This is a genomic window from Arthrospiribacter ruber (genome assembly GCF_019343195.1).
GTDB lineage: Bacteria > Bacteroidota > Bacteroidia > Cytophagales > Cyclobacteriaceae > Arthrospiribacter > Arthrospiribacter ruber.
This window is the reverse complement of record NZ_RPHB01000004.1, coordinates 1-461,373: the sequence shown is the minus strand read 5'-3', so window position 1 is coordinate 461,373 and position 461,373 is coordinate 1. Positions and strand designations below refer to the sequence as shown.

Annotated in this window: 389 protein-coding genes, 9 tRNA genes and 3 pseudogenes (1 of these 401 only partly in view); 214 read left to right on the top strand and 187 right to left on the bottom strand. The window is 39.9% G+C overall.

The genetic code is table 11. The features are described from left to right. The 4 genes from EGN73_RS10780 to EGN73_RS10765 form a co-directional block, all read right to left on the bottom strand. On the bottom strand, positions 1 to 310 hold the 5' portion of the coding sequence (locus EGN73_RS10780; RefSeq protein WP_219289345.1) for a thioredoxin family protein. Its footprint begins 143 nt before the window's first position; the window shows 310 of its 453 coding nt (coding positions 1-310); its start codon is at positions 308 to 310; its stop codon lies beyond the left edge, outside the window. An 82-nt stretch (positions 311 to 392) separates the two neighbouring features. After that, a complete protein-coding gene (locus tag EGN73_RS10775) occupies positions 393 to 944 on the bottom strand; it encodes a porin family protein (protein WP_219289341.1) in 552 nt (183 codons plus the stop codon). A 444-nt stretch (positions 945 to 1,388) separates the two neighbouring features. Further along, the gene (locus EGN73_RS10770) at positions 1,389 to 1,751 is read right to left on the bottom strand and encodes a nuclear transport factor 2 family protein (RefSeq protein ID WP_219289338.1); all 363 of its coding nucleotides are present in this window, start codon (positions 1,749 to 1,751) and stop codon (positions 1,389 to 1,391) included. Positions 1,752 to 1,797: 46 nt separating this feature from the next. Next, positions 1,798 to 2,232: a DUF6526 family protein gene (locus EGN73_RS10765; RefSeq protein WP_219289337.1), complete on the bottom strand. Its 435-nt coding sequence runs from the start codon at positions 2,230 to 2,232 to the stop codon at positions 1,798 to 1,800. Between the two features lie 76 nt (positions 2,233 to 2,308). Here EGN73_RS10765 and EGN73_RS10760 point away from each other — a divergent pair, with 76 nt between their 5' ends. Beyond that, positions 2,309 to 3,628: a polysaccharide deacetylase family protein gene (locus EGN73_RS10760; RefSeq protein ID WP_219289335.1), complete on the top strand. Its 1,320-nt coding sequence runs from the start codon at positions 2,309 to 2,311 to the stop codon at positions 3,626 to 3,628. Between the two features lie 55 nt (positions 3,629 to 3,683). Then, complete coding sequence (locus tag EGN73_RS10755) at positions 3,684 to 4,106, top strand: hypothetical protein (RefSeq protein ID WP_219289333.1); 423 nt, start codon at positions 3,684 to 3,686, stop codon at positions 4,104 to 4,106. Between the two features lie 102 nt (positions 4,107 to 4,208). On the opposite strand, the gene trpS is transcribed toward EGN73_RS10755, so the two are convergent. Further along, entirely contained in the window at positions 4,209 to 5,180 is a 972-nt protein-coding gene (gene trpS, locus EGN73_RS10750; protein ID WP_219289331.1) for a tryptophan--tRNA ligase, read from the bottom strand. 71 nt (positions 5,181 to 5,251) lie between these two features. Between trpS and EGN73_RS10745 the strand changes: the two genes are divergently transcribed. The 8 genes from EGN73_RS10745 (at position 5,252) to EGN73_RS10710 (ending at position 14,468) form a co-directional block, all read left to right on the top strand. Next, positions 5,252 to 6,343, top strand: a complete 1,092-nt coding sequence (locus tag EGN73_RS10745) for a DUF1573 domain-containing protein (RefSeq protein WP_219289328.1) — start codon at positions 5,252 to 5,254, stop codon at positions 6,341 to 6,343. A gap of 116 nt (positions 6,344 to 6,459) precedes the next feature. After that, positions 6,460 to 6,717 (top strand): YtxH domain-containing protein, encoded by a 258-nt coding sequence (locus tag EGN73_RS10740; RefSeq protein ID WP_219289326.1) that lies wholly within the window; start codon positions 6,460 to 6,462, stop codon positions 6,715 to 6,717. Positions 6,718 to 7,055: 338 nt separating this feature from the next. Further along, the gene (locus EGN73_RS10735) at positions 7,056 to 10,598 is read left to right on the top strand and encodes a T9SS type A sorting domain-containing protein (protein ID WP_219289324.1); all 3,543 of its coding nucleotides are present in this window, start codon (positions 7,056 to 7,058) and stop codon (positions 10,596 to 10,598) included. A 236-nt stretch (positions 10,599 to 10,834) separates the two neighbouring features. Next, positions 10,835 to 11,365, top strand: coding sequence for a hypothetical protein (locus EGN73_RS10730; protein WP_219289322.1), 531 nt, complete (start codon positions 10,835 to 10,837; stop codon positions 11,363 to 11,365). A gap of 39 nt (positions 11,366 to 11,404) precedes the next feature. Beyond that, positions 11,405 to 12,253, top strand: coding sequence for a helix-turn-helix domain-containing protein (locus EGN73_RS10725; RefSeq protein ID WP_219289318.1), 849 nt, complete (start codon positions 11,405 to 11,407; stop codon positions 12,251 to 12,253). Between the two features lie 440 nt (positions 12,254 to 12,693). Next, positions 12,694 to 13,347, top strand: a complete 654-nt coding sequence (locus EGN73_RS10720; RefSeq protein ID WP_219289315.1) for a response regulator transcription factor — start codon at positions 12,694 to 12,696, stop codon at positions 13,345 to 13,347. Positions 13,348 to 13,453: 106 nt separating this feature from the next. Further along, positions 13,454 to 13,831, top strand: coding sequence for a hypothetical protein (locus tag EGN73_RS10715; protein WP_219289313.1), 378 nt, complete (start codon positions 13,454 to 13,456; stop codon positions 13,829 to 13,831). Then, on the top strand, positions 13,815 to 14,468 hold the full coding sequence (locus tag EGN73_RS10710) for a hypothetical protein (RefSeq protein WP_219289310.1): 654 nt from the start codon (positions 13,815 to 13,817) through the stop codon (positions 14,466 to 14,468). The genes EGN73_RS10715 and EGN73_RS10710 overlap by 17 nt, the downstream gene beginning before the upstream one ends. Positions 14,469 to 14,697: 229 nt before the next feature. Here the strand turns inward: EGN73_RS10710 and EGN73_RS10705 are convergent, their stop codons facing one another. Further along, a complete protein-coding gene (locus EGN73_RS10705) occupies positions 14,698 to 15,906 on the bottom strand; it encodes an acyl-CoA dehydrogenase family protein (protein WP_219289307.1) in 1,209 nt (402 codons plus the stop codon). Positions 15,907 to 16,024: 118 nt separating this feature from the next. On the opposite strand from EGN73_RS10705, the gene EGN73_RS10700 reads away from it, so the two are divergent. Both EGN73_RS10700 and EGN73_RS10695 read left to right on the top strand, forming a co-directional pair. Continuing rightward, positions 16,025 to 16,990 (top strand): tryptophan 2,3-dioxygenase family protein, encoded by a 966-nt coding sequence (locus tag EGN73_RS10700; RefSeq protein ID WP_219289304.1) that lies wholly within the window; start codon positions 16,025 to 16,027, stop codon positions 16,988 to 16,990. Positions 16,991 to 17,266: 276 nt separating this feature from the next. Continuing rightward, entirely contained in the window at positions 17,267 to 18,847 is a 1,581-nt protein-coding gene (locus tag EGN73_RS10695) for an NAD(P)/FAD-dependent oxidoreductase (RefSeq protein WP_219289301.1), read from the top strand. A gap of 4 nt (positions 18,848 to 18,851) precedes the next feature. Here the strand turns inward: EGN73_RS10695 and EGN73_RS10690 are convergent, their stop codons facing one another. Further along, positions 18,852 to 20,063, bottom strand: a complete 1,212-nt coding sequence (locus EGN73_RS10690) for a Gfo/Idh/MocA family protein (RefSeq protein WP_219289299.1) — start codon at positions 20,061 to 20,063, stop codon at positions 18,852 to 18,854. A 184-nt stretch (positions 20,064 to 20,247) separates the two neighbouring features. Here EGN73_RS10690 and EGN73_RS10685 point away from each other — a divergent pair, with 184 nt between their 5' ends. Further along, entirely contained in the window at positions 20,248 to 21,612 is a 1,365-nt protein-coding gene (locus EGN73_RS10685; protein WP_219289296.1) for an exonuclease domain-containing protein, read from the top strand. A 416-nt stretch (positions 21,613 to 22,028) separates the two neighbouring features. Here EGN73_RS10685 and EGN73_RS10680 read toward each other — a convergent pair whose 3' ends face one another. Both EGN73_RS10680 and EGN73_RS10675 read right to left on the bottom strand, forming a co-directional pair. Further along, on the bottom strand, positions 22,029 to 23,426 hold the full coding sequence (locus EGN73_RS10680) for a glycoside hydrolase family 30 protein (protein ID WP_219289293.1): 1,398 nt from the start codon (positions 23,424 to 23,426) through the stop codon (positions 22,029 to 22,031). A 164-nt stretch (positions 23,427 to 23,590) separates the two neighbouring features. Continuing rightward, complete coding sequence (locus EGN73_RS10675) at positions 23,591 to 23,992, bottom strand: hypothetical protein (protein WP_219289289.1); 402 nt, start codon at positions 23,990 to 23,992, stop codon at positions 23,591 to 23,593. Between the two features lie 177 nt (positions 23,993 to 24,169). Between EGN73_RS10675 and EGN73_RS10670 the strand changes: the two genes are divergently transcribed. Beyond that, the gene (locus tag EGN73_RS10670; RefSeq protein WP_246611543.1) at positions 24,170 to 24,769 is read left to right on the top strand and encodes a DUF6134 family protein; all 600 of its coding nucleotides are present in this window, start codon (positions 24,170 to 24,172) and stop codon (positions 24,767 to 24,769) included. A 493-nt stretch (positions 24,770 to 25,262) separates the two neighbouring features. Here the strand turns inward: EGN73_RS10670 and EGN73_RS10665 are convergent, their stop codons facing one another. Beyond that, on the bottom strand, positions 25,263 to 26,600 hold the full coding sequence (locus EGN73_RS10665) for an amidohydrolase (protein WP_219289286.1): 1,338 nt from the start codon (positions 26,598 to 26,600) through the stop codon (positions 25,263 to 25,265). A gap of 91 nt (positions 26,601 to 26,691) precedes the next feature. Between EGN73_RS10665 and EGN73_RS10660 the strand changes: the two genes are divergently transcribed. Continuing rightward, a complete protein-coding gene (locus EGN73_RS10660) occupies positions 26,692 to 27,657 on the top strand; it encodes a YheT family hydrolase (protein WP_219289283.1) in 966 nt (321 codons plus the stop codon). A 1,203-nt stretch (positions 27,658 to 28,860) separates the two neighbouring features. Here the strand turns inward: EGN73_RS10660 and EGN73_RS10655 are convergent. The 3 genes and pseudogenes from EGN73_RS10655 to lhgO all read right to left on the bottom strand — a co-directional run. Continuing rightward, positions 28,861 to 29,253 (bottom strand): annotated as a pseudogene (locus EGN73_RS10655) (xanthine dehydrogenase family protein molybdopterin-binding subunit); the annotation flags it as partial. A gap of 56 nt (positions 29,254 to 29,309) precedes the next feature. Next, positions 29,310 to 30,152, bottom strand: coding sequence for a hypothetical protein (locus tag EGN73_RS10650; RefSeq protein ID WP_246611542.1), 843 nt, complete (start codon positions 30,150 to 30,152; stop codon positions 29,310 to 29,312). Positions 30,153 to 30,481: 329 nt separating this feature from the next. Beyond that, positions 30,482 to 31,681 (bottom strand): L-2-hydroxyglutarate oxidase, encoded by a 1,200-nt coding sequence (gene lhgO, locus EGN73_RS10645; RefSeq protein WP_219289280.1) that lies wholly within the window; start codon positions 31,679 to 31,681, stop codon positions 30,482 to 30,484. A 172-nt stretch (positions 31,682 to 31,853) separates the two neighbouring features. On the opposite strand from lhgO, the gene thrS reads away from it, so the two are divergent. From thrS to rplT, 4 genes are all read left to right on the top strand, one after another. Then, a complete protein-coding gene (gene thrS / locus EGN73_RS10640; RefSeq protein WP_219289277.1) occupies positions 31,854 to 33,806 on the top strand; it encodes a threonine--tRNA ligase in 1,953 nt (650 codons plus the stop codon). 84 nt (positions 33,807 to 33,890) lie between these two features. Beyond that, on the top strand, positions 33,891 to 34,442 hold the full coding sequence (gene infC / locus EGN73_RS10635) for a translation initiation factor IF-3 (RefSeq protein ID WP_219289275.1): 552 nt from the start codon (positions 33,891 to 33,893) through the stop codon (positions 34,440 to 34,442). A 21-nt stretch (positions 34,443 to 34,463) separates the two neighbouring features. Further along, positions 34,464 to 34,661, top strand: coding sequence for a 50S ribosomal protein L35 (gene rpmI / locus EGN73_RS10630; RefSeq protein WP_219289273.1), 198 nt, complete (start codon positions 34,464 to 34,466; stop codon positions 34,659 to 34,661). Between the two features lie 94 nt (positions 34,662 to 34,755). Then, positions 34,756 to 35,100, top strand: a complete 345-nt coding sequence (rplT, locus tag EGN73_RS10625) for a 50S ribosomal protein L20 (protein WP_219289271.1) — start codon at positions 34,756 to 34,758, stop codon at positions 35,098 to 35,100. Between the two features lie 458 nt (positions 35,101 to 35,558). On the opposite strand, the gene EGN73_RS10620 is transcribed toward rplT, so the two are convergent. Then, positions 35,559 to 35,632: transfer RNA gene (locus EGN73_RS10620), tRNA-Met, on the bottom strand. A 92-nt stretch (positions 35,633 to 35,724) separates the two neighbouring features. Here EGN73_RS10620 and EGN73_RS10615 point away from each other — a divergent pair. The 8 genes from EGN73_RS10615 (at position 35,725) to bshB1 (ending at position 44,478) form a co-directional block, all read left to right on the top strand. Further along, a complete protein-coding gene (locus tag EGN73_RS10615) occupies positions 35,725 to 36,120 on the top strand; it encodes an START-like domain-containing protein (protein ID WP_219289270.1) in 396 nt (131 codons plus the stop codon). Between the two features lie 75 nt (positions 36,121 to 36,195). Then, positions 36,196 to 38,007, top strand: a complete 1,812-nt coding sequence (locus EGN73_RS10610; protein ID WP_219289268.1) for an LptF/LptG family permease — start codon at positions 36,196 to 36,198, stop codon at positions 38,005 to 38,007. Between the two features lie 71 nt (positions 38,008 to 38,078). Next, positions 38,079 to 38,354 carry a 30S ribosomal protein S15 gene (gene rpsO, locus EGN73_RS10605; protein WP_219289267.1) on the top strand — a complete coding sequence of 92 codons (276 nt, stop codon included), beginning with the start codon at positions 38,079 to 38,081 and terminating at the stop codon, positions 38,352 to 38,354. 108 nt (positions 38,355 to 38,462) lie between these two features. Continuing rightward, positions 38,463 to 40,604, top strand: a complete 2,142-nt coding sequence (gene pnp, locus EGN73_RS10600; RefSeq protein ID WP_219289266.1) for a polyribonucleotide nucleotidyltransferase — start codon at positions 38,463 to 38,465, stop codon at positions 40,602 to 40,604. Between the two features lie 87 nt (positions 40,605 to 40,691). Continuing rightward, complete coding sequence (locus tag EGN73_RS10595) at positions 40,692 to 41,555, top strand: sigma-70 family RNA polymerase sigma factor (protein ID WP_009036261.1); 864 nt, start codon at positions 40,692 to 40,694, stop codon at positions 41,553 to 41,555. Positions 41,556 to 41,755: 200 nt separating this feature from the next. Continuing rightward, positions 41,756 to 42,694, top strand: a complete 939-nt coding sequence (trxB, locus tag EGN73_RS10590; RefSeq protein WP_219289262.1) for a thioredoxin-disulfide reductase — start codon at positions 41,756 to 41,758, stop codon at positions 42,692 to 42,694. 15 nt (positions 42,695 to 42,709) lie between these two features. Beyond that, the gene (locus tag EGN73_RS10585; RefSeq protein WP_219289260.1) at positions 42,710 to 43,750 is read left to right on the top strand and encodes a peptidoglycan DD-metalloendopeptidase family protein; all 1,041 of its coding nucleotides are present in this window, start codon (positions 42,710 to 42,712) and stop codon (positions 43,748 to 43,750) included. Between the two features lie 11 nt (positions 43,751 to 43,761). Then, positions 43,762 to 44,478 carry a bacillithiol biosynthesis deacetylase BshB1 gene (gene bshB1 / locus EGN73_RS10580; protein WP_219289258.1) on the top strand — a complete coding sequence of 239 codons (717 nt, stop codon included), beginning with the start codon at positions 43,762 to 43,764 and terminating at the stop codon, positions 44,476 to 44,478. A gap of 12 nt (positions 44,479 to 44,490) precedes the next feature. Here bshB1 and pdxH read toward each other — a convergent pair whose 3' ends face one another. Then, on the bottom strand, positions 44,491 to 45,126 hold the full coding sequence (pdxH, locus tag EGN73_RS10575) for a pyridoxamine 5'-phosphate oxidase (RefSeq protein ID WP_219289256.1): 636 nt from the start codon (positions 45,124 to 45,126) through the stop codon (positions 44,491 to 44,493). Between the two features lie 88 nt (positions 45,127 to 45,214). Between pdxH and EGN73_RS10570 the strand changes: the two genes are divergently transcribed. From EGN73_RS10570 to EGN73_RS10510, 13 genes are all read left to right on the top strand, one after another. Further along, a complete protein-coding gene (locus EGN73_RS10570; RefSeq protein ID WP_219289254.1) occupies positions 45,215 to 45,784 on the top strand; it encodes a YqgE/AlgH family protein in 570 nt (189 codons plus the stop codon). Between the two features lie 53 nt (positions 45,785 to 45,837). Beyond that, the gene (locus EGN73_RS10565) at positions 45,838 to 47,826 is read left to right on the top strand and encodes a DUF349 domain-containing protein (RefSeq protein WP_219289252.1); all 1,989 of its coding nucleotides are present in this window, start codon (positions 45,838 to 45,840) and stop codon (positions 47,824 to 47,826) included. 127 nt (positions 47,827 to 47,953) lie between these two features. Continuing rightward, a tRNA-Thr gene (locus EGN73_RS10560) sits at positions 47,954 to 48,026 on the top strand. A gap of 315 nt (positions 48,027 to 48,341) precedes the next feature. Continuing rightward, positions 48,342 to 48,415: transfer RNA gene (locus tag EGN73_RS10555), tRNA-Asp, on the top strand. A gap of 195 nt (positions 48,416 to 48,610) precedes the next feature. Beyond that, positions 48,611 to 48,684: transfer RNA gene (locus tag EGN73_RS10550), tRNA-Asp, on the top strand. A gap of 35 nt (positions 48,685 to 48,719) precedes the next feature. Continuing rightward, positions 48,720 to 48,977, top strand: a complete 258-nt coding sequence (locus tag EGN73_RS10545; RefSeq protein ID WP_219289250.1) for a GIY-YIG nuclease family protein — start codon at positions 48,720 to 48,722, stop codon at positions 48,975 to 48,977. A 1-nt stretch (position 48,978) separates the two neighbouring features. Continuing rightward, positions 48,979 to 49,344: a GIY-YIG nuclease family protein gene (locus EGN73_RS10540; RefSeq protein WP_343207103.1), complete on the top strand. Its 366-nt coding sequence runs from the start codon at positions 48,979 to 48,981 to the stop codon at positions 49,342 to 49,344. Between the two features lies 1 nt (position 49,345). Further along, positions 49,346 to 49,588 carry a GIY-YIG nuclease family protein gene (locus EGN73_RS22745; protein WP_343207102.1) on the top strand — a complete coding sequence of 81 codons (243 nt, stop codon included), beginning with the start codon at positions 49,346 to 49,348 and terminating at the stop codon, positions 49,586 to 49,588. A gap of 330 nt (positions 49,589 to 49,918) precedes the next feature. Beyond that, entirely contained in the window at positions 49,919 to 51,085 is a 1,167-nt protein-coding gene (locus tag EGN73_RS10530; RefSeq protein ID WP_219289249.1) for a lycopene cyclase family protein, read from the top strand. Between the two features lie 218 nt (positions 51,086 to 51,303). Then, positions 51,304 to 52,251: an acetyl-CoA carboxylase carboxyltransferase subunit alpha gene (locus EGN73_RS10525; protein WP_219289247.1), complete on the top strand. Its 948-nt coding sequence runs from the start codon at positions 51,304 to 51,306 to the stop codon at positions 52,249 to 52,251. Positions 52,252 to 52,325: 74 nt separating this feature from the next. Then, the gene (locus tag EGN73_RS10520; RefSeq protein WP_219289244.1) at positions 52,326 to 53,171 is read left to right on the top strand and encodes an MBL fold metallo-hydrolase; all 846 of its coding nucleotides are present in this window, start codon (positions 52,326 to 52,328) and stop codon (positions 53,169 to 53,171) included. Continuing rightward, positions 53,161 to 53,964 (top strand): patatin-like phospholipase family protein, encoded by an 804-nt coding sequence (locus tag EGN73_RS10515; protein ID WP_219289241.1) that lies wholly within the window; start codon positions 53,161 to 53,163, stop codon positions 53,962 to 53,964. Before EGN73_RS10520 ends, EGN73_RS10515 begins: the two co-directional genes overlap by 11 nt. Then, entirely contained in the window at positions 53,961 to 54,521 is a 561-nt protein-coding gene (locus EGN73_RS10510) for a 1-acyl-sn-glycerol-3-phosphate acyltransferase (RefSeq protein ID WP_219289238.1), read from the top strand. Before EGN73_RS10515 ends, EGN73_RS10510 begins: the two co-directional genes overlap by 4 nt. On the opposite strand, the gene EGN73_RS10505 is transcribed toward EGN73_RS10510, so the two are convergent. Beyond that, complete coding sequence (locus EGN73_RS10505; RefSeq protein WP_219289236.1) at positions 54,522 to 55,112, bottom strand: hypothetical protein; 591 nt, start codon at positions 55,110 to 55,112, stop codon at positions 54,522 to 54,524. 396 nt (positions 55,113 to 55,508) lie between these two features. On the opposite strand from EGN73_RS10505, the gene EGN73_RS10500 reads away from it, so the two are divergent. Beyond that, the gene (locus tag EGN73_RS10500) at positions 55,509 to 56,366 is read left to right on the top strand and encodes a bile acid:sodium symporter family protein (protein ID WP_219289233.1); all 858 of its coding nucleotides are present in this window, start codon (positions 55,509 to 55,511) and stop codon (positions 56,364 to 56,366) included. 16 nt (positions 56,367 to 56,382) lie between these two features. Here the strand turns inward: EGN73_RS10500 and EGN73_RS10495 are convergent, their stop codons facing one another. The 4 genes from EGN73_RS10495 to EGN73_RS10480 all read right to left on the bottom strand — a co-directional run bounded on the left by EGN73_RS10495 (position 56,383) and on the right by EGN73_RS10480 (position 60,703). Continuing rightward, entirely contained in the window at positions 56,383 to 57,867 is a 1,485-nt protein-coding gene (locus tag EGN73_RS10495) for a M28 family peptidase (protein WP_219289230.1), read from the bottom strand. Positions 57,868 to 57,918: 51 nt separating this feature from the next. Further along, positions 57,919 to 58,626: a pseudouridine synthase gene (locus EGN73_RS10490; protein WP_219289227.1), complete on the bottom strand. Its 708-nt coding sequence runs from the start codon at positions 58,624 to 58,626 to the stop codon at positions 57,919 to 57,921. A gap of 37 nt (positions 58,627 to 58,663) precedes the next feature. Continuing rightward, entirely contained in the window at positions 58,664 to 59,875 is a 1,212-nt protein-coding gene (gene mnmA / locus EGN73_RS10485; protein WP_219289224.1) for a tRNA 2-thiouridine(34) synthase MnmA, read from the bottom strand. Positions 59,876 to 59,965: 90 nt separating this feature from the next. After that, a complete protein-coding gene (locus EGN73_RS10480) occupies positions 59,966 to 60,703 on the bottom strand; it encodes an NYN domain-containing protein (protein ID WP_219289221.1) in 738 nt (245 codons plus the stop codon). 137 nt (positions 60,704 to 60,840) lie between these two features. On the opposite strand from EGN73_RS10480, the gene EGN73_RS10475 reads away from it, so the two are divergent. Then, a complete protein-coding gene (locus tag EGN73_RS10475; RefSeq protein WP_219289218.1) occupies positions 60,841 to 61,932 on the top strand; it encodes a 6-phosphofructokinase in 1,092 nt (363 codons plus the stop codon). A 119-nt stretch (positions 61,933 to 62,051) separates the two neighbouring features. Continuing rightward, entirely contained in the window at positions 62,052 to 62,495 is a 444-nt protein-coding gene (locus EGN73_RS10470; RefSeq protein WP_219289215.1) for a DinB family protein, read from the top strand. Between the two features lie 26 nt (positions 62,496 to 62,521). On the opposite strand, the gene EGN73_RS10465 is transcribed toward EGN73_RS10470, so the two are convergent. After that, positions 62,522 to 63,736 (bottom strand): PQQ-dependent sugar dehydrogenase, encoded by a 1,215-nt coding sequence (locus EGN73_RS10465; RefSeq protein WP_219289212.1) that lies wholly within the window; start codon positions 63,734 to 63,736, stop codon positions 62,522 to 62,524. Positions 63,737 to 64,012: 276 nt separating this feature from the next. Between EGN73_RS10465 and EGN73_RS10460 the strand changes: the two genes are divergently transcribed. Together EGN73_RS10460 and EGN73_RS10455 are read left to right on the top strand one after the other, a co-directional pair. Continuing rightward, entirely contained in the window at positions 64,013 to 65,443 is a 1,431-nt protein-coding gene (locus EGN73_RS10460; RefSeq protein WP_219289210.1) for a sulfatase family protein, read from the top strand. 81 nt (positions 65,444 to 65,524) lie between these two features. Further along, entirely contained in the window at positions 65,525 to 68,659 is a 3,135-nt protein-coding gene (locus EGN73_RS10455) for an AsmA-like C-terminal region-containing protein (RefSeq protein WP_219289207.1), read from the top strand. A 346-nt stretch (positions 68,660 to 69,005) separates the two neighbouring features. Here EGN73_RS10455 and EGN73_RS10450 read toward each other — a convergent pair whose 3' ends face one another. The 5 genes from EGN73_RS10450 to EGN73_RS10430 form a co-directional block, all read right to left on the bottom strand. Next, positions 69,006 to 69,440, bottom strand: coding sequence for a hypothetical protein (locus EGN73_RS10450; RefSeq protein ID WP_219289203.1), 435 nt, complete (start codon positions 69,438 to 69,440; stop codon positions 69,006 to 69,008). A 52-nt stretch (positions 69,441 to 69,492) separates the two neighbouring features. Beyond that, positions 69,493 to 70,674 carry a class I SAM-dependent rRNA methyltransferase gene (locus tag EGN73_RS10445; protein WP_219289200.1) on the bottom strand — a complete coding sequence of 394 codons (1,182 nt, stop codon included), beginning with the start codon at positions 70,672 to 70,674 and terminating at the stop codon, positions 69,493 to 69,495. Continuing rightward, positions 70,637 to 72,055 (bottom strand): high affinity choline transporter 1, encoded by a 1,419-nt coding sequence (locus EGN73_RS10440; protein ID WP_219289198.1) that lies wholly within the window; start codon positions 72,053 to 72,055, stop codon positions 70,637 to 70,639. Before EGN73_RS10440 ends, EGN73_RS10445 begins: the two co-directional genes overlap by 38 nt. A gap of 211 nt (positions 72,056 to 72,266) precedes the next feature. Beyond that, positions 72,267 to 73,880 carry an ABC-F family ATP-binding cassette domain-containing protein gene (locus EGN73_RS10435; protein WP_219289195.1) on the bottom strand — a complete coding sequence of 538 codons (1,614 nt, stop codon included), beginning with the start codon at positions 73,878 to 73,880 and terminating at the stop codon, positions 72,267 to 72,269. A gap of 148 nt (positions 73,881 to 74,028) precedes the next feature. Further along, entirely contained in the window at positions 74,029 to 74,790 is a 762-nt protein-coding gene (locus EGN73_RS10430; protein WP_219289192.1) for a 3-keto-disaccharide hydrolase, read from the bottom strand. Between the two features lie 137 nt (positions 74,791 to 74,927). Here EGN73_RS10430 and EGN73_RS10425 point away from each other — a divergent pair, with 137 nt between their 5' ends. Further along, positions 74,928 to 75,830: a DUF1684 domain-containing protein gene (locus EGN73_RS10425; RefSeq protein ID WP_219289189.1), complete on the top strand. Its 903-nt coding sequence runs from the start codon at positions 74,928 to 74,930 to the stop codon at positions 75,828 to 75,830. Here the strand turns inward: EGN73_RS10425 and EGN73_RS10420 are convergent. The 3 genes from EGN73_RS10420 to EGN73_RS10410 form a co-directional block, all read right to left on the bottom strand. Next, positions 75,827 to 76,870 (bottom strand): alpha/beta hydrolase, encoded by a 1,044-nt coding sequence (locus tag EGN73_RS10420; RefSeq protein WP_219289188.1) that lies wholly within the window; start codon positions 76,868 to 76,870, stop codon positions 75,827 to 75,829. The genes EGN73_RS10425 and EGN73_RS10420 overlap by 4 nt on opposite strands. Then, positions 76,864 to 77,523 (bottom strand): Crp/Fnr family transcriptional regulator, encoded by a 660-nt coding sequence (locus tag EGN73_RS10415; protein WP_219289185.1) that lies wholly within the window; start codon positions 77,521 to 77,523, stop codon positions 76,864 to 76,866. The genes EGN73_RS10420 and EGN73_RS10415 overlap by 7 nt, the downstream gene beginning before the upstream one ends. Positions 77,524 to 77,676: 153 nt before the next feature. Then, the gene (locus EGN73_RS10410) at positions 77,677 to 80,919 is read right to left on the bottom strand and encodes a TonB-dependent receptor (RefSeq protein ID WP_219289182.1); all 3,243 of its coding nucleotides are present in this window, start codon (positions 80,917 to 80,919) and stop codon (positions 77,677 to 77,679) included. A 529-nt stretch (positions 80,920 to 81,448) separates the two neighbouring features. Here EGN73_RS10410 and EGN73_RS10405 point away from each other — a divergent pair. Genes EGN73_RS10405 through EGN73_RS10390 form a run of 4 tightly spaced genes read left to right on the top strand, consistent with a single transcriptional unit; the run spans position 81,449 to position 86,585 of the window. Further along, a complete protein-coding gene (locus tag EGN73_RS10405) occupies positions 81,449 to 82,129 on the top strand; it encodes a TetR/AcrR family transcriptional regulator (protein ID WP_219289179.1) in 681 nt (226 codons plus the stop codon). Beyond that, the gene (locus tag EGN73_RS10400; RefSeq protein WP_219289177.1) at positions 82,119 to 83,819 is read left to right on the top strand and encodes a peptidase domain-containing ABC transporter; all 1,701 of its coding nucleotides are present in this window, start codon (positions 82,119 to 82,121) and stop codon (positions 83,817 to 83,819) included. The genes EGN73_RS10405 and EGN73_RS10400 overlap by 11 nt, the downstream gene beginning before the upstream one ends. 11 nt (positions 83,820 to 83,830) lie before the next feature. Beyond that, the gene (locus EGN73_RS10395; RefSeq protein WP_219289173.1) at positions 83,831 to 85,180 is read left to right on the top strand and encodes an HlyD family secretion protein; all 1,350 of its coding nucleotides are present in this window, start codon (positions 83,831 to 83,833) and stop codon (positions 85,178 to 85,180) included. A 16-nt stretch (positions 85,181 to 85,196) separates the two neighbouring features. Next, positions 85,197 to 86,585: a TolC family protein gene (locus EGN73_RS10390; RefSeq protein ID WP_219289169.1), complete on the top strand. Its 1,389-nt coding sequence runs from the start codon at positions 85,197 to 85,199 to the stop codon at positions 86,583 to 86,585. A 117-nt stretch (positions 86,586 to 86,702) separates the two neighbouring features. Here EGN73_RS10390 and EGN73_RS10385 read toward each other — a convergent pair whose 3' ends face one another. Further along, complete coding sequence (locus tag EGN73_RS10385) at positions 86,703 to 88,163, bottom strand: Gfo/Idh/MocA family protein (RefSeq protein WP_219289166.1); 1,461 nt, start codon at positions 88,161 to 88,163, stop codon at positions 86,703 to 86,705. A 223-nt stretch (positions 88,164 to 88,386) separates the two neighbouring features. On the opposite strand from EGN73_RS10385, the gene EGN73_RS10380 reads away from it, so the two are divergent. The 3 genes from EGN73_RS10380 (at position 88,387) to EGN73_RS10370 (ending at position 92,796) form a co-directional block, all read left to right on the top strand. Continuing rightward, positions 88,387 to 89,982, top strand: coding sequence for a beta-N-acetylhexosaminidase (locus tag EGN73_RS10380; RefSeq protein WP_246611540.1), 1,596 nt, complete (start codon positions 88,387 to 88,389; stop codon positions 89,980 to 89,982). A 356-nt stretch (positions 89,983 to 90,338) separates the two neighbouring features. Continuing rightward, complete coding sequence (locus EGN73_RS10375) at positions 90,339 to 91,688, top strand: alanine/glycine:cation symporter family protein (protein WP_219289163.1); 1,350 nt, start codon at positions 90,339 to 90,341, stop codon at positions 91,686 to 91,688. Between the two features lies 1 nt (position 91,689). Continuing rightward, positions 91,690 to 92,796 (top strand): glycerate kinase family protein, encoded by a 1,107-nt coding sequence (locus tag EGN73_RS10370; RefSeq protein WP_219289161.1) that lies wholly within the window; start codon positions 91,690 to 91,692, stop codon positions 92,794 to 92,796. Here EGN73_RS10370 and EGN73_RS10365 read toward each other — a convergent pair. After that, complete coding sequence (locus EGN73_RS10365) at positions 92,793 to 94,571, bottom strand: acyl-CoA dehydrogenase family protein (protein WP_219289159.1); 1,779 nt, start codon at positions 94,569 to 94,571, stop codon at positions 92,793 to 92,795. The two genes, EGN73_RS10370 and EGN73_RS10365, sit on opposite strands and share 4 nt — an antisense overlap. A gap of 84 nt (positions 94,572 to 94,655) precedes the next feature. Then, positions 94,656 to 95,102, bottom strand: coding sequence for an NUDIX domain-containing protein (locus EGN73_RS10360; RefSeq protein WP_219289157.1), 447 nt, complete (start codon positions 95,100 to 95,102; stop codon positions 94,656 to 94,658). 382 nt (positions 95,103 to 95,484) lie between these two features. On the opposite strand from EGN73_RS10360, the gene EGN73_RS10355 reads away from it, so the two are divergent. From EGN73_RS10355 to EGN73_RS10325, 7 genes are all read left to right on the top strand, one after another. After that, positions 95,485 to 98,091, top strand: coding sequence for a DUF5695 domain-containing protein (locus tag EGN73_RS10355; protein ID WP_219289155.1), 2,607 nt, complete (start codon positions 95,485 to 95,487; stop codon positions 98,089 to 98,091). A gap of 255 nt (positions 98,092 to 98,346) precedes the next feature. Next, a complete protein-coding gene (locus EGN73_RS10350) occupies positions 98,347 to 101,388 on the top strand; it encodes a SusC/RagA family TonB-linked outer membrane protein (protein ID WP_219289153.1) in 3,042 nt (1,013 codons plus the stop codon). Positions 101,389 to 101,400: 12 nt separating this feature from the next. Next, positions 101,401 to 103,002 carry a RagB/SusD family nutrient uptake outer membrane protein gene (locus EGN73_RS10345; RefSeq protein ID WP_219289151.1) on the top strand — a complete coding sequence of 534 codons (1,602 nt, stop codon included), beginning with the start codon at positions 101,401 to 101,403 and terminating at the stop codon, positions 103,000 to 103,002. 119 nt (positions 103,003 to 103,121) lie between these two features. Continuing rightward, on the top strand, positions 103,122 to 105,323 hold the full coding sequence (locus EGN73_RS10340; RefSeq protein ID WP_246611539.1) for a S9 family peptidase: 2,202 nt from the start codon (positions 103,122 to 103,124) through the stop codon (positions 105,321 to 105,323). 104 nt (positions 105,324 to 105,427) lie between these two features. After that, positions 105,428 to 108,487 carry a beta-L-arabinofuranosidase domain-containing protein gene (locus EGN73_RS10335; RefSeq protein WP_219289146.1) on the top strand — a complete coding sequence of 1,020 codons (3,060 nt, stop codon included), beginning with the start codon at positions 105,428 to 105,430 and terminating at the stop codon, positions 108,485 to 108,487. Positions 108,488 to 108,841: 354 nt separating this feature from the next. Next, positions 108,842 to 110,590, top strand: coding sequence for a glycoside hydrolase family 9 protein (locus EGN73_RS10330; protein WP_219289143.1), 1,749 nt, complete (start codon positions 108,842 to 108,844; stop codon positions 110,588 to 110,590). A 113-nt stretch (positions 110,591 to 110,703) separates the two neighbouring features. After that, positions 110,704 to 112,866 (top strand): glycoside hydrolase family 20 zincin-like fold domain-containing protein, encoded by a 2,163-nt coding sequence (locus EGN73_RS10325; RefSeq protein ID WP_246611538.1) that lies wholly within the window; start codon positions 110,704 to 110,706, stop codon positions 112,864 to 112,866. A gap of 109 nt (positions 112,867 to 112,975) precedes the next feature. Here EGN73_RS10325 and EGN73_RS10320 read toward each other — a convergent pair whose 3' ends face one another. The 3 genes from EGN73_RS10320 to EGN73_RS22670 form a co-directional block, all read right to left on the bottom strand. Beyond that, positions 112,976 to 113,809, bottom strand: a complete 834-nt coding sequence (locus EGN73_RS10320) for a fibrobacter succinogenes major paralogous domain-containing protein (protein WP_219289136.1) — start codon at positions 113,807 to 113,809, stop codon at positions 112,976 to 112,978. Between the two features lie 460 nt (positions 113,810 to 114,269). After that, positions 114,270 to 117,629, bottom strand: coding sequence for a CotH kinase family protein (locus tag EGN73_RS10315; protein WP_219289134.1), 3,360 nt, complete (start codon positions 117,627 to 117,629; stop codon positions 114,270 to 114,272). Positions 117,630 to 117,870: 241 nt separating this feature from the next. Continuing rightward, a complete protein-coding gene (locus tag EGN73_RS22670; RefSeq protein ID WP_281422257.1) occupies positions 117,871 to 117,999 on the bottom strand; it encodes a hypothetical protein in 129 nt (42 codons plus the stop codon). A 508-nt stretch (positions 118,000 to 118,507) separates the two neighbouring features. On the opposite strand from EGN73_RS22670, the gene EGN73_RS10310 reads away from it, so the two are divergent. Together EGN73_RS10310 and EGN73_RS10305 are read left to right on the top strand one after the other, a co-directional pair. Further along, complete coding sequence (locus EGN73_RS10310; RefSeq protein WP_219289131.1) at positions 118,508 to 119,302, top strand: type IV toxin-antitoxin system AbiEi family antitoxin domain-containing protein; 795 nt, start codon at positions 118,508 to 118,510, stop codon at positions 119,300 to 119,302. After that, the gene (locus tag EGN73_RS10305) at positions 119,299 to 120,090 is read left to right on the top strand and encodes a nucleotidyl transferase AbiEii/AbiGii toxin family protein (RefSeq protein WP_219289128.1); all 792 of its coding nucleotides are present in this window, start codon (positions 119,299 to 119,301) and stop codon (positions 120,088 to 120,090) included. The genes EGN73_RS10310 and EGN73_RS10305 overlap by 4 nt, the downstream gene beginning before the upstream one ends. A gap of 154 nt (positions 120,091 to 120,244) precedes the next feature. On the opposite strand, the gene EGN73_RS10300 is transcribed toward EGN73_RS10305, so the two are convergent. Then, positions 120,245 to 120,318: transfer RNA gene (locus EGN73_RS10300), tRNA-Ile, on the bottom strand. 125 nt (positions 120,319 to 120,443) lie between these two features. Here EGN73_RS10300 and EGN73_RS10295 point away from each other — a divergent pair. Both EGN73_RS10295 and EGN73_RS10290 read left to right on the top strand, forming a co-directional pair. Further along, the gene (locus EGN73_RS10295; protein ID WP_219289125.1) at positions 120,444 to 121,076 is read left to right on the top strand and encodes an HAD family hydrolase; all 633 of its coding nucleotides are present in this window, start codon (positions 120,444 to 120,446) and stop codon (positions 121,074 to 121,076) included. Further along, entirely contained in the window at positions 121,066 to 122,181 is a 1,116-nt protein-coding gene (locus EGN73_RS10290) for a site-2 protease family protein (RefSeq protein ID WP_219289121.1), read from the top strand. Before EGN73_RS10295 ends, EGN73_RS10290 begins: the two co-directional genes overlap by 11 nt. Before the next feature lie 49 nt (positions 122,182 to 122,230). On the opposite strand, the gene EGN73_RS10285 is transcribed toward EGN73_RS10290, so the two are convergent. From EGN73_RS10285 to EGN73_RS10260, 6 genes are all read right to left on the bottom strand, one after another. Further along, a complete protein-coding gene (locus tag EGN73_RS10285; RefSeq protein WP_219289118.1) occupies positions 122,231 to 122,542 on the bottom strand; it encodes a rhodanese-like domain-containing protein in 312 nt (103 codons plus the stop codon). A 6-nt stretch (positions 122,543 to 122,548) separates the two neighbouring features. Next, the gene (locus EGN73_RS10280; RefSeq protein WP_219289115.1) at positions 122,549 to 124,384 is read right to left on the bottom strand and encodes a T9SS type A sorting domain-containing protein; all 1,836 of its coding nucleotides are present in this window, start codon (positions 124,382 to 124,384) and stop codon (positions 122,549 to 122,551) included. A 13-nt stretch (positions 124,385 to 124,397) separates the two neighbouring features. Beyond that, a complete protein-coding gene (locus tag EGN73_RS10275; protein WP_219289112.1) occupies positions 124,398 to 125,162 on the bottom strand; it encodes a PASTA domain-containing protein in 765 nt (254 codons plus the stop codon). 162 nt (positions 125,163 to 125,324) lie between these two features. Further along, positions 125,325 to 128,369, bottom strand: a complete 3,045-nt coding sequence (locus EGN73_RS10270) for a T9SS-dependent choice-of-anchor J family protein (RefSeq protein WP_219289111.1) — start codon at positions 128,367 to 128,369, stop codon at positions 125,325 to 125,327. A 19-nt stretch (positions 128,370 to 128,388) separates the two neighbouring features. Beyond that, entirely contained in the window at positions 128,389 to 128,637 is a 249-nt protein-coding gene (locus EGN73_RS10265) for a NifU family protein (protein ID WP_219289109.1), read from the bottom strand. A gap of 6 nt (positions 128,638 to 128,643) precedes the next feature. Continuing rightward, positions 128,644 to 129,738, bottom strand: coding sequence for an Mrp/NBP35 family ATP-binding protein (locus EGN73_RS10260; protein WP_219289107.1), 1,095 nt, complete (start codon positions 129,736 to 129,738; stop codon positions 128,644 to 128,646). 175 nt (positions 129,739 to 129,913) lie between these two features. Between EGN73_RS10260 and dnaG the strand changes: the two genes are divergently transcribed. The 6 genes from dnaG to EGN73_RS10230 all read left to right on the top strand — a co-directional run bounded on the left by dnaG (position 129,914) and on the right by EGN73_RS10230 (position 137,521). Continuing rightward, the gene (dnaG, locus tag EGN73_RS10255) at positions 129,914 to 131,848 is read left to right on the top strand and encodes a DNA primase (protein ID WP_219289105.1); all 1,935 of its coding nucleotides are present in this window, start codon (positions 129,914 to 129,916) and stop codon (positions 131,846 to 131,848) included. 89 nt (positions 131,849 to 131,937) lie between these two features. Beyond that, positions 131,938 to 133,155, top strand: coding sequence for a bifunctional 3,4-dihydroxy-2-butanone-4-phosphate synthase/GTP cyclohydrolase II (locus tag EGN73_RS10250; protein WP_219289103.1), 1,218 nt, complete (start codon positions 131,938 to 131,940; stop codon positions 133,153 to 133,155). Positions 133,156 to 133,260: 105 nt separating this feature from the next. Beyond that, positions 133,261 to 133,890, top strand: a complete 630-nt coding sequence (locus tag EGN73_RS10245; RefSeq protein ID WP_219289101.1) for a hypothetical protein — start codon at positions 133,261 to 133,263, stop codon at positions 133,888 to 133,890. 5 nt (positions 133,891 to 133,895) lie between these two features. Next, positions 133,896 to 134,678, top strand: coding sequence for a 5'/3'-nucleotidase SurE (gene surE / locus EGN73_RS10240; RefSeq protein ID WP_219289099.1), 783 nt, complete (start codon positions 133,896 to 133,898; stop codon positions 134,676 to 134,678). Between the two features lie 435 nt (positions 134,679 to 135,113). After that, positions 135,114 to 137,084 carry a tetratricopeptide repeat-containing sensor histidine kinase gene (locus EGN73_RS10235; RefSeq protein WP_219289097.1) on the top strand — a complete coding sequence of 657 codons (1,971 nt, stop codon included), beginning with the start codon at positions 135,114 to 135,116 and terminating at the stop codon, positions 137,082 to 137,084. A 179-nt stretch (positions 137,085 to 137,263) separates the two neighbouring features. Next, positions 137,264 to 137,521: a protease inhibitor I9 family protein gene (locus EGN73_RS10230; protein ID WP_219289093.1), complete on the top strand. Its 258-nt coding sequence runs from the start codon at positions 137,264 to 137,266 to the stop codon at positions 137,519 to 137,521. 544 nt (positions 137,522 to 138,065) lie between these two features. Here the strand turns inward: EGN73_RS10230 and EGN73_RS10225 are convergent. The 4 genes from EGN73_RS10225 to EGN73_RS10210 all read right to left on the bottom strand — a co-directional run bounded on the left by EGN73_RS10225 (position 138,066) and on the right by EGN73_RS10210 (position 144,042). Continuing rightward, a complete protein-coding gene (locus EGN73_RS10225; protein ID WP_219289089.1) occupies positions 138,066 to 138,938 on the bottom strand; it encodes a type 2 periplasmic-binding domain-containing protein in 873 nt (290 codons plus the stop codon). Between the two features lie 78 nt (positions 138,939 to 139,016). Continuing rightward, entirely contained in the window at positions 139,017 to 140,351 is a 1,335-nt protein-coding gene (locus EGN73_RS10220) for an MFS transporter (RefSeq protein ID WP_219289086.1), read from the bottom strand. 24 nt (positions 140,352 to 140,375) lie between these two features. Next, the gene (locus EGN73_RS10215) at positions 140,376 to 142,802 is read right to left on the bottom strand and encodes a glycoside hydrolase family 31 protein (RefSeq protein ID WP_219289083.1); all 2,427 of its coding nucleotides are present in this window, start codon (positions 142,800 to 142,802) and stop codon (positions 140,376 to 140,378) included. A gap of 208 nt (positions 142,803 to 143,010) precedes the next feature. After that, positions 143,011 to 144,042 (bottom strand): LacI family DNA-binding transcriptional regulator, encoded by a 1,032-nt coding sequence (locus EGN73_RS10210; RefSeq protein ID WP_219289080.1) that lies wholly within the window; start codon positions 144,040 to 144,042, stop codon positions 143,011 to 143,013. Between the two features lie 349 nt (positions 144,043 to 144,391). Between EGN73_RS10210 and EGN73_RS10205 the strand changes: the two genes are divergently transcribed. The 4 genes from EGN73_RS10205 to EGN73_RS10190 all read left to right on the top strand — a co-directional run bounded on the left by EGN73_RS10205 (position 144,392) and on the right by EGN73_RS10190 (position 151,178). Next, the gene (locus tag EGN73_RS10205) at positions 144,392 to 145,432 is read left to right on the top strand and encodes a SusE domain-containing protein (RefSeq protein WP_219289078.1); all 1,041 of its coding nucleotides are present in this window, start codon (positions 144,392 to 144,394) and stop codon (positions 145,430 to 145,432) included. Between the two features lie 118 nt (positions 145,433 to 145,550). Then, positions 145,551 to 148,349, top strand: coding sequence for an alpha-amylase family glycosyl hydrolase (locus tag EGN73_RS10200; protein ID WP_219289076.1), 2,799 nt, complete (start codon positions 145,551 to 145,553; stop codon positions 148,347 to 148,349). A 20-nt stretch (positions 148,350 to 148,369) separates the two neighbouring features. Next, the gene (fbaA, locus tag EGN73_RS10195) at positions 148,370 to 149,431 is read left to right on the top strand and encodes a class II fructose-bisphosphate aldolase (RefSeq protein ID WP_219289073.1); all 1,062 of its coding nucleotides are present in this window, start codon (positions 148,370 to 148,372) and stop codon (positions 149,429 to 149,431) included. Between the two features lie 193 nt (positions 149,432 to 149,624). Further along, positions 149,625 to 151,178, top strand: a complete 1,554-nt coding sequence (locus EGN73_RS10190; protein ID WP_219289070.1) for an alpha-amylase family glycosyl hydrolase — start codon at positions 149,625 to 149,627, stop codon at positions 151,176 to 151,178. 84 nt (positions 151,179 to 151,262) lie between these two features. Here the strand turns inward: EGN73_RS10190 and pfkA are convergent, their stop codons facing one another. Together pfkA and EGN73_RS10180 are read right to left on the bottom strand one after the other, a co-directional pair. Continuing rightward, positions 151,263 to 152,249, bottom strand: a complete 987-nt coding sequence (gene pfkA / locus EGN73_RS10185; protein ID WP_219289067.1) for a 6-phosphofructokinase — start codon at positions 152,247 to 152,249, stop codon at positions 151,263 to 151,265. After that, complete coding sequence (locus EGN73_RS10180) at positions 152,239 to 152,622, bottom strand: methylglyoxal synthase (RefSeq protein ID WP_219289064.1); 384 nt, start codon at positions 152,620 to 152,622, stop codon at positions 152,239 to 152,241. Before EGN73_RS10180 ends, pfkA begins: the two co-directional genes overlap by 11 nt. Before the next feature lie 235 nt (positions 152,623 to 152,857). On the opposite strand from EGN73_RS10180, the gene mscL reads away from it, so the two are divergent. Beyond that, positions 152,858 to 153,277 carry a large-conductance mechanosensitive channel protein MscL gene (gene mscL, locus EGN73_RS10175; RefSeq protein ID WP_219289061.1) on the top strand — a complete coding sequence of 140 codons (420 nt, stop codon included), beginning with the start codon at positions 152,858 to 152,860 and terminating at the stop codon, positions 153,275 to 153,277. Positions 153,278 to 153,314: 37 nt separating this feature from the next. On the opposite strand, the gene EGN73_RS10170 is transcribed toward mscL, so the two are convergent. The 10 genes from EGN73_RS10170 to EGN73_RS10125 form a co-directional block, all read right to left on the bottom strand. Continuing rightward, complete coding sequence (locus EGN73_RS10170; protein WP_219289058.1) at positions 153,315 to 153,767, bottom strand: Spy/CpxP family protein refolding chaperone; 453 nt, start codon at positions 153,765 to 153,767, stop codon at positions 153,315 to 153,317. Between the two features lie 8 nt (positions 153,768 to 153,775). Further along, on the bottom strand, positions 153,776 to 154,153 hold the full coding sequence (locus EGN73_RS10165; protein ID WP_219289056.1) for a hypothetical protein: 378 nt from the start codon (positions 154,151 to 154,153) through the stop codon (positions 153,776 to 153,778). A 36-nt stretch (positions 154,154 to 154,189) separates the two neighbouring features. Further along, on the bottom strand, positions 154,190 to 154,738 hold the full coding sequence (locus EGN73_RS10160) for an RNA polymerase sigma factor (RefSeq protein WP_219289456.1): 549 nt from the start codon (positions 154,736 to 154,738) through the stop codon (positions 154,190 to 154,192). A 99-nt stretch (positions 154,739 to 154,837) separates the two neighbouring features. Continuing rightward, complete coding sequence (locus EGN73_RS10155; RefSeq protein ID WP_219289053.1) at positions 154,838 to 155,761, bottom strand: universal stress protein; 924 nt, start codon at positions 155,759 to 155,761, stop codon at positions 154,838 to 154,840. 551 nt (positions 155,762 to 156,312) lie between these two features. After that, positions 156,313 to 157,791, bottom strand: coding sequence for an oligosaccharide flippase family protein (locus tag EGN73_RS10150; protein WP_219289051.1), 1,479 nt, complete (start codon positions 157,789 to 157,791; stop codon positions 156,313 to 156,315). Positions 157,792 to 157,807: 16 nt separating this feature from the next. Further along, entirely contained in the window at positions 157,808 to 158,662 is an 855-nt protein-coding gene (locus tag EGN73_RS10145; RefSeq protein ID WP_219289048.1) for an FkbM family methyltransferase, read from the bottom strand. 6 nt (positions 158,663 to 158,668) lie between these two features. Continuing rightward, positions 158,669 to 159,715, bottom strand: coding sequence for a glycosyltransferase family 4 protein (locus tag EGN73_RS10140; protein ID WP_219289045.1), 1,047 nt, complete (start codon positions 159,713 to 159,715; stop codon positions 158,669 to 158,671). Continuing rightward, complete coding sequence (locus tag EGN73_RS10135; RefSeq protein ID WP_219289042.1) at positions 159,702 to 162,137, bottom strand: YfhO family protein; 2,436 nt, start codon at positions 162,135 to 162,137, stop codon at positions 159,702 to 159,704. The genes EGN73_RS10140 and EGN73_RS10135 overlap by 14 nt, the downstream gene beginning before the upstream one ends. Positions 162,138 to 162,241: 104 nt before the next feature. After that, complete coding sequence (locus EGN73_RS10130; RefSeq protein WP_219289039.1) at positions 162,242 to 162,772, bottom strand: DinB family protein; 531 nt, start codon at positions 162,770 to 162,772, stop codon at positions 162,242 to 162,244. Positions 162,773 to 162,849: 77 nt separating this feature from the next. Further along, positions 162,850 to 164,130 (bottom strand): neutral/alkaline non-lysosomal ceramidase N-terminal domain-containing protein, encoded by a 1,281-nt coding sequence (locus EGN73_RS10125; RefSeq protein WP_219289036.1) that lies wholly within the window; start codon positions 164,128 to 164,130, stop codon positions 162,850 to 162,852. A 106-nt stretch (positions 164,131 to 164,236) separates the two neighbouring features. Here EGN73_RS10125 and EGN73_RS10120 point away from each other — a divergent pair, with 106 nt between their 5' ends. Continuing rightward, a complete protein-coding gene (locus EGN73_RS10120; protein WP_219289033.1) occupies positions 164,237 to 165,988 on the top strand; it encodes an ABC transporter ATP-binding protein in 1,752 nt (583 codons plus the stop codon). A gap of 26 nt (positions 165,989 to 166,014) precedes the next feature. Here the strand turns inward: EGN73_RS10120 and EGN73_RS10115 are convergent, their stop codons facing one another. The 3 genes from EGN73_RS10115 to smc all read right to left on the bottom strand — a co-directional run bounded on the left by EGN73_RS10115 (position 166,015) and on the right by smc (position 171,890). Further along, the gene (locus EGN73_RS10115) at positions 166,015 to 167,427 is read right to left on the bottom strand and encodes a TlpA disulfide reductase family protein (RefSeq protein WP_219289031.1); all 1,413 of its coding nucleotides are present in this window, start codon (positions 167,425 to 167,427) and stop codon (positions 166,015 to 166,017) included. Positions 167,428 to 167,623: 196 nt separating this feature from the next. Then, positions 167,624 to 168,187, bottom strand: coding sequence for a hypothetical protein (locus tag EGN73_RS10110; RefSeq protein ID WP_219289028.1), 564 nt, complete (start codon positions 168,185 to 168,187; stop codon positions 167,624 to 167,626). 163 nt (positions 168,188 to 168,350) lie between these two features. Further along, complete coding sequence (smc, locus tag EGN73_RS10105) at positions 168,351 to 171,890, bottom strand: chromosome segregation protein SMC (protein ID WP_219289025.1); 3,540 nt, start codon at positions 171,888 to 171,890, stop codon at positions 168,351 to 168,353. Positions 171,891 to 172,122: 232 nt separating this feature from the next. Between smc and EGN73_RS10100 the strand changes: the two genes are divergently transcribed. The 4 genes from EGN73_RS10100 to EGN73_RS10085 all read left to right on the top strand — a co-directional run bounded on the left by EGN73_RS10100 (position 172,123) and on the right by EGN73_RS10085 (position 174,716). Then, a complete protein-coding gene (locus EGN73_RS10100; RefSeq protein ID WP_219289022.1) occupies positions 172,123 to 172,677 on the top strand; it encodes a hypothetical protein in 555 nt (184 codons plus the stop codon). 133 nt (positions 172,678 to 172,810) lie between these two features. Further along, on the top strand, positions 172,811 to 173,308 hold the full coding sequence (locus EGN73_RS10095) for a QcrA and Rieske domain-containing protein (protein WP_219289019.1): 498 nt from the start codon (positions 172,811 to 172,813) through the stop codon (positions 173,306 to 173,308). Further along, a complete protein-coding gene (locus tag EGN73_RS10090) occupies positions 173,305 to 173,850 on the top strand; it encodes a YceI family protein (RefSeq protein ID WP_219289016.1) in 546 nt (181 codons plus the stop codon). The genes EGN73_RS10095 and EGN73_RS10090 overlap by 4 nt, the downstream gene beginning before the upstream one ends. Continuing rightward, positions 173,847 to 174,716: a DUF5777 family beta-barrel protein gene (locus EGN73_RS10085; protein ID WP_246611537.1), complete on the top strand. Its 870-nt coding sequence runs from the start codon at positions 173,847 to 173,849 to the stop codon at positions 174,714 to 174,716. Before EGN73_RS10090 ends, EGN73_RS10085 begins: the two co-directional genes overlap by 4 nt. Position 174,717: 1 nt before the next feature. Here EGN73_RS10085 and EGN73_RS10080 read toward each other — a convergent pair whose 3' ends face one another. Then, entirely contained in the window at positions 174,718 to 176,289 is a 1,572-nt protein-coding gene (locus tag EGN73_RS10080) for an ArnT family glycosyltransferase (protein WP_219289014.1), read from the bottom strand. 53 nt (positions 176,290 to 176,342) lie between these two features. Here EGN73_RS10080 and EGN73_RS10075 point away from each other — a divergent pair, with 53 nt between their 5' ends. Continuing rightward, a complete protein-coding gene (locus tag EGN73_RS10075) occupies positions 176,343 to 177,257 on the top strand; it encodes a helix-turn-helix transcriptional regulator (protein WP_219289012.1) in 915 nt (304 codons plus the stop codon). A 311-nt stretch (positions 177,258 to 177,568) separates the two neighbouring features. Here the strand turns inward: EGN73_RS10075 and EGN73_RS10070 are convergent, their stop codons facing one another. From EGN73_RS10070 to pxpA, 5 genes are all read right to left on the bottom strand, one after another. After that, on the bottom strand, positions 177,569 to 179,080 hold the full coding sequence (locus EGN73_RS10070) for a DUF4301 family protein (protein WP_219289010.1): 1,512 nt from the start codon (positions 179,078 to 179,080) through the stop codon (positions 177,569 to 177,571). 162 nt (positions 179,081 to 179,242) lie between these two features. Next, on the bottom strand, positions 179,243 to 179,929 hold the full coding sequence (locus EGN73_RS10065; RefSeq protein WP_219289008.1) for a CPBP family intramembrane glutamic endopeptidase: 687 nt from the start codon (positions 179,927 to 179,929) through the stop codon (positions 179,243 to 179,245). Next, positions 179,926 to 180,750, bottom strand: coding sequence for a 5-oxoprolinase subunit C family protein (locus EGN73_RS10060; RefSeq protein ID WP_246611536.1), 825 nt, complete (start codon positions 180,748 to 180,750; stop codon positions 179,926 to 179,928). The genes EGN73_RS10065 and EGN73_RS10060 overlap by 4 nt, the downstream gene beginning before the upstream one ends. A 37-nt stretch (positions 180,751 to 180,787) precedes the next feature. Beyond that, the gene (gene pxpB / locus EGN73_RS10055) at positions 180,788 to 181,498 is read right to left on the bottom strand and encodes a 5-oxoprolinase subunit PxpB (RefSeq protein WP_219289005.1); all 711 of its coding nucleotides are present in this window, start codon (positions 181,496 to 181,498) and stop codon (positions 180,788 to 180,790) included. Beyond that, positions 181,495 to 182,202, bottom strand: coding sequence for a 5-oxoprolinase subunit PxpA (gene pxpA / locus EGN73_RS10050; protein ID WP_219289003.1), 708 nt, complete (start codon positions 182,200 to 182,202; stop codon positions 181,495 to 181,497). Before pxpA ends, pxpB begins: the two co-directional genes overlap by 4 nt. A 139-nt stretch (positions 182,203 to 182,341) precedes the next feature. On the opposite strand from pxpA, the gene EGN73_RS10045 reads away from it, so the two are divergent. The 7 genes from EGN73_RS10045 (at position 182,342) to EGN73_RS10015 (ending at position 191,943) form a co-directional block, all read left to right on the top strand. Beyond that, the gene (locus tag EGN73_RS10045; RefSeq protein WP_219288999.1) at positions 182,342 to 182,854 is read left to right on the top strand and encodes an acyl-CoA thioesterase; all 513 of its coding nucleotides are present in this window, start codon (positions 182,342 to 182,344) and stop codon (positions 182,852 to 182,854) included. A gap of 383 nt (positions 182,855 to 183,237) precedes the next feature. Further along, complete coding sequence (locus tag EGN73_RS10040) at positions 183,238 to 183,825, top strand: FimB/Mfa2 family fimbrial subunit (protein WP_219288996.1); 588 nt, start codon at positions 183,238 to 183,240, stop codon at positions 183,823 to 183,825. Positions 183,826 to 183,991: 166 nt separating this feature from the next. Then, positions 183,992 to 185,509 carry a M20/M25/M40 family metallo-hydrolase gene (locus EGN73_RS10035; RefSeq protein WP_246611552.1) on the top strand — a complete coding sequence of 506 codons (1,518 nt, stop codon included), beginning with the start codon at positions 183,992 to 183,994 and terminating at the stop codon, positions 185,507 to 185,509. A gap of 306 nt (positions 185,510 to 185,815) precedes the next feature. Beyond that, positions 185,816 to 186,976 carry an acyl-CoA dehydrogenase family protein gene (locus EGN73_RS10030; protein ID WP_219288991.1) on the top strand — a complete coding sequence of 387 codons (1,161 nt, stop codon included), beginning with the start codon at positions 185,816 to 185,818 and terminating at the stop codon, positions 186,974 to 186,976. 137 nt (positions 186,977 to 187,113) lie between these two features. Beyond that, entirely contained in the window at positions 187,114 to 188,796 is a 1,683-nt protein-coding gene (locus EGN73_RS10025; RefSeq protein WP_219288989.1) for an AMP-binding protein, read from the top strand. A 118-nt stretch (positions 188,797 to 188,914) separates the two neighbouring features. Then, positions 188,915 to 190,522 carry a GMC family oxidoreductase gene (locus tag EGN73_RS10020; protein WP_219288986.1) on the top strand — a complete coding sequence of 536 codons (1,608 nt, stop codon included), beginning with the start codon at positions 188,915 to 188,917 and terminating at the stop codon, positions 190,520 to 190,522. A gap of 47 nt (positions 190,523 to 190,569) precedes the next feature. Next, complete coding sequence (locus tag EGN73_RS10015; RefSeq protein ID WP_219288983.1) at positions 190,570 to 191,943, top strand: AGE family epimerase/isomerase; 1,374 nt, start codon at positions 190,570 to 190,572, stop codon at positions 191,941 to 191,943. Positions 191,944 to 191,975: 32 nt separating this feature from the next. Here the strand turns inward: EGN73_RS10015 and EGN73_RS10010 are convergent, their stop codons facing one another. Continuing rightward, positions 191,976 to 192,638, bottom strand: a complete 663-nt coding sequence (locus EGN73_RS10010) for a metal-dependent transcriptional regulator (protein WP_219288981.1) — start codon at positions 192,636 to 192,638, stop codon at positions 191,976 to 191,978. 371 nt (positions 192,639 to 193,009) lie between these two features. Between EGN73_RS10010 and EGN73_RS10005 the strand changes: the two genes are divergently transcribed. Further along, positions 193,010 to 193,492 carry a hypothetical protein gene (locus tag EGN73_RS10005; RefSeq protein ID WP_219288979.1) on the top strand — a complete coding sequence of 161 codons (483 nt, stop codon included), beginning with the start codon at positions 193,010 to 193,012 and terminating at the stop codon, positions 193,490 to 193,492. On the opposite strand, the gene EGN73_RS10000 is transcribed toward EGN73_RS10005, so the two are convergent. Further along, on the bottom strand, positions 193,477 to 194,613 hold the full coding sequence (locus EGN73_RS10000) for a glycosyltransferase family protein (protein WP_219288977.1): 1,137 nt from the start codon (positions 194,611 to 194,613) through the stop codon (positions 193,477 to 193,479). The two genes, EGN73_RS10005 and EGN73_RS10000, sit on opposite strands and share 16 nt — an antisense overlap. A gap of 34 nt (positions 194,614 to 194,647) precedes the next feature. Here EGN73_RS10000 and EGN73_RS09995 point away from each other — a divergent pair, with 34 nt between their 5' ends. After that, complete coding sequence (locus EGN73_RS09995) at positions 194,648 to 195,463, top strand: 2,3,4,5-tetrahydropyridine-2,6-dicarboxylate N-succinyltransferase (protein WP_219288974.1); 816 nt, start codon at positions 194,648 to 194,650, stop codon at positions 195,461 to 195,463. Between the two features lie 15 nt (positions 195,464 to 195,478). Then, positions 195,479 to 196,078 (top strand): tetratricopeptide repeat protein, encoded by a 600-nt coding sequence (locus tag EGN73_RS09990; RefSeq protein ID WP_219288971.1) that lies wholly within the window; start codon positions 195,479 to 195,481, stop codon positions 196,076 to 196,078. A gap of 65 nt (positions 196,079 to 196,143) precedes the next feature. On the opposite strand, the gene EGN73_RS09985 is transcribed toward EGN73_RS09990, so the two are convergent. From EGN73_RS09985 to topA, 4 genes are all read right to left on the bottom strand, one after another. Beyond that, positions 196,144 to 197,478, bottom strand: coding sequence for a flavin-containing monooxygenase (locus tag EGN73_RS09985; protein ID WP_219288969.1), 1,335 nt, complete (start codon positions 197,476 to 197,478; stop codon positions 196,144 to 196,146). Further along, complete coding sequence (locus EGN73_RS09980; RefSeq protein ID WP_219288966.1) at positions 197,471 to 198,163, bottom strand: SIR2 family NAD-dependent protein deacylase; 693 nt, start codon at positions 198,161 to 198,163, stop codon at positions 197,471 to 197,473. Before EGN73_RS09980 ends, EGN73_RS09985 begins: the two co-directional genes overlap by 8 nt. Then, positions 198,160 to 199,137, bottom strand: a complete 978-nt coding sequence (locus EGN73_RS09975; protein ID WP_219288964.1) for a hypothetical protein — start codon at positions 199,135 to 199,137, stop codon at positions 198,160 to 198,162. The genes EGN73_RS09980 and EGN73_RS09975 overlap by 4 nt, the downstream gene beginning before the upstream one ends. Before the next feature lie 203 nt (positions 199,138 to 199,340). Further along, positions 199,341 to 201,662, bottom strand: a complete 2,322-nt coding sequence (topA, locus tag EGN73_RS09970; protein WP_219288961.1) for a type I DNA topoisomerase — start codon at positions 201,660 to 201,662, stop codon at positions 199,341 to 199,343. A 154-nt stretch (positions 201,663 to 201,816) separates the two neighbouring features. Here topA and EGN73_RS09965 point away from each other — a divergent pair, with 154 nt between their 5' ends. Both EGN73_RS09965 and EGN73_RS09960 read left to right on the top strand, forming a co-directional pair. After that, the gene (locus tag EGN73_RS09965; protein WP_219288958.1) at positions 201,817 to 202,299 is read left to right on the top strand and encodes a SixA phosphatase family protein; all 483 of its coding nucleotides are present in this window, start codon (positions 201,817 to 201,819) and stop codon (positions 202,297 to 202,299) included. A 123-nt stretch (positions 202,300 to 202,422) separates the two neighbouring features. Beyond that, positions 202,423 to 203,490, top strand: coding sequence for an agmatinase family protein (locus EGN73_RS09960; RefSeq protein ID WP_219288955.1), 1,068 nt, complete (start codon positions 202,423 to 202,425; stop codon positions 203,488 to 203,490). A gap of 234 nt (positions 203,491 to 203,724) precedes the next feature. On the opposite strand, the gene EGN73_RS09955 is transcribed toward EGN73_RS09960, so the two are convergent. The 3 genes from EGN73_RS09955 to EGN73_RS09945 all read right to left on the bottom strand — a co-directional run bounded on the left by EGN73_RS09955 (position 203,725) and on the right by EGN73_RS09945 (position 206,528). Then, positions 203,725 to 205,218 carry a M56 family metallopeptidase gene (locus tag EGN73_RS09955; protein WP_219288952.1) on the bottom strand — a complete coding sequence of 498 codons (1,494 nt, stop codon included), beginning with the start codon at positions 205,216 to 205,218 and terminating at the stop codon, positions 203,725 to 203,727. Between the two features lie 3 nt (positions 205,219 to 205,221). Beyond that, positions 205,222 to 205,587 (bottom strand): BlaI/MecI/CopY family transcriptional regulator, encoded by a 366-nt coding sequence (locus tag EGN73_RS09950; RefSeq protein WP_219288950.1) that lies wholly within the window; start codon positions 205,585 to 205,587, stop codon positions 205,222 to 205,224. Positions 205,588 to 205,778: 191 nt separating this feature from the next. Continuing rightward, on the bottom strand, positions 205,779 to 206,528 hold the full coding sequence (locus EGN73_RS09945) for an acyl-CoA desaturase (protein ID WP_219288947.1): 750 nt from the start codon (positions 206,526 to 206,528) through the stop codon (positions 205,779 to 205,781). A gap of 249 nt (positions 206,529 to 206,777) precedes the next feature. Between EGN73_RS09945 and EGN73_RS09940 the strand changes: the two genes are divergently transcribed. Next, on the top strand, positions 206,778 to 207,149 hold the full coding sequence (locus tag EGN73_RS09940) for a phage holin family protein (RefSeq protein ID WP_219288944.1): 372 nt from the start codon (positions 206,778 to 206,780) through the stop codon (positions 207,147 to 207,149). On the opposite strand, the gene EGN73_RS09935 is transcribed toward EGN73_RS09940, so the two are convergent. After that, positions 207,146 to 207,583, bottom strand: coding sequence for an AlbA family DNA-binding domain-containing protein (locus tag EGN73_RS09935; RefSeq protein WP_219288940.1), 438 nt, complete (start codon positions 207,581 to 207,583; stop codon positions 207,146 to 207,148). The two genes, EGN73_RS09940 and EGN73_RS09935, sit on opposite strands and share 4 nt — an antisense overlap. A gap of 125 nt (positions 207,584 to 207,708) precedes the next feature. Here EGN73_RS09935 and EGN73_RS09930 point away from each other — a divergent pair, with 125 nt between their 5' ends. From EGN73_RS09930 to EGN73_RS09905, 6 genes are all read left to right on the top strand, one after another. Beyond that, positions 207,709 to 208,278 (top strand): hypothetical protein, encoded by a 570-nt coding sequence (locus EGN73_RS09930; RefSeq protein WP_219288938.1) that lies wholly within the window; start codon positions 207,709 to 207,711, stop codon positions 208,276 to 208,278. Positions 208,279 to 208,345: 67 nt separating this feature from the next. Further along, positions 208,346 to 209,248 (top strand): histone deacetylase family protein, encoded by a 903-nt coding sequence (locus EGN73_RS09925; RefSeq protein WP_219288936.1) that lies wholly within the window; start codon positions 208,346 to 208,348, stop codon positions 209,246 to 209,248. An 11-nt stretch (positions 209,249 to 209,259) separates the two neighbouring features. Next, positions 209,260 to 209,511, top strand: a complete 252-nt coding sequence (locus EGN73_RS09920) for a hypothetical protein (RefSeq protein ID WP_246611535.1) — start codon at positions 209,260 to 209,262, stop codon at positions 209,509 to 209,511. 89 nt (positions 209,512 to 209,600) lie between these two features. After that, complete coding sequence (locus EGN73_RS09915; RefSeq protein ID WP_219288934.1) at positions 209,601 to 210,203, top strand: OmpH/Skp family outer membrane protein; 603 nt, start codon at positions 209,601 to 209,603, stop codon at positions 210,201 to 210,203. A 109-nt stretch (positions 210,204 to 210,312) separates the two neighbouring features. After that, a complete protein-coding gene (locus EGN73_RS09910; RefSeq protein WP_219288932.1) occupies positions 210,313 to 211,284 on the top strand; it encodes a deoxyhypusine synthase family protein in 972 nt (323 codons plus the stop codon). A gap of 3 nt (positions 211,285 to 211,287) precedes the next feature. Further along, on the top strand, positions 211,288 to 212,973 hold the full coding sequence (locus EGN73_RS09905) for an OmpA family protein (RefSeq protein WP_219288930.1): 1,686 nt from the start codon (positions 211,288 to 211,290) through the stop codon (positions 212,971 to 212,973). Between the two features lie 17 nt (positions 212,974 to 212,990). On the opposite strand, the gene EGN73_RS09900 is transcribed toward EGN73_RS09905, so the two are convergent. Genes EGN73_RS09900 through EGN73_RS09890 form a run of 3 tightly spaced genes read right to left on the bottom strand, consistent with a single transcriptional unit; the run spans position 212,991 to position 216,653 of the window. Beyond that, on the bottom strand, positions 212,991 to 213,905 hold the full coding sequence (locus tag EGN73_RS09900) for a carbohydrate kinase family protein (protein WP_219288928.1): 915 nt from the start codon (positions 213,903 to 213,905) through the stop codon (positions 212,991 to 212,993). Position 213,906: 1 nt separating this feature from the next. Continuing rightward, on the bottom strand, positions 213,907 to 215,079 hold the full coding sequence (locus tag EGN73_RS09895) for a glucosidase family protein (RefSeq protein ID WP_219288924.1): 1,173 nt from the start codon (positions 215,077 to 215,079) through the stop codon (positions 213,907 to 213,909). After that, positions 215,064 to 216,653, bottom strand: a complete 1,590-nt coding sequence (locus EGN73_RS09890) for a sodium:solute symporter (RefSeq protein WP_219288921.1) — start codon at positions 216,651 to 216,653, stop codon at positions 215,064 to 215,066. The genes EGN73_RS09895 and EGN73_RS09890 overlap by 16 nt, the downstream gene beginning before the upstream one ends. 383 nt (positions 216,654 to 217,036) lie before the next feature. Between EGN73_RS09890 and EGN73_RS09885 the strand changes: the two genes are divergently transcribed. Together EGN73_RS09885 and EGN73_RS09880 are read left to right on the top strand one after the other, a co-directional pair. Then, complete coding sequence (locus tag EGN73_RS09885) at positions 217,037 to 218,062, top strand: LacI family DNA-binding transcriptional regulator (protein WP_219288918.1); 1,026 nt, start codon at positions 217,037 to 217,039, stop codon at positions 218,060 to 218,062. Positions 218,063 to 218,487: 425 nt separating this feature from the next. After that, a complete protein-coding gene (locus EGN73_RS09880) occupies positions 218,488 to 220,500 on the top strand; it encodes an alpha amylase C-terminal domain-containing protein (RefSeq protein WP_219288915.1) in 2,013 nt (670 codons plus the stop codon). 228 nt (positions 220,501 to 220,728) lie between these two features. On the opposite strand, the gene EGN73_RS09875 is transcribed toward EGN73_RS09880, so the two are convergent. Further along, positions 220,729 to 221,610 carry an alpha/beta fold hydrolase gene (locus EGN73_RS09875; RefSeq protein ID WP_219288912.1) on the bottom strand — a complete coding sequence of 294 codons (882 nt, stop codon included), beginning with the start codon at positions 221,608 to 221,610 and terminating at the stop codon, positions 220,729 to 220,731. Between the two features lie 342 nt (positions 221,611 to 221,952). Between EGN73_RS09875 and EGN73_RS09870 the strand changes: the two genes are divergently transcribed. Both EGN73_RS09870 and EGN73_RS09865 read left to right on the top strand, forming a co-directional pair. Then, positions 221,953 to 223,011, top strand: a complete 1,059-nt coding sequence (locus EGN73_RS09870) for a sensor histidine kinase (protein ID WP_219288909.1) — start codon at positions 221,953 to 221,955, stop codon at positions 223,009 to 223,011. Position 223,012: 1 nt separating this feature from the next. Further along, positions 223,013 to 223,723, top strand: a complete 711-nt coding sequence (locus EGN73_RS09865; RefSeq protein ID WP_219288907.1) for a LytR/AlgR family response regulator transcription factor — start codon at positions 223,013 to 223,015, stop codon at positions 223,721 to 223,723. Between the two features lie 33 nt (positions 223,724 to 223,756). Here the strand turns inward: EGN73_RS09865 and EGN73_RS09860 are convergent, their stop codons facing one another. The 6 genes from EGN73_RS09860 to uxaC form a co-directional block, all read right to left on the bottom strand. After that, the gene (locus tag EGN73_RS09860; protein WP_219288904.1) at positions 223,757 to 225,874 is read right to left on the bottom strand and encodes an alpha-glucuronidase family glycosyl hydrolase; all 2,118 of its coding nucleotides are present in this window, start codon (positions 225,872 to 225,874) and stop codon (positions 223,757 to 223,759) included. Between the two features lie 25 nt (positions 225,875 to 225,899). Beyond that, positions 225,900 to 226,925: a LacI family DNA-binding transcriptional regulator gene (locus EGN73_RS09855; RefSeq protein ID WP_219288902.1), complete on the bottom strand. Its 1,026-nt coding sequence runs from the start codon at positions 226,923 to 226,925 to the stop codon at positions 225,900 to 225,902. Between the two features lie 9 nt (positions 226,926 to 226,934). Then, positions 226,935 to 228,029, bottom strand: a complete 1,095-nt coding sequence (locus tag EGN73_RS09850) for a glycoside hydrolase family 43 protein (protein ID WP_219288899.1) — start codon at positions 228,027 to 228,029, stop codon at positions 226,935 to 226,937. A 292-nt stretch (positions 228,030 to 228,321) separates the two neighbouring features. Further along, complete coding sequence (gene uxuA / locus EGN73_RS09845) at positions 228,322 to 229,500, bottom strand: mannonate dehydratase (protein WP_219288897.1); 1,179 nt, start codon at positions 229,498 to 229,500, stop codon at positions 228,322 to 228,324. Between the two features lie 241 nt (positions 229,501 to 229,741). Beyond that, a complete protein-coding gene (locus EGN73_RS09840) occupies positions 229,742 to 230,554 on the bottom strand; it encodes an SDR family oxidoreductase (RefSeq protein WP_219288895.1) in 813 nt (270 codons plus the stop codon). A gap of 6 nt (positions 230,555 to 230,560) precedes the next feature. Further along, complete coding sequence (gene uxaC / locus EGN73_RS09835) at positions 230,561 to 231,991, bottom strand: glucuronate isomerase (RefSeq protein WP_219288893.1); 1,431 nt, start codon at positions 231,989 to 231,991, stop codon at positions 230,561 to 230,563. Between the two features lie 172 nt (positions 231,992 to 232,163). Here uxaC and EGN73_RS09830 point away from each other — a divergent pair, with 172 nt between their 5' ends. After that, complete coding sequence (locus tag EGN73_RS09830; protein ID WP_219288891.1) at positions 232,164 to 233,186, top strand: LacI family DNA-binding transcriptional regulator; 1,023 nt, start codon at positions 232,164 to 232,166, stop codon at positions 233,184 to 233,186. 52 nt (positions 233,187 to 233,238) lie between these two features. Here EGN73_RS09830 and EGN73_RS09825 read toward each other — a convergent pair whose 3' ends face one another. Both EGN73_RS09825 and EGN73_RS09820 read right to left on the bottom strand, forming a co-directional pair. Next, a complete protein-coding gene (locus EGN73_RS09825; protein ID WP_219288889.1) occupies positions 233,239 to 234,588 on the bottom strand; it encodes a Gfo/Idh/MocA family protein in 1,350 nt (449 codons plus the stop codon). A gap of 11 nt (positions 234,589 to 234,599) precedes the next feature. Further along, positions 234,600 to 236,012 carry a 3-keto-disaccharide hydrolase gene (locus EGN73_RS09820; RefSeq protein ID WP_219288887.1) on the bottom strand — a complete coding sequence of 471 codons (1,413 nt, stop codon included), beginning with the start codon at positions 236,010 to 236,012 and terminating at the stop codon, positions 234,600 to 234,602. A 279-nt stretch (positions 236,013 to 236,291) separates the two neighbouring features. On the opposite strand from EGN73_RS09820, the gene EGN73_RS09815 reads away from it, so the two are divergent. The 5 genes from EGN73_RS09815 to EGN73_RS09795 all read left to right on the top strand — a co-directional run bounded on the left by EGN73_RS09815 (position 236,292) and on the right by EGN73_RS09795 (position 241,286). Beyond that, the gene (locus tag EGN73_RS09815; RefSeq protein ID WP_219288885.1) at positions 236,292 to 238,130 is read left to right on the top strand and encodes a glycoside hydrolase family 2 protein; all 1,839 of its coding nucleotides are present in this window, start codon (positions 236,292 to 236,294) and stop codon (positions 238,128 to 238,130) included. Positions 238,131 to 238,241: 111 nt separating this feature from the next. After that, complete coding sequence (locus EGN73_RS09810; protein ID WP_219288883.1) at positions 238,242 to 238,865, top strand: YdeI/OmpD-associated family protein; 624 nt, start codon at positions 238,242 to 238,244, stop codon at positions 238,863 to 238,865. Positions 238,866 to 239,026: 161 nt separating this feature from the next. After that, entirely contained in the window at positions 239,027 to 239,671 is a 645-nt protein-coding gene (locus tag EGN73_RS09805) for a SatD family protein (protein WP_219288880.1), read from the top strand. After that, positions 239,668 to 240,381 carry a DUF3307 domain-containing protein gene (locus EGN73_RS09800; protein WP_219288877.1) on the top strand — a complete coding sequence of 238 codons (714 nt, stop codon included), beginning with the start codon at positions 239,668 to 239,670 and terminating at the stop codon, positions 240,379 to 240,381. Before EGN73_RS09805 ends, EGN73_RS09800 begins: the two co-directional genes overlap by 4 nt. Before the next feature lie 29 nt (positions 240,382 to 240,410). Then, positions 240,411 to 241,286 carry an N-acetylmuramoyl-L-alanine amidase-like domain-containing protein gene (locus tag EGN73_RS09795; protein ID WP_246611532.1) on the top strand — a complete coding sequence of 292 codons (876 nt, stop codon included), beginning with the start codon at positions 240,411 to 240,413 and terminating at the stop codon, positions 241,284 to 241,286. A gap of 20 nt (positions 241,287 to 241,306) precedes the next feature. Here EGN73_RS09795 and EGN73_RS09790 read toward each other — a convergent pair whose 3' ends face one another. From EGN73_RS09790 to EGN73_RS09775, 4 genes are read right to left on the bottom strand one after another with little or no spacing between them, the layout of a single operon-like run. Further along, complete coding sequence (locus tag EGN73_RS09790) at positions 241,307 to 242,185, bottom strand: 3-hydroxyacyl-CoA dehydrogenase (RefSeq protein ID WP_219288874.1); 879 nt, start codon at positions 242,183 to 242,185, stop codon at positions 241,307 to 241,309. Positions 242,186 to 242,188: 3 nt separating this feature from the next. After that, a complete protein-coding gene (locus EGN73_RS09785; RefSeq protein ID WP_219288873.1) occupies positions 242,189 to 243,229 on the bottom strand; it encodes a phosphotransferase family protein in 1,041 nt (346 codons plus the stop codon). Further along, positions 243,219 to 244,424 (bottom strand): acyl-CoA dehydrogenase family protein, encoded by a 1,206-nt coding sequence (locus EGN73_RS09780; RefSeq protein WP_219288871.1) that lies wholly within the window; start codon positions 244,422 to 244,424, stop codon positions 243,219 to 243,221. The genes EGN73_RS09785 and EGN73_RS09780 overlap by 11 nt, the downstream gene beginning before the upstream one ends. 9 nt (positions 244,425 to 244,433) lie before the next feature. Next, complete coding sequence (locus EGN73_RS09775; RefSeq protein WP_219288869.1) at positions 244,434 to 245,201, bottom strand: SDR family NAD(P)-dependent oxidoreductase; 768 nt, start codon at positions 245,199 to 245,201, stop codon at positions 244,434 to 244,436. A 133-nt stretch (positions 245,202 to 245,334) separates the two neighbouring features. On the opposite strand from EGN73_RS09775, the gene EGN73_RS09770 reads away from it, so the two are divergent. The 3 genes from EGN73_RS09770 (at position 245,335) to EGN73_RS09760 (ending at position 251,520) form a co-directional block, all read left to right on the top strand. Continuing rightward, a complete protein-coding gene (locus EGN73_RS09770) occupies positions 245,335 to 246,300 on the top strand; it encodes a zinc-dependent alcohol dehydrogenase family protein (RefSeq protein ID WP_219288867.1) in 966 nt (321 codons plus the stop codon). 562 nt (positions 246,301 to 246,862) lie between these two features. Next, a complete protein-coding gene (locus EGN73_RS09765) occupies positions 246,863 to 249,955 on the top strand; it encodes a SusC/RagA family TonB-linked outer membrane protein (protein WP_219288865.1) in 3,093 nt (1,030 codons plus the stop codon). Positions 249,956 to 249,981: 26 nt separating this feature from the next. Further along, entirely contained in the window at positions 249,982 to 251,520 is a 1,539-nt protein-coding gene (locus EGN73_RS09760; protein ID WP_219288863.1) for a RagB/SusD family nutrient uptake outer membrane protein, read from the top strand. A gap of 110 nt (positions 251,521 to 251,630) precedes the next feature. Here the strand turns inward: EGN73_RS09760 and EGN73_RS09755 are convergent, their stop codons facing one another. The 7 genes from EGN73_RS09755 to EGN73_RS09725 form a co-directional block, all read right to left on the bottom strand. Then, positions 251,631 to 252,332 (bottom strand): TetR/AcrR family transcriptional regulator, encoded by a 702-nt coding sequence (locus tag EGN73_RS09755; RefSeq protein WP_219288861.1) that lies wholly within the window; start codon positions 252,330 to 252,332, stop codon positions 251,631 to 251,633. Between the two features lie 108 nt (positions 252,333 to 252,440). Then, a complete protein-coding gene (locus EGN73_RS09750; RefSeq protein WP_219288858.1) occupies positions 252,441 to 253,064 on the bottom strand; it encodes a hypothetical protein in 624 nt (207 codons plus the stop codon). 106 nt (positions 253,065 to 253,170) lie between these two features. Continuing rightward, complete coding sequence (gene tyrS, locus EGN73_RS09745) at positions 253,171 to 254,463, bottom strand: tyrosine--tRNA ligase (RefSeq protein WP_219288854.1); 1,293 nt, start codon at positions 254,461 to 254,463, stop codon at positions 253,171 to 253,173. Between the two features lie 176 nt (positions 254,464 to 254,639). After that, positions 254,640 to 255,659: an L-glyceraldehyde 3-phosphate reductase gene (gene mgrA / locus EGN73_RS09740; protein WP_219288852.1), complete on the bottom strand. Its 1,020-nt coding sequence runs from the start codon at positions 255,657 to 255,659 to the stop codon at positions 254,640 to 254,642. After that, on the bottom strand, positions 255,656 to 256,684 hold the full coding sequence (locus EGN73_RS09735; protein ID WP_219288848.1) for a patatin-like phospholipase family protein: 1,029 nt from the start codon (positions 256,682 to 256,684) through the stop codon (positions 255,656 to 255,658). The genes mgrA and EGN73_RS09735 overlap by 4 nt, the downstream gene beginning before the upstream one ends. A 190-nt stretch (positions 256,685 to 256,874) precedes the next feature. Beyond that, positions 256,875 to 258,212: a YfcC family protein gene (locus EGN73_RS09730; RefSeq protein ID WP_219288845.1), complete on the bottom strand. Its 1,338-nt coding sequence runs from the start codon at positions 258,210 to 258,212 to the stop codon at positions 256,875 to 256,877. Positions 258,213 to 258,528: 316 nt separating this feature from the next. Then, complete coding sequence (locus tag EGN73_RS09725) at positions 258,529 to 259,290, bottom strand: outer membrane protein assembly factor BamD (RefSeq protein WP_219288841.1); 762 nt, start codon at positions 259,288 to 259,290, stop codon at positions 258,529 to 258,531. A gap of 143 nt (positions 259,291 to 259,433) precedes the next feature. On the opposite strand from EGN73_RS09725, the gene EGN73_RS09720 reads away from it, so the two are divergent. After that, positions 259,434 to 260,468 carry an alpha/beta fold hydrolase gene (locus EGN73_RS09720; RefSeq protein WP_219288839.1) on the top strand — a complete coding sequence of 345 codons (1,035 nt, stop codon included), beginning with the start codon at positions 259,434 to 259,436 and terminating at the stop codon, positions 260,466 to 260,468. Next, positions 260,443 to 261,693: a DNA recombination protein RmuC gene (locus tag EGN73_RS09715; RefSeq protein ID WP_219288835.1), complete on the top strand. Its 1,251-nt coding sequence runs from the start codon at positions 260,443 to 260,445 to the stop codon at positions 261,691 to 261,693. The genes EGN73_RS09720 and EGN73_RS09715 overlap by 26 nt, the downstream gene beginning before the upstream one ends. Before the next feature lie 29 nt (positions 261,694 to 261,722). Here EGN73_RS09715 and EGN73_RS09710 read toward each other — a convergent pair whose 3' ends face one another. The 3 genes from EGN73_RS09710 to EGN73_RS09700 all read right to left on the bottom strand — a co-directional run bounded on the left by EGN73_RS09710 (position 261,723) and on the right by EGN73_RS09700 (position 265,268). Beyond that, a complete protein-coding gene (locus EGN73_RS09710) occupies positions 261,723 to 262,928 on the bottom strand; it encodes a GTP-binding protein (RefSeq protein WP_219288833.1) in 1,206 nt (401 codons plus the stop codon). A 140-nt stretch (positions 262,929 to 263,068) separates the two neighbouring features. Next, positions 263,069 to 263,572, bottom strand: a complete 504-nt coding sequence (locus EGN73_RS09705) for a hypothetical protein (RefSeq protein WP_219288830.1) — start codon at positions 263,570 to 263,572, stop codon at positions 263,069 to 263,071. Between the two features lie 604 nt (positions 263,573 to 264,176). Further along, positions 264,177 to 265,268 (bottom strand): hypothetical protein, encoded by a 1,092-nt coding sequence (locus tag EGN73_RS09700; RefSeq protein ID WP_219288827.1) that lies wholly within the window; start codon positions 265,266 to 265,268, stop codon positions 264,177 to 264,179. 138 nt (positions 265,269 to 265,406) lie between these two features. On the opposite strand from EGN73_RS09700, the gene EGN73_RS09695 reads away from it, so the two are divergent. The 3 genes from EGN73_RS09695 (at position 265,407) to EGN73_RS09685 (ending at position 268,975) form a co-directional block, all read left to right on the top strand. Further along, positions 265,407 to 266,078 (top strand): tetratricopeptide repeat protein, encoded by a 672-nt coding sequence (locus tag EGN73_RS09695; protein ID WP_246611531.1) that lies wholly within the window; start codon positions 265,407 to 265,409, stop codon positions 266,076 to 266,078. 102 nt (positions 266,079 to 266,180) lie between these two features. Beyond that, positions 266,181 to 267,524, top strand: a complete 1,344-nt coding sequence (gene trkA, locus EGN73_RS09690; protein ID WP_219288824.1) for a Trk system potassium transporter TrkA — start codon at positions 266,181 to 266,183, stop codon at positions 267,522 to 267,524. A gap of 2 nt (positions 267,525 to 267,526) precedes the next feature. Further along, the gene (locus EGN73_RS09685) at positions 267,527 to 268,975 is read left to right on the top strand and encodes a TrkH family potassium uptake protein (protein WP_219288822.1); all 1,449 of its coding nucleotides are present in this window, start codon (positions 267,527 to 267,529) and stop codon (positions 268,973 to 268,975) included. Here EGN73_RS09685 and EGN73_RS09680 read toward each other — a convergent pair. The 3 genes from EGN73_RS09680 to EGN73_RS09670 all read right to left on the bottom strand — a co-directional run bounded on the left by EGN73_RS09680 (position 268,972) and on the right by EGN73_RS09670 (position 274,983). Beyond that, positions 268,972 to 270,882, bottom strand: a complete 1,911-nt coding sequence (locus EGN73_RS09680) for an ATP-binding protein (RefSeq protein WP_219288820.1) — start codon at positions 270,880 to 270,882, stop codon at positions 268,972 to 268,974. The two genes, EGN73_RS09685 and EGN73_RS09680, sit on opposite strands and share 4 nt — an antisense overlap. 68 nt (positions 270,883 to 270,950) lie before the next feature. Continuing rightward, on the bottom strand, positions 270,951 to 273,401 hold the full coding sequence (locus EGN73_RS09675) for a ligase-associated DNA damage response DEXH box helicase (RefSeq protein ID WP_219288818.1): 2,451 nt from the start codon (positions 273,399 to 273,401) through the stop codon (positions 270,951 to 270,953). Beyond that, positions 273,394 to 274,983 (bottom strand): ATP-dependent DNA ligase, encoded by a 1,590-nt coding sequence (locus EGN73_RS09670; RefSeq protein ID WP_219288816.1) that lies wholly within the window; start codon positions 274,981 to 274,983, stop codon positions 273,394 to 273,396. Before EGN73_RS09670 ends, EGN73_RS09675 begins: the two co-directional genes overlap by 8 nt. Positions 274,984 to 275,107: 124 nt before the next feature. Here EGN73_RS09670 and EGN73_RS09665 point away from each other — a divergent pair, with 124 nt between their 5' ends. After that, positions 275,108 to 275,620, top strand: coding sequence for a hypothetical protein (locus EGN73_RS09665; RefSeq protein WP_219288815.1), 513 nt, complete (start codon positions 275,108 to 275,110; stop codon positions 275,618 to 275,620). A 212-nt stretch (positions 275,621 to 275,832) separates the two neighbouring features. Here EGN73_RS09665 and EGN73_RS09660 read toward each other — a convergent pair whose 3' ends face one another. The 4 genes from EGN73_RS09660 to EGN73_RS09645 form a co-directional block, all read right to left on the bottom strand. After that, positions 275,833 to 276,306, bottom strand: a complete 474-nt coding sequence (locus EGN73_RS09660) for a hypothetical protein (RefSeq protein WP_219288813.1) — start codon at positions 276,304 to 276,306, stop codon at positions 275,833 to 275,835. Positions 276,307 to 276,385: 79 nt separating this feature from the next. Then, a complete protein-coding gene (locus EGN73_RS09655; protein ID WP_219288811.1) occupies positions 276,386 to 277,327 on the bottom strand; it encodes a DUF4625 domain-containing protein in 942 nt (313 codons plus the stop codon). A 91-nt stretch (positions 277,328 to 277,418) separates the two neighbouring features. Further along, the gene (locus EGN73_RS09650; RefSeq protein WP_246611530.1) at positions 277,419 to 279,788 is read right to left on the bottom strand and encodes a TonB-dependent receptor; all 2,370 of its coding nucleotides are present in this window, start codon (positions 279,786 to 279,788) and stop codon (positions 277,419 to 277,421) included. 101 nt (positions 279,789 to 279,889) lie between these two features. Next, positions 279,890 to 280,105, bottom strand: coding sequence for a DUF3820 family protein (locus EGN73_RS09645; protein WP_219288809.1), 216 nt, complete (start codon positions 280,103 to 280,105; stop codon positions 279,890 to 279,892). Positions 280,106 to 280,149: 44 nt separating this feature from the next. Between EGN73_RS09645 and EGN73_RS09640 the strand changes: the two genes are divergently transcribed. Next, the gene (locus tag EGN73_RS09640; RefSeq protein ID WP_219288806.1) at positions 280,150 to 281,559 is read left to right on the top strand and encodes an alpha/beta hydrolase family protein; all 1,410 of its coding nucleotides are present in this window, start codon (positions 280,150 to 280,152) and stop codon (positions 281,557 to 281,559) included. Between the two features lie 24 nt (positions 281,560 to 281,583). On the opposite strand, the gene ggt is transcribed toward EGN73_RS09640, so the two are convergent. The 3 genes from ggt to EGN73_RS09625 form a co-directional block, all read right to left on the bottom strand. Beyond that, a complete protein-coding gene (gene ggt / locus EGN73_RS09635) occupies positions 281,584 to 283,296 on the bottom strand; it encodes a gamma-glutamyltransferase (RefSeq protein ID WP_219288803.1) in 1,713 nt (570 codons plus the stop codon). Between the two features lies 1 nt (position 283,297). Then, a complete protein-coding gene (locus EGN73_RS09630; protein WP_219288800.1) occupies positions 283,298 to 285,655 on the bottom strand; it encodes a S9 family peptidase in 2,358 nt (785 codons plus the stop codon). An 82-nt stretch (positions 285,656 to 285,737) separates the two neighbouring features. Next, complete coding sequence (locus tag EGN73_RS09625; RefSeq protein WP_219288797.1) at positions 285,738 to 286,070, bottom strand: Hpt domain-containing protein; 333 nt, start codon at positions 286,068 to 286,070, stop codon at positions 285,738 to 285,740. 239 nt (positions 286,071 to 286,309) lie between these two features. On the opposite strand from EGN73_RS09625, the gene EGN73_RS09620 reads away from it, so the two are divergent. The 3 genes from EGN73_RS09620 to EGN73_RS09610 are packed head-to-tail and all read left to right on the top strand — an operon-like array spanning position 286,310 to position 287,574. Beyond that, positions 286,310 to 286,471 carry a hypothetical protein gene (locus EGN73_RS09620; RefSeq protein ID WP_219288795.1) on the top strand — a complete coding sequence of 54 codons (162 nt, stop codon included), beginning with the start codon at positions 286,310 to 286,312 and terminating at the stop codon, positions 286,469 to 286,471. After that, positions 286,464 to 286,925, top strand: coding sequence for a DUF2452 domain-containing protein (locus EGN73_RS09615; RefSeq protein WP_219288793.1), 462 nt, complete (start codon positions 286,464 to 286,466; stop codon positions 286,923 to 286,925). Before EGN73_RS09620 ends, EGN73_RS09615 begins: the two co-directional genes overlap by 8 nt. Positions 286,926 to 286,929: 4 nt before the next feature. After that, the gene (locus tag EGN73_RS09610; protein ID WP_219288791.1) at positions 286,930 to 287,574 is read left to right on the top strand and encodes a DUF7255 family protein; all 645 of its coding nucleotides are present in this window, start codon (positions 286,930 to 286,932) and stop codon (positions 287,572 to 287,574) included. 80 nt (positions 287,575 to 287,654) lie between these two features. Here the strand turns inward: EGN73_RS09610 and EGN73_RS09605 are convergent, their stop codons facing one another. Together EGN73_RS09605 and EGN73_RS09600 are read right to left on the bottom strand one after the other, a co-directional pair. After that, positions 287,655 to 288,272, bottom strand: a complete 618-nt coding sequence (locus EGN73_RS09605) for a deoxynucleoside kinase (protein WP_219288789.1) — start codon at positions 288,270 to 288,272, stop codon at positions 287,655 to 287,657. Positions 288,273 to 288,365: 93 nt separating this feature from the next. After that, entirely contained in the window at positions 288,366 to 289,253 is an 888-nt protein-coding gene (locus EGN73_RS09600) for a 3-hydroxyacyl-CoA dehydrogenase family protein (protein WP_219288787.1), read from the bottom strand. Between the two features lie 146 nt (positions 289,254 to 289,399). Here EGN73_RS09600 and EGN73_RS09595 point away from each other — a divergent pair, with 146 nt between their 5' ends. Beyond that, a complete protein-coding gene (locus EGN73_RS09595) occupies positions 289,400 to 290,227 on the top strand; it encodes a CvfB family protein (RefSeq protein WP_219288784.1) in 828 nt (275 codons plus the stop codon). Here EGN73_RS09595 and EGN73_RS09590 read toward each other — a convergent pair. Further along, positions 290,224 to 290,583 carry an arsenate reductase family protein gene (locus tag EGN73_RS09590; protein ID WP_219288783.1) on the bottom strand — a complete coding sequence of 120 codons (360 nt, stop codon included), beginning with the start codon at positions 290,581 to 290,583 and terminating at the stop codon, positions 290,224 to 290,226. The two genes, EGN73_RS09595 and EGN73_RS09590, sit on opposite strands and share 4 nt — an antisense overlap. A 107-nt stretch (positions 290,584 to 290,690) precedes the next feature. Here EGN73_RS09590 and EGN73_RS09585 point away from each other — a divergent pair, with 107 nt between their 5' ends. Together EGN73_RS09585 and EGN73_RS09580 are read left to right on the top strand one after the other, a co-directional pair. Next, complete coding sequence (locus tag EGN73_RS09585) at positions 290,691 to 291,179, top strand: YkgJ family cysteine cluster protein (protein WP_219288781.1); 489 nt, start codon at positions 290,691 to 290,693, stop codon at positions 291,177 to 291,179. A 47-nt stretch (positions 291,180 to 291,226) separates the two neighbouring features. Continuing rightward, complete coding sequence (locus tag EGN73_RS09580) at positions 291,227 to 292,153, top strand: ROK family protein (protein ID WP_219288778.1); 927 nt, start codon at positions 291,227 to 291,229, stop codon at positions 292,151 to 292,153. A 52-nt stretch (positions 292,154 to 292,205) separates the two neighbouring features. Here the strand turns inward: EGN73_RS09580 and EGN73_RS09575 are convergent, their stop codons facing one another. Then, positions 292,206 to 292,715, bottom strand: a complete 510-nt coding sequence (locus EGN73_RS09575) for a hypothetical protein (protein ID WP_343207101.1) — start codon at positions 292,713 to 292,715, stop codon at positions 292,206 to 292,208. 137 nt (positions 292,716 to 292,852) lie between these two features. Here EGN73_RS09575 and EGN73_RS09570 point away from each other — a divergent pair, with 137 nt between their 5' ends. From EGN73_RS09570 to EGN73_RS09555, 4 genes are all read left to right on the top strand, one after another. Continuing rightward, positions 292,853 to 293,347, top strand: coding sequence for a DNA topoisomerase IV (locus EGN73_RS09570; protein WP_219288773.1), 495 nt, complete (start codon positions 292,853 to 292,855; stop codon positions 293,345 to 293,347). A gap of 40 nt (positions 293,348 to 293,387) precedes the next feature. Beyond that, positions 293,388 to 295,289, top strand: coding sequence for a DNA topoisomerase IV subunit B (locus EGN73_RS09565; protein WP_219288771.1), 1,902 nt, complete (start codon positions 293,388 to 293,390; stop codon positions 295,287 to 295,289). Positions 295,290 to 295,597: 308 nt separating this feature from the next. After that, the gene (locus tag EGN73_RS09560; protein WP_219288768.1) at positions 295,598 to 298,240 is read left to right on the top strand and encodes a DNA gyrase/topoisomerase IV subunit A; all 2,643 of its coding nucleotides are present in this window, start codon (positions 295,598 to 295,600) and stop codon (positions 298,238 to 298,240) included. Between the two features lie 65 nt (positions 298,241 to 298,305). Continuing rightward, complete coding sequence (locus EGN73_RS09555; RefSeq protein ID WP_246611529.1) at positions 298,306 to 298,572, top strand: TrmH family RNA methyltransferase; 267 nt, start codon at positions 298,306 to 298,308, stop codon at positions 298,570 to 298,572. A 36-nt stretch (positions 298,573 to 298,608) separates the two neighbouring features. Here EGN73_RS09555 and EGN73_RS09550 read toward each other — a convergent pair whose 3' ends face one another. From EGN73_RS09550 to EGN73_RS09530, 5 genes are all read right to left on the bottom strand, one after another. Beyond that, on the bottom strand, positions 298,609 to 299,601 hold the full coding sequence (locus EGN73_RS09550) for a DNA topoisomerase IB (RefSeq protein ID WP_219288766.1): 993 nt from the start codon (positions 299,599 to 299,601) through the stop codon (positions 298,609 to 298,611). 46 nt (positions 299,602 to 299,647) lie between these two features. After that, positions 299,648 to 300,112: a hypothetical protein gene (locus EGN73_RS09545; RefSeq protein ID WP_219288764.1), complete on the bottom strand. Its 465-nt coding sequence runs from the start codon at positions 300,110 to 300,112 to the stop codon at positions 299,648 to 299,650. Positions 300,113 to 300,173: 61 nt separating this feature from the next. Then, positions 300,174 to 302,057 (bottom strand): CocE/NonD family hydrolase, encoded by a 1,884-nt coding sequence (locus EGN73_RS09540; RefSeq protein WP_219288762.1) that lies wholly within the window; start codon positions 302,055 to 302,057, stop codon positions 300,174 to 300,176. Positions 302,058 to 302,188: 131 nt separating this feature from the next. Further along, positions 302,189 to 302,803: a hypothetical protein gene (locus EGN73_RS09535; protein ID WP_219288759.1), complete on the bottom strand. Its 615-nt coding sequence runs from the start codon at positions 302,801 to 302,803 to the stop codon at positions 302,189 to 302,191. A 57-nt stretch (positions 302,804 to 302,860) separates the two neighbouring features. Next, complete coding sequence (locus EGN73_RS09530; RefSeq protein ID WP_219288756.1) at positions 302,861 to 303,577, bottom strand: hypothetical protein; 717 nt, start codon at positions 303,575 to 303,577, stop codon at positions 302,861 to 302,863. A gap of 60 nt (positions 303,578 to 303,637) precedes the next feature. Between EGN73_RS09530 and EGN73_RS09525 the strand changes: the two genes are divergently transcribed. Further along, positions 303,638 to 304,171 carry a HEAT repeat domain-containing protein gene (locus tag EGN73_RS09525; RefSeq protein ID WP_219288754.1) on the top strand — a complete coding sequence of 178 codons (534 nt, stop codon included), beginning with the start codon at positions 303,638 to 303,640 and terminating at the stop codon, positions 304,169 to 304,171. 32 nt (positions 304,172 to 304,203) lie between these two features. Continuing rightward, entirely contained in the window at positions 304,204 to 304,821 is a 618-nt protein-coding gene (locus EGN73_RS09520; RefSeq protein ID WP_219288753.1) for a hypothetical protein, read from the top strand. Position 304,822: 1 nt separating this feature from the next. Here the strand turns inward: EGN73_RS09520 and hrpB are convergent, their stop codons facing one another. The 3 genes from hrpB to EGN73_RS09505 form a co-directional block, all read right to left on the bottom strand. Then, positions 304,823 to 307,306, bottom strand: coding sequence for an ATP-dependent helicase HrpB (gene hrpB, locus EGN73_RS09515; RefSeq protein ID WP_246611528.1), 2,484 nt, complete (start codon positions 307,304 to 307,306; stop codon positions 304,823 to 304,825). A gap of 81 nt (positions 307,307 to 307,387) precedes the next feature. Then, positions 307,388 to 307,906, bottom strand: a complete 519-nt coding sequence (locus EGN73_RS09510; RefSeq protein WP_219288751.1) for a DUF2911 domain-containing protein — start codon at positions 307,904 to 307,906, stop codon at positions 307,388 to 307,390. Between the two features lie 50 nt (positions 307,907 to 307,956). Further along, positions 307,957 to 309,102 (bottom strand): Gfo/Idh/MocA family protein, encoded by a 1,146-nt coding sequence (locus tag EGN73_RS09505; protein WP_219288749.1) that lies wholly within the window; start codon positions 309,100 to 309,102, stop codon positions 307,957 to 307,959. A gap of 212 nt (positions 309,103 to 309,314) precedes the next feature. Between EGN73_RS09505 and EGN73_RS09500 the strand changes: the two genes are divergently transcribed. Next, on the top strand, positions 309,315 to 309,773 hold the full coding sequence (locus tag EGN73_RS09500; protein WP_219288747.1) for a (2Fe-2S)-binding protein: 459 nt from the start codon (positions 309,315 to 309,317) through the stop codon (positions 309,771 to 309,773). Between the two features lie 2 nt (positions 309,774 to 309,775). Continuing rightward, on the top strand, positions 309,776 to 311,938 hold the full coding sequence (locus EGN73_RS09495; RefSeq protein ID WP_219288745.1) for a xanthine dehydrogenase family protein molybdopterin-binding subunit: 2,163 nt from the start codon (positions 309,776 to 309,778) through the stop codon (positions 311,936 to 311,938). Positions 311,939 to 311,977: 39 nt separating this feature from the next. Here the strand turns inward: EGN73_RS09495 and EGN73_RS09490 are convergent, their stop codons facing one another. Then, on the bottom strand, positions 311,978 to 312,361 hold the full coding sequence (locus EGN73_RS09490) for a hypothetical protein (RefSeq protein ID WP_219288743.1): 384 nt from the start codon (positions 312,359 to 312,361) through the stop codon (positions 311,978 to 311,980). 57 nt (positions 312,362 to 312,418) lie between these two features. On the opposite strand from EGN73_RS09490, the gene EGN73_RS09485 reads away from it, so the two are divergent. Further along, on the top strand, positions 312,419 to 313,561 hold the full coding sequence (locus tag EGN73_RS09485; RefSeq protein ID WP_219288740.1) for a cysteine desulfurase family protein: 1,143 nt from the start codon (positions 312,419 to 312,421) through the stop codon (positions 313,559 to 313,561). Position 313,562: 1 nt separating this feature from the next. Here EGN73_RS09485 and EGN73_RS09480 read toward each other — a convergent pair whose 3' ends face one another. Together EGN73_RS09480 and EGN73_RS09475 are read right to left on the bottom strand one after the other, a co-directional pair. Then, on the bottom strand, positions 313,563 to 314,162 hold the full coding sequence (locus tag EGN73_RS09480) for a nucleotidyltransferase family protein (protein WP_219288737.1): 600 nt from the start codon (positions 314,160 to 314,162) through the stop codon (positions 313,563 to 313,565). Then, positions 314,152 to 315,258, bottom strand: coding sequence for an XdhC family protein (locus tag EGN73_RS09475; RefSeq protein ID WP_219288734.1), 1,107 nt, complete (start codon positions 315,256 to 315,258; stop codon positions 314,152 to 314,154). The genes EGN73_RS09480 and EGN73_RS09475 overlap by 11 nt, the downstream gene beginning before the upstream one ends. Before the next feature lie 287 nt (positions 315,259 to 315,545). Here EGN73_RS09475 and EGN73_RS09470 point away from each other — a divergent pair, with 287 nt between their 5' ends. From EGN73_RS09470 to EGN73_RS09460, 3 genes are all read left to right on the top strand, one after another. Then, positions 315,546 to 316,007 carry a cold-shock protein gene (locus EGN73_RS09470; RefSeq protein ID WP_219288731.1) on the top strand — a complete coding sequence of 154 codons (462 nt, stop codon included), beginning with the start codon at positions 315,546 to 315,548 and terminating at the stop codon, positions 316,005 to 316,007. Between the two features lie 115 nt (positions 316,008 to 316,122). Beyond that, positions 316,123 to 316,596 carry a hypothetical protein gene (locus EGN73_RS09465; protein WP_219288728.1) on the top strand — a complete coding sequence of 158 codons (474 nt, stop codon included), beginning with the start codon at positions 316,123 to 316,125 and terminating at the stop codon, positions 316,594 to 316,596. A gap of 63 nt (positions 316,597 to 316,659) precedes the next feature. Continuing rightward, on the top strand, positions 316,660 to 317,760 hold the full coding sequence (locus EGN73_RS09460; protein WP_219288725.1) for a DUF922 domain-containing protein: 1,101 nt from the start codon (positions 316,660 to 316,662) through the stop codon (positions 317,758 to 317,760). A 13-nt stretch (positions 317,761 to 317,773) separates the two neighbouring features. Here the strand turns inward: EGN73_RS09460 and EGN73_RS09455 are convergent, their stop codons facing one another. Continuing rightward, complete coding sequence (locus EGN73_RS09455) at positions 317,774 to 318,121, bottom strand: hypothetical protein (protein ID WP_219288722.1); 348 nt, start codon at positions 318,119 to 318,121, stop codon at positions 317,774 to 317,776. A 351-nt stretch (positions 318,122 to 318,472) separates the two neighbouring features. Here EGN73_RS09455 and EGN73_RS09450 point away from each other — a divergent pair, with 351 nt between their 5' ends. Beyond that, complete coding sequence (locus EGN73_RS09450; RefSeq protein ID WP_219288719.1) at positions 318,473 to 319,930, top strand: SLC13 family permease; 1,458 nt, start codon at positions 318,473 to 318,475, stop codon at positions 319,928 to 319,930. A gap of 125 nt (positions 319,931 to 320,055) precedes the next feature. On the opposite strand, the gene EGN73_RS09445 is transcribed toward EGN73_RS09450, so the two are convergent. Next, positions 320,056 to 320,784, bottom strand: a complete 729-nt coding sequence (locus EGN73_RS09445) for a 3-keto-disaccharide hydrolase (RefSeq protein WP_246611549.1) — start codon at positions 320,782 to 320,784, stop codon at positions 320,056 to 320,058. Between the two features lie 153 nt (positions 320,785 to 320,937). Between EGN73_RS09445 and EGN73_RS09440 the strand changes: the two genes are divergently transcribed. Beyond that, on the top strand, positions 320,938 to 323,478 hold the full coding sequence (locus EGN73_RS09440) for a M14 family zinc carboxypeptidase (RefSeq protein WP_219288715.1): 2,541 nt from the start codon (positions 320,938 to 320,940) through the stop codon (positions 323,476 to 323,478). Between the two features lie 290 nt (positions 323,479 to 323,768). Then, complete coding sequence (locus tag EGN73_RS09435) at positions 323,769 to 325,976, top strand: B12-binding domain-containing radical SAM protein (protein WP_219288713.1); 2,208 nt, start codon at positions 323,769 to 323,771, stop codon at positions 325,974 to 325,976. Positions 325,977 to 326,107: 131 nt separating this feature from the next. Here the strand turns inward: EGN73_RS09435 and EGN73_RS09430 are convergent. After that, positions 326,108 to 326,179 (bottom strand) — tRNA-Glu (locus tag EGN73_RS09430). 40 nt (positions 326,180 to 326,219) lie between these two features. Continuing rightward, positions 326,220 to 326,291 (bottom strand) — tRNA-Glu (locus EGN73_RS09425). Positions 326,292 to 326,480: 189 nt separating this feature from the next. Between EGN73_RS09425 and gap the strand changes: the two genes are divergently transcribed. Continuing rightward, positions 326,481 to 327,473, top strand: coding sequence for a type I glyceraldehyde-3-phosphate dehydrogenase (gap, locus tag EGN73_RS09420; protein ID WP_219288711.1), 993 nt, complete (start codon positions 326,481 to 326,483; stop codon positions 327,471 to 327,473). Positions 327,474 to 327,478: 5 nt separating this feature from the next. On the opposite strand, the gene EGN73_RS09415 is transcribed toward gap, so the two are convergent. Together EGN73_RS09415 and EGN73_RS09410 are read right to left on the bottom strand one after the other, a co-directional pair. Further along, positions 327,479 to 327,844, bottom strand: coding sequence for a hypothetical protein (locus EGN73_RS09415; protein WP_219288709.1), 366 nt, complete (start codon positions 327,842 to 327,844; stop codon positions 327,479 to 327,481). Between the two features lies 1 nt (position 327,845). Beyond that, positions 327,846 to 329,066, bottom strand: a complete 1,221-nt coding sequence (locus EGN73_RS09410) for a BaiN/RdsA family NAD(P)/FAD-dependent oxidoreductase (protein ID WP_219288707.1) — start codon at positions 329,064 to 329,066, stop codon at positions 327,846 to 327,848. Between the two features lie 216 nt (positions 329,067 to 329,282). On the opposite strand from EGN73_RS09410, the gene EGN73_RS09405 reads away from it, so the two are divergent. The 4 genes from EGN73_RS09405 (at position 329,283) to EGN73_RS09390 (ending at position 336,114) form a co-directional block, all read left to right on the top strand. After that, positions 329,283 to 330,371, top strand: a complete 1,089-nt coding sequence (locus tag EGN73_RS09405; protein ID WP_219288705.1) for a DUF2891 domain-containing protein — start codon at positions 329,283 to 329,285, stop codon at positions 330,369 to 330,371. After that, positions 330,368 to 331,591, top strand: a complete 1,224-nt coding sequence (locus EGN73_RS09400) for an Nramp family divalent metal transporter (RefSeq protein ID WP_219288703.1) — start codon at positions 330,368 to 330,370, stop codon at positions 331,589 to 331,591. The genes EGN73_RS09405 and EGN73_RS09400 overlap by 4 nt, the downstream gene beginning before the upstream one ends. Before the next feature lie 31 nt (positions 331,592 to 331,622). Continuing rightward, positions 331,623 to 334,862 carry a S41 family peptidase gene (locus EGN73_RS09395; RefSeq protein WP_219288701.1) on the top strand — a complete coding sequence of 1,080 codons (3,240 nt, stop codon included), beginning with the start codon at positions 331,623 to 331,625 and terminating at the stop codon, positions 334,860 to 334,862. A gap of 172 nt (positions 334,863 to 335,034) precedes the next feature. Then, complete coding sequence (locus EGN73_RS09390; protein WP_219288699.1) at positions 335,035 to 336,114, top strand: 3-oxoacyl-ACP synthase III family protein; 1,080 nt, start codon at positions 335,035 to 335,037, stop codon at positions 336,112 to 336,114. A gap of 54 nt (positions 336,115 to 336,168) precedes the next feature. On the opposite strand, the gene EGN73_RS09385 is transcribed toward EGN73_RS09390, so the two are convergent. From EGN73_RS09385 to EGN73_RS09360, 7 genes and pseudogenes are all read right to left on the bottom strand, one after another. After that, positions 336,169 to 337,515: a TolB-like translocation protein gene (locus EGN73_RS09385; protein ID WP_219288697.1), complete on the bottom strand. Its 1,347-nt coding sequence runs from the start codon at positions 337,513 to 337,515 to the stop codon at positions 336,169 to 336,171. Between the two features lie 93 nt (positions 337,516 to 337,608). Further along, a complete protein-coding gene (locus EGN73_RS09380) occupies positions 337,609 to 338,397 on the bottom strand; it encodes a PhzF family phenazine biosynthesis protein (RefSeq protein WP_219288695.1) in 789 nt (262 codons plus the stop codon). A gap of 77 nt (positions 338,398 to 338,474) precedes the next feature. Then, the gene (locus tag EGN73_RS09375) at positions 338,475 to 340,841 is read right to left on the bottom strand and encodes an ABC transporter permease (protein ID WP_219288693.1); all 2,367 of its coding nucleotides are present in this window, start codon (positions 340,839 to 340,841) and stop codon (positions 338,475 to 338,477) included. Between the two features lie 63 nt (positions 340,842 to 340,904). Next, positions 340,905 to 341,015, bottom strand: a pseudogene (locus EGN73_RS22830) (hypothetical protein); the annotation flags it as partial. Between the two features lie 10 nt (positions 341,016 to 341,025). Beyond that, positions 341,026 to 341,277, bottom strand: a complete 252-nt coding sequence (locus EGN73_RS22665) for a four helix bundle protein (RefSeq protein WP_281422251.1) — start codon at positions 341,275 to 341,277, stop codon at positions 341,026 to 341,028. A 67-nt stretch (positions 341,278 to 341,344) separates the two neighbouring features. Continuing rightward, positions 341,345 to 342,043 carry an ABC transporter ATP-binding protein gene (locus tag EGN73_RS09365; protein WP_219288691.1) on the bottom strand — a complete coding sequence of 233 codons (699 nt, stop codon included), beginning with the start codon at positions 342,041 to 342,043 and terminating at the stop codon, positions 341,345 to 341,347. A 172-nt stretch (positions 342,044 to 342,215) separates the two neighbouring features. Further along, the gene (locus EGN73_RS09360) at positions 342,216 to 343,466 is read right to left on the bottom strand and encodes an efflux RND transporter periplasmic adaptor subunit (RefSeq protein WP_219288689.1); all 1,251 of its coding nucleotides are present in this window, start codon (positions 343,464 to 343,466) and stop codon (positions 342,216 to 342,218) included. Positions 343,467 to 343,887: 421 nt separating this feature from the next. Between EGN73_RS09360 and EGN73_RS09355 the strand changes: the two genes are divergently transcribed. From EGN73_RS09355 to EGN73_RS09345, 3 genes are read left to right on the top strand one after another with little or no spacing between them, the layout of a single operon-like run. Next, positions 343,888 to 345,276 carry a sigma-54-dependent transcriptional regulator gene (locus tag EGN73_RS09355; protein ID WP_219288686.1) on the top strand — a complete coding sequence of 463 codons (1,389 nt, stop codon included), beginning with the start codon at positions 343,888 to 343,890 and terminating at the stop codon, positions 345,274 to 345,276. Further along, the gene (locus EGN73_RS09350; protein WP_219288684.1) at positions 345,266 to 346,621 is read left to right on the top strand and encodes a sensor histidine kinase; all 1,356 of its coding nucleotides are present in this window, start codon (positions 345,266 to 345,268) and stop codon (positions 346,619 to 346,621) included. The genes EGN73_RS09355 and EGN73_RS09350 overlap by 11 nt, the downstream gene beginning before the upstream one ends. Before the next feature lie 12 nt (positions 346,622 to 346,633). Then, complete coding sequence (locus EGN73_RS09345) at positions 346,634 to 347,191, top strand: GNAT family N-acetyltransferase (protein WP_219288681.1); 558 nt, start codon at positions 346,634 to 346,636, stop codon at positions 347,189 to 347,191. Between the two features lie 142 nt (positions 347,192 to 347,333). Here the strand turns inward: EGN73_RS09345 and EGN73_RS09340 are convergent, their stop codons facing one another. Further along, entirely contained in the window at positions 347,334 to 347,720 is a 387-nt protein-coding gene (locus EGN73_RS09340; RefSeq protein ID WP_219288678.1) for a hypothetical protein, read from the bottom strand. Positions 347,721 to 348,076: 356 nt separating this feature from the next. On the opposite strand from EGN73_RS09340, the gene EGN73_RS09335 reads away from it, so the two are divergent. Further along, on the top strand, positions 348,077 to 349,669 hold the full coding sequence (locus EGN73_RS09335) for a PKD domain-containing protein (RefSeq protein ID WP_219288675.1): 1,593 nt from the start codon (positions 348,077 to 348,079) through the stop codon (positions 349,667 to 349,669). Between the two features lie 40 nt (positions 349,670 to 349,709). Here EGN73_RS09335 and EGN73_RS09330 read toward each other — a convergent pair whose 3' ends face one another. Continuing rightward, on the bottom strand, positions 349,710 to 350,690 hold the full coding sequence (locus tag EGN73_RS09330; protein ID WP_219288673.1) for a bile acid:sodium symporter family protein: 981 nt from the start codon (positions 350,688 to 350,690) through the stop codon (positions 349,710 to 349,712). 21 nt (positions 350,691 to 350,711) lie between these two features. Then, the gene (locus EGN73_RS09325) at positions 350,712 to 351,458 is read right to left on the bottom strand and encodes an RNA methyltransferase (RefSeq protein ID WP_219289440.1); all 747 of its coding nucleotides are present in this window, start codon (positions 351,456 to 351,458) and stop codon (positions 350,712 to 350,714) included. A 17-nt stretch (positions 351,459 to 351,475) separates the two neighbouring features. Here EGN73_RS09325 and tamL point away from each other — a divergent pair, with 17 nt between their 5' ends. Together tamL and EGN73_RS09315 are read left to right on the top strand one after the other, a co-directional pair. Then, complete coding sequence (gene tamL, locus EGN73_RS09320; protein WP_219288671.1) at positions 351,476 to 353,890, top strand: translocation and assembly module lipoprotein TamL; 2,415 nt, start codon at positions 351,476 to 351,478, stop codon at positions 353,888 to 353,890. 9 nt (positions 353,891 to 353,899) lie between these two features. Next, complete coding sequence (locus EGN73_RS09315; protein ID WP_219288669.1) at positions 353,900 to 354,199, top strand: tetratricopeptide repeat protein; 300 nt, start codon at positions 353,900 to 353,902, stop codon at positions 354,197 to 354,199. A gap of 234 nt (positions 354,200 to 354,433) precedes the next feature. Here the strand turns inward: EGN73_RS09315 and EGN73_RS09310 are convergent, their stop codons facing one another. The 4 genes from EGN73_RS09310 to EGN73_RS09295 all read right to left on the bottom strand — a co-directional run bounded on the left by EGN73_RS09310 (position 354,434) and on the right by EGN73_RS09295 (position 359,036). Then, entirely contained in the window at positions 354,434 to 355,366 is a 933-nt protein-coding gene (locus EGN73_RS09310; RefSeq protein WP_343207100.1) for a YihY/virulence factor BrkB family protein, read from the bottom strand. A 3-nt stretch (positions 355,367 to 355,369) separates the two neighbouring features. After that, positions 355,370 to 356,323, bottom strand: a complete 954-nt coding sequence (locus EGN73_RS09305; protein ID WP_219288667.1) for an aldo/keto reductase — start codon at positions 356,321 to 356,323, stop codon at positions 355,370 to 355,372. Positions 356,324 to 356,389: 66 nt separating this feature from the next. Further along, positions 356,390 to 357,781 carry an NmrA family NAD(P)-binding protein gene (locus EGN73_RS09300; RefSeq protein WP_219288665.1) on the bottom strand — a complete coding sequence of 464 codons (1,392 nt, stop codon included), beginning with the start codon at positions 357,779 to 357,781 and terminating at the stop codon, positions 356,390 to 356,392. Between the two features lies 1 nt (position 357,782). Beyond that, entirely contained in the window at positions 357,783 to 359,036 is a 1,254-nt protein-coding gene (locus tag EGN73_RS09295) for an NAD(P)/FAD-dependent oxidoreductase (protein ID WP_219288663.1), read from the bottom strand. Positions 359,037 to 359,198: 162 nt separating this feature from the next. Between EGN73_RS09295 and EGN73_RS09290 the strand changes: the two genes are divergently transcribed. Continuing rightward, complete coding sequence (locus EGN73_RS09290) at positions 359,199 to 360,437, top strand: serine hydrolase domain-containing protein (RefSeq protein WP_219288661.1); 1,239 nt, start codon at positions 359,199 to 359,201, stop codon at positions 360,435 to 360,437. 77 nt (positions 360,438 to 360,514) lie between these two features. On the opposite strand, the gene EGN73_RS09285 is transcribed toward EGN73_RS09290, so the two are convergent. Beyond that, positions 360,515 to 361,948 carry a DEAD/DEAH box helicase gene (locus EGN73_RS09285; protein ID WP_425515024.1) on the bottom strand — a complete coding sequence of 478 codons (1,434 nt, stop codon included), beginning with the start codon at positions 361,946 to 361,948 and terminating at the stop codon, positions 360,515 to 360,517. A 4-nt stretch (positions 361,949 to 361,952) separates the two neighbouring features. Next, positions 361,953 to 362,297 carry a DoxX family protein gene (locus EGN73_RS09280; protein ID WP_219288659.1) on the bottom strand — a complete coding sequence of 115 codons (345 nt, stop codon included), beginning with the start codon at positions 362,295 to 362,297 and terminating at the stop codon, positions 361,953 to 361,955. A 111-nt stretch (positions 362,298 to 362,408) separates the two neighbouring features. On the opposite strand from EGN73_RS09280, the gene EGN73_RS09275 reads away from it, so the two are divergent. Both EGN73_RS09275 and EGN73_RS09270 read left to right on the top strand, forming a co-directional pair. Continuing rightward, positions 362,409 to 363,485, top strand: a complete 1,077-nt coding sequence (locus tag EGN73_RS09275) for a carboxypeptidase-like regulatory domain-containing protein (protein ID WP_246611527.1) — start codon at positions 362,409 to 362,411, stop codon at positions 363,483 to 363,485. A gap of 9 nt (positions 363,486 to 363,494) precedes the next feature. Further along, complete coding sequence (locus EGN73_RS09270) at positions 363,495 to 365,339, top strand: gamma-glutamyltransferase family protein (RefSeq protein WP_219288658.1); 1,845 nt, start codon at positions 363,495 to 363,497, stop codon at positions 365,337 to 365,339. 61 nt (positions 365,340 to 365,400) lie between these two features. Here the strand turns inward: EGN73_RS09270 and EGN73_RS09265 are convergent, their stop codons facing one another. Next, positions 365,401 to 366,189 (bottom strand): hypothetical protein, encoded by a 789-nt coding sequence (locus EGN73_RS09265; protein ID WP_219288656.1) that lies wholly within the window; start codon positions 366,187 to 366,189, stop codon positions 365,401 to 365,403. Between the two features lie 227 nt (positions 366,190 to 366,416). On the opposite strand from EGN73_RS09265, the gene EGN73_RS09260 reads away from it, so the two are divergent. The 3 genes from EGN73_RS09260 to EGN73_RS09250 are packed head-to-tail and all read left to right on the top strand — an operon-like array spanning position 366,417 to position 368,745. After that, a complete protein-coding gene (locus EGN73_RS09260; protein ID WP_219288653.1) occupies positions 366,417 to 367,541 on the top strand; it encodes a pyridoxal phosphate-dependent aminotransferase in 1,125 nt (374 codons plus the stop codon). Between the two features lie 6 nt (positions 367,542 to 367,547). Beyond that, entirely contained in the window at positions 367,548 to 368,108 is a 561-nt protein-coding gene (locus tag EGN73_RS09255) for a GNAT family N-acetyltransferase (RefSeq protein WP_219288651.1), read from the top strand. Further along, positions 368,098 to 368,745, top strand: a complete 648-nt coding sequence (locus EGN73_RS09250) for a hypothetical protein (RefSeq protein WP_219288649.1) — start codon at positions 368,098 to 368,100, stop codon at positions 368,743 to 368,745. Before EGN73_RS09255 ends, EGN73_RS09250 begins: the two co-directional genes overlap by 11 nt. On the opposite strand, the gene EGN73_RS09245 is transcribed toward EGN73_RS09250, so the two are convergent. Continuing rightward, a complete protein-coding gene (locus EGN73_RS09245) occupies positions 368,746 to 370,086 on the bottom strand; it encodes a Gfo/Idh/MocA family protein (RefSeq protein ID WP_219288648.1) in 1,341 nt (446 codons plus the stop codon). Between the two features lie 182 nt (positions 370,087 to 370,268). Here EGN73_RS09245 and EGN73_RS09240 point away from each other — a divergent pair, with 182 nt between their 5' ends. The 4 genes from EGN73_RS09240 (at position 370,269) to EGN73_RS09225 (ending at position 373,367) form a co-directional block, all read left to right on the top strand. Further along, positions 370,269 to 370,814 (top strand): ferritin, encoded by a 546-nt coding sequence (locus tag EGN73_RS09240; protein ID WP_219288646.1) that lies wholly within the window; start codon positions 370,269 to 370,271, stop codon positions 370,812 to 370,814. 88 nt (positions 370,815 to 370,902) lie between these two features. Beyond that, positions 370,903 to 371,307, top strand: coding sequence for a DUF417 family protein (locus EGN73_RS09235; protein ID WP_219288644.1), 405 nt, complete (start codon positions 370,903 to 370,905; stop codon positions 371,305 to 371,307). A 172-nt stretch (positions 371,308 to 371,479) separates the two neighbouring features. Then, on the top strand, positions 371,480 to 372,535 hold the full coding sequence (locus EGN73_RS09230; protein WP_219288642.1) for a formylglycine-generating enzyme family protein: 1,056 nt from the start codon (positions 371,480 to 371,482) through the stop codon (positions 372,533 to 372,535). 73 nt (positions 372,536 to 372,608) lie between these two features. Beyond that, entirely contained in the window at positions 372,609 to 373,367 is a 759-nt protein-coding gene (locus tag EGN73_RS09225; protein WP_219288641.1) for a hypothetical protein, read from the top strand. 432 nt (positions 373,368 to 373,799) lie between these two features. Here the strand turns inward: EGN73_RS09225 and EGN73_RS09220 are convergent, their stop codons facing one another. Beyond that, positions 373,800 to 376,343, bottom strand: a complete 2,544-nt coding sequence (locus EGN73_RS09220) for a glycogen/starch/alpha-glucan phosphorylase (RefSeq protein ID WP_219288638.1) — start codon at positions 376,341 to 376,343, stop codon at positions 373,800 to 373,802. Positions 376,344 to 376,533: 190 nt separating this feature from the next. Here EGN73_RS09220 and EGN73_RS09215 point away from each other — a divergent pair, with 190 nt between their 5' ends. Further along, positions 376,534 to 377,001 (top strand): copper resistance protein NlpE, encoded by a 468-nt coding sequence (locus EGN73_RS09215; RefSeq protein ID WP_219288635.1) that lies wholly within the window; start codon positions 376,534 to 376,536, stop codon positions 376,999 to 377,001. A 29-nt stretch (positions 377,002 to 377,030) separates the two neighbouring features. Here EGN73_RS09215 and EGN73_RS09210 read toward each other — a convergent pair whose 3' ends face one another. Further along, positions 377,031 to 377,786, bottom strand: a complete 756-nt coding sequence (locus tag EGN73_RS09210; RefSeq protein ID WP_219288632.1) for a DUF2490 domain-containing protein — start codon at positions 377,784 to 377,786, stop codon at positions 377,031 to 377,033. A gap of 78 nt (positions 377,787 to 377,864) precedes the next feature. On the opposite strand from EGN73_RS09210, the gene EGN73_RS09205 reads away from it, so the two are divergent. Further along, positions 377,865 to 378,311, top strand: coding sequence for a hypothetical protein (locus tag EGN73_RS09205; protein ID WP_219288630.1), 447 nt, complete (start codon positions 377,865 to 377,867; stop codon positions 378,309 to 378,311). 2 nt (positions 378,312 to 378,313) lie between these two features. On the opposite strand, the gene EGN73_RS09200 is transcribed toward EGN73_RS09205, so the two are convergent. The 5 genes from EGN73_RS09200 to EGN73_RS09180 are packed head-to-tail and all read right to left on the bottom strand — an operon-like array spanning position 378,314 to position 382,790. Further along, a complete protein-coding gene (locus tag EGN73_RS09200) occupies positions 378,314 to 379,609 on the bottom strand; it encodes a TRAP transporter large permease (RefSeq protein WP_219288627.1) in 1,296 nt (431 codons plus the stop codon). Positions 379,610 to 379,612: 3 nt separating this feature from the next. Then, a complete protein-coding gene (locus EGN73_RS09195; protein WP_219288624.1) occupies positions 379,613 to 380,098 on the bottom strand; it encodes a TRAP transporter small permease in 486 nt (161 codons plus the stop codon). A 10-nt stretch (positions 380,099 to 380,108) separates the two neighbouring features. Next, entirely contained in the window at positions 380,109 to 381,116 is a 1,008-nt protein-coding gene (locus EGN73_RS09190) for a TRAP transporter substrate-binding protein (protein ID WP_219288622.1), read from the bottom strand. Then, positions 381,113 to 381,775, bottom strand: coding sequence for a beta/alpha barrel domain-containing protein (locus EGN73_RS09185; protein ID WP_219288620.1), 663 nt, complete (start codon positions 381,773 to 381,775; stop codon positions 381,113 to 381,115). Before EGN73_RS09185 ends, EGN73_RS09190 begins: the two co-directional genes overlap by 4 nt. A 19-nt stretch (positions 381,776 to 381,794) precedes the next feature. Then, positions 381,795 to 382,790, bottom strand: coding sequence for a sugar kinase (locus EGN73_RS09180; protein ID WP_219288617.1), 996 nt, complete (start codon positions 382,788 to 382,790; stop codon positions 381,795 to 381,797). Between the two features lie 107 nt (positions 382,791 to 382,897). Here EGN73_RS09180 and EGN73_RS09175 point away from each other — a divergent pair, with 107 nt between their 5' ends. Beyond that, a complete protein-coding gene (locus tag EGN73_RS09175) occupies positions 382,898 to 384,544 on the top strand; it encodes a UxaA family hydrolase (RefSeq protein ID WP_343207104.1) in 1,647 nt (548 codons plus the stop codon). Positions 384,545 to 384,577: 33 nt separating this feature from the next. Here the strand turns inward: EGN73_RS09175 and EGN73_RS09170 are convergent, their stop codons facing one another. Further along, positions 384,578 to 384,865, bottom strand: a complete 288-nt coding sequence (locus tag EGN73_RS09170) for a DUF1330 domain-containing protein (protein ID WP_219288611.1) — start codon at positions 384,863 to 384,865, stop codon at positions 384,578 to 384,580. Between the two features lie 88 nt (positions 384,866 to 384,953). On the opposite strand from EGN73_RS09170, the gene EGN73_RS09165 reads away from it, so the two are divergent. Beyond that, the gene (locus EGN73_RS09165) at positions 384,954 to 386,357 is read left to right on the top strand and encodes a tagaturonate reductase (protein ID WP_219288608.1); all 1,404 of its coding nucleotides are present in this window, start codon (positions 384,954 to 384,956) and stop codon (positions 386,355 to 386,357) included. A 31-nt stretch (positions 386,358 to 386,388) separates the two neighbouring features. Further along, positions 386,389 to 386,847, top strand: a complete 459-nt coding sequence (locus tag EGN73_RS09160) for a hypothetical protein (protein ID WP_219288605.1) — start codon at positions 386,389 to 386,391, stop codon at positions 386,845 to 386,847. Positions 386,848 to 386,863: 16 nt separating this feature from the next. Here EGN73_RS09160 and EGN73_RS09155 read toward each other — a convergent pair whose 3' ends face one another. The 5 genes from EGN73_RS09155 to EGN73_RS09135 all read right to left on the bottom strand — a co-directional run bounded on the left by EGN73_RS09155 (position 386,864) and on the right by EGN73_RS09135 (position 392,190). Further along, on the bottom strand, positions 386,864 to 387,922 hold the full coding sequence (locus EGN73_RS09155) for a zinc-binding metallopeptidase family protein (RefSeq protein WP_219288601.1): 1,059 nt from the start codon (positions 387,920 to 387,922) through the stop codon (positions 386,864 to 386,866). Positions 387,923 to 388,277: 355 nt separating this feature from the next. Beyond that, positions 388,278 to 388,889: a bifunctional nicotinamidase/pyrazinamidase gene (gene pncA / locus EGN73_RS09150; RefSeq protein ID WP_219288598.1), complete on the bottom strand. Its 612-nt coding sequence runs from the start codon at positions 388,887 to 388,889 to the stop codon at positions 388,278 to 388,280. A gap of 5 nt (positions 388,890 to 388,894) precedes the next feature. Next, a complete protein-coding gene (locus EGN73_RS09145; RefSeq protein ID WP_219288595.1) occupies positions 388,895 to 389,824 on the bottom strand; it encodes a ribose-phosphate diphosphokinase in 930 nt (309 codons plus the stop codon). Then, positions 389,811 to 391,292: a nicotinate phosphoribosyltransferase gene (locus EGN73_RS09140; RefSeq protein ID WP_219288592.1), complete on the bottom strand. Its 1,482-nt coding sequence runs from the start codon at positions 391,290 to 391,292 to the stop codon at positions 389,811 to 389,813. Before EGN73_RS09140 ends, EGN73_RS09145 begins: the two co-directional genes overlap by 14 nt. A gap of 97 nt (positions 391,293 to 391,389) precedes the next feature. After that, positions 391,390 to 392,190: a DMT family transporter gene (locus EGN73_RS09135; RefSeq protein WP_219289429.1), complete on the bottom strand. Its 801-nt coding sequence runs from the start codon at positions 392,188 to 392,190 to the stop codon at positions 391,390 to 391,392. Positions 392,191 to 392,499: 309 nt separating this feature from the next. Between EGN73_RS09135 and EGN73_RS09130 the strand changes: the two genes are divergently transcribed. Both EGN73_RS09130 and EGN73_RS09125 read left to right on the top strand, forming a co-directional pair. Beyond that, positions 392,500 to 392,946: a peroxiredoxin gene (locus EGN73_RS09130; protein ID WP_219288590.1), complete on the top strand. Its 447-nt coding sequence runs from the start codon at positions 392,500 to 392,502 to the stop codon at positions 392,944 to 392,946. An 89-nt stretch (positions 392,947 to 393,035) separates the two neighbouring features. Then, positions 393,036 to 393,485 (top strand): DUF6252 domain-containing protein, encoded by a 450-nt coding sequence (locus EGN73_RS09125; RefSeq protein ID WP_219288587.1) that lies wholly within the window; start codon positions 393,036 to 393,038, stop codon positions 393,483 to 393,485. An 8-nt stretch (positions 393,486 to 393,493) separates the two neighbouring features. Here the strand turns inward: EGN73_RS09125 and EGN73_RS09120 are convergent, their stop codons facing one another. Further along, complete coding sequence (locus EGN73_RS09120; protein WP_219288584.1) at positions 393,494 to 394,162, bottom strand: ABC transporter ATP-binding protein; 669 nt, start codon at positions 394,160 to 394,162, stop codon at positions 393,494 to 393,496. A 140-nt stretch (positions 394,163 to 394,302) separates the two neighbouring features. On the opposite strand from EGN73_RS09120, the gene sucC reads away from it, so the two are divergent. From sucC to EGN73_RS09105, 3 genes are all read left to right on the top strand, one after another. Continuing rightward, positions 394,303 to 395,514, top strand: coding sequence for an ADP-forming succinate--CoA ligase subunit beta (sucC, locus tag EGN73_RS09115; protein ID WP_219288581.1), 1,212 nt, complete (start codon positions 394,303 to 394,305; stop codon positions 395,512 to 395,514). Positions 395,515 to 395,545: 31 nt separating this feature from the next. Continuing rightward, positions 395,546 to 395,619: transfer RNA gene (locus EGN73_RS09110), tRNA-Arg, on the top strand. A 129-nt stretch (positions 395,620 to 395,748) separates the two neighbouring features. Next, a complete protein-coding gene (locus tag EGN73_RS09105; RefSeq protein WP_219288577.1) occupies positions 395,749 to 396,582 on the top strand; it encodes a universal stress protein in 834 nt (277 codons plus the stop codon). 199 nt (positions 396,583 to 396,781) lie between these two features. Here the strand turns inward: EGN73_RS09105 and EGN73_RS09100 are convergent, their stop codons facing one another. Then, positions 396,782 to 397,669 carry a DUF3078 domain-containing protein gene (locus tag EGN73_RS09100; protein ID WP_219288575.1) on the bottom strand — a complete coding sequence of 296 codons (888 nt, stop codon included), beginning with the start codon at positions 397,667 to 397,669 and terminating at the stop codon, positions 396,782 to 396,784. Between the two features lie 145 nt (positions 397,670 to 397,814). Between EGN73_RS09100 and EGN73_RS09095 the strand changes: the two genes are divergently transcribed. From EGN73_RS09095 to EGN73_RS09070, 6 genes are all read left to right on the top strand, one after another. Beyond that, complete coding sequence (locus tag EGN73_RS09095; RefSeq protein ID WP_219288572.1) at positions 397,815 to 398,381, top strand: DUF4136 domain-containing protein; 567 nt, start codon at positions 397,815 to 397,817, stop codon at positions 398,379 to 398,381. Positions 398,382 to 398,388: 7 nt separating this feature from the next. Beyond that, complete coding sequence (locus EGN73_RS09090; RefSeq protein WP_219288569.1) at positions 398,389 to 398,700, top strand: Mpo1-like protein; 312 nt, start codon at positions 398,389 to 398,391, stop codon at positions 398,698 to 398,700. A gap of 108 nt (positions 398,701 to 398,808) precedes the next feature. After that, entirely contained in the window at positions 398,809 to 399,165 is a 357-nt protein-coding gene (locus tag EGN73_RS09085; protein ID WP_219288566.1) for a response regulator, read from the top strand. A gap of 94 nt (positions 399,166 to 399,259) precedes the next feature. Further along, positions 399,260 to 399,733, top strand: a complete 474-nt coding sequence (locus tag EGN73_RS09080) for a hypothetical protein (protein WP_219288564.1) — start codon at positions 399,260 to 399,262, stop codon at positions 399,731 to 399,733. An 82-nt stretch (positions 399,734 to 399,815) separates the two neighbouring features. After that, positions 399,816 to 400,019 carry a hypothetical protein gene (locus EGN73_RS09075; RefSeq protein WP_219288562.1) on the top strand — a complete coding sequence of 68 codons (204 nt, stop codon included), beginning with the start codon at positions 399,816 to 399,818 and terminating at the stop codon, positions 400,017 to 400,019. A 127-nt stretch (positions 400,020 to 400,146) separates the two neighbouring features. Continuing rightward, a complete protein-coding gene (locus EGN73_RS09070; protein WP_219288560.1) occupies positions 400,147 to 400,287 on the top strand; it encodes a hypothetical protein in 141 nt (46 codons plus the stop codon). Between the two features lie 29 nt (positions 400,288 to 400,316). On the opposite strand, the gene EGN73_RS09065 is transcribed toward EGN73_RS09070, so the two are convergent. After that, positions 400,317 to 401,813 carry a peptide MFS transporter gene (locus EGN73_RS09065; protein ID WP_246611546.1) on the bottom strand — a complete coding sequence of 499 codons (1,497 nt, stop codon included), beginning with the start codon at positions 401,811 to 401,813 and terminating at the stop codon, positions 400,317 to 400,319. Between the two features lie 374 nt (positions 401,814 to 402,187). Between EGN73_RS09065 and pckA the strand changes: the two genes are divergently transcribed. Together pckA and EGN73_RS09055 are read left to right on the top strand one after the other, a co-directional pair. Beyond that, complete coding sequence (gene pckA, locus EGN73_RS09060) at positions 402,188 to 403,795, top strand: phosphoenolpyruvate carboxykinase (ATP) (protein ID WP_219288559.1); 1,608 nt, start codon at positions 402,188 to 402,190, stop codon at positions 403,793 to 403,795. 110 nt (positions 403,796 to 403,905) lie between these two features. Further along, complete coding sequence (locus EGN73_RS09055; protein ID WP_219288556.1) at positions 403,906 to 404,343, top strand: peptidylprolyl isomerase; 438 nt, start codon at positions 403,906 to 403,908, stop codon at positions 404,341 to 404,343. A gap of 39 nt (positions 404,344 to 404,382) precedes the next feature. Here the strand turns inward: EGN73_RS09055 and EGN73_RS09050 are convergent, their stop codons facing one another. From EGN73_RS09050 to EGN73_RS09035, 4 genes are all read right to left on the bottom strand, one after another. Next, positions 404,383 to 405,669, bottom strand: coding sequence for a NupC/NupG family nucleoside CNT transporter (locus tag EGN73_RS09050; RefSeq protein WP_219288555.1), 1,287 nt, complete (start codon positions 405,667 to 405,669; stop codon positions 404,383 to 404,385). A 93-nt stretch (positions 405,670 to 405,762) separates the two neighbouring features. After that, entirely contained in the window at positions 405,763 to 406,371 is a 609-nt protein-coding gene (locus tag EGN73_RS09045) for a bifunctional nuclease family protein (protein WP_219288553.1), read from the bottom strand. Between the two features lie 5 nt (positions 406,372 to 406,376). Beyond that, positions 406,377 to 407,345 carry an electron transfer flavoprotein subunit alpha/FixB family protein gene (locus tag EGN73_RS09040; protein ID WP_219288551.1) on the bottom strand — a complete coding sequence of 323 codons (969 nt, stop codon included), beginning with the start codon at positions 407,343 to 407,345 and terminating at the stop codon, positions 406,377 to 406,379. A 35-nt stretch (positions 407,346 to 407,380) separates the two neighbouring features. Then, the gene (locus EGN73_RS09035) at positions 407,381 to 408,118 is read right to left on the bottom strand and encodes an electron transfer flavoprotein subunit beta/FixA family protein (protein WP_219288549.1); all 738 of its coding nucleotides are present in this window, start codon (positions 408,116 to 408,118) and stop codon (positions 407,381 to 407,383) included. A gap of 73 nt (positions 408,119 to 408,191) precedes the next feature. Here EGN73_RS09035 and EGN73_RS09030 point away from each other — a divergent pair, with 73 nt between their 5' ends. Continuing rightward, a complete protein-coding gene (locus tag EGN73_RS09030; protein WP_219288548.1) occupies positions 408,192 to 408,530 on the top strand; it encodes a tetratricopeptide repeat protein in 339 nt (112 codons plus the stop codon). Here the strand turns inward: EGN73_RS09030 and EGN73_RS09025 are convergent. Together EGN73_RS09025 and dnaB are read right to left on the bottom strand one after the other, a co-directional pair. Then, positions 408,527 to 409,528 carry a quinone oxidoreductase family protein gene (locus EGN73_RS09025; protein WP_219288546.1) on the bottom strand — a complete coding sequence of 334 codons (1,002 nt, stop codon included), beginning with the start codon at positions 409,526 to 409,528 and terminating at the stop codon, positions 408,527 to 408,529. The two genes, EGN73_RS09030 and EGN73_RS09025, sit on opposite strands and share 4 nt — an antisense overlap. 120 nt (positions 409,529 to 409,648) lie before the next feature. Further along, positions 409,649 to 411,238: a replicative DNA helicase gene (gene dnaB, locus EGN73_RS09020; RefSeq protein WP_219288544.1), complete on the bottom strand. Its 1,590-nt coding sequence runs from the start codon at positions 411,236 to 411,238 to the stop codon at positions 409,649 to 409,651. A gap of 300 nt (positions 411,239 to 411,538) precedes the next feature. Between dnaB and EGN73_RS09015 the strand changes: the two genes are divergently transcribed. Both EGN73_RS09015 and EGN73_RS09010 read left to right on the top strand, forming a co-directional pair. Next, the gene (locus EGN73_RS09015) at positions 411,539 to 412,903 is read left to right on the top strand and encodes a UDP-N-acetylmuramate--L-alanine ligase (protein WP_219288542.1); all 1,365 of its coding nucleotides are present in this window, start codon (positions 411,539 to 411,541) and stop codon (positions 412,901 to 412,903) included. Positions 412,904 to 412,912: 9 nt separating this feature from the next. Then, positions 412,913 to 413,719: a 3'-5' exonuclease gene (locus EGN73_RS09010; RefSeq protein WP_219288540.1), complete on the top strand. Its 807-nt coding sequence runs from the start codon at positions 412,913 to 412,915 to the stop codon at positions 413,717 to 413,719. Positions 413,720 to 413,883: 164 nt separating this feature from the next. Here the strand turns inward: EGN73_RS09010 and EGN73_RS09005 are convergent, their stop codons facing one another. Continuing rightward, entirely contained in the window at positions 413,884 to 414,687 is an 804-nt protein-coding gene (locus EGN73_RS09005; protein WP_219288537.1) for a M48 family metallopeptidase, read from the bottom strand. Positions 414,688 to 414,783: 96 nt separating this feature from the next. On the opposite strand from EGN73_RS09005, the gene EGN73_RS09000 reads away from it, so the two are divergent. Beyond that, entirely contained in the window at positions 414,784 to 415,263 is a 480-nt protein-coding gene (locus tag EGN73_RS09000; RefSeq protein ID WP_219288534.1) for a DUF4442 domain-containing protein, read from the top strand. On the opposite strand, the gene EGN73_RS08995 is transcribed toward EGN73_RS09000, so the two are convergent. Next, complete coding sequence (locus tag EGN73_RS08995) at positions 415,260 to 416,042, bottom strand: hypothetical protein (protein WP_219288531.1); 783 nt, start codon at positions 416,040 to 416,042, stop codon at positions 415,260 to 415,262. The genes EGN73_RS09000 and EGN73_RS08995 overlap by 4 nt on opposite strands. 155 nt (positions 416,043 to 416,197) lie before the next feature. On the opposite strand from EGN73_RS08995, the gene EGN73_RS08990 reads away from it, so the two are divergent. Next, a complete protein-coding gene (locus EGN73_RS08990) occupies positions 416,198 to 417,076 on the top strand; it encodes a glutamate--tRNA ligase family protein (RefSeq protein WP_219288528.1) in 879 nt (292 codons plus the stop codon). 111 nt (positions 417,077 to 417,187) lie between these two features. On the opposite strand, the gene EGN73_RS08985 is transcribed toward EGN73_RS08990, so the two are convergent. After that, the gene (locus EGN73_RS08985; protein WP_219288525.1) at positions 417,188 to 418,669 is read right to left on the bottom strand and encodes a S10 family peptidase; all 1,482 of its coding nucleotides are present in this window, start codon (positions 418,667 to 418,669) and stop codon (positions 417,188 to 417,190) included. Between the two features lie 259 nt (positions 418,670 to 418,928). Here EGN73_RS08985 and EGN73_RS08980 point away from each other — a divergent pair, with 259 nt between their 5' ends. Together EGN73_RS08980 and EGN73_RS08975 are read left to right on the top strand one after the other, a co-directional pair. Next, positions 418,929 to 421,409 carry a S9 family peptidase gene (locus EGN73_RS08980; RefSeq protein WP_219288522.1) on the top strand — a complete coding sequence of 827 codons (2,481 nt, stop codon included), beginning with the start codon at positions 418,929 to 418,931 and terminating at the stop codon, positions 421,407 to 421,409. A gap of 115 nt (positions 421,410 to 421,524) precedes the next feature. Next, positions 421,525 to 421,938 (top strand): OsmC family protein, encoded by a 414-nt coding sequence (locus EGN73_RS08975; RefSeq protein ID WP_219288519.1) that lies wholly within the window; start codon positions 421,525 to 421,527, stop codon positions 421,936 to 421,938. An 89-nt stretch (positions 421,939 to 422,027) separates the two neighbouring features. Here EGN73_RS08975 and EGN73_RS08970 read toward each other — a convergent pair whose 3' ends face one another. The 4 genes from EGN73_RS08970 to EGN73_RS08955 form a co-directional block, all read right to left on the bottom strand. Beyond that, positions 422,028 to 426,275, bottom strand: coding sequence for a PAS domain S-box protein (locus EGN73_RS08970; protein WP_219288516.1), 4,248 nt, complete (start codon positions 426,273 to 426,275; stop codon positions 422,028 to 422,030). Between the two features lie 220 nt (positions 426,276 to 426,495). Continuing rightward, on the bottom strand, positions 426,496 to 428,157 hold the full coding sequence (locus EGN73_RS08965; RefSeq protein WP_219288513.1) for a cation:proton antiporter: 1,662 nt from the start codon (positions 428,155 to 428,157) through the stop codon (positions 426,496 to 426,498). Then, positions 428,154 to 428,969, bottom strand: coding sequence for a universal stress protein (locus EGN73_RS08960; RefSeq protein WP_219288509.1), 816 nt, complete (start codon positions 428,967 to 428,969; stop codon positions 428,154 to 428,156). Before EGN73_RS08960 ends, EGN73_RS08965 begins: the two co-directional genes overlap by 4 nt. A gap of 227 nt (positions 428,970 to 429,196) precedes the next feature. Beyond that, the gene (locus tag EGN73_RS08955; RefSeq protein WP_219288506.1) at positions 429,197 to 431,752 is read right to left on the bottom strand and encodes a phosphoenolpyruvate carboxylase; all 2,556 of its coding nucleotides are present in this window, start codon (positions 431,750 to 431,752) and stop codon (positions 429,197 to 429,199) included. Between the two features lie 237 nt (positions 431,753 to 431,989). Here EGN73_RS08955 and mbhE point away from each other — a divergent pair, with 237 nt between their 5' ends. The 9 genes from mbhE (at position 431,990) to EGN73_RS08910 (ending at position 439,212) form a co-directional block, all read left to right on the top strand. Next, positions 431,990 to 434,293 (top strand): hydrogen gas-evolving membrane-bound hydrogenase subunit E, encoded by a 2,304-nt coding sequence (gene mbhE / locus EGN73_RS08950; protein WP_219288503.1) that lies wholly within the window; start codon positions 431,990 to 431,992, stop codon positions 434,291 to 434,293. Positions 434,294 to 434,295: 2 nt separating this feature from the next. Then, on the top strand, positions 434,296 to 434,706 hold the full coding sequence (locus tag EGN73_RS08945; protein WP_219288500.1) for a Na+/H+ antiporter subunit B: 411 nt from the start codon (positions 434,296 to 434,298) through the stop codon (positions 434,704 to 434,706). Position 434,707: 1 nt separating this feature from the next. After that, the gene (locus EGN73_RS08940; protein ID WP_219288497.1) at positions 434,708 to 435,061 is read left to right on the top strand and encodes a Na+/H+ antiporter subunit C; all 354 of its coding nucleotides are present in this window, start codon (positions 434,708 to 434,710) and stop codon (positions 435,059 to 435,061) included. Continuing rightward, a complete protein-coding gene (locus tag EGN73_RS08935; RefSeq protein WP_219288494.1) occupies positions 435,058 to 436,581 on the top strand; it encodes a proton-conducting transporter transmembrane domain-containing protein in 1,524 nt (507 codons plus the stop codon). Before EGN73_RS08940 ends, EGN73_RS08935 begins: the two co-directional genes overlap by 4 nt. Further along, positions 436,578 to 437,057 (top strand): Na+/H+ antiporter subunit E, encoded by a 480-nt coding sequence (locus EGN73_RS08930; RefSeq protein ID WP_219288491.1) that lies wholly within the window; start codon positions 436,578 to 436,580, stop codon positions 437,055 to 437,057. Before EGN73_RS08935 ends, EGN73_RS08930 begins: the two co-directional genes overlap by 4 nt. Continuing rightward, positions 437,054 to 437,332: a cation:proton antiporter gene (locus tag EGN73_RS08925; RefSeq protein ID WP_219288489.1), complete on the top strand. Its 279-nt coding sequence runs from the start codon at positions 437,054 to 437,056 to the stop codon at positions 437,330 to 437,332. Before EGN73_RS08930 ends, EGN73_RS08925 begins: the two co-directional genes overlap by 4 nt. After that, positions 437,325 to 437,729 carry a monovalent cation/H(+) antiporter subunit G gene (gene mnhG, locus EGN73_RS08920; protein ID WP_219288488.1) on the top strand — a complete coding sequence of 135 codons (405 nt, stop codon included), beginning with the start codon at positions 437,325 to 437,327 and terminating at the stop codon, positions 437,727 to 437,729. Before EGN73_RS08925 ends, mnhG begins: the two co-directional genes overlap by 8 nt. Beyond that, positions 437,716 to 438,873: a lactonase family protein gene (locus EGN73_RS08915; RefSeq protein ID WP_219288486.1), complete on the top strand. Its 1,158-nt coding sequence runs from the start codon at positions 437,716 to 437,718 to the stop codon at positions 438,871 to 438,873. Before mnhG ends, EGN73_RS08915 begins: the two co-directional genes overlap by 14 nt. Before the next feature lie 147 nt (positions 438,874 to 439,020). Beyond that, a complete protein-coding gene (locus EGN73_RS08910; protein WP_009032438.1) occupies positions 439,021 to 439,212 on the top strand; it encodes a cold-shock protein in 192 nt (63 codons plus the stop codon). Between the two features lie 54 nt (positions 439,213 to 439,266). Here the strand turns inward: EGN73_RS08910 and EGN73_RS08905 are convergent, their stop codons facing one another. Beyond that, the gene (locus EGN73_RS08905; RefSeq protein WP_219288484.1) at positions 439,267 to 440,373 is read right to left on the bottom strand and encodes an o-succinylbenzoate synthase; all 1,107 of its coding nucleotides are present in this window, start codon (positions 440,371 to 440,373) and stop codon (positions 439,267 to 439,269) included. Positions 440,374 to 440,417: 44 nt separating this feature from the next. Between EGN73_RS08905 and EGN73_RS08900 the strand changes: the two genes are divergently transcribed. Beyond that, positions 440,418 to 441,641 (top strand): S-adenosylmethionine:tRNA ribosyltransferase-isomerase, encoded by a 1,224-nt coding sequence (locus EGN73_RS08900; RefSeq protein WP_219288482.1) that lies wholly within the window; start codon positions 440,418 to 440,420, stop codon positions 441,639 to 441,641. Here EGN73_RS08900 and EGN73_RS08895 read toward each other — a convergent pair whose 3' ends face one another. Next, positions 441,642 to 442,064, bottom strand: a complete 423-nt coding sequence (locus tag EGN73_RS08895) for a LytR/AlgR family response regulator transcription factor (protein WP_219288481.1) — start codon at positions 442,062 to 442,064, stop codon at positions 441,642 to 441,644. A gap of 99 nt (positions 442,065 to 442,163) precedes the next feature. Between EGN73_RS08895 and EGN73_RS08890 the strand changes: the two genes are divergently transcribed. After that, positions 442,164 to 443,717, top strand: coding sequence for a hypothetical protein (locus EGN73_RS08890; protein ID WP_219288480.1), 1,554 nt, complete (start codon positions 442,164 to 442,166; stop codon positions 443,715 to 443,717). Here the strand turns inward: EGN73_RS08890 and EGN73_RS08885 are convergent. Together EGN73_RS08885 and EGN73_RS08880 are read right to left on the bottom strand one after the other, a co-directional pair. Beyond that, positions 443,714 to 445,027 (bottom strand): PAS domain-containing protein, encoded by a 1,314-nt coding sequence (locus EGN73_RS08885; protein WP_219288479.1) that lies wholly within the window; start codon positions 445,025 to 445,027, stop codon positions 443,714 to 443,716. The two genes, EGN73_RS08890 and EGN73_RS08885, sit on opposite strands and share 4 nt — an antisense overlap. A 251-nt stretch (positions 445,028 to 445,278) precedes the next feature. Further along, positions 445,279 to 445,557, bottom strand: coding sequence for a hypothetical protein (locus tag EGN73_RS08880; RefSeq protein WP_219288478.1), 279 nt, complete (start codon positions 445,555 to 445,557; stop codon positions 445,279 to 445,281). 344 nt (positions 445,558 to 445,901) lie between these two features. Between EGN73_RS08880 and EGN73_RS08875 the strand changes: the two genes are divergently transcribed. Beyond that, positions 445,902 to 445,990 (top strand) — tRNA-Ser (locus EGN73_RS08875). 339 nt (positions 445,991 to 446,329) lie between these two features. Here EGN73_RS08875 and EGN73_RS08870 read toward each other — a convergent pair. Further along, on the bottom strand, positions 446,330 to 446,515 hold the full coding sequence (locus EGN73_RS08870) for a hypothetical protein (protein ID WP_219288476.1): 186 nt from the start codon (positions 446,513 to 446,515) through the stop codon (positions 446,330 to 446,332). Positions 446,516 to 446,628: 113 nt separating this feature from the next. On the opposite strand from EGN73_RS08870, the gene EGN73_RS08865 reads away from it, so the two are divergent. The 15 genes and pseudogenes from EGN73_RS08865 to EGN73_RS22820 all read left to right on the top strand — a co-directional run. Further along, a complete protein-coding gene (locus EGN73_RS08865; protein ID WP_219288475.1) occupies positions 446,629 to 447,036 on the top strand; it encodes a sodium:calcium antiporter in 408 nt (135 codons plus the stop codon). A 410-nt stretch (positions 447,037 to 447,446) separates the two neighbouring features. Next, complete coding sequence (locus EGN73_RS08860; RefSeq protein WP_219288473.1) at positions 447,447 to 448,055, top strand: TraB/GumN family protein; 609 nt, start codon at positions 447,447 to 447,449, stop codon at positions 448,053 to 448,055. Beyond that, on the top strand, positions 448,052 to 448,195 hold the full coding sequence (locus EGN73_RS08855; protein WP_219288471.1) for a hypothetical protein: 144 nt from the start codon (positions 448,052 to 448,054) through the stop codon (positions 448,193 to 448,195). The genes EGN73_RS08860 and EGN73_RS08855 overlap by 4 nt, the downstream gene beginning before the upstream one ends. Before the next feature lie 39 nt (positions 448,196 to 448,234). Then, positions 448,235 to 448,321 (top strand): TraB/GumN family protein, encoded by an 87-nt coding sequence (locus tag EGN73_RS22825; RefSeq protein WP_425515025.1) that lies wholly within the window; start codon positions 448,235 to 448,237, stop codon positions 448,319 to 448,321. 100 nt (positions 448,322 to 448,421) lie between these two features. Continuing rightward, on the top strand, positions 448,422 to 449,294 hold the full coding sequence (locus tag EGN73_RS08845) for an ABC transporter ATP-binding protein (protein WP_219288467.1): 873 nt from the start codon (positions 448,422 to 448,424) through the stop codon (positions 449,292 to 449,294). Positions 449,295 to 449,310: 16 nt separating this feature from the next. Beyond that, positions 449,311 to 452,892 (top strand): M1 family aminopeptidase, encoded by a 3,582-nt coding sequence (locus EGN73_RS08840; protein ID WP_219288464.1) that lies wholly within the window; start codon positions 449,311 to 449,313, stop codon positions 452,890 to 452,892. Positions 452,893 to 452,944: 52 nt separating this feature from the next. Continuing rightward, positions 452,945 to 455,407, top strand: a complete 2,463-nt coding sequence (locus EGN73_RS08835) for a DUF5686 family protein (protein WP_219288462.1) — start codon at positions 452,945 to 452,947, stop codon at positions 455,405 to 455,407. A gap of 139 nt (positions 455,408 to 455,546) precedes the next feature. Then, complete coding sequence (locus tag EGN73_RS08830; RefSeq protein WP_219288460.1) at positions 455,547 to 456,062, top strand: hypothetical protein; 516 nt, start codon at positions 455,547 to 455,549, stop codon at positions 456,060 to 456,062. A gap of 153 nt (positions 456,063 to 456,215) precedes the next feature. Beyond that, entirely contained in the window at positions 456,216 to 457,277 is a 1,062-nt protein-coding gene (locus EGN73_RS08825; RefSeq protein WP_219288458.1) for a sensor histidine kinase, read from the top strand. A gap of 295 nt (positions 457,278 to 457,572) precedes the next feature. Further along, on the top strand, positions 457,573 to 458,361 hold the full coding sequence (locus tag EGN73_RS08820) for a sensor histidine kinase (protein ID WP_219288456.1): 789 nt from the start codon (positions 457,573 to 457,575) through the stop codon (positions 458,359 to 458,361). After that, positions 458,358 to 459,080, top strand: coding sequence for a LytR/AlgR family response regulator transcription factor (locus EGN73_RS08815; protein WP_246611526.1), 723 nt, complete (start codon positions 458,358 to 458,360; stop codon positions 459,078 to 459,080). Before EGN73_RS08820 ends, EGN73_RS08815 begins: the two co-directional genes overlap by 4 nt. A gap of 166 nt (positions 459,081 to 459,246) precedes the next feature. After that, positions 459,247 to 459,438: a type II toxin-antitoxin system VapB family antitoxin gene (locus tag EGN73_RS08810; RefSeq protein ID WP_009032401.1), complete on the top strand. Its 192-nt coding sequence runs from the start codon at positions 459,247 to 459,249 to the stop codon at positions 459,436 to 459,438. Between the two features lies 1 nt (position 459,439). Further along, entirely contained in the window at positions 459,440 to 459,826 is a 387-nt protein-coding gene (locus tag EGN73_RS08805; protein WP_009032400.1) for a PIN domain-containing protein, read from the top strand. 131 nt (positions 459,827 to 459,957) lie between these two features. After that, positions 459,958 to 460,464 carry a YdeI/OmpD-associated family protein gene (locus EGN73_RS08800; protein ID WP_246611525.1) on the top strand — a complete coding sequence of 169 codons (507 nt, stop codon included), beginning with the start codon at positions 459,958 to 459,960 and terminating at the stop codon, positions 460,462 to 460,464. Positions 460,465 to 460,584: 120 nt separating this feature from the next. Beyond that, positions 460,585 to 460,956, top strand: a pseudogene (locus EGN73_RS22820) (GxxExxY protein); the annotation flags it as partial. On the opposite strand, the gene EGN73_RS08790 reads toward EGN73_RS22820, so the two are convergent. Beyond that, positions 460,859 to 461,373: IS3 family transposase (locus tag EGN73_RS08790; RefSeq protein WP_219288453.1), on the bottom strand; the 515-nt coding region annotated here is incomplete at its 5' end. The pseudogene EGN73_RS22820 and the gene EGN73_RS08790 overlap by 98 nt on opposite strands.

The window sequence follows — 461,373 nt, the reverse complement described above, 5'->3', positions numbered from 1 at the left end:
TGGCCATAGTAGCTTCTGTGTACTCCTTTCCTCTGAATTCAAAAGTTTTCTTCGTATTCTCTGCATTCATTTTTACAGGATAAAAATTCTCATTGATATAAGCCACCACCTTAGGATCAGTGAAAGTTTCTTTATCCATTTTCTTGCACCAGCCACACCAATCTGTGTACACGTCTACCAAAATCATTTTTGGGTTATCCTGGGTCATATTGGCTGCCTGATCAAATGTCAGCCAGTTGATTTTATCCTGAGCAAAGGTGAATTGGTAATTGAGCGTCAGTACAGCGACCAGTAAAAAGAATTTTTTCATGGAAATCTTATTCTCGTTGTTCAGCAAATTTAACGACTGAAGCCGGAATACAGTTCAATTTTGCTCATGTTTTGATTTTCGGTCAGAACTTTACGCCAAGTCCGATCTGAGCGGTATGCAGTAGTCCATTATCCAAAAAGCTATTGGAAAGGTATCCCAGCTCGTATTCCATGGTGATAAAAGCGAAATAGGAAATGGCCAGCTCAATTCCTCCTGCCATGCCTCCATAAAAACCAAAGCCGTTTTCTTTTCTTACCGATGATGTGCCTGTCACATTTGACATGGAATACTGTAAGCCAAGGGCACCTTTGAGGTAAGCTTTGGAGTCTTCCTCGCTAAACATCAGTTTGGGGGTGTATGTAAATGGAATGTGGGTGATTTCCTGAACGAAATCATTGTTGTTCCGCACAAAATCAGCAGAAGTACTGGCATAAGACAAGGCAAATCCATGGGAAACCATAGATCGGTAGGGGTGCACTTCATACATGGCGTTGACCCGGTATCCTGTACCTCTTTCTTTGGACTGTTGGCCTTTGGCAAATGCATAACCACCTCCCAATGAAAATTTGGTTTCCTGCGCCATTCCGACAGTGCTCCAGGCCATGATTGCAAAAAATAGTAAAACTCTTCCCATACACTTTTAACCTTTTTTACTTTTGATGACAGATTGCTTTTAAATGTTTTGATCAAAAAACATCAATAAATTTTATATATACCCTCAATTGTACTACTAACCAATTTAAATAAGGACCTACATCAATCCGATACTAATAGAGATTGGATCCGCCTCGGCGGACAAGTTATTCATTGATACTGGCTAGAAATCATAGGTTTGTTTCATTATTTAGGTTCTCTTTGTAAGAAAGCGGAAAATCATGATAAATTAAATTCTTATAGTTGATGGTCTCTATTTATAAGTTTTCTTGAGATTTGCTTTGCAAACGGGAACAAAATAAGTCGAATAAAGGAGTTTAAAAATATTTGAAGCACTTTAATGAAGCGCCTGTGATACAAATAGTTTTAGGCTTTTGGAAAAGCATTTTTTTGGACATTAATCAATCGGAAAAACAGGCTAAAATCAGTTTTCTTTTCGGATAAAATGTACCTCTGCAATTTTATTATTCCTGATTTTATATATGGCAATCGCATAAAATGGAGCGTCTCCCTTTTTAAGGATTACTTCTTCATGGTCGATTACTGTATTGCCCATCACCATTCTATTGAGCAATTTGCAGTGAAGGTCGGGAGTGTTTTCAAACATATTTGCATATCGTGACCTCATGGCTTCCTTTCCTTGGTACTGAAACTCATCAGGAAAATTGAAGACTTTCACATCATCTGCGTAGGGAACCAGAAAAGCTTCAACATCGCGACTGTTGTAAGCATCGAGCTGTTTTTGTGCCAGTTGCTCGGCTATAGCTTCAATGTCATTTTGAGCCATAGTAAAGAAACTAATTGCAAGTAATATTGGGATAATTAATGCTGATTTATACACGTCTTCTGTCCTCCTGCCAGTGTTGAATTTCCTTTTTGATTTCTTTGGACCTCATGCCTCCTGCTATCGCTTTATCTATCAAAACGACCAATTCTGCATCTGAAGCAAACCTGAGGGCTACAATCTGAGAAAGCCTCAACTTCCTTTCTTTTGACGAAAATGACTCTCCGGTGAGTTCAAAGTACCTTTGCCTCATTTCGAGTCTGATGGTCCTGTCCTGATTTTTCAGGGCATAGATTCTTGCCAATATGGGCAAAATAACAAGAATAACAGCGCCTATCAACTGATAGATCTCTTCCGATGGGATGCTTCCGTCCCAAGCTTTTACCAATTTTACCAAAGACCAAATGAAATATACAATTGTCAATGGAGTCAAAATAAAATGGTGCAGAGGGTAGTACCTCGTGTGATTTTTAAAATTTTGCATTTGGGTGATTATTTCGCCGGAAAATTAATGGCTTCTTGCCAATCATCAAAAAGTAAATGATTAAAAGTCAATTTTGATGTTTATTGGTAGTATGAGACAGTTCATTACATTTCTATTCCTTTTAGGGGCAAGTTCAGGTTTAGCCCAAGAAATCGGGCATACTTCCATTCAAAAATGGCCTGAAAATAAAAAGGCAGCTATTTCCATAACTTATGATGACGGAACCTTAAACCAATTTCACAAAGCCCTGCCTATCATGGAGTCATTGGGAATGCGGGGGACATTCTATATCAATACAGGCGAAATACCTTCTTCAAAATATCGTGCAAAATTCATTGGAAGAGAGGTTCAGGAAATACTGGAGGAAGCTAGCCGAATACCCACAAACTCAGAAAATTTATTTGAAAGGGCATCTTTAATTAGGTTTTTGGATATGCCTGATGCAGTCTCATATCATGACCGTGCCGGAGCCGCATTTGAGCAGGGAAGATACGAACAAGCTTTCAGTTTGATCGATGAGGGCCTGGCATACGCCAATTCCCATAATATCATTGAAATGAAAGAACCGCAAATTATTGATGGTCCGATGATAGATTGGGATGAAATCCGTGACTATGCTCAAAGAGGCCATGAATTTGGAGTACACACGATTTCGCATCCGAGGTTGGCGGTTTTGGATCATGAAAATCTGCTATATGAACTGGAAAAATGTAAGGAAGAGATAGAATTCCAATTGGGAAAGGAATTTCTTTTTTCAGCCGAATGTCCTTTTGGTACTGAAGATGAAAGGGTGATGGGGTATGCGTTGGAAATGTTTCCCGCCACCCGCAACAGAATGCCGGAGCTTTTTTTACACGAAATCAACAGATCGGGAAGCTTTGACCCCAAATCAGATTATGGAAAGTCTTATATTCAATGGCAGCGTGGGCCCTTATCGAGGACTTCATCTGAGCTGATGAGATCTTGGGTGGACGACATCCTGACGAGGGATGACACATGGCTGGTTTTGGTTTTTCATGGAATAGAAGGAATAGGATGGGAAGCAATTCCCGAGAGCATCATCAAGGAGTATTTCAAATATATTGCTTCAAAGGAGGATGTCTGGGTGGGGACATTTGCAGAAGTTACTAAATATATGCGTCAGCGGATGAATACAGATGTTTCCTGGCAAAATCAAAATGATGGGATCCATTTTGAAATAGACAGCAAACTGGATCCTTTTTGGTATACCGTGCCATTGACATTGGAAACTGTTGTCCCAAAAAATTGGAAAAATGTCTCTTTGGTGATGGAAGGGAAAAAGCAAAGTCTTGAAATCAGGAATTCGGGGAAGCATAATCTGGTAGTTTACAACATTCCTGCAGGCACATCTAGCTTCAAATTGATCAAAGAGTAATTTTGGAATCCCTTTGCATATTCAATACCTTTGGTGTTTTAACCAATAAGCAAATATGGATTTCAAAAAACTTGACGAAGATTTATCACTGATTGTAGAAAAAAGAATAGCATTGAGCAAAATGTCTTATGCAGATGAAGCGTATGACGATATTGAAGAAGAACTTCATGATTTGGAGGATGATTTCAATGAAGACTATGGTGACGAACTGGAATCGGCTCTCGAAAAAATCTATGGTCAATTAAAGTCTGACAATGAGGTTTTATTGCCTTCTGCATATTTGGCAAATGAATACCATCCTATGATGCCGGATGCCTCAGGAAAAGTTACTTATGAAGTGAAAGGCAATGAAGGGGTACCTTTGGAGTCTGAGCAATTTGATAAAATGGATGTCAGACTGGTATTGGTTCCAAATCCGACAAGGTTTGTACTCAGGATCAACGGCAAGTCCATGAAAGACCTTTGGGTGGCCAGATAAAAATATTATCAAAAGGATTAGTGCTTTAAAAACTGCCCTTTCTTACTCTTTGAAGCCGAATTCAAGTCTCAACCCTTGAATTCGGCATTAGAATATAGCTTATCAGAACCCCAGTTTATTCCGTACTTTCGAAAGAATGTCTTTAGCAACTTCTCTAGCTTTAGCTTCTCCATCTTGAAGCCTTTGTTCTAATTCTTCGGAATGGTTCATAAAGTGATCAAAGAGTTTTCTCTCTTCCTCATATTTTTCAAGAATTAATCCCAAAAATTCTTTTTTGGCATGACCGTAGCCAAAGTTTCCTCCTATATATTTTCCTCTAAGATCTGCTGTTTGCTCTTTTGAAGCAATCAGGGAATAAAGTTTAAATACATTACATGTGTCAGGGTCTTTCGGCTCTTCAAGAGGAGTACTGTCAGTAATGATGGAGTTGATGTTCTTTTTGAGCGCTTTTTCAGGCAGGAATATATCGATAAAATTACCGTATGACTTGCTCATTTTTTGACCATCTGTACCAGGAATTACCATCACTTCTTCCGAAATCCTGGCCTCAGGAATGGTGAGAATTTCTTCACCCACTCTGTGATTGAAGGAACTGGCGATGTCACGGGTCATCTCCAGGTGCTGCAATTGGTCTTTTCCTACAGGGACGATATCCGCAGAATAAAGAAGGATGTCTGATGCCATCAGTACCGGATAGGTAAACAATCCTGCGTTTACATCAGAAAGCCTATCTGATTTGTCCTTGAAGCTGTGCGCATTGGCCAACATAGGAAAAGGTGTAAAGCAACTCAGGTACCAGGTCAGTTCGGTTACTTCGGGAATCATAGATTGCCTGTAAAACACGGTCTTTTCTATATCCAGGCCAAAGGCTAGCCAAGCTGCTGCTACCGCTTGGGTATTTTCCCTTCTCAGAGGCCCGTTTTTGATGGTGGTCAGGGAATGCATGTCAGCGATAAAAATAAAAGACTCATTGTTGTCTTTTTTAGTAAGCGCTATAGCAGGGGCTATCGCTCCTAGAATATTTCCGAGATGCGGTCTGCCTGAACTTTGAATGCCTGTAAGTACTCTTGCCATTTTTATCAATTTTGGCGCAAAATAAATAAATCAGGGTACAAATCGCTTGATTTTTCACGTTATTTGCCTGTATGAAAAAGAGAATCTTGTGCGCAGTAATCGCGGTTTTGATAAGCCTGAGTCCATTACACCTTGAGGCACAATCCATTGAGAGGAAACTATTGACTTGGGAACAGCGGAGTGTCAATATAGGTGCGGTTTTGGAAGAACGGGGAGAGGTAGAGGCGGAGTTTTTTGGTGTCAATTTGAATCAGGACAGCATTTGGATCACGGATGTTTTTGCAGAATGTGGCTGTACTACAGTAGGTTTTACAAAGGACACGTTATCGCAGGATAAAATAGCTTCTCTAAAAGTAAAGTTTAATCCGGACCATAGAGGAGGGGATTTTGCAAAGCAAATTATTGTAAGAACCAATATGGATATATATGGTGATACATTAGTATTGGAAGGTACCAATATTCCGGTTCTGGATAATCTGGAAAAATCATACCCCTATAGAAAAGGGAATCTTGGATTTAGGCTTCCTGCAGTCAATATGGGAAATGTTTTTACAAATGAACCCAAATTGAAACATGTAGAATTGCACAATTTTGGTAAAGATACTTTGGGTTTGATGGAGGAACATTCAGGAATCCCAGAATACATAGCGGTAAGTATGGAGCCTGCGACCTTGTCACCGGGTCAGCGTGGGCTGCTTTTGATAAATTATGATGGGGAAATGAAGAATGATTTGGGGTATTTTGAGGAAAATATTACCCTTTCATTCACTGATGAAAGTCAAATTGATCTAAAAGTGATGAGTGTGGTGCATGAATATTTTCAACCTGTACCCAAGAGTTTGGAAAAGGTAGTTCCAAAGCTAGGCTTATCAGAAATCGATATCGATTTAAAGGAAGTTTCTACCGGAAAGAAAGTGTCCCGTAATGTAATTATTTCCAATATGGGCGAAGAAACCCTTAAGATCAGAAAAGTGTCAACCAACTGTGAATGTGTGGATATAAAGTTGGTTAGTAATGAATTAGATGCTGGACAAAGAACAGAATTGAGTTTTACATTTGACCCTAAAGGAAGGAGAGGAATAGACCATAAGCATATAACCGTTTTCAGCAATGATCCCATAAATCCAGTAAGAACCATTGTGATAAAAAGTAGCATAAAGTAGAACTGACAGGTCGTCAGGGCCGTTATAGTGGTATGGTTGTTGCTTTTATTGTTTAATATTAAGTGCAATCATGCTTAATAACACCAAATTTTATTTCTAACTAAAATACAATCTTTATGAGTTCTACAAAATTTCTTTTAGGCGCATTGGTAGGTGCTGCGGTAGGTGTACAAATAGGTATATTGGTGGCTCCGGACAAAGGAGAAAATACAAGAAAGAAGTTGGGTAAAAAAGGAAATGAATACATAGATGATCTTTCCGGAAAGTTGAACAGCTTCTTTGATGGCTTGTCCAAAAAAGTATCGGATGTAAGTGATGAAGTTGATAAGTTGGCTAAAAAAGCCAAATCTGAGACGGAAAAACTCACCAAGTAATCCAATTAAAAACAACAAAAAGAGGAGGCGAAAGCCTCCTTTTTTGTTATATAGTTTTATGAAGTTTTAATTATGAATTTTTTTTCTATGATTTTGAATTTGAATAAAACCATGATTTATTAATTTTTTTACTTCTAATAAAAATACACGAAACGCTTCAAAATGTATTTGAAATACAAAAAACAGTATAAAAAATACATATAAATGTTTTTTTTAATATTTTTTATTTCTCATATTCGTCAGTGTCAAGCCTGTAAGAGATAGGGAGTTAAGTAGGGTAATCAGGTTTTTTAGGATTCGGATTTTCACACTAGTTATAAACTTTTAATTGCCCTTTTATGAAAGCAAAGCTTCTACTCATTTTCATGTTTGTAGGCGTCTTGGTTTTTGCTGCTTTTGATAGCAGTGAACCAGGATGGATTGGTCCTCAGTATCCTGAGGGGGAAGAGCCTACTGTAAGTACGGATCAGGAAGATTATTATCCTGGTGACATAGCTATTTTCACTGGTATTGGCTGGACCTTAGATACTAAGGTATCTATCGTTTTAGAGGAGACACCTTATCAAGGTCATGATGAATATTTTGAAGTGGCCGTTAATCCGGATGGAACTTGGAGCATGGAATTTCCAATTGACGAAAGGCATTTGGGAGTCGAGTTTCATATGTTTGTGACAGGATATAATTCAGGTTATGTCGCAGAGACAATTTTTACAGATTCACCAAGAGTAGGCTCAGTAGTAGTTGGGCAGCAGGTGGGAGAAATGTGCGAAGGTGAAAATGAAAGTGTAACCTACTCTATTTCGGTAAATAGAGGTACAGGTGGTGGATCTTCGGGTAATTTTAATGCAACCTTGTGTATTAATTCAGCTCTGCCTACGGGGGTTTCGGCAGTTTTTGGTTCTACTACTTTAAATTTTCCGCCATCGACGAATACTCAATCCACTACTTTGACATTAACTGGCTCTACTTCAGCGTTAGCAGGAGTTTCTAATTTCAACATTCGTGCTTATACAGGGCAAGGAGCTACTTGCTCAAGTACTGTAGGAGATTGGGCAGAAGGTAGTGGAGAACTAATAATAGATCAAAAACTTACTCCAAGCGTCAGTATTTCATCAGATTTAGGAAATTCGATTTGTGAAGGAGAGTCAGTTACGTTTACAGCTATTCCAATTAATGGCGGAACCACTCCCATTTATCAATGGAAAATCAACGGAAATAATGTAGGCACCAACAACTCTGTTTTTTCTACCGCTTTCCTGGTGGATGGTGATGAAGTTACCGTTGAAATGACTTCCAGTGAAACCTGCGTCACTACTGCAACGGTGACAAGCAATACCATTTCAATGACTATTAACGAGGCCCCTGAGATTGCGGCACTCAGTGACTTGAATGTAAATACAGATATGGGTGTTTGCAGTGCTGAAGTACAATATACGGTATCGGCTACAGGTTCACCTGCTCCTGCTTTGACCTACCTATTCTCTGGGGCCACTATCGGAAGCGGAAATGGAACGGGTAGTGGAGAAACATTTAATTTAGGGGTTACTACTGTTGAGGTTACCGCTACAAATAGTTGGGGAAGTGATACCGAAATTTTCACAATTACAGTTAAAGATGAAGAGGCCCCCGTGGCCCTGACCCAGGACATCACGGTTCAGCTTGACGCTACGGGAAATGCCAGCATCACTCCGGCAATGGTAGACAACGGTTCCACAGACAACTGCGGAGTTGCGACCCTTGCACTTGACATCACCGACTTCGACTGTTCCAATGTGGGAGACAATGACGTTGTTCTGACCGTAACGGACGTGAACGGAAATAGCAGTACTGCCAATGCGGTAGTGACTGTTGTAGACGATATCAATCCTACAGCGGTAGCCCAGAACGTGACGATCTATCTGGATGGGGACGGTAATGCCTCAGTAACTGCTTCGCAGGTAGACAACGGTTCCACAGACAACTGCGGAGTTGCGACCCTTGCACTTGACATCACCGACTTCGACTGTTCCAATGTGGGAGACAATGACGTTGTTCTGACCGTAACGGACGTGAACGGAAATAGCAGTACTGCCAATGCGGTAGTGACTGTTGTAGACGATATCAATCCTACAGCGGTAGCCCAGAACGTGACGATCTATCTGGATGGGGACGGTAATGCCTCAGTAACTGCTTCGCAGGTAGACAACGGTTCCACAGACAACTGCGGAGTTGCGACCCTTGCACTTGACATCACCGACTTCGACTGTTCCAATGTGGGAGACAATGACGTTGTTCTGACCGTAACGGACGTGAACGGAAATAGCAGTACTGCCAATGCGGTAGTGACTGTTGTAGACGATATCAATCCTACGGTTATTACAAAGCCATTTGCGCTACAGCTGGATAGTTCAGGAAATGGTATTTTAACACCTGACGATGTTGACAATGACAGTTTTGATAATTGCGCAATCGTAAATAGACAATTATCCAAAACCTCATTCAATTGTGCTGACCAAGGTGAAAACACAGTAACCTTAACCGTAACTGATGCAGCGGGTAACAGCAATTCTGCTCAGGCTATTGTGACAGTTCTTGCACCTATTACACCAATAGAGGTAACGATTGCATCTACTGTGATTAAAAATTCCAATGGAAATGTGGTAATCTTTGATAACGCCGCCAGTTCATTGGGCTTACCTTCAAGTACAACACTGTCCGCTGCAGGTATTCCAAATTCTTACACTGGCTTGACTTATCAATGGTTTGTTGCTGACATAAGACTGGATGATATTAGCTCTAGTAATCCTGGGAATTTTGTGCCAGTAGGTGCTAATAGCAGTACACTTGTAGTCAGTGCTTCTGGGGATTTTGTTCGAACCTACAAATTAGTTGTCAATAGTGACGCTGGCTGTGTAGCTGAAGACATGATTTCGGTGATTTCTGTTGAAGCTTCTTGTAACGCAGGAAATAGTAAAGTCAAGAAGGTTCAGGTATGCCATGTACCTCCAGGAAATCCAAATAACAGGAAAACTATCTGTGTCAACGAAAACGCAGTAGACGCGCTCCTTACCAACAGTCCAGGGTCATTTATCGGAAGCTGTAATGTGGATTACAGACTCGAAATGGAAATGGAAGAACTGGTGCAGGAAATGAACTCCAAGCTGATCGAAGTGAAATGGAATGAGGCTCCGGCCAATGTATCCAAAGCACTTCAGCAAATCAGCCATGAAGTATTTGCCAAGCATAGACCTGTAATTACATGGTCAATGGATGGATTTGATCCAGTGCAGCCAGGCATTTATCAAGTGAGCGGTCAATTCGAAGATGAAAGATTCCAGTTCCTGAAATCTGCTCTGAATGTTAATGTGATGGTAATGGATAAACCACTGGCACAGGATATTTTGCTCAGCAACAATATCCTACAGACCGATATCCAAAGAGGTACTGTGGTCGCTGAACTCAGCACGCTTGACCCTAGTGATAGGATCCATACTTATCAATTGTCTGGAAATCCGGATTTCGAGCTCAGAGACAACTTGTTGATCTGGGTAGGAGAGGGGATGCCTGAACTAAAAATGACCATTACGGTCAGCAGCACAGACAGATTGGATCAGACCATTAAGAGAGAGTTCCATCTGCACAGGGAAATTCAGCCTAATAGCATGGTGATTTATCCTAACCCGGCAACTAAGTTCAGTAACATCCTAGTCAATATGAACGAGCCTGGTAAGGTCAACCTTGTCATCTACGATGCGGCAGGAAGGATCATTCACTCTGAGGATGCCTATGAAGAATCCATCTTTGAAAGAAGGGTTGAGCTGGAAGATATCAGTTCTGGATTGTATCATGTGATTGTCAAAGTCGGCAATCAGGTGATATCCGGTAGGCTGGTGAAAGATTAATTATAAAACATCAAAAAACAGAAGGCCAATTTCGGCCTTCTGTTTTTTGATGTTACTTTTTATAGGTAACAAGATTAAGTGAAAAAGGATCTAATTACAGAAGCGTTTTAAAAAGAAAAAATTGTATATTAAAAACAAAAAAATACTTCGAAAGTGAAAAATACTACTTTGGGAGTATTGGTCAAGTAAATTGAAATTTAAAAATTTAGGAAATTTAAACTTAAAATTACTGGAATATGGGTTTTGAGGTACTATTACCGACTGAAGCTTTAACTGAATATATTTCAGGTTACTTTTTGGTAGAAAATGACTTTGAAAACAAAAGCGAAGTTAAAATTTTTGAAAGTGGTACTTCCTTAGGAATTGTCGTCGGCAGACCTTTCGAGTTTGCTTTTCAAAAAATTGCCGAAGAATCCGAAGAAATGGGTCTCTACGACAAAATTTTTGTTTTTAACAACATTGGAAAAGAGAATACCTTAATTGTAAAAGGAAAAGTTGTTTTGGTTTTCATAGTGCTCACGCCCATTGGGCTGCAATATTTGGGCAATGGGGCTAGGGTCAATTTTCCAGGCGAATTTTTTCCATTAAGTAGATTAGGTATTCCCGTTTTCAACCTTATTATAAAACGGAAACTTCGGTTTTGTCAGGAAACCATGGAAGGAATTAAAGTAATAGAGCAGGAACTTTGCAGGTATTTCTTAAAACTGAAAGAAATACCTGATGATAGTGAGTATAAGTTGCAGGATCCTTTTTTGGGTTTGGGTTAAATCCCCCCAAGCCTAAAGGAACTGTAAAAAGTTAAGCCAATGAAATCTAAGTTTTTTCCTCCGAATCATCGCTTAAGCCCATTTATCAATGGTTATGTATATTGGGATGATAATGTGGCTGAATCCAGGGAGATATTGTTTACAGTAAAAGGTACAGCAAGTTTAAGCATTCCTTTGCACGATGATTTTACCTGCATTGTTTCAGGAAAAAACCTTAAAGAAAATTGCCTAGCCCACAAAGAGTCTGTGAAACCTGTTATCTATGGGCAAATGACCAGTTTTGGGAAAGTAAGGGTGGAAGGTCATGTTCAGTTGATATTTGTAATTTTCACCCCATTAGGATTGCATGCGTTTTTGAGAATGGATGCTCATTCTTATACAGATAAGATCATCTTCATGAAAAATATTGAAGGGGTTCATGTTGATGAGTTAAGAAACTTTCAATTTAAAAGACAAGCTTCTATTCAAACGAATATATCTTTACTGGATCAAGTTTTACTTAGGTCTTTTGACTTGAATTCAAACACTGGGAATCATTCAATACTGATTCCATTGGTTCAGGCATTACTGAAAACACATGGTACCATCTCGGTATATAAATTGGCTGAAATGGCTGGAGTGAGTACCAGAACTTTGGAACTTCATTTTAAAAAATTTATAGGATTAAGTCCAAAAACCTATTGCAGAATCGTCAGGTTCAATTCATTGATCCAACAATTGTCAGAAACTCCTCAACTGGATTCTTATGAGTGGATTGAAAAATATGGTTATTCCGATCAATCCCATTTTATCAAAGACTTTAAAGATTTTACTGGAATGTCTCCAATGAAGTATTTCAAAGATCCCAGCTGGGATGATTATGTCTTAAATAAAAGTATTTCAAAATAAATTAAATGCATTTCGCATTTTTACAATTATTATAAGATAATAGATGATATTTTTATAACATAAATCCAATACTTGATAATCGGGGTGATAAACAGGTATTATTTTTGGGGATACATTATCAACCACTTTTCATTTAAAAATCCGGTGCCATGGTACCGGATTTTTTTTATTTTCAATTAATGCAGTTAATTGTTGGATAAAATCAAAAATAACTGGATATGCTTAAAAATTCATTTTTTTTAAACTTAATTTTTTTGTTAAATATATCGATAAAATCATTTTTACAAAATTAAAATTTAATTTAAATAAAAAATTGAAATAAAATTTTTATTTATGGTAAAAATCACCTATTTTAATTTCAGATTGTTTTTTAAAGAAGGTAACAATTATGCGGATTACGGATATGCTATAGAAAATTGTTGATTTTTACCCTGACCACCATGAAAAATCTAAAAATTGCCATAGTCGATGATCATGAGCTTTTCCTTTATGGGATATCCTACATTTTGGAAAAAAATCTCGGCAGAAATAATTTTTTAAAATTTTCAGAAGCTAGGGAGGTGTTGAAATACCTGAGGAATGGTATGGTGATTGACTTTTTAATTGCTGATATTGATCTGCCTGATCTGGACGGGATCAAATTACTTTCCATTATTAAAAGGGAATTTGCTGATACAAAGGTACTTATTTTAAGTGCCGATGCTGACTTGAATACAGTGCAATTATGTAAAAATCTAGGGGCTGATGGGTATGTAACCAAAGATTGTTACCGGTCACAGCTTATCGATGCGATGACTGAAATAATGGAAGGTAGTACCTATTTTTTTGAAGTGGATCCGGGAAAAGTTGGAGTGGGTAGCAAGAATATTTACCAACATTTGGAAGCTGAATACGGTCTAACACAAAGGGAAATAGAGGTGTTGCAGTTGATTTTAAATGAATATGTTACACCTGAAATTGCTGAAAAACTGGGCTGCAGTGCTTTTACAATAAAAACCCATAGAAGGAATCTTTTCAAAAAACTGGGAATCAGAAACCTGACAGGATTGGTACATTTTATAGGAAATCTGGAGTTCCGCGAAATAGAAAAGTGAACTTGATGACCAATTGGGGCCAAAAATAGTACTTTGGTAGTATTTTTTCGAAACTAAAAATATCTGTTATTTAAATTTAATTTTTACAAACTTAAATTTTATCATTATGAAAAAATTAATTATAAAAAATTGTTTATCAATTTTTGTATTCTTAACAATTTTAATTTCTTGCCAAGAGTTGGCAGAATTTGATCAGTCTATAAAGGAAGATTCAAGTGTTGAATCCAGTGAAATGCTTTTTTTAGAACCGATTGAGAATCCAAATCTCACTATTATGTCAATGGATTGGTCCTGTGATGATAAATGCGTCACACCAAATACCACTCAAGCATTTAAAAAACGAGGTGAGTCACATTTGTCTTTTGGGCAACATATGAAGAAGGTGAATTTTATACTTTACAATACCTTTGACCAGTTTGTGATTGAGGTTAATACTTCTACATCAGATTTTAATTTTAAAGGAAATTTTGCGTTACGTAATTGAAGTAAATGGTCAATCATTTGTATTATCCAATATAAAAGTTGGGGAAATTGGGAAAATATCTATTCCACTTGGAAATGATTTTGAAGAATGCGAGGAAATGAATGTAGAAATCTTGCAGACAGGTTATGGTCAACCAATTAAAATTAATGAAAACTATAAATTGGTGAAAAAATGTGAACCATTGGATTTGTCACGAATTAGAAGAGGTAGCCCACTTTTAGGTGGAACTGTTGGTTCAATTCCGAGTGAAGAAAGAAATTACTATGTTGTATATAATGTTGTGAGGCGTAACAGTTTTATCCCATGGGGGTGCGCAGGTAAATTAATTGATTTTTCCAATAATACCATTTCGCCAACTCAAAATATATTAAATCAATGTCAAGAATTAATTACAGCAGCCCGATTAGTTGATGAATATGAAAATGATGGTTTTGATGATTGGGAACTCCCAACTTTAGAAGAATTTACATTTAGCTCGAATTTTTTACTTGGTTTGACTTTTTGGACATCTAAACAAGTAGACAAGGATCATGCAGTATTCTTATTTGGTACACCAACAGTTCCAGCAGAATTTATTGCAAATAAATCTGGTTCGGTTTCATCAGTTGTTGCAATGAGGAAAGTTTACATTGATTAATTTATATTTTTGCATTGAAGAAGTAAATCTTCGAATCTAATTTGAGTTATTTCTTTATCAATAGGTTAGAAAAACAGATAGCATTATCCAGTTTAAAAGAAAAATAAAATAAGGTATTATTAAAAAAAGCCGCATTTTTCATAGCGGCTTTTCTAATTCAAAACACGATGAATGATGCTTAACATCTCATTCTCAAATATTCCTACTCTATATCTCTCGTCTCTTGCTTCTACTTAAACGCCGCTATCCCCGTAATTTCATTGCCTAAAATCAACAAATGAATATCATGGGTGCCTTCGTAAGTGATTACTGACTCCAAATTCATCATGTGTCTCATAATAGGATAATCCCCCGTGATGCCCATGCCTCCGTGGATCTGCCTTGCTTCTCTGGCTATTTCCAGGGCCATGGCAACGTTATTTCTTTTGGCCAGGGAAATATGGGCAGTACTGGCTTTGCCTTCGTCCATCATCTTTCCTAGCCTCCAGTTGAGTAATTGGGCTTTGGTAATTTCTGTTAGCATCTCGGCCAGTTTTTTCTGCACCAATTGAAATGAGGCTATGGGTTTGTCAAACTGTATCCTTTCCATCGCATACCTTCTCGCAGAATCATAGCAGTCCATAGCTGCACCCACAGCTCCCCAAGCGATACCATATCGGGCTGAGTCCAGGCACATCAGGGGAGCACCCAAACCGCTTTTTCCCGGCAGTAAATTTTCTTTTGGGACTTTGACATTGTCAAAGACCAACTCACCTGTGCAGGAAGCCCGAAGGGACCATTTGTTGTGGGTTTCAGGCGTTGAAAAACCCTCCATACCTCTCTCTACGATCAATCCATGGATCCGGCCTTCTTCATTCTTGGCCCAAACTACCGCAATGTCTGCCTTGGGAGAATTGGAAATCCACATTTTGGCACCATTCAGGAGATAGTGGTCTCCCATATCCTTAAAATTGGTTTTCATCCCACTTGGATTTGAACCGTGGTCAGGTTCTGTCAGTCCGAAGCAACCCAACATTTCACCCGAGGCAAGCTTAGGCAGGAATCTCTTTCTTTGCTCCTCTGAGCCAAATTTATAAATCGGATACATGACCAGCGATCCCTGCACAGAGGCCGTGGATCGCATTCCCGAATCTCCTCTCTCTACTTCCTGCATGATCAGTCCATAGGAGATGTAGTCCAGACCACCACCGCCATATTCACTTGGGATTTGAGGGCCAAAAGCCCCTACATCTCCGAATTTTTTGACAATCTCATAAGGGAAGTGCGCATCCTGGGCCCATTCTTCTATATATGGGCTTATTTCTTTTTTGACAAAATCCCTGATAGAAGAGCGGATAAGCTTGTGCTCTTCAGTCAAAAGGTCATCTACCTGGTAAAAATCGACTCCTTCAAATAAATCCTGCTTGGATGACTTGTTTTGCGTGGATGTTTGCTCCATAAGTTATTTTGGTTAATTGCTAATTTAAATGGATTTTTACAGCCGAAAAGCCTTTTCCATGCCTGAAATAAATAAGAAGGCACTGAAAAAACTATTTAATCCAGCGAAATTTTAACTCATGAGCCCAGCAAATTACCCAAAAGACGTTTTAGAAAAAATCGAACTCCTTCAGGATAAATTCAAAGCTTCAGGACAGGACCTTTCTTCCTATCTCGAAGGCCTGCTATATGCGGATTACATGACCTATTGGGACTATATCAATCTGGACATGCTGCTTAGCTTACAACAGCCAAGAACATCCTTCAAAGACGAAAAAATCTTCATCATTTATCATCAGATTACGGAATTATACTTTAAGTTGATTATTTGGGAGCTGGAACAAATAGCTGAAAAACATGAGATTGATGCTGAGTTTTTCAAGCAAAGATTGGAAAGGGTAATCATGTATTTTGACCACCTTATTTCCTCTTTTGCAGTGATGTGGAAGGGTATGGAAAAAGAGCAGTTTCTGAAATTCAGAATGTCTTTGCTTCCTTCCAGCGGTTTTCAAAGTGCCCAATACAGGGTAATCGAAATTTTATCTACTGATGCCAAAAATCTTATCCACATAGAAAAGCGGTCTACTATAGGCGAGACAAAGGATACAGATTTGATTTTTGATAACCTTTATTGGCAGCAAGGTGCTGTAGAGTTGGCTACAGGGGAAAAGACGCTGACTCTTAAATCTTTTGAGAAAAAGTATGCCAAGGATCTGAAGGAATTGATCGAAAATTACAGATCCTCCAATATCTGGGAAAAATATATTTCCTGCAAAAACAAAGACGAGAAACTGAAGGAGTTGATGAAAACACTTGACCTTAAAGCGAATGTTTTCTGGCCTTTGGCCCATTACAAGTCTGCTGTCAGGTATTTACAAAAAGACCCTGTGGACATTGCTGCTACGGGAGGAACCAACTGGCAAAAATACCTGCCTCCAAGATTCCAAAAAGTCATCTTCTATCCCGAACTATGGACTGAAAAAGAAATGGATGAATGGGGCAAGGGCTGGGTAGTGAAGGAGATATTTGGGAAAGAAGAAGATTGATGAGTTACGATTTACGAAGTACGATTTACGAGGCTTTTGACTATAATCAGTTTATCGGTTCATCGATTTAACATTTGATGTTCATTATTTCAAAATTTCGAATAATGAATGATGAATAATGAATCAAGAAGTTAACAATTAACCTTTAACCTTTAACCCTTAACCCTTTAACAATCTAACTCTTAATCGATTAATCAACTACACAGTTCACCAGTTACACAGTTAAACAATTCAACAATTCCACAATTACCGTTTTAAGGATAAAAACCTTACACCATGAAAAAAGAAATTCAATTGCAGTTAAGTCCCGAAGAGGCTTATACTGCGGAACTGTTTGAAAAGGCAGCATTGAGAAAAATGGGGATTTCTCCGGCGGATTCGAATGTTTACGTAAGACAGACGAGACGTTCTATCGATGCCAGGGGCAGAAATGTGAAAATCAATGTTTCCGCTGAAGTTTTTGTCAATGAAGCACCAAAATCCATGTTGGAATTTCACCATGACTATCCCAATGTCAGCAATGCAGATCAAATCATCATTGTAGGTGCGGGGCCTGCCGGACTTTTTGCAGCGCTGAGAACCATAGAATTGGGAGTCAAGCCCATTGTCATTGAAAGGGGTAAAGATGTAAGAGCGCGAAGACGGGACCTGGCTGCCATTAATAAGGAACATATTGTAAACCCTGAATCCAATTATTGTTTTGGAGAGGGCGGTGCCGGAACTTATTCTGACGGGAAGCTGTACACCCGATCCAAAAAGAGGGGAGATATCCGAAGGATAATGGAGATCCTTGTGGCACATGGCGCCACGGAGGAAATTCTCGTAGAAGCGCATCCGCATATCGGTACCAATAAATTACCCAAACTGGTTGCAGATTTAAGGGAATCCATCTTACAGGCAGGGGGAGAAGTATTGTTTGATTCGAAGGTGGTAGATTTTATCCTCGAGGACAATGAGATGAAAGGAGTGGTACTGGCAGATGGAGAAAGGATCCTGGGAAAAGGAGTCATTCTGGCAACTGGCCATTCTGCCAGGGATATTTTTCATCTTTTGCATGATAGAAAAATCCTGATTGAAGCAAAACCATTCGCTTTGGGAGTTAGAATAGAGCATAGTCAAAACCTGATTGACAGAATACAATACAATTGTGCGGTGGATAGAGGGCCTAATTTGCCTGCTGCTGCATATTCCTTGGTCAGCCAGTCTATGTTTCATGGTAAACAGCGAGGAGTATTTTCATTTTGCATGTGTCCTGGAGGATTCATTGTTCCCGCGGCGACCTCACCCGGTGAGTTGGTGGTCAATGGCATGAGTCCAAGCCGAAGAGACAGTAAATATGCCAATTCAGGGATGGTTGTGGCCGTAGAACTGGAAGACCTGCCCCAATACCAAAAGCATGGAGCACTTGCTGCGATGGTCTTTCAGGCAGAGGTGGAACAAAAAGCCTGGGATTTTGGTGGAAAAACCCAAGTCGCACCTGCCCAACGCATGGTCGATTTTACTCAGAGGAAAGTCAGTTCTTCACTATTGGAAACCTCTTACCAACCAGGATTAAATGCAGTGGATATGCATGAGGTTTTGCCGGAATTTATTTCCGAGAGGCTGAGGCAGGGATTGTTGGCATTCGGGAAAAAAATGAAAGGATACCTGACCAACGAAGCCCAACTGATCGGTGTAGAAAGCAGGACTTCTTCCCCTGTGAGAATCCCTAGAGATAAAGAGACTTTTGAACACACTGTCATAAAGGGACTCTTTCCATGTGGGGAAGGGGCAGGATATGCAGGAGGAATTGTTTCCGCCGCTATGGATGGAGAAAGATGCGCAGAGAGGCTTATCGCTGAATATGTAAAGCGTTAATTTATTAAGATAAGTTATATCCAGGTTCCCAAGATTGAGTTTGCCCGTCATAAAGTGATTTATTGGCCAAAGCCACTACAATAGCTGTCTTTCCTGCATTGCTTACATTGGATTCTGGTAACTTATTTTCTGTCAGGCATCTATGGAAGTCTTCCAAAGCATAAAATGAACCGTCTCTTGTTGGTTGATCCAGGATTTTGACCCCTTTTTTGTCACTGGACCAAACCAGTTGCGTAGCACCGGACACGCCGTCTACTTGTTCCAGTTCTGCCCTGATTTCCGGCTCCGGATAGAAAACCCCTTCATTCATCAATAAGGAAACCATTCCTTTTGAGCCTTTGATCCTAAAGGCATAGCCTTCATATTCATTGCTACAGGTAGCCCCAAAATTTCCGATCATCCCCTCATTGTCATAGCGCAGCATGACCTGTACATTGTCAAAAGTTTCCCTTCCATCATCAAAATGATCGATACCACCCATTCCATGTATCTGGCTGGGAACGGTTTCAAAAGCCCAATTGATAAAATCAATCTGATGGGAGAGGAGCTCCGCTACCAAACCTCCTGAATATTCCCTGTACATTCTCCAATTGATCTGACGTTCCAATGATTCGTTCGGTACGGGTCTTCTCCAATTGTGATTCCTGTCCCAGCGAGCATCTATTTGGGTGACCTTTCCCAGCCATCCGCTTTGTATCATTTCCTTTACCTTGTAGTAAAGCGGTGAATACCTGTATTGATGTCCTACCTGTAAAACTTGGTTTGGGTAAGATTTGCTAAGTTGGTGAAGTTGCTGAGCCTGCTCAATATTAAATACCATTGTTTTCTCCAAAAACAGGTGTTTGCCTGATTCTAGTACAGCTTTGGCATGGTCGAAATGAAGAAAAAGCGGAGTCGCTACCAATACCACTTCGATTTCCTTATTACTTAAAAGCTGGCTGTAATCCTCATAATAGGCAATCCCAGTGGGGTACTTACTTTTGGCATTTTCTATCCTGAAGGGTAAGGTATCACAAATGCCAATGACCTCAAATCTGTCCGGCATGGATTTCATGACTGCATGCATTCCCGATCCCCGGTCTCCGTATCCGATGATCCCTACTTTGTATACCTTTTTTGGGTTTTTATCTTCAAATAAGCTTGAGCTGCCTGCCAAAGGTATGGCCGAACCGGCCATCAGTAGGGAACTCAGCCTTACAAATTCTCTTCTATCCAATTTTCTAGTTTTCTTGGGTTTAACCGTGCCAATATATAAAAGATTTTAAAACTTGGCGTTTGCTAATAAACAGATGGCAAAAGTGCTTGTTCAATTGGTAAATTATTATTGTATGACAATGCTTGACGTAGAGTTTTAATTCTGCGGAATTATCAGCAAAATTGAAAATTGAATGGAGGAGTAAATGAAATATGTAATCGTAGATATTGAAACGACCGGAGGGAATCCAACACAGGGTGGAATTACGGAAATAGCCGCATTGCTTTATGAAAATGGTATGGAAGTAGATAGGTTCCATTCCTTAATCAATCCGGAGCGATTCATCCCAGGCTTTATCACAGGGCTGACCGGAATTGATCAGGAAATGGTCAGGGATTCCCCTACATTTTCTGAAATCGCTGAGGAACTCTTTGATTTTCTGAAAGGAAACGTATTCGTAGCCCACAATGTCAATTTTGATTACAGCTTTATCCGCGAAGCTTTTAAAAAGTCAGGATTTCAATATGATGCTCCCAAACTTTGTACAGTGAGGTTGAGCAGAAAGGCCTTTCCTGGATTTCATTCCTACAGTTTGGGTCGGATCTGTGAACAATTGCATATCAAAATTTCCAATCGGCATAGGGCTTTTGGAGATGCTGAAGCTACTGCTATCCTCTTTGGATTGATTGAAAAAAAATCACCTGAAACTATTCTGTCCAGTCTGAAGCGCAACTCAGGGGAAAGCTTTTTGCCTCCTAATATTTCAAAGGAGAAATTCCTGAAAATACCTGAAGGCACGGGTATATATTATTTTCATGACAAAAATGGCAAAGTCATCTATGTCGGCAAAGCCCTTAATATCAGGGAAAGGTTTAAGGGCCACTTTTCAGGAAACTCCAAAGAAAAGCTCAACCTCAAATCTGAAATTCATGATATCAGCTGGCAATTGACCGGAAGTGAATTTTTGGCATATTTGATTGAACTTTTGGAAATCAAAAATTTATGGCCAAAATACAACAAGGCCTTGAAGTACAAATCCAGCAATTGGGCATTGTACCAATATGAAGATGGAGCGGGATTTATCAGGCTACAGGTAGCTAAAAATTCCAGACCTCAACAAGCTGTTTTTGAATTTGACTCACATTCAGAAGCATGGAAATTTTTGCTGGACAAAGTCGAAGAATTTGACCTTTGTCCCAAACTTGCTGGAATCCAAAAGACTCCAAATCAATGTTATGATTACAAAATCAACAAATGCAAGGGGGCTTGTTGCGGTAAAGAATCTTCCGAGGTTTATAATAAAAAAATAAATCAATTTATAGATTCAATAGAGTCAAACTATAAGTCTATATTGATTAGGGAAAAAGGTATTCATCCAAATGAGCACTCTGCTTTGTATTTTGAGAAAGGGGTATTTTCAGGCTATGGGTTTTTCGATGAAAATATGGAAGCTCAACAAGCTGAGTATATTATTGGGGCTTTACAGAAAGTAAAACACCAACCCGAAACCCGTTATATTTTGAGGTCATTTGTCACCAAAGTAAACCCTTCCCAAATACAGGTATTTTAACAATGATTATGTTTAGATTGCCATAATAGGCAAAGTCATCTTTAACTATTAAGAACAAATCAGGACAATAATCGCATACATTATTTTTTGCAAATACTCATTTTTTGATTTTTGATTAATTTAATATGAGTATCCAGATATTTGCACGTTGAACCTTAAGAACCAAAGCTTCAAGTTTACCATTAACTGTAAAATGAGACCTTGGAGGGTGGGACGAATTTCGACCGGGCCAGCGCAGGCCTTGAGCGTGGATAGGATTCGAAATTCTTGATTTTTTGGCTACTTTTTCATCAAAGCCTGTCCCGAAAATCGGGAGAAAAAGTAGCTTCATAATCAACTTTTGATCAGAATTTAGCAGAAAGAACTGGTTCAAAACGATAATTGGCTACATGTAATCAAGCGGATACTCATATAATTTAATCCACTATCACCGTGGCCACTGCACCTCCAGCCAAGGTCAATTGAGTGACATATTCACGGGTTTGAATGCTAAAATCCTTTTCCTCTTTGGACTCATTCAAAATCAAGACGACAATTTTTCCATCTGGTCTGAGAAAAGCCACATTCGGAATATTGTCTGGGATATTGCTGTCAATACGAATGGATCCGGGAAGCACAAATTTGCTAGCATGTGCAATGATGTAATAGGCCGGATTTCTGGTTACCTCATTTCCATCAATTGTGACGGCACCCAAGCACCTGCTGCAGCCTCCTCTGTCTGTAAATGGCGTAAGTTCTGGATTGGAGGTCAGGTTCCATTCCAATACGGTTCTCGCCCAATTTCTTGTTGCTCCGATGGTGAGATTTTTTGTATGCCATACAAGGTCACCAGCTAAATTTCCTGGAGCTCCAATCCACTGTTCTGTAAAATAGATATGTTTGTCAGGATGAGCTTGATGGACTTCTGAAAGTGCCTCAATCTCTCCTCCATAAAGGTGGAAAGCTGATCCATGAATGTATTTTTTTGCCTCGGGATCATCCAAAATCGTAATGGGATAGTCTGGTCTATCCGCATTGTGATCGTAAAGGATGATTTTGGTGCCCAACTCATATTCTTCAAATTTTGGCCCCAAATGATTTTTCACAAAGTCCCTTTGTTCCTCAGCCAACATCAGCAAGCTGGGATTATTGCCTGGATGTAAAGGTTCATTCTGTACTGTAATGGCATCTATGTGTATGCCTTCTTCTTTCATTTGCTGGATATATTTAACAAAATAAAGCGCATAGGTACCGTAGTTTTCTGGAAGCAATGATCCTCCTCTTGTGTCATTGTTGTCCTTCATCCAAGCCGGGGGAGACCAAGGAGAAGCCATCAAAGTGATATTCGGATTGATTTCAAGGATTTCTTTCAAAATAGGAATTACATCCTCCCTATCAGGACCTAAATCAAAGTTTGTCAATTCAGGATCAGACTCGTCTTCTTCCAAATCATGATAAGAAAACACCGTTCCGTTCAAGTCTGAAGCGGCAATACTTAATCTTAAGTAAGAAATGCCTATATCACTCTTTCCATCTCCAAACAATTCCAGTAACAACTCCTTTCTTTTATCCTTATCCATGCCCAAGAGGTGCATAGCAGAACCCTGACTTAAAGTGAAACCAAAGCCCTCAATTTCCTGAAACCGCATTTGATCATCAATCAAAATAGTTGGCTCTAAATTCGGATTCTGACTTAATACAATATTTTCTTGTTGTTGGAAAAGAATGTCTTTGCTGGGGACCGTTAGCCAAATTTCTGCTTCTTGATCTATTGAATTGGTGCAGGAGTAAAAGCTTCCTGAAATTAAGATGAGGAGTAAGAATAAATGTTTCATCTGGTTATTAAATGATTTATAGCGGCTATAAATGTACTGCACCGTAGGCTAAGGTTGGATGTTTAAAATATATATACTGTCGACACTTTTCGCATGGGCTTTTTAATACAGAAGCCATGAATTTAACAAAAAATCCATGGCTTTTAAACAGGGATTTAAGTTCTTTAGAGGAATGCCAAAGCTGCTGGTCCAAGCTGCTTCTGCAATGGTTTGAGCATATTCCCAACCCCTTTGTTGTAATTGCCAAGAAGTTGTTTGCCCAGCAAACTCAAAAGAAAGTTTTGCCTTGTTTTCTTTAAATCCAAAAATTGTGATTTTTTGGCATCCTCACCCAAAGAACTGTTAAGAACCTTGAACACATCATCCGTAAAGCTTTTATTGTTTGATTTCAGTTTGCTTTCCTGGTCTGCATTGAGTCCAAGGCCGTCCGTCTTGTTCAAGATATTCAATACCTGAGTTGGAAGATCGGCATTACCTCCAGCAGGGAGGTTAAGTCTTTGAGCCATAACTTCAAAAGAAGACAAGACTGCAAATATAAGTGTGAAAAGAAGAAGAGATTTTTTCATATTCAAAATGTTTCGTTTTGCTCAATTTAATAAATTTCATATAAAATATAGATTGAAATTTACTTTCTTGAAAAATCCGCTTCAAAATGGGAGTTAATAAAGAATCTGATGTATCTGATTTTAGATATTTTTACCCTATTCTTTTGAGCTTACAAACATTTCTTTTCAATTTCGGGCATGAAAATGAGATTATTGATCATAGCGGTATTGGGGGTGTTCTTAGGCGCTACAGACTTTTCCAATGCCCAACAGGTTCAGAAATATGATGTGTCTATCGCTGGCATATCAATAGGAGAGATGACTGCCAAAAAGTTTGATAGGGGTGAAGAGGTGGTCTATGAATTGAGCAGCAATGTGAGCTTCTGGTTTTTTGGAAGGATCAATTTGGATTACTTTACCAAAACCACATACAAGGATGGATTGCTCAGAACAGTAAGGTTAACTTCCAATACGAATAGGGGTAATTTCAAATCGGATATCGATTGGAAAGGAGATCATTACAAAGTTCAAACGACTAATTACAAATACGAACTGGACACTACCATTCACAAACCTCTTTACTTCAGCGCGGCAGTTTTTTACTTTCAGGAACCTAAGCAGGTCAAAGAATTTATGGCGGAGGCTTATGGTTTGGTATCACCGATTGTGAAAAAGGGGGAATATTACGAGGTAGATGTCAATGGTAACCGTAACCGCTTTTATTATAAAAACGGTGAACTGGAAAAGGCCGTCATGCAGTTCCCCGTCAAGAATTACGTGATTACAAGAAAGGATTGAGTAAAGTAAAAAGGCCGGCAAAACCGACCTTTTTAAATATCATCAATACCTATGAAGAAAATTACTGGTTCAAAGGTATGCTGTATCTTTCAGAAGGGTGTTACCACATTGTGAAGTAATCTTTAAATTGAAGGATATACAGTTGAAATATGCCTTTGGCGATATAAATTGAAATATGCTTTGCGAAATATATTGAAATATGCCTTCGGCGATATAGGTTCCTAGTATCAACTCATCTTTTTAAAATTAAGCTTTGATCTCAGAGCTTTTTTCTACTTTATGTCAAGATATGATTGTCCTTTTTACTACTAGTAGATCTTCATAATAGAATAAACTTTTGATTTGAAGCCAATATCAATTAATAACTTGTCCGCCGAGGCGGATCCAATATCAATTAGTATCGGGTTGATTCTAGACCCATAATAAATTGGTTGCAGGTAGAATTGCGGATATACATATTTCTACAATATTTCTCCCATATTTCCACCATATATCATTTCTTCATGATCTCCAAATTCCTCAAAATTTCCATGGCAAAAACCCCCATGGCTTTCACCCCAGTTTTGATGGTAGGTTCGGGAAGTGGTGCAAATTGAGGGGAATGCAGTCCCGGGATTTCCAGACCTTCCGCTTGGGCCTTTTCAAGAAAATCAGGATCAGTGGCACCTAGGTAAAACATACTAATGGGGATATTCCTTGCCTGTAATCCAAATCTACTGAAATCTTCTCCTATCATCTGTGCCTCTACTTCTTTTACATTTTCTTCTCCTAGATTGGCTCTGAAAACTTCCACCATCCTTTCGGTTAGTGCCTCGTCATTAACCAAAGCAGGGGTATGTGGCTCCCTGATCCAATATTCGGGCATTTTGGATTCCGATAAGCCAGCCGCTTTTGCATAGTTTTCACTTATCCTTTTGATACTGCTGATCATTTCTTCCCTTACTTCAGGTGAATATGACCTCAATGTCAGTTGCATGGTGACTTCATCAGGAATGATGTTATGCACAGATCCACCACGGATTGAACCCACAGTCACTACAGCAGGATCTGTAGGGGCTATTCTTCTGCTTACAATGCTCTGATAGGCTTGGATCATTTGGGCACTTAATACAATTGGATCAATTCCCTTATGCGGCGCAGCTCCATGAGCACCTTCTCCATAGACTGTCACATTCATCATATCTACTCCAGCCATTAATGCACCACTCTTGTAACCCACCGTTCCTGCTGGTAAAAATGGATCATCATGTAAGGCTATGGCATAATCAGGATGCGGGAATTTTTCATACAAACCATCATTGAGCATGTTCCAGGCACCCATTCCATTTTCCTCAGAAGGTTGGCCCACCATCAAGAGGGTTCCTCTCCATGAGTCTTTGAATTCTTTCATCAACTTAGCAGTCCCAATAAAAACAGTCATGTGGATATCATGACCGCATGAATGGGCAATGAAAGTTTCCTTTCCATCATTGGTCACTCCTTTTTTGGTCGAAGCATAGGGCAAGCCTGTTTTTTCCTCCATGGGCAGCGCATCCATATCAGCGCGTATCAATAGGACCGGACCGGGACCATTTTTCATTACTCCCACAACTCCGTATCCGCCGATTCCTTCTGTGACTTCATAGCCCAGCTTTCTCAATTCCTCAGCAATCCTGGCTGATGTTTCTTTTTCCTGCAAAGAAAGCTCAGGGTTTTGGTGGAGCTCCTTATAAAGCGCATCCAATTCCGGGTACATCTTGTCAATGGAAGCATCCAATTGCTGGGCTTGGACAAAACCTGAAAATGCAATTGAAAACAGTAGGATGAGGAAAGTGTATTTTGATTTTTTCATAAACTGAATCGGGTTATCTTTTTCAAATAAAACAAATTATTCCCTCTTTTGGGTTAGAGATAATAATTCAATTGTATCAAAAGCCATTTTTATGCCTATAATTCAGGAATCAACTTACATTCATCCTCCATTTTACCTGTTCAACGGACATGTGGAAACCATCATTCCCAGTATTTTCAGGAAAATCGAGGGAGTACAATACCAAAGGGAGAGGATTGATACTCCGGATGGAGATTTTTTGGATCTAGACTGGTCCAAGGTGGGTGCTGACAAGCTGCTTATTATCTCCCACGGATTGGAAGGCAGTTCTGACAGACATTACGCCAAAGGCTTGGTCAAGCTCTTCAATGAAAATGGTTTTGATGCCTTGGCCTGGAACAACAGGTCTTGTAGTGGAGAAATGAACAAAGGGAAACTCCTGTACCATCATGGCGCTTCGTATGACCTCAAAACTGTCATAGAGCATGCGGATAAGGGAACAGCGTATTCGGAATTTTACCTTACGGGTATTTCTATGGGTGGTGCACAGACCCTCAAGTATTTAGGTGAAAATGGATCCTCCATTCATTCCAAGATCAAAAAGGCGGCGGTTTATTCCACTCCATGTAACCTTCCCGATTCGGCAGCCACACTGAGAGAAAAGCGGAATTCATTTTACAAAAAGAGGTTTTTGGGAAAGCTGAAGGCAAAAATGTTATTGAAAGGAAGTCAATATCCCGGTTTGGTAGATTTGGAATTACTCAGCAAGGTCAAAGACTTCGACACTTTCGACACCTACTTTACCGCCAAGGTGCATGGATTTAAGGATGCGGATGATTTTTACCGGTCTGTAAGTGCCGACAATTGGATGGAAAAGATTGAAGTTCCCACTTTGATCATCAATGCACTGAATGACCCACTTCTGAAAGGCAGGTGTTTCCCTGTAGATCTTGCCAAAAGAAAATCTAATCTTTACTTGGAAATGCCCAAAAGGGGAGGGCATACAGGGTTTCTTTTAAAAGGCCAGGAGTACTCTTGGGCAGAATTAAGGTTTTTGGAGTTTTTTAGAGAGATGTAAGACGTTAGATATGAGAAATGAGAGGTTAAGATGCGAGAATCGAGAAACAAGAGACAAGAAACAAGAGACAAGAAACAAGAGACAAGAAACAAGAGACTAGAAACAAGAGAAAAGATATAAAATTGAAGGTTCAAAGCCTATTCCAAGGATTGGAAAGGCAAGAAGGTTTGATGTGGAAATGCGCTTATGAAAAGTACAATGAGATGAATAAAAAAACGATAGCCCACAAGACTATCGCTTTTTGATAATTATTACCCAATCAATTTTTGTTTAAAAATTGATGTCTTTATCACATTTGAAGTGATGATATTTTTAAATGTCTTTTGGAAAATGCCGGAACTTTAAACGAATGCCTTTAAACAAAATAAATAACCCTATTTTTGAGTCAAGTGTTTCATTTTTAGGGATAAATGCAGGTTTAAAAGTAAAATAACCATAGAGTTGGATTTTTTTGATGGTATGACATTGGTGGAATTGAACGCTCTATCGTATGAGAAAGCATGTTATATATTTATGACCTCTTAGCAGTCGGGGCTTTTTATTTTTAACCGTTAATTTTTTCAACAAAGCTGATTCTGGATTCTTGGTGATCCCAACGGGATCAAATGTTTATAGCATAAAAATGCGTCTAGGACAGGGTTCGATCCTGTTGAGGTCGAATATAATTAGCTGCTTTGTTGCAACCTCAGACTCCAATCTACCTGATCAATTAAGTAGCGTTTGAAACTTCGATTAAAGCTTTTAATTGTTTTTTCAAAAGTCCTAATTAGGGCGTGCTGAAAAACGCCAACTGGAGAATAAATGCTTTAAATTTTGATGAATACCCCGTTTGTCAAGTATTTTCTTTTTAAGCAGGTGCACGCTTATTCAATGATATAGCTTGATTTCCATGCTCCTTAAAATTTCAAAATTCGAAATTTTAAGGCTAGTCTCAGGCATACCATCTTCTTCATTGGGCTCACTTGAAGTATAAGCATACATCTTCATTCGCCCGCTTTGAATCTGGCATACCTGAGACTTTTTCAGCAAGCCCTAATTAATCTTTCCATTTTCTTTTCTATAAAAAAAATATGAAAAATGTTTTATACAAAAATCAAAATGAAGATATGTTTTCTGAGGAAAATATATTTTATCAGACTTGTAATAATCAAAAAAGAGGCCTGACTAGACCTCTAAAATTACATCCAGGTAATTTCTGATTCCAATTCCTTTCCAAATGGCTTTTTCTCTTACTAACTTCAATACTCCTGCATATCGTTCAGGATCATAATCATTGTTTTTGCCAACAGGGTTCTCTTTAGCCCTTTTAAGCATTTCCAATCTGAAATCAATGAGGTCTTTTCCAATAGCCTCAGCAATTTCATCCAAAAAGGATTCCTCCGCGACTGCGATAAAATTGGACCTGGGTGCCCTGAATGATCCTACGGTGATATTAGAAGCGACAATCCATTCTTCTGCCAGATAGTTTTCTATGGCACCCGCAGGGAAGCGGTCCGCATACAAAGGAGGCTCTACCAATCCACCTGCATTCACATGGAAACCGGACAGGTTATTGTCCTTGTCCAAAGCGACAGGGTAAGTGACCTGGTATATGGGAGGTTCAACTGTATTTCTAGCTTATTTCAAAACCCACTTAAATCACAAGAATATATTTAAAGGATTGGATTTGACCTTTTGACAAACTCATTGTTAAATGAATACACTAAGCTGATATTCCAGATCCAATTATCAACTTCTATTTCCGAAATGATTTTTTTGCTGATAATTGAACCTAGCGATATGGGGAAATCTTTTTTTCCGATCAAAAAAGAACCACTGGCAAAATACCCGTCTTTTTCATTCATCTTGAGGTAAAACAACTGTGGCTTGGCATTTAGAAAAAACTTTTTTGTGATGCTAAGATTCGTATGGGAAGTACCGAGAGCAACAAACTGATTGATGGCAAGCGGGCCACTTCCCAAGCTTCTACCCTGTAGGTAAAGGAAGGTTACTTTATTGTTTTCGGTGAAATTATAGCTAGGAGAGATTTCTCCGGCGAAAAAGCGGTTAGTTTTCATGGTCTCCACCATATTGCCATTATCATCTTCCACCATAATATTTTCAAAAATATAGGCAGGATGGGCACCGACGTGAAGTTTGAATTTATCCGATTTGATGAGTTTGTATCTCCACCATAGTATAAAAGACCAGGGCTGTCCATCCAATGCAAATCTCATTTCTGGATCAAAGCTTAGTCTCTCACCACCGACTGATAGCTCAAAAATGGCTGCAGGCCTATTGAGTGAAAATGCAGGTATCAGAGATAGACCATTGTTAGTGATACTGATGTTACCTCTGAAATGGGTCAAATTGCCAGACACTTCATCTTGACAATGTCCAGAATTAAGGGATGTCAATATTAAAATCATCGCCAGAACTGTCATTTTCAAACAAAATCTCATGTTTGGAAAAGCAATTTTAGCAAACTTATATTCTACAGGTAATGATGAAAGCATGGGTAAAGGGTGGATTAGAAGCAGAAGGTATTCAATTACCTATGTGCAAAACTAGAAGAATTGAAAGATAGATTATAATCTCAATCAAATCAATTTTTGCCTAAATCAAACAATTGAGGCTAAATTTGAGAATCAGGTCAAGAATATGATAAATAAACCTCTCTTCTTCAATATTTATGATTTACGAGGGACGATTTACGGTGCTTTGTCCACGCTCATACCCATCTTTTGTCTAGCGTCTTATGTCTTCGTATCGTTTACGAATTACCAGGTTTTGATCTAACTCCAGAACTGCTTTGTTTCTAATTTCTCGCCTCTAAATCTCTCCCTCAAAACCTCTTCAGCGCCCACTCACATACGGTTCCACCTATTGACAGGGAACTTGTTGCGGCAGGAGAGGGGGCATTAAGGACATGAATGGCATTTTGATCTTCACGGATGCAGAAATCATCCAGTAGGCCACCGGTCCTGTCACAAGCCTGAGCCCGTACACCTGCTCCACCTTCTATAAGATCACTTTCCTGAATGTCAGGGATAAGTTCTTTTAGTGCATCGGTAAATGCTTTCTTGGAGAAAGACCTGAAAAGTTCACCCATTCCGGTTTTCCAGTACTTGGAGGCTACTTTTTGAAATCCTGGCCAGCTCAGGGTTTCGGCCAACTCTGAAAAGTTGACCTGGGACTTTTTATATCCCTCTCTTTTAAATGCCAATACAGCATTAGGACCAGCCTCAATGCCCCCTTTCATCATTCTGGTAAAATGTACACCTAAAAATGGGAAGTTGGGATCAGGAACCGGATAGATTAGGTTTTTGACCAGATATTCTCTTTCCTTTTTGATCTTATAATATTCACCTCTGAAAGGAATAATTTTTACATCAAGAGCTTCTTTGGAGGACATTTTCGCCACTTTATCAGAATAAAGCCCAGCACAATTGATTAGAAGGTTTGTTGAAAAACTTCCCTTGCCGGTATGAATGATTGATGCTGTGTTTTGGGTTTCGACTTTAATGACCTCATGACCGAGAAAAACCTGTCCGCCGAGCATTTGAAATTTCTCAGCGTATTTTTCAGTCACTAGTTTGTAGTCAACTATTCCGGTCTGCGGGACATGGATGGCCGCTACTCCGGCGCAATAAGGTTCGAAATGCTTCAACTCATCCAAGGTGATGGAGCGGGTGCCCTTTAATCCATTTTGTAAGCCTCTTTCAAGCAATGAATTGAGAAGTGGAATCTGTTCTTTTCTGGTAGCGACGACAACTTTTCCGGTGAGTTCAAACGGGATATTTTCTTCTTCACAAAACCTAACCAGTTCATGGTAGCCTTCTATACAGTTTTTAGCTTTTAGGGAACCAGGCTTATAATACAAACCGGAATGGATTACACCACTATTGTTACCTGTCTGATGTTTGGCTACTTCCGCTTCTTTTTCCAGAATGGCTACTTTGATATTCGGGTTTCGTTGTTTGATCTTTAAACCCGTAGCCAGCCCAACTATTCCCCCACCAATGATGATTACCTGAAAATCCATTAATACCTTTTTTGAATGATTACAACAGCAAATATATGTACAAGCACATGAAAAAATAAACTAAGCTTATTTCTATATCCTTTTATAAAGCCACAATCAATTTGCATATTTGCAGCTAAAATAAATGCATCTGTTTGTAAAGATGCCATGTTTCATTTACACAATTCTTTAAATGTCTAACCAACAAATCAAAATTACCCTGCCGGATGGATCGGTCAGGGAGTACGAAAAAGGAGTTTCCGGGCTACAGATTGCACTTAGTATCAGCGAGGGTTTGGCCAGAAACGTACTTGCAGCAAAAGTAAACGGAGAAGTTTGGGACGCCACCCGTCCCATCAATCAGGATTCATCTGTACAATTGTTGACCTGGAATGATAACGAGGGGAAAAACACCTTTTGGCATTCCTCTGCGCACTTGATGGCAGAAGCCTTAGAGGCGCTTTACCCTGGAGTCAAGCTTGGAATAGGACCACCTATAGAAAACGGGTTTTACTATGATGTGGACTTTGGTGACAAGTCATTGGATGGTGCTGAGCTTGAAAAGATAGAAGCCAAAATGCTTGAGCTGGCCAGACAAAAAAACGAATATATCCGAAAAGATATTTCAAAGAAAGATGCGGTTGCCTATTTCAGTGAAAAAGGGGACGAATACAAGTTGGACCTTTTGGAGGGTCTGGAAGATGGTTCGATTACTTTTTATGAGCAGGGTAATTTTGTGGACCTCTGCCGTGGACCTCACATTCCCAATACGGGATTTATCAAAGCAGCTAAGTTGTTGAATATAGCAGGGGCTTACTGGAGAGGGGACGAAAAAAACAAAATGCTCACCAGGATTTATGGCATTACTTTCCCGAAAGCTAAAGAGCTGCAGGAGTACCTACACATGCTGGAAGAAGCCAAAAAACGTGACCATAGAAAACTTGGCCGGGAGTTGGAGCTTTTTACATTTTCAGAGAAAGTAGGGATGGGCTTACCTCTATGGTTGCCCAAAGGTACTTTGTTAAGGGAAAGACTGGTGAACTTTATGAAAAGGGCACAGGACAAATCCGGATATCAGCAGGTAGTTACACCGCATATTGGCCACAAAGCTCTTTATGAAACATCAGGACATTACGAGAAGTATGGGAAAGATTCTTTCCAGCCAATAGCCACGCCTAATGAAGGGGAAGAGTTTTTGCTCAAACCGATGAATTGCCCTCATCATTGCGAAATATACAAACACAAACCACGATCATACAAAGATCTTCCGATTCGGTATGCAGAATTTGGGACCGTATATAGGTACGAACAAAGTGGAGAATTACACGGCTTAACACGAGTAAGAGGTTTTACCCAGGATGATGCACATATATTTTGCCGTCCAGACCAAGTCAAAGAAGAGTTTATCAAAGTAATAGATTTGGTTCTATATGTTTTCCAGGCCTTAGGTTTTGAGAATTTTACAGCACAGGTTTCTTTGAGAGACCCTGACAACAAAGATAAATACATAGGTTCTGATGAAGCTTGGGAAAAAGCAGAGTCGGCTATAATTGAAGCAGCCGCTGAAAAAGGGCTGAAAACTGTAACCGAACTTGGAGAGGCAGCATTTTATGGGCCAAAGTTGGACTTTATGGTAAAAGATGCCCTTGGTAGAAAATGGCAATTAGGAACTATTCAGGTAGATTATAACCTTCCGGAGAGATTTCAGTTGGAATATATAGGTTCTGACAACCAAAAGCACAGGCCTGTGATGATCCATAGGGCGCCATTTGGTTCATTGGAGCGCTTCGTTGCAGTCCTTATTGAGCATTGTGCAGGTAATTTTCCTCTGTGGTTGTCTCCGGAGCAGATCACAATTTTGCCTATTTCGGAAAAATTCATCGAATATGCAGAGCAAATCCGAATTAGCCTTGAAGAGCATGACATTGTAGGCGCCATTGACAACAGAGATGAGAAAATAGGGAGAAAAATCCGGGATGCGGAAGTCAAAAAGATTCCTTTCATGCTAATTGTAGGCGAAAAAGAACAGGCTGAAGCAAAAGTATCAGTGAGAAAGCACGGGGAAGGCGACAAAGGAAGTCTTTCTGTAGAAGAGTTCGTAAGTTATTTCAAAAGCATTATTGAATCATCTTTGAAACAGAAATAATAGAAGTAAAAAAGAATGAGATTTTTTAAATCTCGAAATTATTAAGATATTTGCAGGCAATTTCATTAAAACAACCAAAAAATTTTGAGAGGAAAAACACCGTTTAGACAGAGACAAGAAGAACCTTACAAGGTAAATGAGAAGATTAGAGCCCGGGAGGTAAGGGTAGTAGGTGACTTTGTAGAAGGAGGAAATGCCGTACTTCCTACTTCACAGGCCATAAAAATTGCTCAGGAAAATGACCTTGATCTCGTAGAAATTTCTCCAAATGCAAGTCCACCCGTCTGTAAGGTGATTGACTACGCCAAATTTAAATACGAGCAGAAAAAGAAGCAAAAGGAAATCAAAGCCAATGCTGCAAAGACTGTTTTGAAGGAAATTAGGTTCGGTCCCAATACAGATGACCATGATTTCAATTTTAAGCTGAAGCACGCCATAGGTTTTCTAAAGGAAGGTGCCAAAGTCAAAGCTTACGTACACTTTGTAGGTAGGTCTATTGTTTTCAAGGAAAGGGGCGAGATGTTGTTGTTGAGATTTGCACAAGAGCTGGAGGAATATGCCCAAGTGGAGCAGCTTCCAAAGCTTGAAGGGAAAAGGATGTTTTTATTCCTTGCCCCAAAACCAAGTAAAAAATAAATTCAACAAATAAATACAGTTATGCCTAAAGTAAAAACCAAATCAGGTGCAAAAAAACGGTTTAAGCTAACAGCTACCGGAAAAATCAAAAGGAAGCATGCTTACAAAAGCCACATCTTGACCAAGAAGTCTACCAAGAGAAAGAGAAATCTAACTCAAATGGGACAAGTTCATGAGTCAGATGAGGGAAGAGTAAAAGCAATGTTGAGAATCGGTTGATTTTCAAGTCTTCAAAACAATTAAGGTTATATTATTCACCAGACGCTAAGGTAAAAAAGTCCGAAAGGCACCTAGAGTCAAAAAATTTAAAAAAATGCCTAGATCAGTAAACGCAGTTGCTTCAAGAGCAAGAAGAAAAAAAGTCCTTAAAGCAACAAAAGGCTACTTCGGAAGAGGTAAAAACGTTTGGACAGTAGCCAAAAACAAGTATGAAAAAGGTTTGCAGTACGCTTACAGGGACAGAAAAGCCAAGAAAAGAGAATTCAGGGCTCTATGGATCCAGCGTATCAATGCCGGTGCCAGAGAATATGGCATTTCTTATTCACAATTCATGGGATTGCTCAAAAAAGCAGGTATCGAGTTGAACAGAAAAGTTCTTGCAGATCTTGCTATGAACCATCCAGAGGCATTCAAAGCTGTTGTTGAAAAAGTTAAGTAAGAGCGCACTCAATTACTTAATACCAAAGCCCCAGATCATGGGGCTTTTTTTATGTTCATTTTACTAAAACAGGATTTCAATTTGAGATTTTTTGCTATATTACAAAAGAACAGAAAAACTAAAGCCAATACCTGTTTTGCTTAGGCACAATGTAGGGATTGGTTTTTTAGTATCTGATTGAGAATACAAGGTTAAATCCTCAAGGCCTTTGACCTGAGTAGGCTTAAAATAAAAAAGCCTCTCAGTAAAGAGAAGCTTTGAGTAGCGAGGAGCAGAATCGAACTGCCGTCCGCCGAGGCGGATAAGAATCCTGCTGCTGGTTTAAAATAAAAAAGCCTCTCAGTAAAGAGAAGCTTTGAGTAGCGAGGAGCAGAATCGAACTGCCGTCCGCCGAGGCGGATAAGAATCCTGCTGCTGGTTTAAAATAAAAAAGCCTCTCAGTAAAGAGAAGCTTTGAGTAGCGAGGAGCAGAATCGAACTGCCGACCTCAGGGTTATGAATCCTGCGCTCTAACCATCTGAGCTACCTCGCCAATTGGGAATGCAAATATGAGGTCTTGGCCTTTGAATTGCAAACATATTGATGCAAAAAAAGTGTTTTTTTGAAAACTAAATGATCGAAAAAATGGTAAAGAATAAGTTTGTTGCTGATTATCAAATCAATACTTCAAGGAAAATACTTTTCCCGTACTTAAGTACTGCGAGTGGCTTGTCAGAGTGGTATGCTGATGATGTGTCTATCAATGAAGATAAAACCTATAAAATCAATTATGATGGGGAAGATCATTTTGCAAGAATAGTTGCAATGCGAACCAATTATCATGTGAAATTTGATTTTTTTGATCCCAATAATCCTGATGAGACGGATCACTCCTATATCGAGTTTAAAATTGAAGAGAATGAACTCACACAGACGCTTTTTCTAAAAGTGATAGATTACAGTGATTCCTATGATGATGAAGAATTGGAGTCAATCTGGGAAAATCTTGTAGCCAATCTGAAAGAGATCATTGGAGGATAGCTTCAATTTTTCTTGAATTTTGAATATTATTGTCAACTTTGCCGTTGAATGAAAGCGAGTGGCGATAATTCCTGAATGAAAAAACTTGATAAACTAATACTGGGGTCATTTATTGGCCCATTCTTTTTGACATTTATTGTGGTGGATTTTATTCTGCTCACAGTAAATATGCTCAAGTATTTTGATGAGATTTTTGGCAAAGGACTCGATTTCATTATTTATGTAGAGTTGATCTCATACTTTGTAATAAGTATTTCTCCCATGGCACTCCCTTTGGCTGTGCTATTATCCTCACTTATGACTTTCGGGAATCTTGGTGAGCACTTTGAACTGACAGCTATCAAAAGCAGCGGCATATCATTGCTTCGTGCCTTGAGGCCCATTGGTGTTTTTGTAGTTGTATTGACTTTTTTTGCTTATTTATCCAATAATTATCTGGTTCCCAAGGTTAACCTTAAGACATTCAGCCTTCTGTACGATATCAGGATGAAATCACCTGCACTTGATATCAAAGAAGGTGTGTTTTATGCAGGAATTCCCAATTACAGTATCAAAGTCAACAAAAAGATAGATGATGTACGGTTACGAGAAATCATCATATACGACCATTCTCAAGGTCAGGGCAATACCAATGTTATTTTGGCTGATTCCGGACGTATGGAGTCTTTTTTCAATGACAGATATATGAGATTGACTTTGTACAATGGGATTTCATACAAAGAATCAAGGGCACAGAGGGGGATTACAGAAAAGCCCGTTGACTTTAGCAGAACAAACTTCTCAGAAAACCAGATGGTTTTCAATCTGGAATCCTTTCAAATGAACAGGACTCCCGAAGATCTTTGGTCTACAAACAGATCTATCAAAAATATTGCTCAGTTAAAGGACGGGCTTGACTCTATGGCCAGTGAAATCAATCAGATCATTTATTACAATTATCTCACAACGGAATCTTCTTATTCTTATTTTTCCAGAAACAGAAAGATCAATCCTCCTGCCGATATTGTCCAAGGAAAAGCACGATATGATTCTTTGCGTGAAGCACGCCTGGCACTAAGGAAAGAAAGACAAGAAGATAGCCTGAGAAGGGTTGGAGTATCTGCAACCAAAATTGATTCAAGCCTCACAGCTCTTAATTCCGTGGAGCAAATGGATTTACAATTGATGCAGGATTCATTGGGAGTTACCGACCTTTCCAGTAACGAAAATATCTCTGTACCGATAGACCAAATGAATGAAACCGAGGATTCTGCTTCAAATTTCAGAAATAGGCTCAAAAAGGTTGAGCGTATGCAGCCAGAAGTAAAAGAGGACAGGCAAGATGTTAAATTATCTGATACTTCAAAAATTGCTGAAAAAACACGAGGTCTAGAGTTTACAGCCGAACAAAAAGCCAAGTATGATTCAATCGTTGAAGCAGGGAATTATCAGAATAGAGCAGCTACCGTGGCCCTTAACAATGCCAGGACAATCAAAAATAATTTCAATACAAAGATTACTCAGATTGATAATCTTGAAAGAGAGTATAGAAGGTTCCAGATAGCCTGGTACCAAAAGTATACCACAGCATTTGCTTGTATTGTCATGTTCATGATCGGAGCTCCTTTGGGCGCCATTATCAAAAAAGGAGGGCTTGGCATGCCTGTTCTGCTTTCCATTATTTTCTTTATTATCTACTACATGTTGACCATCACTGGCGAAAAATGGGCCAAAGAGGCCATTACGGATCCTATTTTCGGTACATGGTTTTCAAATTTGGTACTACTTCCCTTCGGGCTCTTTTTCTTAAAACAAGCCAGAAAAGATGCGAGGTTATTTGAAGCGGACATATATGTGGACTTTTTCAAAAAAATCATTCAAAAAATCAAAAGATTCTTTGCCAAATGAATAGGTTGTTTTTAAAATCGGAATAATCGTTTTACCTTTGTGGCTGTTTAAAATCTTAAATTTAACTAGACATGTATTTATCCGCAGAGAAAAAAGCAGATCTTTTCAAAAATCATGGCAGGTTAAAGTCTGAAACTGATACAGGATCACCGGAATCACAGATTGCGTTGTTTACTTACAGAATTCAGCACCTGACAGAACATTTGAAGCAAAACAAAAAAGATCACTCATCGAGATTGAGCCTATTGAAATTGGTAGGTAAAAGAAGAAGTTTACTTAATTACCTTATCAAAAATGATATCGAAAGATATAGATCAATCATTGCTGAGCTTGGAATTAGAAAATAATGCCACATTGACTGTAAGGTTCTCACCATGGGAACCTTACTTTTTTGCCTCCCCACGATATTTAAACCTTACTTTTAAAACTATGCTTAATTATTTTAACAAAACTGTATGTTACCTAACGTAATTTCTAAGTCTATCACCCTTGAGGATGGTAGAGAAATCATTATTGAAACCGGTGCATTGGCCAAACAAGCTGATGGATCTGTAGTAGTAAAAATGGGGAAAGCGATGTTGCTTGCAACTGTCGTTTCCAAAAAAGAAGCTTTGGAAGGGGTTGACTTTCTTCCACTTTCTGTAGATTATCAAGAAAAATTTGCTGCTTCCGGAAAGATACCGGGAGGATTTTTGAAAAGAGAGGGGCGGTTGTCCGACTATGAAATTCTTATCAGTAGAATTGTTGACCGTGCTATCAGACCTATTTTTCCGGACGATTATCACGCGGACACGCAGGTTGCTATCACATTAATGTCAGCCGATTCAGAAGTGTTGCCTGATTGTCTCGCAGGATTGGCAGCCTCTGCAGCATTGGCGGTGTCCGACATCCCATTCAACGGACCTATTTCTGAAGTTAGAGTAGCCAAAGTTGACGGGAAGCTTTTGATCAACCCAACACCATCCCAATTGGAACAGGCTTCTCTTGAGTTTATTGTTGCCGGTTCAGAAGAATATATTCTGATGGTAGAAGGTGAAGCCAATGAGATTTCTGAGGATGAAATGGTGGAAGCTTTGCAGTTTGCCCATACAGAGATCATCAAACACTGTAAAGTGCAAAAAGAACTTACTGTTGCTGTAGGTAAAGAGATCAAAAGAGAGTACAGTCATGAGAAATCCGATGCAGCGCTTTACGAAAAGATGCATGCTGAGCTTTATGATAAGTGCTATGAGATTGTTGGAAGACAACTAGCCAATAAATCTGAAAGATCAGAATTGATTAAAGCTGTCAAAGAGGCATTTGTTGAAAGCCTTGGTGAAGAGCATGAGTTTGAAGCATCTTTGATAGGACCATATTTCAGCAAAATCCATAAAGAAGCTGCAAGAAATCTTACCTTAAATGAAAAGAAAAGATTGGATGGCAGACAATTGAATGAAATCAGACCGATTTGGTCGGTAGTAGACTATTTGCCTTCTGCCCATGGTTCTGCTGTCTTTACAAGAGGAGAAACCCAATCTGTCACTACTTGTACTTTGGGTACAAAAATGGATGAGCAGATGATAGATGGAGCCATGATATCCGGCTACAATAAGTTTTTCCTTCACTACAATTTCCCAGGATTCTCCACAGGTGAGGTAAAACCGAATAGAGGTCCGGGTAGAAGAGAAGTGGGGCATGGAAACCTGGCCATGAGAGCATTGAAAAAGGTATTGCCCGCGGAGGATGAAAATCCATACACCATTAGAATTGTTTCGGATATATTGGAATCCAATGGCTCGTCCTCCATGGCGACCGTTTGTGCGGGTTCTTTGGCATTGATGGATGCCGGTATTCAGATCAAAGCTCCTGTAACAGGTATCGCTATGGGAATGATTTCTGATTCCAATACGGGAAACTACTCTATTCTTTCAGATATTCTAGGAGATGAGGATCACTTAGGAGACATGGACTTCAAAGTAACTGGTACTGAAAATGGTATCACGGCTTGTCAGATGGACTTGAAAGTAGAAGGTCTGGATTACAATGTGTTGAAAGAGGCACTATATCAAGCTAAAGATGGGAGGCTTCATATTCTTGAAGAAATCAAGAAAACCTTAGCTGCACCTAAACCTGATCTCAAGCCACATACTCCAAGATCTTACATGATGACCATTCCAAAGGAATTGATCGGTGCTGTGATTGGGCCTGGTGGCAAAGTCATACAGGAAATCCAAAAAGATACCGGAGCTACCATAGTAATTGAGGAAAAGGATAATGTTGGCAAGATCAACATTTTCTCCAACAATCAGGACTCTATGGATGCTGCTGTTTCTAGGATCAAAGCCATTGTAGCTCAACCGGAAATAGGTGAAACTTATACAGGAAAGGTTAAGAACATCATGCCATTTGGTGCTTTTGTAGAATTCATGCCAGGTAAGGATGGACTGCTACACATTTCAGAAATCAAGTGGGAAAGGTTGGAAAACATGGAAGGTGTCCTTGAACCAGGTGAGGAAATAGTAGTAAAGCTTATAGATGTTGACAAAAAAACAGGTAAGTTCAAGCTTTCCAGAAAAGTATTGTTGCCTAAACCGGAAAAAACTGACAAAAAAGATTAAGTTCAAATACGTAATTTGATTACATTGAACTTTATTTGGAAGCATTTCTGTTATACTATTCGTTCTTAACCGCAAAATTATTCTTGAATGAGGCAGCTAAAAATTAGCAAACAGATTACCAACAGAGAGAGTCAATCTCTGGATAAATACCTACAGGAGATAGGCAAAGTGGATCTTCTTACGGCAGATGAGGAAGTGGTCCTGGCAAAAAGGATCAGAGAAGGAGATCAGCTGGCTTTGGAAAAACTGACCAAAGCAAATCTTAGGTTCGTGGTATCTGTTGCCAAACAATATCAAAACCAAGGTCTTTCCTTGGGAGATCTTATCAATGAAGGAAACTTGGGTTTGATTAAAGCAGCTCAGAGATTTGATGAAACCAGGGGTTTCAAATTTATCTCTTATGCTGTATGGTGGATCAGACAGTCCATTTTGCAAGCTTTGGCTGAGCAATCCAGGATCGTGAGGTTACCTTTGAACAGGGTAGGTTCACTGAATAAAATCAGTAAGACCTTTTCTGAACTCGAACAAAAGTTTGAAAGAGAACCATCTCCAGAAGAACTGGCAGAAGTCCTTGAGGTGACAGCAGGAGAAGTGGTAGATACCATGAAAATCTCCGGACGTCATGTATCCATGGACGCTCCTTTCGTACAGGGGGAGGAAAATAGCCTCCTCGATGTATTGGAAAATGATGGTGATGAAAAACCCGATGATGGATTGATGACCGATTCTCTTAGGAAGGAAGTTCAAAGAGCTCTTTCTACCCTTACATCCAGAGAAGCTGATGTGATTACACTTTACTTTGGTCTGAATGGCGAACATGCCATGACATTGGAAGAGATTGGTGAAAAATTCAACCTAACCAGAGAAAGAGTAAGGCAAATTAAAGAAAAGGCTATCAGGAGGTTAAGGCATACTTCTAGAAGTAAGACTTTAAAGCCTTACCTAGGTTAAAAAATTATCTGAGTAAATAAATTAAAAGGGGGGTATCCCCTTTTTTTATGTATTTATACCACCGCAAACAATTCGGGTACTTAAAAAAATTAATATTCTGATGATCATCCAGTATTGGATTTTATTGGAATTTTAACAGGTATTAACTTTGTTGTGTAGGGTATTTTATCAAAATTTGCTAACCCAAAAATCAAAATCTAATGTCTTCTGAAATAGAAAATGTAAAGGTCCTTATTATCGGATCAGGACCGGCAGGTTATACTGCTGCTATATATGCTTCAAGAGCAGGTTTGAATCCGGTTTTATATACAGGGGGGCAACCGGGAGGTCAGCTTACCATCACCACTGATGTGGAAAATTATCCAGGATACCCAGAAGGGATTATGGGGCCTGAAATGATGGAGGATTTTAGAAAACAGGCCGAAAGATTTGGTTCTCAAGTAAGATATGGAATGGTTACTAAGGTGGATTTTACCGGAACACCACATAAAGTAATTGTGGATGACCAAAAAGAAATCCATGCTGATACTGTAATTATTTCAACTGGGGCCTCTGCAAAGTGGCTAGGAATAGAAAGCGAAGAAAGATTGAATGGAAAAGGAGTGTCAGCTTGTGCTGTTTGTGATGGGTTCTTTTTCAGGGGACAGGATGTAGCAATTGTTGGTGCAGGGGATACAGCATGTGAAGAAGCTTCCTATTTGGCCAATATTTGTAACAAAGTTTACATGCTCGTAAGAAGGGATGAAATGAGGGCGTCTCAAATTATGCAGAATAGAGTATTTAAAAATCCGAAAATCGAGGTACTCTGGAATACGGAAACAGAAGAGATATTGGGTAGCGAAGAAGTAGTCGGAGCAAGAATTTTTAACAATAAATCTGGGGAAAAAAGAGAATTGAAAATTTCTGGCTTTTTTGTTGCTATAGGGCATGAACCCAATACCGCAATATTCAAGGATTTCATTGAGATGGATGAAAGTGGATATATCCTAACTAAGCCTGGAAGTACCCAGACTAATATAAAAGGAGTTTTTGCTTGTGGAGATGCCCAAGACCATATCTATAGACAAGCTGTAACAGCCGCGGGAACAGGGTGCATGGCAGCACTGGATGCCGAAAGATATCTGGCAGCTCAAGAATAGTATGAATCTTACCTGATGACGTTTTACAGAAATTTATTAGTACTGATTATCATTATGTGCATGGGTTCGTCCGGAATTCATGCACAGACTTTTCCGAAAATAATCAAAAAGCCTAAGACAGATAGTCAATCACAGCCTTTAAATCCTGTTCAAAGGGATTTGAGGCTTTTTGATTCAAAAACCTACTTACAAAATCTCACCAAAGAAACGGATTCATTGCTTTTTAAAGATTTTATCAACTTAAAAAGAAGGCTAAGTATTGTTTCAGAAGATACTTTATCTCTAATTTGGGCACCAACCAATCAATTGGTGCAAGTTTCCGAAAAAATACTCATTGACAGTATTTGGGTCACAGCTTTTGAGTATTATTCTTCATGGGATAGCCGTAAAATTAATATTTATGATTTCAACCCAAAAGAATTCAAAGATACAGTTTACGTGAAGCTTTATGATCCATTTTTTGGAACAGAATATAAAATGCCACTTGATCAAACACATATCACTTCTGAGTTTGGATTCAGAAGATTTAGATGGCATCATGGAACTGACCTGAGACTTAGAACCGGTGATCCGATTTATTCTGTTTTTGACGGGATTGTTAGGGTAAGATCCTTTGATAGGAATGGCTATGGTTATTATATAGTAGTAAGACATAAAAATGGTCTAGAGACACTTTATGGCCACATGTCCAAACTCATTGCAGAAGTAGGTCAAGAGGTTAAAGCTGGAGATATTATTGGTTTGGGAGGCAGTACTGGCAGAAGTACAGGGCCTCATCTTCATTTTGAAGTAAGATATCAAGGGCTTTCTATCAATCCCACAGAGATGTTCGATTTTAATGTAGGAAGATTAAAGTCTGATGTTTACAGAATAACAGCATCAAGTTTTGATCATGTGATCCAAACACAAGAAGCAGTTTATCATAGGGTAAGAAGTGGAGAAAACCTGAGTACAATTGCCAGAAGGTACGGTGTTAGGGTTTCTACTCTCACCAGATTAAACAATATTTCTACCAATAGCATTTTAAGAGTTGGGCAGAGGCTCAGAGTCCGATAGACCTTAATGATATGAAACTTGATATTCTCGTAATTGCCGCACATCCAGATGATTCAGAATTAGCATGCTCCGGTACCATAGCCTCTCATATTGACCAAGGCTATAAGGTTGGCGTACTAGATCTTACCAAAGGGGAAATGGGAACCAGAGGGACTCCGGAGGGCAGAATACTTGAAGCGCGCAATGCTGCGGAAGTTCTAGGTCTGTCTATAAGGGAAAACTTGGGTTTTAAGGATGTGTTTTTTAAAGATGATTATGACCATCAGATCCAACTTGTAAAGTACCTGAGAAAATATAAGCCTGAAATAGTTTTGGCAAATGCAGTTTCAGATCGGCACCCTGATCATGGTAAAGGTGGTGCATTGGCTACGAAGTCATGCTTCATGAGCGGATTGATCAAAATCCAGACAGATTGGAATGGAGAAATTCAAGAGCCATGGAGACCTAGGTTTGTTTATCACTACATTCAAAACAATTATATCAAACCGGATTTTGTAGTAGATGTTACAGACTATTGGGATAAAAAAATGAACAGTATCAAGGCGTTCAAATCCCAGTTTTATGATCCTGAAAGTCAGGAACCTGAGAGTTTTATCTCATCAGCTGAATTTTTGGATTTTATCGAAGCCCGTGGAAAGGAGTTTGGACACAGTATAAATGTCAAGTATGGGGAAGGATTCACAGTTGAGAGGATGATTGGGGTTTCTGATATTTTTGACCTTAAATAAAAAGAGCTCCTGTTAAGGAGCTAAGCGCTTGATATCCCAACCATTTGCTTCATTTAAAGTGAATAAAATCCTGTCATGAAGCCTGCTAGGTCTTCCTTGCCAAAACTCTATCTCCTTTGGAATCACGCGATAACCTCCCCAGTGTTCCGGTCTGGTGATGGTATCGGGGTTGAGTGAATTTTTCAGGTCATTTTCCTTTTTTTCCAAAACCTGTCTATTTTCTATCACAGTACTTTGGGGAGATACCCAGGCACCGATCTGACTCCCATAGGGTCTTGAGAAGAAATACTCATCTGATTCTTCTGCACTGACTTTTTCTGCTTTGCCCATTACCCGTACCTGTCTCTCAAGTTCAGCCCAATGAAAAGTCAGAGAAACCCATGGGTTATTTCCCAATTCTATACCTTTAGTACTCATATAATTGGTGTAAAAAACAAAACCATTGTCCACTCCTTTCAATAGAACGATTCTTGAGTTGGGTTTTCCGTCTTTTCTGATGGTGGATAAATTCATGGCATTTACCTCTAAAACCTTAGCTTTAAAAGCTTCATCAAACCAAGATTTGAACTGTAAAATGGGGTTATTAAGTACATCAGAAATTTCGAGTGACTTGAGGGTATATTCTTTGCGCAAATCGGCGATTTTCATAGAAATGAAGTTTTGGTTATAAAATTATAATACTTATTGCATTTAAAAAATTTAGCTATAAATTACCCCAATAACTTTTGTAAAGCTTATGAGTGAAAAAATGAAAATAGAACCCAAAGCTGGATCCCTATTGATATCAGAGCCATTTTTGCAGGATGAAAATTTTGTAAGATCAGTAGTTTTGGTTTGCGAACATAATGAAAATGGATCTTTTGGGCTGGTGCTGAACAAGCTATCTATTTTGAAACTAGATGAATTGATAGATAATATTTTAATACCTGATTTTGAAGTTTACGTAGGCGGTCCAGTCGAGCAAAATACCCTTCATTTTATATATTATGGTAAAAAGCTTTCTGAGACCAGTATCGAATTGGCAAATGGTCTTTGGTGGGGAGGTAATTTTGAGGATATCGTTGAGAATATCAGTCTAGGAGTATTGGAAAAAGAGTCTGTGAGATTTTTTATTGGTTATTCTGGTTGGGCAGCTGACCAGTTAAACAATGAAATTCAGGAGAATACTTGGATTATTTGTGATGAGGTGAATTCAAAAAATATTTTCAGTTCTTCACCAGATGAATTATGGAAAATTATTTTGAAAAATATGGGAGGAGAATATCAGATATTGGCAAATTATCCTATAGACCCAAGATTAAATTAAATCATTTTATTACTTTTGCTTCTTACGGATTTCAATAAAGTACGGATTACATTATGGACAAGGATAAGGAAATGTCTGAACAGGACAAGGTGACCAACATAGATCAAAAGGTAGATGGTGGTAGTGAAATAAACCAGGTAAACGAAGAAAATGCTGCTAAGGCTGAAAGTTCTACTGATGATGAGAAGGCTGAAGATGAATCATTAGAAACAGTTTCTGAAAAGGTAGAATCTGATAGCCAAGTTGTTGAGAATACTCAAGCTCAAATTTCGGAAAAGACCGAAGATGATGGGGAAGAAAACGCAGACGATTCCGATCATGAGGACGAGATTGAAGAAGTTGATTATTCAGAATACTCAAAAACAGAGCTGTTAAATGCTTTAAAATCATTGATAGCTACTGAAAAATACCTGAAAATTGATCCTGTAATCCATGATATCAAAAGCCATTTTGATCTGATTTATAATAAGGAGAAGGAAAATGCCCATAAGGAATTTATAGAGAATGGAGGGGATCCCGATGATTTCCAATATAGGTCTGAGGATGAGGATAAATTGTTTTTTGCAGCATATCATGATTTCAGAGAAAAAAAGTCAAATTTTCTCAAAGAACAGGAAAAGAAAAAGGAACAAAATCTTCAGGCTAAAAATGAAATTTTAGATAAGCTTAGAGAGCTTGTCGATGGAGAAGAAACTACTCATAGCATAAGTACTATAAAGAATATCCAAGAAGAGTGGAAAAAAATCGGCCCTGTTCCAAGTTCCCAAAATCGTAGCCTTTGGGCCTCCTATAATGCCCTTATGGATAGGTTTTATGACAACCGAAGTATATATTTTGAGTTAAAGGAGCTAGATAGAAAAAAGAATCTGGAGCATAAACTGGAAATCTGTGAAAAAGCAGAAGCCCTAATTGGATTGGATGATTTAAAGGAAGCTATTAAGTCTCTAAATGACCTACATGAGGAATTTAAGCACATAGGACCGGTCCCAAGGGATGAACAAGAAGCTTTGTGGCAAAAGTTTAAGACTGCCTCGGATGCAGTTTATGATCGAAGGAAAGAGTACTATGATAGTCAAAAGGAAGTTTTTAAAGAAAACCTGATTCAGAAAGAGAAATTAATTGAAAAGCTTTCTGAATATAAAGATTTCACTGCCAGTAAAATAAAAGAATGGAATGTAAAGACAAAAGAAGTGCTTGCTATTCAAAAAGAATGGGAAAGTACCGGTCCTGTTCCAAGGGAAGCAGGAAAGGAAATCAATAAGAAGTTTTGGGGTTTCTTTAAGCAGTTTTTCCACAACAAGAATCAGTTTTTTAAAGAACTTGATGAGATAAGGCTTCAGAATAAAAAAAGGGCGGAAGAACTGATACAACAGGCAGAAGCCTTGATGGATAATACTGATTGGCAGGAAACATCTTCCAAGCTTATTAATCTTCAGCAGGAATGGAAAAAAATCGGTCCTACTCCGGAAAAATACAGGGATGATCTGTATAAGAAATTTAAAGTTGCCTGTGATACTTTTTTTGAAAATAGAAGAAATGCCAATAAACAGGTAAATAAAGAGTTTGAGAACAACCTTAAATTGAAAGAAGATCTTATTTCTGAGATACAGTCTTCCGCAGAGGGGGAGGGTTTATCTGAAGAAAGCTTAGAAGGTTTTATTGAAAAATTTAATTCAATTGGCTTTGTTCCCCGTAAAAACATGAAAGAAGTGCTTTCCAAGTTTAATGAGGCCGTCGACACCTATGTAAAGAAACTTGGTATAGAAGGTACTGACAAAGATGAATTCTTGTTCAGGCTTAATTTAAATAAGCTTCAGGCAGATCCTAATGCAAACAGGGTATTGAACAAAAAGGAACATGGGATAAGAAAGCAGATTTCTGATCTTGAAAACAACATCACTCTTTGGAAAAATAATTTAGAGTTTTTTGCTTCTTCGAAAACTGCAGATAAATTGAAAGATCAGTTTGATGAAAAAATTATCAAGGCAGAAAACGAAATCGAGAAGTTGAAGAAAAAACTTTCAATTATTAGGGAATTTTAAATGGCTCATAAATAAGGGGATGCGTATTGACTCCTTATTTTTTTTTAAAATACCTTTGCACCGTTAATCAATCCCCATATATTTGCACCACGTTTTCAGCGAAAGAGTTGAAAGAATAGTAAAAAAGGCCTCCTTAGCTCAGCTGGTAGAGCAACTGACTTGTAATCAGTAGGTCGCTGGTTCGATCCCGGCAGGGGGCTCATTTTAAGCTTTAGGAATGGTAGTTCAGCTGATTAGAATCCTGTCCCAAGTACTGGGGAAGGTCGCTGGTTAGAATTCTGTTCATTGAAGTTATTAGGAGTGGTAGTTCAGCTGGTTGGAATGCCTGTCCCGAGTCCTCGGGAAGGTCGCAACAGTTGAGTTATTAAAAACAAAAGGAGTGGTAGTTCAGCTGGTTAGAATGCCTGTCCCGAGGCCTCGGGAAGGTCGCCAGGTCGAGTCCCATCCATTCCGCTAAAATTTGCTTGTATTGAACTTCAAGTGAATTGGTTTTATTTTAAAAAGTTCAATTTTACGGAGTGGTAGTTCAGCTGGTTAGAATGCCTGCCTGTCACGCAGGAGGTCGCGGGTTCGAGTCCCGTCCATTCCGCAAATTTGTTTATCATCAAATTAAAAAAAGATAATTAGGAGTGGTAGTTCAGCTGGTTAGAATGCCTGTCCCGAGTCTTCGGGAAGGTCGTAACAGTTGAGTTATTAAATACAAAAGGAGTGGTAGTTCAGCTGGTTAGAATGCCTGTCCCGAGTCTTCGGGAAGGTCGCAACAGTTGAGTTATTAAAAACAAAAGGAGTGGTAGTTCAGCTGGTTAGAATGCCTGCCTGTCACGCAGGAGGTCGCGGGTTCGAGTCCCGTCCATTCCGCAAAGTCTCAGTCATATCTGAGACTTTTTTCATTTATGGTCTTTTTTGTCTACATACTGCAATCGCTGAAGGATAAAAGCTTTTACGTAGGTGTATCTCACAATCCAGAGGAACGCTTAGAGAAACATAACCGCCATCACAAAGGGTATACAGGTAGAAAACAACCTTGGGTTTTGGCTTATACTGAGACCTTTCCAACAAAAACTGAAGCGCTTAAAAGAGAAAACTTTATCAAGGCCCAGAAAAGCAGGGTATTCATTGAAAATTTAATCAAAGGTAGTTCAGCTGGTTAGAATGCCTGTCCCGAGTCCTCGGGAAGGTCGCGGGTTCGAGTCCCGTCTCCCGTTTCACGGGACAGGCTATTCCGCAAAGTCTCAGTCATATCTGAGACTTTTTTCATTTATGGTCTTTTTTGTCTACATACTGCAATCGCTGAAGGATAAAAGCTTTTACGTAGGTGTATCTCACAATCCAGAGGAACGCTTAGAGAAACATAACCGCCATCACAAAGGGTATACAGGTAGAAAACAACCTTGGGTTTTGGCTTATACTGAGACCTTTCCAACAAAAACTGAAGCGCTTAAAAGAGAAAACTTTATCAAGGCCCAGAAAAGCAGGGTATTCATTGAAAATTTAATCAAAGGTAGTTCAGCTGGTTAGAATGCCTGTCCCGAGTCCTCGGGAAGGTCGCGGGTTCGAGTCCCGTCTCCCGTTTCACGGGACAGGCTATTCCGCAAAGTCTCAGTCATATCTGAGACTTTTTTCATTTATGGTCTTTTTTGTCTACATACTGCAATCGCTGAAGGATAAAAGCTTTTACGTAGGTGTATCTCACAATCCAGAGGAACGCTTAGAGAAACATAACCGCCATCACAAAGGGTATACAGGTAGAAAACCAACATAAAAACCGGTCCAATCCTCAATTGTGAAAATAATTTACCTTCTTGGCATTGTTTCCTCCTGATTTTGAAGGATTTCTAATATGTTTGTTAGAAGGGAAGGACTTTTACGTTTTTTGAGCTTTGCTATTTCCATTATTACTTTAACTTGATTTATAGCTTAGAAAGGTAGTGGGGGCCTATGATATTTTTAAAAAACTGAGAAAGTATACTTTGGACTTAAACTCTTGGGCAAGATTGATCGAAAATATTCAGGCTTACTACTTGTTTTGTACAATGGGGCAAACACTATCCTTAATTTATAGTAATATTGAATGTTAAATAAATCCATATTCATGTCTAAGAATTATGATTACATCTTTGCAGGTTCTGGTTTGGCAGGTTTGAGCCTGTTGTACAGGTTATTGACAGAAGAAGAGTTCTGTAAAAAAAGGGTTTTAGTGATAGATCAGTCCCAAAAAAATCAAAATGACAGAACTTGGTGTTTTTGGGAACGTGATAATGGTCCTTTTGAACAGTTGATCAGCAAGCAATGGAGTAGCCTTCGTTTTTTTTCTCCATCAGTGACCCGGGAATTTGCCTTGAGGGAATATCGTTACAAAATGATACAATCAGGAGATTTTTACAGGCATGTATTGGATTTTGTTGCTGGATTTCCAAATGTAGAGTTTCTAAAAGAGAAGATTGAAGAAATTGGAGATTCCGAAAATGGAGCTTTTGTCAAAACGGAAAATAATACCTACACGGCGGATTTTGTGTTTAACTCAACTTCTTTGTTTTACCCAATTATGGGTGAAGAAAATACTTTATTACAGCACTTTATGGGTTGGTTTATTCAATGTGAGCAACCAGTGTTTGATGCTGAAGTAGGGACCTTGATGGATTTTACAGTTTCTCAGTTTCATGGCACTACTTTCATGTATATGCTTCCTATTACAGAAAATGAGGCTCTGGTGGAATACACCCTTTTTTCGAGAAATGTACTGGGAAAATCATCTTATGAGATTGCTTTGAGAGAGTACATTAAGAATAATTTACAACTTGATGATTATAAAATTTTGCACCGTGAGTTTGGTGTAATTCCAATGTCAAAGGCAAAGTTTCCCAGGTATGTGGGAGAGAAAAAGCGCATCATCAACATTGGGACAGCAGGAGGACATACAAAGGCCAGTTCGGGTTATACTTTCCAGTTTGTACAAGATCAGGTAAGTAGAATTGTAGGTGCATTAAAGAAAGGAGAGTCTCCCTTGGTAACTTTATCTTGGCGTGACAAAATGTTCCAATGGTATGATATGACTTTGCTTGATGTGTTGTTGGACAAAAAGATAGAAGGGGAGGAGCTCTTCAGTCTTTTGTTCAAGGGGAATGATCCTGAACGTATCTTGGCATTTTTGGCGAATGAAAGCGGTTTTTGGGAAGAGTTTAAAATCAGGAACTCAGTCCCATTTTGGCCCTTTTTTACTTCAGGAATGAAGGAACTGTATAGGGGAATTCGCTTATAAACAGTTTGAAAGCAGAGAAATGGCGACACATTACAATTATCAATTGGTAATTTCAGAAGTTTATTTGAAGCAACAATCAACCATGAAAAATTAGCTGGAGGTATTTATTTACCTAAAGTCCAACCAGTGTTCTCTAAAAGAGATTTTTTCAAGTCATGTAAATTAAATTTTACTTCCTGAGATTATTTTTATCTTTGTCATAGTCAAAAAACCTAAGTATGCTATTAGAATTCGAAAAACCGATCGCTGATTTAGAGCTGAAACTTCAGGAAATGAAGGAATTAGCAAAGGGCAGGAAAATCGATTTGTCTGCTGATATTCAGTCATTGGAAGAAAAAATTCAGATTTTGAAAAAAGAAACATTCCAAAACCTTACCAGATGGCAAAGGGTTCAGCTTTCGAGGCATGCCGATAGGCCTTATGCACTTGATTACATCTATGAAATGACCAATGATTTTGTAGAACTTCATGGAGACCGTACGGTAAAGGATGACAAAGCAATGATCGGGGGGTTAGGAGATCTGGATGGCAGATCGGTGATGTTTATTGGTCAGCAAAAGGGACGCAATACCAAGCAAAGGCAGGAAAGGAACTTTGGTATGGCTAATCCAGAAGGTTACAGAAAGGCTTTGAGGCTTATGAAAATGGCTGAGAAATTCGGAAAGCCTATAGTGACACTGATTGATACCCCAGGTGCATTTCCAGGTTTGGAGGCAGAAGAGAGAGGTCAAGGTGAAGCTATAGCCAGAAATTTGAAGGAAATGTTTATGCTCAAGGTCCCTGTAATATGTATCATCATAGGTGAAGGTGCTTCAGGAGGTGCCTTGGGTATTGCCATTGGAGATAAGGTATACATGCTGGAGAATACCTGGTATTCAGTAATTTCTCCTGAATCATGTTCTTCGATCCTTTGGAGAAGTTGGGATTACAAAGAGCAAGCGGCCGAAGCGCTCAAATTGACTGCTACAGATATGAAAAATAATGGTTTGATAGATGGCATAATCGAGGAACCTCTCGGTGGTGCACACAAGGATATGAAAAACATGGCCAAAACCATAAAATCAACGATTTTGGAAGCATTGAAAGAATTGGATAAAATCAAACCTGAAAAAAGAACTGATCAGAGAATCGATAAGTTTTGCTCCATGGGAGTTTTTGTTGAATAGAATCTTTCAGTTTAATCTAAGCACAATATCTCAAGGTTTCAATCTGAAGGGTATTGTGTTTTTTTGTTTATAGCATGAATTTAAAAGTTATCAATACAGGATTCTTTAAGCTTGATGGTGGTGCCATGTTTGGCGTTGTACCAAAAGTATTATGGTCAAAAACTAACCCAGCTGACAGTAACAATCTCTGCACTTGGGCCATGAGGTGCCTGCTGGTCGAGACAGAAGGAAGGATAATATTAGTAGACAACGGAATAGGTGACAAACAGAGTGAGAAATTCTTTGCTCACTATTACCTTCATGGAGATCATAGCCTTAAGAACTCACTAAATAAAGCAGGAGTAGATTTTGGCGACATTTCAGATAATTTTCTTACTCATTTACATTTTGATCATTGTGGGGGAGGAGTAGCTTTGAAAAATGGAAATCCCGATACACCGGAAACGGTTTTCCAAAATGCAAACTATTGGACCAATGAAGCACACTGGAAGTGGGCGACTCAACCAAATGACAGAGAGAAAGCTTCATTTCTGAAAGAAAATATTCTCCCTATGCATCAGAGTGGTCAGTTGGAATACCTTGATTTAGAAAGCGGCTCTTTTTGTAATGGCTTTGATTTTATCACTGTAGATGGGCATACAGAAAAACAGATGCTTCCCAAGTTAAATTACAAGGGGCATACTTTGGTATTTGCGGCTGATTTACTTCCTTCTGTAGGACATATACCACTTCCATATGTAATGGGATATGATACTAGACCATTATTGACATTGGAAGAAAAGAAGCTGTTTCTTGAAGAGGCAGTTTCAAACAATTATATCCTCTTTTTGGAACATGATCCTGTTCATGAGTGTTGCACCCTGAAAATGACCGACAAGGGTGTTAGGTTAGATCAAACTTTCTCATTGGATGAAATCTGAAAAAAAAATAGGTATAGCACTTTCCGGAGGAGGAGTTCGGGGTATTGCTCATTTGGGAGTACTTAAAGCGTTAAATGACCAGCAAATTTTCCCAAATAGATTGAGTGGGAGCAGTGCAGGTGCCATCGCCGGTGCCCTGTATTGCTCCGGACATGACCCTTCGGATATCCTTGAGATTATCATTCAGACCAATTATTTTAAATTCCTTAGACCTGCCATTTCTTGGACAGGAATACTTAAAATGGATGTCGTAGAAGAATTGTTTCTTAAGTACATTCCAGATAACAGTTTTGAAAGTTTACAGATACCTCTGACAGTGGCGGCTACAGACATTAAAAGGGGAAGAGTGGTTTATTTTTCAGAAGGGGCCCTTATTAGACCATTGATGGCTTCATCATGCATACCTGGGATGTTTGATCCTATTGAGATCAACAATAAATTTTACGTGGATGGGGGAGTATTGAACAATCTGCCTGTGGAACCTTTGGATGGCACCTGCGACTATATCATAGGTGTCAACTGCAACCACCTGCCCGTAGAACACACCATCAATAACATAAAAAAATTAATTGAGAGGACTGTAATCATGTCCATGAATTATAATGTATACAGTAGGAAAGATAAATGTGATTATTTCATAGAGCCTAAGGGACTTGCAAGGTACGGTGTGTTTGATATCAAGAAGTCCAAACAGATTTTTCAGGCCGGTTATGAATCCGCTTTGATTTTTATTGAAGAAAATCCGAATATTATGGAACTTGCCAGTCTAAAGTCTAAAGCTAAATCCCAATGATGAAATTTCTTTCGAGAATAGTTTTTTTTGTAGCAGGTTGGAAATTGAATGTAGGATGGCCAAAAGGCCTTAAAAAAGCGGTATTGATTGCAATACCTCACACCAGTAATTGGGATTTGTTGTACGCAAGAGCTGCTTTTTATCTTATGGATATTCCGGTCAAATTCACCATCAAAAAAGAAGCAATGGTAGGACCATTGGGGTGGCTGATCAAAAGTCTGGGAGGTATCGCTATTGACCGCAAGAGAATACCGGGTGGACGTAAGCAGACCTATACTGAAGCGATGACCAACATGCTTAAAGATGCAGATGAACTTGTCATCATGGTGACACCAGAGGGTACAAGGAGCCACGCACCCAAATGGAAGACAGGATTTTATCATATAGCTTTGGGAGCAGAAGTTCCTATAGTGATAGGGTATTTGGATTACAAAAAGAAAGAGGCAGGTATCGGGCCCGTAATTTTCCCAAATGGTGACAGGGAAGGTCAAGTGGAAGAGATGATGTCCTTTGGGAGAACCGTAACCGGAAAATATCCGGATCAGGGCATCAGATAACTACTCAACCGTGAGCGTAACGTCGTCAAAGTAAACCTTGCCGGAAGTCTGTGAACTCATAACTAAATAAACTTCGAGCCTATCCACTTCTCTTGGGAAAAATGGAATGACCAGTTCAATGGGCTCCCAATCAAAAGTACCATTTACCCTCACATTGTTTTGGGTGGTAAAAAATCTACCACTTGATATACCCTCAGAGTCTTCTACCGGGAAAGCCCTTACTGACACAAATACATTGCTTCGAAGTCCATTTGATGTTATGTCCACACCTTTCAGAAAAGCCCGTAGTCTAAGCCTGGCCCCCATTGATGGCATCTGACCAGTGTAGGATTGAGACCACACTGCTGCTTCTGTATTTTCTAAATCTTTGCTTTCAATAAATACTGATTGATTTCCTGACCTAAAAGTCTGCTTGCTGACTCCAGTGATAAATCCGGATGGTGTAAACGAACTCCATGGAGAAATAGAAGAGGAGGATCTGGAAAAATCAGAATTGATAAGAAGCTGGGTACCTATCTTTAAATTCTCCTCATTGTCCATACATCCTGTAATAAATAGTAAAACTGCCACTATTGCAAATGCTCTTTTCATACTCTTAAATTCAGATACAAGCTTAATTAGCAGTAAAAAACGGCTTCTTAATACCAAAGTTTTAAAAAAGCTTTGGACAATTTATACCGTTTCTGAATAATTTTTCAATTTGATCTAAAGGGATTTGGTTTGAAAGGAATTTTTGAAATTTACAAAATGCTATTTTCGGCATTTGTATAAATAAATCTAAAACTTATTTAATGCGGATATGATCAAAGGATAGTTTTTTTGAAAGATTATAAAAGACAAATGATCAGGTTGGTGTGAATGTGGCTAATCATTTTTTTTGATAAATCAATTGAAGATAATCAGACATAAAATTTTCAAATAGTACAAATTCTCCATTTAAATTTTAAATTAGGAAGAATTTGAAAACGAATATAAGCCAAGATAACTATGCAGGAAAGTGTATTGACAGCGGTGTTTTTGCCTCTTGCCCTGGCATTCATCATGCTCGGAATGGGCCTTAGCCTTACTCTTAAAGATTTTAAGAACATATTGATTTTTCCAAAGGCCATTATTCTAGGACTTACCAATCAGTTGATCCTGCTTCCTGTTTTTGGGTTTGCCTTGGTCCAGCTCTTTGGTTTGACAGGCGCAATGGCGGTAGGGATCATGATTTTGGCAGCCTGCCCAGGTGGAGCCACTTCTAATTTAATCACACACCTTTCAAGGGGGGATATTGCGCTGTCCATTAGCCTTACAGCAGTAAGTTCATTTGTGACGATAGTGACCATACCGTTGATTGTCAATTTTGCTATCGGGTATTTTGGAGAGGAGGGAAGCGTCAAACTTCCAGTGATGGAAACTATTATTCAGATCATGGGTGTGACGCTGGTACCGGTTTCTATTGGCATGTTTCTTAAAAAGAAATTTCCCGTTTTGGCAATAAAAGCCGATAAGCCTGTAAGGATTGCCTCAGCCGTATTTTTTGCATTGATCTTGTTTGCCGCCATTTTCAAAGAAAGAGAATCTGTAATAGAGTATTTCATTCTTTCAGGGCCTGTGACTTTACTTCTCAATGTACTGACATTGGTGTTAGGCTTTTTTTTGGCTACAGTTTTTTTACTTCCAAAAAAACAAAGAATGACCATTTCCATAGAATCAGGGATTCAGAATGGTACATTAGGAATCATGATCGCAGCTACATTATTGAAAAACTCTGAAATGACCATTCCCATTGCAATCTATAGCCTTATCATGTTTATGACTTCTGCAATTATAATTTTCTTTGCCAATATAAAAGCCCGCTAATAGCAGGCTTTTTTGTTTACTTGGCTTGGCCATAAAGGCTCTTTGCAGCTTCTTCATATTTGTCACCCTCTTTCCATTTTGGCCTTTCTGAGTGGTTTGCTATTTTCTGGGCTGTCAAAATATAGGATTTCCAGTATTTGACGGCATAGTCTAAGTCAAAATTGTCCACTTCATCTGAAGGCTGATGATAATGTTTCATTATCTCATCGTCAAAAGCCGTAAAACCCAAACTGAAAGTTGGAGAAGGAATACCTTTTCGTGCAAAATTCACATTATCTGAACGGTCATATAGGCCCTGTTCCGGTGATGGGTCACCAATGGTTTTTAACCCAAATACTTCAGTGGCTTCGGCAATCAATGGATCTACAGATGTCCTTCCATAACCTATTACGGTGATAATCGATGTGTCATTATACCCACCATTGTCAATATTGAGGTTGTAGATGATCTGATCTAAAGGGACCAATGGATTGTCAGCAAAATAAGCGCTTCCCAATAAACCTTTTTCTTCAGCAGTCCATGCACAAAAAAGTATTGAACGTTTTGGTGGGTTTTCGGCAAAATATTTTGCTGCTTTCATTACTGCTACAGTTCCCACAGCATTGTCTCTAGCGCCATTGTTAATCGAATCTCCTTCGGCATTTGGTCTGCCTACACCAATATGGTCATAGTGGGCCGAGAGCATGACGAATTCATTCTTGAGTTCGGGGTCTGTACCTTCCACAAAAGCTACCACATTTTTGCCCACAATGTCCCTATTTACTTTGCCCTGAATGCTGATTTTTGCATTTGCCAATTCACCTTTTCCCATGGCATTGATGTAAGCGTTGTCAAGATCTTTCAGCCAGAGGTAGGGAATCCCTTCTCCGGAATTGTCCTGATCAATGGTCAACTGCGCTCGGTTCAGAAAATTACTGGCCATTTGCCAGGGTAGGGTAGGGACATTGAATATTTCAATCAATGCAACAGCCCCTTTTTCTTTGGCTAATGCAAGCTTTTTTCTTCCTCCGGAAAAAAGATCGGAAGGACTAAGTTTTCCTGGCTCCCCCACATTAGTTACCACAATTTTACCTTTGACATCTTTTCCTTCGTAATCAGATTCCAGACCATAACCCAAAACAACCACTTCGTGGGAACCCTCAAAATCAGACCCGTCCAATACTAGTATTTCTTCACCCTGTCTGAACGTTTTTTCACCTAATTGCAAAACCCCACTCTGAGGAGGGCCGGATAATCTAAATGGAATCTTCTGGTAATAACCGGATGCTCCTTCCAGTTCTTGGGCACCATATTTCCAAAATTGCTCAGCAATAAATCTGGAGGCAGCGTCCATTTCAGGCCTTATTGGATCCCGTCCCATTAATTCATCTGAGGCAAGAAACCGAAAGCTTGAGATGGCTTCTCTTTCATTGAAGTTTTTCTCGATAAGCTCTTTTTCATTCTGTGCTTTTGCACAAAAAGTAAGGGCCAACATCGCTATTGTGAATTTTATTCTTATCATTTTTTCAATTTTGAATTGAGTTTAATAATGGTTTTTATGGGTATTGGTACTCTACTCATTAAATACAAATCCAAGTTTACTTAATATTTCCAGAAAATAGTCAGGAAGTGGGGCCGATATTTCAATGATTCTTTTGTCTATTGGATGTTCAAAAGTAAGTTTAGAGGCGTGCAGCAGCGTGTTTTTCAGGCCGTAATGATCCCTGAAAAACTTATTTTCCTTATTATTGCCATGGGTAGTGTCCCCTATGATATAATGGCGCACATGAGCCAAATGTCTCCTGATTTGATGCATGCGACCTGTTTTGGGATATGCTTTTATCAATGAATACCGGCTTGTGGCATACTTGGCTGATGAAGAAAACGGAATTTCAATATTTGCTACAGTTACATATATGGTTTTGGCATCTTGTAGCTCTCCCACCAGTTTTTTCTTTAAGGGCTGATTGATTTCACCTGCCTGCTCCTTGGGATAGCCCCTTACCAATGCTAGGTATTCTTTTTGGACTGCATCAGTCGGAAATAACGGTTGGAGTAAAGAGGCTGCCTCTGATGACTTGGCGAACAACAAAATGCCTGATGTAGGTCGGTCGATTCGGTGCAATGGATAAACCCAAATCCCTAATTGATCTCTGAGGATCTGAACAGCAGCCATTCCTTCTTCCTTTGCGATATTGGTTTTATGTACCAACAAGCCAGAGGGTTTGTATATAGCTACGTATTGATCGTCCTCGAATAGGATTTTTAAATTTAGTGTCAATTGGCCTAAGGAATTATAAATGAAATTTTACTTCTTCTTAGAAAATAACTCCCGAACCTATGGCTTCGTTGTCCTTGTACCAAGCGACAAACTGACCTGATGCAATTCCTCTCTGAGCCTGATCAAAAATCACATAAAGACCTTCTTCTTTCATCAATAGAGTAGCCTCCGTCAATGGCTGCCTGTACCTGATTCGGGTTTGGTACCGTGCTGATTGACCGGAAGTCAATTTCAAATCCGCTCTGATCCAGTGTACATCATTCTTCGGCACAAACAATCCAAACCTATTAAGTCCAGGGTGGTCTTCCCCTAAACCGGTATAGATAATATTTTCCCTGGTATCTGTACTGATTACAAAAAGAGGTTTGCCTGTTCCGCCCACTTGAAGTCCTTTTCGCTGACCAACCGTAAAGTAGTGGGCTCCATTATGGTCCCCGACTTTCTTTCCTTCATTAGGGTGGTATTGCAGTGGAAGACAGATGTTTTCCAAGGTTTCCTTGTCTAAATCCTCCAGTTGCATGCCAGCCGGAACCTGATGTTTTTGGAAGTAGGGCAGCTCAGGATCTACCATTAAGATTTCTCCTTTTTTAGGTTTGAGCTGTTGCTGCAAAAAGTCCGGTAGCCTTACTTTACCAATGAAGCAGAGACCTTGGCTGTCCTTTTTGTCTGCAGTAATTAAATCCTGCTCCTTGGCGATTTTTCGTACTTCGGATTTTTGAAGGTGTCCGATTGGAAAGAGCGCTCGGGAAAGTTGGTCTTGGCTGAGCTGACACAGAAAGTAACTTTGATCCTTGTTGGGGTCGGCACCTGCAAAGAGTCTGTAGATCTTTTGACCATTTTCTTCCAATATGTCCTTTTGACAATAGTGCCCGGTAGCCACAAAATCAGCTTTGAGCTTCTGCGCTGCTTTCAAAAAAATATCAAACTTGATTTCTCTATTACACAGAATATCAGGATTTGGAGTCCTACCGGCTTCATACTCCGAAAACATGTAATCCACAATTCTTTCTCTGTAGTCTTCGCTCAGGTCAATGGCCTGAAATGGTATTCCGAGTTTTTCTGCCACCAACATGGCGTCTGTACTATCTTCCATCCAAGGGCATTCATTTGAAATGGTGACACTTTCATCGTGCCAATTCTTCATAAACATCCCGATGACTTCATAGCCTTGCTCTTTGAGCAAATAAGCAGCAACAGAGGAGTCCACACCCCCGGATAGTCCTACGACTACCCTTTTTTTGTTTTCCATAATTTTGAAATTTTCATGGGTTCAAGGTCCATGAGGTTTCACAGCTTATCAACAATCATGTACTGATGATTGGTTCGCAAAGGTAACTTTTCAGTCTTTATTTCTCACAAAAATCAATTTATGCTTTCCCTTTTGAGCCTCGCGCTGTTCGATTTCAAAAGCATTGATTGAGCTTACCAGCGGAGTGAGTTTTTGGAATCCATAATTTCTGGAGTCAAAATTGGGCTGCTTTTTCTGAATCAGATTTCCTACATCTCCCATAAATGCCCATCCATCATCGTCGGCAAGGTCTGCGATGGTATTATAAATCAACCTTACGAGTTTCGGATTGATTTTATCTACTTGAGGTCTACTTTTGGCAGGACCTTTCTGTGTTTCCTGATCAGGTTCTTCCTGTTGGAGAATTTCCACATAAATGAATTTATCACATGCTGAAATGAAAGGTTCCGGCGTCTTCTTTTCCCCCATACCCAGCACAAGCATTCCCGCCTCCCTTAGCCTCATAGCCAGTCTGGTGAAATCACTGTCACTGGAGACAATACAGAATCCGTTTACTTTTTCCGAGTAGAGGATATCCATCGCATCGATGATCATAGCTGAATCAGTGGCATTTTTTCCAGTGGTGTAGCTGTACTGTTGAATGGGATTAATGGCATTTTCCAACAGGACATTCTTCCATTTTGCCAACTGGGGTTTTGTCCAGTCCCCATAGATTCTCTTGATAGTAGGATTACCGTATTTGGCAATTTCTTCCATCATTTCTTTGATAGGACTGGCAGACACATTATCCGCATCTATCAGGACGGCTATTCTTTTATCGTTTTGCATAAAAAAGTCTTTTGTTTTTAAAAGTCCCAAGTTAATCAATTCTGTTTCATTAAAGGTAATTCCACCTTCCTTTTACATTTGGCAACATATTACTACCATTTTTTGTAAGTTGCATTTAGGAATAAATTTTAGAAATGATGAAAAAACTTTTGGTAGCTACCGGAGGAGGCGATTGCCCCGGTCTCAATGCCGTGATCAGAGGGATTTGCAAAAGGGCAAAGAAATCCAAACAATGGGAAGTGTACGGAAGCATGGAAGCTTTTAATGGAGTGAGCGAAGATCCTCCTCGAATAGTCAAATTGAGTTCGAAAAAGACAGCAGGCATACATGTCAGAGGAGGTACTATTCTCAAGACCACCAACAAGGCCGACCCTTTGCATTATCCGGTAAAGGATGAAGATGGCAATGTGCGGTTTGAAGACAGGACACAAGAACTGGCAGACCGGATTAAATCTTTGGGTTTTGATGCGGTCATCAATATTGGGGGAGATGGGTCTCAAAAAATTTCCAAAGCTTTGTTTGACAGAGGCCTCCCTATCGTGGGTGTGCCCAAAACTATTGACAATGACCTTTCTGCGACTGATATGACATTTGGATTTCAGACAGCGGTACAGATTGCTTCTGACAGCTTTGATAAATTGGTGACTACAGCGGAAAGCCATCACCGCGTAATGATCATGGAAGTAATGGGCAGAGATGCCGGATGGATCGCATTGCACACGGCCATATCTGGAGGTGCAGAAATCTGCCTGATTCCTGAGATCCCTTATGACCTTGAGAAAATTGTCAAAAGGATACAGTCCCGCTACAAAAAGGGTAGAGGATTTGTCAATATCGTCATTGCAGAAGGTGCAAAAGCGAAGGAAGGATCAATCGTATCAAGAGAAGGTGAGAAAGGCTCTAGACATGTCAGACTCGGCGGTGTAGCCTACCAGCTGTCCGAACAGCTCAAGGATGCAGGTGTTAAAGCGGAAATCCGGGAAACAGTGTTAGGACATGTGCAGCGTGGTGGTACACCGGTTGCTTTCGATAGGGTGCTTGCATCTTTATTTGGCGTGAAAGCCTTTGATATGGTAATGGCGGGTGAGTTCGGGAAAATGGCTTCTTTTGTCAACAACTCCTTTGTAGCTGTTCCTTTGGAAGATGCCACCAAAGAATATAATGTGGTGGACAAAAACAGCTTTTTGGTAGATGGTGCCAAAGGCCTGGGAATAGTGTTTGGGGATTGAAACCTTTATTTCGGACTATCAATGGGTAATTTTGTAAAAGATTTATCTCCGAGGCCAATAAGACCAAAAGAAAGGCTTTAAAACAGCTGGCATGATTTGAAATTAACTGTAAAAATTGCATGAAAGATACCTTAATGACCTTGTTTGATAGGGACCTTAAAAGATTGAAAAGTGAACTTCAATCTTATCAAAATGAGGAAGTCATCTGGGAAACCAGCATAGGGATAAACAATTCGGCTGGTCATCTTACGCTACATTTGGTAGGCAATTTGAACCATTATATCGGTTTTCATCTGGGAAAAAGCAACTTTGTAAGGAATAGAGAGGAAGAGTTTTCCGGACATAAAAGGTCCTTGACAGAGCTTTTGAAAATGGTAGATGATACCATGTTGGAAATCAATCAAGCTTTACTACAATTTCCTGAAGACTGGTTAAGCAGGAATTATCCAGAAGATGTCTTTGGCTATGAAATGAGCAATGAATTCTTTCTTGTCCATTTGATTTCCCATTTCAATTATCATTTGGGGCAAATAAATTACCATAGGAGAATTTTGGATAAATAAAAAAAGGTGGCATTTGCCACTTTTTTTTATTTGGATTCGATTCTGTACAATCCCCCATCCCCATGGTCTGTCAGCAAGTATAAATATCCATCTGGGCCCATTCTTACATCTCTTATTCTCCCTATTTTTTCGGTAAGAAGTACTTCATCGTGTGTTACTTCTTCCCCGTTGATTTCCAATCTATGCAACTGTTTTTTGTATAATGAACCGGCAAATAAATTTCCATTCCAAGTAGTAATTTTTCCGCCATTGTGGAAAGCAAGTCCGGAAGGAGCCATGGATTCTTCCCAAACGTGTTTAGGTTTTTCTACTCCAGGAGCTTCTTTTCCCAATCCGATTTTGGATCCAGTCGAATATTCTACACCTTGACTAACTTGGGGCCAGCCATAATTTTTACCTTTTTTTATCAAGTGTACCTTATCACCACCGCTAGGTCCATGCTCAGTTGTCCAAATGTTCCCTGTATTTGGATCAATCGCTAGACCCTGATTATTTCTATGTCCGAAGGAATATATTTCAGGTCTCAAATTACCCGGTTCTTTGTTTATCAATGGGTTGTCTTCAGGTACTCCTCCTGCTTCTTTAATCCTGATCATAGATCCTGCCGGATCTGTAAGATCTTGGGAAGGATATCTGATTCCTCTGTCTCCAATTGAAAAAATGACAGTACCATCGCCCGGAAAAATTATCCTGCTACCATAGTGTCTCCCAGGTTCAGTTTTAGGTGCTTGCGTATATAGAACTTCTACATCTTCCAGTTTTTTCTTATCAGAAGAGATTTTGGCTCTAGCAATGGCTGTACCGGTACCATAATCTCCCTTTCCAAAGTTGGAATCATCGTCACCAGGGCTTGAATAAGTAAAATAAATCCAGCCATTTTCAGCATAATTGGGATGGGCTACTACATCCAATAATCCACCTTGATTGCCACCATCAGGAGCAGTTTTTTGATCTTCATCCGTATCGATTTTAGGTAGGTTTTCAAGAGAAGTAATGTTATCTCCAACAATATGCAGCAGCCTTCCCGGCCTTTCTGTCACGAGCATGCTACCATCTTCGAGCCATGTGACTGCCCAAGGGTGTTCCAGTCCTTCTACTACCTGTACAACCTTAAAAGTTGCCTTTTCACTGCTGATTTCTTCCTCAACAGTTTTGTTGATCACTTTTTGGGCATGGGAGTCAGGTATTACGCCCATGAAAATTATCGTTAGAGAAAAGAGTTTTAGAAAATATTGTTCCATGACAATTAAAGGTTTTTGGTTTGTGAAAAATCTACATCAATTGCTCCAAACTGAAGTACTAATCCGTACCGGTTTGAATTTTTACATTCATAGTGCCAAGGGTATTTTAATACATACAATTCCAAGACCAACTGCCAAAAAAGCTTAATTGATGGTATTTATGAGCCATCAGTTGAATAGTGTGGAACAAGTTCCCCAAAAAATTACCCTAATCAGGGGAATTTTGAGATATTTAGGGAAAGATTTTATCCAATCCTAGGAAAGATGAAAAATGCTATGAAATACAAGCAAACTATACTTTTGATTTATTTTTCAATTTTAATCACTTGTAATGTTAAAGAAGAAAGTTCTGAGCTTGAAACTTTGCCCAATATAGTTTTGATCTACACGGATGATCAGGGCTACAATGACCTAGGTGTGTACGGTTCTCCGGACATTCTCACTCCCAATCTGGATCAACTGGCACAAGAAGGAATGAGATTTACCAATTTCTATGTGGCTCAGGCAGTATGTTCGGCATCAAGGGCTGCTTTACTTACGGGTACTTACCCTAACAGAATAGGAATTCATGGTGCTTTAGATCACAGCAGCAGGCATGGTCTCAACCCTGAGGAAGTGACAATCGCCAAAATGCTGAAGCCGAAAGGGTACCAAACAGCTATTTTCGGCAAGTGGCATTTGGGACATTACCCGGAGTTTCTTCCTACAAACCACGGGTTTGATGAATTTTTCGGAATCCCCTATTCCAATGATATGTGGCCTTATCATCCCGAAACTAAGGATTATTATCCTCCACTGCCTTTGTATGAAAATGAAAAGGTAGTGGATACCCTTCATACTGATCAGAGCATGCTCACCACTTGGCTTACAGAAAGAGCCATCAGTTTTATTGAAAAAAATAGGGAAAAGCCTTTCTTCCTTTATCTGCCTCACCCAATGCCGCATGTGCCACTTTTTGTCTCGGAAAAGTTTGAAGGGAAATCAGAAAGGGGCTTATATGGAGACGTCATTATGGAGTTGGATTGGTCTGTGGGAGAAATCGTAAAATCGATCAGAGAGAAAGGATTAGAAGAAAATACTTTGATTATTTTCCTCTCTGACAATGGTCCTTGGTTGTCATACTCTTTACATGCCGGATCAGCATACCCGCTTAAAGAAGGTAAAGGAACTTCTTGGGATGGTGGAGTAAAAGTACCGGCCATCTTCAAATGGCCAGGTAAAATTCCTGCACAAAGTGTTCAAAAGCATCCTGCTATGAACATTGATATACTGCCTACTATCGCTGCTGTCACGGGAGCCGGATTACCTGAAAATCATATTGATGGAATGGAAATAACTTCGATGTGGAAGAATACAGCCTCAAAATCGCCTCAGGAAGCTTATTTTATATATTACAACAGAAATGACCTCCAGGCAGTATTGATGGATGAGTGGAAACTGGTCTTACCACACAGCTACAGGTCTCTCAAGGAAGGCCAATCTCCTCGTGAAGACGGAATGCCACTTAAATATGAAATGAGAGAGCTTTCAAAGCCGGAGCTTTATCATATTGCCAAAGATCAATCAGAATCCACTAATGTAATCGAAGATTATCCTGATATCTATCAAAAGATGCTGGATTTGGCGGAACATGCAAGAAAGGATTTGGGCGATGCCTTAACCGAGAAGGAGGGTGTAAATCTCCGTAAACCGGGTACTATAGATTAAAAAATGAAGTTTTTAGAATATTTAAGAATCATACCTCATTTATTTGCGTTTTGCTTATTGACCTCGGAGAATTGATAAATAATGAAGCGTAAATATTTCCTCTGGATTTTAATCCCCCTGTTTTTCTTTTTGATAGTGCTGCCAGGAGCAGCTGTTTTTTTATTGTACAAAAATCAAAAACAGCTTACGCAAAAAGGTTTGGCAGCTTTAAATGAAAAAATTCCGGGCGAACTGATTATCAAGGATTCGTACATTTCTCCTTTCAAAAATTTTCCTTACATCTCCATTGACCTACATCAGGCTAAGCTTTTCGGAGAAAAAGGAAATTACCAGGACACCATATTGTCAGTAAAGGATCTATATGTTGGTTTTGATGTTATGGAGATCATTTCAGGAAATTATACCGTCAAGTCCGTCAAACTGAGTTCAGGAAAAATTCACCTGCTGACGGACAGCGAAGGCAAACTGAACTTGATGAAAGCCATAGAAATGGAAAAGGAAGTGGAGAAAGATGAAGTTGGGTTAGACTTGTCGCTATCATCTATTTCTCTTGAGGATGTCTTAGTCACCCATCAAGAGCCAACTTCCTCTTCTTCGCTCAGCATGAAGATCGCCAAAAGTCAGGCTGCTATTAAATTACAGCAAGATCATGTGTTTGTAGATTTGGACGGTGCATTGGTGCTGGACCTTTATCAGGATGGAGAGCCATCTTTTTTCAATGAAAAAAACATAGGCTTAGGTTTGGCCTTAGACTACAATCAGGCTACTGGTACAGTCAATTTGAAAAAGTCCCAGCTTCAACTGGAGGAAGCGAGGTTTTCTCTATCTGGCAGCGCCATTATCAAGGATGATATTGATCTGGACCTAAAACTAGGTGGTGAAAAACCGGACTTTTCTTTGATAGCTGCTTTTTTACCCAATGAAACAGCCGAAGGTCTGAAAAGGTATAAAAATCAAGGCGAGGTTTTTTTTAACGGTAGGGTAAGAGGCAAAGCAGGGAATGGACAGGTTCCCGAAATAGCAGTAGAGTTTGGTTGTGAAAACGCCTATTTTCTCAATCCCAACAGTGACAAAAAAGTAGATGACCTCCGGTTTACAGGCTATTTTACCAATGGAAAGGATCGTAATCTCAAAACATCTGAATTTCAATTGCTCAATTTCAATGCTCGTCCTGAGGAAGGTATATTTCAGGGAAGGTTGGTGATAAGGGATTTTGAAAATCCTTATGTCAAGATCAACCTGAATGCCGATCTGGATTTAGGTTTTTTAGGCCAGTTTTTTGAAATTGAGGGACTTCAGGGGATCAGCGGTCAGGTGATGCTCAATATGGATTTTGATGAATTGATTGATATCGAATCAGGAATAGGAACAGTAGGGGACATGCAAAACACCCTGCAGAGTGAATTGATCGTTAAGAATCTGAATTTTTCACTTCCTGAATTACCTTATCCGGTCAGACAAATGAATGCCTATGCTTTTATGAAAGAGGGAAATCTTAGGTTGGACAGGCTGGATTTCAAAATACTTGATTCCGATTTTTCAATGAAGGGATCGTTTGATGATTTTCCCGCGTTGATTCACGGAGAGGATTTACCTGTTAAGGCCAACATGAGTGCCAAAGCGACTAAAATTGATCTGGGCCAACTGCTTCCTGAAGACAGCAGCATGACAGAAGTGATCACGGATTTCAGGGTAAAGTTGGCTTTTGAATCCAGAGGAAATCAGCTACAGAATTTCGAATATCTTCCAAAAGGAGAGTTTTTTGTGGAAGATTTTTACGCTAAATTGAAGCATTTCCCACATGAGCTCCATGATTTTGACGTGGATATTTTGATCGGTGAAAAGAAGCTCGAAATCAAAGAGTTTACTGGAATGATAGATACGTCAGATTTCAGGTTTACTGGAAAAATCGACAATTATCCCAAGTGGTTTGAGCAGGTCACAGTAGGAAGCAGCAATATTTACTTTGATTTTGAATCCGAGAATTTGGTAGTCAATGACCTCTTGACATATCAAGGGGTAAATTACCTTCCTGAAGATTACCGTGAGGAACAACTTCAACAGGTAAAAGCCAAAGGAAAAGTAAACCTTCTGTATGATGGAGATTTTCAGTCTGCTGATTTGGTTTTGGAACAATTGCAGGGCAGAATGAAAATCCATCCCCTTAAGTTGGAGGATTTTCAAGGAAGGGTTCATTTTGAAGAAAATTTTGTCCAAGTGGATGATTTTAAAGGGAAAATGGGTATTTCTGATTTTAAGGTAAATCTTGGATACAACCTTTCAGATAGCCTGGTTTCCAAGAAAAATTATTTCTCGATAATCTCTGAGAGATTGGATTTGGATGCTTTATTGGGATTTGAATCCATCGATAAGGAAGTGAAGCATGAGGAAGCTTTTAATATTTTTGAGTTGCCTTTTTCTGATATGGATTTTTCGGCCCGGATCGATAAGATGAATTACCATACATTTTGGTTGGATGATGTGGTCTTTGAAGGAAGAACAACCCCAAACCATTACCTCTATGTAGACACACTGGGGCTTAGGGCAGCGGATGGCAGACTTGGAGTAAAAGGTTATTTTAACGGATCAGATCCTGATAAAATCTATTTCAACAGTACGATGAAAGCTGAAAAGCTTGATCTGGACAAGCTGATGATTAAGTTTGACAACTTTGGACAAGATCAGATGATCAACGAAAATCTTCATGGTTTGGTCTCGGGAACTATCAAAAGTAATTTTCTGGTATATCCAGATCTTACGCCGATTATTGAAAAGTCTGAAGCGCAAATGGACCTAATTGTCTACCAAGGAAGGTTGGTCAAATTCGCACCACTACAGGCCATGGGGGATTATTTTAAGGACCGGAACCTGAATAATGTGAGGTTTGATACTTTGAAAAATACCTTTGAACTCAAAGAGGGTATTTTGAATATTCCAAGGATGAACATCAATTCCAGTTTGGGTTTTATTGAGATTTCCGGGAAGCAAAGCCTTGATCTGAACATGGATTATTTTATCAGGGTTCCGTTAGGATTGGTGACTCAAGTGGGCTTTAGGTCACTCTTTGGCGGTAAATCCCGTGAGGAAATCGATCCTGAACAGGAGGATGAGATCATTAGGAGAGATCCAAATTCAAGAGTGAGATTCCTGAATATTTCGATGAGCGGTACTCCTGATAATTACAAAATAGGCTTGGGAAGAGATAAAAATAAATAGGGCTTGCTGAAAAAGTCTCAGGTATGCCAGATTCAAAGCGGGCGAATGAAGATGTATGCTTAAACTTCGAGTGAGCCCAATGAAGAAGATGGTATGCCTGAGACTAGCCTTAAAATTTCGAATTTTGAAATTTTAAGGAGCACTGAAATCAAGCTATAACATTGAATAAACGTGCACATGCTTAAAAAGAAAATACCTGACAAATGGGGTATTCATCAAAATTTAAAGAATTTATTCTTCAGTTGGCGTTTTTCAGCACGCCCTAAATAAGGCCAGAACTTTGAGCACTGGCCTTATTTATAAATCTTATGATGTTTTTAAACCTGGAAATTGAATTTAGGAATAGTTACCCCAACCAAGATCCCCACGGAATTCTGCTTAGGATCAATAAAAGTCCGATAGCATACATCATATAAATGGACCTGAATTTGGCCCGGCTTTCAGTCAATTTTTTAGCTCTTGAATAACCAATAGTAATCAGTACAATAGCCACAATATTGATCAAGGGGTGTTCCAGGGCAGTGAGTCTGGCAGCACTGTCCGACATAGCTCCTCCGCCTTTGAGTAAAGAGAAGCCCACCGGACTCACAAAATACAAGATCAATCCGACCAAAAGCTGAACGTGTGCCAATATGAAACCTACTAGAGCAAGTTTCCGGTCTTTTTCTGTAAAAGCCCTATTGCTTAAAGACCCTACTAATGCTAGAATAAAAACAATTGCCAAAATGGCCAAAACCAGGTATGCGAGACCTGAATGAAGATGTTGTAATCCTGTATACATATTTATTTTGTTTTCTGATGCTTTAAAGATAGCAGGAAATTCTTTTCCTAAATTATTCTACAAACAAAACTAATCCTTTTAAATACTCTGTCTCCGGATGGAAAATATTTATGGGATGGTCCCCAGGCTGGGAGAGGAAATGCAAGATCCTTACATTTCTGCCTGCGTCATGAGCAGCAGCTGTGATAGTATTGGCAAATAACTGCTTGTCCACCACCTGTGAACAGGAAAAGGTAAATAAGATGCCACCCGGTTTGATTCTTTTCAGTGCCTCAGAATTGAGTCTTTTGTAGGCCTGAACAGCATTGTGCCGGGATTTAATATTTTTGGCAAAAGCAGGTGGGTCCAAGACTACAAGGTCAAAATCATTTTCAATTTCTTTGATATACCTGACCACGTCGGCGACCACTGATACATGCTTACCTTTAATTCCCGAGTTGATTTGGAGATTGGTTTCCGTAAGTTCTATTGCTTTTGAAGAAATGTCTACCGAATGCACCTCTTCAGCACCAGCTTTCAAGGCTGCTATGGAAAATCCACCCGAGTAACAAAAGGTGTTTAGAACCTTTTTCCCTTTGCTGTACCTTGCCAGTAAATCACGGTTTTCCCTTTGATCAATGAAAAAACCGGTTTTTTGACCTTTTTCCCAGTCTATTTCATAATAGCTTCCATTTTCCCGTATTTGATTGGAGTCGGGTTTGCCAAAGAGCCATCTGTTTTCTGCACCAATGTCTTTTGGTAAGGTTTCAGCACTTTTTTCGTATACAGCTTTTAACTCCTCGCCCAAAACATCCTGAAGCGCGGCAGAAATCTCCTTCACATGTTTGTACATTCCTATATGATGCGTCTGAATTACCGCTGTCCCATTGTAATAATCAACGATCAAACCAGGCAGGCCATCTCCTTCCCCGTGAATGAGCCTAAAGACATTGGTATCATCATTTTGCCATAGTCCCAGGTTTTTTCTGACTTTCAATGCCTTTTGTATTTTCTGAGTCCAAAATTCATGATCAATAGGTACTTCCTCGAAGGATATCAGTCTAACCATAATTGATCCATATTGAAAATGACCTACACCCAAAAAGCTGTCTTTCGCACTGAATATTTGTACCAAGTCCCCATTTTTTAGCTCATCACTTTTTTGGGATATAGCACCTGAAAAAATCCAATGGTGTTTTCTTAAAATTGAAATTTCTTTACTTCGGTGTAATATGAGTTTGGGATACGCTAACATGTGTAATTTTTTTATTGGGAAATACATAAGAGCCAAGTACCATAAAGATAGCACTTATTAGTAATGCAGGTATATGCGGGTAAAATGGTAGTTCGTAAGCTGATAGAGCAAGAAATGAAATCATGCCAAAGACTATGGACATAAGCGCACCCATTTCGGAAGCTTTTTTCCAATATAGCCCGGCTGTCAGTGGAACAAATAGAGATACCAACATCAAAATAGAAGCTCCTGCCACCAGTTCATATATGTTGGTTTTCCATTGTGCCATCCAGGTGGCAATAATGGCTACTGAGATGATGTTGATCCTTAATATCCAAAGAAAATGCCTGTCTTTAAGTTTTTTGCCAAAATAGGGGCGTATGAGGTTTTCGGAAATAATTGCTGAAGGAGCAAGCAGCCCAGAGCTCGTAGTGCTCATGATGGCGGATATCAATGCTCCAAAGAATAGTATCTGAACATGGATTCCTGAATGCCGGAGAACCATTTCGGGAAGTAGTAGCTGTTTGTTTTCCAGGTAAATTTCCGGATAAAGGTATTTGGCTGCCAGTGCGATGAAAAGAGGCAAAAGTCCAATAGTGACATAAAAGGTTCCCGCAAGATAAGTGGAGCGAATGGCCACTTTTTCCGATTTAGCGGACATCACCCTTTGGTAGATGTCCTGACTGGGAATACTTCCAAGCCCCAGAATGGCCCAAGCCCCAAAATAATTGATCCAGGCCGTAGGCTTAGGCTCAGGGAAAAAAGTAAAACTTCCCTCAGGAGCTGATTCTAAGATAGGCATGATTCCACCGGCTTTTTGGGTTACCAGTACGGCCACCCAAATCAAACCAACCACTATCAAAGTGGTCTGAATAAAGTCAGTAATGGAAATGGCCCACATACCTCCTAAAAAAGTGTAGAAAACCACTATACCTGCACTGAGGACTATCCCGGAAGAAATACTTATATCAGATATGGAGGTGAAGATCAAAGAAAGTGCAACCAGTTGTGCTGCTACGTAGCCAAAATATGGGGGTATCATAAATATAGAGGCGAAGAACTCCACCCTTTTTCCAAAAATCTTTTTGTAGACATCACCTATTGTCAGAACATTCATGCGGTACATAGGCCTCAGATAAAACATCCCGAAAAGAATCAGGCACAAAGCCCCACCAAAAGGATCTTCAATTACCCCAAGCAGACCATGATCCAAATACTCAGAAGAGGCGCCAAAAATAGTCTCCGACCCAAACCATGTAGCAAACAGGGCAGAAGCAGACAGAAAAAGAGGCAATTGCCTGCCTGCCAATACAAAATCATTGGAGTTTTTGACCAATTTGGATGACCAAGCTCCTATAGCTACGGTAATCAGAATATAGATGATGATTGCTGTTAGAAGCAAGTTGATTTACTTTTGATTTATTACGGATGCAAGCAAGAAAGATAAGGGAAATACAGTTGAAATATGATAGAAATAAGGTTGAAATAGATCCCCAGATCAGTACAGAATCTTAGAAAGCTGTGCTGATACTAGGATTATATATCGCCGAAGGCATATATCTATTTATATCGCGAAGCATATATCGTTTAAATATCGCGAAGCATATATCATTTTAAGAATACATCTTAGCTCTCAGCTCCTTGATTTCAGCTGATTCCAAGTAGTCATCATAAGACATTCTTCTGTCAATGGTGCCTTTTGGTGTGAATTCGATGATACGGTTGGCAGAGGATTGCACAAATGCATGATCATATGAACTCATCAAAACAGTACCTGAATATTCAACAATAGCATTATTGAAAGCAGTGATGGACTCCAGATCCAAGTGGTTGGTAGGTTCGTCCATGACCAATAAATTGGGGTTTTGAAGCATCATTTTGGAAATCATACACCTTACTTTTTCCCCTCCTGAGAGAACAGAGGATTTTTTGAGTGTCTCTTCGCCGGTAAATAGCATTCTTCCTAAGAAAGTCCTTACATAAGCTTCTTCCTGATTGGCGGAGTATTGCCTCAACCAATCAATAAGATTCAGGTCAGAACGGAAATGTTTTGAGTTATCGTTCGGCAAATAGGCTTTGTTGATAGTAACACCCCACTTAAAGCTTCCTTTTTGCACGGGGATTTCTTCCATAATGGTCTGGAAAAATTTCGTCACCGCTTGTTTGGTCTTTGAAATAAAAGCAATCTTATCCCCTTTGTCCACCATTAAGTTGACATCGGTAAAATAAGTCACATTGTCATCTTTCAGCTCCAAACCCTCAGTCATAAAAATCTGATCTCCTGCTTCTCTTTCAGGCTTGAAGATGATACCCGGATACTTTCTTGTGGAAGGCTCGATGTCATCAACATTGAGTTTTTCAAGCATTTTCTTTCTGGCAGTGGCCTGCTTGGATTTGGCAACGTTGGCTGAGAATCGCGCAATAAACTCCTGCAGTTCTTTTCTCTTTTCTTCTACTTTCTTGTTTTGATCAGATCTTTGCTTAGAGGCAAGCTGGGAAGATTCGTACCAGAAAGTGTAGTTACCACTATAGATTTTTATCTTTCCGAAGTCGATATCTACGATATGAGTAGAAACCGCATCCAGAAAATGCCTGTCGTGAGACACTACGATGACCAGGTTTTTGAAATTCACCAAAAAGTCTTCCAGCCAGTTGATGGTTTCTGAATCCAAGTCATTGGTAGGTTCATCCAGGATAAGGATGTCGGGATTTCCAAAGAGTGCCTGGGCAAGAAGTACCCTTACTTTTTGATTACCGGCCAAGTCCTTCATTTGCATGTAGTGCAAATCTTCTGAAATTCCAAGTCCGGAAAGAAGGGCAGCAGCATCAGACTCAGCATTCCACCCGTCCATTTCTGCGAATTCAGCTTCCAGTTCGGATGCCTTGATTCCATCTTCTTCAGAAAAGTCAGCTTTCATGTAAATGGCATCTTTCTCCGCCATGATGGCATAGAGTTTTTTGTGGCCCATGATCACCGTCTTTAGCACCTCTACTTCATCAAACTCGAAGTGGTTTTGTTTCAAAACCGCCATTCTTTGTCCAGGAGTGATATTGATGCTGCCTGAAGTACTGTCTTGGTCCCCCGCAAGAATTTTCAAAAATGTGGACTTTCCGGCACCATTGGCACCGATGACACCATAACAGTTGCCTGGGGTGAATTTGAGGTTTACGTCTTCGAATAAGGTTCTCTTTCCGAATTTGAGGGATAAATTATCTACTGATATCATTTGATTGCGCTAATTTTTAAAGTTGCAAAGATAGGCAAATCTTAAAGAATGATTCAATTTCAGGACAATTTGAGCAGTTTTGGGTCAAAATAAAAACGCTGAATTCTGAAGAAAACAGCATTTTAATTTGTTTTGAATCGGCAGATTGCTAAAAATCAGTATTCCTGTCTATGATTTCTTTTTCCTGTATCCAGATATTCCTAAATAGCACCGAATGCCCTTCGGCCTGTAGTTTGATTCCTCCCGGTCTGTCAGTTATGCCTTTTCCTCCATCATTTCCACCATCCAACCCGGAATTGGCACCTCCCCAGACTTGCTCTATTTCCCGGTCTTCATGGATCTTTTTTCCATTAAAGTAAATGGTTACTCGGGCTTTCTCGGTACGTTTTCCATCTTCAAACCTTGCCGCACGGAATTGTATATCATAGGCGTTCCACTTGCCTAGGCCCAAATAAGCCTTTTCTTTTGGGAGGTGTTCATTGATGATAGCAGCCATGCCATGTAGGCCATAGTCTCCATCCAAAATCTGTATCTCATATCTGTTTTGAAGGTAAACTCCTGAGTTGCCTCCTTCTTCCTCCACTAGAAATTCAACATGCAACCTAAAGTCTGTAAATTCCTTTTTGGTGACAATATCAGCCGCACCGTATTTTCCTCCGGCACCATCCTTATCATTACTGCTCATGACGGTTCCGCTGTCGATAGGATCTTCCACAATCTTCCATTTGATAGGTAATGTAGCCGCAAGCCTTGGGCCATCCCAATAAGTCCATTTTTCGTCAAGCATCTCCCTGCTCCCATCAAAAAGCATTTCAGCGTCGGTAGGTTTTTCAGAGCCCACACCTATTTGGGCAAATAAAGGGAATGTTATAACAAAACACAGAGGCAATAAAAGGGTCAATTTTCTCATTTTCTTATTTAGTTCTAGAATGGAATTTAGTCAATTCCTAGAAATTTTTGTGTAAAAATCACATAATAGGACAAAATACGCTTATCATCATTTCAGGGGCGTAAAATCTGTTTATATTGAGGCCGAAACTTAAAAAAATGGAATTGAAAATAAGGTTTGTTCTCCTGATTCTGGTAATGATATCCTGTACCGGAAGATCTGAATTGAAGCTTGATCCTGAATCCTACAGGGAAAAAATAGATGAATGGCATGAAGCGCAGATGGATTTCTTGCGCTCAGATGAAGGCTATCTGAATCTGATTGGACTTCATTGGCTTGAAGATGGAAAAAATAGTTTTGGTACCAAATCGGTAGACTTGAAGGTCATACATAGTGATTTGCCTGATGTATTGGGATATTTTATTTTGGAGGAGGACAAGGTGTTTTTTGAGCCGCAGGTGAGCGGAATTCAATTGGAATCGAAGGAAGTCAACGAAAAGGTTTTGATTTTTGATCTGAGAGATGGTTTGGATTTGCACATGGACTATGGAAGTCTTCATTGGAACATCATCAAAAGAGGGGATAAGTTTGGGGTGAGACTGCGTGACCTTGAAGCTAAAGAAGTTATTGATTTTGAAGGGGTAGATCGTTTTCCAGTAGACTTAAAATGGAGGATAAAAGCCAGATTTGTTCCTTACGAACCGGTCAAAGAAATCATGATTTCTAATGTCGTGGGCCAAGTCATGCCGAATATTTCATCAGGATATGTGGAGTTTGAGTTTGAAAACAAACTGTATCGCTTAGACGCGCTAGCCAATCCAGATGATGACGAACTTTTTTTAATGTTTGCAGACAAAACAAGTGGAGACCTTTCATACGGAGGAGGTAGATACATGTATGTAGACAGGGATTTTACTTCGGAAGAGATTATCCTTGATTTCAATAAAGCATACAATCCCCCCTGCGTATATACAGCCTATGCCACCTGTCCCTTGCCGCCTAAGCAGAATGTTTTAGATCTTGAAGTTAATGCGGGACATAAAAATTTCGGTAAACATTAAGCTGCTTCCCTTAACTCATTTTGGGATTCTGATTTGGAATTTTTCTTTACTCTTGCGACATTTTCCAAAAAGTCAATTGTTTCCTGTAGTACACTTTCCCAATCTTTTGAGGTTATATCAGAAGCAATTACATGGTCGCCTGTCTCCGGAAAAGCTACTTTTCTTTTGAGTCTTTCAGGAGTGGAAATACTGTTGTACATTTCCTGCATTTTGGGGACAGATACCACAAAATCCTGTTCCTCATCGTTTTTGTAGTAATAGCCTAAAAAAGTGGGCTGAGAAACATTTTTAAAGGTATCTTCTGTCATTTTACTCCTAAGCAATACCGCCAAACTGCTGAAAGAATTGACATGGTATTGTTCTGACCAAAATCTTGCTTTATCTCCCTCCCTCGGAGTAAGTCTCACTCCGTTGTCATACAGAAAATTTTCTGCTAGATATTTAGACCAAGGCTTGAAAAACTGCTCCAATGCATCACCACCCTCACGGATCGCAGGTGAATAGAGTACTAAAGCCTTCATGTCAGGTCTTTCTGAAGCCAAGACCAGGGACAAAGCACCTCCCATCGATGTGCCTACCACAATTACCGAATCTCCCAGGCTTTTGCCTATCATATAGGCTTCTCTGACTTCATCTACCAACATTTGCGCGCTTAGGTGCCTGAAAGCATCCGGTCGGTTGATACCGTGTTCAGGTAAACGTACAAGATAGACATTGGCTGCGAAGTATTCCCCCAGCCTTCTGTTTACAGGGCTGCCTTCTCTCTCACTGGCACCAAATCCATGGATGTATACAATAGAGTAGGGGGTTTTGCTTTTATTTTGCTCATCTGCCCAGATAATTTTAGCTTCATTACCAGGTTTTAGACCCTGAACGGTGTCTTCTTTGGACCGGATAAGTTCCTCCAATTCCCCCATTCTGGTGGGTACCGTAGGATATTCTCCAAGCAAATCCTGAACCCTTTCCCTAGGTCCAAATGTATATACCAAAGCCAGCACAATGGCCAGAGATAGCAGGAATATGAGAAGCTTTTTCAACATAGGGAAATGGTTTTGTTTTTTTGAATGTGAGGCTGATTGAGTACCTTACTGCTTTCAAATATAGCTTTTTCGAACCTAATTTCTTTTCTGTTGTAATAAAGTAGTCGTCTCTTTTTCAGTCCGCTTAATACTGAGGTGATATTCTGTCGACAGGTTTTAAGCATACTGGCCAAATCCTCATGGGTAAAAAAATTGGGCATGACATAGCTTTGGCCTTTCTTTTCTCCAAATATTCTGCAAAAATCAGCCAAAAGAAAAAACACCCTTTCCTCAAGCTCCAAGTCATGGTTTTTGACTTTTTGCTGATGGATTCTTTGTAACCGTGCATTGTAAAAATCAATGAGAAGTAAGTTCAATTGTTCCATCTGAGATGAATTCAGAAAGCCCAATGGCAGGCAATACATTTCAGAGTATTTTAAGGACTCGATAAAAAACAGATCACTGCTTTTGTAATTATCATGGGAAACCAAAAAGTATTCATTTTCAAAAATCAAATCTGTATTTACTTTGACTCCACTGTCATTGATGGCGAATATTTTTGAAATTCCCTTTTTGATCCAGATCAATTTGACATTATTTTCCTTTAATGGGTTGAGTTGCAAAATGTTGATTTTTTCACCTGCTGAGATCATCAATTCTTTTAAATCATCCATTTTTTTTATGAGCTAAATCTGGTGACCAAATTACTCTAAAATTGCCTTTTGGAAGTAAAGGAATTATTAAGGTTAGACGAGCTTGAGTTAACAATGAAAAAATAAAGGCCACTTAAAAAGCGGCCTTTATGTTGAGTATATAAAGGTTAGTGATTAAAATGTATATCTCGCTCCTATCTGGACTTGGAAAGGAGGATTAGCTCTGACAGTTTCACCAAAAGTTGGGTTAACCCTATATGCATATTGAGGCCTTCCCTGAGCCGTGGCAATTGGATCTAGTCCTAGAGTCTGAAGCAATACCTGATTTCCACCCGGAACTGTTGGAGCACCACCCCATTCGCTATTAAGAAGGTTGGTGAAGTTAAATACTTCAGCTATTAGCTCAAGATTTCCTTTGCCCATTCCTTTGATGATGGAATTGTCGATATTGAATGTGAACCTCACATCTACATTGTGCCAAAATGGGTTGTAGATTTCATTTCTTGGAGCTATTTCATCTAAGTTGTCGACTAGCAGTCCTCTGGCAATGTTATCAGAATTCGCCAATACTACATCCATCCCATCTGCAATGATGTTTTCAAAAGGTGTGGCATTTGGATTAGCCCTTATGGTTTCAGGATTGAAGACAAATGCTCTTTTATTAGCATTGATCAAAAGGCCTGCACCATCACCTACGATATCACCAAATACCAGTGGTGTCCATGGAAGCCCTGACTGACCTACATACCTGGCCGAGATTCTCATGTTTTTGAAAGCAGGTGAAGTTCCGAAAAGGACAATCTTATGTCTAAAGTCTGTATTGGCACCACCCCTGTTGGCTACCAAATCTCTTGGATCATCTACTATGGCTGTTAAAACAGATGTTCTGGCAATACAGCAGTTGTAGGAGTTGTTGTCCTCTGTTCTGTTGACAGTGAAAGTACCGGTGATGCTACCTCCTTTACGGAATATATAGCCTGATTCGAAAATGATACCTCTCTGCCAAATATCCGAATCTCCGTTAAGCTCTAATACCCTACCTAGATTTGCATTGGCATTGACTACTGAAGGGTTGATAGGATAGACCACCACGCCTGGGTTGTTGACATTGACTGGAGTGATCTGATCCGGTCTTGCAAAAACCCCTCTGTTGTTTTCATTGGCAAGTCTAAAGGCAAAATCCTGAGTCAGGTTCAGATCTTGATACCTATAGTTGTTAATAGTTCTGGCAAAGTAAGCATTCGCGCCAAGGTAGAATTCATTAGTGATAAATCTTCTGTAGGCCAAGTTACCTTTCCAGGTGTAAGGAGCTTCAAAATCCTCTCCGATCAAATTGATATATGGTGATCTTCCTACGCCTCCTGCAGGTACTCCGGGAACAGAAGATGGGTCTGCTATGAATCTTGGGAAATCCGGTGTAGGAACGTCGGCTCCCGTCAGCAACAAATCCGTCAAAATGGTACCGGACTGAAGTATATTTGACAACTGGGCCCAGTGGACAATATTTGCAGAGTACCCACCGATTCCGAATTTCAGAACATTTCGCTGGTCTTCGTTGAAGTCATAGGTGAATTGCAATCTAGGCTGGAAGTTGTTATAATCCCTTGCCACCACATCTGTTCTTCTCCCGAGTTCACTCAATACTAGAGGGTTGAATTCAGGTGCAGTCAAGAAGACAGTAGCATCCCATCTCATACCAAACATGGCACTCAGTTTATTGGTGATATTGGTTTCAGCTTGTACAAAAGCAGACAGGTCTAAAGCTGTTTGCCTCAACTTAGGCGCATACCTGCCATCAGGATTGTTGGGTACCAGCCTTGAGTACTGAAATGGTGTGCCTTCTTCCAAAGCATCCAAGCTGGCAAACTGGAATAAACCACCTTGTTCGTTGGTATTCAGGGTGTTGGTGAAAGTCACCATGTTATCCGTACCAAAGGTCCAGAAAATTTTCCCTGTTTGAAGGTAGGTGGTGTTTATCAACTGGAACTGTTGTTCTCCCTGCTCTTCAGGTGCTATCCTATTTCCACCAAATTGAAATTGTCTGAAAAGCCTGGTACCATCTTCCTGAAAAGACTCTATTCCTACAAATCCTCTGGGTGCAAAAGACCTTGCTACAAAATCTCTTTGTGCACGGAGGTATTGGAGTTTAAACTCATTGGTAAGTTTGGAAGAAAAGTTTGATCTCAAGGCCAACTGACTATTGACTCCAAAAATCCTTAAATCTCCTCTGGAATCGGCTAAAGCGGTGTTATCGCCACCCACTACAAATTCATTTTCACCCCAGAAAAAATTGTTTCTAAAGGTCAGCTTGTGAGTAGGATTGATCTGCCAGTCCAATCTTGCAAAAGCAGTCCTGTTTGTGGGTCTTATATTAAAAAGACCAGTCTGCTGTCTGTTTGGATCAAGTCCATATCTTTCTTCAAGAATATTGATGAACCTGTCGAGATTTTGTTGGGTGATCTGTTCTAGCCTTTCGGTTTGGTTATCCCTAACATCAATTATGGCAAATGGCTCACTCCTGTCTTCAAAATCCAAAGCTGCAAAGAAGTGAAGTTTGTCTTTGATAATAGGTCCACCTAATGAAAAACCGTATTGATTTACATTGAAATTATTGATGGGTCTTCCAATATAGTCTTCATCTGCTGTCAAGGCTTGGTTACGGTTAAAGAAAAATGCCGAACCTGAAAATTCGTTGGTACCTGATTTTGTCACCACGTTAATGGCTCCTCCACCTTGTCTGCCTTCCATTACATTGTATTCGTTGGTGGTTATTTCGTATTCTCTGATGGCCTCCATGGATACCGTATACTGGGAAATCAAGCCACCATTCATCATGAACCTTTGATTTCCCCCATCAAGGGTAATGGCTGTAGAGCTCACTCTTGTACCTCCAATAGCCAAAGAACCACCGGGGGATGTGGTAGGAGCAAGATTTGCCAAATCCTGAAAACTCCTTCCGTTGGTTGGCATGAATTTGATTTCCGTCATGCCCAACCTTGTACCAGCTCCAAGAGGAGATACCCTGTTTGGTGCGTAATCATCTGCACTGATGACTATGGTTTCCAAAGTTCCTTCACCGTCTCTTAGGTCAAAGTCTACCCTGATCTGGTCTCCTAAATTAAGTTCATACCCTTTTTTTTCCAAGCTTCCTTCTCCAACAAAGGAAGCCTTGATGCTGTAAGGTCCTCCTAGTGGAATCTGATTGATCTGAAACCTACCTTCAAGGTTGGTGACAGCACCGGTTGTAAAACCTGTAGATTCATTTTTGATGACCACATTAGCTCCCGGCAATGTTTCACCTTCTGCGGACCTAACTACACCAAAGAGTGAAGCAGATGCCGACTGGCCAAAACTCTGAGTGACTGATAACGATATAACGCTAATGAGCCAGGCCATGAATAGTAAAGATTTTTTCATTTTGGTAGTTTTTTATTGATTCAGACATAAAACTACCTTGGATGATGGGCCTTCGATTGTCGTATGGCGACAAATGAGAATTCTTAACCTATTCGTAATTTTCAGGAAATTTTGGGTACATATTGTTGCTTTGAAATTATTCATGTCAATCTCCTCTACCATGCAAAAAGTGAAGTTGTGTTCATTATTCAGGACGAATACACTGCTGAATATTATCATAAACACGGAGATGAATATGATCCGGAAAGATTGAATTTAGAAGGCGCAATAAATGATATACAGTTATTTTGAAATGTTGGGCTTAGACTTGCCAACAGCCAATATTGGCCTCAATGGAAGGCAAGCTCAGAATTTAAAAGCATAAGTGAAGCTTACATGAAAAAATAAAACCACTGAAGAAAGTATAATCCCAGCGATGTAAGTTGCTGGGATTTTTTTTCTTTGATTTAGTGAGTAAAACAAACTTTTTGAATATTTGTATAAACTTTTGGTAAGTCATTACCGTTATCGTCTTGTTTTATCGAAATTGATGGAAAGCATTCTTCAAAAAATCCGGGTTGATGTCAATACGGATATTTATCTCAAAGACCCATTCAGTTCAGATTTGGGTAAGGAGTTGATTTCCCAAAGTGTCAACTTATTAATTGACTTAGGGTTTGAGAACTTCACCTTTAAAAAACTGGCATCCCACGTGGGATGTACAGAATCTGCTATTTACAGGTATTTTGAGAACAAGCACAAACTCCTTCTTTACCTTACTTCTTGGTACTGGGGATATTTGGAACAAAACCTGGTGTATGCAACGGCAAATCTTACCGATTCGAAAAAAAAGTTGAAAATAGCTGTTAGGATTCTTGTGAAAGGTCCTATCTTCACCCAAAACGATTTTATAGACCCCATGCAGCTGCGGAGGTTATTGACAGATGAAGCTACCAAAGCCATTATGACCAAAGAGGTAGACGAAGAATACAGAAAAGGGTTTTTTAACCACTATCATAAGCTGGGTGAAAGAATAGCCAAAATAGTTCTCGAAGTAAACCCGAAATTTGAATTCCCAAAGACATTGGTGTCTACAGTAATGGAATCCAGTCTGATGCAGTCTTACTATGCAAGGCATTTGCCTGCACTTACAGAGCACCAGCCTGGTGACGAAAGAAGAATTGATTTTTTCAATAACCTAGTTTTCAAAACCATAGAAAATGAAAATTGATTATACCATGACACCTTTAAGGAGGTTTTTCAAACTTCTTAAAGAGGAAAAAAAGGAAGTATATGCCATTTACTTCTATTCATTGCTCAATGGTGGGGTATCTTTGATCCTACCATTAGGTATTCAAGCCATTGTCAATTTTGTATTGGGAGGAAGGGTCAGTACAGCTTGGTTGATAATGGTTTTGGTAGTAGCTGTAGGAATCACCTTTGGTGGATTTCTTCAGATTTCCCAGCTTTATCTCACAGAGAAACTTGAGCAAAGGATTTTTACCAAGACAGGTTTTAGCTTTGCATATAGGCTTCCCAGGTTGAAATTGGATGAACTACAAGAAAAGCACCCACCTGAATTGGTCAACAGGTTTTTTGATGCGGTGAACCTTCAAAAAGGTATGGCCAAGATACTGATTGATTTTTCTTTTGCTACCGTGCAGATATTCTTCGGTATGATTTTGCTGGCTTTATACAATGTGTTCTTTGTTATTTTCAGTGTGATCCTTTTGGCACTTGTGGCAGTCATATTCCGATATACTAGCCCACGCGGAATGGAAACCAACCTCAAGGTATCTACTCAGAAATACAAAACGGCATATTGGCTGGAGGAAATAGGACGTACCATGGCTACTTTTAAATTGGCAGGAAATTCAAACTTGCCTTTTAAAACCATTGACAAGCTTCTGGAATCTTATGTGGATTTTAGAAATAAACACTTTGCAGTGTTGATCCTTCAATACAAGGTCATGATCGTGTTCAAGGCCTTAATTGTAACCACACTTTTGGTAGTGGGTAGTTTGTTGTTGATAGACGATCAGATCAGTATTGGTCAATTTATAGCAGCAGAAGTTATCATTATCCTTATAGTAAGCTCGGTAGAAAAAGTCATACTTTCTCTTGAGACAGTTTATGATACTTTGGTAGCTACAGAGAAGATAGGTCAGATCATGGATCTTCCTATGGAAAGATTATCCGGAACAGAAAAATCCCTTACTGCTGAAACCAAAGGAATCAACTTTGATATTAGAAACCTTACATATGAGAATAAGAGGTCTCAATATGAGATCATCAATGATTTGTCCGTCACATTAAATGCTGGAGATAAGATCATTTTGACTGGAAACAGTGGAAGTGGTAAGAGTACTTTAATGAACCTCATGGCCGGGCTTTACAGTGATTATAAAGGCCGGATCATTGTAAATGGATTACCTATCGATACCATGAATCTTGACAAACTAAGAAGTTTCATCGGTGATAGTCTTTCATATCAATCCATATTCTATGGAACCATTTATGAAAATATCACACTCCAAAAGGATGTAGATGATAAACATGTGAGGGAAATTATAGAATTGGTAGGTTTAAAAGAGTACATCTATAGACTTGAAGATGACTGGAATACCCAACTATTGCCTGAAGGTAAAAATCTCAGTAGGTTGATTATCAGTAAAATAATTCTTTCCAGATGTTTGGTGAACCATCCAAAAGCCTTGTTGTTGGAGGATATTATTTCTCCATTTGAGGATGAGGACAGAGCCAGGATCATGGATTATATTCTAGAAAAGGACTGGACAGTAGTTTTGGTCAGTGAGGATGAGGAGATCATCCAAAGGTTCCCTAGAGTAATTGAACTGGAAAGGGGAAAACTCAAGTTTGACGGTGATGCTAAAGTTTATTTAGAAGGCAAAAAGAAATAACCCAATAGCGTATGATTGATATTTCACAAAATAAGATTGGGGAGAAGGTTACTTTCAGTAAGTACAAAAGTATAAACATGTCCTTTCCCCAAGATGAGGCTAAAAAAAGAATCAGGATTCTGGTTTGGTTACTCGTGGGAGCATTTTTGTTTTTGTTTCTTCCATGGACACAAAATGTGCGCTCAGGAGGTTTTGTTACAGCTTTGAGACCTGACCAAAGGCCTCAGACAGTACATTCCATCATTGCGGGTAGAATTGAAAACTGGTATGTAGCAGAAGGTGACTACGTACAAAAAGGGGATACAGTACTGAGGATTTCGGAGATCAAAGATGATTACTTTGATCCACAACTATTGGAAAGGACAAGGTTGCAGGTGGATGCCAAAAATCTGTCAGCACTTTCCTACTCCGAAAAAGTCAAATCTCTGGAAATTCAGATCAATGCCCTGAAGGAAAACAATGTCCTAAGAAGAGAACAAGCGGAAAACAGATTGAGGATGGCCGAACTTCAGGTTACTTCAGATAGTATCCGTTTCGAACAATCAAAAGTAAATTTCAAAATCGGAGAGGATCAGCTGCGTCGGGCGAGAAGGTTGTACGAAGAAGGGTTGAGGTCATTGACTGACTTCGAACAAAGGGAATTGAGGTTTCAGGAGGTTCAGGCCAGTCTGATTGCCGCTGAAAATGACCTTCTAAAGAGTCAGAATGCAAGAATTGCTGCCACAATCGAGTTGAATGCCATAGACAATGACTTCAGGGACAGAATGGCCAAATCATCTGCTGATATGTATGAGGCACTTTCTTCACGGTATGATGCAGAAGCTACAGCTACTAAACTGGAGAATCAGTTTTCCAATTATGAAGTCAGAACAGGATTCCGATATATTTTAGCACCTCAGGAAGGGTATATTACAAGAGCCATACAGGTGGGTATAGGGGAAACGATCAAAGAAGGAGCAGAGATCATCAGTATTTTGCCCGCAAATGCCCAGTTGGCAGTTGAGATGTTTATATCTCCAGTAGACTTTCCTTTGATGAGAGTGGGAAATAGAGTAAGATTTATTTTTGATGGTTGGCCTGCCATCGTCTTCTCAGGTTGGCCCCAGATTACCAATGGTACCTTTGGTGGAGTGGTTCATGCCATAGATAATTTTGCCGGACCTGATGGGAGGTATAGGATGCTGGTAGTGGAAGATCCGGAAGATAAACCTTGGCCTGAAGCCCTTAGAATAGGTTCGGGAGCTGATGGGATAGCTTTACTCAATGATGTGCCGCTTTGGTATGAAATCTGGCGACAGCTCAACGGGTTCCCACCTGATTATTATACTGCCAGACAAAAGACAGAAAATCGAAAAAAGTAATGCATAAACTTTAAACATGCGGCTGAAATTATTAATTGTAGCATTCGGACTGATTTTTACTGCCCAAGCCCAAGAAATGTTGACCTATCAGGAATACATGATCTGGGTAAGGGAATACCACCCTGTGGCCAGGCAGGCAGATGTCACCTTAAGGTTTGGTGACCAAGAGTTGCTTGCTGCCCGTGGAGGATTTGACCCAGTTGCTTTCATGGACATCAATGCCAAAAGATTTAGGGATACGGATTATTATGATAGGCGGACAGCAGGCGTTACGGTTCCTACCTGGGGAGGCGTAGAACTTAAGGCGATAGGGGAACAAAATAGAGGTGTTTTTCTAAACCCTGAGTATAGAACGCCTGAAAGTGGCTTGTTGGCATTGGGAGCATCCGTTAACATAGGTCAGGGACTTTTCATAGACAGAAGAAGAGCGGCACTTAGGCAAGCACAGATTTATCGTGATGCTACCCGTGCAGAAAGAGAACTGATCCTCAACGACCTGTATTTGGATGCAACGGATATTTATTGGCAATGGGCAGCGGATTACAATAACCTAGAAGTGTTAAGGGAAGGCTTACGTCTTGCTGAAATGCGCTTTGAAATGGTACGTGAGAGCTTTATCCAGGGAGACTTCCCTGCCATTGATACCGTTGAAGCATATACCCAGGTAATGGACAGGCAATATAGGTTTCAACAAGCGGAGATCAATTTTTTCCAATCCACTCAGATGGTAAACACTTTTCTTTGGGATGCCAATGAAGATCCGGCTGAGCTGGCAGCTGGAGTGTTTCCCGAAAATGTTCTGGACCCTGTTGTCTTTGATTACAACGTCTCATCGCTCAGGGAATATGTCGCAAGTCACCCGGAGTTGCAACTCACGGATTTTGACATTGCAACTTTAGAGGTAGAGAGGAGGTTCAGAGCGGAAATGCTCAAGCCGGTCTTAAAAGTTGATTATAACTTTTTGACCACATCTATCAATGAACTTCCTGAGACATCATCATTTTTTGTCAATGACTATAAATGGGGATTGACCATTGCGACTCCCTTATTTCTGAGAAGAGAAAGAGGGAATTTGGGTTTCACCAAAGCACGATTGGATTACAAAAATTACCAAAGAGACTTAAAATTTGTACAGTTAAGGAACAAACTGGAAAATGAAATTTTCAATTTTGAAACTGTAGAACAGCAGCTGGTGACTTTCACCAACAATGTCACCGGCTTACAAAGGTTGTTGGATGGCGAAATGATGAGGTTTGAAATAGGCGAAAGTTCCCTCTTCCTGGTCAACGCACGCGAGGTTAGTCTTTTTCAAGCTCAGCAGACACTCAATGACCTTGCTGCCAAAAGAAAAACGGCCTATGCCAAAATGCTGAATGCCGCTGGTCTTGGTTTTGATCCACAGTAAAAAAATCCCGCTCAAACTAAGTTTAGCGGGATTTTTTGTTTTTGTCAGCTTTGAAAGTCAGGATTATTGAATTTTCAAAGTATTGGTTTTTTCATTTATTTTTCAATTTCGCTCTTATCAAAGGCTGTAACCTTCCCTGTATTCCCTTTTTACAAATTGATTGGCAGGTTCGAAATTCGTTATTTTCATATTTGGGCCATCCCAAACCAGTTTGATTCCCCTTCCCGGGTAATCGAATCTGTTGGGGTTACCGTCTTGGGGTATACGATAATCATAGCTTCTGATAGCCAGATTACCCATTAGTACGGATTCGGTAAGTGGTCCTGCCACAGAGAAAGGAGAGCTCAATTTATTGTATTCATCACTTCCATAGCCTGCGATACACGCTTCCACCCAATTATTGTAATGACCGCGGTCTCCGCCTGGAACTCTATACTCTGTTTCAGGTACATTGATGTCATTGGTCAAGGCAGTTGGTAGTAATTTTGGATCACGGCCATAAGTACCGCACATCATTTTTCCTTTTGTACCTTCTATGATGACTCCATTTCCACCATCTCCCATTACTTCATTAGGTCCAAGCTCTTCGGGCCGTGCCGGCTGTATTCCACCATCCATCCAATGGAACTGAAGGTCTTCTTTTCCATCTCTTTTGAACCTCAGTGTAATATGAGAAGAAGGAGGACAACTTTCAGGGAAATAGCCCCTTTGAAACTCACCTACGTATACTGAGCCTACACTGCATTCTGCCGATTCGGGATACCCAAGTCCCAAAACTCTAAAAGGTGGCTCCATGATATGGCAGGCCATATCACCTAAAGCCCCTGTGCCATAATCCCACCAACCTCTCCAATTGAAAGGGATAAGGTTAGGGACATAATCTTTGTAAGGAGCTGTACCTAGCCATAGATCCCAATCCAAGTCGGAAGGTGGAGTAGCTGTGGCCTCAGGCCAAGGAATGCCCTGTGGCCAAACCGGCCTGTCCGTCCAGCAATATACTCTGGTAGCTTCTCCAATAAGACCAGCATTGTACCATTCCACCATTTTCCTCACTCCTTCACCGGAAGATCCCTGATTGCCCATTTGGGTGACCACTTTGTATTGGTCAGCTGCTTCTGTTAGGACTCTGGCTTCGTAAATGTCATGAGAAAGCGGTTTTTGAACGTAAACATGCTTTCCCATTTTCATGGCCATCATGGCCTGAACAGCGTGCATGTGATCAGGGGAAGACACGGTTACGGCGTCAATATTGTTACCTTCCTTGTCTAACATCTCCCTGTAGTCCCTGTAATATTTGGCACGTGGATGGGCTTCCACACTTTGCTTGGCTCTGGTATCGTCGACGTCACATAAGGCGACAAAATCAGCCTTGCCACTGGCATAAACACCCCTGACATCATTTCCTCCCATGCCACCTACACCGATACCAGCTACCCTCAGTCTATCCGAAGGGGCTACAAATCCAGGCCCACCCAATACATGCCTTGGTACAAAATAAAATCCCGCCAATGCTGTGGCAGATGCCTTGATAAAGTTTCTCCTTGAACCTGAGCTTTTTGGCAACGCTTCTTTTTTCATTCTTTAATTTAAATTATTTGCTATTTTGGATATCTTTCAACTTTCTAATTTATCAAAAAAACTTTCCTATTTGTGCCAAATCCATTTCTTTGGTAAAAATGGATCATTGACATGATGAGTGGAAATATACGATAGTTTTTATAAGTTTTAGATAAAAGGTAAATACTTTAATGAAAAAATTATTTAAGTTTGATCCAGTTATTTCTCCAAAATCCCAATCATTATGAGCTTCAAAATGACCTTTCAGTCCTTTATTTGGGCTGCTTTATGTTTTATGTTTATTGCCTGTGATACTGAAAGGCCTGCCAAATTGAGCCAGTCCTCAGTTATTCCTATTCCAGTTTCCATTACCTCTGCTGAAGGTGGTTTTGCATTGAAATCGGATTCGAAGATTTCCTATGAGTCAGGATTGCAAAATGAGGCCCAAGCTTTAAAGCAGAGACTGAAATCCTTGACGGGTTTGGAAGTGAATATTGAGGATGGTGCGTCTGAAAATGTTATTCAACTTTCAATAGACCCTAATGCTTCTGCAAATGAAGAAGGCTATTTGATCAAAATTGATAAGGGGAAGGTTAAAATTACCGGAAATTCTGAGGCTGCTGTTTTTTGGGGAATACAGACTTTTTGCCAGCTTGTACCTGTTCCATCAGATAATGTTTCAGGGCCAAATCCTCAATTTTTTATTTCAGCAGGAGAAATTGAAGATTATCCAGAATATGCATATAGAGGAATGATGCTTGATGTGGCCAGACATTTCTTTTCGGTCAATGAGGTCAAGCACCTTATTGATCTTATCAGTACTTATAAAATCAATCACCTTCATCTTCACCTGTCAGATGATCAGGGTTGGAGGATAGAGATAAAATCCTGGCCATTGCTTACTGAAATCGGTGGAAGCACTGAAGTGGGTGGGGGCAAGGGAGGGTTTTACACCCAAGAAGATTACAAAGAAATCGTTCGATATGCTTCTGAAAGACACATGACCATAGTTCCTGAAATCGACATGCCAGGCCATACCAATTCAGCTTTGGCATCCTATGGAGAACTGAATCCGGGAATAAAAGTACCTGAAGAAGGGGCTGTGCCTACAGAAAGAACCCAAATGGGGGTAGCAGGACAGCCTACTCCTTTATATACTGGAAGAGAGGTAGGCTTCAGTACTTTGGATACCAATAAGCCCGTGACTTATCAATTTATTGAAGATGTCATAAGGGAAATTTCAGAAATTACTCCTGGGCCTTATTTTCATATTGGCGGTGATGAGTCGCATGTGACGGAGATGGAAGATTATATTCCTTTCATCGAAAAGGCACAGGATATCGTGACCAAATATGGTAAAAAAACCTTAGGTTGGGATGAAGTGGCGCACGCAAAACTTTTACCTACTTCTGTTGCCCAGTACTGGGCCAAAGCCGAAAATGCGGTAATGGCCATAGAACAGGGAGCAAAAGTGCTCATTTCCCCAGCTACAAAAGCTTACCTTGACATGAAGTATGATTCTACTACTCATATAGGTTTAAATTGGGCGGCTTATATTGAACTGGACGATGCCTACAATTGGGACCCCACTACGCTGGACGAGCAGATCAAGCGTGAGCACATCATTGGGGTAGAGGCACCTTTATGGACAGAAACAGTTACCAATCGCTCTGAAATAGAATACCTGACTTTTCCACGATTGGCAGCCATTGCAGAAGTAGCATGGTCACCTCAGGACAGAAGGGACTGGGATAGCTTCAAATCCCGTTTGAAGTTCCATGGTCAGCGCTGGACCAGAGATAACGTTAACTTCTACAAGTCTCCTAAAGTGGATTGGTAGTGAAGGCCTCTGTCGGGAGATATTTGGTTATTTGTTTTAAGTTAATGGTTATTGGGTTAATAGTTACAAGAGGGACGGCGGATTTAGTTTGACATTCCGTAGCCTTTCGTGGCTCCCGGTTAAATACTGTGCCATATACCATGCTACGTACTTTGACTTAGTACAATAAAATAACTTCTCGTCTCTCGCTTCTATTTTCTTGTTTCTCATCAAAACGGCCTCGTTTGAGCTTGGCCATTTTTTTATACTACAATAAAAAATTAAACCTCTAGGATCTTTATGGATGCATATTTATGATCCATGCTTGTCTTTTCGGAAAAATGCCTTTAATATGGTTGTTTAATCAAACAAAATGAATGGGAGAGTTTATAGTCAATTTTAGCAATTGGATTTGGGATACCCCTATGTTGGTCTTATTGATGGGGGGAGGTTTCATACTTTTAGTGTATTCCGGATTTATTCCATTTATGAAGCTTGGACATGCCATTTCCTTGGTTCGCGGCAAATATGATGATCAGAACCTTCCCGGACAGATCAGTTCACGACAGGCTTTATCCGCTGCCATCGCAGCCACAGTTGGTCTGGGAAATATCAGTGGAGTGGCCATTGCCATCAATATGGGCGGTCCCGGGGCGATTTTCTGGATGTGGATGTCTGCTTTTGTAGGGATGGCTACCAAGTATTTTTCATGCAGTCTTTCAATCATGTTTAGAGGAAAGGATGATTCAGGAGAAGTGCAGGGCGGTCCTATGTATGTGATAGAAGAAGGCATGGGCAAAAAATGGAAGCCTTTGGCAGTTTTGTTTTCTGTTGCAGGTGTGTTGGGGCTTTTGGCGATATTTCAGGCCAATCAGCTAACAGCAGTGCTCAGATCAGTTCTTCTCATGCCAAATGGACTGGATCAAGGTGATCTCACCAAGTGGATTCTTGGCATCTCCATGATGTTGATTGTAGCGGTTGTGATTTTGGGAGGAATCAAAAGAATTGCATTAGTGGCTTCCAGACTTGTCCCATTTATGGTGGCCCTTTATTTTATCACCGTGATTATTATCATGATCCAGTATATAGAAAATGTTCCAGACATGCTATGGTTGATCATTAGCGATGCCTTTACAGGAGAGGCAGCCATGGGTGGAGCTGTTGGTGCGGTGATAGTGATAGGTGCAAGAAGAGCTGCGTTTTCTAATGAGGCAGGAATAGGCACGGCGCCTATGGTGCACGGAGCATCTAAAAACAATGAGCCTGTCAGAGAAGGGCTTATTGCCATGTTGGGTCCATTTATCGATACAGTAGTGGTATGTACGCTTACTGCTTTGGTGATCTTACTTACCGGAGTTTGGGAATCCACTGAAAATGATGGGGTGAGATTGACTTTGTCTGCTTTTGAGATGGCACTGCCTGGACTTGGTAAGTATTTGTTGATGGTAGCAGTTTTGGTGTTTGCATTGTCGACCATGTTTACCTACTCCTATTATGGTCACAAATGCTTCAATTATCTTTTTGGATCCAAAAAAGCCGATTATTACAATTATTTCTATTTAGTAACTATTGTGGCCGGTGCTGTGGCTTCGCTGGAAGTGGTCGTAAGCTTTATTGATGGCATGTATGCGGTAATGGCAATACCGACCATGATTTCTACCATTTATCTGGCACCTAAGGTCAAAGCTGCCTCAAAAGACTATTTCGAAAGAATGAAAAACAAGTAATATGAATATTCTTGTTGCTCCAAATGCCTTCAAGGGAACTATAGAAGCAGAAGACGCGGCAGCTTTGATTGCCGGAGCACTGGAGGAAAAGTATCCTGATCTGAATATTATGCAATGTCCCATTGCCGATGGAGGCGATGGGACTTGTTATCTTCTGGGGCGTGCTTTAGGCTTGGAGCCTCAATTTATGTATGCCCTCAATGCCATAGGAAAACCTGTGCAGGGCTATTACTTTTTGACCAAGAACCATACTACTGCCTACCTTGATGTGTCCACGGTTTCTGGAATCAAGGACCTGCATGAAGTTGAAAAACAAGCTGATCTGGCGCAGACATACGGCACAGGAGAGATGGTCTTGAATGCTGTTCAAAAGGGAGCCAAGCATATTGTATTGGGGCTGGGGGGATCTGCATCTATAGACTTGGCTACCGGAATTCTGGGTGCACTTGGATTTGTTTTTTTGGATCAAAAGGGAAGACAAATCCCCTTTTTTTCGCCTGATTTCATTCATAAAGTCAGGCATATCCAAAGACCTATCCAAAAGCAGGAACTGCAATTCACCTGTTTATGTGATGTAGACAATTTCTTTTTTGGGGACAATGGAGCCATTCCGGTTTTTGGACCTCAAAAAGGACTTGATTCTAAAAATTCGGCCCAGTTTGAAAAGGATTGTGGCAGATTGCTGGAGTTTTATGCTTCCAAATCAGGGAAAGTAATAGAAGACAGCAGTGGATTTGGAGCGGCAGGAGGAATCGCATTTGGCTTGTCCTATTTTTATCCACTTGAAATACAGATGGGAGCGAAATGGTTTTTTGAAAATATAGGCATGGAAGAAAAAGTAGCTTGGGCAGATTGCATTATCACCGGTGAGGGCAAATATGATTCTCAATCAGCAGGAGGAAAAGGAAGTTATGAATTGCTTCAATTAGCGAAAAAATCAGGAAAAAAATGCTTTCTCATCACCTCAGGAAATGAAGCTATCAGAGCTGGCTTTGACCATGTAGGGGTGCTGCCTGATTTGGATTTCAGCAATGAAAGATATAAAACCATCGCCGCCCAAAACCTGAAAGAGGTGGTGAAGGGCTTACCTTTATCAGCTTCTCTCTAAAACCATTCATTTTTCATTTCCACCGTTACTTTATCTGTAGATATAAGCCTCTTTGATAATGAGTTCACTTTGACAAGCTCATATTCGTAAAAGAATCGTATGCACATAATTTTCCCAGTGTAGAACTCTTCATTCCCAACTTTATTCTCCAAGGCTTTCTGAGCATTACTGGCTTGCTTTAACCACTGCCAAGCCACCACTATCAATCCCATCAATTCCAGAAACAAAGTAGCATCTGCAAGGTAATATTCCGGGTTTTTACCGGCTTCCCTATGTAAATGTGTAAAGGTGTTTTGAGCTGTTTTCAGGTAAGATTCCAGTTGCCCGGCAAAGCCTTGCATCGCTTTCATTTGCTTGGCAGCATCCAAGTCTTTTTTTATTTCAGAAAGTAAAATTTTTAATGCCTTACCTTCTTTTATCAGAACCTTTCTTCCGAGAAGATCCATCCCATGTATTCCTGTTGTGCCCTCATGTATGGGGTGGATTCGTGCTTCCCTGTAATATTGTTCTACAGGAAAATCAGTAGTATATCCCGCTCCTCCTAATACTTGTATGGCTGAAGAGGTAGTCAGGCAGGCTATTTCCGAAGGGTAGGATTTGGCGATGGGCGTAAGTAGGTCAAGCAAAAGTTCAAGATCCTCTCTTTGCTCTTCTGGACCTGAATGGATAAGATCTGTAAGATAGCAGCAGTATAACAACAGTGAGAGGGATCCCTCCAAAACTGATTTTTGGAAGAGGAGCATCCGCTTCACGTCTGCATGTTCGATAATAGGAACTTGGGGCAATTCAGGATTTTTGTCCGTGATTTTTCTGCCCTGTGGTCTCTCTTTAGCATATTCCAAAGCTGCATGATATGCAGCTGTGCCAATGGCGCAGGCATTTATACCCACCCCGACTCTGGCTTCATTCATCATTTGAAACATGTACTGCAGCCCCTTATTTTCCTCTCCGACCAAGTAGCCTAAGCACCCGTCATTAGAGCCTATCATCAGATGGGCGATAGGTGCACCTTTATACCCCATTTTGTGGTAGATTCCCTGAGTGAGTACGTCATTGGATTCCCCTGTGTCTGTTCTTTGCCTAGGTACTACAAAGAGTGAAATTCCCTTGGTTCCTTTAGGTGCGCCTTGGATCCGCGCCAACATCAGGTGAATGATATTTTCACAGGCATCATGATCACCGCAAGAAATATAAATTTTTTGTCCTTTGATAGAAAAAACCTGTTCATCATCAGTAGGATAGGCTGTTGTATTTAAATCTGAAAGTGAGCTTCCAGCATCAGGTTCAGTCAATGCCATAGTGCCCTGCCAAGTGCCATTTAGCATATTTGGGAGGTAAGTTTTTTTCATTTCCTCATCACCGAAATTTCTGATGAGCTTAGCGGCACCTGTAGTCAAAAATGGAAACACCGATGCAGAATAATTGGCTGCCTGGAAAATAAATCCTGCGGCCTGATGAATAATATTGGGAAGTTGCTGTCCTCCTTCTTCAAAAGGGAAAGTAGCATTGATCCAGCCATCATTCCCAAATTGCGAAATGATCTTTTTCATACCCGGATGTACTTTGATGGATCCATTCTCCAGTTGGGGCTCATTTCTATCCATTTCTGTGAGCAGGGGATAAAGGCTGGAATGGGCGATTTGATCCGCAGCATCTAAAACCAATTCAAAAGTTTCTTTGCTATGATCTTGAAAAAGGGGGTTATTGATCAGAGATGTAGCCTGTAAGTTTTCAAATAGCTGAAAATATAAATCACGTTTGGAATAAAATGCCATGAGGGAATAAATTGGTCGGTAGACAAGATATCAAATTTTCCGGGGGAATTGGCAAAAAAACGTATATTCAAAAATTGGTATGCCTTAAACCAATTGGAGTTCAGTTTTTGATACCAGGTTTAAGAATTTATCCAAGTTGTTTTTATGATCAAAAATCATTTTGGGGAGTTCTTTCATTGGAAACCAACGTGCATGAAAGTCATCGTTGATTTGTTTTTGATATTTATTTTTATCTATTAAAGCTACAAATGCCAAGGCAAGTACTCGTTCAATGGGATCTCTACCAGGATTGCTATATGCCCTAAGTTGTTCAAGATATACATCATGTAGACCGGTTAATTGATGAAGTATTCTATTTGCAGCTTCATCAGCAGACTTATTGTCCTGAACAAACCCTCCCATCAAGCTCCATTTTTCTCTTTCTGGGGCAAAATCTCTTTGTATTAGAAGAAGCTTGTAGTCATTACCGTCGAATCCAAAAAGGATACATTCTACAGCTAATAAAATTCTGATTTGATTTGAATTTTTCATATTTGATGAGTTTTTCAATGCACTTACAACCGCTACTCTGGATGCAGACAAACACTGAATTATCAATAATATAGGCCTATTTTGAAAATTTATTATTAATTGATCAATAATGAGTTAATTTTTTGACTATTCGTCAATATGGTATTAAGGTCCGTCAAAAGGCTATAATAATTCCAATAAGTGTTTTTTATACATTTGTTATTGTTGAATGAATTCAAAATCCAATGACGACCTTCATACTTTAAATGAAATAATAATGATGAAAATTGCTTTGAAACCGCATGTAATTTTTTGGCTGTTATGTTTTACCATTTTGCTTAGTGTAAATAGTTATGGCCAAAGAAGAAGTATATATGAAAACATAGAGAAAAGTCCAGTGAAAATGGACGTATCAAAAAAACATAAATTTTCTTCAGATAATTTTCACTTTGAAATTGTTGAATCTACACAGCTTGCAGCTTCACTCAGACCTAAGAACGAAACTGATTTTGATTTTTTGCCTTCTGAAGTAATGGAGATAAGAAGTAGAGATAGTCTATACCATCTTGGAGACATTAATCTTATGCTTAGGAGATCGGATTCTGAAGGTTGGAAACAATATTCCTCGGCTAGAAACAGGGCTGAAGTGGAAAAGCTTCCTGCCAGTGGGAAAGTGTTTGCTTCTTCAAAACTCAATCCATCTCTGGACAAAGATATTCCACTTGATGTAATAAGAAGGTGGGAATCGGTAGATGGAAAGTTAGTACTGACTTTTGAATTGATTAACCTAGGTAAAGAGCCGATAGAAGTTGGTTATTTAGGTATTCCAATGATTTTTGACAATATACTGCACCATAAGAATTTGGAAGAAGCCCATCTGGAAAAAGTTTTTTATGACCCATACATCGGAAGGGATGCAGGATACCTTCAGGTGGTCAGACTCAGTGGAGCCGCACCGGTTCTGCTTGTTCTTCCCCATCAGAATGCCGGTTTTGAAGCGTATAGCCCATTATTGGATGATAAAACACCAAGAAACATTACTTTCGAAGGTTTTCACGATTGGGTCATTCATAGCAAAGCTAAAGCCGAAGGAGAATGGTCTGGTGTTTCACAGTGGAATGAGCCAAGTTCTTCCGTTCTAATGCCAGGAGAAAGAAAGGAGTTTTCATTGGCTTTTGTCTTGTCAGAAGGGGTAAGGGATATAGAAAAGACTTTAATTGAAGAAAATAGACCAGTTGCTGTAGGCATACCAGGCTATGTAGTGCCAAAGGACGTCAATGCAAAGTTGTTTGTCAGCAAACACAGAAATGTGGTGTCTTCGGAAGTCTACCCTCAAGGTTCCCTAAGTTTAAAAGCGGTTGAAAATACAGCGTTGAAAGATTGGGTAGAATATGAGGTAGTTGGAAAAGAATGGGGAAGGTCCAGGGTGACATTGGAATATGAAAATGGAGAAAAGCAAACGATAAATTATAAGGTAATAAAAGGTGAAAAGGATGTGATTGCTGATTTTGGCAAGTTTCTTACTACTGAGCAATGGTATGATAATCCAGAGGATCTTTTTGGAAGACATTTGTCCGTGATATCTTATGATTACGAGAAAAAAGAAAAAATATTGGAAGACAGCCGTGCCTGGGTGGCAGGTTTGAGTGACGAGGCAGGAGCAGGTTCCTGGCTTTCAGCCGTCATGAAGCAGTACCTTGATCCCGATCCAGAAGAAATGGTTAAAATCAAACAGTTTTACTATCAGACGCTTTGGGGTGGTATTCAGTATTCAGAAGGTGAGAAGAAATATGGTGTGAGAAAGAGTATGTTCTATTATGAACCGGACTCAATGCCAGAAGGAACTTACAGTGATGATGTCAATTATAGTACTTGGTCAGCTTGGTCTAAAAAGGAAGCAGAATCTACCGTAAGGTCTTTCAATTATCCACACGTTGCGGCAGCTCATTGGGTTATGTATAGATTGGCCAGGTTTCACGAAAATCTTGTAGAAAGCCACCCTTGGTCATGGTATTTGGAAAATGCATTCCATACCACTATAGCCATGGTAGAGCAAGCACCTCATTACGCGCAGTTTGGACAGATGGAAGGAACAGTTTTCCTTAGGATTTTGGAAGATTTGAAAAGAGAGGGTATGGATGAGCTAGCCGATGAGCTGGAAAGTGTGATGAAGAAAAGAGCCGATGTATGGGCGGAGTTGGCATATCCATTTGGCAGTGAAATGCCATGGGATTCTACAGGTCAGGAAGAAGTTTACATTTGGACTGATTACTTTGGATATGATCAAAAAGCTCAAGTGACCTTAAATGCTGTGTTGGCATACATGCCTACTGTACCTCATTGGGGTTACAATGGAAGTGCAAGAAGATATTGGGACTTTCTTTACGGAGGCAAACTTCAAAGAATTGAAAGACAGCTTCATCATTATGGGTCAGCTATGAATGCCATTCCTGTGCTGGAAGGATATCATAAAGCTTCAGAGGATTTATATAAGCTGAGAGTGGGTTACGGAGGTCTTTTGGGCGGAATTTCCAACATTACAGAAGATGGCTTTGCTCCTGCAGCCTTCCATTCATATCCGCAAACTTTGGATATCGATGGCATCTCAGGCGACTATGGATCGGGTTTCTTCGGGTACGCCATAAATAGCAGGGCATATTTAGTGAAAGATAAAATTTTTGGATGGTTGGGCTTTGGTGGAAACGTTTCTTCAAAAGGTGATTGGGTGGAGTTGGAAGTTACAACAGCCGGGAAGAATGCTGTTTTCATAAATCAAGCTGATTTGTTGATAGAAACTGATGCAGGTGAGATTCAGAAAGTGTCTTTTAATCAGAAAAACGGTGAAGTCAAAGTTTCACTTGGCCCTAAAAGTAAGTTTACGCCTAGAGCTGTATTGCGCATCAAAAATTTCGGTCAGAAAGAATACAGTGTTGTTGGGATAACTGCTGGAAGTGACTCTAGATATTACCTTGACTTAGGTGCAAGAAATCTGGAGATAAATATTAATTAAAATTTTATAGGGTAATAATTGTTTGGATAAGGAACATGCAGTGCATGTTCCTTATTTTTTTTAATTAAAAAACTAAATAATTATTTAAATGTTTAAAAATGTTAAAATAAATCAAGATTGTATTATTTTACATCAATAAGGTTCTTTTTGTGAATAAGTGTTTTAGGTACATTTAATAGATGCTTTGGATGAGTTAAAAAGCTGAAGCAGAGATATAAACCAAATTAAATAACCTTAACCTTTACTAAATTACTTATGAAGAACTTTACTAAACTGTATCACAAAATAGTGATACTTTCCTTGATTTGGCTTGGGTTTACCCTGCCGCTCAAGGCGGACACAGAAGCAGACTTTAATATTAGGTCTGGAGACAAAATGGATGCTGAAACTCCTTATGAAAGGACTATCAGAGGTACTGTGATATCATCTGAAGACAACCTTCCCATGCCTGGTGTGAGTATTTTGATCAAGGGCTCCACAAGAGGAACGGCAACAGATCTGGATGGGCAATATGTACTCGATGTCCCGGACCAAGGAGCAGTCTTGGTATTCAGTTACATCGGTTATCAAAATCAGGAAGTAGTGGTGGGAGCTTCCAGTACAATAAATGTAACGCTAGAGCCGGACCTAACATCGATGGATGAGGTCTTAGTAGTTGGCTATGGTACCATGAGAAAGGGTGATATTACTTCCTCTGTGGCCCAGGTCAAACCTGAGGAATTTATTACAGGTGCTGTCAGAAATGCAGGTGAACTCTTAAGAGGAAAAGTGGCAGGTTTGGCCATAAGCTCTTCCTCCGGAGATCCGGCAGCAGGTGTTGAAATATCACTTAGGGGGATTACTTCAATTTTTGGGTCATCTGCACCTTTGGTTTTGATCGATGGGTATCCCGGGAGTTTGAATGTTATTTCTCCTATGGATATTGAGTCTGTTGAGGTCTTAAAAGATGCGTCTGCTTCTGCTATTTATGGAGCAAGGGGAAAAAATGGTGTTATTCTCATTACCACCAAGCAAGGAAAAGTAGGCAGGCCTTCCGTCGAATATTCCAGCTTTATGGCGACCTCCACCTTTGTCAGGACGGCGGATTTCATGTCTGCCAGTGACCTTCGAAACAACATCGATCAAGGCCTGATAGATCCTTCCAATGACCTTGGCTATGAGACCGATTGGTTTGGAGAGATCAGCAGGAATACTCCATTGAACCATTTTCATAATATTTCTGTGCGTGGCGGAACCGAACAGACCAAGTATGTGGCCAACATGAGTTATCAAAATGAGCAAGGTGCTTTCATAGGCTCTGGAAATGAGGAGTTTAAATTCCGGACAGATTTGACACAGTTCTTTGCAGACAACCGTGTCCGTGTCAATTTAAATGTATTAAAAGGCATTCAGAATATTGATGGAAGATTTGGAGGCTGGGCCTATAGACAAGCTTTGATCAGAAATCCGACCGACAGGATATTTAATGATGAAGGGAGATTTCAGGAAAGACCAGAGCAATTTCAATATGAGAATCCCTTGGCACTGATCAAGGAGCAGGATTATAGAAATGTGAATGATTGGACGTGGTTGACCGGATCGGTTTCATATTTTCCTGTAGAGGAGCTGGAACTGAAAGTAGTAGGATCACAACACAGGACCATCAATGATTTTGGTAACTATCAGAATAGAAACCATATTTCGACCATAAGAGACAACAGAAATGGGGTGGCAAATGTAAGTAACTCTCTTACAGTTGAAAATTTTCTTGACCTGACTGCTGATTACCAAAAGATTTTCGGTGCCCATAGGATTATGGGGATGATTGGGTACAGTTACATTGATTGGACCAATACAGGCATGTCCATCAGCAATTTTGATTTCCCATCGGATGTATTCAGCTTCAGAAATATACAGCAGGGCCGTGCGCTTAGGGAGGGCCTGCCAGGAACTTCGGCAAACTCTTTTTTGAATGACTCGAAACTGATTGGATTTTTTGGAAGAGCTGGTTACGGATTTAAAGATAAATACAATATCCTAGGTAGTTTAAGGTATGAAGGATCTTCAGTATTTGGAGCCAATCAAAAGTGGGGATTGTTTCCTGCAATTTCTGCTGGTTGGACGATCAGTAATGAGGGGTTTTTGAAGGATAATCCAACAATTACATTCTTAAAATTAAGGGCAGGCTATGGAGAAACAGGTTCTGTTTCCAGTAATCCATATGCTTCATTGACCAGGTACTCTTACAGTCCGACACAGTTTTATTTCGATGGGCAAAACTGGCAGAGTGTATTGAACCCTGTAGCCAACCCCAATCCAAATTTAGGTTGGGAAACCAATATTGAGTATAATTTTGGCCTTGAATTCAGTTTGTGGAAAAATTTCATGAGTGGTACCATAGATTACTATGATAGGACACTTGTAGATTTGGTTTACAATTATCCTGTTCCAGTTCCACCAAACCTTGTCGGTACTACTCTTGCCAATGCCGCAGCTATGAGAAATACAGGCATTGAACTCGCATTGAACTTTGATTTGGTCACAAAGAAAGATTTCGAATGGAAGACAAATATCAATTTTAGCACCAATACCAATGAGCTGACCAGGCTTTCGAGTGAAGAGTTCCAGTTACAGAATGACTTTTTCTTTGCAGGAGGTACTGGTGATCCTATCCAAATGAGTACCCACAAAATAGAGGAGGGACAGCCAATAGGGTCTTTCTTTGGCTACAAAAGTGTAGGCTTGCTCAGTGATGCCCCAAATCCTGCTAACAATGGTACTTGGTTGATAGAATCACCAGATGGAGAAGTGAAGTCAATATTGGATGCCACACCTGATGACAGACAGATCTTGGGAAATGGAATACCTAGATTTTTTGCTGCATGGAACCATTATGTGAGGTATAGAAACTTTGACTTTAACCTGACGATGAGAGGGGCTTTCGATTACCAGATTCTCAATTTTCAAAGGATGTTTTATGAAAATCCTACTATTGTCTACAACAGACTTAACACAGCATTTGACCCTATTGATGGTCAGATACTTAGAAGTCCTCAATCTTATGTAAGTCATTATATCGAAAACGGTGATTTCTGGAAAATTGACAACGTTTCTATTGGCTATTCCTTTCCAACGGTCAATAGCAGGGCATTTCAAAGTGCAAGAGTATATATAGCAGCTTCCAACCTGGCAGTTATCACCAATTACCAAGGTTTGGATCCAGAGGTTCCCCGTTCTGGCTTGGATCCCGGTAATGACGGACGTGACAAGTATCCTACACTTAGGACTTTTACAATAGGAACGGACATACGATTCTAAAAATATAGAACTATGAAAAAGATAATTAAAAAATCATATAAAATTCTCGCTTTAATTCTTTTGTCAACGATGGCATGTACGGATTTGAGTGAAAGGCCATATAATGTGTTAGTGGAGGAAGATTTAGGTTCTTCCCCTGAGGTTCTGGCAGCATTGACCGCCCCTGTATATACAAGGCTTACAGATTTGCTTTATGGATGGCATGGTTATTTTGACTTGGTAGAAGAGTGCTCAGATGCTATAGTGACACCAGCTAGACCAAATGGTTGGATAGATGGAGGTGTTTATCGGAATATGCATATGCATACCTGGAATGCTTTTCAATCCCATCCGTCCGGATTATGGAACAGGGCTTATGGTTCTCTAAATATTCTGAACAATGCTTTGCTGAATTACCAAACGATTGAAGGTGAAAATATTCCCGTATTGGTCAGTGAGCTTAGAGCGCTGAGAGCATTTTACTATTACTTATTGGTGGATGCATTTGGAAATGTACCGATAGTGACGGAAGAAAACCTGCTCACTCCGGATGAGCTTCCGTCACAGTCTAGCCGCAGAGAGGTGTTTGATTTCATTGAGGCAGAACTACTGGATATTATGGATATTATTCCTGAAGAGAAGGTCTATGGAAAAATGAACAAGTGGGCTGCTAAGATGATTTTAGCAAAAATTTACCTAAATGCGGAAGTATATATTGGAGAAGCTAAATATCAGCAAGCAATAGCTCAGGTAGACGACATCATCAACTCGGGACTGTATATTCTTGAACCTAATTATCATACAAATTTTGTCACCAATAACCAATCCTCCAGGGAGCAGATTTTCTCTGTAATTTTTGATGAGACCAGAGCAGGATGGTTCCACTACCATTGGAAAACACTTCACCCTGCAAGTGCAGCTACATACAATCTTGGGACTGCTCCATGGGGAGGTAGTGCAGCTATTCCTCAGTTCATCGATACTTATGAAGAAGGGGATAGCAGATTTGATATATGGATTAGAGGGCCTCAGTTTTCACTCAGCGGTCAGCCAATTTTCAACTCTATGGATCCTTCCTTGAGAGAAGTGCAGTTAGACTACCAAAATACAATGGGTAGTGTAGATGCAACCAGAGAGTATGAAGGGTACAGAGTCGGAAAATATGAAATTGAAATTGGTTCGGTCGGTCCTCTAAGCAATGATGTTCCATTTTTCAGATATGCAGATGCATTAATGATCAAAGCTGAAAGTTTGCTAAGAACAGGAAATGCTGATGCAGCGGCTCAAATTGTCACTGAAGTTAGGATGCGTTCATTTGAAAATCCCGATGACGCAGTTGTAACTGGTGCTGAATTAATGCAGGGTAGTAGGTATCAATATGGAAATTATGAGTCAGGTAGTATCGTAAGCCTGGAAGGTGGTGACGATGTTCAGTATGGAAGATTTCTGGATGAGTTGGGTTACGAATTTGCAGCTGAGTTCCATAGAAGGCAAGACCTAATAAGGTTTGGTGTGTTTACCAGCAAATCATGGTTGACTCATAGACCTAATGGTAACCATAGGACTATCTTTCCTATACCGCAACCTGCAATCGACGCCAACCCAAACCTAAATCAAAACCCAGGTTATAATTGATTTGGTTGTTATTTAAAGAATACCCTGTGATTGCTGTTGCAGGGTATTCTTATATAAAAAAACATGAATTGAATCCCAGTCAAATGAGTTTATTCTGTAGAAATTTAGTCAAATCCTCAATGATTTTATGCTTAGTTGGAGGATTTGTTTGGAATGCTTTTTCCCAAGGGCTTAAAGAAGACTACCTTAGAGCTGAGCAAGTAAAGGAAAGCTTCTCGAAGGTATATAACTCCCCAAGTTCGTTTTCCTGGACAAAAGAAGGGGGATTTTTTTGGTATTCAAAAGCAACTCCATTGGGAAATGAGTTTTGGAAATTTGAAGTAAATACAGGTAATAAATCCAGGTTATTTGAAAATAAAGTCCTTGTTTCCGCTCTAAATTCCTTCGAAGGAATTGAAGTAAAGGAAGATAATCTTGGTATTTCAATCGTTGAGTATGACATTGATGAAAATCTAGTGAAATTCAGGTTTGAAGGTTATGAATGGGATTTTATAACCGATACTGGTGAACTGTTGAAAAAAGAGAAAATAAATAATGCAACAAGAAGGTATTGGGGACAGAGCACTGATGACAAAGATGGGGATCCGGTCTTGAGCCCGGACAAAAGTTTATCAGCATATATAAAAGACCATAACCTATACCTAAAGGATGGGGAAGAGGAAAAGCAATTGACATTTGATGGATCGCCTGGAGAGTACTATGCTGTTGATATCAAATGGTCTCCGGATGGTAAAAAGATTGCGCTCACAAAAATAAGGCCTGCTGAAGTCAGAAAGCTTTACCTTCTGGAATCTACACCCAAAGAGCAATTACAACCAAAATTGCATGAAAGAGATTACAGAAAGCCAGGAGATGCATTGCCGATCAAAATACCTGTTATAGTCAATTTGGAAATGGATAAGGTCCATTTTTTTCCTCTGGAGCTTATTCCGGATCAATATTCTGTTCACAGACTTGAATGGAGGGAAAATAGCCAATCTATCACCTTTGAGTACAATCAGCGTGGGCATCAGGAGTATGCAGTTTACAGTATGTACAGTGACGGCAGTATCAAAAACCTTATAAAGGAAGAGAGTCCAACTTTTATAGATTACAGTGGAAAGTATTATAGGAAGGACCTCAATAATGGAAGTGAAATCATTTGGTCTTCGGAAAGAGATGGATTTAGACATCTATATCTGTATGAAGGCAAAGAAGGCCGTGTTATCAATCAGATCACAAAGGGTGAATGGGTAGTCAGGGAAGTGCTGGAGGTCAATGAGGAAACCCGAAGTGTATTGTTTTTAGCAAGTGGAATGAATTCTCAAGAAGATCCATACCACACCCATTTTTGTAGGATTAATTTGGATGGTTCAGGTTTTGAAGTTCTTACAAAGGAGGATGCCAATTATTCAATTAGTCTTTCCCCTGATCGCAGTCATTTTATCGCAACATATAGCAGACAGGATAGACCGCCTGTGTCAAAAGTGTATTCGTTGGGAAAGAAAGTTAATGAGCTTCATACGGTTGAAACCGCTGATATTTCAGCCATAGAAGAGGCAGGATGGACTGCGCCGGAAATATTCCATACTACGGGAAGGGATGGCTCAACTGATATTTGGGGATTGATCATAAAGCCCAGCAATTTCGATCCTTTAAAAAAGTACCCTGTTATAGAATACATCTATGCGGGTCCACACAGTTCGCATGTGCCTAAGTTTTTTAGACCCAATTATTATGGATTAAATGAACTAGCTGAATTGGGTTTCATAGTGGTGCAGATCGACGGAATGGGGACCTCCAACCGATCCAAGGCTTTTCATGATGTCTGTTACCAAGATTTAAAGGATGCAGGATTTCCAGATAGGAAAATTTGGATTACCGAAGCTGCTAAATCCAGGCCTTACATGGATATAGATAGGGTAGGAATATTTGGAACTTCTGCCGGTGGTCAAAATGCTGCCGGTGCTTTGGTTTTTCACAATGATTTCTATAAAGTAGCTGTTGCTTCATGCGGTTGTCATGATAACCGAATGGATAAAATTTGGTGGAATGAACAATGGATGGGGAAAATTGGTCCGCATTACGAAGCATGTTCCAATACAGTCAATGCAGACCTTCTTGAAGGCAAATTGCTACTCATTGTCGGGGAATTGGATGATAATGTAGACCCGGCCTCAACGTACCAGTTTGCGGATGCGCTTATAGAAGAAATGAAGGATTTTGAGTTTATCATGGTACCAGGAATGGGACATAGTTCCGGTGGAAGTTATGGGGAACGTAAAAGAAGGGATTTTTTTGTGAGAAACTTGCTGGGTTCCGAACCACCGGCATGGAATTAAAAGAATAAAATAGCAATCTTTATTAGAATTGGATAATTTCATTGAATCCTATTCAAAGCAGTATTGTCAAACTTAAAAATGTAATAGATACAATTAGTAAAAACATGATATTGAAAAATTCATTTACCAAATACGTTTTAGTCATCTGTATTTTCCTGCAAGGTTATGAGTCATCTTTTGCTCAGGAAGGGGATCAGATTTTGGATGGAATAGGCGAAACGGACCTGATAGCCAGGTATGTTTTTGATGGTGACCTTAAAGATTGGTCACGTAATAATCTTCATGCATCTACCTACTCTGAAAATGTGGAATTTGAAGCAGATGAACGGTTTGGTAAAGTACTTTCCATGACCAGGAAAAAAGGGGAAAACCTTATACTTCCAAGTGAAATTTTAAGCAATGTAGAATCCTTGAGTATTTCAGCTTGGGTTTACCTCAGGTCTGATAAATCAGGTCAGTACCTTTTGGATTTTAGTACAAATGGAAAAAGTTATTTTGCTGCCTTTCCTACAGGGGTTGGGGGTGATTCAAATTTCAAAATAAATATTGAAGACCATAAAGGGAAAAGCAAATCCATATCAGGAGATAGCGTCCCTCTGAATAAATGGGTACACCTGGTTTTTGTCTATGATATACCATCTAAAGCCTTCAAAACCTATGTGGACAGTAAACAAATAAAGGAAACACCTGAGCTCGAAAATGAACTTCTAAGGATATTTAATAGTGAAAATCTTAAAAATCCTACCATTTCTTTAGGGGGATCTGCTACACCTGAAGCCGAAAGCTTGGATGCCCTCCTTCATGATGTAAGATTTTATAGAGTACCACTGGCCAATAGGCAGGTAGCAAGTATTTATTTTAATGCATTTAGAGATGTAAATCAAAACATTGCTCACAGCAAAAAAGTAGAGGATGACTTACCTGATTATCCTGAAGATGAGGCAAAGCTGTACAATGTGTTTTTGTCAAATGTAGAGGATATTAAGGTTGAAACAGAAGTTGGAAGCTTGCCAAGACTTCCAAGCCATGTAAAGGGATCTTATGTAGATGACCTCAATGGTCCTTTGGTAAGGGTGATTTGGCCAGCACCCAAAGACAATGAATTGGTTTCGAAAGAAGGTCTTTATACGGTCAAAGGAAAAGTCCCGGGTACGGATTTTGAACCGGTTGCCACAGTGTCTGTCAAAGCAAAAACAAATAGTTCTCCACCAAAGCAAAAGTTGGAGTTATTTAAACTTCATCAAATCAATTTGGAGGAAGATCAAACTGGCCAAAAGACCAAATTTATAGAAAATAGGGATAAATTTTTATTGACTCTGGCAGAGACAGAGCCAAACTCCTTTCTTTACATGTTTAGACATGCTTTCGATCAACCCCAACCTGAAAATGCAGTTCCATTAGGAGTTTGGGACAGTCAGGAAACAAAGCTCAGAGGGCATGCTACCGGTCATTACCTTACAGCTATTGCCCAAGCATACGCAAGCACTGGCTATGATGAGGCTCTCCAACAGAATTTCTTGGATAAAATGGATTATATGGTCAATGTGTTGTATGATTTATCCAAACTTTCTGGAAATAAAGTCAATGGAAAAGGTAATGAGGATCCAGTACTTGTTCCAAAAGGTCCGGGAAAATCAGATTTTGACTCTGATCTAAGTGATGAAGGCATTAGAAGCGATTATTGGAATTGGGGAAAAGGATATATCAGTGCCTATCCTCCAGATCAGTTTATAATGCTGGAAAAGGGAGCTACTTATGGGGGACAGAAAAACCAAATTTGGGCCCCTTATTACACACTCCATAAGATTTTGGCGGGTTTGATAGATATCTATAAAGTGAGTGGGAATGAAAAAGCATTGGAAATCGCCAAAGGAATGGGAGAGTGGGTATATACAAGGTTGGATGCGCTTCCCCAAGAAACCTTAATCAAAATGTGGAATACCTACATAGCAGGGGAGTTTGGAGGGATGAATGAAACAATGGCTACTTTGTATGAAATTACTCAAGATCCCCGGTTTCTAAAAGGAGCACAGCTTTTTGACAATATTCAGATGTTTTTTGGAGATGCAGAGTATTCCCATGGCCTGGCCAAAAATGTAGATACATTCAGGGGCCTTCATGCCAATCAGCATATTCCTCAAGTAGTAGGCAGTTTGGAAATGTACAGGGTTTCAGCTAAGGACGAGTACTTTAGAGTAGCTGATAATTATTGGTTTAAGGCAGTGAATGATTACATGTATAGCATTGGAGGAGTCGCCGGAGCTAGAAATCCGGCAAATGCAGAATGCTTTATTGCCGAACCAGCTACGCTTTATGAAAATGGTTTTTCATCTGGTGGACAAAATGAGACCTGTGCTACTTACAATATGTTGAAGTTGACAGGTAACCTGTTTTTATTTGAACAGCGGGGAGAGTTAATGGACTATTTCGAAAGGGGATTGTACAACCATATTCTTGCTTCAGTGGCTGAAGATAGTCCTGCCAATACGTATCATGTGCCTTTAAGACCTGGATCCATCAAACATTTTGGTAATGCAAAAATGACCGGGTTTACTTGTTGCAATGGTACTTCAATTGAAAGCAATACAAAACTCCAGCAATCTATTTATTATAAAAGTATTGAAGAAAACGCTGTTTACGTCAACCTCTTTATTCCTTCAACATTGGATTGGGAAGAGAGAAATATCAAAATCAAACAAGCAACGAGTTTTCCCAAAGAAGATAAAACACAGCTTTTGGTGGAGGGTGAAGGTGAGTTTGTACTGCACCTAAGAGTCCCTTCTTGGGCCAAAAAGGGTTACCATGTGAGTATTAATGGCAAAGAGATTCAATTAGATGTAAAGCCGGGAAGTTACATTGCTATCAGTAGATTTTGGAAAGATGGTGATAAAGTGGACTTAAGGATGCCCTTTGATTTTTACTTGGATCCGGTGATGGATCAACCTAACATCGCAAGCCTATTTTATGGGCCAATATTATTGGCAGCACAGGAGTCAGATGCAAGGAAAGAATGGAGAAAAATTTCTTTTGACAAAAAGGATATAGGAAAATCAATTAAGGGAAATCCCGCTGAGTTGACCTTTACAATTGATGGAGTTGAATTTAAACCGTTTTATGACACTTATGGCAGGCATTCTGTCTATCTTGATGTTGAACTGAAATAACTATTAGATAGAAACGACTTAAAGTGTTTACTAAAAATAAATACGTAACAAACTAATAATCAATATTTAAGCCAGAAACTTTTACAATGAAGTTTCTGGTTTTTTTGTGAAATACAAACTTCAATCATCTAACTCTCTAAGCGTGGCCATTTGCAGGTAGAAATCTTACATAGCAGACAATCATTTTTCTTAGATTGACCCGTCACCTCGGTTTGTCTCATGGGTGAAATGACCGGTCCCCCTTTGCCTTTCACTAAGCATCTAGCCCGTATTTCAGCACAATGAGAAAGTTTTATTACCTTAGTCCAACTGAATTTGTTAAAAAACCAGACTTCATCACATGTCCATACAATTATGAAAGCAATATATTTCCAACTAGTTCTTTTATCTGCCATTTTTTATTCATGTAATAAAAATCAGGGTACCTTAGAGACAAAAGTCTCTCCCGAAATTCGGGTCAATCAACTGGGGTATTTTCCTGATGAAACCAAAAAGGCGGTAATCACCGGCTTATCAGATGCAAATGATTTTTCGATTGTAGAAATAAAAAGTAATCAAAAGGTATTTCAAGGTGAACTGTCAGCGGAGATCAAGACCACTTTCTCTGATAAGACGGTTCGACATGCTGATTTTTCAACATTCCGTAATGAGGGAGAATTTTGTGTTTTTGTGAAAGGCCTGGGTTGTTCTCCTCCTTTCGGGATAAGCAATGGGATTATTAAAGAGTTGGGAAAGGCCAGCTTAAAAGCATTCTATTTTCAAAGGGCTTCCACAGATTTGCCTGAACAGTATGCGGGTATTTGGGCCAGAAACGCTGGTCATCCGGATGATAGAATTTTTGTGCATGCCTCTGCTGCCAATAGCGAAAGACAGGAAAATGAAATAATCAGTGCGCCATTTGGTTGGTATGATGCAGGTGATTACAACAAATACATTGTAAACAGCGGGATCACTATGGGGACATTACTGTCTCTTTTTGAGGATTTTCCCGAATTTTCTAAGAATCTGGATCTGGAAATTCCGGAGTCTGGTAACGAAATTCCGGACATTTTGGATGAGCTCTTATGGAACCTCAAATGGATGTCTGCCATGCAAGATCCAGATGACGGAGGTGTCTATCATAAACTGACCACTGCAGACTTTGAAGGCATGGTTTTGCCGGAATATGCGGTAAATAAGAGGTATGTGGTAGCCAAAAGTACTGCTGCTGCACTGGATTTTGCAGCGGTTATGGCCCAATCCGCAAGGGTATTTAAAGATTTCTATCCAAACCTGGAAAAGGAGTACCTGAATGCAGCGGAACTGGCCTGGAATTGGGCCTTAGAAAATCCGGAAGTCTATTACAAACAGAATGAAATGAACAATCAATTTTCTCCTGCTATCAATACAGGTGCTTATGGAGACAATCAACTGAAGGATGAGTGGATTTGGGCTGCCGCTGAATTGTACATAAGTACTCAAAACCCTGACTACTTGAAGAAAATAGAAATCCCAAAAGAATTTGAATTGCCCAGTTGGAGTAAAGTAAGCTGGCTGGGATATTATTCTCTAATCCGAAAACAAGATGAGCTGCCAAATTTGCAAAAAAGTCTGCTCGATGCCATAAAAAGAACTTTGATCAATCAAGCTGATCAATATGTGGATTTTGCAGCGAACAACGCCTACCTCACAAGTATGGGCTCATCGGAAAAAGACTATGTTTGGGGAAGCAACTCCGTGGCATCCAATCAGGGAATTGCCTTGGTGCAGGCTTACAAGCTGACCGGAGAAGAGAAATACCTTGAAACGGCCATTGGCAATATCAATTACATTCTCGGTAAAAATGCTACAGGTTATAGCTACGTAACAGGTTTTGGGTTTCAAACGCCCATGAGGCCTCATCACAGGTTAGCAGAAGCGGAACCTGAAAAGGCTCCTCTTCCTGGATTTATGGTAGGAGGTCCTAATCCCAGTCAACAGGATGCCTGTAATTATATCAGCAATCTGCCCGATGAGTCTTTTGTAGACGAAGCCTGTTCCTATGCCTCCAATGAAATTGCCATTAATTGGAATGCTGCATTCGCCTATTTTATCAATGCAGTGAATTTTCTTAAAGAAGCCTAGTCAAAATATTGTCCGTTCCTCAAATTACCTTGGCCTTTTTCATGCAAATAGTTTAGTTTGTATTTCTTTCATGATTATGATTGACCTAAACCTATTACCTGATTTCTATGAGAATGTCATTGATTGCCTTTCTGTTTTCCATACTTCTAGTCTCAGAAACTTATTGTCAGTCGGTCTATCTTTTATTTGATCAAGCGTCCAAAGAGACCAATTATGCCGTGGGCAAATTAAAACCTGCTTTAATATCGAAGGGTTATACCCTGAATACCAGTGGGAAAGATTATCAATACCAAATTAATTTGGATATAACATCTTCGCAGGTAGGAGCGGAATCCTACATGATTCAAAAGGAGGGCAACAAAATTTCTATTTTGGGAGGAGACGAAAGAGGGCTTATCTATGGAGCCATGACCTTGGTGGAGTCATTGAAAAATGGAGTCTCTTTGGAGGATGTCTCCTACAAAACTGAAAGTCCGCATTATCCTTTGAGAGCCATTAAACATAATACCTCTTGGTATTCCTACCGGCCAAGTTCAGCGCTTGACCTTCATGAGGAAACTTTGAAGGAGGTTAAATACTGGGAAGCATTTTTGGATATGATGGTGGAAAACAGGTTCAATTCCCTTTCCATTTGGAACCTGCACCCTTTTGTCTTTATGATCAAGCCCAAGAACTTTCCGGAAGCAAGTCCTTTCAATGATAAGGAAATGGAAGAATGGAAAAAGCTACATCGATCCATTTTCAAAATGGCAAAAGAAAGGGCGATTGACACCTACCTTATTCCCTTCAATATCTTTGTCAGTCATGAGTTTGCCGATGCACATCAGGTAGCGAAGGAAAATGTCTACCCTCATTATTATGTGCCAGGTGACACCTCTGAAATAGTCAAAAGGTACACTAGAGAAAGTATTACACAAGTCCTACAGGAATATCCGGAATTGACAGGGTTTGGGTTGACACTTGGAGAAGGCATGGCAGGCATGACCCCGCAACAAAGAGAGGATTGGATCTTTGATACTTATATTGAGGGGATGAGATTGGCTGGCAGACCTTCCAAACTGGTACATAGAATTCCTTTTTCCAGTACCACCGAGTCCCTTGGTGCCACCAGTGTGGAATTGGAGAGGCTGACTAGACAGGCCATAGAAAGGGAAGCAAAAATGGATTTTATAGATGGTCCCATATATGCGGACCTGAAGTACAACTGGTCGCATGCCCATTCTACACCAAAGTTGGTCAAGGTACATGGAGGTGAGATGTTTGACACTTTTTACAACCCCTTGCCGGAAGGGTACAAAATCACCTATACGGCTAGAAATGAAGACTTCTTTGCCCTAAGGTGGGGAGTCCCCGATTTTATTAGAGATCATATAGCCGAAAATAGCCAGCCCTATGTTGGAGGTTATTTTATAGGTTCTGAAACCTATATCCCTGCCAAAGACTATTTCACCGCGATCGAAGGATCAGTAGATTGGGATTTTGCATTCGAAAGACAGTGGCTGTTTTACAAACTTTGGGGAAGATTGCTGTACAACCCAGAGACACCAGATGAAGTTTTCAAAGCCTTCTATAAAAGGAAGTATGGTGCTGAAGGTGAGAATTTGTTGGAGGCCATGTCACTGGCATCCTCCACCCAATTGAAAATCGGTTCTCTTTATGATTCCAGGTGGGATTTTACATTGTATGGGGAAGGCCTAATGGCTTTGATAGGGGATGAAACCCAGTACATTTCCGCCAATAATTTGATCAATCAGCCGACCTTGGATCCGAACTATGTTTCAGTCAAAGATTATGTTGACGGCATCAAAGCAGGTGAAAGTTTTGGTCTGGGTAAAATCACCCCTCCAATTCTGATAGGGTTATTGGAAGAGGACTGCCAAAAGGCCTTGGACTTGGTAGGAGGGATTGCTTTTGAAAATAACCTATCCTTGCAATATGAAGTGGCGGACATTCAAATCTGGGCCAATTTAGGTCTGCATTTAGCCGAAAAAATAAGAGGTTCCATTGCCCTTCAGTCTTACAGAGAAGGTCTGGGAGAAAAGCACAAAGAGGAAGCTATTGCCTCCTTTACAAAAGCCCTTCACTATTGGGATGAAATCATTGCCATTTCCAGGCCGATTTACAAAGACATGCCGCTTACCCATTACAATGGCAGCAGCCATGATAGAAATGATGATAACCTTTTTCATTGGGCCCTTATCAGAGATCAGGTAGCGAAGGACATTGAAATAGCCAAATCAGTTAAGAGTGTAGTTTTAAATACAAATCAGTGGTAAATACCGAATTTCTGGGGAAGCATTTGAAAGGGAGGAGTAGTTGCAAACTACTCCTAAATCTGGTTTATATCCAGTTCCCAAATATCAAATGGCCAAGGAGTCCTATAAGCTAGTCTTTTAAACAACGGACACATAAACCTGTTCCATGTAAAATTGATGCAATACCAATAGAACCTTCGAAGGAACCTACAGAGGTGTACTGTGCATCTCCTGCAAGTTCGCCCAGAGAACTACTCCACCATTGTCCATCGCTTCCAGAACCAGCGAAAAAACCAAAAAGAGCACGACCACCGCCCGGAAGCGCCGAGAAACCACTTTCATTAGTGGCACCACCATTGGGTTCCAGCCAAAATTGTGTACCTGTGGTTTTCATTTTGCCTCCAGCTGTATTGGGGACGGTATTGCCTCCATTTGCATTTGGATCCAAAAAGTTAATTAAAATTCCCCATTCCTCTGCTGAAGGCACATGCCATCCTGAGGGGCAAAGATTACGATTGTCGTTTACGGCGTACCAATTGTACAGCTTCCCAAAAGGGATGTCATATGTGCTGTCGTTTTCGTAATGTACCCAAGCACCTGAAGCTACAGTATTCCAGTTAATGTCCAATTGTTCATTTAGTAGAGTGTCACCATTGGCGTAGATAATCGTTCTGAGGTTTTCAGCCATCCATTCTTGATTTCCAATGACAATGGTTGCGTAGGTATTTCCTTCTTGGTCGACTAAGGTGCCATAGTTTAAGTTAGGGTTTAGCCAAGGGCTGTTAATAGGATCCGGATCCTCGTCTGGATCATCTGTTGGGTCTGGATCAACATTTGGATCATCAGTAGGCTCTGGATCATCTACCACATCGATAATAGGATCCAGGTCATCTTTTGAACAACCAGTAATGGCTACCGTAAAAATTAACAATAGCATAGCCAAAGAAATGATTTTAGTTTTCATAATTGAATTGTTTTGAATGGATATTATTTGAATAATTGAAAAGTTGATTCTCCCTTTCCTCTTTAGGATCAAGTTGCTTAAATTGGGTTTTGCTAATAAAAGATGACGCAGTATTGTCAATACCAAATGGTTTTCTCCAAAATGTCTCCAATAGGCTGGTATCAAAACCCATCCAAGAAATTCCTGGGCCTGCCTTCAGCTCCCATGCTGTATTTTCAGTGCTTTTTGTATTCCCCAGTTTCAAAGTCACCCAACACTATCTTATGATTTCCACAGCAAAAATTCTAAAGTCATCAGCCAAGAGAATGAAACCGTTCATTTCAAAATAATTTGTATTTCAAAAAAGGAACATGATAAAAACAATGTAAAATAGTGTGTTATTAAATAATAAAATTGTAAAAAAGCGAAATAGAAGTAAAAAATATTGATCGTTTTTTTAGCTGAAACTTTCTTAAGAAACCTAATTTTTGATGATTCGGTGGACTTCGGTATTTTTTGTTGAAATAGCTCTGAGAATGTAAGTTCCGGGAGGCCAAGTACTGGTATCTATCCTTAAGTAATCTTCAAAACCAGCAGAGTGATTGAGCAGGGTACTTCCTTGTAAGCTGACGACCTGGAGTCCAACCAAGTCACCAATTCTGTTTGAATTCAACAAGATCTTTAGTTCGTTTTTTGCGGGATTGGGAAAAGTCAAGAGGATAATTTTTTCTCCTTCGGGCAAATTTTCACGGACTCTTTCAGGATCTGATCTAACTCCTAAAAATGACACGTTGTTGAATCTTACATTTCCGCTAGTATTGGTTGTATTCCCCTCAAAACCAATCCTTAGTTTAAAATTTTCTTTACCATTAATTTCATCCAGTTCGGTCAGATCCAATTCTAGAAGTTGAAAACTCGTATTCAAGTCAAAATACTGATAGCCTTCCGGAAGTTTTCTCCATTCTAGTTCTTCAGCAGTACTGTATTCAAACTTGAGCTGATTAGGGCCATTATTGGTTCTGGAAACAGCTGCTCGGAACACTAAATCTTTAAAATTTGTTGTAGGAAGGCTGAAAATCAGGTGTCCTTTTTTTTCTGTCCCACCATCTTGAAGAGATAGAGGATTTCTTGTTCTAATTCCCCTCATGTTTTCAAGGTCAAATGAGATATCTTCCTTAGGATATTCAATAAAATTGATCGTCGTAGGGTCATTAACCCTGTCCATAATTCCCACAGTGTTTCCTTCATTTAGTGGATATGGATCAATGGCTGGCTGGAATTTTATGTTAGCAATCTGATTTTCGGTCGTATTGAAGACAGGGGCTAAATTCTTAAGGGGGATATTGTTCGGGATATTGTCATCAAAAAACCAATAGTAAATCAATTCAGGTTCAGGACGGTTGTCTTTACTGAAATTGACTAAAATTTCAAGATCTGCTGTAGGGTCGATGATCAAGTTCTCCTCTCTGTATTGTTGACCATTTATGATCCAGTAATCAAAGGCATAGCCTTCAGATGGGATTGCTTTCAAAGTGACAGGAATGTGTTTGAAATAAGTGCCTTCCCAAGGGTATACATGGTCTTTTGATCCTGGCAAATCCGAATCTAAGTGAATGGTATTAAGGAAAACTGTGCCGCTTCCACGCTCTCTTACATTTATTTTTATAGTTAGATTCTTATCAAGGCCAAAAGCCTCTCTAAGATGTTCCCGCTGAATAGCCGGTCTGTCTTCAGCATATTCTCGAAATCTCGTTAAATGGTTTTTGTAATGGTATAGGCTTGTAATACTGCTGGGGTAAAAATTCCATCTTTCAAAATGCCGGTCGAATTCAGGTTCTATTTTGTTATAATGTTTTTCAGCCAAGTCAGCCACTCTATCCTTATTGAATGCGGTATTTATATGATCATTGAATCTGTTCAAAAAAAGTGTTTTAAAAGAATCATTCTCCAGAAGCTTCCTAAAGATCCGTGTCTTCTCCGGATCATTGGTACCATATTCATTACCACCATAAGGGTCTATCCAATTGATCAAGGTATTGAAGCCGGCACCATTGGTCAAAGCTGCGTCGAAGTCCCATACAATGTATCTGAATTTTCCGTCGTTGAAACCGTTTCCTTCTTGTGTACTTTTCCATATCCTGAAATGCTTGTCACCATACCAGTCTACATTATTCCAATATACAAAGGCAACAACATGATCGATATAGCTAATAATGTCCAGCTTTCCTTCTATTAATTCCAAAGCCTCAGGTTCGGTCATGTCGGTATTCAGGATAAGATCTCTCATTTCCCTGTAATAGCCGATTGATTCTGGAGCTCCTTCATCTACCATTGCCGGTGAACCTTCACCCCATGGTGAATCTATCAATACCACATCATCAGGATCTATTTGGTAATTATCCGCAACATAATACCTATCTATCCTGTCCCTGACATTGATCAAACCCCAATATTCTCCATTGATGTAGTGGACCATAGGCTCAGACCTCTGCAATCCTAGCTGTAATGGTGCCAAAATCTGATGAATAACTGCATCAGTCAGATAATCCAGTCTGTCTCCTCCTTGACGGAAAAGCAATCGCTTAAAAGTGTTTAATTCCTGGCCATTAGCATCCCTTGCATCGGGTATAAAAGGATAATCAATAATATCTTTTTCATCATATTCATTTCTTGCATAGAGCCTGAAGCCTTTAATCGGCCTGTTTCTGGAACCGCTACCGTGGATTCTCATGCCAAGTCCCTGCGAAAAGACCAGGTTTTTGTCTTTAAAAAGCTCCAGGTTAACAGCTTTTTCAGAAATTCTTCCACGTTGCTGATAGTTTGCCTGAATTACAAAATGATCAGGAGTTCCGCCATTTTCAAAAAACATCCTTCCTGGAACATACAGTCCTTCATCATAGCCAAATAAGTCTTCATTGTCAGCAATTAACGATAGAACTGGCAAGTGATGATTGTTAAGAACTTTTCCCGGAAGGTATGTCTTTGAACTGGTAGGACTGTACCTTCCTTCGGAAAATACCCTGGCACGAACAATAATTCCATCTTTCAAACTGATGCTAGGCTTTTGCCAGAACATATCAAATTCCCTATGATAGGTGGTAATGATATCACTGACAATCCCGATAGAATCCAATAAAAGGTTGATGTTTAAAGGAGCTACGTAGCTTTTGGTGATTTGGCTGAAATCCTTCAGCATGTTGGTTTCAGATTCTCCCGGAAAATAGTAATCAACCTTAAATGTCCTACCGATGTCCAAAGACTCCATACTAGGTTCTGACCCATCTAAAGTGTACAGCAATTTGCCACTTTCATTTGGATTATGAATTTCTAAAAGAAGTGTGTTTTCATCGGTTTCTTTGAATAAAATGGACGGCTTTTTCAGGAATTCAGTAAACCCTTCATGTACATTTGAACTGTTTGGCGTCGGACTTTCAAAAAATACCAGATTTTCGGAACCGTCAGGTTGCCTGCCATAAGAATAGTTTGTAGGAATTGGTATAGGGGGAAATTCATCAACTACAAAATTTTGAGGATGAGTCAGGACTATCTCTTCACCTGCGGAACTGATAGCATAGTTTGTATGCAAAGGTTTGTTTATATCAGTCCTATCCTTTCCCGATGCCCATATCAGTAAAAATCCTTTCCCTGCAATATTGACATTGGGAAAAATCCATTTGAACGGGTTATTTTCATTGTCTGAAAGTCCATATCCTAAAAGATTGACTTCTTGATCACCTGTATTATAAAGCTCTATCCAATCTTCAAAATCACCGTCTTCATCACTAATGGTCATACTGTTTGAGGACATGATTTCATTGATCACTACCTGAGCTCTGACCATAGCTGGAGAGAGAGTCAAAAAAATAATGAACAGTATAATGCGGAATAATAAAACTCCTTTAGTATTGATTAATAAGGTGTTAAACATCTACTAGGTTGTAAGATTCAATCAACTATTAATGAATAGGTTTGTAAATTAACTTTCATTTGGGTTATTGTTCTTAAAGAAAGTTTGAAATAGGAAGATGGATTATTTCTCACCTAAAATGTCAACGGAAAATGACTGTATTTTGTCCTGATTTTTAAAAATTTAAATCATTGAATTGGTAAAAATAACAACTTTTTAGTTTTTCTTCAACTACCAAGGTGGTAATTCCTCTGTAGTAGCGATTGAGTTTTTCGTAGAACAGGATGTAAACAAATGCTTTCATTTGTAAAAAGTTTAATCCATAAAAAAGGCCGGAAAACTTGTTTCCAGCCTCTGTGGGCCAAACTGTACAAATTTCGAACCGCTTTACAGAAGATTTTAATAAATTATTTGCCCTCCACGAGCATATCCAAACAGTATTTAAGAAGGAGAATAAGCTGGATATAATGGGTAGTCATATGGTTAATACGCACACAAAATATGCTGATGAATCAAAATATACCGGAAACGTCAATCGGCAAATAAAGAAAAAATGTTCAGCGAAACAGTAGCAATTGATTGCATTTGGGTTGACATATGGCCTAAACGAAATGGTAACATTTGATCTAATTTGAGTCGACAATATTGCCCAGTTTTTGATTTAATGTCTTGCATCAGTTAGATCAGCTTTGTCTAACTACCTTTTTCATATATTTGTGGTAGTTAAAATTGAGTTTTGCAGCAACAAGTTCATAGTATAATTATGCATGTATTGCTTCTTTTTACTATCTTTCGCATAAATTTACTAAAGCATGATGCGTGTTGCTGATTTTGTGGAAAATTGCTTGGCATATGAACAATATGCTTTTTCCTGGGATGAAGTAAAAGTCAAAATACCCAAAACTGATGTCGCATTACGACACGAATTGGGACGTCTTTCCAAAAAGAAAGAGATTCTTGCACTTCGTCAGGGGTTTTATCTGATCCTTCCTCCTCGATACAAAGGATTCGGCAAACTACCATTGGAGTTTTATGTTGAAGAGTTGTTCAAATTCTTAGATAAGCCTTATTATATCGCTTTTTTTTCAGCAGCAGCTTTTCATGGCGCAAGTCATCAACAAGTTCAACAGAGCTATCTGATGACAAAAATCCCTAACCTTCGGGACATTAAAAAAGGGAATATCTATCTGAGCATTTCAGCCACAAGTAAATGGCCAAACAAAAACATTCAACTAAGAAAATCCGATGCAGGCATTTTTAATATTTCTTCACCGGCACTTACAGCTATTGACCTCATCCATTATCAATCTAAAATGGGAGGGTTAAACAGAATTTTGGCCATTCTAGAAGAATTAGCTGAGTCCATGACTCCAGAAGATATCCAGGAGTTACTCCAGTGGTATCCCCATACCAGCTCTATTCAACGGCTAGGGTACTTATTTCAAGAGTTGCAATCTGATCGGGTTCTATTGGATCCATTAGAAAAGTATTTTATTGGTAAAAATTACTTCCCAGTGTTGCTGTGTCCTGATAAAGATAAAAAACCTGGAAGAGTCGATAATATGTGGAAAGTAGTTAGGAACATTAAACTGGAAAGTGATTTATGATTCCCAGACCCCATATAGCAAAATGGAGGGATCAAGCTCCCTGGACTACCAATGAGCAGGTAGAGCAAGATTTGATTATATCCAGAGCATTGGTAGCACTTTTCTCTGATGAATTCCTAAGCGAAAATCTGGCATTCCGTGGGGGTACCACACTACACAAACTCTATCTGAATCCGGCTCCAAGATATTCAGAGGACATTGACTTAGTCCAAATCAAAGAAGGTCCGATCAAGCCTATCCTACAAAGAATAGATAAAGTCATTACCTTTTTTGAAGAAGATAGAGTGGTTAAACCCAAAGCCAACAATAACACGCTGCTTTATCGCTTCAACTCTGAATATTCACCAGAAGTTCGGTTGAGACTAAAGATAGAGATCAATTGCCGGGAGCATTTCAATCTGCTTGGATGGGATTCATTTCCATTTTCTGTATCAAGTGAATGGTTTACAATGGGGTGTAACATTACCACATATCAATTAGATGAACTTCTGGGAACCAAGCTCCAGGCACTTTACCAACGTAAGAAGGGCAGGGATTTGTTTGATCTATACTATGCCAGTCAACACGCAAAATTGGATTATGACAAAATCATCTATTGCTACAATGAGTACATGAAGTTCACAGTGGGTAAGCCTCCAACTCAAAAAGAGTTCCTGCTTAATATGGAGGAAAAGAGGAGATCAAAACAATTTTCAGGAGATATGGAAGGGCTTTTAAATCCTAATTTGAAATATGATCAGGAGGATGCTTTTGAGTGGTTGTTTGACAAATTAGCACAAAACATTTAGCGCTGTGCTGTCCTAAAAAAGGGGGGGCTTACAAAAGTACCTCAATATTTTATCTCAGATAAGCTGAATCAAATATTCCCAATCAGTCGCTCTAATTGAGTTTCATTTAATCTAAAATAAAAAAGCCCTCCGCATAAAATACGAAGGGCGTAAGTGGGCCCACCTGGGCTCGAACCAGGGACCTCCTGATTATGAGTCAGAAGCTCTAACCAACTGAGCTATAGGCCCCAATATTTGATTTTTTAGACTTCCTGTCCCGATAGCTATCGGGAGCCAGTCTTTTTAAGCATTTGACCTTGCTTTTGGGACTGCAATGTTACATATTTGGTTTTAATTTTACAACCTGATTTCAAATGAAAACACTAGATAATATTGATTTTTTGATCTTCGATCTTGGAAACGTGATCATAGATATTGATTATGATTTAAGTATCAATGAGTTGAAAAAAATACTTCCAGCAGAAAAACATTCACTCACTGAAAATTTCTTTGTATCCACCTTTCATAAAGAGTACGAAAAGGGGAGGATAAGCAATTCGGATTTTAGAGATGAGGTAAGGAATCTATTTGGTGAAAACTGGACCGATGAGCAAATAGACCATGTTTGGAACAGTCTTTTGGTCCATATTCCTGTGGAAAGGTTGGCACTGCTGAAAAATCTCAGAAAATCTTTTCGTACAGCCATCCTCAGTAATACCAACGACATACATATCCAGAAATTCAATCAGATGCTCGAAGGGGTTTCTGATTTTTCCAATATCCACGATTTATGCGATGTGGTTTTCCTGAGCCATGAAATGGGCCTGGCTAAACCGGATAAAGCCATTTATCAGGAGGTTTTGGAGCAATTGAATGTACATGGCAAAAAAACGATTTTCTTTGATGACCTTCTGGCAAATGTCAAAGGCGCAGAGGAAGTTGGTATTAATGCTGTTCAAATTACCCATCCAAAAGCCCTGATTGATTTTTTTGATAATGTACAGTAAAAAAGAGTACCTCAAGCACTTACTTCTGTTTATTCTGACCCTGTTCACGGCTACCTTGGCAGGAGGAGAGTGGCTGTTCGGAAGATCTATTTTGGGCAAGGAGGAGCATTTTCTTAATTGGGAGTACTTTATCAAATCCCTTCATTTTTCAGTTCCTTTTATAGGGATCTTGCTAATACATGAACTTGGTCATCTCTTTACTTCAATTTACCACAAAGTACGGTCATCACTACCTTATTTTATTCCAGGTTGGTTAGGCTTTTTGGGAGCTCCGTCCATAGGAACATTTGGTGCTGTCATTCAGGTCAAAAGCTTTATCAATAGCCGTAGAAAATACTTTGATATTGGCATTGCAGGGCCGCTGGCAGGTTTTGTACTTGCAGTGGGCGTATTGTGGTATGGGTTTACTCACTTGCCGGATGCGGACTATATTTATCAGATCCATCCGGAATACCTGGACCCTGATTTTGAGGGACATTCTGCTGAGGAAGGTTATATCAATCTGGAAATAGGTTACAACATTCTGTTTTGGGGAATGGAAAAAATGCTGGCAGATCCGGATAAAATGCCTGTGATGTCAGAAATAATTCATTTTCCCTACCTTTTTGCCGGATACCTGGCCTTGTTCTTTACAGCGCTCAATTTACTTCCCATTGGACAATTGGACGGGGGACATATCATATTCGGACTTTTTCCCAAAAATCATAAAATGATCTCTCTGATAGCTTACACGGCTTTCATGTTTTATGCAGGCCTTGGGTTGATCAATCCCTTTCAATCCGTCAATGAGCTTTTAATCAGAATACCACTGTATATTGGGTTTCTGTATGTGTGCTACCGAAAAGTGAGTTTGCCCAATCAGACCAAATGGACCATAATTCTATGCATAGTAGCCGTACAATATGCAACTGTAAATGTATTTCCTCAAGTGGAGGGATATTCCGGTTGGCTTTTATTTGGGCTGTTGTTAGGTAGATTGATGGGTATAGAGCATCCCGAGGTCAGCGGATTTAAGCCATTGAACAGACAGAGACAGGTTTTGGGCTGGATTGCCATTCTTATCTTTTGTATCTGTTTTATGCCACAGCCTTTTGTCATAGAATAAAAAAACACCTCTGTTCACAGAGGTGTTTTTTTACGGAATATGGGTTTGTTTACCCTTCTTCATCTTCCATAGCCCTATAGGCCATAATTCCCCCAAGGAGGTTTCTGACTTTAGTAAAACCTCTGGTTTCCATAAATTTCTTTGCGTTGCCACTTCTGGCTCCTGACCTGCATTGAACCACTACTTCTTGATCTTTATATGATTCAAGTTCGTCAAGCTCGTAAGGTAATTGTCCTAAGGGGATGTTTTTCGCACCCAGATTATCTTCTTCGTACTCCCATTCTTCCCTAACATCTATAAATAGAAATTCTTCGCCTTTACCCAGTTTTTCTCTCAATTCTGAAACAGTAATGTCTTCCATAATTATTTATTTGACTAAAATTCTTTTTGAAATATTTTTTTCTCCTTGTACTATCTTAAGCACGTAGATGCCTTTTTGAAGTCCCGCAAAGTTAATTATTTTTCCGTTATCACTTTCTTCCGAAGTCAGATCCAGTTGTCTTCCATAGGGATCAAACACGGAAAACGTTTCTACCTTTCCTTCTACAAAAAGCCTGTTTTCCACAGGATTTGGATATACCCTTAAGCTTGATTCTTCTTCCTCAGTACTTTCTTCCACTACCGGTGTTTCACTTAGGTGAACTCTGATCATCAAGGAGCCTTCCACAAGTTCATTTTGCTGCCAAGGACCTGCAACATTATAAAATATTTCCCGGCCATTGTCAAACGTTTTGTCCAGTCCGACATGGATAAAATCATTGGTAAATTGTGTAAATCCAACAAAGAAAATCTCACTTACCCTGATATTTTCATCAAGTTCGAAATAAGAAAACTCTTCAAGGTTTTCTTTTTCCGGAATAAAAATCTCCCGTACATAAATGGGATCACTTTGAAGGTCCTGCCAGATCGAAAGGTCTATGATCTGGTTGGCCTGGTTTTGATTCGTGAAATTGATACTGATGCCTTTGACGTAGGGGTTGGTGGAAGTTTCAAACCTATTGACCAAGCTTCCTGATCTTTGGTTGATTCCTGCAGAGTAATCAATGTTGCCATCATCGTAAGCAAAATAATCCCTGAATGAAATTACGGAACGGACAGTGTCATTTACCCTGAGGTTGATGTCATCAAAAAAGACAGAATCACCATTGATCATCTGGAATAGGTTAAGATCCCCAGAACTGATATAAGTGGTGATTTCATAGTCTGTTTCTTCCTCCGGCAATGAAACTCCTGAAATGGGATTGCTCTCAAATATCCTTCTTTCCGAACCCAGAGGTACCGGGTTGAACGGAGTGTTGTTGTTCACTCTTGAGATCAGGGAATTGTCTGATTTGTCACGGATTTCTACACTGTACTCCATGGCCCTAAACCTGTTTTCTAAGTTTTTAAACTCATTCCCTGTATTTCTCCAAAAATCTCCAGAGAGATTACTGGCTTCGAAAACAGGTATACCTGTGTATTTTTGGCTGGGTCTGAGGTTTTGGGTAGTCAGGGTTCTGTCAGGATAAAAAATGTCACCAGTACTTCTGTTGGTATTGAGGTATACATAATCTATCAACCAACTGTCAAAAGGTCCTGAGGCACGTCCGTTGATCTGAAACCTGAACTGAAAGTCTGCATGTTGGAATGCCTCTTCCACCTGAATGATCTCTTGTGTGAAGAAAAACTGCTCTGCCGGTAGTTCGCCAGCAATCTGCCAAACATTGATCCAGTTGCCCAGAGTGTCCCTGAAAAGGAGGGTGAGGTTATCGTTGGCATCTGGCATTTCGGCTTTTCCACCAGCCTGCCAAAAAAAACTCAGAAAAAGCGTGCTGCTTTCATTGCTGCTGATACTGGAAAGGTCAATTGGGCGGGAGCTGATGATGTCTGTTATACCCTGCTCGATCGGGACATTGGAGTAGGGTTTACCACTTTCATCCACACCGTCCAAAAGCAGTACTCCCAAGGAAGGGGCAGCATTGGCAACTGTGAAAGATTGAGTAGCTCCTTCATTGATCCATTTACTACTATCTATTCCAGCTGAAGAAAAATCATCCCAAAAGGGTAGGGACAGTTTTTCTTCCATTACACGCTGAAAATTCTGTGCAGAAGGGGAAGGTTTTCTGGGAGTAGGCAATTGCTGAAACTGAGCCATTCCTTGCCAACTTATACCCCATAAGAGTATCATGAAAGCAAAAAAGACAGTATTCAGCTTTTTATTCATCTGTGAAGAAATTTCAATTTTCTCTAAGGTCGGAAATCCAGACTTCTATAGGTTCTCCAGTCCTGATTTCAGATCCTGGTGGAGGCATTTGCTGTACAATGGTTCCCTGAGGTACGGTGTCTGTTCTTACATAATTGATATTGCCCATCCTTAGACCCGAGCCAATGATAAGAAACTCTGCATCCACTTCATCCATACCTATCAGAGAAGGGACATCTAAAATCTGTTTTCCCAATCCATCTCCCACTACAAGGTCTATTTGGGAGCCTTTTGGGATCTCAAAGCCTTCAGCTATATTTCTGCCTCTGTATTTTTGTTCAAGGACTACATTGATTCCGATATCCGGGACATAAACAATTTCACCCCTTACCAAGCCCATATTCCCTATGATTTCCTGAGCATTTTTAAGAAGACTGTTGACCAGGTTTGGCATTTTGATCAAAGGTGCATTTTTGGCATTGAGTGTGACATAGACTTTTCTGCCTTTCTTTACCTTGCTTCCTGCTTTTGGATTTTGTTTCATTACTGAAAGCGGTTTCAATTCATTGTTGAAACCACTGTCAAGTGTGACTTCATACCTCAAATCCCTTTCTTTTAAATAATCTTGGAGTTCATGGTATTCATAACCTTCCAAATCAGGTACGGTTACCGTTTGCCCATGATTGGTATAGGATGGAAGGAACACATTCAGAAAAATAAAAGCAAAGACAATAATGGCTAAAATGACGAGGACTAAATGTATGGCTATTTTTTTCACTGATTGTTTGGTATTGCTCATGTAAAGCGGAATCTAAAGTAGTAACGGATAAAGGTAAAATTAATTTATATTTTGTCATGCAAATCTATGATATAGGTCGCAAGAAATCAGCCAAAACTTTCTTAAAATGAAAAAGCCTGAAAGGAAATGATCACTTTCAGGCTTTTTTCCAATAAAACTTACTTAATGAATGATCAGCTTTCTTGTTTCAGTGATCGTATTGCTGGTGATTTTTACAATAAACAATCCTTTACTAAACAACTGGGAGCTGAAAGTATAGGTCTGGTTTAGTGTGTTAGGATAATCCACATCATGGACAATCTGACCGGTAGGAGAGGTGATTTGGATGTTTACAGATTCAAATGTCTGCAAATTGAAAACGATGTTGAATACATCTCTTGCCGGATTTGGATAAATGATGGTATTGCCTAATCCCGGATCCACCGGTTCGGGGTTGGCAGATAAAAACAGCTCAATATTGTCAATGTAAGCCGTGCTGTTTGCTTCATCCGTATTCTCCAATACAATGGCTACCCTGATTGCCCTTTCGTTGCCAGCGTAATCGGTTAGGTTTACAAATTGCCTTTCAAAATCACCTCTTTGATTTGGATTTGCCTCTGAAGAATTGGAGGTGTTTAATTCCGCTCCGGTTTTTCTGAAGACCTCCTGGTAGGTTCTACCTCCGTTTCTACTGGCCAATACTTTTAGGATGGTATTTTCTACAACTTGACCAGAAGCGAAATCAAAGAACAATGCAGCTTGCCTTGCAGCTGAAAGATCAAACAAAGGCGATCCCAGCCAATAGGAATTGTCATCTTGACTGTCATCCAACCTTACGAGATTGGCGCCAGATCCTCCGGTTTGAAGCGGGGTCAGCTCCCAGTTGTTGTTGTTTCCTTGAGGATTGACCACCACCCAAGGTGCCAAGGTCACGGTATTATTGAAATTTTGTCGGAAAGGAATTCTTTCTGTGTTGGAGTTTGTCAGTATAAATCTGGAAATTTCATCAGAATTACCCGGGTTTTGGTCGAAATTCGGAAAATCAACCGTGTATGTGAGCCTGCTGAGATCTGAGCCGATTGTTCCTCTTGGCAAATTGATATTCAGACTGTCTCCTGGCTGTAGACCAATGCCTCTTCCTATATAAGAAACAGGTGTTGCGTTACCCAGTCTTCTCCTGAATATAAAACCATCGACAGGAAGATTGCCTGTATTCACAGCCCGAATAGTTTCCTGCTCATGATCTCCTACAGATATTGGGGTAGGGGAAACCAATTCTACCAAATCAACTCTGTAGCGATGAACTTCCTCAGGAAGGATTTCAATATCTTTGATGTAAAGGTTATTGCCATATCCATTTCTGTTGATGATGGCTATCCTGATATTTCCCATATCCGCAAAAGGAGCCAGGTTCACTATTTCCCTTCTAAACTGATTTTCTCTGCTTGGTACAAAGGGATCTAGCGTAGGAGAGGAAGTTTGCAAGAATTGTACGTCCTTTTCATAAGGAGGAGAAGTAAGTTGGAAAGTATTGCCACAATCATCAGAAATGGCCACAATCAAGTCATCACCAAAACCTTGAGCGTTGTAAGGACCATAAGCCATTCTGAACGTAAGCTGTGCATTAGGGAATTCGCTCAAATTGATCTGTGGTGAAATTAGAAAATCAAGTTGATTGAAAGCTTCATATTCGTAATTCCTGATTTGTATGACTTGCTGTAGATTACCGTCCAATGTAACTTCACCAAGCTCCCAAGTTAGGCTGTCATCTGGGTTTCTTACTTTCCAAAGGTTGTCAAACTCTTCAAAAGCAAACCTATATGGAAGCGAAATGGTGGGCTGAATGACTGGGTTGGAAATAATGCTTCTGCTTACAGTTTCCGGGTTAAGCTCCCCATTTACTTCAAGAATATTTACTTCAAACTCGTCTCCTTCACCAGCCAGCTGAATGGGTGAGAACAACACCCTTGTCGTATCCCCTAATTCAAGATTTAAAGTGAGAGATCTTTCTTCCAATAAGTTTCCATTTAATCTCACTTCCAAAGTCGCAGAAGTGATGGTGTTTTCTCCTCTGTTCCTCAAAAGTACTTCTGGTATTACATTAAGGTCACAGATCAAGTCAGATGGGTTAATTAGCCTATCAATAGACAGGTTGTTTGGCAACAAAGGAGGCTCTCTCGTAGCCCTTCCGTTTACTAGACTTGCCCTTCTGGGGCTATTGGCCAACACCACATTAAAGCGCTCTACCTGCCCTTGCGTAAAAATATTCATGCAGGCATCAGTAGTGTAATCCATGTAGTTTTCGGTCATGTCCCTACTTTCACAGGTAAACCTCGGCGCATCTATGCGACATACAAAGTTGGGTCCGTTTTGATTGGGTGTATCATCTACAAAGTCATCTACATCGCAATTGCCATCACCCCAAATATGTCTCAGTCCAAAAAAATGTCCGATTTCATGTGTAAGGGTTCTACCTCTGGCTGAAGAATTGGCATTTCCACCTTCTCCAAACCAATTGGAAGTAACGAATACTCCGTCTATTTCCCTTGGGAAGACTATCGCTCCAAGACCGGGAAGGTTGGCAAGAGGCGGACTTGCCCAGCCAAGTACATTCCCGGCAATGGGAGCTACCCAAATATTAAGGTAATCTTCTGCCGGCCAATAAGAAAACTGACTGAGAAGTGCTGCGTCAGTTATGGCAGTATAAGTGTTTTTTGTCCCCTGTACCCTGATAATGCCACTTGTTGGAAGGCCTTCCGGATCCTGTTTGGCCAAAACAAACTCTATATTGGAATCTGCAGCAATATCCCTAAACTCCGCAGGAGTATTGCTGGCATCAGGATTTTGCCTCCTGAAATCTTCATTGATGATACGGATTTGGTTGAGAATCTGGATCTCTGGAATGTTGTTTCCAACACCAATATCTTCTCCATTGTGAACTACATGTACCACAACAGGAATTACCCTTGTTTCCTGCTCCTGACTTCGCATGATGGAGGGAGATTTTCGCCTTTCAGTGATCTGATCGCCCATCCACGCCTCAAAATAATCTCTGGATCCGTAAACACCGACTTGTTCTTCGATGTGCTTTTCCATTGGTACTGCGGCACACTTCTCATCATGAACGTGCTGATAGACCTGGCCAAAAAATTGTTGTCCCTGTACAGAGGAAAGGCATAAAAAAAGGAACAAGGATAAAACTAAACCTATCCTTATTCCTACTTTCATATCAACTTTAGAGTATAAATTAAGCAACTGCAACATTTACCGCCACAACTTTAGTGATTTCTGGGATATCCCTTTTTATGGCCTCTTCTACTCCGGCTTTCAATGTCATGGTGGACATAGGGCAGGAACTACATGTTCCAGTTAACTCTAACTTCAAAACATTGTCTTCTGTTATTTCTATTACTTTGACATTTCCTCCATCTGCCTCCAGATAAGGCCTGATGGTATCAAGTGCTTTTTCTACTCTCTCAATCAATTCCACTTCCATTATTACTTATATCTTGACCTGTACTACTTCAGTTTTGTTTTTTTCTGCATTCCTAATAGCCACTTGTTGCGCTACATTTTCTGCCAGTTGATTGAAAGCTTTTTCTGTGATACCTTCTTTCAATACGGCCGGATAACCCGTATCTCCACTTTCCCTGATACTTTGGACAATTGGAATTTCTCCCAAAAAAGGTACTTGGTATTTTTCAGCCAACTTTTTCCCACCTTCTTTGCCGAATAAGTAATATTTGTTTTCCGGCAATTCTTCCGGTGAAAAATAAGCCATATTTTCCACAACACCTAAGACAGGGACATTAATTTGTGCCTGTCTGAACATGGTCAGTCCCTTGGTGGCGTCTGCCAAAGCTACTTTTTGAGGTGTGGTGACAATTACAGCTCCTGTCACAGGTACAGTCTGCACCATAGTTAGGTGAATGTCAGATGTCCCAGGAGGAAGATCTATTAAGAGGTAATCGAGTTCTCCCCATTCCACATCACCAATAAACTGTTTTAAAGCGGAACTTGCCATTGGCCCTCTCCATACTACAGCAGATTCTGCCGGCGTAAGAAATCCAATAGACATCAATTTGACACCATACTGCTCAATGGGCATGATGACATTTTTGCCATCGACCTGCTTGACCATAGGCTGCTCAGATTCCACATTGAACATTGTAGGGATACTGGGCCCGGAAATATCCGCATCTATCAGCCCTACTTTGGCACCTGTATTGGCCAAAGCCACAGCAAGATTGCTGGAGGTGGTAGATTTTCCAACGCCTCCTTTTCCGGAAGCTATTGCAATGATATTTTTTACCTTCGGAAGAAGAGGAGCCTCATTTCTCGCTGTAGTGACATTGGACGTCATGTAAATGTCAAGTTCAACATCAGTACCAAAATCTTCATGTAAAGCCTCTACACAATTGTTTTTGATTACTTCCTTTAATGGACAGGCAGGTGTGGTAAGAACAACTTTAAATTTGATCAGATTTCCTTCTATTTCGATTCCCTGTATCATCCCTAGGGTCACAAGGTCCTTCTTCAAATCCGGATCTTCTACTCTGGACAGGGCCTTGAGTACATTTTCTTTACTTATTGACATTATTTTAACGCTTAATGCTTCGCAATTTAGTTTATAATTGTTCTAATTTAAAAGAAGCTATTACATTATATCTTCTCTTAGCTAGAACTTGCCGGTCTGATAAATAGTTTCAGGCAATATTCTGCCTATGTTTTGATTCAATACTTTTTATCTTTGAAAGTTGAAATAGGGAGTAATGGGAATCAGCCGCGCAACAACGGATAAAGTCAAAGAAAGAGCAGACATTGAAGAGGTAGTCAATGATTACGTTCCTTTAAAAAAGAAGGGCCAAAATCTCTGGGCATGCTGTCCTTTCCACAATGAAAAATCACCTTCTTTTTCTGTTTCTCCAGCCAAGCAGATTTATAAATGTTTCGGATGTGGCAAGGCTGGAGACCCTATACAGTTTGTGATGGACATAGAAGGGGTGGGCTTCAATGAAGCCATACGGCATCTGGCACAAAAATACGGCATAGAGGTAGAAGAGGATAAGGAGCAAACCCCTGAGGCTGTACAGGCCTATAATGAGCGAGAGAGCCTCTACATTGTTTTGGGCTATGCCAGAGACTTTTTTGTGAAAAATCTGCAGACAGAGGAGGGTAAAGCGATTGGCTTAAGCTACTTCAAAGAAAGAGGTTTTTCTCAATCTATCATTGAAAAATTTGACCTGGGCTATGCACTGGATGGCTGGAGTCATCTCCATGATGCGGCCAAATCAGACGGGCATAGTAATGAACTTTTGCTGAAAGCTGGCCTCATTCTTCAAAAAGAAGGTGACCCTTCCCGGCTGTATGACAGGTTTAGAGGGAGGGTGACTTTTACCATTCACAACTTGGGAGGTAAACCAATTGGCTTTGGTGCCAGAATTCTTACCCAGGACAAGAAGCAACCCAAATACATTAATTCGCCGGAAACGGATGTATACCATAAGTCTGATATTCTGTACGGGATCTTTCAGGCAAAGAAATCTATTAGGGAAAAGGACAATTGCTATCTTGTAGAAGGGTACACGGATGTGATTTCCATGCACCTGGCGGGAATAGAAAATGTCGTGGCTTCCTCCGGAACTTCGCTGACAGAAAATCAGATCAAACTGATCAAGAGATTTTCGGACAATATTACTGTGCTTTATGATGGAGATGCAGCGGGGATCAAAGCTTCCCTGAGAGGTATTGACATGATTCTGGAAGGTGGGCTGAACGTGAAGGCGGTGGTTTTCCCCCGCGGAGAAGACCCGGACAGCTATGCAAGAAAAGTAGGATCACAAGAGTTTGGGGAGTACCTTGAAAAAAATGCCCAAGACTTCATTTCTTTTAAAATAGGGCTTTATGCTGAAGAAGTTGCCAAAGACCCGATCAAGCAGGCCAACCTGATCAAAGAGGTGGTTTCCAGTCTTGCCAAAATACCGGATCCTATCGTCAGAACGGTATATATTAAAAAATCTGCTTCGCTTTTGGGCCTGGACGAGGAAATCATTCAGGCAGAATTGAACAAGATTCACCTTAAAGAAAAAAAGGATGGATTCTTTAAAGAAAAAAGAGAGGAACAGGAGACTCCTTTCGAGGCCTTTCTTCCTGTAAAAGAAGAGTTGGGGATTTCAGGTATCCTCCAGCTTCAGGAAAGGGAAATGCTCAGGTTATTGGTCAATTATGGTTTTGAGATGGTGTCGGATGACCTTCATGTCTGCCAGTACTTATTGCAGGAGACCGATGATCTAAAATTCGAAACACCGGTTTATCAAAAAATCCTCAACCTCTATAAAGATGCCTTAGCAAATAACATCCTGCCACAGCCGGAGTATTTCCTCAAGCATGAAGATTCTGAAGTCAAGCGTGAGGTTATTAACCTCATTACCAGAAAATACGAACTGTCTACTCTCTGGGAATCCAGGTATCAGATATTCACTAATAATGAAGCCGACGACTTAGCCAAGACGGTCTATGACAGTATTTTACATCTTAAAAAGAAGGTGATTAAGAAAATGATGGAAGAAGCCAGACAAAAAATCAAAGAGGCTGAAATGGAGAAGCTGGAAGAAAATATACTTACGGAAAGGATAGCCATCTACATGGAACTGAAACAATATCAGGTAGAAATAGACAAACAGTTGGGAATAGTGATCAGCTTCTGATCCAAACTTTACCTGTTTTCCTACTGTTAAACCAAAAGAAGCATGTAATTTTGGGCCTTTATAGACCCAAATAGAATTTAAACAAATATATGTCCAAGGATATCAAGTTAGACCCGATAGAAGACGCAATCGAAGCCATCAAAAATGGTGAAGTAATTATAGTAGTCGATGATGAAGACAGAGAGAATGAAGGAGATTTTGTCTGTGCCGCTGAGAAAGTGACTCCCGAAATCATCAACTTTATGGCCACACATGGCAGGGGTCTGATATGTGCACCGCTGATCGAAGACAGGTGTGAAAAGCTAGGGCTGGAGTTGATGGTAGGTAATAATACTGCAGCTTATGAGACACCATTTACTGTATCGGTGGATTTGATAGGCCATGGCTGTACCACAGGAATATCCGCCAGTGATAGATCCAAAACAATCCGAGCCTTGGTAGATGATAGCATTCATCCTGATGAATTGGGTAAACCGGGCCATATTTTCCCACTAAAGGCCAAAAGAGGTGGTGTATTGAGGAGGGCAGGCCATACAGAAGCTGCCATTGATTTTGCAAGGTTGGCGGGATTGGCTCCTGCAGGTGTGTTGGTCGAAATCATGAATGAGGACGGCTCCATGGCAAGACTTCCTGATCTGGTACCTGTGGCAGAGAAATTTAACCTGAAGCTTGTCTCCATCAAGGACCTTATCGCCTACAGACTTAAAAATGAGTCGTTGATCAAGCGGGAAATAGGCGTAGCTATGCCCACGACGTTTGGAGATTTTGACCTTATTGCATTTAGACAGACCAATACCAATGATATTCATATGGCCCTGATCAAAGGTCAGTGGGAAGAAAATGAGCCTGTCATGGTCAGGGTACACTCTTCCTGTATCACAGGTGATATTTTTGGGTCATGCAGGTGTGATTGCGGTCCTCAACTTCACAGCGCGATGGAAATGGTGGAAAGAGAAGGAAAGGGAGTTGTTTTATACATGAATCAAGAGGGACGAGGCATTGGTCTGATCAATAAGCTCAAAGCTTACAAACTCCAGGAACAAGGTATGGATACGGTACAGGCAAATTTAGCTCTAGGACTTCCCATGGACAAAAGAGATTATGGGGTCGGAGCACAAATATTAAGAGATCTGGGAATAAGCAAAATCAGACTGATTTCCAACAATCCTACCAAAAGGGTCGGTTTATTGGGCTATGGTCTTGAGATAGTAGAACAGATACCCATAGAGATACTACCTAATCCACATAATGAAAAATACCTGATTACAAAAAGGGATAAAATGGGCCATACTATCCTTAAAAAGTAAGATTTTTGTTTAAAATCACCTCTTTTTATTAAAGAAAGCGTAGCCTGCATCAACTTAATTAGGCTTGGATTCGTTAACTTGAGTACTAATCAACTTTAGGTCAACATGAGAAGTATCGCATTCTTTGTTATAGGTTTCTTTATTTTCCAGTTTAATGCTGAAGCACAAGGTCAGTTCCCTTCACAGGTCTGGCACAAGGGACAGATACAGATGAATAGCGGAACAGTTTATCAAGGCATGGTGAAATATGATCTTGAAAATAATCTCGTGCAACTACAACATCAGGGAATAGAAACTTTTACTTCTTCCAATGTGACCCAGTTTGAGATATTTGATGAGCAATATGGAGGAATCAGAACATTTTATACCTTACCTTTTCCTTTGACAGGAGATTATGAAACACCCGTGTTTTTTGAAATTTTAACGGAAGGTGAGGATGCAATACTCCTTTGCAGAGAACAGATAGTAGTGGATAACAGGAATATGGGATATGGTCCAATGGCCATGAATCCTTTGTGGGGACCGCAGATCGGAGGAGCTTACAGACTTGCTTTCAATTACTACTTTATCAAAGACGGCAAAATCCAGCGTTATTCCCAGAAAAAGAAAGAGCTACTTGATATTTTCGGCGATAGGGCCGATGAAGTAGATTTATTTATGAGAAAAAACAGGCTTTCTCACGACAAAAGAGGTGATCTGCTTAGAATTACAGCTTATTACAATCAAATCAAATAATTTTTATGTCAAAAAAACCATTGATTTTAGTATCGAATGATGATGGCATCACTTCGAAAGGAATACGTGTTTTAGTTAGTGTCATGAAAAAATTAGGGGAAGTCATTGTGGTGGCACCTGATAGTCCCCAGTCCGGAATGGGCCATGCCATTACTATAGGAGAAACGCTCAGGCTATACGAAGAAGATATTTTTGAAGGTGTAGAAGCCTATAAATCCAGCGGAACTCCCGCAGATTGTGTCAAGCTGGCCAAGCATTATGTTCTTAAGGACAAAACCCCTGACCTAGTGGTGTCCGGCATCAACCATGGCAGTAACACTTCTATTTCTGTTCTATATTCTGGAACCATGTCTGCAGCAATAGAAGGTGCTTTAGAAGGTTTGCCTTCTATTGGATTCAGTCTTTGTGACTATTCTTCCAAAGCGGATTTCAGTCACGTGGAGGAGTATGTCTACAAAATAGCCAAACAGGTTTTGGACCATGGTATGTCAAAAGGTGTAGCATTAAATGTGAATTTTCCTCCCAAAAGGAACGAATCCATTAAAGGTGTAAAAGTCTGTAGGCAGGCACATGCCAAATGGCAGGAAGAATTTTCTGAGAGATTTGACCCCAATGGCAGGAAATACTTTTGGATGGCAGGTAATTTTGTGAATTTTGATAAAGGAGAAGACAATGACGAATGGGCTATTGCTAACAATTACGTTTCGATTGTTCCCTGTCAATACGACCTTACCGCACATCATGCAATCAAACAGCTCAATGAAGATTGGGATTGGACTGAGCTTTAAATTTTTACTGACTTTTTAGGATTTTTTGCCGGTAGCTTCAATTTCTAGGATTATGGGTCAATACAGGTTAATTTTTATAAATAACTTGACTTCCTCGTTTGATCCATGATCAATCAATATGGGGTTCGAATTAAATCAGGTTGTCCTTTCATTACTGTCAAAGTACTGTATATCTACATTTTATCCTAATGCTTTCCAATCTTTAATATCCTCAATTTTTTACAGTTGTTGTTAGTTTTATTTAGGATTTTTGGATTAATTCACCTGATAATTAATGGGAGTTAGTAAAGATTTTTCTTAAAGGCATTTTTGTGTTGATTAAATGGGGTTAAATGCTTTTGAAGAAAAGGTGATGTTCCGTGAATTCAAAATAAACTTCCAGATGTGTAAATGCCAGTATGACGGTAATGTTACTGTCATAAAATTTCTAGTAATATGAAGCGATTATTATACTTCTGTATTGCCTTTTTATCTTCCACTATAGGGTACTCTCAAAATAGGGAGGTCGATAGTTTGAAGACCATTTTGAATTCCGGCTCCCATGACCAAAACAAGGTAGAGATTTTAAACAGACTTTCTTTTCTACTTAGGGAAAGAGACTTAGGTGAAGCCTTGGAGTTTAGCGTTCAGGCCGAAACTTTAGCTTTGGAAAACAACGACAGTCTACAATTGGCAAGGGCCAAAGGAAATCTCGGTTGGATTCATTACAGATTGGGAATCTGGGACAAAGCTTTTAGATACTCCAGGGATGCATATCTTATTGGATTTAGTCAAAATGACAAAGGTGAAATTGCAATGACGCTCAATAATCTAGGGGCGATTTACTATCAACAAAGAAATTATGATGAAGCAATCCGCAAATTTAAAGAAGCTCTTGAGATAGGTAAGGAAATCAACGATTCTTACATCATTATCAGGAGTTTAAATAATATTGCCTTAAACTATAGTAAAACCGATAAATTGGACTCGGCCATATTTTTTGCAAAAGAAGCCATTAAACAAAACGATGAAGCCGGGTCTATTTATTTTACCAGCTTTACCAATAGGGTGATCGGAGATGTTCAGATGGCACAGGGAGACATTGCAAAGGCCATAGCAACTTACGAAAATGCGCTTAATGCTGCTTCACATCAAAGGCTTTCTTCTTTTGAATCCTCCATTCTTCATAGGTTGGGAAAAGCGTATTTAGAAACTGGAAACTATGCCAAGTCTTTGGAAATCCTTGAAAGAGGGGAGAAAATTTCAGGGGAGAATAATTTTCAGGATGAGTATGTCCAGACTTTAAAGCACCTTTCCAAGCTTCATGAAAAGCTTGGAAACAATGAGAAAGCTTTCGATTACCTCAAGCAGTTTACAGATTTGAGTGAAGTCTTGGATGAAAAAGCAGATCGGGATAGATTGGCTTTGATTCAGGGGATGTTTGAGGTGGAAAAATCTGATGCGGATGTCCGGTATCTCAGGTCAGAAAATCTGATTCAAGACCTGAGGATAAAAAACTTCAGACTGGTCATTTTGATAATTTCAGTAGCCATTATTTTACTTGGGGTAGTCTTGGCCAGGCTCTACATGCTCAATAAGAGAACCAAGAAAATTAATAAAGATTTAGTTTCAAAACAGGAGAAAGTAAACCAACAGAAAAAGGCTTTAGAATTGCAGTCGCAGGAACTTGAAAAATCAAATAGGTTGAAAAACAAACTTTTTTCCATCTTAGGTCACGACCTGAAATCCCCGGTTTCCCAATTGCAGTCAGTGCTTGGCTTGGTCAATACCCAAGAATTGTCAAGAGAAGAATTTTCTACGATTTCCCATATTTTAAAAAGAAATGTCGATAGCTTGTATGTGGTGCTGGACAATATTCTCTCTTGGTCTAGATCCCAAATGGAAGGATTTAGGGTGCAATTGAGCCCAATTAACCTTGAAACTGTGACCAGACCAAGTCTTGAACTGTTGCATAATCAAGCCCAAGCTAAGGAGTTGACTATCAAAGTGGAAATGAATACCAAGGATAAGGTATGGGCTGATCCTGATCTTTTGCAGGTTATAATTCGGAATATCCTTAGCAATGCAATTAAGTTTTCTAAAAAGGGGTCAGTAATAGATATCCGGTCATTTACAGAGTCAAAAGAAGTCGTTCTTCAAGTTCAGGATTATGGTTTGGGAATGCCTACCAATATTCTCAAGTCCTTTGAAAAAGAGCAATTTTCCATATTGCAATCGAGCCCTGGTACAGAAAAGGAAAAAGGAACTGGTTTGGGCCTGAGTATATCCCGAGAATTTATTTCCATGATGGACGGCTCTCTACAATTTGAAAGTGATAAGGGCAAAGGCACCACTGCTATAATAAAGCTTAAAGTGGTTCAGGTAGTTTCAAGTACTAAAAATGTTATGGTTTCTAATAGCATCTGACAATGGATAATACTATGACAAAAACTTTTATTCATTTTAAAATCTCAAACTTCTTGGTTTTACTGATAGCTACAACTTTTTTCATTGCCTGCCAAGAAAGCTTACAAGAGCAAAGCTTATTTCAAGAAAATATGGAAAGTGAATTCACTGAGACTTCTCAAGTTCAAGGATAATACATTGTGGTTTTTAAAGACGATCAGTTTCAATTGGAAGAATTCTCTGAAGATTATGAGGCAGCCATTGGATATTTATGTGAAGAAGCGCGGGCGCTTTTAACCACCTATGAAGCGGATGGGGCCCAACCTGAAAATTTATATGCTATGGCATTTCAGGGCTTTTCAGTGGAGCTTACCGAGGAAAAGAAAAATCAGCTTCAGAAAGACGCTAGGGTTAAGTCAATTGAGCCAGATAGGATAAGGGTGCTTGGAACTTTGTAGGGAAAAAGGCCTGATAGGGGCAATAGCCCTGCTGAGCCTATAAAAAATACGCAAGTAATTCCCTGGGGAGTAACAAGAGTGGGTGGTCCTTTTGAGTACAAAGGGACAAGGAAGTTTGGGTCATTGATACCGGAATTGACCTGAATCATCCGGACCTGAATGTAGAAGGTTTGAGGGTTTTCGGTTATGTCGAAACTCTGAATTACCCTATAGATAATCTAGGGCTTGCTGAAAAAGTCTCAGGTATGCCAGATTCAAAGCGGGCGAATGAAGATGTATGCTTATACTTCGAGTGAGCCCAATGAAGAAGATGGTATGCCTGAGACTAGCCTTAAAATTTCGAATTTTGAAATTTTAAGGAGCACGGAAATCAAGCTATATCATTGAATAAGCGTGCACCTGCTTAAAAAGAAAATACTTGACAAACGGGGTATTCATCAAAATTTAAAGCATTTATTCTCCAGTTGGCGTTTTTCAGCACGCCCTATCTAGATCTTGTGGCTTTTAGAAGCAAAGGCTTTGAGGGTATGGGCCATATCAAGCCTTAAATAAGATCCACAAAAGTTTCATCTACCAGATATTCTTCCGCAACTGTTTTTTTAATCAATCTAAGACCTTTGAGTATTTCCATGGTTTTGGTAAGGTCATTCTTTATGACAGAGCAGTCTACCTGCCATTTGGTCTGGGTCAGCCATTCATTTATGTCCTCTTCCTTGATACCATAGGTTTTGCTCAGGACAGATTGAGTTTCCTCATGGTTCAACATTAGCGATTTGGATTTTTGGTAGACCAATCTTGTAAGTTTTTGTATAATTTTCGGTGCTTCCTTTCTGATTCTTTCTGTGGCGGCAATCACAAAACATGGCCACGGGGTGGGGACCTCTCCAACCCTTATAAAAAGTCCTTTGTCCACCAATGGCTTTGTAGTATATTTTTCCCATAAAAAAGCTTTCTTCTCAGGGCTTTGAAATGCCTTCTTGGCGCCTTCAAGGTTTTCAATTATTTCAAATTTTGATTCGTCCATTTGCCAAACTTCCCGATCCGCCAGGACGTAAGCCATCAGGTGTGAGCCTGAACCTAATCGACTGATCAAAAATGGGGAATCAGAAAGCTCATTAAGGGAGTTGACAGGAGATAAAGCTGAAGTATGAATACCCCATATCAGCGGAGTTGCTACATGTATACCTATTATTTTTGCGCCATTTCCTTCAATTCTGTCTTTGACAAAGCTTTCAGTAAGCACTATGGCAATATCGGTACTTCCTTCTCTCAGGGCTTTATTCATGGCTCCAGAACCTCTTGGTTCATTTATCCATTCCAGGACTATACCCTCTTTTTGGAAGGGTTGTGATTTTATAGTCTCCAACCAAGGGAAATTAAAATGTTCAGGTACTCCGGTTATGGTTATTTTCTTCACTTTCTCTTCAGTTAATTTCAAACAAAAATACCGCATATTTTCATACACGGTATTCGAATTTTAGTTTCTTTACACCCTTTATCCATCATGGGTAGCACTACGGTTGGTTATCAATAGATTGCTCAGTCCGGCAACAATAAGCGATGAACCCGCCAATACCATGGTGTAAATGACTTCTTCTCCAAACAGCAGCTTATACATGAAGTTGATTCCTCCCAAAGCAGCTACTATTTGGGGAATAACAATGAACATATTGAATATACCCATGTAAACCCCCATCTGTTTGGGGTTGACAGCACTGGAGAGCATGGCATAAGGCATGGACAAAATACTGGCCCAGGCAATACCGACCAATGCAAAGCAAAGATGCAGCATCCAAGTTTCTGAGATATAGAAAATCATAATAAAGCCCAGCCCACCTGCAAACAAGCTCAGCATATGAACCATTTTTCTGTTGATTTTTACCTTGCTGGTAACAAAAGCCAAGATTAGGGCAAAGATCATGGAAACTAGTCCATAGGTTCCCAGATAGTTTCCGACGCTATCCGCAGCATCATTGTAAGCAGCAGAGGAAGTGTCTGTAGCACGGAAAACATGTTCCGTGATGGCAGGAGTGGCAAAACTCCACATGGTAAAGAAGGCAAACCAGGAAAAAAACTGCACCACCCCGAGCTGTTTCATCACCAAAGGCATGCCCGCAATGTTGCTGAAAATCTCTTTGAATCCATTAAAAAAGCCCTTGCTTTCTTCATTTTTCTTTTTGAATTCCTCCAGGTTTTCCGGAGGATATTCATCCGTGGTCAAAACCGTATAAAGAATAGAACCCAAAAGCACAACTGCGCCTATGGCAAAAGCAAATTTCACAGATTCGGGAACAACGCCCGCCTCTGCAGTATTTGGTATGCCTATTTGGGTCATAAACCAAGGTAAATTACTTGCTATCCAAGTACCTATTCCTATGATAAGTGTTTGTACGACAAACCCATAAGACCTTTGGCTATCAGGAAGTTTGTCCGCTACAAGGGCACGGAAAGGTTCCATGGAAATATTGATGGAAGCATCCAAAATCCATAATGCTCCGGCAGCCATCCAAAGTGCGCTTGAATATGGTGCAAAAAATAAAGCAATGGTACTCATCACGGCCCCAATGAGAAAATATGGCCTCCTTCTTCCAAACTTGACATGCCAAGTCCGATCACTTAGATATCCTACAATAGGCTGAACAAGCAAGCCTGTCAGCGGTGCTGCAATCCACAGCAAAGGAATGGCATCTTTATCCGCTCCAAGAGTTTGAAAAATCCGGGACATAAATCCACCTTGTAAGGCAAATCCAAATTGAATCCCTAAAAATCCAAAACTCATATTCCAAATCTGCCAAAAACTGAGTTTTGGTTTATCTTCTTTTGATAGCATTATTTTGGGGTATCGATAAGTAGTTTATGAGAATTTTATTTCAAATCCTTCGCTGCGGTGATCGAAAGTGAAGGCTGCAATATTTTTTGATTCATGGAACTCATGGAGGTGCTCAGGAAGTGGATCAAATTCTGTCAATCTTCCCAAGAATGCTACATTCTCCTCCCTGGCCAATAACTCACCAAAGAAGCCCGAAGCTTTGGCCGGATTGAACCCGTGACAAAAAACTCTGATTTTTGAAAAAGAAGAAATATATTTTCCCTCAGATTCTTTGAAAATCAATGTATTGGCATCACTGTTCCATTCAATATTTCTTTTGAAATAAATGTCATTTTTGTAGTCAAAACTTTTTCCGTCATCTTCATAATGAAGGAAATTTGTCCTTCCTTCACCCTTATAAATGTGAAGCCTTAAAGTGCCGTCATGTTCAGCATCAGTATGGGGAATTTCCGACTGCAATGTCAAAACAGCACCTGCTTTGACAAAAACAGGCAAGTAGGAGGTAGGGCATTCCTGAAAAATGACCTGACTCCCCTGATGGTACTTTGAATCAAAGAAGTAATACCAATCCCCTTTGGGCAGGTACACCTTTGTAATTTCCTTAGTACTCTCCACTGGAGCGATCAAAAGGCTATCGCAAAAAAGGTATTGATTTTGAAAAGTGGATTCGTAGACGATATTGTCATGAGGGAAATCAATGGCAAGACTTTTGGACACAGGCAATCCATTTATTGAACTTTGATAAAAGCTGGAGTATATCAATGGCAGTAACCTGTATCTCAGCTTCATATAGTTTCTGGAAATCTCTTCGACTTCCTCACCAAAACTCCAAGGCTCGGCATCATTGGAATTGATCATGGAGTGGGCCCTGTAGAAAGGGGAAAAGGTAGCAATGCTCATCCATCTGGCAAACAGGCTTTTGCTGGCCTCACCTGCAAAGCCTCCCACATCATACCCTGCAAATGACACTCCGCTGATTCCAAGGCTGTTGACCAAGCGGACACCTGCAAGCATATGTTCTTCTGAGGCCACATTGTCACCCGTCCAAGCAGCTGCATATCTTTGGATTCCTGAAAATCCAGATCTTGTCAGGATAAAAGGTCTTTCTCCTGATCGGTGGGCTTTGCTGCCTTCATTGGCACTCCTTGCCATTTGAAATCCATAAATGTTTCGGGCTTTTCTATGGCTTACTTTTTCGCCTTCGTAATAAAAGTCAATTAAATTAGGAGTATGCTGACCCCAAGAAGCGGGTTCATTCATGTCTGTCCAATATCCATCCACACCTGCTTCTTCATAAAAAGCCATCTTTTCTGCCCACCAAGTCCTCGTTTCTTCCTTGGTGAAGTCCGGAAAGGCACACCAGCCAGGCCATACCTGTGCTTCATAGATCTCACCGTCAGGATATTTTACAAACAGGTCCTTTTCTTTTCCTTCATCAAAAGGAAGGTAACTTTTTTCCGTTTTTATCCCCGGATCCATGATCACCACTACTTTAAAGCCTTTTTCTTTCAGCCTTTTGATCATGGCTTTTGGATCGGGAAACTTTTCTCCATCAAATGTAAAGACCTTGTATTTTTCCATATGATGTATATCCAAGTAGATTACATCTGCAGGCATCTGCTTGTCCCTAAAGGTCTGGGCCAAGGTTTGTACCTCTGACTCCGGATAGTACGAATAGCGGCATTGTTGAAATCCCAGTGACCACATAGGAGGCATTTCCATTTTTCCGGTCAGATCGGTATAGGCACTTATGATTTTGGAAACACTTTCATCATGGAAAAAATAATAATCCAGATCACCGTCATCTGCTGAGAAATACACAAATCTTTTGGTAGATGCCCCGAAATTGAAGACACTTTTATGAGTATTATCAAAGTAAATTCCATAAGCTAGAGTACTATGTATTCCAATATAAAACGGAATGGACATATATAGCGGATCATCACCGACCCCGTATGCAAAATAGTCCGTATTCCAGTTGGTATAAGCACTCCCGGCGCGGTTAAGCCCACCAGTCTTTTCTCCTAATCCAATAAATCTTTCATTGGGTTGAACAGACTTGTAATTGGTGACTTCAGTGCCCAACCATGATACTGCAAAAGCTGCATCATCCTTATTGATTACTTCTCCTGTTGGTGTTAAGTAGGTGATCGCAAATGGGTTTAGGAGAATTTCTACGGTGATTTTTTTGGTTTTGAGGATAAGTTTTTCTTCTGTTTCTTCAAATTTGAAATCCGTATCAACAGGCTTCAATACGACAGAATATGGGTTGGTACTGAAAAGCTCTTCCTTGCTTACCTGCACACGGATGATATCCTCCCGAAAGACAGTAATCAAAAATTGGGCATGTGCAGTGTGTCCGCTTATGCCATTTGTTTCCTTTTTCCAATATTGGACGTCGCCAATACAAACATTTCTATTGTTCTTCTTTTTTTGCATTAATGTGGTCATCTCAATTATTGATTGGCTTGAAGAAATGGGCTATTGTTTACTTGTCATTGAGCTAATTTAGAAAGTTAATCAGTAGTAAAAAATGCGGATAGAGACAGATAGGCCTTATTTCTGTTTCTTGTAGGTGTCCTTTTTATGGAAATCCAAAAACTGACAGCTATTCAATCGTTTGCACAAAAAAATAAGAATTTTTTGAAAAAAATTAACATCAGATCCTTACTGAAGACTTTCTTACCAGTAATTCTGTATCCAAAACCACTTGTACAGGCTCACTTTTATAATCTCTTTTTTTATCAATCATCTCAAGCAACATGGTGATGGCTGTTTCCCCGATTTTAAAACCTGGTTGGGAGACAGTGGACAGTGGTGGATCAATCATGGAAGAAAATTGCCAATTGGAATAGCCAACCAAACCTACATCTTCCGGAATGCGAAGGTCAAGTGATTTAAGTGCCATCATGGCTCCCGCAGCTACGATATCGTGGTGTGCAAAAATGGCATCTGGTCTGTTTTTTTCATTTTCGAAAAGTTGCTTGGTCACATCAAAGCTTTCTTTTTCGTTTCCACCCGGGCATTCTATAATAAGACTTTCATCTGCTTCTATGCCTGCTTCTGCCAAAGCTTTTAGGTATCCCTCTTTCCTTTTTTTGCTAATTGCTAAGTTACTGGGGCCTGCTAGATGGACAATCCTTTTATAACCCTGCTCTAGCAAATGTTTGACTGCTTGATAAGCACCCTCAAAATCATTTACAGTGACATTGACTGCATTGGGAATTTCTGGAAGCCTATCGAAAAATACAATGGGGAAATCCAAGTCCATCAGTTTACTGAAATGGTCAAACTCTGTGGTTTCTTTCGAAAAGCTGACCAATAACCCATCTATCTGATTGGAGAGCATGGTGTCAATACTGCTTTTTTCACGATCCAAACGCTCATTGGTCTGACACAATATGACATTGTAGCCATTGGAGAAGGCTACCTCTTCAATTCCGCTGATCACTGTGGAGAAAAAAAAGTGGACAACCTCGGGAATAATTACTCCTATAGTGAAAGACTTGCTTTTTCTCAGGCTAAGTGCTACAGCATTGGGTCTGTAATTGAGTTTGTCAGCTAGCTCTTTTACTCTTCTTTTAGTTTCATCACTGATACCTGGATAATCTTTCAGTGCTCTGGATACTGTTGAGGAAGACACGTTCAATTCCCTTGCAATGTCTTTAATGGTTGCTTGTCCTAATTTCATGAAAATTATCTTATTCTAATATTTTAAAGATAAATGATTATCCTTCATATCTCAGGGAAGGATAGAAGAAAATTTATTTTGACAATGATAATTAAAATAATCTGTTCAAAAATTTCAGCAAAATATTTCTGATATGCAAACGTTTGCGGTGACGTTTGCATACTTAAAAAGTTATTTTTTCCTTAATGAATATTTGCTAATCCATGGGTAATTCTCTAATATTTCAATACAAAACGTACCGATTATCTGTAATTGATTCATAGCAGAACTGGTTCATTTGTGATATTTTAATATATAATTTAACAAAAATTATACAATCTGAAACAATAAATACCAAAACAATTTACCTATGAGAGTACTTTCAAAATTTCTGGGATTGGCATTCGTGCTTCCTTTGCTGTGGTCATGTGGCGAAATGGACATGCCACCAATCGTACAGCAAACACCATCCACCATTAGTAGCCCTGCTGCAGGTTCTTCAATTGTATTAGATCAGTCAGAGGCTGAAGAAATGTTAGTTTTTGAGGTATCACAGGCTAATTTCGGCATGGATGGTCAAGTAACTTATAATATTGAGATTGACAGGGCAGGTAATAATTTTTCCAGTCCGGTGATAGTTGGATCAGGAACTTCAACCACTGTTGAAGTAAAAGTTGGAGAGTTGAACAGGAGGGTTTTAGCCGAAGGAGTAGAAGCTGGTACAGCAGGAGAAATTGAATTCCGAGTAAGGTCAGTGATTGACAGAAACCTTAGAGACATTGTTGGAAGTCCAGTGACTATCAATGTGACACCTTATTCTGATGCGGTAGATTTACCACTTTTAAGAGTTCCTGGTGATTACCAAGGATGGAATCCGGCAAATGACAATACAGTCATCTTCTCTGCAAATTCTGATGATGTTTATGAGGGATATCTCCATATCTTGAGTGGATCAGGAGAGTTTAAATTTATTACTGGACCAGCTTGGGACGAATTCCCGGACTTTGGAATGGGTGCAGCAGGTGAATTGGAAGAAGGTGGAGGTAACCTGAAAATTCCTGGTGAATTCGGAACTTACAGGGTGAAAGCTGATTTGAACAACATGACTTATGAGTTGGAAAGAATCGGAAGATGGGGGATTATAGGTGATGCAACTCCAGGAGGTTGGGATACTGAAACTCCTATGTCCTTTGATGCGGGAGAGAATATTTTAAAAATCACTGCTGACCTTACAGAAGGGGAATTGAAATTCAGAACTTCGTCCTGGGATCAAAACTATGGTGGAAGTGACGAAGAAGGTGTGGCTTCATTTGATGGGCCAAACATTGCAATCCCTGCTTCAGGAACCTACAACATTACTTTGGACTTTAAAACTCCAGGTAGGGTATTGTATACCATAGAGATGGAATAGTTTCCACTTTATAGGACAAAAAGTACCGGAAATTCACCGGTACTTTTTGTTTTTGGAAGACTATTTAAATCAAAAGGGTGTTCCAATTTATGAGTTATTGCCTTTCTTTTAAATTAACATGAAGTATTTCTACCCCCTCTGTTGTGCTATTCTGTTGATCCTGTGTCAATCTTTTACAACTACTGCACAAGTCACAACAATCCCTTCTTTTCCAAGAGCGGATCAAAATATAAAAATCATTTATGATGCAAGTCAGGGAACTACCGGTCTTGCGGATGCCTCAGCAGTTTACGTCCACATAGGCGCTGTAGTGGCAGGGCCCAATTCTACTACTTGGTCCATTGTTCCCTTTCAATGGGGTACTGACAATCCTGATGCACTTATGACAAAAGTACAAGGGGAAGACACCCTTTGGGAATGGGAAGTTACACCAAACGATTTTTTTGATCTTGAAGAGGGGCAGGTTGTTTACCGATTGGGTTTAGTGTTCAGGAATGCCGATGGTACTCGTGAAGGGAAAACAGAAACCAATCAGGACTTTTTTATTGATCTAAGCCAGGGGTTTCAGGTTATTTTCACATCCCCATCTGCTTCCTCAGTAATTTTGGGAATAGGAGAATCACAGGAGCTAAGCATAGTTTCTTCAGAGGCGGCCTCTTTGAGTATTTCTATCAACGGAACAGAAGTTGCCTCAGCCATTAATGCTGAAGCACTTTCATATACTTTCACTGCTACTGAAGAGGGGACCTTTTCAGTAGAAGCAAAAGCAGTCAAAGACGGAGAAGAAAATACAGCCACACGTACCATATCAGTAGTAGGAGCAAGTCCCCAGCTGTCCATACCGGATGGGGCTATTAAAGGAATCAATTATGTGTCTGATACCGAAGTGATTTTGGTTTTGGAAGCCCCGGGAAAAAGAAATGCATTTGTCATTGGGGATTTTAATGATTGGCAGATTCTTGGTGATTACCAAATGAATCAGACGCCGGACGGAGAAATGTTCTGGTATAGACTCGAAGGTCTGACACCTGGTGAAGAATATATATTCCAATATTTGGTAGACGGTGCCATCAGAATTGGAGATCCATATGCGGACAAAGTCTCTGACCCCTTTCATGACAATGAAATCATCCAACAAAATAGGTATCCGGGACTTAAACCTTATCCAGATGGTAAAACGGAATTCCAGGCTACATTTTTGCAGACTGCCCAGCAGCCCTACGAATGGCAACATTTGGATTACAATAAGCCCTCACCGGAAGAGTTGGTGGTGTATGAACTTCTGGTAAGGGATTTTGATGACAGAAGGACCTTTAAAGCTGTAATAGAAAGGTTGGATTATTTAAAAGATCTTGGTATCAATGCCATAGAATTGCTGCCTATCAAAGAATTTGAAGGGAATATTTCATGGGGTTATAATCCATCCTTCTTTTTTGCAGTGGATAAATTTTATGGACCCAAGAATCATCTTAAAGAACTTATTGATGAGGCCCATAAAAGAGATATGGTCGTCATTGCAGATATGGTTCTCAATCATGCCTTTGGCCAAAACCCTTTTGTAAGGCTATATAATGATGGAGATTATGGAGCGCCTACAGAAGACAATCCTTGGCTTAACAGAGTAGCAAAACATCCCTTTAATGTGGGATATGACTTTAACCATGAAAGTCCGTATACCAAAGCTTTCGTAGATACTGTAAATAACTATTGGATAGAAGAATATAAGTTTGATGGTTATAGGTTTGACCTGAGTAAAGGGTTTACACAGTTCAATTCAGGTAATGATGTTGGACTTTGGAGCCAAAGGGATGAGTCAAGGATTGCTATCTGGAAGGATATCTATGACAACCTAAAAGAGAAGCACCCGGATACCTACATCATACTTGAGCATTTTTCTGAAAATTCCGAAGAAAGGGAGTTAGCGGATTATGGAATGATGTTTTGGGGGAATTTGAACTTTGACATGAGAGAAATAGCAAAAGGAGGGAACAGAAACTTTGACTGGGGATATTATCAGTCAAGAGGATGGGCCAAAAACCACCTTGTAAGCTACATGGAAAGCCATGATGAAGAGAGAACCATGTGGGAATCTCTGACCAATGGACAATCTTCCCCTGTGAACCTCCGGCAGCTCAAAAATGCGGTCAATAGAAATCAGTTGATGGCGGCATTTTTCTTCAGCATTCCAGGACCGAAAATGTTGTGGCAGTTTGAAGAGTTTGGTTATGATCTTGAACTTAATAATGATAGGTTAGGTATCAAACCTACGCGATGGAATTATCTCGATGATCCGGAGCGGATGAGATTGTATAGGCTTTACAAAGCCATGATCAAACTTAAAAGCGAACACAATGCCTTTAATAAACCAGAAAATGCAATTTTGAATTTAAGTCAGGCAGTAAAATCAATCCGTTTGATAGACGGGGATTTCCAAGTAGTGCTTCATGGTAATTTTGGACTTAACACTGCTAATAATGTCGCTTTGGATTTTCCGAGACCTGGAAAATGGTACAATTACTTTACAGGAGAAGAAATTGAAGTTACCGGCAACTCCAAGACTTTCAGGTTGAGGGCCAATGAGTTTATGCTTTTTACCAGTGAACCACTCGAAACTCCTGAAGGTCAGATCCTCATGGAAGACCTGATTACTTCCATTGAAAATGAAGAACCGGACTCATCTGGATTCAGGATATTTCCAGTACCATCTTCCAGTACGATTAATGTGGGCTTCCCCAAAGACCTCAATCAGTTCAATTACAGGATCATAGATGTAAAGGGATCCGTGATCGGCGAAGGCACTCATCTTTCTAGTGGGGACAATTTACAGGTTGATATAAGGGATTTTAAAGCAGGTCTTTATATCTTTGAGGTCTTTGATAGCCGTCAGGTTCTCAGGAAAAGATTTATCAAACAATAATCAACCTTTACAACACAATCATGAAATTCAAACCAGGAGTAAAGTACGGTGAGGAACTCAAGGACCTATTGGACTACGCTAAAGAAAGCGAGTTTGCTATGCCTGCCGTCAATGTCATCAATACCAGCACAATCAATGGAGTGCTTGAGACGGCCAAAAAAGTAAATTCCCCTGTAATTATTCAATTTTCAAATGGTGGAGCTCAATTTTACGCCGGAAAGGGCCTGAGCAATGATAACCAAAAAGCAGCCATAGCAGGATCTGTTTCAGGTGCTATCCACGTTCACAAAATGGCAGAAGCCTACGGAGTACCAGTCATTCTTCATACTGACCACTGTGCCAAAAAGCTCCTTCCATGGATAGATGGGGTTTTTGAAGAAGGCAAAGCTTATTTTGAAGCTAATAAAAAACCTCTCTTCAGTTCGCATATGCTAGACCTTTCAGAAGAGCCTGTAAAGGAAAATATAGAAATCTGCGTGGATTACTTCAAGAAATTCAATGAGTTGGGTATGGCCATTGAAATCGAACTTGGAATCACAGGTGGTGAGGAAGACGGAGTGGATAATACTGATGTGGACAGCTCGAAACTTTACACCCAGCCTGAAGAGGTAGCTTATGCTTATGAAAACCTGCGCCAAGTTGGTGACTTGTTTACTGTTGCGGCTTCATTTGGAAACGTGCATGGGGTCTATAAGCCAGGGAATGTCAGCTTGAAGCCGACTATTCTGAGAGATTCTCAAGAGTATATTTCGAAAAAATACGGTACAGGTGAGAAGCCTGTATATTTTGTATTCCATGGCGGTTCCGGTTCTTCTGTAGAAGAAATCAGAGAAGCAAATGGCTACGGTTCTATTAAAATGAACATTGATACGGATCAGCAGTGGGCTTTCTGGGAAGGTATCAAAAATTACTACCAATCCAAAGAAGCATACCTTCAGACCCAGTTGGGTAATCCTGAGGGGGATGATAGTCCAAATAAGAAATATTACGACCCAAGAGTTTGGCTTAGAAAAGGTGAGGAAAGTTTCAACAAGAGACTGGAATTGGCTTTTGATATGCTAAATGCCATAGGTCGGAATTAACAAAAATTTGATTTTTAGGCAAAAAGTCACTTTAAGGTGACTTTTTGCTTTTATTGTATCGAATAGAATAAGTGTGCAAACTTATGCCACACCCCGACTAATTTGCATGAATTCCAAATGGGATCATTCCGTAACCTGATAGTTTACATTTCATCAATAAATGGGATAATAATTACCATCTTACTATTGAAGCATGAAAAAAATTAAAAACCCTTTAATCCTTTTAGTGGTGTTGATTGCAGCAGCCTGTTCCAATCAGAAAGGCAATAAAATAGAAAATCACTGGCCGCATGCCGGAATCACCTACGAGATTTTTATCCAATCTTTTTATGATACAGATGGTGACGGAATAGGGGATATCAATGGTGTGATCAAAAAGCTTGAGCACGTAAAGGAATTGGGTGCCAATGCCATTTGGTTTATGCCGGTAATGCCTTCGCCCAGTTATCACAAATATGATGTGACAGACTACAAGGATATTCACCCGGATTATGGCACGCTGGAAGATTTCAAGAAGCTTATTGAAGAAGCCCATAAAAAGGATATCAAAATAGTCATCGATATGATTATCAATCACACCAGCAGCGAGCACCCGTGGTTTTTGGAATCCAAAAAGAGCAGGGACAATCCCTATAGGGATTATTATGTGTGGGCACAAAAGGATACCATAGCTGACTTCATCAATAAGAAGACTATAACATTGGACTCTGATAACATACAACAGTGGCATGATCCGGGAATAGGAGAGGACTATTATTATGGGTTTTTCTATGGGGGTATGCCTGACCTTAATTTTGACAATCCCAAAGTGAGAGAAGAAATTTATGATATTGGCAGATTTTGGCTGGAAGAAGTGGGTGTAGATGGGTTCAGATTGGATGCCGCCAAACATATTTTCCCTGACGACAGGCCTGAGGATAATCATGCTTTTTGGAAAGAATTCAGAGAAAAGATGGAAGCTATCAAGCCGGACGTTTATCTGGTAGGTGAGGTATATGACATGAAGGAAATTGTAGCCCCTTATCTTCCTGGGCTGCCGGCTTTGTTCAATTTTGATTTTCATTATACTTTACTGGAAAGTTATGAAAAGGAAGATGGGATGCTCCTCGCCAAAAGACAGAAAGAAATTCTTGATTTTTATCAGGATATCACTGATGAATTTATTGATGCGACATTTTCATCCAATCATGACCAGCCTAGGTTATTGAATTCTCTTAATGAAAATCCGAGAAAACTAAAACAGGCCATCAATATCCTGATGACCATGCCAGGGGCACCATATCTTTATTATGGCGAAGAAATCGGGATGTTAGGGAAAAAGCCGGACGAACATATCCGCGAACCCTTCTTGTGGGATATCGAAGCCAATGACAAAGGCCGTACTTCATGGATTGAGCCCAAATACTCTATAGATGAGACGGTGACTCCGTTAGCCATTCAAAAGTCTATGAGTACCAGTTACTTCAATCATTATAAAGAAATCATCAAATTGAGAAATACCAATAGAGCGCTGGCTTTGGGAGATTTGGACCTTTATGAAAATGACCTGCCTCAATCCATGATGGCTTATTATAGAAATCATAAAGACCAGCAGGTTTTTGTGGTACACAATCTTGGAGATGAGGACAAAAAGATAATTATGCCTGAAGATTTTGGGAAAATGATCTTCCATTACGGTGGTGCCAGTAAAGATGAAGGGGAACTGCATTTACCGGCATATTCCAGCATTATCTTGGAAAAAGAATAAGACAAAAAAAGGAGGCAAATCTGTCTCCTTTTTTTTATGAACATTAATCTTGGAATGAAAATACTGTTTTCAATCCATGTTTTTTTATGTTGAAAGTATTTTCGCAATCCTGAAATCATCTTCATCTACCTCTTTGTCTCCCAAAATGGCTTTCGAAATTGGGGTAAAGACGATCTTATTGTTTATGATTCCTGCCATCACATCATGTTTTCCATGCAATAAACCTTCCACGGCTGATACTCCTAATTTGCTCGCCAAAACCCGATCATAAGAGGAAGGAGCTCCTCCTCTTTGAAGGTGACCAAGGATAGTGACTTTGATGTCATAATAGGGCAGTTGTTTTTTGATTTTTTCAGCGATTTCGGCGGCACCTCCACTTTTTCCCCCTTCCGCCACAATGACGATATTGGAAGTTTTCATGGCTTTGGTTCTGGCTTTCAACCTTTCCACTAGCCTTTCTATTGGCATTTTCTTTTCTGGAATCAATGTAGCAGCTGCAGCGCTGCCTATTCCAGCATTGATAGCAATAAAACCAGCATCCCTTCCCATTACTTCTACAAAAAAGAGCCTATCATGGGAAGTGGCTGTATCTCTGATTTTGTCAATTGCTTCGATCGCTGTATTGCATGCCGTATCAAAACCAATGGTGTGGTCTGTACCTGCCAGATCATTGTCGATTGTTCCGGGTATCCCAATAGCAGGAATTCCAAATTCTTTGAAAAACAAATGAGCCCCAGTAAGAGAACCATCTCCACCTATAACAACCAAGGCATCAATGCCATGCTTTTTAAGATTGTCATATGCTTTCTGACGGCCTTCTTCAGTTCTGAATTCTGCACTTCTTGCGGACTTTAAGAAAGTTCCGCCTCTTTCCAAAATGTGGGCAATATTCTTGGATTCAAGTTTTTTGATTTCATTTTGGATCATTCCCTCATAGCCGCGGTAGATGCCGTACATTTCGAGGTTGTAATAAAAACCTGCCCGGACTACAGCCCTAATGGCAGCATTCATTCCAGGAGCATCTCCTCCAGAGGTCAATACACCTATTTTTGTTATGGCTTTATTTTCCATCAAAGTCTTTTGTAATTTGTTCAAAGATAAGATTTGCTGCAGCTGGATTCGTTGCTAAAGGAATATTGTGTACATCACAAATCCTCATCAACATCTGTACATCTGGCTCATGCGGATGCTTATCGAGCGGATCTCTGAAAAAAATCACGAGATCCAATTCTTTCTGTGCTGCCATTGCAGCAATCTGTGCATCACCACCTAAAGGTCCTGAAAGTAATTTATTTACTTTAAAACCGGATTTTTCTATATGGCTGCCTGTAGTTCCAGTGGCCACTAGTTCGATATCGGCGTGATTAAGTTGGCTTTTGTATCCGCTTAAAAAATGGACCATGTCGGCTTTTTTTCCGTCGTGGGCAATCAGGGCAATTTTCATACGAGTGATTAATAGGTTTGAGCGCGTAAGTTATAAAATTTTCAACTTCCTTCGTTGGCTATCTGTTTAATTCTTTATGAATTCTGGTGTACAGGGGGTGAAGATCAAGTTATAAAAGAAAATTGTATGAATTAATTCTTTTGCCTTTATAAAATTTTTCAAAAAGTATTATTCGCATTTTATTTTTATTATTTTGCTTTATATTGTTTATCACTTAACCTTAATAACTTTACTTATGGGCTTAATTAAAGAGTTTAAAGAATTTGCGGTCAGGGGCAATGTAGTTGACCTTGCTGTTGCGGTCGTTATTGGTGGCGCTTTCGGGAGAATTGTCACCTCATTTGTAAATGACATCATCATGCCACCTATTGGAGTTCTTTTAGGGGGTGTTGATTTCAAAGACTTAGCAGTGGTTCTTAGAGAAGCATACATCAGTGAAGGCGGAGAAGAAATGCCTCCGGTCTTGCTGAGTTATGGCAACTTTATCCAAAATGTGATTGATTTTGTGATCATTGCCTTTGTGATATTTTTGGCAATCCAAGGTATCAATAGGATGAAGAAGAAAAAAGAAGAAGCTCCTGCCCCACCTCCAGCACCGCCAAAATCTGAAGTTCTTCTTGAGGAAATCAGAGATCTGTTGAAAAAGCAGCAATAATCTCCATAAAAAAAGCAGCCAATTAAGGCTGCTTTTTTTATGGAGTCTTACCTCCTTGTCTTCCTCTTCCCTGATTCATCCGGTATAGTTGCCTGGTAAACTGCCTGTTGATTCCATGAAGTTTGGCGGCTTGTGAAGGGCTAATTGTTTTTTGTACCTCGTCCATAAATACCTTTTCCAAGTCCAGCATTTGCTGTTGTTTCATAAGCCTTTGAGAGATCAGCTCTTTAGCTTCTGAATCACTCAGAGATTGGTTTGATTTATGGTTAAGTACTGAAATTTCATCCATTAGAGCTGACCTTTTTTCCTGATATTGGTTGAAAACAGGCCAGAATTTTTCAGATTGTTCAGGCTTGAGGTCAAGTCTGTTGGTCATAAATGCAACCCTTGCAGATTCCAGCTTTTCTTTATCATAATTTCTTTCTGGCTTTTGTGCCCAGACAGTTCCGGCTAACATAACCAGAAGGAATATACAGCTTAGCTTTTTCATAATTTCTTTTAATACCATAAGTCGTCTTCGTAGTAATCCTCTCCATATAAATCCATACTGCTCCATTCAGTTGCAATGATTTCATCCAGCAACCCATCAGGATCATCCATAAATGCCAATATGTCTTCTGCCTGCCAGTAATCGGCATCAATGTAGAGCTCTATTTCCTCATTGACCAAATGACTTTGCCAAGAATCGTTGGACTGTTGAAGAGGTGTGAAAAAATAAATTAAACCAATCACAACTGTAGCCGCTGCCAGGTATTTTACAATGTCAAAATATACTATCTTGGCCTGCTTGCTTTTCCTTTCGAGGATTTTTTCAGGCAAGCTTTCAAAATACCCATCGGGTACTCTGTAAATGTCTTTTTTTGTGAATTTTTCCATATCCGTATCTTTTAGACAGTGCTGGACTGATTTGGTTTATTCTGACTTCAATTCAATTTCAAGTTTTTTGACTGCATGATGATAACTTGCCTTTAGCCCACCAACGGTAGTATCGGTAATCTGACTGATTTCATCATAACTCAGGTCGTCAAAAAACCTCAGGTTGAATACCAGTCTCTGTTTTTCAGGTAAGGTCAATAGTGCTTTTTGCAGTTTTTTCTCAATTTCATCACCATCTACCAAAGGTGAATGGTCGACGTAATGCTTCATGGCCTCTTCATGGTCGTCAATACTTGAAAAGAACCTTCTTTTTTTCTTTTGCAGAAAATTCAGACTTTCATTGGTAGCTATTCTGTATAGCCACGTAAATAAGGAAGAATTTCCATTGAAGTTTTGGATATTTTTGAATGCTTTGATAAAGGTGGTTTGGGTAATGTCATCCGCATCTTCATGAATGATGACCATTTTTCTGGCGATGCTATAGACCCTCCTTTGATACAGTTCAACCAGCATCCTATAGCCCTTTTCCCGGCTTTCGGGTGCCTTTATCATTTTCAAAAGTTCCAAGTCACTCAATGAAATCATCTTCTCTTTGACAAGTATAGGGCTATTAGGTTTAATCTCCTTTTGGGAGTTTTGGTAATATATAAAAAAAAACAGGACCTGAAGTCCTGTCATTAGATTTTAGATTTCGAGAATATAATCCAGAATTCCTGCATTTTTGCCTTTTGGCCTAGTCACCAATAAAGGGAATTGGTCGTTGAGCTGTATAAGTCGCTCGGCCATACTTCCTATAAAAAGAGCCGTTGCTGCAGTTCTTCCTTTCGCCCCTATGATGATTCCGTCAGCTTGGATTTCCTTAGCCTTAGCCAGAATATCCTCAACAGGATCGTCATCCTCGTCTTGGGTATATACAGGAGTAATATTGATGTTTTTGGTGTCTATTTTGCGGATAAATTTTTTGAAATTGATTTCCGCATGCATTCTCATAATACTGGTAAACTCTTTATAACTTTTTCCTGTAAAATGATAGCCTGAAGGTACGGTAAAAACGTTCTGACAAACAATTTCTGCCTGTTTACGATATTTTTCTACGATTAGGATGGCTTCTTCCAGCGCATCTTTTGAGTAGTCCGAGAAATCAGAGGGAACCAGAAGTCTATCAATTTTAGGGACTGAGTTTTCTGGAATGATCAAAAGAGAACAAGACGCTCTTCTCGCCAGCCTTTGTGATACCACACCCGTTCCCGGAAGGTTTACTTTTCTACCTACAATGATCATATCGGCTGACTTTTCATGTGCAAGCTTAAGTACTTTCTTAGAAAGCTGACCTTCTTTGACCACAAAAGAAAATTCTGCAGAGTCGATCTCTCCGTAGGATTTTTCTACCACAGCCTTCATCTGGGCCTTTCTTTCCTCAACCATATTGTCAATCAGGTTGGGAAATTCTTCCAACACATCCTTAGGTATATTCAGGTTGCGGATGACATTGGTGAAGTAGATTTTTTTGGTTTGGTTGACTTTGGAAATAAATGAAGCAAATCTGACAAGGGTCTCGTCCATTTCACTTCTGTCCAGACAAACGATTAGTTTTTTGATTTGATACATGGGGATAGTGCCGTTTCTCGATGCAAAATTAACTGTTTAACGCAAGGAAAAGTATATGTTTTTGAAATAATATTTTGATAGTCAAGATTTATTTTTTTTAAAACAGTAAAATATTTCGGTGAAATGGAAATATTCACGCTCCAATAGTTGATTTAACTGATCTAAATGTTTTTCAATAATTTCAATTATTTTTTTACGCAATAAAATTAGTGTTTAAAGTCATCCTACAAAATGTTTTTTGGCAGTTGTTACAGGTAGAGGTTAAATAATGAACATTCTCCAAAAGTCTTTTATTTTGATAATAAGGTAATACAAACTGCCTTCGAACGATTGCAACAATATTCCGTATATTTGTCCAAGGCTCAGGTCGCTGACATGTTCCAACTTCACAATTAAATTACAATACCGAGTGAAGCCCTTTCCAAAAACAGGCCTCATCCTGTTCCGATTACCATCGTGACAGGACCTCGTATCTCAGATGCAGGATAACAGTGGACGTTTGCGGACTTCAGGCAGCTCAAATCTTGTCTATAAAGAGGTTTGGTAACACTCTAAGGCCTGAGCCCTTTTATTTTTTTAATGACTTCCTTTTGGCTTTTCAAAGCGATTTTTCCAAAATATACGCCCAACAAATAAAGTACAGAAATGATCACAGACCTAAGCAGAAGATCCGTAATACCTGACTCCATATTTTGTAATAGTACATGTTGGGTAAAAAAAATCACAACACCCAAAATCAAAATTTTAATAACGTCTACTGAAAAAGGATCAAAACCCAACCTGATTTTGACATAAATGTATTTGATAACATTGTACAGCAGCATGGCCATAAATGAAGCTACAGCAGCACCTTCAATACCATAAACCGGTATCAAAAATATATTAAGCAGAATGACAGCAATGCTCATCAAAAGGGTCGCGGTAATGTTGAAGAGATAATATTTGGAATAAACGATGATTTCACCATTGACTGAAAAAAAGATGTCGGTGATTTTGCCCATTCCAATCCAAAAAACAACCCATTTTCCGGCTTCATAAATTTCATTGTTGGGGACAAAATGATATAGGTTATGGATGTTGGCCCACACGCCAAGAAAGAGGAGGAGACAGATCAAGGTCTGATGAACAGCTACATCTTTGTATAGTTTGTTGATTTCCGGGTATCTCCCTTTGGCAAAATGTTCTGCTATTACCGGCATGACTACTTGTGATACTGCTCTTCTCGGCATTTCTATCACTATGGCAATGGAAAAAGCGATGGTATAGATCGCATTTGCCTCAAGTCCTATCATGGACGTTACCATCAGACTGTCAATTTTCATGATCAATAGTGCCCCAGTGGTACCAAGCAAAGTGATCAGGCTATACTGGAGAAATTCTTTTACAAAACCCTCAGGAAAACTTCCAAAGCTAAATCTTAAAGCGAAAATCCCATTGGCTTTCATATATGCTACCATACCGGTTAGGGTAATCAGATAAACGCCTGCCAATCCATACATCAACATACCAAACTCCATCCATCCAGCCAGATACAGTAGAATCAAAATAGCTACCAACAGCCTTAAAATTACTTCTCTGAAAAATGTAGGAACGGCAATTTTGAGAAAGGATCTGCAGAATGCATCCAAAATGGAGTTCAAAACAGAAAAAAAAGTGATGAATAAAACCACGCCAAAGAAGTCTATCACTTCTGGTGAATTGGAAGCAAAAGCAGCTACTAAACTTTCCCGAAAGATGAAAAATAAAGATGCTAAAATAATAAATCCCACCCCGCCTATAAGTAGGCTCATAGTGAAGAATGCGAATTGATGGGATTTTACTTTGGGATAAAAACGGGTGATGCCATTTCCGATTCCCAACTGGGCAAAAGGAACAAACAGCAAAGCCATGTCCTGAATGGTTCTGAAAATACCGATCTGATCCGGGCTGAGTGCATAGGGTAGGAGCCAAAGTACATTGAAGTAACCTATTAATACTCCTATGTAAGAAGAAATGGTGGTTAGAATACTTTGTTTGGCTACCGTTTTCATCTATCTTGACAGGCTCTTATATTTGCTTTTCTAAAGGTAAGGCAAGGATATTTACAAAAGCATCCTCTACTTTTTCAATTTTCGACAATTTGCCTCTAAGTCCGATTTTATAAAATATATACCCAAACCCTTTTAAAAATTCCAATATATCCTGAGAAGTATAGCCACCTGCCTGACAGGCTTCCTCATTGATTTCAATGATCCATTTTGGTTTAAAGGCCAAAATCGTCTTTTTGGATCCTTTCAAAACCTGTAGTTCTGCACCCTCCACGTCCAGTTTGATCAGGGATACTTTTGACAAATGTAATTTGTCCAATTCACGGTCCAAGGTATCCAAAGCGATCTCCTGTATCAATTCAGTATGGGAAGGAGTGGGAAACATGGTGTTAACGCCTTCATTGTCTCCGGGTTTACCATAAAGGCTCAACTGGCCTTCTTTATCCGAAAGCCCCTTTTTAATTGGTATGATATGGTCGGAAAAAGAAGGATTCAAACTTATGTTTTCCAATAGAGTATCAAAAAGCTGATCCATAGGCTCAAAGGAGACCACTTTGCCTTTCTTGCCTGCTTTTCGTGCTGCCCATAGCGTATACTCTCCTTGATTGGCACCTATGTCAATGATGCAGTCATCGGATTGTATGTGCTTTTCCAGGACAAAAATAGGAGCCCAATCGTGGGCACCCCGCCAATAAATCGCCGAGCCCATGGATTTGGCCGTATCTACTTTCATTGTGATCCCACGAAATGAAAAAGTCCGCACAGTGTTGCTTCCATTTTTTCGGGAAAAGCAAGCCTTCATCAGCTGAACGATAAAATAACCACCAGGAATCAGGTAGAGGTGCCGTGATATTTTTGATGCCAATCTCTCCATGCAGTTCTATTTCGGCAAGACTTCCAAAAGCCTTTTTTTTCTGTATTCAAAAGGGAACAAACTTTCTATTCTCTGACGGACAGCAATTCTGTCTTCAGCACTTGGAGGAGAGGACAATGCCTTTCTAATGATTTTTTCAAGTTGGTTACTGTCTCTTTTTCCAAGTATATAACCAAAATTTCCTACAATGTGCGGAAGTTCATTAACTGACGAAACAATGGGAATACAGCCGCTTAACATTGCTTCGCACAAAGCACATCCAAAACCTTCAAAAACAGAAAGTTGGAAATAAAAGCTGCTCTGCTGATAGGCAGAACGCATAGCTGAAGGAGATAATTTTCCCAGAAATTCCAAATTTGGACTTGGGTTTTGCTGTCGGATTGGTTTATCAAAACCGGCAATTTTAAAAGTGTTTTCAGGAAATCTTTTGGCCAACTCAACAATTAGGTCAACCCCTTTCAAAATGTACTGTTCGGCCGAAAGAACAGCAAGGAAGGAACCTTCTTTTCTTTGATTTCCAGATGGTGTTTTCCAAAACTCTACCTCAAATCCATTAGGGATAATTTGATAAGGCGTTTTTAGTTCTGGAAAATGATGGGCAAACCCTGAGCTCAAAGGAGGAGTTTGCCTATAAAATTCATTACTGTGCCTGACAAGAGAACTGCTTACCGGGAGTAATAAGGTGGCCCAATCGTAAGAAAATTTACAAAAGAATTTTAACAATGGAATCCTCAGGCTTCCATAATTCAGCTCAGGAATAGAAGCACAGTCCGTCCCATGTAGAATGATATAGGAGGGTTTACCGAATACCTTTCCTAACAAGGTCGGGAAAAAAGACCAGTACCCCCCAAAGTGTATTATTATGAATCTTGATTGAGGTACATTTACCAACAGATGAAAAAATTGCCGGATCAGGTAAATAGGGGCAAGTTCTTTCTTTTTCCAATTGTAATGGTTGATGGTAAGGTCGTATTTTTCCGACAAGGCCTTTAGGTCCTGTAAAATAAAGGACTGAAAGGAAGGCGCCACAATCAGTGCTTTAGGCTTCACCATTACCTTTTGATTTTCGCAGAGTCAGCACAATACTCCCCAAAAGAAGCAAAACTGATAGGTATTGGAAAATGACCACCAATGCCTTAGTATTGTAATAAGAACCCGGCTCAAAGCTCATTTTCACGGTTGAATTTCCATCAGGGACTTCAATTCCCCTAAGCAGGTAATTGACTCTGATGATAGCTACTTCCTGATCATTAACGGTGGCTACCCAACCTTTAGGGTAGTAAATTTCTGAGAATACAAGCAATCCGCCTTTTTCTGCCTGAACCTCATACTCGAGTTTGGAAGGGCTGTAATTGGAGAGGGTGACCATTCCGCTTCCTGAATTTACCCTGCTGAATTCGTTGTCATTGACAGTGGCTTTTGTTTTGGTATCTGTATTTCGGAGGGTCTCCATTTCCTCGTCATTAGATTGGACAGGAATGATCTCCTGAGGAAACCATGCAGGTCCGTTGGCTTCCGGATTTACAAAGACAGCATTTTCTGCTCTTCCTGCCATGATATATTTGGTGTTGAGCATATTCAGGATATTCAAGCCCAGCCAATTGAAATCACCTTCTTGTGCCTTTGCAATAAAATCCTGAATTTCAGGATTCAGTGCATTTTCGATTAGCTCTTGATAGCGTTTTATTTTTGCTCCATGGTATCCACCCACTGAATTGAAATAATAACTTGTCCTGGCATCATTGAAAGGGTTATTGATATTCAATACCCTGAAATAATCCTGATCCCTAAGTATACTTTCATCAGCAGGAGTTTTGGCAAAAAACTGCTCCGATGGATTGTTTTGAAAATCATCTTCCTGCAAAAACAGCTTGTTGATAAACCATAGGTCAAATGTAACCAGTATAGCAAGTCCGATACCAAGAATGGAGGTTTGGATTTTTTGTGTCACAGCAGCCCAAATCAATGCCGCAGCTGCCAAAATCAACAAAAAGCTCTTTATTGCACTTGCCTTTAATATGGCTTTACGGTCCTCTTTCAATGCTTCCACAAGCCACTCAGGGAAATTGTCATCAAATGGTGCCCGTAAACTGAATGCGCCGGCAAATAACCAAAACAACAAAGCCAATCCTCCTGTCAGGCCAAAGGCTATCCCAAGGGATTTGATGGCTTGTTTTTCCTCCTGACCTCTAAAAAGATATTCCAGGCCCAATGCGCCCAATAAAGGAATGGCAAAAAGCGACATGCTCAAAGCCATAGTAACTGCACGGAACTTGTTATAGCCAGGCAGGTAATCAAACAGAAAGTAATTAAGGCCCTGCAGATTCTTGCCCCAAGCTAAGATTATCCCTGTCAGAGCTATGGCAATAAAAACACCTTTGTATGGTTTGGGAGCATAAAGAATACCCAGCACAAAAAGAAACAGCATGATGGCACTTCCATAAATAGGTCCACCAGTTCCAGGTTGGTCTCCCCAGTATTTTCTGGCATAATCGATATTGTCTTTTACCTGGGCGACATCAATATTGTTGGATCGGAGAACCCTTTCGGTTTCCGGGTCTTTGGGGAAAGGCTTGGTACTTCCTGGTCCATAAAGGTTAGGAACCAGAAGTGTCAAGGTTTCCAGCTTTCCCTGAGACCAATTAAAAGCATAATCCTTGTCCAATCCATCCTGAGATGCTTCTTGGCTACTGAGGTTGGTTGTGCCCCGCGTAGAATATTTCCCATATTCCAATACAGTCAGGAAACGGCTCAGATTTCCACCAACTGCTATCAATAATCCTATTAAAAGAATGGCCATGGTTTTTCCAAAATCAGGCAATCCATTCTCTCTGATGCTTTGAAGCATTCTTCCCAAACCGTATATCAATACAATGATGACAGTGTAGTATGTGATCTGAAGGTGATTGAATTTCAACTGTAAAAGAAGCCCAAAAGCAAACAAAGCCAATCCCAGTATTTTTTTTCCATCAAAAGCCAAATGAATGCCAGCGAGAATCAACGGGATAAGGCAAATGGCCCATATTTTGGCATTGTGTCCTGCATCCAAGCTTATGATGTGAAAAGTATTGAAAGCAAAGGCAATAGCCGCAGCTACTGAAAAGGCTGGTCGGACTTTGAAGGACAATAATAGTATGTACATGGCTATCATTCCGAAAAAGAGGGAATTGATAGGATGTGGAAGTCCAGGGGTAAGGATTTTTGTGATAAAATTGGTGATGTCGCCGGGGACTTCAAAACTCACCAAGTATGCCGGCATTCCACCAAAAAGCCTATTGGTCCATAAAGCTTCCTCACCTGTCTCTGCCCTGTGGTCCAGGATTTCCTTAGCAGCACCTTCCCATTGAAGGATATCGTACTGGAAAATGATTTTTCCATCGAATACGGCCGGGGAAAAATAAAACAGTACAATCAGATAAAAAACAAGAATGCCCAGTACATGTGGCAGTATATCTTTTTTTAAGTCAAAATGCATCTTGTCGGTTTTACTCGGTTTATGAATTCACGCAAATTATGAATATTTACCTAAAGGAATGTCTCAAAAAAGCGTTTTTATGTTTTAGATATTTTTGAAAGGAATCATTTCAATTGCTTCAAAGCTTCCTTAGCCTGATCTAAATGTCGCCATTCGTGGGCCAAAATAATGTCCAATGCTTGATCTAAGGAATACACAATCAATTTATTCACCGGTGAATGGATAATGGTCTGTTTTTCCAAAAATGGCTGAATAGAAACAATCTCTTCAGATAGCTCTTTTTGATGACCCAAAAATTCCTGAATTATTTCAGGTTTGTTTCCTTCTTTTGGTTTCCAAGCTGGAAAAGTTTTCACTTTCTTTTTTCCTCCATCAGATACAGAATTGTAGATCATATTACCGAATAGCTTGGAGAAAAATCCAAAGCGGGCAATAAAAGGAGCTTGGAAAGTACCTTCTTTTACTTTTTTGAATAGGGGAAAATAGCTTTCATTGACCTGAATCAGATGGGATAGATTCTCAGCAATTGACCACTTTTCTGGAGAAGGTCTTTGATTTAAGACTTCTCCGGACAAATTACCAAAAGTATCTATTACCTCCTCGCTGATCTTTGAAAGCTCTTCTAAATGCTTCATTGATGTTTTCTTCGAATTTGCCTGAAATTTACCAATATAGAATTAAAGGCAGGCAAATCCTCTCTTGAAATTCATCATTATTGAGAATTGGAGAGAATTCTGAGGTTTTCCATCATCTTGGGAGCTGTATTTTTTCCAAGGGACATTCTGGTTAGATAGTCTGCGTGGGGAAGGTCTGGATTCTCAAACATTTCGGGTTTATTGATGTACCCTAAAGCGTCTTGGGACAGTCCTAAGACAAACTTTGGGCCGTCAGGCATTAGCTTTTTGGTTTCCAAGCTATAGAAAGGCGCCGTCTCACCTGGATGCGTGGCAAAGTGCGCTTCACCAATAGAGAACCAGGCAATCTCGGAATTTACTGTTTTGTCAACCTCTCTGTCTATAAGGCCTGAAGCAGCCAACAATTTCCAAGTCTCATTTTCTACCTCAAAATCCACATAATTTTTCCTGAATTGAATTTTTGAACCTTTCAGAGATCTGGATTTTTCAGAAAAAGCTTTGATTACTGTTTCTGCCAGACTTTCTCCACTCGCCAATGCGGTGCTATGTTGTCCGTCCTTGTTATTGGGTTGAATCCATCCTCCTATGGCACCTTGAAGAAAGAGATGTTCACCATGCAGGGTTTCTTCCATTTTTTTATAAAAACCAGCTGGGTAATCTGCTGAAACTTCAGAGACTACTGCATCCAAATAAGTAGGATGACAGGCAAAGTTGGTCAAGGTGACAATATTTCTGTCTTCATGATCTTTGAACTGAATAGAAGTTACAGTGTGGTCAATCTCTTTATCTGCAATATTTTCTACCCAAGGTAAATGATGATTGGTTTCGGCATACGAGGCTTGAACCGGAGTCAGTTGCTGTGCAGCCAGATAGATTTGATCTGAGATTGTTTTGATCAAAAACTCCTGATATTGAGGACTTACACCGGATTGGCTATAATCTTTCCCCCAAAGCCCTACCACATCTGGGCCTGAGTGGGTATGGGTAGAACTGATTACGAGGCTTTCAGGGGTAAATGGAATAGGAAAGTCCATTTTGGAAAGTTCACTCCTAACTTTGATCAGATCTGGATACATCAGGCCTATGCAATCTACAGTTACGAGTGCCAATGAAGATTCCCCATCAAACATCACTACGGCTTTCGCATAAAGGCTGTCCAAAATTCCTGTGAAGACTCTATTTTGCGCATCTCCGGCAATATAACTTCCCATTTCAGGATTGATTTGGGCTTTGGAAACTCCTACATAAAGACTGAGTCCAGTGGTCTCTTTTTCAGTTGTTTTAGAACAAGAGAAAATGAATAGACTACCAAGCAAGATTGAAAATACTGTAAGGAAAGATGCTTTATATGAGTTCATTGAATGGAATTGTTAAAGAGCGCTTAAGATAATCCTAAAAATAGCTATCGCAAAACAGAACTTATTTTAGGAGGAGAGGTGTTTTGAAACGATCTTTAAAAGAAATATGACTAAGAAAGCAAATAAAGAAAATAGGGTGACCATGGCCCATGTTTTCAAAACCATAATCTGGCCCAGAAGAATACACTTGTTTTTAGGCTTATTTTTGATTGTTTTATCCCGGCTCTCAGGGTTGGTATTGCCCGGAGCGAGTAAAATACTGATAGATGATGTCATCCCTTCCAATGACTTGCAGCTGTTGAAATGGCTGGTGTTGGGAGTGGTGGCAGCGATCACTGTTCAGGCAGTCACTTCTTATGCCCTTACCCAGATATTGAGCGTGGAAGCGCAGCATTTGATCGCCAAGCTAAGGTCGCAGGTGCAGCAGCATATCATTCAGCTTCCCATCCGGTTTTTTGACAATACTAAGACAGGTGAGTTGGTGTCGAGAATCATGACCGATGTGGAAGGTGTTCGGAATCTGGTGGGGACTGGTTTTGCCCAAATGGTAGGAGGAGTGCTTACTGCTGTTATTTCTCTTGGTTTGCTTATTTATATCAGTCCTTTGATGACGCTTTATGTATTGGTTCCAGTGGTAGTTTTTGGGTTGATATCTCTGAAGGCATTTGGGAAAATCAGACCCATTTTTAGGGAAAGGGGAAAAATCAATGCAGAAGTAACAGGAAGACTTACAGAGACCTTGGGTGGCATCCGGGTAATCAAAGGCTTCAATGCCGAACAACAGGAAATCGCCACTTTCGAAAAAGGAGTAGATAAACTTTTTCAAAATGTCAAAGCCAGCCTCACGGCTACCAGCTTTGTCACTTCTTCAGCTACATTTTTGCTGGGATTGGCATCTGCCGGCATTATGGGCATTGGCGGTTACATGATCATGGATGGTCAAATGACTTTTGGGGATTTTTTGGCTTTTACCCTTTACCTTGGTTTTATGATCGCTCCAATAGTGCAGATGAGTAATATTGGCAGTCAGTTTACGGAGGCATTTGCAGGGCTTGACAGAACAGAGGAAATCATGAATTACCCGCTTGAAAATGCTGGTGGACAACGTACGGTTTCCTTGCCCAATATAGTGGGGGACATTACCTTTCAGGATGTGTCATTCTCCTATGAGGAAGGCAAAGATGTGATCAAGCAAGTGAGTTTTCATGCGCCTGCGGGTTCTGTCACTGCTTTGGTCGGAACTTCAGGTTCAGGAAAAACAACCATAGCAGGTTTGGCAGCTTCATTCTTAAATCCCGAATCGGGTTTGATTACAGTGGATGGACATGACCTGCAAAAAATAACTCTGGATTCTTACCGCTCCCAACTGGGTGTGGTACTTCAGGATGACTTTTTATTTGAAGGAAGCATTAGGGAAAACATCCTTTTTCCCAGACCGGATTCATCGGACGAATTACTGATGCAAGCTGTTAAGGCGGCTCATGTACAGGAGTTCACGGATAGGTTTGAAGATGGATTGGACACGCTTATCGGGGAACGAGGTGTCAAGCTTTCCGGAGGCCAGAGGCAAAGGATAGCCATTGCCAGGGCAATTTTGGCTGATCCGAAAATTCTTGTACTGGATGAGGCTACTTCAAATCTAGATACAGAAAGTGAGTCACTTATTCAGGCATCCCTAAAGGAATTGATGAGAGGGAGAACCACTTTTGTGATCGCTCACAGATTGAGTACGATCAGGCAAGCTGATCAGATTCTGGTCATAGAAAATGGCCAAATTGCTGAGAAAGGAAAGCATGATGAACTTATTGCAAAGGAGGGGAGATACTTCCAACTTTATACCTATCAGGCGAGGATTTAGAAAAAGCGGGGAATCCCCGCTTTTATTTATAGGTATTTATCCAAAGTTTCTCTAATTGCTCCAGATGGTCTGTCCGCTGAAGGGTCGATTATTTTACCTTCCTTATCAAGAAGCAGGAAGCGAGGTATGCCATTGACATGGAAATGCTGGGCAATATCCGATTTCCAGGCATTTTCAGTAAACCACTGCAAACCCTGCATATTTTTGGCTTTTACCATCTTTTCCCAAGGCTCTTTGTTGTCATCAATGGAGATGGTCAGAAAAGAAACAGGCTTGTCTTTGTATTCTTCCTTCATTTTGTCCCAATGAGGATGCTCGGCTATGCACGGCCCACACCATGTAGCCCATATATCAACATAGACAAGAGTGCCTTTCAGGTCACTTAATTGTACGGGTTCGTTTTCTATATTGACAAATGAAAAATCAGGAACCTCTTTACCTGGCATGATAGGTTCCCATTTGTCATGTATTTCCTGAAGTTTTGAGGCTAGTTTTGGGCTTTCGTTTTCAGCCATGAATTTTTCATAGGATTCTTTCAAATGAACAGGGCCTCTGTAACTCATTTCCTGGCTTAGCCCAATGAAAAATATTTTATCCTTAACTTTTTGTTCTTCCACAACCTTGTCCATGGCCAATAGACGAGCTTTGGTATAGCCTTCCTGACCTTGGAAGGTAGCAGTATCTGCTTTCATTATAGCCGATGTTTCCTCCTGAATCAAACGTAAAATAAGCGAAGTGTAGGGTTCGGAATTGAGCAAATCGGTTCTTTTCAAGTCCAGTTTTTTTAATGCTTCCTTGCTTTCCTCCTTTGGGAAATCCACTGAATCTTGGCTGATTTTATTGAGATAGGCATGATACATTGGATATTCCAAATCATAAGCAAGCGGTTTGTATTCAAAATATGCCTCTTCCAAACTTACAAATTCAGGATGAAAGTCTACTGATGTTTTTATACTTTCATAATTTGCTTTCTGCTTTGAAAAATACGCATCTTTCTTTTCGAAATATTCCTCTCTGGTCAGTTTCATAAATTCCATGGTGTTGTCAATTCCACTTTCCATTTCCCAATCCGTTTTTGCCCTGAGGTAATCATTTTCGGCTTTTCGGTCACCGTCCAAGCTGATGCTTTCTTTAAATTTGTCCAAATCGCCGGAAATATAAATACTATCACCAGGGCTTAAGAACAATTGAATCCTATTTCTCCCGGCGATAAACATGTAAGTATTGCTTTCATCGGAATCTAAATCAAGCCTGAATTTCCCATCCTGATCTACAGTTTCATTGGCCATTTCTTCATCCAAATACAAGATGACTTTGGTATCTTCTCCAGGGTTTTCGAATTGTCCTGCAATGATGATTTTGGTGTCAATGGCCTCTTCCTGCTTACAGGCAAAAAGCAAAAGGACAAAGGCCAAACAATAATAGAACTGTGGTTTCATACCTATTGAGTTTAATTGAAGAAAATTATCAGCGTAAAAGTTAGTCAATCAAATTTTAAAAGCCTAGTTTTTATTCGTTTTTAACAAAAAATATTTCGGTGAAATAAAGAGTAAATTATAATTTGATTTAAATATATCCATATACACAAATGGGGGCGTTTTTGCCCCCTTTTGTGAAAAAAAAGTAAATTCAGGTTTACTTTTTTATTTCATTCAAGACATCTTTGGCGCCATCAACACTGGAATTTAATGCTGTTTTAACGGTTTCCACTGTTTCTCCACCAATCTCTTTAGCCGCTTCAAGCGCAGCAATAATGGCATCTTTGGCAGCAGCTACTGAATCTCCTCCAACTTGCTTGACGCCATTGACAGCTCCTTTCACCGCTTCAACAGCGACCTCTGCAACGTCTTCACCCAAGTCTTTGGCAGATTCAATTGCTTTTCTAACACTTCCTTGGACAGCATCTTTCTGACTCACACCTGAATCCATAGCCCCTTGAATGGTGCCATTAACGATGCCTCGCACTGATTTTACAACCGAAACACCAACATCTGCTACACCCTGAAATGCTCCTGCTACGATCGAAGCAGGTACCTGTAGTCCTTTTACTACAAGCTCGCCAGTTCCTCGCAGAGTAGTGACAGCAATATCTTTAACTGAGTTTGCCAAAACACTTCCAGTGTCCGCAGTGCCTTTTAAAGTAGCTTTAACGCCACCTTTAATGCCATTTACAACATTAGAAATAATAGGTACTCCCATAATTTTTGTTATTTTTTGGTTTATGATATATAAAATTGTCCAAAAATTATGCAAAAATCAGGTACATATATTTTATGTAAATTTCAAACGGAATTTTGTGTTTAACACTTAACTTAAATGGTAAGAATGTCCTTTTAAGGTGTTTTTAACAAAGTGAACATGTTTATGCTAACTCCCTTAGATCAACAGGCACCACCCTGGATACACCTGCCTCAATCATAGTAATCCCGTAAATGATGTCCGTGCTGGCCATTGTACGTTTATTGTGGGTCACAATGATAAACTGGGATTCTTTGGAAAAGGTCTGGATGATGTTGTTGAACTTATCAATATTGGCATCATCCAAGGGTGCATCCACTTCGTCGAAAATACAGAAAGGTGCTGGCTTTAGCAGGTAGATAGCAAAGAGTAGGGAAGTAGCGGTCAAGGTTTTTTCTCCTCCTGACAGTTGATTGATAGTCAAAGGCCTCTTTCCTTTTGGCTTGGCCATGATTTCTATGGCACTTTCCAGAGGATTATCCGGATCCAAAAGTGTTAAATCACATTGATCTTCTTCGGTAAACAGAGACCGGAAGACCTTGATGAAATTTTCCTTGATTTTGCCGAAGGCATCCAAAAAGGTTTCCTTTGCCACCTGATCAATTTCTTTGATGGTCTCCACTAAGGAGTTTTTGGCTTTCTCCAGATCTTCTTTTTGAGCTAAGATAAAGGTATGTCTTTCCTTGATCTCATCATAAGCTTCCATAGCCATAGGGTTGATGGGACCTATTTTTTCCAATCTGTCTTTGGCTTTCTGGACAATACTTCTGATATCTTCCTCATTCAATTCCAGATATTCGGCATCCACTTCCGGATTTTCCTCCATGAGATGATCGAGGTCAATTTCAAATTCCACACTCAGGCGTTCCTTTAGACTTGCCAGCTTGAGTTTTACCTCATTCATGGTCTGCTGCATCTCCTGAATCAGGGTGTCAAGGGATTCTTTGCTTTTTTGTAGCTCTCTGATTTGCTTGTCGGCGGTATCTATTTCTCCACGAAGAGCATAATAGTCTTTTTCAGCTTCATTGACACCTTTTTCTATGCCTTCTTTTTCTGAGTATAACTCTATCAGTTCATCGTCTTTGATTTCATTGTTGTCGATCAGAGAGCGGACTTCCTGATCTGTGACCGAAAGTTCATTTTGGGACTTTTCTATTCTTTCCTTACTGCTTTCGAATGCCGATTTCTTGAATTCTATTTCCTGGGTAAGGCTATTGACCCGGTTGACCTGCTGATGGTAAAGTATATTTTCCTGGTTGAATGCCTGAGATCTCTTACTCAACTCTTCACTTTCTTCTTCCAGTATGCTGTTAAGCTGTTCCTGTTCTTGTTCTACAGCTTCAAAAGCTGATCTCTCTTCTTCTAGCGATGGTCCTATTTCTTCCAAACTGGATTGTAGGTTTTCGATTTTTTCCAGAATATCCTCTTTTTTATTGGCATTGGAATCCAGCAATTCGGCAAGCTGTTCCTTCTTGGTTCTGATGGATACATATTGCTGATTGACTTCATTGATCTCTTGTTGAAGTTGTTCGATTTCCTTTTTGTAACTCACTTCCTTGAGTTTGAGAAGATCAGTTATCTTGGTATCCAGATTGGATCTTGTCCCGGATACTTTTTTGTTGAGATCCTTGATTTCTTTTTCAAGTTTTTCCAGGTTTTTGGCCCGACCTATCCTTTTACCTTCAAAAAGACCGACAGAACCTCCTGAAATGCTGAATTTCCTCTTAGTGAATTTTCCACTTTCAGTGATGAAAATTGCGCTGCTGTCCTCTGGAAAATCCTTGTATTCTCCCTTGACGATGTAGGTATTGTCCAGAATGAAGCTGATCAATTTCCCGTATTTTTCATCATATTCGATTATTTCCGTGGCTGGAATGGCATTTGGGAAAAGCTTGGTTTGCGTGGGTTGAAACTTCTTGAAATGCTCCAATACGAAAAAGTTGGCTTTTCCTTTCGCTGCATCGCTCAAAAGGTTGACCGCAGAAATGGCCTGTTCCTCTGTCTCTACCACATAGTAGTTCATATAGCCTTCCAGGTAGTTTTCTATCGTTACCCTGAATTTGTCCTCTGTGGTCAGAATGTCGGAGAGAAGGGGAGTATCTTTTCCCCAAGAGGAATTTTTCTTAAGAAATTTGATGGCTTCAGGAAAGCCTTCAAGGTTTTCCACCAATGATTTGGTGAGGTTGAATTCATTTTGCTTGGCATCCAATTTTCTGGAAAGCTGCGTCACCTCTTCCCGGATCATTTCAATGATGCGGTTGGTTTCTTCGATTTTTTGGGACTGATCCTCTTCTTTGGATTTGAGTGAATTCAGCTTTTCTGTATGAATGTCCAGTTCATCTTTGAGGATTACGATTTTTTCCTCAAAATCAGCCAGACTGGCCTCTTGGGAATTGTCATCTGAAGCGGTTTTTTCAAGTTCCTGCTTGAGTGTGCTAAGCTGAATCTGTTTTATTTCCTGATCTTTGGAGAGTTGATATACCTTGTCTTTCTTCTCAGCGTAAGAGCGGTTGGCATTTTTTTGTTTTTCCTGAAGGTCATTCAGTTGGAATTTCTTGGACTCGTAGTCCCTTCTCAATTCCTCTACTATAAACTCTTTTTCGGCAAGTTGCTTTTTGGCACTTTCTACTTCCTGCTCCAATGACCTGATGCTGAATCCTGCCCTGTCATTTGACTTTCGGTCAATTTCTATTTGTTCACGGAGTTTCTGGGCTCTGTCTTCCAAAAACCGCAACCTTTCGTTTTTGATTTTTTTGTCACTTTCAAATTGCCGGATTTTATTCACATGCTCATTCAGGGTTCTTTGCCTTGAGGAGAGCAGTTTTTCCTTTTGGATCAGATCGGCTTTTGCATTTTCAAGCAAAGCTTCTTTTTCTGCGATTTTTGTATTGATTTCCAGTTTCTTGTCATTTTCCAGTTCTATTTTTTTATGGATGGAAATCAGTGACTCACTTTGTCTGCTGACCGATTTTTTGGCAAGATTGATGGATGCTTCTTTGTACTCTTTTTTGATTTCAAAATACTTGGCGGTTTGCCTGGCTTGTTTTTCCAGGCTTTTGAGGTTTTTTTCAATTTCATAGAGCACATCTTCGACCCTTTCGAGATCAGCATCGGTATCCTCGAGCTTCCGCAATGTTTCCTTTTTTCTGGTCTTAAATTTGGAAATTCCTGCCGCCTCCTCGAAAAGGTCTCTTCTTGAGTTGTTTTTGTCATTGAGAAGCTCATCAATCATCTTCAGTTCGATGATGGCGTAGGAATTGGAGTTGATTCCCGTGTCCATAAAAAGGTTAGTGATGTCCTTCAATCGGCATGCTATGCCATTAAGAAGGTATTCACTTTCACCACTTCTGTAATACCTCCGTGTGATGGTGACATGGGTGAACTCTGTGGGCAGTAGGTTTTTGGTGTTTTCAAAAGTTAGGGATACTTCGGCCAAATTGGTAGGCTTACGGTTTTTGGTACCGTTGAAAATCACATTCTCCATTTTATCTGAGCGCAGCATCCTGGTCTTTTGTTCTCCCAAGACCCAGCGTATGGCATCGACCACATTTGATTTACCACAGCCATTTGGCCCTACGACTCCAGTAATTCCTTTGTCAAAATGGATCACCATACGGTCTCCAAAACTTTTAAAACCTTTTATCTCTAGCTTACTCAGCAGCATCCTACAGCAAATTGAAATGGATTATCGAACAAAATTAATCCAATTGGTAAATTAACCAAGTGAATGTAAAAAGGGCTTTGAATATCAATGGTTTATTCTGAATACCAGATTGATTTTATTTGAAATTTGCTTGCTTTTTGAAACAATTAATCAGTCCTTGAATTTAAATAAGCAATATTTTAAAATTTTCGTACAAAAGATTATTGTGTATATTTAACATCAAAATTTTACTATGGACGCAGGGAATATCATTTATATCATTGCCATAATTATCTACTTTATCTACACTGCCCTCAAAAAAGGAAAAGGTCCGGAAGATATAGATGAACCAAGTGCTCCACAGGACGAAAGACCCCGCAGACAGACTTCTTTCGAAGATCTCCTTAAAGAAATCAGGGAAGGACAAAAAGAGCGGGAACGTGATCTGGAACAATCAGGTCAGGGCGAGACGCTAGAAGATCAAGCCCAAAGACAAGAAAGAAAAATTGAGCGAAGAACTCCGGAACCTGTGTATGAAGAAAGAAACTATGAAAGACCGGTGGCTAATCAGCCCAAAGCGTTTCAAAAGTTTCAGGGTGAAGTAAAGGCACAGGACAAACCAAAGCTAAAAACACTTGATGAGCAGGTTTCCTTAGATGCAGAATTGGAAGGGTTGAAAGCTTCCATTGAAGTAGAGGAGTTGGAGGATAAAGTACAGGTCAACAGGTATAAGTCTCTTTTGAAAAACCCTGAAACTGTGAAAGATGCTGTGGTGATGAGTGAAATTTTGAATAGAAAGCATTTTTGATTCTCGTTTTTTCCATATTTGAACTCAAAATTTTTCAGTTCATTTACAGGCAAAAACAATGATTTGTATTACATGTTTCTTTTTTTGAGAATTCAGATAATCTGGAGATCACACCTCACTCGTACATGTAACCATGAAAGGAATCCCAACAATCAAAAGTGGACAGCTCTCTTCTCAAAGAAGAGACTTTCTGAAAAAATCAGGCTCCGTCGCCATAATGTCAATGTTCGGCATAGGATTTTTCACCTCTTGCTCAGAAGATGAAGAGCCAATGATGAATGACAATCCACCCGAGAATGGTGGAAACGCCATCACTTTTGCAAATAACATTATAACAGTAGATCTTGATAGAGCGGAAGCTCTGGACAGGGCAGGAGGTTGGGCACTTGTAATTGAAGCGCGTGCGTTGATCGTGAATGTTGGTGGTGGCCGCTTCAATGCCCTTACCTCCGTCTGTACCCATTCGGGATGTGATAGAAATTGGTCCTACAACAATGATGTCTTTATATGCAGCTGTCACGGTTCCAGGTTTTCCAATGATGGAGCAGTTTTACAGGGACCGGCCCTGACACCTCTCAGGACATTTCCAGCAAATGTAGAAGGAAGGACTTTAACCGTAAATGTCTCATGAGACATTTCATTAATCTTCTTTTTGTATTAATATTTTGTTCTACAAATGTTTTCGGTCAAGAGTTTCTTACTGAAGATGGATCAGTAGTTTTTCTTTCCAAAGCTCCAATGAATGAGTTTGAAGGAAAATCCAATAAGCTTCAGGGTCTTGTGGATCTTAACAAAAATCTTTTGGACTTTTACATTGACCTTAATACCCTTAAAACAGGAATAGGTTTGAGAGATAGGCACATGAGGGAGAATTATCTCGAAACTAACAAGTTTCCTTATGCCGAATTTACAGGGAAAATAGCCGAAGGCCCTGAGTTGAAGCAAGGTGAATCAAGAAATGTAACTGCAAAAGGGAAATTCAAGATTCATGGAGTTGAGAGGGAAATCGAAGTTCCTGGGAAAATCAGAAAATTAAATGATAGTTTCTTGGAACTAGAAGCAGAATTCAAGGTATTGCTTGGCGATTACAAAATAGATATACCTAAAGTAATGTTTTATGAACTGTCTGAAGAACAGACTGTCACTATCAAGGCCAAACTGAAGAAGAAATGATGAGAAAGTTGCTGATCACCCTATTGTTGACTTTTGCCTTTGTTTCAGGCTCAATTGCCCAATTAGAAAGAAAACCTGCGAATGAAAGTCAGGAAGTAGACCTGATTTTTCATGCCCCTAGAAGTATCAATCTTTTCACGGTGGAACCTGTAGATGAGAAAACCTTGCATTTTGCCATTATGCATACCTTTGGGACTTTGGATGGAGGTATACAGAACCTTTTTGGTCTGGATAATGGTGCCAATATCCAATTCAGTTTTGAGTATGGATTCAATGACAGGTTTTCCCTTGGTATGTCCCGTCAGAGCAGGGACAAAATGTACAACTTATACGGAAGGTACCATCTCTTGAAGCAAACACAAAATGATAAAATGCCCCTCTCTGTTTCTCTGATGGGTGCCGCCGGTGTAAATTCGTCAAATTATCAGTTTTTGAATGAAGCCAATCCAAACTTCATGGAGAGAACTAGCTATGCCTTTCAGCTGATGGCGGCACGGAGATTTTCGGACAAAATCAGTCTGCAGGTAAGTCCCATGATGGCTTACTTTACCGATCCCAATCCAATATTCCTGATCGAAGGAGATCAAAACTTATACCTAGCTCTGGGTTTTAGTGGAAAGTTTAAGATTACAGGAAAATCTTCCATCACCTTGCAATATATCCCTAACTTGAACTCTGATCTTAGAAGCAATCTTGGAGTGGGGATTGATTTAGAGGCAGGGGGACATGTGTTTCAGATGTATTTTGTGACTTCACAGGCACTAAATGATCAATATCTGTTGGCTGCCGGAAATGGTGTTCCGGGAGAAGAATTTCGCTTGGGCTTCAATGTGAACAGGGTTTTTGCTACAGGTAAAAGAAGGTAATTCAGGGTCTTTTTTGAAATTTACTGATTTTGATCCAACAGTCCTCCTGTACCAGCTCTTCCTCAAAACCCAGCTCTTTGGCCAGGTGTTGAAATTCCTTTAAAAATTCAGCTTCCTCCGGGTAAGCGTGAAGGTAGTATTTGTATACAAGCAAGCGAAATGAACTGCTGTTTTTCATTTCTTCCTCTTGAACTGTCTCAATGTTTTTCAGTGCGTCTCCTTCACTTTTTGAAGAAGATATGATCCAGTTTTTTCCAAAAAAAACAAATGAATTGATATATATTATATTCTGATTATCATTTTTTTGTATTTCTTTATTTAAAGTTGATTTGAAATGAGTGTAATTCTTGTTTTGGTACTGGTAATAGATGCTGTAATTCACAGGTATGATCAGAAAAACTAAGATTGCCCATACCGATTTTTTTTTATTGAGTACCATAAAAAAAACAAGCGTAAATGCCGCAAGATATGCTCCCATTTTCCAATCATTTATAAGTAAGCTGATCGTCAAGCCCAAAATAAATAGAAAGAGTAAAGGGGTTTTGTATTTCTTCCATCTGTCCGAACCATAGGCGATCAAAACACTTGCAGGTGGTATCAGAATAATAAGGTGCCTTGGGTTGAGGTGAATAGGATTGTAAAAGCCGAGGCTGGTGCTCATAAACCAAAAGCATAGCAATAAGCTCAGTAATGCAAGACCCATTTCAAGGAAGAAACTGGCTTTTGTTTGAAGTGCTTTAATGATCCCCGGGACAGCCAAAACAAGCCAAATCCAATACGATCGCTCCACAAAAGTAATCAAAGGAAGATACGTCAGACGGGCGAGCATGACTTCCGTTCCTTTGTCTGCAAAGGTGTATTCTGAAATGTAGTACCCCTCATCCAATGTTCTAAACCTTGCAAGAAAATCTCCCATAATTAACTGATAGGAAATAAAATAGATCATCAATACTGCAAAAGAACTTAAAGTAAAATAGGCATGATAAGTCAACTTATTTTTTACCTTCCAATCAAATATGAAAAGTAGTATTGGCATGGGGATCATATACACCATCAATTCTTTGGTGGAAAAACCCACAATGAAACATATAGCCGCTAAGATGGCCATAACTAGCGGATATTGATGTCTTTTGGAAAGTGAGACCACCAATAGGCATATCCAAAATGCCAGTAAAGTATCAGGATAAACTTTATTGATGAAGTGCAGCATAAACACATGGGAGCAGAAAAAAAGGGTAAACCAAATTCGCTCTTTTTGCCCTGCCACTTCTCTATAAAGCAGGATAAAGGTGGCATACACAAAAAGTAGTGAAGCCAATGAACCTATACGATCAGAAAATCCAAATAGGTATGTAAGCCATCCAGAAACCAAATATGCGCCCCACCTATGACCAAATAAGCTGTTATCGGGAAAAGGCTCTTCGCTCCAAAAGCTTTTGCCAAATTTCAGGTAGGTAACATCGTCCGTAAAAGTAATCCCGTCATATCCCAACCACCAATAGAGGAAAAGGAAGAAGAGGCCACTCAAAAATGAGGGTTCATGCCAGAATGATTTTGGGACATTATGTGTCAATTGCAATTAAGTTGATGCTTAAATGTACTATCTTTTGGCTTTAAATCTTCATTATGGCAAAGGCAAATACCATCGAGCAACAAAAAATTTTAAGGGTTTTCAAGCTGATTAACCTTCTTAAGTCCAATATAGGTAAGAATGTACATAAACTGGCTGAGACTCTGGAGACAGATACGAGGACCATTTACCGGTATTTTAAATTGCTGGAGGCGCTTGGGTTTGATATAGAGAAAAAGCATGGCAAATTCAGGCTGGTAGATAAGGTAGGCAGTCCAGATGAATATGCCTATGGCACCTTCAGTGAGGAAGAAATCCTACTGATCAATGAAAAATTGGGGAAATCTTCTGACAAAAACCTGCTTAAAGATTCCATTCTTAAAAAGATCAACATCCGCTCAGATTTCAATCAGAGCGTCAATCAGCTTTTCAATGCGCGCTTGGGCAGGTTTGTGGACATGCTTTCCAGGGCCATCAAGGACAATAATCAAGTCTATCTTAAGGATTATTATTCTCTCAGTTCGGATTCAGTGTCCGACCGTCTCATTGAACCGGTTCAGTTCAACAAAAATTATGATGCCATTTACGCGCTGGAGGTAGAATCCAAGGAGATGAAAATTTTCAAAATCGAGAGAATAGGAGAGGTGCAACTTACTTCCAAACCTATGAAGCATCAGTCACTGCATCAAAAGCTGGAGCCGGGATTATTTGGTTTTTCGGGCAAAAGCCAGTTTGCCGTCAAACTTAAGTTGAGCAAAAAAGCTTACCAATTGATGATCGAGGAATTTCCGGATGCCAAGCCACATACTTATGTGAAAAACCGGAAACTGTATTTTTTCGAAGGAGAGGTGCCCCAATTGCCCGGACTGGCAAGATTTATTTTAGGACTTCCGGGTGAAGTAGAGGTATTAGAGGGCGAGGAGTTGAAAGAATACCTTAAAGAACAAGTTCAAAAACAGCATTTTGATTAAAGGATATTTTTTGGTTTGGAGTGATTTTCAACATTTTTAAAATGAGTTTTGATGTAGATAAAAAGTAAAAAACATATCAGGAGAAGAGATTGAGCAAGCTCTTAGGCAAATAAGCCATGAATAAGGGCACCATTCAAAAATCCCCGCCAAAAATGATTCAGGCGGGGAATGATTGAGGGAAATTTGTGATACACGGTAATGAGAAAAGCTAAATTCACTACCCAAATCTGATATAGGAATGATAGATACTTCAAAAGTTGATTAGTGGTTCTTACACTTTCAGCAAAAGAATTTTTCTATTTTTCATTCAATCATTGATGTTCATCCCGAAGGAGGTCATTGACGGTTTTCACAGGGTTGAAAGTAATCAAAGGTACTTCCACAAAAACTGTATTCCAACCGGCCATGGCACCATTCCAAAGCCCTGGCAGTTCCAGTGCTTTTAGTTCTCTGCCACTTTTCGATTTTTCAGTGATAAATCCTGTTCTCATGTCCCTGAATTTCAATAGATCAAACTTATTGCCTTCGAAATCCTTGGTAGCACATGCCAAGTCTACTGGATTAAAGTGAGTAGATTCCTGCATGATTGTCTTTTGGCTGGCATCACTCAAATCTATCTGTGCCGTCTCAGCAATCTGCAAACTCACAGAACCATCATCTTCGCTTACCCAGAATGGACCACCGCCAGGTTCTCCCGTATTTTTCACCATTCCACAGACGCGTAATGGTCGGTTCAATCTCTGCTTTAGGTATTTTACCTTTTCTTCATAGGGAAGTTCAGAGTATTTTGAAGGCATTTTTCCGCCTAGTTTATCTGTAAAAGTTGCTGCTGCTTTTTTCAAACTTTCTTCATCAGGAAATGCTGTAAGGCCTTTCAGGGCTTCAAAAACCGCCTCTTGAATTTCCAATAAAAGTCCTCCAATGGCAATTTTATAAGACTTGGTGGTCGGTTTGAGCCTATCAGGAACTACATTATCAATATTTTTAATGTAAATCAGGTCTGCATCTATCTCATCCAGATTTTCTAACAATGCACCATGACCTGCCGGACGGAAAAGAATACTTCCATCTTCTTCCACAAAAGGCTCGTTGTCCATAGTGACCGCTATGGTGTCGGTGGATTTTTTTTGCTGGGAATAGGACACTTCAAACTTTACCCCGAATTCTTTTTCCAACTTGGGCTGTATCGAGGCAACTTCCTCTTTAAATTTTGACTCATGTTCGGGAGACACTGTGAAATGTAACCTTACGGTATTTCCCTCTCCCAATCCATACATAATTCCTTCTATAAAATGCTCGTATGTGGGTGTTCTGTCGTGGTCATCATAATGATGGAACTTTAACAAACCTTTGGGCAAGTGTCCATACCCGAGACCTTCATCATTGAGCAGGTGGGACACGATCTTTTGATATTCCTTATTTTTGATTGCTTCAGAGATACTAGATCCTGAATTTTTCAGACTTTGATCCAGATCTCTGTAAAAGGCAAACTTTTCTATGTGCTCAATGAATTTCTGTACAAAAGCGCTTTTGGTGATATCTCCATCACCTTCTAAAAATGCGAAAAGGTCTTTGAACATACGCGATGCTGCACCGCTGGCAGGGACAAACTTCACTACTTTTTTATTTGCAGCTTTATCAGGATAGCTTTCCTGTAGTTTTTCTATTTTACTTTGATCCAAAGCCAAGACCCCGTTGCCCGGAGTAGCTGCTTCCACGATGGGCAAATAGGGAAACCCGTTTTTAAAATGATTCAATTGTTCTTGTGCTTTCTCAGGGGACATTCCCTGATCTATTATTTGCTTCTCAAGCGATGCATTCATGGTTTGGTCAATTAAGGTTTAAAAACTTCAATATAGAAATTGATCGGCTTTTTATAAAGCCAATCTTTAAAAAAGAGGCCAATTCAAGTGGAATGGGCTGATATTTTTTGAAATGATTGATAAAATGCCAAAAGGGGAAAATACTTAGTTCATCAACAAGCTTTATAAACCCAAATAATCAATCGCAAATACAGCTAGAGCATTGTTGGTAGCATGTATCAATACAGCATACCAAAACCCAAAACGTATCCTGACAATTCCAAAAATCACCCCTGCGATAAGCTGCGGTAAAACTGCCAATGGATAATGGTAATAGGAGATCATGTCAAGATCAAAATTGCTGAGGTGGACAAATCCAAATAGGAGTACAATGATCCAAAACAAGTGCTTTTTGTACTTCAAAAAACCAAACAGAAACCTGCTGTAAAAATACCTATCATTTAGCTTTATGCCTATGGTCGCCCATGCAATCAAAAAAGCAATTGCCAGGTATTTGCTGAAAAAAAACATGGTTAGTGACAATAAAAAAATGGAGACGTTCCATCTTCCTCTGGAAAATTTCAGAATTAGACGGAAAATCGGTTCTTCCAATAAAGGAGCCATGATAACCGCTGTGATTATGGCTTCCATCAGCCCATTTTCCATAATGTCCGTGTCAGCCTCTTCAATAATGGGGAAAGCCCAAGCTATCAATTCCCAAGAACTGAACCCTAAAAGGATATCCAAAGGAGCCCAAATCAGCAAGACCAAAATGACCCTGTGGGTAGGTTTGTGTTTTGATCTTTTCAAAAAATCAGTTTTTGGAAGTTCCTTGATATATAGAACTTCCTCCTTAAAAATGGACTTCATGTCAATAGTTTAAAATTAATCTTTTCCTTAGGTTTCTTTTGTGAAAGTACATTCAGGGAGGTGTTCTCTACCTGCAGGATTCTTGGATAGCCACCGGTTACCTGAGCATCTCTCATCAGAATGATCAATTTTCCGGCAGGTGTGAGCTGAATTGTTCCAGGATAAACAGGAGAGGTTAGAATAGGCTCCAGTTCATGGGCAATGACTTCCTCTAGCTGATAGGCCATCCTGTTGACCATGTCTGAAATTCGGAAAGCTTTGTGAAGGATTCTGTTGTGCAACAAATCAGGTAATTGGTCCCATTCCGGACCAGGGTATACCTTGAGGGTGGATACCCTAAACCAATCAGACCTTATTTTGGCTTTGGTTTCTACAGGTGGATAATACCGGTCAGGTTCAGAAAGGTAACAAAGGCTATCTCCCTTTATAATTCTATCTCTTGAGGTGATTCCAGGATACCAACTTTTGCTTCCGGCTACTGACTCAGATTCAAATCCTCCTTGAATACCCATATACGCCCACTGTCCCTTTTTTATTCTTTTTACCACTACATGGTCTTCTGGCTGTATTTCTATGACCTCACCATATTTTACAGGCTTTTGATTGAGTAATACCTCCGTTTCAGCTCCTGCAAATACGATCCTTGTTTCACTTTCAAAAACCATTTCAGGACCAGTTCCGGACATTTCCAGAACTGCAGCATCTTTAGGATTTCTCAATATAAAATTTACCTGCGCAACAGCATATCGATCCATAGCACCTGAATAAGGAATTCCATACTGGGCCTGTCCAAATCTTCCAAGGTCCTGAACACTGGTCATTAAACCTGGTTGGGTAAATTGTATGTAAGCAGGTAGTTTAATCATGTGACCAGTTGAATTCTCCCTTGTTGACCATAGCTTTTATTTCCTCATACTCTATTATTTCGACAGATCTAAATCGGACCTTGTCACCAACTTGAGGCATCACGGGAGGGTGTTGATGAATATCAAATAGGGGGAGTGGACAGTTACCTATCACATGCCAGCCACCCGGACTTTCATTTGGATAAATTCCCGTTTGATATCCACCGATGGCAACACTTCCTGCTGCTATAGCCCGGTCAGGATTTGATTTTCTGGGGGTAAATAATGTATCATCCAAGCCCCCTAAATACATAAATCCCGGAATGAATCCATAAAAGTATAGAAGGTATTCCGGTGTGGAATGCCGAGAAATGATTTCTTCTATTTCCATTTGATGTAGTTTGGACAAAGATTCCAGGTCTTTGCCCATTTCTTTGGAATAGCAGACAGGAAGTGTCCATGTCTTTGAGGAAAAGGCGGTCTGATCGAGCTTGATGTTTTGGATTTCTTCCAGAAGTTCCTCCGCATCCTGTTTACTCATGTCCAAGGAAAGTTTGAGCGACAGACTGTGATATCCCATCCGGATTTCCTTGATTCCATCAGCATATTGATTTTCCAGAAAAGATTTGGTGACGATCATTTCATGGAGAATCTTAGGAGAAATTTCCTTTTGCCAGAATATTTCGACCAGCTTTTGGTGAATGTGTTTAATGTGGATGTTCATATAAAAAAATGGTTTCTGATTGCTTGAAGTATGGGGAGGGCGGAAGGGTTGTCGCCATGTATGCAGACCGTTTCAGCCTCTACAGGAAGTTGCTTTTTGGATAAGGTCAATATGCATTTTTTATCTACAATCCATTTCAGGTGATCAATCACTTCTGTGGGATCGGTCAGCAATGCTTTGGCCAGCTTTCTGTCTGTAAGGCTTCCATCGTCCTGATAGGTTCTGTCCGCAAAAACTTCCCTGTCGTAGGGGATTTGATAAGTCTTGGCCAGATTTTCCACCACGGAATTGGGAGGACAATAGACCTTGGTACTGTGATATCTTTCTTTTATAAGAGTCAAAAAAGTATCTGCGGTTTTTTCATCTTTGGCAGCTAGGTTGTACAGTGCTCCGTGTAATTTAATATGGTGCACGGTTGTGCCAAGATGATGAGCTGATTCAAAAAACAGGTCAAGTTGATCGATTAGAGTATTTTCAAGTTGAACTGAAGTCAAATTGAGGATTTTCCTGCCAAAGTTTACCTTGTCAGCAAAAGATGGATGAGCTCCGATTTTTACCCCATGGCTTTTGGCGAGCTTGATGGTCATTTGAACGGTGGATTTATCTCCGGCATGACCTCCGCAGGCTATATTGCAGCTATTCAGATAAGGCATGAGTTCAGGATCGTTGGTCAATCCTTCCCCGAGATCACAATTGATGTCCATCAGCTTTTCTTTTCAATGGATTAAATTATACAAAAAAATATTTGAAACTGGATTTTTAAGAAAGATTCCGTTCAAATTTTCATAAATGGCCTTCATTCGCCTTGAATTGACTAAATTTGAATTAAAATGTTGAAAACCTATGTTTGAATTCAATCCACAAAAGCATTATCCAAAAGAAACCGAAAGCAGGGTGGTGATCCGGTTTCAGGACTGTGATCCTTTGCAGCACCTTAATAATGCTAAATATTTTGACTACTTTTTTAATGCAAGAGAAGATCAGGTACCAAAGCTCTACGGGGTAGAAATGTATGAGATGATACAGAAATACAAAGCCGCCTGGGTAGTGTACAATCACAATATTTCCTATGTCAGACCAGCTAGAGTAGGTGAGTGGGTAAGGATTAAAAGCAGGATTTTGTGGTACAATCACAATACAGTAGTTTTAGAGTATTACATGACTGATGATACCGGAAAAGAATTGAAGACCGTCCTCTGGACAACCATGCGATATGTTACGATCAAAGAAGGAAAATCAACAGAGCATCAGGGTGCCATTTTAGATTTTTTGAAAGCGACATCTGAAAACCTGGATATCAACAGTCTTTCGATTTCCCAAAGAGTAAAAGACCTTAAGGCCAAGCTTTCGAGTTGAAAAATTGACAAATCTGCTCACTTGAGAACAGTACCTGTACGGAATTGTACAGGTTTTTTTTGAGCAATTCATTTAAGGAAAAATTTATCAAAAAAGTAGAAAATTAATTTTTCAAAAATATTCAAGAACAATGCAACCTTTTTTAAAGTGGATTTTTAACAAAAGAGGTAAAAACTGTCCGTTTTCCAGACGTATTTTTGTACGAGTGATCTGAAACTGATACAATTGAATGACTTTTAGGTATTATATTCAAAATATTGGTTTATAGAGTTTTAAGAATTTTTTAAATCAGGATCTTCAATCTGTTGGGGAAAAGAGGTCCTGTGATTTTTTTGGTATAAAAGCTGAATATCCACCAGTACCAACTCAAAACTCACACAATTATGAAAACATTCATCACACTCGCATTAGCCGCTACAATAGGATTAGCCAGCTTTGCAAACGCTTCAAATGAAAATGCATCTGCTTTGTCTTCCATCAAAACAAAGGACAACAAAGTAAATGTTTACCTCAAGGAAGGAATGGGAAAGGTAAAACTTGCCATTTTGGACCAAGATGGGAAAACCTTGCACAGTCAAAAAGTCAATGTCAAAACCGATCTTAAAGTCCCTTATGATCTTTCTCAGCTCCCAGCAGGAGAATACCATGTGCTTGTTCAGAGCAATATCAAGGAGAACAATGCTGACTACACGGTATACACTGTGGAAAAAGAAGAAGCGCCAGCAGTTTATCCTTTGATGGCTTATGGGAAAACTTTGGACAACTCTTCAGTACAGTTAACTGTAATTGGTTTGGAAGAACCGGGAGTAGAAGTCAGGATCATGACTCAAAAAGGAAAACTTCTTTTCAAAGAGTATATCGATGAACCTAAGGCATTTGAAAAGGTCTATAGACTGGAAAAAATAAATGCTGAAGATGTAAATATTCAATTAAAAGACCAAAAAGGAAGAACAAAAAGTCTATATTTCTGAAAGCTTCCAAAAGCCAAGTAAAGCCTCTGCCATTGATCTGGCAGGGGCTTTTTTTGTAAGCTATTTATATAAGTGGAATGTATAACTATAATTTTTTTCACATTTTTGGAATTCAGAATAATTCAAAACCCTTTTTAAAAATATGATTCATTACAGTAAAACATGCATGTACTTGCTTGTGGCCTTGTTTTTCACTTTCTCTGAGGCGGCATTTGCCCAGGATAAGGTTGATTTGGAAATGGTCCACAAGATCAAAAATGAAGGGATAGGAAACTCCCAGATCCAAGACCTTTCTTTCCATCTTACGGATTACCTTGGCCCGAGGCTATCAGGTTCCAGCAATCTGAAAAATGCGCGTGAATGGACTGCGGAAAAATTCAAAGAATGGGGATTGTCCAATGTCAGAATAGATTCTTATGGGGATTTTGGCCGGGGATGGGATGTGAAAAAATCCTACATCGCCATGAAAGATCCTTACTATGCACAAGTGATAGGCTATCCAAAAGCTTGGACCGATGGCACAGACGGATTGGTGGAGTCTGAGGTCACTTTATTGGAAATCACTTCAGAAGAAGATTTTGACAAATACCGTGGAAAACTAAAAGGGAAAGTGGTCATCACGCCGGCCAATCTGAATTCAGATCCTGCTTTCGAGGCCGAGGCTAGCAGATTGACCGATGAGCAATTGGAAGCCAGAAAAACCGTTAGCATTGGTGGTGGAGGCGGACGTTACACCCCTGAGATGCTCGCGCAACTAAGGGCTCAGAGGGCTTTGGACCAGAAGCTTACCCAATTTTTGTTGGAAGAAGGAGTAGCTTTAAGACTCACAGGCACCAGAGGAAATTTTGGGACAGTATTCCACACTAGAGCTGGCTCTTTTAGCACGGATAAACTTCCCACTGTCCCGGAAATGGAAATTGCTTCAGAGCATCACGGCAGGATCTACCGCCTGCTCAAAAATGGCTACCCGGTCAAAATTGAAGCGGAAATCCAAGTAGAATGGTTGGATGATGATTACAAGGGATACAACGTGCTTGCCGAAATTCCAGGTACTGACAAAAATCTGAAACCTGAGCTGGTATTGCTTGGTGGTCACTTGGACAGTTGGCATGCCGGAACAGGTGGCAATGACAATGCTGCAGGTGTAGTGGTGATGATGGAAGCGATCAGAATTCTGAAAGCACTGGATTACCAACCAAAGCGTACTATCCGCATCGCCTTGTGGGGTGAGGAGGAGCAGGGCCTATTTGGTTCCAGAGGATATGTTCAAAAATATGTAGCTGATAGAAATTCCAAAGAGAAAAAGGCTGAGTGGGATAAAATCTCAGCTTATTACAATTTGGACAATGGTTCCGGAAAAATTAGGGGGATCTACCTCGAAGGAAATGACATGTTGGTTCCTATTTTTGAAAAATGGTTTGAGCCTTTTCACACAATGGGCGCAAAGACCATCACCACAAGAAACACCGGATCTACGGACCATGTGGCTTTTGATGCTGTAGGGGTTCCTGGATTTCAGTTTATCCAAGATCCAATAGATTATGGAAGAGGCTATCATACCAACATGGACGTTTATGAAAGGATGCAGTTTCCTGATATGACCCAGGCGGCGGTGATCATTGCTTCAATGGTGTACCATACAGCAGAGCGGGCAGAAAAGCTGCCACGGAAAGCTTGGAAATAGGGGCTGAAAAAACAGGGATATTCGGAACTTTGCCACTAGCAATTGAAAAAACCGATTTTGCATAAATCCGATATTGATTAGTATCGGATTGATCTAGGCCCTTATTTAAATTGGTTAGTGGTCTAATTTCGGATTTACATATTAAATATTAAATGAAAAGAGAGGCCAACTAATATGGCCTCTCTTTTTGTTATACAAAATATATATTGGAATGAGCTCATGTGTTTTGTATATTTCGAATCATATTTTATAAAAATATAAGTTTTACTTAATTTAAATTTTGAAAAATTATAAACCCAAATAAATATGTACGCTGTAGTCAGGACAATTTTCAACGAAGAACATGAGATGTTCAGGCAATCCATAAGAGATTTTATTGCCCAGGAAATTACACCTTATAATGCCGAATGGGAAAAAAATAAGATGGTATCCCGAGAATCCTGGAAGAAATTAGGAGAAAACGGTTTTCTATGCCTTCAGGCCCCAGAGGAATTTGGAGGTATGGGTCTGGAAGATTTTAGATACAATGCCATTTTTGTCGAAGAGTTGGGCCTTTCAGGATGTTCAGGACCAGCCATCGGATATCCTTTGCACAGTGATATTGTATTTCCCTATTTGCTTCATTACGGTACAGAAGAAGCAAAAAAGAAATACATTCCAGGCATGGTTTCGGGAGAGCTTATTTCAGCGGTAGCCATGACTGAACCTGGTGCTGGTTCTGACCTTCAGGCCATCAGATCCACGGCCGAGGACAAAGGAGATCATTATGTAATCAATGGGTCAAAAACTTTCATCACCAATGGCTACCTCTGCGATGTGGTGGTCGTAGCTGCTAAGACGGATCCTAGTAAAGGGGCTAAAGGAATCAGTTTGTTTATCGTGGACAAGGATATGGAAGGATTTTCCAAAGGAGTTCCTTTTGAAAAAGTAGGCCTACATGCCCAAGATACCTGCGAATTGTTTTTTGAAGATGTCAGAGTACCTAAAGAAAACCTGTTGGGAAAAGTTGGGGAAGGATTCAAATATCTCATGACCGAACTCGCCCAGGAAAGACTGATTGTAGGGCTGGCTGCATTGGCACTGGCAGAGTCGGCTTTTTTATCGACAATCGAGTATGTCAAGCAGAGAAAAGCATTTGGAAAGAGCATTTCAGATTTTCAAAATACCAGGTTCAAACTGGCGGAAATGGGAGCAAAACTGGAGCAGGGCAGAATTTATGCTGATCAGCTTGTAGTGCTTCACAACCAAAAAAAGGTAGACTCAGCCATGGCATCTTCTGCCAAGTACCTTTTGACCGAGCTTCAATGTGATGTTTCTGATGAATGTGTACAGCTTCATGGCGGTTATGGTTATATGTGGGAATATCCGGTAGCAAGAGCATTTGCTGACGCCAGGGTGCAGCGGATTTATGCCGGTACCAATGAAATCATGAAAGAACTGATTACAAGAAAACTGCTTTTGGACTAGAAATTTGCAGGATTTTCACAAAATGGCACTTTTTCTTTAGGGGAAAGTGCCATTCTTTTTTTAAACAAAGTATATTACTTTATATTTATTCATAGTAAAAAAGAATATTTAGTCTGAACCCAAAATAGAAAACGTTTATGCAAAATTTTCCTTGGTTGAAACATTACCCCAAGTCTGTGGATGCAGAAGTCGATGTTACTTCATACAGTTCTGTAGTCAATCTTTTTGAAGAAAGTGTGGGTAAGTTTGGCGATGCAGTAGCTTATGAGTGTATGGGAAAATCCATGACATTCAATGAACTGGATACCTATACCCAGCATTTTGCTTCATTTTTACAAAACGAATTAAAGTTGAGCAAAGGGGATAAAGTGGCAATCCAAATGCCCAATTGCCTTCAATACCCTGTGGCTTTGTTTGGCACCTTAAGAGCTGGAATGGTGGTAGTCAATGTGAATCCACTCTACACCGCCAAAGAAATGAAGCATCAATTGGAAGATTCGGGAGCAAGGGCTATTGTCATAGTGGAAAACTTTGCCTTCAATCTTGAAAAGATCCGAAATCAGATTCCTGCCACCAAGCATATCATCACCACTGGATTGGGCGATATGCTTGGCGGTCTTAAGGGAACTATCGTCAACTTGGTGGTAAAGTATGTTAAAAAGATGGTGCCTTCATTCAGTCTTCCAGGTGCATATTCTTGGAAAAATGCCATTTCCAAAGGTTCCAAGACAGGATTCAATAGGGAGTGGATGACTTTGGAAGATGCTGCCTTTTTGCAATATACTGGAGGTACTACAGGGGTATCTAAAGGAGCTGAACTTACCCATGCCAATATTGTGGCCAATATGCAGCAGATTTCAGCGTGGATGAAACCTAAGCTTAAGGATAATGAAGAAGTAGTGATTACTGCATTACCACTTTACCATATTTTTGCCCTCACGGTCAACTGTCTTGCCATGTTTAAAATCGGGGCCAGGAATATTCTGATTACCAATCCACGGGATATGCCTGGTTTTATCAAAGAGTTGGGCAAACACAAGTTTACTGTTATCACAGGAGTCAATACTTTGTTTAATGGATTGATGAATGCAGATGGGTTTAGTGAATTGGATTTCAGTAAATTAAAGGTAGCTGTTGGAGGTGGAATGGCAGTCCAAAAAGCTACTGCTGAGAAGTGGGAAAAGATAACAGGAGTGGCCTTGGCCGAAGGATATGGACTTACTGAAACATCCCCAGTGGCAGTTTGTAATCCGATTGACGGAACAGAAAGAATTGGCACCATTGGAATTCCTTTGCCCAATACAGACATCAAGGTCATTGACGATGAAGGAAATACTTTGGGAACTGGGGAAAAAGGTGAGCTGTGCATCAAAGGTCCTCAGGTGATGAAAGGATATTGGATGCGTCCTGATGAAACGGAAAAAGTAATGGATGGAGAGTGGTTCAAAACCGGCGATATTGCGGTCATTGATGAAGATGGTTTTGTCAAAATTGTGGACAGAAAAAAGGAGATGATTCTCGTTTCCGGATTCAATGTCTATCCCAATGAAGTGGAAAATGCAATAGCCTCACATCCAAAAGTGCTGGAAACAGGAGTCATTGGTATGCCTGACGAAAAATCTACAGAAAAAGTCGTGGCATACGTAGTTGCCAAAGATAAATCTGTCACAGAAGAAGAAATCATTGCCCATTGTAAAGAAGAGTTGACGAATTATAAGGTGCCTCGAGAGGTGTATTTTACAGAAGAGCTTCCAAAATCTAACGTGGGTAAGATACTGAGAAGAAAAATCAAGGAAATGCATGAAAGTAAGAATGGATAATAATAAAAATCAGCATCACAATGCAAAATAAAAGTTTGAATGGATGTCTTTATTGAGGCATCCATTTTTTATTTACCAAAATTTCAGGTAATTTTTTGGTGTTAATAGCCCAAAGACCTTGAAATATTTTGACTTTATCATCATAGGTGCAGGATCATCAGGATGTGTTCTTGCCAACAGACTTTCTGAAAATCCCAATAATCGGGTACTGTTGTTGGAAGCAGGACCTAAGGATTCCAAAACCGAGATACACATCCCTGGGGGATATGGGAAGCTTCATAGGTCCGATGTGGATTGGGCATTTTGGACAGAACCCCAAACTAAAGTAGAAAACAGAAGAATTTTTATCCCCAGAGGAAAAGTGCTGGGAGGATGCAGTAGCACTAACGCTATGGCTTATGTCAGGGGCAACCCCAATGATTTCGATCATTGGGCTTCGCTCGGAAATAAGGGTTGGTCATACAAAGAACTTCTTCCTTACTTCAAGAAATCTGAAAACAATCAGGATTTCAAAGGGGATTATTATGGGGATTCCGGTGCGCTCCATGTGGCATTTTCCGCCCAGCCACATCCACTTGGGTATCATTTTGTCAAAGCTTGCGAAGAAGCAGGAATTAAAGAAAACCCGGAGTACAACGGTGCTTCTCAAATGGGAGCCTCCATGCTGCAATACACCATTAAAAATAACCAACGGCAAAGTACAGCAGCTGCGTTTTTGAAACCCATACTGAAGAGAATTAACCTTAAAGTAATGACCGGAATATTGGTTAATAAAATATTGATTGACAATAATATAGCAGTAGGTGTTGAATGTTATGATTTAAATAAAAATAAACAAGAATTTTATGCAGAAAAAGAAGTGATTCTTTCTGCTGGAGCCATACAGTCTCCACAGATTTTGATGCTTTCAGGGATAGGAGATTTCGACTACCTCAAGGAATTTGGGATTGAGAAGAAATGTCATTTACCAGGGGTCGGGAAAAATCTGCAAGACCATATTTGGTCAGGCTTAAGTGCTGCTTCCAATGTGCCAACTGATAATAATGAGCTAAAACCATTCCGTATGGGAAAGGCATTGATACAATACCTGCTTTTCAAAAAAGGACCTTTGGGAAATGGTCCATTGACAGCAAATGCATTTTTAAATGTAAACCAATCTGATGCGATGCAGCCGGACATTCAGTTTCATTTTGTGGCATCAGCAGTCAAGGATGATTACAGCACTGATATTTATGACCTCAATACATTCCCGACCACCAGCGGCTATAGCCTGATGGTTATTCTGCTACAACCAAAAAGTAGGGGATATATTGGCCTTCGGGACAAAAGCCCTTTTTCTCCTCCACTTATTCAACCCAGACTATTGTCTGTGGAAGATGATCTGCAAACTTTGATCAAAGGAATGATTAAAGCAAAAGAGGTGATGGAACAGCCTTCGCTCAAGAGATTTCAAAAAGGTGAAATGGTCTTTCCCAAGAGTTTTGAGAAAGAAAACCTGCTTTTCCACATCTACAAATCCCTGGAAACATTGTATCACCCCGTGGGAACATGCAAGATGGGGCATGATCCGGAGGCAGTTGTAGATGATCAATTGAAAGTTCATGGTATCCAAAATCTCAGGGTAGCGGATGCTTCCATAATGCCTAAAATTATTTCAGGTAATACCAATGCCGCATGCATCATGATAGGCGAAAAGGCTTCTGATTTGATTATGGGTCATTGTTAAGTCTGATTAAATTCAAGTCAAATAGAAATTTAAACAAAGGTCAAAACATGCTTAAATTCAGTTCAAGTTTAATCTTAATTTGTTTTTTGGGGATTGTAAATATTGCTGAGGGGCAGGAAAAATCAAAGAAGAACCAAAGAGATTGGGCTGAATCTTATTCAATAGCATTGGAACAAAATTTAAGAGGCAATCTATTGGAGTCTTGGTACCCGAAGGCATTTGACTTTGATTCAGGAGGGTTTTTCAGTGACTTTGACTATGTTTTCGAATTAAAGTCAAGTCCTCAGAAGAAATTTATAGTCACCCAGTCCAGGCACCTATGGTCCAACTCAATTGGCCATCAGCTTTATCCTGAAACTGAACATTATTCAATCGGAATGAAATTGGGATTTCAATTTCTTAGGGATAAAATGTGGGATAAAGAATACGGAGGTTTTTATCAATTGGTAAATAGGAGTGGGCAGCCAATTGCGGAAGCAAGCAGCACCAAGACAGCTTACGGAAATAGCTTTGCCATCTATGCATTGGCTACATATTTTGCCAGTTCCCAAGATTCGGCCGGTTTGGATTTGGCTATCAGAACTTTTAATTGGCTGGAAAAGCACAGTCATGATAAAAACCATAAGGGATACTTTCAACATTTGGATAGAGAAGGGAAACCGATAAAAAGACCAATCGATGAACCTACTACTTCAGATATTGGATATAAAGACCAGAACTCTTCCATTCATTTGTTAGAAGCATTTACTGCCCTTTATGAAGTTTGGAAAGATCCTTTGCTTAAAATGCGTTTGGAAGAAATGTTTTTCTTGGTAAGAGATCAGATTACCCACGATAGAGGACATTTGATTTTGTTTTTTGAAGCGGATTGGACACCTGTTTCCTTTGCTGACCAAGAAGAAGAAGTCATACTGCAACATCGTAAATTGGATCATATTTCTTTTGGACATGATGTTGAAACAGCATTTCTCCTTATGGAAGCAGCCCAGACGCTCGGCTTAGGAGATGATCCCGTAACTTTGGCTAAGTCTAAAAAAATGCTTGATCATGCGCTGGAATTTGGCTGGGATAGGGAATTGGGCGGCTTTTATGACGAAGGTTATTACTTCGGAGAAGAAGCTGTTCCAAGGATAATTAAAGACAGTAAAAATTGGTGGGCACAAGCAGAGGGTATGAATGCAATTTTGATGATGGGGCTCTACTTTTCAGATGGTCCCAATGACTATTTGAACAAGTTTCAAAAGCAATGGGCTTATATAGATGCTTACTTGGTGGATCATGAAAATGGCGACTGGTATTCAGGAGGAAAAGATAAGCAACCTTCCATTGTAAAGGCAGATAAGGGGCATGCTTGGAAGGGGAATTATCACCAGGTCCGCTCCTTAAAGCACAGCATTAAAATGCTGGAAAAGCTACATTGAAAAAAACATTATAGGTGGATTTGTATTTAGGGCTATTGCATAACCAGAATATTACCAACCACATCTTTGGACATAAAGACTGATTTTTTGTTATCCACCAGAATTTCTACAGATCCGTCAAATTCTACTTTGTCCAATACTTTAATCCTTGCACCAATATATGCACCGATTTTGTCCAGGTAGCGGAGAAAAGCAGCACTACTGTCTTTCACTGCTACGATCTGACCTGTTCCGTTGATTTCGATTTCTGATAAGGGTAAACGTGGTCGGGATCTGATGTCTCCATATTCATCCGGTATTGGATCTCCATGTGGATCAAATTTTGGGAAACCTAAGTATTCGTCGAGTCTTTGGATAAGAAGACGGGATTTGATATGCTCCAGTTCATCGGCTACTTCGTGAACTTCATCCCAAGAGAAATTCAATTTTTCAACCAAAAAAACCTCCCAAAGCCTGTGTTTTCTGATTGTTTGCAAGGCCAGTTTCTTCCCTTCTTCAGTGATATGTACGCCATAATATTTACGGTATTCTATCACTTTTTTTTCTCCTAATTTCCTCAACATATCTGAAACCGATGCAGGACGGTTTTTCATTTCCGCAGAAATATCGTTGGTTGATACGCTTTTTTTGCCCTCTTCAGAAAGATGGAAAATCGCTTTGAGGTAATTCTCTTCAGAGTAGGTGAGTGTTGTCATAAATCTAAAATTCTTTTCAAAGATACTAATTTAGTCTATACTAAAAAATAATTTAACCCAGGCTAAATCAGCTGTGGATAACTCAAAAATATATGTGATCAAGTGATTAGGTATGGCTATAAAATAATTAAGAGTCGGCTTAAAAAATGTTTAAATACCAGTTTTACAGGAGATTATAAATTCAATTTTAGATCATGAAGCTGATAAAATCACAAAAAGTAAGAGTTTCCAATAGTCTAAAAATGGTTTCCAAAACGGGGCTGAGGTGGATAACTTTTTTAAGTGCTGTGGATAAGGTAGGGGAGAAAAAATTGTTCAAGTGATACTAATCCTTTCGTTTTTTGTTATCTTTACCAGAAAAATTAGTGGATATGAAAGCCTTATCCGTTGTTTTATTTGTCTGCACCATCTTTTTGCAAATTGAAAATGCTTTCTCTCAGACTTCTGAACGAGATATAGGAAACCTTACCTTAACCGGAAAAACTTTCTACCTGAATGGAGAAAGGATCAAACGTGCTGAATTGGCGAACCGGCTTGGTTCGGACACAGAGGCATACGGGTACCTTTCCAAAGCCCGAACATTCCGGACTTTATCAGATTTAAGTCTTTTTCCTGGGCTGTTTCTGATAGTTAATCCCACCACCAATGCCATATTGGGCAATGAGATGAATTGGATGATCTTTGGGGCTGGTGTCGGACTATTTATCCCTTCTATTTTCTTTGAAAGGGCGTATAGAAAAAATGCGGGAATGACTGTAGGCAGTTATAACAGCTATAGGGGGAGTGGAGCATATAAAAAAGAAATTAGGTTTGGGGTGACTGATCATGGGATCGGACTTCAGTACAGTTTTTGATCTTTAGTAAAGAGGTGTTCTATTACTTGTAAAAAGCTTTGTTTCTCTTGCAACCAATGTGCTTCTGATACTGATGAATTGTCATAAAATACCTTTGAAAAAATCGATTTGGCAATCAAGTCATAGTTTTTATTGCTTTTAAAGTCTACAGCTATTCCGGCATTGTACTTTTCAGCTAATGATTGCCACTTGGCATTAGGACTAAAAAGAAAAGCTTTTTTCAAAGCAAGACATTCGTAAAGTTTGCTGGGGATTTTCGGACTTATGTTTTTGGTCTGACGGTACGGCAGTAAGACCATATCCGCTGATTGGTAAGCTTCTAATATTTCTTCGTAGGAGATGGGGTCAGAAGATATGGTAAATTCCAAGTAGGGTTTATTTTGCACGTGCTGAAGCAGTTTTGTTCTAAAACTTTCAAGCGGTGCATGTCCCAAAATTTTTAATGTGGAATCAGGAAAATGTCTGTGGAAGTGATCAAACCAGAGAAGTGCATCCATACTCCCATAAATCTCCGCAAGCGTGCCGCACAGTAAAAAATTGAGCTTGCTTGGGCCTAATTTGAATGGTCGGCTTGAATTGATTTTTGGACCTTGATATTTGTTTTCTAATACAGTGTGATTTTTGATCTTTGGAAATTCGGTCACATAACATTTTTCCGCAAAAATAAAGTGATCTGTAAACGGTCTTGAACTGAATTCAATAAATTTTATTAATAATGACCCCAGCTGCTTTGTTAGTATATGTTTAGAATTGTTGAGTCTGAAGTTCAGTGCATAGTTTTCCTGAATGTCATAGACGAGCTTGTATCTGAAAATACATTTGCCCAATAAAGCAGCTGGAAGAAGCTCATAAGTAGTTACAATAAGGCTTTTTGGTCTGATTTTTCTCAATAGTTTTAAGAGTCTGATGCTTACGTTCAGTCGGGCAAAGGAATTTCTTTTTTTGTAAAAAAGGGGATGGAATTTTATCAATTCTTCATCTGTTTCTTTTTTTGAATAAAATCCTATGATGTTAATCTGGTATTTATTTGTTTCACGCAGCGAAAGGGCAAATTTGTAATAGCTCCTTGGATCTTTTAAGGGTTTGAGTACAGAAGCAATAGCAATTTTGACCGGATGCATGATGTATTTTAAGTGTATAGAACCAACCAAAAATATGGATTTACAAACGATAATTGAAAAAGCCTGGGAAAACAGGGACTTGCTTAAAGAAAAAGATGTTGAAATTGCCATCAAAACTGTTATTTCTGATTTGGACAGTGGTCAATTGAGGGTAGCAGAGCCAGATGGAGAAGGAGGCTGGAAGGTCAATGATTGGGTAAAAAAGGCCGTGATCTTATATTTTCCAATTCAGAAAATGCATACCATAGAAGTGGGACCGTTTGAGTTTCACGATAAGATGGCTTTAAAAACCAATTATGCCAAGCAAGGGGTGCGGGTTGTTCCACATGCTGTGGCACGTTATGGTGCCTTTTTGGCAAGTGGAGTAGTAATGATGCCTTCCTATGTCAATATTGGCGCATATGTGGACAGTGGCACGATGGTTGATACTTGGGCTACAGTAGGATCTTGTGCTCAGATAGGTAAAAATGTCCATTTAAGTGGTGGAGTAGGTATTGGTGGGGTTTTAGAACCCGTACAGGCCGCTCCGGTAATCGTGGAAGACGGTGCCTTTATTGGGTCGAGAGCTATCATCGTTGAAGGAGTAAGAATTGGTAAGGAAGCTGTGGTAGGTGCTGGTGTTACCCTTACAGCCAGCTCTAAGATCATTGATGTCACAGGGAGAGAGCCAAAAGAATATAAAGGTTACGTACCACCAAGATCAGTAGTGATTCCGGGTTCAATAACCAAAAATTTTCCAGCTGGGGAATTTCAGGTCCCATGTGCCTTAATCATTGGTCAAAGAAAAGCTTCCACAGATCTTAAAACTTCCCTTAACGATGCATTGAGAGAAAACAATGTAGCAGTTTAAATTAAGGAGTATATAATGAAGTTCAGTAAATGGGTATATGTTGCCCTTATCAGCATAATTTTAGCCTCTTGCTCAGCAGGAGAATCCAATAAAGGGGATCAATTGTATTCGGCCGGCAAATATGAGGAAGCCATTGATGCTTATGACACTTATTTGGTCAACAGACCCAAAAACGTACAGGCCCTATACAACAGAGGCAGGTCACATGAGGAATTAGGTGACTTTGAAAAAGCAGAAAGGGATTTCTTAGCGGCTTTATCGCATGATTCCAAGAATGTCCAGGTTTTGCTCAGCTTATCCAACTTGTATCAAAGACAGAAAAAGCATAGTCAGGCATTACTTTACGCGGAATATGCGGTAGAAGTACCAGGTGCTCCTGCTATGGCTTATTTCATGAAAGGAAGGGCTTTGCATCAATTGGGAAATACTGAAGAGGCCAACAAAGAATACAGTTCTGCCATCAAAATGGATAAGAACTTCGGACAGGCATATTATTATAGAGGTTTGTTAAAATTTGCCACGGATAGAGTTCAATCGGGTTGTGAAGACATGAGAGCGGCCATCAAATTGAATTTTGAGGATGCCCGTGAGGCCATGGACAGATATTGCCAATAAAGGCTTAACATATATTTATCTAGCTTTTCTAGATCAATAAAAAAGGGGGCAATTTGCTCCCTTTTTTATTGATGCATTTCTTGTGTTTTAGGTTGTTTGGAGACGTAGTCAGATGGAAGCAGTTTCAAAAGGGCTTTTCTAAACTTATGATAATCTACCGTAATGGTATGACGTGGTGTATCAATTTGTCTGTAATGTGGATTTCTGGCTTCTTTTTGACATAGTTCACTGATGTTTTCCGGTCTTTTCCATTCTCCGGCGATTTCTCTAGCCATCACTTTAGACTGAAGCTCAGCACCTGGCCAGATGCATCCAAGTGGCTGAAACATGCCGATGAAAAACAGATTTTCTATTTTCGGATGGAACATTTTAAGATACAAAGGAACTGGACCTGAACTGTAGTCAATAAATTTTTTATCAAAGAACGGATGGGAAAGGTAATATCCCGTGCAGGCAATGACAGCGTCATATTCTTCCTCCAATCCATCTTCAAAAATCACTTTTTTGCCTTCAAATTTCTGAATATCCAGCCTTGGCTGCACTTTTCCATGCCTGACTTTATAAAGCAATTCGTCATTAATGGTCGGATGAACTTCCCCAAACTTCGTCTCTACTTTTCGTAACCCGTAAAGCTTATTGTCGCCCACCAAAATTTTAAGCAAGGTGTCAAAAAAGAAGCTTCGAACTTTCAAGGGGATCCAACTTCCTTTTTCTCCAATTTTATCCGAAGGCTGTCCGAAAAAGAACTTTGGAATGATCCTGTATCCCCTTCTCCATGAAATGGCTGTAAAGGCACTTACCCGACTTGTTTCCACCGCCACATCGCAGGCTGAGTTACCACCTCCAATCACCAAAACCCTTTTGTCTTTGAACGGTGCAGCTTTTTTGTAAGAATGGGAATGAAGAAATTCCCCTTCGAAGGTTCCGGGGTAGGAGGGCCATCTTGGGTTCCAGTGATGTCCATTGCAGACTACCAGGTGTGTAAAGTTTTCAATTGATTCCGCCCCTTCTTTTTCAAGATGGATCTGCCAGCTTCCATCTTCTGTTATTTCACATTTTTTGACCAATATCCCAAATCTGATATGATCATATAGATTAAATTGAGATGCATAGGCCTGAAAATAATTCCTCAATTCATCATGTGAAGGATAGTCTGCGGTATTGGGATCAAAATCATCAAAGGTAAAATCTTCGTATTGGGAAAGGGTTTTGGAACTGATGATATGGGTGGTTTCAAATACACTTGAATGGGATTCATTCTCCGTAAAAATCCAATTGCCCCCTACATCTATATTCCGATCAAAGGCAATGGCATGTAGCCCTTTATCCAGTAAGTTTTTCAGGGCGGTAATTCCCGAAGGACCAGCGCCGATTACAGCGATTTTGGGTGTATTAGGCATATTTTTCTATGAGTTCATCAGCCATTTGCTTGGTACCGATTGAGGCAGGAGCTTCAATTTTCTTCAAATTGGGAATAACTCCTGTCTCGGGCACTTTTACATCTACAATGTATTTTGGACAGGTTTCAGAAGCATATCGGATCAGACCTGCTGCAGGATAGACATTTAGCGATGTACCGATGACCGCAAAAATATCAGCTTTAGCAGAAATATCCATTGCAGGCTCGATCATGGGAACTAATTCTCCAAACCAGACAATAAATGGTCTCAGTTGACTTCCTTTTTCACATTTATCTCCAAGTTTGATTTCCCATCCCTCCATTTCATAAACCAATCTAGGGTCTACAGTACTTTGGGATTTGAAGAGTTCCCCATGCAAATGAAGGACATTGCTGGAGCCGGCTCTTTCGTGCAGGTTGTCTACGTTTTGGGTAATGATAGTCACATCAAAGAATTTTTCCAGGCGGAAGAGTTCCTTGTGCCCTTCATTGGGCATTACAGTGAGTGCCTGCTTTCTTCTTTTATTGTAAAAATCCAAAACCAATTCCTTATTTTTTCTCCATCCCTCTGGAGAGGCAACTTCCATTACGTCGTGTCCTTCCCAAAGTCCACCACTGTCTCTGAAAGTACTTATGCCGCTTTCAGCAGATATTCCTGCTCCTGTCAGTACAACAAGTTTTTTCATTTTTTACTCTCCTCAATGACTTCTTTTTCCATTTTCTTTTTTATGAATTGCCCGCCGCCTATTGCTCCCAGTACCAAAGCAAGGTAAGGAATCAGCATGGAAATATAACTGAACTGTGTGAGGTCTTTGACCATGGCAAAGGAAAAGGCTGCAAGCCATGAAACCATGGAAACACCACCTACTGCAAAAGCTACCCTTTTGAGGTTTTGGTCTTCCTCCAGGTTTTCCTTAATCAGAGAAAGCTTTTCAATTTTGGGCATCATGTAGAAGTTTAAGAAAATGCCATTGATGCTCAATACCAGGACAGCGGTCATCTTCATTAAGAAACGTGGGTTACTGTTGTAGCCGGAAATGTCTGTCAGATAAATTGCCACCCCGGTCACCATAAGCAAAACCAAACCCAGAATGATCATCTGGGAAATGAGGTGCATGATCACAGCTTCCGATGAATTGATCCTGAAATTTCTCAAAAAATGAAATATTAAAATATCAAGGATCAATGTGCCTCCAAGTCCGAGGATCATACCGAGTAAGTGGAAGGTGAGTAAGTATTCCAAGGCTGCTTCCATTTTCAAAACCGGATTGGCCATAAAATAATATACTATGGTAGCGATGCCCACATTGAGGAAAATATACACCAAGGTTGGCCATTTAAAATCCACTGATTTGATAAATGACATACCAAGCTTGTAAAGGAAAATCAAAAATGCGCAGGCAGAAACCAAGAAGAATGTCAGGTTGAGTTTCTCAGGATTACCTCCTAATATCCAATCCACTAAAGATGCCAATGCCATTAAACCAAAATAGGCAATTACCAGCTTTTCATAAGGGACTTTGAGTATATACATCCCTTTGATATGGTCCAGGGCATCATCTTCCCGTACTTCTGTTCTTTCCCGATTCTTAAATTGATAAGCTCCTAATAAAAGCCCTAGAATAGACAGCAGAAAAACACTGATGATTTGTATGCTCATAAAACTGAAGTTTGTTGGTTCTTTAATTTAACCAAATAAGTCAAAAAAGCGTAGTCTTTGACCTGTTTGGTTTCAAAATGGTTAGAAATACCCCGGATTGTTTACCAGAACTATACCAGAACGGAGGATATCAAAAGGTCTTTGGATTTTGGAAAAACAGAAAGGCAAAAAAAAAGCTGTCACTTTTGGGTGACAGCCTTGGGTTATTTTTTCTTGGCGAAGGATCTTCCTTTCTTCTTTACAGGTTGATTTTCAATTATTTCTATTGTCTCACTATAAGTAAGACTTTCAGCTTCTTTGTCTTTCGGGATTTTGAAATTATTCTTACCGAACTTGATATATGGTCCCCATCTTCCGTTCAGGATCTGGATTTCCGGATTTTCATCAAAGGTTTTGATATGTTTTTTCTCATCTGCCTCTCTCTTTTCTTTAATAAGCTGAATGGCTTCTTCTTCGTTTATGCTTAATGGATCGTGTTCTTTGCCCAAGGATACAAATTTGCCATCGTGCCTGATATAAGGGCCAAATCTTCCTACTGCGGCCACAATTTTTTTATCTTCAAAGAAGCCTACATCCCTTGGAAGTTTGAAGAGCTCAAGGGCATCTTCCAAGCTGATATTTTCTATAAACTGACCTTTTTTAAGACTGGCAAACTGTTTTTCTTCGTCCTCTTGATCACCGATCTGCACCAAAGGGCCAAATTTACCCAGTCTAGCTATTACAGGTTTTCCGGTTTTAGGGTCATTTCCAAGTTCCCTTGAGCTGTTGATATCCGCTCTGGCCACATTGGCCGTTTCTTCTACTCTTGTATGGAACTTGCCGTAAAAATTGGCAATCATGTCTTCCCAGTTTTGTCCGCCATGTGCAATGTCATCGAATTCCTTCTCCACATTGGCTGTAAAAGAAAAATCAATCACGGTAGGGAAGTGCTCTACAAGAAAATCATTGACTACCATTGCAATATTGGTAGGGAAGAGTTTGTTCTTATCTGCTCCAGTGATTTCGGTTTTTTCCTGTTGAGAAAACTGATTGTCCTTTACCTTCATTTCGAGGTATTTTCTCTCAGTTCCATCTCGGGATTCTTTGATGACGTAGTTCCTCTTTTGAATGGTGGAAATGGTAGGAGCGTAAGTGGATGGCCTACCAATGCCCATTTCTTCCAGCTTCTTGACCAAGGAAGCTTCAGTGTACCTTGGAGCAGGTCGGGTAAAGCTTTCCCTTCCTTTTATTTCAATAAGGTGTAGAGCCTGACCTATTTCCAAGGGAGGTAGAAGGCCTTTATTTTGGTTTTCTTCATCTTCCTGTTCATCATCAGTACTTTCCAGATAGACTTTAAGAAAACCTTCAAATTTGATTACTTCACCACTAGCTGAGAGTTTTTCCGGAGTGGTAGAAATCCCAATTGTCACATTTGTTTTTTCCAATTGGGCATCGGCCATCTGAGATGCTATAGCTCTTTTCCATATCAACTCATACAGTCTCTGTTCATTCCTGTCTCCGCTAACTTCCTGCTTTGCAAAGTCCGTAGGCCTAATGGCTTCGTGAGCTTCCTGAGCACCTTCTGATTTGGTAGTGAATTTTCTTGCCTGATGATATTCCTTCCCATAAGCACTTTGGATTTCATTTTTTGCAGCAGACATGGCATCTTCAGAAAGGTTGACGCTATCTGTTCTCATATAGGTGATTTTACCTGCTTCGTATAGTTTCTGAGCTACAGACATGGTTTGAGCTACAGAAAAATACAGTTTTCTACTTGCCTCTTGTTGTAAGGTTGAGGTGGTAAATGGCGCTGCTGGGGATTTTTTTCCCGGCTTGGTTTCCAGGTTTTCAATGATAAATTCCGCAGCGATACATTTTTTCAAAAATTCTTCTGCAAGCTCCCTGGTTTCGAATTTTTTGGGAAGTTCAGCAGAAAGCTGTTTCCCTTTTACATCGAATAGTGCGGTAATTCTGTAAGAAGATTTGGACTTGAATTTTTCAATTTCTCTTTCTCTTTCTACTATCAACCGGACAGCTACGGATTGTACCCTTCCTGCAGACAGGCCGGATTTGATTTTTTTCCAGAGGATAGGGGATAGTTCAAAACCCACCAAACGGTCAAGGATCCTTCGAGCCTGTTGGGCATTGACGAGATCCAAATCTATCGTCCTGGGATTTTCTATTGCCTTGGTAATGGCGTTTTTGGTGATTTCCCTGAAGACGATCCTTTTTGTATTGTCCTCCTTCAGTTTTAAAACCTCTTTCAAGTGCCATGAAATAGCTTCTCCTTCTCGGTCATCATCACTGGCAAGGTAGATGGTTTCAGAATCCTTGACCAGTTTTTTCAACTCTTTGATAACCTCTTTTTTATCAGGGGTGACTTCATAGGTAGGTTTGAAATTATTTTTGATATCAATCGCTTTATCGCCTTTGGGCAAATCCCTTACATGGCCGTAACTCGACGCAACTTTAAAATCCTTACCTAGGTAGCCTTCTATGGTTTTGGCTTTGGCAGGCGACTCTACGATGACTAAATTCTTTGACATAAGCTCTCATTTAAAAGATCGGAATGCTTCATGCATTCGAAATAAAAGCCTAAAAATAGATGGCATTCTAATCCTTTCCAAATTTGCCTTACCTTCTACAAGCGCTTGGCATGATTATTTCAACTATTTTCAAGCAATAAACACCTTTGCAACTATGGCAACAAACAAGATGTTATATCTTCTGAGGCACGGGGAGGCTGAAATGGCTTTTGGCCAACATGAAGATTTCAATAGACAACTGACATCCAATGGAATAGCACAGCTCAAAAGATTGGGAAAAATCTTGGCACTTAATGCAACATCTTTTGACCAAGTCCTTTCAAGCAGTGCCAGAAGAACCATGATGACTACAGACCTTATCAATGAATTTGTACCTTCCTCAAAAATTATTTTTGAAGAGGGGCTATATGAAGCCTACACTGAGCAAATCCTGAATCATATCAATAAGGTAGATAAAAATGTAGATAGCCTGCTTTTGGTTGGCCACAATCCGGGAATAAGTTCTATAGCCTCTTATATTACACAAGGGCAATTTTTAAGTATGCTCCCTGGAATGATGGCAAAAATATCCATTGAAGTTGATTGCTGGTCCATGGTAGGACGCCAGACAGGGGTCTTAATAGAAATACTTCAATAAGATTTTTGGATTGTGAGGGATTTAATTTCTTGCTGTATTGGTTATAATATCTGAATGACCTAAAATTGTTATGCTTTTTTTAGCTTAAAAATTATTTACTAAACCCGAAAATTACTTTATAAAATGTCATTGAAACATAATTTGATCGAACAGTTTGACCCCAATGGTGTGAGTGCACACCATTCTCTTTTTGGATTGCCTTTTGACGAAGAGACAGCCGACTTGATTATTATACCGGTACCTTGGGAAGTGACTGTTTCCTATTCTTCTGGTACAGCTGGGGGGCCTGAAGCAATTCTTAATGCTTCCGGCCAAGTAGACCTTTTTGAATCTGATATACATGATGCCTGGAAAATGGGCATTTACATGCTACCAATTCCTGTAGAACTTGCAGATAAAAGTTCCAGTTTCAGGATCTTGGCCCGCAATTATATCCATTGGTTGGAATCAGGTTCGCCTGTTGAAGGATTAGAGCGTTTTGCTGCTGTTCCTGAAATCATCAACAATGCCAGTAAAGAAATGAATGAATGGGTCTATCAACAGGCAAAAAAATACAGAGACCAAGGAAAAATGGTAGCGCTGTTGGGAGGAGATCACAGTACCCCACTGGGACTTATCAAAGCCTTAGCAGAGGAACACAATAGCTTTGGCATTTTGCAGATAGATGCACATGCAGACCTCAGAAAAGCTTATGAGAATTTTGAGTATTCTCATGCCTCAATTTCCTACAATGCTCTCAAGCTACCACAGATCAGCAAGCTCGTTCAGGTAGGGATCAGGGATTATTGTCAGGCGGAAGCTATGATGGCCAAAGAAAACAACAGGATTACTACCTTTTATGATGCTGCCGTCAAAGAAGAGCTTTATGAAGGAAAGGCTTGGAAAGTAATCTGCGACAATATTGTGGACACACTTCCTTCAGATGTGTATGTGACCATCGATATTGATGGGTTTGATCCAAAATTATGCCCTCATACAGGAACTCCCGTAGCAGGTGGTTTCGAAATGGAGCAGGTGATGTATCTTATTAAACAGGTTGTAAAATCAGGAAGAAAAATTATTGGGTTTGATTTAGTAGAAGTGGCACCCGGTCCTGATGGTGACGAGTGGGATGGAAATGTAGGTGCACGGGTATTGTACCGAATGTGTAATTTGTTTGGGGCTTCTCAAGGAAAGCTCAATTTGAAATAAGCTTTCAGGAGAAGTTATCCAGTATTGAATCAATTCAATTTTATTGAAGCGTTCCGAAATATTGCATATTTAATGTAATCAATTTTATAAATTGATATTTGATAGATTCTAGATTGATGATAGGATATTTGTCCAGATGATTTCAAAAGTTAACCTGGTCAGATTTCTGGATTTACATTTTCTGATTTAAATCAACAAAAAAGTCACCTTGAACTGAGTTCAAGGTGACTTTTTTTATTCATCTTTTATGCGCAATTCTGGTTTTTCGATCCTAGGAGCTGGAGGTACTCGTTTGTCGTAATTTTCACTTCCCTGATATGCTGTGACGGTGACCAAATGGTCCAACTCGAGGGCCTGTGTATTTGGAGAAGGTTTTCCGTCCAACCTGAACACTATTCCCAAACTTACGGAGTATGAAAGCTTGTCACCGTCTACTTTCCATTTATTCTGATTTGCTTTTAAGACCCTTTCCGCTTCTTCTTTGAAAAAGCCATAGCTGGCTCTTGTGAACTGATGATCGGTAATTTTACCATTTTGGTCAAGTTGTAGTTCCACTATGACCAAGCCGGTCTTGTTTTCCTGTCTCGCTTCCAATGGATACTTTAAATTCTTTAACAAAAAGGTGGAAAAGTCTTTTCCAGGTTCTGCTGAAGTTTCGGCATCCATGTTCGGAAGGTCTGTCAAATCCGTATCTTGAACAATACCATCTGCTTGGAGGGTAATATAATCCAGATCGAGATTAAGAATCTCGGAGGAAGAAGACAGCATCTCCAACTTGTTATCTTTTTCAGAATCCGTATGAACCTTCACAGTTTTCATGGATATCAAAGCCATCAACATTATTGATAAAGGAAGAATCAAAATAAGTTTGGCCCAATTGGTTTTGTTAGGACTTTTGATCATCAGGATTCTTTTTAATGTGGTGGATTGGACAAAGTAATTGCCAATGGGAAGGCCAATATCTTTAAATGCGATTTTAACAATAAGTCTGGAATAAGATTCTCTGCTGGAAGACTGTCTGATAACCCTATCGTCGGCAAGGTATTCGTGTACATCCACAAGAGCGGCTTTCATCAGGTGGATGGCAGGATTAAACCAAAATATGATGGACAGGACTTGATAATACAATACATCATAAGAATGGCCTTGTCTGATGTGCTCTATTTCATGTTTGAGGATATGTTCTTTTTCCTGAGGGAGTAATTCCTGTGTATCGTCCCAGAACAATTTGTCGAAAAAAGAAAAGAAAGGTGTGAGCCCAAATGTAGGGATAAAGAATAGCTTGTTTTTCAGATCATAGCGGGCATTGTACCAGCCTCTTTCAACAATCATTCTCAGTTGGATGAAATTCCAGAAAAACCTGAGAGAGAGTAAAAATATTATGGCAAAATAAGCCAGAATAAGATAATCTTTGATTTCCCAAAGAAAGGGAAGTTTGGTGCTTTGGACTGTGACCTCAGGGAGTCCAAATGTAGCGGCAATTTCTTCGGACGTTTCCTGTGCAGAAAACGCCCGAAAGAATTGCGTTTGTTCTAGAGAAATATCCGGTTTTTCAAAACTTACCGGTATGTTGATCAGGGGAAAGCTTAAGGCCAAGAGTGGAGTTACCAAAATGTAAATCCTAGCAAGGTTAAAAGCTTTTTCATTTCTCAGGAAAAAGAAATAAATCCCATAGAAAAACAACAGGCAGAATGTGCTTTGCCAGATATAGTCTAGTAAAACAGCCATAGGCTATTTTTTTACGTCTTCTTTGACTTCATTCAGGATCTTCTCTACTTCTTTGATATCAAGGTTTTTGTCCTTCGCAAAGAAAGAAGCCAGTTTAGTGAAGGAACCGCTGAAATAACCGGAAAGTAGATTTTTGATAGAGAAACTTCTGTATTCGTCTTTGGAGACAATAGGGAAGTACTCATGTGATTTGCCATATGCCTTGTGGCTGACAAATCCCTTGCGCTCTAATATCCTCACAATGGTGGATACGGTGTTGTAAGCCGGCTTTGGCTCAGACATTTTTTCTAGGATATCTTTGACGAAACCTTTCTCGATATCCCACAAGATCTGCATGATCTGCTCTTCTGCTCTTGTTAGTTCTCTCATATGGTGTTTAAGTTTTTAAATGTTCTCGAACTTATGTATTTAGTTTTATAAAAACAAGTAAAGTATTAAAAGTTTCTAACCAGAACGCAAAAATTAATAACATGTAGCTTAAAAAGTATTGGTTCCATAAGATTTCGGACAAAAAAAAGCCCGGTATTTCCGGGCTTTGAAAACTTTTAAAGACTTGATTTTTAAGCTGTACGCAACTTGATAATTCCCGTGGCATGAAGCATTTTAACGATAGGGTATGTAGGGTCAAATTCATACCATTTAACGGCAAAATTTGGCCTGTTTGGAAGTTTATGGTGATTGTTTTGGAAAAGTTCTCCTAGCATCAACACATCCAATAGAAGACTGTTTTTGGATTTATCGTTGTTGTCAAAGTTGGCATATCCGTATTTGTGACCACTCCAATTGACAATAGCACCATGTACAGGGCCCATCATAAAGTGTATTGGAAGTAGGAAATACATCCACCAATGTGTACCTGCAAGCTCAAAAACTGATATACTCAATACATAAACGGCAACATAAAAAACACCCCATCCCACTCTTGCGACCATAGAATCTGCAAAGAGATCAAACTTGTTCCAATCCGGTACGTCTTTACTGAACCTTTCTTCAGGCTTGAGCTTGAAGGAGAAGTAGTCGTTGTAAATATTTTTGGTTTTCCACATCATGGTGAAGAGATTTTCTGTATGATGGGGACTATGTGGGTCTTTTGGAGTGTCAGAGTAGGCGTGGTGCATCCTGTGCAATACGGCATAGGCCCTTGGAGATAAATAAGAACTTCCCTGACAGATCCAAGTGAAAACATAAAAGAACCTTTCCCAGAATTTTGTCATCGAAAACATTTGGTGGGCTGCATATCTATGCAAGAAGAAACTTTGGCAAAACAAGGAGAAATACCAATGCAGCAAGAAGAAGATAATGAGAATCACTTAATTTTAATTTTTTTGATTATTCACAAAGATAAATCCATAATTTGGAAATCCTGAAAACAAATAGGTTTTTGATATCAAATTATGACCAATATCAGTATAGTTGATATAAATGGAAGTCATTTTTGCCACAGGTAGTTCCTTTTTAATTGAAAATAACATTTTTGTAGAAAGAGCTGACTAAGAGTTCCGAAGTGTTTCTTATATTGTCTTTACTATTCTGTTTCATCATTTGAATATTAAAATTTTATGAGCAATTCCAAAGACGCAGTCAATATTCTCATCCAATTGGTATTGGGTGGGATTGCAGTTTTGATCACTCAGTATCTATTGCCGGGTGTGGTAGTAGAATCCTTTGTTACGGCGATAGTTGTGGCCGCCCTTATTGCAATTCTCAACATTACCATAAAGCCACTCCTTATTTTACTTACCATCCCCATAACAGTTTTCACCCTAGGTCTTTTTCTATTGGTGATCAATGCCCTCATGATTTTATTGGCGGCAGAGATTGTTCCGGGTTTTGCAGTGAATGGCTTTTGGTGGGCACTTCTTTTCGGACTTATTCTCGGATTGATCAATTCACTTTTGGGAGTATCTTTGGGAGGAAATACTAAGGTTTAGTCTAAAATTTTGGGAAGGGATCTGTCCATTACTCTTATGTAATATACAGGTTGACCTTCCTTGTTTTTCACAAAGTGCCTTTGATCTGATTTATGGATGATAGCCTCTAGGATAATTTTTTCTATTGGCTCTTCGTCCTTTCCTTTAAACTCTTCATGAATGTAAAGCCCGTATTCCACTTGAATTGCTGGATGGCAAAATTCTTTGGCAGCCTTATCAATGATATACATTTCTTCATGTTCATCTATCCCAGTAATCTTTTTTTGATCCGATACGCCCACTAGCAATTTTCCCCCTGATGTATTGGCAAAGGCAGCCAGAGTTTTTGCAATTTTTTCAGCACTGTTTATACTTTGCTTAAAATCAAGACTTTCACCTTCACCGCGGAGAAGCAGTGAGCTGATGTAAGGTTCATCTTTTTTTGGGGATATCATTTTTTTTTTTGCTAGATACTTGTAAATTAATTACCTGTAAGCTTACATAATAATTGTTGAACAAACAGTTTTTAATTTAAACGATTGTGTTGTATGTTGTCTTTTGAAAACCGTAAATTTTTCTTATGAACTATAAAAATGAAGGATTTGAACCAGAAAAAATTGAATCTTTGAAGAAAGAACTGGCTTCAACTCAAAAAGCTTATAAAATTGTCCCGAGTGACGAAAATTCTGACGAGTATGTCAATTTCTATTTTATTGGCATGTACGAAGGAAAGGAAGTCATTTATGATGCTGCTTTGTACACGTTAAGGCTTCATCATGCTTCAGAGTTATATGAACTGGCTGAACATGAAGCGGCTAAAAAATTCCCTAATTTCAAAAGTATTCATTATGAAGAGGATGAAAATGGTAACCTGAAGCCTCTCAGTAGTGAAGAAGAGGAGATAGGCTGGTTCATGACAGAGATCATCATGGAAATGGAAGAAGAGGAAAGTGTGAAAGTTCAGGAGTTTGTGGACCTGGATACCAACCACGACTTTGGAATTGGACTGGATGCAGCACTCAATGTAGAAGTGATCAATGAAAAAGTAATTTCCAAGTTTGTCAGAGAATTCAATGACGATACTTTAAAATTGGATGATACCTTATATACCTTTCAATCAGAAGAAGAGGAAGAAGATGTAGATGAATAGTTCTTTATTTACAAAATGCAACAAAACACAAAAACACTTGTTAATAAAACAAGTGTTTTTTTTGTAGATGTTAAAAATCGCCTGGTCCCCCAAATATTGTCATCCTCTGCCTGAAGGCCACAGGTTTCCTATGGAGAAGTACAACCTTCTTCCAGAACAACTGCTGTATGAAGGTACAGTAACTGAAGATAATTTTTTCAGCCCTGTGTCTCTTGATGAAAAGTGGATACTAAATACACATGACGATGGTTATTATCTTAAATTAAGACAGCTTCAGCTCAGCAAATCTGAAATCAGGAAAACAGGTTTTCCCTTGAGTCATGCTTTGGTAGAAAGAGAAGTTCACATCATGCACGGTTCTGTTCAGGCCGCCATATTTGCACTTGAATATGGCATAGCGATGAATATTGCGGGTGGAACCCACCATGCTTTTTCGGACCGAGGAGAGGGTTTTTGTTTGCTCAATGATATAGCCATCACCGCCAACTACCTTTTGGCAAATAATCTGGCTAAAAAAATCTTAGTGGTGGATCTTGATGTACATCAGGGCAATGGTACAGCTGAAATATTCAGCAAAGATGACAGGGTGTTCACCTTTAGTATGCACGGGGCAGCCAATTACCCTATGCACAAAGAGCAAAGTGACCTGGATATAGGTTTGCCTGACAAAATCGGAGATGAAGAGTACCTGAAGATACTCAGGAATAATATCGACCCGCTTTTGGAATTAGTAGCCCCTGACTTCATCATATATCAGAGTGGTGTAGATGTGCTAGCCTCTGATAAACTTGGCAGGTTGGGACTCAGTCTACAGGGATGTAAAGAAAGGGACAGGGTGGTGCTGGAACTTGCCCGACATAATGAAATTCCTATGATGTGCTGTATGGGAGGAGGGTATTCAGAACGCATCAGTTATATTATTGAAGCACATGCCAATACATACAGGCTTGCGCAGGAAATATATTTTTAAACAAAGATAAAATGATGGAAAACAGGAACCTGAAAGTGAAATGGCTTGCCTATGCAGTTGTTGGTTTTTTGGTAATGGGTCTGGGTCTGAGTTTTTTAGGTGATGCTATAGTGTTGAAAATGACCTCAAATGAGTTATGGGAGTGGTTTGCTTATGGGAGCGTTGCTTTAGTTACATTTTTTGCAGGACTTTCTATATTTGGTCAGGCGGTGGTTTTCAAGACCTTAATTGACAGAAAGAAACAGAAGAGAAGGCGCTCTTAACTGTTTTTAACATTTGGCCTTAGGGAGTGAATTTGAAGATAGAATACTTTGTTTATATTTGCGCCAAGTTGAAATTTAAGACAAACATTGTGAAAAAATTAGTTAAAGTTTTAGGCGTTTTTGGCATTGCAGCCTTTGCCTTATCTTCTTGTAATCCTTCCGGAACTTCTGTTGATTCCAATTCTTCATCTTCTGACGAGTCATTGGAATTAAGTATTACAGACTTAAAAATTGCTTATGTAATGACTGATTCAGTTATTGCTAAATATGATTTTTTCAAAGAAAAGTCAGAGGAAATTACAGAAAAGGGCAGAAAATTTGAAAGCGAGTTAGGAAGTAGGGCCAGAGGTTTTGAGCAAGAAGTAGCCAACTTTGAGCAGACAGCCAATTCGATGACGCCTAACCAAGCTAGAGCCAAGCAGGAAGATCTGATGAAAAAAGAAAGAAACCTGATGACTTACAGGGACAACCTGATGCAGGAGCTTTCAGCAGACGAATCCAGGTTATATGGTGAAGTCTATGACAAGATATCTGATTATCTGAAAGAATATGCTGCTGAAAATGATCTTGAGATGATACTTTCTTACACCAGAGGTGGTGCCGTATGGTATAGCAAAAAATCCCTTGATATCACTGACGATGTCATAGCTGGTATCAATAAAAAACATGCTGAAAAGAAAAGCGACAAATAATTACGTCATAAAGCCTTGATAACTATAGACTAAAGCCCTGTATTAGCGGGGCTTTTTTCATGTAAGATAATTTTGGTACTTTTGAAGGATCAATAATAAATTCAAATCCATGAAAATCACTGAATTTTTAAAGCATAATTACAGACATTTTAATGCTGCTGCATTAATAGATGCAGCAGAAGGATACAAAGCTCACCTGGACAACAACGGTAAAATGATGATTACCCTGGCGGGAGCTATGTCCACTGCAGAATTGGGTATTTCATTAGCAGAAATGATCCGACAAGATAAAGTGCAGATCATTACCTGTACAGGAGCCAATCTGGAAGAAGATGTATTCAATCTTGTAGCCCATGATTACTACGAAAGAATCCCTAACTACAGAGATCTTTCTCCAGAACAGGAGCAAGACCTTTTGGACAGGCATATGAACCGTGTCACTGATACTTGTATCCCTGAAATGGAAGCCATGAGAAGGATCGAAGATGTGATTCTTGCCGAATGGACCAAAGCTGACCAAGCAGGAGAAGCTTTTTTCCCTCATGAGTTTTTCTATAAAATTCTCCTTTCCGGCAAACTAGATGATTCTTTCCAAATAGACCCCAAAAATTCATGGCTTCTAGAGGCAGCTAAGAAAAATCTTCCGATAATCGTACCTGGTTGGGAAGATTCTACGTTGGGTAACATGTATGCAGGACATGTGATTTCGGGTGACATCAAAAATGTCCACACTGTGAGAAGTGGGATTGAATACATGATGTTTCTAGCGGAATGGTACACTACCAATGCCACGGAGGACAGTACAGTTGGATTCTTCCAAATTGGCGGTGGAATTGCAGGTGATTTCCCTATCTGTGTAGTGCCTATGCTTCATCAGGATCTTCAGCGGGATAATGTTCCGCTTTGGGGTTATTTCTGTCAGATTTCCGATTCCACGACATCTTATGGGTCTTATTCCGGTGCTGTTCCCAATGAAAAGATCACCTGGGGGAAGCTGGGGTTGGATACGCCAAAATATATCATTGAATCAGACGCTACCATTGTTGCACCTTTGGTATTTGCAATAGTATTGGATCAATAAAAAATGATTGAATTAAAATCAAGTAAAGTATTGAAAGCAAGTGGGGTATTCCTGCTTGCTTTTTGTTTTTACTCAAGCCTATATGCTCAAATGGTGAGCCCTGTCCAGGGCATAAATTCTCCTTATGATGAGCATCATCCAGTAATTTCCCCGGAAGGAGATCTTTATTTTTCAGTGGGATTCCATCCAGACAATAAAGGTGGTGCCACTGACTATGGGGATATATGGAAAAGCACAAGAGATAAAAATGGAAATTGGAGCAAACCACAGCGGATACCCGGTCTTTCCACTACAGGAAATGATGTAGTGGTTGGTTTTCCCGACGCACTTAGTGTCTTGGTCTATCATGAGGGAAATGAGAGAGGACAGGGAGTTCACCAATATTCCAAATTCGGCAGGGATTGGAACTACCTCAGGAAGCTGGATATTTCCAATTTCAGGAATACCTCCAAACATTTTAGCGGAAGACTCAGTGAGGATGGGGGAGTGATTGTAATGTCTATTAATTCATTTGGGTCATTTGGCAATGAAGACCTTTATGTAAGCTTCAAAGAAGCAGAAAACGTTTGGACAAGCCCCTTAAATTTAGGGGAGACCATTAATTCTTACCGGCAAGAGCAGACGCCTTTTATTTCTTCAGATCAAAGAATCCTTTATTTTTCCACTAATTCCGAAGAAAAAGGAAGGGGAAAGGATATTTTTTTCTCCGAGAGATTGGATGATTCTTGGACCTCTTGGACAGCTCCAAAAGCTATCAAATACGCCAATACCTCTGGAACTGAAATGGGTTATACATTACTTTCAAAAGATGATGGTATAGCCATTTTTACCAGCACGCAAAATTCGGAAGGCTTCGGTGATCTGATGATGGTACAGTTTGATGCTGTTGTTCCGGCATTTGAACTGGCAGAAAATAACGTAGAGGATTTGGTTTCGGAAGAAGAGATACCATTATCTGAACTGAGCCAGGTGGATGAAGTATTGTCAGAATCCATTGACCAGCAGGAAGATCTGCTCCAGGTAATTGAGTCGGATTCTGTGCAAGCAGATGACCAGATAGATATCATAATAGAAGATGAAAAAACACCTGTAATAAACCAATCCGAAGAAATAAAAGTATTGAGTTCCAGGGATAAAAGTCAATTAGAATATAGGATATATCTTTCCAACAATAGAGGAGAAAAGCTGGAATTCGAAAATCAATCCAAATTGAATGAAGCCATGGACATGGGGCAATTTGAGGCTGTTTTTATCACAGCTTCCGGACATTTACCCAGAGACCTGAGCCTTGATCAATGGAGAAATCTTCCTGAAGGTGAAGTTTTGCTGCAACCAGCTGTAGCAGGGACAGCAATTGTCCTGGAAAACATTCAGTTCAATAGAGGCACCTCAGATTTTGCAGATGCCAAATCCATTCAGGTTTTGGACCAGCTTGTTACTTTCTTAAAAGAAAATGAAACCTTGAAAATTAGATTGGAAGGGCATACAGATAATGCTGGAGATCCTGTTTTGAACAAAGATCTATCTCTGAAAAGAGCTTCAAAAATTAGGGGTTACCTGACTTTGAACGGAATTCAATTCGAGAGAATAAGGATTTCAGGTTGGGGTGGTACCAGGCCTGTAGCGGATAACAATACGGAAGAAGGGAGAGATCTCAATAGAAGGGTTGAATTGTTGATAGAAGGCTGATCATTCAGCCTTCTATTTCAAAGAAAAACCTTTTCTGGAAGTGTTCCATCAATTGATAGTTTTATGGCTGCCATTTTGGAAGCAGACTCCAGACAGCTTTTCCAGCCTTTGTTGTCCAGCCAGGCACTCAGGAATCCTGCCCAAAATGCATCTCCGGCACCTGTAGCATCCCCAATTACTTTCACATCAGCTGCGGGAACCCTGAATTTTTGCCCTTCACTTGTCCACAGTAGGCTTCCCTGACTTCCCAGTGTAAGACAGACAATTTTGGCTCCCCATTTCAGAAATTTTTCACAAACTTCTTCGGATTCTATTTTCTTTTTAAAAATTCTTTCACAATCGTCCTTACTTACTTTTACAAAAGGAGATAAATTACAATAAGTCTGAATGACATGCATGGCTTCTATATGATCTGGCCAAATAGCAGGTGCATAATTGAGGTCAATGCTCAGTTGTACTCCCAGTTCCACAGCTCTTCCGGCCCCATCCAGAATGGCCCTTTGGGCAGGATGTCTGCTAAGTGCAAAGCAAGTGGTATGGTAAAGCTTGGATTTTCTGAGTACTTCATCATCAATATCTTTGGAGAATATATAGTGATCTGCTTCTCTGTAGGCAATAAAGTCCGGGGTGCCGTGAGTTCGGGACAACAGCACGATTGACGTGGGAAATTCTTCCCTTTCTTTGATCCCACTCGTATCCAATCCTAGGTTTTCCAGCTCTTGGATCAGGTACCTTCCCATACCGTCTTTTCCTACTGAGGCGATGATATGTACATTTTTTCCCAGTCTCCTCATATTGGCGCCTAAATTGGCCGGGCTACCTCCCTGAAACCTCCTGAAAGAGTGGGTCCTGAATATTTCATCCCGGATTTCATGACCAATAAGGTCTACCAATAATTCTCCCACCACAACGATGTCTCTTTCTTTAAGCATGTCAATCCATTAAATAAAATCCTTTTTGTATTGTATTACTTAATAATACCTGCCCCGCTGCACTCCAGGTACATTGTGGCACCCCGCAGGGTTGGTAAGTTTTCCCATTGAAGCATTCATTGAATTCCCATTTGTTAAGTTTATTCAATTCAGCTATGTTATTACAGATGAATTCAGCTTCAGCTTTCCCTTTGTACAGGTATGTGGCCAATCCCCAGAAACCATTGACCATAGGCCATATTCCCCCATTATGGAATTCAAATGGTCGATTTCTGAATTCATACCTGTAATTGTTTTTCAACAAGTGAAAATCAGGATCCTCTTCCAGAATAGTAGGATAGAAGGAAGGAACAAATACTCCGATCTTTTGATATGCCCAATTGATACATGCTTCAGGCTCAGGATGTATCCTGAAAATCATAGCCAAGGCGTTTCCCAGAAAATCAGCATACAACTGGTATCCTGCCGGATGAAATGAAGCCATGAGGCAAGAGCTAAAGCCTTTTTCCTCAATGGCCCTTTTTTTTGCTGAAGGGTGTATCCCAGTATTTACCCAATCTGGATGTAAATAATAGTTTTGGTAAATGGCTATTTTGATGGCTTCTGATTTATCGACCCAATCTTGCCTGTTCATCTGTTGCCCACAGAGTTTTAAGGCAGCATACCTCAATACCTGATCATAAAACACATAACCGTGGAGGACATACTCATCTGCCCAATCACCTGCCAAAGGCACATAAACCAATTCTCTGTTGTTGTATTCCCAAGCCTGATAAAGTTGAAAGGCCTGTTCTATCTCCTGCTCAAACCGCTCTAAAAGGTCTTTTTCTTCGGTGTACTTGGCATACAGGCAAAGTCCGATCAGCCACCAGCTACCGGTATCTGCCCTTCCGGCCAATCCACCATAGCTTACTGATTGTCCATTTACAGAAACGTTTGAAGGAATATGCCCTTGGGGACTTGCATGATTTCCCAGCGTGATAAGGGTCTGCCGAAAAGTATAAATCAAACTTTCCTCACGACTGGCCAATGCAGCTATACCTGTGATAACACCGTCTCTGGCCCAGATCCTTTGGTAATTGTCTTTTTGCAATGGAGAAGCCAAAAAGCCCATTTTGTGGGAGGCTTTTCTGATCAGACTCAGGGCTTTTTCTTGGTTTATCTGAATATCCATACAATTAAGAAGGTCAAAATAAGGAGGAAAATGGACAGAATTCTAAAATTTTTGTACCATGGCAAAGCTCTCAAAGAAGCGGTTTCGTCGGTGTAAATGGTGTTTTTCCATGTGTACTCATCGATTTTTTCTTTTGAAGGCTCAGAGCCAGCCAGGCTAACACATACATAAATAAACGAACATACCAAAAACAATAGAGGAGCGGTATGTAGGAAGTGCCATTGTGATATTCCTGCTTCCGGCAGAGTTACATTGATTACAATCAAAAGAGCTGCCAGGACAAAGCCGGAAATCAAACTGTAAAATGCCCCATTTGCATTGCCTCTTTTCCAGAACATTCCCCAAATAAATACCACTACTACAGGAGGCGCAATAAGTCCCACTACCATTTGGAGGTATTTGAAAAGAGAATCAAATTTTTCTATCTGTGGAGTCCATGCAGCTGCCAATAGGACAAGAATTACAGTGGCAAATTGCCCAACCCTTACCAGTTGCTTGCTACTTAGGCCAGGCCTTAGGTTTTTGACAAAATCCATGGTAATCAATGTACTGGCTGAATTGAGTGTGGCACTGATACTTGAAGACATGGCTGCCAGAAGTCCGGCCATTAGCAGTCCAATAAGCCCTACAGGTAGCAGATTGAAGACCAATTGAGGGAATACGGTGTCTGGATTATCCAGGTCAGGGAAAATCACCCGTGCCATGGTCCCCGGTAACACCATGAAGAAAAGTACCGGTAACTTAAGTAGTCCTGCAAACAATGCGCCCCATTTTCCATGATTGAGGTCCTTGGCTGAAAGTACCCGCTGCACCATAAATTGATTATTTGCCCAGAAATAAAAGCCCAAAAGAGGAACTCCAAAAATCAAACCGGTCCAAGGTACAGAGGGATCGTCTACAGGACGAATCAGACTTACCATATCAGGAGGAGTTACTGCCATTACATTCTCCCAGCCTCCGACTTTTTGGAAGGTGACATAGGTCAAAATCAATGAGCCCGTAAATAGTAAAACTGCTTGAATGACTTCAGTATGTACTACGGAAGACAAGCCACCTGGAATGGTGTATGCCGCTGCAGCTGCCGCCAAAATCAGGATGATAAGTGTCATGCTGATTTCCGGAAAAACCAATTTCAGGATCAAGCTACCAGCGTATAAACCAGCTGCAGTCTCTATAAGTACATTGCCGATCAGCGTAATAAAAGAAAAATAATACCGGCTTCTTCTGTCATACCTTCTTTCCAAAAATTCCGGCATGGTATATACTCCTGATCTCAGATAAAAAGGAAGAAAAAAGATACTGAAAAACACCAAAATCACCGCAGCCATCCACTCATAGTTGTATACCGAAATTCCGGTACTGTAGGCATCCCCAGCCAATCCTATTAAAGTAGTACTGGAAATGTTGGCCGCGAAAAGGGATATACCCACCACCGGCCATGTCATGCTTCTCCCCGCAAGGAAATAATCTTCTGAGTTTTCCCTTTTAGCATGATACAGGCCATAAAAAATCATTCCTATCAGGTAAATGATAATAATGACCAAATCCAGGTAACCGATCAGTTCCAGGTTCATAAATTTGCGTTTTGGGTAAATTGTATGCCGGGCTTTACTGAATATGATGGGGTATCAATCCTTAAAGCCTATTGAATTAAATTATTTATCCCGCTTCTTCCAACTGTGAAAAAATTTCAAACGTTTGCACAATCCATTGCAGAATGATTATTTATATGTGTTCTAAATAGTGAAGGATCTTTTTTTGATCAGAACACTGTGATTAATTAGGCTGGAAGTAATCTGAAATTTGACAGACTGACTTTACTGATTTTCCAATATCAACTGTAAATTTTCATTTTCACAATTACAAATTTACCCTTGGAAGACAGTTATTATTACTGCACCGGAAATTGGAAAAGCGCCTTTAATCATTTAATATTAGCATAATATATTCGCCCTAAATGACCGAAAGAAAAAAACTCACCCTGAAGGATATTGCCAAAGAATTGGGCATTTCCATTTCTACCGCCTCCAGAGCACTCAAGGAGCATCCGGACATTGCTGATGATACCATCAAGATGGTCAAGGACTTTGCAGAGAAACACCATTATGTTCCCAATATACTGGCGGTTAATTTTAGGAAAAACCGTACCTACAATATAGGTCTTATTGTTCCAGAACTGGTTCATCATTTTTTTTCTACTGTCATTAGCGGTGCCATTGATGGGGCTAAGAAACTGGGTTATAATGTACTAGTAAGTCAGTCCAATGACCTTCTTGCAGATGAGACGACAGCATGCAGGACCATGTTGGCCAGCAGTGTAGACGGATTACTGATCTCCATATCCAATGAAACTTTGGAAGCAGACCACCTTAAGGAGTTTTTGGAAGAAGGAAAGCCTGTTGTCCAATTTGATAAAATCACCGATCACCTCAATACCCCAAAAGTAATTGTAGACGACTTTGAAGGTGCTTATCAGGCGGTTAAGCATCTTATAGATCAGGGTTATAAAAAGATTGCTCATATAAGGGGAAGGCGTGAAGTCAAAAATGCCAATGAAAGGGCTTTGGGCTATCAAAAAGCCTTGGAAGATCATCAAATGGAACAATCCTCTGATTGGATAAAGGATTGCGTTCATATCAACGAGCAAGAAGGGTATGATTTCTGTGAAGAATTGTTGAAAAGCCAAAATCCACCTGATGCGATTTTTTGTATTACTGACCTAGTGGCATTAGGTGTTTTGAAATACCTGAAAGAAAAGCAAATTGCCGTGCCACAGGAAGTAGGGGTTGTAGGATTTTCCAATTGGAAATTGGCTGAAATTGTTAACCCAGGGTTAAGCTCAGTGGATCAACATGGATACGAAATGGGGGAGAGGTCTATTGTGAAGTTAATTCAGCTTATAAAAGATCATAATATTGAAAATGAGGAGGTTATAGAGATAAAAACAAAGCTTATTATAAGAGGATCAAGCTTAAAGTCTTAATAAAGTAAGTAACAATTCGGTAAAATTTAGATAAAGATTTTATAATCTTTTCTATTTAATCAGAGGGGAGTTTTTATCTTTGCATCAGATTAAAGTTAACCATGGAAACACTCTTTTCTTTATTACTTCTCACGACTGTTTATGGCCTTGTTTTTCTTTCCATATTCCCGGAGAAATACTTAAGAAAACTCTCGCATTTTAATCATCACAAGAATGTGCCTGAGTACCTAAAATTTTCCCTTTCTACTCCCATCTTTTTCTCATTTTTATTGGGATATACTTTAGCATCGGCGATGTTATATTTTATTGTTGCCTAACAGGTACTTTTCAATTCCTATCCAAAAATTTAAGTTTTTATCCCATGTAGAGCTCTGGCCTAATCATTAATTCTTTCTATATTTAGGATGAATCAAAGATTATTTTTTGTGGAAAAGAACAGAAAACTCGCCTTAGTCCAGGAAGAAGAATGGTTAAGTGATTTTGCTGAAGACATTTATGATAGGCATCAGCGCTTCTTGGCTACTTTAAAGCATATTGAGTTTGAGTACGGAAGTCTCCTTGAATTTGCCCGTGGACATGAATACTACGGGATAAATTTTGATAGCTTTAGAAATGGATGGGTTTACCGGGAATGGGCACCTGAGGCGTATAATTTATTTTTGATGGGTGATTTTAATGGCTGGGACAGGTACAGCCATCCATTGAAAAAGAACCACAGGGGCGATTGGGAAATTTTTCTTCCACTGGAAGATTATAAGGACAACTTCAGGCACAACTCCAAAATAAAGGTACATGTAGAAGCCAAAAAAGGAGCCCTGGATAGGATTCCAGCCTATATCCGTAGAGTCGTACAAGATGAAAATACCCATGATTTTGCCGGACAGCTTTGGTTTCCTGAGAAACCGTTTGTATGGTCCGATCATCAGTTTGATCCTGCTGCAAACATGGAGCAGCCACTTATTTATGAGTGTCATATTGGTATGGCATTAGAAAAGGAGGGAGTAGGTACCTATTTGGAGTTTGCAGATGAAATCCTGCCAAGAATTAAAGAGGGTGGATACAATACCATACAGCTGATGGCCATTATGGAACATCCTTACTATGGGTCATTTGGGTATCATGTTTCCAACTTCTTTGCCCCAACATCTAGGTTTGGTACTCCAGAGGAGTTGAAATACCTTGTGAATAAAGCGCATACACTTGGGATATCGGTAATCATGGACCTCGTTCATAGTCATGCTGTCAAAAACATCAATGAAGGCTTAAACGAGTTTGATGGTTCGGAGCATCAGTATTTTCATCCTGGTGGTAGAGGCTATCATGAAGGTTGGGATTCCAAGCTTTTTGATTATGGCAAAAAAGAAGTCAAGTATTTTCTTCTTTCCAATATCAGATATTGGTTAGAAGAATTTCATTTTGATGGCTTTAGATGGGATGGGGTCACCTCCATTATATACCTTCACCATGGTCATGTGTCCTTTGACGATCCTGCCAAATATTTCTCAGAAGGTGTGGATTGGGATGCTGTCATTTACCTTCAATTGGCCAATAAGCTTATCCATGATTTTTCACAGAATGCCCTTTCCATTGCAGAAGAAGTCAGTGGTATGCCTGGACTCTGCCGAAAGCACAGTGAGGGTGGGATTGGTTTTGATTTCCGGTTGGGGATGGGAATACCGGACTTTTGGATCAAAACACTCAAACACAAACCTGATGAACATTGGGACATGTTTGAGATGTGGCATGAACTGACCAACAGGCCTAAAAAGGAAAAGACAATTGCCTATGCTGAATCCCATGATCAAGCTTTGGTAGGGGATAAATCCATTGCATTTTGGCTGATGGATAAAGAAATGTATAGCAGCATGTCCAAGCTTCAATCTTCCCTTGTGGTGGACAGAGGTGTGGCATTACACAAAATGATCCGATTGATCACCATTTCTCTTGGAGGTGAGGGGTATCTCAACTTTATCGGCAATGAATTTGGGCATCCTGAATGGGTAGATTTCCCAAGAGAAGGTAACGATTGGAGTTATCAATATGCCAGGAGACAATGGTCATTGGTGGATACAGATCATTTACGTTATCATGACCTCAACGAATGGGACAAAGCAATGATTGGCTTGGTAAATGAAAACAAAGTTTGTGCTGCTCCTCATGCCCGGCAGTTATACTTGGATGCGGAAAAAAAGATTCTTGTATTCGAAAGGGCAGGTTTGGTGTTTGTGTTCAGTTTCAATATATCAGAATCATTTTTTGGATATGAAATTACGGTTCCTGATGCAGGAAATTACCAGATTGTACTAAGTTCAGATAATAAAGCTTTTGGTGGATTTGATAGAGTGGAGGATAGCCTGGATTATCCCACAGATGCGGAGAATAAATTGAAAATATACCTTCCCAATAGAACAGCCTTGGTTTTGAAAAAGCCTTTATAAAACCACCTAAAACAGAAATGGGTCCCGTAAAGAGACCCATCTATGTGATACAATGACAATCATCAACTAAACTAAACTATAAATAAGAGAAAAGCCTCACTCTCCTTGTGAGCAGTAAGGCAAACCTCCTGCCATTGCATGCTAACTAAATTTCCTAACGATAAAGAAATATTTAGGTTCTGTTATTTTACAAAAAATCATGATTTTACTGATCAGCGGTTTTTTCGCCTATTTGGTGGCAATAAATGCATCCAGATTATCATAAAACCATTCGGGCTCGTCGTAGAACACAAAATGATAAGCCTCGTCAGCTAAAAGAAAAGTTACATTTTCAATATTTGCCAGCTGGGATTTATATCCAGCAGCAACGGATTCTTTGGTAGCACCATAATTCTTGTAGGCTGCCCATGCTCCAAATACCAAAACAGGTATTTTAATTTCAGATACTTTTTCCCGGATATCTGTCAGAAACATTTCCCCGTAGGCTTGTCCAATCACTTCAGGGTTGGAATCTATTCCCATTTGCACTACTTTTTCTCTTTTTGATTCAGTAGCGATCATCGTAGATACGATCATTTCCTGCGTTGCCCTAGCACTGTTTTCATCACTGTTAGCAAACTGGGCTTTCATTCCATCTACCATGGGCTGGGCGGTTTCAGGTGTGATGCCTGGCATTTGCAAGACAGGAAAATAAGGTACTCCGTCCACAGAGACTATTTTTCCAAATAGATCCGGCTCTTCTGCCGCAGCCCAAAGACCTAAAAAGCCCCCCATGCTGTGTCCTATAAGAATGGGCTTGGACAAGGTATTGTCCTTCACGTATTGGACTACTTCATTTTTGATTTGAGCGAGAAAATGCTCAGAGCTTGCAATTTCCTTATTACCAAACCCTTTGATACTTACCAGGTGCAATTCATATTGATCTTGATACCTTTCCACAAACTCGTCCCAAACTCCCGTGCTGGAAGACATTCCATGAATTAATATCATCGGCTGGCCTTTACCTATCACTTCTGTAGAAATTAGCTGATTGGCGAATATTTTGTTACTAGGAATTAAAAAGGATAAAATCAGTAACAATCTGACCATAATTAATTTTGAAGTTTTCATAAGTTTTTACGTTTTGTGATACCCAAAATTGAAACAGTCACTTCTATTTGAAAAATATCTTTGACCATTGAACCGCTGCATCTGACCAAAGGGGATTTAATGAGGAATAAGACTCAGGGTTATGTGGCGAAATAATTTTATTAGGAAGATTAGAGGAATTTTACATTTGATCAAGGGTCCAAGACTTTTGGTCAAGAAAACTAGAGGGTTGGCGCTTTTTATTTTTACATTCATGTTCAAAAAATATTCAAATGATGATTTGGTGGACATTATTTCTGGTAGCAATTGTTTTTTTCACCTTGTATATGGCGGGTGCTTTCAAAGATTCAAAAAAATAGAGGGATGACAATCAGTACTGCAAGCCATTTGAAAACAACCGGTGTATTAAGAAAACTTCTAGACATGAAGTTGCACCATCTCCTTTTCTGGTCTTTTTATTTTGTTTTTTGGGTTTGGATATACCGGCCCATGTACAGCCAGCTTTCGGATTTGCTATGGGTTACAGGTTTCTATACAGTTGCCAATGCCTCCATATATTATATTTCGTATTACATTCTCATTCCCAAGATATTCAAGCCCAAAGGAATTTTTCTATTTATTTTATCTTTTTTGATGCTAGGTGTTTTGTTGGCTTTGCTCATGTATTTTGGAATACAGTGGATATTGATAACAGATCTCAAAGAGCTTTTTCAAGCAAGTTTTGTCCAGATTCTTATGATATATTTTTCCAGTAATATCTTTACAGGAGCTATTTTATTGGGCTTTAAAGGTTTTGTTGATAACCGTAAAATGCAAAGGATCAACGAGCTAAAGGAAAAAGAAAGGGTCGCTTCAGAATTGGAATTCCTCAAATCCCAGGTCAATCCGCATTTTTTGTTTAATGCCATTAATTCGGTTTATGTTTTGATCCGGATGGATCCCGACAAAGCTTCTGATACTTTGATCAAGTTGAGCAACCTTTTGCGCTCACAGCTTTATGAATTTTCAGTAGACAAGATTGACATTCAAAAAGAACTCGAATATTTGGAAAATTACATAGATCTGGAAAAGATCCGAAAGGGAGAAAGGATGGACATTGATTATCAACTGGAAGGGGATTTAGAAGGGTTTAAAATCGCTCCATTGGTTTTGATTCCATTTCTGGAAAACTGTTTCAAGCACCTTTCCTCCCACATCGACCGAAAAAATATAGTTAAGCTCCATTTGACAAAAAGAGATAATCAGCTTATGGCTTATTTTTTCAATACCAAAGATGAAAGCGGGGTAGTAGGAAGACCAGGAGGATTGGGGCTGAAAAATATCAAGAGAAGGCTGGAACTTCTTTACCCTAAGAATTACAACCTTACAGTTAAAGAAGAAAAGGATACATTTGAAGTATGGCTAACCGTGAACATTGACTAAGATGAAGATCAAGACCATTATAGTAGAAGATGAACCTTTAGCACGGGAAGGTTTGAAAAATTATGTCAGGGAAATCTCGCAGCTTGAGCTATTGATTACTTGCGAAAATGCATTGGAAGCCAATAAGACGCTGCTGGAAAATGAAGTTCACTTGATGTTTTTGGATATTCAAATGCCAAAAATCACTGGGCTGGATTTTTTAAAATCCCTTCACAAACCTCCCATGGTAATTATTACTACTGCCTATCCTAATTATGCATTACAAGGATTTGAACTGGATGTGGTAGATTATCTTGTCAAACCTTATTCTTTTGAGAGGTTTCTAAAAGCGGTCAATAAAGCTTCAGACGTATACAAATTGAAATTTAGAGACCAAAAGCCACCTGAACCCATATCACCTAAAGACCATATATTCGTAAAGGTGGATGCCATGCTCAGACGCATCAATCTCGAAGACATTGTCTATATCGAAGGAATGGAAAACTACCTGGCCATACATACTGAAAAAGACCGCTTTATCACGTTAATGACCATGAAAAGCCTTGAAGAATCATTGCCTTCCACATTTTTGAGGGTCCACAAGACTTATATTATCTCCAAGGATAAAGTGCAGGGAATCATAGGAAATGAGTTGGATATGGGCAAAATGAAAGTTCCTTTTTCCAGAAGTAGAAGAAGTGAAATCATTGAACTGCTGACCGGTGGTCAATAAAAAACGGAAGGCATTTTTGGCCTTCCGTCTTAATTATATTCCTGGAACAAACTTATGATTGATATTCATGTAATACTCAAGGTCATGTTCTGGACTTTCCACACCTTCAGGAAGTGGTCTGTTTGAAAATTGTCCAAAATAGAGTAATACTGCATCTCTCCACCATTGGGCTTCTTCGGCCTGGATTTTCAAAAAAGACAAAACGTGCTCATACCTGTACCTGTCAACATGGTTTTCCAGTTTTTTCCAGGTTTTGACGTTTTGCCGGGCTTCATCTACACCTTTTTGATAATGTAAAGCCATTTCATCCCAAAGGATATTTCCGGATTTCATTTGATGATCCCAAGGAAGGTGGTGGAACCACAAAAGGAATTTTTCAGGGACGGTTTCAAGATTACCCCATTTTTCCTGCAATTCCGGCGCATATTGTTCCAAGGCATTACTTCTTGCCCTTGTGCGGTCGAAGCCCATACCTTTTTCACTGGCATTGTGGTAATAAGTAGAGGTCCAATCGGCCCTTTCTCCTCCGGTCACCCATGGTCCGGGACCATAATGATGACTTCTTGCCATGATATGGTGGATTCCCAAAGGCGTCATGTAATTGACTACCATTTCATGGGATCTGAGCATCATTTCTTTGACAGGATTTACAAAATCAGGATCTGAAGTGAAAGTCAGTTTAATCCAGTCAAGCGCAATTCTTTCAGATCTTTCATAAGGATTCCACGCCAACTTACCATAGGCATACCAATTGGCCTGATGAAAATGATGCCCTGTCCAGTTTCTGTCCGTACCGATATTGGCTACGCCGGCCATTGCAGTCATGGAATAGTCATGCAGACTCCCATCAATTACTTTGGCCACTTCTGAGCCTTCTCCGTTCACGTAAGTATCTTCCTTGAGCACCTCTTCATACATAGGAGCCAAAAATGCCAAATGGGTATCATGGCCCAAATATTCTTGGGTGATCTGAAATTCCATCATGAGGGGTGTTTCTGGCATGGCACCGAACAAAGGGTGAAAAGGTTCCCTTGGCTGAAAATCAATTGCACCGTTTTTGACCTGCACTATAACATTGTCTCTGAATTTGCCATCGATAGGTACAAACTCGTTATAGGCTTGTTTGTGTCTGTCATCAGGTGTATGCTCGCTATACACAAATGCTCTCCACATCACTATTCCTCCAAATGGCTTTACTGCGTCAGCCAATACATTGGCACCTTCAGCTTGGGTTCTCCCATAATTGTGTGGTCCTGGTTGTCCTTCAGAATCTGCTTTTACCAAAAAACCGCCAAAATCGGGAATGTAATCATAAATTTCCTTTGCCTTGTCCTTCCACCATTGCTGCACTTCTGGATCAAGTGGGTCTGCTGTTTTCAGCCCACCGATTTCCATTGGTGAAGAAAAGCGTGCAGTAAGATACACTTTGATACCGTAAGGACGGAATGCATTTGCGAGTGCTTGCGCTTTTTCCAGATAGTAGGGAGTAAGCACGAGCGCATTGGCATTGACATTGGTTATGGCTGTTCCATTGATGCCTACGGAGGCATTGGCCCTGGCATAGTCCAGATACTGTTGGTCAATGTGACGGGGCAGTCTATGCCAGTTCCAGATACTAAAACCTGAATAACCTCTTTCCACGGTTCTGTTTAGATTATCCCAATGGTTGAGTACTCGTTTTTGTATTTTAGGTATTTCTACAATGCCATGTTCACTAATAGGTTCCAAAAGCTGTATTTGCTGGAGTAGTCTGAATGTTCCATATAGCAGTCCAAACTGGGTATTGGCAGTTACAATGACTTGCCCGTTGGCATTGAAAATATGATAGCCTTCCTCTCCAAGGTCTTCAGTAGAACGGCTTGCTAAATTTGCCGGAAGCTCACTTTTTAAAGCAATCCAAAGCTTTGAACCTGATTCAGTAAAGCTTGTTTTTTTGTTGAAAAAGCCTTCTGAAGCCAGTTCCAGTTCGTTCTTGATAATGGATATAGTTTCCCCTGAGCCATTTACTTTGGCATCGGTAAAGACATCTGTCATCCAATCTTCAGCATTTTCAATAGGGTAATATTGCAGCCAAAGCTTATATCCATCATTGGCCTGCAATGTCAATGGCAACAAAGCCAAAGCCAAAAGGAGATTTATTAATCTGTACATTAGGTTAGGTTTATTGTTGGGATACTTACTTTCTTTTGGAAGACTCCCTGATGATTAATTCTGATCTTAAAGTGATCCGATTGGTGTTTTTGAGGAGATTCTCTGTATTCACATCGAGGTGATTGATGAGGTTTCGCATGGCTAATTCTCCCATTTCATATCCTGGATAATTGATTGTAGTGATATTGGGTTCAACGAGACGTGAAATGACATCATTATTGAAACCAACCACGGCAATGTCTTCAGGAATTCGGTAACCTTCGAGTTTGAGCTGCTTAAGGCAGCTGGCAGCACAGGCATCATTGGATACAAAAAGCCCATCAATTCTAGGCTCAATGCTTTTGATTTTCTGTACAATATCGTATCCAGCTTCTTCATTCAAATCGGAATAGATGATGAGGTTTTCATCAAAAGGTATTGAGTGATCTAAAAGGGCATATTTATACCCTTTTAGCCTTTCATGATAGACATTTACTTTGATATTGCCCAAGACATGGACAATTCTCTGGCATCCTTGCTCAATCAGGTGGGAGGTAGCTTGGTGTGCTGCTTTCATATTGTCTATAGTCACACCAAACATCTCCTCAAAATTTCCCACCCGATCATAAAAGATTACAGGTATTTTCTTTTTAATAAATGGAGCAAAATGCTCCAGACTTTCAGTATTGCTGGCTAAAGAAACCAACAATCCATCGACACGGCTGTTGAACATGGAGTGTGTATTAGCTATTTCTTTGTCTTTAGATTCCAAAGACTGGGAAATGATCAGGTTGAAGCCTGCCTCATTCGCTACTTTTTCCATTCCGGCTAAAACGGATGACTGAAAGGAACTATTGAGCCTAGGTACTATTACTCCGATGTTATTGGTTCTTTTACTTCTCAGGTTGGAAGCAAAAACATTTGATTGGTATCCCATTTCCATTGCCGCATTGTAAATTTTCTTTTTGGTTTTTTCATTTACTGCGGGATGGTTATTCAGTGCTCTGCTTACAGTAGCAGGAGACACACCCAAGTCTTTGGCAATGTCGTAGATCGTGATTTCCTTTTCCACAAAGATTTTCTATTTCATTGGGTTGATGGTCTGAATGGTTCCGTCAGGGTTGTGTGTCATTTCAGCCATTTTGATATTTCTTAGGTGAGTCTCTCCAGAGATTTCGGTGTCGTGATAGAAGATATACCACTTGTCGTCGACCTTAACAATAGAATGGTGGTTGGTCCATCCTTCCACTGGCTGAAGAATCACTCCTTGGTAAGTGAATGGACCATAAGGATTGTCACCGATGGCATAGGCAATATTGTGGGTGTCTCCTGTAGAATAGGAGAAATAATATTTTCCATCGTGCTTATGTACCCAAGCTGCCTCGAAAAAGCGTCTTTCATGATCTCCAGCTTTAATCGGTTCACCATCTTTATCCAAAATCAAAACCTGACGTGGAGTTTCGGCAAACTGAAGCATATCATCACTCATTTTGGCTATCATAGGAGCAATAGCTGGTTCATCATCCTCAGGCTCATCGTCATAAGGTCTGTCTCCTGTAGACACATATTCTCCTGTTCTCCATTTTTGAAGCTGTCCTCCCCAGATACCTCCCCAATACATATAATACTCTTCGCCGTCTTGAAATACGGCAGGATCCATGCTGAAGCTACCTTTGATAGGCTCATCCTCTGCTTTGAATGGACCTGTGGGGCTATCAGCTACTGCTACTCCAATTCTGAAAATATCATCATAGTCTTTTGCTGGGAAATAAAAATAGTATTTGCCGTCTTTTTCAGCAGCGTCAGGAGCCCACATTTGTCTTTTTGCCCAAGGAACATCGTCTACATCAAGAATAACACCGTGGTCTACAGGTTCTGCGTCAATGGACTCCATAGAAAACACATGATAATCTCTCATGTTGAAATGAGCACCGGAATCATCTTGGTCAATTTCTGATTCCACATCATGGGAAGGGTAGATGTAGATTTTCCCATTGAATACATGAGCAGATGGATCAGCAGTAAATACATGCGAAACTAAAGGCTTGGAGAGGTATTTACTTTCTTCATTTTCAGTGATTTCCTCCGTTTGCTTTTCTGTAGAAGGATTGCACGATAGCAGGTAAATAGGGGTCATGGCGAGCAATGCACCCCGGTAGATGGATTTAAAGTACATAGGTTTAAGGTTTGTTAATTATCTTTTGAAAATGTTAAAATAGAAAAATTGAAATCGGTTTCAAAATTAATTTTCATCAATGAAATAGGGTAGAGATGGTTCTGGTTTTTACAAATTAATGGGAAGTGAGATTGATAAAGTAAAAAATAGGGTGTAATCCAATGATTCCTTTGCTATAAAGTGTTTTTGGAATCCAAGACAATAATCAGTTAAAAAGGGAATATTCAGATTTTTTTCCGCCAAAAAATAAAAAAAAATCCTGCCAACAGACAGGATTTTCTAAACCTTGGATTTATACCAGATCTGCCCACAATAGGGCCGATTCTACACCGCGTATTTCTGCAAGGCCTTTCAATCTTCCTATGGCGGTATAGCCTGGATTGACAATTGGTTTATTGAGGTCATCAAGCATTTGATGTCCATGGTCAGGCCTCATTGGAATGCTGATTTTGCGTCTCTTTTGAACTTTCAGGACCTCTGCTATGACTGCCTCCATCGGAACATCTCCGTCAAGGTGATTGTCTTCAAAGAAATTGCCTTCTTCATCACATCTGGTAGATCTGAGGTGGATAAAGTGAATAAAGTCGCCGAATTCCCTTACCATAGCTACGAGATCATTGTCTTTTCTGACCCCATATGATCCTGTGCAGAAAGTAAAACCGTTATGTTTGCTTGGATTGTCCTCAATGATTCTTTTCATATCGGAAGCAGTAGAAACTACTCTGGGCAAACCGAAAATATCGAATGGAGGATCATCAGGGTGGATGGCCATAAAGACACCATTTTCCTGAGCCACCGGTAAAATTTCATCTAAAAACAAACGAAGATTTTCAGCCAAAACTTTCCTGTTAATTTCCTTATAGGTATTTAAGGCTGCCCTAAACTGCTCCATTGTGTATCCCTCTTCAGAACCAGGAAGTCCTTTGAGGATATTATCCTGAACCCTTTTAAGATCAGAGTCCGATGCATTGTCAAAAAAATCTTTTGCTTTTTGGATTTCTTCTTGGCTGTATTCCTTCTCAGCACCTTCTCTTTTTAAAATGAACAGGTCAAATGCTACGACTTCTTTTTTGACAAAAAACAAAGCCCTAGCACCATTAGGCAGTGGATGTGCCAACTTGGTTCTGGTCCAGTCCAAAATAGGCATGAAGTTGTAGCATATTCTGAACACACCTTCAGAGGCTAAATTCCTGATGGTTTCTTTGTAGTTTTCTATTAGTTTCAAAAAATCACCTGTTCTGGTTTTGATGTTTTCATGTACGGGAACTGATTCCACCACCTCCCAGATTAACCCAGATTCCTCAATGATCGTTTTTCTTTTTCTGATTTCTTCTTTTGTCCAAACTTCCCCATTGGGAATGTGGTGTAATGCGGAGACGATCCCGGTGGCACCAGACTGACGGATATCGGCAAGACTCACAGGATCTTTTGGCCCATACCAGCGCATGGTTTGTAGCATTTTGTATTTCATAGGTTAGATTTTAGGTGCGAGAAATGAGATGAGAGAAATGGGAGTAGGGAGATCAGAAACAAGAGTCAAGATTGTGGATATTTGCCAATTCGATTTTTTATTTGTTCCATTTTGGTCATTTTCCTTATATTTTGTGGGTTCTTGAAACATTGTTTTCCAATTATTTAGAAAATTTTAAATCTATTTTCCTAAGTAAAACCTTAGACTATTAACCATTAACTAAGTAACTTTTAACTAACAACTACACCCCTGAATAGGCAGAAAATCCACCATCAACCGGTATGATGGTACCGCTTACAAATTTGGAAGCATCAGAACAAAGCCACTGAACGGCTCCCAACAAATCTTCCGGTTCCCCAAATCTCCTCATTGGAGTATGTGTAATGATTTGGTTGCCTCTTTGCGTAAGACTTCCATCATTTTCGGTAAGTAGTGATCGGTTTTGTTCGGTGAGAAAAAAACCAGGAGCAAGGGCATTTACTCTGAAAAATTCTCCGTGCTTTTGACATAATTCCACAGCCAGCCACTTGGTGAGGTTATCGATGGCTGCTTTGGCAGAAGCATATCCCGCTACTCGTGTCATAGGTCTGGATGCTGCCATGGAGGAAATATTGATGATGTTGCCTTGTCCTTTTGGCAGCATGAGTTCCAAGAATACCTTAGAAGGAATCAAGGTACCTTGATAATTGAGTTCCATTACTTTTCTCATGGCCTCAGTAGATAGGTCGGCTAAGGTCTGATGGGGCTGCACTACCGCATCAGACATATTTCCTCCTGCCATATTAATGAGAATATCTACAGTCCCAAAGTGGTTTTTGATCTGTTTGGCAGTATTTTTAACCTGCTCCTCTGAAGTTACATCAGCCAGGTATCCGTCGGCATTCCCACCTTTACTTCTGATTTGGTCAACCAGCTTTTCTACTTTGGATGCCGTACGGCCAATGATAATTACTTGAGCACCTTCTTTGGCTAAATGCAGCGCAATGGTCTCACCCAAAACTCCGGTGGCTCCGGTAATGACGATTTTTTTATGGTCTAGTTGGAATAATGACATGTTTTTTCAATCAAAATTGAAGTAATTCTTTGCGTTATAATAACAGATGTCCTGAATTATTTTACCTACCCATTTTTCATCCTGAGGCAATTCCCCGTTTTTCATGTCTTTCCCAAAAAGATTGCAAAGAATTCTTCTGAAGTACTCATGTCGGGGAAAGGAAAGGAAGCTTCTGGAATCTGTAAGCATTCCTACAAAGGTAGAAATCAATCCCATTTGCGAAAGGGTATTCATCTGTCTTTCCATCCCGTCTTTTTGATCCAGAAACCACCAGCCAGACCCAAATTGAATTTTACCCCTTTCAGATCCATCGTTAAAATTACCGCACATGGTAGCAAACAATTCATTGTCTGAGGGATTTAGATTGTAGAGTACTGTTTTGCAGAGTTTATTGTCTTTGTCCAAGTGATTTAAAAACCTGGATAATGAAATTCCCTGACTGTAATCACCAATAGAGTCAAATCCCGAATCCACTCCAATCCCGGTGTGCATCCTACTGCTGTTGTTTCGCATTGCACCTAAATGAAATTGTTGTGTCCAACCTTTTTCATGATACATTCTACACAACTCATTCAGGACTTTAAATTTGAAGAAGGTTATTTCATCAGGCAGCAATACTTTTCCAGACATAACTTTTTGGAAAAGATCTTCCAAATCAAAGTTAGATTTATCATCAAAGTACATTTTTTCCAATCCATGATCAGAAAGCCTGCATCCATTGACATGAAAAAAATCAACCCTTTTTCTGAGTACTTCCAAAAGTACCTGATAGGAGGAAATATCAGTTTTTGCAGTTTCTCCCAATTTGAGAAGATATTCTTTATATGTTACAGGATTTTCGACAGCAAATGATTTGTCCGGCCTAAATGCCGGAAACATCTTTAAGGAATGCCCTTGATTTTTGAAGTTATGGTGGTGCAATAAATTGTCTGCCGGATCATCTGTGGTACAGATGACTTCAACATTCATTTTTTGGAGCAACCTTGTAGTGGAAAAATCCCGGGTACTGACTTTTGAACTGGTTTCATCATAGATTTCCAGGGCATTTCCCGGACCGAGCAATTCAGTAATGTCAAAATACCTGAGCAGTTCCAAATGTGTCCAGTGGTATAAGGGGTTGCGTAGGGTAAACGGAACAGCTTCGGCCCACTTGAGAAACTTCTCCTCGTCAGATGCTTGTCCGGTAATGTACTTTTCCTGAACCCCTAGGGTTCGCAAAGCTCTCCACTTGTAATGATCTCCTGCCAACCAAATCTGGGAGATGTTTTCAAAAACTTTGTTTTCTGCAACTTCTTGGGGAGGCAGGTGGTTGTGATAATCTATGATAGGGCAATCGGAAGCATACTCATGATACAACCGCTTGGAGAACTCATTTTCCAATAAAAAATCCTCCTTAATAAATGTCTGTTTCAAAGCAGCGGTATTCTGGGTGGACATAGGTTTTATAGGTTTTAAAAATAAGTTTAATACATTTCATCCGTTTATTAAACCTTTTTACTTTTTTTAATTGTGGAAACGTTTCCGTGTCTTGTATTTTCGGGAATTGGATTTACTATTACAAGATTGGTTGTAAGTCTGCAAAGTTACCACAACCTCTTAGCAAAACCTTATGACAAAAGTAAACATCAAATATCTCGCAGCACAATTAAATATGGCCCCATCAACAGTCTCCAGGGCCTTGAATGACAGTTATGAGATCAGCCATGCCACAAAAGCAAAAGTATTGGCCTTGGCCAAAAAGCTCAACTATCAGCCTAATCCGTATGCGAGGAGTCTTAGGGCACACAGCAGCAAAACGATAGGGGTAATCATCCCCGAAAGGATAAATAATTTTTTTTCGCAGGTAATTGATGGACTGGAGTCAATTACACAGGAATATGGTTATCACCTTTTAGTTTATAATTCCCATGAGGATGTAGAGCAGGAAAAAAAGATCATTTCGTATCTGCTAGGCGGTAGGGTAGATGCCATTGTGATGTCTGTTTCCAGCCAGACAAGTGATACCCAGCATTTAGCCCAGGTTCAAAGTCAGGGGATACCTATCATTTTTTTTGACAGGATCGCTCAAGATATCCCCACGACCAAGTTTACGACGAATGATTTTGAAAGCGGATATTTGGGGACCAAGCACCTTTTGGAACAAGGATGCAGAAAAGTATTTTTTCTATTGCTTTCCAAAGAAATCACCATAGGCAGAGAAAGGATGAAAGGGTACCAAAAAGCAATTGAAGAGTCAGACTTGGACTTCTCAGAAGATTGGATCATACAGTGTCATCAAGATGAAAACCAAAATCTTGAGCTTTTCAAATCTCTGATTTATCCTATTCATAGGCCGGATGGCATCATTTCCTCGGTAGAAAAACTTGCCATTACAGCCTATCATGCGATCCGGCAGACCAAACTTAGAATTCCTGAAGATATCAGGCTGGTGAGTTTTTCCAATATGAAAATTGCTGATCTTCTTCAGCCTCCACTGACAACCATTTCCCAACCTGCTCATGAAATCGGAGTTCAATGCGGACAGTTGCTAATGAAAAAGCTTATCAAAAAAAATCAGCCTGATCTTCCCAATACGCTGATTACCATTCCTTCCACCATTCAGGTCAGAACTTCTTCTTTCCTCAAACCTTAAAAGAAAAAGGCCTCCAATTGGGGCCTTTCTTCTTATTGTTTTAATCTTCATTTTAAATCCTTGGTTCCCATCCTGGTTCGTATTCCCTGGACCAAAGGGCCATACCTTTAGCGTTTTTGATATGTCCATTGCTGGGATCGCAGTCAAAGTTTTCTCCAATTCGGTAAGAAATATTGGCCAAGTGGCAGAGAAGCGTTGAAACGGCTCCTTCATCTATAGTGGAGTTTTGCTTTTGCTTACCCCTGATGGCTTCAAAAAAATTGACCACATGATCTGTAGTGTTGTCTCCACCGCCACCTAGGTTGGTGCTTCCTTCTTCTCCCTTTGATTTTTCTTCTTTTACCAATTTCCCGGACCTGTCATAGAGTTTGTATATTCCTCTATTGACAAATACGGATCCCTCAGTTCCATAAATGATAGTGCCTCGATCTTCTCCGTAAGTGTTGAGGTTATTGCGGCTTTTTCCATCCCAAACGATAGTCTTGTCACCTTCAAATGCAAACGTGGCATACATGGTATCATACATGGTCCAGCCATCATCCACGAAATGATATTTGCCTGCGTCTACGTTGACATGTTTGGGAAATTCAACCTGAAGCGCCCACCTTGCTACATCAAGTTCATGGGTGGCATTATTGCCTGTTTCAGCTGTTCCGTAATCCCAACCATACCAATGCCAGTTGTAATCCCATGTATCATGGGTATATGCCCTTCTTGGTGCCGGACCTTGGAAAAGTTCCCAGTCCAAACCTGACGGGGGTGCCTGCTCTACCTGATGGGGCACCGGACCTCGGGCATTGTTGTAGAAGGCTACTGCTCTGTAAGGGTTTCCTATGACTCCATTGTGGATCTCCTTGATAATCTCAATAGTATGGAAGGAGGATCTCTGCTGATTGCCCATCTGGATTACTTTGTTGTATTTGTCACGGTACTTGATGAGCAATTCTCCTTCTTCAGGACTATGGGAGCAGGGTTTTTCGACATAGACATGCTTGCCATTTTCTACGGCCATCCAAGTGCCTGGTGCGTGCCAATGGTCTGGAGTAGCATTGATGAGCACATCAATCTCTTTGTTCTCAATTACTTTGAGAATGGAGTTCTCTAATTTTGGTTGGTAATCAATGTATTTGGAGAAGCTTTGGGCAGCTTTTTCCCTTTGGGACTGCATCACATCACAAAGGGTATGTAGCATCACGTTACTTTCCTTTCTGGCAATAGGATCATAAAAGGCTCCCAACCTTCTACCTAAGCCGGCTATTGCTACCTGCATTCTATCATTGGCACCGAGGATGTTTCCGTAGCTTTTTGCAGAGAAGCCTAAAGCTCCCAGAGAACTAATGCCGGCAGTAGCCAATACTGATTTTTTGAGGAATTCCCTTCTGTAGTTGATTGGATCTTTCATGGGTCTATTGATTAATTAAGGGTTTTGATTTTGATGTTTTTGAAATGGACTTCATCTCCATGATCCTGTAGGAGTAAATGTCCTTCTTCAGCTTCTCCAAAATTTTCCCAGATTTTATATTTACTCTGGGCTACTTTTTCCCTAAATTCTTCCGAACCTCTTTTGTATTCCAGAACCTTGACACCATTCAGGTAATGTGTGACAGTGTTATCCGGTTTTACTACCAATCTACCTTTGTTCCATTCTCCAGGCCCTTTTACAAATCTTGGATTTTTATCGGCCGTAATCAGGTCGTAAAGGGAAGCCAAAGTCCGGTTTCCATCTCTTCCCATTTTGGCATCCGGATGATTTTTGTCGTCCAGAATCTGATATTCCAGGCCAATTGCAGAGCCCACATTGTTTTCACCTAAAGTGACGAAGTATTTCACTCCTGAATTGGCGCCTTCTGTAAATTTGAAGTCGAATGCCAGATCAAATGCACTGAATTTTTCCTCAGTCACAATGTCACCGTAAGTCATTGACTCGCTTCCGTCAGAAGCTTTGATAGTCAAAATACCGTCATTCACAACCCATCCATCGGAAGGAAACTCTTCTTTATATGCTGCTTTCCAGCCATCAGAGTTTTCACCGTTGAACAGAAGCCTCCAACCTTTTTCTTTTTCCAGATCAGCCAATTTATTTTTAAGTGTGCTCACAACAAATACATCTCCTTTGAAAGGTTTTGGGTCGAGGTTTTCGGTTTTTACCCTAATGTTTCTGAAATAAGTTTTATTTCCTTCATCGGCAGCATTATTAATACTGTGAACCTGAAGTCCAATATGCCCTTTGCTGTCCATATCGTCCAATACATAAGAAACCTCTTTCCCATTGATCCAGGTTTTGATTTCATTACCGATGGCTTCAATTCTGTAGGTATTCCATTCGTTCATTTTGAAAGCTGATTTTGCCTCTGGATTGAGGTCTAAGGGATACAGCCAACCACGTCGGGCTTCATCATATAAGCCTCCCGACCAAGCTCTTTCCGTAGGGTCCGCTTCTATCTGATAGCCAAAAACCAATCCACTGCCATCTCTGGCATCAGCGTCATACTGGCCTCTTACCATCACCCCCGAATTGGAGCTCAAGTCTTCTATTTTCAAATCCAGCTCAAGGATAAAATCTGAGTACTCTTTTTCTGTTACCAAAAATGTATTGGGAGTATTGGCCTTGGCATATCCAACGATCATCCCATCTTCAATTTCAAATTCTGCCGCTCCCATGACGGTTTTCCAGCCTGTAAGGTCCTTTTCATTAAAAAGAGGTTTCCAACCATCTTTCTCTTCACTGCCTGATTGCTCACAGGAAAAGAGCAATATTAAAGAAGAAAGCATCAGTGAAAACAAGTTGTGATTGGTTCTGATTTCGGTTTTTTTAGGGTTTTTCATAGTTTTTTGCTCGTTGAAACTGATTCAAATTCCCTAAAACAAAGGAGAAATTCAAGCTCAGCAAAAAGTTAATTTACGGAAACGATTTCATTTTAAAGGTATTTTTTCACTTAAAACTTGGAATCTTGGCATGAACTAAATTCATTGAATGCCTTTTTTGGGTAAAGTCCAAACCTTCTTTGTCATTTCAATTCCCATTGATTTCTTCGGGAAAAATCTCTGAGCGGTATGGCTGTTTTTATTTTTAATGCTTAACATTATCATCAAAACCCATAACCTATGAACCTCAGACCATTGCTGTTTTGCATCTTTCTTCTATTGTTTACAGTCCAAACTATTCATGGACAGGAAATCAACCAGAATCCCTTATTGACCCAATGGGCAGGAGACGTCAGTACTGATACACCTCTTGCAGAGTATCCAAGACCGCAAATGGTTCGGAAATCTTGGATGAACCTAAACGGTACCTGGCAGTATAGTATACAGGAAAAAGGGAAATCCATGCCCACGGAATTTGATGGAAATATACTTGTGCCTTTTCCGGCAGAATCTTACCTCAGTGGAGTGATGAAACCTAAAGGAGCATCACAGGAATTGTGGTACCAAAGGACCTTTTCTGTTTCATCATCGAAAGGTAATGAAAGAACGCTTTTACATTTTGGGGCTGTTGATTGGGAAGCGGAAGTATTTATCAATGGAAAGTCCGTTGGGATTCATCGTGGAGGATTTGATCCATTCTCTTTTGATATCACAGATTTCCTCATACGAGGCAAAAATCAGGAGCTTGTGGTGAGGGTCTGGGATCCGACTGACGAAGGACCACAACCTAGAGGTAAGCAGGTCAACAAACCCAGAGGGATTTGGTATACTCCTGTCACAGGGATTTGGCAGACGGTTTGGCTGGAGAAGGTTCCAGTGGCCTACATTAGAGATGTAAAAATAACTCCTGATTGGGACAATGGTCAGTTTTTGATAAAAACAGATGTGGTAGCTTCATCGGAATATGCAGTTGAAATCAAAGCGTTTGATGCAGGGAAAATGGTTACCCAAAGTCATGAAAGTGAAAATGATATTATCAGCTTGCAAATCCCTAATCCAAAAGAATGGTCACCGGATCATCCATTTTTGTATGATTTTGAAATCAGCCTTAAGCAAAAATCCGGTGTGGTAGATCAGGTCAATTCATATGGAGCCTTGAGAAAGATTGAAATAGGATATGATGAAAATGGCATGCAGGTAATGGAGCTGAATGGAAAAGCTTTGTTCCAATATGGTCCACTGGATCAGGGATGGTGGCCTGATGGCCTTTATACTGCGCCTACAGATAAAGCATTGCTTTTTGACATAGAAAAAACTAAGGAACTGGGCTTCAATATGATCAGAAAGCATGTAAAGGTAGAACCCGCCCGATGGTATTTTCATTGTGATAGACTGGGAATGCTGGTATGGCAGGACATGCCCAGTGGAGATATGGGTAATGTATGGGAGTCAAAGCCCGGAGTCTACCGGAAGGGAATGGAGAGAGATAGAACGGAGGAGTCAGAAGCGATTTATAGAAATGAGTGGGAAGCCATTATGAATGCTTTTCATCATTTTCCTTCCATTGTGGTCTGGGTTCCTTTTAATGAGGCTTGGGGTCAGTTCAAAACCAAAGAGATCACAGAATGGACCCAAAAACACGACCCTTCCAGGTTGGTCAATTCCGCCTCAGGTGGGAATTTTGTGTTTGACGAAAGAAAATTGGTAGGAGATATTTTTGATATTCACAATTACCCTGACCCAGCGATGCCTTCACCTGATCTGTTTGGTAAAGTAAATGTGCTGACCTTAGGGGAATTTGGTGGGTTAGGTTTGCCCGTGGATGGACATACCTGGCAGGAAAAAGACAATTGGGGATACCAAAGTTTTAAAAATGAAGATGAACTTTGGGAAAGGTATAAGCGATTGATTTCTGACTTGAAACCTCTTTTGTCAAAAGGACTTGCAGCGGCTGTATATACCCAAACTACAGATGTAGAAGTGGAAGTCAATGGTCTGATGACTTATGATAGAAAAGTGATCAAATTCCCGGCGGAAGCTATGAGAAAACTTCATCAGGAATTGATACAGAAAAAGTGATAAAACATATTCTTTGATAGAATTTTAAGAATAAAAAGTGAATCAATTTTCTTTTATCCTTCACAGCCAAGATGGATAATGAAATACAATAATTTTTAAAATATGAAAAATATGCCTAATCCAAAAGTGGAAGCTTACCTTGATCAGGGTTGTGGGAGGTGTGAATATTTTCAGACTCCAAAATGTAAGGTTCACCTCTGGACGGAGGAACTGATGGCATTAAGGGAGATTGCACTAATGTCAGGATTGGATGAGGAAATCAAATGGGGAGTACCCTGTTATACTTTTGAAGGTAATAATGTCATGCTGATCGGAGCTTTTAAAGGGTATTGTGCCATGAGTTTTCTGAAAGGAGTATTGCTCAAAGATCCCCATAATATTCTACAAAAGCCGGGTGAGAACAGCCGTGTAGGTAGGGTCGCAAAGTTTGAAAACCTGAAAGCCATTCAAAGTAGTCGCCAAAGCCTATTGGAATTGATCAATGATGCAATTGAAGTTGAAAAAAGAGGGGAGAAGGTGGTGCTTGACAATTCATTGGAAGAAATTCCTGAAGAATTGCAGGAAAAACTGGAACAAGACCCCTTTTTGAAAGAAGCTTTTGATTCATTGACTCCGGGAAGGAAAAGATCGTTTTATATTCACATTTCAGGGGCCAAACAAGCTGCTACAAGGAGATCAAGGGCAGAAAAATGTGTTCCCAAAATTTTGGCAGGTAAGGGCTTTAATGAATATTAGTCCTGTTCAAGTAAATACCCTGTTTTTCTTATCCATCCGGGCTATATGAGCATCCATGCAGACAATCAAAAATAAAACAAACCTGAGAACACGATAAAGTATAATATCGTCTTAATAGATGATATTTTTAATTATCGTTAAATTATACGATATTTGTATATATGATAGCAGTGATTAAAGGTGATATAATTGCCTCAAGAACCATTTCAAATCCCGAGAGCTGGATGAATCCTTTGAAAAGCCTCTTATCGCAATGGGGGACCAGCCCAAAAGATTGGGAACTGGTGTGGGGGGATTTTTTCCAATTGGAAATCAAATCTCCCCAAGAAGCCCTGACAAAAGCTTGGGCTATAAAATCTACCATCAAGCAAGTATCCCGGGTGCGGAAAGATAAAAAAAACAGTCCAATGGATGTGAGGTTGGCCATAGGCATAGGAGCCAAGACCTATGACGGAAGCAAAGTATCTGAAAGTAACGGTCCCGCATTTGTCAATTCGGGAGAGCGTTTTGACAGGTTAAAAAAAGACAGGGTCAACATGGCTATTCAAAGTCCATGGGAAGAATTGGACAAGGAGATCAACCTCTACCTGAAGCTTGCCGGTATATTTATGGACACCTGGACTATTTCTTCAGCAGAATTGGTTTTGTTATACTTACAAAACCCCGAAGCCACCCAAGAGGAAATCGGCATAAAACTGGGGATCAAACAGAACTCGGTCAGTGGCAGGTGGTCCAGAGCTAAGATTGATGAAATGATTGAAATTAATAGGGTTTTCCAAAACAAAATCAATAATTTACTGCTGTGATCTTTTTTGTCAAAATCTTATTGGCCCACCTTATAGGTGATTTTATACTTCAGCCAAATTCGTGGGTCAAAGCTAAGGAAACCTCCAGGCTAAAAGCCTATCAATTCTATCTGCATATCATTATCCATACAGGCTTAGTACTGTTGGTGCTTTGGGATCTGTCCTATTGGCTATTGGCACTGACAATAGGAGGGATACATGCTCTTATTGATGTGTTGAAGCTCTATGGCCAAAAAGAGGTCAATAAACCTCAATGGTTTGTTGCCGATCAGGCACTTCATCTTTTGAGCATTTTGGCATTATGGTACATATGGTTTCAGCCACAAATCTACTTCTTTCAATACTTTGACAACATATCCTTCTGGACCCTTCTTAGTTCATTCTTGTTTGTTACCTGGGTGGTAGGTGTGGTGATCAATGTGCTTCTGGCAAACTGGGCCAAAGCACTTGAAGAAAGTGAAGGTGAATCACTGGTCAATGCAGGCAGGTATATTGGGATTTTGGAAAGGCTGATGGTTTTCATTTTTGTACTGACAGACCATTGGGAAGCCATAGGATTTCTTTTGGCTGCCAAGTCTATTTTTAGGTTTGGAGATTTGAAGGAATCAAAAGACAGAAAACTGACAGAGTACATATTGATCGGGACCTTACTGAGTTTTGGAATAGCCTTGCTTACAGGTATGCTGATAAAATGGTTCTTATCGATTTAATATTTAGATTTTTATATATAGAAATTTTCATGCAATTTTCAGTATTCAATTCTATGGCTATGCGATTATTTTTCCTTTTCTTTTCTCTACTTCCCTGTTTTCTTCAAGCACAGACAGTATGTACCTTAGAAAGCCGAGAGCGCTTAGAAGGCATTTTGGAGGATCTTTCCGTATTGGACATGCAGGACAAGTCCATCAATGATTTGAATGTAATCATTGGACAGATGTTTCTGGGTACACCTTATGTGGAAAAAACACTAGAGCTTCCCGGTGAGGAAAAACTTGTTATCAACCTGACCGGACTGGATTGCACCACATATCTGGAGACGGTGTTTTCCTTGTCAAGATTGGCTCAAAGTGGCAGATTGACCATGGAGGATTTTGAAAAAGAACTTGAGAAGATCCGGTACCAAAAGGGAAAGCGCGATGGATACCCATCCCGTCTTCATTATTTTTCGGATTGGATTTTCCAAAATCAAGAGAAGGGATTGATCAGAGATATTTCAAAGGAAATAGGAGGGAAGCCTTATGAAAACCGCCCTACATTTATGAGCAGTAACCCTAACTTATATGCACAGTTGGCCAATGATGCCTACGTAGAAGAACTCAAAAAGGCAGAACAAAGAATTGGCCAAAGGAACTACTATTTCGTCCCAAAGGAAGAACTTAAAAATCTGGAGCATAACATTAAGCCCGGTGACATGATTGCCATTACTACCACCATGAAAAATCTGGATATTGTACATGTTGGTTTTGCGGTAGAAAAAAACGGCAGGATTCACCTGATGCATGCCAGTACAGGATCCATGAAAGTGGAAATTTCCGAAAAGCCCTTACATGATTACTTGGCGGGTTTTAAGTCCCAATCAGCCATAATGGTAGCCAGGGGAATGTCCGCCAATTGATTTTAAATCCCTATATAAATTCAGCCGAGAAAATCCGGGGCCTTATATCTTGGCTTTGGATAGGAGTAAAAGCCTTCACCGGTTTTTTCTCCCAATTTTCCTGCATCCACATAATTTTTTAGCAGCTTGGCAAAGTTCTGGGAAATTGGATCATTTTGGTTTTTGGTGACATGCCAAACGGTATCAAGACCTATGGTATCCATCATACCAAAAGGCCCTATGTCCACCCTGAAATTGACCATGTAGGATTTGTCTATAGCTTCTACTTCAGCTACATCATTGGCCAACAGTCTACCCGCTGAAGATAGGATAGCACCAAGTATGGAATTAAAAAGATATCCGTGATTTTCTTTTTTGATGATCACGGGTACCTGTTCAAGTGACCGGCCAAAATCTTCCAAAATAGGAATAAGTCCAGGATCCGTTCCCGCATGAGGCATGATATCCACGCCCTTTGCAAAAAATACATCATGGAAATGTAGGGCACAGAATTTCTCAGGTCTCCCGGAAATCTCCGCAAACATAGAAGGTAACAAAAAAGATGTATTGGTGGTGAAGATCGTTTTCTCCGGCGCGATTTGGCCAAAAAGGCTCCAAACCTCATTTTTCACCTTGATATCTTCCAAAACACTTTCATTGATGATATCAGCATCTTTTACTGCATTGGCAGGACTATCTGTGAAAATAATGCTATTAATGGCATTGAATCCTGCAGCCTCTTCCAATCCAGTGTTTTTTGCCAATTGCCCAATGATCTTTTCCATGGTTTTTTTGGACTTTTCGAGAGCCGTGGGAAAGATGTCATAGATTCTTACTTGGTAGCCAGAAAGAGCGGACTGCAATGCCACTCTAGTACCTAATGTACCTGCTCCTAAAATGCATACGTTTTTGATTTTCATGGCTTAAATGTTTTGGGTTTTTATGCTTTCCAATGCTTTTTTTCCACAAGCTTCGACCACATGGATCAATCCTGCGAATCTTGGGTCATCCGCAAACCCCATACAGTACCTCTTATATATCTGCTGCGCAATTACACCTACTTTAAAAAGTCCAAAGGCGTAATAATATACCATATCATTCAAATTGAGAGGACTGTTTTTGTCGTAATAATGAATCACTTCTGACCTGCTCATATTGCCCGGGGCATGGCTCAGGTTGAACATTTTCAACAAGTCATTGTCATCCTCTTCGCACCAATACGCCAAGCTGCTACCCAAGTCCATCAGAGGATGGCCTACTGTTGCCATTTCCCAATCCAAAACAGCCAGAATCTCAGGATTGTTTTCCCCACCGAGTACCAAATTGTCATACTTGTAATCGTTATGGATAAACCCTACCGCTTCTTCTTTGGGAATATTAAGATTCAGCCATTCACTTACTTTTTCCATGGCTTTCAAATCATCGGTCTTTGATTTAGTATAACGCTCTGACCAACCTTTTACCTGCCTTACGGTATAACCATCCGGTTTTCCCAACTGACCTAAGCCTGACTTTTGCAACTCAAGCTGATGCAGCTCCAATAAACCATCAAGTGTATTTTTGGAAAGTTGACCAAAAAAATCTTTGTCCAAGGTCAATCCCTCTGGAATCCGGTTTCGCAGGATCAGGCCCTCTACTTTTTCCATGATGAAAAACGGTGCGCCGATAATTTCCTCTCTTTCGCAGCAATCCACTGGAAGCGGAACTTTGCTGTAACCCGCTTTTTGTAAGGCTTCCAAAATCCGGAATTCCCTGACCATATCATGGGCTTTGCTGATTTTAAGTCCCAAAGGTGGTCTTCGGAGTACAAACTCTTTGGAAGGGGTAGTGATCAGGTAGGTCAGGTTGGAATAGCCGCCTTTGAACTGCCGGATGCCTATAGTCTCTTGGTCCACCTGCAAAACCTCGGACAGATAAGGTCGGACATTTTCCAGCCCTTTGGGATCATTCTGTTCAGCCTGCATATTTCTTGAGGGTTTCTCTTGCCAAAACACTTTTGTGTACTTCATCCGGACCGTCATATATTCTTGCGCCCCGCTCATGTCTGTACCAAAAAGAAAGAATCGTATCATCGGTGATACCCAAAGCACCATGAGTTTGGATGGCTTTATCCAAAGTTTTCATCAATACATCAGATACAAAAAATTTGATGGTTGAAATGTCCATTTTGGCTGCTTTAGCACCTTCCTTTTCAATTCGGAAAGCGGTGGCCAATACCAGCATTCTGGCTGCTTTAACTTCAGCTACTGCCTCAGCGATCCAGTTTTGAACAGTTTGTTGACCGGAAAGCGGCTTCCCTGGATCCAACTCCCTGGACAATGCCCTCTGACACATCAGGTCTATTGCCCTTTCACAGATTCCAATCCAGCGCATGCAGTGATGAATTCTTCCCGGTCCCAATCTTTCCTGTGCCAATGAAAACCCTGATCCTTCCTTACCGATCAGATTGGAAACGGGAACCTTGCAATCTTCAAATCTTACTTCTGCATGGGACATGTAATCCTCACCTACATCACCCATGATAGGAATATTCCTAACCAGTTTGAAGCCCAAGTTATCCAGAGGAACCAATATCATGCTTGCCCTTTGGTATGGGTTAGGGTGTTCGGGATCTGTTACTGCCATCACTATGGTAAATGCAGCTCCGTCAGCCGAAGACGTGAACCATTTGTGTCCATTGATGATGTATTCATTACCCACTTTGACAGCCGTAGTGGAAAGGTGTTTGGGATTGCTTCCTGCGTGCTGTGGTTCTGTCATGGCAAAGCAAGACCTTATTTCTCCCTTTTGAAGAGGTACCAGGTATTTTGATTGGAGTTGAGGAGAGGCAAATTGATGCATCAACTCCATGTTCCCAATATCCGGCGCCTGACAGTTGAATATATAGTGTCCCAGAGGGCTTTTGCCTAATATTTCTGAGACCCTGCCAAATTCCGTGAGCCCCAGACCTAAGCCTCCGTCACTTTTGGACAAGTGAGGGGCAAACAAACCTTCTTTTTTGGCAAGCTGCCTTAATTCCTGAAGTTTGGGCAAAGCAGCTTTGAAGGACCCATAAACTGCCTCTTGCTCCAGAGGAATAATATGGGTTTTGACAAATTGATCGTACCTATTTGAAAGATGTGCCAGTTCGTCTGACATCATCAAGGAAGAAAAGTCCATTTTGCTAATTTAAATTGTAAATCCGCCATCTGCGGTCAAAACTGTCCCGGTTGTGTATGAAGATGCTTTAGATGCAAGGTAAAGAGCAGCTGCTCCGATTTCTTCCGGTTCACCGACCCTTTTTATAGAAAGAGCCTTCATCATGTGGTTCATGATTTTTTCATTGCTCCACAGAGCCTCAGAAAACTTAGTCTGAATCAAGCCTGGGCAAATGGCATTTACCCGGATTTTATGGTCCCCCCATTCTTTGGCAAATACTTTGGTCATAGAAATCAGACCTGCTTTACTCACCGAATAAATTCCTAGCCCAGGCTCTGGAGAGATGCCTCCGATGGAGGAGATGTTGATGACAGATGCCTGTGAGGAGGCTCTGAGGTATGGAAAACATAATTTCATGAGGTGAAATGGAGCCTTAAGATTGACATCCATTATTTTATCATATGCATCTAGGCTTGTTTCATGCACCGGCCCAAAGACAGGATTGGAAGCAGCATTGTTGACCAGCACATCGATCTGACCGTATGCTTCAATTGTTTTTTGTACCAGATTTTCCAAATCTCCGCTTTTACCCACATTGCAGGCTATTCCTGTGACCTCATATCCTTTTTGCTGAAGTTTGATAGCCATTTCGTCAAGAGTTTCTTGCTTTCTGCTGCTGATGACCACTTTAGCCCCCGCAGCTGCAAAAATCTCTGCTATGCTAAATCCAATGCCTTTACTTGCTCCTGTGATAAGGGCTACTTTGCCCATAAGTGAAAATAATCCTGATAAGTCCATTTTTGAGTTGGTTAAAGTCAGCCTTCAAGATAAAAAATTCTGACTTCTCATACCTCTTTATGCAGTAAAAATATTATGCATACCGAGTATTTTTTTCTAACTTCCAATTTCTAAATCCAAAAAAGCAATTGTCATGAAGCAAGTAATTTTTAATGAAACCGGCCATCCTGAAGAAGTCTTAAAACTTGAGGAGGCTGAATTGCCACAACCAAAACCACATGAAATCAGGATAAAAGTCAGTGCCAGAAACATCAACCCCTCTGACATTATGTTTGTAAGAGGGATGTATGGTATTACTCCTAAGTTGCCTTCGAGCGCTGGGTTTGAAGCTGTGGGCACAGTGGATATGGAAGATGAAAAGGCAACAATTAAAAAAGGTACTAAAGTGATTTTTACAGCAATAGGTACATGGAAGGAATACCTATGCATTCCTGCCCAAACGGTGATTCCAGTACCGGATGCCATGCCCGATGAAATAGCCTGTCAGGCCTTTATCAATCCCATGACAGCTTATGGGATGATTGCTGCCTCAGGGCTTAAAGAAGGAGATTGGGTTTTGGTGACTGCCGGAGCATCTGCATATGGGAAGCTGGTGATTCAGATGGCAAAATCAAAAGGTATCCGAATAGCCTGTACGGTCCGCCATGATGATCAGAAAGAAAGCCTGACTACACTTGGAGCTGATCTGGTGATCAATACTGAAAAGGAGAAATTGCAGAAAGTCATTATGGAAAAAACCGGCGAAGGCGTTTCGGTGGTATTTGATGCAGTCGGGGGTATACTTGGCGCAAAAGCACTGGCCAGTCTCAAAAATGGTGGTAGGTTGATGGCTTTCGGTGCATTAAGTTTGGAAAATATGCCGGTCAATTCAGGATTGATGATTTTCAAAAATTTGAAAATTGAAGGTTTCTGGTTGACTACTTGGATAGAAGCATTGTCTAATGAGGAAAGGCAGAAAGCATTTAAGACTGTGCTCGGATTTCTAATGAAGCAAGAAGTTAAAGTAGATGTAGCAGGAAAATACCCATTGGAAGAATTCAAAGCTGCATTGGAAGCCTATCAAAAGCCGGGGAGGAACGGAAAAATCATATTGATCTGAAAGCCTATTGAAAGGGCAGTTACCAATTTGGAAAACTCCGAAGAACAATGTTTGAAATTCACTTCAAGTGGATCTATAAAAATATCTAAAAGCCCGTTTTTGGGCTTTTTTTATTTTTTAAAAGTTGTCGATATCAACCTTACAAAGCTTAAATAAAATGCTTAAGTAAAAAATAGATTAACAATTTGTTAACAATAATTTACTGTTTGTTTAAAATATAATCTATGCTGAAACAGAACATTATTAGGAGAATTCATTTAAAAATGAACATTGCTTTTCTAAATCCCTATTGCCAAAACCTCCTCAGTAAGTAAAATATATTCTTTTTTTGAAGGTTTTTAGCTTAGATAATTTTATAAGAAAAATATTCATAAACATTTTTTTTTAATACTTTTCCAATTTTATAAAATAATCAGAAACATTTAAAATAAAATCTAGAATAAAAGAGGTTTAGAATTATTTAAAAATGTTATAAATGATTTAATATTATTTAAAACTTGATTTTTACTTAAAAAAAGTTAAATATTGTATAAAAAGTTTTGTTTAACCAATATATAACTACATGAGAAAAGTTTTACTTGGCTTTGCCCTTATGCTGATGAGTATACAATCAGCGATGGCGCAAAGTAGGACAGTGACCGGGACGGTTACTTCCCCAGAAGAACCGGAAGGAATTCCGGGTGTGAATGTGGTAGTCAAAGGAAGTTCTACCGGGACAATAACAGATATTGATGGGCGCTTCTCCATCAATGTACCCCAAGGAGCGAATGCTTTGGTTTTTAGTTTTGTGGGGTATCAGACAAGAGAGGTGGCCTTGACCAATGCCGATAATATAGAGGTTGAGCTTCAGCCTGATGTAAAAGCATTGGGAGAGGTAGTTGTAGTAGGTTACGGTACTCAGGAGAGAAGGGAACTTACGGGATCTGTTTCTTCAATTGATAACAGGGCAATCGAAAACCTTGTTACTCCGTCATTTGACCAACAATTGGCAGGTAGAGCACCAGGTGTTCAAGTGACTACCCCTGGAGGTGTCTTGGGCCAAGCTCCTGTCATCCGGATCAGAGGTGTCAATTCGATTACTTCAAATGCAGATCCTCTGATTGTAATTGATGGAGTTCCAGTGGTCAATTCAGACAGGGCTGCCAATTTTCCAAGTAATCCCTTGGCACAGATTAACCCAGCGGACATTGAGTCTTTTGAGGTGTTGAAGGATGGCTCTGCTACAGCAATTTTTGGTTCTAGGGCTGCCAATGGTGTGATTTTGATCACTACCAAAAAAGGTATTACAGGAAAAGCCCAAGTGGATTACAATGTATCTGTAGGTTTCAATGAGGAAATCAATAGGTTTAGTTTGCTCAATGGAGATCAGTTTGTGGATATTGCCAATGAAAAAAGAACCAACGCAGGTCTTTCCGAACTGGCCAGACCAGGAGTGAATACGGATTGGCAGGATTACATTTTCAGAAGAGGTATGGTTCAGCAGCACAATCTGTCCATCAGGGGAGGTAGTGAAGCTACAAAGTATTTCTTCTCAGTAGGATTTACTGATCAGGAAGGTTACCTGAGGGCAAATGATTTGTCCAGATACTCTTTCAGGGCCAATGTGGATCATAGTATCAGCGATAGGTTGAGAATAGGTGTGAACATGAGCTTTTCCCAGACAGAGATCAATTCTTTGAACAATGGTGAAAACTCTCTTTCAGGTGTTACGCTTAATGCAACAAGGCTATTTCCAAACGTACCGATTTTTGATGCTGATAACACGTTTTTTGATGGTTTCAATGTGTCTTCAAACGGAGCTTCTTTAGGCTCGGGAAATAACCTTGGGGTAATTGATAACAATTTCCCCAACATAGGTTTTGTTTTGGCCAATAACAGGTTTAGAGGGCGTGTTTCCAGAGCATTGGGAAATGTATATGGTGAATGGGATATTTTGCCTGAACTGACTTTCAGAACGCAGTTTGGTGCTGATTTGACTTTTTCAGATGAGTTTGTTTCCTGGGACCCCAGACACGGTGATGGAAGAGGTAATGATGGTTTGATCACACAAGGATTTTTGCCTGCATACAGGTGGAACCAACAAAACACCTTGAATTACCAAACGATTTTGGGAGATGACCACAATATCAATGTGACAATAGGTACAGAGTATCAGTACACCAACTTTTACAATTTTTCTGCTACCGGTACACAATTAGCAGATAGGTTCTTTTTGGAAAATAATATTGTGACAGGTTCGGCAGGGGTCCAGCAGATAGGTGGATCTATGCAGGAGCAAGGTTTTGATTCTTATTTTGCAAGGGTAAATTACAATTACGCCGGTAAATACCTTCTTTCCGCATCGGTAAGAAATGATGGTATATCCGCTCTTCCACTGGCAAATAGGAGAGGTACTTTCCTGGGTGGTTCAGTAGGATGGAGAATTTCGGATGAGGACTTCTTCAATGTGGCAGCCATTAGGGATATGAAATTCAGGGTATCTTATGCAGAAGTAGGGAATACTGAAATCGGGTTTTTCCCATATGTCGGAGGTTTTAGTGCTGCGCTTTCTGGCCTTGGAGCAGGAATAGGCTACAGTCAGATTGCCAACAATGACCTTCAATGGGAAACGTCCAGAAAATTCAATGCAGGTCTGGACATGGAAGTGGGCAGGTTCAATATCATGGTGGATTACTTCCGCAATGACATTCAGGATTTGGTACTTCAGAGGATCACACCAAGCTCCCTTGGAGTTCCAGGAAATGCAATTTTCGAAAATGTGGGAGCCATGGTTAACCAAGGTATTGAATTAAGGGTCATGACTACTTTGATAGATAATGGCTTATTTACTTGGAATACAGACTTTAATTTTACCTGGCTACATAATGAAGTGACTAACCTGATCAACCCGATTACCAGTACTTACAACCGGACCGAGCTTGGTGGTCCCATTGCTCAGCTCTATGGCTATGAATGGTATGGTGTAAATAACGCAAACGGAAACCCTATTTATGTAAAAGGTGATGGCTCTCTGGCCCAGTTCAATTTACAAGAAGGAGACAATGGCTGGAGGGTATTTGATCCTGAAAACCCATCTGATGTAAGTGAGGGTACAACCAGTTTGGGTTCAAATGACCTGACCCTACTTGGAAATACATTGCCAAGGTGGCAAGGTGGATGGTCCAATAATTTCACCTATGGCAATTGGGACGCTGAGATTTTCTTCCGCTATTCTGGAGGAAATTATATCATGAACGAGACGCTAAGAGGTCAATTGGGAATGGGATTCTCTAATAATAATGCCGTAATCATGGACAGATGGACCGAGAGCGGACAGGAGACCAATGTACCAAGACTCTTTGCCGGTCAGGATGCCAATATCTGGGCCTCGGGTGCTGCCAACAGCAGATTTGTAGAAAGAGGCGATTTTCTCAGGGTTCAAAATATTGTTATAGGATATAGGGTTCCACAATCCGTATTGGAAAGTGCTTTTGCAGGAAATGTCCGCACGGCAAGGTTCTTCGCTCAAGTACAGAATCCATTTCTCCTTACTGGATATTCAGGATTGGATCCTGAGTTGAATACCTTCCCTGGCAATCAATTGCAGTTCGGTGTTGATTTCAATTCAGCTCCTATCATCAGGACATATTCCGTAGGTCTAAATGTTGGTTTTTAATCCATCCCACCTAAAAGATTAGAATTATGAAATTGAATAAAATAAATAATATAGCGGCCTCTCTTTTGGTAGGCGCAGGTCTGGTTTTCGCATCATGTGATGTTACAGACCAAACCCCGGTTACTTTGGTGCCGGAGGAAGAGGCATTTTCGGATGCGCAAAAAGTATTGGGTAATATTCTTGGTGTATATGATGCGGCACAAAGAGGTTTCTTCTTAGGAGCCATTCAACGAGGCTATCCTTTTGGGGCTGCTTCTATACAGCAGGCAGATATGAGAGCTGGGGATATGTACAACGATCAGTTGTTTTATGAAGTGACCTATATCGGTGCATACTCTCCAAGCACAGCCAATAATGCTGAATTTTGGATTTCATCTTATCGTCTGATCAACAGAGCAAACGTAGTTTTGGATGGAATTGAAACAGCACTCGAAAATGAAATCATCACCCAAGATGAGTACAATGCATATAGGGCTGAGATGCTGTTTTTTAGGGCATATACCCATTTTGAATTGTTGATGCATGTGTCAAGACCTTATGCGGACAATCCTGAAAGCAATATGGGGATTCCGTACAGGGACTTTGCTGTCAACAATACAGAGAGAGTAGACGAAGCCATTGAAATTGGCAGAGGAACTGTAGCCGGTACTTACGAAAGAATACTTCAGGATCTTAATGAAGCAGAAGAAATCGGATCATCTTCAGGTGCTCCATTCAGGGCTTCGACAAGTGCCGCTGTTGCACTTAAACTTCGGATCAAGTTACATCAACAGGATTATAATGCTGTTTTGGAGGAATTCGAAAAGCTGGATTTTTCACTTGCAGCTTCACCAGAAGTACCGTTTACCAGTCCTGCCGGTAATCCTGAAAGTATTTTCTCTCTGAACAATACTCCTGAGTCAAACCCTGGAGTAAATGGAGCGTTAGCGGCAATGTATGGAAATCCGAGTTTTGGTGGAAGAGGCTTGATAAAAATCAGTCCATTTTTCTGGAATGAAGATTTTTGGTTGGAAGGTGATTTGAGAAGGACAGAGTTAACATCTTCCAATGAAGACGGTATATATACTGCCAAGTATACAGGATATATCGATAGAGATGATCCGACTCCTTTGCTAAGGTATGCTGAAGCCGTGCTCAGTGCTGCTGAAGCCAATGCAAGACTTGGGAATCTCCAAGAGGCTTTAGCATTGCTCAACAGCGTTAGAGACAGAGCTATCCCAGATGATGCGTCTTCCTATACTTTGGCTGATGTAGGAGGAAATGCTGAGGGTCTAATTGAGGCTATTTTAAATGAAAAAAGGATTGAATTCCTGGCAGAAGCTATAAGGTGGTATGATATACATCGGCTTGCTGGTATGGGTGAGCTGGATGGAGTACCTGCCAAGACACCTTCAAGAGCAGTTACCAGTATTGAATTCTATGACCCCGAAGTCCTTTTTGGAGAGGATGGATTAAGCCCAACCCACTCTATAGCATATGATGAAAGCATATTCCTTTGGCCAATACCGCTTCAGGAAGTAGTTAACAATCCAACTTTGGCACAGGAGCAGAACCCAGGATACTGATCTGTACACTGTGACCAAACAATATCAAAAAGGGCTATCCGATTTTCGGATAGCCCTTTTTTTGCTTGTTGGAGAATATAGATAATCGTATAGGTATTGAAAGCTAAACTTTAAAATAAAGATGCCTGAACTGCCTGTGGCTTGGATGCTTGTATGGTTCCTTTGAGCATGTCCTGCAAAAGTTTGATAAATCCCGGCTTCCAGTTCTCCAAATGGATTTTGACTTCTTTTCCCTCATATCCAACAGGGCCCATCAAGCGCTCGTAACCGATCAACATACTCCAAACGGTATAAAAAGTTACTTCTGCCTGTAGTTCAGGACGGATGCTTCCGTCTCTAAGTCCAATTGTGACCATCTGAATTCCGATTTTTCCACAATCATGATGGATTTCCAGCAATTTCTGAAAATGATCACTTTTCAAAATCTGTGGATCTATTTCCTTTTTCAATTCTTCATCATTGTATTGCTTGACCAATCCCATAAAGTTTAGAATGGCTTCATTGTAAATTCTATGGTTTTGGGTAAAATCCAAATAAGAATAGGCAAGCTCCGTGATCATTTGAAGACCGGCTTTTCCTTTGACTTTATAAATTTCCTTGAAGATCGATTTGAGTTCATCGAAAGCCTTTTTGGTCAAAGCCATATATAGGTCTTCTTTATTTTTGAAGTAAAAATAGGTGAGTCCTTTTGATATGTTGGCCTCTTTGGCCACATCCTCCATCTTAGTGGCTGCATAACCTTTACTTGTAAAAAGTTTGATGGCTACATCCAGAATAAGTTTTCCTTTTTTCTCTTTTGCTGCTGTGGGCATGATACAATTAAAATATGAACTGAGTTCAAATATATTAAACCCCGTTCAATTCATGCGCCTGTATTTCAAATAAAAAAATAAGGTATTGAAATACAGGAGAGAAAATTTTCAGTCCAAAACACATTCCTTAAATTCGTTCCACTGACCTTCATTCAGTCTTCTATTTATCTCTGCAATATATGACCTTAAGCATGTTCTTAGCTCTTCACTGTACTCTAGCTTCAGGTCCATAAGGTCTTTTCTAAAACGGTTTCTTAAAGCTGTAAGCTGATTTTGGATCGCAATGGGATTAGCTTGTTGGTTGTTTACAATTCTTTTTCTTTCATCTTCCACTCTTTTGAGAAGACTGGAAAATTCACTTCGGTAATTTCTTGAAACATTGTTTCTACATGCACTAAAGCTATTAGTAGCAGCCCTTATCTGATTCATTTGTGGAAGACTCAATCCTATGGATTGAAAACAGTTATACAAGTTTCTGTTGTTTCCTTCAAGATTGTTGGCATCAGTACGGGAAACTCCATAAATACCGTGTAATCCTTCAGACCTGTCTTCGAAGGACCTGTCTTGGTCGCCTCCTTCTACTTCAAATTCAAAGAAAGTGTTATGTAAAGCATCAGTGACATCATCTAATTCGGAATCAGCCCGGACTCCGTCGATTGGATCTTCCTTTTGGTCAAATTGGCATGAAAAAATTAAGGTCGAGAGAAATAGAGGTAAAAATGCCTTTTTCATGACAAAATCTGTTTAATCGAATCAAATATAAAAATTAAATTCTCTTCAAAATCAAAAAGGTTGAATTTTTCAAATAAAAAGCACCCTTATTTGAAGGGTACTTTTCTTAGGCAATTTCTACAATATAGTAATTCTTCTTTCCTTTTTGGACTAATAAGTATTTGTCCTGAAGCAAAGTGAAATCAACTGCTGAATTTGGGTCAGTGAGCTTTTCCTTATTTACGGAAACTCCCCCGCCCTGAATCATTTTTCTGGCTTCTCCTTTGGACGAAAATATGATACCTGAAGTCTTTTCTGAAAGCAACTCCACCACATTCGAAGTGGATTGATATTCATTCTTGTCGATTGTGGTCTGTGGAACACCATCAAAAACCTGAAGGAATGTCCTTTCATCTAATGCAGCAAGGTCTTCGTTGGAGCTTTTTCCAAATAGGATTGAAGAGGCTTTGACCGCCATTTCAAATTCATTTTCTCCATGAACCATAATGGTTACCTGCTTGGCAATTTCCTTTTGCAATATTCTTAGATGAGGTGCTTCCAAATGTTCTTTTTCAAGGCTTTCGATAACTTCCCTTTCCAAAGTGGTAAAGATTCTAATGTATTTGGCAGCATCTTCATCGGATACATTGAGCCAGAACTGATAAAACGCATAAGGAGAGGTCTTTTCAGGATCAAGCCACACAGAACCACCTTCTGTCTTCCCAAATTTGGAGCCATCGGCTTTGGTAATTAGAGGAACTGTCAGTGCATAGGCAGAGCCTCCTTCCATTTTGCGGATGAGCTCAGTTCCTGTCACAATATTTCCCCACTGATCGGATCCTCCGAGCTGTACGCTTACATTTTCATTTTTCCATAAATGGTAAAAATCATATCCTTGGATCAGTTGATAAGAAAATTCTGTGAAGGAAAGCCCGTTTCCATCTTCCAATCTTCTTTTGACTGAATCTTTGGCCATCATGTAATTGACAGTGATGTATTTACCTACATCTCTGATGAAGTCCAAAAAGGAAAACTTGGACATCCAATCGAAATTGTTGACCAGTTCTGCTTTATTTACAGTGCCCTCCTGAAAGTCCAGGAATTTGGCCAATTGCTTTTGCAAGGAAGTGACATTGTGTTCTAAAGTATTGCTATCAAGCAGGTTTCGTTCTGCTGATTTGAAAGAAGGGTCTCCGATCATTCCTGTAGCACCCCCAACCAAAGCGAATGGCTTGTGACCAGCACGTTGAAAATGCAGCAAAGTCATCACCCCTACAAGGTGACCTATATGCAAAGAATCTGCTGTGGGGTCGAAACCTAAATAGGCGGACGCCATTCCTTTTTCAAGGTGATTGTCCAATTCCGGAGTCATGTCCTGAAGCATTCCTCTCCACCGCAGTTCTTCTATAAAATTATTCATTATCGCTAGTTCAGTTTTTTCAAGCTGCAAATATAGGTTTTTAGAAAAGAGTAAGAAACCTAAGCCTGATTACAAGGGGAATTCTTTACAAAAATTCCAAAAGTGGCCTGCCAAGATTTTCTTTTCCAGATTAGCTTAAGATACACTTGGCAGGTTTAACTTTAGACAGATGAGGCTTATCCTTTCAAAATTTCTTCAATGTCTTTAAGTTCATCAGGTGAAAACTTGGTGTTATCGGTGGCTTTTACATTATCGGCCAATTGAGAAGCTTTACTTACACCGACCAATACGGTAGTGATCCTTTCATCTTTCAGCAGCCATGAAATGGCCAATTGTGCCATCGTCTGCCCTCGCTTTTGGGCAATTTTATTCAGTGCTTTTACTTTGGAAATCACCTTCTCTGTGACCTGTTCTTCTTTGAGGTACCGACCGTCTTTAGCTGCACGGCTATCGGAAGGAATACCCTTGAGGTATTTATCGGTAAGTATACCTTGTTCAAGAGGTGAAAAAGCAATGGCACCGACCCCTTCCTGTTCCAACACATCCAACAATCCATCTTCTACCCATCGGTCCATCATACTGTATCGTGGCTGATGAATCAGCAGGGGAGTGCCCAAACCATTGAGTATCCGGACGGCTTTAGCGGTGTCTTTTGCGCTGTACTGGGAAATGCCCACATACAAGGCTTTGCCTTGTCTGACAATTTGATCTAGGGCAGACATGGTTTCTTCAAGAGGTGTGTCTGGGTCAGGTCTGTGGTGATAAAAGATATCTACATAATCCAGTCCCATTCTTTTCAGACTTTGGTCCAAAGAAGCAATCAGGTATTTTTTGGAGCCGAGATTTCCATAAGGACCTGGCCACATGTCCCATCCGGCTTTGGTGGAAATGATCAGCTCGTCCCTGAGTGATGCAAAATCTTTTTGCATGATCCTGCCAAAATTTTCCTCAGCCGATCCGTAAGGGGGACCATAATTATTGGCCAGATCAAAATGGGTGATGCCAAAATCAAAAGCAGTTCTAAGGATCTGTCTGGAATTTTTGAAATCTGCATCATGGCCGAAATTGTGCCATAGTCCCAGTGAAATCTCAGGAAGCATGATCCCGCTATTTCCGCAGCGTCTAAATGGCATGCTGTCGTACCTTTTAGCATTCGGCTGATATGGAGTCAGGGGATTGTGGTCATTAATGTTCATATTTCTTTTTTGTTAGCGATCAGTTTATCGACAACATTATTGATTTTTTCGGGATTATCCTTCACAAATTTGATAGCTGCATCTCTAAGCGCATCCATATTCGCTTTGCTGGCATCATCCATATCCGGTTTGGCATTGTGAAGATCTGGTTCCAATCGTATAAATCCCTCCTGATTTTCACCGGCATCAAACAGCCACTCGAGTTGGTGGGAGACAGTTTCAGAATTACCGGACATCATAATGTCTATCAACGGACGAATCCATTGCACGAGACCGAACCTTCTGGCTTTTTCAAAAGGAAATGATTCCTTTACTGAGCCTGTTCCCAATGAGATCATCAGCATGTTTTTGGAAGTAGGTTTTTTGATTTCCCCAAAATCACATTTTCTGACCTCTGCATAGGCACACATGGCGGGATTGTTGGCAAATACACCTCCATCAATCAATGGATATTCTGCGCCAAAACGGGACTTGATCAATGCTGCTTCAAAATAAGTGGGTGCTGCAGCAGTAGCCTGCGCTACATCTCGGATAAAGAAATCATGGGAAATATCATCACAGGCCTTTCCCCATTTAAAAAATGTAGATTTCCTGCTTTCAATGTCATAAGCTGTAAAAAGGCAAGGCTTGAGCATTTCGCTTAGATAAGTGTCACCAAAGTATTCCCGAAGTGCTTTTCTGAGGTTGGCATTGGGATATTTTTCTTCCCGTATGCCAAATACCGTCCTCAATTTGTGTCCAAATGGCTTTCTGAAAATATCCCCTCCATTTTCATGATAAAGGTTGACTACTTCCTCCATAGAAAATTTGGGTCTTTCGGGCACTACTGGATCCGGCACCAGCATTCCACAACCTAAAATTCCCCCAGTGCTTGTACCCGCTACAAAATCCACATAGTCCACCAAGCGGGCTTGTGGATTGCTTTCTTTTTCCTGTATTTTTTCTTCAATCAGTTGAAGGATGGTGCCGGGTATTATCCCTCGGATACCTCCTCCGTCAATGGAAATAATAGCTACTTTTTTCATGATTTTCAAAAGTAATGTGGTGAAAAATACTTATTTAAAACTCATTTAAATGTAAGAAAATCAGATACAAAAACCCGAATAAAAGGAGATTATGTTTAAGCAATCTATTATCTATGAAAAACGAAATTTTTAAATTTTAGCGCATAGTGTACAGAATGCTTTTGAAAAATTTATTGTCAGTTTGGATCTATTAAAGTATCCAAACTCCCAAAATCACAGAAAAGGCAGCAATACAAAAAATGACCAAAATGGGTTTCCAGGCAAATGAAATCCAGTCCTTGTAAGAAACACCTGCCGCAGCCAAAATCGCCATCAGGCCACCATTACTTGGCGTGACCAAATCCATTATTCCTGCACCATATTGATAGGCCAGAATGACCACTTGTCGGCTCAGACCAATCAGGTCGGCTATAGGCGTCAATAAAGGCATGGTAAGTACTGCCTGACCGGAGGTACTGGGTACCGGTACATGCAACAAGGCCTGTGAAAACATCATTCCCAACGCAGATAATGCCAATGGAAGGTTTTCCAATGGAGTAAACAACCCATAAATGATCGTATCAATTACCTGCCCTTCTTCTAATACCAAATAAATACTTCTTGCCAAACCCACTATGATGCCTGCAAAAATCAATTCAGCAAAGCCCTCTGAATAGGTTTTGGCAGTACCGTTGATTCCTAGCTTCCCGATTATTCCTGCAGACAAGCCCATCACAAAAAATATTGCAGACATCTCATTGTAATCCCAATCCCAATTGCTCAACCCGTATATCATCACTGCGAAAGTGATCGCAACTATGGTTAGGATCAACTGATGTGCTGAAGAAAGTTTCTCTGGTTTGACAGGATCTTTTTCCGCTTTAAGTTGATTTTCCTCTCTTCCATTTCTGATCATGTACATGACCCAAAACAAAAGGGCAATCAATAAAAATACCATGCGGTACAAACCTGCCGAAAATACAGGTACCTCAGCAACTTTTTGGGCCAAAATCACTGAAAAAGGATTGGAAGGTCCAAAGGCTCCACCAATCAGGGCAGAGCCGAGACAAAGTCCAACAATGCTCGTTTTGCTGTACCCAATTTTCTTACTCAAAATCAGTAAAAGCGGCACCATGGCAATGATCTCCTCCTGTAGTCCATTGAGAGCACCGGCGGCAGCGAAAAGAATGCCGACCAGTGCCAGTAAAAGGCTCTTGGCATTTGAAAACCGAAATATCAAGGATTCCAGACCGGCTTGGAACGCCCCGGTTTTTTCCACTACATAAAAAGCCCCTCCGATGATAAGAATAAGCACTACAACTTCCGCTCCTTCAATAATCCCCTCAGGAACACTTAAAACCATTTTTCCTATTCCTACAGGATTGTTTGGAATCTGAGAATAACTTCCCTGTACCACCACTTCACGCCCGGTATTTGGATCCATGGTCCTTTCGTAAATGCCCGAAGGTATGATATAGGTCAACAGGGTGGCCAAAGCCACAAATGCCAACATGATGATCATAGGATGAGGGAAGGAAAGTCTTTTCATGCAGTAGGAAATAATTCTGGTCTACTTTTTTGTAAATCATTCCAAAGAAAAAGATGCTTGGATACAGATCAAATATTAAATCTTCTATGATTTGCAAAAGACTGTATTTCTTTTCCTAAATGGTTTTTGGACAATTCAATAATGAGAAACATGTATATCCGCAATTATACAACTAACCAATTTAAATAAGGGCCTATTTAAATCCGATACTAATAGATATTGGATATTCATTGATATTGGCTATAAATCACAGGTTTTGTTCCACTATTTAGGTTCTACTTGTAAGTAAGCGGATAATCATGATGAGAAACAAAGATTAGTCATGGGAATTCTGCATCTGTCTGAAAAGTGAAGATAAATGTCTGGGTTTTTCCTTATGGTCGCAGATTTCCTCAGAAGCAATTGTACCTTCACCCTGACAGGTGCGGCATGTAGTAAACTCCTTGAGATCACCATCACAGCGTGGACAGGTATGTTTGCCCTCTCCATTGCATTGGTCGCATTCATGGTATTCGATAAGGTTAAAAACATTTCTTTTGGTCAGAAGTCCTTTGCCAAAACATCTGTTGCAGCCTACCACGCCTCTTTCCTTACAGAGACTACAGCTTTGTTCTAGTTCTTTTTCACCTTCGCAGGTGTTGCATGCCAAAATTCTATAGCCCTGCCTGTTGCAAAAACTACAGGCTTTAATGGCGTCTAACGGTTCTTGAAGTTTGGCTTCCAGTTCTTTGGCCTCTTCAAACTTTTCGGCATTTCTGCCATTGATCTGCAGGTACCTGGTGAGGAAATTCCTGCTGTTGTCATATTGCTTTAGCTCATAAAGAGTAACTGCGAAGTGATAAGGCATTTCCGGTGAAAGAGGGAGGTTGTTTTCAATGATCTGTCTAAAATAAGTATTGGCCTTTTCATAATCGCCTTTTTCCATTTCCTCCAAGGCGTAACTGAAGAGTCTTGCCGAACTTCCTAAGTTTGGCCTTGCCTGTGCGTAAGCATCATTTACAGAACACACTGCCAACAAAAGGCCTAAACTGCAAAGAAAGGATTTGAAAAGAAATGTATTTAAAGAGGTAATCTTCATCGGTATAAGGTACTGTTGGGTATTGTTTGTCGAAAGTAATCAGAATGGTTCAAAAATACCAATTCGGAGACTTTTCTTAAAATTTCAGGAAATCAAAGGATTTGTAAATGCTTTGTTTAATTTTAGCTATAGTTTGTAGAAACATGCGAAAACCCTTACTTACATTTTTGAAGGTGATCGGCGTAATTTTCGCGATCTTGCTTCTAATTGTTATCGTCTCATACAGACCGGACATTTCTCTGGACAGGCTGATATCAAAGTATACAGATGAAAATTCCTACTTCCTGAAAGTTGGGGAGGAAAACGTCCACGTACGGGTAAAAGGTAGGGGAGAACCAATATTTTTGATCCATGGTAGTTTTTCCTCTCTCCACACTTGGGAGCCATGGGAAAAAGAACTGAGCAATTTTTTTAACACCATTTCTATGGACCTCCCAGGTCATGGACTTACTGGCCCTTCCAAAAGCAAAGCTTATGGAATCGAGGATTATGCTGCTTTGGTTTTTGAAATTGCCGATCAGCTAAACCTTAAGGAATTTCATGTGGCAGGTAACAGTATGGGTGGGGCTGTGGCACTTAAAATGGCAACGGACCAGCCTGAAAGAATTCTATCTCTTAACCTGATAGATGCTTCGGGAGCACCAAGAGAACAAAGGTTAAGTGAGGAAATAGAAAAGAAAAAAACCTATGATTCAGGAGCTACCATTTTCAAAATAGCCCGTAATCCTTTCTTCAATAATTTCCTGCTGAAGTTTACCCCCAAAAAAATCTTTGAAAAAACATTAGAAGAGGTTTTTTATGATCCTTCCAAAGTAGATAAAGCTATGGTCAACCGCTATTACGAGTTACTAAGGAGGGAAGGTAACAGAAAGGCAACACTTGATAGGTTGACTACCTACAAACCTTATGAAGTGGACTTTGCCCGTCTGAATATGCCTGTTTTGATCATGTGGGGGGAAAACGACCAATGGATTTCCGTAGCCAATGCCCAAAAGTTCAAAGAAGTCATTCCAGAGGCAAAAGTTAAAATTTTTGAGAAAACAGGCCATGTTCCCATGGAAGAAAGGCCGACAGAGACTGTCACGGAATACTTGGCATTCTTGGGTATTCAGGTAGATTTGGACTACTTTTCGAGTCCAAAATTCTTAAGCCATGTTCATAGAGTACATCATCCTTAGCTTTCTATTGGTCCAGACTGTCCTGATTTTATTTTTACTGAACCAGATTCAAAAGAAGAAATCCGCAGAAGGAGATACGGAAAAGCAACTTTCGGAACTAAGAGCAGAGCTCAATCGGCAGATGCAATCCAATCGAGGGGAAATCCAACAGGGTCTGATCACTCAGTTTCAGCTTGTATTTGACAATTTACGCAGCAGTTCCAGAGAGCAGCAGGAAGCGTTGAAAGACTTTGGAACTGTCTTTCGTGACAATGTTCAGGCTTTCAATTCCCTTCAGAGAGAAAAATTTCAGGAATTGGTCCAAAAGCAAGAGCGCATGCTCTTATCCACTGAAGAGCGATTGGAAAAAATGCGGGAAACCGTAGATGAGAAGCTTCAAAAAACACTTGAAGCGAGGTTGGGGCAATCTTTTGAATTGGTAAGCAAGCAACTCTTGGCAGTACAGAAGGGACTTGGAGAAATGCAAAGCCTGGCAACAGGAGTGGGAGACCTTAAAAGGGTGCTAAGCAATGTAAAAAGTAGGGGTGTTCTTGGAGAATACCAACTTCAAAGCATCCTCGAAAATATCCTTTCACCGGATCAGTATGCATACAATGTACAGGTCAGAAAGGGTAGCAGTGAAAGGGTAGAATATGCTGTCAAAATGCCAGGAAATACCGATGAGGAACCGGTTTATCTTCCCATCGATGCCAAATTTCCACAAGAAACCTATTACAGGTTATTGGACGCTTACGATACCGGAGAAAAGACTGTCATTGATGTGGCCAGAAACGAACTTTTCAAAGCCATTAAAAAAGCAGCTCAAGACATTTCAAATAAGTATGTGCATCCTCCTCACACGACAGATTTTGCTCTTTTATTTCTCCCAATGGAGAGCCTCTACGCAGAAGTGGTAAGGGATGGCCACTTGGCACAATTGCTACAAAGAGAATACAAAATTGTTATAACGGGACCTACTACTCTTGCAGCCATGTTGAACAGTCTTCAGATGGGATTCAAAACGCTAGCCATACAGCAGCGGAGCTCAGAAGTTTGGAAAGTGCTTGGGGCGGTCAAAACTGAGTTTTCCAAGTTCGGGGACCTGATATCCAAAGCCCAAAAGAAGATCAGTGAAGCTTCTACGGATTTGGATCAATTGGTAGGCACCCGAACAAGGGTAATTCAGAGAAAACTCAAAGAGGTAGAACAACTGCCGGAGGAAGAAGGAAGCAAATACCTGGAATAGTATGGGTGGGCCTTAAAGGTCCCGGATATTTACATTTCGGCCGGGAAAGGGTCATAAAATTCCTTTTTACTGTTAAATGCTTCAATTTCGTCATCACTGATTAAACACGATTCCAAAGTTTCTGCTATTTCTTCCTTGTCAAGATCCTGGCCAATAAAAACGAGTTCATTCATCCTATCTCCCCATTGCTTGTTCCATTTGGACTCTATATATTCCTGATTATAGACAAAAGATTCAAACCGGATCCTTTTGGAGTAGGGCATACTGCACCACCATACACCAGCTTTTTCCATACGGAAAGACCCTCCTGCCTGAGAATAATTGAGTGCATCGTCTGGTCTGGAAGCCAGCCAAAAGAGTCCTTTTGCACGGATGACTCCACCGGGATAGTTATTGCTAAGGAAATCAAATAAACGCTGGGGATGAAAAGGTTTCCTATTCCGAAAAACAAAAGAACTGATGCCGTATTCCTCTGTTTCGGGTGTATGTCCCTCAGACTGAAGTTCCTTTTGCCATCCTGCTGAATTCTGTGCCTCTTCAAAATCAAACATCCCCGTATTGAGAATTTCTGAAGGTTCAATTTTTCCAAATTCAGACTCTAAGATTTTTGCTCCCGGATTCAGCTTTCCAATTGCTGCTTTCAAAAGTCCTATAGTTTCTTTATCTACCAAATCTGTTTTGTTCAATATGATCACATTGGCAAACTCGATCTGGTCAGTGAGCAGGTTGACTATGGTGCGGAAATCATTTTCCATATCTGTCAACTCCCTATCCATCAACAATTCATCAGTGTTGAAATCTTTGAAAAAATTGAAACAATCCACCACTGTGACCATCGTGTCCACGTAACTGAATCTGGATAGGTCAATTCCATTATCTTCATCGACAAAGCTGAATGTCTGGGCTACAGGTACAGGCTCGCTGATACCGGTACTTTCTATCAGTAGGTAATCAAAACGCCCTTCTTTGGCAAGTTTTTCCACCTCTACCATCAAATCTTCTCTCAGTGTACAGCAAATACAGCCATTGCTCATCTCCACTAATTTTTCTTCTGTTCTTGACAAAGTATTTTCACTTTCTACCAATCTGGCATCCACGTTTACTTCACTCATATCGTTGACAATCACGGCTACTTTTAGTCCGTGCTTATGATGTAGAATATGATTGAGTAAGGTGGTTTTTCCGGCACCTAAAAATCCGCTCAGTACGGTAACAGGAAGTTTATTTGAATTCATGGTATTTATCTTTAATGCAATATTGTTGCAAAAATAGAAATTCATTTATTAAAATCTAAAATTATTTTACAAATGATTTCTCAGCCTCGAATAAACAAAAAAAGGTTCCCGATCAAATTCAGGAACCATTTTCGAGTCGATTAATTTCTTTGGAGTTGCGAAGAAATAGCATTTTTGATTATTCCAAGCCATTTCTGGGCAATAACCTTTTCTCCATTTAAATCCGAATAGTAAGTTCTGTCAAAAACTTCCACATAGGTAGATTTATCCGATCCTTTCAATTCAATTCCTATTTTATCAATTATGATGACTTTTTCTTTGCCACTTATAAGTGTCCTTACTTCTTGACTAACTCCGGTAGAATTGATTTTTGAAAGTGCAATGACTTCTAGCTCTGAAGTTCCCATTTCAGGATTAAATAGGAGGTATTGCCTACTTTGATCTATACCCAAGAAGTACCGGCCTCTCCACATTTCATATTCAAGGAGTTCAAATCCCAAGTTCTTGGCCTGGGCAAGTTGGTTTTGGATTAGGAATCTATTTTTTTCTTTTACTCTTTTGGTGTAGACATACAAAGGAGCAATAAATGCTGCTATCAATAGCAGCGAAATGCCCAATGAAATGGGCTCAATATCCAGTATCATAAGGATGTATGGTTGTTTTTTAAAGCCAACAAATGGAGTTGGCTTGGGATGAATAATGGTGAATTAAATCAAACCAATAGAAGTGGTTTGGGATCCATAAAAAATCAACTTATTACCAGAAAAAATGGAAAGGAAAAAGCTTTTTATAATTATTGAGGTTTGGACTGACTGCCAATTGTACCCTATGACAAAGTGAAATCAGACGATTTGTCCAGAATGAAACTATTTTACTGTCAGGATGAATGTCATTGTCGCCCTGAAATTTTTCAAAAACTATACTGGATGTTTCAACAAGAATCTGAAAGTATTTTACCTCTTGATTTTCCCACTTGAAATCAGATGGCTGAATCTTTTGATGATCAGAATAGTCTGATGAATTTAAACTGCATACACACAAAACAATAAAAATTCCTGTAAGCATCCCGAGTAGGCTCAAGCTTAGGAATTTTTGATATGCTGAGTGATTGATTTTCACAATTTTCAATTTGGTTATATATGTCAAATGAAGTACCAATTGTTGAAAAAAAATGGAAAACCGGAAAATAAAGATTTTCAAACATTGAAAATTTATTTTCCGGTTTTTTGGTGGTACTATAAGTGTTTTTTATAAAATACCTTTGGCTTTTATTTCGTAAACTCCTCCTTTATCCAGTCCGACAAATATCCTATCAGTATTTCCTTCAGTGACCAAGATCATATCAAATACACCTCCATAATTGATTCCCGGAAAAGTTTTGGTAGTCCATGTCTTGCCTTGGTCTTTTGAATAGGACAATTCAAGAGGTTGTGGCTCCGGAGTTTTGGCCCACTTACCTGTATATATGAGTTTTTGGTCCTGATCACTGATTCCTATTCCCATAAAAAAGTGCGCTTCTTCATGTTTTTCTATCAATGTTTCCCAAGTCTGACCATTGTCGGAAGTTTTTGAAAGTTCGCCTTCCCAGCCTACATAAATGGTCTGAGGGGATAGTTTGTCAAAAGCGACTTTTTTCACCACAGTTGGATTAGGGACAAGGTCATTCCATTCATTTACTACTGATTCATTTTTAAGATGAACCAAGTAACCGTTTTCTATACCACCTTGTCCGCCAAGCCAGATTTCATCGGGCTGAACAGGGTTGACAAAGGCCCTGCCATAATTTGAAAACATGTGCCAGTCACCCCATATTGGATTCCATGTTTTACCTTTGTCCGTGGAGGACGCCAGTACCATCCTTCCAAAACCAAATATAGTGTTTTGCTGAGTTGGGTGCCTTTCAAAATCCACCAACTCTTCCGGCTCATCTCCTCCAAAATTATGTTCTATCGCCTTCCATGTTGTCCCTGCGTCTTTAGTTTCCCAAAGCTGTGGAAAGGCCTCGATCTCGGGATTGACATTTCTATAAGAAATCAACATTTCAGAGTCTGAAAAAATCACCGCATCTTCCACATTTTTACCCTTCAGTGCTATATTTTTGAATTTGGCAGGTGAACCTAGATTTTTGACATAAAAGCCATCTTGGGTGCAGGCATAAAGCTTGTTGTTGCTCAATACCAGTTTATTCACTCTAGGCCCCTCCAAGCCTAAAAATTCAATGGAGAAATTTTCATCAATTACTTTTACAGGAGAATGCTCCTTTTCACATCCGGCTGAAAAAAGAAGAATCAAAATACCGCTGATGATTTTTGCGGTCTTGCTTAATAAGTATTTTGTCATGGTGCTTATTGGTTTAATTTTTTTGAATGACGAAGGGCCATGTGGTGAATGCTACATGGTTTTTTAAATTATTTTTCACATTCCGGCGTTTGTTCCGTATAATTCAATCAAACTGTATTTTCCAAATAAGCTTTTGATATGCGTACACCAATATTTCTCTTGACATTTCTTATATTTTTTATGGGCCACACCTCTGCTTTTTCCCAAAAAGTATATGATGTAGAATTGGATGTTAGGGAAAATTCTGTTGTGATCAACAACACTGCCCTGGAGCTGATAGAAGAAGAAAAACATGAGACCGCAGTCAGGATTCTTGAATCTGTGCTAAAAGACGATCCCTCTTTTCATCCTGCCTACCTCAATTATTACAGGGCAGGGAAGAATCTCAGTGAAAAGACTGATAGGGTGGTCGAGGTATTGAAAACAGGCTTGAAAATATTTGAAGAAGATGATGAGATGGCTTATTACCTGGGCAATTTGTTTCAAAAGGAAAACAGGTATGAGGAAGCCATAGCAGCTTACACAGAAGCTATCAACTACAGCAAGGTGAATGGGGAGGATTTCCCATTGGTATGGGCTTATTATTTCAACCGGGCCAATTGTTATCTCAAAACCAATCAGTATAAAAAGTCACTTCCAGATTATGATTATGCCTTGACCCTCAGTCCAGGTAATTATGATGTGCTCACCAATAGGGGGTATGCATTCTACAAAACAGATAATAGCGAAGCCGCATGTGAAGACTGGAAAAATGCCAGACAATTGGGCAGTAAAGTCACCCAAAAGTATCTTGACAGTTATTGCCGTTGATTTAACAGGATTTTTTTGGGGAAAGTTGGAAAAGAATATACCTTTCGGAACTTGATGGAATAGGGTATGACTTCACCCATTTCCCAAAAATAATTTTATTCTATGAATATAGTCATAGCAGGCTCGGGAGACATGGGCTACCATTTGGCGGAGCGTCTGAGTTATGAGAATAAAAACATTACCCTGATAGATCTGGACAAAGATGCCTTGGATTATGCAGCAGCACACTTGGATGTGATGACTGTGGTGGGTGATGCGACTTCCTTTGAAGTGCTCAAAAGTGCCAATGTTTCCTCTGCCAGTATGTTTATGGCTGTTACCACTTCCGAAAAAACAAATATTGTAGCAGCTATTCTTGCCAAACAACTGGGAGCTAAAAGGGTAATAGCAAGGGTAAGAACCCATGATTATCTTGATCCGGAGCATGATAGGTATTTCAAGAATATCGGCATAGACAATATCATTTCTCCCACCATGCTTTGTAGTGGGGAAATATCAAAAATGATGAGAAATTCAACTTTTTCGGACGTATTTGAATTTGAAGGTGGTAAACTAAATGTAGTCGGGGTTACTTTGGATCAATACAGTTCTTTGGTAGACAGAAAAATAGCGGATACCAGAAACAATCCCATTTTTGAAGATGTCAAGATCATTGCCATTGTTAGGGGTCAAATGACCATTATTCCCAGAGGCAATACAGTGGTAAGGAATCAGGATCATGTTTTTTTTATCTCTAACAAAAAGGCAGTTACCTCGATCATAGATTTACTGGAACAGAAAAAAGTCAGTATTAAAAATGTCATGATCATAGGTGGGGATGACATGGCTTATACCACTTCCAAAACCCTAGAGGAAGAATATAGGGTGACTTTGATACATAGAGACAAAGAGAGGTGCAAGTGGCTATCTGAAAGGCTGAATAATACTTTGGTCATTCATGGGGATTATAAAAACATTGAATTGCTCATAGAAGAAGGCTTGGAAGAAATGGATGCTTTTATTTCTTTGACTGATTCTTCCGAAACCAATATCATCACCTCTCTGAGTGCCAAAAATCACGGGGTGTATAAGACCATAGCTCACGTAGATACGCGTGAATATATTCATATTTCCCACAGTATCGGTGTGGATTCTCTTATCAACAAGAAACTTGTGGCTGCCAATCAGATTACCAGATACCTGAGAAAAGGGCAAGTGGAAGCAGTATCGGAGATCTATGGAGTGGATGCAGAAATCATCCAGTATGTGGTCAACAAAAACAACAGGGTAACCAAAAATCCCTTGAAGAACCTACATTTTCCTGATACGGCAATAGTTGCTGGGGTTATTCGAGGCAATGATGAGGTATTTATACCTGACGGTGAATTCACCTTGCAACTTCATGATAAAGCTATAGTGTTGGCACTCCCATCTGCCAAGCCAGCATTGGAAAAACTCTTTCACTGATTATGATCCACTTTAAAGCTATTGGCAAAATAATGGGGGCATTGTTGATGCTTTTTTCCCTCTTGATGTTTCCCGGGGTCGGTTTTGCTTTGTATCATGGAAGCGATGATTTAATGGCTTTATCCATTTCGGTAGGGGTATCCTTTTTGACCGGATTTGGGTTGTTTTCCACTTTTTCCAAGCAAGATCAAAATATCCGAAAACGGGAAGGTTACCTGATAGTATCTCTCAGCTGGTTTTTGATGAGTATTTTTGGAATGTTGCCTTATATCCTAAGTGGCGCAGTAGAAAGTATCCCGGATGCCATATTCGAAACGGTTTCCGGTTTGACCACTACAGGAGCTACTATTTTGACAGATATAGAAGGTACTGCACCTGGAATCCTTTTTTGGCGGTCGATGACCCAATGGATAGGTGGACTGGGAATCATCGTCTTGACTGTGGCCATTTTTCCTTTGTTGGGGATTGGGGGAATTGAACTGTTCGTTGCTGAAGCTCCGGGACCTACATCTGACAAGCTTCACCCAAGGATATCCGAAACTGCTAAAAGACTTTGGATGGTATACATAGGACTTACCTTTTTGCTCGGTATCATTTATTTCTTGCAAGGTATGAGTTTGTTTGATGCCGTTAACCATTGTTTGACTACTATGGCTACTGGTGGTTTTTCCACAAGGTCGGACAGCATGGCATATTTTTCACCTTTCATTCAATACACTTCCATAATATTTATGTTCCTTGCCGGCACAAATTTCACCATTATCTATTTTGGTTTGAAGGGGAAATTCAATAGAGTTTGGGCTTCTGATGAATTCAAGGCATATCTCATATCCGTGATTGCACTGGTTTTTCTATTGGTTTGGCCTGTTTGGTATTACTCTGGGGAAGGATTTGAAAAAGCATTTCGGGATTCCTTATTTCAAATTATAGCCTTGATAACGACCACAGGGTATGTCACCGCAGACTATACAGCATATCACAGTGGATTGACTTTGGTCTTCTTTATGTTCTTGTTTCTCGGAGCTTCAGCCGGATCGACATCTGGAGGAATAAAATTTATTCGGCATTTGACATTTTTCAAGAACTCCTGGCTGGAGTTTAAAAGAATCGTTCACCCGAGGGCAGTAGTACCTTTAAAAATCAACGGCGATAGGGTAACGGGCAAAATTGTAACCCATATCATGAACTTTCTTTTGATCTATTTGATGATATTTGTTTTGGGGTCTATTATAATATCTTTGTTAGGGTACGATATTCTGACCTCGTTTGGTGCTGTAGCGACTAGCCTGGGAAATGTAGGTCCAGCAATAGGTAGGGTTGGACCTATGGACAATTTTGCATTTTTCGATCCCACTGCCAAGGTTTTTTTGTCATTTCTGATGTTATTAGGAAGACTGGAATTGTTTACTATTCTTGTGCTGTTCACTCCGTATTTTTGGAGGGCCAATTAACTCTTGGGTATAGAAAATAAAAACTCAGAACCTTGACCCTGTGCACTCTCGGCCCAGATTTCACCTTGGTGCATAGCAATTAGCTCTTTTGAAAGCAATAAGCCCAGACCAGTACCTTTTTCCTGATGTGTTCCGGGAGAAGTCATGAACTTGTTGCTGAAAAGATTTTCTTTTACATCTTCCCTGATTCCTATTCCGTCATCTTTGATGCTGAACACATACTTTTCTTTTTCTTCTTGCACTGCTAGAGCTATCCCATCCCCACTATGGGTATATTTGAGTGCGTTGGCTAGTAAGTTCCTGTAAACAATGTCCAGCATGTCCTTGTCCAGATTGACCGATAAGGATTCAGGAATTTTATTGATGACCAGCTGCCCTTTATACAAATTTGTTTGTGTCAATAAGCGGATGTTTTTTTCAGCCAATCGGTGAACATTCACATATGACTTTTGCATGGTCATTCCTTTCATCTGGTTTCTGGACCAAAAGAGAAGGTTTTCCAATAATTGTTCGTTTTCTCCAAGACTTTGGGATACCTGGGGGAGGTACTTTTGGAATTCCTCCTGACTCAAATTGTCATCATTTAGTAACTGCATCATACTGATCAAAGAATGAAGCGGGCCTCTAAGGTCATGGGATAGGATAGAAAAGATTTTATCCTTAACCCGATTTGATTCTTCCAATTCTTTTGCCTGTTGGGCAATTTGTTCCTTTTGTTGTCTTAAGATTTCATTTTTTTCTTTTTCCTTTTTCAAAAATCTGTAATACACATAGAGGAAATAAGCCAGACCCAAGATGATTACAAGCATGGCAATAGCCAGATATAGTTGGATTTGCTTATTCTTTTCAATGAGTTCTTTTTCCCTGTTTAAAGCTTCGATCTCTTCCCTTTGCCGTCTAATTGTCAGGGCTGACAAGTGATTTTTTGTTTTTTCGGCATTTAGGATTGCTCTTTCTTTCTGAAGTAATTCAGAATATTTCTGGAAATTACTTTGGTCACCTCTCTGGAAATACAATTGGGCCATTTGCTGGAAAATTGGGATCATGGATTCAGATTGTGGTCTTTCTTCATGAATGGGAATTGCTTGCTCCGCATACTTAATGGCCTTTTCAAGTTCCCCCTGTCGGATCTTCAGTTCAACGAGTTTTTCCAGTGCATTCAAAGCCCTTACTAAATCATAGGTCAAACCAAATTCCAGCAAATTGACCATATCTATTTCTGCATTATCCAGATCACCCATTTCCATGAGAAGATTAGCTCGATTAAATTTAGAAACTGCCAATTGTCTTTCATTACCAAGCCTTTCACGTATTTCAATGGCCCTGTCTATTGTCTGTATGGCCTCCAAATACCTGCCAAGTTCACCCAAAACCAAAGCTTTCCCTGTATAGTTGTATCCTAAGCCATCCTGGTCATTTGCATTGAGAAAATATTCTTCAGCTTCTTCGTAGTGTGAAAGGGCCTCCTCAAAGAGGTCTCTATAATTGTAAATCTGGCCAATGTTATTAAGAGAGTGACCTGTCTGTATTCCAAGTCCTGCTTTTCTGCTTAAGTCCAATGCCTGTTCATAAAGTAATAATGCTTCTTCCTGAAGGTTTTTATTCCGATAATACACTCCCAATCTATTTATATTTTGGGCAGCAAGATTGGCATTCCCCAGGCTTTTTGCCAATTCTATTGCCTCCATATAAAATTTCTGCGCTGTATCAGAATAGTGGATCTCCCATACCAATTCTGATAAGATCTCAAGTCTTGATTCCTGATTTTGGGTTTTGGATAGCAATTGATATAAACTGTCAGCCTTTAGCTGATGGGTAGTGGTGACCTGCTGCCCTGAGGCTACTTCTTGAAAGAAGAAAAATAAAATTAATGGCAGCACAAAATAAATGCAGGAATTTGCTTTCAATCTCTATTTTTTTGAATTTCGGTTTGAAATTATGGTTTTATTATTCCATTACAAAATGAAATTATTTTTTAGGAAATCAATTGTGCTTTCATTTTTACAATTCTATCTTCAAGAGACTCTGAGCTTAAAGAGGCTCTAAGCCTGTCTACCATAATAGGGAAGGAAAACGGAGTAAACTGACTAGGTTTTTGAAGCACAATTTGTTGGGTATTGATTTTTTGAACGGCTTGAAGAATTTTATTCTTCTCCATCTGCATTTCCAATACTTCCCTATGGGCTTGTTTCAGTAGTAAATTTTCCGGATCATAATCTTCAAATACTCCAAAAAGTATTCCTGAATTGGATTGGAGATGTTTGAGTTTTACTGGTTTGCCGGGATAGCCCTGAAAAATCAAACCTGAAATGGTGGCTACATCCCTGAACTTCCTTTTGGCCATTTCACTTTCATTTATGCAAGCCAAAATATCCTCATCCAGATTTTTGCAGGTAAAAAGGTCCTCCTCAAGTGCTTCTTCAATTGGTATGTGCTGATCTGAATGAAGTTCAAACCCATAATCATTCATAGCAATGCTGAAGGAGATAGGGTAACTGACAGACAGCCTGTAAGCAGTCAGGGCCCCTAGGATTTCGTGTACCATCCTGCCTTCAAAGGGATAGAAAAAGACATGATGTCCATCTTTTGATATGTTTTTTTCGATCAAAAAAGTATTCTTATCAGGTATCAAAGAGAGGCTTCTCTGTAATTCCAAAAGAGGAATTAGGTATTGGATTTCCTCTGATTCGTGGACTGCCTTGTTGCTTTCTTCCAATATTTCCCTGATTTTTCCGGAAAGTTTGGATGTAAGAGAAATTCTCCCTCCCATATAAGATGGTGTGTTGCTGCTCTTTCTTTTCGAAAGCTTTACTATAGCACTCAGTTCTCTGATTTTGACAAACTCGAGATTCCTACCGGAAAAAAAGAACCTGTCACCCGGCTTCATTTTAGAAAAGAAATATTCTTCCACCATACCAAGAAAAGCACCATTTTGAAACCTGACTTTGAGCATGGGATCACTTACAATGGTACCCATACTTAGACGATGTCTCATGGCTGTTTTTCTGTTGCGCACTATAAAAAGACCGTTTTCATCAATTTCCACTTTGGCAAATTCCTCATAGCCACTCAATGAGTCCCCGCCTTTGGTGATAAAAGACAAAATCCAACGGTATTCTTCCTCATCTAAATTTTTGAACGAATAGGTGCTTTTGACAATTGGAAAAAGCTCTTCAGGATAGAAACCATCGCCAACAGCCAAAGTGACCAAAAACTGGATTAAAACATCATAGGGAAGATCGGGACAATGAATGGATTCCATATCTCCCTGTTCGGTGGCTTTGCGCAGGGCGGCAGCTTCTATAAGTTCCAAAGAGTGGGTAGGCACAAAATATATTTCACTGGGCAATCCCGGCTGATGTCCTGAGCGCCCGGCTCTTTGGAGAAACCGTGCCACACCTTTTGGGCTTCCAACCTGAATTACCGCATCCACAGGTCTGAAATCCACTCCAAGATCCAATGAGGAAGTACAAACCACCACTTTAAGTTTGCCAAGATGCAGTGCTTCTTCCACCCAAGTCCTTACTTTTTGATCGAGTGAACCATGATGGACAGCTGCCAGTCCAGCCAAATCAGGTCTTGTTTCCATGATTTTCTGGTACCAGATTTCTGTTTGGGCCCTGGTATTGGTGAAAAGAAGTACAGATTGATGCCGGTCTATTATTGGTAGGACTTTGTCTATCAGCTTGATCCCCAAGTGTCCTGCCCAAGGGTATTTTTCCAGCTCATCTGGAAAAACTGTCCTAATGTTAATTTTCTTTTCAACTTCGGATTTGATGATATGTACTGAGAGCTTGTCTCCCAAAAGAGCTCTGAATGCTTCTTCCAAATTGCCTATGGTGGCTGATATTCCCCATACCTTGATAGGATATTGTAGCTTGGACCGGATATAGGCCATGGCCAGCTGTACCTGCACACCCCGCTTGTTGCCCATAAGTTCGTGCCATTCGTCAATTACAATGGCCTCCAGATTTTTGAACAAGCGACTGTTATTTTTCTGAGCCAGCAAGATGTGCAATGTCTCAGGGGTTGTGACCAAGCATTCAGGAGGATTTTTCTTTTGTGACTCCCGGTCCTTATTGCTGGTATCTCCATTCCTTACAGCAACTTGCCAAGGTAATCCCATGCTGTCACATACCTCCTGCATGGCTTTTTGAATGTCCATGGCCAAAGCCCGCAATGGAGTGACCCAAATGAGCCTTAGCCCATTGTTTTTGGAGGTATGCCAAGTGTCCGGATTGTTTTGTATGTAAGAAAGCAACACAGGAAACCAAAGGGCAAAGGTTTTTCCACTTCCGGTAGGAGCATTCAATATTCCTGATTTTCCATTCAGATAATCTTTCCAAGCTTGAACTTGAAAGTCAAAGGGTTTCCAATCTTTAGATTTGAAATAGTTTAATGCTGGTTCTAAATTACTTTCAACCATATTTTTCAAGTAAGGCTTTAAGGTCTTCCAATGTATTGGCCTCCTCTATAGGTTTGTCTTTTCTCCATCGCTGAATTCGAGGGAATCTCAGGGCAATGCCTGATTTGTGTCTCTTACTTTCCTGGATTCCTTCAAAAGCCAGTTCAAAAATCAAACCTGCTTTCACTGTTCTCACTGGTCCGAATTTTTCCATGGTATTTTGCTTGACATACTTGTCCACTTCTTTGATCTCCGCATCTGTGAGTCCAGAATAAGCTTTGGCAAAGGGAACCAAATTTTCCCCTTCCCAAACAGCTAAAGTATAATCTGTGTAGAGGTCTGCTCGTCGACCATGACCTTTCTGGGCATAGATCATGACTCCGTCTATGGTAAGTGGATCTACTTTCCATTTCCACCAATTTCCTCTTTTCCTGCCAACCTCATATGGCGAGCTTTTGCGTTTCAACATAAATCCCTCAGCCATTCGCAGTCTGGATTCAAGATGCAGTTTTTTTAATTTTTCAATGCTGTATTCTTGCAAGGTAGGAGATAATACCAAACTTGAATGTTTTACCTCCAAGCTCAATTTCTCAAGTATTTTCCTTCTTTCTCTCAAAGGCCTTTCCCTCAAATCTTTTCCATCATATTCGAGAACATCATAAGCAATAAAGCTTACGGGAGCCTCTGCCAATATTTTTTTACTCAGATTTTTTCTTCCTACTCTCGTCTGCAATAAGGAGAATGGGAGAGGGGCTCCATTTTCGTAGGCAATGATCTCCCCATCAAGCACACAATTCTCGGGCAGTTGCCTTGACATTTCTTCCAATTCAGGGAATTTTTCCGTTACCAACTCTTCTCCCCGTGACCAAATAAAAACCTCTTTGTTTCTGTGGATAACCTGTCCTCTTATCCCGTCCCACTTCCATTCAATTTGCCAGTCTTCGAGCTCTCCAAGGTCACTCAGGTCCTTTTCGAGTGGGTGTGCAAGATAAAATGGATACGGTCTGGAAAGGTCATCACTGGGATTTTTGGAAAGAATGAGGTCTTCGAAAGTTACATGATCAGGGTGCCAATCTCCCATCAGCCTGTGTGCCACCTCGGTTTTTTCCATATCAAATGCATTGGCAACAGCTTGAGTGACCAGGTTTTGACTAACTCCTACACGAAATCCTCCGGTGATGATTTTATTGAAAATAAATTTTTCATCCCGGTTCAATACAGACCAAGCCCATAGGATTTTTTCTTTTTTTTCATGTTCTTCAATTCCCTCCATTTGTCGGAGGTATTCTATCCAAAAAGCCAAGGTTTTGTCCTGTGAGTCCTTATTGACGGGCAGAAGCAAGGACAATGTTTCAGCAAGATCTCCTACAGTTTGGTATGATTCTTCAAACAACCACTCAGGTATCCCTGATTGCTCTATGCACCAGGCTCTCAGAAGTTTGGTATTCACCTGTCTTTTAGGTCTTTTGTGAGTGAAAATGGCTAATGTCCAGAGCTTATCTTTGTCATCAACAAGGAGAAAATACTCTTGAAGAGCAGCGAGTTTATCCGAAGTTTTATTGCTTTGATCTAATTTTAAAAAAAGTGCTGCAAAATGATTCATGGGAGCAAAAGATGGAGAGAGAAGTGAAATTAGTTTTTATTTCTGTAAAATTGTTTAAATTTCTGATGTCCTTTACAAACTGAATGGCCTAGATAAACGTTTGTAATTTGAAAACTCTCCACTTATGAAAAAGTTGATATACACTCTCGCTTTTTTGGTACTCATTTCTTGTAATGAAGATCAAAGTGATCCCCTATATACAGATAATGAAGTGGAATATACCTTGTTTAAAGCTTCTGATTTTGATTACACAGGAGTGCTTAAAGTCCGTGAAATGATGGGAGGGGAGTTGGAGTTGGAAATCCAACTGGAAGGTCAAAGGGGTGAAGAGCCCTACTTTTTTCCTGCACACCTGCATTTTGGCACCTATGATGCTGTAGATGCACCCATGGCACACATGCTTGATCCTGTAGACATTAGAACATTGAGAAGCACTACCATATTGGGAAGGCTTTCTAATCAAGAGAGTTTAGATTTTGATGGCTTCAAAAATTTAGATGGTCATATTAAGGTACACCTTGCAGACTCAGGACCCGAATATCAGGTGATTTTAGTAGCTGGCAATATCGGTGCAAATGACAATAATCCAGGAAGTTTTGATAGTGAGAATATGACCTTATGTTCACCTTACTTTTAAAAGGAAAATTGATTATTAGCAATTTCTCATGCAGGATAAATTGATCATTGAATCTTTTGTTAAAAATGTACACTGACTATCGTCAACAGAATACGGCTGAGCCAATTGTTTAAATGGCTGAATAGTAAAGCGCGAATACACACTGAATTACAATAGCCAATATAAAAAAAGCCATCTTTGGTGATGGCTTTTTGATGATAATTGTTCTTGAATTAAGATTCCACAGGAGGGGTTACCTCATCCAATACCTCTCTGTCTTCTTCACCATCTTCTATATTGGCTTTATCGGACATTATTTCGTGGATTTTTTCTCTAATTTCTACGATTTCCTTATGCATAAGCTTCTGGTATTCCAAATGCTCTTCATCAGAAAAAGGCTTCATAGGATTGTGAACATGATACTTTCTCTGCTCTTCGTCATCATGTGAATGTTCATATCCCGGTACTTCAATGATGTCCTTATCCCATGCCTTCAGAAGATCTTTGATTTCTTCATTTGAAATATCATTTTCTTTAAGGGCTTTTTCCAACTCCATGATTTCTTCTCTGATATCCAAGGAAGATTGGTGGATTTCGTTGGCTTCGGCATAAAGAGCTGGATCACCTTCCTGGTCTTTTTTTTCTGAACAAGAAACTAAAGAGAAGATCATTGCGGTCAATACAAGTGAAAACAAAGTTTTTTTCATAATTCATTTGGTTGGTTTAAACTAAAAAGAGGAAAAACCTCTAAAGATCTTTCCTCCAATTATAGTAATAGATTAGTGATTAATCAATATGAACTTCATATACTTTTCTTGTGATATTGCCATTTGCATCTTCAGCCCAGATGATCAAGTCCAAATGGTCTTCACCTTCTGGTAATACGATAGCATTGTCACCTGTGAAAATATCCTCAAATTTGAGTTCAGAACCATTTGGAAGTTCAGGACCTGAAAGGTCTCTCCAAGCAGAATTTCCCCAAATTCTTTCGTAATATTCTTCTCCGGCAACTCTATGGTTGTGGTCATGGTCATGATCTTCTTCTACCAATCTTACCCATAAGAAAGTAATCTCAGAACTTAATTCATGGCTTCCGCTGCCTACAGTTCCTTCCACTTCCAAAGCTTCACCGGCTTCACCTTCAATTTCACCATCATGCAAATTCGTTACTGCAATTACCGGAGCATATGGTCTCTCAATGTAGAAAGTAGCCAAATAGTTACTTCCGTCGGCAAAAGAAGTCTGGTTGCCATGGATATCTACCGCAGAAATGATAATGTCGTAAGGCCCAGCCAATACATTGTTTTCAACACGGGATGTAGGTCCCTCCCAGTAAATATCTGTAGATGAACCGTCCACATTTAGGAAAGTAGATCCTTCAGGAAACCTCAAGAATGGAGAACTTGCATCCGGACTATAAATATCTTTCACATTTAAAGCGGAAAAAACATTGCTCATTCTGCCATGAGTATGTCCGTCAAAAGAATTATGGATATCAAGAAGGACTTGCCCAATACCTGACTCATCACTTACACTGAATCTAATGTGCATATGGTCTGTAGAAGCTGATCTTACTTCACCTTCCATGGGCCGAAAACTGTCTCGACCTTCTGCAAAGCCGATAACAGGAGCTTCCAAGTCACTTACCGGAGGATTATCGTTTTCATCATTGCAGGAAAAAAGTACTGTCATGACAAGGGCACTAAATAATAAAGGTATTCTTTTCATTGGTTTAGACGTTTATGTTACTTTGTTGTAAATGCAATTGTATTGCAAATATATGGTCAAAAAATAAAGACCCAAAGAAAAAATCGTTTTTCTATCTAATTGTAAGTGGTACTTTGATTGAAAAACTGATGTTTCTTCCCTGTTCAGGAAGGTTTAACAAGCGGTATCGGCTTAAGTGATTGAAATATACCGCATTGGTAAGGTTTTGTCCCGACAGCTGAAATTTGACTTCTTGCTTACCAAATAGCACATCTCCGCCCAACCCTGCTTCCAATAAGGTATAACCTTCAGTAGTCCTTTCATTCCGATCTACTCGATTTTGGTCCGCTGCCTGCCTGACTTCAGCAAAAACATAAAGGTTATCGAATACATTTCGGATATTTGGAAGTTTATATTCTACACCTGAAAGTACACTGAAAGGTGGAGTTAACGGTAGGGGTAGGCCCGTATCAAGATTTTGATTGTACACGTATTCTGCACCTAAGTTGAAGGTGAGGTTTTTCAGTGGAGAAATATTTGTCATCAGTTCACCTCCTGTGAAAATGGCGTTGTTCTGCCTGTATTCCCAAATGATGCTTGATCCTGGCAAAGGAGAAAACCTTGGTGCAGGAGCCAAATAAATATATCCATCATAGTAACCAAAGAATGGACTGAAAGTGACCAAAAACTTTTTGCTTGAATAAGCCAAATTAAGGTCTGTTTGATAGCTTCTTTCTCTTTCAAGGGTAGCATTACCTACTTCGTGTCGGAAGTTGCCATGATGCACTCCATTGGAGGAAAGTTCAATAGGTGTTGGAATCCTGTAGGCAGAACCTACATTGAACTTGAGGTTGAATTTCTCCAAAAATACCCAGGAAAATCCGGCAGATCCACTTCCATTGAAAAACTCCCGCTGAATATCAGGATTTCTTTGGTCCATTTCCCCAGTAGGCCTCATTCTTTCATATATAGGTTGTAGGTGTTCCTCTATATCATGATAAGCACCATCGAGTCTAAGACCGGCATTGACTACAAAATCTTGGGTGAACTTATGCTCACGAAAATAGAAAAGACCACCTTGTAAAGACTCAAAGTTTGGCAGAAGAAATTCAAAACCGCTTTGCCTATTGATGCTATATTGTGAATTAAAGCCGAAAATGGATTGCCCTTTTTCGCCATGGGTTTTACTGATGCGTGCATTGGCAGTCCACACATCTAGGACAAGTGAAAGGGCCAGGTTTCCAAATGGATTGTCAGGGGCGACTTCCTGTGCATGAGGCCTGGAAAACTCCCTTCTTTCATTTTTTTGATACCCCATATCCAACTCCAACCAATAATCATTGATGAGTATGCTGTTGTTCCAAAGTACTTTCAAATGCTGATTGCTTTGTCGCGGAATATCGATGTTCCTAAAATTACCATCATGTCGGAGGTTAAAGGAATTGGGAACCCCCACAGCACCGGCAAAAATACCGGCTTCCTGGTCAAATCGGCTTATAGTCAGCGTAGAATATCCCCAGTCCTTTTTGGCTCCCGCCATAGTACTGAAATGTCTTTCTCTGCCAGCAGTGTTCTTCAATCTGTTTTCGAAGATTGGGAGAATAAAACCGGCATAATTGAACTGATCTGCAGGAACCCGGTAATCAGCAAAATCCTGCATGGTAAACCTTCCTCCAAATACCAAATCACCCTGATTGCCTTCAACGGCTATTGAGTTGGAAAACATGTCATTGTTGCTCCTATACATGGATGTAAAAGAACCTTCGATTTCATTGTCCTGTTTAAATGCAGGAGGAGCTATATTGATAACTCCTGCCATTCCATCTGACCCATAGAGTAGGGAAGAAGGCCCTTTGACCACCTCTACACGGTCCACATCAAAAGGATCGATTTCCAATCCATGGTCTGCGCCCCATTGTTGCCCCTCCTGTTTGATTCCCCGGTCATTGATCATGATTCTATTGAAACTCATCCCTCTGATAACAGGCTTGCTGATACCAACTCCTGTATTGATAGTAGATATTCCGGGGAGCTTTTCCAGAGCATTGGCAAAAGTACCTCCATTGTTTCTTTCCAAAAAGTCCCTGTCCAATACCATGATGGTCTGGGACTGCTCTAATGGCCCGTTTTTGAAAGGGTTGGCTTCTATGGTAAGACTTTCCAGTTGGATTGCTGATTCTTTTAAACTTAGCTCTACGAATCGATCTGCATCCAAAATGCTGATATTTTTATTCTCAGCTCTAAATCCTACATGTGTGATGTGTAAATGATAGCTGCCAGGTCTTAAATTTTCAAATTGAAAAAAACCTTCCTCATCGGCTATGGTTGCTTTACCCAACTCATGGATGGACACAATAGCCATTAAGCCATCTCCATTGTCATCTCTTATAATACCATTGAGGGAATACCCCGTTTGTTGCCCTCGAAGGATGGAAGAAAATGAAGTTAGAAAAAAAAGAAGAAATAAAAGGTAACGCGTCAATTAGATGCAATATTGTTTCAGATGCAAAAGTACCAATTCCTCTCAAAAGTTCCCCTTAAAGCTCATTCTTTTTGAAACGTGATTGCAAAATATAAATTTTTTTATTTCAATCTTTTCAGGTCCTGCAAAATACCTTCAAGTCCATTCAAGCGGATCTCATATAAAGTATTCAGCCACATTCCCAATTTCCCTTCAGGGAATCCCTGACGGTGCATCCATACCAAATAATGCTCTGGAATATCACAGAGCAATCTCCCCTTATACTTACCAAAAGGCATGGTTTTGGTCACCAAATCCATTAATATTTCTTTATCCATTTGCCAAATAAAGTATAAATTGGGCTGATTTTAAATCTTTCATCATGAAATACCTTTTCTTCTTATCTATTACATTCCTTTTTTGTGTCCAACCCTTGAAATCCCAAGAACTGGAAGGCAGTTGGGAGGGAACTTTGGATGTCATGGGCAATAAACTTCCTTTGATTTTCCGTTTTGAGCAATCAGATGAGCAATGGAAAGGATTTATGGACAGTCCTAGTCAAGGAGCTAGAAATATAGCCTTAACCAAAGTATTGGTTGTAGGGAATATGCTGACTTTTGAACATCTGGCGGGAGGAATTTTGTACGAAGGAATATTGATGGGGGACATGGTCAATGGTACTTTTAAACAATCAGGTATGAGTTTCCCTTTGAACCTAAATAAAATGCAAGAGATGGAAAAAGCTTCAGAATCAAGAATACGCTCGCAGACCCCTGAGGCTCCTTTTCCATACGCTGAAAGGGAAATTGAATTCGCAAGTGAGACAGATAATGTAAAACTTAAAGGAACTTTGACTATTCCTGAAGGAAACGGTCCTTTTCCTGGGGTCATTTTGGTCACAGGTTCAGGACCTCAGGACAGAAATTCCACCATTTTTGAGCATGAGCCTTTCTGGGTCATCGCGGATTACTTGAGCCGTAACGGAATTGTGGTTTTGCGTTTTGACGAGAGGGGAGTAGGAGGTTCTGAGGGCGATTTTGGTAGTGCTACTTCCCGGGATTTTAAACTTGACGCCCAATCGGGTATGAAGTATCTCCAAGACCTACAGGAAGTTGATATAAGCGAAATTGGCATGCTAGGGCACAGTGAAGGAGGGATGATCGCATGGATGGTTGCTGCTGAAAAAGAAAATTCCTCTGTGGATTTTGTTATTTCTTTGGCAGGACCAGTAGTGTCCATTCCTCAATTGATGGCGAAGCAAACGGAAGATATTTCAAGAAGTACCGGGAATTCCGAGGAACTTGTAGCAAGTCAGGTAGCATTGAATACCAAATTCTATGAACTGATAAAGAAATATGGGGAAGTAGAAAAAATCAAAGAGATGGTCCCTGAGTTGGTAAAGGAGGTTTTGGATACCCACGAGCTACCTGAAGAGATCAAAGCCCAGCAAGCGGCATCACTGACGTCTACACTCACAAGCAGTCTCAACCCATGGCTGGTTTATTTTATTCAATACGAGCCCGAAAGTGATATAAATAAGATTCAGATTCCGACTATGGCTGCTTTTGGGGGTAAGGATATCCAGGTCAATGCTGCACAGAATGCAAATAAACTGATCTCTCTTTTTGAAGGTAAGGAAGAACTACTTCGTCTAAAGGTCTATGATGACCTTAACCACCTTTTCCAAAAAGCAGAAACAGGATCAATATCTGAATACATAGAAATTGAAGAAACGTTTAATGAGCAAGTACTCCGTGATATACTGGACTTTATCCTTGAGATAAGCAAATAGAAAGTTAAATGAGCTAAGGAAGTTTTAAAAACCTAAGGCCTTATCGTCTCCTCTTTTATCGGCACCACCTTCCAGCCTTCCATCAGGCAAAACCAGGATGGCATCTACTTTGCCCAAAATTGGGCTGTAACCCTCATTAATGTTATAACCTTTTTGTTTGAGCGCTTCGAGAGTTTCCTTTGAGAAACCATCCGGTTCAAAATTGACCAGATCGGGCAACCATTGATGATGAAATCTTGGGGCATTGACGGCTTTCTGCATACCCATTTCAAATTCCAAAACATTAAGAATGGTCTGTAGGACAGATGTAATGATGGTAGAACCGCCTGGGGTTCCCACTACCATTTTTAGCTTTCCGTCTTTCTCCACAATAGTTGGCGTCATGGAGCTCAACATCCTTTTTCCGGGAGCAATGGCATTGGCTTCAGCACCGATCAATCCAAACATATTGGGAACTCCAGCCTTGGCACTGAAGTCATCCATCTCATTGTTGAAAAAGAATCCCAATTCTTCAGAATAAAGCTTAGAGCCATAGGCCCCGTTTAGGGTTGTCGTAACAGACACTGCATTGCCAAACTGATCTACAATGGAATAATGCGTGGTTTGGTCACTTTCCAATATATGGATGTTCCCTTCTCTGATATCCGTGGAAGGTGTGGCTTTGTCAGGGTCAAAATCTGAAATTCGACTCTTGAGGTAATCCTGTTCGATCAATTGATCTACAGGTACATCCACAAAGTCAGGGTCTCCGAGAAAGTAATTTCTATCCGCATAGGCCCGTCTTTCAGCTTCTGTCAATACCTGAATGTATTCAACACTGTTATGTTTTTTTGAACGAAGGTCAAAATCCTCTATCATACCAAATATCTGGGCCAAAGTAACTCCACCGCTACTGGGAGGGGCCATTGAAATGATTTTATGGTCTTTGTAAGAGAAACTCAGCGGATCCCTCCACACTGCTTCATAAGAAGCCAAATCCTCCTCTGTAATGATACCACCTTCGGATTGGATGAAAGAAGCAATAATTTTGGCAGTTTCACCCTTATAGAATTCATCTCTGCCATTTTCTGAAATTCTTCGCAGTGTATTGGCCAAAGCAAGGTATTTGACTGTATCACCTTCCTTGTATTCTTTGGCAAAAAATGTGTTTTTCCCATTGACTTCAATAAAAGCCTTTCTGTTGCTCTCAAAACTTTTGGCTTGATTGGAAGTGACCACCACTCCTTTTTCGGCCAGCTCAATCACCGGAGTAAGAATGTCGCTTATCGGAAGAGTTCCAAATTTTTCATGAACAGCGAAAATCCCTGCCACAGTACCAGGTACGCCAACTGCCATGGCACCTGTAGTACTCATACCGGGGATGACATCTCCTTTTTCATCCAAATACATGTCAGGAGTAGCAGCTATAGGAGCCTTTTCCCTATAATCCAAGCTTCCGGAAGTACCATCTGATAATCTGAATACCATAAATCCCCCACCTCCGAGATTACCGGCAAAGGGAAAGGCTACTGCCAAGGAAAGCTCTGTGGCTACCATGGCATCAAAAGCATTTCCTCCTTTTTCCATCATCATGAGACCAATTCTCGAAGCCTCTTCCTTTGCCGAGACTACCATGGCCTTATCTGCTATGAGTCCTTTCTCAGAATCATGGTTGTTCTGCTCAGTGCTACAGGCAAAAATCAAGATAAATAAAAAGAAGAAGCCTAAACTTCTTCTTTTCAACCCTTTTGTTTTCATATCAATCCACCAAGGTGTCGTTGAATAATTTCAAAATTCTTTTGTATTCGTCTGTCCAACTGCTTGGCTCGACAAAACCATGGTCTTCCACCGGGTAAACGGCCATCTCCCAATTGTCTTTGCCCAATTCTATCAGAATCTGCGCTAGCCTTACCACATCCTGAAAATGCACATTGACATCCAGCATACCATGTGCTATGAGGAGATTTCCTTTTAATCCATCCGCAAAATAAATAGGAGAGGACCTTCTGTAGGCAATGGGATCATTGAAAGGCTCATTGAGGATATTGGAAGTGTATCCATGGTTGTAATGTGCCCAATCGGTTACAGATCTCAGTGCAGCACCGGAAGTAAATGTATCAGACTCATTGAACATGGCCATAAGAGTAATAAACCCGCCATAACTGCCTCCATAAATACCGATTTTGCCGGGAGTTACACTATGTTTTTCAATGAGGAACTTGGCACCATCCACTTGATCAGAAAGGTCTTTTCCTCCCATGTGTCTGTAAATTGCCGTTCTCCAATCCCTTCCGTATCCTGCTGATGCCCTGTAATCGATGTCCAATACTGTGTAGCCCAAATCCGTTAATAGATTGTGGAACATGTATTCTCTGAAGTAGCTTGACCACCATTTATGGACATTTTGAAGGTATCCTGCACCATGAACAAATATCACAGCTGCACCATTGTTCTTGTCAGGATCTGGCTTATATAATCTGGCCGGCACTTTGGCTCCATCTTGGGCGTCGAATGAAATCAATTCAGGATCTCTCCAATTGTAAGCCTTGAAGGCCTCACTTTGTCCGTCAGTTAGCTGTACAGGTACAGCGCCTGGCTCATTGGCCTGGATGTACAGTTCCCATGGTTTGTTGCTGTAGGAGTAAAGAATGGCTATGTTTTTTTCATCAGGAGATAAGCTACTATCATTATTTCCCGTCATATTGGTCAGTTTTTCCATCCGTCCACCTGCTAATGGCATCATGTAAAGGTGTCTTTCGCCAGGGTGAATTTCAGAAGTAGTCAGGTACCAATATTTTCCATCCCTTGAAATCTTAGGATCAAAAACCTCAAAATCTCCTTTAGTAAGCTGGGTCTTTTTTCCTGAACTTACATCCAAAGTGTACAAATGTGAATAGCCCGTGGCTTCAGATTGGAAATAAATGCTCTTATTGTCGGGAAGCCAGCCAAAAGTAGCACCGCCCCAAGACCTTCCAATACCGGGACCTCCAATCCAAGCTTCATCCCTTTGTCGGTCAAGGTTTTTCAATTCCCCGTTTTCAAGATTAAGAAGTGCAATCCATCTGTCTTTATTGTCATTGGAGTAGGCATTGATTACCGCATATTTTCCGTCTTTTGAGAAATTAGGCCCTGACAGTACCAAATCACGTTCTTTTTCTTCCCAGGTCTTTTCTGGATAGTCTTTGACATAATCAGGCAAATCTTTGATACCTGGCAGGTTGGATGAATTTACCAAGTATACGGTGTCTTTTTCAAGGTTGTAAATGGCCATTTCCACTTTCATCTGCTCGTCACCTACTTTGCTTCGGGTATTGATATCTGTGGTGTACCCGGATACATGGGTGTAATCAGGAACGATAGTTCTATTATTGTCCACTCTGGTAATGAGCGAAAAGGTGGCGAATTTTCCGTCTGGAGACAGCTGTAAGTTGGTCAACTGTTTTTTGCCAGTATAATAAATGAATGGCTCAGCTTCTTTAGTAGCCTCGGTGTAAGCCTTAGTTTTTTCTTTTTTCTCTTCTCTTTCCCTTACCACTCCAAGTAGATCAAGGTTATCTTTCTTGAGCCATTCATCTTTTTGGGATAGTTTTGGCTCTGACTCCTTTGGTTTATCACCGGATTTGATGGATGTGATCTTTTCCAGATTGCCTTTCTCTGTATCAAAGACATAAATATTGTTATTCATGTTGAAGGAAATCTTTGATTCATCGTTGAGAAACTTAGCATTGGATATGTCCTCACCCATGGATATCAATACATTTCTTTCACCTTTTTGAATGTCATAAATGATAAGGTTGCCCTGCTGAGTGAAGACCTTCTTGGTTCGGGCCGAATTGATATCGGCATTAGAAGGGATAAGCCTCCTTTTTTCTTCCAAACTGACCAACTGAATTTTTTCAGGTGAATTTAAATGGATTTTGTATAAAGAATCCTCAGGGTGGTTGTCAGGGTTGTAGTTGAAATAAATAATTTCTCCTTTTTGGTCCCAAGACACATTGGAAGGGAAATGTCCCATCCACTTTGGATCCTGCATGATTTTTTCCACAGAAAGACTTTGGGCAAATAGCCCGCCTACCATACAGAAAGCCAATGCTATCAGTAAACTGTACTTTTTCATAAGATTGAATTTTACCAAATATGATCTAATCGGTATTAATAAATAAGAAAAAATGTATGTATGGAAAAATAACTGGGTGAGATTAAATTCCTTTTAAAAAAACTTTAAGTTCATTTTCAATGATGTCGATCTGTCTCAATAATTCTTTGTAAGTATCATGGGAATTCTCAAGGTCAGATTCAATCTCTTCAAGTAATTTTCTTGTTTTCATAGCTCCAACATAGCTCATGCTAGGTTTAGCTTTGTGGCATTTTTTTTTGATTAAAAGAAATTCACCCTTATCATATAGGGGTTGTAGTTTTTTAAGGTCATTAAGGTTTGTGTCAATGATTATCTGAATCATCTCCCTTAACATTTCCTCGTCGTCATCCCCAAAATATTGGATGATAGTTTGTGGGCTTATCAATTGGTACATAAAAATCTTTTTTATAAAGAATAATGTATCTCCTGTGCAATTAATTGCATTTTATCTATTATCTCGAAAGGTAGCAGAAATTTTCCAAATTTAATATTACAGCAATAAATAATTCTTAATATGGCGCAGAATACCTATCTGACAAAATTAATTTCTCATGATTTTTATTAAAGATACCTTCACCTTAATTTCGCTTTTCAAAACTGTTTGACCTTTCACGTTGTTAAACTTACCATAATATGAATAAAAATAAGCTTGTATTCCTGATTATTGCAGTGATTTTTTTTCTGGTCATGTTATATATAGGATATGATATTTCCAGTAGGACTACGTTTCCAGGTTCTAAAGGTAACTTAAAAGAAAGGATAGCTCCATCGGACAGCCTCAACACCAATGAGTAAGAAGAAAAAAATAGACGTCAATAATATCGATTTGGAAAAGATGAAGGAGATGACCACGGATAATCCTGGTCTTCTACCTTACGCGCATCAATCCGGCAGTGCTTTGATAAAGCCTGAAGACAAAGGTAAAATCACTGGCAGGGCAGTAGCTGCCATGCATTCTCAGACAGACATGCAAATGTCCCAAATTTACCAGCAAATGCAGTTGTTGGCTGAACAGGCCAAAGCCATCAAGTCCCGGGTGGAGATTTCTGAAAGAATTTATGAGACCCCAATGAATTTTGAACCATTGATCAATCACCATTATTTTTTGTACCAAAAGGAGGACGATTCTGATTTCCTGAGTATGGTAGCTCCTGAAGAATGGGGAAGAAAGAAAAGGTTTCGTAAGTTTGTTGCTGAAGTAAAATTACTGGCAGACCACACTTGGGAAATCATCAGGCAAGGAGAATAAAAGCATGCACCATCTTAAAGTACAACATTTGCTTCAGGTAATCTCAGCTGAAGTGGATGATATTGAATCCGAATTCAGGTTGGGTGTAAACCCTAGCTACTTGGAGGGAAAGGGCGAATTGTTGCTCAAAGAGGTTTTTGAATCCCTCAATGGAACGGGAAAATTACCAGTACTAGAAGCGCTTAAATTTGATTTCAAAATCAACCGTTTTGTCTTTATTTATGACGATGAAATCCATTTTAATAGATATAGACTTAATACCTTAAAAACAGGTATTTATGATGCTTTTTCTTACCCTTGGTTAGATGCTTACAAAAGGCTTTGCAGGACTTACGAAAAAGACTGTCTAAAGGCAGGGGTCCAGGAAAGGATATGGAATGGCCCACCTTTGGCCGGAATTGTTTTCGGGAAAAGTGAAGAGAATGGTGACCTAAGCGGGAATGGTTCCGCAGGATGGAAACTCAATGCTTATAATGATGCCCAGTATGACCTTATTAGCCGTTTGCATGGCTACAAACTGATCAGAATTCCACAGTACGAAACATTGATGATAGGTGGAGGACTCAAAAAGCTGGATGACTTGCTCAGAAATCCAAAAGAAGAGTACCAAAAAGGTATAGTCAATTGGCTCCTAAGAAAAATAAATTGACCGGAATTAAATTAAAATGAACCGTCATTACGGAAAGGAATAACGGTTCATTATTATATCAAGCTGCACAAGTGCATCTATCAGGCAAACAGACCGTACATTTCACGGTCTACTTTTTCCACAATACCCGAGAAATCTTCAGGATTGGCAACAAAATCCAGGTCATTGACATCCACAATCAAAAGTTTCCCCTTATTGTAAGCACCAATCCACTCTTCGTAATGGCTATTGAGGTTTTTTAAGTAATCTATCCTGATGGCATTTTCATAATCTCTTCCCCGCTTCTCTATCTGACCAACCAGCTTGGGAATATCCGCTTTCAAATAAATGAGCAGATCGGGAGCCTTTACAAAATTGATCATTGAATCAAAAAGCGCCAGATAATTGGCATAATCCCTGTCTGAAATCAAATTTGATTTGTGAAGGTTGGCAGCAAAAATATAGGCATCCTCATATATGGTTCTGTCTTGGATGACAGACAATCCACTTTCACGGATCCTTTTGATCTGGTTGAATCTGCTATTGAGAAAATAGACCTGCAGGTGGAAAGACCACCTTTTCATATCTTCATAAAAATCAGCAAGATAAGGGTTGTTGTCTACAGCTTCCAATTCTGCATTCCAACCGTAATGTTTGGCCAATTTTGTAGTTAGCGTGGTCTTTCCACTGCCTATGTTTCCAGAAACTGCGATGTGCATATTTTATTTTCTTTGCTGCTTTATATAATGAAAAGAAAGCCTGACAAGTTTCATTTTTTGTCAGGCTTTGGTGTCTTCTAGGAGTTTTTATGGTTACCTGAACCTTGGAGAAACAACCAAATCTTTACTGCCAGAGGTGTATTTGTAAAATCCCTCTCCGGTTTTTGCTCCTTTAAATCCGGCTTCTACCATATTCACCAGTAAAGGACATGGGGCGTATTTAGGATTTCCAAATCCATCATGAAGTACTCTCAGAATAGAAAGGCAAACGTCCAGGCCTATAAAATCAGCCAATTGAAGTGGTCCCATAGGGTGTGCCATTCCCAATTTCATCACGGTATCGATCTCTTCTATACCTGCTACTCCTTCATAAAGGGTATAAATGGCCTCATTGATCATTGGCATCAGAATCCTGTTGGCCACAAAACCCGGATAGTCATTGACTTCTACTGGTACTTTTTCTAATCCTTTGGAAAGCTCCATAATGCTGTCTGTGACTTCATCTGAAGTAGCATAACCTCTAATGACCTCGACTAATTTCATCACTGGAACAGGATTCATAAAGTGCATTCCAATTACTTTTTCGGGTCTTTTTGTGACTGCTCCAATTTTCGTAATGCTGATGGAAGATGTATTGCTGGCCAGAATACAAGACTCAGGAGTAAGCTCGTCCAGTTTTTTGAAAAGATCCAGCTTGATGCTGAGGTTTTCGGTGGCTGCTTCTACGACCAAATCCGCATTTTTGACACCTTCTTCCATAGAGGTGAAAGATTGGATCCTGTTCAGTGCGTCTGATTTTTCAGTTTCTACAAGAATGCCTTTAGAGACTTGCCGGTCCATATTTTTGGTGATGGTGGCAATTGCTTTTTCCAAAGCATGAGCAGAAATATCTATCAATGAAACCTCATAACCGTATTGGGCAAAAACATGTGCGATTCCGTTGCCCATGGTACCGGAACCTATCACTGAAATATTTTTCATTATTATTTGGGTTTTATATTTGTAAAAGAAACTTGGCAGGAACAAAATTGTCTGTCCGGACCAAAAATAATTTTCTCCGCTTCAAATCTAAAGGGAATAAGAAGCAAATCCAATTTCACTTGACATAAAATCCCTACCTTTATTGCATGAAAGAACTCGGAAAAATCAATAGCTTATTAATCAACCGCTTTACTGAAAATGGAGCTTATCTGGCCCTTCATGATGGGGGAGAAGTGCTTCTTCCCAAATCTTATCTTTCAGGAAATGAAGAAATAGGTAAGGAAATTGAAGTTTTTGTATATACCGATTCAGAGGACCGCCCTGTAGCTGTCACCACTAGACCCAAAGCCATTTTGGATGAGTTTGCCGTCATGGAAGCCAAGCAAGTTACTAAAATAGGTGCTTTTATGGATTGGGGATTGCCCAAGGACCTTTTTGTTCCCAACAGTGAAATCGCCGGTAAGATGATTGAAGGAGAATCCTACTTTGTAAGGGTTTGTATAGACTTCAAGACGAACAGGTTGATTGGAGTCAATAAATATGAAGATTTTTTGATCAGGGATACTCAGGGTTTTGAACCTGGTCAGCAGGTAGAAGTACTTATTTTTGATAGTACTGAGCTAGGATATAAAGGACTGATAGAAAATAATTTTGAAGGCCTTGTTTATAAAAATGAAGTGTTCAAGCCTTTGAATGTAGGGGATAAGATTATGGCTTTCATCAAAAAGAGGAGAGAGGATGGTAAGCTGGACTTGCAGTTGCTTCCTATGGGCCGGGAAAAATATGAAGAAGGGGCTGAAAAAATCCTGGAAGTCTTAAAAGTCCGGAAATTTTTGCCCCTTCACGATAAATCATCCCCTGAGTCTATCAAAGAGTTATTGGGGATGAGTAAAAAGCACTTTAAACAATCCATAGGTCAATTATACAAAGCAAAAAAAATCGACATTAGAAATGATGGTATTCACCTCAACTAATCCAGTTCCAATATGGTATTGGGAGTAGTGCAGAGAACAGCCCTATTCCGCTTAATGGCTATGGGTGCTTTGATGAGATGAGGGAATTTGGCCAAAATGGTAAGCCAGCTTTCATCGTCCCAAGTTTTACCTGCAATTTTGCTTTGGTAATCCGGATGGGCCCTGTTGAGCAGATCCTTGGGTCTGAGGTTTAGTTTGTCCAAAATGGACCTCCAACCTGTTGTAGTAATCGGTTCTTTCTCGATGTTGATTTCATTGACATGATTGGCAATGGCCTTGGCATAAGCCCGCATTTGCTTATCCACACTGTGAGATGGATTGTAGTAAAAGAACAGTTCATTTGGATGTGCTTTCATAGTTCATTGGTTTAGGGACATATAATTTAGATTAAAAATTACACAAAACAAAATAAACCCCTGTAAATTATGTATCATGCGATTATTACTGCGTGTATTTGTAAAAAATGGATTTAGAAAATTTTAGATTACAGAGCAGTAGTGAGTTTTCCAAAAACAAGAAGTTACTGCCCAAATTAAAAAAGATGAAGGCAAAAGCACTGGATAATGCCTTTGAGGAAGCTCATGATGCGAAATTCCGAAATATTGACTGTCTGACTTGTGCCAATTGCTGTAAAACAACAAGTCCGATTTTCCTACAAACGGATATTGAAAGGTTATCAAAGGTATTTAACATGAAAACATCAGTGTTTATAGATACCTACCTCAAACTTGATGAAGAGGGGGATTATGTGCTTCAGTCTTCCCCTTGTCCCTTTCTCAATCAGGACAATACCTGTCTGGTGTATGAAGAAAGACCCAAAGCCTGTCGTGAATATCCTCATACCAATAGAAAAAATATGCACGGGATACTTAATTTGACCTTGAGAAATACCTTGGTCTGTCCAGCAGTTTTTGAAATATTTCAAGACTTTGCCAAAGATTTTAGGAAGTAAGCAAATCTCTTTACTATTTTAGGGCCTTAAACCTATTGAAGATAACCATGAACATAGAAGATCAGCATTTTTTAGGGGTAGATGTAGGAGGAACACATTTAAAAATCGGTTTGGTAAGCAAAGACGGTGAGATTGTTTCGTTTGAAAAAATCGACACTGCTCCATACCGTGATGATCCTAAAGGTTTTAACACCTGCTTCTTGGATGGAATGGCCGATATTTTGGCCAAGTATCCCCATGTTAAAAAAGTAGGAATAGGCCTTCCAGGGCTTATTTCAAAAGATAGAACTACCACATTAGAAATACCGGCTATTCCTGCGCTGAACGGATTTAATCTTAAAGGAGAGTTGGAAAATAAGTACCCAGGAGTTTCTTTCTTCCTTGAAAATGACGCCGCAGCGGCTGCGATAGGAGAGTACAGGTTTGGGAAAGACAATCCTCCTAATAATTTCCTTTTCATAACCATGGGAACAGGAATAGGCAGCGCATTTGTACTTGATGGAGCAGTTTTCAAGGGATCCAGGGGAAATGCAATGGAAATGGGCCACATGCTTTCCAGAGGGAATGAGGGCCTTGAGACTTTGATCGGTCGAAATGGCATACTCAAAATCATGGAGAGATTTATTCAGGCATATCCTAGGCTTGCAGGCGAACTCGAGAACAAGGAGTTGGGCACACATCTATTGGTAGACACAGCCAAGGAAGGAAATGAAGTTTCATTGATGGTATTTGAAGAGGTGGGAAGGATCCTTGGGGAAGCGATTGTATCAGTAATCAGAGTATTGGATGTGACCCACGTCTATTTTGGTGGCGGTATCTCAGCTGGATTGGAATTTATGATGCCTTCTATGGACAAAACAGTCCGACAGTATTTGACCCCTTATTATGTAAAAGACCTTAAACTGACCAAGGCTACATTAAAAAATGATGCAGGCACATTAGGCGCGGCTGCTCTGTGTTTTATAGAAGAATAATATTAAAAGTGGAAATAAGATGAGTATTGGCAGGCTAAAAACCTGCCTTTTTTTATGGATCTAAAGTACTTACGGTGACTTCACTCACTCTGCTGACAGCATTCAATCTAAAAATAACTTTCAATGGTTCTTCCTTTATGTTGGCCTCTTCACAAGAAGGGCTGGGGTCAATGTAGTAAATGAAGAAATTCTGACTTCTGTCGGCCAATTCCACCCTGTCCGGTCTTCCAAATGTTTTTATCAAGGCCTGATTGTCTTTACCTAAAAATTCATTTTTTACTTCCCTGAATGCTTCTACCTGGTTTTCTCTTAAGCCAAGACAGCCATTTCTGTCCTTTTTCCATGCATCTAAATCTATGCTCTGCAAATCAACTTTGCCTGAACAGGAAAATAGACATGGAATAAGGACACAAATAAAATATATAAAACCTTTGAGTTTTGACATTGGATTTCTGATTGATTGAAATGCATTTTGCTGTAAAAGTATTGCCGGCATACCTAGGGTAAAAGACAATTCAATTATTTTTTCGTACAATCCATGAAAATAAAATTTCTTCATCATTATTTTTTTACTAAGTGTCAGTAGGTTGAATTGACTATAAGGCTCAAAGCAATTTCAAAACCCAACAAGAGAGGAGAAGTTTAGGTTTTCACTCCGTATAAAATCTTTATATTAGCACGCTAAATTACCTTTGATATATGTATTATCGTTTCGGAAAAACATTCCATTTCTTATCCATCCTCTTCTTTGTAGTGGTATTTATGTACATCTATTCCTCAGTACCTGAGACAGTGGCCTATCAGATCGATGAGGAAGGTCTAATTGTCAAAGGCTTCAGCAGAAGTACTTTCTTTTATGCGGGTATTGTCATTTTTGCTTTGTTGAACATTATTTTGGCTGTACCGGCCAAAATGATTGAAAAACAAAGCACTGCCAATCTTAAAAGACTCTTTCCTATCGGAGATGAATTTAGGGACTATATGCTGACATGGATTTACAGTTTTATTGGCATCATCAACGTCTCTCTTTGTATACTTGCCCTATTTGTGCACAGTATCAATAATCAGAATGAAATCAGCAGCAGTTCATATAGTGGCTTCTTTTATTTAGTTCCTGTTTTTTTTGTGACTTGGATTGTCGCATTGTTTTGGATTTTATTCCAAAAATTCAAAACATTACAGCGCGGGGCATAAGCCCATTGGAAAATTACTTACCAGTGACCTAATTTATAAAATGGCAGATAACGTACAATATACCGAAGACAGTATCAAATCTCTCGACTGGAGGGAACATATCAGGTTGAGGCCGGGTATGTATATAGGAAAATTGGGTGATGGAAGTGCCCAGGATGATGGGATTTATGTCTTGGTTAAGGAAGTTCTTGACAACAGTATAGATGAGCACATGATGGGCTATGGCAGGACCATAGACATCAAAATCTCTGAGCACAAAGTTGAAGTTAGGGATTATGGACGTGGCATTCCACTGGGAAAGGTCATAGACTGCGTATCCAAAATCAATACCGGTGGCAAGTATGATTCCGGAGCTTTCCAGAAATCAGTTGGTCTAAATGGCGTCGGTACCAAAGCGGTAAATGCGCTATCTGATTACTTTAAGGTACAATCCTATAGGGACGGGGAAACCAAAGTAGCGGAGTTCGAAAAGGGTATTCTCAAAGAAGACCGTAAAATCGAAAAGTCTTCTGACAGAAACGGAACCAAGATCATCTTTGTGCCTGATGCATCTGTATTTAAAAATTACCATTTTATCCCGGAGTATCTGGAAAACCAAATCTGGAATTATGCCTTCCTCAATTCCGGACTGACGATCAATTTTAACGGCAAAAAATATTTCTCTGAAAGAGGACTTTATGATCTTTTGTGGAGAAAAGTCGATGAAGATACCATTCGTTATCCAATTATTCATCTCAAAGGAAACGATATAGAAATGGCCCTTACCCATAGCAATCAATATGGGGAAGAGTACTATTCTTTTGTAAACGGACAGTACACCACCCAAGGTGGTACTCACTTGGCTGCATTCAGGGAAGCAATAGTAAAGACGGTCAGAGAATTTTTCAAAAAGGATTATGATGCTTCAGATATCAGGCAAAGTATTGTAGGTGCCATTGCTGTGAGGGTTCAGGAACCTGTTTTTGAATCCCAGACCAAAACAAAGCTGGGTTCGCAAAGTGTGGGACCAGATGGCCCGACCTTGAGGACTTTTGTGAATGATTTTGTCAAAACGGAACTTGACAATTACCTGCATAAGAATCCTTCTGTGGCAGATGCACTCCTCAAAAGAATTTTGCAGTCCGAAAGAGAGAGAAAAGAGATTTCAGGTATAAAGAAACTGGCCAATGAAAGGGCCAAAAAGGCCAATCTACATAACAAAAAGCTGAGAGACTGCAGGGTTCACTATGATGATCCCAAAGCAGATGAGGACATCAAAGGCAGGACCATGCTGTTTATTACGGAGGGGGATTCTGCATCCGGTTCTATTACCAAATCAAGAGATGTGCAGACGCAGGCTGTATTTTCGTTGAGAGGAAAACCACTGAATTGCTATGGAATGACCAAAAAGGTGGTCTATGAAAATGAAGAATTTAACTTGCTTCAGCATGCCCTGAACATTGAAGATGGGATAGAAGGACTACGTTTCAGAAAAATAGTAATTGCAACGGATGCTGACGTGGATGGCATGCACATTCGCTTGCTCATCATGACCTATTTTCTGCAATTCTTTCCTGATCTGGTGAAAAACGGTCACCTTTTCATCTTGGATACCCCTTTGTTTAGGGTGAGAAATAAAAAGGAAACCATCTATTGCTATACCGATGAAGAAAGGCAGAGGGCCATTCATAAATTGGGCAAGTCTGCTGAGATTACCCGTTTCAAAGGGCTTGGTGAGATCTCTCCGGAAGAGTTCGGAAAGTTTATCGGTGAAGACATTCGATTAGATCCTATTATCCTGAGCAAAGAGACCAAAATTGCGGATCTACTGGGATTCTATATGGGTAAAAATACTCCTGACCGTCAGAACTTTATCATTGATAATCTCAAGATTGAAAAGGACATTGTTTTTGATGACCCTGCAAAAAAATCCGGTGAGGAAGAAGAAAGTGAAGCAGCTTAGGTTTGAAGTAGCAGAGAATTTATCAAAAGACAGGTCTTTAATGTGGAGAAGATTTAAAACTTTGGAAATGGAAAACTATTTTAATCTTAAAAGACTATTGAATCTGGTTTAACTCGAAAAGAATGTACAGTTCTCCAATGATGTTTGTAATGAGTGGAAATCAGCTTAATTTCCGGAATCAGATCGGTAAATATCCTAATATCAGTCAAGTATCAATTGAATATCTTCCCGATAGAGAATTTGTTTCAAATATGGCTTTACAGGCAGTTAATTATAAAACAAATAGTCTCGATCAATATTAATCAAGCATGAGCGATAATAACAATAATATCAACCCTGAAGAACAGGACGAAAGTTTGCATGATTCCATTCCAGTGACTGGGATGTACAAGGATTGGTTTTTGGACTATGCTTCCTATGTGATCTTGGAAAGGGCTGTTCCGGCTATTGAGGATGGATTGAAACCTGTTCAACGCAGGATTTTACATGCCATGAAAGAAATGGATGATGGCCGCTTTAATAAGGTCGCCAATATCATCGGACAGTCTATGCAGTACCATCCCCATGGTGATGCTTCAATTGGAGATGCCATTGTAAATCTAGGACAGAAGGATATTTTGATAGAGACCCAGGGTAACTGGGGAGACATTCGTACAGGAGACTCTGCCGCGGCAGCAAGATACATTGAGGCAAGGTTGTCTAAGTTTGCTTTGGAGGTGGTCTTCAATCCACAGACGACAGAATGGCAACTATCATATGATGGCCGTAAAAGAGAACCCATTACTCTACCTGTAAAATTCCCATTGCTCCTGGCTCAGGGCGTAGAAGGTATCGCCGTGGGGCTATCGACTAAGATTCTTCCGCACAATTTCTGCGAGTTGATCGAGGGATCTATTGCTATTCTGAAAGGTGAAAAGACCAATGTGCTTCCTGATTTCCCAACTGGTGGACTGGCAGATTTTTCGGAATACAATGAAGGCCTTAGAGGTGGCCGGGTCAAAGTAAGGGCCAGAATAGAGGAAGAGGACAGCAAAACACTCCTGATCAAGGATATTCCTTTTGGGACCACTACCAATTCCCTCATAGATTCCATTATCAAAGCCAACGATAAGGGTAAAATAAAGATCAAAAAAGTGGTGGACAACACCGCTAAGGATGTAGAGATACAGATTCAGCTGGCGCCTGGCCAATCTCCGGATATGACCATTGATGCCCTGTATGCCTTTACTGACTGTGAGGTGAGTATTTCTCCTAACGCTTGTGTGATCATTGACGACAAACCTGTTTTCCTTACAGTCAATGATATTTTGCAGTACAATACCAAGCAGACCAAGGCATTGCTCAAAAGAGAGCTGGAAATCAGAAAAGCGGAATTGATGGAAAAACTGCTTTTCTCCTCTCTGGAAAAAATATTCATTGAAAACAGGATTTACAGGGATATAGAAGAGTGTACCACATGGGAGTCTGTGATAGAAACAATAGACAGAGGCCTTGATCCTTTCAAACCTGATTTTTATAGGGAAATTACCACAGATGATATTATCCGGCTTACAGAAATAAGGATCAAAAGAATTTCCAAATTTGATGCTTTCAAAGCGGATGAACTGATGCGCAAGCTTCAAGAGGAACTCAAAGAGGTCAATTACAACCTCAAACACCTGAATGAATTTGCCATTAAGTATTATGAAAACCTACTTTCCAAATATGGAAAAGGAAGAGAGAGAAAGACTGAAATCAGGGCTTTTGATACCATAGAAGCAACGGTAGTAGCTGCCAACAATGCCAAACTGTATGTAAACAGGGCAGATGGATTTGTAGGTTATGGCCTCAAGAAAGATGAGTTTGTATGCGATTGTTCGGATCTGGATGATATCATCGTCATTCGGAGAGACGGAAAATGTGTGGTGACCAGAATCCAGGAAAAAGGATTTGTAGGCAAGGACATTCTGCATGTGGCTGTTTTCAGAAAAGGCGATGAGCGCATGGTGTACAACCTGATTTATCTGGATGGAGGATCGGGCAGAGCTATGGTCAAGCGTTTTCAGGTATTGGCCGTGACACGAGACCGTGAATACGACCTTACCAAGGGAACCAAAGGCTCGAAGGTGATGTACCTTACAGCAAATCCTAACGGAGAGGCTGAAATCATTACCGTGTACCTTACGCAAGGAGCGAAAGCGAGGATAAAGGTGTTTGATTTTGATTTTGCTACCATTGAAATCAAAGGAAGAAATGCAGGAGGTAACATCCTTACCAAATATCCTGTAAGAAAAATCCAGCTCAAAATGGAAGGCGTCTCAACTTTGGGTGGCCTTGATGTGTATTATGATCCTGTAATTGGAAGATTGAATACTGATGAGAGGGGTAAGCTGATAGGCAACTTCTTGGGAGATGATAAAATCATTGTTTTTTACAAAAATGGGGATTACGAACTGACATCGTTTGAGCTTACCAATAGGTATGAAGCCTCTAATGTCCTTTTGATACAAAAGTTTGACCCTCAAAAAGTTGTATCCTGTATTTATTATGATGGTGGAAGCAAGACGCACTTTGTCAAGCGATTCCTGATAGAGACGACTACGATGAACAAGAAGTTTAATGTCATTTCTGACCATAAAAACTCTGAACTGAAGGTGGTCTCCACAGAAAAGCAACCTCAGGTCAAAGCTGTCCTTAAAAAAGGAAATGTCGACGAAGAGCAGGAATATGATTTGGATATGCTGATCGATGTCAAAGGCTGGAAAGCAATAGGAAATAAACTTTCATCACATGAAGTAATTTCTTTGGCCTTATTGGATAGCGAACCTGAGACTCCAGAATCATCCGTTCAACAATCCACTGATGATTCAAATGCTTTAGACGCCAATGATGAGAGCATAGAGGTGGGTACCACTGTTGAGTTCAAAGTTAAAAAAGAAGAAGAAGATAAAGACCAACTTGGACTTTTCTGATTCCGGTTAATCCTTAGGTTCTCAAGCGTATCCATGAAAATGGTTGGCTCTTGAATATATTTTACATGTCAAGTAAAACTGAAGTTGCTTTTTTAGAATACCTGAAGGGGTTTATTACTCCCCATAAAATTCAGCGAATGGAAGAAGTACTATCTCTCAGGACGAGGTATTTTATGGTAGTTTTGGAAAATATATACAAGCCACACAATGCATCAGCCGTTCTTAGAACAGCTGATTGCTTTGGACTTCAGGATATCTATGTGATAGAAAAGGAAAACTCCTATAAGATCAAAATGGTACAGAGGATTGGTCAAGCAGGTGAAGATTCATGAAAAGGAATTTTTAAAAAAACTGGAAGATCAGTGATCTCAGGTACCTAACAGTTTCAGCAGTAATTTTTCCGAGGCACTTAACTCATATTTTTCCTTGCTGTCTTTAAATCTATTAGAATTGGGAAATTCATCCGCCTCTATTTTTCGCATTAGAAGCGGATGTATATAATAGTCTCTACAGATAGAGGGCGTGTTTCCCAATTCACAGGAAACCATTTCCAAAAGAAAGTTCTCCAATTTCTTTTTTCCGGATGATTCAAATTCTCTGACTGCTTCGGGAAAAAGCTCGATGCATAGACGGCTTCCCACCCAAGTTCGGAAGTCTTTACTTGAAAACCCCTCACCGATAGCCTCAGAAATGTACTCATTGACATCTGAGCTGTCAATGTTGGAATACTTTCCTTCATCATCCTCAAACCTGAATAGTTCATAACCGGGCAATTCTGCTGATTCTTTGATATAGCTGATCAACTCTTTATCCTCTATGCTTACGGTTCTTTCAATGTTACTTTTTCCTTTAAATATAAACCTCAAAGACTCACCCTTAATATCAAGATGCTTTCTCCTTAGGGTGGTCAGGCCGTAAGTTTTGTTACTTTTTTCATATTGCCGACTTCCTATTCTGATTCCGGTTTCATCCAAAACTGCTATGATCAAGCCAAGTACTTTTTCTTTAGTCCAGGTTTTAGCTTCGAGGTCTTCGTAAGCTTTTTTCCTCAGCTTGGGTAGGGACTTGCCAAAATCATGTAGTCTGGAGTATTTTTCTTTTTGTCGTTCGGCCGACCAATCAGGATGATAGATGTATTGTTTCCGACCTTTTTCATCTCTGCCTACTGCCTGAATATGTCCATTGTCCAGATCACAGATTTTGACTTCTCTCCAGTTTGGCGGAATGACCAAGGCTTTTATCCTTTCCAAAATCTTCTTACTTTGGATTTTTTGACCTTTATCATCTAAATATGCGAAGCCACGCCCCCGTTTTTTGCGCAGGATACATAGTGAATCATCATTGATTTGTTTGCATGCCATCTTTTGGAAAAAGTAATTGAACCAACATTTAAAGTTTGAATGTATTTCAATTGTTTTCCAAACTCGTGCCGACTTTGTGGTTTTTCATATTTCTAATGCCTAAAAAGTATAGCAAGGCAAACAGCAAACAAATCAGTGAACTTATAATCATAAAAGTCATTTTTTCATGAAGTTCGTTTAGGTAAGGGTGATCAACGAGTATTACTAAAGGAATTCCCACTATTCCTCTGAACAAAAAAATACCGCAAATAGCTTTCAATATTCCCATTTGGTATGGTAGATAAGGTAGTAATCCTGCTCCGGCAAAAGCATATATTGTCCAAATCCCCAAAATGAAGGCTATGGACAGGGTTACAACTATAGGCTCTAATAATCCTTGCTCGGCCTGTTGTGCCATCATCTCACCGGCTCCAAAAAACCGGTACCAATCAGGCCCACCTATTACTATCCCCACATGAGTGAGGGCAACAATAAATGTGAGAATTCCGGCAATTAGAAGGTACCTGTTCATTATGTATATGAGATTTTGCAAAATGCTCCCGGGCAGTGATTAGCCCAGGAGCAAAAACATATTATTTCCTTACAACAGGTAATTTTATTTGACTTGGATACCTGCTGGAATGGTGGATTTTATTGGTGGCGACTACACCTTCAGTTTCATCATAATTGTTTCCGCCCGTGTTCATGTTACGGTCAAACCTCGGGAAATTGGAACTTGAAACTTCAATTCTGATGCGATGGCCTTTTTGGAAGTAATTAGAAGTGGACATCGGAGTCATGTTTACTTCATACACTTTACCTTCTTCCATAAAGACCTCTTCTTCGTATCCTTCACGATAACGGACTCTTTGGATAGTTTCGTCCAGGTTATAGGCTTTTCCATCAGGATACACGTCGATCAATTTTATGGTCAGGTCAGTATCTTTCACATCCGAAGACAGGTAAAGTGTAGCTTCAATAAATCCACTGACTTCTATGCCCTCCTGAAGTGGTTCTGAAGTGTAGACGAGAATGTCATCCCTGAGCTCCATTTCCTGTTGGTCAAATGCACCACCCTGTACAGCATTGCCTGTACAGCACACATTTCCACCATAAGAAGGTACCGGATCCATAGGGTCATACTGGAAAGAATCAGGATTGTCCCTTCCGGGCTTTTTGCTGGCCAATATTCCATCCCCGTTTCGTGTATTGGCATTTCCTTTGGAATTTAAATAGTAGGTTTCCATTTTAGCTTCCTTTGGGGGCCAAGTATCAGAAGTTTGCCACTCATTGGTGCCCATAGTGAAATAGGAGACCTTAGGCATATCTTCCAGAATATTGTTCTGCTCACCTTTGAGCCAATAGTCAAACCACTTAAAAGTAATCTGCGGATCGGGAAGCCTTGCATCTCCCATGCTTCTTTCTCCAACAATAGTGTTTTCCGTCGCTCTTAGAAAGGCACAATGAAGGGTAGGGGCGATGATAAGGTATTGGTTGTTTTTTCCGGTTTCCGTTTGGGCATTTTCTCTAATGTGATTGAACATGGCAAGATTGGGGCTACTGGCTACGTCATACCATGACACAAACCAAAAGGCTGGTTTTTCGAAATCCATATCATCATGAAAGAGACCTCCCTCATACCATTTCGGATCATTGGGCTTTCTGGTAATCATTTCCTCATAAATTCCCTTTGGACCGTTTACATTTTGGATAATGTCTTTAACAGGAAGGTGACTTAAGGCCTCAGCCCAATCTACTCTTGGGTATCGGGGAGCCATGTCATAAAATTTCTGCAAGCGCAATAAATCTTCTTGAGCAATTCCCTTAGGTAGTTTTGGTGCCATAGGATCGTGCTGAGTTCCATATAGCCAAGAAGTAAACAGCATTTGACCAGCACCACCTCGATACCAATTGCCCTGCTCATAGTAATTGCCAATTCTTCCTACCCCGGCTCCGAAACCCTGAGGCACCAAAGCGGTATGAGCTGGATGCTCTAAGGAAGCCACAGCCATCTGCCACTCCGCGGTGGAAGAACATCCTATGGTTCCTATTTTTCCATTGCTCCAAGGCTGTGAAGACATCCATTCAAAGGCATCATACCCATCTGTGAGGGGTACCCCCAAAATGTCCCAGTCGCCTTCCGAAAAAAAGCGGCCTCTTTCATTTTGGATGACATAGGCATAGCCTCTCTTAACATACTCAAGCGCAGTTTCCATGTGTCTTGTGACCAGTTCCCCATTGCTGTAGGAATTGAATTGGTAGGGTGTTCTGGAAAATACAATAGGTACAGGATCGTCTGTTTTTGGGCGATAAATGTCCGTAGAAAGTCTCACCCCATCCCGCATAGGCATCATGACTTTTTGGTCTACTACAGCTACTTCATGGAGCTGATCTAATACACTCTTTTCCTGTCCAAAAGTCCAGCTATGAAAAAAGCAGGTGAAAACAAGGAGAAGTGTAAGTCTTTTTTGGGTCATATTTCAGGGTTTTTTATATGAACTAGAAAAATAAACAATCTATCTGAAGAATAAAAAATCACCCAAATTCCCTGAAGGCATTTGGGTGATTTTTTGATAGACGGCTAATTTGAAAACTCAGTGAATTATTGTCAGTGGTTTTTGAAATTGAAAGTATTTTTCAATTTGTCCCCAAAAGTATCATTGTTCTTTTTCCTCTTGGCTCTGGCCCTTTGTCTTTTACGTTTATTCTGTTCCTTACTTTTGACCAAAACAGTTCTGGCGGAAATCCCCACCTGTCCTCTATAAAACTCATTTCTGCCGGCAAGGTTAACATTTGGTTTGTAATCTAGAGAGATTACTGTATTCAGTACGGTCATTTCTATGCCTGCAATCAGGTCAATGCCCGTAGTCGGATTACCGTAGGTATGTACTACCTGCCTGGTTTCAGGATCATTGTACCTGCTTTCTTCCCATCCTGAAGACATTCCAGCTCCATAATAATAATTGAACCTTTTGGATATTATGGGACGGTGCCTTTCTACTAAAAGGTGGAAAGTGGTATTTCTGGAAAAATCACTTTGTACGATTCCCTCTAAAGTTACATGTTTAAGAACTCTCTGCTGGGCAGTAAGCCCAAAAGTCCTGCTGTAATCATTGCTGCCCATCCTGATTCCGGCAGCTGTTCCATACCTTTGGGCATTAGCCTCAGGGGTAAAAAGTATGAAAAGTAAGAAAATCGGAAAGAGGAATAAGCAATGCTTCATGTTAATCTACAGGTTTTCAGGCCAATTGATCATAAATCGTTCCAATTCTGGAAATCATCACCAGTCTTCATCCTTATTTTCACTGGGATGTTGTAAATTATTATTTATCAATAATTTAAAAATTGTTTCAAATTCATCCGAAAAGACTTCTACTTCTGTTTTATTTAAAAAATCATGTGTGACCAACAGTGCTTCGTAAGAAGGTGTGTCTATATGTTTAGGAATCTTTATCAATCTTTGGTCATCTTTAGGAAAGGGAGTTTCAACTTTGCTTCGAAACAGGTAAGGAATTAATGTGGTGGCACAGCTGAGACCGATCAGATCGATTCGATACTCAGAAAAGTAAGATTGTAAACGGGTATTGATCGCCTCAAAAAACTCCAAAGTTTCGGCCAGTCTAACTCTCGAACCCGCTCTTGATTTTCCTTTTGTTTTCAGGTGTTTGATCTGACTTTTCCCCTGTTTTTGACGGACCATATAGGCCCTGAAAACCTTATGATCCATCAACTCTCCATTTTCGAAAAAACCCATTGAAGCCTGACCAGACCGTATCATTAAGAGAATATAATTGAGAAAGTCTTTTTTGGCCAGACTTTGACTATTATTTTGGTACTCCAGCCCTAATGGTAAGCGGATACTCAAGCCGTTCTCATTTTCCCCTGTTTTAAAAAATATTTTCCTTTTTGATTCAATATATTCAAACCTGAAATCTTTGGAACACAGTTCTTTAAAAAGATCAATGGCATTTTCATCGCTAAGAAATACTCTTTCCATCACATATTTTTTCTTTCATGAATCATTGTGGTCTTATTTTTGATATTAGCAGACCTGACTATGCAGACCACAATAGACCAACTTCTTACACGCATGTGTGACCCCCAAGAGAAAGAGGCCTACTTGTATGCAGATAAGCTTTCAAAGATAGGAAATCAGGAAGTTATTGATAAACTGATTGAAATCCTTAAGTCGGAAAATTATGAAAATGCCCAGCTTGCAGCACGAGCTTTGGGTAAAATTCAAGATAATCAACCGGCACTCGACCATCTCTTCGAAGTAATACACAGGAGAGAGAATCAATTGAGAAATGGGAGCTTTGTGCAGACCTTGGAGGGATATGATCTTTCAGAAAAGTTTGTAGATCTTTTCAGACTTTATCTATTCGGGAATTTCAAGACATCAGCGCTTGCCAAAGAACTATTGGATACAGTAGAATTTGAACTGACTCCACGGGTTTTGAAGAAGTTGGAAAAACATTGGAATCATTTCAAAAACAACATAGATCAGAATTCAGAGGAATTTGAAATCAAAAGATCAGAAGTGGAAGAAATGATGGAAGAAATCAAACAAATTTTTTCCGAAAACGAATAACATTTAATAAACAGGGTAAGTTAGGTAAGTATATGAAATTCAGGGATGTAATATTGCTTCACGAGGATTTTCTGGCCGATTTTGGGTTCAGATTAGATAATAGGTCCCTGCATTATACCAAAACATTTGAAGAGGGTAGGCAAATGGTGTTTTTTCACTATACCCAACACGAAGATGTCTCTTACCTTGAGTATCATTTGGGAATCCGCTATGATAAAATTGAAAATATAGTTCATAAGTTTCTTCCTTCACTTGGAGATTATAAAGAGAGAAGTATCACCTTGGTCGAGACTATGGATAGAATTTCTGATGAATTACCCAGAAGATTTTTGGTTGAAAATGACAATGAACTGGGCAGTGTTATAGAGACTGCTGAAGATTTTTTAGTCAAAAAAGGATTTCATTTCTTGGACAAGTTTTCAAATGGGAAAAACCTTGAATATTATTTCAATGAAGACACAGGTACCCCGATTGTAACCCAAAACTTTACTTACAGGTCGGCAAGGGGAATCACTCTAGCCAAATTCTATAATCCGGATGCCTTCGATGAAATGAAGAATACCTACTTGGCCATGCTCAATGAAAAACAAGTAACTCCGTTCAATCTTGCCTGCTTTATCAATTTGATCGATTATTTGGAACACGTTTGATTCAATTCCTTTTTCTTACACCCCGGACAGCTTCTGCCTGAAATGGATCTTCAGGCCAAGAATGTTTTGGATAACGTCTTTTTAAGTCTTTCTTCACCTCAAAATAGGTATTGCTCCAGAAACTTCTCAAGTCTGAAGTAACCTGAACAGGTTTGAATCCCGGAGAAAGAAGATGTAGTAAAAGGCGGGTTTTCCCTTGATTGATACTAGGAGTTTCCATCCATCCAAATACCTCTTGTAGTCTTACCGAAAGAATGGGAGGCTGAGCATCTTCCCTGTAGTCGATCTTAATTTGACTACCACTGGGAACCATGATTTTTAACGGTGTATACTCTTCCAGTAATTTCTGTTGTTCAAAGCTCAAGCTGTTCTTTAAAATTGAGTCAATTTCCAGCTTTTTTAAATCATCCTTGCTTTTCACATTGCTCAGGTAAGGACCAAGCCAATTTTCCAGATGAATTTTTATCCAGTCTTCATTTACTTTAGGAAGCAAATTGTCATGGGTTTTATTGATGAGTTCAATCCGGTTGATAAGTTGGGTTACGTTTTCGTTCCAAGCGAGGTACCTTTGCAAATCATTTCGGATGATAGGAATGATTGCATTTACTTTTTCACTTTGATTTATATCAGAGATAGGAGAGGATCTCAAAACAATTGAACCGATTCCTAATACCTTATGGGCCAAAAATTCCTCCTTTTGTTTGTCCCACCTGACCACTTTCTTTTCTTTCAATAAGGGTTTGAGATCACTTGGATTAATAGGGGAGGCCATAAAAATCTTGCCCATTCCATCCCTTTCGTCAATGTGTGAGATGGCCAGCCAAGATTCGTGTGCCAGGTCATCCCTATGGCCCATCATGGCCAGTTTGCCATTGGCCAACTGGAACTGCGCATTGTTTCCCGGTCTCGCTGAAGCAATCCTTTCCGGATACGCATAGGCAATCAATAGTCCACTTTCAAAAGGGTCCACAGGTCCATTATATTCGGGTTCATTGACCAGTATTTTTCTATACTGGGAAGCTATTTTCTCCAGTTTTCTGATCCCTTTGATAGATAATCCTTCTTTCCTTGCCCTGCGGAGTGCTTCTATTCGGAGATTGATATCTACGCCCATCTCCGGGTTGAGAGGATCTCTTTCTTCCAATAATGCCGCAATGTCAGAAGCCAATGAAACCAATCCGAGTTCTTTGGCCTTAAAGAGCATGTGGGCAATTCTGGGATGGGCAGGGATTTTATGGATACTTTTCCCATGTGCTGTAAGTTTGCCGTTTTGGGTAGCATCCAATTGTTCCAATAGTTCATAGGCCTGAGCCAGTGATCCACTTGGCGGGGGTGATAGCCAGGTCAGATTTTCTATTTTATCCACTCCCCAATGCGCCAGATCCAATACTAAAGGGGCCAAATCGGCTTCTTGGATTTCCGGAACCCTGAACTCCTCAAGTCTGTCATGAGTAGCTCTAGACCACATTCTGTAGCACAGCCCAGGTCCCAAACGTCCTGCTCTTCCGGCTCTTTGGTCGGCAGAATCTTTGGAAATTGCCACAGTTTCCAGTCTGCTCAAGCCTGACCTCGGATTGAATTTGGATCTTTTTCCAAACCCGCAATCTACCACCACTTTGATACCCTCAATGGTAAGACTGGTTTCAGCAATTGATGTTGCCAGTACAACCTTTCTTTTTCCGTCTTTTCTGGGCATGATGGCCTGAAACTGGGCGGTAGGAGAGAGTTGTCCAAAAAGTGGATGGATGGCAAAATTTCTCAGTTTATTTTTAAGCAGGGCTTCTGTTTTCTTGATCTCACCCTGACCGGGTAAAAAGACCAGGATATCTCCTTCATTTTCTGATGCCGCTTTTAAAATGACCTGACTTACAGATTCAGGAAGGGAATATATATCGAAATCACCAGTGTATTTGATTTCAACAGGATAAATACGCCCTTCACTTACCAGTACAGGAGCTTGGAGCAATTCGGCAAGTGATGGCATGTCCAATGTAGCAGACATAACCAAAATCCTCAGATCAGGCCTTAATATTAGCTGTGATTCTCGGCACAGAGCCATGGCCAGATCTGCATGGATATTTCGTTCATGAAACTCATCGAAGATCACCAGGCCTACACCTTCCAAAGCATTGTCCTGATGTAGCATTCTTGTCAGAATACCTTCGGTCAGTACTTCTAGCCTTGTATTAGAAGAGACTTTATGTTCAAATCTGATCCTGTATCCTACAGTTTCTCCCACTTTTTCGCCCAGCATTTCAGACATTCTCAATGCAATGCTTTTAGCAGCCAACCTTCTTGGCTCGAGCATTAGGATTTTTTTTCCTTGCAAAAAATCCTCCTCTAACAAAGCAAGTGGTAAAAGCGTACTTTTTCCGGCACCTGGAGGAGCTGTGACAATCAGTGTATTTTGGTTTTGGCAGGTCAGCTTGACTTTATCCAATATATCGGATACCGGTAAGTTGAATTGCGAATAATTAATTTTCAAAAGAATTTTTTTCCAAAAGTAAATAAAAAACCGCTGTGAAAACTTAATTCACAGCGGTCTAAAGCATTTATTCAATAAATATTAATCAATTTTAAAGAAGCCTCTACCGTATTCCCATCTCATTTCTACTCCGTCAGGTTTCACTTCATAGACAAGTCTTTCTTCCAAAGTAGCAGTCTGGCTTGCAGGGATATTCACCCTCAGGGCATCTTTGCTGCTGTCATAGTTATTGGTTCCCCAAAGACCAGTGTCTTTGTTGAAAATCAAAGTCGATTCACCTTCATTCGGAATAAGGAATAGGCTGTACTTTCCAGCTGGAAGCTCTTTGCCCTGCACTTTGATATCTTTGCTGGTTTCAAAAGTAGTGGCCTCATTGGCCCCTGCTCTCCAAATTTCACCCAAAGGCACCAATACTCCCCAAACTTGTCTGCCATTAACTGCTGGGCTTGAGTAGTTGATGGTGATCTCCGATCCAGCTACTGTACCAGAAGCTGTCCTGGGAGGACTTACTCTTTCTTGATTTTGAGCAATAGCAACTCCTGAAAATACCAGCAAAAAAGATAAAATGCCGGCAGCAATAAAATTGGTTCTATTTTTCATGGTTATTTTGAATTTGATTTGACTCCTAAAATAATCATTTCTCATCAAAATCAAATTTTTACCCAGGATTGTTTCCTGTGGCTTTCAATAATCCTTTCACAAATCAAAAGTTCCCTATGTCCATCTTCGAAGGTCGGGAAACTAGGCTCATCTGGTTGCTTTCCTTCTCTTATGGCCGCATAGACCTCTTTGAACATTTGCTTGGAAGTGTCCGGGAATCCTTCATTATGTCCTCCAGGGAAGCTGATCAGTCCAGCGGCCTCAGGAGTGAAAAGGGAAGGATCTTTCATCAGGTGCTGATTGGCAGACTCTCTTTTTCCGATCCATAGCTCATTAGGCTTCTCGCTGCACCACTCATAGTTGGACTTTGAACCTGCAATCTCAATATTCAACCTGTTTTTTCTTCCTGCATTTACCTGAGAAACGGTGACAGAACCTTTGTTTCCATTGTCAAAGCGAAGCATGACAGTAGCATGATCTTCGGTATTGATAGGCACTTCTTCATAATCTGATTCCTGCAACATTTTTCCTGAATAGGTTTCTATTGCTTTCAGAGGTTTTAGTCTGGTTTTATGAACTGTAGAAAAATCAGCCATGACTTCAGTTACCTTAAGGCCTGTCACATATTCGGTAAGATCCAGTAAGTGGGAACCGATATCTGCGATAGCCCTGGAATCTCCGGACTTATCCGGTTCCAACCTCCAATTGTAATCTGTTTTTAGGAATAGCCAATCCTGAAGATAGGAACCCATGATGCTGTATACTTCTCCCAGATCACCATTTTCACGCATGGTCTTCATCTGTCTGACCATAGGGTAATAGCGCAGGTTGAAATGTACTGCATTGACCAAACCTGTTTCTTTGGCTAAAGCCACTAGTTCTTCAGCTTCTTCAATTTTGGTAGCCAAAGGCTTTTCGCAGACTACATGTTTGCCGGCTTCTAAAGCCGCTTTGGATTGGGAGTAATGTAAAAAATTCGGGGTACAGATATGCACTACATCGATATCCTTTTGCTGAAGCATCTCCTCAAAAGTATATGCATTTGGAATGCCTAAAATATCAGCCTTTGCGCGGGCCAGTTCCATATTGACTTCACATAGTGCAGTGACTTCTACATATGGGATTCTTCTAAGTGCTTCTAAGTGTGCAGGTCCTATAAATCCTGTGCCTACAATTGCTGCTTTGATTTTTTTCATGTTAGGTTATCTGGTTTGATTTGAATGGTGAAAATAAATATAGCCAATGATATTATCTAATAAATCCGAAAACAAAAGGAGTAGACAGAAGGTAATCCATTTAAAACCAATATTTACAGTTTATCAAGAATCCCTGAAAAAGCCCTTAAAAACTTTACCATCTCCTGAAATATTGTTTAAATTAATTCTGCAAAAACATCAAATAGATAAAAATGGCAAACTACAGTCTAAAAATCAACGGAGAGACATTCAATGTCGATGTTGAAGACGATACTCCCTTATTATGGGTACTCAGAGACCATTTGGGTCTTGTTGGTACCAAGTACTCCTGTGGGATAGCCCAGTGCGGCGCTTGTATGGTGCATGTTAATGGAGATGCGGTTCCTTCCTGTACGCTCCCGGTATCCAGCTTAGGTTCGGATGAAGTGGTGACTATTGAAGGGCTGTCTAAGGACGGGGATCATCCTGTTCAAAAAGCCTGGAATGAAATAGATGTGGCACAATGTGGCTATTGTCAAGCAGGTCAAATCATGGCCGCGTCGGCATTACTTAAGAAAAATCCCTCACCAAGCATGGCAGAAATCGAAGATGCCATGAACAGGAACTTGTGCAGGTGTGGAACATATCATAAAATCAGAGAAGCTGTGGCTTATGCCGCTAAAAACAAATAATTATGGCAGAACTAATGAAAACAAACAGACGGGATTTCCTCAAAGTTGCCGGTACGGCTGCAGGGGGATTATTTATCGGGTTTTATTGGTCTGGCTGCGATTCACCTAAAATGAAAGTCCTCTCTGACGAGGAGGTCCTTTCGGAAGCCCATAACTTCAATGCTTTTTTGTCCATATCTCCTTCAGGTGATGTGGTGATGTATTCTCCAAATCCTGAACTGGGACAGAACATCATGACTTCTTTTCCTATGGTGGTAGCCGAAGAGCTGGACGCAGACTGGGAAAAAGTCAGGGTCTTTCAGGCAAACCTGGACAATGACAAATATGACAGACAGGTAACCGGAGGCTCCGGAGCTATGCCTCATTCATGGGAAAGATTGAGAAAAGCTGGAGCCACTGCCAGACACGTATTAGTGGCAGCTGCAGCAGCTAAATGGGAAGTAGATGCTTCTGAATGTAGCACAGAAAAAGGCCAAGTCATCCATAAGGGAAGCGGAAAGAAAATTGCTTACGGTGATTTGGTCAATGATGCTGCCCAGCTTACAGCTCCCGAGGAAGTACCCTTAAAAAACTATAAGGATTTTAAAATCATAGGTACACCTGTAAAAAATGTCCGAAATAAGGAGATGTTTACAGGAAAGCCTCTTTATGGATTGGATGTGTACAGGGAAGGAATGGTCAATGCCATGATTCAAAGACCTCCCTTCGGCATGAAAATTAAATCTGTAGACGACAGTGCGGCCAAAAATGTGCAGGGAGTAACCGATGTGGTTGTTTTCAAAAACAATGTGGCAGTAGTAGGGGAGTCTACATGGCCATTGATGAAGGCCAAGAAACTTCTGAAAATTGAATATGAACCAGATGGTACCGTGGAAAGCTCAGAAGACCATGAGCGCCTATTTGGGGAACTGATGGAAAAAGGAAAAGCCCAAGTGATGCGAAAAGACGGAAATGTAGACCAGGCATTCAGCAAAGCCGCCAAAGTAGTAACTGCTGAGTACCAGTGTCCTTTCCTTTCTCATTCGCCGATGGAACCTATGAATTTCTTTGCCCATGTCAAAGGAGATAGGGTAGAACTTGTGGGACCAACCCAAACACCGGATAGAGCCAGAATGGAAACTGCCCAGTTGCTTGATATACCAACAGAAAACATAACAGTAGAGATTACCAGGCTTGGAGGAGGATTTGGAAGGAGATTGCGTGCGGATTTTGTAGTAGAAGCTGCAGAACTTTCAAAAATCCTGGATAAGCCTGTAAAAGTAACCTGGAGCAGGGAAGATGATCAGACCGGAGGGGCTTACCGCCCAGCTGTAAGGTATAAGTTCCAGGCAGCCTTGGATGAAAACGGTAAGATGACAGGCTACAAACTCAGAGGTGTCGGGATCAATGCTGGCAATACCACAAGGGAAAATAATTTCCCTTCAGGTTCGGTGGATAATTTATTAATCGAATCCATTGATCATAAATCCCCGATCACAACCAATGCCTGGAGAGCACCTATCACCAATTTCCTGGCATATGCAGAGCAGTCATTCTTGGATGAAGTCGCACAGGAAGCAGGAAAAGACCCTGTTGAATTGCGCTTGGAATTGTTGGATAGGGCCAAAAAAGATCCGGTTGGAGAGATCCATTATGATGTAGACAGAATGAAAACCGTAGTGGAAACTGCTGCCGAAAAATCCAATTGGGGAAAAGACAGCAATGTCATGCAAGGATTCAGCGTTTACTTCTCCCACAGGTCTTATGTGGCCCAGGTAGCCAATATAGAAATGGAAAACAACCAACCTGTGCTCAAAAAGATTGTTGCGGTAACGGACTGCGGTATTGTTGTCAATCCAACTGGGGCCAATCAGCAGGTGAGAGGTGGTATAGTGGATGGAATGGGACATGCCATGTTTACCAACATGACCTTTGTCAATGGATTGCCCAAGCAGACCAACTTTGATACCTACAGACTGATCAGAATGAAGGAAGTACCTGAAATCGATGTACATTATATTGATAACGGTATTGATCCAACAGGTCTTGGAGAGCCTGCTTTGCCACCTACTGGAGGTGCCATTGCAAACGCTATTTATAAGGCGACAGGAAAAAGATTGAGGGCCCAACCTTTTATAGAACAAAAGGAATTTTCGGAATTCAACCTGGAAATAAAAAGGGTTTAAAAATAGAAAAGCCTTCCGAAACAATCCGGAAGGCTTTTTTTATAACTCATCCATTTCTCTTTCGGGCCAATAGGGACCGGTCAGTACAAGACTTTGATTGGATGGATCTATAGTGTAAGCCAACTCCATCTTGTCTTTTCCCTTGTCATGGATATTCAGACAAGCATTGAAGTGTATCACATCAAAAATAACAGTGACTTTTCCTGATAATTTATCATGTTGGTCCAGATCCTGTAAACTTACATTTTCCACTACAGCTCCTTCCTTTTTGAAATAGTAGGAAAGAAAAATACCCATATCACGACCTTGTTGGGTAAATAGATCATCCAGAAGTTGGGCTACATTATTATACAAGTCTGTCCTTTTCAGTTCAAATGTCCATTTTTCCTGCATGTCCAAATATAATCGTTTTGTCTGGTACAAAAATTTTTGTTCCTTGATGATGTCCAAACATTTCCTTTGCTAAATTGTAGAACCAGTATGAAATACCCCATTTATTTTGACTACAATGCGACTACACCTTGCCATCCTCAGGTAGTAGAACACATGTTGCCCTACTTTTCCACCCATTTTGGAAATGCTTCCAGCAAGAGTCATCCCTATGGTTGGATGGCTGAGGATGCCGTCGAAACCGCCAGAGAAGAACTAGCCCGATTGATAGGTGCCAATCCCAAAGAGATCATATTCACTTCCGGAGCCACAGAATCCATCAATTTGGCCATAAAAGGAGTTTTTGAACAATATTCAAATCAAAACCAGCATTACATCACCTGCAAGACTGAACACAAAGCCGTCTTGGATACATTTAAGAGCATAGAGGCTAAAGGGGCAAAAGTTACCTATCTACCTGTAGACAATGAGGGAATGGTAGATCTAAAGGGGCTGGCAGAAGCCATACAGCCTGATACCAAAATGATCTCTCTCATGTGGGCCAACAATGAAACGGGAGTGATACATCCTGTGGAAGAAATAGCTATGTTGGCTGAGGAAAGAGATATTATTTTTTTTACAGATGCAGTGCAGGCGGTAGGTAAAATCCCGGTTTCTACGAAGAACATTCACATGATGGCTCTATCCGCACACAAGTTTTATGGACCCAAAGGAGTGGGAGCTCTGTACATCAGGCACAATCATCCTCTTCCCAAACCAAAAGCCTTGATAGAAGGAGGTGGTCATGAAAAAGGCTTCAGAAGTGGTACACTTCAGGTTCCGGCCATTGTTGGGCTTGGAAGCGCTGCAAGCTTGGCTTTGAAAAATATGAAGGATGAAAGTAAAAGATTGGAATCTCTTCGAAACAAACTGGAAAGCGGTATTTTAGAACTTGAAGGAACAAAATTGAACAGCAGTCAAAACAATAGGCTTCCTCATGTGAGCAACATTTCCTTTGAAGGTGTGGAAGGTGAGGAGTTGTTAAGAAAACTGAATAAGGAATTGGCTGTGAGTTCAGGGTCAGCCTGTACAAGTATTTCACCGAAACCTTCCCATGTGTTACAGGCTATGGGAATTAGCCCGGACTTGGGAAAAGCTTCCGTCAGATTTTCTTTGGGAATAACTACTACTGAAAGTGATGTCGATTTTGCGATAGCTTATGTCAAAGAAACAATAGCTTCATTGAGAGCTTAAATCAGGAAAGGCCTTCAAGATCTGCTTCTGTGTCTATATCGATTTCACCTTTGGGAAATGCTACAGTGAAAACGTCCCCCATGTTCTGGAAGATAAGCTTTTTGGCACCTTCCTTGGACTTTAGAGCCAGTAAAGCATCAAAGTATTGCTGATCAAATAAAACAGGAACACCTATGGTATCGGCATAGGCACAGCAAATGATACCCTTTTCACTTGCTGCCTTTTGCTCAATGAGCTGTGTGAGAAGATCGGCATTTACAAAAGGCTGGTCACAAACCAAAAGGATAACCTGATTTAAATTTGGCTCATTGGATAATAAATACCTCAATCCTGCCTGCATAGAGGATGACATGCCTTCTTTCCAGGCTTGATGAATCAAATAAGGAATTCCAGCTGCATCTACATTGTTTTTGATAGTTTCCCCGTTTGCACCCAAGATCAAGACAGCTGATACATTTTCCAACTTGTTGACTTCGTCAAGAATATGCTGAAGCAGCATCTTTCCTTTGACTATTTCCAGTTGTTTGGCCCTTCCCAATCGACTGGATGCTCCTGCGGCCATGATGATGATTCCTGTCGGTTTTAAGAGGCTAAGCATCATGAATTGGACCTTGTTTATCTCTTAAAAACCCGGCGTTTTTCCTACTTAATACAGCTTTTACCTCAGACAAGATAGAAAGAGCTATTTCTTCCGAACCTTCTGCTCCTAAATCCAGCCCTGAAGGTCCGTAAATATTGTCGTCCTGTATCTTGATTCCTTCCGACTCCAGCCTTTCAATCATTTTGAGCTTTTTCTTTTTTGGACCTAGAATACCAATATAGGGCAGATTTAGACCTTTAATATGCTTTAATACTTCTATTTCATATTCGAAATTGTGGGTCATTAGTAAGGCTACCGTGTTTTCATCATAGGGGATTTCATGGCAGATTTCAGCTGCTGATCCCACTGATATTTTATTGGCTGAAGGGAATCTTTCCTTGGTCGCATGGCTACTTCTACCATCATAGAGGTTCAGTTCCCAACCCAACAGAGATGCCATCTTGGCCAAAGGAACCGTATCGTTTCCAGCCCCGAATAATAGCAACCTTAAAGGGGGCTTTATGGATTCTAAAAATAAAAAGTGTTCCTCATATTCAAAGATTTTATTGTATTGAATATCAGAAATATAAGATGAATTTTTTAAAATTTGATTTAATATATTTTGAGGTATATTGTTTTTGTTGCCAATGTAATTTCCACCACTAAAAAGCAGCTTGGTCCCTATTTGTTCGGCCCTGCTTTGAAGCAATGAAAAGACCGTAACCAGGATTTTATGCTTCCTGTCCTTGGAGGCTGTTTTCAATAATTCCACGGGATTGTATTCATCCAAATAATCAATCGGTTCTATCAAGACCTGAATGATGCCATTGCAACCCAGTCCGATTCCAAATTTCTGGTCATCTTCATCGGTAGTGTCGTAGGTAACTATCATCGATTTTTGCTGAAAAATGACAGATTGTGCCTTTCTTAGGGCATCACCTTCCAGGCAGCCCCCGGAGATTGCACCGGTAAGCTCACCATCTTCCGATACTAACATTCTGGCTCCTGGCCTCCTATAGGCGGAGCCATCTACTTTTACTACAGTGGCCAAAGCAATCTTTTTTTGCTGCTCTTTATATCTTTGATAAGTAGCTATTATCTGAGAAATTTCTTTCATCAATGCGGTGATTTTGAATATTCCAAACTAAGTTAAAAACATGAATTGAAAGCAATTGATTTGATAAATGGAGGTATTTTTGCATGATTTTGCAGGTGAAAGCGGTTTGATGTGTTCAAATCCCTGAAACTGTCGGAAACCTATAGAGAAATGTAATAATATGAATGCTGTTGAAAATCTGATTGTTGTGAAAACTTCTTTTTTAGATTAAAAATGAATAATGCGAAATGGCAATACTTAGTGCCTAAAAATAGGATTTTCACAAAATTTCTCGGTATTTTGTAGATATGGCAAAATCAAGAGAGACCTTTAATAAAAAAGAAAAGGAAAAACAGAGACAAAAGAAAAAACAGGAGAAGTTAGACAAGAAAGAAGCCAGAAAGTCCGGCAACGATAAGTCAACTGATTTTGAAGACATGATCGCTTATGTGGATGAGTTTGGAAACATCACCTCAACACCACCTGATCCTGCAAAGAAAAAAACAGAAGTAGATCCTGACAGCATTCAGATTACTGTGCCAAAAGATTCTGAAATGAGTGATGCTCCGGATGAAAAGAAAAAGGGTAGAGTCACTTTTTTCAACGAATCTAAAGGTTACGGCTTTATTAAAGACAGTCAGAGTGGTGAAAGTATTTTTGTACACATCAACAAATGCCTGGATGAAATTAAAGAAGGTGATGTCGTCAATTATGAAACGGAAAAAACTCCTAAAGGCCTAAGTGCTACTGAAGTAAAGCTTGCTCCTTAATTTATTCCAGCAGCATGATCTGTAAGCCTTTGTATTGCTTCTTTTGAAGCGATTCAAAGGTTTTTTGTTTTTTACCCATTATTTTTAGCCAATAAGCATAACCTTAATTAGAAAGATGGAAATACCCAGTCTTGCAGCGTTGAAAAGAGAACTCAATCTTTTAAATGAAAAAGAACTGACAAATCTGGTTCTGGATCTGGCCAAATTCAGTAGAGACAACAAAGCATATCTTTACTTCAAGCTGTTTGAAAAAGATAACCCGCGTATTTTTATAGATCAGGCCAAAGAAGAACTGGACTTGGCATTTATGAAAGCCAATTTGTCCAATTACTATGTAGCAAAGAAAGGGGTGCAGGCCATTAGAAGAATGCTGAATAAAAACCTCAAGTTGAGTAAAGACAAAACAGCCCATATTGAGCTGATTCTGCATTTTTGTAAACAGATGAAAGCCTATGGAGTTCTCTCATACCATCATCCGGTGATCGAAAACCTTTACAATGTACAGTTGGGAAAAGCTGAAAAGCTAATTGCGGGATTGCATGAAGACCTTCAGTATGATTACAGCATCATGTTGGAAGAATTAGGTTAAGAAACTTTAAGATATTATTCTGGTTTCCAGAAACCTTGGCACTTTTGATGCTGTTTGAATATCATGTACAAAATCCTTTGTTCGTTTATTGTTATTCAGCTATTACTCATTGGGGATGCCATTTCCCAACAGGTGGTTTTCCAGCTTTCAGCAACAGAAGATCCTATCCATGATGCCATTTTTGAAATAGTAGAAGTTAGGGATAATAGGAAAAAAGGGGAGGCCCTGGGGCAGATTTATACCACTGCTGCTCAAAAATCCAATGTTTTATTGGGTAATGATATCAACGCGGAACTCAAAAAGTATTTTACAAATTCAATCCGGCCCCAGTCAGGAAAGAATCAGCAGATTCTGATAAGCATTGAGACATTTGAACTATCGGAAAATAAAAATGCACAAAACACCGCTGCTGGAGAGCTTAAGCTGAAGTTTAGTTTTTATGTAAAGGGAAGTTTCGAACCTGTGCATCTCTTGGATTTTGAAGGGGGAATGTCTTACAGAAGGTCTATCCACCGTACTGACCTGGTCCAACAAGTCACCCAACAGGCACTGGGCAAAGCTTTGGAGTATTTTAACGAATGGATAGATTCGCAGGCCTTTTCCAACAGATCATTGGCAAAATCAGTTAAACTTATAGTTGAAGACGGAAAAAACAGGAGTGGGAGAGATACGGTGTTTTATGATTTTGATAGGGCGCTTACTTGGAAGGATTTCACGGACAGACCTAGGACAGGAAGCCGGTATAATGCAGTGATTTTTACCAGTTTGGCCATGGAAGGAAAGCCTTTTGTGGAAGATGGTTCTATTGTCATGCCGCTGTTTATCAAGGTATATATGCTTCCAGGACAGTCTTGGGTGAAGAATAAAAACGACTACTCACTCAACCACGAGCAGAGGCATTTTGATGTGGTAAGGGTGGTGGCGGACAGGTTAAAACATTCCCTAAATTCTTTAGACGTTAATCCTGAAAATTATGAAGCCCTGGTCAATGATGCGTATTTTGATGCTTACAGAGAAATGAATAAGCTTCAGGAACTGTATGATGGTCAGACCAATCATGGATTGAAGCCGGATATACAGGAAAAGTGGAATCGGATGCTAGACAGTGCTCTGAAAGGAGACTGGTCGGAATTAGAGATGGTTTTGAAAGGGGAAAGTTTATGATTGAGGGCAAATTTTAATTACCTGATAAGTCAATTTTTTCAGACAAACCTGCCTGTTCAAACTTTACAGCAATACCTGAAACATGAAGCATATTTCCTCTGGAATCCATTCGGACATTGATCAGGCCGTTGGCACCGTCATTTTTGGCTCTTTTTACCAAAGTATTCATAAGCGTGTTGGTTCCCATAGGTAAGCCACCTCGGACTTCAATAAAGCCAATTTCCTCAAAATTTTTGTCGGGAACCTTTGCCATAAAAATTTCCATGCTTTCATCTTGATGCTCCAGCTTGGTGATGGTATTTGTTGCAGAACAGCTGCAAAATAAGAGAATTACGAAAATCAATAGACTGGACTTTAACATAGCGGTGTAGGTTTATGAATGGATTCATTTATGAACGTATGTTTTGGTGGGAAGGTTTGTTTTGATTACTACTGTGATTCCAGCTTAGATACATATAAGGTGCTAGTCATACTTCGTAGTATAGAAATTGATAATACCTAAAGTAAATCAGGTTCTGATAAAGTCGCTATAGGTATATCAAGTGTTCAACATCAATTAAATAAATGTTATATAATTTACATTATGTTAAATAGAATAGAACACTTCCATTCAAATAATCTAAAACTCACCTTCTAATAACATCTACCCTCTACCAGTTATCTCTTGAATTTTAATTTTTTTTTGACAAGCTTAGAGTTGTAAATACAATTTATGTCCCAATCTACTTCAGCTAAGGTCGGACTATTTCTAGGCCCAATCCTTTTTATCCTTATTCTCTTTTTTTTGCGTCCTGAAGGAATGTCAGATGAAGCCTTGTCCATGTTGGCGGTCACTGCTTGGATTGCAGTATGGTGGATCACGGAAGCCATTCCCATTGCTGCTACTTCTTTGCTTCCTTTGGTCTTGTTACCTGTTTTAGGTGCACTTCCTATCAGCAATACGGCTTCTTCCTATTCGCATCCCATGGTTTTACTCTATATGGGTGGATTTATGATTGCCATGGCTGTAGAAAAATGGAACCTGCACAAAAGGATTGCTTTGAACATTATCCTATGGATAGGAACAGATATTCACAAGATCATTTTAGGCTTTATGCTGGCCACAGCGCTGTTATCTATGTGGATTTCCAATACAGCCACTTCATTGATGATGCTTCCGATAGCCATAGCTGTTGTAGCTCAATTGGACAAATCACCGGAGAAAAACAATACTTTGGGCAAAGCCCTAATGCTCGGCATTGCCTATTCCGCTTCCATTGGTGGTGTGGCTACTCTCATCGGTACCCCTACCAATATCATTCTTGCTGGGGTGATCAAAGAAATGTATGGATATGACATAAGTTTTGCTCAGTGGATGTCTTTTGGCTTACCTATTTCCCTGATACTCTTGGCAATTTGCTGGATATATCTGGTGAAATTCGCCTTTAAATTTAATCTCCCCCCTGCCCTGGATAGCGGTAAAAAAGAAATCTTACGCCAATTACGAGAATTGGGGCCAATGACTGTGGAAGAAATCCGTGTTTCCATTGTTTTCGGCTTTGTCAGTTTTTGTTGGATTGTCCGTTCCTTTCTCTTGCAAAAGTATATTCCTGCCTTGGATGATACGATTATTGCAATAGCTGGAGTATTGTTACTTTTTGTACTTCCCTCCTCCCAAAAATCAACTAAGTTATTAGACTGGAAAACTGCCGAAAAGATTCCATGGGGCATTCTTATATTATTTGGTGGTGGGCTGGCTTTGGCCGAAGGATTTAAGGTTACAGGACTGGCGGTGTGGATCGGCAATCAATTTGTTTTCCTGGATTTTATCGCATTTATTTTGTTTTTGCTTATTATCATTGCAGCAGTCAATTTCCTTACCGAAATCACTTCCAATGTCGCTACTGCTTCTATGATATTGCCCATTTTGGCAGCAGTATCTTTTTCTATGGGAGTCCACCCATTTGGATTGATGGTTGGTGCTACCATGGCAGCTTCCTGTGCTTTTATGCTTCCTGTGGCCACACCTCCCAATGCCGTGGTCTTTGGTTCAGGTTTTTTAAGCATTCCGGATATGTTTAAAGCAGGATTTTGGATGAATATTTTCTCTATTTTCATCATCACCATTTTCACATACTGGCTTCTTCCTTTGGTTTGGGGAATAGATTTAAGTATTTACCCTTTCCGATAAAAAAACACCAGCTTTGTTTTTGGGCAAAGCTGGTGTTTTTCTAAATGACTACTCAAGAATCTCTTTTCTGAACTAATCACAAAAAGACCTCGTAAATGGTCTTTCGTAAATCTCTCTCAATTTCCCTACAGCTTTCTTACCCAGATGTTTCTGAACTTCACCAAATCTCCGTGATCCTGGAGTTTGATGGGTAATTCATCCTCATGCGCTTTGTAGTTAGGTATTCCAATGTATTCAGTTGGCCCTTTTATTTCTACGTTGTTTTGAACCAAAACCCCATTGTGAACCACGGTAACTCTTGCAGGCGCGACTACCATGCCGTCAGCATTGAATCTTGGTGCAGTAAAATAAATGTCATAGGTATTCCATTCTCCTGGTTTTTTCATGGCATTGACCAAAGGAGGAGTTTGCTTGTAGATACTGGCAGCCTGTCCATTGCTGTAAGTCCTGCTTTCATAAGAATCCAATACCTGTACTTCGTAATGTGACATCAGAAAAATTCCAGAATTACCCCTACCCTGACCTTCTCCTTTGATCTCAGTAGGTGCAGACCATTCAATATGGAGTTGCATGTCTCCGAATTTCTCTTTAGTCTGTATATCTCCGGTCCTCGGTGTCACAGTCATGACGCCATTCTCAAGTTTCCATCCTGCCGGGCTGCTGCCGTCACTAGCAGAGACGAATCCGTCGAGGCTTGTTCCGTCAAAAATGACTATGGCATCAGATGGTGCCTTGTGGTTTTCTTCCCCCGGAGTAATTTGCCTTACTACAGGTTCCCAAAACTCAGTGGCTTCAGGTGGAAGTTTGATGTCTTTTTGTTGGGAAAAGGCAGGAAATGCAAAGAGCATGGCCATACCTGGCAATACGTGTTTAAATGTTTTCAACATAGGTCTAATTGGTTATTTTGCTTCCAAATTAAGTCAATTCCAAGGTTTTCAAAAGCCGTTAATGGATTTTTGATTTTCCTCTACTCCTTTTCCTCTTAGATTTAAGAAAATTACATGCTTATGAAAAAACAATTACTCAGTCTATTAGCAGCATTTTGGATGCTTGGTTTTTCCTATGCCCAAAATGAGTATTATTTCCAGGATGAGACCTTTGATGCTATTATTCCCAGTCCTAAGGATTTTTTGGGTTATGAAATCGGTGAGTGGCATACCCGCTATGACCGATTGGTGGCATATTTTGAAAAACTGGCGGAAGTCTCTCCCAATGCAGAGTTAAAGACCATTGGATACACTTACCAAATGAGGCCATTGGTGGTTTTGGTGATCAGCAAAGCTGAGCATATACAAAACCTTGAAAGCATCCGAGTCAATCACCTAAAGCTCACTGATCCGAAAGTGGATATGCCGGATGTTTCTCTCATGCCTGCTATAGTCAATTTGGCCTATAGTGTCCATGGAAATGAACCATCGGGTGGAGAGGCTTCTATTCTTACGGCATATTGGTTGCTGGCTTCAAAGTCTGAGCTGGCAGCAGAAATCAGGGAAAATGCAGTGGTCATGATAGATCCTGCCATCAACCCGGACGGAAGAGACCGTCACAGCAATTGGGCCAATATGCACCGTGGTTTTCCTCCGGTTTCGGACCCACTTGACCGTGAGCACAATGAAATCTGGCCATCAGGAAGGGTAAATCATTATTGGTTTGACCTGAACAGAGACTGGTTGCCACTTGCCCATGTAGAGCTTCAGACCAAGATTGATTGGTACCACAGTTGGTATCCCAATGTAGTTGGTGATTTTCATGAAATGGGGACCAACAGCACTTATTTCTTTGAGCCTACCAAAGCTTTCAGTTCAGAAAACCCGGTTGTTCCCCGAAAAAATTATGAGGAAATCAATAGCAAGTTTGCTGCGTACTTTGCCAAAGCTTTGGATGATATAGGGTCTTTGTATTGGACCAAAGAAGTTTTTGACAACAGTTATCCAGGCTATGGATCTACCTATCCTGACATCCAGGGTGGATTGGGGCTGGTATTCGAGCAAGGTTCTTCCCGAGGCCATATTCAGGCTTCTCAAAGAGGTGACATCACTTTTGAATTTACCATCCGAAATCAGCTGAAAACATCCATAGCGACGATGGAAGCAGGCATCAGGGAAAGAGAATACATGCACAGATACCTACGCGAATTTTTTCAGACCGCCATTTCTGAAGCCAACAGTAGCAGTATCAAGTCCTATGTTTTTGGAGATACCCATGATGAATCGAAAAATAGATTATTTTTAAAGCTACTTCTTGATCATAGGATTAAAGTATTTGAAAATGAAAGGGATATAAATGTTAATGGGAAACGATTTGAAAAAGGGAAGTCCTACATTGTGCCAACATCTCAACCTCAATACCGGATGGTGAGAAGCATGTTTGAAAAAGTCACTGAATTTGCGGATTCTGTTTTTTATGATGCATCAGCTTGGACCATGGCTTTGGCTTATGGCATTCCCTATGAAGGACAAAGTTCTGCCAACCTTGGCAAGGAACTGACTGAGCTTCCAGAGCAATCCCTTCATTTTCCGGTATCAGGGAAATATGTGGCTTATCTCAGTGATTGGTCTGATTATTTTGCCCCTAAGTTTCTGCATCTGCTTCAACAATCCGGAGTACATGTGGAGACTCCCGCAAAGACGTTTACTTCCAAGACTGAATCAGGTGAAAGGGAATTTACCGCAGGAACTATGATCATTCCAACAGGATTTCAGACAATGTCTCCAGAAGAGTTGCGTGAAAAGATCCAAAATGCTGCCGAAGAAGCAGGGGTTCATGTATTTGGAACAGGCACCGGGTTTTCTGTCAGCGGGATTGATCTTGGCAGCAATAATGTGGGTGCGGTAAGAAACCCAAAAGTGATCATGCTGATTGGTCAGGGTACTTCTCAGTATGAGGCTGGAGAAATATGGCACCTGTTGGATACCAAAGTAGGTATGCCGATCAGCAAAGTGGATATCAGCTTATTTGGAAGGATAAATCTATATGATTACAATACCCTGATTTTACCTTCTGGTAATTATTCTGCGCTTTCTTCCGCTCAGATCGCCCATATCAAAGACTGGTTGAACCGTGGCGGTACCATCATATCACTTCGCATGGCCAGCCAATGGCTCCAAGCTGCCGAGATTACCCGTGAAGAATATTTGAAAACAGAAGAAAGCGAGGGTCCTTCTTTTGTACCATTTGGCGAAAGACGGGATTTCGAAGGAGCGCAGGCAATCGGTGGAAGTATCTATCAAGCGAAACTGGACATTACCCATCCTTTGGGATTTGGATATAGAAATGGTGAAATACCTGTTTACAGAAACTCCACCATTTTCTTCAAGCCTTCCAAGGATAAATATCAGACTCCTGTAAGGTATGCTGAAGACCCACTATTGGGTGGTTATATTTCCAAACCTAATTTGGAGAAAATCAAGCAAAGTGCCAGTGTGTTGGTCAGTCCTGTAGGATCAGGAAGGGTCATCCACTTTATTGATAATCCTAATTTCCGTGGAACTTGGTTTGGCACCAACAAGCTGTTTTTGAATGCCATTTTCTTTGGAGATAAAATGTAGGTAGATAAAGAATTTTATGTATATACGGAACTTTGCCAGTAATGATATTTAGCTTTGATTTTCAGTTCAAATCGATATTTATAGATATTAGATACTTGTAGATATTGTTTTGGAACTCCCATTTTTATCAGAAATTGATGCTACTGGTAAAGAAGCGTATAATCGTGAAGAGAATTTCAGATTTTCAACCTACGAACAAAAAAGTGCTGCTTGTCTCCATGAGCAGCACTTTTTCATTTTATATGGTATAGTCCCCAAAATTCCAGAACTTTGAGACAAAATTACATACTGTGCCAAATACTGTTTTACTTCTTACCCCACCATTTACCCAACTCAATACCCCCTACCCTGCCACAGCGTACATCAAAGGGTTTTTGAATACAATTCAAATAGATGCAGCTCAAGCAGATTTGGGAATATCAGTAATACTAAAAATTTTTTCCAAGACTGGGTTACAGCGTGTATTCCAAGCTATAAGTGAGAAAGATTCTAAAGCTTTTTCCAAGAATGCGAAAAGAATGATTAAGCTTCAGGAAGACTATTTGTCTGCCATAGATCCTGTTATCTCCTTTTTACAATTCAAGAATCCCACCTTGGCGTACAACATCTGTGATGAAGGTTTTTTGCCTGAAGCTTCCCGTTTTGGTCAATTGGAAGACATGGAATGGGCCTTTGGTACCATGGGACTGCAAGACAAAGCCAGGCATTTGGCTACATTGTTTTTGGAGGATTTGGGGGATTTGATTCAGGAGTGTCTGGACCCGAATTTTGGCTTTAGCAGGTATGCAGAGCGTCTCGGAAGATCAGCAGTACATTTCGATCCTTTGGAAGAAGCCCTGCAGTCAGCCCCCAGTTTTACAGATGAATTTATGCTGGAGGCTTTGGATACACTTATCAAAGATAATCCAGGGCTAAATATGGTCTGCCTTTCCGTACCCTTTCCAGGCAATCTTTATGCGGGATTCAGGGCAGGAAAGTACCTTAAAACAAAGTATCCCCATCTCAAAATTGTCATGGGAGGTGGATACCCGAATACAGAACTGCGCTCATTGGGAGATACCAGGGTTTTCAACTACATAGATTTCATCACGTTGGATGATGGGGAGCGCCCACTAAAGTGCCTTATTGAATACCTGAATGGAAGCAGGCCATTGGATCAGCTGAAAAGGACATTTACCCTTTCAGACGGTAAAGTGACCTATATGAATGGTGCCAAAGAGCCAGACATTCCATTTAGCCAAACAGGCACTCCGGATTATGCAGGTTTGCCACTGAAAGACTACTTGTCTGTGTTGGAAATGGCCAACCCAATGCACAGGCTTTGGTCTGATGGCAGGTGGAACAAACTTACTATGGCGCATGGCTGCTATTGGAAAAAATGCTCTTTTTGCGATATTTCTCTGGCCTACATCAGTCAATATGAGCCGCTCAATGCAGCTTTGATCTGCGACCGTATAGAAACGCTGATCCGGGAAACGGGGGAAACCGGATTTCACTTTGTAGATGAAGCCGCACCGCCTGCCCTGATGCGGGAATTGGCACTGGAAATCATCAAGAGAAAACTGAAAATCAGTTGGTGGACGAATATCCGATTCGAAGAACGCTTCACGCTGGATTTATGCAGATTGCTTAAAGCCTCTGGCTGTATTGCGGTATCAGGAGGATTGGAGGTAGCTTCAGACAGGCTTTTGGCTAAAATGCAAAAGGGAGTTACTGTTGCGCAGGTGGCCCGTGTGGCTGATAATTTTACCAGTTCGGGAATCATGGTGCATGCCTATCTGATGTATGGTTTTCCTACCCAGACAGCTCAAGAAACGGTTGATAGTCTTGAAATGGTTAGACAATTGTTTATGAACAATGTCCTGCAGTCCGGATTTTGGCATCTTTTTGCCATGACCTCCCATGCGCCTATAGGAATTAGTCCTGAAGCTTTCGGGGTGGTGAAAACAGGGCCTGGAAAGGGTTTGTTTGCAGATAATGACCTCGCCCATGAAGACCCTGAAGGTGCAGAACATGAGCTTTTCAGTGACGGTCTTAAAAAGGCACTTTTCAATTATATGCACGGATTGGGTTTTGATTTTCCCTTGCAGGAATGGTTTAAGTTTAGAATTCCCAAAACCACTGTCCCCAAAAACTTCATTTTTAAAGCTATTCAGCATGAAAGCTTGTCTGGGTTAAAGCCAAATGCAAAGACTGTATGGTTGGGTGCCATGCCTGAGGTGGAAAATTATTTTACCCATAGAAAAGGGAAGCGAAAAGAACACTGGAAACTCGTGCTGACAGGAAAGAAATCCGAAAGGGTGATTTTTACCGATAAAGAAGCTGCGGAAGCTTTGATGGACCTCATTTCATCATGTATGCCTGTTGCCGGAAAGAAGGAAATGACTTTGGAGCATTTTGGAGATTCTTTTGAAAAATCCGGATTGGGAGCTTTTGATGAGTTTGTGGAAAGCGAAACCTGGGCAATCTTGAAACAAGAAGGATTGGTATTGGTATAAAATGAAAAACCCGGCCTAGAAGACCGGGTTTTCACTCACTTTAACCACTAACAACCATAAAACAAATTCTTCATGCAATTGGCCTAGAGGCTTAAAAAGCAATCAGAACGATGAAAAACATCAATTTGTCGTAGTCGATACGGGAATCGAACCCGTGTTTCATCCGTGAAAGGGATGCGTCCTAACCCCTAGACGAATCGACCATTCAAAAAGAAAACACTGAAGCTTTTTCAGTGTTTCTAGTAGTCCGTACGGGAATCGAACCCGTGTTTCATCCGTGAAAGGGATGCGTCCTAACCCCTAGACGAACGGACCATGTTATGGTATTGGGGACCTCCTTTTTCGTAAGGTGATGCAAATATAGAGGCTTAAATTCACAATGCAAAACCTGACCAAAAAATATTTGGTTTACATTTCCAAAACTCTGAAAATTAGGACAAAAAAATATTTTTTTCATTACGTACCAACTTTATTATTTTCACAGCACCAAAACAGGAGAAACAAATGAAGCAAAAAAGAGTAGCTGTCAACGGCTGTGGTAGAATAGGCAGATTGGCCATCAAACTGATTTTAGAAAAAGAGGGGTTTGAGTTGGTAGCAGTTAATGACCTCACCGATCCGGCGACTTTGGCCCATTTGCTTAATTATGATTCCATACATGGCCGCTATCCCCACAAAGTAAGTGTGGTTGATGGTGATCTGAAGGTCAAAGGGAAAAAGATAAAAATCTTTGCGGAAAAAGATCCTGTTAAAATTCCCTGGAAAGAGCTTGATATTGATATAGTGCTGGAGTCTACAGGAAGGTTTACCGAAAAAAATCTGGCAAAGGGACACCTTGAAGCCGGAGCCAAAAAGGTCATCATCACCGCACCTTCCAAAGATTCGGATGTGCCGACAGTGGTCCTGGGTGTCAATGATGAAATCCTCGATAAGGATGCTGATATCATTTCAAATGCATCTTGTACCACCAATTGTCTTGCACCTATGGTCAAGCTATTGGATGATAGTTTTGGTATAGTTAAGGGTTTTGTATCCACTGTACATTCCTACACCAACGACCAAAACCTCCATGATGCTCCGCACAGAGACCTGAGGAGAGCTAGAGCGGCGGCTTATTCCATCATTCCAACAACTACCCATGCCGCAAAGGCCATGGAAATCGTTTTGCCCCATCTCCAAGGAAAAATAGAAGCTTCAGCCATGAGGGTACCAGTTCCTGATGGTTCATTGACTGATTTGATTGTAGAATTGGAAAGAGAAACAAGTGCGCAGGAAGTTAATGAGGTGTTCAAAAAAGCTTCGGAGGGAGCGTTGAATGGGATTTTGCAATATGAGGAATCACCAATAGTATCCATAGACATCATCGGAAATCCGCATTCCTGTATTTTTGACTCCGGACTTACTTCAGTTAAAGGAAATCTTGTGAAAATAGTAGGTTGGTACGACAATGAGGCAGGTTATGCCAATAGATTGGTAGACTTGATCGGGCTGATTTAATCGAGTCAGGCCTGGTCTTCCAGGTCTGCTACATGTGGGCGGACAAAATCAATCGCATCTTGAACCGCATCCAAAAACTTATCAAAATGCTCTAAAAAGGCCTTGTTAAAACCTTGGTGTTCAATAATCTCCTTTCCGTCGTGAATTACTTCACTTAGGACAACCATATCAAAAAGCGCTAAAGAGGGCTTTACTTTGTGCCTAATTTCCTGGATGACGACAGGATCTTGGTTTTCTGCTCCTTCTATGTATTTTTCCCGCAATTCCTGAAGGGAAAAATAAATGGCCGAAATCAGTTCTGCTTTAAATTCAGCATCGCCTTCAGTCATTTCTTCTATTTTCTCGAAACTTACGGGTGGTATTTGTTGCATCTTAATAAGGGCGGTTTACATTTCTACCTGCGAGGTATCCGGTACTCCAAGCTGCCTGAAAGTTAAAACCGCCTGTAATTCCATCAATATTTAAAACCTCTCCGGCAAAAAACAAACCTTTTACAATTTTGCTCTCCAATGTCTCCGGGTCTACCTCCGAAAGCTCCACTCCACCTGCCGTTACAAACTCTTCTTTGAAAGTAGTCTTTCCTTTGACGTTGACAATATAGCAAAAAAGATTTTGAACAAATCTATTAAAATGTTTTTTTGAAATGTCTTGCCAAAGTAGGTTTTCATTGATTTCCGCCACCTGAACGAGGTGTTCCCACAATCTTCCCGGTAATTCCAAAAGCGGATTGGACGCAACTTTCTTTTTGGGATGTTGATTTTTGAAAGCTTGTAAGTATTGCACAATGTCCTGTTCACTCAAGGAAGCCACCCACCTTATATGGGCATTGGCTATGTAGTCTTTTTCGTGCAGCCACTTGGCTCCGAAGGCCGAAAGCTTCAGTACAGCCGGTCCACTTACCCCCCAATGGGTAATCAATAATGGTCCATCATAGGACAATTTGGTTCCTTCAAGCCTCACATGCGCATGAGGAAGAGAAATGCCCATAAGCTTTCTTATGGGTTCTTCAGGTGTATTGAAGGTGAAAAGGGATGGTATTGGAGGCACAATAGTATGTCCGACCTTTTCTATAAAGCTAAAGCCTTCGGCTTTGGGACTACCTCCGCTACAAATAATGATGCGGTCAAAAGTTAGTTTTCTTTTTCCGTCACTAACTTCAAAGAATTCCGCATTCTTCAATATGCTTGCTACATTGAAATTTCTATTGACAATTACCCCTGACATTTCCGCTTCTTTTTCAAGCACGTCAATGATAGACTGTGAAGAGTCGGAAACCGGAAACATCCGCCCATCAGGCTCAGTTTTGAGCTTTACCTTGCGTTTTTCAAACCATTCAATGGTATCATTGACAGCAAAATGTCTGAATGTTTTCTTGAGGAACTTCTCTCCCCTGGGGAAGTTTTTTACAAGCTTGGAAACTTCTCTAGCATCATGGGTTACATTGCATCTCCCACCACCGGAGATTTTGACTTTGGAAAGTACTTTGGAGGTTTTCTCCAAAATCACCACCTCTCCACCATTTTTTGCGGCATGAATAGCTGAAAAATACCCTGCTGCCCCGGCACCGATTACACCAATTTTTAATTTAACCACGCTGTTATTTTTTCTTTCTTCCGGAAATTGAGCCCATAAAGTTACGTGTGATTTCTCTCATTATGGTTCGGCCCAATTGTCTGACCAAGGTGTTTTTGCTCAAATCTTCCAATAATGTACTTTCTTTAAAGAATCAAGGAGCTTCTTCAAAAGTAAGGATTTCTATTTTTAAAAAGTGGATTTATCCCTTAACTTCAAAAACTTAATTCTGAGCATATGAAACACCTAATTCCTTTAACCTTATTTTTATTTTTCCTCGCTAATTCAAAAAAATCAGGTGCCCAGCAGGTCTTACCTGAACCCATTACCCTGACCCTGGAAGAAGCCAACAGGCTCTCTCTTCTTCCCTTGCATTGCATGCAGGTGGAATACCCAAATAAACTCAATCAGACTCTTGAAAATGAAACCTTCCTGAAAAGTCCTAAAGAGTTGCACCCTGCATTCTACGGTTGTTTTGACTGGCATTCTAGTGTGCATGGTCACTGGATGCTGGTTAGCTTGCTGAAGCAGTTTCCTGAATTACAAAACAGGCAAGAGATCATGGACAAGTTAGAAGAAAACATCAGCAAAGAAAATATTGAAAAAGAGGTGGAGTACTTCCACATGCCTCAAAATAGCAGTTTTGAAAGGACCTATGGATGGGCCTGGGTGCTCAAACTGGCTGAAGAACTTCATACTTGGGATGATCCTTTTGGGAAAAATCTGGAACAAAACCTGCGACCACTCAGCGATCTGATGGTAAAAAAATACCTGGAATTTTTACCGAAACTGATCTATCCCATCAGAGTCGGAGAGCATTCGAACATTGCTTTTGGGCTCTCTTTTGCTTATGACTATGCCAAGACAACACAAAGAGAAGCATTGGCACAATTGATCAAAGAAAGGGCATATCATTGGTTTGAAGATGATAAAAACTGCCCTCTGGAATGGGAGCCCAGTGGTTTTGATTTTCTATCGCCATGTTTTCAGGAGCTGGACATCATGAGAAAAGTCATGCCAAAGGCGGAGTTTTTGACTTGGCTGGATGACTTTATGCCAGGATTACAGGAAAAGGATTTTTTACTCGCCCCTGGAGAAGTAAGTGACAGGACAGATGGAAAGCTTGTACATCTGGATGGGCTCAACTTCAGCCGTGCTTGGGTGTTATATGGCCTGATTGGAGATTTTCCGGAGCAATATGCACATCTTACCGGGATAGCGAATGAACATGTACTTTACTCCTTGCCTTCCATTGTAGATGACAATTATGAGGGAACTCATTGGCTGGGCAGTTTTGCCATATATGCCCTTCAGAAAGCCCAATGAAAATCAGCATTTCCAAATATATCGGTCCAGGGCCACTTGTAGCAGCAGCATTTATTGGACCGGGCACAGTAACAGTTTGTACCTTGGCCGGGGTCAATTTTGGATATGACCTAATATGGGCATTGATTCTTTCCATCCTGGCTACTTTGGTTTTGCAGGAAATGGCTTCCAGAATAGGATTGGTTGCCGGTGAAGGATTGGCTTCTCTTATCTCGGTCACACTTAAAACCGGATTGAAAAAATACTTTTCCATGACTTTGATTTTGCTGGCCATCGTCCTTGGAAATGCCGCGTATGAAGCAGGAAATATAAGTGGTGGAGCCATGGGGTTAGAGCTATTTAAAAGCCTTCCACCTCTAGAGTTAGGATACTTACAGATCAACCTGATCAATGTACTTATAGGCCTGTCGTCTTGGTTACTATTAATGTCCGGCTCCTACAAAAGACTGACTCAGGCACTGACCTTCCTCGTCATATTGATGAGCCTTGCCTTTTTGGTAAATGCGGCAATAGTCCGCCCGGCTTTTTTTGAACTTTGGTCAGGACTATACCCAAGCGTTTCTTCCGTCAATGTTCTTCAAATAGTGGCCCTGATAGGGACTACTGTGGTCCCATACAACCTTTTTCTGCATTCTTCTTTGGTTTCCAAAAAATGGCAATCGGTAAAAGACATTAAATATGTACGGGCAGATACCGCAATTTCCGTGATTCTAGGAGGGGCAGTTTCTATAGCCATACTTATTACAGCTGCAGGTAGCGGAGTAAAAGAGGTAAGTTCAGCGGTCGAACTGGCAGTGGGACTGGAACCTCTGTTGGGAAGTGTGTCCAAGTATTTTATAGGTTTTGGTTTGTTTGCAGCCGGTATAAGTTCAGCCATCACAGCACCATTGGCCGGGGCCTTGGTCGTGGCAGGCATGTTCGGTAAATCTACCGATCTCTCTTCTTCATGGATGAAATGGAGCATCAGTGGGATCTTGGGGCTTGGTTTGCTTTTTTCCTCTTTTGGAATCAAACCTGTTCAGTTGATCAATGTAGCACAGATAGCCAATGGGATATTGCTTCCATTGCTCAGTGCTTATATCATTTGGTTGGCCAATAAGTCTGAGATAATGAAAAATCATCAAAACAAACTACCTTTAAATTTACTCGCACTGTTTGTATGGTTGATAACCCTTTGTCTGGGAGTGATCAGCATAGCAAAAGTTTTAAATTTGATATAAACCCATGTTCAACTATTACTGAAAAATTAAAATGATCAGATTCACCTTCTTAGTGGTTTTTTGTCTGCTGTTCCAAGAGGCAATGGCGCAAGGAACCCGGCTTTTGAGAGAGCCTACTATTTCAGAACAGTACATCGTTTTTGTCCATGCCAATGATTTATGGCGGGTAGATAAAAACGGTGGAAAAGCCATTCGACTTACTACCAATGAAGGCTTGGAGCAATTGCCTCATTTTTCTCCCGATGGCAAACAGATCGCATTCACAGCTCAATATGATGGCAATACAGATGTGTATGTGATGCCTGTAGATGGAGGTGAGCCTAAAAGATTGACCTGGCATCCGGGTGCAGATTTAGTAACTGGTTGGACACCGGATGGGAAACATATTCTTTTCACCTCAGCAAGGGAAAATGTACCGACCAAAGAATCAAGATTCTATAAAATCTCTGCTGAAGGCGGAATGGAAGAGGCACTTCCTATTCCTAGAGCTGTGAACGGTAGCCTTTCCGATGATGGCAAGAAAATCGCATACCAACAGATTGCATTTTGGGATCCGGAATGGAGAAATTACCGTGGTGGACAGGCCAAACCCATCTGGATTGTAGATTTGGAGGATTTCTCACTTAAAATGACTCCAAGGTCTGATAACGAGAGACATACCCAGCCTATATGGCATGGAGATAAGGTTTTTTTCCTATCAGAACTTGACTTTGCCAGCAACATCTGGTCCTACCAACCGGACATGGAAGAGTTGAAGCAGGAAACCTTCTACGCTGATTTTGATGTCAAAAATCTTGCTTCTAATGGAAAGGAAATCGTGTATGAGCAGGGTGGATACCTACACCTTTTGGATCCGATTTCAGGAGAAACCAAGCAGTTGGAAATTGAGGTAAATGGAGATTTCCATTGGGCTAGAGAAAGGTGGGTAGATGTAAATGGAAGAGGACTGAGCAATGCCTCCCTCTCTCCCACCGGTCAGCGGGCTTTGTTTGAATTCAGGGGTGAAATTATCACAGTTCCAAAAGAGAAAGGAAATGCCAGGAACCTGACCAACACGTCAAAGTCGGCTGAAAGGGCACCTGTTTGGTCTCCTGATGGTCAACAGATTGCCTGGTTTTCTGATGCTTCCGGAGAGTATCAGTTGATGATAGGAGAGCAGGAAGGACTCAAAAACCCAAAAGAGATCAAATTACCGAACAAGTCTTTTTACTTTAAGCCAGCTTGGTCATCTGATGGAAGCCATATTTCATTTACCGATACCGATTACAACCTTTGGTTGGTCAATGTGAGCTCAGGAACTGCTTCTATCGTAGACACGGACAGGTTTGCCCACCCCAATCGTTCCCTCAATCCTGAGTGGTCTCCTGACGGAAAGTGGATCGCTTATTCCAGACTTTTGGACAATCAGTTCAAAGCCATTTTCCTTTACAATGTAGACAGCAAACAAAAAATACAGGTGACGGACGGAATGGCTGATGCCATTACTCCGGTCTGGGATGCCAAAGGAGAGTATCTTTATTTTTTGGCGAGTACAGATTTTGGACTTAATACCGGGTGGCTTGACATGAGTTCTTACGATCGTCCTGTCACCAGAAGCCTTTATGCAGTGGTTTTGAAAAAAGATGGAAAATCACCGCTTATGCCAGAAAGTGATGAAGAACCGGAAAATCCTGATAAAAAAGAGGATAAAAAGGAAAATGACAAAGTCACTGTTAAGGTTGATGCAGAGGGACTCTTTGAAAGGATAGTTGCCTTAAACATTCCTGCGAGGGATTACACAGGGCTAAATCCCGGCCCAGAAGGATTTATTTTTTATACTGAAAATGTACCCAATGAACAAGGTTTGACATTGCATAAATACAACTTTAAAGAAAGGAAGGCAGAGACTTTCATGAAGACAATATCCCAACTTGCAATATCCGAAGATCGCAAATCCCTTTTGTACCAGTCAAATGGAAATTGGGGAATTGTAGAAACATCCGGTAGCAGTAAAAATGCAGGTGATGGAGTACTGAAAGCCTTAAATGGATTTAAAGTGAAAGTAACCCCAAGAGAAGAATGGGAGCAGATTTACAGAGAAGGCTGGAGATATCAGCGGGACTTTTTATACGTGGACAATGTTCATGGTGCGCCCTGGGACGAAATTTATGAATGGTATAGGCCTTGGGTGGATCATGTCAAGCATAGGACGGACATGAATTACGTGATAGATATTTTGGGTGGGGAAGTAGCAGTTGGCCACAGCTATACTTCTGGAGGTGATTTTCCGGATATCAAAACAGTCAATATTGGACTGCTTGGAGCTGATTATACAATAGAAAATGGCAGGTATAGGATCAGCAAAATTTATAATGGAGAAAGCTACAACCCTTCTATTAATGCCCCTTTGGCTGTACCTGGGTTGGATATCAAGGAAGGCGATTACATAATTGAGGTAAACGGGCAGATGTTGGAAGCAGGAGAGAATTTTTACAGGTATTTTGAAAATACAGCTGGCAAGCAATTGAAAATCAGGGTCAATAGCAGCGCAGATATCCAAGGGTCAAGATTGGTGACTGTAGAGCCAATAGCCAATGAAAACAGCCTGAGAATGATTGATTGGGTGGAATCAAACAGAAGAAAAGTAGATGAACTTTCCGAGGGAAAACTGGCCTATGTCTATATTCCGAATACTGGACAGCCGGGTTATACTTCTTTCAACAGGTATTATTTTGCCCAACAGGACAAAAAAGGTGCTGTAATCGACGAAAGAAACAATGGCGGTGGTTCTGCTGCAGATTATATGGTAGACATCATGGCCAGAGAACTTCATGGTTATTTCAATTCAAGAGCAAGTGACCGCAGACCATTTACTACACCTATGTCAGGTATCTGGGGGCCCAAGGTGATGTTGATCAATGAAAGAGCAGGTTCGGGAGGTGATCTTCTCCCCTATTTATTCAGCAAAATGGAAATTGGCCCCTTGATTGGAACCCAGACTTGGGGTGGCTTGGTCGGAACATGGGACACTCCCCCATTTATTGATGGGGGTAGAATGGTGGCACCAAGAGGAGGTTTCTTTGATGTAGAGGGAAAATGGGCAGTAGAAGGTGTAGGAGTGGCACCAGACATTGAAGTCGAGCAAGAGCCTAAACTGGTCATTGATGGTCTTGATCCTCAGTTGGAAAGGGCTGTTAAAGAAGCTTTGAAATTATTGGAAACTCAGGGGGTGGAACTAAAAAAAGAACCAGAGGCACCCATTCGGTATTTTAGACCTGAGAGAAAAAATTAAAGATATAAAAGCCGGTCCCAATGGACCGGCTTTCTTAATGCCAGCAGGCGTATTATTTATTTAGGCGGTAAAAAATCAATAAATCATTGTTATTTTTTCAATTCTTGCCTTACTTGGTTGAGTTTTATTCATTACTTTTCATTATTAAAGTCTAATCACCAAGTAAAGTTATATGAGCATATTTTCTGTCATTACAGGATCTGGGAAGTATATACCAGAGATTATTGTCAAAAATGAGGATTTCCTAACAAAGTCGTTTGTCAATGAAAAAGGAGAGAAACTTACCAAAGCCAATGAGGAAATAATCAGTAAGCTACAGGAAATAACTGATATACAGGAAAGAAGGTATTTAAGCAAAGAATACAACACCTCTGACATGGGCTATTTTGCTGCCAAAGCTGCCATAGAGTCTGCTGAAATTGACCCTGAAAGTCTGGACTACATTATCGTTGCCCACAATTTTGGTGATGTCCTGTACAATAATAAGAAGTCTGACATGGTGCCAACCCTAGCTTCTAGGGTAAAGCACTTGTTGAAAATTAAGAACCCGGATTGTGTAGCCTATGATTTGCCTTTTGGTTGTCCAGGTTGGGTTCAGGGAGTCATACAGGCAGATTATTACATCAAATCAGGGGATGCCAAAAAGGTGTTGGTCATTGGTGCAGAAAACCTGTCAAGGATCGCTGATCCCCATGATATAGATTCCATGATTTACTCAGACGGCGCAGGTGCAGTGGTAGTTGAAGCTAAAGAGTCTAGCACTCCCATAGGTGTATTAGCACATAAAACCCGTTCAGATACCTATTCCGAAGCCCATTTTCTTAAAATGGATATTTCATACCATACTGAATTTGAGGATAATACGCTCTTTATGAAAATGAACGGTAGAAAACTGTACGAGTATGCTTTGAATACAGTGCCAAGATTGGTAGTAGAAACCATTGAAAAATCAGGTGTGCCTTTTAAGGACATCAAAAAAGTGCTTATCCATCAGGCTAATGCTAAAATGGATGAGGCCATCATTCAGAGAGTATTTAAACTTGCTGGAGTCCAGGACATCAATTCTGAGCAGATCATGCCTATGACTATTTCCAAACTCGGAAACAATTCAGTCGCTACTGTCCCAATATTGTATGATATGATCATCAGGCATGAATTGGAAGGACATGAGATCAAGAGTGGTGATCATATTGTTTTTGCTTCTGTAGGTGCCGGGATGAACGTGAATGCTTTTGTTTATCTGGTTCCATGATTATAAAAAAGACCTTGGACTGATTGTCCAAGGTCTTTTTATGTTTTTATGTTTTTATTTTCTTGTGACTTGGGACCAGTCTGGGCTTACTCTTACATTGTTTCCAGTGTAGGTGAGCAATTCTACAGATCCATTTAACTTTGTTTTACCAAAGAAAAAATTGACATTTCTTCCAAAGTAAAACAAAAGGTCGGTTTTATTGGGAGATATCGTAAAAGATTGTAATCTATCGCTCTCCGCAAAACCCAATTGATTTTGGATGTTTTGGTCGTTGGAACCGTCGATGTTTATCTTTCTTACTTCATTGAAAAATCCGGAGGCATTTATTCTTTGAATATATACCAAGGTGTTTTCATCCAGCATTTTAGCAGAAATGAACACTAAATTTGGTTCTTCCTTTAATATTGTCATACCTGTTCCATCAGCATTAGAAATAGCCAATTGATGGACAACAGGACTGCCTGGAGTGTTTTTAATATATATTCCTAAAAACTTTGTTCCATTATCTATTACCTCTTGTACACTGAACATTTCTCCTTCTTCAAATTCTATCAGTGTCCTCTGCCCTGACTCAAGCTCGTAAGTCACATTTCTAAATCCGTTTCGGAAGGTTATTTTTTTGCTATCAGGGTGCCAGACTGAATTGAACTGGTTAGCCATAGCAGTATTATCTGCACCTTCGTGAGGAATAGCAGTTACATTTTCTCCATCAGCATCCATTACAAAAATTTGAATAGTATTATTGCCATCCAATCTATCATTGAAAGAGATTTTGGTGCCATCTGGAGAAATTCTGACAGTCGATGGGAAGGCTATTACTTTATCATAAATCAACTTTTCATCCGAACCATCTAAATTAGATGAGTGTATTTTAAATTCTGTGAAATTGTTTAAACCTTTGGAATATACTAATCTATCTCTTAGTATGGCTTTGCAATCTACTTCAAATTCGACTGTGGTGATTCCATCTGCGGAAACAGTTGCTTCCTTAACCATGCTCCCATTTCCAGAGCAATGATTCGCTATTCCTCTTAATTCTATAGAGTAATTTCCTGGTCTTTTATTAGAAATATTAATTTCCCCATTGGCATCTACTTGTCTGGCATCAGACCCTTCAATGTGCACGGTATATCCTTCAGGATCACTGTCCTTACCTGTAGTCTTGATTTTGATTAAAATGGAGCCTGTAGGTTCAGGATCATTATTAATCGGAGGTGCAGAATCTTCTTTATCACATGAGCTTAGATACAATACTGAACTCAACAGAAAAATAAATAATGCCTTGTTACCAAGGCGTGCAAAAAGTGAAGCAAGGTTTGATTCATTTACAATGAAAGGCTTTCTTTGAAGTTCAAATGAACTTAAAATCTGCTTCAATCCGGATTTGTTTGGATTTTTCATAAAAGGTAAAGATTTGGTTGAAAATAATATCAAACCCAAATCCATTGGCCTTTCAGTATGTTACCTATATTCTTTAACTTTTTGTTAAAAAATTTATATGTAAATTTTCCCGATGAGATAAGTTTTTGCCTCGCCCCTTATTTTCACCCTTTCTCCATCAAGCTCACAAAATAAGTTTCCTCCCCTTTTGGATAGTTGTCGGGCTGTAAGTTCATGCTTTCCGAGTTTTTCTGCCCATAAAGGTGTCAGGCTAGTGTGCGCAGAGCCTGTGACAGGGTCTTCAGGTACACCTACCATAGGCCCAAAAAATCTGGAAACAAAATCTACCTCCTCCCCTTGCGCCGTCACAATGACACCTCTTGCCCGAATGTGTGATATTTTATGAAGGTCATAATGTAGGTTTTTGATCTGGGTTTCATTATCAAAAACAAGAATATAATCCGTTTTCCCTTTGTATGCTTCAACAGGAATAGGTTGAAAAGGGGCCGTCAACCAAGGATTAAGCTCAGCTTTTTCCAAAGTATCGCTAGGGAAATCCAGCTCCAAGAACCCGTCCTCTAATCTTTTTACTGCAAGGTCGCCGGATCTTGGTGAGAAAAAAGAGATTTCATTCCCCTGATATCCCTCATGCTCTAGTAAAACATGTGCTGTAGCCAAGGTGGCATGTCCGCATAGATCTACTTCAACTCCCGGTGTAAACCAACGGATCAAAACCCTTTCATTTTCAATGATATAAAATGCTGTTTCTGAAAGGTTATTTTCAGCTGCGATATCCTGCATTTCTCCCTCACTCAACCATGCCTTTAGGGGTACCACGGCAGCAGGGTTTCCTGAAAACACCTTCTCAGCAAATGCATCTACTTGATAAATTTTGAGTTCCATGACTGTCAATTTTGGTTGCTATAGCAAAAATCACTTCTACTTTTTAACCTTCCAAACCTTTGGAAAGAAAATCAACATTACTCACTTTTCAACGTGCTTACCGGATTGATTTGGGCAGCTTTAAGAGCCTGTAAACTGACAGTAAGGTAAGCTATGGTCAGTATAACGCTGGCAGCCAATGGAATGAACCACCACTCAAAGTCTATACTATAAGCATAATCGTTTAACCAATCCTGCATCAACCAATATGCAATTCCGGATCCTATGAGTATGGAGAGTGCTACAACAGCTATAAATTCTTTGTTAATGACATGGAGAATTGACAGCGTGGAAGCACCCAATACTTTCCTTATGCCGATCTCCTTGGTTTTTTGCTCTGCAATATGAGACGACAATCCCAATAGCCCCAGGCAGGATATCAGAATGGTCAGAATACTGAAATATTTCGCCAATTCCCTTACCCTCACATCCTCTTGATACATGCGGGCGTAGTTTTCATCCATAAAGCTGTACTGAAATGGAAACGAAGGCTCAAAAGTATTTGCTACCTGTTGGATGGAAGTCAAAGTTTCCTGCATATTCTCAGGTTGCACTTTGATGTATCCCCTATTGGCAAATGAAGGATCCAATAATATAATTACAGGCTCCATACCTTGGTGAAAACTCTGAAAATGGAAATCTTCTACAACACCCAATATCTCAATTTCAGTATCCCAAGTAAAAGAGCTGGCCTCAGGGTTACTTTCTGTGATCAGTTCATATGCTCTCCTGTTGAGAATGGCTTTATTGAGTGAGTCAGACACCCTTTCTTCTGAAAAATCCTCTCCATGGATTATTTTAAATCCCATAGTCTCTATAAAGTCATAATCTACCCGCATAATTTCGAAGAGAGCAGAAAATTCCGGATCTTTTCCTTCCCAAGAAATTCCTCCGGAATTGGAGTTTCTTCCCAAAAGAGAATGTGTAGATCTGCTGATGGCCAAAACTCCCGGCACAGTTTCAAGGTCATTTTTGAAAGCTTCAAAATTTTCCATCATCTTTCCCTCAAGAGTAAGGTTGATCAATTGATCTTTATTGTAGCCCAGGTCTTTGTTCAGGGCAAAATTGATTTGTTTGTACACCACCATAGTGGCCACAATGAGCATGGTAGCCAAAATGAACTGAAACAAAACCAAACCTTTTCTTGCTATGGCAACACCTTTACCGGATTTGGTATAGCTTCTGAAAACCTGTACCACTTTAGTAGCGGATAGATAGAAAGCTGGATAACTGCCTGCTATGACTCCTGTCACCAGCAAAATGAGGGCAAATTGCAACCATGAAATCAATTCCCCATAAGGAACGGACATAGCCTTTCCAGTCAAATTGTTGAAAATCGGTAGCGTTAATTCAACCAAAAGTATAGAGAAAACGCCGGCAAAGAAGGTGATGACCAGTGATTCTGTAAGGAATTGAGATACAAGCATGCCTTTATCAGCACCAACCACTTTTCTCACCCCGACTTCCTTAGCTCTTTTTTGGGACTTGGCTGTTGACAAATTCATGAAATTGATACAGGCGATCAACAAGACAAAAAGTCCAATGATAGCAAATAACCTCACATATTCAATTCTTCCACCCGCTTGTTTGCCATCCTCAAAACGGCCCTTGAGGTAAAGGTCTTTTTGGGGATAAACAAAAAGCTTTACATTACTTCCTTCGTTTCTTTCCGCTATGAAGTCTTCAATGCCGGTAGAAAAGTTTTTCCAGTCTGAATTTTTATTCAGCTTGACAATGGTACTTGGACCATTGTTGCCCCAAGAGTTTAACCAACCATTGTAAGGCTTGTCAAACATAAATTGAAAGGGAAGTATGTAGTCAAAAGAGCCACTGCTTTCCAATTTGTCAAAGTCCAATACTCCCATGACTTTGAAATTACTTTCACCATCTGTCTCTTTTAGGGTCACAGTTTCTCCAATCACATCTGTTTTGCCAAATAGTTTGATTGCTGACTCTTTTGATAAAACGATGTGGCTGATTTCTGTTAAGGCAGTGCTTCTATCTCCGTGGAGAAAATCGTACTGCATGATGTGGAGGTAATCGGGTTCGGCAAAGAATCCAGAAAGGTTGGCTTTTTGATCATCCACAAGAAATAGCTCCTGTTGGTTCCAAGAATAGCAGGCAGCTAACTCTACTTCAGGATATTCATTCTTAAGGGCCTGGGCAAGTATTCCTGGAGTGGATGTGGTAGTGAAAATATCGGAACCATACCTCTGATGTTCCATAACCCTGTAGACCTGATCTATTTCAGGAAAATGCTGATTGGTATTCAGCTCACTTTTGACCCAAAGACCAATAGAAATAGTAGCCCATAATCCTAAAGTCAAGCCGAAGAGGTTGATAAAGAAGGTCAGCTTATGCTTGGCAAAGCCTCTGAGCGCGATTTTGAAGTAGTTAGTGAACATCGGATGAAAAAGGTTTGGATGTTGGGAAGTTAGGAGGTTAAGAAATTATGTGATCTTAAAGTTTTATTTTGGACTATTGGATTTCAGGAAATTTCGAAAGGCCGCAATGCTGTTCATAAGTTCAAATGCTTGTTGATAGAATCGATTAAACTCTTCATCTGATAAATATCCTCTATTTGATGCTTTATAAAGGCATGTTACAACCTCGGCTAAAGACCTTAAAGAATAACCTAATAAACCTGCTGAACTCTATGTTGGTTTGACCTGTTGAGCCTTCAGCAATATTTAAAGCAATTGAATCCGATGCTCTTCTTATTTGCGATGTTAAGTTAAACTGTTCTTCTTTTGGAAACCCTTTTGATAGTTTGAAAATATCTTCTCCAAAATTCATTGAATTTTGCCAAATTCTTAGTTTTTCAAATTTGAAGTCTTTCATTGCAAGAAATTTAAAATTAAATAACTAATTAACTTCCAATCAACTAAACTTCCTAGCCTCCAGCCTTCTAAATATGAAACTGCTCTCTGATGTTTTCAGTCACCACTTTTCCATCAAAGAGGTTGATGATTCTATGGGCATAATTAGCGTCATGAGGAGAGTGGGTTACCATCACGATAGTAGTCCCTTCATTGTTCAACTCTTCCAATAGCCGCATTACCTCTTCTCCGTTTGCAGAATCCAAATTACCCGTAGGTTCATCAGCAAGGATAACAGCGGGCTTGGCTACTATAGCTCTGGCAATGGCAACTCTCTGTTGCTGACCACCTGAAAGTTGCTGAGGAAAGTGATCCTTTCTGTGCATGATGTTCATTCTGGTCAGCACTTCTTCTACTCTTTTTTTTCTTTCGTCTGCAGGAGTTTTCAGATAAAGAAGAGGAAGTTCTACATTCTCATAACATGTCAACTCATCGATCAAATTGAAACTTTGGAAAACAAATCCGATATTTCCTTTTCTGAGTTGGGACCTTTGTCTTTCCGAGTATTTGGCAACTTCCTCATCCAGAAAGAAATACTGACCATCTTCCGGGTTGTCCAACAATCCAATAATATTGAGTAATGTGGATTTTCCACAGCCTGATGGGCCCATTATGGCCACAAATTCCCCTTTTTTAATTTCAACATTGATATTGTCCAAAGCAGTCGTCTCGACTTCTTCTGTGGTGTAAAGCTTCTTGAGGTTTACGGTTTTAATAATGTTTTGCATGGTTGTATTAGGATTGTATATTTTAGATTGTAGAATTTAAATTTATGATTTAAGATTATAGGTTTAGGTTTTTTATCTTTTTGTTGTCCATGGAGAAGAGAAGCTTTAGTCGCAGATTGCCCATTTAAATTGTGCACTCGCTTCTTATGTCTCATATCTAAGGTCTCACGTCTCATTTCAAGTTTAGCACTTCATTTTTGCCGAAATTCTCATAACCGCTGACGATAACTTTGTCCCCTGGCTGCAAGCCTTCTATGACTTCGTAGTATTCAGGATTTTTTCGGCCAAGGCGGATATTCCTTCTTTCTGCCTTTCCATCAGATTGGTTTACCACAAAAACCCAATTGCCACCGGTATCTTTGTAAAAACCTCCTGTTGGAAGGAGGACTGCCTGCTCACTTTCTCCCAGTTCCAGTCTTATCCTGACGGTCTGGCCTCTTCGGATTCCCGATGGTACCTGATCGGTAAAGAACATATCCACTTCAAACCTTCCTGCTGTGACATTAGGATATATTTTTCCTATTTCCACTTCATAGGAAGATCCGGAAAAATTGAAGGTTCCTTTCAGCCCTGTATTGACTCGTGGAAGATAAAGCTCATCAATTTGCACCCTTACTTTGAATTTGTCCAAAATATCTATCTGTCCAAAACGCTGACCTTGGGAAATAGACTGGCCAATTTCAATCTGTTCTGTAGCCAGTTGCCCACTTATCGGAGCTCTTAGAGCTAGATTATCCAAGATGTGGCCTACACCGTCCAAAGACTGGTTCATTCTTTTCTCAGAATCTGATAGCTGTCTTTTTTGAGCAGTTCTGGACATGGAGTCATTTCTATACGCCTCATATGTCAGCTTTCTTCTCTTCACGTTGTAATCATATTGTTCTTTGACTTCTTCAAACTCCCTGTCTGAGACCAGTTTTTTTTCATGCAATTCTTTGAATCTTTCATACTGCGGCTTTAGTAAGCTTATCTGATAGTCGATTTCCGCAAGTTGCGCCTGCTGACTTAGGTCATTTTGATCCAATTGAAGCCTTACCTGTCTCAGGTTATTGATCTGAAAATACAAACCTGATTCTCTCTCCATTACTTCCAATTGTAGTTTGGAATTGGAAAGTAATAAGATGGTATCACCTGCCTCTACAAATGAACCTGATTCTCGTACAATTTTTTGGATATTTCCTCCTTCCAGGGCATCAAGAAAGAATGTTTCTCCCGGTTCAATATTACCGCTGACCGGAATGTAATCTGTAAACTCACCTTCCCTGACCGTCGCTATGGTGATTCTTTCCATATTGACATTCATACTTGATCGGGAATCGGAAAATCCCAATTGATAAACAATAAAACCCAATAACAAGGCCCCGAAAGAAACAATAGCTATCAATTTAGGTGTCCAGGTTTTCTTTTTGATTTTTCTATCCATTTTTATAGTACGCGTTTTTATGCTGACTCAATTTCCAATTAATATGCCACTGCCAAAACATCATTTTTGGAGGCATTGGGGGCATATGCCTAAAATTTTCATATATTTTCCGAACAAAATTGTCCGCCAGCGACCAAAAATCAATCAAAGTAGACAGTCTGGCAATTTTGTTTTAAAAATTCACTTCGCTCAAAAAGGCTTATATTTCATTCATTGGCCGTTTTTGGAAAAAGATTGCCCGTTTGTATCATTTCGGTACAAGGTTTGGAAAAAGAAGAGGGATTGGATTTGGAGAGAAGTTAATTAGTTAATAGTTATTAGTTAATTAGGAAAAATAATATTCAACAGTCGAAAGTCTAGTTTCTTGCCTCTTAATTCTTATCTCTTTTCTCTCGTTTCTACTGTCCCTTAACTTATACAAATGAAAGAACAAAAAACCGGAAAAATCCTGATCGTAGATGACAATGAGGATCTCCTAAAAGCCGCCAAGATATTTTTGAAAAGACACTTTGGTCAAGTAGATACGGAAACAAATCCAGGACTTCTACCTGTATTAATAGTCAATGAGCAGTATGATGTGATCCTTTTGGACATGAACTTTACCAAAGATGTAAGCAGTGGGCATGAGGGCTTTTATTGGTTAGATAGGATTCTGGAATTGGACTCCTCCGCAGTCGTGGTCCTGATTACAGCTTATGGAGATGTCAATACCGCTGTGAAAGCAATTAAAGAAGGAGCCACAGACTTCGTCCTGAAACCTTGGGAGAATGAAAAGCTCTTGGCCACGCTCAATGCTGCCGTTCAGCTAAGGCAATCAAAGCTGGAGATTTCACAGCTCAAAAGCCAACAGCAGCAACTATACTCTGACATAGACAGTAAGTTCAAAGATATTATCGGCCAAAGCCCTGCAATGGTGAAGGTATTCGAAACCATAGAAAGGGTAGCGGCTACTGATGCCAATGTCCTGATATTGGGAGAAAACGGGACTGGAAAAGAACTGATTGCAAGGGCCATACACAGAAACTCCCGCAGGCATAGAGAAGCCTTCGTCGGTGTGGATCTTGGAGCAATTACGCAGACACTTTTTGAATCTGAACTCTTTGGACATAAGCGGGGAGCATTTACAGATGCCAAAGAGGACCGGGCTGGACGTTTTGAGCAAGCTAACAAGGGTACCTTGTTTTTGGATGAAATTGGCAATCTTCCCCTACCCCTTCAAGCAAAAATGCTGGCAGCACTCCAAAACCGGGAAGTAACGCGGGTAGGTGCCAATAAGGCTATTCCGGTCAATATTCGTCTTATATCTGCGACCAATATGCCGATACATAATATGGTTTATGAAAATACTTTTAGACAGGATTTACTTTATAGGATCAATACCATTGAAATTACTTTGCCATCATTAAGGGACCGGCTTGAAGACATACCGCTTTTGGCCAATCATTTTATTGAATTATATTCAAAAAAATACAATAAAGAAATCCGTAAAGCAGGGGAAGCTCTGATCAAAAGGATGCAAAAATATCATTGGCCTGGAAATATCAGGGAATTGCAGCACAGCATAGAGCGGGCTGTGATCATGACTTCCCATTCTGTATTGCAGCCCGAGGACTTGTTTATGCAAAAGCAGGTCAACCCGGAAAAACAGGAAGAGATGGTAAGCCTGGATCACCTCAATATTGAAGATGTGGAGAAAATCCTGATCCGTAAAGCACTTCAGAAACATAATGGGCATATCACCCGGGCAGCAGAAGAGTTGGGATTGACCAGGTCTTCACTTTACAGAAGGTTAGAAAGGTATGGGCTTTAAATCATTTACTCTAGGAGTCATCATCAGGGTGTCTCTTATTCTGTTTTTCACCTGTTTGGGTGCATATTTCTATTTCAGTGATTTTCCGATTTTTCAGATTCTGTTGGTTGTATGGGTCATTTTGTTGTTTACAGCCAACCTGATCTCCTACGCGACCACGACTAATAGAAAGATTACCAGGTTTTTGGAATCGATCCGTTATTCTGATTTTTCTTCTTCTTTTACCAAAGACAGCAAGCTAGGCAATTCTTTCAGGGAGATGAACATGTCATTTAATGAAGTTATTGAGGCTTTTAAGAAAACAAGGGCAGAAAAGGAGGAACAGATGTTGTTTCTTCAGATCATGATTCAGCATATCAATACCGGAATCATATCATTTGACAGTCAGGGAAAAATTGGCGTGATCAATGGAGCAGCCAAGCAATTGCTTCAGATTCCCCAATTCAAAGACATTCATGACTTAGGAAAGATGTCGGTAGAATTGTTGCAAAAGGTTCTGACTTTGAAGCCTGGAGGCTCTTTTGCCTACAAAATCAACTCTGACCTACATCTCAATGTACAGTCCGCTGCTTTTAAAATGGAAGGTAACAGCTGGACCTTACTTTCTTTTCAGAATATCAAATCTGAACTGCAGCGAAATGAGCTTGAGGCCTGGCAGAATCTTACAAAAGTACTTCGCCATGAAATCATGAATTCAATGACGCCAATTGCCAGTTTGGCAAATTCTCTTGGAGTGATCCTTGAGGAAGATACACTTGAAAGTGAAGAAGGTAACCTTTTATTGGAAAAAGATAGTTTCGTAGATCTTTCAGAGGGCTTGGAGACCATTTCAAAGAGAAGTTCGGGACTTGTAGACTTTGTCAATGCCTATAGGGATTATACCAACATTCCACAGCCTAATTTAAAGACTTTTAAGGTTTCCAGTCTGATAGACAATGTGTGTGTCCTGATGAAAAAGGAACTAGTGTCCCATCAGATTGAGATCAAGTCTACAGTGCAGCCAGAAGATCTGGAGATATTGGCAGATCAGGACCTAATTCAGATGATCCTTATCAACCTGGTCAAAAATGCAAAGGAAGCATTGGAGCGATCAGAGAAAAAGTCGATAAGTATTGTGGCATCAAAAGACACACAATCTATCCCATTTATCCAAGTTGAGGATTCTGGGGAAGGTATTGTTTCCGAAGCTCTGGAAAGGATTTTTGTACCCTTTTTCACTACAAAAAAATCGGGATCAGGCATAGGATTGGCAATTTCCAGACAAATCATGCACCTGCATAAAGGTACTCTGGAAGTTTCTTCTATTCCCAATGAAAAAACAGTTTTTACGCTTAGATTTGGATGAAATTTTTAACAAATGGAAGCTCATTATCAAATCAAAATTGCTGAAACGACAGAGGAGTTGCAGGGCATATTACAACTTCAAAAAGCCAACCATGAAAAATCACTTAGTTCTATAAATGATGGCTTTGTCACTGTAAGCCATCGTTTGGATGATCTGGAAAAAATGAACGGCATCGCGCCACATGTAATTGTCAAAGATGGTTCGAGGGTAATCGCATATATTCTGGCAATGACGGCCAAAAGTAAGGATGACATTCCTGTTTTGAAACCCATGTTTGAAGAGTTCAATCAAATTCTATATAATGGATTGAAAGTATCTAATTATCAATATATTGTAATTGGTCAGGTTTGTGTAGACAAGGATTACAGAGGTATGGGTTTGTTGGACAAAGCATATGCTTTTTACAAAAAGGTCCACTGCCCTGATTTTGAATTTGCCATCACTGAAATAGCAAGTAGAAACCAAAGGTCAATAAAAGCCCATGAGAGAATTGGTTTTAAGATCATTCATCAGTTTGTAGATGAAATTCCAGAAGAATGGAGTATTGTACTTTGGGATTGGAGCGAATGATGTTTTTGTACTGATTTAATCAATTTTTTGAACCATGTAAGAAATAAAATTGATGTAAGAATTTAATACTAAGCCTTCATATTCATTAGCTAGTATGCTCTTTTATCACTTTGCTGACTATTTCAAAATATTGAAGCACCTCTTATTGCAAAATGAACTTAGGGCCAAATCCATCTCCCTTTTTTATAAAATCTTTAAGCTGATATTCCTTTCCATTGGTCAAATCCACCAGGACTGCGGTTTTGGCATTAATTCCTACGTTCAGTTCAGGGTCGAAGATTTTCCCGGCTGAGTAATCTGTCATTAGGCCTGAAACAGGATGAATTGCAACATGACCTTTGGTGTATTGCATGGTGTAGGAAGTCTTATTGGGGAACTTATAGTATTTTGAAATTTCCCAGTCAGGATGATAGAATCCTTCCTTAATAATTAAAGGTTCTATTTTTTGTAAAAACTCCTCTATTGGACTTTGAGCCGAAACCGTTTGAAATTTGACAAACAAAAGGGCTACTAAAATAAAATACTTCATGTCAACTAAAGTTTAAGAACCTTGAGATAAAATTAGAGATTAGTTTATAAAATATCAAGGGATTCAATGACTTATGTAAATTGTATTTGGGATAAAATACCTGTTTACTAAGTTTTTTTGATTAAAGTCCATTTTTTTTACTAATTGTTTTTTGACACTTATTACGTTTCACATCCATTTTTTTGCACTAACATTATTCAAAAAGGTGTTTTATAATATAATTGTTAAATGATAAAAATATCAGGGAAAATAAATATTTATAATTGTATTATTTATTTTGTCTGTTATATTATTTTTACGTTCAACCATAAAAAAGATCACCCAAATTCCCGATCTGATTTAGCCCTAGTAGCGTGATGAAAACCTGGTCATGCAAATATCTTTTTGCTCTTTTTGCTTTAGTATTTTTCTTAAGCAGTAAATCAGTCTTTGGTCAAAATTGTAACCAGAATAATGTAACCATTACAGGTGTGGAAGTAAGGGACATGAATGGAAATCCATTTACCTCAGCTGATGCATATGAGCTTGGAGAACAAGTGAATGGTAGAATTTATATCATTTTAGGAGGAAGCAATTCAGGAAATGCTTATTCTACTGTTGCGTTTTTTGACCTACTGATTGGAGGCGTGAAAGTAGGAGACAGAAACCGTGTGTGTATTTCAGAACAAACCAACCCTCCTTTTGGTACCCTGGTTTACGCCATGGATGTCACTTGGAATTGGGGTGAAGAAATCCGTCTAAGCAATGTACTGGCAAGATGGTTTACAAACACAGGAAATAACCGAGACTGTGCAGACATTACTGAAGCCGGTTCTTCAGCCCAGTGTTTTTCTGACCCTGTTGGCTTTGTGGCTGAGCTACCGGTTCAACCTAACTTAGACTTTGATGCCGAAACCTGTAACCCGACCGTGAATTTTATCAATCAGACTTTTGGAGGTAAACCACCATATACTTATCTGTGGCAGTTTTTTGATGGGGCAACTTTACTAGGGACAAGTACAGAAATAAATCCCACATTTACTTTTCCGGGAATAGATACCTATAACGTGTCTTTATCTGCTACAGATGTGGATGGTGTTACAAATACCCTTACCAAACCCATTACCATACCTGCCATTGATATCCAGATAGAAGTTACCCCTACCCGATATAATGAAAGCACAGGTTCTATCCTCGTTCAGCCAAACGGCGGTACGGCTCCTTATACAGTAGAATGGAGGAGTACTGATCCCGAAGGAATAACAGGATCCGTCTCAGGAATCAGCACCACTTATCTTATTGACAATCTTCCTTTTGGAAATTATGAGGTTTTTGTAACTGATTCACAGGGTTGTCCAGGCTATGTAGAGACATTTATTGATATTGCCACCATACTCATGAATCGCTGGGGCGGACTGACCGTAAGTATCAGTCAGAATCAGGAAGCTGTTGTACTGGATTGGAATACAGACTCAGAAGGTGATCCTGGGTTATTTTATTTGGAAAGAGCTGAAGACATCACACTTGACTTCTACAGCATAGGGAGTGTAGCTAGCAAAGGTTTTTCTGATGATCCCCTTTATTATCAGTTTATTGATGATGATCTTCCTTACTCAGGTGGACGGACTTACTATAGAATCAGATATGAGGTAAATAATGAAGTTGACATTATTTCCGAAGTGGTGGCTATAGATCTTCCCCAAAAAGCAGAAAATCAACATTTCTCTACTTTTCCTAACCCATTTACAGGAGATAAACTCACCCTTAACATTCCAAATCACAGGGCTCTGGCAAATAAGGAATTGACCCTGAGCCTTTTTTCTTCCAATTTATTTATACAAAAGGAGTTCACAGTTCAAGGTCCTCATATTGATTTGGGAACTTATGTCAGGTCTTTCCCTAAAGGCGTCATTATTGTGCAGATCAAAGGCGAAGGAATTCATCAAAGTATCAAGGTCTTGAAAAAGTAGAATTTGGGATTAACTTTTTTTAAGTTCCCAATAAACAATTTCAAACTTTACCCAACTTTTCGGCAATCATTGAGCCAACCAGTAATTGCAAGGCATGATAGATCATCAAGGGCAATAAGATAATACCGAACACGGTTGGATCTGGAAACATAACCCTGCCCATCACTGCTCCTTGCACCAGTGATTTTTTGCTGCCACAAAAGATCACGGCAATGGTATCTTCCCGGTTAAACTTCATCAGAGTAGACAGGCCATACATCATACCCATCATTACAAAAAAGAAAAGTAGCATCAATCCACTCAATGAACCCAATTCCCAAGCGGTATAGCCTTTGAACATTTCTTCTGCAAAGGACTCCGCAAAAGCTGTAAAAACGATCAAAAGGATTATGGTCTGGTCAAAATTCTTGAGACTTCTTTGGTGCTTTACTATAAAGGAAACCAGATACTTATGAAAATAAAGCCCAATAAGTACCGGGAAAAGTACTTGTAAGCTTAGCTTTAGGAATGTATCGCTCAGGTCAAACCCTACCGCACTTTCAGGAAGTAACAGCTCCATCCAGACCGGAGTAATAAAAATCCCAACCATACTTGAAATGCTGGCATTGAAGATAGCCGCGGAAAGGTTGCCTCTTGCTATAGAAACCATCACCACAGAGGAAGATACGGTGGAAGGGAGTGCAGCAAGATAGAAAGTGCCTAACCACAAATAATTGCCCTCTTCTCCCCAAATCATATATAGCAAAAGCACCACTATAGGAAAGATCAAAAAGGTAGTTGCCTGAATCAGTAAATGAAGTTTCCAGTTTTTCAGGTCTTCCAATAGTTTTCTTGGACTGAGTTTGACACCGTAGAAAAAGAAGATAATCGATATACCTACTCCTGTGATTGATTTTAAAGGCAAAGGGCTGCTAGACGTTCCCCACTCCGGAAAAAACTTTGCCAGAAATATCATACCAATCAAAAGCAGAAAAAAAGAATTAAGGCCTACTTTGGCAAGCGTCTTATTAAGTTGGTTCATTTTAATATCAATAGTATGGCTTCAATAGGTGCTTCTTTTGATGTTGTCACAAAAAATGGCTGTAGCCACTCCAACATTTAACGACTCCGCATTTCCAAAGCGTGGTATGGTTATTTTTTGATGGACATGTGCCTCCAGTTCTTTAGATATCCCGGAAGATTCATTTCCCATGACAAGAATCCCGGATTTTGGGAAAACTGTTTGATAGATGTTTTTCCCATTGAGAAAAGCCCCAAAAATGTCGAGTGGCGTATCATTGAAATATTCCAAAAGATCAGTGTACCAAATTTCCACTCTTGTAAAACTTCCCATACTGGCCTGTAAAACTTTAGGGTTGTAGAAATCAGCGGTTTCCAGGGATAGCATGAGCTTCTTAATACCGTACCAATCTGCTATTCTAATGATAGTCCCTAAGTTACCAGGGTCCCGCACATCATCCAAGGCTATGATCCATTCATCCTGCTCTAAAGAAAAAGGTACTTCTTCCTTGATTTTTGCCACAGCTAGGGCACTGTCATTGGTTTTAAATGCCCCCATGGACTCCAGCACTTTTTGTGTTACCAAATAGGTCTCTCCCCTAAAATTGTCCACCAATGCCCTATTTTCCAAATAATATTTATCGGTATAAATTAAATGGGTGGAAAGATAATCTGAATGGAGGAGTTCCGTTACATTTTTGCTCCCTTCCACAAAAAAAGATCGCTCCAGCTTCCGGAATTTTTTCTGTTGTAAGGATTTAATAAACTTAAGCGTATTTTTGCCTAACATTCGGTAATTGCCAGCTAGTGAATAAAGCCAAATATATAAACTTTCTTTTTCTGCTTTTTTTATTTTCTGCATGTTCTTTAACCAAAGGACTGCAAGAGGGGCAATACCTTCTTTATGAAGTAGAAACAAAAGGAGTAAAACAGAGCAATAAATCTGAAATCCAAAACCTGATCCGGCAGACGCCCAATACCAGAATACCATTGCTCAATTCCTCCTTAGGAGTGGCGATTTATCGCTTTGGAGAATGGACTTTTGACAGTACCAAACATATTCAAAGGCAGCAAAGACTGAAATTGGAGCAGGACAGCCTGATTGCCATTCAGGATACATCCTCTTTGAGCGGTAGGCAGGGGCGCCGGCTTGTAAAAGTCACGGATAATCTCAATAGTATTGAAAAAAAGCTTGAGTATGGCAACTTCTTTATGCGGACTGGCAACCCTAGGGTTTTACTTGACAGCATTCAGGTGGTTGAGAATGCACGGCAGATGGAGTTTTATCTTTTTAATAATGGTTTCTTTGATGCAGAAACAGATTTTGTGGTAAGTACAACCGGGAAAAAAGCCCGGGTTCAATATCTCATTACGGAAAACAGCCCATATAATATTGACAGTGTTTTCACAAGATCAGATGATCCCAATATCTATGAGTTACTCCAAACCAGGGAAAACCGTAGCCTGATCAAACAGGGAAATATTTATGAACAGGGAGCTTTGACACGAGAAAGGCAACGCATCGAAGACCTTCTCAAAGAAAATGGTTATTACACATTTACCAGGTCTTACATAGAATATAATGTCTATAAGGACACTTTGGAGAAAAGTGTACAGATCGAGCAGATCATAAGGAAACCTGTGTATGCTGACTATCATCAGGTCTACACCTTAGACTCTGTATATTTCAGTATCGATCCACCTTCCAATGAGTTTGTAGATCATGGTTTAAAAACCAGGTATAGAGATATCAATTTTGAATTGTATGAGGACAAATATTCAGAAAAGATAATTGCCTCAAGGATTTTTATGAGAAAAGGTGAGCTCTACAGCAGAAACAATGTCATAGAGTCTCAAAGGCAGCTGGCAAATCTGGATCTGTTTCGATTTGTCAATATCGCTTTCGACACTGTAGGTAACACGCTCAGGCCTAGAATATACACTCAGCCTAATCAGAAATATCAAGTAACCAATCAATTGGGAGCAAGTATTACCGAACAGGTTCCTGGTCCGTTTTTTAGCCATTCACTAAGAAACAGAAACCTCTTCAGAGGTGCAGAGATATTTGAGTTCTTTTTCAGGGCCGGTCTTGAAGGTGTGGTGTCCGCTACCGGTGAGGGAGGTGTATTCCGAAGCAGAGAATTGAATACTTCAGGATCTGTTATCTTTCCTCAGTTCCTTATCCCTTTTGCGAGTAATACCCTTGATAAATTTGGCCGGTACAATCCCCGTACGAGGACGCTATTGGGTTACAATTATGTGAACCGTCCTGAATACATCAGAGAAAGTGTCAATGGGATCATCGCATACAGTTGGAATACCAGAGACCTAAGGCAACAGTACACCTTCAATGCCGTAGATGCGAATTTTATCCGTTCCAATCTAAGCAACGACTTCCGGGAGCTCCTTGAAGATTTACAAAATCAAGGCAATAACCTCATCAACTCCTTCCTTCCCTCCTACGTCAGCAGTATTTCGGGACAGGTAATTATAAATTTCAACCAATATGGAGCATTCGGAAGGAACAGAGCTTCTCTATTGAGGCTATTTGCTGAAAGTGGGGGAACAAGTCTCAATTTCGTAAACAGGGAATTTATCGAAGACAGGAACTTGGCTTATTTTCAGTTTTTAAAATTTCAGGCTGATTTCAGAAGATATATTCCTCTTAATAGACAACAGACTTTTGCCTACCGGCTCAATTTGGGTATGGCCCGCCCGTATGGGGTATCCAATGGCGTACTTCCTTATGAAAAATATTTCTTTGCCGGAGGTAGTACCGGTATCCGTGCCTGGCAGCCAAGGCGTCTTGGACCAGGTTCTTTTACTCCTGATTTACTGGAAGATGGAAGTTTTGATTATAGGTTTGAGCAACCCGGAGAAATCCTTTTTGAAGGAATGTTTGAACTAAGGTCAAAGCTCTATGGGTACTTTGATGGGGCATTCTTTGTGGATCTGGGAAATAGCTGGACATTTGCAGAAGACCCGACAAGACCTGGGGCAAATTTTGAATTCAACAGATTTTTTAATGAAATTGCGGTCGGTACTGGCCTCGGCTTAAGGATGGATTTTGAATTTTTGGTCCTGAGACTGGATATGGGTGTCAAAGCTCTGGATCCTGCAAGACCAATAGGTCAAAGATTTATTCTTGGCAATTTCTTCAACAGATTTTTGGGAGAAAGAGGTCAGACTGTATTCAATATAGGAATAGGATATCCATTTTAACTATTATTTATGAAAACGTACGAAGAGTTTCTAGATTCATTGAAAGAAAGTTCACCCCCAAAGGAATTGTCCACACAATTGCTTGCGCTGTGGTATGACGCCAATGGAGATTGGGATAAGGCCCACAGCTATGTAGACGGACCTACCGACCCTGTTTCGCATTGGATACATGCCTATCTTCACAGAAAAGAGGGTGATATGTCAAATGCTGATTACTGGTACAAAAAAGCAGACAAATCAAGACCTGATATACCGCTCGATGAAGAATGGTCATTAATTGCCAAGCAACTTCTATCTTTTACTCAATAAAAATAGAGTAAGAATTGGTCATAAAAAGACCCAAACCACTTTTACGGTTTGGGTCTTTTAAAAGAAGTCTTTAATATTTTTTTAACCTTAGCATCCATCTGTATAACTTGAATCAGATTGTTATAAATACAAATAATCAAATAGTCTGGAAGTTGAGGAGTTATTGTATTAGCATAAAATGACCAAATTTTTTTTATTCCGTTTGTAAATTTTTGGGCCCTAATCAATTGAAAATCATTTTTCCTCAGATGAACTTTCCACTTCTATTTCTCTAAGCTCTACTTTGACGGCTTGGGCTTTTGGAGTGACACTCCCTCCTATTTTTTCGGCTATATAATAAGTTACTTGCGCTCCAAACAAGAAAATCACCACCGAATAGTACACCCAGATCAATAGGATCACTAAAGAACCAGCTGCTCCATAGGTAGAACCCAGGTCACTGTTGCCCAAATATATTCCGATCAGGTACTTTCCGATTCCAAATAGCACCATCGTCACAAAGGCGCCAAGCCAAGTATCCTTCCACCTTACGTGGGCATCCGGTAGAATTTTGTACATCAATGCAAATACCACAACGAGAATAACCTGTGCTACTATAAAATGCGCAATAGCGGCAAGATTTATCGGAAGGTCTATCAGGTATTCTGTAAGGTAATTGTTGGCGATTACCAATACCGCATCCAATATCAGAGAGATCAACAATATGAAACCAATTGATGCGACCAAAGAAAAGCTCAAAAGCCTGTTAATGGCAAATTTGATCAAACCCTTTTGTGGTTTTGGTTTGATGTGCCAGATGTGATTGATGGCATTCTGTAAGCTGACAAAAACTGTGGTAGCACTGAAAGCCAAAATCAGAAATGCCACCACATTGGGTATACCTGACTGCTCAGTTCCGTCGAAGTTATCCAGAATTTCTTCCAATGTTTCTCTACTTTCTACCCCTGCTAGCGCTTCTACTTGTATCAGTACTTCATATTGAAAATCGGCTTCCGAAAAAAAAGTCATACCTATATTTAGGATTATAATCAGCAAGGCAGGAAGACTGAAAATCGTGTAAAATGCGGTACCCGCTGCTAAACCAGTAGATTCTCCAGAAGTAAAATCCTTTACACTGTCAATCAGAATTTGAAAAACTGTTAAATTCTTTAGCTTTTTGATCATCATGGTTTATTTTTCCCAAAGATCACTTAGGTTATACGGGCTTTTGGAACCAGTGAAAAAAGACCCGTCTATAAAACGGTAGGAAGTACCAATATCCAGGAGCTTTTTCAAGTCATCTGTATCCAATTCTATATCCTCTGCTTTCAGGTTTTCTTTAATTCTGTCTTTGTTTGTTGATTTTGGGATGACAGCGATATCGCGGTGAACTGCAAAGGATATCAAAACCTGTGCAGGGCTACATCCATGCTTTTCAGCGATTGCTTTGATAGTATCATTTTCCAAAAGGCTGGGTTCATCATCCTTTTTGATGGAAGTAGCACGGTCTCCCGAACCCAAAGGTGAATATGCTGTCACCAACATGCCATGGGATTTACAGAACTCCACAAGCTTCTTTTGTGGCAAATAAGGATGTAGTTCTATTTGATTCATTTCCGGCTTTATTTCTGCAGTCTGGAAGATTTCTTCAAGCTTGGCCCTATTAAAATTAGACATGCCGATGTGTCTGGTAAGTCCTTGGGCATGGGCTTCTTCCATTCCTGCCCATGTCTGTGCCAAGGGAACATCCTTGTAGGTATAAAACTCCTCCCTTGTCTGGGCAAAGCCCACCCCGGCTTTGAAAGCTATGGGCCAGTGAATCAGGTACAGATCCAAATAGTCTAATTTGAGATCTTTTAAGGTTTTGTTCAGTGCTGGTACTACATCTTCAAACCGATGTGAACTGTTCCATAGCTTTGAGGTGATAAAAATCTCTTCTCTTTTAACCAACCCGCTTGTAAAAGCTTTTTCAAAAGCGTTTCCTACTTCTTTCTCATTATTGTAAACAGCCGCACAGTCAATATGTCTATACCCAGCTTCCAAAGCCCACAAAACGGCATCATATACTTCACCGGGCTTTGATTTCCATGTGCCTAAACCTATTATAGGCATTTGGTCTCCATTTTTAAAAGTTATGTATTTCATATTTCGTTGGTTTGTTTTAAGCTTTCTTAAAGCTACACATTAATCACGCATCTGGTTAAATTATGGTTAATCTTCTTCATTGAATTTTTTGAGATAATTTTTAAATCTGTTCATTACCCAAAGGTGAAGCTTTGCCTGGGTATTGATGTATACATACCAAGGAAGGCGGGGCACAAATTCATGAATGGCTGAGATGATGTGCCTTCCATCCATTACTTCTCTGAATTCCAGCCAGCCGTAATCAAATCTTTTGACCAACCAGCCGCCAGAGATATAAAACAGCTGTCTTTTCACATCGCTTCGATCCGGTACCCATTTAAGGCGCAGCATGGGATTGTTTGTCCTTAAGAAAAAATAAAACCGTACTTCGCCATCTGCTGTTTCCTCCGCATTGATCAAAAATGAAAAAAAAGTTGGCAACCAAAGCTTATACCTATTGGCGACCCACATTGCGCTTTGATGTCTTGTACCTGGAAGTCTTTGTATACTTCTGACGGTATTCATTTTCCCATCACTTGACTTAAATTCAGGTAATTTTGGTTTTTCAGCATCTGGATCCAAAGCGTCTATCACAGCCTCTTTATATGTCTGGTATTGAATATCTGCCTGATCAAATATCAAATCTTCGGCTACTGTAAGCGTATGCTTAAGGCTGTGTACAAGAGGAGAAACCAAAGAATAAGGTGTTTCTCCAAAAAAACTTACCCAAAGCTTGGAAAGCCCCACAGAGAACACAGGAACTGAAAATATCCACCTTCTTTTGCCCATTACCTTGGCTGTTATTTCCAGCATTTCCTTATAGGTCAGGACTTCAGGTGAACCTATCTCATAAGCCCTATCATAAGTTTCCTCATTTCCTATACAGACATCCATGATCTCCAGTGTGTTTTTAAGAGAAATGGCTTGGGTATGCGATAGTGTCCATTTGGGACACATCAGCGCAGGCAGTTTGCGCACAAGGTTGTAAATCATGTCAAATGAACTTCCTCCCGGGCCTACAATGATCCCTGCCCTCAGTGCTGTGACAGCCACGCCTTTTGAACCTAGCGTTTTTTCCACCTCAAGTCTGCTTCTGAGGTGCTTCGACATTTTTTTTACATCTACTTCCTTTGGAAGAATGCCACCCATATACACAATTTGTTGTATGCCATTTGCGGCAGCTGCCCTAGCAAAGTTGTCTGCTAAGAGTAAATCCGTGTCCTCAAAACTTCCTTGGTTAAGCCTCGTGGAGGCACTCATGGAATGAATCAGATAGATCGCGACATCTACTTCCTTTAGGGCCTCAGTGGTAGAGGTAATGGAAAATAACTCCACTTTCCTCCATTCCACTCCTAAGTGTGGATTTTCCTCAGCTTCATTTCTGCTTAAGGCTACAATATTGTATTTGTCCTTAAACTTATGGATAAACCAACGGCCTACATACCCACTTGCTCCAGCTATAGCGACAGTTTTTTTCAAATCAAAAAGTAGGTTGTAATGATAAAATCATGGCTTCTGCAGCTTTTCGTCCTGAAGTCATGGCTGCATTCAAGGATCCGTATAACAAATGATCCCCTGCCAAAAACACATGATCATATGCCTTACTTTCAGTCGCAGGAAGCGTAATACTGAGGTCATCTACCTCAGGCAATGCTTCCTCAATCTCATAAGTTTTGACATGTTCAAAAAACTCTGCATTGATATTGGTCAGGGCGGAAAGTTCTATGCTGATCAACTTCGCAAGCTTGTCATCCAATGGCACAGGCTTGGTAATCGATACAGATAGCAATGCCCGTCCATTGGTAGAATAAGCTTTGCTGACATCAGTCATAAAAACAATGTTGTTGGATAAAAACTGTTCATCCGGTAAAAGTCCTATCATAGGTTGTGCAATGAATGATTTCTCCAGAGAAAAATACAGATTGATTACTTTTCGGTAAGGTTTTATCTGTCCTGATAGTTGGGGTATTAATAAATCAGGCCTACATGCAACAATGATTGCGTCGGCAGCAAGATTTTCTCCTGATTCCAATTCAATGGTGGTTCCCTGAAGTCGTTTTACCTTTTGCCCAAATCTGATTTCTGTATGCATAAGTTTGCTTTTTAGCTGCTCGGGAATGACCTGCATGCCCAATTCAGGGACAGCAGCATGCCCTTCAGCAAACATTTTAAATACAAATTGGAACATCCTAGAGGAAGTCCTTAAATCATTTTCCAGAAAGATTCCCTTGAAGAAAGGTTTGAAAAAGTTATCGATGATTTTAGACGAAAACCCATATTCAGTCAAAAACTGTAAGGTGGATACGGAAGGTTCTGTGAAAATTTCCGCATCGCTCTTGCTCTTTACTTCCTTGGTCAGTTGGTACATTTTTATTTTGTCCATGAAAGTACCTACCTCAGAAAAAGCCATGCTTAATGCTTTAGAAGGATCTCTTAAAGGATCGTGTACCTTAAATGTATTTCCAGGTTTGAATATGATAGCTCCAGGGTCAAAGTATTTGAGATTTAACAGTTGGTAATCTAAGTACCTTAGTGCTTCTGGATAGGCCGTCAATAATACCTGAAAGCCACGGTCTAGTAAGAAACCATCTTTTTGGTCGGTTCTGACCCTACCACCTACTGCGTCGGAGGATTCCAAAATGACAGGTGAAAATCCGGCTTTTTCAAGTTCAATGGCAGCGATCAGTCCTGAAATGCCGGCACCGATAATGTAAACGTTTGATTCTTTCTTCATAACAAATAGGTATACAGATATGACCAAATAGAAATAAAATTGTTTTGAACAAAATTTTATACAAGCATCCAACCAATCAAATCACTTATACACAAACTTTGTATTTCATTTTCAATTTACAGAATGGAAAGGGTATCTTCCAATGAAAAATCACCTTTAAATATGAAAGCATTTATTCAGGTCTATTTTGTTCTCTTAATACTTGTAGCAATCCTTCCATCTGTGCATGCACAGTCAGCCTATTTCCCAACAGAAGGAGATTGGGAAGAAAAAAATCCAACAGAACTTCAGGTAAAGGCTGATAAACTCAAAGAAGCAATTGATTTTGCGCTCAAATCCGAAAGTACTGCTGACAAAAACCTCAAACTTGCCCATTACCAAAGTGCCTTTGGAAGAGAACCCTTTGGATATCCCGTAGGCCCTATGAAAGACCGTGGCGAAGCCACTGGATTAATCATTTACAAAGGATATGTTATCGGAAAATGGGGAGACCCCCATAGGGTAGATCTGACTTTTAGTGTTGCCAAAAGTATATTGTCCACTACTGTGGGACTAGCAGTGGATAAGGGTCTCATCAAAAGTGAAAAAGACCTGGTATATCCATACATGGCTCCTATTATCCCTTATGAACCAGGCAAATCTGCCATCAATAAAGCGGATCATCTTTTTGAAGAGGATGTTTTTGAGCTTTTTGACACTCCGAACAACAAAAAAATCACATGGGAACACCTCCTGAGGCAAACATCGGATTGGGAAGGCAGTCTCTGGGGAAAACCTGATTGGGCAGACCGTCCTCAGGGTAAACCAGAAGAGTGGATCAACAGAGAAAGGAATGAACCCGGTTCCGTGTACAAGTACAATGATACCAGGGTAAATGTACTGGCTTTGGCGGCATTGAATGTTTGGAGGAAACCACTTCCCCAAGTACTGAAAGATCATGTCATGGACAAAATCGGTGCGAGCCACACATGGAGGTGGACCGGTTATGAGAATTCATTTGTGATTTTGGATGGGCAAATAGTCCAATCCGTGAGTGGAGGTTCGCATTGGGGTGGTGGATTGTTTATTTCGGCTTATGACCAGGCCCGTTTTGGCTATCTGACTTTGAAAAATGGATTATGGAACGGCGAAAGAATCATCTCAGAAGAATGGATATCAAAATCCAAAACACCAACACCGGTGCAGACCAATTATGGCTTTATGAATTATTTTCTAAACACGGACAAAAAAGAAATCCCTGCCGCACCTGAATCCGCTTTCTTTCACTTAGGTGCAGGCACCAACATGGTATATGTGGACCCTGAAAATGACCTGTTGATTGTCACCAGATGGATCAAAAATGAAGACAAAGCCGAATTGGTAAAATTGATTTTGGAAAGTATTCCAAATGCCAAAAAATAATTGGTCCTTATCTTTTACTAAAAAAGGGATAGCTGTTGGATCAGCCATCCCTTTTCATATTTATGATGAAGTATAAATCAATTTTCTCCCTGATTGTCTACCACATTGCTCCTGCTTCCAAATCTTGATTTCTTTTTAGGGGTATTTGCTTCTTCTGTTTGAACAGGAAGGTTTTCTCTTGTAGGGAGTGTTCTTTTGGGCTCGCTCTTGCTTGCATGACTGATCTCTCTTTTAGGTAAGTTGCTTTTCTGCCCTGAGCCTGAAGCCTGGCTTTCCTTTCTTGAAGAACCTTTCTTGGTATTTTTTTTTGGATCAAATTTGGGTTTCTTCTTAGCCTTATCCTTGGAATAAGCTCCTTTGGACTCTTTGTATTCAGGACCTTTTTCGAATCCTTCAGGAAGTGGATGTTTGTCCACCTCAAGACCAATCAGAGATTCAATTCTCCTGAACTTATACTGATCCTTGTCATTGACAAAAGTGATGGCCTCTCCTTTACTGTCTGCTCTTGCTGTCCTTCCTACTCTGTGCACATAATCTTCCGGATCATTTGGGGTATCAAAATTGACCACCAGCTCAATTCCCACTACATCAATCCCTCTGGATATGATATCCGTACCGATCAGGATTTTCAGGCTCCTATTCTTGAAGTTGGACATTATCTTCTCCCTTTCAACCTGTTCTAAATCAGAGTGAAAAGCTTCCACTTCAAAATCCTTTTTTAATACTTTATAAAGGCTCTTTACCTTTTCTTTTGTGCTGGCAAAAATGATCACTGCTTCATAATCCTTTTGCTTCAGAATACTTCGTACAAGTGCTTCTTTCTGCGAATCATATACCAGGTATGCAGACTGGGTAACACCTTCAGCAGTTTTACCAAGCGCTAAGCTGATTTCTTCAGGTTGATTGAGCAGTTGCTTCGAGAACTGACGGATTTTTGGAGGCATGGTAGCCGAAAAGAGTACCGTCTGTCTTTGTTTTGGCAAGTAATTAACAATGGTAAGGATATCATCCGAAAATCCCATATCCAACATCCTGTCTGCTTCGTCCAAAATCAAGTGCTTCAGTTTATCCAATTTGATTTTACCTCCGGCCAGCAGGGCGATCAACCTTCCTGGAGTTGCCACAATGATTTCGGCCCCTGTTTCAAGAGCTCTTTTTTGTTGCTCCCATACCACTCCGTCACCACCTCCATATACCGGGATAGAACTGATACCTACAAAATAGGCAAAGCCTTGAATCTGTTGGTCAATCTGTATGGCCAATTCCCTTGTTGGTGCAAGAATCAAAGTATCCAGCCCTGATTGGCCGGAGGCTGCTATTTTGTTCAGAACCGGGAGAATGAAGGCAGCTGTCTTACCCGTGCCGGTTTGCGCACATGCAATAAGGTCTTTTCCTTCTAATATTGCAGGTATAGCCTGTTCTTGTATTGGGGTTGGCTTTTCAAAGCCCATTGCGTCCAGTCCTTCTTGAAGACTGGATTCAAAATTAAATTGACTAAAATTCAAAATCATTCATTTAAGTGTAAACATAAGCCCAACCTATCAACAGCAGTTGCATGGGTAATCTAAGCAATAAAATCCATTTAGGGATCCCTTTACTGCCTTTTTGATACATGTATACATTGGCAGGAAAAACCGCTACAAGCAATAAAATGATGCCGTAAGCAGCAATAGACCGGGTAGATTCAAACAACAAACCAAAACCCAAAATAATTTCAAATAATCCGGCCAATGCATTCAATAAAGCTGGGTTAGGCAAATATGGGGGAATTATTTTAATATACATCCTTGGTTTGATGAAATGCATCACTCCCGCAAAAATATAAAACCCACTCATCAAGTAAAGAAATATCAAGTACATACAGATTTTTTCAGTTTTTTAGAAATCAATAATTATATTACGACTAAAGTACTGTTATTTCTGGTAACATAATAAGTCAAAATCAATTCCTAACTGTGAATATCTTCACTTATGATCAATTCTATTTATAAACTTTTTGCAGCCCTTGGCCTAATTATGATAGTAGGTTCTTACAATAATGTTTCAGGACAGGCCGGTGATGAAAAATTTACAATTAAAGGTCAACTAAAGGATGGACTCACAGAAGGTAGAATCAATGGTGCCAGCGTCACCCTGAGAGAAACTGCCTTTGCTGCCAATTCCAAAAACGGAGGTAACTTTCAGTTGGAAAATGTTTATTCTAACCGCTTTATTCTTAACATCAACGCGGAAGGTTACCAATCGTACCAATCTGTGGTGAATGTCAGGGGAAATGTGGATTTGGGAATGATTACTTTATTTCCCTTGGGTTATGAAAATCCTGAAGAAAACGCCCTACAAAAAACCATAAGGGCGACAAATATCTCTGAGCTGTTTACAAAAAGACCCAATTTCATTGGCGGTAACCAAGTATTTGGCATTCCGCCTGAACCAAAGAGGCTGGAAGGTAATTTCTACCTGGATCCAAAATGGAATAAGGCTTCCATTTTGCTTTACAGGGATTATGAAGTTTTGGAAGGATATTTCGCAAGGTACAACATCAGCACCAATACTTTTGAATTGCGGGTAGATGAAGAAGATATGATCACTACCCTTCCAGGACTAAGGGTGCAGAATATTGTTTGGGTAGATGAAAGCGCCAACGTACCGCGGTATTTTGTCAATGGAATGGATTTTAAAGAAGATGGAGTTCCTATTTCCGGCTTCTTTGAGGTTTTGGTAGAAGGTCAATTGCCTTTGGTACGAAGGACTATTGCTTCCATCCGTTCTTCAAATTATAATGAAGCCCTCATGGTCGGGGAAAGAAATGATCAGGTGAAAAAGAGAAACTCTTACTATTACATTCAGGACAAAAACATACATAAAGTTCCTACCTCAAGAAAAAAGCTAGTTGCCATTTTTGGAGAGCAGTCTGAGGAAATGGAATCTTTTATCAAGGACAATTCACTAAATCTCAAATCACCATCAGGCTTATTTACAATATTCACCCACTACAACAGTAGGTTTGATGGGTACGAGCCCTTAATTCCCAAATTACTTGAAGATTAATCCAAAATGATGAAAAAAGTAATCACCCTAAGCATCGCGCTATTGCTGGCATTTTCAGTTATAGCCCAAAACACCCAGAAACCCCCTCTCCATGGTAAACATTGGATGGCCATTACCGGAAAACCGCTAGGGGCTACAGCAGGTGCCATGATCTTTTCCCAAGGAGGAAATGCAGTAGATGCCTCCTGTGCCATGCTGGCTGCGGTCTGTACGATGTGGGATGTATTGAGTTGGGGAGGAGAAACCCAAGCTATGATCTACAATCCCAATACCAAAGAGGTTATAGCTATCAACGCTATGGGAATAGCACCAACTGGCGCTACGCAGGATTTTTTTAGAGAAAAAGACATGAAATATCCTCCCGAGTTTGGTCCTCTTGCTGCAACCACACCTGGTACTCCGGGTGGTCTGATGACCATGTTGGCCGAATATGGGACCATGAGTCTGAAAGAAGTTCTCAAACCAGCTATGGAAATGGCCAAAGGGTATCCAATAGAAGCCCAGACAGCCAATATGATTGAAAACAGAAAGGACCTCATCAAAGAATGGCCTTACAGCAAGAAAGTGTTTCTCCCTCATCTTGGAGAAGAAAGAGAGGCTCCCAAAGCCGGGGAAATCTTTGTGCAAGAAGATCTTTACAATACTTTGGAAAAACTTGTAATAGAGGAAGAAAAGGCACTGTCTGAAGGAAAGTCCAGAAAAGAAGCCATTTATGCGGCATATGAGCGTTTTTATAAAGGAGACATTGCTGAGGAAATAGTACGGGGTACCAGGGAACAAGGAGGCCTTTTCACCAAAGAAGACCTTGCCAACTGGAAAGTAAAAATCGAAAAACCATTGAGTGTCAATTATAAGGGTATTGAGGTATATAAACTTCAGGAATGGACGCAGGGTCCTGCTTTACTGCAATCTTTGAATATTCTTGAAAATTTTGACCTGAAGTCAATGGGGTATAATTCTTCAAGATACATCCATACTTTGTATCAAACGATGAGTTTGGCATTTACTGATAGGGACTTTTACTATGGAGATCCTGCCTTTGAGCCAAAGAGCCCTATGAAAGGATTGCTTTCAAAAGAGTATGCAAAAGAACGTGCAAAGCTCATTAAAGACAGCAATGATCCTGAAATCGGACCTGGTGACCCCTACCCTTTTCAGGGTGAAACAAATCCTTTTATGGAATTGCTCAAGAAGAGAAAAGACGCCTTGGCTTACAACCAGCCAGAATTGCCTATTCAAGGGCCAGAGGATCCATTTTTGCTGAGCTTTCAATCAGGTACCACCTCTATTCAGGCAGCAGACAAAGATGGCTGGGTGGTATCTATCACCCCATCCGGAGGCTGGGTTCCTGCGGTAATAGCAGGCAATACAGGCATAGGTCTGAGTCAAAGGATGCAAAGTTTTGTATTGGATGAGAAGCTGAATCCTTTTAACCTTGTAGAGCCTGGTAAAAGGCCTAGAGTGACCCTGACGCCTAGTATGGCACTGAAAGATGGAAAACCGTTTTTATCCTTTGCGGTGCAAGGTGGAGATACTCAAGATCAGGATCTTTTACAGATGTTTTTGAATATTGTGGAATTTGACATGACGGTACAGGAAGCTGCTGAGGCAGCCAATATCCACAACTATCACATGCAGTCATCTTTTGGCGCACATGAGTCAAAGCCAGGCTCAATTACCTTGAATCAAGAGATTCCTACTTGGATCAGAAGAGAACTCGCCAAAAAAGGGTACAAGATGAATTTTCTGGAGAGAACCTCAGGACCACTCAACGCCATTTGGTTTGATTGGGATCATGACAGTTTCTGGGGAGGCTCCAGCAATCATGGAGAGGATTATGGCATAGCTTGGTAAAAATTAAGGCCCGGAAATTTCCGGGCCTCTTTTTTTTATTATTTATCAATCTCAGAATAAGTCAGCGAATAGAGTTTTCTAATGTAGCAAGGTAAACCCATTTTTGGTCCCTTGATTTCAGGCCTTTCTCAATGGCCATTTGCTGTTCTTTGGTTGATTCCATGTCTTCATATTCCTGTGCATTGAAAAACTGCACGTAGTCTTTGTAAATATTCATGGTCAAATGCGTGCTTTTGGCTTCACTGCCAAAAGGCAGTGCCGTCCTGAGCAAACTCCAAGAACCCATTAGGCCTTTTTCAATCCTGTTTTGATGAATGGGCTGAAAGACTTCTCTTTCCGCTTTTTCATATTCTTCAAACTTTCCTTCCACTGCTTTCATCAGGTCAAAAGAGGCTAAAGTGCCTTTTTTAAACTGGAATGAATCGCTTGTAGTAGCAATTTCTTTCATGTAAACCCTTTGGGCCAAATCTCTGCTGTTCAAGGCATCGCTGAATTTTTTCCTGGCCTGACCATCATTCAGATGTGGATGTATCATGGCATACTTGACCAAGTCTTCTTCTTCAAGGCCATTCATCATGCTGACAGGGTCTTTATAGTAAGTGATGGTAATGTATTGAAATTCGCCTGATTCAGCACCGGATTGCAATGACCACAGGTCCCAACCGGTTATTCTTTTATCATTGATGGCAGCCTGATAGACTTTTTCCATAAATTCCTTAAACTCCATAAAATCATATGCCTGATTGGATTCTACCTTGATAAACTCAAAGACCATAAACCGTTGCTGTTGGGCTTGAACTGCCAATAGCAACCCAAAGAAGAGGACGCATGTGATGACTATCTTTTTCATATCAGTTATTTTTGGTTTTTATTGTTTACGAATCAATTTTCTGACTCCATAAAATTTAGGAATTAAATTTTGTTTTTAATAATTAAAGCAGGTGTTTTTTTTATATTATTTCCATTTTGGCAATTATTACCCTTTAAAGGCTATTTTCAACAAAATCCTTTCGGCCATCATAAAGGATTAGGATTAAAATCATATAGTTGCTAGATTTTGAAAAAATTACTCTGATTATGAATGTGTCCAGAAGAAATTGGCTTAAAAGTGCCTCTTTATTAGGCGGAGTAGCCATGCTCACAGGAGGTACAGGTATTTCAAAACTTTCTGCTGAGGAGGTCAAAAAGTTTAATCCCAGACCTTTTGCTACACCCATTAGGTTGGGATCAAACGAAAATCCATACGGCCCCTCTTCCTCTATGAGAGAGGCCATGACCGCTGCTTTTGACAATGGCTGCCGTTACCCTTGGTCATACAATTCAGCCCTTCAGGAAATGATAGCCCAAAAAGAGGGAGTACCTTCTGATCACGTCGTATTGGTCGCAGGGTCTACAGAAGGGCTAAAGATTACCGGGATTACCTTCGCGGGACGTGGGGAAGAGATCATTTCGGGATTGCCGACATTTCTTTCTTTGATGGATTATGCCACTGTTTGGGGTGCAGATATCAATTGGGTACCACTCAATCAGGATATGGACTACGATCTGGATGAAATAGAAAAGAGAATATCTCCCAAAACAAAGCTGGTATTTCTTTGCAATCCAAACAATCCCACCGGCAAGCTACTGGATAAAAATAAAGTCATGGACTTCTGCCAAAGTGCTTGCAAAAAAACCGTAATTTTCAGTGATGAAGCCTATTATGATTACATAGAAGACCCTGATTATCCTTCCATGATAGAATTGGTCAAAAAGGGAGAAAACGTCATCGTGTCCAAAACCCTTTCCAAGGTCTATGGACTTGCAGGTATTCGCATGGGCTATCTCGTTGCAAAACCTGAACTGGCAAAAAAACTCAGGGAAAGAGTTGTGGCCAATACCAATATAATGGCCATAGAGGCAGGTAAAGCGGCTTTGAAAGATGAAGAATTTTATAAGTTTTCATTGGCCAAAAACCTGGAATGCAGAAAAATGATTGAGGCCACTTTGGATGATTTAGGTTTTGAATACATTCCTTCCCAGGCCAATTTTGTTTTTTTTAATGCCAAGGAAGATGTGTCGGAACTTGCCCAAAAAATGCTGGCAAAAGGTGTAATTATCGGAAGACCTTTTCCACCAATGAATGAATGGTGTAGAGTAAGCACAGGAACTGTGGAAGAAGTGGCTTTCTTCAACCAAGCCTTCAGAGAATTAATGGCATAAGTAATTATGGTAGATTTTGATTTGAAATTGGAAAATGAAGAAATACTTCTTAGACCTCTTCGAGAAGAAGACTTAGAAAAGTATTTTCAACTGACTTCAGAGCCGGATATGTGGCGTTTTTTTACTCATGACCTATCTACCATAGAAGGTTTAAGGGTATGGGCCAAACCAGCCTTTGAAAAAGAAAGGCTTCAATTCACAGTAATAGAAAAAAAGACCCAAAATATTTTAGGTTCTACTGCTTTTGGGAATATCTCATCAAGAGACCAAAGACTTGAGATAGGTTGGACCTGGCTGGGCAAAGCTTATCAGGGAAATGGCATAAATGGAAAAGTGAAATCGCTACTGCTTAACTATTGCTTCGAAACTTTGGATTTGGAAAGAGTAGAATTTAAAACAGATGTCTTGAACCTTCAGGCAAGACGGGCACTTTCAAATATCAATGCAATAGAAGAAGGAGTACTGAGAAGTCATACTTTAATGACCAATGGAAGAAGAAGAGACACCATTTATTTCAGTATCCTAAAACAAGAGTGGCCTTACGTAAAGAGAGAGAATGATTGGTGAAAAAGAAGATTGGCTTAGGTGTATTGAAATGCTTTTTCTGCCCCAGGAAAAAATAAAAAATCTGCTGTATTGTTTTTTGATACTCAACATCATAGCCTGTACTCCTCAAATAGATGATTTACCACCATTTCAGTTGGCCAATGACCTCACAGTAGATGGACAAAGATTGGTTTTCCAATCGGCAAGGTTCAGTCTGACTGGCGCTATTGAGGTAAATGAGGAAAATTCTCATGTATTCGGTGTACTTGAGCTTTCCACTGATGAAGATTTTTCTTCTCCACCTAATAGTGGTGGCAGTATAATTCGTTATCCGCTTTATTCTGTAAACAATGAAATTTCTTTACCTGCTTTTCCCATGGAAAGTGGAAGATATACTGTCATTAATGAAACTGATTTTGAAGTAAACAATTCCGTTCTGCAAGGAGAAAACTTTGTATTTCCAGCTGAAGTATTCCTTTCTTCCAATATTGATGGCACTTGGGCAATTTCTTTTTCCGGTGAAAGTGGCACCGTACAGGTTCAATTTGATATTCAGGCTGGCTTGGTTCAGGTGAGCAATTCTTGGCGTTCAGCAGAAGGACAACATGTAAATGGTACCGTTGCCCTCCCCCTAAACTATGGGACTTTCAGGCCTTAATCAGATTTTTGGCAACTTCCACCCATTGTGGTAATCGGCTTTGATGAGTTTATTGGCTTCGCTGTCAGTAAACTTACCTTTATCTTCTTCCCAGTATATTTTTTTTCCAGTCTTGTAAGCTATATTTCCCATTTGGGCATTGATAGCAGCAATACTTCCTGTTCCAATTTCACAGGTTAACTTAGAAGCATCATTGGACATAATGGCATCAACAAATCCTTTCGCATGCAATTCGAGGGCATTTCCTTCCGGCCTCGTATGGGGCACCTCTTCAACTTTGTTTCTTCTTTCTCCTTCCACATTTTCTGTTTCAGGGATTACCTTCCACCCTCCCCTGTTGACCACCAAAGTGGCATTGTTTCCGATAAATGCAATCCCTTCCGAAGCCCCATAATTTCCACCATCAATTCCAGTAGCATGTTCCCATAACATATTAAAGCCATCGTATTCATATACAGTTTGAAGGGTATCCGGAGTTTCTGATGCATCATCAGGATAGGCAAATTTACCACCTGAAGCCATTACCGATTTAGGAGCTTTGACACCCATGGCATGCAAGGCAATATCTATCTCATGCACTCCCCAGTCTGTCATCAGTCCACCTGCATAATCCCAAAACCACCTGAAGTTAAAATGAAAACGGTTGTTATTGAAGGGTCTTTTCGGTGCAGGCCCCAACCACATATCATAATCCACGCCTTGAGGAGGAGTACCGTCCGGCACTACAGGGACGGGTTTCATCCATCCTTGATAAGCCCAGGTTTTCACAAGCCGGATCTGACCGAGCTTTCCTGATTTTACGTATGCTATGGCTTGGTCATATTGAGATCCACTTCTTTGCCATTGGCCTACTTGCACCATTTTTCCATACTTCCTTTGGGCCGCAACCATGATGTTGCATTCTTCTATGGTATTGGCAATGGGTTTTTCTACATATGCATGTTTTCCAGCCGACAGGCTATCGACCAGATTGAGGCAGTGCCAATGATCCGGGGTTCCAATGATTACTGCATCGATGTCTTTATTTTCAAGCATCTTCCGGTAGTCATTATATACCTCAGGCTTGTTCCCTCTGAGATTTTCTACATCTGCGGATCTTTGATCCAATACTCCCTCATCAATATCTGCAAGCGCTATACAATTGACATTAGGAATCTTTAGGTGTGCGGCCATATCCGACCAACCCATGCCTTTACATCCTATAACAGCAAAGTTGATTTTATCAGATGGAGCTATTTTGTCTGCAAGTTTCTTTAAGGTTTCTGCCTCAACAAAAGAGGGAATACTAAGGCCTGCTCCGGCCAATAAACTGGTCTGTAAAAATTTTCTTCTGGAATTCATAATGGTTTAATTAGGTTATTGATAATTGTAAGGCTCAAAATAGAGGTTTTAAAGGAAAGTAAAAAGGTCAGAAATTAAATTAATTGCCTCTTTTAACTTATACTAATTCCAAATTTCTCGGTTCTGGTAGATTTTGGAAAACAAAATATCTAACTTAGGTATGTTTAATTAAAACCAATTATATGAAACCAAAAGAGATAGTTACCCTTCAGCGCTCATTGCTGCACGATACAGAAAAACTACTTAATCAACAGATAGAAATGGAAGGGAAGTCATCGGCATATTACCTTTCTATGGCTTCATGGTGTCAGATGATGGGCTATGAAAATGCCTCAAAGTACCTTTACACTCATGCTGACGAAGAGAGGATGCACATGATGAAGCTTTTTATTTACGTAAATGAAGCCGGAGGGCATGCCATACAACCTGAAATTACAGGTATCCCACACAATTTCAATTCCTTAAGAGAGGTATTTGAACTGATACTTGAACATGAAATCAAGGTTACTAAATCCATCAATTCCATAGTAGACCATGCCTTTGGTGTTAAGGACTTTGCCACGTTTAGCTTTATGCAATGGTACGTGACCGAACAAAGAGAAGAAGAAACACTCGCGCGCAGGGCTTTGGAACTCTTTGAAATCATAGGGGAAGAAGGTGTAGGCTTGTGGACTATAGATCAGGAATTGGGTAAACTTCATGCCAAAACGGCTGAAGGTAGTGCATGAACACAAGGCATAAGCTACCAGAAAAAATTACGATAAGCGACTATCGTAATTTTTTTATATTTATAGTTCCACATATAAAACAAACCTAATGGTCAACAACATTCTTAAAGTCGAGCAGATTGGAAAAGTTATTCTTAGAATGGGTATAGTAATTTACATTTGGTCTATTGCCATTCTGTCTTTTCAGTGGGACAAAGACAAATTATGGATGGCTGCGGTGTTGGTAGTGTTAGTATTGATACCTGTTTTATTGTTGCTTCATTTCAAAAGCCCTAAAATTGGGGTTGTCGGAGGAATCAGTGCCGGTATTTTCTTTCTTGTTTCAGCCTTCATCATTTTTACTACTGATATGCAGGTTGAAGCCCCTTGGAAATTTGTTTACCTTCACATAGTCAAAGACATTCTGCTTTTTGTGGCTTCAATTGTTTTGACAGGAGAATCACTTAAGGAATTGGTCAGGGATAAAATCACACAGCCTTTTCCAAAAGCCTGATTTTTTGTAAGCTTATCAAAAAATCAACAATGATCAGTAGCATAGGAGAAAAAGAGAGAAACCAATTTTTTAATAAATTAAGAAAAAAAGTCCTTTCGAGAATGGAAGCTATGGGCACAATTTAGGTTTTTGGGGAATAGGTGTTAAGTTTATACCTCAAAATAATGATAAAATGCGTCTCATCCATCTATTCACCCTAATAGGAATATTGGCATTGTCCTGCTCCCCAAATCGGGAATCTCAGAACACACATTCAACCCAAGATAGGGACTCTTCAAAATTGTTCGAACGCAATAATGGTATGGTTTTGATTCCAGCAGGAACCTTCTTTATGGGAACTGACGACATGGAATCTTACCCGGTAGAAAGACCGGCTGTAAAAAGAGAAGTGAGATCATTTTGGATGGATGAAACTGAAGTCACCAATGCCCAGTTTTCAAAATTTGTAGAAGAAACAGGTTATGTTACAGTAGCCGAAAGAGTTCCGGACTGGGAGGAAATGAAAAAGCAATTGCCGCCCGATACCCCAAAGCCATCAGACGAGGATATGCAACCAGGATCCATGGTCTTTAGCCCTCCCAGCAAAGCGGTCCCCCTTCATGACATCAGCCAATGGTGGAAATGGATAATTGGTGCCAACTGGAAACACCCAGAAGGCCCGGGGTCGGGAATAGAGGGCAAGGAAAATCATCCTGTAGTGCATATTGCCTATGAAGATGCTGAAGCTTATGCCGATTGGGCAGGCAAAAGACTTCCCACAGAGACAGAATGGGAATATGCTGCAAAGGCAGGAAGAGAGCGACAAAGGTATTCCTGGGGCAATGAATTCAGGCCTTCTGACAATTTTATGGCAAATACTTTTCAGGGAGATTTTCCGCATGAAAATTTAGCAGAAGATGGTTTTGAAGGTACTGCTCCTGTCAAAAGTTTCGAACCCAATGACTTCGGATTGTACGACATGATCGGTAATGTTTGGGAAATGACCTCTGATTGGTATGATGCCATCAAAATGCAGAGGATAGCGGGCAATGCACCGGCATTGGACTCCGCAATATCCAAATGCTACAATCCCCACAATCCCTATGCTTTGGAAAAAGTCATCAAAGGGGGATCATTTTTGTGTGCCGATGATTACTGTATCAACTATCGCCCCTCAGCAAGGCAGGGACAGGATTTTGAAAGTGGTACAAGTAATATTGGCTTTAGATGTGTGAGAGATTTGGAATAATTTTTTCTTTAAAACTAAAATAATGGCAAGACATTCGCATACATTTGAGCCATTAATCGTATATGGGATTTATATGAAAAAATTTTTATTCAGCTTTTTCGTTTGCATTTTATTTTACCTGCCTGTTTCTGGTCAGGAATATGCTTCCCGCTGGTTGTTCACTTCTGAGTTTTCGCCCTCATTTCCAAGCCCTAAAGACAGGATAATGGAAAATGCAGATCGCTATTCCAGTTTGGAATGGAGAAATAGAATAGGTGTCAGGACTTTTGGAAATATGTTTGTAGGTGTCCAAGGATCCATTAGAAGGTATAGTGAGTCCACTGTATTGGAAAATTCCAGCTCCCATTTCAGTGAACGAATAGAGTCAAGACTTGGAAATACCATGATCGGCTTTGGTCCATTTGTAAATTATTATTTGGAGTTGAGTCCAACTTTTTACTTGATTGCCTCTGGCTTTATAGGATTGGAAAAGGGGGTTGGAACCTTGGAATTCAATATGCTGGACTTCAATTGTCCAACTTGCGAAACGGAAGGAACTATTCCCGCAAATTACCCTCAGAGTTTAGGGTTTTCTTCCTTTAAAGATGTTTACCTTACTTACAGTGGAGATTTTGGAATGGGCTACCTGATCAATGATGCTGTTGGCGTACAGCTAATGGTCAATCTACTCAGGTATGAAAGATCCAGTTTTCAGACAAGAGAATATATGGGCGAACCGTTCAATAATCCTGGGTTCAACATGTTTTTCAGCGATAGTAAAAGAGGTTGGACTTCCATAAGTGATAGAATGATTTTCCATTTAGGGATCTTTATAGCCCTTAATTTGGAATAGTATGTCTTGATTGTCTGTATTCTTATCAGTCAGCTTTTGTGACTTTTATTTCCTTTTGTGGATTATTATTTACTTCCTTATTTTGAAAATTGTAAGCCCATACTTTTATTCATGATTATCCGCTTTCTTACCAGTAGAACCTAAATATTGAAATAAACCTATGATTTCAAGCCAATCCCCATAAACCGGGACAAGTTATCCATGAATAACTTGTCCGCCGAGGCGGATCCAATATCTATCAGTATCGGATTGATCTGGGTCCTTATTTAAATTGGTTAGTTGTATAATTGCGGGTATACATACTTTTATTAATTACAATCACTTAATTGTATTTCTTTTTATGAAGTTTGGATCTGGGTGTCCTAGTGTCAAAATCAGGTAAAAGCCTGCCTAAATTAGCACTCAGGCAGGCTTCCTATAAGTTATAATTATTTATTTTTCCAGTGATACCGGGATAGGTTCAACCTTCCATATTTCCTGACAATAATCCCTTATACTTCTGTCACTTGAAAACTTGCCCATTCTGGCAACATTAATAATGGACATTTCAGCCCATTTTTCCTTGTCTCTGAAAGTTTCAGCCACTTTATCCTGTGCATCAATATAGGATTGATAATCTGCCAACACCAAATACTGATCATCATATAGTAATGACCTCACCAGAGCCTTAAATGTATCCTTATTCAAATGCGAGAAATATCCATCATTGATCTGGTCTATGGCCAACTTCAAATCTGGGTTGTTTTGATAATGACTGTATGGATCATATCCGTTTGCTTTGACCTCTTCTACTTGATCTGCATCAAGACCAAAAAGGAAGAAATTCTCTGCTCCAACACATTCTCTGATTTCCACATTGGCACCATCCAAAGTTCCAATAGTTAGGGCTCCATTGAGTGAAAGCTTCATGTTCCCAGTCCCTGACGCTTCCTTGCCCGCGGTAGATATCTGCTCGCTCAGGTCAGCTGCTGGATAAATCTTCTGTGCATTGGTCACATTGTAATTCGGATAAAAGACCACTTTTAGTCTATCCTTGACATCCGGATCATTGTTGACCACCTCTCCTATTGAGGTAATGAGCTTAATGATCAACTTGGCCATTCTATATCCCGGAGCTGCCTTACCCGCAAAAATTACAGTTCGGGGTACCATGTCAATTTCCGGGTTGTGCTTGATTCTGTTGTATAAGGTGATCACATGCAGGGCATTCAGCATCTGCCTCTTGTATTCATGCATTCTTTTGACATGGACATCAAATATGGAATTGGAATCAGTCTTAATTTTGACTCTTTGAAGTATTCTTTTGCTCAGTGCTACTTTTTGATTGTATTTTACCTCCATCCAGGCTTTTTGAAAGTTCTTATCTTTAGCAAATTGCTCCAATCCTCTAAGTTCGTCCAGATTTTTGATCCAACCATCCCCAATCTTGTCGCTGATAAGTTGGGTGAGCTCTGGATTGCTGAGTACCATCCATCTTCTTGGAGTCACGCCATTGGTTTTGTTGCTGAATTTTTCCGGTGACAGCTCGTACCAATCTTTCAAGACCGTCTTCTTGAGCAAATCTGTATGAAGCGCTGCCACACCATTTATAGCATAGCTTCCCAAAGATGCCAAGTTTGCCATTTTAATAAACTTTCTAGGACCTTCTCCGATCAAGGAAAGACTTGAAATTTTCTGGTGATCTCCATAAAATTTAACCGTAACCTGATCCAAAAACCGTCTGTTGATCTCATAGACCAATTCGAGATGTCTTGGCAAGACTTTACCGAACAATTCCAGATCCCACTTTTCCAAAGCTTCAGGAAGAAGGGTGTGGTTGGTATAGGCAAATGTTTTGGTAGTGATGTCCCAAGCTTCATCCCATTCCAGGCCATATTTATCCAGTAGCAAGCGCATCAATTCAGCTACCCCAACTGCTGGATGGGTATCATTGAGTTGGACCACAAATTTTTTGTGAAAGTCCTGAATTTTATCTCCTTGCCTTAAATGGATTCCAAGCATGTCCTGAAGAGAGCAGGAAACAAAAAAGTACTGTTGTCTCAACCTAAGGATTTTTCCTTCCTCCTGTTCGTCATTGGGATAAAGTACCTTGGAAATGTTTTCACAAACAATCTTTTGTCTTACCGCATCATTGTAGCCACCTGCATTGAACAACTGAAAATCAAAGGATTTTGGTGCTTCAGATTTCCAGAGCCTCAAAGTATTCGTGGTGTTGACTTTATATCCCAAAATGGGCGTATCGTAGGCTACCCCTTTGACTACCAGATCCGGTATCCAGTTGCTACAAAACTTCCCATTGTTGTCTGTATAGTGCTGCACATGACCTCCGAATTTGACTTCGTAATTCAGTTCCCTCCTTTCTATTTCCCATGGATTACCTCTTCTGAGCCAGTTGTCGGTATCTTCCACCTGCCATCCATCACGGATATCCTGTTCAAAGATCCCAAACTGGTAACGGATCCCATAACCTATTGCAGGTACTTCCAAGGTCGCTAATGAATCCATGTAGCAGGCAGCCAGCCTACCTAATCCTCCATTTCCTAATCCCGGTTCTATTTCCTTTTCTATCAGCCACTCAAGGTCTTTTCCCAGTTCTTTGACCGCTTGTTCAGTTTCTTTATAAATTCCCAAATTGATCAGGTTGTTGGCCAAATGTGGTCCAAGAAGGTATTCGGCTGATAAGTAAGATACTACCCTATGCTTGCCATCCAGGTATTGTTTTACAGAGGCCACCCACCTGTTCAGAATTCTATCCCTTACAGCATAGGAAACTGCCATGTAATAGTCATTTCTGGTAGCTATCTCGGGAAATTTACCCTGAACATAAAAAAGGTTATTTTGAATGGCTCTTTTTAGGGCTTCTACACTCAGTCCCGTCCTAGCATCTTCAATTAATATATTTTGTATCTCTTGTTTGTCCAGCCCCTTTTCTTTGAGCTTGGATTTCACTTCAGATATCGGATTGTTTTTCTTCATCGTCTTTGATTTTGAATAATTCAGGTGGGAAAGTTAACCAAATACATAGCTTTTAAAAAATCAGGAAAACATAGCCTAACATTTTTTCTTGCTTTTAGCATTATATTATTTTGAAAATGAAAGTTGCCACTTGTGCATTTTAGCTTGAAAATGTATATTGTTCGATATTTCCATATATAATTTCAAAAATATGAAAAGACTTAGCTCTCATCTACTTGCTTTCTTTGTGGGTATATTCGTTTTTTCCTGCCAACCTTCTACTAAAGAAACTGATACAGAACAGGATGAAATCATAGTTGAAGAAGAATATTTTGCGCCTGACGAACACAACGCCAGAATTTCGTTGGATTATGAAGGAATTTATGAAGGTGTGCTTCCCTGTGCAGACTGTGAAGGAATTGAGACTACTGTTGAAATTGGTCCTTCCTACTCTTTTGTCAAAAAGACGGTTTACCTAGGTAAAGACAATGACACCAAAAACGAGTATTCTGGTACTTACAAATGGAATGATGCCGGAAATACGATTATTTTGGAAGGCGTAGATGCTCCAAATCAATACTTTGTCGGTGAAAATGTACTTTTTCACCTTGATATGGAAGGTAATAGGATTACCGGCGACTTGGCAGACAATTATGCTCTTAGGAAGAAAATGGATTAAGGATCACCGTTGAAGAATAGTCTTTTTACCTAAATGTGATCGCCAGGAAATTCCCTCAGGAAATGTCTTCTGAAGTCCTTTAAATTGTAATTTAAAGTCACCCATAAGAAAGGCCCATGTAAAATCCGGACAATTTCCGGATTAGGTGTGGCCATCCTAAAATGATATCCTGGTGAAAAGGTCAATGTACTTTTCTGGAAATTGAAAAGAAAGAACACCCTGTGTTCGAAAGGATTGTCCACCGTAGATGGGCCCACAGTAAATAGTGACTCGTTAAAAAGTGTAGTAGAAAAATTGAAATTCTGACTCAGGGCATTCCCCCAGTTGTATCTTAAGCTCCCATTAAATCTAAGCCTGTGGTTTAGGTTGAAACCTTCTATGATTTCGGTATTGCTAAACCTTGCCCTGTAACGCATATCGTGTCTGTATCTTAGATTCAAAGAAAGTTTACCTGTGCTCGGCATCCGGTAGACTACCTGTCCCCAAGGTCGATTTTCAGGCCTGATCAAGGCTCCTTCAGAGAAAGGAGTCGTCAGACCCAGTCTTGCGTATCCAGCTGTAATAGACCATTTTTGGTCTTGCGGATGAAAAGTAATACCACTCCTAAGGATCAAAAAAAGATCAGGAACATGATGGGTGTCTAACCAAATTGACCAATTTGGTGCAAATTGACCTGATGTCATGAGTCCCCACCACATCTCGGTATCTGTAATCAATTCCCTCTGTGCCTTACTCTTAAAAGATATGAGGAGCAAAAAACAGATAATAAGCTTTTTTATTTTCATAAGGCTTTAAGAAAAGAAGACAAATGCAAGACAAAATTAAGGATTGATACGTATAGGCCATAAATTCAACTGACAATTATGGACATCAGAAGAAAACTATATTTTTTGGCTACCTGTATGCAATGGCTCACGGTTTCTGCCTTATTGTTTTTTGCCTGCCAGGATGATACCTCTTCGGAGAATTATCAAATTCAAGAAATTAGTATAAATGAAGCTGCTTTTAATGCAGAATTTGAGGGAGTTATACATATTTTAGGATTAACAGTTATAAACAGAAAATTGAGAATGAAAGTAGGGTACAGCGGATGTGAACCTATTAATGATTTCACGCTTCTGGTAAGTCAAACGGGAATTTATACCTTACCGCCTACCGTGAGATCTAAATTGGTTTACCAACCTATAACAGTTTGTTTGGCGTATTTTACCTCGAATATTGAAATCGACCTGCAGGTCATAGGCGAAGAATTCCAATTCCCAATTATGCTCCTTATAGAGGGTTGGGAAAGACCCATAAGAATTGATTAAGATCAAAGCCCCAAAACCTTGGGCAGCCATAATGTCAATCCAGGCCAAAGTGTAACCACCACCAACCCAATGATCATGGCTATAAAGAATGGCAAAAGTGGTTTAACTGCTTTTTGAATATTAAGACCTGCCACCTGCACACCAAGAAACAATACTGACCCCACTGGTGGTGTACATAATCCTATACAAAGGTTGAGAATCATAATAATCCCAAAATGTACAGGATCAACCCCTAACTCAGTTACAACAGGCAAAAAGATGGGCGTGAATATCAAAACAGCTGGAGTCATGTCCATGAATATCCCCACAAAAAGAAGCAATAAATTAATAATGATCAAAATCACTACAATATTGTCACTTAAGGATAGTAGTGTCTCGGAAATCCCCTGTGGAATGTCCTCAGCTGACATTACCCAGGACATACTCATTGAGGTGGCTATCAACAGCATAACAATGGCCGTAGTTTCGCTTGATTTTAATAATATAGCTGGCATTTCTTTCCAATTGAGTTCTTTGTAAAAAAATGACAAAGCCAAAGTGTATATTACCGCTATGGCAGAAGCTTCAGTTGCAGTAAACAGACCGCCAACAATACCTCCTATGACGATCACCAAAAGCATCAAAGCGGGAAAAGCCCTACCTGATTTCAGAATTAACTCTTTACTACTGGTGCGTTCACCGGCAGGGAGTTTATGTTTTTTTATAAATATGGCTGCTGTAAGCATCAAAACCAGACCTATAAAGAGACCAGGAAGATATCCTGCCACAAACAGTGCTGCAATAGATACTCCACCGGAAGCAAGGGAATAAACGATCAGGATATTGGAAGGGGGAATAATCAATCCAGTTGTGGAAGAAGTGATATTTACCGCAGCTCCCAGCCCCTTTGGGTAACCCTCTTCGTCCATTCTTTTGCCCAGAATACTCCCGATAGCAGATACTGCAGCAGCTGCAGAACCTGCAATGGCCCCAAAGAGCATTGCTGCAATGACATTAACATACAGCAAGCCTCCTGGCAGTCGCCCTGTGATAGCCTTTGCCAATTCGATCAACCGGTTGGCAATACCTCCCCTGTTCATTATTTCACCTGCAAGGATAAAAAAGGGAATCGCCAAAAGGGCAAAACTATCAAGCCCTGTACCCATGCGTTGCGCAATGGTAGTAGCTGCAGGCACAGCAGCAACAGAAACCAATAGGGTAAAAAAACTTGAAATCCCTAAACTCCATGCCACAGGAACTCCTATAGCCATCAAAGTCACGAATGTCAATACCAAAATCAAAATGCCGGTGATATCCATAATTTAGTTCTTTTGGGTCTTGAGAGTAATGAAAATCTGATAAAAATTGTAGTACATGACCAAAATGCCGCTTACAGGAATGATGATATAAATGTATGCTAAGGGAACTTGTAATGTTGCTGACTTCTGTTCAAGTATATAAGTAATATACACTAGATTGCTACCTCCCAAAACCATAGCAATAAAAGCGAATGCCATAACTATCAAGTTAATAAAAACGATAAGCCTGACCTTGGATTTTCCCTCCAGCTTTTGGGGCAGGATATCTATAGCCAAATGCTGATCCTTGCCTGCTACATATGCGGCTCCAAGCATTCCTAACCATATCAGCATGTATCTAGAAAGCTCATCCGTAAAGGAGGATGGGGTTTGTACTACATACCTGGACAAAACCTGCCAAGTAACATTCAGTACCATGGCTCCCATTAAGAGTATCAAAGCCATGCTGACAGATTTGTCAATGATAAATTTGCTTTTTGCTAAGGTCATTACTTGGGTTTTACTGTATTGCTCTAATTTTCTCCACTATAGAATATAGTTCCGGCTGATTGTTTTTTAACATTTCGTACATAGGTTCCACAGCCTTTCTGAAGGGTTCCAACTCCGGATAGGTAATCTCCACTCCGGCCTTTTCCATTTCCGCTAAGGAATTTTCCACTGACCTAGCCCATAATTCATATTGATAGGTAGCGGATTCATCAGCTGCTTCCTGAAGCCATGTTTTTTCCTGATCGCCCAACAGATTCCATACTTTAGTGCTTATGATTACCATGTCAGGTACTGCACTATGTTCATTGATGCTGTAATATTTACAGACTTCATAGTGCTTGGAGGTAAAAAGGCTCGGTGGATTATTTTCTGCCCCATCTACAATACCTTGCTGAAGCGCTGTATACAATTCACCATACGACACCGGGGTGGGTGATCCTCCAAAAGCTTTTACCATATTAATGGCCGTATTGCTTTCCATTACCCGCATTTTAAGTCCTTTCAATTCTTCGGGACTTTCTATAGGTTTATTTTTGGTGTAAAAACTTCTTTTTCCTGCATCATAGTAGCATAACCCTCTAAGCCAGTAATTTTCACCTTCCAACAAAAGTTGCTGGCCTATTTCTCCTTTGAGTACAGCGTCGCGGTGCTCATCATCACTGAACAAATAAGGTAGAGAAAGAACCTGAATCTTAGGTGCAAAATTTTCCATGGCGGCTGTAGACACTTTAGTCATACCCAAACTGCCTATTTGAAGCAGTTCTACCAATTCCCTTTCTGTGCCAAGTTGTTGATTGGGGTATATCCGAATTTCCATTTCTCCTCCGGATTTTTCATGCACCAGTTTAGCCATATATTCCATGGCTTCGTGTACCGGATGCGTCACTCCCAGTCCATGCCCCAATTTGATCACCCTCACACCCCCGGGACCTTTGCAGGTCTGAAAAAGAAATGGCACTATTAGCGCAGCTAAAAAGATTATTTTTGTATGAGAAAACTGCTTTACAACTCTTCTCATGCCCCTTTTCTAATATTTTGAATAATGTTCAATGAGTTTGTTATCCTTGTCTTCAATCCATCAAAATTGCCGGATTCCAATTCCTTTGTATCAAATAATTGTGAGCCCATACCTACACAAAATACGCCTGCATCAAACCAGCTCCTAAGGTTCTCCTCTGTTGGGCTCACCCCACCTGTTGCCATCAATTTGACTTCGGGAAGTACGGAAAGTACTGCTTTTACAAATCCGGGCCCTAGTACATTGCCAGGAAAAACTTTCACCAGAGAAGACCCTGACCTTACTGCTTGGTACACTTCAGTCACCGTAGCACAGCCAGGAATGTAAGTAACCCCTTTTTGAAAACAATACTGGGCCACATCCTGAATCATGGCCGGAGAAATGATAAAGTCAGCTCCAGCGAGTAGATATTTTTCTGCTTCCTTTACGGTAAATATGGTTCCGATACCAAATATCAGGTCATCGTATTTTTCCGCATATACTTTTAAGGATTTGAAGATTTCAAAGGAGTTGGGTAATCTATTGGTATACTCAAACACCCGGATACCTGCTTCATAGGCTGCATCAATGGTTTTTTTGGCTACTTCAAGGTCTTTGTGTGTAAAAAGTGGCACCAAGCCTGCTTGACCAACTTGGTCAAGAATGTGTTGTTCAGTCATTTTGGTTGTGTTTAATAGGTTATCTGAGCAATTTGCCCACATTTTTTTCATGAACCAAGTCCAGGATCTCATTCTCTGAAACAAGGTTGGCATCTCCTGGAATTCCATGCTTTAGTACAGAAGCTGCTGTAGCGAATTCCAAAGCTTTTTCTTCATCGAAATGAAGTAATCCATAAATAAGACCTGCCATAAAGGCATCTCCACCCCCTATTCTATCGACGATATGCGTGATTTCATAAGTTTTGGATTGAAGGATTTCATTTCCATTCCACAATACGCCTTTTAATTTGTTGTGGGAAGCAGATATGGACTCTCTTTTGGTTTTGGTGATCCATTTGATTTTCGGAAAATCTTTTTTAGCCTGAAAGCAAGCATCTGCCCAATCTGAGACTTGAATATCCATACAGTTTTCAAAGTCTGATTTATCTGCTACAATCAGATCACAGTATCGGATCAACTCGGGCATGATATCCAATGGTCCTTTGCCATATTGCCAAAGGTTGCGTCTGTAATTGATGTCTCCGCTGATTTTAATACCTTTTTCCTGAGCTTTTTTGAGTGCCTTCAACAAAAGATCAGCTGCATGTTGGGAAATTGCCGGAGTGATGCCTGTCCAATGAAACCAATCCACATTTTCAAATACTTTTTCCCAATCAATGTCATCTCCTTTAAAATGTGCAAAAGCAGAATCAAATCTGTCATAAATGATTTTTGAAGCCCTTTGCATGGTGCCATTTTCCAAAAAATAGAGCCCCATTCTTCCACTTGTTTTGTATATATGTGTAGTGGAGATATTCATTTTCCTAAGGTATGAAATTGCTTTTTCACCAAGGTCATTGTCAGGAAAAGCTGTAACATGTGCTGCCTGCATTCCCAACTGGGCAAGAGAAATGGCTACATTGGCTTCCGCGCCACCGAAATTTACCATGTAACTGTCCGCTTGAAAGATCCTCTCATGTCCTGGAGTGGTGAGCCTCATCATTATTTCTCCTATGGTGGTAATTTTTTTGCTCATCGTGATTTTTCTAATAAAACCTTAAAATAAAACCTTAAATTTTCAAATACTTGTTTTCTGACAAGCTTTACGCAAACGTTTTCCACAAAATGCAAGCTGATATTACAATTTTGAAAAAGACAATCAAAATCAATCCTAATGACAATGTAATTGTTGCATTGACTGACCTAAAGCCCGGTGAGATACTACAGCATGAAGATAGTACTATTACTTTGATCAGTGAAATTCCTGCCAAACATAAGTTGACAGAAGTAGATATTCCAACCGGTGGATCCCTTATCATGTATGGGATAAAAGTGGGAGAAGCTCTTGAAGACCTCCCAAAAGGTTCCTTGATCCATACAGGAAATGTCCGTCATGCAGTCACACAATTCGGAAGGAAAAGTGAGCAATATCAATGGGTCCAGCCTGATATAGATAAATTTATTGGAAGAACCTTTGAAGGATATCATCGAAGTGATGGGCAAGTGGGCACTTCCAATTATTGGTTAGTGATCCCTTTGGTTTTCTGTGAAAACCGAAATGTGGAAGTGATCAAGCATGCCTTTTTGGATGAATTGGGCTTTGGAAAACCCAACCCATACAAAAGCCTTGTAAGCAAAATGAAAAAGGCACTTGTATATGGTAACCTTCAGGAAATCGATGATATCACTTTAGATAGTGTGAAAGATCCTTCCGAAAACAGGTTCTTTGAAAACCTCGACGGGATCAAGTTTCTGACTCATCAAGGTGGTTGTGGGGGCACAAGACAGGATGCTGAAATGCTTTGTGCCTTGCTGGCTGGATACCTCAATAACCCGAATGTGGCCGGTGGGACTGTGTTAAGTCTAGGCTGTCAAAATGCACAGGCAGAACTCTTGGAGTCCAAAATCAGAGCCATAAATAAAGATTTTGATAAGCCCCTGATCATGATGGAGCAGCAAAAAGAAGGAACTGAAGCCGAACTCCTGACCAAAGCCATCAAAAGAACATTTTTGGCACTAGCAGAAGTCAATCAAAACAATAGAAAACCAGCTCCCTTGTCCAAACTCAACATTGGGCTGGAATGCGGAGGCTCAGATGGATTTTCAGGGATTTCTGCCAATCCAGTGGTCGGACATGTTTCGGACCTATTGGTTAGCCTTGGAGGTACTTCTGTTTTATCGGAATTTCCCGAACTGTGTGGCGTTGAACAAGAACTTATTAACCGCTGTGAAAGCCTGCAAGTTGCTGAAAAGTTTTCTCAATTGATGAAAGCTTATGCTGCCTCCGCTGCTGCTGTAGGATCCGGTTTTGACATGAATCCATCACCGGGAAATATTAAGGACGGTCTGATCACCGATGCCATCAAATCCGCTGGTGCGGCCAAAAAAGGTGGCAGTTCACCTGTTGCAGATGTATTGGATTATGGTGAATATCTTAAGAAAAAAGGACTCAACCTGCTTTGTACCCCTGGAAATGATGTTGAAAGTACTACCGCTATGGCAGGCTCTGGGGCTAACATCATTCTTTTTACCACCGGACTGGGAACTCCTACCGGAAACCCGATAGCACCTGTGATCAAAATTTCCTCCAATACGACGCTTTACCGGAAAATGCCCGATATCATAGATTTCAACACAGGAGAAATTATCAGTGGGGAAAAATCCATTGAGGAATGTGGAGAAGAATTAATGGAAATGATAATTGATGTAGCATCAGGCAAGATACTACCTAAGGCGGTAAAACTGGGACAAGATGATTTTATCCCATGGAAAAGAGGTGTTTCTTTGTAGAAGGCAGATTCTTAATATGAATGACTAAACACCTTATACACTTTCCACTACCAGCATTTTGGAATTTGCTGCTTCGTACCGAATGGTTTTGATAGCAGAATACTCCGGAGAAGCCCACCAATTTTTGGCAGTAGCTACATCCGGAAATTGTAAAATCACCAAGCGTTCAGGATTCCAGTTGCCTTCTAGGGATTCAGTAGCAGCTCCCCTTACTACAAACTTTCCTCCATATTGTTGGATAGTCTGAAGGGTGTGCTTTTTGTATTCCTCGTATAGCTCAGGGTTATGAATACTTACTTCTACTAAAACCAATGCAGGCATAAATCAATAATTTTGGATGATGAAAAATTAAAGTTAGCTAATATCCAATTAAAAAATAAATACATCTCACCTATTAAACATAATTGACATGCAAAGGAAAGACATACTACAGATCGGAACCGGAAATTTTTTAAGAGGTTTTAGCTGTTGGATGGTTCAGAAAATGATAGATAGGAGTTTGATTGACAGCAAAGTTCACATGGTACAAACTCATGGAAAAATGCTGCCTCAGGCATTTGCTGATCAAGGAAATAAATTTCATGTGCTTGAACAGGGGCTCGAAAACGGAACCCCTGTTTCCAGAGTTACTTTGATTGATTGTGTAAAAGAAGCTATTAATGCAAATCAGGAACCTGAAGCATTTTATAGCCTTGCAGAAAACCCCAATTTGAAATTTGTTATATCCAATACGACTGAAGCAGGTATTGTTTTCGAAAAGGAAGAAAGACCGAAAATAGGTGAAATTCCAAATTCATTTCCTGCGAAAATGACGGCTTTTATGTTTTACAGATTCAATCAGTTTGAAGGAAATCCTGACAAAGGTCTGATATTTTTACCCTGTGAATTGATAGAAAATAATGCAGCCAAGCTTAAAGAATATATGCTGAAGCATGCTGAAAATTGGGAAATGCCATTGGGATTTTTGGATTGGATAAAAAGCAGTAATCACTATTGCAATACATTGGTAGACAGGATTGTCCCTGGTATGCCAAAAGAAGATTATGATGAAATCAGAGAAAGTATTGGGTTTGATGATAAGTTGCTGGTAAAAACAGAACCTTTTCATTTTTGGGCCATTGAAGGAGGTGAAAAGGTTCGTGAAGAATTTCCGGCCGATCAGGCAGGTATGAACGTGGTTTTTACCTCTGAATTAGAACCCTACAGAAAAAGAAAAGTGAAAATTCTGAATGGTGCCCACACCGCCTTGGTTCCCTTGGCCTATTTGCAAGGATTTCGTTCCGTTAGAGAAAGTGTTGAAAATGAGGAAATAGAAAAGTTTTTGAAAGACATGATAAGTGAGGAAATCATTCCTACTCTTGACATGAACAAAAATGAACTTGAATCTTTTGCCGAAGACGTATTGGAGAGGTTCAAAAATCCATTTGTACACCATGAACTTCTGTCCATTGCGCTGAATTCAATTTCAAAGTTCAAAGTAAGGTTACTTCCTACCCTTTTGGAGTATAGGGAAAAGTCGGGTAAATGGCCTGACCTGATTTGCCTTTCTTTTGCCAAGCTGTTGGTCTTTTACAGCGGTATGGATCTGGAAGGAAGCCAGATACCTTTGCAGGACAATCCTGATTATGTTTTAGCTTTTAAAGAGGCATGGAAGAATGACAAACTTGAAGGGTTCTTGAATGAAGTATTGAGCAATAAGGAGATGTGGGGAATAGACTTGTCTGAGATGAAAGGTTTGAAAGAGCAAATAGTATTATCCATTGATTTTGAAGGACATAAAAAAATGCTTAAAAATAGGATTCAGAAAAACTAAAATATCGGTCAAATAGCATTTTATTTGCAAAATGGAAAAGATAGTCGATCTCAAAGAACAGCTCCTATTTACAGCCAAAACTTTTCTTAAGGAGCAAATAGCCAACCTGGACAAAGAACTGAAAGAGTTGCAGCAATCCGCTGAAGCCGAAGAAAAGAGCTCTGCCGGAGATAAGTTTGAAACCCATCAGGAAATGCTCAATCAGCACCGAACTATTTTGGAGAAAAGGCTATCAAGCTCCAAAGTCATGCTCAATCAACTTAATGGTGTACCTGTAAAGCAATCGTCCACAGTAGAAGAAGGAAGTTTGCTTAAAGTCCCAGTAGGTTATGTATGGGTTTCCGTACCATTCGGTAAACTGGAACTTGAGGGAATTTCCTATCAATTGGTCTCTCCTGATTCTCCATTGGTGCAAGCTTTATGGGGTTTAAAGGAAGGGCAATCCGGTACTTTCAGAGACAAGAGTTTGAAAATTGAAAAGTTACTCTAAGCAATTCTTTAAAGGTTTAGACGCTTTTTATCACCTTGTGAATAAAACTGAGTTTTTCTATAACTTTTGAATTGATCACAAATGGGTAAGGGTCCTGAGCCCCCATACTTCGGCTTACACTGTTCAAAGCAATAGAAAGTGGCATCCACATGTCCAATATCCTTTGAAAATCGCTGCAATCATAGGCATTCTCGTCTACCTTGCTTTTTAGCCAGTCTCCCGTCTGCTGTTGCCTTGGGTCTACCCCTATGCCAAAGTAAAAAGCTGTCTCCAAAGTATCGACGATATGCATGTAATGGGCCCATGTCTCAGCCCAATCTTCCCAAGGATGCATGGTGGCATACGCACTGATGTACTCAATTTGCCAATTTGGTTTAGGGCCATTTTGATAATAATTGTCCATGGCTTTGCCATAATCCAACTCTTCATTTCCAAAAATATTTCTAAAGCCTTCAAGCCATTGGCTTTGGGCTATCAATCTCTCCCAATAATAATGGCCAACTTCATGTCTAAAATGGCCTAAAAGAGTTCTATAAACCTCATCCATTTGCTTTTTAGCCATTTCCCGTTCTACATCATCTGCTTCAGCTATATTAATCGTGATGACTCCCATTGCGTGGCCAGTCAACACCTGCTTACCTTCAGGACCATATTCATCTGATTTGAAATCGAAAACTAAACCTCCATCTTCAGATTCAAGTTTACTTATCAGTGGTAGTTTCCATTTTATTAAGGAATAAATAAGTCTGCGTTTGGCTTGCTCTACTTTGTTCCACCTTTCCAAAAACTCTTTTTCGGCCAAATTTGGGATTACTCTGTTGTGTTGGCAAGCCCTACAAAACTCATTTTTGTCTTCTGCTGCTATCAACCAATTGCAAACGTCATGGGAATGGTTCTTACAATACCGAAAAGCTTTCCCTGACTTTATGTTCACCCAATTGTCTTCAATTTCAGGCTTTAATGACAACATTTCCATTGAGACAGGATCAAACCCGAGTTTACACTGGCAATGCCCACAATACGTATTGTCAAAATATACCGGATGATCGCAATTTTGGCATTTGAAAAGTTTCATGATTAAAAAGTACGAATTTAAATTTCTAAAGCCTCAGGTAAGACGAAATAATCAATCCTATTCTGTAGAGATTTTGTTGTGGATCAGAAATAAAGTCTGACCTTCTCCATTGAAACTCCCCGTGAATCCCCCACTTATCATGAAGGTCCCATGTCCCGACAAATGAGTTCCAATGGATGGTGTTATAGTCGGAAATTCAATTTTGCTGACCTACCAAGAGCAATGGCGGCAAATAAAGCACCAAAGCTAAAATTTTACAGACTCTGCCCATAATGTCTTAGAATACGCTATTTAAAGCAAGACAAATGTAAAGCAGAATTGGGATGATTTTTTGTAACCTGTATTACAATCTTGATTAAATTTTTGAGGAATCCGTCAAAATGGCACCATGATCTTCCATCTCTTCTAAGGCTTTTTCAAAATCACCTTCTTGGAGGTTAACGGCTTTGGTTGCATCCTGAATCAGATATGTTGTAAAACCCTCATCTACCCCATCTAATACTGTGAATTTTACACAATAATCTGCAGCCAAACCACAGATGTAAATTTCCCTCACTCCTTCAGATTTGAGGTAATCACTGAGTCCGGTATCTCCATTTCTGTTGTTGTCAAAAAAACCACTGTAAGAATCCACAAGAGGATTGGTGCCTTTTTGGATGATTTTGCTCCAATTGTTTCTATTCAGGTCCAAATGAAACTCTGCTCCCTTGCTATCCTGCACACAATGGACTGGCCAAAGGATTTGCTTCACACCATTCAGTGAGACAGACTCACCTATTTCCTTACCTGAATGGTTGGCTGCAAAACTGCCATGGTTTTCCGGATGCCAATCCTGAGTAGCCACGATCAATGAGAATTTTCTTTGTAACCTATTGATTATGGGTATGATCTGATCCCCATTTTTAACTGCCAAGGCCCCGCCGGGCAGGAAATCATTCTGAACATCTACAATTATCAGTGCCTTCATAAAATTTAAATTTGTTCTTTATCAATTTCCTCAATGATGAGGGAAGCAATACTTTTGACCTGTAGAAAATCAGTCTCCAGTTTTTTACTGTTGGGGTGGGAATTTGTAGTGACCACTTTCTTTATTACCCCGGAATTTTGGATTATGCTCAGGGCATCATTAGTAAACAGTCCATGGGTGGTAATGGTATAAATTTCTTTAGCCCCTGCATTTTTGTAAGCTTTGGCAGCATTGATGAGAGAACCTCCCGTCCTGACCATATCATCATAAATGACGACATCCCTCCCTTCTACATCAGCAGATATGCTGGTCACTTCGGTTTTTTCTCCAGACACTCTTCTCTTAAAGACAAAAGCAGCATTAACTCCCATTTCATTGGCTAGGGATTCCACCCATTTGGCCCTTCCGGCATCTGTGCAGGCCATGACAAATCCAACATCAGCCAGCTCTTTGGCAGCTTCTACAATGATCGATTTGCAGTAGATATGCTGAATCAGTGCCTGACCTTCAAAGTAATGGGGAATTCCTTCTGAATGCAGGTCAAAAAATATAAAATGATTTCCAAGGCTAGTTCTTGGCAGAGAAGAAAACATAACTGCTCTAGATTTTGCTGTAACCACCTCCCCTGCTTTGATAGCTCTTTCCATCGTAGAATATCCAAAATATGGGAAAAATAACTGAATGGATCTGGCCCCATACTTAATAAGCGCATAAGCCAAATCGTATATTTCCAGCGTGTCGCTATCAGAAATTGTCCCACCAATCAAAACTACATCTCTACCATTTACCTGACTTAGGATTCTTTGGTACCTTTCTCCATCCGGAAATAGCTTTACCTCAATTTTTCCTTTTTCGAAATCTCCATTTTCGACGACTTCATCCAAGAGGTAATGGTAATCGGGCGTACTGAATATTATCTTTCTACTGGGTGTCATAATCTTTCATTTTCAATACCAAATCTGTTCTCATTTTATAAAGGCTTTCCTCCAGTCCTACGGGATAAATATGAGGATTGACCAGCCTCTTATGGGCCTTGTCAAACAGCTGGAGATTTCTTTTGGTATTCTCTTTAATCTGATGGATATCAGGTCTGTTATAAATTTTTGAACCGTTTTCAAATATCGGCTTCAAAAGGTTTTCCTTTTCCAAACTATTGGTGTCGATTTTCTTTCTTCTAGTAGGATCATTGGGGTCAATAATGGTATAAGACCTTTTATTCAAATCCAGGTCAATTAAAAATATCATGTCAGCTAGAGCTTTCCCATTTTTGGAAAAACGTACGACATCATGTAATCCGGGAATGTTGATTTTAATGGACTGTTGGGAAACTTTAACTTTGGGCTCCCATCTCCCATCCTCATGCTTTACCGCAGCAAGTTTATAAACAGCCCCTAAAGCTGGCTGGTCATAGGCAGTGACTAGTTTGGTGCCTACCCCCCAAGTATTGATCTGTGCTTCTTGTATCTTAAGTGATGTAATGATTTGTTCGTCGAGGTCATTGGAAGCTACCACCTTAGCATCAGGAAAGCCGGCCTCATCAAGCATTTCCCTAGCGATGGAACTGTAATAGGCCAAATCACCCGAATCTATACGAATACCGAGCATTTCCTTGCCTTTTTCACGGAGTACTTTCCCTACTTCAATGGCATTTTTGATCCCATTGACGGTATCATAAGTGTCGACCAGAAAAATACACTTATCCGGAAAAGCCTCTGCATAAGCATGAAAAGCCTGCAATTCGGTATCAAAAGACATGATCCAGCTGTGTGCATGTGTTCCTGAAACAGGTATTCCAAACAGCTTCCCCGCCATGACATTGCTGGTAGCCGAACAACCTCCGATATATGATGCCCGGCTTGCTGCCAATGCTCCATCAATTCCCTGAGCCCTTCTCAGTCCAAACTCCAGAACTGGATCACCCTTTGCAGCTTCTGTGATTCTGGAAGCTTTGGTGGCTATGAGTGTTTGGAAATTGACAATATTCAAAAGTGGGGTTTCCAGAAGCTGACATTGGATCAGGGGGCCCTTGACCCGGATAATTGGAATATTGGGAAATACTACGGTACCTTCTTCCACTGCATCTATATCACAGGAAAACTTAAGGTTTTGAAGGTAGTCAATAAAGCCTTTTTCAAATGTAGAGCTCCCATCGGCATTTTTCATTTCAGCCAGATAGTCAAGATCGGCCTTGTCAAAACTGAAGTTTCTACAATAATCTATGATATAATCCAGTCCAGCGGCTATGGTATATCCTCCCTGAAAAGGGTTTTTTCTGAAGAACAGATTAAAAACAGCTTCTTGTTCCGATTTGCCCGATTTCCAATAAGCATAAGCCATGGTCAATTGATAAAAGTCAGTCAAAAGCGCCAGAGAGCTTTGGTATAAATCTTTGGTGATTTTCATAGAGAATGTCTAAAATTCAAAAATAAGCTTTAGAATCAAATAATATGGATTTTTGGTAAGGTTAATACACCGATAGCATAAAGTCTTCTTTCTGAAATTACTTTCGGATATTGAAAACAACTCCTAATAATACAAATGCCATTCCCAGATAGGTCATCAGATTGTAGGTTTCTCCGAATATAAAGAAACCAAAAACCAGCGCATATATGATGCTCAGGTAGCTTAAACTTGAAATTTTGGCCACCTGTGCATTTTGATAGGCCAAGGTCAGAAAATACTGTGCAAACTGTGTCAAAATCCCTACTGCCAACAAAATCAGCCAATCCCATCCCTGTGGTTGCACCCATACCAATGCGCTGACACCTGCCGCTATTGGAAGCGTAATCATTGGGAAATAAATCATGATGACCAATGGGTGCTCGGTTGTATTGAGCTTTCGGATTATATTGTAAGCAAGCCCCATGGCCAAAGAAGCGATTAGGGCAATTGAGAGATCTAAAATGGATATCCTTGGATCAAAGCCTTCAATGATCAATACACCTATGAAGGAAATCCCAAAATAGAGGAATTTCTTGGCCCTAACCTTTTCTTTAACGATAAAGATTCCCAAAATGGCAGTGAAAACAGGAGCAAGGTAATTGAGCGTCACTGCACTTGCCAATGGAATCCGCTGAAGGGTATAAAAAAATGCAATCAATCCGATTGAGCCTACTACACCCCTTAAGATCAGCAGCTTTTTGTTGGTGCCAAGTACAGCGACCTTCTTTTGTTTTAATAATGCATAAGTAAAAGCAAGGCTAAATGCTGATCTGAAAAGGATAATTTCTATTGCCGGGATATGAGAGACCAACTTCACTGCTACATTCATCAATGCAAACAAAAAGCCTGCAAGCAGCATGTGTTGGATACTTTTGTTGATCAAGATGATTGTGTTTTAAATATGAAAGTAAAATGCTTTTTGTCTGCTTAGGGTTCACTTAATTATATATTTGATTGAAATTTCAAACAAATTCATCTCTATCAGTATTTTTATTAATTGAAGTAATTAAAACCCTCAATCATTCCAGTTTATAAATTTGACGTGATCTGGATATTTTACCGAAGTATCATGCAACATTCCATAGCTGGATCAAAAAAAGTGTGAACCTTAGATTTAGATTTGATTTATAAAGGGATTTAGAAAAAGTCAAAGTAAACAAAACAAAATATGGCATTAAAAATAGGGACAAAAGCTCCTGATTTCACTTTACCTTCTACTTCTGGAGAAAAAATCACCTTGAGCGTTGACTGCAAGGGGAAAGCTTGTATCGTTTATTTTTATCCAAAAGACTTTACCCGTGTTTGCAGCAAAGAAGCTTGTGATTTTAGAGACCAATTTGCAGCATTTAGAAATTTGGACATTCCTATCTTCGGAATCAGCCGAGACGATATGAAAACCCATCTCAGATTTAAAGATGAATACCAATTGCCTTTTGACTTACTTAGTGATCTGGATGGTCGGGTATGCAAGTCTTATGATGCATTAGTTCCTTTGATCAAAATGCCAAAAAGAATCACTTATTTTCTGGATCAGGACCACATCATAAAGGGGGTCCATTCCGAGATGTTCGAATCCTCATCCCATGTAAGCTCCATGCTAAAGCTTATTAAATAATATTATACCCACCAGCACGGATATCAAATTACCGGAATTGAGGTATTTCAAGACCTGTTTTTTTGGAAGAGCTTTACATAAAAAACAATATGCAAAAGCTCTATTATCTATTATCCGTAGCCCTTTTAATGGGGACATGCCTTCTTTACTCCTGTGACAACGACGATACACCTAACGGTGCGATGAATGTTGAAGCGAAAATTGATGGTAAAGACTGGAAAGGTTCTGGAAATTCACAGGTTTTGGCGGTGTCAGGATTCACCACAACCACAATTGGAGCCGGGTCCAGTGATAGGTCGGCGATATCTTTTACCATCATGGATGACAAGACGGGCACCTATGATTTGGCCAATGTAGCCTCGTATACGGATGCCAGTCAAACGGTTTACATGGCATCTTCAGGCTCCATTACCATCACCAAATTTGAAAATAACAAGGTGTCCGGTACTTTCAGTTTTACAGCCCGTCCAGCTCTAGGTACAGGATCAAACGTAACAATCACAGATGGAAAATTTACCGATGTGAATGTAAAAAGGTAATTTTTAAATCAACCCTTTTTGATATCAGATAGGATCCTGCCGTCTTGCATGGTAAGGGTTCTATCTGCCATTTGTGCTAGCTCCTGATTGTGAGTGACAATGACAAAAGACTGACCGAAATTTTCTCTTAAAGTAAAAAACAGTTCATGAAGCGCCTGGGCATTTTGTGAATCCAGATTTCCACTGGGCTCATCTGCAAAAACTATTTTAGGATTGTTGATCAAAGCCCTGGCCACTGCTACCCGCTGCTGTTCTCCTCCAGAAAGCTCAGAAGGTTTATGGCCTAACCTGGAATGAAAACCAAGCATCTTTGAGAGCTCGGAGGCTCTTTTTCTCAAATCATTGTCAGACCTTCCGGCTATCAGGCCCGGTATAAGGATATTTTCTTCAGCTGTAAATTCAGGAAGAAGGTTATGAAACTGAAAAATAAATCCGATCTGGCTGTTTCTGAAATCAGCAAGTTTGTCTCCTTTCAATTTGGACACAAGTGTATCACCTATCCAAACTTCTCCCAAATCAGCCTTGTCCAAAGTCCCCATGATGTGGAGCAAGGTACTCTTGCCTGCACCTGAGGCACCAACTATGGAAACCACTTCATTTTCAGCGATTTCAACATCCACTCCCTTAAGCACTTGCAATTCCCCGTAATACTTCTGAACACCTTTAGCTTTCAACATAAGCGATTTTAAGTGGATTGATGTAAATTATAAACTTATATAAGATGGCTCAAAAATGCCATTTATTTCCCAAAAAGAGCAATGCTTAATTTGAAAAATCAATATGTAGCCCTTAACTTCGGGCAAAAATTTTCACAAGGATGAACATACACGAATATCAAGCTAAAGAACTTTTGAAAAGCTATGGAGTAAGAATTCAGGAAGGCATTGTTGCTGACAGCCCTGAAACTGCACTCAAAGCAGCAAAAAAACTTAATGCCGAAACAGGAACTTCCTGGTACGTACTCAAAGCCCAAATCCATGCAGGAGGTAGAGGAAAAGGTAAGGTAAAGGAAACTGGATCCAACGGAGTAGTTCTTGCCAAAAAACTTGAAGAAGTCACTGATAAAGCCAAAAACATCCTTGGAGGAACCCTGGTAACCATCCAAACAGGTGAAGAGGGAAAAAAAGTAAATAAAATTTTGGTTGCTGAGGATGTGTATTATCCAGGTGCATCCGAGCCTAAAGAATATTACCTTTCTATCCTTTTGGATAGAGCCAAAGGCTGCAATGTGATCATGGCCTCTACAGAGGGTGGTATGGACATTGAAGAAGTAGCAGAAAAAACTCCTGAAAAAATCATAAAAGAGTGGGTTGACCCTAAAGTGGGACTTCAAGGCTTCCAAGCAAGAAAAGTAGCTTTCAAGCTTGGTTTGGAAGGAAATGCTTTCAAAGAAATGGTGAAGTTCATCACTGCTTTGTATAATGCATACATAGGTTCTGATGCTTCCCAGTTCGAAATCAACCCTGTGTTGAAAACTTCTGACGACAAAATCCTGGCAGTAGATGCCAAAGTAAATATAGATGACAATGCTCTTTATAGACATAAGGATCTAGCAGAACTGAGAGACCTGGCTGAGGAAGATCCATTGGAAGTAGAGGCTGCCAAATCCGACCTCAACTACGTGAAACTTGACGGTAACGTGGGTTGTATGGTAAATGGTGCAGGACTTGCAATGGCCACTATGGACATGATTAAGCTTTCTGGTGGTGATCCGGCTAACTTCCTTGATGTAGGAGGAGGTGCCAATGCTACCACTGTGGAAGCAGGTTTCCGTATCATTCTTCAGGATCCGAACGTAAAAGCTATTTTGATCAATGTCTTTGGCGGTATCGTGAGATGTGATAGAATCGCCAATGGAGTGGTAGAAGCGTACAAATCTATCGGAGATATTCCAGTACCAATAATCGTAAGACTACAGGGCACCAATGCTGAAGAAGGTGCTAAAATCATTGATGAGTCAGGACTTAAAGTTTCTTCTGCCATTACTCTGAAAGAAGCTGCTGAAAAAGTTAGGGCTGCTATATCCTAATTATTTACTAAAGGCAGAGCCTTTAGTTTTAGCACTCGTAGTTCAACTGGATAGAATATCGGATTTCGGCTCCGAGGGTTGAGGGTTCGAATCCTTCCGAGTGCACAAAAAACCACCTGATTTTCAGGTGGTTTTTTGATTTATATCAACATTACCGATGATTTTCATCAGCTTTTTTAGGATTAAATTCTCCTACTTTTACTAATGAAATTTAACCTCCAAAACTCAGAAGCCATGAAAAAGGTAATGATTCCAACCGACTTTTCCGCCTGTGCAAGAGCAGCCGAAAACTATGGAATGGCATTGGCCAAACAGATCAAAGCGGAATTGGTCTTTCTCCATATCATCATCACGCCTGTCAATTGGTCCAAGCTGACTACAGAACAGGAAAACCTATTTCCTGAAACCAAAGAAAAAATAGCTACTGCAAAAAAGGAACTTAAAAGCCTTGTCGAAAAATCAGAAGCCTTTGGAGTCAAAGCAAGTAAACTGTTGGTGTTTAGCTTTGGAAATGAAAAAATCCATAAATACATCGAATCCGAAAAAATCGATATGATCATCATGGGTTCCCATGGGCAGTATGGCTTCAAAGAGCATATATTAGGAACAAACACATACAGTGTCCTTAGAAGGGCTGAAATCCCAGTGGTGGTAGTCAAAGAAGAAAATGCCAAAAACCAAGTCAAAGATCTTGTTTTGGCTACTAATTTCAAAGAGGAAACTGGAAAGTCATTTAAGATGCTGGAGCAGCTTGCCGAAAGATTGGGCGCCAAGCTACATGTGTTGTATGTAAATACACCCACCTATTTTCTGGAAACGAACGACATCATGTCCTTAGGTAAGTCTTTCATCCAAGAGTTTGGAAGCTACAATTATGACATACACATCATTGACGCATTCAAGGAAGAAAGGGGAATTATGCAGTTTGCAGAAAAACTGGATGCCGACGGACTCGCAGTGATCACATTCGGAAAATCTGATTTGATGCAATATTTCTCTCCAAGTATCACAGAAAATCTGATTGCTATGTCTGATCTTCCGGTCATCAGTATCAAAAAAGGAAAATAGTATTTTGCAATAAAATCAGAAAGCATGGTAATAAAGCAACTTCAGTCGGGGTTGCTTTTTTTGTAATAAAAAAGCAGGAGAAATTCTCCTGCCCTTTATATGAAAACTAAACCAACTATTATTTAACTACCACAATTAAAACAAAAATAATACATAAATATAAATTTCAAAATTTTTAAGAAAAAAGGTATATGAATACCTATTTTTTGTTACCCACTTTGTATAATATTCCCAATGCCAAAGCCTGGCTAAATTGGATTCCTGGATCCATATCAATGTCATAAACATTGATGGATGTGAAAGTAACATCTACATATTGTGTGATTTTAGCAATCACCGTAATGTCCAATCTATGGTCAATGGTATTGAAGGCCAAAGTTTCATAATTCGCAAACATTTGATACCGGGTGTTTATGGCCAGGTTTTCTGTGATTTCCTTGTTGTATGTCATAAAAATCTGTGCAGCAAGCCATTCCGTTCTAATCCTACTGCCTACGGGAACACCATAATTTTCAGGCACATTGTCTGCGATATTGAGGTTATTGACAAAAGTCAATCTTGGGGAAATGGGCGCTATTCTCAAAGCAAACTCCTCGTTGGGTTTGTATTCCAAACCAAAGCCTGTAGTAAGGAATGCAGGAGCAAAAAAGCTGGAAATCAAAGTCGGTTCATCTCCTCCATAATCAAAACCATCTGCAAATTGCGTGATAAAGTTCAATGCTCCGAAATAATTCCAATTATCAGAAAGCTTATATCCCACTTTAGAATCGAAAAATATCCTGTCATTTGACTTTCTTAACTCCTGCCCCTCGTTTTTGACCACACCGAAAATCATTTCCAATTGATTGTCCCAAGACCATTTATCCTTGGCATAATTGGCTTTTCCGGTTATAATAGAACCAAAAGCAACGGAATTGACTCCCCCTGCTTTCCAGTTGCCGCTAAATGAGGCCTGATTGAAGTTCAATCCAAAACTAATTCCAGAATCCCAATAAGTGGTATCCTGTACCACTTCAGCTTCTGTATCTTGTCCAAAAACATTTAAGCTACAACACAAACAAATGAATACTACTAAAACCTTTCTCATTGTAAATAAATTAAGTTGAAGAATTATTCAAAGTAAATAATTAATCTCTTCAATCTGAAACCCGTTAAACATAACTGAAATAAATAATTCCGTATCTTGTATTGGTTCACCCTGAAAATACCGGTACAAAAAAATCCGAAAATTAATGAAAACTGTTTTTTCAAAAATTATAGTAGTAGTTCTCCTTTCCATTCTTTTGGCGGGGTGCAGCTCTGTTGAAATGTTCAAAGAGAAGACTGAATTTGCTCCTTACAAAGAGTACACAACTTTCGCTATATTGAACAAAGAATTTGATCAGAGGGGTTTTAGGGATGCGTTTTTGGATGCCATGGTCCTAGATGGTTTGGAAAGGCTGCTACAAGGCCAGGGAATGGTGTATGATCCAAATGAACCGGAAATTATTCTGCGCTACACTTCTAACGAAGACCCCAGGCAAAAGGAAATAGTCAACAATATGATGCCAATGTGGGGCTATAGGGTATGGGATCCTTGGATGTTTGACCCCAGGTTTATGAACAGACCTCCAGTAAGTACCAAAAATTATGAGCTTATGCAGTTGATTGTAGATTTCGTAGATCCCAAAAATGACAAAATGCTGATGCGTTTGACTGCAGTGTCGGAAGTGAGCTCCCCAAAAGACAAGCAAAAGAAAGTGAAAAAATCCGTGGAAAAGGTAGTGGAAACGTACATCAACCATATGAAAAATAAATAATTAGATGATGGAAAAGAGATATAACAGTCTTTCGGAGTTTTATCCGTATTACCTCTCCGAACATATGAATCCAACCTGTAGGAAACTCCACTTTATTGGTACCGCATTACTTTTTCTCATTTTGGGATATGCCCTGTTTACAGGAAAATTGATTTATTTACTTTTGATACCGGTAGTCGGATACGGATTTGCCTGGGTAGGACATTTTTTCTTTGAAAAGAATAAACCTGCAACTTTCAAATACCCATTCTACAGTTTGGCTTCAGATTTTATTCTTTTTTTCGATTTATTAAAAGGTAAAGAAAAATTCAATCCATAATCATACTTTTAAATACAAAAAAACGTTATTGAAATATTGTAATGCAAAAACTTTCTATTATTTTTGCATCAATAATATTGTATTTTAAATCATGATATTTGTATTTTGATGGTAAAGATAGTTCTCATAGACGATGACCCAATAAGCACATTTGTGACCGAAAAGCTTATTTCAAAAAATATCAGGATACCTCATCAGATCTATAAATATGACAATGCCATCAATGCTTTAAAGGAATTGGATGCCATCAATCCGAATTATCTATTTTTGGACCTCAATATGCCTGAAATGACAGGTTGGGACTTTTTGGAAGAATTTGACCCGGGAAAAACCAAACCGGAAGTGTATATTCTAAGTAGTTCTGTGGATGAAAGGGATATAGACAAAGCGAGAAACTACAGTTTAGTCAAAAAGTACCTTTCGAAACCACTGATCAAAAAATATATAAAAACCATCTTTAACTGATGGTTTTTTTGTTTTAGGACTCTTTATTTTTTGTCAAACAAGAATTGACTAAATTAGTTTTACTAATACTATTACCAAAGTATCAATAAAAAGTATGGCAAGACCAAGTGAAAAACTAATTGAAGCTTTCAGAAAGACTATCCATAAGTTAAAAAACCACGCTCCCTATCAATGGGGACATATGGGTGCATGCAATTGTGGAAATCTCGCTCAGGAACTTACCCAAATGAGTAAAGGAGAGATCCACCGGTATGCCATGCAGAAATCCGGGGACTGGAACGATCAACTGATTGATTATTGCCCTACGAGTGGGTATCCAATGGATTTGATGATCAGCAGAATGATAGAAGCAGGTCTTACTGTGGATGAGCTCAAGCATTTGGAAACGCTTTCAGATCCTGTAATATTGGAAAAAATACCCTTTGAAAGAAGAGTGAAGATCAAAAAGAACAACAAGGAGGATGTAATCCTTTATATGGAAACCTGGTTGAAAATTTTGGAAGATGATTTCCTTAAAAATCTGAAAATCCAAATCCCTGAAAATAAAAGGGTAAAAACTTTTGCATAATCTTCAAACAAAAAATATATTTTACCTGTATTAGGCTAAAGTAATCCTTTTAATATATTTGAACCATTAATCTATTCACGCTATGGAGGAATTTGACGACGAATTTGATGAGTTTGATGACATCGAGGACGATGATGAGTTTGCTGAAGAATTTCAGGATGAAGTCTATGATTTAGATGAAGATTCTGAGTTTCTTGACGACAACATCATGGACTTTGACGAAGATGATCTTGATGATGACTTCGATGAGGATGATTTCGATGAGGATGACGATCTTGATGATTAGGTGGGCCTAATCTCCAATTAAAAAAAGCAGGTCTGTGGAACAACCTGCTTTTTTTATTTTCGTTTTGATAGACAGCCGATCTGCCTTATATTTCGGAAAATTTTAAAAGAATTAAATAATTATAGATATGACATTGTTAGATATTTTCAGTGCTCCGATCAATTCTGGTGCACAAACATTCATTCTCATCGTTTGCATCTTAATAGGTCTAGGTGCCGGTATCAGCTTGATAGATATCAAGAATACCAGTGAGCCTAAAGAAAAATAAAAAAGAGGTCTTCTGACCTCTTTTTTATTTTAATGAACATTGCCCATCAGTTTTCGGATCGGCTTACTGATCAAAAGCAAAAGCAATCCCGCTCCTACTGCTGTTGCCACAATAAGCATATATTGGGAAGGCATCTCCGCCAAAGCCTCTTCGCTCCCACCACTTACCTCTCCCGATATCAAGCCAGCAAATAAGTTGCCCAAGGCCACTGAAATAAACCACATTCCCATCATTTGACCCTGAAATTTTTTAGGAGCCAATTTGGTCGTAAGACTCAATCCAACTGGACTTAAACTCAATTCTCCGAAAGTGTGTAACATATAAGTAAATACCAACCAAGTCGGGGCGGCCAAGTCTCCTGATGCAGCAATTTTTGCTGCGAAATACATCACCAAAAAGCCCAATCCTAAAAGAATCAAGCCAAAAGCAAATTTTGCCGGAGAACTAGGCTCCAGGTTTCTTCTTCCAAGCCATACCCATAAGGCACCAAAGAAGGGGGCAAAAATGATAATGAACATAGAGTTGATAGATTGAAAATATCCTGTGGGTATCTCCCAGCCCAAGAAAGACCGGTCTGTAAATCTTTCCGCAAACAAATTCAGCGTACTTCCTGCCTGCTCAAACCCAGACCAGAACAAGGCTGAAAATAAAATAACAATGACTATGGCCCCTGTTTTTTTCTTTTCATCTAAAGTAAGTTTGCCAAAAGCAAACACGTATCCGAAATACAAAACCGTAATAACTCCAATAATTTTATAGGATAGACTGGCAATTCCAAAAGCATCAATTTCTATTATGCCTGCAAAAACAATAGTTACCAATATAAACAGAAAGGCTACAAAGGCCATTCCACCCCTTTTGAGTTTTTTTTGTTGTCTGATTTCAGATTCATCAGAAGCAACTTGGAGCTCCCCTTTTCCTTCCAGCGTTCCAAGAGACATTTTGTATTGTATAAGGCCTATTACCATGCCCAAACCGGCAAGACCAAACCCAAAGTGCCAGTCATAAACCGCCACTGTGGAGCAGGCCAATGGAGCAATAAAAGCTCCTAAATTGATTCCCATATAAAAAATGGAAAAACCAGCATCTCTTTTGGAACTTCCTTCGGGGTAGAGTTGCCCGACTATGGAGCTGATATTTGGCTTCAACAATCCTGTGCCTACCACAATCAGTATCAGTCCAATAAAAAAAGAATTGGTATCCAAGCTATCTAAAGAAGTTTTGGGACCTTGACTTTCAATCAGCTCCAATATTCCGGGAAGTGCCATGGTAAAATGGCCCAAAGCAATAATAATCCCACCGTACCACACGGATTGTTTTAATCCGAATATTCTGTCAGCAAACCATCCCCCAGGTAAAGCGAGTAAATATACCCCCATGGTGTAAAGACCATAGATAGCTCCAGAGGTCCTGTCATCAAAGCCTAATCCTCCGTCTATAACTGCCGACGTCATGAATAGGATAAGAAGAGCTCTCATCCCATAATAGCTGAACCTTTCCCACATTTCTGTGAAAAATAATGTCATCAAACCTCTAGGGTGCCCAAATATGGTTGGTCCGGGAAATAGCTCTAGGTTCCCCTCATTCGGAACTTTTCCAAATTTATTTTCCAAAATATCTGATTTAGGTGGATATATACTTTTATTGGCTACAATGATAAGTCAAATTTCTGAGATCTACTATTCTCCAAATCTTCAAGAATCCGCAAGTTTATTAGGGCTCTGGACTATTAAAATTATATTTTATTCCTAGGAATTTACTTTCACAAAAGTACTATATCATTTTACCAAAAAATGGCTTCGTAATCGATTGAAAAGGCTAAAAAAAGGCTTTTTTTATTTTTATTCAAATAATTACATCTATCTTTGAGGGCATAACTTTAGACCTTAAAAATAACCCAATGAGTACACAAGAACTCGAAATTAAAGCTATGCCCAGAAGCTTGACAGACCTGAGAATAGAAACCTCAAAAAGTGTTTTTTGGAACCTCACTCCTGCCGAACTCGTCGAACATGCGATCAAAAATCAGGAAGGTGTCCTCACTGATACCGGTGCCCTAATGGCTGACACAGGTACCTTTACAGGTAGGTCTCCTAAGGATCGATTTGTTGTCCATGATGGCCTGACCAAAGATGCTATTTGGTGGGGAGATGTCAATATTCCTTTTTCTGAGGAAAAATTTGAAGGTTTGATGGACAAAATGGTGGACTTTTTAAAAGATAAAAACCTCTATGTAAGACATGCCTATGCAGGAGCTGATCAGAAATACCGCCTCAATATCCGCGTGATCAACACCTTGGCCTGGCATAACATGTTTTGCTACAACATGTTTTTACGTCCTGAGTCAAAAGAATTAGAAGATTTCACCAGTGAATTTACCATTATATGTGCACCGGAATTCAAAGCAGACCCAGAAGTAGACGGTACAAGACAGGAAAATTTTGCGATAATCAACCTGAGTAAGAAGATACTTTTGATAGGTGGTACTGCCTATGCAGGTGAAATGAAGAAAGGTATTTTTTCAGTGCTGAACTTTATTCTTCCATATAAGCATAATGTATTGTCCATGCACTGTTCGGCAAATGTTGGCAAAAATGGAGATACTGCCATTTTCTTTGGATTGTCAGGAACAGGCAAGACCACATTGTCTGCTGATCCAAATAGAGGCTTGATTGGAGATGATGAGCATGGTTGGAATGAAGAGTCCATTTTCAATTTTGAAGGAGGATGTTACGCCAAAGTGATCGACCTAAGTAGGGAAAAAGAACCCGAAATTTGGGATGCGATTAAATTCGGTGCTATCGTGGAAAATACACGTTTTTATCCACAAAGCAGAACGGTCGATTATTCCAATAAAGAAGTAACTGAAAATACCAGAACCTCTTATCCAATAGAGCACATTTTCAACGCCATTACGCCATCAAGAGCTGGTATTCCAAAGAATATTTTCTTTCTGACAGCAGATGCTTTTGGAGTGATTCCTCCTATTTCAAAGCTAAACAAGAGCCAGGCCATGTACCACTTTATTTCAGGATATACGGCTAAAGTAGCAGGTACAGAAGTGGGTGTGGTAGAACCAAAAACAACCTTCTCAGCATGTTTTGGAGCTGCCTTCCTCCCCTTGCACCCTACCAAATATGCGGAGCTTTTTGGTGAGAAAATGGAAAAACACCAGGTAAATGTCTGGCTGATCAACACCGGCTGGACTGGAGGGCCTTATGGCATAGGAAACAGAATGAAATTGGCCTATACCCGAGCCATGATTACGGCTGCACTGAATGGTGACCTGGATCATGTTTCTTACCGGCAGCATAGTGTCTTTGGTGTGGGAATACCTTCTAGCTGCCCAAATGTACCGGATGAGGTACTTAGCCCAAGAGCGACTTGGTCTGATAAGGATGCTTATGATAAAAAGGCCAGAGAGTTAGGTGCCGAGTTCATCAAAAACTTCGAAAAATACAGCGATTTTGCCACTGAAGATATTTTGGCCGGAGCGCCAAAATTTTAGTCGATTGACCCTTTGTATAAACCCAGATAACGGAGTGCTTCGGCACTCCTTTTTTTATGGGAGCTTTTTACTCCCTAAAGGATTTGCTAATTTTGTAAAAAACATATTAAATGAAAAAAGCGGAAATATTAACAGAAAAGGGCAGCATGCTCGTGGAGTTTTATGAAAATGACGCCCCAAAGACAGTGGAAAATTTTATAAGTCTTTCCAAAAAAGGTTTTTACGACGGCCTTACTTTCCATAGGGTTATACCAAATTTTGTAATCCAAGGTGGTTGTCCTAAAGGAAATGGTTCAGGTGGTCCGGGTTATAAAATTGATTGTGAACTGAATGGTGAAAATCAGTACCATGAGAGAGGAGTCCTTTCTATGGCACATGCCGGTAGAAATACAGGAGGCTCTCAATTTTTCATCTGTCATAGCAGAGACAACACGAGCCACTTGGACAGAAACCATACCTGTTTTGGAAAAGTTATAGAAGGGTTGGATGTAATTGATGATATCCGTCAGGGTGATAAAATCGAAAAAATCACCATCTTGGAAGATTGATCTGAAAAGGCTGTTTGTTTAAAACAGCCTTTTGCTTTTTTACCCGAATAATGCTCCGGCAATAGTAGCTGTCATCAGACAGGCCAATGTAGCCGCTAATAAAGCTCTCATTCCCAATTTTGAAAGATTTCCTTGCTGATTGGGAGCAATGCTACCAATGCCTCCGACTTGGATCGCAATGGAACTGAAATTGGAAAACCCGCATAGTGCATAAGTAGCGATCACAATAGACTTTGGTGAAAGTGCATCTGCACTTTTCATCTCCGCCAAGCTCAGATAGGCTACAAATTCATTGATGACCGTTTTTTGGCCCAGTAAGGATCCCACCTGTAGTGTATCTGACCATTCAACACCTATGATCCATGCAAACACACGGAATACCTGACCCAACAAATACTCTAAAGAAAATCCTGTAAACTGCCCATCGGTAGAAGAAGCTACTAAGGCATTGAGACCCGTATATTCCCCTATCAGGCCGGACAAAATGTAGTTGAGCGCTGCTATGACTGCTATAAACGCCAATAGCATTCCACCTACATTAAGAGACAATTTCAATCCTTCAGAAGCACCTATTGACATGGCATCAATAAGGTTGACTCCCATGTTTTCACCACTTACCTCAAGTTTGTCATTCACTACCTCTTTGTCCGTTTCAGGAATGATGATTTTGGAAATGACTATTGCAGCAGGTGCATTCATGATGCTGGCACCTAAAAGGTAAGCAGCAAACCTGCTTTGTTCCTCAAGGCTATCTCCCCCCAAGAAGGCAACATAGCCTGCCAGCACTCCCCCTGCAATGGTGGCCATTCCTCCCGTCATGAGGCACATCAATTCTGAACGTGACATGGTTGGGATAAATGGTCTGACCAACAAAGGCGCTTCTGTCTGCCCTAAAAAGATATTTCCGGCAGCAGAAAGGCTTTCCGGTCCTGACAGCCTCATGGTCCTTGACATTACCCAGGCAATTACAAAAACGATTTTTTGAAGTACTCCTAAGTAATATAAGCCTGCGCTGACTGTAGAAAAGAAAATGATGGTTGGGAGAACTTTGAATGCGAAAATGAATCCAAAGGTATCTGTGGCAAGATCACCGAAAATAAATAAAGCCCCATCTTCAGAAAAGCTGAGCAATTTGACAAATGCCCTGCTCACAACTGAAAATATCCGGGCTACGAAATCAACTTTGGTTATCAAAAAACCAAAAACAGCCTGTAAGATAACTCCTATACCTACCAACCTCCAATCCACAGCCCGTTTGTTGGCCGAAAAGAGAAGCGCAAACGCAAGAATAACAATGATTCCAATGAGACCTCTTAAATAATCCATAGAGTGGGTAAAGAGTATATGGGGTATTAATGAACCTTTGAATTTAAAGGATGAAGTTTAACAAAAAAAGAAAGCCTGGTTTTTCCAGGCTTTCTAATTTCTCCTGTTGATTTCATCCCGGATCCTTGCAGCCTTTTCATAATCCTCATTATTGATGGCTTTGTCAAGAAGCTGGTTCAGTTTATCCAAACTAAAATCTTTTAATGAATCCGAACTTTTAGAAGAAGATGAAGATCCGGTAGACCTTTTGGTCTTACTGCTTCTTTCATGCTCCCTTCTTTCATCCTCTTCATTGAACTCTATTCCTGCTTCAGACATTACTTTTTTGGAGCAGAAAATGGCTGCATCAAACCTGACCGCAATAGCTATAGCGTCTGAAGGTCTGGCATCTATTTCTACTACTTTAGAGGAGTTTCTGCACACAATTTTTGCGTAAAAAACTCCCTCTCTCATGTCTGAGATCAATATATGGTCAATGGAATAATTAAAGTTGGATGAAAATGACTTGAAGAGATCATGGGTCATAGGCCTATTGGGAATGATTTTTTCAATCTCAATCGCAATGGCCTGGGCTTCAAACATTCCGATCACTATAGGAAGACGTCTGATCCCTCCTACTTCTCCCATTACCAAGGTAAAGGAGCCTGATTGGGAATGGTTGGAAGATAATCCAAGAATCTCAAGTTCTACAGTCTGATCCACAGGTTTTATTTTATGGCTTTTATAGCTTCGGTTAATTTAGGTAATACCTCAAATGCATCTCCAACAATTCCATAATCAGCAGCTTTGAAAAATGGCGCCTCAGGGTCTTTGTTGATGACAACAATGTACTTGGAGGAATTTACACCCGCAAGATGTTGAATAGCCCCCGAAATTCCAACTGCCACGTACAAAGTAGGTGCAACTTTTACTCCTGTTTGGCCTACATGCTCGTGATGTGGTCTCCATCCAATATCTGATACAGGCTTAGAACATCCGGTGGCCGCACCCAATTCTTTGGCAAGACCTTCGATCATACCCCAGTTCTCCGGACCTTTCATTCCTCTCCCTCCAGAAACAACAATATCTGCTTCCGGTAAAAGAATTTCTCCCTCTGCTTTATCCGTTGAAGTGATTTTTGCAGCAAAGTTTTCTTCTCCAATAGTGATATCGGCTTTTTCCACAGCTGCTGGGGAACCGTCAGTGATCAAATCCACTGCATTTTTTTTGATAGCAAGAATCTTTTTGTCCTTGGACACAATCGTTTCTGCAAATGCTTTTCCTGTGTAAATACTTCTTTTTACTTTATACTCACCTGAAGTATCCGGTAGATCTACCACGTTGGAAACCAGCCCTGCATCCAGTTTGACAGCAAGCCTTGCTGCTACAGCATCTCCTAAAGAAGACTTGGCCAAGACCAAAGTGTTTGCTCCTACTTGTTTGAAAACCTGAGCAACAGCCTCTGCATGCGCCTGAATCACACCTGCATCAAGCTTTCCGTCCGCAACATGCAATACTTTCGCTGCTCCGGCAGTACCGGCTTTTGCCAGTTCCTCATCAGAAATACCTCCCAAAGCAACTGCAACTACGTCTCCGGCAGCAGTTTTGTCTGCCAATGCTTTACCGTAAGAAATTGCTTCCAAACTTGTTTTCTTGATACTACCTTCCGCGTGTTCTATATAAACTAAAATTGACATATCTTCCTATTTTTCAGTTAGTTAAATTGTAATAATTAAAGCACTTTTGCTTCATTCTTCAGGAGCTTTACCAGTTCTTCTACATTGTCCTTATCGACAAGTTTAACCGAACCTTTGGCTGGTGGGAGCTGGAAGGAAGTCACATCAGTAGCCACTTCACCATCTTTTGGATCCACTACATTTAGAGGTTTGGTTCTTGCAGACATGATTCCACGCATATTGGGGATTTTCCATTCAGCAATTGGCTCCTGACATCCAGCAATCAAAGGCAGCTTGGCTTCGAGGTATTCTTTTCCACCTTCGATTTCTCTTGCCATCTTGACAGTATCTCCGTCTATATCCAATTTCATTACAGGTGATATAGAAGGCATGCCCAACAATTCACCTACCATTCCATGCACCATTCCACCATTGAAATCAATGGACTCTCGGCCCATTAGAATCAGGTCATAGTTGTTTTCCTTGGCAATGGCTGCAATTTGCTTGGCTACGAATAGGGCATCAGTAGGAAAGGCATTTACCCTAATGGCGTCATCAGCTCCTATGGCCAAGGCCTTTCTTAGTGTAGGTTCAGTTTCTGCCTCTCCCACATTCAGTACAGTCAATGAAGCACCCAATGCGTCTTTGAGCTCTACTGCTCTGGCAAGTGCATAGTCATCGTATGGTCCTATTATGAACTGCACACCGCTTTTGTCAAACTTTGTGTTATTATCAGTAAACTGTATTTTGGATGTAGTATCCGGTACGTGAGTAATACAAACTAGAATTTTCATCTATAAATATTTAGGTTATTTATTTTTAAATTGCGTGAATTTAAGGATTAGGCAATAATTAAAAAAAGATTTCATGAGCAAAATGTCCCGTCTGGAAATGATTAAATCGTTTGCGGAGCAAGAACCCAACAACCCTTTTAATTGGTACGCTTTGGCCTTGGAATACAAAGAACTTGAACCTCAAAAGGCTGGCGAATATTTTATTAAACTTCTTCAAGAGTTCCCCGAATACCTGCCGACCTATTTTCAGGCCGCTAACTTTTTTGCTGAATCAGAACAGCTTCAAACAGCTAAGGAAACTTTTCTTAAAGGTATTTCACTGGCAAAACAACAAAATGATTCCAATACCTTGAGAGAGCTGAAAAACAGCTACTCCAATTTCGTCTTTGAATACGATATAGAGGAAGACTAAGAAATTTTGACCACTAGCTTTCCGGTCTGACTTCCGGCTTTCATTTTTTCGAAAGCCTTTACTGCATCCTCCAGATCAAAGACCTCATCTACTAATGGTTTGATGCCATTTTTATTGACAAATCCGATCATGTTCTCAAAATCACGATCAGAACCCATTGTGCTTCCAATAAGCCTGATTTGATTCCAGAAGACTTTTCTGGCATTGAATCCCTCAGGATTTCCTAAAGTAGCTCCATAAAAGACAATTCTGGCTCCGGGTCTGGCTACGTTAATCAAGTTGTCCACTGTATTGCCCATAGCACTATCTATGATAAGGTCGAAACCACCTGTTTCTTCTAAGGCCTTCTTGGTCCAATCCTCTTCCTTGTACAAAAAGCCACCCTTTGCTCCGAGATTTCTGGCCTGCTCTATTTTGGACTCACTGCTGCTACTTACGTAAACCTCTGCACCCAGTGCTATACCAAACTGAGCAGCCAGCTGGGCTACACCTCCTCCAAAACCGGTTACTAATATTCTTTTTTCCGCTTTGGCCTTTCCTTGTACCATAAGTGCCCTGTAAGCCGTAAGTCCTCCTAATGGCAATGCAGCAGATTGATGCCAATCCAAATGTAAAGGTTTATGATGAAGCCTGTCTGATGATACAATTAGACACTCGGATAGTGTCCCATGATCAGGCATCCCGAGGATCTTGAAGTCTTTATCCTGAACTTTTTCTTGCTCACCCCAATGAAGGGCAGGATTCACGATGACCTCCTGTCCAATCCATTTACTGTCCACTTTAGAGCCTACTTCTTTTACAATTCCTGCACCATCTGAGCCTAAAATCACTCCATCTTTTAAGTTGGGATAAAGTCCTTGCCTACACCATTCATCTCTGTGATTGAGCGCAGCAGACTTTATCTGTATCAGCACTTTGTCATCATCTAATTGAGGAAGTTCAATTTCCCTCAAAGCGATTTTTTCTGAGGTATTTTTATCTAAAACTATAGCTTTCAAATGGTCAAAATTTTGGTTAAAAGAACTGTTTGCCTTAAAGAGGAAAGTATATAAAATTAAAATCTTAACAATGACTGAAAAGCAAAAGTTTAAGCCTTCGCATTTTTTATAAATAAAATCCTAAAATGGAGCAGGTTCATTGCTATCAAGTCCGCCTGGGAAAGGAGCATCTCCGTCTCCCCCATTAGCCTTACTTTGCAACCTGATTGTGCTTCCTGATTCAAAATCCTGTGCGCTGGCTGCTGACTGGAATTTACTCGTATAAGAGACATCCTGTGGCTGATAAGGCACATTCATTTCCAGGTCGGTAAACTTCGTATATTTTCCGATAAACCTCAGCTTCACATTTTCGAGAGATCCATTTCTGTGCTTGGCGATAATTACTTCACCTACTCCCATTACAGAATTGCCTTCGTCATCTTCTGTAAATCCATAATATTCAGGTCTGTAAAGGAACATAACCATATCCGCATCCTGCTCTATGGCTCCAGATTCCCTCAAATCGGAAAGTTGCGGTCTTTTATCACCACCCCTGGTTTCCACCGCCCTTGAAAGCTGGGAAAGTGCTATGACAGGAATACTCAGTTCCTTTGCGATTTTCTTCAAAGCCCTGGAAATACTGGCGATCTCCTGTTCCCTGTTGCCTCCCTGTCCGCCTGTCTTGGAATCTCCTGACATCAGCTGAAGGTAGTCAATCACAATCATCTGTATATCATGCTGAGCTTTAAGTTTTCTACACTTTGCTCTTAGTTCCAAAATGGATAATGCCGGTGTATCATCTACGAAAAGTGGGGCTTTTGCCAGCTTTCCGGTTTTGTGTATCAACTGCTCCCACTCATAATCTGCCAGGTTTCCCTTTTTGATCTTTTCAGAATCCAGTTCAGCTTCGGAAGAAATCAACCTGTTGACCAACTGCACGGAGGACATTTCCAGAGAAAATATGGCCACAGGTCTATTGTGATCCACTGCGGCATTTCTCAATACTGACAAAACAAATGCTGTCTTACCCATTGCAGGACGGGCAGCTATGATGACAAGATCGGATTTTTGCCAGCCGGAGGTCACCCTATCCAAGGCCGTAAATCCACTTGGGACCCCGGTAAGTCCGTCTTTTTGTCCTTTTTTTGATTCCAGGTCCAAAATGGCCTCCTTCAATATATCTCTCATATTGGAGTAGTTTTTCCGGATGTTTTTCTCTGAAATTTCAAAAAGGGATTGCTCCATCTTATCCAAAAGTTCAAAGACATCAGTAGTGTCTTCGTAAGCATCCTTTTGAATTTCTGATGCTATGCTGATCATTTCCCGCTTCATGGACTGTTCGGTAATGATACGGGCATGAAACTCAATGTTGGCAGCGGAAGAAACTTTAGAAGTCAGCTCTGTAATAAAAAAGGCCCCACCAGCGATTTCAAGTTGTCCTTTTTTTCTAAGCTGATTGGTGACTGTCAAAAGATCTATGGGCTGACTGTCCCCAAAAAGATCCAAAATGGCTGAATAGATTACTTTGTGGGCTTCTTTGTAGAAACTCTCAGGCTTCAGGATATCCACAACGGCAGTCAGGGCGTCTTTTTCCAACATCAAGGCACCCAAAACAGCCTCTTCAAGGTCAATGGCCTGGGGAGGAAGTTTTCCCAATCCACTGGTTAAATTTAAATCAGGTTTTCTCCTACCTGTAATTCTGTTGCTATTGCCTGTCTGATTCTCTGCCATGGTAACAAATGTAAAGGCTTTACGCTAGAGTTTTTGAACATTTTATACACTAAATATCCACAAAACTTTATTGAAGCCTGAATGTCAATATTCTACTCTCCTTTTGAAAGCTGTGGTTTGTCAACTTTGCTTGGTTAACTAATATTTATAATGGGCAAAGAGATCAAATAATTAAGCTGTTGTATTTGCAGATAATCCTACTATGGCATATAAACCTGTATTAATTTTTATTTTTTTGAAGGATTTACCCTACTCTCTGTACTCATATTGCTACTTTTGGACATAAACTTTTAATAAGAGATGAGTAAGAAATATCATTTTATTGCCATAGGGGGTGCAGTCATGCATAATCTGGCATTGGCTTTACTGAAAAAGGGTTATGAGATCACAGGATCTGATGATGAAATCTACGAACCTTCAAGAACAAGACTCGAAAACGCAGGGATACTTCCAAAAGAAAAAGGCTGGTACCCCGAAAAAATACATGAAGGATTAGACGGAATCATATTGGGTATGCATGCAAGGATCGACAATCCTGAGCTGATCAAAGCCAAAGAATTAGGAATTCCTGTGTATTCTTTCCCGGAATTCATTTATGATCAGAGCAAAGACAAAAAAAGAATTGTCATTTCTGGATCACATGGCAAAACCACCATTACCTCTATGATTCTACATGTGCTGAAGGAAAATAAGGTGGAATTTGACTATTTGGTTGGCGCTCAGATTGAAGGGTTTGACTTGATGGTAAAGCTTTCAGATGCCCCGGTGATCATCATTGAAGGTGATGAATACCTGACTTCGCCGCTTGATAGGCAGCCCAAATTCTTCCATTACCACCATGACATTTTATTAATGAGCGGTATAGCTTGGGACCATTTCAATGTATTCCCAACATTTGAAAACTACAATGAGCAGTTCGTAAAATTGGTGGATATGACTCCAGCATCTGGCACATTTATTTATTGCGAAAATGACCCACATGTCAAGAGCATTGCTGATAGCCTACAGGATCAACCTTTTCTCCTCATCCCATACTCCACACATCTCCATAGAATTGCAGATGGCAAAACATTTCTTCTGGATAAAGATGCCGAAATTCCGGTTCAGGTATTCGGGGAACATAACCTACAGAATCTTTTGGGTGCTTTGGAAATCTGTCTGGCTTTAGGTTTGGATAAAAAAGATTTCTACGCCAGCATTCAATCCTTTTCCGGAGCAGCAAAAAGGCAGGAAATCCTGGCTAAATCTGAAAATAGCATTCTTTTTAGGGACTTTGCGCATGCCCCTTCAAAGCTGCAGGCTACTGTAGAGGCCGTAAAAAAACAGTTTCCCGGAAGAAAGCTGATCGCTGTCCAGGAGTTACATACTTATAGCTCCCTCAACAAAGATTTTGTGCACAATTATTCTGGTACTATGGGTGCCGCTGATGAAGCAATTATCTATTTGAATCCAAAAGCTGTATCTTTGAAAAAGCTAGAGTTGATGGATGAAGCCACCTTACGAACTGGCTTCAATAGAAAAGACCTTCTACTCTTTACTGATATTAATTTATTAAAAGCATTTTTGGAGAAAAAGGACTTTAAAGATACCAACATTTTGCTAATGAGTTCTGGCAATTACGATGACATGGATTTGAGTATTTTGAAATCAAAAATCAACGGATAAAATTCTATTATGAAATTAAACTTAAAAAACCCCATTGCATTTTTTGACCTTGAGTCAACAGGTACCAACATTTCTACGGACAGAATTGTGGAGATAAGTATTTTGAAGCTTCACCCGGATGGAAGAAAAGAAGCAAAAACCAGCTTAATCAATCCTACGGTTCCTATTCCAAATGAGACTTCCTTGATTCATGGCATTTATGATGAAGATGTAAAAGATGCTCCTACATTCAAGGAAATGGCAAAAGAACTCCATCAGTTTTTGGTAGGTGCAGACTTGTCAGGGTTTAATGTATTGAAGTTTGATATTCCTCTTTTGGTGGAAGAATTTCTCAGGGCCGGGATTGATTTTGACATAGAAAAAAGAGCCATTCTGGATTCTCAGAAGATATTTCATATGATGGAAAAAAGAAATCTGACAGCTGCCTATAAGTTCTATTGTGGTAAGTCATTGGAAAATGCACACTCAGCTGAAGCGGATACCATTGCATCTTATGAGGTTTTTGAGGCTCAGATAGAGCGCTATTCAGGTGAAGAAGCAGAAGACCTGCAGGGCAACAAACTGGGGATAATCGAAAATGACATGAAAAAAATCCACAGTATTCTAAATGAAAAGATGGTGGATCTTGCTGGCAGGTTTATATTCAACGATGAAGGTGTAGAGTGCTTCAATTTTGGCAAACACAAAGGCAAACCTATCGCACAGGTCTTAAAAGAAGAGCCTGGATATTATGACTGGATGATGAAAGGGGATTTCCCTTTGGATACCAAAAGGAAGTTTACACAGGTAAAACTCAGGGAATTCCAACAAAGGTAGTAAGAGATGCGAGAGGCGAGAGAAAAGATGCAAGACATAAGACGTAAGAAACAAGAAATTGGAGGAGAATGTATTTCATTATATACTACCTTTTTATAAAAATTGTCAACCAAAACGACTTATGGAATAAAAAAACCTGCTTTTAAGCAGGTTTTTTTATTTTATCATCTTTGACTTCTTTCGTAATATTCAAGTGCCTCAGGCATTCTTTTCTCCAATTGGTCAATCCTTCTATTGGGACCAGGGTGAGTGGAGAGAAATTCCGGTGGTCTTCCTCCTGAGCTGGCTTCTTCCATTCTTATCCAGAAATTAGGTGCTTCTCTTGGGTCATATCCGGCCAAGGCCATAAAATTGAGTCCCAACTGATCTGCTTCCAGTTCATGTCTTCTGGAGAAGCTCAACATACCTAACTGTCCTCCTACACCAAAAGCCTGAAGGAAGAGATTTTGCGTTAAGCTTGGGTTTTGTCCCATGGCTGCAGATACTCCTCCCAAAAGTCCGTTCAAAGCCAAGCCATTAGACATTCTTTCTCTACCATGATGGGCTATGGCGTGTGCTACTTCGTGCCCCATTACCACTGCCAATCCTGTTTCATCCTGGCAGATAGGCATGATACCTGTATAAAAGGCTACTTTACCACCGGGCATACACCATGCATTTACGGTCTCATCCCGAATCAAATTGAATTCCCAGGCAAATCCTTCTAAGTGCTTTTCATACCCTTGCTCTCTCATATAAGATTCCACTGCATCAGCTATCCTTCTTCCTACACGTACTACCATCTGCCCTTCAGAGGTATTGGTAATCACATTGCTTTCCGCCAATACCTGTTCGTACTGTTCGTAAGATAATGGTAGCAACTCCTGATTACCGATTAATGAAAGTTGACTTCTGCCCGTCAACGGCACCCGTGCACAGGAGTAAATCAAAAGTCCAAACGCAAATAAAAAACATATTTTCTTCAGCATATTGATTATATTTTGTGCGAAAATCACCAAAAAAGATGCCATTTCAAACCAGGTATATTATTTTTCCAAAAATTAAAAACTCAATCAAAGGGAGATATGAATGAAGAAGCCAAAAAGTACCTAAAGAGAATGACCAACCCTTTCATATTCTGGTGGGCCATGTTTTTCAAACTCCCTTCCGCAATATTTTGGAAGCTCAGGATCAAGTCTCTTGATCTTAAATCCTGTACAGTGACCATTCCCTATTTTTGGAGAAGTCAAAATCCTTTCAAATCTATTTATTTTGCGGCAATGGCCGGTGCTGCCGAGCTTAGCACTGGAGCACTGTGTCAACTTGCCATGGCCGGAAAAGGAAAATTCAGCATGTTGGTGGTGGATTTTAGGGCGGAATATTTCAAGAAAGCCAATCAGAAAATATCCTTTAGCTGTAGCCAAGGCGAAGAAGTGTGTCAATTAATAGATAATTTGGAAATCGGAGGATCAGATAAGATCACGACTGTTTCAACAGGAATTTCCCCAAATGGGGAAATTGTTGCCAAATTTTATGTGACTTGGTCTTTTAAGCGGAAAGCTTAATCTCTAAACCTGCTATTTCTTTGATCAATTGGATTTCGCCTGTCAAGATTGGGCGGCACTTCCTTTCTGTACCTGGTCCTCTGATCCAAAAAGTCAGTCAACATTTTCTCAACTCTTTCCCAGTCCATGTCGAGAAATTGATGATCTAGATTGGCCAGATTAAATTCAATAATCAGGTCGTCCATATCCCTGTCGGTAAGGTTGTACTCCATTTTCAGTACCTGCATGACTGAATCTGACTGGATGAGGTCAAGATAATCCTGCTGCCTGGCCAAAAAAGCCAGTTTGCGTGCATATTGCCTTTTTTGCCTTTCACTCCTCATGAAATAGGAGATAGGTCCATCTAGCGTAAGTCCAGGCTGAAGGTTTTCATTGTTGCTCAGCCCCATGTACACTTTCCCTGGACCGGTCTCCCTGTCCCCTAAGGATCTCATGGTAGATTGGTTACCCACCTTAAAAGGGATAACCAGTCGCTCCCCATACAGGTCAAACATGGGCAATGTTCTGGCATCCAAATATAGATCTGTAAACAAATGGGTGTCTTCCCCCACTGCCAGTTTTTTGGGAATGTAATAATCCCGTCGGAAAAGAAGGCTGTCCCCTCGCTGACCTTTGACCCTAAAATATCCTCTTTCATTGGTGATCACACTGTCCTGATTGTTCAGGTTTATCACCCACACTTTTTCCAAAAAATTACGGTCCATACCTTCTACCACATTGCCTGTGACGACTTGCCCAAAGCTTACGGAAACGACAGCTACGGTCAATAAAAGTATCAATATGGTCTTTTTGCATTTCAACACCCTAAAGTAGCAACACAGTTTGAGGCTAAAAAATTTTATTATCTTAAAAGATATTAATGGAATTTACTTTTAGATTCACCCTACATTGTGTTTCTTAGGTCTATTGAGTCAATAACCTCTGAAAATCAAGCATGGATAATCCTAAAATTACCAGATATGCCCCCACCCCAAGTGGCTTCTTACATTTGGGCAACATCTATTCTTTTGTTTTGACTTATCATACCGCAAAAAAGGAAAATGCAAAAATCCTTCTCAGGATTGACGATTTGGACAAAGAGAGGACAAAGCCAAAATTCCTTAAGGATATCTTTGAAACGCTGGATTTTATGGAAATACCCTATGACCTTGGTCCAAAAAATGTTAAAGAGTTTCAGAACAGTTTTTCACAATTTAAAAGATTGGAAAAATACAAGGAGACATTACAGCTTTTAAAAGACAAGCATGTGCTTTTTGCCTGCGATTGTAGCCGAAATAAAATCCTTAAAATGGACAAAAGAGGGTTTTATAGCGGATTCTGTAGAAATCGAAAGCTGGGATTTGACAGTTCAGAAATGGCTTGGAGGATCATGACTCCTGATCAAGAAGAAATTGGCCTAAATGATTATACCGGAACCAGGGTGTCGGGCAGAATGCCCGGTATATTGAAAGATTTTGTGGTAAGAAAAAAGGACGGTCTTCCCTCCTATCAACTTTCCTCTTTGGTAGATGACCTTTATTTTGGTGTCAACCTTATTGTGCGCGGCAGAGACCTTTATGGATCTAGTTTGGCGCAGATTTTCCTTAGCCAATATCTAGAAAAAAACAGTTTTTCCGCTTCGGCCTTTTTGCACCATCCCATTCTAAAAGATCAAAAGGGACAGAAACTTAGCAAGTCTGCGGGTAGCAGTTCGATTCAGCACTTGAGAAAATCCGGCAAAAAAAAGTCTGACATTTACACCACTTTAGCAAATTATCTTGGACTTAAAGGTGAGTTCAAAAAGCTCGATGATTTTTCTGTTTTGGTCAGATAAAAAAAACCTACTGATTACTTTACCTCCAAATTGACTTAAATCAATCTTGAGATCAAATTAATCAGCAGGTTTTTCAATTAGCCACAAAAGATTGTGGACTTTATTTTCCCATCAATATTTAGCCGGTACTCCATCACCTGGAGTAGTATTTTTGATGAATTCGCGGATATCTTCGTTGGAAGTAGCTAGATCTTCTGCCCTTAGATACATCATGTGCCCGGATCTGTAACCTTTGAAGTGTAGCCTATCCTGCATTTTGCCTGCCGGATCCATTTGCCACATGTTGTACTTGGCATTGAAGTAATCCGTACCTCCGTCATAGTAACCGGATTGTGTCATTACATGCAGGTATGGGTTTTGAAGCATTGCCTGAGCCAGTTGTCTACCTGTATTTTCATTGCTTCTGTCCCAAGGATGTACTGGTCCGAATAAGTTATAAGTAAGGTCAGTATCAAATTTCAATATGTTTTTAGCATAATAATTCATAGCCGGAGAAAAGGCATGGTTCCAGGAAGTCAAAGCTGGATCGTAGTCATAACGCTCACCTGCATCTGTCTGGTCAATACCTCTGTACCTGCTGTCCAGCCTACCCACTGTCAGTCCTTGGCTTCTCATCAATTCCTTCCAATAATAGCTGGTAGGTACTGCCAGAGCATGTTCAAGAATTACCTTTTCACTCAATCCGGTGTAATAGGCCATTTTCTTAGCTATTTCTTTTCTTTCATTAGGGTCAAGGCTGCCGCCTTTGGCCATAGCAGGTATAAGCACATCTAGGGTATAAGCTTCTACTTCCGGTAGGATTTCATCCAGGTCTTTGTTTTGCAAATCAGAAGAAAGTGCTTTGTGGTACCAGGAAGTTGCTGCGTAGTAAGGCAGGTAATTGGCACCTGATATTGCTCCACTTCTTTCTAAGCCCAAGCCTGTAGGCGAAACCAAAATAACTCCATTCAGGTACATCCAGTGTGAATTTTGAAGCTCATGGGCCATTCCTGCGACACGGGTAGTACCATAACTTTCTCCAATTAGGTACTTTGGCGATTGCCACCTGTTTTGACGGGTTACAAAAGTTTTGACCCAATCAGACAAGTATTTGATGTCGCTGTTGATGCCAAAGAATGTAGACCTAGGCGTATCCTTGTCCAAAATCCTGGAATATCCCGTATTGACCGGATCTACATAAACGATATCTGCCACATCCAAAATGGAATGGGGATTTTTGGTCACTCCATAAGGCTGCAAAGGATAACCTTCATCGTCAATATTCAATTTATAAGGACCCGTGTATGCCAAATGCATCCAAAGTGATCCCGAACCAGGTCCTCCATTGAAGGACACCACCAAAGGTCTCTTGGCTTTATCAGACACATCGGTTCTTTCATAATAGGTATAAAAGAGAGTTGCAATTGGTTTGCCATCTTCATCCCAGACAGGCATTGTTCCTGCAGTGGTTTTGTAAGGCACCCTTTGTCCTTTGATAGTCACCTCACCATTGGTGACAGAACTTGATTCCGGTTTTACTTCCCTTTCCACCTGTGCAAAAGCCAAGGTGTATGCCAAAAGCATCAGAGAAAGCGTGAGTACGTGTTTTTTCATAGTATGCGTGATTATTGTTACCCGAAGATAATTGATCCATTCCCGGATACATCGCTTTTTATGTTTTGTCACTTCCTTTTAGGATAAATGGAAAATATATGCATTAGGCTTCACCATAATCATTCAAACAAATTTATTAGGGTATGGTTAGGCGACTTTATTATACCGCTTATGTAGGAAAAAAAATATTCGTACAGTTTTATATGTTTTCAGGAAGCAAATTGAATTAGTTTTCATCTTCCAATAAAAATAGTTCTAGATGAAAAAAGTAATTATCCTGTTCACATTGATCCTTTCGGCCCACCTGTCGATGGCACAGGAAGCTTCTCCCAAAGGTAATTATGAACTGGCCTCAAGATTTTCACCGGAAAAACTCAAGAAAATGATTTTTTCCACAAGTGTTAGTCCACATTGGCTAAAAAACTCAGACCGCTTTTGGTATGAGTACGAGACCAGTGATGGGAAAAATTGGTATTTGGTCAATCCGGCTAACAGAACCAAGACCGCTTTATTTGATAAAGATGTACTGGCCGCACAGCTGACCCTGGCGGTGAAAGATCCTTTCGATGGTCAGCACCTTGACCTTAAGGACCTGAAGTTTTTGGAAAATGAAAATGCGCTGGAATTTACAGTAAAAAGCACGGAAGAAGTGCTCAAAAAAGACTGGGAAGAAATCAAAGCCAAGAATAGAAACGCCAAAGACTCTCTGGAGAAAAAGACATTCACTTTCAGATACAGTTTATCCGACAGAAGCCTGAGAGAGATTGAAGATCCTGAGGAAAAAAAGAAAAGATTGGCTTGGGCAAATATTTCACCGGATTCATCCAAAGTAGTGTTTGCAAAAAATGAGAACCTGTATTGGATGGACAAAGAAAATTTCCTGAAAGCCGTAAAAGATGAGAAGGACTCTACCATTGTGGAGCATCCCTTGACTGAAGATGGTGAAAAGGATTACTCCTACGGTTCATCGGGACGTGGAGATGACAATGTAGAAGAAGAAAAAAAGAAAGATGACAGAAAAAGGGCCATGGTTTATTGGTCTGCCAATTCCAATGAATTTGTTCTGACCAGAACTGATGCAAGGCATGTAAAGGACCTTTGGGTATTACACAATACCAGAAATCCACGTCCAACATTGGAGACATACAAGTATGCCATGCCTGGTGAAAAAGAACAACCACAAACTGATTTGTTGCATTTTTCTTTTGAAAAGGGAAAAATGAATAAACTGGACATTTCAACTTTCAAAGATCAGACAATTGGAGTATGGGCAGCTGACTTGAAAGCCAGTCAACAGGATGATGAATTTAAGCCTGTCAAGTGGCTGGGTGATGAGAACTTCTTCTATTTCAGTATCACTTCCAGAGACCTTAAAAGAATAGATATCTGCCGATGGAATATCAGCGAGAATAAAAAAGAAGTACTGGTAGAAGAAAGGAGCAATACTTACATAGATGTCCAAAAACCACACTTGATTTCTAATGGCAATGAATTTATCCATTGGTCGGAAAGAGACGGATGGGGACATTTTTACCTCTATGATGTGGGGGGAAAAATGATCAGGCAACTGACGTCCGGTCCATTTCATACTGAAAGCATTGAGAGGGTTGACGAAAGAAACAGAACCCTCTACTTTAGCGCCAATGGTAGGGAAAAGAACGAAGACCCATATTACCTTCATCTTTATAAGGTAAGTTTAAACGGCGGAGCAATCACACTACTTAATCAAGGCAATTATGACCATAGCGTTTCTATAAATGATAATGCTACCTTTTTTGTGAACAACTATTCAAGGGTGAACACTTCGCCTGTATCAACACTTCATGACAATCAGGGAAGAAAAATCATGGATCTGGAAGAAGCAGATCTGAGTTCCCTTTTTGCTGCAGGATATAAATTCCCAGAGCCTTACAGAATAAAAGCTGATGATGGAATTACTGATCTTTATGGGGTGATGTACAAGCCATTTGATTTTGACAGTACCAAAAAGTACCCTATCATAGAATACGTTTACCCAGGTCCACAAACGGAGGCAGTCAATAAATCCTTTGGCCGCTCAATGGACAGGATTGATAGGTTGGCACAGCTGGGTTTTGTTGTAGTCACTGTGGGAAACAGAGGTGGTCATCCGGCCAGGTCTAAATGGTACCACAACTACGGGTATGGCAACCTGAGAGATTATGGCCTTGCAGATAAAAAAGCCGCTGTTGAACAACTTGCTGACAGACATCCATTTATTGACAGATCAAAAGTAGGGATTCATGGTCATTCGGGAGGTGGATTTATGTCCACTGCAGCGATGTTGGTTTACCCTGATTTTTTCAAAGTAGCTGTATCCTCAGCAGGTAATCATGAAAACAATATATACAATCGCTGGTGGTCAGAAAAACACCACGGTGTAAAAGAAGTTGTCACCCCTAAAGGAGACACTACTTTTGTCTACCAAATAGAAAAAAATCCAGATCTGGCCAAAAACCTGAAAGGCCATTTGCTTTTGGTAACCGGAGATGTGGACAATAATGTGCATCCTGCCCATACAATCAGGATGGCAGATGCTTTGATCAAAGCCAACAAAAGGTTTGATTTTATCATTTTGCCAGGTCAGAGGCATGGGTTTGGTGACATGACGGAGTATTTCTTCTGGAGAATGGCAGACTACTACGTGAAGCATCTCTTAGGAGATAACTCTCCTCCACCTGTAGACATGCTGGAGATACAAAGAGAAAAGCCACTCAAGTAACCTATATTGGAAGTAGTTTTAAAAAGAAGGCCGTACTGTATTTGGTACGGCCTTTTTAATTTGATAACTTGAAGGAATTATTTTAAAATACTTTTAACCAAAAAAAACCAAACCAATGAAAAGACATGCAACTGCCGTATGGCAAGGATCAGGAAAAGAAGGTAAAGGACATTTGAGCAGCCAAACAGGGGTTTTGGATCAGACCCAATATTCATTCTCCTCCAGATTTGAAGATGGAAAGGGTACCAACCCGGAAGAATTGATAGCCGCAGCACATGCAGGTTGCTTTGCCATGAAGCTCAGCTTCGTGTTGGGTGAAAGTGGGCATACAGCCGACGAACTGAATGCCAAGTGTACCATTACTTTTGCCGATGGAAAAATCACACAGTCAAAAATAGACCTAAAAGCCAAAGTACCTGGTATTTCAGAAGGTGAATTTGAAAAGGCAGTAAAAGATGCAGAAAAGAACTGCCCTATTTCTGTACTTCTTGATACTGAAATCGTGGTAGAGTTCAGTTTAGAGTCCTGATAATATACATAAAGGCTGTTTCAGTTTTCAATTTGAAATTAGGAAGCACTTGCATTGTCTACTTCAAATGACTCCAGAGACAGCCTTTTTTACTTTTCTATCGAAAATGAAAAAGTGCTTCCTACACCTTCCTCGGATTCTACGCTGATTTTGCCTCCCAATAATTCCACATTTTTTTTGACTATTGCCAAGCCGATACCTGTCCCGCTGTATTCATTTTTTGCATGAAGTCTTTGAAAAAGGTTGAAGATCTTTTGATGAAATTCATGGCTGATGCCAATACCATTATCAGAAACCGAGAACTCCCAGCAATCTGAAAGTTCTTTAGATTTAATTTCAATCTCAAGGTCCACATCTTCTTTTGAGTACTTAAAGGCATTGCCAATAACATTTTGGAAAATCTGCATCAAAGGGGTTTTAAAGCTTTTGACTTTGGGCATATTCCCTACTTTTATCTGGGCATTTTTTTCCTGAACCCTTCTTCTGTTCAGTTCAAGGACATCGCAGACAATATCCCCGATGTTGATTTCCTGCTTGATGTCCTCATGCCGTCCAACTCTGGAAAACTCCAATAAATCTAGTATGATGTTTTTCATCCTAGCGGCCCCGTCAGTAGCAAAATGAATATATTGTTTGCCTTTTTCGTCCAGCAAACCATCGTATTTTCTTTCCAATAAGCCCAAAAAACTGCTGATCATGCGCAGTGGTTCCTGCAAATCATGGGAAGCCACATAGGCAAATTGCTCCAACTCAATGTTTGAGAAAGCAAGTTCCTGAACACTTTTTTCAAGTTTTTGATTGAGCATTTTAAGGGAATTTTCATACTCCTTCCTTTCAGTTACATCAGACATAGCGCCCAAGGCCCTTTTTGCCACTCCATCTTTACCTCTGATGAAAACAGCATGGTCTGTCACATAAGCTACTGAACCATCACTTCTGATAAACCTGTATTCTTCATTCCATACCTCATCTTTGATTTTACCGGACATGTATCGGAACATTTTTTCAGTAACCCGCTTTCTATCCTCTGGATAAATCTTACTGATAAAAAACTGAAAATCTACGTTTAACTCTTCCGGATCGTATCCAAATAAGTTTAAAAATCCAACACCCCAAAAGAGCTCATCTGTACTGGCATCATAATCCCAGATGGCATCATTGGTGGCTCTCGTAATGATTTCAAATCTTTCATTCGATGCTTTTACTTTTTCTTCTGCTGTTTTTCTATCATGGATGTCCTGAATACTTCCATATATCCTGACGCTTTTGCCGTCAATCACCTCTGGGTCCCCTATGGCCCTCACCCATCTTTCTTCCCCATCAGCCGTGACTATAATGGCTTCAAAATCAAAAGAAATACCTTTTTCCAATGCATTTTGAACATTTGATTTGGCCAAATCTCTAAAATCCTGCCTGTAAAATTTAAGTGCCGTTTTTAAATCAGGCTGAAAATCATGCGGTACTTTATGAATGTCACAAGCGATTGGTGTCCAGCTTAAGGTATTGTCCAATGTGTTCAGCTCCCATCCACCCAACTTGGATACTTCCGTAGCTACATCCAGTAAAATGGACATTTTTTGAAACTCAGTGACATCTTTTACGGTACCGATCACTCTTTTGGCTGTACCGCATTTATCCCTCAAAATTACCGCAGAATCCTCTACCCAGCGATATTCACCTTTACCGTTGAGCATACGGTATTTAACATTCAAAGCCGTTTCATTGGAATCATAAACGATGGAAAAAAATTTTTCCCTCATTTTGAGATCATCAGCAGGATAGCGCAAAGCATGAATAAAATCAAGGTTTTCTTTTAATCCCTTCCTTTTATGATGAAATATCCGCTCAAAACTTTTTCCCAAATACAACTCCTTTTCGTCAGGAAGGAATTCATATAGACTTTCAGAACTGGCTTCATTGAGGAGCTCAAACATTTCATTGACTCGCTTCAGCTCCCTTTCTGTCAAAATCCTTTCCGTAATATCTATTCCAGAACATTGTATTTCAGACGGCTCACCAGCTTCATCGCCAAGACATACAAAATCCCAAAGGGTTGAATTGATACTTCCATCTTTTGCAGGTTTATCCAAGTCTACTTTAAATACTTTACCGGGATTCCTGATACAATCGGCCACCACTCCGAACAACCTTTCATGGTGATAATCACAAATACTTTTTAGACAGTATTTACCAATGGGTTCATGGCCATGGATCCAGCCATATTCTTCAAGAAATTTTTTATTGACATAAGTATACTTTCCATTTAGATCCGTACGCAGCACGTAGTTAGTCTGAGATTCGAAAAAAACCCGGTACCTTGCTTCACTTTGTGCAAGTTTAGTCTGGGCCAGATATTTTTCGGTAATATCCCTTGAATTGGTTACAATACCCCCTATGGCAGGATCTTCTGTCATATTGGTGGCCACGGTTTCCAGCCACCTCCATTCACCTTGTTTATCAGCGAATCTAAATGGAGCTATTTCTACCCTTTTCTCAAAGAGTACCTTTTCAAGATCAGCTTTTACCCTTGCCAGGTCCTCAAGGTGCACAAAATCGAAGGCTCTTTTTCCGATCAAAAGGTCAGGACTTACTCCCAGAACCGTTTCAGAAGTAGGACTCACATAAATATAACAACCATTTTCATCCAAAATCGAAATCAGATCACCTCCATCTTGCACCAAGGCCTTAAACCTTCTTTCACTTTCCATGACAGACGTGATGTCAGTACTGTTGACAACAACTGCCCCAACTGCTTCATCGTCCATCAGGTTGGTCAAGGTACTTTGATACCATAAGTAATGTCCTGATTTGTGCCTAAACCTATACGGACTGGATTGGACGATTTTCTGAGTTTGCAATAAAGCGAACTCCATCATTATTTTTTCTTTATCATCAGGGTGAAAAAAATCAAATCCAATTTTCCGTTTAAGCTCTTCTGGCTTATAACCAAGTTTACTTGGGATATTAGGGCCTACTTCAAAAATTCTGGCATCTAAGTCCAGTAAAAAAAGCAAATCAGAGCCTTCTTCTACCAAAGCCCTGTATTTTCTTTCTTTCAGTTTCAGGGTATGTTCTGCCTCAAGGATCCCGGACATATCCATCCCAATACCAAAAATACAATGTTGGCCACGGTAAAAGATTTTAGAGGCCTTAAAGAAGAATGGATGCTCCTTTCCATCTTTGGAAGTAATGTTTGCCTTAACTTCACCTACCCCATTCTTATATACTCCTTCGATTGCTTTTTTAATTTTCTCAAATTCTAAAGGACTGTAAAGTTCACGGGGCTTAACATTGCCCATTTCACTATCTGAATATCCCGTAATATCCAATAGCACCTTGTTCCACATCAAATGACGGCCATCAGCATCAAGAAGATAAAAAGGCACAGGGAGTCCATCAAGAATAGATCGAACAAAATTCAGTTCTTCTTCAAGTCTGAATTCCAGCTCTTTTTCCTTGCTGATATCCATGATCAAACCACTTAATCGATGTGGCTTACCTTCTTTTTCAAAAACCTTCACTTTGTCTACTACCCAGATATATCCGCCGGATTTGGTCCTCATTCGGTATTCAAAAGTATGGTCCTCAAGCTTCTGCGTTTTTGAATGACAAAAATCTTTGGCAAAGTTTCTGTCGTCTGGATGAATGTGGTCTACCCAAAACGTATTAGATGACAACCATTCCTTTACAGTATATCCGAGAATGTTTTTGACCTGTCTACTGACATAAGAAAACTCAAAAGTATTGGCATCTGCCTCCCAAAAGATCCCTGCAGTATTTTCTATTAGTTTGTCCTTCAGCTCCTTTTCAACCCTCAACTCTTCTATAAGCACTTGTTTCTCCTGTTCTTTCAACCTCAATTCCAGTAATTTAACCACTTGTAACTGGAGTTTTTTCAATGCTTCAAGCTGTTCGCGCTCAAGTTCCCTAGGGATTGTATCAATCACGCACAGTGCTCCTAAAGTAACTCCATCATTCATTACCAAGGGCATTCCGGCATAAAATTTCAGCCCATCTTCCCCCTTAATCAATGGCATGTCAGAAAACCGGACATCCTCTTGTAAATTGGGAACAACAAGGGGTTTTGCTGGATCATCCAAAACACAGACACATACAGAATCCTCTATTGGTGTACGGTCAATTTCTAACCCATATCTTGATTTGAAAAATTGTTCATTTTCATCCAATAAAGTGATCAGACTGATAGGTGTCTTGCAAATGAAGGCTGCCAAAGAAGTAATGGCATCATATTCCTCCTCTGGAAGGGTATCAAGAATGTTCAGGGACTTTAATTTCTGTAATCTCTTTTGAATATTTGGGTTAGAAGAGGCTTTCATAGTGGTTTTTGGGGTGCGGGGCCAAAACTGACATCTGCCAGTTTGATGGGACTTCTTTTAATCGAACATATCCTCCTGCAGTTTATAAAAAAACTCGCAAAAAACTAAATGCTAAAATCAATAAATGAACGGAAGCAAGCTGTCAACAGTCTATATATTTAATAATTTTACAAAAGTCCATAGTAGACCTTTAGTCCATTCTCATACTTCTAATTATGATTTATTCTATCTCAGGTAAAAGAAATTCGTTATAAAAGTTAGCCGCAGCAAGTTGCTGAGGCATCAAAACATGTTCTGCCCCTAAGTCCTGAAGATATTTTTTATCCGTGGAATTTATAGCTGTAAGGTACAATTTACCCTTAAAATTTGCCCTTTGAAGTTTTAAAAGAAGATGCTTGGCTGATTCAGGCACTGGCACTGTATTGATGATACATTTTGCATTTTCATAAGGGATCTGACTGAGCAATTCAGGATCTTCAATATCGGCATAAACCACTTGTTTTCCTCTTTTGCTGTATTCTTTTACTACATTAGGATCAAAATCAACACCAAAATAAGAGCATTCATTTTCCATTTTGTCAATTTTCCCTGTAATCTCAGATCCAAGGCGACCAAGTCCAATGATGATCGTGTCATAGGATTTTTTCTTGGGAGCTTCTTTGTTTTCATTGGCATTCAATTTCTTCCTTTCAAAAATCGTAAGTACCGGAGCAATGAATCCATAAATCTGATGGGAGTACAAAATAAGGTAAGTTGAAAGGGCAATGGTAATCAAACCGACCAATGTGATCAGACCCAGAATTTCATCATTGATGTGGCCAACACTCAATCCAAGGCCTGCGAAAATCAGGGAAAATTCTGAAATCTGGGCCACAGTAAGGCCAGCTAGAAAACCAGTTCTTTTCTTGTATCCCATAATACCCATGATGACCAAAACTATAATTGGGTTACCTATCAAGACGAAAAACGAAAACACCAAAGCGCTAGGAACCTGCTCACCGATGACTGAGAAATCAAGCTCAGAACCCAAATTGACAAAGAAAAACAAAAGAAGGAAATCTCTAAGACTTGTCAGTCTACCGGATACCAAATCCTTGAAAGGAGAGGATGCCAATGTGACTCCCGCTAAAAATGCTCCTACTTCGCCACTGAATCCGATCAATTCCCCTACTCCTGCCAAAGCCACTGCCCAAGCAATGGCAAAAAGCGTCAATAGCTCTGCCGACTTGGCAAGAAAATGACTTACCCTAGGTATAAGGTATTTCATCATCAAAATGGTAAAGGCAACAAAAATCACGCTGTAGAGCAGTGTTTTCCCTATTTCTTCTATAACAGACCCATCTCCTTCTCTACCAATGGTTGCAAGTACTATCATTACAATGATGACTACCAAATCCTGTACAATCAAAAATCCAATGGCAATCTGACCATGAAGGGAGTCTATTTCCTTTTTATCCGATAGAAGCTTTACGATGATAATGGTACTGGAAAAAGTAAGCGCCACTGCTATATAAAAACTTTCAAGGTTGCCAAAACCTAAAGCCAAGCCAATCAGGTATCCGAACAAAGATGTAAACAATACCTGCCCCAGGCCTGTCATCAAAGCAATTTTTCCAGTTGACTGAATTAGTCTCAGGTCCAACTTCAGACCTACAATAAATAAAAGGATAGAGATCCCAATTTCAGCAAGTAGGTGAATATTTTCTTTGGATTGGACAATGTCCAAAAAAGATGGTCCAAGAAGAATACCCAAAAAGATAAACATCACAATCAGAGGCTGTTTTAAAAACTGCCCTATACCTCCCAGAATTGCCGCAAACAAGAAAATCAATGCGAATTCAGTAAAGGGATTTTTTGCTAACTCCTGCAAATACTCTATCATGGAAGAATGATTAAAGGAGCGAAATTATTATAAACCAATTCATTGATCATAAACTTTCTGAAAAGCTGATCAGTAAATGATCTAGACCCCTTCTGCACGACAAGAAAAGAGTGTTCAAAATCCTGATAGAATGATTTCAGTGCATCCAATGCATCATCTCCCATAAATAGTCTGCTTTCAGTGTCTGTAATTGGAGAAAATTCCGAACTGAGTTTTTCAAGAAATCGGCTTGATTTATCAAGATCATCTTGTGGGGTCACTACAGAGACAAATTCAATTTTATTGAGCTTACCGGAAAGAGATTGAATAATTTCCAGTAGTGCTTTTTCATTTAGCCCCTTTTTATAGTGTACGCTTACCATCAATTTTTCAGGAAGAAGCTCTCTTAATTCCTTAGGGACTCCGATAATAACATTTGGCAATAGGTCAATTAATTGGGTAGTGGTACTTCCGATCAGGAATCTGGAAATACTACCTGTACCTTTGATTCCTAAAACCACAATATCCTCAGGACTGATTTTTCCTGAATCTTTTATAAAAACAGTTAGACTTTCGGTAAATATATGTGTTGGTGTGTTGATATCCAGGCCAGCTTCTTCCAGCAGCTCATTGATCTGGCTTTTGGCTTCTCTCTTGAGATCATATTCCAAACGCAACCGTTGATCTCTATCCGTCAAAGTGGGAAATATCAATTCTATTTTGTGCAAAACAATTGTCTCCCATCCATATTGCTTTTTCCAAGCTGCTGCAAGCCTCAATTGTTCTAGGGCATATGATGAAAAATCCACTGCAACTATCAGTCTTTTGGACATGTTATTACTCTTTATAATTGAAAAACTAAAATACTACTATTTGTTGTATTGTCCTTCCTGATTTTGATAAAAGCAAATCCGTAATTAACCGGATTGCTGAAAAAAAACTGCCAGGCTTAAATGCATATCTTGTTTTAAAGCTTGAATATGCTTTCAAAACCTGGCAGGTTCAATTTAATCAAAGTAAAATATGAAATAATCTTCACAAAGATTAAGTGAATTCATTTTTAGGCAGCATTTCTTGCAGCATTGATAATCGCAAACATGGTTCTCAAAATCAACATTTGCAGGGTCCTGTCCTCTTTCCCCGATTCTAACATGGATTGAATGGCATACTGTTGTATAGTTATCACTGGCAAAACAATTTTTTCCCTGATAGCAATGGATTCCTTAGAGGTAAGGTTGTCTTGTAGTAATGTATCCATTCCTGAGACTTCCAAAAGCATCTGAATGGTACGTCTGTATTCTTCAAACATCAACTCCCAAAATTCAGCGTACTCCTCATTTTCCTTAAGGTAAGCTGTGGCTTTGTAGAAAGATTTGGCCAAGGATTGCATAGAATTACCCAAGAGTGACCTGAAAAACAAGGAATCCTGATAAAGTGTTTTGGCTTTTTCAAATTCTCCTTCCTCCTTAAGTTTGGACAAAGCAGCTCCCACACCAAAAAAACCTGGGATATTCTGCTTCATCTGGGCCCATGAACCCACAAAAGGAATGGCCCGCAAATCTTCAAATTTCAATCCGGAACCTTTTCCTCTTTTAAGTGGTCTGGAACCGATATTTACCTGACCAAAATATTTCAATGGGGTCACATGTTCTAAGTAAGGGACAAATTTTGGATGGCTTTTGAAGTCTTTGTAAAACTGATAGGAGATTCCCGCCATTTTTTCAATGATTTCCCTCTGTTCCCCACTTAGGTTTTTCTCAGAAGAAGGGTAAAGTTCATTTTCCAGGCCAGCGCAGAGCAACTGCTCCAAATTATAAGTACAGGAAACCTGCTTCCCATAATTGGCAGAAATGGTCTGCCCCTGAATGGTCACCTGGATTTCGGCATTTTCTACTTTTTCACCCAAGGAAGCATAGAAGTTGTTCATGTTTCCCCCTCCTCTGGCCGGAGGTCCGCCCCTACCATCAAAAAATACCACACTCACATCATACTCCCTTGACACTTTTGTCAGTTCTTCCTTAGCCAATAAAATAGACCAATTGGCACGGATATATCCACCATCTTTGGTACCGTCCGAGAAACCAAGCATGATGGTTTGTTTGGAATTTCTATTTTTCAAATGATCCCGATAGGCCTCGTTTTCATAGAGCTTTCTCATGATTTCAGGAGCTGCTGCAAGATCATCGATGGTTTCAAAAAGAGGTACGATATCCAAGGGAAGGTTTTTCACTTCCTTGCCAAATCTGAGTCTGGAAAGCTGAAAAACCTCAAGTATATGCAATGCCGATTGGCAGTTGGAAATGATGTACCGGTGCAATCCTTCTTCACCGTTATTTTGCTGTACGGTTTTGACCGCATCAAAGCTTTTCATCATTTCCTGATGGAATTCGTTTTTGAGTTGGGACTGATCCGGAATACCTTCAATATCCAAGAGATAAGAGATTTTAGACTCTTCGGAAAGCTTTTGGAATTTTTTCAATTCTTCTTTTCCCGACTTTACTTCTATCAACTCATCCCAAAGTCCATCATGCTTGCGGCTGTCCTGCCTTACATCCATATTGGCAAAATGGAAACCGAAAATCTTGACTTTCAGTATGAACTCGTCCAATTGATCCAGAAACAATCCATCGTGGTATTCCACCAGACCCTGACGGGCTTTCATCAGGTCTACTAAAAGCTCTTCTTTACTATTATAGTATCCCTTATTTTCAAAAAGTGAATTGAAAAGTCCATTTTCCACAGTCATCATAATGGGCTCCACGTTTTTGAAAGTAAGCCTTCTCCGCAGTTTGCGGATATCTCGGTAGTAGCATCTCAGAATCCACTTTTGAAGTCTTTCGGCAACTTTAACAGTAATATCGTGGGTGACAAATGGATTGCCGTCACGGTCTCCTCCAGGCCAGAAGCCCACTTTTAGCAGTCCAGGATTTTCCCATTCATGAAGAGGTACCTCAAGGGAGTTGAGCAATCGGGTAAGTATATCCGGAATACTTTGATAGAATACATTGACCAAAAACCAGATTAGACTGACTGCTTCATCTAAAGGGGATGGTTTCTCTTTATTGATAAAACCGGTTTTTCCTAACTGCTGAAGCAACAGATCAATACTGCCAAGGTCATTGTTTCTAATCGCTGATTCAAGATCGGTAATGATGCCCAAGACACTTCCTGGATAAAATTGCGTCGGGTGTGCAGTAAGTGTCAGTCTTACGGAAAAATTTTTCAACTTTTCGATCAGTGCCTTTTTCTTACCGTCATTTCCAGCCCTGGCGATCAAAGCCGAAACACTTCCTTTTCCTTTTAAGTCATGGATTTTTTCAAATGCTGCATCTTCGATAGAGTCAAAAAGGACAACTTGCCTCTCTACATATTGAACCATCTTGAAAAGAAGGTCGTGTCTTTCTTTGGCAGAATTGTTGGGCATCAGCTCATCAAAAAATCCCTCAATGATTTCTTTAGGGCTTTTATCTTTTTCAAAGCCCTCTTGGCATTTTGAAGACAGTATAGGCAGCAGAGTACCTGTCCTATGGATATCACTAAAAGGGAGATCGAGAAAAAGGCTGTTGTAGATCGTAAAACGTTTGGCTACTTCAGTTTGGTAATTGTTTATTGACATAGTAGGTTTAATGGTTAATAGGCTGTGAATTTAGTAAAAAATAAACATTAGGCCTTATTTATGTAAGAATCTTCAATAAAATTGTTGTTTTGATGCATTTTTGATATAAATACATTCGAAATGATGATTTTTTCATATCAAAACCAGTTGGATATTAAAAAAGCAAGGAACCTTTCAGGTAAAGATTAAATTTGTACTTTAGTATTTGAGTCAATCCAAGAATTCAACTAACCCTTTATGATTTTTGCAGTTATTTCAGGATTTCTAAGCGCTGCTTTATTACCCTTATTTTCCAAAATCAACAAAAACCTTGTGCCTAAGGTATATCCATTTGTTCCTCTGGGAATATTTGTTTACCTGCTATATTTGATGCCAAGCGTACTGCAAGAAGGAAGTTTGATGTGGAATTATCCATGGGTACCTAGCTTCGGGGTTGATCTGGTATTCCGACTTGATGGTCTTTCATTGCTCTTTGGATTACTTATTACAGGTATAGGTACGCTCGTATTTTTTTATACCTCTTATTATCTTAAAGGAGATGAATACTTGGATCGGTTCTATGGCTACCTGAGCATGTTTATGGCTGCTATGTTGGGGCTGGTTTTCTCTGATAATCTTATTTGTCTGTTTGTATTCTGGGAGTTGACCAGCATCAGTTCTTTTTTCCTCATTGGCTATAAAAATAATGACCCTTCTTCCAGAAAATCAGCTTTGACAGCATTAGGCATAACTGGATTTGGAGGATTGGTTTTGCTGGCGGGACTGATCTGGATGGGTTTTGTCAGCGGCACTTTTTCTTTTACAGAGCTGATTACCACTCCTGAGGTATTCAGAGAGCACTCGTCCTATATCTGGATAGTGGTTATGGTTTTTGTGGGAGCATTTACCAAATCAGCCCAATTCCCTTTCCACTTTTGGTTGCCTGGAGCCATGAAAGCTCCCACTCCTGTAAGTACCTATCTGCATTCCGCTACGATGGTGAAGGCCGGGATCTATCTATTGGCAAGATTTACACCAATCCTTGGAGGTACAGCTATCTGGCAGGAGACTTTGATAATTGTCGGAGGCATCACCATGCTTTTTGCGGCAGTTCATTCACTTTTTAGGACAGATTTAAAAAGCATTCTGGCCTACTCTACTATTTCCGCTTTGGGAATCTTGGTATTTCTTTTGGGGGTCGGTACACAAGATGCCCTCTTAGGTGCAGGTTTATTTATTCTGACACATGCGCTTTACAAAGCAACTTTGTTTTTGATTACCGGAATCATAGACCATGAGACCGGAACCAGAGAAGTCACCCGCCTGGCGGGTTTGCAGAAGGTAATGAAGCCTGTAGCTTTTGCAGGATACCTAGCGGCATTATCAAGTGCTGGGGTTCCTATGTTTTTAGGCTTTATCAGCAAGGAAATCATGTATGAAGGAGTATTTCACTCCAGTTCGCTTGCTTGGGTTCTTACAGCTGCTTTGGTCATTACCAAGGTGATTTTATTCGTCGCAGGATTTTGGGTAGGTGTTAAGCCATTTTCGGGAAACCTGCCAGCTGAATACCAAAAAGTCCATTTGCCCAATCCATTACTTTGGGTTCCTCCGTGCATCTTGGCTGTATTGTGTTTGCTTTTTGGAGTTTTGCCAGCAGTATTGGATGGATTTGTACAAGCTGTTTTCATTAGTTTGGTTCCTGAGGCTCCAGAAATCCATTTGGCCATCTGGCATGGTTTCAACTGGATATTGGGGATGAGTTTGGTGACTTTGGCTTTGGGATTTGGCCTGTACCTCTTTTTCAAGCCTTCGACTAATTTGATTCTCAAAACACAAACTTTTGATAATTTATCTCCTATTAATATAGCAGAGAGTGGCGGAAGAATATTTAAAGCTTTTGCCTGGAAGTGGACCGGTTTTTTTCAAAACGGTTATCTCCGAAATTATGTCATCACCATTTTGCTTTTCCTCACAGTATTGGCCGGATATCGGCTTTATGATGGAGTGGATATTCATTTGGATTGGAATCAGATTTCCCAGATAACACCTTCAGAATTTTTGGTGGTAGTATTGATGGTGGCGTCTATTTTCTTTGCCCTGATTACTAAAACCAGAACAGGGGTAATTGTAGCATTAGGAATTGTTGGACTGGCCAACTGTCTGTTTTTCCTCTACTATTCTGCTCCAGACTTGGCGATGACACAGTTTTCGATTGACACATTAACAGTCTTGTTGTTTATGTTGGTGTTGGTTCAACTTCCCAGAAACCGCTCCTTTTCATCTAGAAAGGTAAGGCTTAGGGATGGGTTTCTTTCGTTGATGTTTGGGAGCCTGATTGCGATTTTGGCTCTGGAGGTTTTTGAAGCTCCTTCTTATACAGAAGTTTCGGACTATTATGCAGAAAACGCCTATATACTGGCCAAAGGGAAAAATGTAGTAAATGTGATTTTGGTAGACTTTAGGGGCATAGATACTATGGTAGAAACAGTGGTGCTGGTCATTGCAGCCATAGGGGTTTTCAGCCTTTTAAACCTTAACCTCAACCCTTTTAAAAAGAACTGATTATGAAGTCTTTGATATTTCAAACGGCCTCCAAATACCTGCTTCCCTTGCTGCTGTTGTTTTCGGTATTTATCCTGCTCAGAGGGCATTACCTTCCCGGTGGAGGCTTTGTAGGCGGCTTGATGGCAGCGATAGCTTTTATCCTGCATTCCTTTGCATTTGGATTAAAGGAAACAAGGTCTATAGTCCGGTTGAATCCCAGGTACTTGATGCCAATTGGCTTGGCTTTATCCATAATGGCTGCTGTAAGTCCTTGGCTGGTCAATCTTCCGGTGATGACCGGGCTTTGGTATGACGAACCTATTAAGCTGATCGGGATGGTAGGATCTGCTTTGGTTTTTGATATCGGTGTTTATTTGGTAGTGATAGGTTCTACTCTTACCATTATGTTTTCTATTACAGATACGATTTGACATGGAGTTATTGTTGATATTTATTATTGGACTTTTGCATGCAGCAGGCATTTATATGCTTTTGAGGAGAAGCATGTTCAAGATGATTATTGGTCTGATTTTTCTGGGAAATGGTGTGAATCTGTTGATATTTCTTTTGGGAAGGCTTGTAAAAGGCAAACCTCCTGTGATCGATGAAGCTTCCAAAGTCTTTACAGACATTTACGCGGATCCTGTACCCCAGGCCCTTATTCTTACTGCGATCGTAATCGGATTTGGCTTACAGTCATTTGCCATTATTTTGATAAAAAGAGTCTATAAGGTCCTGGAAACGGATGACTTAGATGAGTTGAATTCAACTGATGAAGAAATATGAGTAACATTTGGATAGTCCTGCCTATTTTGTTTCAGTTGACCTCTGCGGTTCTGTTGCTGTTTTTTTGGAATTATATCAAGATCCAAAAAATACTCAGTGCTTTACTTTCGCTTTTGGGTTTGGGAATTTCTCTGGTGCTATTTAAGGAAGTTTACAACGAAGGACTTTTGGTCACACAATCCGGCAACTGGTCAGCACCTTTTGGTATTTCCTTTGTTGCAGATACTTTTGGTACCACAATGGTGCTACTTGCCTCTGTGGCAGGCTTGGCTGTTTCGGTATTTGCTTCTGCAAGTATGACCAAAGCCAGGCTTCAGTTTGGATTTTATCCTATGCTCCATTTTTTGATCATGGGGTTACAAGGAGCTTTCCTTACCGGGGATATCTTTAACCTCTATGTGTGGTTTGAAGTAATTATTATTTCCTCATTTGTATTGATCACCATAGGAGGTAAAAAAGCCCAGCTTGAAGGAGCGATCAAATATGTAGCTTTAAACCTGCTAGCATCCGTTTTCTTTCTTATCGGAATAGCCTTCCTTTATGGTCTTACAGGATCATTGAATATGGCAGATCTTGCGCTGAAGGTACAAGAGATTGACAACAAAGGCCTGATCAATGTGACGGCCAGTCTTTTCTTAGTTGCCTTTGGGATCAAATCAGCCGTATTTCCTCTTTACTTTTGGCTCCCCGCATCCTATCACACCCCACCACCGGCAGTTGCGGCTATTTTTGGTGGATTACTCACCAAAGTAGGTGTATATGCCATGGTCAGGACTTTCACGCTGATATTTGTGGGGGATGAGTTTTTGAGTGTTATTCTATCCGTAATGGCAGCTTTGACCATTCTTTCCGGAGGTCTCGGGGCAATGGTACACCAGCATCTGGGGAAAATTTTCGGCTATTTCATCATTTGCCATATCGGATTTATGATGGCAGGTGTAGGTATGATGACCGAACTGGCCATCATGGGAACAGTTTTTTACCTAGTTCATGACATTGTAGTCAAAACCAACCTTTTCATGGTGTCAGGAATTGTGCTGAAGATCAATGGTACCCAAAATATCAAAGAACTTGGCGGTATGTACCAAAACTACCCCCTCCTATCCCTGTTGATGGCTATCCCCCTCTTTTCACTTGTAGGCATCCCACCTTTGTCCGGATTTTGGGCAAAACTCTTTTTTATACAAGGGGGACTTGAAAGTAATGAATACCTTTTAATTGCTTTTATAGTGTTGGGTTCTTTCCTTACCTTATGGGTCATAGCAAAAGTATGGGCTGAGGTATTCTGGAAAAAAGGTGAAAACTTACCGAAGAAAGCAAGGGGCATTTATTTCAGAGAGCTTGGAAGAAGGCAAAAACTAGCATTGATCCTACCGGTAGTTTTTCTGAGCATCATTTCTTTATATATTGGATTAGGAGCTGAAAATATTGTCAGCCTGTCAGAGCGAATAGCAAAAGAACTTATGAATCCTGAAGCGTACATAGAAGCTGTAATGAGTAAAAAACTGAATGCCTTATGACCAAATCCTTATTGTTGAGCAATATTCTATTGGCCTTGGTTTGGGTTTTTGCTACAGGAACTCTGACCCAAGAAAATTTTCTGTTTGGATTCCTGATCAGTTTTGGAATACTTTGGATCATCAATATCAATAAGGCTGAAAACAAGTATTTTACAATCCTTCCAAAAACAGCATGGTTCATTATAGTGATACTGGGCAAAATCGTTAAGGCTAACTTACAGACCGTTAAGGAATCACTTTATTCCAAAGAAAAGCTGAACCCTGCCATCATCAAGATTCCCTTGAGGGCAGAAACAGACCTTGAAATTACCTTTTTGGCAAATTTGATCTGTCTGACCCCTGGAACCATGGTTGTGGATGTGTCCACTGATAGAAAAGCCATGTTTGTCCATACCCTCCATTGCGAAAGCAAAGAGGATTTTATCAAAGAAATAAAAGTGAAACTTGAAGACCGATTATTGGAACTGATGCGATGAGTATATACGACTATTACAATTATGTGATTCTACCTATTTTGGGTATCTCGGTGATCTTGGTTTTTATCCGATTTCTTAAAGGACCAAGCATACCTGACAGGGTAATTGCATTGGATGTGCTTATCCTTATAGCCATTGGGATTATCGCAATTTACAGCATGCAAAATGACCAAAGTACCTTTCTGGATATTGCCATGCTATTTGCATTGATAGCCTTTTTGGGAACAGTGGCTTTTGCTTATTTTCTAATCCAAAGAAGCGAAAAAGATGAATGAGATTATCATAATGGTCATGATGACTTTTGGTGCACTTTTCGTATTGTCTACAGCAGTGGCCATGTTGACCAAGCCAGACGTATACCTAAGGATCAATATTACTACCAAGACAGCCACTTTGGGTTTGGGATTGATATTGCTTTCTGCAGCCATCTATTTTCAGGACTATTCTGTAACGACTAGGGTCGTAGCCATCATTCTGTTTATTTTCCTGACTGCTCCTATTGGTGGTCACATGCTGATGAGGGCAGCCTATTTTACTAAAACCAAAAAATGGGATGGGATGAAAATAGATGATCTTGAGGGGCAATATGATGCGGAAACCAAAGAACTTTACAGTGAAAACAAAAAAAGTGGTATTACTCCCAAATCAGCTGATAAGGATGAAAACATTTAAACTTAGGGTAATTTGTATCCAACTTGTTTTATCACTCCTTTTGATGAGTTGTGGTTCTGAAAACAATACAGAAATGGAAAAAACCATCTATACATTCTTGGTAGGTGCTTATACAGAGAATGATTCGCAGGGGATCGGTCTTTTATTCTTAGATCCAGAACATGGCGAAATGGCTGTGAAAACAATTGGCCCGGGAGTCGAGAATCCTTCATTTGTGATCGCTGATAAAGCTGAAAGAAGGGTTTATGCTGTCGAAGAAATTTCCGATGAAAAGGGAGGTAAAGTCAAAATGTTTGAATTTGATAAGGAAAAAGGAAAACTTAATATGATTGATGAGGCCTTCACACAAGGAGACCATCCCTGCTATCTTGCTTTAAGTCCTGACGAAAAAATATTGGTGGTTGGCAACTATTCAGGTGGGAATTTTTCAGCCTATTCAGTCAAAGATAAAAAACTTGAATTGCTGCAAACCATTCATCATGAGGGAAGCAGTGTGAACAGGGAGCGGCAAAATCAAGCCCATGTACACAGTACTGTTTTCCACCCTGAGCAAAACCTTCTCTTAGTAGGAGACTTGGGAACGGATAAAATTCACCTATATAGTTTTGACACTGATTCAGAAAAACCAATTGAATTTCATTCAACTCCTTTCATTCAGGTTGAACCAGGATCAGGGCCTAGACATTTGGAGGTTTTAGAAGAAAAGAACATCGTCTATCTGATTCATGAAATGACAGCAGAAATTGGTGTTTATCATTTAAATAACGATGAAGCGAAGCATCTTCAGAGCCTTTCTTTAACAGATGAGAAATTTGAAGGAGAATTAGGTGCTGCTGAATTGAGAGTTTCTCCGGACCAGAGATTTCTTTATGCTTCCAATCGTGGAGATGCCAATGAAATCACCTGTTTTTCCATTTCCAATGACGGAAAATTAGAATTTAACCAAAGAGTATCAAGTGGTGGGAAGATGCCGAGAAATTTCATAATTACCCATGATGGCAAATATCTGTTGGCAGCACATCAGGAATCCTCTGATATAGTGGTGTTTGAAAGAAACTTAGAAAACGGAAAATTGAAAGAAAGCACTTTAAAAATCAAAATTCCCAAACCAGTGTATCTTTTTGAACTGGAAGATTCCAAATAAATCTCTAATTATGTAATAAATACAGGTTGAAAAATGAAATATTTTTTGGTTAATCACCAAAAATACTTTGGAAATATTTTAACATAATGGTTTTAATTGTAAAAAGTATCCGTACCTTTGAATCATTAATAATTCAATTTCAATATCATGAACACAGGAAAAGTAAAATTTTTTAACGAGTCTAAAGGATTCGGATTTATCGTTGACAACGAATCATCAAAAGAGTATTTCGTTCACATCACAGGCTTGATCGACGAAATCAGAGAAGATGACGAAGTTACTTTCGACCTTAAAGAAGGAAGAAAAGGCCTAAACGCTGTGAATGTAAAAGTAGTCTAAGCTATATACACATTGACATCATTTTAAGAAGTCCCGGAATTTCCGGGACTTTTTTTATACCCCGATATTTGGGTTTACCCAATCTTCTTCACCTGCATCATAAAAAAGTTGACCGGATTTGATTTTTAGTGGTGAAGGTACATTATTATGATAAAGCTGTCCTGTACCAAGACCTTGAGGCAAAGAAGTATCAAAAGTTGATGTAAACTGCGCTATGGCATTCAAGCCTATATTACTTTCCAAAGCAGAGGTCATCCACCAACCTATCCCCATGCTTTCTGCTATATTAATCCATTCCATGGATGATTTGATACCTCCAAGCAGTGTTGGCTTCAAAATTATGTAAGGAGGACGGATAGTTTCCAAAAGTTCTTTTTTCTTACTTTCAGCATCTACTCCAATCAACTCTTCATCCAAAGCTATCGCCAAAGGGCTTTCTTGGCACAATTTCTCCATTTCTTTCAATTGCCCCTGCCTGATGGGCTGTTCTATGCTATGAAGATCATATTCAGCCAGCTTTTTTAGTTTTTGAAGTGCTTCTTTTGGATGGAATGCACCATTGGCATCCACTCTTAAAGTGATTTGATCTTCTGAATATTTGCTTCTTATATATCCCAACAGTTTACATTCCTGATCGAAATCAATGGCACCGATTTTCATTTTGATACAATCAAATCCTTGATCAAGTTTGGAATCTATCTGCGCTAACATGGCTTCTTTACTTCCCATCCAGATAAGACCATTGATTGGGATAGGCATTTTAGAGGTGTAAAAGCCAGTATCAAAAATCATTTTGCGGCCACCATGAAACAAGTCCAGCAAAGCCATCTCAAATGCAAATCTGATACTAGGAAAACCTGTTGGAACATGTTTCTTTACCCAATCCAATATGGCAGATTCACTTTTGGGAATATCAGAAAGCGAGAGTCTCTGACAGATTTCGGAAAGCATTTTCTCAAAATCCTCTCTGTCGTCGAGACTCAATTTGGGTAAAGGGGCCGCTTCTCCCCAACCCGAAAGGTCAGGGTTTTCTTTTCTATTGGCTTTTATAAAAAAAGTCTTCTTTTCGGTCAACGTTCCCCGTGAAGTACCGGCTTCAAACCTAAACTTCAATATATGTGGAAAATAGGAGAATTGGATTTTGTTTAAATCTAAGTTCATTCAAGCTATATTTGCAGGCCAATTGAATCTAGAACCCCGAACCAATGACTTTGTTGAATACTATTCAAAATATAAAATTATCAGATTACGAATATACATTACCTGAAGAAAAGATCGCCAAGTTTCCCCTTGAAAAAAGGGATGAATCCAAGCTGCTTCAATATAAAAATGGACAGATCAGTCATCACATGTTCCGGGATTTGCCTGGACTTCTGCCTTCGGATAGTCTCCTGGTTTTGAACAATACGAAAGTTATTCCTGCCAGAATGATTTTTCAGAGAGCTTCCGGTGCGAAGATCGAGATTTTCCTCCTTAAACCTGTGGCGCCAAGTACAGTCATCAATGAAGTTATGATCAATACTAAAGGTGTATCCTGGGAATGCATGATAGGTAACTTAAAAAAATGGAAAGAAAAGGAAATTCTAAAAGGTATTATTCAGATTCATGATCAGGAAATAGAGCTTAAAGCACAATTGATCGACAGGGATAAAAAGTGGGTAGAATTTACTTGGGACGGGCAGCACGTACCATTTGTTTCTTTGGTGGAAGCTTCAGGTGAAGTTCCCCTCCCTCCCTACCTCAATCGCAAAGCTACCAAAGAGGATAAGCCAAGGTATCAGACCGTCTACTCCAAAAAAGAAGGAGCTGTGGCAGCTCCAACCGCCGGATTACATTTTACAGATGCTGTTTTTGAGCAAATCCGAAACAAAGGGATTGAAGATGTTTACCTGACTCTTCATGTGAGTGCGGGAACTTTTCAACCGATCAAATCCGACCTTGTCACCGAACATAATATGCACAGTGAACAAGTTGCCATAGACTTGGAAACAGTAGCAAAGCTCGCAGAATCTACCTGCAAAATCGTTTCTGTCGGCACTACCTCCATGAGATCTTTAGAAAGCCTTTACTGGTTTGGTGTTAAATTACTGGCCAATGAAGCTTCAGAGTTTTTTATAGAAAAACTCTACCCTTATGGGAATTTCGAAAATCTTCCTTCTAGAAAAGAGAGTTTCAGTAAGGTACTGGATATGATGAAAACAAAAAACCTCAGAGAAATTACGGGTTCCACTGAGATTTTTATCATGCCCGGATATGAATTCAAAGTTTGTGATGGTCTTATCACCAACTTCCACCAACCTTCATCAACATTGGTATTGTTGATTGCCGCATTTACAAAAGGCGATTGGTTTAAAATCTATAATGAGGCATTAGAAATGGATTACAGGTTTCTTAGCTATGGGGACAGCAACATCTATTGGAGGGCTTGATCAGGATTCATTCCCCCCTGAGCCCAATTTATTGATTCCGTTTAGGAGGTTTTGGTAGTAAGTCCTACCTACCGGGACAGAATCCTTACCAACTGTCAGTTCTTTGGGATTGATAGTCACAATTTCTTCAATTCTTACAATGTAGCTCTTGTGGATTCTTATGAATTCATCTGAAGGCAATACAGATTCAAATTCTTTAAGAATGTTCCTTAGGGAATAAACATTGGATCTGGTCACTAATGTGGTGTAATTTCCATCTCCTTTCATCCACATGATGTCAGAAAACTTAACTTTGACAAGATTCCCTTTGTTTCTTACAAATATGGCGTCCTTTATTAGCAATGGGTTTTCTTTTTTTAGAGTCCTCTTTCCGTTACTGTTTCCATTGGACTTAGATGAATACTCTTTTAAGACCTCTTTCATGACTCTATTGGTTTATTTATTAGGTAACTTTTTGTTTTTGTAAATGTTTAAGAGAGTTTCATTTTCCTATCTTAGTGATTTGATACAGTTCAATTCATTATGAAGTTTAAGTCTATTCATTTATTACTCCTTCTCGGTTTGGTCCTTTTGGGATGTGAAAAAAAGGAAGAAACGCCCGGTATTCAGGAAGGAACTGTTAGGTTGGGAACATTGGAGCTCCAGACCTATCATCAAGGCAATCCCGGAGCGAGAATAAGTTCAGGTTCTGTCTGGAATCATGTATTTAGAAATGAAGCCAAAGTTACTTTTACGAACAGACAGACAGGTGAAAAATACGAGCTAAACTACGACCCAAATGATTTCTCTAACAGCTCCCTTTCTATGCCTTATGCAGATTATACTTATAGCTCTGAAGTGAGTGGAGGGAATTATGAAGACTTCTTGCCCTTTTTGGCGCAAGGTGAATTTAGACTTAATGCACCTACATTGGAATTAAAGCTAGAAGCGGAAACTGAATATGGCCTGATTACAGTGGAGAATAATTTTCTGGAAACTAGTCCAATTTTAGTAGATAATGGAAATTTCGACATGAACTTATTGGGCAACCATTATTATAAGTATGCTAAATCAGGCAGTCAACCTGTTTTGGAGATTATTGAAAATATTTTTCAGAATACCATAAGACGGACCATTGAAGTCGAGGCTTATAAGCATTATAATTATAGAGTCAAGGTATCCGATGGTACAGGAGAAGTGATAGATCTACAAATAAAGGACTTTGAGTTGATCGAAGAAGAACTCTTGGTCAATGTTGGTCCAGTGCCCGCATCGCAGATGCCACAATTTTTGACAAACCTTAATACAGAACTTAGAGAAAGTTCTGGTTTGGCCTATTTCAACGGTAAAATATGGACCATCAATGACAGTGGTAATGAAAACATTGTCTATCAACTCGATGAATCTAATGGAGCAACCCTAAAATCAGTAAGAATCAACAATGCTTCCAATGTTGACTGGGAAAGCCTTGCCCAGGATGACAACTTTCTTTATATAGGTGATTTTGGTAACAACTCAGGAAATAGGACAGACCTGACCGTGTACCGGGTAGAAAAGTCCAAAATCATCAATGAGGACAAAGTGGAAGCTGAAAAGATTACTTTCAAATACAGTGATCAAACAGACTTCACCGCAGCACTTAACAATAATAATTTTGACTGCGAGGCCTTTTTTTTTGCCAATGACAAGCTACATCTTTTCAGTAAAAACTGGTTGGATAACAAAACAAGGTATTACACCCTATCCAGTACTCCGGGTGACCATGTCGCCGAGCTTGTATCAGAGTTTGATTCGCAGGGCCTGATTACGGGAGCCGATATCAATCCAGTCACAGGTGATATTGTAATGGTTGGATATACCAATGCAGGCTTATCAACACAGTGTTTTGTATGGCTCTTTTCGGGATATGCTGATTTTGACATTTTTAACGGAAAGAAAAGCAGAATTGTCCTGGGCAGCCCTGCCGTTTTGGGACAGACAGAAGCTATTTTTTTGAAGCACGATAATACAGGATGGATTTCTTCCGAACAGATTTCAGCCGGAGGTTTTACTGTTCCGCCAAAGCTTTTTGGTTTTGATTACAGCAACTTTTTTTAATCCAAATCCGACACCTTCTTTGAGTTTTGACGGATGATTTTATCAAGTTCTTGGGCCAAAGACTTTAAATAAGAAAGATATTTTTTGTTTTCGGTATCCAATTGGCTATGATCTATTAATTCCAGTAAACCTAATATGGAGGATAATGGCGAGCGGAGAAGTGTACTCTGATGATGAAGGATATCTCTCATAACTCTGTTTTGGGCTTTCATTTTCTTTTCTTTCGAAGTGCTTTCCTGTACATCTTTGAAAGCATATCCAAAGCCTACAATATTTTCGAAAGGATCAATTAAAGGAAAAAACTTATGCGTAAACAATGATTTAGAGTTATTACCTTTCAATACAATTTCCGATTCAAATGATTTGAACTTACCGTTTAAGATAGATTCAGCTTCTTTCAGAAAAATTTCATCTAAGCCTTCTGACAAATAGTTGCTGAATTTGTCCCCATCATTCAACTCTCTTTTAAACTGTTTCTTTATGAATTTTTCAGCTTTGGAATTATAGCCGGATATTTTAAGGTCTCTGCCTACAAGCAAAATGCTTTCTTCTGAACTTTCCAGGACAGATTGCAAGGTCAGCTGTAGCTGTTGTATTTCCTCTGATAAGTTTTGTATATGTGAAATGTCTTTGAAAATAACATCTATTCCAGCTTTACGGGGCAAGATGTAAATTTTGTACCAACGTCCATTAAGTGTGCTAAAGTCCTCAAACACCCTCATTGTTTTACTTTCTTTGGCTTTCTTAAATTCAAGCGCATACCTATAAATGTCCTTTTCAGGGTAAACCTGCCACAATGTTTGTCCCAGAAGTTTGTCCTTTTTCTGTTCAAAGAATTTTTCTCCTAAGTGATTTACATTGAGAAACTGCCACTTATGGTCCAACTGGAAAAAAATATCCATTGCAGGATTAACATCTTTTGGAAAGGAATAATCTGTAGCGGAACTCACCACTACTTTTTTGGGATAACCAACTCCCATAATTCCTCCAAAATCCCCCTCTAGAGTCATCAAGGCAGAAAATTCCCAGCTTGATGAACCTTCATTTTGATCGATATCCAATTTGATACATTCATTTGGTCTTCCGATCACATCTATCCAAAATGAATGCAGCTCATCATTATCAAGATCCGGGAAACACTCGCTGAAGTTCACTTCACATGTAGAAAGAGGTTTTTGGCCTACGAATTTTTGAAATTTTGTATTGGCATACCAAATCTGCCCTTCCACATCTACTACGCATACATAAATCAGGTCAGAAAATTTGATATTAGATGGGATGAGGGCTTGTATTTCATCAACTTTCAACATACCAGATAGTGATTACCGTTTTTACTAAAAACAAGTTAAATTGACCTGTTTATGAGTTAAAGGTAAGCAGAGGAGGGCTTAAAATAAAATTTTGAACAGTAATAATTAATAGAATTATATTCCTTTTCAAAATAAAAAGAAGAGAATTGTTTGGTGTTAAAAAAAATTCTTTTATAAATATATAAATGGATTTTGTGTTTTCAAAAAATTAGATTAGCATATATTACCGAATTATTTAAAATAACGACAAATCAAGCCCTAGCTTGGTCAGAATTTAGGTGCAATTCTGAAATGAACTTGTCAAAATCTGCATAATCAATTTCCTTAATCATCATAATGAGTACGTGTGCCAGCTCCTGTTTGCAGAGGCTTACAGAAAACTTGTAATTCTCATGACTGATTGAATCAATTCGTTTCTCATCAAAAATCCTCTGTAAAGATTCTTTATTTTTGGATTTGATGGATAGCTTGTCAGGGTCCGTTTCATGCATATTGATGGAGAAGACGCCTTGTAAAGAAGAAATAAGCATAATCCTTAAAAGGTATTAATTGGAACTATTCAATAATTAATATATAAATTTCAATTTGTATGGTCAAAAGTATCCATTTTGAACTTGATAAAAAATACCCTGTACAGGGTAATTTTCATTTTATACTTTATTTCTATTGTTAAAAGCAATCATTTGAATCCTGGAATCAAAAAAATACTGGGCTTAACCAATTTATTTTTCAATTGATATACAAGTGTTTAATATGCATTCCACTTGGATCACGATATTTTGGTGTTTAAAATGAGATTAACATTTTGTTTAATTGTCCAATTATCATTTATATTTGCATCACTTCTGAGACAGGATGTCTTCTGGAGTTGAACAGAGGGTTGGGTGAGTGGCTTAAACCAGCAGTTTGCTAAACTGTCGTACGGGTCAAACCGTACCGGGGGTTCGAATCCCCCACCCTCTGCAAATCAAAAGCCTAATGCATAGCATTGGGCTTTGTTTGTTTAATAGCCTGCTTAGTTTGCAAAACTGTCGTAAGGGTCAAACCGTTTCGCCGCGGCGAATCGAATCCCCCACCCTCTGCTAATCAAAAGCCTGATGCATAGCATTGGGCTTTGTTGTTTTATATCAACCTATAAAGGATTTACATAGAGAAAACCTTATTTGAAATAAAAATTAAAGATAATTTGATCGCCAACATTAATGCATAATAGAGGTGAATTTTTTCTGCAATTATTAGGAGTATTACTAAAAAGGCCCGCTTTTTATTGCGGGCCTCTAATCCTTGATAAATCTTTTAGATTTAACTTAAAGTGTCACTTTCCACTTCCAGAACACTGTCGACGGGAGTAACTTCCTCAATTACTGCAGGCTGTTCTGTTTGCTCTGTTTCCACAGGTTTCTGCACAGAATCTTCTGTAGATTTGTTGCCGCAAGATGCTAAGAGTGCCATACCGGTCACCAGCATCAAAGCTAATTTTTGTTTCATTTTTTTGTTGGTTTAAAGTCCAAACCGGACATCTATTACTGATCAAATCTAGTGCTAGATTTTATGTTCATATCGAGATTCTTGGTTTAATTTGAGAAATATTTCAAATCATTATGATTGTAGAGTTTGCACTTGTAATTCTAGGTTTTGTCTCCCTTATTTTTGGAGCCAGTTGGCTGGTTGACGGAGCTTCTTCCTTAGCTAAAAAATATAGAGTTTCTGATCTGATAATTGGTTTGACCATAGTTGCTTTCGGAACTTCAGCTCCTGAATTGGTTGTCAATATTATAGGCTCCAATATATTTAATATACTATTGATCCTATCCATAAGTGGCATCATTCAACCATTTGAGTATAATCCAAAATTTAATTTAGATTTATACATGCTTATTGGAGGCACATTCTTTCTTTTGACCACAATGCTTACCGGGCAAAAGAAAAGTGTAGATCGATGGGAATCGGGTGCACTTATGCTGACCTATATTATTTATACAACTTATTTAGTGCTAAAGGAATTCTAAAATCAATGCCTAAGAAATACGGCTATTCAACATTACCCATCGATTAAGTAGGGCTTGCTGAAAAAACCTCAGGTATGCCAGATTCAAAGCGGGCAAATTAAGATGTATGCTTATACTTCGAGTGAGCCCAATGAAGAACCTGTCAAATCGCCAGGCAGAGATGGTATGCAATTCTATCAAATCCTTACTTAGGAATACCCTTTTTCATCACTTATCTCCCATTATCTTTATTGATGTAATCTCCCCATATTTTGAGTTTTAAGCTTTTCATCTTTGCATGGAGTTAAAAGATAACATCAAGAAATCGAGCATGACATAAGCGACACATATAGTGATGACTATTAGGCACGCGAGATTCTATAGCCTGTCCCGACCAATCTGGATGACAACTGAAAAACAAAAATAGACACATGAAAACACTATTAAGATTCTTCACTTTACTATTCACGATATCCTTTGTGGGTATCTATGATGCATATGGAACTGTAATCAAAGAAAAATCTCTTCTTTGGAAAATCTCAGGAAATGGTTTGGAAAGTCCCTCCTATCTGTTTGGAACAATCCACGTTATTTGTGAAGACAACTTTTTGATGAATGAACAAATTGAAGCTGCCTTAAAAGCAAGCGATCAGCTGGCCTTAGAAATCGATGTGACTGACCCTGAAATGATGGCTAATATGCAGATGCTATCCGTAAATCAAGAGATGAGAAACATCAAAGAAGACTTAAACCCTGAGCAAATTGACACTGTAAATGAGTATTTCACAGCAAAATTCGGAGCAGGTATTGACCAATTAGGAATTTTAAAGCCCTTTGTTATCTCTTCCCTATTAATCCAAGGTAGTTTGCCTTGTTCTTCAGCTGTATCCTATGAAAATTTCCTTTCGGAAACCATGAATAAAGATAGCAAACAAGTAGTCGGATTGGAAACCATCGAGTTTCAAATGTCCATTTTTGACAAAATCCCACATAAATTTCAAATCGATGAAATTGTCAAGTCCATTACTGAAAAAATATGACAGAGGAATTCCTTGATTTAATGGATGCTTACACCAGCCAGGATATTGACAGGATGTATGGGCTTGTAATGGACTCTCCTCTATTTCAAGAGTATGCCGACCTTTTATTGGCTGAAAGAAACAAGAGTTGGATAGTTTAGATAGAAGAATTGATCAAGCGAGCCTCAACATTTGTAGCTGTGGGTGCTGCACATCTTCCGACCGAAACAGGTGTCATTCAATTGCTCAAAGATCAGGGCTATAAGGTAGAACCAATTATTTTCTAAGTCTACTAGCATTTTAATTAACTAAATCAACTATTTTACAGTGAGCAATCAAACTTGATCTAAGTTGCTCCCCATTTCCATTAACCAAAAACTTCAATCTATGAAACTTGAAATTCTCAACCTTAACAAACAATATGCAAATGGAGTGCACGCCCTGAAGGATGTAAGCCTCACCATTGGAAAAGGAATGTTTGGACTACTTGGTCCCAATGGTGCCGGAAAATCTTCTTTGATGCGAACACTGGCAACCTTACAAGAAGCCGATAGTGGTGAAGTCAGGTTGGGGGAAATAGATGTTCTCAAAGAGAAAGATAAGGTTAGGGGGATTTTAGGCTATCTTCCCCAGGAATTTGGGGTATACCCAAGAAGTTCAGCGGTGGAGCTATTAGATCATCTAGCTTTACTCAAAGGAGTCACAGTAAGTAAGGAGAGAAAAGAGTTGGTAGCGTACCTTTTACAAAAAGTTAATTTATATGAACATAGAAAGAAAGCTGTCAAATCCTATTCCGGCGGTATGCGTCAACGCTTTGGCATTGCACAATGCCTGATTGGAAATCCAAAGTTGATCATTGTGGATGAGCCTACGGCAGGTTTGGATCCAGGGGAACGAAACCGTTTTTACAACCTGCTCAGTGAAATCGGTGAAGAAGCCATTTTGATCCTTTCTACCCATATTGTACAGGATGTCAGGGAGCTGTGTACCCAAATGGCCATTATGAACCAAGGTGAAATGCTCTATAATGGAACAGTGGATGATGCACTTGACCTGATCCAGGGGAAAGTTTATGAAAAAAGTGTAGAAAAGAATAACCTGCCGGATTACAGAGAAAAGCATGATGTGATCAGTGACAAGTTAGTAGGTGGCAAACCGTTGATACATGTTTTTGCCCAGCAAGCACCCGAGGAAGGTTTTACTCCAGCTGATGCCAATCTGGAAGATGTTTTTTTTGCTAAGATCAACCAATTGATTTAATCCTAAACTCCTGATTATGTTTGTTTTCCTAAAAAAAGAAATTAAGACTTGGATCAAAAGCCCCATGCTCTGGATATTTTTTCTGATCATTGGTCTTTTGGTGTTTGGAGCTGTCAGCAGTGATGAAATACAGATCGGTGGAGCTACTACAAGTGTCAAGAAGAATGCCCCATCTGTGATACAGCAATACTATGGGGTGATGTCCCTGATTGCATTATTAATGACAACAGCATTTATGAATGCTACTGCCAATAGAGATATTGACTCAGGCTTTTCAGGTATTTTATTTTCATACCCTATCAAAAAATCATCCTATTTCTTCGGGAAGTTTTTAGGTGCTTATTTGATCGCCCTGATTCCTTTGTTGGGCATCAGTGCTGGTGCATTGATTGGGCCTTTGATGCCATGGGCAGATCCTAATCGTTTCGGCCCTTTGTACTGGGAAGGCCATATCCAGGGAATGTTGACTTTTGGTATTCCCAATACTTTCATTATTGGCGTTCTTACTTTTGCTTTAGCAATTACATTCCGAAACAATATGGTTTCTTATATCGGAGCCATGGGGCTTCTGGTATTATATGCTGTATCTGGAAGGTTTATTGCCGATATAGAAAAAGAATGGCTCGCAAATCTACTTGACCCATTCGGCTTTTCTCCTTTGAATCTTGCTACCAAATATGCTACTGTAGAAGAATTGAATACCACAGCAGCGGGATTGCAGGGAGATTTCTTGTGGAACAGACTTTTTTGGATGGGAATTGCCACACTTTTTCTTCTGGTGCTTTACAGTAGGTTTTCCTTTCAACAGAAAAAGGAAAAAGCCAAGAAGAAAAAGAATGTTGATCAACCAGAATTGCAAAATCCTATCTCTCTTAGGATGCCAGCTATCCAACAAAAACCTGCCACAACATTTTCTTTGAGGGTGTTTTTAAAGTTGACGGCCTTTGAACTGAAAGCCATTGTCAAAAACCAGACTTTTATTATCATTTTGATCATTGGAATCATCAATTTAGTCACCTCCCTGACACTATTTACAGGAAGGTATGGGAGTAGTAATTATCCTTTAACCTATGATGTAGTTGAAAGCATACAAGGAGCCTTCTCATTATTTCTGATAGGTATTGTTATTTTCTATTCTGGTGTATTGGTCTGGCGGGACAGGGATGTTAAGCTGGATGAAATCAAAGATGCAACCCCGACTGCCACCGGGCTTTTCCTTTCTTCCAAGATCACTGCACTCCTACTTAGTGTGCAACTGATCCTTGTCATTACGATATTGATTGGTGTGATTGCCCAGGCTTCCTATAGCTACTTCAATTTTGAGCTTGGAGTATATTTCAGATCACTTTTGGTCAACGAGTTTCTGTTCTTTACTTATTTGACCATATTGGCTGTTTTCTTCCACTATCTGATCAATAACCGATATATCGCCTATTTTGCCTTTGTAGTATTTATCATTGCCATAGATTTTGTTTGGCAGGCTTTGGAAGTAGAAACCTTGATGGTTAGTTATGGATCGGTACCGAGAGGAACTTACTCTGACCTAAATGGTTTTGGTCCTTGGCAAACTGCTACTTTCTGGTTTCAACTCTACTGGGCAGCATTTGCCATGATATTGATTTACGTAAGCTACCTTTTTCTTTCCAGAGGTAAATCCCTAGACCTGAAAAGCAGGTGGCAGGAAGCTACCACCAGATTGAAAAGTAGCAAAATCCTGATTACCTCTATTTTTGTCATATTCGTTTTGGTCGGCTTCAATGTATATTACAATACACTGGTCTTAAATGACTATGAATCCAGTGATCAGGTAGAAAGAAAACAGGTAGATTATGAAAATACCTACAAGTTATATGAAGGTATACCACAACCCAAATGGATCAGCATAGATTATCATATTGAGCTTTATCCATCTGAGAGGGATTTGGAATTTGAGGTCAAAGGCATCTTGGAGAATAAATCAAATGTACCTCTTACGGAATTGCATTTTTCCATTTCAGACACCAAGAACCCCTTAAGCTTAATTATTGAAGGGGCAGAAATTAAAGAAAATGATACGGAGTTGGGGTATAGAATTTACGAGCTTTCTAACCCAATGCTTCCCGGTGATCAACTCGAAGTTTTCATAACTGGAGAAAAGCGTACAAAAGGCTTTGAAAACAGGGTCTCAAATACCAGAATTGTAGAAAATGGCAGCTTCTTTTATTCCATGGAAATGGTTCCTGATATCGGATACCAGCCTGATAATGAATTAAGGGATAGAAATAAGCGAAGAAAAAAAGACCTACCCGAAAGAAAACGTATGCCTTCTTTGGATGAAAACAACCTAGAGGCTAGAAATTACCATTATATCACCAACAGCAGTGATTGGATTGAGGTGAAGTCGATAATTGGTACTGAGGCTGGTCAGATTGCCATAAGTCCAGGCAAGCTTGTCAGGGAATGGGAAGAAAATGGGAGAAGGTATTTTGAGTATCAGCAAGAAGCTCCATCCGTTCATTTCACTTCTTTCCTTTCGGCAGATTACCAAGTCGAACGTCAGCAATGGCAGGATGTAGATATCGAAGTATATTACACCAAGGGTCATGAATACAACATTCCGAACTTTGCCAATGCCATGAAAAAATCTTTGGACTATTATACAAAGCATTTTGGACCATATCACCACAGTCAGCTGAGGATTGTTGAATTTCCTAGGTATGCAGGTTTTGCCCAATCATTTCCTGGAACCATGCCATACAGCGAAAGACTGGGATTTATCACAGACCTCAGGAATGTCACCGAGGACGATATTGATCTGGTATTTTATGTAACTGCGCATGAAACTGCCCATCAGTATTGGGCGCATCAGGTGATTGCTGCCAAGATGCGTGGGGCGGAATTATTGATGGAGGCCATTACGCAGTATTCAGCTCTGATGGTCATGGAACAGGAATATGGCAGGGATAAAATGCGGAAATTCCTCAGATATGAAATGGATGGCTATCTAAGAGGCCGCGGAAGTGAGTATGAAGCAGAACGGCCATTGGCTGAAACTGAGCAGCAGGGCTATATTCACTATGAAAAAGGTTCTGTGGCCATGTACTACCTGAAAGAAATGATAGGAGAAGATCAGGTCAATGCGGCATTGAAAAATCTGATAGCTGAGTTTGGTTATCAAGGAGCCCCCTACCCCACTTCCATGGATGCCGTCAGGGCATTTCGGGCCAATACACCTGACAGTCTACAATATGTCATCGATGATTTGTTCCTGAATATCACACTATTTTCCAACCGGGTAGTTGATGCTAACATTACCCAAGAAGGAGAAGAATATATAGTTGAATTTACCACAGAATCTAAAAAGTTCAGATCAGATTCATTGGGTAAAGAAAGTGCTGTTCCCATTGCAGACTATATTGATGTAGGTGTATTTGGTTATACAGATAATAAAAAACTTTTGGGTGAGCCTTTGATTTACGAAAGATTAAAAATTGATAAGGAAGAAAACAGTTTTACTTTCAGAACCAAATCCAAACCTCAAACCGTGGGTATTGATCCTTACAATTATCTAATCGATAGAGTTCCTGGGGACAATATCAAGAAGGTCAACCTCAATTAATTTGGTATACAACCTAGTGGGAAATGATTCCTAAATCAGGAAAATAAATCGTATGGTGCTCAAACCAAATCCTTCCTGTACATATAAAAGACTGCCCATTTTTCTGGCAGTCTTTTTTCAAGCTTTTTTTGGATTACTTTCTCCAATTTTGGCTCAGGAGAGAACAGATTTTACCAAAGGAAGGGTTTTGAATTCTGAAACCAAAGAGCCTGTACCATTTGCCCATGTATATTTCAAAGGTTTTGAAAATCAAGGCACTGTAACTGATATCAGAGGTGAATTCAAGTTAAGTCCAAATTCAGAAACTGACAGCCTGGTCATTTCCCATGTAGGGTTTAAAATCCAACTGCTTCCAATCAGATCCATTGATGCATCAGGCAGTATATACCTTTTTCCCAAGCAAATTGAAATGGCTGAAATGATATTTCTTGCCGGGGAAAATCCTGCTTTGAAAATCATCAGATCCGCAATAGACAATAAAAAAATAAATGACCCTGAAAATCTCAATGCCTATCAATACAACGCTTATAACAAACTGGTTTTTTCTTTAAAAGAAGCTGAAATAGGCGATACCCTTTCAGTAAAAATTGATTCTGAACTTAAAGGTGGTCATATTTTTATCTCCGAAAGTTTTTCTGAAATCACTTTTAAAAAGCCCGGTAACCGAAACGAAACCATAAAATCATCTAAAATGTCAGGTATTAAAAGCCCTGTCATCGCCTTGGTTTCCAGTACTTTTCAGCCTTTTTCATTATATGAAGACCATATCATAGTTTTTGACATCCCTTATCTTAATCCTTTATCTAAAGAGGGGTTGAGAAAATATGACTACTTTTTGGAAGACAGCATCCAGAATGAATCTGGAACTTCCTACATCATAAGTTTCCAAGCTCAAAAAGGCAAAGGGTATTTGCTTGGCCAGGGAATTATGGCCGTGTCTTCCAATTTGTTTGCCCTGGAAAATATGGTATTCAAGTCTTTGGAAAATGGAGGAACCCTCCAATTTGAGCTTCAGCAGAAAAATAAATGGGATGGAAAACATTGGTTTCCTGAACAGATAAATAGCAAATATTTGATGGCAGATTTTGACATTGAAGGACGCCCGCTCAAGCTGATCAATCAGAATTTTATTTCTGATGTTAGAATAAATCATGATTTGAAAACCCGAACAATCAGCCCTGTTGCGATGGTCTTTGATATTCAAAACGAGGATTTCCCAATGGAGGATTATAGGCGGGACAGTCTTTCAGAGGCTGAATCTCTTACCTACAAACGCTTCGAAGAATTGGATGATAAAACCCTTGAACGCCTAAATACTTTTTCCCAAGTGATGACTCAACTGAGTTTAGGCAGAATACCGCTTGGACCTGTTGATTTGCTGCCCAACAGATTATTCAGACTCAATCAGCATGAAGGTTTTGCCCTTGGACTGGGGATTTCCTCTAATCAAAAGCTTTCGGAATGGTTTCGGACTGAAGGTTATTTTCGATATGGATTTAGAGACCGGGCATGGAAATATGGAGGAGGGATTGAGACATTGTTTTTAAACAGAAAGGATAGTCGGTTGATGTTCTATTATAGCCATGACATTGTTGAAATCGGTCATGTACCTTTCATCAAATCAAACAGCTTTAGCAGGTCCAGTGATATATTCCGTGAATTTCTAGCCGAAAGAATGGATCAGGTAGAGCGTTTTTCATTTTCATTTTCCCAAATACCACTTCGCAATGTGAAAGTATCCATCGCTAGCAGTCTTGAAGATAGGGTTCCACTATGGGTCGATCATTCAGCTTTCACAGAAGAGGGTAACCTTTCCTCTTTTCGGGCAGCAGAAGTTGGACTGAATATTAGATACAATGCCCATGAAAAACTCTCCAAAATAGGTTCAGGTTTTCTTCCCGGCCCTCCTTCTTACCCAATCTTCAATTTGCATATTTCCAAAGCAATTCCTGAAATATTGGGCAGCAATGTTGATTTTTGGAAAATAGCACTGAAAGTGCAGCATGAATGGAAGAAAGGGGTTTCTTTGAATCGGTTTCTATTCTCCGGAATGGGAGCTTGGGGAGAATCATTACCTCCTTCTTATTTGAATACAGGGTTCGGCATACGACCTCAAGAACAGGAAATATCCATCTCTTTGCCAGGCTATTTACAGACCATGCGGATCTATGAATTTTTATCAGACAGGGCCATACAGTCCACATATTCACACTTAACAGGGCCATTGTTTGATCGCAAAGCAGGCTGGGTAGGTTTTGCTCCTCAATTGAATTTGATTCAAAGCTTTGCAATTGGCAGCCTTCTAGATCCATCCCTAGCAGAGAATCTCGGATTCAAAACCATGGAACGCGGTTATTTAGAATCAGGTATAGAACTACAGAACCTGGTCAAATACAAATCCGGTTTTGGGTATCAGGGGATTGGTATTGGGGCATTTTATCGCTGGGGAGCATATGCCAACCCTGTAATTCATGAAAACTTTTTGATCAATTTATCATTGACCACGGCATTTTAACCCCGCATCATTACACATAACCCATTTTCTTCACTCCTGTATTTAAACCTTCATTTTCCTGTTTCATTTTCAATATTTGACAAAAAAAGGATTTAAAACACATCTTAAATTTTAACCCAATTCAAATAAAAACAATGATATGGCCATAACGAGCAATTTGAAATGGAACAAGGAAAAGGATATTTGGCAACTCTACAATGGGGAAGAATCTTTACTGAGCCTTGGCAAAAAAGTCAAAGGGCAGAGGCCTCTATTCTTGGAGAACAGGTCCTTCAAAATCTCAGAAAAAGGATCTTGGAATCCAACTTGGTATATTGAAACTGAAAGGAATGAAAAAATACTTGAAATGAAATTTGGCTTTTGGTCTTCCAAGGGTAAAATCAGATTCCAAGACGGTGCTCGATATGAATGCCATTTTAGGAATATGTCAAATCTTCAAATCATCATTTATGACTTAAGGTATCATGAAGATTTAGTCAGTTTTCAGCTAGAAACATATGAAAAAGGGAAGGCACGACCTAAAATGGTTTTACACCAAAAAGAAGTTTTTACAGACAAACTCCTTTTTCTTTTGGGTTTGGGTATGTCCCTTTTTCTCCAACATTATCAGGAAGATGCTGATTTCACGACTACCTTTTTACTCTTGACATCTTAAAGCCAAAGAAAATTTAATGTAATTCATGAATTCATAACATTATAAAAATCTATCTAACAAAATTTTATACAGATATTACTCTAACATAAAGATCAAAATTCTTCAATAAACAAATCCAACCGAATACTGCTTTACAATTAAAGGTTTATGATCATGAAACAAAGAATTTCCAAAAACCAAATTTACTGGCTTTGTCAAGTTCTGGGTTGGTTTTCATTGGTCTTAGTAGAAACTATCAATTACACTTTTGTCCTTGTTGGAAGTTTCCAATGGGAATATGTCAGTGCTTTTGGTATCCAAGCCCTTTATGGATTATTGGTCAGCCATTTTTACAAAATACTCTTTATCAGAAAATCCACTTTTGAAAAACCGGTTAGAGCGATCTGGGTCAAGGGGCTTGCAGATACTTTCAATATCAGTCTGATCATTACTTTAATTATCATTGGACCATCCATCATTCAAAGTTGGGAATTGATGACAGATCAAATCCTTGCAGTAAGCATAGAAATATTAGGCCGGATTCTCAATCAAGGGAGATACATCGTGGTATGGATTATCATTTATTACATGTATAAGATTTTGGAGCGCAACCGAAACATCCTTCAGGAAAAACTTGAAATGGAGAGTTTACTGACTTCTACCGAACTCGAACTGCTCAAGACACAGCTCAACCCCCATTTTCTATTCAATGCGTTAAACAGCATCAAAGCGCTTGTTTTGATAGACGGGCAGCTGGCCAAAGATGCCATTATCAAGCTCAGCGAATTGCTTCAATTTTCTCTGAGATATGAAAAAACACCGCTGATCCAAATGTCCGAGGAGATCTATAAAGTTGAAAAGTACCTCGAACTGGAAAAAATAAGATTCGGAAGCAGGCTCAGTTATGAAATTGAAGTTGCACGAGATGCAGAAGGCTTGGAAGTGCCACCGGCTTTGGTTTTGACATTGACCGAAAATGCTATCAAACATGGCATTACCCAACTGCCGGATGGAGGAGAAATAAAAATTCAAGTGGAATCACGTGAAAACACCCTTTTGATCCAGGTAATAAATAGTGGCAGGCTTAAAGGCGAGAATCTTAAGGGAATTGGTCTGAAGAATATTAGGGGAAGGTTGGTACACCTGTTTGGAAAAACAGCTAACCTTCATTTACAAAACCATCTAGAAAACAGTGTGCTCACCACCATCTCCTACCCTATCCATGCTCAAAGTTGACAATAACCATAGGGACCTTAAAATTCAGACAAAGTGGAATAAAACCCGACTTTATTGGCTGATGCAATTTATTGGTTGGTTTTCATTAATGGGGATAGAAATTTTCAATTTTACTTTTTTTATCAATGGAGATTTTCAATGGAGTTACCTGTATTCTTTCGGTATATTTCCCATAATTGGTATCCTTACAACACACGCATAAAAAACATTTTTTATTTCCCCTGACACGTTCTCACAAGGACTCCCAAAAATCTGGAGTAAAGCATTGTTGGATATTGTATTGATTAGTTTGGTTATGGTTATCATTGCCAGACTATTATCCATTAGAGGTTTAAGTTCTATTTTGAATATGGAAGTGGGTCAATTGCTCAGCAGCATGGGACCTCAGTTATTGAATATTGCAAGATATGTGATGGTTTGGATTACCATTTATTACCTCTATCACATTCTTATCCGCAACACTGAGATTTTGGAGGAGACTTTGGTGGCACAACTTAATGCCCAAACCACTGAGCTAGAACTCCTTAAAACACAGCTCAATCCCTCTTTCTTGTTTCAATCCCTGAGCAGTATTCAGGCCTTGGTATTATTGGACAAAGATCAAGCAAGGGACAGCATATTGAAGCTCAGCGAGTTGCTTCGCTATTCCTTAAACTATGAAAAAAATACACTTGTAAGCCTGGAAGAAGAGCTCAACGAGCTTCATAAGTATCTCGATTTGGAAAAAATCCGATTAGGGGATCAGCTTTCCTTTACCATTGAACTTGGAGAAGAATTCATGGAACTTAGGGTTCCAACAGGTTCTATCCTAAATCTGATGGAGAATGCCATACGCTATGGTGTTGAAACCTTGGAAGATGGAGGAGAAATCCGGTTAAGTGGTGAGATCCTTGAAAGGAAAGTAGAGTTACGACTGAATTATGATAAGAATTCCGCCATAAGGAAAATGGCAAATGCCTCTCTGGAGAATTTACAGCTTCGGCTGGAAAAAATTTATGGAGAAGCAGCATCCTTGGTTTTTCATGGCAATCTACAAAATCAAATGAATGCAATTTTGAGTATACCAAATCAATCACAACCATGACAATCAAAGCACAAATCATAGATGATGAAACTTTGGCAATCGCCGAGCTGAAAGTTCTGCTAAATGCTTTTCCTCAGATTGAGCTTATTTCCTCAGAAGAAAAAGCAAGCGAAGCCCTTGCAAAAGCCAATCAACTCAAACCTGACCTTATTTTTTTGGACATTAATATGCCGGGAATGAATGGTTTTGAGTTCCTGGGGAATCTGGAGGAGGTGCCTGAAGTAATTTTTGTGACAGCTTATGATGAATACGCCATCAAGGCCTTTGAAGTGAATGCTTTGGATTACCTGCTGAAACCAGTTAATCCAGACAGACTTGCAGAAGCCATCAAGCGATTGGAAAAGAGGATTTCGAAGCAAGAAAAGGCTCCCAAAGAAGAGCGACTTACCTTGGACAAAAAAATCTTTATCAAAGACGGTGAGAAATGCTACTTTGTACCTGTATCCGATATTTTCTTATTGGAAAGTGAGGGCAATTATGTAAAAGTATTTTTTGAGGATAAAAAACCACTTCTTCATAAATCTCTGATTTACATGGAGAACCGCTTACCTGACAGTGTGTTTTTTAGGGCAAACCGACAGTATATTTTCAATATGAATTATGTCAAAAAAATAGAGCCCTATTTCAATAGTACCTTATTGATAGAAATGAACAATGGACTAAAAATAGACCTCAGCCAAAGGCAAAGTGTAAAATTCAGGGATATTTCAGGGGTTTAAAATGTTTTAACAAGCCTTATTTATCAATGCCGATTCCATATCCAAAGAGCATGGCTGAAATAATAAGTAGACGAATAACCAATTCTTCATACTCTTGAGAGAACTGGATCTATCGGAAAATCGTGTATATTAGCATAAATAAATATGATTTAATACATAAAAAACGATGAGAACTACATTAGAAATTCCTGAAAAGCTAATCAAGGAAGCGATGGAGCTTACCGGTGCTAAAACAAAAAGTCAATTAATAAAGGAAGCTTTGGAGGAACAGATTGGACGAATTAAAAGGAAGCGTTTAATCACCCATAAAGGAACAATTGATCTGGATATTGATTTAGACTCGCTTAGAAATAGATAGTATGTCGGGGTATAGGGTTTTGGTGGATAGTTCGGTGTGGATTGATTATTTCAAGTCGGGCAATGTCCCACTCCTTGACCAAATGATCATAGAGGACTTGGTTTGCACCAATGAGCTAATTTTAACAGAATTATCACCTTTTTTGGAACATAAAGGCAAATTTGACATTGTAGAAAACCTTCAAGAATTGGAAACCATTCCTTTAAGCATTGATTGGTCGCTGATAAGAAAATATCAAGTTCTGAACCTTCAAAATGGGGTAAATAAGGTAGGCATTCCAGATTTGATCATCTTGCAACAGGTTATTCAGGAAAAAATTTCACTTTTTACTTTTGATAAACACTTCAAATTAATGCAGGATTATCTAAATTTTGAGTTGATTAATTAAGGATGCTGATATTTTTTAGCTTGTTGGGGGTTTAACAGTTTAAGATTCGTTTCTTGGTTAGATTTGTAATAGACTCTAATTCAGGACATCAAACTTTCTTTTGTGTTTAATGAATAAAATTGCCCGAAGAATTGAAAGTAGCAGCTGAGCAACAGCCGTTGATTTTTAACACTTCTTTCTTAGCTATTTACGAGCTGCCTGCTTCGGAAATCACAAAAGTGGATTTTATAGAAAGGGTATTAGATGTGGATCTGTTCCATTTGGATGAACACAGAACCATGCAATTAATTTCACCACGAAAAGTCGAACACTGGGCAAAGACTTATAAAGACAGAGCTGCCAAGTTGATTGAAGAAGGAAAAATGCAAGAGGCCGGTTTTCAATCCATTGAGCTTTCCAAGCAAAATGGTCTATGGGATTTTATGGATGATGTGAACAAGCTCATTGTGCCAGAGGACTTACAGGAAGCTTTGGACAAGAAGCCCGAAGCTACCGAATTTTTCTATGCCATCAATTATTCAAGTAAACGCTTCGTACTCCGATGGATCAAATTAGCCAAAGCTGAAAAGACGAGAATGGCTAGGATTGATCAGATAGCTGAACTGTCGGCCAAAGGTGAAAAGTTGAAGGGAAGCTGAATGGGATGCCACGAATGGCACAGATTTGCACTAATATTTTTATTAGTGTTATTAGTGGCTAATAATTTTGAACATATCAGTAATATGGAGTCAAATTTAATCTAAAAAGAAGAGTCCTATCAAATCATTGGGAAATGCATGGAAGTTCATAATGAACTTGGACATGGTTTTTTGGAGATTGTGTATAAAGATGCTTTGGAACTGCTTTTTCGACAGGAAGGTATCTATTATAAGCGCGAAAAGCCGTATGAAGTTTATTTCAGGGGTGTACTTCTTCCACATAAATTTTATTCTGATTTCGTGGTGGAAGACAAGATTATTCTTAAGGTAAAATGCGTATCCTCTTTAACTGACGATCATATAGTGGATTTGCAACAAAAAACTGGACAACATATTAAGCTGCTATTTTTTGATTTAAGTTTTCAAACTGTTCAGGAGTCATATACTTCAAATAAGAATGCTTCCTTTTTTTGTTGTACCAAATTTCTATAAATTCAAATATTGCAACCTTTGCCTCGGGTATTGTTTTAAATAAAGAATGATATACCATTTCAGATTTGATTATTTTAAAGAAGTTCTCAGCCACAGCATTGTCCCAGCAATTTCCTTTTCTGCTCATACTCTGGCTGATGTTGTAACGGCCTAAATAAGCTCTGAATTGATTACAGGCATATTGGACACCTCTGTCAGAATGAAAGATCAGTTCAAATGGATTGACAGGTCTGTTCTTTATTGCCATTTTAAATGCTGCTATTACAGTTGACTCTGCATCCATACCATGGCTCATGGACCATCCGATTATCTTTCTGTCGTAGAGATCCATGATAATAGTCAGATATAACCAACCCTGTAAAGTCCTGACATAAGTGATGTCTGACACCCATTTCTGTCCTTTCCTTTCCGCTGTAA

What these genes read in the sequence shown, in the direction of transcription:
- EGN73_RS10775 (WP_219289341.1), bottom strand. Translation starts at nt 944, where the DNA reads ATGGGAAGAGTTTTACTATTTTTTGCAATCATGGCCTGGAGCACTGTC.
- EGN73_RS10770 (WP_219289338.1), bottom strand. Translation starts at nt 1,751, where the DNA reads ATGGCTCAAAATGACATTGAAGCTATAGCCGAGCAACTGGCACAAAAA.
- EGN73_RS10765 (WP_219289337.1), bottom strand. Translation starts at nt 2,232, where the DNA reads ATGCAAAATTTTAAAAATCACACGAGGTACTACCCTCTGCACCATTTT.
- EGN73_RS10760 (WP_219289335.1), top strand. Translation starts at nt 2,309, where the DNA reads ATGTTTATTGGTAGTATGAGACAGTTCATTACATTTCTATTCCTTTTA.
- EGN73_RS10755 (WP_219289333.1), top strand. Translation starts at nt 3,684, where the DNA reads ATGGATTTCAAAAAACTTGACGAAGATTTATCACTGATTGTAGAAAAA.
- trpS (WP_219289331.1), bottom strand. Translation starts at nt 5,180, where the DNA reads ATGGCAAGAGTACTTACAGGCATTCAAAGTTCAGGCAGACCGCATCTC.
- EGN73_RS10745 (WP_219289328.1), top strand. Translation starts at nt 5,252, where the DNA reads ATGAAAAAGAGAATCTTGTGCGCAGTAATCGCGGTTTTGATAAGCCTG.
- EGN73_RS10740 (WP_219289326.1), top strand. Translation starts at nt 6,460, where the DNA reads ATGAGTTCTACAAAATTTCTTTTAGGCGCATTGGTAGGTGCTGCGGTA.
- EGN73_RS10735 (WP_219289324.1), top strand. Translation starts at nt 7,056, where the DNA reads ATGAAAGCAAAGCTTCTACTCATTTTCATGTTTGTAGGCGTCTTGGTT.
- EGN73_RS10730 (WP_219289322.1), top strand. Translation starts at nt 10,835, where the DNA reads ATGGGTTTTGAGGTACTATTACCGACTGAAGCTTTAACTGAATATATT.
- EGN73_RS10725 (WP_219289318.1), top strand. Translation starts at nt 11,405, where the DNA reads ATGAAATCTAAGTTTTTTCCTCCGAATCATCGCTTAAGCCCATTTATC.
- EGN73_RS10720 (WP_219289315.1), top strand. Translation starts at nt 12,694, where the DNA reads ATGAAAAATCTAAAAATTGCCATAGTCGATGATCATGAGCTTTTCCTT.
- EGN73_RS10715 (WP_219289313.1), top strand. Translation starts at nt 13,454, where the DNA reads ATGAAAAAATTAATTATAAAAAATTGTTTATCAATTTTTGTATTCTTA.
- EGN73_RS10705 (WP_219289307.1), bottom strand. Translation starts at nt 15,906, where the DNA reads ATGGAGCAAACATCCACGCAAAACAAGTCATCCAAGCAGGATTTATTT.
- EGN73_RS10700 (WP_219289304.1), top strand. Translation starts at nt 16,025, where the DNA reads ATGAGCCCAGCAAATTACCCAAAAGACGTTTTAGAAAAAATCGAACTC.
- EGN73_RS10695 (WP_219289301.1), top strand. Translation starts at nt 17,267, where the DNA reads ATGAAAAAAGAAATTCAATTGCAGTTAAGTCCCGAAGAGGCTTATACT.
- EGN73_RS10685 (WP_219289296.1), top strand. Translation starts at nt 20,248, where the DNA reads ATGAAATATGTAATCGTAGATATTGAAACGACCGGAGGGAATCCAACA.
- EGN73_RS10680 (WP_219289293.1), bottom strand. Translation starts at nt 23,426, where the DNA reads ATGAAACATTTATTCTTACTCCTCATCTTAATTTCAGGAAGCTTTTAC.
- EGN73_RS10675 (WP_219289289.1), bottom strand. Translation starts at nt 23,992, where the DNA reads ATGAAAAAATCTCTTCTTCTTTTCACACTTATATTTGCAGTCTTGTCT.
- EGN73_RS10670 (WP_246611543.1), top strand. Translation starts at nt 24,170, where the DNA reads ATGAAAATGAGATTATTGATCATAGCGGTATTGGGGGTGTTCTTAGGC.
- EGN73_RS10665 (WP_219289286.1), bottom strand. Translation starts at nt 26,600, where the DNA reads ATGAAAAAATCAAAATACACTTTCCTCATCCTACTGTTTTCAATTGCA.
- EGN73_RS10660 (WP_219289283.1), top strand. Translation starts at nt 26,692, where the DNA reads ATGCCTATAATTCAGGAATCAACTTACATTCATCCTCCATTTTACCTG.
- EGN73_RS10650 (WP_246611542.1), bottom strand. Translation starts at nt 30,152, where the DNA reads ATGCTTTCATCATTACCTGTAGAATATAAGTTTGCTAAAATTGCTTTT.
- lhgO (WP_219289280.1), bottom strand. Translation starts at nt 31,681, where the DNA reads ATGGATTTTCAGGTAATCATCATTGGTGGGGGAATAGTTGGGCTGGCT.
- thrS (WP_219289277.1), top strand. Translation starts at nt 31,854, where the DNA reads ATGTCTAACCAACAAATCAAAATTACCCTGCCGGATGGATCGGTCAGG.
- rpmI (WP_219289273.1), top strand. Translation starts at nt 34,464, where the DNA reads ATGCCTAAAGTAAAAACCAAATCAGGTGCAAAAAAACGGTTTAAGCTA.
- rplT (WP_219289271.1), top strand. Translation starts at nt 34,756, where the DNA reads ATGCCTAGATCAGTAAACGCAGTTGCTTCAAGAGCAAGAAGAAAAAAA.
- EGN73_RS10615 (WP_219289270.1), top strand. Translation starts at nt 35,725, where the DNA reads ATGGTAAAGAATAAGTTTGTTGCTGATTATCAAATCAATACTTCAAGG.
- EGN73_RS10610 (WP_219289268.1), top strand. Translation starts at nt 36,196, where the DNA reads ATGAAAAAACTTGATAAACTAATACTGGGGTCATTTATTGGCCCATTC.
- rpsO (WP_219289267.1), top strand. Translation starts at nt 38,079, where the DNA reads ATGTATTTATCCGCAGAGAAAAAAGCAGATCTTTTCAAAAATCATGGC.
- pnp (WP_219289266.1), top strand. Translation starts at nt 38,463, where the DNA reads ATGTTACCTAACGTAATTTCTAAGTCTATCACCCTTGAGGATGGTAGA.
- EGN73_RS10595 (WP_009036261.1), top strand. Translation starts at nt 40,692, where the DNA reads ATGAGGCAGCTAAAAATTAGCAAACAGATTACCAACAGAGAGAGTCAA.
- trxB (WP_219289262.1), top strand. Translation starts at nt 41,756, where the DNA reads ATGTCTTCTGAAATAGAAAATGTAAAGGTCCTTATTATCGGATCAGGA.
- EGN73_RS10585 (WP_219289260.1), top strand. Translation starts at nt 42,710, where the DNA reads ATGACGTTTTACAGAAATTTATTAGTACTGATTATCATTATGTGCATG.
- bshB1 (WP_219289258.1), top strand. Translation starts at nt 43,762, where the DNA reads ATGAAACTTGATATTCTCGTAATTGCCGCACATCCAGATGATTCAGAA.
- pdxH (WP_219289256.1), bottom strand. Translation starts at nt 45,126, where the DNA reads ATGAAAATCGCCGATTTGCGCAAAGAATATACCCTCAAGTCACTCGAA.
- EGN73_RS10570 (WP_219289254.1), top strand. Translation starts at nt 45,215, where the DNA reads ATGAGTGAAAAAATGAAAATAGAACCCAAAGCTGGATCCCTATTGATA.
- EGN73_RS10565 (WP_219289252.1), top strand. Translation starts at nt 45,838, where the DNA reads ATGGACAAGGATAAGGAAATGTCTGAACAGGACAAGGTGACCAACATA.
- EGN73_RS10545 (WP_219289250.1), top strand. Translation starts at nt 48,720, where the DNA reads ATGGTCTTTTTTGTCTACATACTGCAATCGCTGAAGGATAAAAGCTTT.
- EGN73_RS10540 (WP_343207103.1), top strand. Translation starts at nt 48,979, where the DNA reads ATGCCTGTCCCGAGTCCTCGGGAAGGTCGCGGGTTCGAGTCCCGTCTC.
- EGN73_RS22745 (WP_343207102.1), top strand. Translation starts at nt 49,346, where the DNA reads ATGCCTGTCCCGAGTCCTCGGGAAGGTCGCGGGTTCGAGTCCCGTCTC.
- EGN73_RS10530 (WP_219289249.1), top strand. Translation starts at nt 49,919, where the DNA reads ATGTCTAAGAATTATGATTACATCTTTGCAGGTTCTGGTTTGGCAGGT.
- EGN73_RS10525 (WP_219289247.1), top strand. Translation starts at nt 51,304, where the DNA reads ATGCTATTAGAATTCGAAAAACCGATCGCTGATTTAGAGCTGAAACTT.
- EGN73_RS10520 (WP_219289244.1), top strand. Translation starts at nt 52,326, where the DNA reads ATGAATTTAAAAGTTATCAATACAGGATTCTTTAAGCTTGATGGTGGT.
- EGN73_RS10515 (WP_219289241.1), top strand. Translation starts at nt 53,161, where the DNA reads ATGAAATCTGAAAAAAAAATAGGTATAGCACTTTCCGGAGGAGGAGTT.
- EGN73_RS10510 (WP_219289238.1), top strand. Translation starts at nt 53,961, where the DNA reads ATGATGAAATTTCTTTCGAGAATAGTTTTTTTTGTAGCAGGTTGGAAA.
- EGN73_RS10505 (WP_219289236.1), bottom strand. Translation starts at nt 55,112, where the DNA reads ATGAAAAGAGCATTTGCAATAGTGGCAGTTTTACTATTTATTACAGGA.
- EGN73_RS10500 (WP_219289233.1), top strand. Translation starts at nt 55,509, where the DNA reads ATGCAGGAAAGTGTATTGACAGCGGTGTTTTTGCCTCTTGCCCTGGCA.
- EGN73_RS10495 (WP_219289230.1), bottom strand. Translation starts at nt 57,867, where the DNA reads ATGATAAGAATAAAATTCACAATAGCGATGTTGGCCCTTACTTTTTGT.
- mnmA (WP_219289224.1), bottom strand. Translation starts at nt 59,875, where the DNA reads ATGGAAAACAAAAAAAGGGTAGTCGTAGGACTATCCGGGGGTGTGGAC.
- EGN73_RS10480 (WP_219289221.1), bottom strand. Translation starts at nt 60,703, where the DNA reads ATGCAAAACGATAAAAGAATAGCCGTCCTGATAGATGCGGATAATGTG.
- EGN73_RS10475 (WP_219289218.1), top strand. Translation starts at nt 60,841, where the DNA reads ATGAAAAAACTTTTGGTAGCTACCGGAGGAGGCGATTGCCCCGGTCTC.
- EGN73_RS10470 (WP_219289215.1), top strand. Translation starts at nt 62,052, where the DNA reads ATGAAAGATACCTTAATGACCTTGTTTGATAGGGACCTTAAAAGATTG.
- EGN73_RS10465 (WP_219289212.1), bottom strand. Translation starts at nt 63,736, where the DNA reads ATGGAACAATATTTTCTAAAACTCTTTTCTCTAACGATAATTTTCATG.
- EGN73_RS10460 (WP_219289210.1), top strand. Translation starts at nt 64,013, where the DNA reads ATGAAATACAAGCAAACTATACTTTTGATTTATTTTTCAATTTTAATC.
- EGN73_RS10455 (WP_219289207.1), top strand. Translation starts at nt 65,525, where the DNA reads ATGAAGCGTAAATATTTCCTCTGGATTTTAATCCCCCTGTTTTTCTTT.
- EGN73_RS10450 (WP_219289203.1), bottom strand. Translation starts at nt 69,440, where the DNA reads ATGTATACAGGATTACAACATCTTCATTCAGGTCTCGCATACCTGGTT.
- EGN73_RS10445 (WP_219289200.1), bottom strand. Translation starts at nt 70,674, where the DNA reads ATGTTAGCGTATCCCAAACTCATATTACACCGAAGTAAAGAAATTTCA.
- EGN73_RS10435 (WP_219289195.1), bottom strand. Translation starts at nt 73,880, where the DNA reads ATGATATCAGTAGATAATTTATCCCTCAAATTCGGAAAGAGAACCTTA.
- EGN73_RS10430 (WP_219289192.1), bottom strand. Translation starts at nt 74,790, where the DNA reads ATGAGAAAATTGACCCTTTTATTGCCTCTGTGTTTTGTTATAACATTC.
- EGN73_RS10425 (WP_219289189.1), top strand. Translation starts at nt 74,928, where the DNA reads ATGGAATTGAAAATAAGGTTTGTTCTCCTGATTCTGGTAATGATATCC.
- EGN73_RS10420 (WP_219289188.1), bottom strand. Translation starts at nt 76,870, where the DNA reads ATGTTGAAAAAGCTTCTCATATTCCTGCTATCTCTGGCCATTGTGCTG.
- EGN73_RS10415 (WP_219289185.1), bottom strand. Translation starts at nt 77,523, where the DNA reads ATGGATGATTTAAAAGAATTGATGATCTCAGCAGGTGAAAAAATCAAC.
- EGN73_RS10410 (WP_219289182.1), bottom strand. Translation starts at nt 80,919, where the DNA reads ATGAAAAAATCTTTACTATTCATGGCCTGGCTCATTAGCGTTATATCG.
- EGN73_RS10405 (WP_219289179.1), top strand. Translation starts at nt 81,449, where the DNA reads ATGGAAAGCATTCTTCAAAAAATCCGGGTTGATGTCAATACGGATATT.
- EGN73_RS10400 (WP_219289177.1), top strand. Translation starts at nt 82,119, where the DNA reads ATGAAAATTGATTATACCATGACACCTTTAAGGAGGTTTTTCAAACTT.
- EGN73_RS10395 (WP_219289173.1), top strand. Translation starts at nt 83,831, where the DNA reads ATGATTGATATTTCACAAAATAAGATTGGGGAGAAGGTTACTTTCAGT.
- EGN73_RS10390 (WP_219289169.1), top strand. Translation starts at nt 85,197, where the DNA reads ATGCGGCTGAAATTATTAATTGTAGCATTCGGACTGATTTTTACTGCC.
- EGN73_RS10385 (WP_219289166.1), bottom strand. Translation starts at nt 88,163, where the DNA reads ATGAAAAAAGAAGCGTTGCCAAAAAGCTCAGGTTCAAGGAGAAACTTT.
- EGN73_RS10380 (WP_246611540.1), top strand. Translation starts at nt 88,387, where the DNA reads ATGAGCTTCAAAATGACCTTTCAGTCCTTTATTTGGGCTGCTTTATGT.
- EGN73_RS10375 (WP_219289163.1), top strand. Translation starts at nt 90,339, where the DNA reads ATGGGAGAGTTTATAGTCAATTTTAGCAATTGGATTTGGGATACCCCT.
- EGN73_RS10370 (WP_219289161.1), top strand. Translation starts at nt 91,690, where the DNA reads ATGAATATTCTTGTTGCTCCAAATGCCTTCAAGGGAACTATAGAAGCA.
- EGN73_RS10365 (WP_219289159.1), bottom strand. Translation starts at nt 94,571, where the DNA reads ATGGCATTTTATTCCAAACGTGATTTATATTTTCAGCTATTTGAAAAC.
- EGN73_RS10360 (WP_219289157.1), bottom strand. Translation starts at nt 95,102, where the DNA reads ATGAAAAATTCAAATCAAATCAGAATTTTATTAGCTGTAGAATGTATC.
- EGN73_RS10355 (WP_219289155.1), top strand. Translation starts at nt 95,485, where the DNA reads ATGGACGTATCAAAAAAACATAAATTTTCTTCAGATAATTTTCACTTT.
- EGN73_RS10350 (WP_219289153.1), top strand. Translation starts at nt 98,347, where the DNA reads ATGAAGAACTTTACTAAACTGTATCACAAAATAGTGATACTTTCCTTG.
- EGN73_RS10345 (WP_219289151.1), top strand. Translation starts at nt 101,401, where the DNA reads ATGAAAAAGATAATTAAAAAATCATATAAAATTCTCGCTTTAATTCTT.
- EGN73_RS10340 (WP_246611539.1), top strand. Translation starts at nt 103,122, where the DNA reads ATGATTTTATGCTTAGTTGGAGGATTTGTTTGGAATGCTTTTTCCCAA.
- EGN73_RS10335 (WP_219289146.1), top strand. Translation starts at nt 105,428, where the DNA reads ATGATATTGAAAAATTCATTTACCAAATACGTTTTAGTCATCTGTATT.
- EGN73_RS10330 (WP_219289143.1), top strand. Translation starts at nt 108,842, where the DNA reads ATGAAAGCAATATATTTCCAACTAGTTCTTTTATCTGCCATTTTTTAT.
- EGN73_RS10325 (WP_246611538.1), top strand. Translation starts at nt 110,704, where the DNA reads ATGTCATTGATTGCCTTTCTGTTTTCCATACTTCTAGTCTCAGAAACT.
- EGN73_RS10320 (WP_219289136.1), bottom strand. Translation starts at nt 113,809, where the DNA reads ATGAAAACTAAAATCATTTCTTTGGCTATGCTATTGTTAATTTTTACG.
- EGN73_RS10315 (WP_219289134.1), bottom strand. Translation starts at nt 117,629, where the DNA reads ATGGTCAGAGCTCAGGTAGTGATCAATGAAATCATGTCCTCAAACAGT.
- EGN73_RS22670 (WP_281422257.1), bottom strand. Translation starts at nt 117,999, where the DNA reads ATGAAAGCATTTGTTTACATCCTGTTCTACGAAAAACTCAATCGCTAC.
- EGN73_RS10310 (WP_219289131.1), top strand. Translation starts at nt 118,508, where the DNA reads ATGATGCGTGTTGCTGATTTTGTGGAAAATTGCTTGGCATATGAACAA.
- EGN73_RS10305 (WP_219289128.1), top strand. Translation starts at nt 119,299, where the DNA reads ATGATTCCCAGACCCCATATAGCAAAATGGAGGGATCAAGCTCCCTGG.
- EGN73_RS10295 (WP_219289125.1), top strand. Translation starts at nt 120,444, where the DNA reads ATGAAAACACTAGATAATATTGATTTTTTGATCTTCGATCTTGGAAAC.
- EGN73_RS10290 (WP_219289121.1), top strand. Translation starts at nt 121,066, where the DNA reads ATGTACAGTAAAAAAGAGTACCTCAAGCACTTACTTCTGTTTATTCTG.
- EGN73_RS10285 (WP_219289118.1), bottom strand. Translation starts at nt 122,542, where the DNA reads ATGGAAGACATTACTGTTTCAGAATTGAGAGAAAAACTGGGTAAAGGC.
- EGN73_RS10280 (WP_219289115.1), bottom strand. Translation starts at nt 124,384, where the DNA reads ATGAATAAAAAGCTGAATACTGTCTTTTTTGCTTTCATGATACTCTTA.
- EGN73_RS10275 (WP_219289112.1), bottom strand. Translation starts at nt 125,162, where the DNA reads ATGAGCAATACCAAACAATCAGTGAAAAAAATAGCCATACATTTAGTC.
- EGN73_RS10270 (WP_219289111.1), bottom strand. Translation starts at nt 128,369, where the DNA reads ATGAAAGTAGGAATAAGGATAGGTTTAGTTTTATCCTTGTTCCTTTTT.
- EGN73_RS10265 (WP_219289109.1), bottom strand. Translation starts at nt 128,637, where the DNA reads ATGGAAGTGGAATTGATTGAGAGAGTAGAAAAAGCACTTGATACCATC.
- EGN73_RS10260 (WP_219289107.1), bottom strand. Translation starts at nt 129,738, where the DNA reads ATGTCAATAAGTAAAGAAAATGTACTCAAGGCCCTGTCCAGAGTAGAA.
- dnaG (WP_219289105.1), top strand. Translation starts at nt 129,914, where the DNA reads ATGGGAATCAGCCGCGCAACAACGGATAAAGTCAAAGAAAGAGCAGAC.
- EGN73_RS10250 (WP_219289103.1), top strand. Translation starts at nt 131,938, where the DNA reads ATGTCCAAGGATATCAAGTTAGACCCGATAGAAGACGCAATCGAAGCC.
- EGN73_RS10245 (WP_219289101.1), top strand. Translation starts at nt 133,261, where the DNA reads ATGAGAAGTATCGCATTCTTTGTTATAGGTTTCTTTATTTTCCAGTTT.
- surE (WP_219289099.1), top strand. Translation starts at nt 133,896, where the DNA reads ATGTCAAAAAAACCATTGATTTTAGTATCGAATGATGATGGCATCACT.
- EGN73_RS10235 (WP_219289097.1), top strand. Translation starts at nt 135,114, where the DNA reads ATGAAGCGATTATTATACTTCTGTATTGCCTTTTTATCTTCCACTATA.
- EGN73_RS10220 (WP_219289086.1), bottom strand. Translation starts at nt 140,351, where the DNA reads ATGCTATCAAAAGAAGATAAACCAAAACTCAGTTTTTGGCAGATTTGG.
- EGN73_RS10215 (WP_219289083.1), bottom strand. Translation starts at nt 142,802, where the DNA reads ATGACCACATTAATGCAAAAAAAGAAGAACAATAGAAATGTTTGTATT.
- EGN73_RS10210 (WP_219289080.1), bottom strand. Translation starts at nt 144,042, where the DNA reads ATGAAATTAGGACAAGCAACCATTAAAGACATTGCAAGGGAATTGAAC.
- EGN73_RS10205 (WP_219289078.1), top strand. Translation starts at nt 144,392, where the DNA reads ATGAGAGTACTTTCAAAATTTCTGGGATTGGCATTCGTGCTTCCTTTG.
- EGN73_RS10200 (WP_219289076.1), top strand. Translation starts at nt 145,551, where the DNA reads ATGAAGTATTTCTACCCCCTCTGTTGTGCTATTCTGTTGATCCTGTGT.
- fbaA (WP_219289073.1), top strand. Translation starts at nt 148,370, where the DNA reads ATGAAATTCAAACCAGGAGTAAAGTACGGTGAGGAACTCAAGGACCTA.
- EGN73_RS10190 (WP_219289070.1), top strand. Translation starts at nt 149,625, where the DNA reads ATGAAAAAAATTAAAAACCCTTTAATCCTTTTAGTGGTGTTGATTGCA.
- pfkA (WP_219289067.1), bottom strand. Translation starts at nt 152,249, where the DNA reads ATGGAAAATAAAGCCATAACAAAAATAGGTGTATTGACCTCTGGAGGA.
- EGN73_RS10180 (WP_219289064.1), bottom strand. Translation starts at nt 152,622, where the DNA reads ATGAAAATTGCCCTGATTGCCCACGACGGAAAAAAAGCCGACATGGTC.
- mscL (WP_219289061.1), top strand. Translation starts at nt 152,858, where the DNA reads ATGGGCTTAATTAAAGAGTTTAAAGAATTTGCGGTCAGGGGCAATGTA.
- EGN73_RS10170 (WP_219289058.1), bottom strand. Translation starts at nt 153,767, where the DNA reads ATGAAAAAGCTAAGCTGTATATTCCTTCTGGTTATGTTAGCCGGAACT.
- EGN73_RS10165 (WP_219289056.1), bottom strand. Translation starts at nt 154,153, where the DNA reads ATGGAAAAATTCACAAAAAAAGACATTTACAGAGTACCCGATGGGTAT.
- EGN73_RS10160 (WP_219289456.1), bottom strand. Translation starts at nt 154,738, where the DNA reads ATGATTTCATTGAGTGACTTGGAACTTTTGAAAATGATAAAGGCACCC.
- EGN73_RS10155 (WP_219289053.1), bottom strand. Translation starts at nt 155,761, where the DNA reads ATGTATCAAATCAAAAAACTAATCGTTTGTCTGGACAGAAGTGAAATG.
- EGN73_RS10150 (WP_219289051.1), bottom strand. Translation starts at nt 157,791, where the DNA reads ATGAAAACGGTAGCCAAACAAAGTATTCTAACCACCATTTCTTCTTAC.
- EGN73_RS10145 (WP_219289048.1), bottom strand. Translation starts at nt 158,662, where the DNA reads ATGGAGAGATTGGCATCAAAAATATCACGGCACCTCTACCTGATTCCT.
- EGN73_RS10140 (WP_219289045.1), bottom strand. Translation starts at nt 159,715, where the DNA reads ATGGTGAAGCCTAAAGCACTGATTGTGGCGCCTTCCTTTCAGTCCTTT.
- EGN73_RS10135 (WP_219289042.1), bottom strand. Translation starts at nt 162,137, where the DNA reads ATGCATTTTGACTTAAAAAAAGATATACTGCCACATGTACTGGGCATT.
- EGN73_RS10130 (WP_219289039.1), bottom strand. Translation starts at nt 162,772, where the DNA reads ATGAAGCATTTAGAAGAGCTTTCAAAGATCAGCGAGGAGGTAATAGAT.
- EGN73_RS10125 (WP_219289036.1), bottom strand. Translation starts at nt 164,130, where the DNA reads ATGAACTCATATAAAGCATCTTTCCTTACAGTATTTTCAATCTTGCTT.
- EGN73_RS10120 (WP_219289033.1), top strand. Translation starts at nt 164,237, where the DNA reads ATGACTAAGAAAGCAAATAAAGAAAATAGGGTGACCATGGCCCATGTT.
- EGN73_RS10115 (WP_219289031.1), bottom strand. Translation starts at nt 167,427, where the DNA reads ATGAAACCACAGTTCTATTATTGTTTGGCCTTTGTCCTTTTGCTTTTT.
- EGN73_RS10110 (WP_219289028.1), bottom strand. Translation starts at nt 168,187, where the DNA reads ATGGGAGTACCTATTATTTCTAATGTTGTAAATGGCATTAAAGGTGGC.
- smc (WP_219289025.1), bottom strand. Translation starts at nt 171,890, where the DNA reads ATGCTGCTGAGTAAGCTAGAGATAAAAGGTTTTAAAAGTTTTGGAGAC.
- EGN73_RS10100 (WP_219289022.1), top strand. Translation starts at nt 172,123, where the DNA reads ATGGACGCAGGGAATATCATTTATATCATTGCCATAATTATCTACTTT.
- EGN73_RS10095 (WP_219289019.1), top strand. Translation starts at nt 172,811, where the DNA reads ATGAAAGGAATCCCAACAATCAAAAGTGGACAGCTCTCTTCTCAAAGA.
- EGN73_RS10090 (WP_219289016.1), top strand. Translation starts at nt 173,305, where the DNA reads ATGAGACATTTCATTAATCTTCTTTTTGTATTAATATTTTGTTCTACA.
- EGN73_RS10085 (WP_246611537.1), top strand. Translation starts at nt 173,847, where the DNA reads ATGATGAGAAAGTTGCTGATCACCCTATTGTTGACTTTTGCCTTTGTT.
- EGN73_RS10075 (WP_219289012.1), top strand. Translation starts at nt 176,343, where the DNA reads ATGGCAAAGGCAAATACCATCGAGCAACAAAAAATTTTAAGGGTTTTC.
- EGN73_RS10070 (WP_219289010.1), bottom strand. Translation starts at nt 179,080, where the DNA reads ATGAATGCATCGCTTGAGAAGCAAATAATAGATCAGGGAATGTCCCCT.
- EGN73_RS10065 (WP_219289008.1), bottom strand. Translation starts at nt 179,929, where the DNA reads ATGAAGTCCATTTTTAAGGAGGAAGTTCTATATATCAAGGAACTTCCA.
- EGN73_RS10060 (WP_246611536.1), bottom strand. Translation starts at nt 180,750, where the DNA reads ATGACCAGTGTTCAGGACCTTGGAAGATTTGGACAGGCCCAGTATGGA.
- pxpB (WP_219289005.1), bottom strand. Translation starts at nt 181,498, where the DNA reads ATGAACATCCACATTAAACACATTCACCAAAAGCTGGTCGAAATATTC.
- pxpA (WP_219289003.1), bottom strand. Translation starts at nt 182,202, where the DNA reads ATGGACATCAATTGTGATCTCGGGGAAGGATTGACCAACGATCCTGAA.
- EGN73_RS10045 (WP_219288999.1), top strand. Translation starts at nt 182,342, where the DNA reads ATGTTTGAATTCAATCCACAAAAGCATTATCCAAAAGAAACCGAAAGC.
- EGN73_RS10040 (WP_219288996.1), top strand. Translation starts at nt 183,238, where the DNA reads ATGAAAACATTCATCACACTCGCATTAGCCGCTACAATAGGATTAGCC.
- EGN73_RS10035 (WP_246611552.1), top strand. Translation starts at nt 183,992, where the DNA reads ATGTACTTGCTTGTGGCCTTGTTTTTCACTTTCTCTGAGGCGGCATTT.
- EGN73_RS10030 (WP_219288991.1), top strand. Translation starts at nt 185,816, where the DNA reads ATGTACGCTGTAGTCAGGACAATTTTCAACGAAGAACATGAGATGTTC.
- EGN73_RS10025 (WP_219288989.1), top strand. Translation starts at nt 187,114, where the DNA reads ATGCAAAATTTTCCTTGGTTGAAACATTACCCCAAGTCTGTGGATGCA.
- EGN73_RS10015 (WP_219288983.1), top strand. Translation starts at nt 190,570, where the DNA reads ATGCTTAAATTCAGTTCAAGTTTAATCTTAATTTGTTTTTTGGGGATT.
- EGN73_RS10010 (WP_219288981.1), bottom strand. Translation starts at nt 192,638, where the DNA reads ATGACAACACTCACCTACTCTGAAGAGAATTACCTCAAAGCGATTTTC.
- EGN73_RS10005 (WP_219288979.1), top strand. Translation starts at nt 193,010, where the DNA reads ATGAAAGCCTTATCCGTTGTTTTATTTGTCTGCACCATCTTTTTGCAA.
- EGN73_RS10000 (WP_219288977.1), bottom strand. Translation starts at nt 194,613, where the DNA reads ATGCATCCGGTCAAAATTGCTATTGCTTCTGTACTCAAACCCTTAAAA.
- EGN73_RS09995 (WP_219288974.1), top strand. Translation starts at nt 194,648, where the DNA reads ATGGATTTACAAACGATAATTGAAAAAGCCTGGGAAAACAGGGACTTG.
- EGN73_RS09990 (WP_219288971.1), top strand. Translation starts at nt 195,479, where the DNA reads ATGAAGTTCAGTAAATGGGTATATGTTGCCCTTATCAGCATAATTTTA.
- EGN73_RS09985 (WP_219288969.1), bottom strand. Translation starts at nt 197,478, where the DNA reads ATGCCTAATACACCCAAAATCGCTGTAATCGGCGCTGGTCCTTCGGGA.
- EGN73_RS09980 (WP_219288966.1), bottom strand. Translation starts at nt 198,163, where the DNA reads ATGAAAAAACTTGTTGTACTGACAGGAGCAGGAATATCTGCTGAAAGC.
- EGN73_RS09975 (WP_219288964.1), bottom strand. Translation starts at nt 199,137, where the DNA reads ATGAGCATACAAATCATCAGTGTTTTTCTGCTGTCTATTCTAGGGCTT.
- topA (WP_219288961.1), bottom strand. Translation starts at nt 201,662, where the DNA reads ATGTCAAAGAATTTAGTCATCGTAGAGTCGCCTGCCAAAGCCAAAACC.
- EGN73_RS09965 (WP_219288958.1), top strand. Translation starts at nt 201,817, where the DNA reads ATGGCAACAAACAAGATGTTATATCTTCTGAGGCACGGGGAGGCTGAA.
- EGN73_RS09960 (WP_219288955.1), top strand. Translation starts at nt 202,423, where the DNA reads ATGTCATTGAAACATAATTTGATCGAACAGTTTGACCCCAATGGTGTG.
- EGN73_RS09955 (WP_219288952.1), bottom strand. Translation starts at nt 205,218, where the DNA reads ATGGCTGTTTTACTAGACTATATCTGGCAAAGCACATTCTGCCTGTTG.
- EGN73_RS09950 (WP_219288950.1), bottom strand. Translation starts at nt 205,587, where the DNA reads ATGAGAGAACTAACAAGAGCAGAAGAGCAGATCATGCAGATCTTGTGG.
- EGN73_RS09940 (WP_219288944.1), top strand. Translation starts at nt 206,778, where the DNA reads ATGAGCAATTCCAAAGACGCAGTCAATATTCTCATCCAATTGGTATTG.
- EGN73_RS09935 (WP_219288940.1), bottom strand. Translation starts at nt 207,583, where the DNA reads ATGATATCCCCAAAAAAAGATGAACCTTACATCAGCTCACTGCTTCTC.
- EGN73_RS09930 (WP_219288938.1), top strand. Translation starts at nt 207,709, where the DNA reads ATGAACTATAAAAATGAAGGATTTGAACCAGAAAAAATTGAATCTTTG.
- EGN73_RS09925 (WP_219288936.1), top strand. Translation starts at nt 208,346, where the DNA reads ATGTTAAAAATCGCCTGGTCCCCCAAATATTGTCATCCTCTGCCTGAA.
- EGN73_RS09920 (WP_246611535.1), top strand. Translation starts at nt 209,260, where the DNA reads ATGATGGAAAACAGGAACCTGAAAGTGAAATGGCTTGCCTATGCAGTT.
- EGN73_RS09910 (WP_219288932.1), top strand. Translation starts at nt 210,313, where the DNA reads ATGAAAATCACTGAATTTTTAAAGCATAATTACAGACATTTTAATGCT.
- EGN73_RS09905 (WP_219288930.1), top strand. Translation starts at nt 211,288, where the DNA reads ATGATTGAATTAAAATCAAGTAAAGTATTGAAAGCAAGTGGGGTATTC.
- EGN73_RS09900 (WP_219288928.1), bottom strand. Translation starts at nt 213,905, where the DNA reads ATGCTTAAAGAAAGAGACATCGTTGTGGTGGGAGAATTATTGGTAGAC.
- EGN73_RS09895 (WP_219288924.1), bottom strand. Translation starts at nt 215,079, where the DNA reads ATGGATATTCAGATAAACCAAGAAAAAGCCCTGAGTCTGATCAGAAAA.
- EGN73_RS09890 (WP_219288921.1), bottom strand. Translation starts at nt 216,653, where the DNA reads ATGAACCTGGAACTGATCGGTTACCTGGATTTGGTCATTATTATCATT.
- EGN73_RS09885 (WP_219288918.1), top strand. Translation starts at nt 217,037, where the DNA reads ATGACCGAAAGAAAAAAACTCACCCTGAAGGATATTGCCAAAGAATTG.
- EGN73_RS09875 (WP_219288912.1), bottom strand. Translation starts at nt 221,610, where the DNA reads ATGAAAACTTCAAAATTAATTATGGTCAGATTGTTACTGATTTTATCC.
- EGN73_RS09870 (WP_219288909.1), top strand. Translation starts at nt 221,953, where the DNA reads ATGACAATCAGTACTGCAAGCCATTTGAAAACAACCGGTGTATTAAGA.
- EGN73_RS09865 (WP_219288907.1), top strand. Translation starts at nt 223,013, where the DNA reads ATGAAGATCAAGACCATTATAGTAGAAGATGAACCTTTAGCACGGGAA.
- EGN73_RS09860 (WP_219288904.1), bottom strand. Translation starts at nt 225,874, where the DNA reads ATGTACAGATTAATAAATCTCCTTTTGGCTTTGGCTTTGTTGCCATTG.
- EGN73_RS09850 (WP_219288899.1), bottom strand. Translation starts at nt 228,029, where the DNA reads ATGTACTTTAAATCCATCTACCGGGGTGCATTGCTCGCCATGACCCCT.
- uxuA (WP_219288897.1), bottom strand. Translation starts at nt 229,500, where the DNA reads ATGAAATACAAAATGCTACAAACCATGCGCTGGTATGGGCCAAAAGAT.
- EGN73_RS09840 (WP_219288895.1), bottom strand. Translation starts at nt 230,554, where the DNA reads ATGTCATTATTCCAACTAGACCATAAAAAAATCGTCATTACCGGAGCC.
- uxaC (WP_219288893.1), bottom strand. Translation starts at nt 231,991, where the DNA reads ATGTCCACCCAGAATACCGCTGCTTTGAAACAGACATTTATTAAGGAG.
- EGN73_RS09830 (WP_219288891.1), top strand. Translation starts at nt 232,164, where the DNA reads ATGACAAAAGTAAACATCAAATATCTCGCAGCACAATTAAATATGGCC.
- EGN73_RS09825 (WP_219288889.1), bottom strand. Translation starts at nt 234,588, where the DNA reads ATGAAAGATCCAATCAACTACAGAAGGGAATTCCTCAAAAAATCAGTA.
- EGN73_RS09820 (WP_219288887.1), bottom strand. Translation starts at nt 236,012, where the DNA reads ATGAAAAACCCTAAAAAAACCGAAATCAGAACCAATCACAACTTGTTT.
- EGN73_RS09815 (WP_219288885.1), top strand. Translation starts at nt 236,292, where the DNA reads ATGAACCTCAGACCATTGCTGTTTTGCATCTTTCTTCTATTGTTTACA.
- EGN73_RS09810 (WP_219288883.1), top strand. Translation starts at nt 238,242, where the DNA reads ATGCCTAATCCAAAAGTGGAAGCTTACCTTGATCAGGGTTGTGGGAGG.
- EGN73_RS09805 (WP_219288880.1), top strand. Translation starts at nt 239,027, where the DNA reads ATGATAGCAGTGATTAAAGGTGATATAATTGCCTCAAGAACCATTTCA.
- EGN73_RS09795 (WP_246611532.1), top strand. Translation starts at nt 240,411, where the DNA reads ATGCAATTTTCAGTATTCAATTCTATGGCTATGCGATTATTTTTCCTT.
- EGN73_RS09790 (WP_219288874.1), bottom strand. Translation starts at nt 242,185, where the DNA reads ATGAAAATCAAAAACGTATGCATTTTAGGAGCAGGTACATTAGGTACT.
- EGN73_RS09785 (WP_219288873.1), bottom strand. Translation starts at nt 243,229, where the DNA reads ATGCAGGCTGAACAGAATGATCCCAAAGGGCTGGAAAATGTCCGACCT.
- EGN73_RS09780 (WP_219288871.1), bottom strand. Translation starts at nt 244,424, where the DNA reads ATGGACTTTTCTTCCTTGATGATGTCAGACGAACTGGCACATCTTTCA.
- EGN73_RS09775 (WP_219288869.1), bottom strand. Translation starts at nt 245,201, where the DNA reads ATGGACTTATCAGGATTATTTTCACTTATGGGCAAAGTAGCCCTTATC.
- EGN73_RS09770 (WP_219288867.1), top strand. Translation starts at nt 245,335, where the DNA reads ATGAAGCAAGTAATTTTTAATGAAACCGGCCATCCTGAAGAAGTCTTA.
- EGN73_RS09765 (WP_219288865.1), top strand. Translation starts at nt 246,863, where the DNA reads ATGAGAAAAGTTTTACTTGGCTTTGCCCTTATGCTGATGAGTATACAA.
- EGN73_RS09760 (WP_219288863.1), top strand. Translation starts at nt 249,982, where the DNA reads ATGAAATTGAATAAAATAAATAATATAGCGGCCTCTCTTTTGGTAGGC.
- EGN73_RS09755 (WP_219288861.1), bottom strand. Translation starts at nt 252,332, where the DNA reads ATGCCCACAGCAGCAAAAGAGAAAAAAGGAAAACTTATTCTGGATGTA.
- EGN73_RS09750 (WP_219288858.1), bottom strand. Translation starts at nt 253,064, where the DNA reads ATGAAAAAGGCATTTTTACCTCTATTTCTCTCGACCTTAATTTTTTCA.
- tyrS (WP_219288854.1), bottom strand. Translation starts at nt 254,463, where the DNA reads ATGAATAATTTTATAGAAGAACTGCGGTGGAGAGGAATGCTTCAGGAC.
- mgrA (WP_219288852.1), bottom strand. Translation starts at nt 255,659, where the DNA reads ATGAACATTAATGACCACAATCCCCTGACTCCATATCAGCCGAATGCT.
- EGN73_RS09735 (WP_219288848.1), bottom strand. Translation starts at nt 256,684, where the DNA reads ATGAAAAAAGTAGCTATTATTTCCATTGACGGAGGAGGTATCCGAGGG.
- EGN73_RS09730 (WP_219288845.1), bottom strand. Translation starts at nt 258,212, where the DNA reads ATGAAAAGACTTTCCTTCCCTCATCCTATGATCATCATGTTGGCATTT.
- EGN73_RS09725 (WP_219288841.1), bottom strand. Translation starts at nt 259,290, where the DNA reads ATGAAGATTACCTCTTTAAATACATTTCTTTTCAAATCCTTTCTTTGC.
- EGN73_RS09720 (WP_219288839.1), top strand. Translation starts at nt 259,434, where the DNA reads ATGCGAAAACCCTTACTTACATTTTTGAAGGTGATCGGCGTAATTTTC.
- EGN73_RS09715 (WP_219288835.1), top strand. Translation starts at nt 260,443, where the DNA reads ATGTTCATAGAGTACATCATCCTTAGCTTTCTATTGGTCCAGACTGTC.
- EGN73_RS09710 (WP_219288833.1), bottom strand. Translation starts at nt 262,928, where the DNA reads ATGAATTCAAATAAACTTCCTGTTACCGTACTGAGCGGATTTTTAGGT.
- EGN73_RS09705 (WP_219288830.1), bottom strand. Translation starts at nt 263,572, where the DNA reads ATGATACTGGATATTGAGCCCATTTCATTGGGCATTTCGCTGCTATTG.
- EGN73_RS09700 (WP_219288827.1), bottom strand. Translation starts at nt 265,268, where the DNA reads ATGACAAAATACTTATTAAGCAAGACCGCAAAAATCATCAGCGGTATT.
- EGN73_RS09695 (WP_246611531.1), top strand. Translation starts at nt 265,407, where the DNA reads ATGCGTACACCAATATTTCTCTTGACATTTCTTATATTTTTTATGGGC.
- trkA (WP_219288824.1), top strand. Translation starts at nt 266,181, where the DNA reads ATGAATATAGTCATAGCAGGCTCGGGAGACATGGGCTACCATTTGGCG.
- EGN73_RS09685 (WP_219288822.1), top strand. Translation starts at nt 267,527, where the DNA reads ATGATCCACTTTAAAGCTATTGGCAAAATAATGGGGGCATTGTTGATG.
- EGN73_RS09675 (WP_219288818.1), bottom strand. Translation starts at nt 273,401, where the DNA reads ATGGTTGAAAGTAATTTAGAACCAGCATTAAACTATTTCAAATCTAAA.
- EGN73_RS09670 (WP_219288816.1), bottom strand. Translation starts at nt 274,983, where the DNA reads ATGAATCATTTTGCAGCACTTTTTTTAAAATTAGATCAAAGCAATAAA.
- EGN73_RS09665 (WP_219288815.1), top strand. Translation starts at nt 275,108, where the DNA reads ATGAAAAAGTTGATATACACTCTCGCTTTTTTGGTACTCATTTCTTGT.
- EGN73_RS09660 (WP_219288813.1), bottom strand. Translation starts at nt 276,306, where the DNA reads ATGAAAAAAACTTTGTTTTCACTTGTATTGACCGCAATGATCTTCTCT.
- EGN73_RS09655 (WP_219288811.1), bottom strand. Translation starts at nt 277,327, where the DNA reads ATGAAAAGAATACCTTTATTATTTAGTGCCCTTGTCATGACAGTACTT.
- EGN73_RS09645 (WP_219288809.1), bottom strand. Translation starts at nt 280,105, where the DNA reads ATGGATAAAGAAATATTAATGGATTTGGTGACCAAAACCATGCCTTTT.
- EGN73_RS09640 (WP_219288806.1), top strand. Translation starts at nt 280,150, where the DNA reads ATGAAATACCTTTTCTTCTTATCTATTACATTCCTTTTTTGTGTCCAA.
- ggt (WP_219288803.1), bottom strand. Translation starts at nt 283,296, where the DNA reads ATGAAAACAAAAGGGTTGAAAAGAAGAAGTTTAGGCTTCTTCTTTTTA.
- EGN73_RS09630 (WP_219288800.1), bottom strand. Translation starts at nt 285,655, where the DNA reads ATGAAAAAGTACAGTTTACTGATAGCATTGGCTTTCTGTATGGTAGGC.
- EGN73_RS09625 (WP_219288797.1), bottom strand. Translation starts at nt 286,070, where the DNA reads ATGTACCAATTGATAAGCCCACAAACTATCATCCAATATTTTGGGGAT.
- EGN73_RS09620 (WP_219288795.1), top strand. Translation starts at nt 286,310, where the DNA reads ATGAATAAAAATAAGCTTGTATTCCTGATTATTGCAGTGATTTTTTTT.
- EGN73_RS09615 (WP_219288793.1), top strand. Translation starts at nt 286,464, where the DNA reads ATGAGTAAGAAGAAAAAAATAGACGTCAATAATATCGATTTGGAAAAG.
- EGN73_RS09610 (WP_219288791.1), top strand. Translation starts at nt 286,930, where the DNA reads ATGCACCATCTTAAAGTACAACATTTGCTTCAGGTAATCTCAGCTGAA.
- EGN73_RS09605 (WP_219288789.1), bottom strand. Translation starts at nt 288,272, where the DNA reads ATGCACATCGCAGTTTCTGGAAACATAGGCAGTGGAAAGACCACGCTA.
- EGN73_RS09600 (WP_219288787.1), bottom strand. Translation starts at nt 289,253, where the DNA reads ATGAAAAATATTTCAGTGATAGGTTCCGGTACCATGGGCAACGGAATC.
- EGN73_RS09595 (WP_219288784.1), top strand. Translation starts at nt 289,400, where the DNA reads ATGAAAGAACTCGGAAAAATCAATAGCTTATTAATCAACCGCTTTACT.
- EGN73_RS09590 (WP_219288783.1), bottom strand. Translation starts at nt 290,583, where the DNA reads ATGAAAGCACATCCAAATGAACTGTTCTTTTACTACAATCCATCTCAC.
- EGN73_RS09585 (WP_219288781.1), top strand. Translation starts at nt 290,691, where the DNA reads ATGGATTTAGAAAATTTTAGATTACAGAGCAGTAGTGAGTTTTCCAAA.
- EGN73_RS09580 (WP_219288778.1), top strand. Translation starts at nt 291,227, where the DNA reads ATGAACATAGAAGATCAGCATTTTTTAGGGGTAGATGTAGGAGGAACA.
- EGN73_RS09575 (WP_343207101.1), bottom strand. Translation starts at nt 292,715, where the DNA reads ATGATGAAGAAATTTTATTTTCATGGATTGTACGAAAAAATAATTGAA.
- EGN73_RS09570 (WP_219288773.1), top strand. Translation starts at nt 292,853, where the DNA reads ATGTATTATCGTTTCGGAAAAACATTCCATTTCTTATCCATCCTCTTC.
- EGN73_RS09565 (WP_219288771.1), top strand. Translation starts at nt 293,388, where the DNA reads ATGGCAGATAACGTACAATATACCGAAGACAGTATCAAATCTCTCGAC.
- EGN73_RS09560 (WP_219288768.1), top strand. Translation starts at nt 295,598, where the DNA reads ATGAGCGATAATAACAATAATATCAACCCTGAAGAACAGGACGAAAGT.
- EGN73_RS09555 (WP_246611529.1), top strand. Translation starts at nt 298,306, where the DNA reads ATGTCAAGTAAAACTGAAGTTGCTTTTTTAGAATACCTGAAGGGGTTT.
- EGN73_RS09550 (WP_219288766.1), bottom strand. Translation starts at nt 299,601, where the DNA reads ATGGCATGCAAACAAATCAATGATGATTCACTATGTATCCTGCGCAAA.
- EGN73_RS09545 (WP_219288764.1), bottom strand. Translation starts at nt 300,112, where the DNA reads ATGAACAGGTACCTTCTAATTGCCGGAATTCTCACATTTATTGTTGCC.
- EGN73_RS09540 (WP_219288762.1), bottom strand. Translation starts at nt 302,057, where the DNA reads ATGACCCAAAAAAGACTTACACTTCTCCTTGTTTTCACCTGCTTTTTT.
- EGN73_RS09535 (WP_219288759.1), bottom strand. Translation starts at nt 302,803, where the DNA reads ATGAAGCATTGCTTATTCCTCTTTCCGATTTTCTTACTTTTCATACTT.
- EGN73_RS09530 (WP_219288756.1), bottom strand. Translation starts at nt 303,577, where the DNA reads ATGGAAAGAGTATTTCTTAGCGATGAAAATGCCATTGATCTTTTTAAA.
- EGN73_RS09525 (WP_219288754.1), top strand. Translation starts at nt 303,638, where the DNA reads ATGCAGACCACAATAGACCAACTTCTTACACGCATGTGTGACCCCCAA.
- EGN73_RS09520 (WP_219288753.1), top strand. Translation starts at nt 304,204, where the DNA reads ATGAAATTCAGGGATGTAATATTGCTTCACGAGGATTTTCTGGCCGAT.
- EGN73_RS09510 (WP_219288751.1), bottom strand. Translation starts at nt 307,906, where the DNA reads ATGAAAAATAGAACCAATTTTATTGCTGCCGGCATTTTATCTTTTTTG.
- EGN73_RS09505 (WP_219288749.1), bottom strand. Translation starts at nt 309,102, where the DNA reads ATGAAAAAAATCAAAGCAGCAATTGTAGGCACAGGATTTATAGGACCT.
- EGN73_RS09500 (WP_219288747.1), top strand. Translation starts at nt 309,315, where the DNA reads ATGGCAAACTACAGTCTAAAAATCAACGGAGAGACATTCAATGTCGAT.
- EGN73_RS09495 (WP_219288745.1), top strand. Translation starts at nt 309,776, where the DNA reads ATGGCAGAACTAATGAAAACAAACAGACGGGATTTCCTCAAAGTTGCC.
- EGN73_RS09485 (WP_219288740.1), top strand. Translation starts at nt 312,419, where the DNA reads ATGAAATACCCCATTTATTTTGACTACAATGCGACTACACCTTGCCAT.
- EGN73_RS09480 (WP_219288737.1), bottom strand. Translation starts at nt 314,162, where the DNA reads ATGATGCTTAGCCTCTTAAAACCGACAGGAATCATCATCATGGCCGCA.
- EGN73_RS09475 (WP_219288734.1), bottom strand. Translation starts at nt 315,258, where the DNA reads ATGAAAGAAATTTCTCAGATAATAGCTACTTATCAAAGATATAAAGAG.
- EGN73_RS09470 (WP_219288731.1), top strand. Translation starts at nt 315,546, where the DNA reads ATGGCAAAATCAAGAGAGACCTTTAATAAAAAAGAAAAGGAAAAACAG.
- EGN73_RS09465 (WP_219288728.1), top strand. Translation starts at nt 316,123, where the DNA reads ATGGAAATACCCAGTCTTGCAGCGTTGAAAAGAGAACTCAATCTTTTA.
- EGN73_RS09460 (WP_219288725.1), top strand. Translation starts at nt 316,660, where the DNA reads ATGTACAAAATCCTTTGTTCGTTTATTGTTATTCAGCTATTACTCATT.
- EGN73_RS09455 (WP_219288722.1), bottom strand. Translation starts at nt 318,121, where the DNA reads ATGTTAAAGTCCAGTCTATTGATTTTCGTAATTCTCTTATTTTGCAGC.
- EGN73_RS09450 (WP_219288719.1), top strand. Translation starts at nt 318,473, where the DNA reads ATGTCCCAATCTACTTCAGCTAAGGTCGGACTATTTCTAGGCCCAATC.
- EGN73_RS09445 (WP_246611549.1), bottom strand. Translation starts at nt 320,784, where the DNA reads ATGGCCATGCTCTTTGCATTTCCTGCCTTTTCCCAACAAAAAGACATC.
- EGN73_RS09440 (WP_219288715.1), top strand. Translation starts at nt 320,938, where the DNA reads ATGAAAAAACAATTACTCAGTCTATTAGCAGCATTTTGGATGCTTGGT.
- gap (WP_219288711.1), top strand. Translation starts at nt 326,481, where the DNA reads ATGAAGCAAAAAAGAGTAGCTGTCAACGGCTGTGGTAGAATAGGCAGA.
- EGN73_RS09415 (WP_219288709.1), bottom strand. Translation starts at nt 327,844, where the DNA reads ATGCAACAAATACCACCCGTAAGTTTCGAGAAAATAGAAGAAATGACT.
- EGN73_RS09405 (WP_219288705.1), top strand. Translation starts at nt 329,283, where the DNA reads ATGAAACACCTAATTCCTTTAACCTTATTTTTATTTTTCCTCGCTAAT.
- EGN73_RS09400 (WP_219288703.1), top strand. Translation starts at nt 330,368, where the DNA reads ATGAAAATCAGCATTTCCAAATATATCGGTCCAGGGCCACTTGTAGCA.
- EGN73_RS09395 (WP_219288701.1), top strand. Translation starts at nt 331,623, where the DNA reads ATGATCAGATTCACCTTCTTAGTGGTTTTTTGTCTGCTGTTCCAAGAG.
- EGN73_RS09390 (WP_219288699.1), top strand. Translation starts at nt 335,035, where the DNA reads ATGAGCATATTTTCTGTCATTACAGGATCTGGGAAGTATATACCAGAG.
- EGN73_RS09385 (WP_219288697.1), bottom strand. Translation starts at nt 337,515, where the DNA reads ATGAAAAATCCAAACAAATCCGGATTGAAGCAGATTTTAAGTTCATTT.
- EGN73_RS09380 (WP_219288695.1), bottom strand. Translation starts at nt 338,397, where the DNA reads ATGGAACTCAAAATTTATCAAGTAGATGCATTTGCTGAGAAGGTGTTT.
- EGN73_RS09375 (WP_219288693.1), bottom strand. Translation starts at nt 340,841, where the DNA reads ATGTTCACTAACTACTTCAAAATCGCGCTCAGAGGCTTTGCCAAGCAT.
- EGN73_RS22665 (WP_281422251.1), bottom strand. Translation starts at nt 341,277, where the DNA reads ATGAAAGACTTCAAATTTGAAAAACTAAGAATTTGGCAAAATTCAATG.
- EGN73_RS09365 (WP_219288691.1), bottom strand. Translation starts at nt 342,043, where the DNA reads ATGCAAAACATTATTAAAACCGTAAACCTCAAGAAGCTTTACACCACA.
- EGN73_RS09360 (WP_219288689.1), bottom strand. Translation starts at nt 343,466, where the DNA reads ATGGATAGAAAAATCAAAAAGAAAACCTGGACACCTAAATTGATAGCT.
- EGN73_RS09355 (WP_219288686.1), top strand. Translation starts at nt 343,888, where the DNA reads ATGAAAGAACAAAAAACCGGAAAAATCCTGATCGTAGATGACAATGAG.
- EGN73_RS09350 (WP_219288684.1), top strand. Translation starts at nt 345,266, where the DNA reads ATGGGCTTTAAATCATTTACTCTAGGAGTCATCATCAGGGTGTCTCTT.
- EGN73_RS09345 (WP_219288681.1), top strand. Translation starts at nt 346,634, where the DNA reads ATGGAAGCTCATTATCAAATCAAAATTGCTGAAACGACAGAGGAGTTG.
- EGN73_RS09340 (WP_219288678.1), bottom strand. Translation starts at nt 347,720, where the DNA reads ATGAAGTATTTTATTTTAGTAGCCCTTTTGTTTGTCAAATTTCAAACG.
- EGN73_RS09335 (WP_219288675.1), top strand. Translation starts at nt 348,077, where the DNA reads ATGAAAACCTGGTCATGCAAATATCTTTTTGCTCTTTTTGCTTTAGTA.
- EGN73_RS09330 (WP_219288673.1), bottom strand. Translation starts at nt 350,690, where the DNA reads ATGAACCAACTTAATAAGACGCTTGCCAAAGTAGGCCTTAATTCTTTT.
- EGN73_RS09325 (WP_219289440.1), bottom strand. Translation starts at nt 351,458, where the DNA reads ATGTTAGGCAAAAATACGCTTAAGTTTATTAAATCCTTACAACAGAAA.
- EGN73_RS09315 (WP_219288669.1), top strand. Translation starts at nt 353,900, where the DNA reads ATGAAAACGTACGAAGAGTTTCTAGATTCATTGAAAGAAAGTTCACCC.
- EGN73_RS09310 (WP_343207100.1), bottom strand. Translation starts at nt 355,366, where the DNA reads ATGATGATCAAAAAGCTAAAGAATTTAACAGTTTTTCAAATTCTGATT.
- EGN73_RS09305 (WP_219288667.1), bottom strand. Translation starts at nt 356,323, where the DNA reads ATGAAATACATAACTTTTAAAAATGGAGACCAAATGCCTATAATAGGT.
- EGN73_RS09295 (WP_219288663.1), bottom strand. Translation starts at nt 359,036, where the DNA reads ATGAAGAAAGAATCAAACGTTTACATTATCGGTGCCGGCATTTCAGGA.
- EGN73_RS09290 (WP_219288661.1), top strand. Translation starts at nt 359,199, where the DNA reads ATGAAAGCATTTATTCAGGTCTATTTTGTTCTCTTAATACTTGTAGCA.
- EGN73_RS09285 (WP_425515024.1), bottom strand. Translation starts at nt 361,948, where the DNA reads ATGATTTTGAATTTTAGTCAATTTAATTTTGAATCCAGTCTTCAAGAA.
- EGN73_RS09280 (WP_219288659.1), bottom strand. Translation starts at nt 362,297, where the DNA reads ATGTACTTGATATTTCTTTACTTGATGAGTGGGTTTTATATTTTTGCG.
- EGN73_RS09275 (WP_246611527.1), top strand. Translation starts at nt 362,409, where the DNA reads ATGATCAATTCTATTTATAAACTTTTTGCAGCCCTTGGCCTAATTATG.
- EGN73_RS09270 (WP_219288658.1), top strand. Translation starts at nt 363,495, where the DNA reads ATGAAAAAAGTAATCACCCTAAGCATCGCGCTATTGCTGGCATTTTCA.
- EGN73_RS09265 (WP_219288656.1), bottom strand. Translation starts at nt 366,189, where the DNA reads ATGAAAAAGATAGTCATCACATGCGTCCTCTTCTTTGGGTTGCTATTG.
- EGN73_RS09260 (WP_219288653.1), top strand. Translation starts at nt 366,417, where the DNA reads ATGAATGTGTCCAGAAGAAATTGGCTTAAAAGTGCCTCTTTATTAGGC.
- EGN73_RS09255 (WP_219288651.1), top strand. Translation starts at nt 367,548, where the DNA reads ATGGTAGATTTTGATTTGAAATTGGAAAATGAAGAAATACTTCTTAGA.
- EGN73_RS09250 (WP_219288649.1), top strand. Translation starts at nt 368,098, where the DNA reads ATGATTGGTGAAAAAGAAGATTGGCTTAGGTGTATTGAAATGCTTTTT.
- EGN73_RS09245 (WP_219288648.1), bottom strand. Translation starts at nt 370,086, where the DNA reads ATGAATTCCAGAAGAAAATTTTTACAGACCAGTTTATTGGCCGGAGCA.
- EGN73_RS09240 (WP_219288646.1), top strand. Translation starts at nt 370,269, where the DNA reads ATGAAACCAAAAGAGATAGTTACCCTTCAGCGCTCATTGCTGCACGAT.
- EGN73_RS09235 (WP_219288644.1), top strand. Translation starts at nt 370,903, where the DNA reads ATGGTCAACAACATTCTTAAAGTCGAGCAGATTGGAAAAGTTATTCTT.
- EGN73_RS09230 (WP_219288642.1), top strand. Translation starts at nt 371,480, where the DNA reads ATGCGTCTCATCCATCTATTCACCCTAATAGGAATATTGGCATTGTCC.
- EGN73_RS09225 (WP_219288641.1), top strand. Translation starts at nt 372,609, where the DNA reads ATGAAAAAATTTTTATTCAGCTTTTTCGTTTGCATTTTATTTTACCTG.
- EGN73_RS09220 (WP_219288638.1), bottom strand. Translation starts at nt 376,343, where the DNA reads ATGAAGAAAAACAATCCGATATCTGAAGTGAAATCCAAGCTCAAAGAA.
- EGN73_RS09215 (WP_219288635.1), top strand. Translation starts at nt 376,534, where the DNA reads ATGAAAAGACTTAGCTCTCATCTACTTGCTTTCTTTGTGGGTATATTC.
- EGN73_RS09210 (WP_219288632.1), bottom strand. Translation starts at nt 377,786, where the DNA reads ATGAAAATAAAAAAGCTTATTATCTGTTTTTTGCTCCTCATATCTTTT.
- EGN73_RS09205 (WP_219288630.1), top strand. Translation starts at nt 377,865, where the DNA reads ATGGACATCAGAAGAAAACTATATTTTTTGGCTACCTGTATGCAATGG.
- EGN73_RS09200 (WP_219288627.1), bottom strand. Translation starts at nt 379,609, where the DNA reads ATGGATATCACCGGCATTTTGATTTTGGTATTGACATTCGTGACTTTG.
- EGN73_RS09195 (WP_219288624.1), bottom strand. Translation starts at nt 380,098, where the DNA reads ATGACCTTAGCAAAAAGCAAATTTATCATTGACAAATCTGTCAGCATG.
- EGN73_RS09190 (WP_219288622.1), bottom strand. Translation starts at nt 381,116, where the DNA reads ATGAGAAGAGTTGTAAAGCAGTTTTCTCATACAAAAATAATCTTTTTA.
- EGN73_RS09185 (WP_219288620.1), bottom strand. Translation starts at nt 381,775, where the DNA reads ATGACTGAACAACACATTCTTGACCAAGTTGGTCAAGCAGGCTTGGTG.
- EGN73_RS09180 (WP_219288617.1), bottom strand. Translation starts at nt 382,790, where the DNA reads ATGAGCAAAAAAATTACCACCATAGGAGAAATAATGATGAGGCTCACC.
- EGN73_RS09170 (WP_219288611.1), bottom strand. Translation starts at nt 384,865, where the DNA reads ATGCCTGCATTGGTTTTAGTAGAAGTAAGTATTCATAACCCTGAGCTA.
- EGN73_RS09165 (WP_219288608.1), top strand. Translation starts at nt 384,954, where the DNA reads ATGCAAAGGAAAGACATACTACAGATCGGAACCGGAAATTTTTTAAGA.
- EGN73_RS09160 (WP_219288605.1), top strand. Translation starts at nt 386,389, where the DNA reads ATGGAAAAGATAGTCGATCTCAAAGAACAGCTCCTATTTACAGCCAAA.
- EGN73_RS09155 (WP_219288601.1), bottom strand. Translation starts at nt 387,922, where the DNA reads ATGAAACTTTTCAAATGCCAAAATTGCGATCATCCGGTATATTTTGAC.
- pncA (WP_219288598.1), bottom strand. Translation starts at nt 388,889, where the DNA reads ATGAAGGCACTGATAATTGTAGATGTTCAGAATGATTTCCTGCCCGGC.
- EGN73_RS09145 (WP_219288595.1), bottom strand. Translation starts at nt 389,824, where the DNA reads ATGACACCCAGTAGAAAGATAATATTCAGTACGCCCGATTACCATTAC.
- EGN73_RS09140 (WP_219288592.1), bottom strand. Translation starts at nt 391,292, where the DNA reads ATGAAAATCACCAAAGATTTATACCAAAGCTCTCTGGCGCTTTTGACT.
- EGN73_RS09135 (WP_219289429.1), bottom strand. Translation starts at nt 392,190, where the DNA reads ATGCTGCTTGCAGGCTTTTTGTTTGCATTGATGAATGTAGCAGTGAAG.
- EGN73_RS09130 (WP_219288590.1), top strand. Translation starts at nt 392,500, where the DNA reads ATGGCATTAAAAATAGGGACAAAAGCTCCTGATTTCACTTTACCTTCT.
- EGN73_RS09125 (WP_219288587.1), top strand. Translation starts at nt 393,036, where the DNA reads ATGCAAAAGCTCTATTATCTATTATCCGTAGCCCTTTTAATGGGGACA.
- EGN73_RS09120 (WP_219288584.1), bottom strand. Translation starts at nt 394,162, where the DNA reads ATGTTGAAAGCTAAAGGTGTTCAGAAGTATTACGGGGAATTGCAAGTG.
- sucC (WP_219288581.1), top strand. Translation starts at nt 394,303, where the DNA reads ATGAACATACACGAATATCAAGCTAAAGAACTTTTGAAAAGCTATGGA.
- EGN73_RS09105 (WP_219288577.1), top strand. Translation starts at nt 395,749, where the DNA reads ATGAAAAAGGTAATGATTCCAACCGACTTTTCCGCCTGTGCAAGAGCA.
- EGN73_RS09100 (WP_219288575.1), bottom strand. Translation starts at nt 397,669, where the DNA reads ATGAGAAAGGTTTTAGTAGTATTCATTTGTTTGTGTTGTAGCTTAAAT.
- EGN73_RS09095 (WP_219288572.1), top strand. Translation starts at nt 397,815, where the DNA reads ATGAAAACTGTTTTTTCAAAAATTATAGTAGTAGTTCTCCTTTCCATT.
- EGN73_RS09090 (WP_219288569.1), top strand. Translation starts at nt 398,389, where the DNA reads ATGGAAAAGAGATATAACAGTCTTTCGGAGTTTTATCCGTATTACCTC.
- EGN73_RS09085 (WP_219288566.1), top strand. Translation starts at nt 398,809, where the DNA reads ATGGTAAAGATAGTTCTCATAGACGATGACCCAATAAGCACATTTGTG.
- EGN73_RS09080 (WP_219288564.1), top strand. Translation starts at nt 399,260, where the DNA reads ATGGCAAGACCAAGTGAAAAACTAATTGAAGCTTTCAGAAAGACTATC.
- EGN73_RS09075 (WP_219288562.1), top strand. Translation starts at nt 399,816, where the DNA reads ATGGAGGAATTTGACGACGAATTTGATGAGTTTGATGACATCGAGGAC.
- EGN73_RS09070 (WP_219288560.1), top strand. Translation starts at nt 400,147, where the DNA reads ATGACATTGTTAGATATTTTCAGTGCTCCGATCAATTCTGGTGCACAA.
- EGN73_RS09065 (WP_246611546.1), bottom strand. Translation starts at nt 401,813, where the DNA reads ATGACATTATTTTTCACAGAAATGTGGGAAAGGTTCAGCTATTATGGG.
- pckA (WP_219288559.1), top strand. Translation starts at nt 402,188, where the DNA reads ATGAGTACACAAGAACTCGAAATTAAAGCTATGCCCAGAAGCTTGACA.
- EGN73_RS09055 (WP_219288556.1), top strand. Translation starts at nt 403,906, where the DNA reads ATGAAAAAAGCGGAAATATTAACAGAAAAGGGCAGCATGCTCGTGGAG.
- EGN73_RS09050 (WP_219288555.1), bottom strand. Translation starts at nt 405,669, where the DNA reads ATGGATTATTTAAGAGGTCTCATTGGAATCATTGTTATTCTTGCGTTT.
- EGN73_RS09040 (WP_219288551.1), bottom strand. Translation starts at nt 407,345, where the DNA reads ATGTCAATTTTAGTTTATATAGAACACGCGGAAGGTAGTATCAAGAAA.
- EGN73_RS09035 (WP_219288549.1), bottom strand. Translation starts at nt 408,118, where the DNA reads ATGAAAATTCTAGTTTGTATTACTCACGTACCGGATACTACATCCAAA.
- EGN73_RS09030 (WP_219288548.1), top strand. Translation starts at nt 408,192, where the DNA reads ATGAGCAAAATGTCCCGTCTGGAAATGATTAAATCGTTTGCGGAGCAA.
- dnaB (WP_219288544.1), bottom strand. Translation starts at nt 411,238, where the DNA reads ATGGCAGAGAATCAGACAGGCAATAGCAACAGAATTACAGGTAGGAGA.
- EGN73_RS09015 (WP_219288542.1), top strand. Translation starts at nt 411,539, where the DNA reads ATGAGTAAGAAATATCATTTTATTGCCATAGGGGGTGCAGTCATGCAT.
- EGN73_RS09010 (WP_219288540.1), top strand. Translation starts at nt 412,913, where the DNA reads ATGAAATTAAACTTAAAAAACCCCATTGCATTTTTTGACCTTGAGTCA.
- EGN73_RS09005 (WP_219288537.1), bottom strand. Translation starts at nt 414,687, where the DNA reads ATGCTGAAGAAAATATGTTTTTTATTTGCGTTTGGACTTTTGATTTAC.
- EGN73_RS09000 (WP_219288534.1), top strand. Translation starts at nt 414,784, where the DNA reads ATGAATGAAGAAGCCAAAAAGTACCTAAAGAGAATGACCAACCCTTTC.
- EGN73_RS08990 (WP_219288528.1), top strand. Translation starts at nt 416,198, where the DNA reads ATGGATAATCCTAAAATTACCAGATATGCCCCCACCCCAAGTGGCTTC.
- EGN73_RS08985 (WP_219288525.1), bottom strand. Translation starts at nt 418,669, where the DNA reads ATGAAAAAACACGTACTCACGCTTTCTCTGATGCTTTTGGCATACACC.
- EGN73_RS08980 (WP_219288522.1), top strand. Translation starts at nt 418,929, where the DNA reads ATGAAAAAAGTAATTATCCTGTTCACATTGATCCTTTCGGCCCACCTG.
- EGN73_RS08975 (WP_219288519.1), top strand. Translation starts at nt 421,525, where the DNA reads ATGAAAAGACATGCAACTGCCGTATGGCAAGGATCAGGAAAAGAAGGT.
- EGN73_RS08970 (WP_219288516.1), bottom strand. Translation starts at nt 426,275, where the DNA reads ATGAAAGCCTCTTCTAACCCAAATATTCAAAAGAGATTACAGAAATTA.
- EGN73_RS08965 (WP_219288513.1), bottom strand. Translation starts at nt 428,157, where the DNA reads ATGATAGAGTATTTGCAGGAGTTAGCAAAAAATCCCTTTACTGAATTC.
- EGN73_RS08960 (WP_219288509.1), bottom strand. Translation starts at nt 428,969, where the DNA reads ATGTCCAAAAGACTGATAGTTGCAGTGGATTTTTCATCATATGCCCTA.
- EGN73_RS08955 (WP_219288506.1), bottom strand. Translation starts at nt 431,752, where the DNA reads ATGTCAATAAACAATTACCAAACTGAAGTAGCCAAACGTTTTACGATC.
- mbhE (WP_219288503.1), top strand. Translation starts at nt 431,990, where the DNA reads ATGATTTTTGCAGTTATTTCAGGATTTCTAAGCGCTGCTTTATTACCC.
- EGN73_RS08945 (WP_219288500.1), top strand. Translation starts at nt 434,296, where the DNA reads ATGAAGTCTTTGATATTTCAAACGGCCTCCAAATACCTGCTTCCCTTG.
- EGN73_RS08940 (WP_219288497.1), top strand. Translation starts at nt 434,708, where the DNA reads ATGGAGTTATTGTTGATATTTATTATTGGACTTTTGCATGCAGCAGGC.
- EGN73_RS08935 (WP_219288494.1), top strand. Translation starts at nt 435,058, where the DNA reads ATGAGTAACATTTGGATAGTCCTGCCTATTTTGTTTCAGTTGACCTCT.
- EGN73_RS08930 (WP_219288491.1), top strand. Translation starts at nt 436,578, where the DNA reads ATGACCAAATCCTTATTGTTGAGCAATATTCTATTGGCCTTGGTTTGG.
- EGN73_RS08925 (WP_219288489.1), top strand. Translation starts at nt 437,054, where the DNA reads ATGAGTATATACGACTATTACAATTATGTGATTCTACCTATTTTGGGT.
- mnhG (WP_219288488.1), top strand. Translation starts at nt 437,325, where the DNA reads ATGAATGAGATTATCATAATGGTCATGATGACTTTTGGTGCACTTTTC.
- EGN73_RS08915 (WP_219288486.1), top strand. Translation starts at nt 437,716, where the DNA reads ATGAAAACATTTAAACTTAGGGTAATTTGTATCCAACTTGTTTTATCA.
- EGN73_RS08910 (WP_009032438.1), top strand. Translation starts at nt 439,021, where the DNA reads ATGAACACAGGAAAAGTAAAATTTTTTAACGAGTCTAAAGGATTCGGA.
- EGN73_RS08905 (WP_219288484.1), bottom strand. Translation starts at nt 440,373, where the DNA reads ATGAACTTAGATTTAAACAAAATCCAATTCTCCTATTTTCCACATATA.
- EGN73_RS08900 (WP_219288482.1), top strand. Translation starts at nt 440,418, where the DNA reads ATGACTTTGTTGAATACTATTCAAAATATAAAATTATCAGATTACGAA.
- EGN73_RS08895 (WP_219288481.1), bottom strand. Translation starts at nt 442,064, where the DNA reads ATGAAAGAGGTCTTAAAAGAGTATTCATCTAAGTCCAATGGAAACAGT.
- EGN73_RS08890 (WP_219288480.1), top strand. Translation starts at nt 442,164, where the DNA reads ATGAAGTTTAAGTCTATTCATTTATTACTCCTTCTCGGTTTGGTCCTT.
- EGN73_RS08885 (WP_219288479.1), bottom strand. Translation starts at nt 445,027, where the DNA reads ATGTTGAAAGTTGATGAAATACAAGCCCTCATCCCATCTAATATCAAA.
- EGN73_RS08880 (WP_219288478.1), bottom strand. Translation starts at nt 445,557, where the DNA reads ATGCTTATTTCTTCTTTACAAGGCGTCTTCTCCATCAATATGCATGAA.
- EGN73_RS08870 (WP_219288476.1), bottom strand. Translation starts at nt 446,515, where the DNA reads ATGAAACAAAAATTAGCTTTGATGCTGGTGACCGGTATGGCACTCTTA.
- EGN73_RS08865 (WP_219288475.1), top strand. Translation starts at nt 446,629, where the DNA reads ATGATTGTAGAGTTTGCACTTGTAATTCTAGGTTTTGTCTCCCTTATT.
- EGN73_RS08860 (WP_219288473.1), top strand. Translation starts at nt 447,447, where the DNA reads ATGAAAACACTATTAAGATTCTTCACTTTACTATTCACGATATCCTTT.
- EGN73_RS08855 (WP_219288471.1), top strand. Translation starts at nt 448,052, where the DNA reads ATGACAGAGGAATTCCTTGATTTAATGGATGCTTACACCAGCCAGGAT.
- EGN73_RS08845 (WP_219288467.1), top strand. Translation starts at nt 448,422, where the DNA reads ATGAAACTTGAAATTCTCAACCTTAACAAACAATATGCAAATGGAGTG.
- EGN73_RS08840 (WP_219288464.1), top strand. Translation starts at nt 449,311, where the DNA reads ATGTTTGTTTTCCTAAAAAAAGAAATTAAGACTTGGATCAAAAGCCCC.
- EGN73_RS08835 (WP_219288462.1), top strand. Translation starts at nt 452,945, where the DNA reads ATGGTGCTCAAACCAAATCCTTCCTGTACATATAAAAGACTGCCCATT.
- EGN73_RS08830 (WP_219288460.1), top strand. Translation starts at nt 455,547, where the DNA reads ATGGCCATAACGAGCAATTTGAAATGGAACAAGGAAAAGGATATTTGG.
- EGN73_RS08825 (WP_219288458.1), top strand. Translation starts at nt 456,216, where the DNA reads ATGAAACAAAGAATTTCCAAAAACCAAATTTACTGGCTTTGTCAAGTT.
- EGN73_RS08820 (WP_219288456.1), top strand. Translation starts at nt 457,573, where the DNA reads ATGGTTATCATTGCCAGACTATTATCCATTAGAGGTTTAAGTTCTATT.
- EGN73_RS08815 (WP_246611526.1), top strand. Translation starts at nt 458,358, where the DNA reads ATGACAATCAAAGCACAAATCATAGATGATGAAACTTTGGCAATCGCC.
- EGN73_RS08810 (WP_009032401.1), top strand. Translation starts at nt 459,247, where the DNA reads ATGAGAACTACATTAGAAATTCCTGAAAAGCTAATCAAGGAAGCGATG.
- EGN73_RS08805 (WP_009032400.1), top strand. Translation starts at nt 459,440, where the DNA reads ATGTCGGGGTATAGGGTTTTGGTGGATAGTTCGGTGTGGATTGATTAT.